Origin of the sequence: Bradyrhizobium sp. CCGUVB23 (assembly GCF_024199885.1) — a bacterium.
Lineage (GTDB): Bacteria > Pseudomonadota > Alphaproteobacteria > Rhizobiales > Xanthobacteraceae > Bradyrhizobium.
On the sequence record NZ_JANADQ010000001.1, the window covers coordinates 4,455,615 to 4,906,966 of the forward strand.

General features: G+C 62.6%; 446 protein-coding genes, 4 tRNA genes, 1 other RNA gene and 10 pseudogenes. 231 read left to right on the plus strand and 230 right to left on the minus strand.

Annotation, left to right across the window (positions count from 1 at the left end; genetic code table 11):
- Positions 1-186: 186 nt before the first annotated feature.
- The 6 genes and pseudogenes from NLN62_RS20420 (at position 187) to NLN62_RS20440 (ending at position 7,134) form a co-directional block, all read left to right on the plus strand.
- Positions 187-477, plus strand: a complete 291-nt coding sequence (locus NLN62_RS20420; protein WP_254109965.1) for a hypothetical protein — start codon at positions 187-189, stop codon at positions 475-477.
- Between the two features lie 68 nt (positions 478-545).
- A complete protein-coding gene (locus tag NLN62_RS20425; RefSeq protein ID WP_254109966.1) occupies positions 546-1,931 on the plus strand; it encodes an FAD-binding oxidoreductase in 1,386 nt (461 codons plus the stop codon).
- A 158-nt stretch (positions 1,932-2,089) separates the two neighbouring features.
- Positions 2,090-2,242 (plus strand): annotated as a pseudogene (locus NLN62_RS53500) (IS110 family transposase); the annotation flags it as partial.
- Between the two features lie 477 nt (positions 2,243-2,719).
- Positions 2,720-2,842, plus strand: a pseudogene (locus tag NLN62_RS20430) (IS110 family transposase); the annotation flags it as partial.
- A 457-nt stretch (positions 2,843-3,299) separates the two neighbouring features.
- A complete protein-coding gene (locus NLN62_RS20435; protein WP_254109967.1) occupies positions 3,300-6,848 on the plus strand; it encodes an AAA family ATPase in 3,549 nt (1,182 codons plus the stop codon).
- Between the two features lie 28 nt (positions 6,849-6,876).
- Positions 6,877-7,134 carry a DUF4242 domain-containing protein gene (locus NLN62_RS20440; protein WP_254109968.1) on the plus strand — a complete coding sequence of 86 codons (258 nt, stop codon included), beginning with the start codon at positions 6,877-6,879 and terminating at the stop codon, positions 7,132-7,134.
- Between the two features lie 152 nt (positions 7,135-7,286).
- Here NLN62_RS20440 and NLN62_RS20445 read toward each other — a convergent pair whose 3' ends face one another.
- Positions 7,287-7,565 carry a hypothetical protein gene (locus NLN62_RS20445; protein ID WP_254109969.1) on the minus strand — a complete coding sequence of 93 codons (279 nt, stop codon included), beginning with the start codon at positions 7,563-7,565 and terminating at the stop codon, positions 7,287-7,289.
- A gap of 329 nt (positions 7,566-7,894) precedes the next feature.
- On the opposite strand from NLN62_RS20445, the gene NLN62_RS20450 reads away from it, so the two are divergent.
- The gene (locus NLN62_RS20450) at positions 7,895-8,233 is read left to right on the plus strand and encodes a hypothetical protein (protein WP_254109970.1); all 339 of its coding nucleotides are present in this window, start codon (positions 7,895-7,897) and stop codon (positions 8,231-8,233) included.
- Positions 8,234-9,546: 1,313 nt separating this feature from the next.
- Here NLN62_RS20450 and NLN62_RS20455 read toward each other — a convergent pair.
- The 6 genes from NLN62_RS20455 to NLN62_RS20480 all read right to left on the minus strand — a co-directional run bounded on the left by NLN62_RS20455 (position 9,547) and on the right by NLN62_RS20480 (position 14,624).
- Positions 9,547-10,494, minus strand: a complete 948-nt coding sequence (locus NLN62_RS20455) for a site-specific integrase (protein WP_254109971.1) — start codon at positions 10,492-10,494, stop codon at positions 9,547-9,549.
- Positions 10,445-10,657 (minus strand): Arm DNA-binding domain-containing protein, encoded by a 213-nt coding sequence (locus NLN62_RS20460; protein WP_254113562.1) that lies wholly within the window; start codon positions 10,655-10,657, stop codon positions 10,445-10,447. The genes NLN62_RS20455 and NLN62_RS20460 overlap by 50 nt, the downstream gene beginning before the upstream one ends.
- A gap of 33 nt (positions 10,658-10,690) precedes the next feature.
- On the minus strand, positions 10,691-11,944 hold the full coding sequence (locus tag NLN62_RS20465; RefSeq protein WP_254109972.1) for a site-specific integrase: 1,254 nt from the start codon (positions 11,942-11,944) through the stop codon (positions 10,691-10,693).
- 142 nt (positions 11,945-12,086) lie between these two features.
- Positions 12,087-12,704: a RadC family protein gene (locus NLN62_RS20470; protein WP_254109973.1), complete on the minus strand. Its 618-nt coding sequence runs from the start codon at positions 12,702-12,704 to the stop codon at positions 12,087-12,089.
- 55 nt (positions 12,705-12,759) lie between these two features.
- Positions 12,760-13,602, minus strand: a complete 843-nt coding sequence (locus NLN62_RS20475; RefSeq protein WP_027520879.1) for an intradiol ring-cleavage dioxygenase — start codon at positions 13,600-13,602, stop codon at positions 12,760-12,762.
- 77 nt (positions 13,603-13,679) lie between these two features.
- A complete protein-coding gene (locus NLN62_RS20480; RefSeq protein ID WP_254109974.1) occupies positions 13,680-14,624 on the minus strand; it encodes a DMT family transporter in 945 nt (314 codons plus the stop codon).
- A gap of 132 nt (positions 14,625-14,756) precedes the next feature.
- Here NLN62_RS20480 and NLN62_RS20485 point away from each other — a divergent pair, with 132 nt between their 5' ends.
- The gene (locus tag NLN62_RS20485; RefSeq protein ID WP_035660743.1) at positions 14,757-15,350 is read left to right on the plus strand and encodes a bifunctional transcriptional activator/DNA repair enzyme AdaA; all 594 of its coding nucleotides are present in this window, start codon (positions 14,757-14,759) and stop codon (positions 15,348-15,350) included.
- A gap of 62 nt (positions 15,351-15,412) precedes the next feature.
- Here NLN62_RS20485 and NLN62_RS20490 read toward each other — a convergent pair whose 3' ends face one another.
- The 3 genes from NLN62_RS20490 to NLN62_RS20500 all read right to left on the minus strand — a co-directional run bounded on the left by NLN62_RS20490 (position 15,413) and on the right by NLN62_RS20500 (position 19,422).
- Entirely contained in the window at positions 15,413-17,074 is a 1,662-nt protein-coding gene (locus tag NLN62_RS20490) for an ATP-binding protein (RefSeq protein ID WP_254109975.1), read from the minus strand.
- A gap of 108 nt (positions 17,075-17,182) precedes the next feature.
- The gene (gene map, locus NLN62_RS20495; protein ID WP_027520875.1) at positions 17,183-18,001 is read right to left on the minus strand and encodes a type I methionyl aminopeptidase; all 819 of its coding nucleotides are present in this window, start codon (positions 17,999-18,001) and stop codon (positions 17,183-17,185) included.
- A gap of 104 nt (positions 18,002-18,105) precedes the next feature.
- Entirely contained in the window at positions 18,106-19,422 is a 1,317-nt protein-coding gene (locus NLN62_RS20500) for a mechanosensitive ion channel family protein (protein ID WP_254113565.1), read from the minus strand.
- Positions 19,423-19,640: 218 nt separating this feature from the next.
- Here NLN62_RS20500 and NLN62_RS20505 point away from each other — a divergent pair, with 218 nt between their 5' ends.
- Together NLN62_RS20505 and NLN62_RS20510 are read left to right on the plus strand one after the other, a co-directional pair.
- Positions 19,641-21,434, plus strand: coding sequence for a potassium/proton antiporter (locus tag NLN62_RS20505; protein ID WP_254109976.1), 1,794 nt, complete (start codon positions 19,641-19,643; stop codon positions 21,432-21,434).
- 307 nt (positions 21,435-21,741) lie between these two features.
- Entirely contained in the window at positions 21,742-22,002 is a 261-nt protein-coding gene (locus NLN62_RS20510; RefSeq protein ID WP_027520872.1) for a PepSY domain-containing protein, read from the plus strand.
- Positions 22,003-22,166: 164 nt separating this feature from the next.
- On the opposite strand, the gene modC is transcribed toward NLN62_RS20510, so the two are convergent.
- The 6 genes from modC to mepA form a co-directional block, all read right to left on the minus strand.
- Entirely contained in the window at positions 22,167-22,829 is a 663-nt protein-coding gene (modC, locus tag NLN62_RS20515; RefSeq protein WP_027520871.1) for a molybdenum ABC transporter ATP-binding protein, read from the minus strand.
- 2 nt (positions 22,830-22,831) lie between these two features.
- Entirely contained in the window at positions 22,832-23,527 is a 696-nt protein-coding gene (gene modB / locus NLN62_RS20520; RefSeq protein WP_254109977.1) for a molybdate ABC transporter permease subunit, read from the minus strand.
- A 27-nt stretch (positions 23,528-23,554) separates the two neighbouring features.
- Entirely contained in the window at positions 23,555-24,337 is a 783-nt protein-coding gene (gene modA, locus NLN62_RS20525) for a molybdate ABC transporter substrate-binding protein (protein WP_254109978.1), read from the minus strand.
- A 194-nt stretch (positions 24,338-24,531) separates the two neighbouring features.
- Complete coding sequence (locus tag NLN62_RS20530; RefSeq protein ID WP_254109979.1) at positions 24,532-25,038, minus strand: hypothetical protein; 507 nt, start codon at positions 25,036-25,038, stop codon at positions 24,532-24,534.
- 1 nt (position 25,039) lies between these two features.
- Complete coding sequence (locus NLN62_RS20535) at positions 25,040-25,249, minus strand: molybdopterin-binding protein (protein WP_254109980.1); 210 nt, start codon at positions 25,247-25,249, stop codon at positions 25,040-25,042.
- Between the two features lie 164 nt (positions 25,250-25,413).
- A complete protein-coding gene (gene mepA / locus NLN62_RS20540; RefSeq protein ID WP_254109981.1) occupies positions 25,414-26,358 on the minus strand; it encodes a penicillin-insensitive murein endopeptidase in 945 nt (314 codons plus the stop codon).
- Between the two features lie 103 nt (positions 26,359-26,461).
- Between mepA and NLN62_RS20545 the strand changes: the two genes are divergently transcribed.
- Positions 26,462-27,799: a tetratricopeptide repeat protein gene (locus NLN62_RS20545; protein ID WP_254109982.1), complete on the plus strand. Its 1,338-nt coding sequence runs from the start codon at positions 26,462-26,464 to the stop codon at positions 27,797-27,799.
- A 57-nt stretch (positions 27,800-27,856) separates the two neighbouring features.
- Here the strand turns inward: NLN62_RS20545 and NLN62_RS20550 are convergent, their stop codons facing one another.
- Positions 27,857-28,672, minus strand: coding sequence for a hypothetical protein (locus NLN62_RS20550; RefSeq protein ID WP_254109983.1), 816 nt, complete (start codon positions 28,670-28,672; stop codon positions 27,857-27,859).
- A gap of 115 nt (positions 28,673-28,787) precedes the next feature.
- Between NLN62_RS20550 and NLN62_RS20555 the strand changes: the two genes are divergently transcribed.
- The 3 genes from NLN62_RS20555 to NLN62_RS20565 all read left to right on the plus strand — a co-directional run bounded on the left by NLN62_RS20555 (position 28,788) and on the right by NLN62_RS20565 (position 32,892).
- Positions 28,788-29,495, plus strand: a complete 708-nt coding sequence (locus tag NLN62_RS20555; protein ID WP_254109984.1) for a hypothetical protein — start codon at positions 28,788-28,790, stop codon at positions 29,493-29,495.
- A gap of 526 nt (positions 29,496-30,021) precedes the next feature.
- Positions 30,022-32,112: a bifunctional diguanylate cyclase/phosphodiesterase gene (locus NLN62_RS20560; RefSeq protein WP_254109985.1), complete on the plus strand. Its 2,091-nt coding sequence runs from the start codon at positions 30,022-30,024 to the stop codon at positions 32,110-32,112.
- Positions 32,113-32,169: 57 nt separating this feature from the next.
- On the plus strand, positions 32,170-32,892 hold the full coding sequence (locus NLN62_RS20565) for an RDD family protein (protein ID WP_254109986.1): 723 nt from the start codon (positions 32,170-32,172) through the stop codon (positions 32,890-32,892).
- Between the two features lie 7 nt (positions 32,893-32,899).
- On the opposite strand, the gene NLN62_RS20570 is transcribed toward NLN62_RS20565, so the two are convergent.
- A complete protein-coding gene (locus tag NLN62_RS20570; RefSeq protein ID WP_254109987.1) occupies positions 32,900-34,066 on the minus strand; it encodes an acyl-CoA dehydrogenase family protein in 1,167 nt (388 codons plus the stop codon).
- Positions 34,067-34,519: 453 nt separating this feature from the next.
- Between NLN62_RS20570 and NLN62_RS20575 the strand changes: the two genes are divergently transcribed.
- On the plus strand, positions 34,520-34,978 hold the full coding sequence (locus NLN62_RS20575) for a cupin domain-containing protein (protein WP_027520860.1): 459 nt from the start codon (positions 34,520-34,522) through the stop codon (positions 34,976-34,978).
- A 200-nt stretch (positions 34,979-35,178) separates the two neighbouring features.
- On the opposite strand, the gene NLN62_RS20580 is transcribed toward NLN62_RS20575, so the two are convergent.
- Positions 35,179-35,907 carry a LuxR family transcriptional regulator gene (locus NLN62_RS20580; protein WP_027520859.1) on the minus strand — a complete coding sequence of 243 codons (729 nt, stop codon included), beginning with the start codon at positions 35,905-35,907 and terminating at the stop codon, positions 35,179-35,181.
- A gap of 301 nt (positions 35,908-36,208) precedes the next feature.
- Between NLN62_RS20580 and NLN62_RS20585 the strand changes: the two genes are divergently transcribed.
- Positions 36,209-37,231, plus strand: coding sequence for a D-cysteine desulfhydrase family protein (locus tag NLN62_RS20585; RefSeq protein WP_027520858.1), 1,023 nt, complete (start codon positions 36,209-36,211; stop codon positions 37,229-37,231).
- A gap of 107 nt (positions 37,232-37,338) precedes the next feature.
- Here the strand turns inward: NLN62_RS20585 and NLN62_RS20590 are convergent, their stop codons facing one another.
- The 3 genes from NLN62_RS20590 to NLN62_RS20600 all read right to left on the minus strand — a co-directional run bounded on the left by NLN62_RS20590 (position 37,339) and on the right by NLN62_RS20600 (position 38,640).
- Positions 37,339-37,569: a hypothetical protein gene (locus tag NLN62_RS20590; protein WP_027520857.1), complete on the minus strand. Its 231-nt coding sequence runs from the start codon at positions 37,567-37,569 to the stop codon at positions 37,339-37,341.
- Between the two features lie 56 nt (positions 37,570-37,625).
- A complete protein-coding gene (locus NLN62_RS20595) occupies positions 37,626-37,913 on the minus strand; it encodes a hypothetical protein (protein ID WP_254109988.1) in 288 nt (95 codons plus the stop codon).
- 529 nt (positions 37,914-38,442) lie between these two features.
- On the minus strand, positions 38,443-38,640 hold the full coding sequence (locus NLN62_RS20600) for a hypothetical protein (protein WP_027520855.1): 198 nt from the start codon (positions 38,638-38,640) through the stop codon (positions 38,443-38,445).
- 683 nt (positions 38,641-39,323) lie between these two features.
- Between NLN62_RS20600 and NLN62_RS20605 the strand changes: the two genes are divergently transcribed.
- A complete protein-coding gene (locus NLN62_RS20605; RefSeq protein WP_051389579.1) occupies positions 39,324-40,331 on the plus strand; it encodes an ABC transporter substrate-binding protein in 1,008 nt (335 codons plus the stop codon).
- 143 nt (positions 40,332-40,474) lie between these two features.
- On the opposite strand, the gene NLN62_RS20610 is transcribed toward NLN62_RS20605, so the two are convergent.
- The 3 genes from NLN62_RS20610 to lepA form a co-directional block, all read right to left on the minus strand.
- A complete protein-coding gene (locus tag NLN62_RS20610; protein WP_156944039.1) occupies positions 40,475-40,684 on the minus strand; it encodes a hypothetical protein in 210 nt (69 codons plus the stop codon).
- A gap of 149 nt (positions 40,685-40,833) precedes the next feature.
- A complete protein-coding gene (locus tag NLN62_RS20615; protein ID WP_254109989.1) occupies positions 40,834-41,355 on the minus strand; it encodes a hypothetical protein in 522 nt (173 codons plus the stop codon).
- A 239-nt stretch (positions 41,356-41,594) separates the two neighbouring features.
- A complete protein-coding gene (gene lepA / locus NLN62_RS20620) occupies positions 41,595-43,406 on the minus strand; it encodes a translation elongation factor 4 (protein WP_254109990.1) in 1,812 nt (603 codons plus the stop codon).
- Positions 43,407-43,552: 146 nt separating this feature from the next.
- On the opposite strand from lepA, the gene NLN62_RS20625 reads away from it, so the two are divergent.
- The 3 genes from NLN62_RS20625 (at position 43,553) to NLN62_RS20635 (ending at position 47,396) form a co-directional block, all read left to right on the plus strand.
- Complete coding sequence (locus tag NLN62_RS20625) at positions 43,553-44,911, plus strand: YARHG domain-containing protein (RefSeq protein WP_254109991.1); 1,359 nt, start codon at positions 43,553-43,555, stop codon at positions 44,909-44,911.
- Entirely contained in the window at positions 44,908-45,684 is a 777-nt protein-coding gene (locus tag NLN62_RS20630; RefSeq protein ID WP_035660736.1) for a M15 family metallopeptidase, read from the plus strand. Before NLN62_RS20625 ends, NLN62_RS20630 begins: the two co-directional genes overlap by 4 nt.
- Positions 45,685-45,770: 86 nt before the next feature.
- Positions 45,771-47,396, plus strand: a complete 1,626-nt coding sequence (locus NLN62_RS20635; protein WP_254109992.1) for a glycosyltransferase family 39 protein — start codon at positions 45,771-45,773, stop codon at positions 47,394-47,396.
- A 137-nt stretch (positions 47,397-47,533) separates the two neighbouring features.
- Here NLN62_RS20635 and NLN62_RS20640 read toward each other — a convergent pair whose 3' ends face one another.
- The 5 genes from NLN62_RS20640 to NLN62_RS20660 all read right to left on the minus strand — a co-directional run bounded on the left by NLN62_RS20640 (position 47,534) and on the right by NLN62_RS20660 (position 51,530).
- The gene (locus tag NLN62_RS20640) at positions 47,534-47,872 is read right to left on the minus strand and encodes an HPr family phosphocarrier protein (protein WP_254109993.1); all 339 of its coding nucleotides are present in this window, start codon (positions 47,870-47,872) and stop codon (positions 47,534-47,536) included.
- Entirely contained in the window at positions 47,869-48,270 is a 402-nt protein-coding gene (locus tag NLN62_RS20645; RefSeq protein ID WP_011090868.1) for a PTS sugar transporter subunit IIA, read from the minus strand. The genes NLN62_RS20640 and NLN62_RS20645 overlap by 4 nt, the downstream gene beginning before the upstream one ends.
- Positions 48,271-48,478: 208 nt before the next feature.
- Positions 48,479-48,928 carry an HPr kinase/phosphorylase gene (locus tag NLN62_RS20650; RefSeq protein ID WP_027520848.1) on the minus strand — a complete coding sequence of 150 codons (450 nt, stop codon included), beginning with the start codon at positions 48,926-48,928 and terminating at the stop codon, positions 48,479-48,481.
- On the minus strand, positions 48,925-50,727 hold the full coding sequence (locus NLN62_RS20655) for a sensor histidine kinase (RefSeq protein ID WP_027520847.1): 1,803 nt from the start codon (positions 50,725-50,727) through the stop codon (positions 48,925-48,927). Before NLN62_RS20655 ends, NLN62_RS20650 begins: the two co-directional genes overlap by 4 nt.
- Before the next feature lie 101 nt (positions 50,728-50,828).
- The gene (locus NLN62_RS20660; protein ID WP_027520846.1) at positions 50,829-51,530 is read right to left on the minus strand and encodes a response regulator transcription factor; all 702 of its coding nucleotides are present in this window, start codon (positions 51,528-51,530) and stop codon (positions 50,829-50,831) included.
- Between the two features lie 245 nt (positions 51,531-51,775).
- On the opposite strand from NLN62_RS20660, the gene NLN62_RS20665 reads away from it, so the two are divergent.
- The 3 genes from NLN62_RS20665 (at position 51,776) to NLN62_RS20675 (ending at position 57,095) form a co-directional block, all read left to right on the plus strand.
- The gene (locus NLN62_RS20665) at positions 51,776-52,513 is read left to right on the plus strand and encodes a HugZ family protein (RefSeq protein WP_027520845.1); all 738 of its coding nucleotides are present in this window, start codon (positions 51,776-51,778) and stop codon (positions 52,511-52,513) included.
- Positions 52,514-52,594: 81 nt separating this feature from the next.
- Complete coding sequence (locus NLN62_RS20670) at positions 52,595-55,180, plus strand: tetratricopeptide repeat protein (protein ID WP_254109994.1); 2,586 nt, start codon at positions 52,595-52,597, stop codon at positions 55,178-55,180.
- Positions 55,181-55,478: 298 nt separating this feature from the next.
- Entirely contained in the window at positions 55,479-57,095 is a 1,617-nt protein-coding gene (locus NLN62_RS20675; RefSeq protein ID WP_254109995.1) for a phosphoenolpyruvate carboxykinase, read from the plus strand.
- A 166-nt stretch (positions 57,096-57,261) separates the two neighbouring features.
- Here the strand turns inward: NLN62_RS20675 and NLN62_RS20680 are convergent, their stop codons facing one another.
- Together NLN62_RS20680 and NLN62_RS20685 are read right to left on the minus strand one after the other, a co-directional pair.
- Positions 57,262-58,077 carry an acyl-CoA thioesterase II gene (locus NLN62_RS20680; protein WP_254109996.1) on the minus strand — a complete coding sequence of 272 codons (816 nt, stop codon included), beginning with the start codon at positions 58,075-58,077 and terminating at the stop codon, positions 57,262-57,264.
- A 228-nt stretch (positions 58,078-58,305) separates the two neighbouring features.
- Complete coding sequence (locus NLN62_RS20685) at positions 58,306-60,831, minus strand: glycogen/starch/alpha-glucan phosphorylase (RefSeq protein ID WP_035660731.1); 2,526 nt, start codon at positions 60,829-60,831, stop codon at positions 58,306-58,308.
- A 237-nt stretch (positions 60,832-61,068) separates the two neighbouring features.
- On the opposite strand from NLN62_RS20685, the gene NLN62_RS20690 reads away from it, so the two are divergent.
- The gene (locus NLN62_RS20690) at positions 61,069-61,293 is read left to right on the plus strand and encodes a hypothetical protein (protein ID WP_254109997.1); all 225 of its coding nucleotides are present in this window, start codon (positions 61,069-61,071) and stop codon (positions 61,291-61,293) included.
- A gap of 68 nt (positions 61,294-61,361) precedes the next feature.
- Here the strand turns inward: NLN62_RS20690 and NLN62_RS20695 are convergent, their stop codons facing one another.
- Positions 61,362-61,652, minus strand: a complete 291-nt coding sequence (locus NLN62_RS20695; RefSeq protein WP_254109998.1) for a GIY-YIG nuclease family protein — start codon at positions 61,650-61,652, stop codon at positions 61,362-61,364.
- Positions 61,653-61,835: 183 nt separating this feature from the next.
- On the opposite strand from NLN62_RS20695, the gene NLN62_RS20700 reads away from it, so the two are divergent.
- On the plus strand, positions 61,836-62,267 hold the full coding sequence (locus NLN62_RS20700; RefSeq protein WP_254109999.1) for a hypothetical protein: 432 nt from the start codon (positions 61,836-61,838) through the stop codon (positions 62,265-62,267).
- 9 nt (positions 62,268-62,276) lie between these two features.
- On the opposite strand, the gene NLN62_RS20705 is transcribed toward NLN62_RS20700, so the two are convergent.
- On the minus strand, positions 62,277-63,041 hold the full coding sequence (locus tag NLN62_RS20705) for a DUF2865 domain-containing protein (protein ID WP_254113567.1): 765 nt from the start codon (positions 63,039-63,041) through the stop codon (positions 62,277-62,279).
- 210 nt (positions 63,042-63,251) lie between these two features.
- Entirely contained in the window at positions 63,252-63,815 is a 564-nt protein-coding gene (gene pyrE / locus NLN62_RS20710) for an orotate phosphoribosyltransferase (RefSeq protein ID WP_027520836.1), read from the minus strand.
- A 203-nt stretch (positions 63,816-64,018) separates the two neighbouring features.
- On the opposite strand from pyrE, the gene NLN62_RS20715 reads away from it, so the two are divergent.
- A complete protein-coding gene (locus NLN62_RS20715; protein ID WP_027520835.1) occupies positions 64,019-64,645 on the plus strand; it encodes a glutathione S-transferase family protein in 627 nt (208 codons plus the stop codon).
- 165 nt (positions 64,646-64,810) lie between these two features.
- Here NLN62_RS20715 and NLN62_RS20720 read toward each other — a convergent pair whose 3' ends face one another.
- The 4 genes from NLN62_RS20720 to NLN62_RS20735 all read right to left on the minus strand — a co-directional run bounded on the left by NLN62_RS20720 (position 64,811) and on the right by NLN62_RS20735 (position 70,434).
- On the minus strand, positions 64,811-65,446 hold the full coding sequence (locus NLN62_RS20720) for a LysE family translocator (protein ID WP_027520834.1): 636 nt from the start codon (positions 65,444-65,446) through the stop codon (positions 64,811-64,813).
- Between the two features lie 83 nt (positions 65,447-65,529).
- Positions 65,530-66,072, minus strand: a complete 543-nt coding sequence (locus tag NLN62_RS20725) for an NADPH-dependent FMN reductase (RefSeq protein ID WP_027520833.1) — start codon at positions 66,070-66,072, stop codon at positions 65,530-65,532.
- A 14-nt stretch (positions 66,073-66,086) separates the two neighbouring features.
- Positions 66,087-69,170 carry a DNA polymerase I gene (gene polA / locus NLN62_RS20730; protein WP_254110000.1) on the minus strand — a complete coding sequence of 1,028 codons (3,084 nt, stop codon included), beginning with the start codon at positions 69,168-69,170 and terminating at the stop codon, positions 66,087-66,089.
- Positions 69,171-69,366: 196 nt separating this feature from the next.
- Complete coding sequence (locus NLN62_RS20735; RefSeq protein WP_254110001.1) at positions 69,367-70,434, minus strand: acyltransferase family protein; 1,068 nt, start codon at positions 70,432-70,434, stop codon at positions 69,367-69,369.
- Positions 70,435-70,632: 198 nt separating this feature from the next.
- On the opposite strand from NLN62_RS20735, the gene NLN62_RS20740 reads away from it, so the two are divergent.
- From NLN62_RS20740 to NLN62_RS20750, 3 genes are all read left to right on the plus strand, one after another.
- Positions 70,633-71,949, plus strand: a complete 1,317-nt coding sequence (locus NLN62_RS20740) for a UDP-glucose/GDP-mannose dehydrogenase family protein (protein WP_254110002.1) — start codon at positions 70,633-70,635, stop codon at positions 71,947-71,949.
- A gap of 153 nt (positions 71,950-72,102) precedes the next feature.
- Positions 72,103-74,580 carry an ATP-dependent helicase HrpB gene (hrpB, locus tag NLN62_RS20745; RefSeq protein WP_254110003.1) on the plus strand — a complete coding sequence of 826 codons (2,478 nt, stop codon included), beginning with the start codon at positions 72,103-72,105 and terminating at the stop codon, positions 74,578-74,580.
- A 125-nt stretch (positions 74,581-74,705) separates the two neighbouring features.
- On the plus strand, positions 74,706-75,221 hold the full coding sequence (locus NLN62_RS20750) for a TIGR02281 family clan AA aspartic protease (protein WP_027520828.1): 516 nt from the start codon (positions 74,706-74,708) through the stop codon (positions 75,219-75,221).
- 32 nt (positions 75,222-75,253) lie between these two features.
- Here NLN62_RS20750 and NLN62_RS20755 read toward each other — a convergent pair whose 3' ends face one another.
- Entirely contained in the window at positions 75,254-75,880 is a 627-nt protein-coding gene (locus NLN62_RS20755; protein WP_254110004.1) for a transglutaminase-like cysteine peptidase, read from the minus strand.
- A gap of 436 nt (positions 75,881-76,316) precedes the next feature.
- On the opposite strand from NLN62_RS20755, the gene NLN62_RS20760 reads away from it, so the two are divergent.
- Complete coding sequence (locus NLN62_RS20760; protein ID WP_254110005.1) at positions 76,317-77,816, plus strand: phosphomannomutase/phosphoglucomutase; 1,500 nt, start codon at positions 76,317-76,319, stop codon at positions 77,814-77,816.
- Between the two features lie 169 nt (positions 77,817-77,985).
- On the opposite strand, the gene NLN62_RS20765 is transcribed toward NLN62_RS20760, so the two are convergent.
- The 9 genes from NLN62_RS20765 to NLN62_RS20805 form a co-directional block, all read right to left on the minus strand.
- Positions 77,986-78,495, minus strand: a complete 510-nt coding sequence (locus NLN62_RS20765; RefSeq protein WP_027520825.1) for an Lrp/AsnC family transcriptional regulator — start codon at positions 78,493-78,495, stop codon at positions 77,986-77,988.
- 99 nt (positions 78,496-78,594) lie between these two features.
- On the minus strand, positions 78,595-79,515 hold the full coding sequence (locus tag NLN62_RS20770) for a sugar kinase (RefSeq protein WP_254110006.1): 921 nt from the start codon (positions 79,513-79,515) through the stop codon (positions 78,595-78,597).
- Between the two features lie 12 nt (positions 79,516-79,527).
- Complete coding sequence (gene nudC / locus NLN62_RS20775) at positions 79,528-80,472, minus strand: NAD(+) diphosphatase (RefSeq protein ID WP_027520823.1); 945 nt, start codon at positions 80,470-80,472, stop codon at positions 79,528-79,530.
- Positions 80,473-80,499: 27 nt separating this feature from the next.
- Entirely contained in the window at positions 80,500-80,919 is a 420-nt protein-coding gene (locus tag NLN62_RS20780; RefSeq protein WP_027520822.1) for an HIT domain-containing protein, read from the minus strand.
- Between the two features lie 272 nt (positions 80,920-81,191).
- On the minus strand, positions 81,192-82,319 hold the full coding sequence (locus tag NLN62_RS20785; RefSeq protein ID WP_027520821.1) for a muconate cycloisomerase family protein: 1,128 nt from the start codon (positions 82,317-82,319) through the stop codon (positions 81,192-81,194).
- Positions 82,316-83,071: an SDR family NAD(P)-dependent oxidoreductase gene (locus NLN62_RS20790; RefSeq protein ID WP_254110007.1), complete on the minus strand. Its 756-nt coding sequence runs from the start codon at positions 83,069-83,071 to the stop codon at positions 82,316-82,318. Before NLN62_RS20790 ends, NLN62_RS20785 begins: the two co-directional genes overlap by 4 nt.
- Positions 83,071-83,877 (minus strand): amino acid ABC transporter ATP-binding protein, encoded by an 807-nt coding sequence (locus NLN62_RS20795; RefSeq protein WP_254110008.1) that lies wholly within the window; start codon positions 83,875-83,877, stop codon positions 83,071-83,073. Before NLN62_RS20795 ends, NLN62_RS20790 begins: the two co-directional genes overlap by 1 nt.
- Positions 83,874-84,536, minus strand: coding sequence for an amino acid ABC transporter permease (locus NLN62_RS20800; protein WP_254110009.1), 663 nt, complete (start codon positions 84,534-84,536; stop codon positions 83,874-83,876). The genes NLN62_RS20795 and NLN62_RS20800 overlap by 4 nt, the downstream gene beginning before the upstream one ends.
- Before the next feature lie 220 nt (positions 84,537-84,756).
- A complete protein-coding gene (locus NLN62_RS20805) occupies positions 84,757-85,617 on the minus strand; it encodes a transporter substrate-binding domain-containing protein (protein WP_027520817.1) in 861 nt (286 codons plus the stop codon).
- A 179-nt stretch (positions 85,618-85,796) separates the two neighbouring features.
- On the opposite strand from NLN62_RS20805, the gene ffs reads away from it, so the two are divergent.
- The 5 genes from ffs to NLN62_RS20830 all read left to right on the plus strand — a co-directional run bounded on the left by ffs (position 85,797) and on the right by NLN62_RS20830 (position 89,359).
- An RNA gene (gene ffs / locus NLN62_RS20810) (signal recognition particle sRNA small type) lies at positions 85,797-85,893 on the plus strand.
- 96 nt (positions 85,894-85,989) lie between these two features.
- Positions 85,990-87,825: a DNA polymerase III subunit gamma/tau gene (locus NLN62_RS20815; protein ID WP_254110010.1), complete on the plus strand. Its 1,836-nt coding sequence runs from the start codon at positions 85,990-85,992 to the stop codon at positions 87,823-87,825.
- 144 nt (positions 87,826-87,969) lie between these two features.
- The gene (locus tag NLN62_RS20820) at positions 87,970-88,290 is read left to right on the plus strand and encodes a YbaB/EbfC family nucleoid-associated protein (RefSeq protein WP_027520815.1); all 321 of its coding nucleotides are present in this window, start codon (positions 87,970-87,972) and stop codon (positions 88,288-88,290) included.
- Between the two features lies 1 nt (position 88,291).
- Positions 88,292-88,894 (plus strand): recombination mediator RecR, encoded by a 603-nt coding sequence (gene recR / locus NLN62_RS20825; RefSeq protein WP_027520814.1) that lies wholly within the window; start codon positions 88,292-88,294, stop codon positions 88,892-88,894.
- Positions 88,895-88,924: 30 nt separating this feature from the next.
- The gene (locus NLN62_RS20830; RefSeq protein ID WP_027520813.1) at positions 88,925-89,359 is read left to right on the plus strand and encodes a hypothetical protein; all 435 of its coding nucleotides are present in this window, start codon (positions 88,925-88,927) and stop codon (positions 89,357-89,359) included.
- Between the two features lie 136 nt (positions 89,360-89,495).
- Here the strand turns inward: NLN62_RS20830 and NLN62_RS20835 are convergent, their stop codons facing one another.
- From NLN62_RS20835 to NLN62_RS20845, 3 genes are all read right to left on the minus strand, one after another.
- Positions 89,496-90,869, minus strand: a complete 1,374-nt coding sequence (locus NLN62_RS20835) for an MFS transporter (RefSeq protein WP_027520812.1) — start codon at positions 90,867-90,869, stop codon at positions 89,496-89,498.
- A gap of 86 nt (positions 90,870-90,955) precedes the next feature.
- Positions 90,956-91,258 (minus strand): GIY-YIG nuclease family protein, encoded by a 303-nt coding sequence (locus tag NLN62_RS20840; RefSeq protein ID WP_027520811.1) that lies wholly within the window; start codon positions 91,256-91,258, stop codon positions 90,956-90,958.
- 88 nt (positions 91,259-91,346) lie between these two features.
- Positions 91,347-92,543 (minus strand): DNA recombination protein RmuC, encoded by a 1,197-nt coding sequence (locus NLN62_RS20845; protein ID WP_027520810.1) that lies wholly within the window; start codon positions 92,541-92,543, stop codon positions 91,347-91,349.
- 170 nt (positions 92,544-92,713) lie between these two features.
- On the opposite strand from NLN62_RS20845, the gene def reads away from it, so the two are divergent.
- From def to truA, 3 genes are all read left to right on the plus strand, one after another.
- Positions 92,714-93,241, plus strand: a complete 528-nt coding sequence (gene def / locus NLN62_RS20850; protein ID WP_027520809.1) for a peptide deformylase — start codon at positions 92,714-92,716, stop codon at positions 93,239-93,241.
- Between the two features lie 135 nt (positions 93,242-93,376).
- Entirely contained in the window at positions 93,377-94,312 is a 936-nt protein-coding gene (gene fmt / locus NLN62_RS20855; protein ID WP_027520808.1) for a methionyl-tRNA formyltransferase, read from the plus strand.
- A gap of 184 nt (positions 94,313-94,496) precedes the next feature.
- Positions 94,497-95,234, plus strand: a complete 738-nt coding sequence (truA, locus tag NLN62_RS20860; RefSeq protein WP_027520807.1) for a tRNA pseudouridine(38-40) synthase TruA — start codon at positions 94,497-94,499, stop codon at positions 95,232-95,234.
- A gap of 197 nt (positions 95,235-95,431) precedes the next feature.
- On the opposite strand, the gene dapE is transcribed toward truA, so the two are convergent.
- From dapE to rpmH, 11 genes are all read right to left on the minus strand, one after another.
- Positions 95,432-96,598 (minus strand): succinyl-diaminopimelate desuccinylase, encoded by a 1,167-nt coding sequence (dapE, locus tag NLN62_RS20865; protein ID WP_254110011.1) that lies wholly within the window; start codon positions 96,596-96,598, stop codon positions 95,432-95,434.
- The gene (locus tag NLN62_RS20870; protein WP_254110012.1) at positions 96,595-97,239 is read right to left on the minus strand and encodes a DUF805 domain-containing protein; all 645 of its coding nucleotides are present in this window, start codon (positions 97,237-97,239) and stop codon (positions 96,595-96,597) included. The genes dapE and NLN62_RS20870 overlap by 4 nt, the downstream gene beginning before the upstream one ends.
- Before the next feature lie 219 nt (positions 97,240-97,458).
- The gene (dapD, locus tag NLN62_RS20875) at positions 97,459-98,304 is read right to left on the minus strand and encodes a 2,3,4,5-tetrahydropyridine-2,6-dicarboxylate N-succinyltransferase (protein ID WP_254110013.1); all 846 of its coding nucleotides are present in this window, start codon (positions 98,302-98,304) and stop codon (positions 97,459-97,461) included.
- Between the two features lie 215 nt (positions 98,305-98,519).
- Positions 98,520-99,209, minus strand: a complete 690-nt coding sequence (locus tag NLN62_RS20880; RefSeq protein ID WP_027520803.1) for a pyrimidine 5'-nucleotidase — start codon at positions 99,207-99,209, stop codon at positions 98,520-98,522.
- A gap of 87 nt (positions 99,210-99,296) precedes the next feature.
- Positions 99,297-100,283, minus strand: a complete 987-nt coding sequence (locus NLN62_RS20885) for a DUF1036 domain-containing protein (RefSeq protein ID WP_027520802.1) — start codon at positions 100,281-100,283, stop codon at positions 99,297-99,299.
- Positions 100,284-100,351: 68 nt separating this feature from the next.
- Positions 100,352-101,239 (minus strand): acetylglutamate kinase, encoded by an 888-nt coding sequence (gene argB, locus NLN62_RS20890; protein ID WP_254110014.1) that lies wholly within the window; start codon positions 101,237-101,239, stop codon positions 100,352-100,354.
- A gap of 205 nt (positions 101,240-101,444) precedes the next feature.
- Entirely contained in the window at positions 101,445-101,810 is a 366-nt protein-coding gene (locus NLN62_RS20895) for a DUF423 domain-containing protein (RefSeq protein WP_027520800.1), read from the minus strand.
- On the minus strand, positions 101,810-102,460 hold the full coding sequence (gene yihA / locus NLN62_RS20900; protein ID WP_027520799.1) for a ribosome biogenesis GTP-binding protein YihA/YsxC: 651 nt from the start codon (positions 102,458-102,460) through the stop codon (positions 101,810-101,812). The genes NLN62_RS20895 and yihA overlap by 1 nt, the downstream gene beginning before the upstream one ends.
- A 111-nt stretch (positions 102,461-102,571) precedes the next feature.
- On the minus strand, positions 102,572-104,440 hold the full coding sequence (yidC, locus tag NLN62_RS20905; RefSeq protein WP_254110015.1) for a membrane protein insertase YidC: 1,869 nt from the start codon (positions 104,438-104,440) through the stop codon (positions 102,572-102,574).
- 16 nt (positions 104,441-104,456) lie between these two features.
- On the minus strand, positions 104,457-104,834 hold the full coding sequence (gene rnpA / locus NLN62_RS20910; RefSeq protein WP_027520797.1) for a ribonuclease P protein component: 378 nt from the start codon (positions 104,832-104,834) through the stop codon (positions 104,457-104,459).
- A gap of 29 nt (positions 104,835-104,863) precedes the next feature.
- A complete protein-coding gene (rpmH, locus tag NLN62_RS20915; protein WP_008542748.1) occupies positions 104,864-104,998 on the minus strand; it encodes a 50S ribosomal protein L34 in 135 nt (44 codons plus the stop codon).
- 350 nt (positions 104,999-105,348) lie between these two features.
- On the opposite strand from rpmH, the gene NLN62_RS20920 reads away from it, so the two are divergent.
- The 3 genes from NLN62_RS20920 to NLN62_RS20930 all read left to right on the plus strand — a co-directional run bounded on the left by NLN62_RS20920 (position 105,349) and on the right by NLN62_RS20930 (position 108,804).
- A complete protein-coding gene (locus tag NLN62_RS20920) occupies positions 105,349-106,875 on the plus strand; it encodes an ATP-binding protein (protein WP_371933005.1) in 1,527 nt (508 codons plus the stop codon).
- Between the two features lie 338 nt (positions 106,876-107,213).
- Positions 107,214-107,290 (plus strand) — tRNA-Arg (locus tag NLN62_RS20925).
- Positions 107,291-107,409: 119 nt separating this feature from the next.
- Positions 107,410-108,804, plus strand: coding sequence for a helix-turn-helix domain-containing protein (locus NLN62_RS20930; RefSeq protein WP_254110016.1), 1,395 nt, complete (start codon positions 107,410-107,412; stop codon positions 108,802-108,804).
- Here the strand turns inward: NLN62_RS20930 and NLN62_RS20935 are convergent.
- The 6 genes and pseudogenes from NLN62_RS20935 to NLN62_RS20960 form a co-directional block, all read right to left on the minus strand.
- On the minus strand, positions 108,780-109,019 hold the full coding sequence (locus NLN62_RS20935; protein ID WP_254110017.1) for a hypothetical protein: 240 nt from the start codon (positions 109,017-109,019) through the stop codon (positions 108,780-108,782). The two genes, NLN62_RS20930 and NLN62_RS20935, sit on opposite strands and share 25 nt — an antisense overlap.
- Positions 109,020-109,191: 172 nt before the next feature.
- On the minus strand, positions 109,192-109,443 hold the full coding sequence (locus tag NLN62_RS20940; protein ID WP_254110018.1) for a hypothetical protein: 252 nt from the start codon (positions 109,441-109,443) through the stop codon (positions 109,192-109,194).
- A 783-nt stretch (positions 109,444-110,226) separates the two neighbouring features.
- A pseudogene (locus NLN62_RS20945) lies at positions 110,227-111,438 on the minus strand (response regulator); the annotation flags it as partial.
- Between the two features lie 475 nt (positions 111,439-111,913).
- Positions 111,914-113,437 carry an ATPase domain-containing protein gene (locus tag NLN62_RS20950; protein ID WP_254110019.1) on the minus strand — a complete coding sequence of 508 codons (1,524 nt, stop codon included), beginning with the start codon at positions 113,435-113,437 and terminating at the stop codon, positions 111,914-111,916.
- A 93-nt stretch (positions 113,438-113,530) separates the two neighbouring features.
- On the minus strand, positions 113,531-113,920 hold the full coding sequence (locus NLN62_RS20955) for a PRC-barrel domain-containing protein (protein WP_254110020.1): 390 nt from the start codon (positions 113,918-113,920) through the stop codon (positions 113,531-113,533).
- Between the two features lie 135 nt (positions 113,921-114,055).
- The gene (locus tag NLN62_RS20960) at positions 114,056-114,913 is read right to left on the minus strand and encodes a hypothetical protein (RefSeq protein ID WP_254110021.1); all 858 of its coding nucleotides are present in this window, start codon (positions 114,911-114,913) and stop codon (positions 114,056-114,058) included.
- Positions 114,914-115,186: 273 nt separating this feature from the next.
- Between NLN62_RS20960 and NLN62_RS20965 the strand changes: the two genes are divergently transcribed.
- Complete coding sequence (locus tag NLN62_RS20965) at positions 115,187-115,546, plus strand: CsbD family protein (RefSeq protein WP_254110022.1); 360 nt, start codon at positions 115,187-115,189, stop codon at positions 115,544-115,546.
- 320 nt (positions 115,547-115,866) lie between these two features.
- Complete coding sequence (locus NLN62_RS20970) at positions 115,867-116,091, plus strand: hypothetical protein (protein ID WP_254110023.1); 225 nt, start codon at positions 115,867-115,869, stop codon at positions 116,089-116,091.
- Positions 116,092-116,415: 324 nt separating this feature from the next.
- On the opposite strand, the gene NLN62_RS20975 is transcribed toward NLN62_RS20970, so the two are convergent.
- Both NLN62_RS20975 and NLN62_RS20980 read right to left on the minus strand, forming a co-directional pair.
- Positions 116,416-117,258 (minus strand): transglutaminase family protein, encoded by an 843-nt coding sequence (locus tag NLN62_RS20975; RefSeq protein WP_254110024.1) that lies wholly within the window; start codon positions 117,256-117,258, stop codon positions 116,416-116,418.
- A gap of 153 nt (positions 117,259-117,411) precedes the next feature.
- Positions 117,412-117,615, minus strand: a complete 204-nt coding sequence (locus tag NLN62_RS20980) for a CsbD family protein (RefSeq protein WP_254110025.1) — start codon at positions 117,613-117,615, stop codon at positions 117,412-117,414.
- Positions 117,616-117,770: 155 nt separating this feature from the next.
- On the opposite strand from NLN62_RS20980, the gene NLN62_RS20985 reads away from it, so the two are divergent.
- Complete coding sequence (locus NLN62_RS20985; protein WP_254110026.1) at positions 117,771-118,259, plus strand: ferritin-like domain-containing protein; 489 nt, start codon at positions 117,771-117,773, stop codon at positions 118,257-118,259.
- Between the two features lie 126 nt (positions 118,260-118,385).
- Here NLN62_RS20985 and NLN62_RS20990 read toward each other — a convergent pair whose 3' ends face one another.
- Positions 118,386-118,631 (minus strand): hypothetical protein, encoded by a 246-nt coding sequence (locus NLN62_RS20990; RefSeq protein ID WP_254110027.1) that lies wholly within the window; start codon positions 118,629-118,631, stop codon positions 118,386-118,388.
- Positions 118,632-119,157: 526 nt separating this feature from the next.
- Here NLN62_RS20990 and NLN62_RS20995 point away from each other — a divergent pair.
- The 3 genes from NLN62_RS20995 (at position 119,158) to NLN62_RS21010 (ending at position 122,661) form a co-directional block, all read left to right on the plus strand.
- Positions 119,158-121,122, plus strand: coding sequence for a PAS domain-containing sensor histidine kinase (locus NLN62_RS20995; RefSeq protein WP_256575937.1), 1,965 nt, complete (start codon positions 119,158-119,160; stop codon positions 121,120-121,122).
- Between the two features lie 683 nt (positions 121,123-121,805).
- Positions 121,806-122,264 (plus strand): Hsp20 family protein, encoded by a 459-nt coding sequence (locus tag NLN62_RS21005; RefSeq protein ID WP_254110029.1) that lies wholly within the window; start codon positions 121,806-121,808, stop codon positions 122,262-122,264.
- Positions 122,265-122,337: 73 nt separating this feature from the next.
- Positions 122,338-122,661: a hypothetical protein gene (locus NLN62_RS21010; protein ID WP_254110030.1), complete on the plus strand. Its 324-nt coding sequence runs from the start codon at positions 122,338-122,340 to the stop codon at positions 122,659-122,661.
- 452 nt (positions 122,662-123,113) lie between these two features.
- Here the strand turns inward: NLN62_RS21010 and NLN62_RS21015 are convergent, their stop codons facing one another.
- From NLN62_RS21015 to NLN62_RS21025, 3 genes and pseudogenes are all read right to left on the minus strand, one after another.
- A complete protein-coding gene (locus NLN62_RS21015) occupies positions 123,114-123,815 on the minus strand; it encodes an HAD family hydrolase (RefSeq protein WP_254113575.1) in 702 nt (233 codons plus the stop codon).
- 213 nt (positions 123,816-124,028) lie between these two features.
- A pseudogene (locus tag NLN62_RS21020) lies at positions 124,029-124,260 on the minus strand (conjugal transfer protein TraD).
- Between the two features lies 1 nt (position 124,261).
- The gene (locus NLN62_RS21025; protein WP_254110031.1) at positions 124,262-124,588 is read right to left on the minus strand and encodes a conjugal transfer protein TraD; all 327 of its coding nucleotides are present in this window, start codon (positions 124,586-124,588) and stop codon (positions 124,262-124,264) included.
- A gap of 172 nt (positions 124,589-124,760) precedes the next feature.
- Here NLN62_RS21025 and traA (NLN62_RS21030) point away from each other — a divergent pair, with 172 nt between their 5' ends.
- Positions 124,761-127,784, plus strand: coding sequence for a Ti-type conjugative transfer relaxase TraA (traA, locus tag NLN62_RS21030; RefSeq protein WP_254110032.1), 3,024 nt, complete (start codon positions 124,761-124,763; stop codon positions 127,782-127,784).
- A 128-nt stretch (positions 127,785-127,912) separates the two neighbouring features.
- Entirely contained in the window at positions 127,913-128,128 is a 216-nt protein-coding gene (locus tag NLN62_RS21035; RefSeq protein WP_254110033.1) for an AlpA family transcriptional regulator, read from the plus strand.
- A gap of 60 nt (positions 128,129-128,188) precedes the next feature.
- On the opposite strand, the gene NLN62_RS21040 is transcribed toward NLN62_RS21035, so the two are convergent.
- The 8 genes from NLN62_RS21040 to NLN62_RS21075 form a co-directional block, all read right to left on the minus strand.
- The gene (locus NLN62_RS21040; protein WP_254110034.1) at positions 128,189-129,124 is read right to left on the minus strand and encodes an enoyl-CoA hydratase-related protein; all 936 of its coding nucleotides are present in this window, start codon (positions 129,122-129,124) and stop codon (positions 128,189-128,191) included.
- A gap of 112 nt (positions 129,125-129,236) precedes the next feature.
- On the minus strand, positions 129,237-130,307 hold the full coding sequence (locus NLN62_RS21045; RefSeq protein ID WP_254110035.1) for a fumarylacetoacetate hydrolase family protein: 1,071 nt from the start codon (positions 130,305-130,307) through the stop codon (positions 129,237-129,239).
- A 12-nt stretch (positions 130,308-130,319) separates the two neighbouring features.
- Positions 130,320-131,582: a beta-ketoacyl-ACP synthase II gene (gene fabF / locus NLN62_RS21050; protein ID WP_254110036.1), complete on the minus strand. Its 1,263-nt coding sequence runs from the start codon at positions 131,580-131,582 to the stop codon at positions 130,320-130,322.
- Between the two features lie 94 nt (positions 131,583-131,676).
- The gene (locus NLN62_RS21055; protein WP_254110037.1) at positions 131,677-132,594 is read right to left on the minus strand and encodes an NAD(P)H-binding protein; all 918 of its coding nucleotides are present in this window, start codon (positions 132,592-132,594) and stop codon (positions 131,677-131,679) included.
- Between the two features lie 139 nt (positions 132,595-132,733).
- Complete coding sequence (locus NLN62_RS21060) at positions 132,734-133,681, minus strand: alpha/beta fold hydrolase (protein ID WP_254110038.1); 948 nt, start codon at positions 133,679-133,681, stop codon at positions 132,734-132,736.
- 35 nt (positions 133,682-133,716) lie between these two features.
- On the minus strand, positions 133,717-134,877 hold the full coding sequence (locus tag NLN62_RS21065; RefSeq protein ID WP_254110039.1) for an iron-containing alcohol dehydrogenase: 1,161 nt from the start codon (positions 134,875-134,877) through the stop codon (positions 133,717-133,719).
- 372 nt (positions 134,878-135,249) lie between these two features.
- Positions 135,250-136,101 (minus strand): alpha/beta fold hydrolase, encoded by an 852-nt coding sequence (locus NLN62_RS21070; RefSeq protein ID WP_254110040.1) that lies wholly within the window; start codon positions 136,099-136,101, stop codon positions 135,250-135,252.
- Between the two features lie 32 nt (positions 136,102-136,133).
- A complete protein-coding gene (locus tag NLN62_RS21075) occupies positions 136,134-136,712 on the minus strand; it encodes a TetR/AcrR family transcriptional regulator (protein WP_254110041.1) in 579 nt (192 codons plus the stop codon).
- Between the two features lie 215 nt (positions 136,713-136,927).
- Here NLN62_RS21075 and NLN62_RS21080 point away from each other — a divergent pair, with 215 nt between their 5' ends.
- The 11 genes from NLN62_RS21080 (at position 136,928) to NLN62_RS21130 (ending at position 149,651) form a co-directional block, all read left to right on the plus strand.
- Positions 136,928-138,034 carry an efflux RND transporter periplasmic adaptor subunit gene (locus NLN62_RS21080; RefSeq protein WP_254113578.1) on the plus strand — a complete coding sequence of 369 codons (1,107 nt, stop codon included), beginning with the start codon at positions 136,928-136,930 and terminating at the stop codon, positions 138,032-138,034.
- 27 nt (positions 138,035-138,061) lie between these two features.
- Entirely contained in the window at positions 138,062-138,652 is a 591-nt protein-coding gene (locus NLN62_RS21085) for a nuclear transport factor 2 family protein (RefSeq protein ID WP_254110042.1), read from the plus strand.
- Positions 138,652-141,762, plus strand: a complete 3,111-nt coding sequence (locus NLN62_RS21090; RefSeq protein WP_254113581.1) for an efflux RND transporter permease subunit — start codon at positions 138,652-138,654, stop codon at positions 141,760-141,762. Before NLN62_RS21085 ends, NLN62_RS21090 begins: the two co-directional genes overlap by 1 nt.
- Positions 141,763-141,777: 15 nt before the next feature.
- A complete protein-coding gene (locus NLN62_RS21095) occupies positions 141,778-142,389 on the plus strand; it encodes a TetR/AcrR family transcriptional regulator (protein ID WP_254110043.1) in 612 nt (203 codons plus the stop codon).
- Between the two features lie 129 nt (positions 142,390-142,518).
- Complete coding sequence (locus NLN62_RS21100; RefSeq protein WP_254110044.1) at positions 142,519-143,421, plus strand: SDR family NAD(P)-dependent oxidoreductase; 903 nt, start codon at positions 142,519-142,521, stop codon at positions 143,419-143,421.
- A gap of 801 nt (positions 143,422-144,222) precedes the next feature.
- Entirely contained in the window at positions 144,223-144,693 is a 471-nt protein-coding gene (locus NLN62_RS21105; protein WP_254110045.1) for a DUF2147 domain-containing protein, read from the plus strand.
- Between the two features lie 187 nt (positions 144,694-144,880).
- Positions 144,881-145,711 carry an oxidoreductase gene (locus NLN62_RS21110; protein WP_254110046.1) on the plus strand — a complete coding sequence of 277 codons (831 nt, stop codon included), beginning with the start codon at positions 144,881-144,883 and terminating at the stop codon, positions 145,709-145,711.
- Between the two features lie 8 nt (positions 145,712-145,719).
- Positions 145,720-146,736, plus strand: coding sequence for an AraC family transcriptional regulator (locus NLN62_RS21115; protein WP_254110047.1), 1,017 nt, complete (start codon positions 145,720-145,722; stop codon positions 146,734-146,736).
- A 91-nt stretch (positions 146,737-146,827) separates the two neighbouring features.
- Positions 146,828-147,979, plus strand: a complete 1,152-nt coding sequence (locus tag NLN62_RS21120; protein ID WP_254110048.1) for a major royal jelly family protein — start codon at positions 146,828-146,830, stop codon at positions 147,977-147,979.
- Positions 147,980-148,116: 137 nt separating this feature from the next.
- On the plus strand, positions 148,117-148,965 hold the full coding sequence (locus NLN62_RS21125) for an SDR family NAD(P)-dependent oxidoreductase (protein ID WP_254110049.1): 849 nt from the start codon (positions 148,117-148,119) through the stop codon (positions 148,963-148,965).
- Between the two features lie 98 nt (positions 148,966-149,063).
- Entirely contained in the window at positions 149,064-149,651 is a 588-nt protein-coding gene (locus NLN62_RS21130; protein WP_254110050.1) for a class I SAM-dependent methyltransferase, read from the plus strand.
- A gap of 368 nt (positions 149,652-150,019) precedes the next feature.
- Here the strand turns inward: NLN62_RS21130 and NLN62_RS21135 are convergent.
- The 4 genes and pseudogenes from NLN62_RS21135 to NLN62_RS21150 form a co-directional block, all read right to left on the minus strand.
- Positions 150,020-150,235: pseudogene (locus NLN62_RS21135) on the minus strand (beta-ketoacyl-ACP synthase II); the annotation flags it as partial.
- Positions 150,236-150,266: 31 nt separating this feature from the next.
- Entirely contained in the window at positions 150,267-151,130 is an 864-nt protein-coding gene (locus tag NLN62_RS21140) for a class I SAM-dependent methyltransferase (protein WP_254113584.1), read from the minus strand.
- A gap of 201 nt (positions 151,131-151,331) precedes the next feature.
- Positions 151,332-152,117, minus strand: coding sequence for an SDR family oxidoreductase (locus NLN62_RS21145; protein ID WP_254110051.1), 786 nt, complete (start codon positions 152,115-152,117; stop codon positions 151,332-151,334).
- A gap of 8 nt (positions 152,118-152,125) precedes the next feature.
- A complete protein-coding gene (locus tag NLN62_RS21150; RefSeq protein WP_254113586.1) occupies positions 152,126-153,019 on the minus strand; it encodes an NAD(P)/FAD-dependent oxidoreductase in 894 nt (297 codons plus the stop codon).
- A gap of 211 nt (positions 153,020-153,230) precedes the next feature.
- On the opposite strand from NLN62_RS21150, the gene NLN62_RS21155 reads away from it, so the two are divergent.
- Positions 153,231-153,914 carry a TetR/AcrR family transcriptional regulator gene (locus NLN62_RS21155; RefSeq protein ID WP_254110052.1) on the plus strand — a complete coding sequence of 228 codons (684 nt, stop codon included), beginning with the start codon at positions 153,231-153,233 and terminating at the stop codon, positions 153,912-153,914.
- A gap of 133 nt (positions 153,915-154,047) precedes the next feature.
- Here the strand turns inward: NLN62_RS21155 and NLN62_RS21160 are convergent, their stop codons facing one another.
- The gene (locus NLN62_RS21160) at positions 154,048-154,428 is read right to left on the minus strand and encodes a helix-turn-helix domain-containing protein (RefSeq protein ID WP_254110053.1); all 381 of its coding nucleotides are present in this window, start codon (positions 154,426-154,428) and stop codon (positions 154,048-154,050) included.
- 147 nt (positions 154,429-154,575) lie between these two features.
- Here NLN62_RS21160 and NLN62_RS21165 point away from each other — a divergent pair, with 147 nt between their 5' ends.
- Together NLN62_RS21165 and NLN62_RS21170 are read left to right on the plus strand one after the other, a co-directional pair.
- Entirely contained in the window at positions 154,576-154,965 is a 390-nt protein-coding gene (locus tag NLN62_RS21165; protein WP_254110054.1) for a DoxX family protein, read from the plus strand.
- A 47-nt stretch (positions 154,966-155,012) separates the two neighbouring features.
- The gene (locus tag NLN62_RS21170; RefSeq protein ID WP_254110055.1) at positions 155,013-155,756 is read left to right on the plus strand and encodes an SDR family NAD(P)-dependent oxidoreductase; all 744 of its coding nucleotides are present in this window, start codon (positions 155,013-155,015) and stop codon (positions 155,754-155,756) included.
- A gap of 37 nt (positions 155,757-155,793) precedes the next feature.
- Here NLN62_RS21170 and NLN62_RS21175 read toward each other — a convergent pair whose 3' ends face one another.
- A complete protein-coding gene (locus NLN62_RS21175; RefSeq protein WP_254110056.1) occupies positions 155,794-157,095 on the minus strand; it encodes an integrase family protein in 1,302 nt (433 codons plus the stop codon).
- Between the two features lie 127 nt (positions 157,096-157,222).
- On the opposite strand from NLN62_RS21175, the gene NLN62_RS21180 reads away from it, so the two are divergent.
- Positions 157,223-157,320 (plus strand) — tRNA-Ser (locus tag NLN62_RS21180).
- Between the two features lie 166 nt (positions 157,321-157,486).
- On the opposite strand, the gene NLN62_RS21185 is transcribed toward NLN62_RS21180, so the two are convergent.
- Positions 157,487-158,395 (minus strand): LysR family transcriptional regulator, encoded by a 909-nt coding sequence (locus NLN62_RS21185; RefSeq protein ID WP_254110057.1) that lies wholly within the window; start codon positions 158,393-158,395, stop codon positions 157,487-157,489.
- A 103-nt stretch (positions 158,396-158,498) separates the two neighbouring features.
- Here NLN62_RS21185 and NLN62_RS21190 point away from each other — a divergent pair, with 103 nt between their 5' ends.
- Positions 158,499-159,212 carry a nitroreductase gene (locus tag NLN62_RS21190; protein WP_051389578.1) on the plus strand — a complete coding sequence of 238 codons (714 nt, stop codon included), beginning with the start codon at positions 158,499-158,501 and terminating at the stop codon, positions 159,210-159,212.
- Positions 159,213-159,448: 236 nt separating this feature from the next.
- On the opposite strand, the gene NLN62_RS53505 is transcribed toward NLN62_RS21190, so the two are convergent.
- The 3 genes from NLN62_RS53505 to NLN62_RS21200 all read right to left on the minus strand — a co-directional run bounded on the left by NLN62_RS53505 (position 159,449) and on the right by NLN62_RS21200 (position 161,572).
- Positions 159,449-159,805, minus strand: coding sequence for a hypothetical protein (locus NLN62_RS53505; protein ID WP_371933006.1), 357 nt, complete (start codon positions 159,803-159,805; stop codon positions 159,449-159,451).
- A 121-nt stretch (positions 159,806-159,926) separates the two neighbouring features.
- Positions 159,927-160,451, minus strand: coding sequence for a hypothetical protein (locus NLN62_RS21195; RefSeq protein ID WP_254110058.1), 525 nt, complete (start codon positions 160,449-160,451; stop codon positions 159,927-159,929).
- Between the two features lie 104 nt (positions 160,452-160,555).
- Positions 160,556-161,572 carry a hypothetical protein gene (locus tag NLN62_RS21200; protein ID WP_254110059.1) on the minus strand — a complete coding sequence of 339 codons (1,017 nt, stop codon included), beginning with the start codon at positions 161,570-161,572 and terminating at the stop codon, positions 160,556-160,558.
- A gap of 688 nt (positions 161,573-162,260) precedes the next feature.
- Between NLN62_RS21200 and NLN62_RS21205 the strand changes: the two genes are divergently transcribed.
- Positions 162,261-162,674 (plus strand): hypothetical protein, encoded by a 414-nt coding sequence (locus tag NLN62_RS21205; protein ID WP_254110060.1) that lies wholly within the window; start codon positions 162,261-162,263, stop codon positions 162,672-162,674.
- A 71-nt stretch (positions 162,675-162,745) separates the two neighbouring features.
- Positions 162,746-163,891, plus strand: coding sequence for an alpha-hydroxy acid oxidase (locus NLN62_RS21210; RefSeq protein ID WP_027520791.1), 1,146 nt, complete (start codon positions 162,746-162,748; stop codon positions 163,889-163,891).
- A 421-nt stretch (positions 163,892-164,312) separates the two neighbouring features.
- On the opposite strand, the gene mctP is transcribed toward NLN62_RS21210, so the two are convergent.
- The 3 genes from mctP to NLN62_RS21225 form a co-directional block, all read right to left on the minus strand.
- Positions 164,313-165,866, minus strand: a complete 1,554-nt coding sequence (gene mctP / locus NLN62_RS21215) for a monocarboxylate uptake permease MctP (RefSeq protein ID WP_035660722.1) — start codon at positions 165,864-165,866, stop codon at positions 164,313-164,315.
- Between the two features lie 65 nt (positions 165,867-165,931).
- Positions 165,932-166,183: a DUF3311 domain-containing protein gene (locus NLN62_RS21220; protein ID WP_084801315.1), complete on the minus strand. Its 252-nt coding sequence runs from the start codon at positions 166,181-166,183 to the stop codon at positions 165,932-165,934.
- Between the two features lie 277 nt (positions 166,184-166,460).
- Positions 166,461-167,387, minus strand: a complete 927-nt coding sequence (locus NLN62_RS21225; RefSeq protein ID WP_027520789.1) for a LysR family transcriptional regulator — start codon at positions 167,385-167,387, stop codon at positions 166,461-166,463.
- A 125-nt stretch (positions 167,388-167,512) separates the two neighbouring features.
- Between NLN62_RS21225 and NLN62_RS21230 the strand changes: the two genes are divergently transcribed.
- The 6 genes from NLN62_RS21230 to NLN62_RS21255 are packed head-to-tail and all read left to right on the plus strand — an operon-like array spanning position 167,513 to position 172,936.
- On the plus strand, positions 167,513-168,259 hold the full coding sequence (locus NLN62_RS21230; protein ID WP_254110061.1) for an RraA family protein: 747 nt from the start codon (positions 167,513-167,515) through the stop codon (positions 168,257-168,259).
- A 15-nt stretch (positions 168,260-168,274) separates the two neighbouring features.
- A complete protein-coding gene (locus NLN62_RS21235; protein WP_254110062.1) occupies positions 168,275-169,267 on the plus strand; it encodes a D-2-hydroxyacid dehydrogenase family protein in 993 nt (330 codons plus the stop codon).
- Positions 169,264-170,052 carry an SDR family oxidoreductase gene (locus NLN62_RS21240; RefSeq protein ID WP_027520786.1) on the plus strand — a complete coding sequence of 263 codons (789 nt, stop codon included), beginning with the start codon at positions 169,264-169,266 and terminating at the stop codon, positions 170,050-170,052. Before NLN62_RS21235 ends, NLN62_RS21240 begins: the two co-directional genes overlap by 4 nt.
- Before the next feature lie 44 nt (positions 170,053-170,096).
- Positions 170,097-171,410 (plus strand): MFS transporter, encoded by a 1,314-nt coding sequence (locus NLN62_RS21245; protein ID WP_254110063.1) that lies wholly within the window; start codon positions 170,097-170,099, stop codon positions 171,408-171,410.
- Positions 171,411-171,453: 43 nt separating this feature from the next.
- Complete coding sequence (locus NLN62_RS21250) at positions 171,454-171,846, plus strand: RidA family protein (RefSeq protein ID WP_027520785.1); 393 nt, start codon at positions 171,454-171,456, stop codon at positions 171,844-171,846.
- Positions 171,847-171,892: 46 nt separating this feature from the next.
- Complete coding sequence (locus tag NLN62_RS21255; protein ID WP_254110064.1) at positions 171,893-172,936, plus strand: MBL fold metallo-hydrolase; 1,044 nt, start codon at positions 171,893-171,895, stop codon at positions 172,934-172,936.
- Between the two features lie 143 nt (positions 172,937-173,079).
- Here the strand turns inward: NLN62_RS21255 and NLN62_RS21260 are convergent, their stop codons facing one another.
- Together NLN62_RS21260 and NLN62_RS21265 are read right to left on the minus strand one after the other, a co-directional pair.
- On the minus strand, positions 173,080-173,841 hold the full coding sequence (locus tag NLN62_RS21260) for a pentapeptide repeat-containing protein (protein WP_254110065.1): 762 nt from the start codon (positions 173,839-173,841) through the stop codon (positions 173,080-173,082).
- A gap of 124 nt (positions 173,842-173,965) precedes the next feature.
- Positions 173,966-175,030, minus strand: a complete 1,065-nt coding sequence (locus NLN62_RS21265) for an AraC family transcriptional regulator (RefSeq protein ID WP_254110066.1) — start codon at positions 175,028-175,030, stop codon at positions 173,966-173,968.
- Between the two features lie 204 nt (positions 175,031-175,234).
- Here NLN62_RS21265 and NLN62_RS21270 point away from each other — a divergent pair, with 204 nt between their 5' ends.
- Entirely contained in the window at positions 175,235-176,389 is a 1,155-nt protein-coding gene (locus NLN62_RS21270) for a DUF3047 domain-containing protein (RefSeq protein WP_254110067.1), read from the plus strand.
- Between the two features lie 15 nt (positions 176,390-176,404).
- Here the strand turns inward: NLN62_RS21270 and NLN62_RS21275 are convergent, their stop codons facing one another.
- The 12 genes from NLN62_RS21275 to NLN62_RS21330 all read right to left on the minus strand — a co-directional run bounded on the left by NLN62_RS21275 (position 176,405) and on the right by NLN62_RS21330 (position 192,183).
- Positions 176,405-177,226, minus strand: coding sequence for a TIGR04222 domain-containing membrane protein (locus tag NLN62_RS21275; protein WP_254110068.1), 822 nt, complete (start codon positions 177,224-177,226; stop codon positions 176,405-176,407).
- A complete protein-coding gene (locus tag NLN62_RS21280) occupies positions 177,223-177,786 on the minus strand; it encodes a hypothetical protein (RefSeq protein WP_254110069.1) in 564 nt (187 codons plus the stop codon). The genes NLN62_RS21275 and NLN62_RS21280 overlap by 4 nt, the downstream gene beginning before the upstream one ends.
- Positions 177,787-177,931: 145 nt before the next feature.
- A complete protein-coding gene (locus tag NLN62_RS21285) occupies positions 177,932-178,915 on the minus strand; it encodes an alpha/beta hydrolase (RefSeq protein WP_254113589.1) in 984 nt (327 codons plus the stop codon).
- 153 nt (positions 178,916-179,068) lie between these two features.
- On the minus strand, positions 179,069-179,410 hold the full coding sequence (locus NLN62_RS21290; protein ID WP_027520778.1) for a hypothetical protein: 342 nt from the start codon (positions 179,408-179,410) through the stop codon (positions 179,069-179,071).
- 24 nt (positions 179,411-179,434) lie between these two features.
- Positions 179,435-184,249 carry an NAD-glutamate dehydrogenase gene (locus tag NLN62_RS21295; RefSeq protein WP_254110070.1) on the minus strand — a complete coding sequence of 1,605 codons (4,815 nt, stop codon included), beginning with the start codon at positions 184,247-184,249 and terminating at the stop codon, positions 179,435-179,437.
- 69 nt (positions 184,250-184,318) lie between these two features.
- Positions 184,319-184,741: a CBS domain-containing protein gene (locus tag NLN62_RS21300; RefSeq protein ID WP_027520776.1), complete on the minus strand. Its 423-nt coding sequence runs from the start codon at positions 184,739-184,741 to the stop codon at positions 184,319-184,321.
- Positions 184,742-184,858: 117 nt separating this feature from the next.
- Positions 184,859-185,329, minus strand: a complete 471-nt coding sequence (locus tag NLN62_RS21305) for an aminoacyl-tRNA deacylase (RefSeq protein WP_027520775.1) — start codon at positions 185,327-185,329, stop codon at positions 184,859-184,861.
- Positions 185,330-185,541: 212 nt separating this feature from the next.
- Entirely contained in the window at positions 185,542-186,225 is a 684-nt protein-coding gene (locus tag NLN62_RS21310) for a DUF2270 domain-containing protein (protein ID WP_035660922.1), read from the minus strand.
- A 136-nt stretch (positions 186,226-186,361) separates the two neighbouring features.
- A complete protein-coding gene (locus NLN62_RS21315; RefSeq protein WP_254110071.1) occupies positions 186,362-188,392 on the minus strand; it encodes a YgiQ family radical SAM protein in 2,031 nt (676 codons plus the stop codon).
- A 248-nt stretch (positions 188,393-188,640) separates the two neighbouring features.
- Positions 188,641-189,996, minus strand: coding sequence for an ABC transporter substrate-binding protein (locus NLN62_RS21320; RefSeq protein ID WP_254113591.1), 1,356 nt, complete (start codon positions 189,994-189,996; stop codon positions 188,641-188,643).
- 102 nt (positions 189,997-190,098) lie between these two features.
- The gene (locus NLN62_RS21325) at positions 190,099-190,764 is read right to left on the minus strand and encodes a GntR family transcriptional regulator (protein WP_254110072.1); all 666 of its coding nucleotides are present in this window, start codon (positions 190,762-190,764) and stop codon (positions 190,099-190,101) included.
- Positions 190,765-190,770: 6 nt separating this feature from the next.
- Positions 190,771-192,183, minus strand: a complete 1,413-nt coding sequence (locus NLN62_RS21330; protein WP_254113593.1) for an FAD-binding oxidoreductase — start codon at positions 192,181-192,183, stop codon at positions 190,771-190,773.
- Between the two features lie 208 nt (positions 192,184-192,391).
- On the opposite strand from NLN62_RS21330, the gene NLN62_RS21335 reads away from it, so the two are divergent.
- The gene (locus NLN62_RS21335; protein WP_254110073.1) at positions 192,392-193,276 is read left to right on the plus strand and encodes a dihydrodipicolinate synthase family protein; all 885 of its coding nucleotides are present in this window, start codon (positions 192,392-192,394) and stop codon (positions 193,274-193,276) included.
- Positions 193,277-193,291: 15 nt separating this feature from the next.
- Here the strand turns inward: NLN62_RS21335 and NLN62_RS21340 are convergent, their stop codons facing one another.
- Positions 193,292-194,158 carry a LysR family transcriptional regulator gene (locus NLN62_RS21340; protein ID WP_254110074.1) on the minus strand — a complete coding sequence of 289 codons (867 nt, stop codon included), beginning with the start codon at positions 194,156-194,158 and terminating at the stop codon, positions 193,292-193,294.
- Between the two features lie 164 nt (positions 194,159-194,322).
- On the opposite strand from NLN62_RS21340, the gene NLN62_RS21345 reads away from it, so the two are divergent.
- Complete coding sequence (locus tag NLN62_RS21345; RefSeq protein ID WP_254110075.1) at positions 194,323-195,231, plus strand: alpha/beta fold hydrolase; 909 nt, start codon at positions 194,323-194,325, stop codon at positions 195,229-195,231.
- Positions 195,232-195,346: 115 nt separating this feature from the next.
- Here NLN62_RS21345 and NLN62_RS21350 read toward each other — a convergent pair whose 3' ends face one another.
- Both NLN62_RS21350 and NLN62_RS21355 read right to left on the minus strand, forming a co-directional pair.
- Positions 195,347-196,078 (minus strand): outer membrane protein, encoded by a 732-nt coding sequence (locus NLN62_RS21350; protein WP_254110076.1) that lies wholly within the window; start codon positions 196,076-196,078, stop codon positions 195,347-195,349.
- Between the two features lie 134 nt (positions 196,079-196,212).
- On the minus strand, positions 196,213-197,142 hold the full coding sequence (locus tag NLN62_RS21355) for a hypothetical protein (RefSeq protein ID WP_254110077.1): 930 nt from the start codon (positions 197,140-197,142) through the stop codon (positions 196,213-196,215).
- Between the two features lie 359 nt (positions 197,143-197,501).
- Here NLN62_RS21355 and NLN62_RS21360 point away from each other — a divergent pair, with 359 nt between their 5' ends.
- From NLN62_RS21360 to NLN62_RS21395, 8 genes are all read left to right on the plus strand, one after another.
- Positions 197,502-200,072 (plus strand): ATP-binding protein, encoded by a 2,571-nt coding sequence (locus NLN62_RS21360; RefSeq protein WP_254110078.1) that lies wholly within the window; start codon positions 197,502-197,504, stop codon positions 200,070-200,072.
- A complete protein-coding gene (locus tag NLN62_RS21365) occupies positions 200,047-200,730 on the plus strand; it encodes a response regulator transcription factor (protein WP_027520765.1) in 684 nt (227 codons plus the stop codon). Before NLN62_RS21360 ends, NLN62_RS21365 begins: the two co-directional genes overlap by 26 nt.
- Before the next feature lie 28 nt (positions 200,731-200,758).
- Positions 200,759-201,124, plus strand: coding sequence for a hypothetical protein (locus NLN62_RS21370; protein ID WP_254110079.1), 366 nt, complete (start codon positions 200,759-200,761; stop codon positions 201,122-201,124).
- A 71-nt stretch (positions 201,125-201,195) separates the two neighbouring features.
- Positions 201,196-202,428, plus strand: a complete 1,233-nt coding sequence (locus NLN62_RS21375) for a rhodanese-like domain-containing protein (protein WP_254110080.1) — start codon at positions 201,196-201,198, stop codon at positions 202,426-202,428.
- A gap of 126 nt (positions 202,429-202,554) precedes the next feature.
- Positions 202,555-203,799 carry a phosphoglycerate dehydrogenase gene (serA, locus tag NLN62_RS21380; RefSeq protein WP_254110081.1) on the plus strand — a complete coding sequence of 415 codons (1,245 nt, stop codon included), beginning with the start codon at positions 202,555-202,557 and terminating at the stop codon, positions 203,797-203,799.
- Positions 203,800-203,992: 193 nt separating this feature from the next.
- Positions 203,993-205,009: a patatin-like phospholipase family protein gene (locus NLN62_RS21385; protein ID WP_254110082.1), complete on the plus strand. Its 1,017-nt coding sequence runs from the start codon at positions 203,993-203,995 to the stop codon at positions 205,007-205,009.
- A gap of 3 nt (positions 205,010-205,012) precedes the next feature.
- On the plus strand, positions 205,013-206,467 hold the full coding sequence (locus tag NLN62_RS21390) for a GntP family permease (protein ID WP_254110083.1): 1,455 nt from the start codon (positions 205,013-205,015) through the stop codon (positions 206,465-206,467).
- 144 nt (positions 206,468-206,611) lie between these two features.
- Complete coding sequence (locus NLN62_RS21395; RefSeq protein WP_371933127.1) at positions 206,612-208,228, plus strand: tannase/feruloyl esterase family alpha/beta hydrolase; 1,617 nt, start codon at positions 206,612-206,614, stop codon at positions 208,226-208,228.
- A 69-nt stretch (positions 208,229-208,297) separates the two neighbouring features.
- Here the strand turns inward: NLN62_RS21395 and NLN62_RS21400 are convergent, their stop codons facing one another.
- On the minus strand, positions 208,298-208,825 hold the full coding sequence (locus tag NLN62_RS21400; RefSeq protein ID WP_254110084.1) for an Hsp20/alpha crystallin family protein: 528 nt from the start codon (positions 208,823-208,825) through the stop codon (positions 208,298-208,300).
- Between the two features lie 252 nt (positions 208,826-209,077).
- Here NLN62_RS21400 and NLN62_RS21405 point away from each other — a divergent pair, with 252 nt between their 5' ends.
- On the plus strand, positions 209,078-209,527 hold the full coding sequence (locus NLN62_RS21405; protein ID WP_027520757.1) for a host attachment protein: 450 nt from the start codon (positions 209,078-209,080) through the stop codon (positions 209,525-209,527).
- Positions 209,528-209,653: 126 nt separating this feature from the next.
- On the opposite strand, the gene NLN62_RS21410 is transcribed toward NLN62_RS21405, so the two are convergent.
- The 3 genes from NLN62_RS21410 to NLN62_RS21420 form a co-directional block, all read right to left on the minus strand.
- Positions 209,654-211,378 (minus strand): ATP-dependent Clp protease adaptor ClpS, encoded by a 1,725-nt coding sequence (locus tag NLN62_RS21410; RefSeq protein WP_254110085.1) that lies wholly within the window; start codon positions 211,376-211,378, stop codon positions 209,654-209,656.
- A 107-nt stretch (positions 211,379-211,485) separates the two neighbouring features.
- Positions 211,486-213,105, minus strand: a complete 1,620-nt coding sequence (locus NLN62_RS21415; protein ID WP_256575940.1) for a DHA2 family efflux MFS transporter permease subunit — start codon at positions 213,103-213,105, stop codon at positions 211,486-211,488.
- On the minus strand, positions 213,047-214,315 hold the full coding sequence (locus tag NLN62_RS21420; RefSeq protein WP_254110086.1) for an HlyD family secretion protein: 1,269 nt from the start codon (positions 214,313-214,315) through the stop codon (positions 213,047-213,049). Before NLN62_RS21420 ends, NLN62_RS21415 begins: the two co-directional genes overlap by 59 nt.
- A 90-nt stretch (positions 214,316-214,405) precedes the next feature.
- On the opposite strand from NLN62_RS21420, the gene NLN62_RS21425 reads away from it, so the two are divergent.
- From NLN62_RS21425 to NLN62_RS21460, 8 genes are all read left to right on the plus strand, one after another.
- Entirely contained in the window at positions 214,406-215,065 is a 660-nt protein-coding gene (locus NLN62_RS21425; protein ID WP_254110087.1) for a TetR/AcrR family transcriptional regulator, read from the plus strand.
- A 70-nt stretch (positions 215,066-215,135) separates the two neighbouring features.
- Entirely contained in the window at positions 215,136-215,573 is a 438-nt protein-coding gene (locus tag NLN62_RS21430) for a MarR family winged helix-turn-helix transcriptional regulator (RefSeq protein ID WP_027520752.1), read from the plus strand.
- A 13-nt stretch (positions 215,574-215,586) separates the two neighbouring features.
- Positions 215,587-216,357, plus strand: coding sequence for an enoyl-CoA hydratase (locus NLN62_RS21435; protein WP_254110088.1), 771 nt, complete (start codon positions 215,587-215,589; stop codon positions 216,355-216,357).
- Positions 216,358-216,476: 119 nt separating this feature from the next.
- The gene (locus NLN62_RS21440; RefSeq protein WP_254110089.1) at positions 216,477-217,661 is read left to right on the plus strand and encodes a tetratricopeptide repeat protein; all 1,185 of its coding nucleotides are present in this window, start codon (positions 216,477-216,479) and stop codon (positions 217,659-217,661) included.
- 270 nt (positions 217,662-217,931) lie between these two features.
- Positions 217,932-220,013, plus strand: coding sequence for a methyl-accepting chemotaxis protein (locus tag NLN62_RS21445; RefSeq protein ID WP_254110090.1), 2,082 nt, complete (start codon positions 217,932-217,934; stop codon positions 220,011-220,013).
- Positions 220,014-220,155: 142 nt separating this feature from the next.
- Complete coding sequence (locus NLN62_RS21450) at positions 220,156-221,097, plus strand: dihydrodipicolinate synthase family protein (protein ID WP_027520749.1); 942 nt, start codon at positions 220,156-220,158, stop codon at positions 221,095-221,097.
- A 285-nt stretch (positions 221,098-221,382) separates the two neighbouring features.
- Complete coding sequence (locus NLN62_RS21455; protein WP_027520748.1) at positions 221,383-222,783, plus strand: selenium-binding protein SBP56-related protein; 1,401 nt, start codon at positions 221,383-221,385, stop codon at positions 222,781-222,783.
- Positions 222,784-222,866: 83 nt separating this feature from the next.
- On the plus strand, positions 222,867-223,460 hold the full coding sequence (locus NLN62_RS21460; RefSeq protein WP_254113602.1) for a hypothetical protein: 594 nt from the start codon (positions 222,867-222,869) through the stop codon (positions 223,458-223,460).
- Positions 223,461-223,463: 3 nt separating this feature from the next.
- Here the strand turns inward: NLN62_RS21460 and NLN62_RS21465 are convergent, their stop codons facing one another.
- Genes NLN62_RS21465 through NLN62_RS21475 form a run of 3 tightly spaced genes read right to left on the minus strand, consistent with a single transcriptional unit; the run spans position 223,464 to position 226,040 of the window.
- Entirely contained in the window at positions 223,464-224,162 is a 699-nt protein-coding gene (locus tag NLN62_RS21465) for a DUF1045 domain-containing protein (protein WP_254110091.1), read from the minus strand.
- A 25-nt stretch (positions 224,163-224,187) separates the two neighbouring features.
- Entirely contained in the window at positions 224,188-225,375 is a 1,188-nt protein-coding gene (locus NLN62_RS21470; protein WP_254110092.1) for an alpha-D-ribose 1-methylphosphonate 5-triphosphate diphosphatase, read from the minus strand.
- Positions 225,372-226,040 (minus strand): chloramphenicol acetyltransferase, encoded by a 669-nt coding sequence (locus NLN62_RS21475; protein WP_254110093.1) that lies wholly within the window; start codon positions 226,038-226,040, stop codon positions 225,372-225,374. The genes NLN62_RS21470 and NLN62_RS21475 overlap by 4 nt, the downstream gene beginning before the upstream one ends.
- Positions 226,041-226,213: 173 nt before the next feature.
- Between NLN62_RS21475 and phnC the strand changes: the two genes are divergently transcribed.
- From phnC to phnE (NLN62_RS21495), 4 genes are all read left to right on the plus strand, one after another.
- On the plus strand, positions 226,214-227,023 hold the full coding sequence (gene phnC, locus NLN62_RS21480) for a phosphonate ABC transporter ATP-binding protein (RefSeq protein ID WP_254110094.1): 810 nt from the start codon (positions 226,214-226,216) through the stop codon (positions 227,021-227,023).
- A gap of 51 nt (positions 227,024-227,074) precedes the next feature.
- Positions 227,075-228,004, plus strand: a complete 930-nt coding sequence (gene phnD / locus NLN62_RS21485) for a phosphonate ABC transporter substrate-binding protein (protein WP_254110095.1) — start codon at positions 227,075-227,077, stop codon at positions 228,002-228,004.
- A 76-nt stretch (positions 228,005-228,080) separates the two neighbouring features.
- A complete protein-coding gene (gene phnE, locus NLN62_RS21490; protein WP_254110096.1) occupies positions 228,081-228,965 on the plus strand; it encodes a phosphonate ABC transporter, permease protein PhnE in 885 nt (294 codons plus the stop codon).
- Entirely contained in the window at positions 228,962-229,810 is an 849-nt protein-coding gene (gene phnE, locus NLN62_RS21495) for a phosphonate ABC transporter, permease protein PhnE (protein ID WP_027520740.1), read from the plus strand. The genes phnE (NLN62_RS21490) and phnE (NLN62_RS21495) overlap by 4 nt, the downstream gene beginning before the upstream one ends.
- A gap of 187 nt (positions 229,811-229,997) precedes the next feature.
- On the opposite strand, the gene phnF is transcribed toward phnE (NLN62_RS21495), so the two are convergent.
- Positions 229,998-230,729: a phosphonate metabolism transcriptional regulator PhnF gene (gene phnF, locus NLN62_RS21500; RefSeq protein ID WP_254110097.1), complete on the minus strand. Its 732-nt coding sequence runs from the start codon at positions 230,727-230,729 to the stop codon at positions 229,998-230,000.
- A gap of 158 nt (positions 230,730-230,887) precedes the next feature.
- Between phnF and phnG the strand changes: the two genes are divergently transcribed.
- The 11 genes from phnG to NLN62_RS21555 all read left to right on the plus strand — a co-directional run bounded on the left by phnG (position 230,888) and on the right by NLN62_RS21555 (position 239,495).
- Positions 230,888-231,301 (plus strand): phosphonate C-P lyase system protein PhnG, encoded by a 414-nt coding sequence (gene phnG, locus NLN62_RS21505; protein WP_035660899.1) that lies wholly within the window; start codon positions 230,888-230,890, stop codon positions 231,299-231,301.
- A gap of 4 nt (positions 231,302-231,305) precedes the next feature.
- Positions 231,306-231,914: a phosphonate C-P lyase system protein PhnH gene (gene phnH / locus NLN62_RS21510; protein ID WP_254110098.1), complete on the plus strand. Its 609-nt coding sequence runs from the start codon at positions 231,306-231,308 to the stop codon at positions 231,912-231,914.
- Positions 231,915-231,917: 3 nt separating this feature from the next.
- Positions 231,918-233,021, plus strand: coding sequence for a carbon-phosphorus lyase complex subunit PhnI (locus tag NLN62_RS21515; protein ID WP_254110099.1), 1,104 nt, complete (start codon positions 231,918-231,920; stop codon positions 233,019-233,021).
- Positions 233,018-233,914: an alpha-D-ribose 1-methylphosphonate 5-phosphate C-P-lyase PhnJ gene (locus tag NLN62_RS21520; RefSeq protein ID WP_027520735.1), complete on the plus strand. Its 897-nt coding sequence runs from the start codon at positions 233,018-233,020 to the stop codon at positions 233,912-233,914. The genes NLN62_RS21515 and NLN62_RS21520 overlap by 4 nt, the downstream gene beginning before the upstream one ends.
- A complete protein-coding gene (gene phnK / locus NLN62_RS21525) occupies positions 233,907-234,701 on the plus strand; it encodes a phosphonate C-P lyase system protein PhnK (RefSeq protein ID WP_027520734.1) in 795 nt (264 codons plus the stop codon). Before NLN62_RS21520 ends, phnK begins: the two co-directional genes overlap by 8 nt.
- Positions 234,702-234,709: 8 nt before the next feature.
- A complete protein-coding gene (gene phnL / locus NLN62_RS21530; protein WP_027520733.1) occupies positions 234,710-235,408 on the plus strand; it encodes a phosphonate C-P lyase system protein PhnL in 699 nt (232 codons plus the stop codon).
- An 11-nt stretch (positions 235,409-235,419) separates the two neighbouring features.
- The gene (locus tag NLN62_RS21535; RefSeq protein WP_254110100.1) at positions 235,420-236,577 is read left to right on the plus strand and encodes an alpha-D-ribose 1-methylphosphonate 5-triphosphate diphosphatase; all 1,158 of its coding nucleotides are present in this window, start codon (positions 235,420-235,422) and stop codon (positions 236,575-236,577) included.
- Entirely contained in the window at positions 236,574-237,170 is a 597-nt protein-coding gene (gene phnN, locus NLN62_RS21540; RefSeq protein ID WP_254110101.1) for a phosphonate metabolism protein/1,5-bisphosphokinase (PRPP-forming) PhnN, read from the plus strand. Before NLN62_RS21535 ends, phnN begins: the two co-directional genes overlap by 4 nt.
- A 16-nt stretch (positions 237,171-237,186) precedes the next feature.
- Positions 237,187-237,798, plus strand: a complete 612-nt coding sequence (locus tag NLN62_RS21545) for a pyridoxamine 5'-phosphate oxidase family protein (RefSeq protein ID WP_254110102.1) — start codon at positions 237,187-237,189, stop codon at positions 237,796-237,798.
- A gap of 506 nt (positions 237,799-238,304) precedes the next feature.
- Entirely contained in the window at positions 238,305-238,514 is a 210-nt protein-coding gene (locus NLN62_RS21550) for a hypothetical protein (RefSeq protein WP_027520729.1), read from the plus strand.
- Positions 238,515-238,541: 27 nt separating this feature from the next.
- Entirely contained in the window at positions 238,542-239,495 is a 954-nt protein-coding gene (locus NLN62_RS21555) for an aliphatic sulfonate ABC transporter substrate-binding protein (protein WP_254110103.1), read from the plus strand.
- Positions 239,496-239,514: 19 nt separating this feature from the next.
- On the opposite strand, the gene NLN62_RS21560 is transcribed toward NLN62_RS21555, so the two are convergent.
- From NLN62_RS21560 to NLN62_RS21575, 4 genes are all read right to left on the minus strand, one after another.
- Positions 239,515-240,018 carry a DUF6496 domain-containing protein gene (locus NLN62_RS21560; RefSeq protein ID WP_254110104.1) on the minus strand — a complete coding sequence of 168 codons (504 nt, stop codon included), beginning with the start codon at positions 240,016-240,018 and terminating at the stop codon, positions 239,515-239,517.
- 72 nt (positions 240,019-240,090) lie between these two features.
- Positions 240,091-240,873, minus strand: coding sequence for an alpha/beta fold hydrolase (locus NLN62_RS21565; protein ID WP_254110105.1), 783 nt, complete (start codon positions 240,871-240,873; stop codon positions 240,091-240,093).
- A 5-nt stretch (positions 240,874-240,878) separates the two neighbouring features.
- Positions 240,879-242,174 carry an O-acetylhomoserine aminocarboxypropyltransferase gene (locus NLN62_RS21570; RefSeq protein WP_254110106.1) on the minus strand — a complete coding sequence of 432 codons (1,296 nt, stop codon included), beginning with the start codon at positions 242,172-242,174 and terminating at the stop codon, positions 240,879-240,881.
- Positions 242,175-242,260: 86 nt separating this feature from the next.
- On the minus strand, positions 242,261-242,989 hold the full coding sequence (locus NLN62_RS21575) for a LuxR family transcriptional regulator (RefSeq protein WP_254110107.1): 729 nt from the start codon (positions 242,987-242,989) through the stop codon (positions 242,261-242,263).
- A gap of 202 nt (positions 242,990-243,191) precedes the next feature.
- Here NLN62_RS21575 and NLN62_RS21580 point away from each other — a divergent pair, with 202 nt between their 5' ends.
- The gene (locus NLN62_RS21580; protein ID WP_254110108.1) at positions 243,192-244,079 is read left to right on the plus strand and encodes a dienelactone hydrolase family protein; all 888 of its coding nucleotides are present in this window, start codon (positions 243,192-243,194) and stop codon (positions 244,077-244,079) included.
- Positions 244,080-244,215: 136 nt separating this feature from the next.
- Here the strand turns inward: NLN62_RS21580 and NLN62_RS52990 are convergent, their stop codons facing one another.
- Complete coding sequence (locus NLN62_RS52990) at positions 244,216-244,350, minus strand: hypothetical protein (RefSeq protein WP_256575941.1); 135 nt, start codon at positions 244,348-244,350, stop codon at positions 244,216-244,218.
- 175 nt (positions 244,351-244,525) lie between these two features.
- Here NLN62_RS52990 and NLN62_RS21585 point away from each other — a divergent pair.
- A pseudogene (locus tag NLN62_RS21585) lies at positions 244,526-244,703 on the plus strand (dienelactone hydrolase family protein); the annotation flags it as partial.
- Between the two features lie 59 nt (positions 244,704-244,762).
- Here NLN62_RS21585 and NLN62_RS21590 read toward each other — a convergent pair.
- Positions 244,763-245,404, minus strand: a complete 642-nt coding sequence (locus NLN62_RS21590; RefSeq protein ID WP_254110109.1) for a response regulator transcription factor — start codon at positions 245,402-245,404, stop codon at positions 244,763-244,765.
- Between the two features lie 346 nt (positions 245,405-245,750).
- Here NLN62_RS21590 and NLN62_RS21595 point away from each other — a divergent pair, with 346 nt between their 5' ends.
- Positions 245,751-245,963: a hypothetical protein gene (locus NLN62_RS21595; RefSeq protein WP_027520722.1), complete on the plus strand. Its 213-nt coding sequence runs from the start codon at positions 245,751-245,753 to the stop codon at positions 245,961-245,963.
- A gap of 243 nt (positions 245,964-246,206) precedes the next feature.
- Here the strand turns inward: NLN62_RS21595 and NLN62_RS21600 are convergent, their stop codons facing one another.
- Positions 246,207-246,557: a RidA family protein gene (locus NLN62_RS21600; protein WP_027520721.1), complete on the minus strand. Its 351-nt coding sequence runs from the start codon at positions 246,555-246,557 to the stop codon at positions 246,207-246,209.
- Between the two features lie 51 nt (positions 246,558-246,608).
- Positions 246,609-246,683 (minus strand) — tRNA-Thr (locus NLN62_RS21605).
- A 317-nt stretch (positions 246,684-247,000) separates the two neighbouring features.
- On the opposite strand from NLN62_RS21605, the gene NLN62_RS21610 reads away from it, so the two are divergent.
- The 5 genes from NLN62_RS21610 to NLN62_RS21630 all read left to right on the plus strand — a co-directional run bounded on the left by NLN62_RS21610 (position 247,001) and on the right by NLN62_RS21630 (position 251,157).
- Positions 247,001-247,183 (plus strand): hypothetical protein, encoded by a 183-nt coding sequence (locus tag NLN62_RS21610; protein ID WP_254110110.1) that lies wholly within the window; start codon positions 247,001-247,003, stop codon positions 247,181-247,183.
- A gap of 25 nt (positions 247,184-247,208) precedes the next feature.
- Positions 247,209-248,915, plus strand: coding sequence for an FAD-dependent oxidoreductase (locus tag NLN62_RS21615; protein ID WP_254110111.1), 1,707 nt, complete (start codon positions 247,209-247,211; stop codon positions 248,913-248,915).
- Positions 248,916-249,172: 257 nt separating this feature from the next.
- Positions 249,173-249,481, plus strand: coding sequence for an EthD family reductase (locus tag NLN62_RS21620; RefSeq protein ID WP_254110112.1), 309 nt, complete (start codon positions 249,173-249,175; stop codon positions 249,479-249,481).
- 213 nt (positions 249,482-249,694) lie between these two features.
- Positions 249,695-250,204 carry a hypothetical protein gene (locus NLN62_RS21625; protein ID WP_254110113.1) on the plus strand — a complete coding sequence of 170 codons (510 nt, stop codon included), beginning with the start codon at positions 249,695-249,697 and terminating at the stop codon, positions 250,202-250,204.
- Positions 250,205-250,332: 128 nt separating this feature from the next.
- A complete protein-coding gene (locus NLN62_RS21630; RefSeq protein WP_254110114.1) occupies positions 250,333-251,157 on the plus strand; it encodes an alpha/beta fold hydrolase in 825 nt (274 codons plus the stop codon).
- Between the two features lie 58 nt (positions 251,158-251,215).
- On the opposite strand, the gene NLN62_RS21635 is transcribed toward NLN62_RS21630, so the two are convergent.
- A complete protein-coding gene (locus NLN62_RS21635; protein WP_254110115.1) occupies positions 251,216-251,857 on the minus strand; it encodes a TetR/AcrR family transcriptional regulator in 642 nt (213 codons plus the stop codon).
- Positions 251,858-251,949: 92 nt separating this feature from the next.
- On the opposite strand from NLN62_RS21635, the gene NLN62_RS21640 reads away from it, so the two are divergent.
- The 9 genes from NLN62_RS21640 (at position 251,950) to NLN62_RS21680 (ending at position 258,870) form a co-directional block, all read left to right on the plus strand.
- A complete protein-coding gene (locus NLN62_RS21640; RefSeq protein WP_027520714.1) occupies positions 251,950-252,888 on the plus strand; it encodes an SDR family oxidoreductase in 939 nt (312 codons plus the stop codon).
- Between the two features lie 115 nt (positions 252,889-253,003).
- A complete protein-coding gene (locus NLN62_RS21645; RefSeq protein WP_027520713.1) occupies positions 253,004-253,435 on the plus strand; it encodes a DUF2948 family protein in 432 nt (143 codons plus the stop codon).
- 117 nt (positions 253,436-253,552) lie between these two features.
- The gene (gene hisD, locus NLN62_RS21650) at positions 253,553-254,848 is read left to right on the plus strand and encodes a histidinol dehydrogenase (protein ID WP_027520712.1); all 1,296 of its coding nucleotides are present in this window, start codon (positions 253,553-253,555) and stop codon (positions 254,846-254,848) included.
- Positions 254,845-255,339: a UPF0262 family protein gene (locus NLN62_RS21655; protein WP_254110117.1), complete on the plus strand. Its 495-nt coding sequence runs from the start codon at positions 254,845-254,847 to the stop codon at positions 255,337-255,339. Before hisD ends, NLN62_RS21655 begins: the two co-directional genes overlap by 4 nt.
- Positions 255,340-255,344: 5 nt before the next feature.
- A complete protein-coding gene (locus NLN62_RS21660; RefSeq protein ID WP_254110118.1) occupies positions 255,345-255,812 on the plus strand; it encodes a low molecular weight phosphatase family protein in 468 nt (155 codons plus the stop codon).
- A gap of 289 nt (positions 255,813-256,101) precedes the next feature.
- Positions 256,102-256,731, plus strand: a complete 630-nt coding sequence (locus tag NLN62_RS21665; protein WP_027520709.1) for a Maf-like protein — start codon at positions 256,102-256,104, stop codon at positions 256,729-256,731.
- Between the two features lie 208 nt (positions 256,732-256,939).
- The gene (gene yacG / locus NLN62_RS21670; RefSeq protein ID WP_027520708.1) at positions 256,940-257,122 is read left to right on the plus strand and encodes a DNA gyrase inhibitor YacG; all 183 of its coding nucleotides are present in this window, start codon (positions 256,940-256,942) and stop codon (positions 257,120-257,122) included.
- A gap of 175 nt (positions 257,123-257,297) precedes the next feature.
- A tRNA-Phe gene (locus NLN62_RS21675) sits at positions 257,298-257,373 on the plus strand.
- 207 nt (positions 257,374-257,580) lie between these two features.
- Positions 257,581-258,870 carry an integrase arm-type DNA-binding domain-containing protein gene (locus NLN62_RS21680; RefSeq protein WP_254110119.1) on the plus strand — a complete coding sequence of 430 codons (1,290 nt, stop codon included), beginning with the start codon at positions 257,581-257,583 and terminating at the stop codon, positions 258,868-258,870.
- Here NLN62_RS21680 and NLN62_RS21685 read toward each other — a convergent pair.
- From NLN62_RS21685 to traA (NLN62_RS21695), 3 genes are all read right to left on the minus strand, one after another.
- Complete coding sequence (locus tag NLN62_RS21685) at positions 258,867-259,079, minus strand: helix-turn-helix domain-containing protein (RefSeq protein ID WP_254110120.1); 213 nt, start codon at positions 259,077-259,079, stop codon at positions 258,867-258,869. The two genes, NLN62_RS21680 and NLN62_RS21685, sit on opposite strands and share 4 nt — an antisense overlap.
- A 293-nt stretch (positions 259,080-259,372) precedes the next feature.
- Positions 259,373-259,588, minus strand: a complete 216-nt coding sequence (locus NLN62_RS21690; RefSeq protein ID WP_254110121.1) for an AlpA family transcriptional regulator — start codon at positions 259,586-259,588, stop codon at positions 259,373-259,375.
- 128 nt (positions 259,589-259,716) lie between these two features.
- Positions 259,717-262,731: a Ti-type conjugative transfer relaxase TraA gene (gene traA / locus NLN62_RS21695; protein WP_254110122.1), complete on the minus strand. Its 3,015-nt coding sequence runs from the start codon at positions 262,729-262,731 to the stop codon at positions 259,717-259,719.
- A 171-nt stretch (positions 262,732-262,902) separates the two neighbouring features.
- Between traA (NLN62_RS21695) and NLN62_RS21700 the strand changes: the two genes are divergently transcribed.
- The 9 genes and pseudogenes from NLN62_RS21700 (at position 262,903) to NLN62_RS21740 (ending at position 267,585) form a co-directional block, all read left to right on the plus strand.
- The gene (locus NLN62_RS21700) at positions 262,903-263,229 is read left to right on the plus strand and encodes a conjugal transfer protein TraD (protein WP_254113605.1); all 327 of its coding nucleotides are present in this window, start codon (positions 262,903-262,905) and stop codon (positions 263,227-263,229) included.
- A 1-nt stretch (position 263,230) separates the two neighbouring features.
- Positions 263,231-263,476, plus strand: coding sequence for a conjugal transfer protein TraD (locus NLN62_RS21705; RefSeq protein WP_254110123.1), 246 nt, complete (start codon positions 263,231-263,233; stop codon positions 263,474-263,476).
- A gap of 597 nt (positions 263,477-264,073) precedes the next feature.
- Positions 264,074-264,328, plus strand: a pseudogene (locus NLN62_RS21710) (hypothetical protein); the annotation flags it as partial.
- Between the two features lie 121 nt (positions 264,329-264,449).
- A complete protein-coding gene (locus tag NLN62_RS21715) occupies positions 264,450-264,671 on the plus strand; it encodes a hypothetical protein (RefSeq protein WP_254110124.1) in 222 nt (73 codons plus the stop codon).
- A gap of 53 nt (positions 264,672-264,724) precedes the next feature.
- On the plus strand, positions 264,725-265,105 hold the full coding sequence (locus NLN62_RS21720) for a hypothetical protein (RefSeq protein ID WP_254113608.1): 381 nt from the start codon (positions 264,725-264,727) through the stop codon (positions 265,103-265,105).
- An 8-nt stretch (positions 265,106-265,113) separates the two neighbouring features.
- Positions 265,114-265,668, plus strand: a complete 555-nt coding sequence (locus NLN62_RS21725) for a thioredoxin family protein (RefSeq protein ID WP_254110125.1) — start codon at positions 265,114-265,116, stop codon at positions 265,666-265,668.
- Between the two features lie 243 nt (positions 265,669-265,911).
- A complete protein-coding gene (locus tag NLN62_RS21730) occupies positions 265,912-266,751 on the plus strand; it encodes an aldo/keto reductase (RefSeq protein ID WP_254110126.1) in 840 nt (279 codons plus the stop codon).
- Positions 266,748-266,897: a hypothetical protein gene (locus tag NLN62_RS21735; protein WP_254110127.1), complete on the plus strand. Its 150-nt coding sequence runs from the start codon at positions 266,748-266,750 to the stop codon at positions 266,895-266,897. The genes NLN62_RS21730 and NLN62_RS21735 overlap by 4 nt, the downstream gene beginning before the upstream one ends.
- A gap of 394 nt (positions 266,898-267,291) precedes the next feature.
- Positions 267,292-267,585 carry a hypothetical protein gene (locus NLN62_RS21740; RefSeq protein ID WP_254110128.1) on the plus strand — a complete coding sequence of 98 codons (294 nt, stop codon included), beginning with the start codon at positions 267,292-267,294 and terminating at the stop codon, positions 267,583-267,585.
- 801 nt (positions 267,586-268,386) lie between these two features.
- On the opposite strand, the gene NLN62_RS21745 is transcribed toward NLN62_RS21740, so the two are convergent.
- Positions 268,387-268,893: a YkgB family protein gene (locus NLN62_RS21745; protein WP_254110129.1), complete on the minus strand. Its 507-nt coding sequence runs from the start codon at positions 268,891-268,893 to the stop codon at positions 268,387-268,389.
- A gap of 42 nt (positions 268,894-268,935) precedes the next feature.
- Complete coding sequence (locus tag NLN62_RS21750) at positions 268,936-269,472, minus strand: carboxymuconolactone decarboxylase family protein (RefSeq protein ID WP_254110130.1); 537 nt, start codon at positions 269,470-269,472, stop codon at positions 268,936-268,938.
- Between the two features lie 132 nt (positions 269,473-269,604).
- Here NLN62_RS21750 and NLN62_RS21755 point away from each other — a divergent pair, with 132 nt between their 5' ends.
- Entirely contained in the window at positions 269,605-270,669 is a 1,065-nt protein-coding gene (locus NLN62_RS21755; RefSeq protein WP_254110131.1) for an AraC family transcriptional regulator, read from the plus strand.
- Between the two features lie 11 nt (positions 270,670-270,680).
- Here NLN62_RS21755 and NLN62_RS21760 read toward each other — a convergent pair whose 3' ends face one another.
- From NLN62_RS21760 to NLN62_RS21825, 14 genes and pseudogenes are all read right to left on the minus strand, one after another.
- A complete protein-coding gene (locus tag NLN62_RS21760; RefSeq protein ID WP_254110132.1) occupies positions 270,681-271,784 on the minus strand; it encodes an alkene reductase in 1,104 nt (367 codons plus the stop codon).
- A gap of 87 nt (positions 271,785-271,871) precedes the next feature.
- Entirely contained in the window at positions 271,872-272,546 is a 675-nt protein-coding gene (locus NLN62_RS21765; protein ID WP_254113610.1) for a peroxiredoxin-like family protein, read from the minus strand.
- A gap of 284 nt (positions 272,547-272,830) precedes the next feature.
- Positions 272,831-273,208 carry a hypothetical protein gene (locus tag NLN62_RS21770; RefSeq protein WP_254110133.1) on the minus strand — a complete coding sequence of 126 codons (378 nt, stop codon included), beginning with the start codon at positions 273,206-273,208 and terminating at the stop codon, positions 272,831-272,833.
- Positions 273,209-273,295: 87 nt separating this feature from the next.
- Positions 273,296-273,844: a carboxymuconolactone decarboxylase family protein gene (locus NLN62_RS21775; RefSeq protein ID WP_254110134.1), complete on the minus strand. Its 549-nt coding sequence runs from the start codon at positions 273,842-273,844 to the stop codon at positions 273,296-273,298.
- Positions 273,845-273,895: 51 nt separating this feature from the next.
- Entirely contained in the window at positions 273,896-274,909 is a 1,014-nt protein-coding gene (locus NLN62_RS21780; RefSeq protein ID WP_254110135.1) for an AraC family transcriptional regulator, read from the minus strand.
- Between the two features lie 90 nt (positions 274,910-274,999).
- A complete protein-coding gene (locus tag NLN62_RS21785) occupies positions 275,000-275,749 on the minus strand; it encodes an SDR family NAD(P)-dependent oxidoreductase (protein ID WP_254110136.1) in 750 nt (249 codons plus the stop codon).
- A gap of 134 nt (positions 275,750-275,883) precedes the next feature.
- The gene (locus NLN62_RS21790) at positions 275,884-276,231 is read right to left on the minus strand and encodes a hypothetical protein (protein ID WP_254110137.1); all 348 of its coding nucleotides are present in this window, start codon (positions 276,229-276,231) and stop codon (positions 275,884-275,886) included.
- Between the two features lie 203 nt (positions 276,232-276,434).
- On the minus strand, positions 276,435-276,629 hold the full coding sequence (locus tag NLN62_RS21795; RefSeq protein WP_254110138.1) for a DUF2798 domain-containing protein: 195 nt from the start codon (positions 276,627-276,629) through the stop codon (positions 276,435-276,437).
- Between the two features lie 44 nt (positions 276,630-276,673).
- A pseudogene (locus NLN62_RS21800) lies at positions 276,674-277,346 on the minus strand (hypothetical protein).
- A 51-nt stretch (positions 277,347-277,397) separates the two neighbouring features.
- Complete coding sequence (locus tag NLN62_RS21805) at positions 277,398-278,144, minus strand: haloacid dehalogenase type II (RefSeq protein WP_254110139.1); 747 nt, start codon at positions 278,142-278,144, stop codon at positions 277,398-277,400.
- A 58-nt stretch (positions 278,145-278,202) separates the two neighbouring features.
- Positions 278,203-278,400 (minus strand): hypothetical protein, encoded by a 198-nt coding sequence (locus NLN62_RS21810; protein ID WP_254110140.1) that lies wholly within the window; start codon positions 278,398-278,400, stop codon positions 278,203-278,205.
- 46 nt (positions 278,401-278,446) lie between these two features.
- Positions 278,447-278,872, minus strand: a complete 426-nt coding sequence (locus NLN62_RS21815) for a hypothetical protein (protein ID WP_254110141.1) — start codon at positions 278,870-278,872, stop codon at positions 278,447-278,449.
- Positions 278,873-278,975: 103 nt separating this feature from the next.
- Positions 278,976-279,266, minus strand: a complete 291-nt coding sequence (locus tag NLN62_RS21820; protein WP_254110142.1) for a hypothetical protein — start codon at positions 279,264-279,266, stop codon at positions 278,976-278,978.
- 154 nt (positions 279,267-279,420) lie between these two features.
- Positions 279,421-280,299: a LysR family transcriptional regulator gene (locus NLN62_RS21825; protein ID WP_254110143.1), complete on the minus strand. Its 879-nt coding sequence runs from the start codon at positions 280,297-280,299 to the stop codon at positions 279,421-279,423.
- A 109-nt stretch (positions 280,300-280,408) separates the two neighbouring features.
- Between NLN62_RS21825 and NLN62_RS21830 the strand changes: the two genes are divergently transcribed.
- Positions 280,409-280,642 carry a hypothetical protein gene (locus tag NLN62_RS21830; protein WP_254110144.1) on the plus strand — a complete coding sequence of 78 codons (234 nt, stop codon included), beginning with the start codon at positions 280,409-280,411 and terminating at the stop codon, positions 280,640-280,642.
- A 107-nt stretch (positions 280,643-280,749) separates the two neighbouring features.
- Positions 280,750-281,922: a patatin-like phospholipase family protein gene (locus tag NLN62_RS21835; RefSeq protein ID WP_254110145.1), complete on the plus strand. Its 1,173-nt coding sequence runs from the start codon at positions 280,750-280,752 to the stop codon at positions 281,920-281,922.
- Between the two features lie 27 nt (positions 281,923-281,949).
- Here the strand turns inward: NLN62_RS21835 and NLN62_RS21840 are convergent, their stop codons facing one another.
- Together NLN62_RS21840 and NLN62_RS21845 are read right to left on the minus strand one after the other, a co-directional pair.
- Positions 281,950-282,351 carry a hypothetical protein gene (locus NLN62_RS21840; protein WP_254110146.1) on the minus strand — a complete coding sequence of 134 codons (402 nt, stop codon included), beginning with the start codon at positions 282,349-282,351 and terminating at the stop codon, positions 281,950-281,952.
- A complete protein-coding gene (locus tag NLN62_RS21845; protein WP_254110147.1) occupies positions 282,348-283,283 on the minus strand; it encodes an alpha/beta fold hydrolase in 936 nt (311 codons plus the stop codon). The genes NLN62_RS21840 and NLN62_RS21845 overlap by 4 nt, the downstream gene beginning before the upstream one ends.
- A gap of 467 nt (positions 283,284-283,750) precedes the next feature.
- Between NLN62_RS21845 and NLN62_RS21850 the strand changes: the two genes are divergently transcribed.
- Positions 283,751-284,995, plus strand: coding sequence for an FAD-binding domain (locus NLN62_RS21850; RefSeq protein ID WP_254110148.1), 1,245 nt, complete (start codon positions 283,751-283,753; stop codon positions 284,993-284,995).
- 7 nt (positions 284,996-285,002) lie between these two features.
- Here the strand turns inward: NLN62_RS21850 and NLN62_RS21855 are convergent.
- Positions 285,003-285,820: pseudogene (locus NLN62_RS21855) on the minus strand (MFS transporter); the annotation flags it as partial.
- Between the two features lie 1,271 nt (positions 285,821-287,091).
- On the opposite strand from NLN62_RS21855, the gene NLN62_RS21860 reads away from it, so the two are divergent.
- From NLN62_RS21860 to NLN62_RS21870, 3 genes are all read left to right on the plus strand, one after another.
- The gene (locus tag NLN62_RS21860) at positions 287,092-287,364 is read left to right on the plus strand and encodes a hypothetical protein (RefSeq protein ID WP_254110149.1); all 273 of its coding nucleotides are present in this window, start codon (positions 287,092-287,094) and stop codon (positions 287,362-287,364) included.
- 384 nt (positions 287,365-287,748) lie between these two features.
- Complete coding sequence (locus tag NLN62_RS21865; protein WP_254110150.1) at positions 287,749-288,399, plus strand: hypothetical protein; 651 nt, start codon at positions 287,749-287,751, stop codon at positions 288,397-288,399.
- 288 nt (positions 288,400-288,687) lie between these two features.
- Positions 288,688-289,371, plus strand: coding sequence for an integrase core domain-containing protein (locus NLN62_RS21870; RefSeq protein ID WP_254110151.1), 684 nt, complete (start codon positions 288,688-288,690; stop codon positions 289,369-289,371).
- A gap of 235 nt (positions 289,372-289,606) precedes the next feature.
- On the opposite strand, the gene NLN62_RS21875 is transcribed toward NLN62_RS21870, so the two are convergent.
- The 6 genes from NLN62_RS21875 to NLN62_RS21900 all read right to left on the minus strand — a co-directional run bounded on the left by NLN62_RS21875 (position 289,607) and on the right by NLN62_RS21900 (position 296,332).
- A complete protein-coding gene (locus NLN62_RS21875) occupies positions 289,607-290,473 on the minus strand; it encodes a sugar phosphate isomerase/epimerase (RefSeq protein ID WP_254110152.1) in 867 nt (288 codons plus the stop codon).
- A gap of 111 nt (positions 290,474-290,584) precedes the next feature.
- Positions 290,585-291,583 (minus strand): ABC transporter permease, encoded by a 999-nt coding sequence (locus NLN62_RS21880; RefSeq protein ID WP_254110153.1) that lies wholly within the window; start codon positions 291,581-291,583, stop codon positions 290,585-290,587.
- Positions 291,567-292,565, minus strand: a complete 999-nt coding sequence (locus tag NLN62_RS21885; RefSeq protein WP_254110154.1) for an ABC transporter permease — start codon at positions 292,563-292,565, stop codon at positions 291,567-291,569. The genes NLN62_RS21880 and NLN62_RS21885 overlap by 17 nt, the downstream gene beginning before the upstream one ends.
- Positions 292,558-294,075, minus strand: a complete 1,518-nt coding sequence (locus NLN62_RS21890; RefSeq protein WP_254110155.1) for a sugar ABC transporter ATP-binding protein — start codon at positions 294,073-294,075, stop codon at positions 292,558-292,560. Before NLN62_RS21890 ends, NLN62_RS21885 begins: the two co-directional genes overlap by 8 nt.
- Positions 294,076-294,165: 90 nt before the next feature.
- A complete protein-coding gene (locus tag NLN62_RS21895) occupies positions 294,166-295,164 on the minus strand; it encodes an autoinducer 2 ABC transporter substrate-binding protein (RefSeq protein ID WP_254113613.1) in 999 nt (332 codons plus the stop codon).
- 109 nt (positions 295,165-295,273) lie between these two features.
- Entirely contained in the window at positions 295,274-296,332 is a 1,059-nt protein-coding gene (locus NLN62_RS21900; RefSeq protein WP_254110156.1) for a LacI family DNA-binding transcriptional regulator, read from the minus strand.
- A 173-nt stretch (positions 296,333-296,505) separates the two neighbouring features.
- Here NLN62_RS21900 and NLN62_RS21905 point away from each other — a divergent pair, with 173 nt between their 5' ends.
- Complete coding sequence (locus NLN62_RS21905; protein ID WP_254110157.1) at positions 296,506-296,754, plus strand: hypothetical protein; 249 nt, start codon at positions 296,506-296,508, stop codon at positions 296,752-296,754.
- Between the two features lie 340 nt (positions 296,755-297,094).
- Here the strand turns inward: NLN62_RS21905 and NLN62_RS21910 are convergent, their stop codons facing one another.
- The 4 genes and pseudogenes from NLN62_RS21910 to NLN62_RS21925 form a co-directional block, all read right to left on the minus strand.
- Positions 297,095-300,469 carry an adenylate/guanylate cyclase domain-containing protein gene (locus tag NLN62_RS21910; protein WP_254110158.1) on the minus strand — a complete coding sequence of 1,125 codons (3,375 nt, stop codon included), beginning with the start codon at positions 300,467-300,469 and terminating at the stop codon, positions 297,095-297,097.
- Between the two features lie 440 nt (positions 300,470-300,909).
- A pseudogene (locus tag NLN62_RS21915) lies at positions 300,910-301,657 on the minus strand (hypothetical protein).
- An 85-nt stretch (positions 301,658-301,742) separates the two neighbouring features.
- Positions 301,743-302,135, minus strand: a complete 393-nt coding sequence (locus NLN62_RS21920; protein ID WP_254110159.1) for a hypothetical protein — start codon at positions 302,133-302,135, stop codon at positions 301,743-301,745.
- A 48-nt stretch (positions 302,136-302,183) separates the two neighbouring features.
- Positions 302,184-302,966 carry a hypothetical protein gene (locus NLN62_RS21925; protein ID WP_254110160.1) on the minus strand — a complete coding sequence of 261 codons (783 nt, stop codon included), beginning with the start codon at positions 302,964-302,966 and terminating at the stop codon, positions 302,184-302,186.
- 213 nt (positions 302,967-303,179) lie between these two features.
- Between NLN62_RS21925 and NLN62_RS21930 the strand changes: the two genes are divergently transcribed.
- The 5 genes from NLN62_RS21930 (at position 303,180) to NLN62_RS21950 (ending at position 307,195) form a co-directional block, all read left to right on the plus strand.
- Positions 303,180-303,842 carry a response regulator transcription factor gene (locus NLN62_RS21930; protein ID WP_254113616.1) on the plus strand — a complete coding sequence of 221 codons (663 nt, stop codon included), beginning with the start codon at positions 303,180-303,182 and terminating at the stop codon, positions 303,840-303,842.
- On the plus strand, positions 303,839-305,215 hold the full coding sequence (locus tag NLN62_RS21935) for a HAMP domain-containing sensor histidine kinase (RefSeq protein ID WP_254110161.1): 1,377 nt from the start codon (positions 303,839-303,841) through the stop codon (positions 305,213-305,215). The genes NLN62_RS21930 and NLN62_RS21935 overlap by 4 nt, the downstream gene beginning before the upstream one ends.
- A 76-nt stretch (positions 305,216-305,291) precedes the next feature.
- A complete protein-coding gene (locus NLN62_RS21940; protein WP_254110162.1) occupies positions 305,292-305,873 on the plus strand; it encodes a hypothetical protein in 582 nt (193 codons plus the stop codon).
- Position 305,874: 1 nt separating this feature from the next.
- On the plus strand, positions 305,875-306,537 hold the full coding sequence (locus tag NLN62_RS21945; protein WP_254110163.1) for an ABC transporter ATP-binding protein: 663 nt from the start codon (positions 305,875-305,877) through the stop codon (positions 306,535-306,537).
- 22 nt (positions 306,538-306,559) lie between these two features.
- A complete protein-coding gene (locus tag NLN62_RS21950) occupies positions 306,560-307,195 on the plus strand; it encodes an ABC transporter ATP-binding protein (protein WP_254110164.1) in 636 nt (211 codons plus the stop codon).
- Positions 307,196-307,830: 635 nt separating this feature from the next.
- Here NLN62_RS21950 and NLN62_RS21955 read toward each other — a convergent pair.
- Entirely contained in the window at positions 307,831-308,133 is a 303-nt protein-coding gene (locus tag NLN62_RS21955; protein ID WP_254110165.1) for a hypothetical protein, read from the minus strand.
- On the opposite strand from NLN62_RS21955, the gene NLN62_RS21960 reads away from it, so the two are divergent.
- From NLN62_RS21960 to NLN62_RS21970, 4 genes are all read left to right on the plus strand, one after another.
- Positions 308,080-309,843, plus strand: coding sequence for an FtsX-like permease family protein (locus NLN62_RS21960; protein WP_371933128.1), 1,764 nt, complete (start codon positions 308,080-308,082; stop codon positions 309,841-309,843). The genes NLN62_RS21955 and NLN62_RS21960 overlap by 54 nt on opposite strands.
- 385 nt (positions 309,844-310,228) lie before the next feature.
- On the plus strand, positions 310,229-310,618 hold the full coding sequence (locus NLN62_RS53510; protein WP_371933129.1) for a helix-turn-helix domain-containing protein: 390 nt from the start codon (positions 310,229-310,231) through the stop codon (positions 310,616-310,618).
- 65 nt (positions 310,619-310,683) lie between these two features.
- A complete protein-coding gene (locus tag NLN62_RS21965) occupies positions 310,684-311,802 on the plus strand; it encodes a DUF2336 domain-containing protein (RefSeq protein ID WP_254110167.1) in 1,119 nt (372 codons plus the stop codon).
- A gap of 249 nt (positions 311,803-312,051) precedes the next feature.
- Positions 312,052-312,780: a DJ-1/PfpI family protein gene (locus NLN62_RS21970; protein ID WP_254110168.1), complete on the plus strand. Its 729-nt coding sequence runs from the start codon at positions 312,052-312,054 to the stop codon at positions 312,778-312,780.
- A gap of 361 nt (positions 312,781-313,141) precedes the next feature.
- On the opposite strand, the gene NLN62_RS21975 is transcribed toward NLN62_RS21970, so the two are convergent.
- The 4 genes from NLN62_RS21975 to NLN62_RS21995 form a co-directional block, all read right to left on the minus strand.
- On the minus strand, positions 313,142-313,891 hold the full coding sequence (locus NLN62_RS21975) for a class I SAM-dependent methyltransferase (RefSeq protein ID WP_371933007.1): 750 nt from the start codon (positions 313,889-313,891) through the stop codon (positions 313,142-313,144).
- A 348-nt stretch (positions 313,892-314,239) separates the two neighbouring features.
- Positions 314,240-314,410 carry a hypothetical protein gene (locus tag NLN62_RS21980; RefSeq protein ID WP_254113882.1) on the minus strand — a complete coding sequence of 57 codons (171 nt, stop codon included), beginning with the start codon at positions 314,408-314,410 and terminating at the stop codon, positions 314,240-314,242.
- Between the two features lie 413 nt (positions 314,411-314,823).
- Positions 314,824-316,194 (minus strand): vanadium-dependent haloperoxidase, encoded by a 1,371-nt coding sequence (locus tag NLN62_RS21990; RefSeq protein ID WP_254110170.1) that lies wholly within the window; start codon positions 316,192-316,194, stop codon positions 314,824-314,826.
- Positions 316,130-316,381, minus strand: a complete 252-nt coding sequence (locus tag NLN62_RS21995; RefSeq protein ID WP_254110171.1) for a hypothetical protein — start codon at positions 316,379-316,381, stop codon at positions 316,130-316,132. The genes NLN62_RS21990 and NLN62_RS21995 overlap by 65 nt, the downstream gene beginning before the upstream one ends.
- 261 nt (positions 316,382-316,642) lie before the next feature.
- Between NLN62_RS21995 and NLN62_RS22000 the strand changes: the two genes are divergently transcribed.
- Together NLN62_RS22000 and NLN62_RS22005 are read left to right on the plus strand one after the other, a co-directional pair.
- Positions 316,643-317,359: a helix-turn-helix domain-containing protein gene (locus tag NLN62_RS22000; RefSeq protein ID WP_254110172.1), complete on the plus strand. Its 717-nt coding sequence runs from the start codon at positions 316,643-316,645 to the stop codon at positions 317,357-317,359.
- A 690-nt stretch (positions 317,360-318,049) separates the two neighbouring features.
- Positions 318,050-318,412 (plus strand): YopX family protein, encoded by a 363-nt coding sequence (locus NLN62_RS22005; RefSeq protein WP_084801304.1) that lies wholly within the window; start codon positions 318,050-318,052, stop codon positions 318,410-318,412.
- Positions 318,413-319,615: 1,203 nt separating this feature from the next.
- On the opposite strand, the gene NLN62_RS22010 is transcribed toward NLN62_RS22005, so the two are convergent.
- From NLN62_RS22010 to NLN62_RS22025, 4 genes are all read right to left on the minus strand, one after another.
- Positions 319,616-319,864, minus strand: a complete 249-nt coding sequence (locus NLN62_RS22010) for a hypothetical protein (RefSeq protein ID WP_254110173.1) — start codon at positions 319,862-319,864, stop codon at positions 319,616-319,618.
- A gap of 1,594 nt (positions 319,865-321,458) precedes the next feature.
- Positions 321,459-321,875, minus strand: coding sequence for a DUF1214 domain-containing protein (locus tag NLN62_RS22015; RefSeq protein WP_027520706.1), 417 nt, complete (start codon positions 321,873-321,875; stop codon positions 321,459-321,461).
- 42 nt (positions 321,876-321,917) lie between these two features.
- A complete protein-coding gene (locus NLN62_RS22020; RefSeq protein ID WP_254110174.1) occupies positions 321,918-322,931 on the minus strand; it encodes an ROK family transcriptional regulator in 1,014 nt (337 codons plus the stop codon).
- A gap of 114 nt (positions 322,932-323,045) precedes the next feature.
- Positions 323,046-323,711 carry an SGNH/GDSL hydrolase family protein gene (locus tag NLN62_RS22025; RefSeq protein ID WP_254113619.1) on the minus strand — a complete coding sequence of 222 codons (666 nt, stop codon included), beginning with the start codon at positions 323,709-323,711 and terminating at the stop codon, positions 323,046-323,048.
- A 322-nt stretch (positions 323,712-324,033) separates the two neighbouring features.
- Between NLN62_RS22025 and NLN62_RS22030 the strand changes: the two genes are divergently transcribed.
- The 5 genes from NLN62_RS22030 to NLN62_RS22050 all read left to right on the plus strand — a co-directional run bounded on the left by NLN62_RS22030 (position 324,034) and on the right by NLN62_RS22050 (position 329,286).
- Positions 324,034-325,110, plus strand: coding sequence for an ABC transporter substrate-binding protein (locus NLN62_RS22030; protein WP_254110175.1), 1,077 nt, complete (start codon positions 324,034-324,036; stop codon positions 325,108-325,110).
- A 72-nt stretch (positions 325,111-325,182) separates the two neighbouring features.
- Positions 325,183-326,685, plus strand: a complete 1,503-nt coding sequence (locus NLN62_RS22035; RefSeq protein WP_254110176.1) for a sugar ABC transporter ATP-binding protein — start codon at positions 325,183-325,185, stop codon at positions 326,683-326,685.
- 80 nt (positions 326,686-326,765) lie between these two features.
- Positions 326,766-327,644, plus strand: a complete 879-nt coding sequence (locus NLN62_RS22040) for an ABC transporter permease (RefSeq protein ID WP_254110177.1) — start codon at positions 326,766-326,768, stop codon at positions 327,642-327,644.
- Positions 327,645-327,647: 3 nt separating this feature from the next.
- Positions 327,648-328,595: an ABC transporter permease gene (locus tag NLN62_RS22045; protein WP_027520700.1), complete on the plus strand. Its 948-nt coding sequence runs from the start codon at positions 327,648-327,650 to the stop codon at positions 328,593-328,595.
- A gap of 7 nt (positions 328,596-328,602) precedes the next feature.
- A complete protein-coding gene (locus tag NLN62_RS22050) occupies positions 328,603-329,286 on the plus strand; it encodes an SGNH/GDSL hydrolase family protein (protein WP_254110178.1) in 684 nt (227 codons plus the stop codon).
- 532 nt (positions 329,287-329,818) lie between these two features.
- Here NLN62_RS22050 and NLN62_RS22055 read toward each other — a convergent pair.
- The 6 genes from NLN62_RS22055 to NLN62_RS22080 form a co-directional block, all read right to left on the minus strand.
- Positions 329,819-331,507, minus strand: a complete 1,689-nt coding sequence (locus NLN62_RS22055; protein ID WP_254110179.1) for a complex I subunit 5 family protein — start codon at positions 331,505-331,507, stop codon at positions 329,819-329,821.
- A gap of 89 nt (positions 331,508-331,596) precedes the next feature.
- Positions 331,597-331,938 (minus strand): sodium:proton antiporter, encoded by a 342-nt coding sequence (locus NLN62_RS22060; RefSeq protein ID WP_027520697.1) that lies wholly within the window; start codon positions 331,936-331,938, stop codon positions 331,597-331,599.
- Positions 331,935-332,837 carry an MnhB domain-containing protein gene (locus tag NLN62_RS22065; protein ID WP_254110180.1) on the minus strand — a complete coding sequence of 301 codons (903 nt, stop codon included), beginning with the start codon at positions 332,835-332,837 and terminating at the stop codon, positions 331,935-331,937. The genes NLN62_RS22060 and NLN62_RS22065 overlap by 4 nt, the downstream gene beginning before the upstream one ends.
- Positions 332,838-332,875: 38 nt before the next feature.
- Positions 332,876-333,169 (minus strand): monovalent cation/H(+) antiporter subunit G, encoded by a 294-nt coding sequence (locus tag NLN62_RS22070; protein ID WP_027520695.1) that lies wholly within the window; start codon positions 333,167-333,169, stop codon positions 332,876-332,878.
- The gene (locus tag NLN62_RS22075) at positions 333,166-333,456 is read right to left on the minus strand and encodes a monovalent cation/H+ antiporter complex subunit F (protein ID WP_027520694.1); all 291 of its coding nucleotides are present in this window, start codon (positions 333,454-333,456) and stop codon (positions 333,166-333,168) included. The genes NLN62_RS22070 and NLN62_RS22075 overlap by 4 nt, the downstream gene beginning before the upstream one ends.
- Positions 333,449-333,916, minus strand: a complete 468-nt coding sequence (locus tag NLN62_RS22080; protein WP_027520693.1) for a Na+/H+ antiporter subunit E — start codon at positions 333,914-333,916, stop codon at positions 333,449-333,451. The genes NLN62_RS22075 and NLN62_RS22080 overlap by 8 nt, the downstream gene beginning before the upstream one ends.
- Before the next feature lie 373 nt (positions 333,917-334,289).
- On the opposite strand from NLN62_RS22080, the gene NLN62_RS22085 reads away from it, so the two are divergent.
- Entirely contained in the window at positions 334,290-335,348 is a 1,059-nt protein-coding gene (locus NLN62_RS22085) for an efflux RND transporter periplasmic adaptor subunit (RefSeq protein ID WP_371260465.1), read from the plus strand.
- Positions 335,345-338,416, plus strand: coding sequence for an efflux RND transporter permease subunit (locus NLN62_RS22090; RefSeq protein WP_027520691.1), 3,072 nt, complete (start codon positions 335,345-335,347; stop codon positions 338,414-338,416). Before NLN62_RS22085 ends, NLN62_RS22090 begins: the two co-directional genes overlap by 4 nt.
- 505 nt (positions 338,417-338,921) lie before the next feature.
- On the opposite strand, the gene NLN62_RS22095 is transcribed toward NLN62_RS22090, so the two are convergent.
- Together NLN62_RS22095 and NLN62_RS22100 are read right to left on the minus strand one after the other, a co-directional pair.
- Positions 338,922-339,311, minus strand: coding sequence for a tautomerase family protein (locus tag NLN62_RS22095; protein WP_027520690.1), 390 nt, complete (start codon positions 339,309-339,311; stop codon positions 338,922-338,924).
- Positions 339,312-339,389: 78 nt separating this feature from the next.
- The gene (locus tag NLN62_RS22100; RefSeq protein ID WP_027520689.1) at positions 339,390-339,860 is read right to left on the minus strand and encodes a PaaI family thioesterase; all 471 of its coding nucleotides are present in this window, start codon (positions 339,858-339,860) and stop codon (positions 339,390-339,392) included.
- A gap of 336 nt (positions 339,861-340,196) precedes the next feature.
- Here NLN62_RS22100 and NLN62_RS22105 point away from each other — a divergent pair, with 336 nt between their 5' ends.
- The 3 genes from NLN62_RS22105 to NLN62_RS22115 are packed head-to-tail and all read left to right on the plus strand — an operon-like array spanning position 340,197 to position 342,905.
- A complete protein-coding gene (locus NLN62_RS22105) occupies positions 340,197-340,883 on the plus strand; it encodes an FABP family protein (protein ID WP_254110181.1) in 687 nt (228 codons plus the stop codon).
- Positions 340,884-340,904: 21 nt separating this feature from the next.
- Positions 340,905-341,615 carry a RibD family protein gene (locus NLN62_RS22110; protein WP_254110182.1) on the plus strand — a complete coding sequence of 237 codons (711 nt, stop codon included), beginning with the start codon at positions 340,905-340,907 and terminating at the stop codon, positions 341,613-341,615.
- 9 nt (positions 341,616-341,624) lie between these two features.
- A complete protein-coding gene (locus tag NLN62_RS22115; RefSeq protein WP_254110183.1) occupies positions 341,625-342,905 on the plus strand; it encodes an NAD(P)/FAD-dependent oxidoreductase in 1,281 nt (426 codons plus the stop codon).
- 99 nt (positions 342,906-343,004) lie between these two features.
- On the opposite strand, the gene NLN62_RS22120 is transcribed toward NLN62_RS22115, so the two are convergent.
- Positions 343,005-345,137 (minus strand): methyl-accepting chemotaxis protein, encoded by a 2,133-nt coding sequence (locus NLN62_RS22120; protein ID WP_371933008.1) that lies wholly within the window; start codon positions 345,135-345,137, stop codon positions 343,005-343,007.
- 290 nt (positions 345,138-345,427) lie between these two features.
- Between NLN62_RS22120 and NLN62_RS22125 the strand changes: the two genes are divergently transcribed.
- Complete coding sequence (locus tag NLN62_RS22125; protein ID WP_254110185.1) at positions 345,428-345,862, plus strand: EVE domain-containing protein; 435 nt, start codon at positions 345,428-345,430, stop codon at positions 345,860-345,862.
- 49 nt (positions 345,863-345,911) lie between these two features.
- Here NLN62_RS22125 and NLN62_RS22130 read toward each other — a convergent pair whose 3' ends face one another.
- Together NLN62_RS22130 and NLN62_RS22135 are read right to left on the minus strand one after the other, a co-directional pair.
- A complete protein-coding gene (locus NLN62_RS22130; protein WP_254110186.1) occupies positions 345,912-346,205 on the minus strand; it encodes a hypothetical protein in 294 nt (97 codons plus the stop codon).
- A gap of 129 nt (positions 346,206-346,334) precedes the next feature.
- Positions 346,335-346,682 (minus strand): DUF3088 domain-containing protein, encoded by a 348-nt coding sequence (locus NLN62_RS22135; RefSeq protein WP_254110187.1) that lies wholly within the window; start codon positions 346,680-346,682, stop codon positions 346,335-346,337.
- Between the two features lie 103 nt (positions 346,683-346,785).
- Between NLN62_RS22135 and NLN62_RS22140 the strand changes: the two genes are divergently transcribed.
- From NLN62_RS22140 to NLN62_RS22155, 4 genes are all read left to right on the plus strand, one after another.
- Positions 346,786-347,181, plus strand: a complete 396-nt coding sequence (locus NLN62_RS22140) for a hypothetical protein (protein ID WP_198031676.1) — start codon at positions 346,786-346,788, stop codon at positions 347,179-347,181.
- A 12-nt stretch (positions 347,182-347,193) separates the two neighbouring features.
- The gene (locus tag NLN62_RS22145; protein WP_254110188.1) at positions 347,194-348,324 is read left to right on the plus strand and encodes a tetratricopeptide repeat protein; all 1,131 of its coding nucleotides are present in this window, start codon (positions 347,194-347,196) and stop codon (positions 348,322-348,324) included.
- A 119-nt stretch (positions 348,325-348,443) separates the two neighbouring features.
- Positions 348,444-350,291, plus strand: a complete 1,848-nt coding sequence (locus NLN62_RS22150) for a long-chain fatty acid--CoA ligase (protein WP_254110189.1) — start codon at positions 348,444-348,446, stop codon at positions 350,289-350,291.
- Positions 350,292-350,812: 521 nt separating this feature from the next.
- The gene (locus NLN62_RS22155) at positions 350,813-351,115 is read left to right on the plus strand and encodes a hypothetical protein (RefSeq protein WP_254110190.1); all 303 of its coding nucleotides are present in this window, start codon (positions 350,813-350,815) and stop codon (positions 351,113-351,115) included.
- 59 nt (positions 351,116-351,174) lie between these two features.
- Here NLN62_RS22155 and NLN62_RS22160 read toward each other — a convergent pair whose 3' ends face one another.
- Positions 351,175-352,140 carry an AraC family transcriptional regulator gene (locus NLN62_RS22160; protein ID WP_245287918.1) on the minus strand — a complete coding sequence of 322 codons (966 nt, stop codon included), beginning with the start codon at positions 352,138-352,140 and terminating at the stop codon, positions 351,175-351,177.
- 436 nt (positions 352,141-352,576) lie between these two features.
- On the opposite strand from NLN62_RS22160, the gene NLN62_RS22165 reads away from it, so the two are divergent.
- Entirely contained in the window at positions 352,577-353,395 is an 819-nt protein-coding gene (locus tag NLN62_RS22165; RefSeq protein ID WP_254110191.1) for an outer membrane protein, read from the plus strand.
- A 772-nt stretch (positions 353,396-354,167) separates the two neighbouring features.
- Here NLN62_RS22165 and NLN62_RS22170 read toward each other — a convergent pair.
- A complete protein-coding gene (locus NLN62_RS22170; RefSeq protein WP_254113622.1) occupies positions 354,168-354,749 on the minus strand; it encodes a hypothetical protein in 582 nt (193 codons plus the stop codon).
- A gap of 263 nt (positions 354,750-355,012) precedes the next feature.
- Between NLN62_RS22170 and NLN62_RS22175 the strand changes: the two genes are divergently transcribed.
- The gene (locus tag NLN62_RS22175; protein WP_254110192.1) at positions 355,013-355,486 is read left to right on the plus strand and encodes a DUF4188 domain-containing protein; all 474 of its coding nucleotides are present in this window, start codon (positions 355,013-355,015) and stop codon (positions 355,484-355,486) included.
- Between the two features lie 10 nt (positions 355,487-355,496).
- Here the strand turns inward: NLN62_RS22175 and NLN62_RS22180 are convergent, their stop codons facing one another.
- The 3 genes from NLN62_RS22180 to NLN62_RS22190 form a co-directional block, all read right to left on the minus strand.
- Positions 355,497-356,810, minus strand: a complete 1,314-nt coding sequence (locus NLN62_RS22180; protein WP_254110193.1) for a tetratricopeptide repeat protein — start codon at positions 356,808-356,810, stop codon at positions 355,497-355,499.
- A gap of 10 nt (positions 356,811-356,820) precedes the next feature.
- On the minus strand, positions 356,821-357,831 hold the full coding sequence (locus tag NLN62_RS22185) for an aldo/keto reductase (protein WP_254110194.1): 1,011 nt from the start codon (positions 357,829-357,831) through the stop codon (positions 356,821-356,823).
- A 274-nt stretch (positions 357,832-358,105) separates the two neighbouring features.
- Entirely contained in the window at positions 358,106-358,531 is a 426-nt protein-coding gene (locus tag NLN62_RS22190) for a PaaI family thioesterase (RefSeq protein WP_254110195.1), read from the minus strand.
- 70 nt (positions 358,532-358,601) lie between these two features.
- On the opposite strand from NLN62_RS22190, the gene NLN62_RS22195 reads away from it, so the two are divergent.
- Both NLN62_RS22195 and NLN62_RS22200 read left to right on the plus strand, forming a co-directional pair.
- Positions 358,602-359,231, plus strand: coding sequence for a CoA pyrophosphatase (locus tag NLN62_RS22195; RefSeq protein ID WP_027520674.1), 630 nt, complete (start codon positions 358,602-358,604; stop codon positions 359,229-359,231).
- 58 nt (positions 359,232-359,289) lie between these two features.
- Positions 359,290-360,480 (plus strand): hypothetical protein, encoded by a 1,191-nt coding sequence (locus tag NLN62_RS22200; RefSeq protein ID WP_254110196.1) that lies wholly within the window; start codon positions 359,290-359,292, stop codon positions 360,478-360,480.
- Between the two features lie 145 nt (positions 360,481-360,625).
- Here NLN62_RS22200 and NLN62_RS22205 read toward each other — a convergent pair whose 3' ends face one another.
- Entirely contained in the window at positions 360,626-360,931 is a 306-nt protein-coding gene (locus NLN62_RS22205) for a hypothetical protein (RefSeq protein ID WP_254110197.1), read from the minus strand.
- A gap of 225 nt (positions 360,932-361,156) precedes the next feature.
- Between NLN62_RS22205 and NLN62_RS22210 the strand changes: the two genes are divergently transcribed.
- The 5 genes from NLN62_RS22210 to NLN62_RS22230 all read left to right on the plus strand — a co-directional run bounded on the left by NLN62_RS22210 (position 361,157) and on the right by NLN62_RS22230 (position 366,472).
- The gene (locus tag NLN62_RS22210; protein WP_027520671.1) at positions 361,157-361,633 is read left to right on the plus strand and encodes a hypothetical protein; all 477 of its coding nucleotides are present in this window, start codon (positions 361,157-361,159) and stop codon (positions 361,631-361,633) included.
- 351 nt (positions 361,634-361,984) lie between these two features.
- Positions 361,985-362,944: a TAXI family TRAP transporter solute-binding subunit gene (locus NLN62_RS22215; RefSeq protein ID WP_027520669.1), complete on the plus strand. Its 960-nt coding sequence runs from the start codon at positions 361,985-361,987 to the stop codon at positions 362,942-362,944.
- 220 nt (positions 362,945-363,164) lie between these two features.
- A complete protein-coding gene (locus tag NLN62_RS22220) occupies positions 363,165-365,273 on the plus strand; it encodes a TRAP transporter permease (RefSeq protein WP_254110198.1) in 2,109 nt (702 codons plus the stop codon).
- On the plus strand, positions 365,234-365,653 hold the full coding sequence (locus NLN62_RS22225; protein WP_254110199.1) for a DUF1850 domain-containing protein: 420 nt from the start codon (positions 365,234-365,236) through the stop codon (positions 365,651-365,653). Before NLN62_RS22220 ends, NLN62_RS22225 begins: the two co-directional genes overlap by 40 nt.
- Before the next feature lie 12 nt (positions 365,654-365,665).
- Entirely contained in the window at positions 365,666-366,472 is an 807-nt protein-coding gene (locus NLN62_RS22230; RefSeq protein WP_254110200.1) for an SDR family NAD(P)-dependent oxidoreductase, read from the plus strand.
- Positions 366,473-366,552: 80 nt separating this feature from the next.
- Here the strand turns inward: NLN62_RS22230 and NLN62_RS22235 are convergent, their stop codons facing one another.
- Positions 366,553-368,097 carry a sodium:proton antiporter gene (locus NLN62_RS22235; RefSeq protein WP_254110201.1) on the minus strand — a complete coding sequence of 515 codons (1,545 nt, stop codon included), beginning with the start codon at positions 368,095-368,097 and terminating at the stop codon, positions 366,553-366,555.
- Positions 368,098-368,234: 137 nt separating this feature from the next.
- Here NLN62_RS22235 and NLN62_RS22240 point away from each other — a divergent pair, with 137 nt between their 5' ends.
- Both NLN62_RS22240 and NLN62_RS22245 read left to right on the plus strand, forming a co-directional pair.
- Complete coding sequence (locus NLN62_RS22240) at positions 368,235-368,963, plus strand: tetratricopeptide repeat protein (protein WP_254113625.1); 729 nt, start codon at positions 368,235-368,237, stop codon at positions 368,961-368,963.
- Positions 368,964-369,189: 226 nt separating this feature from the next.
- On the plus strand, positions 369,190-370,404 hold the full coding sequence (locus tag NLN62_RS22245) for a tetratricopeptide repeat protein (RefSeq protein ID WP_254110202.1): 1,215 nt from the start codon (positions 369,190-369,192) through the stop codon (positions 370,402-370,404).
- Positions 370,405-370,429: 25 nt separating this feature from the next.
- On the opposite strand, the gene NLN62_RS22250 is transcribed toward NLN62_RS22245, so the two are convergent.
- Positions 370,430-371,607, minus strand: a protein-coding gene (locus NLN62_RS22250) for an IS3 family transposase (protein ID WP_254107522.1) whose coding sequence is annotated in 2 segments (ribosomal slippage) — positions 370,430-371,310 and positions 371,310-371,607 — 1,179 coding nt in all. Because the reading frame shifts where the segments join, the coding sequence is not laid out codon by codon here.
- Between the two features lie 92 nt (positions 371,608-371,699).
- Here NLN62_RS22250 and NLN62_RS22255 point away from each other — a divergent pair.
- The 4 genes from NLN62_RS22255 to NLN62_RS22270 all read left to right on the plus strand — a co-directional run bounded on the left by NLN62_RS22255 (position 371,700) and on the right by NLN62_RS22270 (position 374,843).
- The gene (locus NLN62_RS22255; protein WP_371933009.1) at positions 371,700-371,855 is read left to right on the plus strand and encodes a hypothetical protein; all 156 of its coding nucleotides are present in this window, start codon (positions 371,700-371,702) and stop codon (positions 371,853-371,855) included.
- 341 nt (positions 371,856-372,196) lie between these two features.
- Positions 372,197-374,119 carry a propionyl-CoA synthetase gene (locus NLN62_RS22260; RefSeq protein ID WP_027520662.1) on the plus strand — a complete coding sequence of 641 codons (1,923 nt, stop codon included), beginning with the start codon at positions 372,197-372,199 and terminating at the stop codon, positions 374,117-374,119.
- Between the two features lie 222 nt (positions 374,120-374,341).
- Positions 374,342-374,611: a hypothetical protein gene (locus NLN62_RS22265; protein ID WP_051389564.1), complete on the plus strand. Its 270-nt coding sequence runs from the start codon at positions 374,342-374,344 to the stop codon at positions 374,609-374,611.
- A 25-nt stretch (positions 374,612-374,636) separates the two neighbouring features.
- The gene (locus tag NLN62_RS22270; protein WP_027520660.1) at positions 374,637-374,843 is read left to right on the plus strand and encodes a DUF6494 family protein; all 207 of its coding nucleotides are present in this window, start codon (positions 374,637-374,639) and stop codon (positions 374,841-374,843) included.
- 9 nt (positions 374,844-374,852) lie between these two features.
- On the opposite strand, the gene NLN62_RS22275 is transcribed toward NLN62_RS22270, so the two are convergent.
- Positions 374,853-375,494: a DUF2306 domain-containing protein gene (locus tag NLN62_RS22275; protein ID WP_254110203.1), complete on the minus strand. Its 642-nt coding sequence runs from the start codon at positions 375,492-375,494 to the stop codon at positions 374,853-374,855.
- A 120-nt stretch (positions 375,495-375,614) separates the two neighbouring features.
- Between NLN62_RS22275 and NLN62_RS22280 the strand changes: the two genes are divergently transcribed.
- Positions 375,615-376,157: a hypothetical protein gene (locus tag NLN62_RS22280; protein ID WP_254110204.1), complete on the plus strand. Its 543-nt coding sequence runs from the start codon at positions 375,615-375,617 to the stop codon at positions 376,155-376,157.
- A 161-nt stretch (positions 376,158-376,318) separates the two neighbouring features.
- On the opposite strand, the gene NLN62_RS22285 is transcribed toward NLN62_RS22280, so the two are convergent.
- A complete protein-coding gene (locus NLN62_RS22285) occupies positions 376,319-377,011 on the minus strand; it encodes a DUF1013 domain-containing protein (protein WP_027520658.1) in 693 nt (230 codons plus the stop codon).
- A gap of 246 nt (positions 377,012-377,257) precedes the next feature.
- Here NLN62_RS22285 and ispH point away from each other — a divergent pair, with 246 nt between their 5' ends.
- Genes ispH through rnhA form a run of 3 tightly spaced genes read left to right on the plus strand, consistent with a single transcriptional unit; the run spans position 377,258 to position 379,677 of the window.
- On the plus strand, positions 377,258-378,226 hold the full coding sequence (gene ispH / locus NLN62_RS22290; RefSeq protein WP_254110205.1) for a 4-hydroxy-3-methylbut-2-enyl diphosphate reductase: 969 nt from the start codon (positions 377,258-377,260) through the stop codon (positions 378,224-378,226).
- A 6-nt stretch (positions 378,227-378,232) separates the two neighbouring features.
- Positions 378,233-379,216, plus strand: a complete 984-nt coding sequence (locus NLN62_RS22295; protein ID WP_254110206.1) for a homoserine kinase — start codon at positions 378,233-378,235, stop codon at positions 379,214-379,216.
- The gene (gene rnhA / locus NLN62_RS22300; protein ID WP_027520655.1) at positions 379,213-379,677 is read left to right on the plus strand and encodes a ribonuclease HI; all 465 of its coding nucleotides are present in this window, start codon (positions 379,213-379,215) and stop codon (positions 379,675-379,677) included. The genes NLN62_RS22295 and rnhA overlap by 4 nt, the downstream gene beginning before the upstream one ends.
- A 193-nt stretch (positions 379,678-379,870) precedes the next feature.
- Here rnhA and NLN62_RS22305 read toward each other — a convergent pair whose 3' ends face one another.
- The 6 genes from NLN62_RS22305 to NLN62_RS22330 all read right to left on the minus strand — a co-directional run bounded on the left by NLN62_RS22305 (position 379,871) and on the right by NLN62_RS22330 (position 387,495).
- Complete coding sequence (locus NLN62_RS22305) at positions 379,871-380,356, minus strand: peroxiredoxin (RefSeq protein ID WP_027520654.1); 486 nt, start codon at positions 380,354-380,356, stop codon at positions 379,871-379,873.
- Positions 380,357-380,465: 109 nt separating this feature from the next.
- Complete coding sequence (locus NLN62_RS22310; RefSeq protein ID WP_027520653.1) at positions 380,466-381,020, minus strand: DUF924 family protein; 555 nt, start codon at positions 381,018-381,020, stop codon at positions 380,466-380,468.
- A gap of 12 nt (positions 381,021-381,032) precedes the next feature.
- The gene (locus NLN62_RS22315; protein ID WP_254110207.1) at positions 381,033-382,718 is read right to left on the minus strand and encodes a long-chain fatty acid--CoA ligase; all 1,686 of its coding nucleotides are present in this window, start codon (positions 382,716-382,718) and stop codon (positions 381,033-381,035) included.
- A gap of 190 nt (positions 382,719-382,908) precedes the next feature.
- Positions 382,909-384,366 carry a serine hydrolase gene (locus NLN62_RS22320; protein ID WP_027520651.1) on the minus strand — a complete coding sequence of 486 codons (1,458 nt, stop codon included), beginning with the start codon at positions 384,364-384,366 and terminating at the stop codon, positions 382,909-382,911.
- Between the two features lie 181 nt (positions 384,367-384,547).
- Positions 384,548-386,344 (minus strand): glucan ABC transporter ATP-binding protein/ permease, encoded by a 1,797-nt coding sequence (locus NLN62_RS22325; RefSeq protein WP_027520650.1) that lies wholly within the window; start codon positions 386,342-386,344, stop codon positions 384,548-384,550.
- A 92-nt stretch (positions 386,345-386,436) separates the two neighbouring features.
- A complete protein-coding gene (locus NLN62_RS22330) occupies positions 386,437-387,495 on the minus strand; it encodes an ABC transporter substrate-binding protein (protein ID WP_254113628.1) in 1,059 nt (352 codons plus the stop codon).
- 244 nt (positions 387,496-387,739) lie between these two features.
- Here NLN62_RS22330 and NLN62_RS22335 point away from each other — a divergent pair, with 244 nt between their 5' ends.
- The 10 genes from NLN62_RS22335 (at position 387,740) to NLN62_RS22380 (ending at position 395,199) form a co-directional block, all read left to right on the plus strand.
- Entirely contained in the window at positions 387,740-388,111 is a 372-nt protein-coding gene (locus NLN62_RS22335) for a hypothetical protein (protein WP_027520648.1), read from the plus strand.
- A 105-nt stretch (positions 388,112-388,216) separates the two neighbouring features.
- Positions 388,217-388,621: a phosphoribosyl-ATP diphosphatase gene (hisE, locus tag NLN62_RS22340; protein WP_027520647.1), complete on the plus strand. Its 405-nt coding sequence runs from the start codon at positions 388,217-388,219 to the stop codon at positions 388,619-388,621.
- A gap of 45 nt (positions 388,622-388,666) precedes the next feature.
- Positions 388,667-389,269 (plus strand): YqaA family protein, encoded by a 603-nt coding sequence (locus NLN62_RS22345; protein WP_198031673.1) that lies wholly within the window; start codon positions 388,667-388,669, stop codon positions 389,267-389,269.
- Between the two features lie 64 nt (positions 389,270-389,333).
- Entirely contained in the window at positions 389,334-389,879 is a 546-nt protein-coding gene (locus NLN62_RS22350; RefSeq protein ID WP_027520645.1) for a hypothetical protein, read from the plus strand.
- A 39-nt stretch (positions 389,880-389,918) separates the two neighbouring features.
- Complete coding sequence (locus NLN62_RS22355; RefSeq protein WP_027520644.1) at positions 389,919-391,319, plus strand: aspartate ammonia-lyase; 1,401 nt, start codon at positions 389,919-389,921, stop codon at positions 391,317-391,319.
- 156 nt (positions 391,320-391,475) lie between these two features.
- Positions 391,476-392,444, plus strand: a complete 969-nt coding sequence (locus NLN62_RS22360; protein WP_027520643.1) for a nitronate monooxygenase family protein — start codon at positions 391,476-391,478, stop codon at positions 392,442-392,444.
- Positions 392,445-392,455: 11 nt separating this feature from the next.
- Positions 392,456-393,229 (plus strand): thioesterase family protein, encoded by a 774-nt coding sequence (locus NLN62_RS22365; protein WP_027520642.1) that lies wholly within the window; start codon positions 392,456-392,458, stop codon positions 393,227-393,229.
- 125 nt (positions 393,230-393,354) lie between these two features.
- Positions 393,355-393,603 carry a hypothetical protein gene (locus tag NLN62_RS22370; RefSeq protein ID WP_027520641.1) on the plus strand — a complete coding sequence of 83 codons (249 nt, stop codon included), beginning with the start codon at positions 393,355-393,357 and terminating at the stop codon, positions 393,601-393,603.
- Positions 393,604-393,730: 127 nt separating this feature from the next.
- Entirely contained in the window at positions 393,731-394,408 is a 678-nt protein-coding gene (locus tag NLN62_RS22375; RefSeq protein WP_254110208.1) for a hypothetical protein, read from the plus strand.
- Positions 394,409-394,527: 119 nt separating this feature from the next.
- Positions 394,528-395,199, plus strand: coding sequence for a hypothetical protein (locus NLN62_RS22380; protein WP_254110209.1), 672 nt, complete (start codon positions 394,528-394,530; stop codon positions 395,197-395,199).
- Positions 395,200-395,245: 46 nt separating this feature from the next.
- Here NLN62_RS22380 and NLN62_RS22385 read toward each other — a convergent pair whose 3' ends face one another.
- Positions 395,246-395,491, minus strand: a complete 246-nt coding sequence (locus tag NLN62_RS22385; protein WP_254110210.1) for a cysteine rich repeat-containing protein — start codon at positions 395,489-395,491, stop codon at positions 395,246-395,248.
- 243 nt (positions 395,492-395,734) lie between these two features.
- Between NLN62_RS22385 and NLN62_RS22390 the strand changes: the two genes are divergently transcribed.
- On the plus strand, positions 395,735-396,025 hold the full coding sequence (locus NLN62_RS22390; RefSeq protein WP_254110211.1) for a hypothetical protein: 291 nt from the start codon (positions 395,735-395,737) through the stop codon (positions 396,023-396,025).
- Positions 396,026-396,147: 122 nt separating this feature from the next.
- Here the strand turns inward: NLN62_RS22390 and NLN62_RS22395 are convergent, their stop codons facing one another.
- The 4 genes from NLN62_RS22395 to NLN62_RS22410 all read right to left on the minus strand — a co-directional run bounded on the left by NLN62_RS22395 (position 396,148) and on the right by NLN62_RS22410 (position 399,472).
- A complete protein-coding gene (locus tag NLN62_RS22395) occupies positions 396,148-398,082 on the minus strand; it encodes an ATP-binding protein (protein WP_254110212.1) in 1,935 nt (644 codons plus the stop codon).
- The gene (locus NLN62_RS22400) at positions 398,079-398,750 is read right to left on the minus strand and encodes a response regulator transcription factor (protein ID WP_254110213.1); all 672 of its coding nucleotides are present in this window, start codon (positions 398,748-398,750) and stop codon (positions 398,079-398,081) included. Before NLN62_RS22400 ends, NLN62_RS22395 begins: the two co-directional genes overlap by 4 nt.
- 205 nt (positions 398,751-398,955) lie before the next feature.
- The gene (locus NLN62_RS22405; protein WP_371933010.1) at positions 398,956-399,207 is read right to left on the minus strand and encodes a GCG_CRPN prefix-to-repeats domain-containing protein; all 252 of its coding nucleotides are present in this window, start codon (positions 399,205-399,207) and stop codon (positions 398,956-398,958) included.
- A 22-nt stretch (positions 399,208-399,229) separates the two neighbouring features.
- Complete coding sequence (locus NLN62_RS22410; protein ID WP_027520634.1) at positions 399,230-399,472, minus strand: hypothetical protein; 243 nt, start codon at positions 399,470-399,472, stop codon at positions 399,230-399,232.
- Between the two features lie 310 nt (positions 399,473-399,782).
- Between NLN62_RS22410 and NLN62_RS22415 the strand changes: the two genes are divergently transcribed.
- Positions 399,783-400,742, plus strand: coding sequence for a helix-turn-helix transcriptional regulator (locus NLN62_RS22415; RefSeq protein ID WP_254110214.1), 960 nt, complete (start codon positions 399,783-399,785; stop codon positions 400,740-400,742).
- Positions 400,743-400,759: 17 nt separating this feature from the next.
- On the opposite strand, the gene NLN62_RS22420 is transcribed toward NLN62_RS22415, so the two are convergent.
- Positions 400,760-400,993: a hypothetical protein gene (locus tag NLN62_RS22420; protein WP_027520632.1), complete on the minus strand. Its 234-nt coding sequence runs from the start codon at positions 400,991-400,993 to the stop codon at positions 400,760-400,762.
- A gap of 765 nt (positions 400,994-401,758) precedes the next feature.
- Between NLN62_RS22420 and NLN62_RS52995 the strand changes: the two genes are divergently transcribed.
- Positions 401,759-401,890, plus strand: coding sequence for a hypothetical protein (locus tag NLN62_RS52995; protein WP_256575944.1), 132 nt, complete (start codon positions 401,759-401,761; stop codon positions 401,888-401,890).
- Positions 401,891-401,982: 92 nt separating this feature from the next.
- Here the strand turns inward: NLN62_RS52995 and NLN62_RS22425 are convergent, their stop codons facing one another.
- On the minus strand, positions 401,983-402,225 hold the full coding sequence (locus NLN62_RS22425; protein ID WP_254110215.1) for a hypothetical protein: 243 nt from the start codon (positions 402,223-402,225) through the stop codon (positions 401,983-401,985).
- Between the two features lie 272 nt (positions 402,226-402,497).
- Entirely contained in the window at positions 402,498-404,108 is a 1,611-nt protein-coding gene (locus tag NLN62_RS22430) for a recombinase family protein (RefSeq protein WP_254110216.1), read from the minus strand.
- A 130-nt stretch (positions 404,109-404,238) separates the two neighbouring features.
- Here NLN62_RS22430 and NLN62_RS22435 point away from each other — a divergent pair, with 130 nt between their 5' ends.
- Positions 404,239-404,418 (plus strand): hypothetical protein, encoded by a 180-nt coding sequence (locus NLN62_RS22435; protein ID WP_254110217.1) that lies wholly within the window; start codon positions 404,239-404,241, stop codon positions 404,416-404,418.
- A gap of 172 nt (positions 404,419-404,590) precedes the next feature.
- Here NLN62_RS22435 and NLN62_RS22440 read toward each other — a convergent pair whose 3' ends face one another.
- Positions 404,591-405,175 carry a recombinase family protein gene (locus NLN62_RS22440; protein WP_254110218.1) on the minus strand — a complete coding sequence of 195 codons (585 nt, stop codon included), beginning with the start codon at positions 405,173-405,175 and terminating at the stop codon, positions 404,591-404,593.
- A gap of 224 nt (positions 405,176-405,399) precedes the next feature.
- Between NLN62_RS22440 and NLN62_RS22445 the strand changes: the two genes are divergently transcribed.
- From NLN62_RS22445 to NLN62_RS22455, 3 genes are all read left to right on the plus strand, one after another.
- The gene (locus NLN62_RS22445; protein WP_254110219.1) at positions 405,400-406,182 is read left to right on the plus strand and encodes a hypothetical protein; all 783 of its coding nucleotides are present in this window, start codon (positions 405,400-405,402) and stop codon (positions 406,180-406,182) included.
- On the plus strand, positions 406,182-406,709 hold the full coding sequence (locus NLN62_RS22450; RefSeq protein WP_254110220.1) for a hypothetical protein: 528 nt from the start codon (positions 406,182-406,184) through the stop codon (positions 406,707-406,709). The genes NLN62_RS22445 and NLN62_RS22450 overlap by 1 nt, the downstream gene beginning before the upstream one ends.
- Before the next feature lie 105 nt (positions 406,710-406,814).
- Positions 406,815-407,042: a hypothetical protein gene (locus tag NLN62_RS22455; RefSeq protein WP_254110221.1), complete on the plus strand. Its 228-nt coding sequence runs from the start codon at positions 406,815-406,817 to the stop codon at positions 407,040-407,042.
- A 705-nt stretch (positions 407,043-407,747) separates the two neighbouring features.
- Here the strand turns inward: NLN62_RS22455 and NLN62_RS22460 are convergent.
- Positions 407,748-408,986 (minus strand): replication initiator protein A, encoded by a 1,239-nt coding sequence (locus tag NLN62_RS22460; RefSeq protein ID WP_254110222.1) that lies wholly within the window; start codon positions 408,984-408,986, stop codon positions 407,748-407,750.
- A 306-nt stretch (positions 408,987-409,292) separates the two neighbouring features.
- Here NLN62_RS22460 and NLN62_RS22465 point away from each other — a divergent pair, with 306 nt between their 5' ends.
- Both NLN62_RS22465 and NLN62_RS22470 read left to right on the plus strand, forming a co-directional pair.
- Positions 409,293-409,955 carry a ParA family protein gene (locus NLN62_RS22465; RefSeq protein WP_254110223.1) on the plus strand — a complete coding sequence of 221 codons (663 nt, stop codon included), beginning with the start codon at positions 409,293-409,295 and terminating at the stop codon, positions 409,953-409,955.
- Positions 409,927-410,283 carry a hypothetical protein gene (locus NLN62_RS22470; RefSeq protein ID WP_254110224.1) on the plus strand — a complete coding sequence of 119 codons (357 nt, stop codon included), beginning with the start codon at positions 409,927-409,929 and terminating at the stop codon, positions 410,281-410,283. The genes NLN62_RS22465 and NLN62_RS22470 overlap by 29 nt, the downstream gene beginning before the upstream one ends.
- Positions 410,284-410,342: 59 nt before the next feature.
- Here NLN62_RS22470 and NLN62_RS22475 read toward each other — a convergent pair whose 3' ends face one another.
- From NLN62_RS22475 to NLN62_RS22490, 4 genes are all read right to left on the minus strand, one after another.
- Positions 410,343-410,651 (minus strand): hypothetical protein, encoded by a 309-nt coding sequence (locus NLN62_RS22475; protein ID WP_254110225.1) that lies wholly within the window; start codon positions 410,649-410,651, stop codon positions 410,343-410,345.
- Positions 410,614-411,537 carry a phage integrase N-terminal domain-containing protein gene (locus NLN62_RS22480; protein WP_254110226.1) on the minus strand — a complete coding sequence of 308 codons (924 nt, stop codon included), beginning with the start codon at positions 411,535-411,537 and terminating at the stop codon, positions 410,614-410,616. The genes NLN62_RS22475 and NLN62_RS22480 overlap by 38 nt, the downstream gene beginning before the upstream one ends.
- A gap of 797 nt (positions 411,538-412,334) precedes the next feature.
- Positions 412,335-412,490, minus strand: coding sequence for a hypothetical protein (locus NLN62_RS22485; protein WP_254110227.1), 156 nt, complete (start codon positions 412,488-412,490; stop codon positions 412,335-412,337).
- A gap of 40 nt (positions 412,491-412,530) precedes the next feature.
- Positions 412,531-412,719 (minus strand): hypothetical protein, encoded by a 189-nt coding sequence (locus NLN62_RS22490; RefSeq protein WP_254110228.1) that lies wholly within the window; start codon positions 412,717-412,719, stop codon positions 412,531-412,533.
- A gap of 211 nt (positions 412,720-412,930) precedes the next feature.
- Between NLN62_RS22490 and NLN62_RS22495 the strand changes: the two genes are divergently transcribed.
- From NLN62_RS22495 to NLN62_RS22515, 5 genes are all read left to right on the plus strand, one after another.
- Entirely contained in the window at positions 412,931-413,131 is a 201-nt protein-coding gene (locus tag NLN62_RS22495) for a hypothetical protein (RefSeq protein ID WP_254110229.1), read from the plus strand.
- A gap of 32 nt (positions 413,132-413,163) precedes the next feature.
- The gene (locus NLN62_RS22500) at positions 413,164-413,349 is read left to right on the plus strand and encodes a hypothetical protein (protein WP_254110230.1); all 186 of its coding nucleotides are present in this window, start codon (positions 413,164-413,166) and stop codon (positions 413,347-413,349) included.
- Positions 413,350-413,854: 505 nt separating this feature from the next.
- Positions 413,855-414,070, plus strand: a complete 216-nt coding sequence (locus NLN62_RS22505; protein WP_254110231.1) for a hypothetical protein — start codon at positions 413,855-413,857, stop codon at positions 414,068-414,070.
- Entirely contained in the window at positions 414,070-414,297 is a 228-nt protein-coding gene (locus NLN62_RS22510) for a hypothetical protein (protein WP_254110232.1), read from the plus strand. Before NLN62_RS22505 ends, NLN62_RS22510 begins: the two co-directional genes overlap by 1 nt.
- 120 nt (positions 414,298-414,417) lie before the next feature.
- Entirely contained in the window at positions 414,418-414,576 is a 159-nt protein-coding gene (locus tag NLN62_RS22515) for a hypothetical protein (RefSeq protein WP_254110233.1), read from the plus strand.
- On the opposite strand, the gene NLN62_RS22520 is transcribed toward NLN62_RS22515, so the two are convergent.
- Positions 414,573-414,773 (minus strand): hypothetical protein, encoded by a 201-nt coding sequence (locus tag NLN62_RS22520; protein ID WP_254110234.1) that lies wholly within the window; start codon positions 414,771-414,773, stop codon positions 414,573-414,575. The genes NLN62_RS22515 and NLN62_RS22520 overlap by 4 nt on opposite strands.
- 63 nt (positions 414,774-414,836) lie before the next feature.
- On the opposite strand from NLN62_RS22520, the gene ligD reads away from it, so the two are divergent.
- The 3 genes from ligD (at position 414,837) to NLN62_RS22535 (ending at position 418,102) form a co-directional block, all read left to right on the plus strand.
- Positions 414,837-415,769 (plus strand): non-homologous end-joining DNA ligase, encoded by a 933-nt coding sequence (gene ligD / locus NLN62_RS22525; protein WP_254110235.1) that lies wholly within the window; start codon positions 414,837-414,839, stop codon positions 415,767-415,769.
- Between the two features lie 57 nt (positions 415,770-415,826).
- Positions 415,827-416,027: a hypothetical protein gene (locus NLN62_RS22530; protein ID WP_254110236.1), complete on the plus strand. Its 201-nt coding sequence runs from the start codon at positions 415,827-415,829 to the stop codon at positions 416,025-416,027.
- Between the two features lie 92 nt (positions 416,028-416,119).
- A complete protein-coding gene (locus NLN62_RS22535; RefSeq protein WP_254110237.1) occupies positions 416,120-418,102 on the plus strand; it encodes a hypothetical protein in 1,983 nt (660 codons plus the stop codon).
- On the opposite strand, the gene NLN62_RS22540 is transcribed toward NLN62_RS22535, so the two are convergent.
- Complete coding sequence (locus NLN62_RS22540; protein WP_254110238.1) at positions 418,099-418,737, minus strand: hypothetical protein; 639 nt, start codon at positions 418,735-418,737, stop codon at positions 418,099-418,101. The two genes, NLN62_RS22535 and NLN62_RS22540, sit on opposite strands and share 4 nt — an antisense overlap.
- A 43-nt stretch (positions 418,738-418,780) precedes the next feature.
- On the opposite strand from NLN62_RS22540, the gene NLN62_RS22545 reads away from it, so the two are divergent.
- A complete protein-coding gene (locus NLN62_RS22545) occupies positions 418,781-419,281 on the plus strand; it encodes a hypothetical protein (RefSeq protein ID WP_254110239.1) in 501 nt (166 codons plus the stop codon).
- Positions 419,282-419,682: 401 nt separating this feature from the next.
- Here NLN62_RS22545 and NLN62_RS22550 read toward each other — a convergent pair whose 3' ends face one another.
- The 5 genes from NLN62_RS22550 to NLN62_RS22570 form a co-directional block, all read right to left on the minus strand.
- Complete coding sequence (locus NLN62_RS22550; protein ID WP_254110240.1) at positions 419,683-420,174, minus strand: hypothetical protein; 492 nt, start codon at positions 420,172-420,174, stop codon at positions 419,683-419,685.
- A gap of 807 nt (positions 420,175-420,981) precedes the next feature.
- Entirely contained in the window at positions 420,982-421,458 is a 477-nt protein-coding gene (locus NLN62_RS22555) for a hypothetical protein (protein ID WP_254110241.1), read from the minus strand.
- Positions 421,459-421,493: 35 nt separating this feature from the next.
- Positions 421,494-422,312 carry a GIY-YIG nuclease family protein gene (locus NLN62_RS22560; RefSeq protein WP_254110242.1) on the minus strand — a complete coding sequence of 273 codons (819 nt, stop codon included), beginning with the start codon at positions 422,310-422,312 and terminating at the stop codon, positions 421,494-421,496.
- Between the two features lie 121 nt (positions 422,313-422,433).
- Entirely contained in the window at positions 422,434-423,408 is a 975-nt protein-coding gene (locus NLN62_RS22565) for a response regulator receiver protein (protein ID WP_254110243.1), read from the minus strand.
- Positions 423,409-423,597: 189 nt separating this feature from the next.
- Complete coding sequence (locus NLN62_RS22570) at positions 423,598-424,275, minus strand: hypothetical protein (protein WP_254110244.1); 678 nt, start codon at positions 424,273-424,275, stop codon at positions 423,598-423,600.
- A 223-nt stretch (positions 424,276-424,498) separates the two neighbouring features.
- On the opposite strand from NLN62_RS22570, the gene NLN62_RS22575 reads away from it, so the two are divergent.
- The 5 genes from NLN62_RS22575 to NLN62_RS22595 all read left to right on the plus strand — a co-directional run bounded on the left by NLN62_RS22575 (position 424,499) and on the right by NLN62_RS22595 (position 427,296).
- A complete protein-coding gene (locus NLN62_RS22575) occupies positions 424,499-425,167 on the plus strand; it encodes a recombinase family protein (RefSeq protein WP_254110245.1) in 669 nt (222 codons plus the stop codon).
- Positions 425,164-425,394 (plus strand): WGR domain-containing protein, encoded by a 231-nt coding sequence (locus NLN62_RS22580; RefSeq protein ID WP_254110246.1) that lies wholly within the window; start codon positions 425,164-425,166, stop codon positions 425,392-425,394. The genes NLN62_RS22575 and NLN62_RS22580 overlap by 4 nt, the downstream gene beginning before the upstream one ends.
- Before the next feature lie 26 nt (positions 425,395-425,420).
- Positions 425,421-426,374 (plus strand): hypothetical protein, encoded by a 954-nt coding sequence (locus NLN62_RS22585; RefSeq protein WP_254110247.1) that lies wholly within the window; start codon positions 425,421-425,423, stop codon positions 426,372-426,374.
- Between the two features lie 263 nt (positions 426,375-426,637).
- Positions 426,638-426,934 (plus strand): nucleotidyltransferase family protein, encoded by a 297-nt coding sequence (locus NLN62_RS22590; protein WP_254110248.1) that lies wholly within the window; start codon positions 426,638-426,640, stop codon positions 426,932-426,934.
- Positions 426,934-427,296, plus strand: coding sequence for a DUF86 domain-containing protein (locus NLN62_RS22595; protein WP_254110249.1), 363 nt, complete (start codon positions 426,934-426,936; stop codon positions 427,294-427,296). Before NLN62_RS22590 ends, NLN62_RS22595 begins: the two co-directional genes overlap by 1 nt.
- A gap of 300 nt (positions 427,297-427,596) precedes the next feature.
- On the opposite strand, the gene NLN62_RS22600 is transcribed toward NLN62_RS22595, so the two are convergent.
- From NLN62_RS22600 to NLN62_RS22610, 3 genes are read right to left on the minus strand one after another with little or no spacing between them, the layout of a single operon-like run.
- Positions 427,597-428,256: an SEC-C metal-binding domain-containing protein gene (locus tag NLN62_RS22600; RefSeq protein ID WP_254110250.1), complete on the minus strand. Its 660-nt coding sequence runs from the start codon at positions 428,254-428,256 to the stop codon at positions 427,597-427,599.
- A 29-nt stretch (positions 428,257-428,285) separates the two neighbouring features.
- Positions 428,286-428,513 carry a hypothetical protein gene (locus NLN62_RS22605; protein WP_254110251.1) on the minus strand — a complete coding sequence of 76 codons (228 nt, stop codon included), beginning with the start codon at positions 428,511-428,513 and terminating at the stop codon, positions 428,286-428,288.
- 19 nt (positions 428,514-428,532) lie between these two features.
- The gene (locus NLN62_RS22610; protein WP_254110252.1) at positions 428,533-432,612 is read right to left on the minus strand and encodes a helix-turn-helix domain-containing protein; all 4,080 of its coding nucleotides are present in this window, start codon (positions 432,610-432,612) and stop codon (positions 428,533-428,535) included.
- Between the two features lie 103 nt (positions 432,613-432,715).
- On the opposite strand from NLN62_RS22610, the gene NLN62_RS22615 reads away from it, so the two are divergent.
- On the plus strand, positions 432,716-433,831 hold the full coding sequence (locus tag NLN62_RS22615; protein ID WP_254110253.1) for a Fic family protein: 1,116 nt from the start codon (positions 432,716-432,718) through the stop codon (positions 433,829-433,831).
- 574 nt (positions 433,832-434,405) lie between these two features.
- Positions 434,406-435,815 carry a DUF2130 domain-containing protein gene (locus tag NLN62_RS22620; RefSeq protein ID WP_254110254.1) on the plus strand — a complete coding sequence of 470 codons (1,410 nt, stop codon included), beginning with the start codon at positions 434,406-434,408 and terminating at the stop codon, positions 435,813-435,815.
- A gap of 121 nt (positions 435,816-435,936) precedes the next feature.
- Here the strand turns inward: NLN62_RS22620 and NLN62_RS22625 are convergent, their stop codons facing one another.
- A complete protein-coding gene (locus NLN62_RS22625; protein WP_254110255.1) occupies positions 435,937-439,719 on the minus strand; it encodes a hypothetical protein in 3,783 nt (1,260 codons plus the stop codon).
- A 142-nt stretch (positions 439,720-439,861) separates the two neighbouring features.
- Positions 439,862-440,713 (minus strand): hypothetical protein, encoded by an 852-nt coding sequence (locus tag NLN62_RS22630; RefSeq protein WP_254110256.1) that lies wholly within the window; start codon positions 440,711-440,713, stop codon positions 439,862-439,864.
- A gap of 278 nt (positions 440,714-440,991) precedes the next feature.
- On the opposite strand from NLN62_RS22630, the gene NLN62_RS22635 reads away from it, so the two are divergent.
- From NLN62_RS22635 to NLN62_RS22645, 3 genes are all read left to right on the plus strand, one after another.
- A complete protein-coding gene (locus NLN62_RS22635; protein WP_254110257.1) occupies positions 440,992-441,330 on the plus strand; it encodes a DUF3768 domain-containing protein in 339 nt (112 codons plus the stop codon).
- A gap of 12 nt (positions 441,331-441,342) precedes the next feature.
- Positions 441,343-441,612, plus strand: coding sequence for a hypothetical protein (locus NLN62_RS22640; protein WP_254110258.1), 270 nt, complete (start codon positions 441,343-441,345; stop codon positions 441,610-441,612).
- Positions 441,613-441,983: 371 nt separating this feature from the next.
- Positions 441,984-442,208 carry a hypothetical protein gene (locus NLN62_RS22645; protein WP_254110259.1) on the plus strand — a complete coding sequence of 75 codons (225 nt, stop codon included), beginning with the start codon at positions 441,984-441,986 and terminating at the stop codon, positions 442,206-442,208.
- Between the two features lie 10 nt (positions 442,209-442,218).
- On the opposite strand, the gene NLN62_RS22650 is transcribed toward NLN62_RS22645, so the two are convergent.
- Positions 442,219-442,542, minus strand: coding sequence for a hypothetical protein (locus tag NLN62_RS22650; RefSeq protein WP_254110260.1), 324 nt, complete (start codon positions 442,540-442,542; stop codon positions 442,219-442,221).
- 322 nt (positions 442,543-442,864) lie between these two features.
- Between NLN62_RS22650 and NLN62_RS22655 the strand changes: the two genes are divergently transcribed.
- Together NLN62_RS22655 and NLN62_RS22660 are read left to right on the plus strand one after the other, a co-directional pair.
- On the plus strand, positions 442,865-443,338 hold the full coding sequence (locus NLN62_RS22655) for a hypothetical protein (protein ID WP_254110261.1): 474 nt from the start codon (positions 442,865-442,867) through the stop codon (positions 443,336-443,338).
- 16 nt (positions 443,339-443,354) lie between these two features.
- On the plus strand, positions 443,355-443,579 hold the full coding sequence (locus NLN62_RS22660; RefSeq protein WP_254110262.1) for a hypothetical protein: 225 nt from the start codon (positions 443,355-443,357) through the stop codon (positions 443,577-443,579).
- 45 nt (positions 443,580-443,624) lie between these two features.
- On the opposite strand, the gene NLN62_RS22665 is transcribed toward NLN62_RS22660, so the two are convergent.
- Complete coding sequence (locus tag NLN62_RS22665) at positions 443,625-443,915, minus strand: hypothetical protein (protein WP_254110263.1); 291 nt, start codon at positions 443,913-443,915, stop codon at positions 443,625-443,627.
- A gap of 322 nt (positions 443,916-444,237) precedes the next feature.
- Between NLN62_RS22665 and NLN62_RS22670 the strand changes: the two genes are divergently transcribed.
- Positions 444,238-444,711, plus strand: a complete 474-nt coding sequence (locus NLN62_RS22670) for a hypothetical protein (protein ID WP_254110264.1) — start codon at positions 444,238-444,240, stop codon at positions 444,709-444,711.
- A 224-nt stretch (positions 444,712-444,935) separates the two neighbouring features.
- Here the strand turns inward: NLN62_RS22670 and NLN62_RS22675 are convergent, their stop codons facing one another.
- The 4 genes from NLN62_RS22675 to NLN62_RS22690 form a co-directional block, all read right to left on the minus strand.
- Positions 444,936-446,450 (minus strand): FtsK/SpoIIIE domain-containing protein, encoded by a 1,515-nt coding sequence (locus tag NLN62_RS22675; RefSeq protein WP_254110265.1) that lies wholly within the window; start codon positions 446,448-446,450, stop codon positions 444,936-444,938.
- Positions 446,440-446,946 (minus strand): hypothetical protein, encoded by a 507-nt coding sequence (locus NLN62_RS22680; protein ID WP_254110266.1) that lies wholly within the window; start codon positions 446,944-446,946, stop codon positions 446,440-446,442. The genes NLN62_RS22675 and NLN62_RS22680 overlap by 11 nt, the downstream gene beginning before the upstream one ends.
- Positions 446,947-447,017: 71 nt before the next feature.
- Positions 447,018-447,380: a hypothetical protein gene (locus tag NLN62_RS22685; RefSeq protein WP_254110267.1), complete on the minus strand. Its 363-nt coding sequence runs from the start codon at positions 447,378-447,380 to the stop codon at positions 447,018-447,020.
- A gap of 54 nt (positions 447,381-447,434) precedes the next feature.
- Positions 447,435-448,715, minus strand: coding sequence for a protein rep (locus NLN62_RS22690; RefSeq protein ID WP_254110268.1), 1,281 nt, complete (start codon positions 448,713-448,715; stop codon positions 447,435-447,437).
- A 139-nt stretch (positions 448,716-448,854) separates the two neighbouring features.
- Here NLN62_RS22690 and NLN62_RS22695 point away from each other — a divergent pair, with 139 nt between their 5' ends.
- From NLN62_RS22695 to NLN62_RS22705, 3 genes are all read left to right on the plus strand, one after another.
- Positions 448,855-449,469 (plus strand): hypothetical protein, encoded by a 615-nt coding sequence (locus NLN62_RS22695; protein WP_254110269.1) that lies wholly within the window; start codon positions 448,855-448,857, stop codon positions 449,467-449,469.
- Positions 449,470-449,625: 156 nt separating this feature from the next.
- The gene (locus NLN62_RS22700) at positions 449,626-449,916 is read left to right on the plus strand and encodes a hypothetical protein (RefSeq protein WP_254110270.1); all 291 of its coding nucleotides are present in this window, start codon (positions 449,626-449,628) and stop codon (positions 449,914-449,916) included.
- A gap of 251 nt (positions 449,917-450,167) precedes the next feature.
- Positions 450,168-450,860: a hypothetical protein gene (locus NLN62_RS22705; protein WP_254110271.1), complete on the plus strand. Its 693-nt coding sequence runs from the start codon at positions 450,168-450,170 to the stop codon at positions 450,858-450,860.
- Positions 450,861-451,352: the final 492 nt, after the last annotated feature.

Sequence of the window (451,352 nt, forward strand, 5' to 3'; positions counted from 1 at the left end):
GTTTGCGACCTTTTTAGTCAGAGGCGATGCACCACCATCGTAGGCAGCCTTTGCGCCTTACCTCTGCTATTCAAAAAAACAACAAACGAAGAAGAATTCCCCTGTCCCCGCCCTCGACCACGACGGCGAATTAGGGCTCCACTTCATCAAAGTAGTGGGTATCAATTCTGTAGGGGAGATTTTAACATGACACGTTTCGGCTTAATGGCAGGCATTGCTGCCGTCGTTGTAACTGCGGGCGCATCGGCCGCAGAGCTGCCAACGTTTGAAGTGACGGGGTTTCCGATCTCGCAGCACCAGGTTGCCGTGATGGGGTCGGCCAATGTTGAGGAACAGTCACCCGTTCCCACGCTGACCCTAGCGGGCATGCCTGCTTCTCCAACGCAGATCGCGATTTTGACACCGCGCTCGACAGTCCTTCAGGCAACGGCCGAGAGGCCGACACCAACCACCGTGGGCCTCACTGTTAAACCCTAACTCGACCATAGCTACCGCGACGAAGATGCACGCCCAATGACCGATCATGGGTGGAATAGGAGGACATCATGCAGACCATGGCCACCGAAACCTTCATCGGCAACATGCGCGGCCCGGTTGTCAGGCGAATGGACGCCGATTATGACGCTGTGCGGAGCCTCTACAACGGGATGATCGATAAGACTCCCGTGATGATTGCGCGATGCGCCGACGTCGCTGACGTCGTCGCGGCGGTTAATTTCGCAAGGGCGAACGATCTCCAGGTCGCGATCCGCGGAGGCGGGCACAATGGGCCGGGCCTTAGTAGTGTCGACGACGGGCTGATGATCGACATGTCGACGATGAAAGGCGTGCGGGTCGATCCCGCGGCGCGCACCGTCCGCGTTGGTCCCGGCTGCACGCAAGGCGATGTTGACCACGCCACGCATGTCTACGCGCTTGCCGTGCCGGCCGGCATTGTGTCGAGCACCGGGATCGCCGGGCTTACGCTCGGCGGCGGCACCGGATATCTCACCCGCAAGCATGGCCTCACCATCGACAATCTCCTCGAGGCGGATGTCGTGCTCGCCGACGGTCGCATCGTCACCGCCAACAAGTCGGAGAACGCTGACCTTTACTGGGGCCTGCGGGGCGGCGGCGGCAATTTCGGCATCGTCACGAGCTTCCTGTTCCAAGCTCATCCGGTGAACATGGTCTATGCCGGTCCGATCTTCTGGGATATCGAACATGCCCGGACCGTCATGCGGATGTACAGGGATTTCCTGCCTTGTGCTCCCGAGGAACTCGGGGCCTTCGTCGGCTTGAAGACCGTTCCACCGGTGGACCCGTTCCCGGCGGAACATCAGGGCAAGCGCGCCTGCGCCATCATTGGCTGCTACAACGGCCCGACGGAAGATGGCCAGGCCGTCGTGGCCAGGTTGCTCGGTGAGCTGCCCCCGCCGCTCTTCAACTGGATGGGCGAAATGCCATATCCGGCCCTCCAATCCATGTTCGACCCGTTCTTCCCGAAAGGCTTGCAATGGTACTGGCGCGGCGATTTCGTGAAAGAACTGACTGACGAAGCAATTGACGCGCATATCGAGCAGGCCCGGAATGCACCGAGCGCGCTTTCGCTCATGCATCTTTATCCGATCGACGGCGCCGTCCATCGCGTTGGCAAGAACGACACCGCCTGGAACACGCGCGAAGCGACTTGGTCGATGGTCATCGCCGGCATCGATCCCAATCCGCAAAAAGCGGGCGAGATCACGCGCTGGACCAAAGGCTATTGGGAAGCCGTGCATCCGTACTCGGCCGACGGCGGCTATGTGAATTTCATGATGGACGATGGGGACGACAGCAGACTTCGCGCCACTTATGGCGACAACTACGACCGCCTCGCCGCCTTGAAAGCCAAGTACGACCCGACGAACTTCTTCCGCATGAACCAGAACATCAGACCGCTGCACGCGTAAACGAACACGTCTGCCGCACGATTCGGTCACGCCCAAACCCGGTAATGGGCGGGCGCGACGTATTCTTGTGGAGGCGGCCTGGAGCTATCGATATCCGCCGCGCGTGAGCCGAGACAAGCAGCCAAAGGCGGAGGCCGCACCGAGACGCGCGCGAGATTGCGTGGAAAGCGCAAACCAGATTGTGTGGACGCTTCCGCTCACTCGAGCGGAAGGGCAAGCGGCGAACCGTAATCGTCACGGCGATTGCCCGAGAGCTCTCCGCCTTCATTTGGGCGATCAATCGCGAGCTCATGCCACCTCGACAGGCGTAACGTCGTTGGGGGCTGTGGACCGCTCGAGTCGTGAGGTGCGCTCGACCGGCCCACAGCCCCCTTTGTTGCAATCAGGATCAGGGGGTAGTCGCGGACATCAATCGTGCAGAGGTGAAGGTGGGACCACGGCAGGGGAAATCCTGAAACCCATTATGTGGCCGATCATCCGATCGACGCCCGACGCTAGACCAGGGACAGTCCCAGACGAAAAAACGGAAATGCGGTACCCAACCGCCGCATCAGAGCCTGTTCACCGACGTCTTTGGGTCCCGCCTTCTCCTCTGCACGATCCATCGGCACAAGAACTTCACGATGGGTCCTCGTGGAGATGGGAAACCCTGCGCTGTGTGCTTGACTGGGGACATCAGAATGGAATGGTCCGGCCGTGCTCCGGCCCTGCCAGCACGAGAAGCTGGCAAGGGGCGCTCAAGACAAGGAGTACGCCATGTCTCAGAAAACTCAACCCAGCGATTCGCCGTGATCGGCATCGATATCGGCGAAAACTCGTTCCACCTCGTTGGTCATGATGACCGCGGTACCATCGTGCTGCGGCAGAAGTGGTCACGCGGCCAGGTGGAAGCGCGGCTCGCCAGTAGACCGATCAGCGCACGGGTGGGTGGGCAGGCCGATTTGCCTTTTCCCCGCGCTGGTCATTCCGGCTTGTCATCGGGGCGCTCAATAAGAACCTGCTTCCCAAGCTGGCTGGCCTACCCCATCCCTGAAGCTAGCCTTACGTGGGAGCCAATACCTGCCCCCGCTACCGATCAGGCCTGCCCAAATTATCGCGCTGCGGCGGTTCTATGCTCGGCTGCACGTTTGCAGTAAAATACAACGTAGCGTGCTGCGTAGGGACTCGTAGGGACTTAGGTGTGCATCGGCACGAGGTCCCATCGAAAGTCGTCTGCGACTGCCGAAGTACTCGCCGCAGAATATCGTCCGCTCCGCTTAACCCGGAACTCAGAGAGCGGGCGAGGCGCCTTCCCGGCGAGAGGCGCACACGCGCTCCAAAGTTGACCGGAGCAGATAAGGAAGAAAACCAAAAGCAGCGAGCGAGCTCATGAGCCAAGACATCAATACGTGGCTGCGTGCTCTTGGCCTCGGGCAATATTGTGATGTCTTCGCCGCCGGTGATGTCGATCTGAGGGTACTCCCGCATCTTACGGAGACGGATCTTCGCGAACTGGGGGTATCGCTCGGACACCGCAAGATCATCCTGGCAGCGGTGGCCGAGTCCTTCGGGGGTCCGCTATCGGCGGCAAACACCGACTCTCTCCATGCGAACGATAAGCCGCTGCCGCGCGCTCCCCCGGAGCGGCCGCCGGAGCGACGGCTGCTGAGCGTCCTGTTCTGCGACCTGGTTGGTTCCACGGAGCTGTCTCGGCGGCTCGATCCGGAGGATCTGCGCGAGGTGCTTCGCAGCTATCAGGATCGGGTCGCTGGCGCTGTCACCCGCTATGGCGGCTACGTCGCCAAATTCATCGGCGACGGCGTCATGGCGTATTTCGGATGGCCATGCGCCTACGAGGATCACGCCGAACGCGCGGTCCGAGCCGGGCTCGAGGCCCTGGCCGCCGTGCAACTGCTGAAGCCCGACGCCATCGAGCTCGAAGCCCGGGTCGGAGTAGCCACGGGGCTCGTCGTTGTCGGGGACCTCGTTGGAAGCGCGGTGCGCGAGGAAGGTGCGGTGGCGGGTGAGACGCCCAATCTCGCAGCCAGGCTCCAGGCGAGCGCGCGGCCGAGTCAACTCGTCATCGCGGAGGCGACCAGGCGACTGATCGCCGACGCCTTCGTCGTCGAGGACCGCGGTGAGAAGCCCCTCAAGGGATTCGGGACGGGCATCCACGTGTATCTCGTCAAGTCCGAGCGAGAGGTCGAAAGCCGCTTCCATGCGGCGCACGCCGGAGAGCTGTCGCCTTTCGTAGGTCGCGTGCACGAGGTAGAGCTGCTCGTTGAAAGGTGGGAGCTTGCGCGCGCAGGAGAGGGACAGGCAATCCTGCTTTCGGGGGATGCCGGCATCGGCAAATCCCGGTTGGTACAGGCCTTTACAGAAAAGCTGGGCGCGACGCCGAACGTCGTCCTGCGCTTTCAATGCTCACCCTATCATACCCACAGTACCCTGTTTCCAATTGTTCAGAATCTCGGCCGCGCCGCCGACTTTCGGCCAGGCGATAGCAACGACCAACGGCTCGACAAGCTCGAGCATATCCTCGCCGAAGTGGGCGCGGACATTCGAACGGTGGCACCCGTTTACGCGGAGCTTCTGTCCCTCGATTTCCATGATCGGTACGACAAGACCGACCTAACGCCACAGCAAAGGAAGAGCCTCACACTGCAGACGCTGGTCGACCGGTTCCTGCAGCGCGCCACGCGCACTCCAGTGCTGATTATTGTCGAGGACGCTCACTGGATCGATCCCACCACGACCGAGCTACTCGATGCGCTGATGGCGCCAATCAACCGAGCACCAATCATGTTGCTCGTAACACACCGGCCGAGCTGGACTTCCGAATGGCCGAGTCTTTACGGCCATGTGCTGTCGCTTTCCCTCGGGCCGCTGGCAAAGCCTCAGATCGCCGACATGGTGCGGCACATTGCCGGCGCCACTGCCAGCGCGCGCCTGATCGATGAGATCGTCGGCCGGACCGATGGCGTCCCCCTGTTCATCGAGGAGCTGGCCCGCTCTCTGGTCGAGCGGGGGGCCGGCGCGGGCGAATTTGAGGTGAGGCTTCCGGCGACGCTGCAGGGCTCTTTGATGGCACGCCTCGATCGCTGCCAGCCGACCGCGAAAGAAACCGCCCAAATCGCCTCTGTCATCGGCCGCGAGTTCAGCCGAGACCTGCTTGCTCGTGTGTGCGATTTTCCGGCCGACGATCTCGATGCTGCCGTCGCCGAGCTCATGGCGGCGCATCTGGTTCTGAGAGGGGGTCCTTCCGAGGATGCCTTGGCGTTCAGGCACGCCCTCATTCAGGACACGGCATATCAGTCCCTGCTGACGAGCAGAAGACAGCGGTATCATGCGGCAATTGCCCGCGCCCTTGCCGAGTACCGCCGTGAGACAGCGGACACCCAGCCGGAGCTGGTTGCGCGCCACTTCTCCGAGGCCGGACTACCACAGTTGGCCCTACCGTTCTGGCGGCGTGCCGGCGAGCGCGCGCTGGCGCGCTCGGCGAACTACGAGGCCATCGATCACTACGGGAAGGCCCTGGCCATCGCCGAGAGACTGCCCGATGCGGAAGGGCGCGAGGACGCCGTGCTCGAGACAAGAATTGCATTGGGTCGGGCGCAGTCGGCGGCTGGCCATCTGCAACAGGCTTCGGACACATTCGAGCGCGCCGCCGGCGAGGCACGAGCCCGTGGAAGCAGCGATGCACTCGCCAACTGCGCCATCGGATTTGCACAGGCCCGCTTCTACTATCACTCTATTGATCCTTCCATAGCGCTGCTGCTCGAAGCTTTATCGGCAATCGAAGGAGGAGACAGCCGTCAGCGCTGCCAGATATTGAGTGCGCTCGGTAGAGGGTTCTTGATGAAGGGCGATTTCGCGCGCGCTGACATTTTCAATTCCGAGGCCATCGAAATGGCGCGCCGCCTCGAGGACGACCGCTCTCTCTGTGAAGTTCTGTTTACTCCATTTCTGGGACCGACCGCACTCTCGGGGACACAACCTGCGGACCTGCGCAACCGACTGAGCGAGGCGCTCGCCATTGCCGATCGGCTGAATGACGCCGACCTCCGCACCCGAATCCTTTCTGTGCAAATTTATTATTCGGCCGAATTTGGCGACTACCAGGGGATGATCGCGGCTTTGGACACGTTTCAGTCAGCAATTGAAGGTCGGCAGATGCTGCACCAGGAATGGGTTGCGCAGCTTGGGCGAGCCATGCAGGCTCTTCTGATCGGCGACTTTCCGACCGCCGAGAGGCTCGCTGAGAACGCGTATGCGATTGGTCGCAGGACGCATGGAGAGAGCGCCGAAGGCGTCTACGGCGTGCAAATGTTCACGATCCGCCGTGAGCAGGGACGCCTGGCGGAGATTGCCCCTGTCATCAAACATTTGATCAATAACGAACCAGACGGCAATACCTGGAAGCCCGGATTCGCGCTCGTCGCGACGGAGCTGGGCTTTAAGCCGCAGGCACAAAAGATGCTGGACGAGTTGCGGCAGACCGATTTCGCCTTTCCCATGGATGCGAAGCGGAGCACGACACTTTCCTATCTTGCCGATGTCTGCGCGGCGCTCGAGGACGGGCGCTGCGCGCGTGCCTTGTACGATCTGCTCGAGCCCTACCGCCACATGACTGTCACAGCCGGTATCGCGACCGTCTGCTACGGATCGGCCGGCCGCTTCCTCGGGGCTCTCGCAGACATGCTCGGCGACTGGGATCGTTCCGAGGAGCACTTCGAGGAAGCGCTACGGATGGACCGGCACATGCATGCATCGCCTTGGCTGGCGCACGCGCAGCACCGATACGCACGCATGCTGCGCCGCCGCGGCCGCCATGGCGACATCGCACATGCCGATGCGCTGTTGAACGAATCTTTGGCGACTGCAAGTCGCCTGAACATGACCGCTCTGCTTACGAGGCTCCGCGGTCAACTGCACTGACGTGCCACGTCGTACACGGGAGAGGGCCATGCCACGTTTCATTATCGAGCGAAACTTCGCAGAAAAACTGGAGTTCACGAAGGAAGGAGTCGAAAGTGTCGATCTCATCAACGATGAAGAAGGAGTGAAGTGGATCTTCTCCTTTCTGAGTGCCGACAAGCGCAAAACTTACTGTCTTTATGAGGCCGAAAACGCCGACGCCATTCGCAATGCGGCGAGGCGTGCCAACATTCCGGCCGACGTGATCATTGAGGTGGACCAGGTAACGCCGGCGATGTTTGCGTGAGAGGTCTCAGGGCGCCAGGTCGCCTTCTGGCCCTTCTGCGACCTCGGGCAATGTCCGCTCTTCCACCGCTGTTGAGGGTTGAGCGGACATCAGTCAGCCAGTCGCCTAACGAGTACACGCCCTTAGGACACTGCGCGGACAGTCCCTCCCCGTCAGGCGGTTTTGCGCATCGGCACCGCGTTGTCGGTGTCGACCTTGGCGGCCTGGGGCGGCGGGCAGCAATGGTTGGCCCAGTCGCGCATGATCGCAATCCGCGCCTTGAACATCGTGCCGCGCCGGTAGGCCTTCTTGACCCTGCCGCCGGGCGCAACGTGCGCCAGCACGAATTCGACCGCGTGAGGGTGGTAGCGCGGGGTCACATCCGAGCCGTCCGCGAACTGGTCGTCGGCCCACGTATCGAACGAGGCGCGGAAGTGCACGGTGGCGTCCACCCCTAACCGTCCACGCGTTTATGCCGTTCCGGGAGGTTGCGAGTTTCTCCGAGGCGGCTAGCTGATCCGATGCTCGCTATTCAGGATCGGAGGATGGTGGAGCTTCGTCGGCCTTGGCCTACGCGCCGGTGTGGGGAGTCACTACGGAAGCGCTGATCTTGGTTGCCCGAGCAAGGGGGTTCGTCGCGATCGGCATCAGGCGGCCTCAACCGAAACAAGGCTAATCCCGAGCTGTGGCCACGTAAGAAGCGACCCTCTGAATGGTCCGGTGAACTAATGGACTGCTAACACGTTATAATCATGTTGTTTTCGATCGTTTGGAGCGACGATTGAAGAAAGGGATTGCTCTCGTGAGTCGCGCTCCGTCCATTGTGCCGCTGAACCCGGCGGACCATGACGTCTATCTGGTGCTGGAGGACTTTGGTGGCGTGCTGGGCCGCGCCTGGTCTGAGACCGACGAAGAGGACGCCAATCGCGACACCCTGATCAACCATCTGCTGGACGGAGAATATATTCGCCCGTTGCGCATCGTCGCCTTCAATACCGCAAAGGGGTGGTCGCGCGATGTGACTGTGGAGATCGCCGACGAGCTGCGCCGTCGTTTCGTTGAACTCGACGAGGTAGCTCCATCGCTACTGGAATTCGTGGAAAGAGCAGCAAAACGCTGATGTGTACCGGCGCTTGCATCTTTCGGCACGCTATCGGGTGCGATAAGGATCAGGTGCGGCCGTCGGATTCCTCCCAGGTTGCCGGCATCCCGCCAGCAGCCTCTCGAATGCTTATGATCGGCGCAATAGGAACGTCACCGCCTGACTGATCCGAGTCGCAGCGCGCGGACCATGATGGCTCTCCGCCGCTAGCGCCGTCGTCCGCGTGTTTGCTTTACAAAGAAGAGACCCGACACGAAGGCGGCGAGCGCAAGACTATCGACTACTAGCGTGAATTTTTCCATCGCATGACAATACGGGAGTTGTTCCTGTCGCCCCGCCGTTGCTCCTACAGTTCGCAGCCCTTGCGCGTCAAAAGCGCGTCCGACCGATTTCCTCACTTTCTCGAACGCAGCTGTTCGAGGCCCTCGCGCGCGAGCCTGTTTGCCAAATCGCTTTCCGTGGTAGGGACGTATTCTTCTTTAAAAGCATTGGGCGCCAACCTCCGAACTTCGCGCTCCAGCGGAGGAGTCGCGACACTTTCGATATTATCGCAAATGAACAACAAGCTTTGGATGATGTGGAAGGCTTCGAGGAGCTTTTTTCTGTACTGAGGATCTGGATCTGCCTTTGTCCCAATCGGGACATACCCCGACGCTGAGTACGGCGTTGAGCGCAACCGTTAGCTTGCTTGCGAGGTCATCCAGACATTCGAGCTCAAAGGGGAAGGTCCGTGTGCGACGCTTCTTGTGCTTAGCTAGCATCTCCATATCTAACGGATGGTCGCTGCGTCGGCTGGCTTCCTTGCGGACTTTCACCCTCGGTTTTGCGGTCATTTTCAATACTCCTCTATATTTGTGGCTGATTGAACAGGCGTGCAGTGTTCCCGTGATCGGGCGCGCCTATCCTGAGGCTGGCGTCGGCGCAGGTCGCAACATCGCGAACGATCGTGAACCGCTCGATAAATCTCGGCGCTCATGCCACGTCCGTTCGGTTTTCGACATTCTGGGCTCTGGAGGGAACGATGAGATTCGACCAACTAAGGCCGATGCTTTCCCGAAAGTCGTAGCCTTCTTTGCCGCAGTGGCGCACTCCCCTGCGTGCTCACTACCCAGCTTGCCGAGTAACTTCACAAGCCGGGCGCGCTGCTCGTAACTGATATCCGCGGCGCCCTCGGCGCTTGGGCGACAGGACCTCGACGATGTTCGCCTTCGGAGCAGCCACCGAGGTCGTACGACTCGCTGCGATAGTGCTTGCGTGCCGCGACTCGATCGTTCACCCCTAGTCCTTATCCCACTGATAATCGTGATAATCACAAACTGGAAACCCTTTCCTCAGGTTCTGCTCGGCGGAAGGTTCAAGCGGGATTCCGCCATTAGCCTCCGACGCTTCTCGAAGAGATCGCCCCGGCGGTAGGCGGCCTCGACCTTGTTGCCGACGACGTGTGCGAGCGCCATTTCGACTATTTGGTTTTGATAGTTGGTTCGCTCGGCTGCCCAATCGCGAAACGTGGAGCGAAATCCGTGAACGGTAATGTCCTCCCGATTCATGCGCTTGAGAACGGCGGCCATCGCCATATTGCTCAACCCGCCTCGACGCGGACCGATGAAGATGAATGGGTTCTTTGCTTCGCGAGGTATCGTTTCAAGTATTTCAATTGCGCGATCGGAAAGAGGGACCCGATGCTCCCGGCTCGCTTTCATCCTGTCGAGCGGTATCTTCCACATCTTCTCGGCGAAATCGATTTCATCCCCTCGCGCGCCTATCGCTTCGCCGGTCCGTGCAGCGGTTAAAATCGTGAACTCAAGCGCTCGCGTCGCAACCCCTCCGCGTTCACGAAGCGCCGCCATAAAGGCTGGGAGGTCCGAAAAGGGCAGGGCGGCATGATGGACGGTCTTCTGGGCTTTGCCGCGCGCAGGGAGGACCTCCGAGATCAGCCCATTCCAACGAGCGGGATTATCGCCCGTGCGGTAGCCCCGGACGGTCGCCCAATCCAGGACAGCTTCGATGCGACCGCGAACGCGGCTCGCAGTTTCGGTCTTGGTCTTCCAGATTTCCTCGATGCATTTGAGCACTAGGCCGGTATCGATGTTCGCGACCGGCAGGCTACCTATTGTTGGGAAAGCGTAGGCTTTCAGGGTCGATAAAAACTGCGCGCGATGTTTGGCGTTCTTCCATTTCTTCTCATGGTCGTTGAAATAGGCAACTGCGGCGTCTTCGAAGCTTATGGTCTTAGCCGCTTCTAAGGCCCGCCGGGCGTGTTCGGCCTTTCGGGCGTCCAAGAGGGTCGATCCCGTCTAGAAGCTGGCCCCTCGCCTTCCTAGCCCGTTCTCGGGCCTCTTGTAACGAGACCGTATGGAGCGGGCCCAGACCCATCCATCTCTCGCGTCCGTTTCTCTCGTACCCAACCCATAGTAATCGTTTTGAGCGATTGCTCCGAACAATGAAAGCTGAACGGCGAGAAACCGAAACGGCAGCTCACGCGGCCTTCATCAACGTGCTGTTGGCTTTCTTCTTTTTCAGGAGCGCGCGCACGAACCTGTCCCAGCGCGCCATGCCAGCGCGCTTTTCGGGCATGTAGCTCCAGCGGTCGTAATTCTTGGAGCTGACGTCCTGCAGAGCGTGGTTCTGGAGACGATCCCGAATCTCCTTGGGAACGCCGGCTTTGCCGGCCAAGGTCTTGAAGGTTCGTCGCAGGTCGCGGTTCGTCGCGTAAGGGATGACGCCGCGATCGCGCTGTCGCCAGACGAAGCTGTAGAGCGTGCCGTGGCTGACCGGATTGGACGGATCTTTCGCCGAAGGAAAGAACCAACCGAATTCGTTTGGTTTGATCGATTCGATGAGCTCTGCGGCAAGCGAGGGGACCGGGACGGCGTGCGGTTGAAGGTTCTTGGTCTTGGACCAATCGATGATCCGTTCAGCCTCGTCCCATTGGTCGACGTGGAGCCGGGCGATCTCCTCCACCCGTTGACCGGTCAGCATGATGAGCTGCACGGCACGCGGATACGAGGGATGGACGGGAGTGTCGGGACATTCGAGCCAGCGATATAGCTGGATGAATTCGTCCTCGTTGAGCCAACGGGTGCCCTGCACTTTGGGTTCGGTGGGGATATCGGAGGCCGGATTGAAGGGAATGCGGAACCGCCGAGGAGACGTATTCCGATAGTCGTTGTCGGATTTCACTCCCCAGCTGTAGGCGGCATGGATATAGGATCGTACATGGTCGGCCATCGACCGAGCCCCGCGCTCATAGATCGGCCGGATCAACTCGACAATTTCTTCGGCTTCAATCTCGCGGGCCAGACGATCGCGCCCCAGCGTGCCAGCGATTTTGTTGAGACCCTTTTCCGTTTCCTTCCAGGACGGCTTGCCCGCCGCTTTCAACGCCGCAACGTACCCCTCGAAAAGATCGGCGACCGTTCCCGGGCGAGCGTCGGTCGCGATCTTGATGCTGCGGCCTTTCTGAATGACGTCAGCGAAGTCACGCTTGAAGATATCTCGTGCCTGAGTGAGCGTCATAGAGGGATACGATCCGATCTTCTTCTTATTGCGTTTTCCGTCACGCCATTGCTGCGCCATCCAATCGGCCGTCACGCGCTTCGGCATAGGCTTGAGAACGAGGACGAGGCGGCCAATGCCGCGTCCCTCTCCATCGGCGAGGTTTTCTTGTTTTCGTGTGAACTCCACACGCTTCATTGCTTGTCGGATAGCCGTGTCGGTAAGGCTCGGCATAGCGCTTGTCCTGTTCCGCAACTGGGATCGGAGAGCAAAACTGGGATCGGTACTCGGGAGCGGGAAGGCTTTTACGACCCCTTCAACAGCCCCAATTTGCCAACGCCGCACCCTGTGCGCAAGTACAAAAAGTGCTTTTGATTCAACCTGCTTGAGCGTGATCGAACGTGCCTGGAAGAGTGCTAGTGGGGTGGTTGTGCACGAGGATCAGCGCAGTCGCCGATAATTCCAGCGCGCGCTTGATGACTTCGCGGGGATAGACCGGAGTGTGGTCGACGGTGCCGGTCTGCTGCACCTCGTCGGCGATGAGCTGGTTGCGCTTGTCGAGGAATAGGAGCCGAAACTGCTCCTTGTCGGCGAAGGCCATGCTGGAGCGGCAATAGTCGATCACCTCGTTCCAGGACGACAGCGCATTGCGGCTCTTTACCTCGCCCTTGGTCGCGCGGCTTGCCGCTGCTGCGATCAGCTTGAGCTGGTTGATCGCGGCCTCGCCGACGCCCTCGACCTTGCGCAGCCGCGCCACCGGTGCGTGGATGACCTCGGCGAACGAGCCAAACGTCTTGATCAGCGTCTTCGCAAGCGGTTTTGTGTCGCGTCGCGGCAGCGCCGGAAACAGCGCCATCTCCAGCAGCTCGTAGTCGCTCAGCGCATCCGCGCCGGCGCTGTAAAAGCGCTCGCGCAGCCGCTCGCGATGGCCGTGATAGTGCGGCGGCTCTGGCGGTTCGGGCTTCTCGGAGGGGTCGCTGGACTTCGCGGGCATCGCACGCAGCTTCGCCGCGGAACCGCGATTTTGCAACCGTCAATTGCGATCGCGTTCAGCGGCCCGGCTTCAGCCCCGGCACCAGCGCGGCAAGCCGGTCCTTGATCTGACGGCCGAACATCGGCCCGCCCGCGGGCGGAGGTCCGCCGCGCGAACCGGGTGGCGGCGGTGGCGGGCCGGCGCGCCCGACCGTCGCGTCGGAGCGGCGGTCGACGCCGAGCGTCAAGCTCGCCACGTAACGGTCGCGCTCCTCCTTCACCGCGCAGAAGGCGCGATGCTCGGGATCGGAGCGCTCGATCACCATGTCGTTGGCGTTGATGATCGTGCGTTGCCGCGCGCGGTCCTTGTAGGCGGGCACGTTGGTGTAGATGAACTCGTTCAGCGCGTCGGGCAGGAAGGTCTGCCCGGTCAGCACGTTTTTCTCGTCGAGGAAAACCTTGAAATGGATATGCGTGGTGCGGCCGTCATACCAGCCGGGATAGATCGTGTTGAACGTGACCCAGCCGGCGTAGTCAGTCGCTTGAGTGCCGCGCAAAAACGTCTTGCCGGTCGCGTCCACGTTGTGGCTATCACTCTGGCCTGGAAACGCCGAATAGAGGCCCTTTGCGTCGCAATGCCAGATGTCGACGCGGGCGCCCCTGATCGCCGTGCAGGGCCCGGCCTCGATCACACGCAGCCGCAGCGTGAGGGGAATGCCTTGCTTGCCCTCGGTGATGTCTGTCCGCAGCAGCTTTGGATCGGCATAGAACGGCCCTTCCTCTGCCTGCGGCGTCAGGATGCAGGCCGGCTCATCCGAGGCCGCGGCGGGCTCGGACGCCGCCTGCGCGCGGGTTGGCAGCAGGCCTGCGGCACTGGCCGATACAAATCCGAGAAAGCCACGGCGCGTCGACGTGCTCACGAAATCTCTCCTTGCTCTGACGACAGATTGTCATCGGCGAACGGAATGGCAAGATCAGGCTTTGATGATGGCGATAATCAGCCCGGAGGTTTCCCGCTGTTTCGCGCCGGCAGGGGCACCGTGACGGCAACGACGCCGGCGAGAATGAGCGCCATTCCGGCAGCAATTGACCATGTAAAGCGCTCGCCGAGCCATGCGGTGCCGAGCGCCACCGCAAAGCCTGCGCGCAGGTAGCTCCCGCTGGTCGTGCCGAGCGGGCCGATCGTGTGGATCAGCTGGAAATAGATCACCATCGCGAAGGCCGTGCAGACCACCGCGAGCGCGATCACCGCCGCGATCGCCTGCGCCGGCGGCGACGCCAGCGTCCAGGGCCGTTCGAGGATGGCTGCGACGGGGAGCATCAGGAGCGCGGCGCAGCTCATGGCGCCGGCCGCGGTGACGATTGCGGGGAGGTTCGAGAACCGCTGGCCCCATATTGGCGCGAGCGCGTAGCAGAAGCTCGCGCCGAGCACGGCCATCTGGGCCAGTGGCGCCGCCGTGCCGATCCCGGACAGCGCATCGATGCCCATCGTCATGGCGACACCGGCAAGGCCGATGCCGACGCCGATGATCTTCTGGCCGCTGATCGCCAGTCGTCCGCGCCCGGTCATTAGCGCGATCGCGAGCACGAACATCGGCGGGGTCGCATTGAGCACGCCGGCGAGACCGCTCGCGATATGCAACTCGCCCCAACTGATCAGGGTGAACGGCAGCGCGCTTTGCAGCAGCCCCTGCACGAAAAAAGCCGCCCACACCGATAGCTGGCGAGGAAGGGCGTGTCTCTGCGCGCGAGCGATCAGGACCAGGAGAATGGCCGCGATCGCCACGCGAACGGCAACCATCGTGAATGGCGGAATCGTGGGGATCGCGACCTTGATCAGCGTAAACGAGCTGCCCCAGATCAGTGAGAGAAGCAGCAGGAGCCCGATCTCGAACGCGAGAGAGGTTTGCCCCGACGTTGCCTGTTGCGCCTGTGTGCTCATGCCATTTGCTCCGGGATGTTTCGGCACCATGATCCCCAAGCGGCGGCGCAGGCTGGCTGGATTCGGACCTCATCGACCGATCGAGTCCGATTTCAGCTACTCGGCGGGCTGTGCTGAAACTATTATCCCGCCATGGCGAAGGCTTTGGTGCACCGGCAGACACTGCCACCGCATCTCGACTGGGAGACCTGCGATCGGGCGCGGCTGGCGCGTGCCCGCGCCTTCGACGGGTTGTTCTTTTCCGGCGTTCGCTCGACGCGCATCTACTGCCGGCCGGTCTGCCCGGTCCGTCCGGCGCGTTCCGAGAACGTCACCTTCTATGCGACCGCTGCCGCCGCCGAGCGAGCCGGCTTTCGCCCGTGCCTGCGCTGCCGGCCGGAAACGGCGCCGGGCTCGCCGGCCTGGATGGGAACAGCCACCACCGTGGCGCGCGGGATGCGCCTGATCAATGACGGCTTTCTGGATCGGGCGTCGATGACGGAGCTTGCCGAAGCCCTTGGCGTCGGGCCGCGCCATCTGCTGCGCCTGTTCATGCGCCATGCCGGCGCGAGCCCGAGCGAGATCGCAGCAACGCGCCGCGTGCAGGAAGCCAAGCGCCTGATCGACCAGACCGACATGAATTTGGCGGAGATTGCCTTCGCTGCCGGCTTCGGCAGCGTTCGGCGGTTCAACGATGCCTTTGCCGCGACCTACAAGCGGCCGCCATCGTCATTTCGTCGGCGATAGGCGATGCGGCGGAGGCGGTGGCGGGAGATCAGCCAATTTGCTTCTCGCCGTGTCGTTACCGCTCAAGACGTTGCCGGCTTTTGGGTCGCGATTGACTTGGTGGCCTCGATGCCTGGCTCGAAGTCCAGATATTCCGGCGGGCGCCGGGCGAGGCGCGCCCGCTTGATGCCGGCCTTTACGAATTCCTCGATATGCGCGGGAACGAGGTGCAGCCGCCCCAGGTCGCGGGTCAGGGTCTGTTGCAGTCGGCGTCTCGTCAATTCGTCGTTGACGTCGAATCGGTCCAGATAAAGGTCGAGGATGCGTTGCTTGTCGGCGTCGCTGGGATAGCCCATCCGGATATGCGCATCGAAGCGCCCGGCTCGCTTTGCCAGCGCTTCGTCGATTGCTTCCGGATGATTCGTCGTGGCGATTGTAACGATGTCGTCATACGCAGAGCCGCCGGACAGAACCTGAAGCAGCTCACCGGTGACGTCGTCCTTGTTGGTACCCGCAAGAGCATAGGGATTTTGCCGGCTCTTGGTCATGAGATCGAGGTCTTCGAGGATGACGACGGCCGGGGCCAGCGCTTGGGCCAGATGGTAAATCGCGCGGATGTGTTCGACCGCTTCGACGACCAGAATCGTGGCCTCGCCGGCGACGTCGTTGACGAAGCACTCGATCGCCGTCGACTTTCCATCGCCGGGCGGGCCCGAGAGAAGAAGTCCGCGCCTGATGCTGAGACCTTCCGTTTTCAACATGTCGCGGTTGCGGATCGACGCGGCGATGAAGTCGAGTTCACGACGGGCGTGCTCATGGGGGATCACATCGTTCCAGGAGCGGTCTGACATGCGCGAGCGGACAGTCCGAAGGTCGCGGTTGATGAGCACCACCCGGCCTTTGAATGGGTTCGACTCGCGCAGCAGCTGACGTACCAGCGACACGACGGCCGCCTCGTCCTGTTCGCGATAGATCAATCCGACGCTATCAAGGGGGGACTGGCCGTATACATGGCGGTCTGCCATCTGAACCACGAGCATGAACTGCGCGCCCGTTTCCGGGACCGTGCCCCGAAAAACGCTGCGCGGCCGTATCACCTGCAACTCGCCGTCGATGGTGAGGGTGATCTTGTTCGCGCGCCGGCCCGGGATGACGGCGTTGCGATCGGCGGAGCCGAAACCGGGAAGGTCGCTCAGCCACATCCAGCCAGGAAGATCTCCCAGTTTCCGGGTCAGGATTGCGATCGTGGCGTCGTCGGCGGGCAGCGACAGCGTGCTCGGGTCTTTGCCGCCGCAGAAGATGCGGAACAGGGCCGAATAGCCGATCTGCGGCGTCGCCGAGCGTTTGATCTGCTTATGCTGAGCCACGATGTAACCAAGGGCGGCGGACATTGTCGCAAAGCCCTTGATGGTGTCTTCCGGTATCTCGGTGAGTAGCTGGTCCTTCAGCGTCAACGATGCTGCGGCGGATTCGGCGTAGAGCCGCTTGATGAGCGGGTCGCTGGCTACAGCGGCGCCTTCGCTGACCTCGCAGACGCCATGAACGAACTCGCCGTCGGCATCGGTGCCATACACTGTTGCCGTCACGTTGAGCGACGATGCGAGAATTTCAGCGGCCTTGCGGGCCTCGGCCATCCCTTTGACCGATCGCTCCTCGATCACCGGCTTGCCGGCAACTTCGGAGTTGCAACGAACCACATATTTCTGGCCGACCGACGAGCGGTTCTGCTCGACCTTGAACCACATGCACCATGAACCCCAGCCGCGCCGCTAGCTCGCGGCGCCAGCGCTGGCGATCTCTATCAGACGACTTCCGCGCGTTCCAGGGTGCCTCGCGACACGATCAGCGGGCGATCACGCCACCTGCTTCTCGCCGTGCCGCTCCGACAGCGTGAAGATCTCGACGCCGGTGGCGGTCACGCCGACGGAGTGCTCGAACTGCGCCGACAGCGAGCGGTCGCGGGTGACCGCGGTCCAGCCGTCGGACAGAATCTTCACGTGGGGCTTGCCGAGATTGATCATCGGCTCGATGGTGAAGAACATGCCGGGCTTGAGCTGCACGCCTTCGCCGGGCCGGCCGATATGGATGATGTTCGGCTCGTCATGGAACATGCGGCCGAGACCATGGCCGCAGAAATCACGCACCACGCTCATGCCCTGCGGCTCGACGAAGCTCTGGATGGCGTGGCCGATGTCGCCGGTCGTGGCGCCGGGCTTCACGGCGGCGATGCCGCGCATCATCGCCTCATAGGTCACTTCGATCAGCCGCTCGGCCTTCCGCGCGATCGGGCCGATCGCATACATGCGGCTCGAGTCGCCGTACCAGCCATCGACGATGAAGGTGACGTCGATGTTGACGATGTCGCCTTCCTTCAGCGGCCGGTCGCCGGGCATGCCGTGGCAGACCACATGGTTGAGCGAGGTGCAGGTCGAGTAGCGATAGCCGCGATACATCAGCGTCGCCGGATAGGCACCATGGCTGAAGGCGAACTCGCGGACGAACTCGTCGATGCGCGATGTCGGCACGCCCGGGCCGACGATGTCGGTGAGCTCATCAAGACACTTGGCCACCAGCGCGCCTGCCTTGCGCATGCCGACGAACGCGTTCGGGCCATGCAGCTTGATCTGTCCGGTCTTGCGCAAGGAAGTATCGGTGGCTTCGACGTAGCTCATGAAAGGTAATCTTTTCGGCGGAAGCGTTTGATTTCTGGCCCTAATTTAATGATCGCGGGCCTTCATGCAAGCCAAGCTTGGCCGCCTTGCGGCGAAAAGCTGCCTCAACTCGGGACTTCTACGGTGGTTTCGACCGGCAGTGCGCCGCCGCGGACCCGGATTTCCCGCACCGGGTAGGGAACCCGGATGCCCTCGCGCTTGAAGGCGTCCCATAGCGCCAGCATCACGTCGCTCTTGACGTTGTCCATGCCGTCGGGGTCGGCGATCCAGAAGGTCAGCGAGAACTTCATCCCGGCCTCCGCGAATTCGGTCAGGATGCAATTCGGCGGCTTGCCCTTCTGCGCACGCGGATGTGCTGTGGCGGTTTCGGCGGCGAGCTTGCAGACGAGCCGCGGATCGGCGTCGTAATTGGTGCCGAAGGCGATCTTCACCAGCGTGTTCTTGTCGGTGTAGGTCCAGTTGACGACCTTCTGCGTCACCAGATCTTCGTTCGGCACCAGGAATTCGCGGCCGTCGCCAGCAGCGACGGAAATATAGCGCGTCTTCATCGCGCTGATGCGCCCGGTATTGTCGCCGATCGTGACGAGGTCGCCGGGCTTCACCGACTTGTCCGCGAGCAGGATGATGCCGGAGATGAAGTTCGCGACGATCTTTTGGAGGCCGATACCGATACCGACGCCGACAGCGCCGGAGAACACCGCGAGCGCCGACAGGTTGATGCCGACGGCGTCGAGCGCGATTACGACGGCCACCGTCAAAAGCCCGATGCGGATGATCTTGATCAGCAGCACCTGGACCGACGGGGTCAGGTCGGCCGTAGAGTTGATCCGGCTCTCGGCGAAATTGCTGGCGATGTTGGTGAGCCAGAGCGCGATGATCAGGAGCGCGCCTGCCTTGATCAGCAGCAGCGGCGTCAGCCGCAAGCCGCCGAGCACGATCGCGAAGGAGTCGAGCAGATCGACCGTCGCATCCAGCTGGCCGATGATGGAAAGGGCCGCGACGAACCACGCCGTGACCGACACCAGCTTGACGATGAAGGCGTTGCGCAGCACCGAGGTCACAAGCCGGATCACGAGCCAGGCGAGGCCGAGCTTTGCGGCGACCATCAACAGATAGCTGCGGCTCGGCCAGGTCGCGTGGGACATCACCACGCGCTCGACGATGACCAGGAAGGTGAAGACCGCCGTGGATGCGCTGCCGACCAGCACGCGGATGAAGTGGCGCAGCGGCAGCGGCCAACGCATCGCCAGCGACGTCATGTCGATGCGGTTGCGGATGGCCGCCTCGGAGGCCCAGGCGATCCCGGCCGCTCCCAGCATCAGGCCGAATTGCAGGTAGAACCAGGGCGAGGCGATCTCGGCGCCGACGCTGCGCGCCGTCGTCTGCAAGAACTCCATGAGGTCTTTGAGGTCCATGTCTATGGCGAGGTTTCGTTGGCGGCAGATCGGGCGGATTTGATTCGCGGCAGCGGCAGATTCCCACAAAGGGTGCGGCCCGGCCATCGATACACCGGCACGCGATGCGAGTTAAGGCCGTAAAATGCGGGCAGATTGCCGCGAGCGGCAGAAATGGGTTGGCGGGCAAGTGTGGCGACGATAAGGATGGTTTTACAATGATTTCCTCTCCCACGTGACGACGGATGGCGTCCCTCGACTCGGTCAGCATCGCGATCCTGCTCGGCGCCGTCCTGGTGATGGCGGGCATCCTGTCGAGCTTGCTCGCGTTGCGCTTCGGCGCGCCCCTGCTGCTGGTCTTCCTCGTCATCGGCATGCTGGCCGGCGATTCCGGCCCCGGGCAGCTCCAGTTCGACGACGTGCGGACGACCTACCTGGTCGGCTCGGTGGCCCTCGCGCTGATCCTGTTCGACGGCGGCCTGCGTACGCGCTTCCAGAGTATCCGCACGGTGCTGGCCCCGTCGGTGGTGCTCGCGACCGTCGGGGTGCTGCTGACCGCGCTGATCACAGCGCCGTTCGCAAAATATGCGCTCGATCTCAACTGGGCCGAGTCGCTGCTGGTCGGCGCCGTCGTCGCCTCGACCGACGCCGCCGCGGTGTTCCTGCTGGTGCACACGCAAGGCCTGCGCCTGCGTCCGCGCGTCGGCGCGACGCTGGAGGCGGAATCCGGCACCAACGATCCCTTTGCGATCTTCCTCACCCTGATGCTGGTCGAATATATCTCGCTGGGATCGAGCTCGCCTGGGCACGTCTTGATGGAGTTCGTCCAGGAGGCCGTGCTGGGCGCGATCGTCGGCGTGATCGGCGGCCGGCTGGTGGTGATCGCGCTCAATCAGGTGGCGCTGCCGCAGGGCCTGCATGCGCCGTTCGTGACCACAGCCGCGCTCGTCATCTTCGGCGGCTCGCAGATCATGCACGCCTCGGGGTTCCTCGCGGTCTATCTCGCCGGCATCATCATCGGCAACCGGCCGACCCGCGCACATAATTCGGTGGTGACGTTCCTGGACGCCGCGACCTGGCTCGCACAGATCGTGATGTTCGTTTTGTTGGGCCTGCTGGTCTCGCCGCAGCGGCTCGGTTCCAGCGCCGTGCCCGCGATCGCCGTCGCGCTGGTCCTGATGCTGGTCGCAAGGCCGCTCGCGGTGTTCCTGTGCCTTGCGCCGTTCCGCTTCAACTGGCGGGAAAAGGTCTTCATCGCCTGGACCGGCCTGCGCGGCGCGGTCGCGATCTTCCTAGCCTCGATCCCGATGCTGGTCGGGCTGTCGAAGGCCTATCTCTATTTCGACGTCGCCTTCGTGGTCGTCATCATCTCGCTGCTCTTGCAAGGCTGGACGCTGGCGCCCGCTGCGAGGCAGCTGCATGTCGCGCTGCCGCGCAGCGAACGCGGCCCACGCCGCGTGGAATTGGACCTGCCCGGGCAGCTCGAGCAGCAACTCGTCGGCTATGCCGTGCGGCCCAAGAGCCTGTATTTCCGCCGCGGCCTGATCCCGTCCTGGTCGAAGCCGACGCTTGTCATCCGCAACGAGAACATTTTGACTCCGACGGAGGCCGACCCGATCGCGCCGGGCGACTACATCTACCTGCTGGCGCCGCCGGAAAAGGCCGAGTCGCTGGACCGCTTCTTCGTCGACATGCAGCCGAGCACCGCGCCCGACCCGCATCTGCTCGGCGACTTCATGGTTTCCGCCGAGCATACGCTGGCCGAGCTCGCCGCGATCTACGGCGTCAAGGTGAGCGAGGACGAGGGCAAGCTGACGCTCGCCGACTATTTCGACATCCATCTCGACCGCGCGCCGAAGGAAGGCGCCGAGCTCGCGCTCGACGAGATCGTGCTGGTCGCCCGCTCGATCTCCGGCGGCCGCGTCAACGTGGTCGGCCTGCGCCTGCCCGAGGACGAGGAGACGCCCGAGCCGGTGACGCGGATGAAGGCGCTGCGCCGCAAGCTCGCGGATTTGTGGATTTCGGTGGCGGGGATTTAGTGCCTACCTGCGCGCGACGGCGCGTGATGCCGACGTGCTTCTCCGGTGTCGTCCTGGCGAAAGCCAGGACCCATAACCACTGTCGGCAGTTTTACGAGGACTCGGAGTTACCATCTCCCGCTGCGACTTCTCCCTTGGGTAATGGGTCCTGGCTTTCGCCAGGACGACGACGGAGCGTGACAGCGTGCGGAACCGCCACCAATCCGCCGCGACTTGCCGAACATTCGCGCACCGCATCGTGATCGGAACACGGAACGCTCGCCTGTGCCCCCTGTTAGCCGCGTGGCAACTCAACAGGAGTGGTTCCATGCGAAAGTTCATCATCCCGATCGTCACGGTCCTTGCGCTCGGCGCGTCGGCGCCTGCCTTGGCCTTCGATTCCGGTGACCAGGTCTCGATGGAGGCCGCGCTCGGCATCGCTACCAACATCGGCATCAGGACCGTCTCGAACACCCAGTTCCTCGGCGACGAATGGCAAATCCAGGGCCGTGACCGCGCTGGCCGCTGGATGGAGGTCTATGTCGATGCCAACACCGGCGACGTGCGCAATGTTGAGAGAGGGTGGTAAGCGTTACGCAATCTCGCTGTCATTGCCCGCGAAAGCGGGCAATCCAGTATTCCAGAGGCGCCAGTTATTTTATTGAGAGGCCGCGGCGTACCGGATTCCCCGCTTTCGCGGGGAATGACAGCGGAAGTTGAGGCAGGTGAGGTGCCTCAAGCAAGATCGCCTTCTCACGTCAGCACCTTCACCCCGCCGGACGATGTCACGCGGCCCTGGCGCAGCATCACGATCTGGGTGGCGAGTTGGCGCAGCTCGGCGGCGTCGTGGCTGACATAGACCATGGGCACGTTGGCCTCGTCGCGCAGCCGAACCAGATAGGGCAGGATCTCGAGCTTGCGGCCCTCGTCGAGCGCTCCGAGCGGCTCATCCAGCAGCAACAGCCGCGGCCTGGACAACAGCGCGCGTCCGAGCGCGACGCGCTGGCGCTCGCCGCCGGAGAGCTTTCCGGGCCGGCGGTCGAGCAGGGCGCCGATGTCGAGCAGATCGACGATGCGTTTCTCCTGCGCCGGATCATGCGCGAGGCGGTTCATGCGCCGGCCATAGTCGAGGTTCTGCGCGACGTTCAGATGCGGAAACAACCGCGCATCCTGAAACACGTAACCGATGCGCCGGCGGTAGGCCGGCACGTGGATGCCGGCCGCGGTGTCGTCGACGACGTCACCGTCGATGACGATGCTGCCGCGATCAGGTCGCAGCAAGCCTGCGATCATGTTGACCAGCGAGGTCTTGCCGGCGCCGGACGCGCCGAACAGGCCGGTGACGCGGCCTTCGCTGGCGAAGGATGCCTGAAGCGAGAATTCACCGAGCTGTTTTTCGACGTCGACGCGTAGCATGGTCAATTCCCGTGCAGCCGCGCGGTCGCGCGTCGCGCGAACCATTCGGCCGCAATCAGCGCGCCGAGCGCGAGCACGATCGAGATGATCACGAGCCGTCCCGCCGCGGCGTCGCCGTCCGGCGTCTGGATCAGCGAATAGATGGCGGAGGAGATCGTCTGGGTCTCGCCAGGAATGTTTGAGACGAAGGTGATGGTCGCGCCGAACTCGCCGATGGCCTTGGCAAAGCCGAGCACCATGCCGGCAAGGATACCAGGCAAAGCAAGAGGCAGCGTGACCGTCAAAAACACCTTCCATGGTGCAGCACCCAGCGTCTCCGCGGCCTGCTCGAGCCTGCGGTCGATCGCTTCGATCGAGAGCCGGATCGGTCGCACCAGCAGCGGAAACGACATGATACCGCAGGCGAGCGCGGCGCCGGTCCAGCGGAACGCGAAGACGATGCCGAGATAGTCGGCCAAAAAGCCGCCGACGAGGCCGCGCCGGCCGAACGTCAGCAGGAGCAGATAGCCCGTCACGACCGGCGGCAGCACCAGGGGCAGATGCACCAACGCGTCGAGCAGCGACTTGCCCCAGAAGTCACGCCGCGCCAGCAGCCACGCCAGCGCGATGCCGAACGGCGTCGCCACCAGCGTCGCGATGACCGCGACCCGCAGGGAAAGCAGGATCGCGGTCCATTCGGCCGATGTGATCGCGGACATCAAGTCGCAAGCATCAAGTTGCAAGCCTTAAGTTACGGGGCTGATCAGGAACTTGAAGCCGTACTTCTCGAGGATCGTCTTTGCCGTCGTCGAGCGCAGGAAGGCGAGATAGTCCGAGGTCTCGCCCTTCGCGGCCGTGGTGGCGGCGACCGGATAGATGATCGCGGGATGCGAATCGGCCGGGAAGGTGCCGACGATCTTGACGCCGGGCTCGACCTTGGCGTCGGTCGAATAGACAATGCCGAGCGCGGCCTCACCACGCGCGACAAGCGTCAACGCGGCGCGCACGCTCTCGGCCATGGCGAATTTAGGCTCGGCGGCCTGCCATGCACCGAGCTTCTCCAGCGCGGCCTTGGCGTACTTGCCAACCGGCACCGACTTCACGTCGCCGGTCGCGATCTTGCCGTCGCCGGCGAGCTTTGCGAGGTCAAAGCCCTGGGTGATCGTGACGTTGTCAATCTTGGAATCCTTCGGCGCGATCAGCACGATGCTGTTGCCGAGCAGGTTGACGCGGGTCGGCTCGTTGATGGTCTTTTTGGAGATCGCGTAGTCCATCCAGTCGGTATCGGCGGAGACGAACACGTCGGCCGGCGCGCCCTGCTCGATCTGCTTGGCCAATACCGAGCTCGCGGCATAGCTGACCGTGAACTTGACGCCGGTCTTGGCGGTGTAGGCCGCGTCGATCTCGTCGAGCGCGTTCTTCATCGAGGCGGCGGCGAAAACGGTGATGGTCTTGTCCTCGGCCTGAGCCGGCGCGAAGGCCGCGAGCAGAATGACAAAAGCAGAGACAAGGGCGGGAAGGCGTGACATCGGAAGCGCTCCATGCGCGCGTGCAGGCGCGCCCAAATGGCGCGCGCAGGACGGCGTTGGCTAGGTTAGGGCTGCGACCGGCGGAAGCGCTGTTCCGACAACCCCGACCGACTTACGGTCAGTCGAGATGTCGCGGGCGGACCATAACAGGCTGGTGGAACAGGTCAAAGGCGGCTTTTAGTCCGCGTGACCGCCTATTCGCTCGGCAGGATCGCGATCGACACCGAATTCTCCTTGGCCCCGCTGACCTGGAGCAGGAAAGGCTTGGCCGACAGCTCATATTTCATGGTCTTGCGGATGCCGTCGCAATCGGTCGCGCCGCTGAAGGCCACGGGCTTGAGGAAATGCCCGTCCTGGACCACGTCGACCCAGGCGCCTGCCGAGAGGCTGATAGTGTAGACGCCGGCCTTGGGTGCGGTCTTGAAACTGGCAAAGCCGGCAAAGGTGCCGTCCTTCGGCGCGCGCTCCGGCGGGGAGGGCAGCCTGGCTTCGCCAGGCGTCACCAGCGCCAGCGTGACGGCGGATGCCGGCAGGGCCGCCTGCTCGCTCCCCGACGCGAGCTTGGCGCGATCGGGCGCAGTGAGCGCAGCGCGCTCCCGCTCGATCGGCCATTTAAACTTGTCGCAGCCGCTCGGCTCTTCCGCCGCGAAAGCGGGCGTGGCGCCGAGCAGCAGCCAGGCAATCAACAGAGGCTTGCGCATGTCAGTCCACCGCGATCATGACGTCGGACGCCTTGATCACGACCGTGACCTGACCCTTCGCCTTGATGCCGAGATCATCGACGGCCTCATTGGTGATCGAGGACGTCACGATCGTGCCGTTGCCGATATCGACGCGGACATGGGACGTCGTCGCCCCTTTGGTGACCTCGACGACGGTACCTTTGATCTGATTGCGTGCACTGATGCGCATGGGGTTCTCACAATTGCTCTCGGCGCGGCGCCGTCGCCGCGCGCATACGAATGGGGCGGTAGGTGAGGCGGGATGCGTATCCCGGCATAGCCGCCCACTTACGGCAGGCAGCAACGTATTCTAACGCATTCGGGAGGCGATCGACCAGCCGGCTGACGAACTTGTTACGGCTTCGCGTCCGGTGCGCGCAGCACGGCTTTGCAGGCGGCGGGCATTTGTGCCAGCGTCATCGGCGGCTTCGGCTTGGGCGGGGTCGGCGGCGGCTTCGGATGCAGCACGCTATCGCTGAACCAGTAGGCGAGATCGGACGGCTTGCAGCCTTCGTCCTCGGATTGTGACGGCTGGCTCTGGCATTCGCCGGCGCCGGGCGGGCAGCGCATGCGGATGTGGAAGTGATAGTCATGGCCCCACCACGGCCGGATTTTTGACAGCCAGGAGCGGTCGCCCTTGGCCTCGCGGCAGAGCGCCTTCTTGATCGCGGGATTGACGAAGATGCGCTGCACCGCCGGCTCCTGCGCCGCATCGCGCAGCACCAGCACGTGGCCAGGGGTGAACACGTTTGGATCGATGTCGAGCCGGTCCTCGCGCACCATCATCACGGCGGACGTTTCCTCGCGCTCCTCGCGCGACAGGCGACGGTCCGGCATCGGCGTCAGCCAGATATCGGCATCCAGGCCAATCTGGTGGCTGGCATGACCCGACAGCGCAGGCCCGCCGCGCGGCTGGCCGATGTCGCCGACCAGGATGCCCGGCCAGCCGGCATCCTTGTGCGCCTTGGCCGCGAGGCGCTTGATCAGTGCGATCATGTCCGGGTGGCCCCAGTTGCGATTGCGCGACAGCCGCATCACCTGCCAGTTCTCGCCGTTGAGCGGCATCTGCGCCGCGCCGCCGATGCAGCCCTTGACGTAGGAGCCGATGACATGCACCGGCCCCGTCGAGGGCAGCAGCTTTCGCGCGAACAACTCCTTGGCGCCGAGCTTGGGGTCGTTGGGATTGGCGAGCGGCGGCAGCGGTTTTGGGTTAACGCTGCCCTTGTCCTGAGCCAGCGCGCTGCCGGCGTTCAGGAGGACAAGCAAAAGCGGGAGGGGGGTGAGGCGGCAGGGACTCATGCTGCGCCTCTTATACACCAATGAGACCTCAGGGTTAACGTGAACCGGAACAACAAAAACTGATACAAACTCGGAGATACCTGAGGTCAGCCAAGGACACCGCATGAGTCTCACAGATTGGAGATATTGGAGCGCGCTTTTTGCCGCCACGATATTCTTGAGCCATTCAGCCGCCGCCGCTGACGAGTGTGACAGTTCGCAGGACCCTGAGGCCGCGATCGTCGACTGTACGCAGAGCATCAATTCGGGGAAATGGAAAGGCTCCCATCTGGCGGCTTTCTACACCAATCGAGCTGCTGCCTATCAAGCCAAGGGTGACAACGACCGCGCCATGGCCGACTTGAATGAGGCGATCCGTCTCGATCCCAAATTGGCCATGGCCCTCAACAATCGCGGCGCCGCCTATAACGAGCAGGGCGACAACGACCGCGCCATCGCCGACTACGATGCGGCGATCCGCATCGATCCCAAATTCGCCATGGCCTTCCAAAATCGAGGTAACGCCTACCACGACAAGGGCGACCTCGACCGCGCCATCGCCGACTACAATGTGGCGATCCGGCTCGATCCCAAATTCGCCACGGCCTTCCAAAATCGAGCTGGCGCCTACCACGACAAGGGCGACAACGACCGCGCCGTCGCCGACTACGGCGAGGCGATCCGTCTCGATCCCAAACGCGTCAAAGCCTTCGTCGGTCGCGGTATGGCGTTTCGCGCCAAGGGCGACAACGACCGCGCCATCACCGACTACAGCGAGGCGCTCCGGCTCGATCCCAAACGCGTCGGCGCCTTCCTCGGTCGAGGTCTGGCGTATCGCGCCAAGGGCGACAGCGGCCGCGCCATCGCGGATTTCAATGAGGCGATCCGGCTCGACCCCAAGGAGGCCAACGCCTTCGTCATTCGAGGCATCGCTTATCACGCCAAGGGCGATGACGACCGCGCGATGGCCGACTACAATGAGGCGATCCGGCTCGATCCGAAATCCTACGTGGCCTACGTTCTCCGAGGGCGCTCATATTTCTTTGCCGGCTCAGCCGAAAAGGCGCTGGCCGATTTAAGCCGGGCAAGCGCGAATGCTCCGGAGGATGCCTATTCGGCGTTGTGGCTCGACATCGTCAGTCGGCGGAACAATCTCCCGAGCCGTCTGGCGCAAGCCAGCTCCAAGGTCAACATGACCGTCTGGCCGGCGCCTGTCATCAGATTGTTCATGGACCAGATGACGCCTGCTGACGTCCTTGCTGCCATCGACGATCTGGACGCCGCCAAGAAGAAGGACAAAGTCTGCGAGGTCCATTTCTACAGTGGGGAGCTTGCGCTGACGAAGGGGTCCAAGGATGAAGCAACCCGCCTTTTCCGTCAGGTCGTAAGCGATTGCCCGCAAGATTTCGACGAGCGGGATGCCGTCATTGCCGAACTGAAGGCGCTTGGCGCAGCCCCGTGAGCGCAAGTTCTTGTTCGCGCCCGACGCCGTTGCCGGCGCATTCTGCAAGACGTCTGATCACTTCACCGCTTGCAGCGCGGTCGTGAAGACGGCGAGATCGGCTCGCGCCGTCTCGTCCGGCACGAGCTTGGGAAGGTCGGCGAGCTGTTCGATGACACGCGCCCGATCCTGCGGCAGGAAAAAGTCCGCCCAGACCTCGCGCGTGTCGCGGATAGCGGCCGCCACCAGACGGGCGTTGGCGGGCTTGCCGCCGCTCTCGATCACCGAGCAGATGGCCTCGAGGATGTACTCGGCCATGTTTTTGCGGATGCCCGCGTACGCCTGCTCGCGCACGCGCGTGAGCTGTTCCGGCGCGAGCCCCGCCCGTGACATCTTCATCGAAACCGCCATGCGCGCCTGACCGCGGATCATGAAGTTCATAGCCGCCGCGTACTGGTCGCCATACTCGGTCATGTTGCGCTGGAGCGCCGCGAAATCGGGCTGCGGCCCCGACTTCGAGCCGTAGAGGGTGAACAATTTGCTGGTCGCGTTTACGGCGTCCATCCAGTGGGGCAGCCAGTCAAGATCGCTCGCCTGCGCGGGGGGCAGCGCGTTGAAGGCGTCGAGATCGAAGATGCGGCCGAGAAGGGCTGCGACCTCCGGCCGGGTCAGGTCAGGCCGCTCATCCTTTTTCGTCACCCCATCGACATAGACCCGGAAGGCCTGCGCGGCCTCCTTCGCGGCGGCGACATCGCGCGCGCCGTCCTGCGCGAGCGCCGGCGAGGCGAGTGCGAGAAGGATGAGGAGGATTCTGACGATCGGCATGGGGAATCTCAATGGGCACGCGCCGCTGACCGCGACGATAGCCGTCGTTTGTCGCGGACCGCGCCGCAAAGGTTCACTGCCGATGGCCCGCTTGCGGCGGCGAAAACCGCCGCCAGTGCGCCCATAACGAACTAGATCGGGACTTGCGCGACCAATCGCATGACCGGATCAAAGGAGCCAGGAAATGAAGGACAGGACATTTTGCATCGGGACATCTTGGATCGGCCTGCTCGTTGCCTTGAGTATCGGCATCTGCAGTGCGGCGGCCGCCACGCCGCCGATAGCTCCGCCCTCGGGTTACAACATCGAAGACGAATACACCCGGAAATCGCCGGATGGCGCGGTGACGATCGAGCAATATCTGAACAAGGAGACGGACGACTGGAAATGGCAGTTCTGGGCGCGCTGGCAGGGCGCATTCACGCTGCTTGATCCGGAGCCGGCCGGCTATCCCGCGGGATTTGTCTTCACCAGCGATCTGAAATGGATCGTTCGCGGACAGAAGACCGGCTCGGGCGAGTCGACGCTCTATCTGTATCGCCTAACGCCGCAGGGCTATGTGCGCGCGAGCAAGAAGCCGCTCGGCGATCTCGCGTGGGACTATATGAAGTCTCGACCCGACTGGCGAAAGATCAAGAAGGCGCCGGAGTATCACGAGGCGGCGTATCTGCTGGAGGGGCTTGAGGACAACTATCGCGGGCTCGGCGTCGATTGGCCGGCGAAGCGCTACCTTCTGATCGGCCTGTCGGGGGATGCCGACGTCAAGGGTCGCAAACACGAGCAGACCGGCGTGGTGAACGGCTGGCACTGCAGATATGACCTGGAGACCGGCAAGTTCGACGTGCCGCCAGTGTTTTCACGCGACAATGCGAAAGCTGTTGTGCCCAAATAGCCAGGCGCTGATTAGGGGGACGATTGGGTTCTCTGCGAAAACTCAACCCCGACGGGGCTGACGGCGGCCTCTCTTAACGCCGCAATAACCGTATGTTGGATTGATCAAAATTCGTGCGATGACGCCAGGGATAGCGCTGCCCTGCATACAAACGGACACGTATTCGGAATCGATTCATAGGAAGCGCGCATTTTTGCGCCACCCCTCCGTCCAATAGCGACCACCGCATTCGCCTATCGCGACGGTCAATGCGCGGCCGCCCTGCAAGCGAGCACGAAAGTATGATTCGCGCGGTCGCAGAGCGGTGCGCTCGGCCGGCGGCGCGCTCAAGATTACTTTTTTTTCAGACACATGTCGGACAACTTGCGACTGCTAAGCGCGAGTGGGACGGGCGAAGTTGAGTTTGGGCTCTCGAAAAGCAAGAAAGCGAAAGCGGACGGCGCTCACCTGGGCAGCCCGACGATCGCGCAAGCCCGCGTCGAAGCGCGCTGAGTTTCATGATGCGCCGGTCGAGATCGATGCCCTCGTGCAGAGCCGCGCGGAAGCCGAAGCTGCGATCGCGGATGCGCGCAAATCGCATGAGCGGCTGCGCCAGGCCATCGACATACTGCCGCAAGGCATCGTGTTTCTCGACCCCGAGGGGCGCTACGTCCTCTGGAACAAGAAATACGCCGAGATCTACGACAGGACCGCCGATCTGTTCGCGGAAGGCGCGCGGCTGGAGGATACGCTGCGCATCGGCGTTGCGCGCGGCGAATATCCCGACGCAGCCGGCCATGAAGAGGAATGGCTCGCCGAGCGGTTGCAAAAACTCTATCAGCCCGGCGGGCGTCACGAGCAGAAGCTTGCCGACGGCCGTGTCATCCTGATCGAGGAGCGCCTGACCGATGACGGCGGCCTCATTGGCCTGCGCGTCGACATCACCGAATTGAAGCAGCGCGAGGCTTCGTTCCGCCTGCTGTTCGACGGCAACCCCGTGCCCATGATCGTCTGCGCGCTGGACGACGAGCGCATCCTCGGCGTCAACGATGCCGCGGTCGCGCACTACGGCCACAGCCGTGCCGAATTCGAGAAGCTGACGATCCGCTCGTTGCAGGCCTTCGACAGCGAGCCGCCCTGGACAAGTGGCCGGAGCAGCGAGGAGCAGGCCGCGCGCACCTGGAAGCATGTGAAGGCCGACGGCGCGCTGATTGATCTCGCAATCTATTCGCGCGAATTGACCTACGCCGATCGGCCGGCGGTGCTGCTGGCGCTGATGGACATCACCGAACGCAAGCGCGCCGAGGCGCGGCTTGCCTTCATGGCCGAGCACGACGGTCTGACCGGGCTGCCGAACCGCAATCTGCTGCGTCAGCAGATCGACGAGATGCTACTGCATACGCGCCGCAACGCGGAGAAGGTCGCGGTGCTGATGCTGGGCCTCGACAATTTCAAGGCGGTCAACGACACGCTCGGCCACGCGATCGGCGATAAGCTCCTGCGCGGCGTCGCCAAGCGCCTGCGCTCGACCCTGCGCGAGGAGGACGCGCTGGCGCGGCTCAATTCGGATGAATTCGTCGTCGTCCAGAGCGGCCTGACCCGCCCGGAAGATGCGGTGGGGCTCGCAAAACGCCTCCTGGAAGCCATCGCCGATCCCTATCTGCTCGACGGCCATTCCGTCGTGATCGGCGCTTCCATCGGCATCGCCATGGCGCCCGGCGACGGCGATGACTCCGAGAAGCTCTTGAAGAGCGCCGACATGGCGCTGTCGCGCGCCAAGCTAGATGCGCGCGGCACGTTCGCCTTCTTCGAGGCGGCGCTGCATGCGAAGGCGCAGAGCCGCCGCAAGATCGAGGTCGAGCTCCGCGACGCGATCCAGAACGACGTGCTGCGGCCGTTCTATCAGCCGCTAATCGACCTTTCGAGCGGCCGCATCACCGGCTTCGAGGCGCTGGTGCGCTGGCCGCATGCCGAGCGCGGCATGGTCTCGCCGGCCGAGTTCATTCCGGTCGCCGAGGACACCGGGCTGATCAACCCGCTCGGCGGGTTGATGCTGCGTCGGGCCTGCGCGGATGCTGCGACCTGGCCGGACGACGTCCGCGTCGCCGTCAACCTGTCGCCGCTGCAATTCCGCAGCGGCAATCTGCTCTCGATCGTCACCGAGGCGCTGAAGCATTCCGGCCTGCCGCCGCTTCGGCTCGAGCTCGAGATCACCGAGACGCTGCTGCTGGAGAAGAGCGCCCAGGTGCTGGCGACGCTGCATGCCTTGCGCGCGCTCGGCGTGCGGATCTCCATGGACGATTTCGGCACCGGCTATTCCAGCCTCAGCTACTTGCGCAGCTTCCCCTTCGACAAGATTAAGATCGACCAGTCGTTCGTGCGCGATCTCGGCGCCAACCGCGAATCGCAAGCGATCATCCGCTCCATCGTCAGCCTCGGCAAAGGCCTGGGCGTCACCATCACCGCCGAGGGTGTCGAGACCGAAGCCGAGCTGAGCTGCCTGCGCGCCGAAGGCTGTCATGAGGGGCAGGGCTTCCTGTTCAGCAAGGCGCGTCCCAATACCGAGATCGTCAGCCTGCTCGCGGCGCAGCGCGGGGCGGACGTGCCGGGCGACGCGGGCGCCGCGCTGGTCGCCTGATTGAACCTGTGGTCGTCGTCCGGCGTCTGATCATTGGATCAGCATCGGAACGGACCCATGAGCCTCAATGACCAAGCCCTAACGGATGGGCCGCGTTATGCCCGCTTCTCGCGGCGGCTGAAGGCTATCCTGCTCGACTGGATGCTGGCGATGGCCCTGCTGTTCGGGGCCGTGGCGCTGGCGAGCAACGCGCAGAGCGATACGCTGGCCCGAATCCTCGGTGTGTCGGTCGTCGTAATTCTGCTGCTTTACGAGCCGGTGCTGGTCTGGTGGACCGGCGGTACGCTCGGGCACTTCTGGGCCAATTTGCGCGTTGTCGACGACCACGGCGGCAACCTGAGCTTGGCAAAGGCGCTGGCTCGCTTCGCCGTCAAGAGCGTGCTGGGCTGGTACTCCTTCCTGACCATGACCGCCACCCGACGCAACCAGGCGGTTCACGATCTCCTGACCCATTCCACCGTGCAGATACGCAATCCGCTCAAGGCCAAGCCGGGACAATTCGTTACCGAACGAAGCGAGGACGACCCGGCGATGCCTTCTCGATTGCGGCGTGCGCTCGTGACGGCGGTCTATCTCGTCCCCGCCGTCCTGTTCTATTTCGGCGTGCTCGCGGCCCTGCTTCGGGCTGGCCTCTTGTCCCGCGCCTGCCTCGATCGTGATGTCTGCTCGGGAGGCGACCGCATCGTCGACTTCGCCACGGCCGTTGCCTTCCTTCTGATGCTTGCTCTCATCATCGGCATGGGCTGGCGAGGCAGGCTGCCCGGCGCGCGCAAGGCGTAAACAAGATTCAGTAGCTGGTTTCGACGCCGGCCGACAAAATCGCGTTACCCACATCCTCGTAATGCGTGTCGCGCGCCTGGATCTGCTGGGCGATCGCATGCATGTCGCGAAAGCGCCGCTCGAACGGATTGTTGCGGAACACCGCGGTCGCACCCGCCATGTGATAGGCGGCGTCGACCACCTTCGACGACTGATGGATGGTCCAGGTCGCGGCCAGCCGCACGGCGGTACGATGCGGCTCCCTGAATTCGCCTGACGCGGTCAGCTCGCGCCACATCGCGCCCGCCGTCGCATAGAGATAGGCGCGCGCCGCACGCAGGTCGCCTTCGGTGCGGCCGATCAGGCCTTGCCCGGCGGCATTGTCGCGCATCGCTTTCGTCGCGAGTGATTGGTGCTTGCCGCGCGCGAGCGTGATTGCCGCATCCAGCGTCACCCGCGCGACGCCGAGCGAGACCGCGGCAAAGCCGAGGCTGAAAGCCGAGCCGGTGCCGAGCCCGTAGAGCGGTCCGGCTTCGCGCAACGCAGACGGCACGTCGCGGAACGTCGCGAACCGTTCGGGGATGAAGAGATCGCTGACCTCATAGGAATCGGTGCCGGTGCCGGCGAGGCCGATCGCATGCCAAACGTCATGCAGCGTGGCGCTTGCGACCGGAAACAGGATGGTGCGCGCCTCCGGCGAGCCATCGGCATTTTTGCGCGGCTCGCCGTCAGTGCCGACGATGCGGACATGCGCGCCCAGCCAGCTTGCCTGCCGCGAGCCCGAGGCAAAATCCCAGCGTGCCGTGACGCGGTAGCCGCCCTCGACCGCGCGCGCCTCATGCGCAACCGCGCCCCAGGCGAGGATGCCGGGCGGCGTGTTGAAGATCTCGCGCGCCGTGTCGTGGTCGAGCGAGGCCGCGATCATCGCGCAGACGCCGCACTGTCCGAGGCACCAGGCGACCGACGCGTCGGCCTTGGCGACCTCTTCCAGCATCTGCATGAAGACTTCGGGCGCGGCCTCGGCGCCGCCAAGGCTCTGCGGCAGCAGCGCGCGGTAAAGCCCGTTCTCGATCAGAGCTGCGACGACGGGCTGCGTCAGCCTCCGCTCGCGCTCGATTGCATCCGCCTCGCGTCCAATCAGCGGCGCAAGCGCCCGTGCCCGTTCGGCCAGGCCAAATCCGGGAAGTTGGGTCATCCGCGTTTCCTCGCCCATTCTTGTCGTGAGCTGTGAGGACGGGGATGGTGGTCTATTTGGCGGGTAGGATCAAGGCGAGAGACCCCTCGTTCCGGGGCAACGCATCGGCGTCGAGCCCGGCATTCCGCTTACGGGACAGAAGCGGACATCAACCGGCCGACGACCCAGCCGAATCCGTCGAGAATGACCCAACTCCGGCATCCAAGGCAGAGGAAGGAGCATGGCACTCTGGCGGACGGCGGGGGTCCAGGTGATGATGCACTAGAGGAGGCAGCAGACATCTGCCCGCCTCGCCGAAGTGGGTACTACTTTAGAGTGTCAACGAAATATGTGATTGCGGCAAACTGCCCTCTTCACCGCTTCCGCCGAAAAACTGATTGTACAGCTCCGCCGGGGAAAAGTGGCATTGGCTGCTTTTGAAACCTGCGATTTTGTTTTCGTTGGAGGTGATTAATGTCGCTCGCGTTGGTTGAAGCTGCGCATTCCGGGTTGGAGCTCGATCTGTCGCCGATTGAGCCATCCTGGATCATTGAAGGCAATCCGGAAGCTCGCTCGCGCCTGCTGTCGACGAGCGCATGCAACACTGCCAAGACCCTCATCTGGTCCTGCACTGGAGGCAAGTTCAACTGGTACTACGACCTCGACGAGACCATCATAATCCTCGAAGGCTCGATCGTGCTTGAGAGCGAGGGTATGCCGCCGAAGCGCTATGGCGTTGGTGACGTGATTTATTTTCGCAGGGGTGCGCGCGTCAAATGGCACGTCGAGGGTTATGTGAGGAAGCTCGCCTTCCTCCGGCTGAATAATCCGTTCCCCTTCGGCATCGCCATCCGCGCAGTCAACAAGCTCAAGTCCTTAATCGCGCGGAACAGCCCGGTGATTGCGGCGGCTGGCATCGTCATTCCGGAGTAGGATCGCACTTCCGGTTGGTTCGTCGCGACATATCGCGCGGCGGTGCCGGCTTGATCGAAAGCGGGGCAAAGCGGACGGAGCCTCACGCCAACGGCTTTATCGGTACACGGCAGGCCGGTACCTTGCGGTCGATCAGGCTGCTTGCCGTGTGCGGCCTGTCGCAAATCCGGCGGCGGCGTCTCACTCACGCTGGAACGCTACTACGGCTGGATGATCCTGTCGCGCATCGCAATCATCACAGCCTGCGTGCGGGTTACCGCACCCAATTTTTTGCAACAGTTCTTGATGTGCTCCTTCACCGTCCGCTCGGTTATATTCATCGCCTCTGCGATCTGATCGCTCGTCCGGCCGAGGGCCGCCAGCGTCAGCACCTCGCGCTCGCGCTCCGATAGGATGATGTGCGGCGCGTCAGGCGTGCCGCGCAACCTGAGCACCTGATCAAACGCGTACAGCGCCATGAAATGCAGCGCAGGCAGGTCATGCTCCGGCAGCTCGACCTCGTGGCCGCCGAACCATACCTGGCCCAGCCGGCCAGCGGGTGAGGCGACCGGGACCACGTATCCATCCTGCAGGCCCCAGTCCCGTGCCCGCTGCACCATCTCGACCATCCTCGATTCAAGCAGCGCGTCATAGGGGGCTTCCTTGACCCATCGAAAGGGTCGAGTCGCCGTCCTGGAATGTCGGACAGCGGGATCAGCATGAACGTAATCGTTTTCGATATAGTGCTTCACCCAACCGTCCGGGAACTCGTCACCAAGGATGATATCTTCGGTGCGCTCGTCTGCTCTGAGGGTGACGAAGCTGAAGCAGAAATACTCGAAGCCGTGCTGCCTGAGCGCTTCGCGCAATGCATCCATGATGCCTGCAGTCTCGGGAATCCGCTGCAGTTTCTCGACGAACTCGAATGCGCGATCGCGAATGTTTTCCACTGGCTCTCTCTCGGCTATGTGGCAGTCTCACAAGTGCTTCCCTCTGTGCCCTTGTAACATGGCGGCGGTTTTCCGCCCTCTACAGAGGTGCGCCAACGCCTTTCCTAAGCAAGCGATGTAGTGTGACAGCCACGCTGCCCCAATGCAGCTTCACTTTTTCACTCAGAACCGAGAAGCGAGAAAGTCTCACTCAATGGGGTGCTTCCGCAGGTGGCCCGGAGCCGACCTTTCTAGCGCCTCCAGGCGAAGGCCGCTGCTGACCCTTGCGGAAGTCGGCAGCCTCTGTACTTTCGACGACATGATGACGGCAGACGCATCGGTTCTAGCCTCCAAGCTGTCGGTGTTTCCGCGCATGGGGCTCGCGAGCCTGCCCACACCTCTCGAGCCAATGAGGCGGCTTACCGCGTATCTGGGCGGGCCACGTCTATGGGTCAAGCGTGAGGACGCGACCGGTCTCGGCTTTGGCGGCAACAAGCTGCGCAAGCTCGATTACGTGCTTCACGACGCCGTCGCGTCCAAGGCTGACGTGCTGGTCTCTGGTGGCGTCGTCCAGTCGAACAGCCAGCGCCAGGTCGCTGCCGCTGCAGCCAAGCTCGGGATGGAGTGCCATCTTGCTGTCTACCACGGTCGTGTGGCTCCGCCGGCCCCTGAGTACGAAACTTCGGGAAATGCGCTCCTCAACCGGTTGTTCGGCGCGCATCTCCATGACGTACCGTGGACGGGAAATCGCAACGCTGCGATTGAGGAACTGGGAAACCGGCTCAGGGCAGAAGGTCGTCGGCCTTACGTCGTGCCATACGGTGTTTCCAATCCACTCGGCGCGATTGCCTACGCATCGACAATTGTGGAGATCGCGGAGCAGTCGCGGGGACTCGGCATTCGCCCCGCCGCGATCGTACATTGCACCGGTAGTGCGGGAACCCAAGCCGGTCTTGTTGTCGGGGCATCGGTTGCGATGCCGGAGACGCGGATCATCGGTGTCGACGTCGATGCCGAACCCGAGCGCGTGCGTTCCGACGTTATCACCTACGCAAGAGCCGCAGCCGATTTGATCCGTGCCGATTTCGACGAGAACCATGTCGAGGTCGTCGCCGGGCACGCCGGTCCGGCTTATGGCGTGCCGCATGCAGCAACCATCGAGGCCATCAAGCTTGCGGGAGCGCTCGAAGCTTTGCCCGTAGACCCGGTCTACTCCGGAAAGGGCTTGGCCGGCCTGATCGCGCTTGTTCGAGCGAAGCGATGGCAGCCCGACACGGATGTTGTTTTCATTCATACCGGCGGAGCCCCGGCTCTGTTCGCCTACCAGAGTGTGCTCGACATTTGATCGGTCCATTCGCTTGTCCGCTCATGGCCTCCAGCGGCGGTTGGCGGATGTCGGCCAACCCGCCGCTTTGAGGATAACCTCGGGATAACCTCGGCGTTCGCGTCAATTTACGCGGCGCGGTCCTTGTCTGACTGTTCCTCTACGGCGGCCGCGGTTTCGTCCAACCCCTTTTCGTAATTGCCCGTGAACCTCTCAATATTATCGGCCCACATTCTCAGCATCGAGACCTGAAAGTGCATGATCGGCTTCAAGGCATTCATGCCGATTGCTGTTGCTGCGGTGATGCGCTTCTGTGAGTCGTGCGCGAAACGGTTTGCGTTAGCGGTCTGATCTGCCATGCGTTCGCTCCTTCGCTCTGGTGTTATGGCCTAAAGCCAAGTCCTAAAGCCAAGTGCTAAAGCCGAGTGTCGGGTTGTGCACTGCGTGATCCCAAGCACTCGGCCAACACTCGATCTGCCGCGAATCTCGCAGCTCGGTCGTCATGCAGTTCGTCCAGGTTTTTCAAGTAAGCGACTGCCGCTATTTGCAAGAGATCGAAATCAGATTGGCCGGTATCACGCAGATTGGTGACGTAGCGATAGAGGGCGGAACGCCTGTTGTCGTTCTCGCTGACACCGCTGTGGAGCAGCAGGTAGTTCCGCCAGGCGAACGCACACGCACCTTCCATTGCCTGAGAAGTCATGGGCACCTCCCAAAGGCCAGAGAAAGACTGACGACCCGTTTCGTTCCGCGGATCTTTCAGATGTAACGTTGTTCCGTAGCTGCGCCGCAAGGTGGTTGCACGCGGTCGATGTCGATACGGCAGTCGGCAGCTGTCCATTACACAATCGGTCAATACGATTGGCTGTTCAAACGGCGTCGGGCCGGGCCTTTCGAGTGACGGGCTTACCCGAATGACCGAGCGCGTGTTCCCTAGAAAAGACGCTGCAGAACATGCGAGACTTCCGGTTCAGGCTCTTCGTTTCGCAAGGGCTGAAGGCGAGGGCGCTGGCGCCTTAATTGTGCATGGCGATGCTGTATTCTCGTGCGGCTCGCGCAGCAAATGCCGCTTGAAGCAAAAGCCTCTTTTTTCTGCCGCACAACCCCAAGGTGCTAGTCTCGTTATCCATTAGCGTGGCCCTTATTCTTGGCCGCCGCCAATGAGGTCGCGGAATGAGGAGCGTTTTCTCGACAAGTGCTGCCGTGCGGCTGACGATACTCGCAGTTTCGGCTCAAAAAGCGAGCGCCGATCGGACGCCGATCAGACAAGGTGATCGAATGAGGCGGCTAGAGCTTCTGATTGCGCTCGTCGGTAGCGCAGCGCTGTCGCCGTTCGTGGCACGCGCGCAGTCGCGTGCGCCGATGGCGCGGATTGCGATGTACAGTGCCACCGAACCTTTGGCCTCGATGTCTTCCATCTTGCGGGCCATCAGCGAACCCGCGGGACGAGCTTTCCTTCAGGGTTCTCCATGTCCCGTCCGCCTCGAGGTTTGGGTTCTGGTCGCCTCAAATACTGCAATACGGTGATCAAGACACCATAGCTCGATGGCGTTGGTGTCAACCAATTGCCGGGCGCGCTCTCTTGCTTCCTGCTCGTCGGCGCAGTTCAGATTGGCCACGCTTATAACGTGGCGGTCCTGATCCAAAAGGTAAGCTCGGTAGTGTGCCATCCCCACGCTCCCAGCTGAGAAAACAGTACTCCACGGCGCAAAGGGAGACTACGGTGATCTGATGCTCGCGTGTTCACGCTTGATGTCTATCCATCTCAAGGCCGCTTTGACGGAGGAGCCTGACCGCGCGCGAATACCGCTGTGAGCTGATCCTGCCGGATCAATGCCCGCGACGCCACAGGCAAAATGTCAACGTGTCGTTGAAGTGGCGGCCGTTCTCATTGATCCAGCGGGAAGGATCAAGGTGAGAGGCTCCTCGCTCAGGGCGACGTATCAGCGTCGAGTTTGGCATCTCGCTTACAGGATAGAAGCAGCATCAACCGGCCGATGGCCCCGAGAAATTCGTTGAAAATGACCCAGCTGGGACATTGGGCCGCGGCCTGTGGATCTTGGATCAAAGCTGATTCCACCCATCTGACGGGGTGCTCGTTTGAGCCAATAAGATGCTTCATCAAGAGCTTGCGAAGATGCGACGACGTGAGCTCATAGCAGCGATTGCTACCACCGTAGCAGCCTGGTCGCTGGCCGTGCGGGCGCAGCAAGGTGGGCAAAAACTTCGTCGTATCGGACACTTAATCGGAGGAACGCAGGCAGGAACGTTGCGGGTTAGCGTCGGGCTAATCGAGGGTCTGCGCGATTTGGGATATATTGAGGGCCGCGACTACATCGTCGAGTATCGGTACGCCGAAGGGCACTACGACAGATTTCCTGATCTTGCGGCCGAACTGGTTCGTTTGAACGTTGACGTCATCGTATTGGGCACGCCTGCAGCCATTCCCGCGATGCGGAAGGCAACGAGTACAATCCCGATTATCATGGCTGTCGTGAGCGATCCGGTCGGTAATGACTTCGTCTCGAGCCTCGCGAGGCCGGGCGGCAATATCACTGGCCTCGCGACCTCCCATGAGAGCACGACCGCAAAGCAGATTGAACTGTTGTCCGAGATTCTGCCGAAGCTTTCGCGCGTCGGGATTCTTGCCAACCCGGACAGCCCTACTGTCCCGAACCTGGTAGCGGCTCGGGAAGCGGCTCGGCAAGCCGTTGTTGAACTCGTTCAGGCGGACGCGCGAAACGCAGACGAAATCGACGTCGCATTCGTCAAGTTTTCCCATGAGCGGATCGAAGCGGCTGTCGTTATCCCTGACTCCGTCTTTGCCTTGCATCGCAGGCGCATTGCGGAGCTGGCGATGAAGGCCCGGCTGCCGACGATGTTCGGTCACCGCGAATACGTGGTTGATGGGGGAACTTTCAGCTATGGCGAGGATATTAAGGATTTCCTCCGCCGGTCGGCGGTTCTCGTCGACAAGATTTTCAAGGGCGCTAAGCCCGCCGATTTGCCGATCGAGCAACCCAACCGGTTTTTTCTAACTGTCAATCTCACCACAGCGAAGTTGATCGGATTAAACCTCCCCGAATCATTCCTGTTGCGCGCCGACGAGGTGATCGAATAGGAGGCAAGGAATGATCTTGCAGAAATGTCGCAGTTTGGCCCTTCGCGACATACTACGCCGTCGCGCGCACTTGACCGCTAACGGGGCAATGCGGACGGAGCCTTCGTCGCGTCACGCCAACGGGTTTTTGGGTACGCAGCCTATCAGGCCGGCGCTTTCCGGCCGATCAGGCCGAACACGATCATCACGATACTGATGCCGCCGATGGCGCCTGAGACTTCGCCGACCGTGCGCATCAGGGCGACGGGATCGTTGGACCACGGCGTCATGTCCCGCATGGACAGGAAGAACAAGGCGGCCAGAGCCAAGAGCACGACGCCTACGGCAATCAATCGCCAGTTTCGCTTCCGCATGACAGCCTCTCCCCTGTGCCGCCCCCAGGCGGACGCGGCAGATCACTCAGCAGAAGATAGTGTCGTTGATTTCGGTTCGGGTTCGATCAGCCCACGAAATAAAGCTGGGCTCGGCGATCCATCTTCACCGACGCAAGTAACGTCGAACGCTATTTGCTGTCGGCTTCCCGCCAGAGTGTCCAGATCCAGCCGGCGAAGGTCGCGACCAGCACGGGATAAGCGTAGGTCGGCAACGGTGTGGACGTTGGCGCTAGCGGCTCACCCCAGAAAATTCTCGCCGCGGTGACGATGAACAGGACCGCGCTAACGATGCCGAGGATTCGGATTGGCGTGGCGAACAGCCCTGGAATGCTGATGAGGAGAAGCGCCGTCCCCCAAAGAGCGCTGCCGGCGGCAAATGCCGGGATGCTGCCTGCAAGACCCGCGGCCGGGCCTGACAGCATGATGACACCCTCGCCAATGGCAAAAACCAGAAAGCCGCCGGCGACAACGTCATGTCCTGCGCGAAAGTATTTCGTGGCGAGCAATGCTGCGGCCATCACAAGTCCCGAGCCGTCGATCGCCCACAGAATCGCCTGCACGTTCTGTTGCGTGACCATGGCCCCCGCCATTCCCAGGGCGCCACCAAGTGCAAGGCCAATGGCCGCGATAAGGTTGATCGAACGATGCATCGTCTTCCCCCAGCAGGACTGTACCGGTCCCACGGGCTGCGATGATGGCATCATGCCGGTGATTTGCCCGACGTGTCAAATGGATTTCGTAAAATCGGAAGGCGCGATGCCGGCAGTCGCCGGCTACTTTGCATGGGGTTGTTTTCGAGCTTTTTGTTTGCCCGGCCGCGGCAGCCTCAGGCCAGCCCCGGTCTCGTCAGCCTCAGCTCTCCACCTTCAGCGTGGAATGACGATAGAGCTCAGCTATCGACTTTCAGCGCGGCAATGAAAGCTTCCTGCGGGATGTCGACCTTGCCGAACTGCCGCATCTTCTTCTTGCCTTCCTTCTGCTTCTCCAGAAGCTTGCGCTTACGCGTGATGTCGCCGCCGTAGCACTTCGCGGTGACGTCCTTGCGCAGCGCGCGCACGGTTTCGCGGGCGATCACCTTGCCGCCGATCGCTGCCTGGATCGGGATCTGGAACATGTGCGGCGGGATCAGCTCCTTCATCTTCTCGACCATGGCGCGGCCGCGGCCCTCCGCCCGGGTGCGATGCACGAGCATCGAGAGCGCGTCGACCGGCTCGGCGTTGACCAGGATCTGCATCTTGACGAGATCGGCCGGCTTGTAGTCGGTGAGATGATAGTCGAACGAGGCGTAGCCCTTGGAGACTGACTTCAGGCGGTCGTAGAAGTCGAACACGACCTCGTTGAGCGGCAAATCGTATTTCACCATCGCACGGGAGCCGACATAGGTGAGCTCCTTCTGCGAGCCGCGGCGGTCCTGGCAAAGCTTCAGCACACTGCCGAGATATTCGTCGGGGGTGAGGATCGTGGCCTCGATCCAGGGCTCGTCGATCTCGGCGATCTTGACCACGTCGGGCATGTCGACGGGATTGTGGATCTCGATCTCCTGGCCGTCGGTGAGCTTCATCTTGTAGATGACGCTCGGCGCGGTCGCGATCAGATTGAGATCGAACTCGCGCGACAGCCGTTCCTGGATGATCTCCAGGTGCAACAGTCCGAGGAAGCCGCAGCGGAAGCCGAAGCCGAGCGCGGCCGAGGTCTCCATCTCGAAGGAGAAGCTGGCATCGTTGAGGCGCAGCTTGCCCATCGCGGCGCGCAGTGTCTCGAAGTCGTCGGCGTCGACCGGGAACAGGCCGCAGAACACGACCGGAATTGCCGGCTTGAAGCCCGGCAGCATTTCCGCGACCGGCTTCTTGTCGTCGGTGATGGTATCGCCGACACGGGTGTCCGCGACTTCCTTGATCGCGGCGGTGATGAAGCCGATCTCGCCGGGGCCGAGCTCGTCGACCTGCTGCATCTTCGGCGTGAAGAAGCCGACGCGCTCGATGTCATAGGCCGCGCCCGTGCCCATCATCCGGACGCGGCTGCCCTTCTTCATGACGCCGTCGACGACACGGATCAGCACGACGACGCCGAGATAGACGTCGTACCAGCTGTCGACCAGCAGCGCCTTCAAGGTGGCGTCGCGGTCGCCCTTCGGCGGCGGCAGGCGGGTGACGATGGCTTCGAGCACATCGGGGACGCCGAGGCCGGTCTTGGCCGAGATCATCACCGCGTCCGACGCATCGATGCCGATCACGTCCTCGATCTGCTGCTTGATCTTCTCCGGCTCGGCGGCCGGAAGGTCGACCTTGTTCAAGACCGGGACGATCTCGTGGTTGTTGTCGAGCGCCTGGTAGACATTGGCGAGCGTCTGCGCCTCGACGCCCTGGCTGGCGTCGACCACGAGCAGGGAACCCTCGCAGGCCGCCAGCGACCGCGAGACCTCGTAGGCGAAGTCGACATGGCCGGGCGTGTCCATCAGGTTGAAGATGTAATCCTTGCCATCCTTGGCGCGGTACGAGAGCCGGACGGTCTGCGCCTTGATGGTGATGCCGCGCTCGCGCTCGATATCCATGGAATCGAGCACCTGCTCCTTGCCGGCCATTTCGCGCTCGGACAGGCCGCCCGTCATCTGGATCAGGCGGTCGGCCAGCGTCGATTTGCCATGGTCGATATGGGCGACGATGGAGAAATTGCGGATGTTGGAAATGGGGGCGGTCGTCATGGGGCGCGGGATACCACTCACATCCCCGTGCGGCAACCATTCCCTTGATCTCCCGGGGATCGCCCCGGGGCTTCCCAAACCTTCCACCCATCGATTTCAGGCGGCGCCTCTGCTATTTTTGCGGCTTTCGATGGTGGAAGCGGGCCATGCGTTGGAAAATTCTTTGCATTGTCCTAGTTGCCGCATTTTTTACCTCCCCAGCCACGGCGGAGAAGCGCGTAGCCCTCGTCATCGGTAACTCCGCCTACCACAGCGTGCCGCGGCTGGAAAATCCGAAGAACGACGCGCAGCTGGTGGCCAGTACGTTGCAGCGGCTCGGCTTCACGCTGGTCGGCGGCGCCGCCCAGGTCGAGCTGGACAAGGCGGGCTTCGACAATGCGGTCCAGCACTTCGGTAGCCAATTGATCGGCGCCGACGTCGCCTTGTTCTACTACGCCGGGCACGGCATCCAGATTCGGGGAACGAACTACCTCGTGCCGGTTACGGCGAACCCGACCCGCGAGACGGACGTCGATTTCCAGATGGTCGATGTCGCGCTGGTGCTTCGACAGATGGACGGAGCAGGTACCAAGCTGAACATCGTCATCCTTGATGCCTGCAGGAACAATCCGTTTGGCGGACGAGGACTCCGCGCTTCCGACGGCGGCCTGGCGCAAATCCGCGCACCGGAGGGAACGCTGCTCTCCTATGCGACACAGCCTGGAAACGTTGCGCTCGACGGGGATGACGGGCATAGCCCCTACACGCGGGCGCTGGTCGAAGCGATACAACGGCCCGGGCTCGATGTGCTTCAGACGTTCAATCAGGTGGGACTCTCCGTGAAGCGTGCGACCGGCAGCGCGCAGCAACCCTGGGTTTCCACCTCCCCGATCGATGGCTCGTTCTACTTCTCCGGCGGCCCAGCAGCCCAGGTCGCGACGGTCGACGTGCCGGCAACGGTCGTGCCGCCCACCTCCAACCTTCCTTCTTCCGCGCCTTCCGTGACGAGGACTCAATCGGACTTCCTTTTTCCGGAATCGGATACACGCCTGCTTGCCGATAGCGATCTGAGGACGTTGAGCAAGGATGAGCTGCGCCTTGCCCGCAACGAAATCTTTGCGCGGCGAGGGCGCTACTTCAACTCGCCAGATCTGACGGCCAGGTTTTCAAGATTTGCCTGGTACGTGCCCCACACCTGGAACCCCGAACTGAACGCCGTCGAGAAAGCAAATGTCGCATTGATCGAGCATTACGAATCCGGCGGTTCGCCTCAAAGCGGATTCATCTTTCCCGATTCGGATCGGCGCCTGCTCACGCCCGCCGATCTGCGCGGGCTTTCGAACGACGAGCTCCGCATCGCGCGCAACGAGATCTTTGCGCGTCGCGGACGCTATTTCGAATCGGCGGATCTGAAAGCCCGCTTCGAGCGCTTCCCGTGGTATTCGCCCAACACATGGAATCCGAAGCTCAATTCCATCGAGGAGGCCAACGTCGCGCTGCTCGATCAGGCCGGCAAGCACCGATGATCGCGTCGCGGGCGGCCCGCGTCCTCATCGTTCTCCTGCTTGCACCCGCGCTCGCGAAGGCCCAAACCAGGACCGAATTGCTCGATCGGCTGGTTCGTGCCTATCCCGAAGCTCTGTCGAGCCACGACGGCAAGCACATTCTTTGGCGCGATGGCTCTGTCATGCCCGTGGACGACGGCGTCGACGACAAGTCTTTTGATCAGCGCCTACGCAATGCCTCCATTCTCGACCAGCTGCGTTTGCTCTATCCTGTCGGCGCTTCCGCGCCCCCTGCATTGAACGCTGATCCCGGAAGGTTCCGGAACGAGGCGTTCTTCAGGAAGATGTATGGCGACTGCCACAATGGAGAGATCCAGCGGAATCTCGTCACCGTCGTCTGGCTACCCCGGTCATGGGGGAAGGCGATCCAGGTGACGCGGATAAATGGCGTCGCAGATCGGCTCAGGGAAGTGTCAGCGGAAATCGATAAGCTCGATCCCGCGCTGAAGGCTGCTGCCTTTCCAATTGCGGGCGTTCTGTCGTGCCGGCCCGTCGCCGACACGGGAAGAATGAGCATGCATGGCTATGCCGCCGCGATCGATCTGAACTTGCGATACTCCGACTATTGGTTGTGGGCGGGTCGGAGCAAGTCCATCCCCTACAAGAACAGGATGCCGCGGGAGATCGTCGACATCTTCGAACGCCACGGATTCATCTGGGGCGGCAAATGGTATCACTACGACACCATGCACTTCGAATATCGCCCGGAACTCCTGGCTGGCGATTCTCGATAACTCTTCCGCGCCGGAGGAGTGTTCAGCGATTCTCATTCACGCCAAGCTGATTTCACTAAAGCGCAAAACGCGCTAGGCAACGGCTTATGTCGACGACCTCAATCCCTTCACCCGGAACGCACGCGAAACGCGCTTTGAACCCCAGGCGGCTCGTGGCCCGGCTGGTCGCCAGCGCCACCGATCCCAGAACCCGCCTATGGCTGGTGATCCAGCTCGCCGTCCTCCATGCGGTGATCTGGACCTTCATCCTGATCAATCTGAAGGCTGCGCAGGACGTTCATATGGACGTCGCAGAAGCCTATGCCTGGGGCCAGAAATTCCTGCTCGGCTATGGCAAGCACCCGCCGCTGTCGGGCTGGATCGCCGGCCTCTGGTTCATGGTCTTCCCGCCGAAGGACTGGGCCACTTATGCGCTCGCGATGGCGACCGTCAGCGTCGGCATGGTGATCTGCTGGCTGATCGCGCTGCGCGTGGTCGATGCCCGGCGCGCGTTCCTCGTCCTGGTGATGGTCGCGCTCTACCCGATCTTCAATTTCAAGGGTTTCAAGTACAACCCGGATCTGTTGCAGCTCGTCACGCTCCCGCTTCTCATGCTCGCCTATCTCAACGCGTTCGAGAAGCGGAGCTGGCAATCCGGCGTCCTGCTCGGGCTCGCCGGTGCGCTCGCGCTGATGACGAAATACTGGGTGCTGACCATGATCGGCGCCGTCGGCCTTGCCGCGCTGATTCATCCGGATCGCGTCAGGTTCCTGGCCTCGCCGGCGCCGTGGGTTGCGATCGCAACGCTCATCGTCGCGATGATCCCGCATGGCATCTGGCTCGCTGATGCGCATTTCGTGTCGCTGACCTATGCCGGCGACACCTATAGCCTCGCCGATCAGTCGCAGATCAACGAGCTCGTACGCGGCTACGCTCTGCACAATTTCGCGCTGCTCGCGCTTCCCGTGGCGCTGGCGGCCCTCGCAATGGCGCTGGTGCCGCCGTGGTGGAGATTGCTCATGCGCGATCCGCTGGCGATCGTCACCCGCGCCTGGGCGCGCGGCGACAATCCCGGCGTCAACATCTCGCAGGCGCTGAATATCTGGATCATCCAGATCATCGTCGCGGTCGGCCCACCGCTCGGCGCGCTCGCCTTCAGCGTCTATCTGAAGACCGACTGGGGTATCTCGCTGTTCTTCCTGGTGCCCTTGGCGCTGGTCTCGATCCCGGCGCTGCGCGTGCAGCGCGCGAGCCTGTTCAACATCACCGCGATCTGGCTCGTGCTGTCGCTGGCAACGCTCGCCGCCTCGCCCTGGATCGCCGCGCGCGAGATGGCAGCGAATGCCGGCAACACCGCGACCTATGGCGCGCGCTCGGAGCTTGCGCGCGAATTGACGCAGGCGTGGCGCAGCCGCTTCGGCTCACGCTGGCCGATCGTCGCCGGCACCATGGAAACCATCCAGCCGATGGCGTTCTACAGCCCCGATCATCCGAGCCCGTTCACGCCGCACGAGGCCTGGAGCTCCGGCCTGACCGCCGCGGAGGACGTCAAGCGCCTCGGCTTCATCGGCGTGTTCGATCCGACCGACGGCCGCGCGGGCGATTTCGACAAATGGGTCAAGGAAACCGCGCCGAACGCCGAGCGGATCGTGATGACGACACGCCGCTTCACCCATGGCAAGGCAGGCCCTGCGATGACATGGAACGTCTACATCGCGCCGCCGGGAGGGTGATCCTGATCGCAGCAAGCTGTAGCTGTAGGGTGGGCAAAGGCGCGAAGCGCCGTGCCACCACTTCTGTCGAGAACTGGAGACATGGTGGGCACGCTTCGCTTTGCACACCCTACGGCAGCTTCATTCGCTGAAGCCGCCTACGTCCCTTCCTCGTTGAACTTGCTTTCAACGAGCTCGGTGATCGCGGCGAGCGCGGCTTCGGCGTCATCGCCTTTGGCTGAGACGGTGATCGTCGTGCCGGGCCCTGCGGCCAGCATCATCAATCCCATGATCGAGGTGCCGCCGACGGTCTCGCCCCCGCGCGTCACCCAGACCTGCGCGCTGAAGCGTTCCACCGCCTGCACGAACTTTGCGGACGCGCGCGCGTGCAGACCGCGCTTGTTGATGATCAGGAGCTCTTTGGAGATCGCCCCTTCGGGCACGCCAGCTCCCGCAGGAGGACTGGCCTCACTTCCGAATGGCGCGTCGTCGCTCATTTGCCGGCGAGCACGCGGCTGGCGATGGTGACGTATTTGCGGCCCGCTTCCTGGGCCATCGCGATCGCGTCGGGCAGCGCGCGCTCCTCGCGCACCTTGGCGAGCTTAACCAGCATCGGAAGATTGATGCCCGCGAGCACTTCGACCTTGGGTCGGCTCATGCAGGATATTGCAAGGTTGGACGGCGTGCCGCCGAACATGTCGGTGAGGATCGCAACGCCGTCGCCGGAATCGACGCGATTAACCGCCTCGATAATGTCGCTTCGACAGAGATCGGAATCATCCTCGGCGCCGATCGTGATCGCTTCGATTTGCTTTTGTGGGCCCATGACGTGCTCAAGCGCTGCCTTGAATTCGTCGGCAAGGCGCCCGTGGGTCACAAGTACTAGACCAATCATCGGAAAACTCCTCGCGGGCGCTCTTGGTGCGCCGCACGAACGCGCCACTTTGACCATCCAGAGCCCCCGCGCAAGAGGGGATGTTGCGTATCTCCCTGAAACTAGACGGATGGATGAGGGGAAATGCGCCGGTCTATTCGGTCGCGATAGTGGGACTCATATGGTTACCATTCCCCTTCAAACAATCGCGGGACGGCTTAAGGGAAGATTAACTCTTGGTAGTGGTCAAGACCGCGACAACCAGGGGAAGGGGCTGGTAACCGGCTCCGACCGGGATTCGCGGTAATTCGACGCCGGAAATGGTGGTTTTCAGCGCTTCCGGCTGTGGCAGGCGCTCCGCGTCGGGCGCGGCGAGATCGACCACGAGGCCGACCGTCGCATGGTCCACGAAGTCACAGCGGCGGATGCCGAGGCCTCTGATTTCGATCAGGCCGGCCAGGACAGGGGCAGGGCGGACCACAATTTCGTTGCCGAGTGTCGCCAGATGGACACGGTCATCGCCCACCAAAACGGCAGCTTCGACCACCCCGGCGCGGCTTGCCATGATCAAATCGAAGGCAAGGCGCGACTTGCCCGCGCCTGAGGGCCCCCGGATCAGCACAGCCCTATTCCCGATTTTGACCGCGGAAGCGTGGACGCTGGCGCTGTCCTCGCTCATAGCGCCGGCAGCCTCACCACGAAGCGCGCGCCGGCAACCGTGGGCACGCCGTCGGCGTCCGCGGGACCAGCGCGATTTTCCGCCCAGATGCGTCCGCCATGGGCCTCGATGATCTGCTTGGAGATCGACAGGCCGAGGCCGGAGTTCTGGCCGAAGCCCTGATGCGGGCGATCGGTGTAGAAGCGCTCGAAGATGCGCTCCAGCGCGTCCTCGCGGATGCCGGGGCCGTCATCGTCGACCACGATCTCGATCTCGATCCGCACCCGGCGGCAGGTCATGCGCACCTTGTTGCCGGGCTCGGAGAAGGACTGCGCGTTCGACAGGAGATTGGAGATCACCTGCCCGAGCCGCGAATCGTGGCCGTTCACGGACAGGCCGTCGGTCGGGCCGCGGCCCTCGAAGCGGGTTTCGACCGCGACGTCGTGGCCGAGCTTGGTTTCGTTGGCGACCGAGGTGAGCGTCGTCAGCAGGCGTCTGAGATTGACGGGGATCGCATCCTGCCGCTGCAATTCGGCGTCGAGCCGGCTCGCATCCGAAATGTCCGAGATCAGCCGGTCGAGCCGCTTCACGTCGTGCTCGATCACTTCCAGCAGGCGCGCGCGGCTGGTGTCGTTGCGCGCCAGCGGCAAGGTCTCGACCGCCGAGCGCAGCGAGGTCAGGGGGTTCTTCAGCTCGTGCGCGACGTCTGCGGCGAACATCTCGATCGCCTCGATGCGGCGATAGAGCGCATTGGTCATGTCGCGCAGCGCGCCGGAGAGATGGCCGATTTCGTCGCGGCGGCGGGTGAAGTCGGGGATCTCGACGCGGGACTTGATGCGGCGGCGGACGCGCTCGGCGCTGTCGGCAAGGCGCCGCACGGGACCTGCGATCGTGCTTGCGAGCAGCAGCGACAGCATGATCATGACGGCGGCGGCGACGCCGCCGACTTTCAGGATCGCCAGCCGCTCGGCGGTGACCATCTGGTCGATGTCATCGCCTTGCGTTGACAGCATCAGCGCGCCATGGATGGCGCGCGAGCGCAGCACGGGGACCGCGACCGAGACGATGACCTCGCCGCGCGAGTTGACCCGCACCATCGACCGCTTCTGGCCCTTCAGCGCATCGCCGACCTCGTCATAGCCATTGCCGTTCTCGGGCCCGAGCTCGCGATAGAGCGGCAGGTCGCCGCGGTTGAGCCAGGTGCGCACCGAGGTCATGCCGCGTTCGAGAATGCCGGGCTTCTCGGACGGCGGCGGCAGGTCGTAGCGCAGCACGTTCTCGAGGTTGCGGCTGTCGAGCAGGAGGATGCCGTTGGGATCGTAGATCCGGGCGCGCGTCTTGGTCGGCGAGATCAGCGTGCGCAACACCGGCGCCACGCGCTCCGGATTGATCGGGAAATCCAGCGGCGAATAGTCGTCGGACCCGCCATAGCTGTCGCCGAGCTTGAGATCGAGCAGCCGGTCGGGGTCGATGGTGATGGCGTTGGTCTGTACCGTCGCGGAGGCCGCGATCGCACCCGCGATGATTTCGCCCTGCACCAAAAGGCTCTGCGCGCGCGCGTCGATCAGGCCGGCACGGAACTGCGACAGATAAAGGATGCTCGCGACCAGCGCGACCAGGCCGGCGAGGTTCAGCGAGACGATGCGGCGGGTGAGGCTCGAGAAGGAGAGCGCGAAGAAGAACTGCCCGGCGCGCTTGAGCCAGTTCAGCGGCCGCCAGCCTTGCGTGACCTGCTTCTCCTCGGCCGAATACTCCTGAACGCCCGCCGACGTGACGTCGGCGGCGTTCAGGTTTGCATCAGGCTGCGTCCGGTCAAGCAATGCTTACGCCCGCGTTAGGACTGGTCGTGCGTTTGGTCCCGCATCTTAGCCGAGACCGACGGCAACGTCAGTCCGCAAAGTCCCCGAAGGAGGCGATCGCCTCAGGCTTCCTTGAAGCGGTAGCCGACGCCGTAAAGCGTCTCGATCATCTCGAACTCGTTGTCGACCACCTTGAACTTCTTGCGCAGCCGCTTGATGTGACTGTCGATGGTGCGATCGTCGACATAGACCTGGTCATCATAGGCGGCGTCCATCAGCGCGTTGCGGCTCTTCACCACGCCGGGCCGGGTCGCCAGTGCCTGCAGGATCAGGAATTCGGTGACCGTCAGCGTCACCGGTTCGTTCTTCCAGGTGCAGGTGTGCCGTTCGGGATCCATGCGCAGAAGGCCGCGATCGAGCGCCTTGGCGTCGTTCTCCTTCGGCGCGGCGGTCGGATCCTTCGGTGCCGAGCGGCGCAGCACTGCCTTGACGCGCTCGACCAGCAGCCGCTGCGAGAACGGTTTGCGTATGAAATCGTCGGCACCCATCTTGAGGCCGAACAGCTCGTCGATCTCCTCGTCCTTGGAGGTGAGGAAGATCACCGGCAGATCGGATTTCTGGCGCAACCGCCGCAGCGTCTCCATGCCGTCCATGCGCGGCATCTTGATGTCGAGGATGGCAAGATCGGGCTGCGTGGTGCGGAAGCCGTCCAGCGCAGAGGCGCCGTCGGTGTACGTCATGATGCGGTAGCCTTCGGCTTCCAGCGCGATCGAGACGGATGTGAGAATGTTGCGGTCGTCGTCGACCAAAGCGATTGTGGGCATGAGCCTCTGCTTTCCGTTGGGGTCGTGATCTAAAACGGCGAGCAATTAAGTGATGCGCCGCGTACATGGGCCCCCAACCTGGGGTTCGAACCTTGTCACCGAGCAATGCAAGCTGGGCTGAAGTGTGACCAAAGTTCCTGGAAACACGGCGAAGCAGCCGTGGTCCGACCCATAACCGGACCCCGTTTAACCCCGAAAAGGCCGGCCTTGCAACCCGTAAAAGCCGGAAAACCGAAGAGAATCAGATGCAACCGACCTCCGATTTCGACCCCGGAAAGCTCGCCAAATCGCTGTTGCGGCGCTCCCGGCAGGGGGCGCTCGCGACCCTGATGCCCAATACCGGCGATCCCTATTGCTCCCTCGTCAATCTGGCGAGCCACCCCGACGCATCGCCGATCCTGCTGATCTCGCGGCTCGCCGTGCATACCAAGAACATCCTGGCCGACGGCCGGGTCTCGTTGATGCTGGATGAGCGCGCCCCCGGCGATCCCCTGGAAGGGGCCCGGATCATGCTGTCGGGACGGGCGGAGCAGGGGACGGAAGGCGAGCTGGAGCTCCTGCGCCGGCGCTATCTTGCCGCCCATCCATCTGCGGAAGACTTTGTTTCGTTTAAGGATTTTTCCTTCTTCCGGATCAGGCCGTCCGGAACTCATCTGGTTGCCGGATTCGGCCGGATCGTCGATCTGAAGCCCGCGCAGTTCCTCACGGACCTCGCTGGCGCCGATGAGCTGCTTGAAGCCGAGGAGGGCGCGGTCGCGCACATGAATGCCGACCATCGCGACACCATGGCTCTGTATGCGACAAAACTGCTCGGCGCGGCCGAGGGCGACTGGCGCTGTACCGGCTGCGATCCTGAGGGGATCAATATGCAGTCGGAACAGGCCGTGCTGCGGCTCGAGTTCCCCGAGCGGGTGACTGACGGCAACGCGCTGCGCAAGATGCTGGTCAGACTGGCGGGTGAGGCGCGGGCCAAGGGCGGTTAGCAACAGCCGGCTTGAACGGCGGCGCTCCTCGCTGCGACCCATGGTCAAGCAATTTGGCCCGGGTCGGCAGCGAGAGTTTTCATGACACGATATGGACGTTTGGCGCTGGCGGCGGGCCTTGCGCTCGCGCTCGGCGCATCCTTCGCCACTTCCGCCACGGCGCAGAATCTCGCCGCGCAAAGCGCCAAGATCAACGAGCTCAGTCGCGCCGGCAAATATGCGGAAGCCTTGTCACTGGCGCAGGCCATGGTGGCAAGCCTCGAGAAGGGCAACAACACCCGCGACCTCGCCGGTGCGCTGAACAATCTCGCGCAGATCTACGCCGCGCAAGGTCATGACGACCAGGCCGAGCCGCTCTACAAGCGCGCGGTCGCTTTGCTGGAAAAATCTCTCGGCCTCGACACGCCGGAGATCGCGCCCGAGCTGAACAACCTTGCCGCGCTCTATCAACGTCAGCAACGCTTCGCTGAGGCCGAGCCGCTGTTCAAGCGTGCGCTTGCCATCCGCGAAAAGACGTTGCCGCGCGAGCATCCCGATGTCGGCCAGTCCCTCAACAATCTCGCCACGCTCTATGTGAAGCAGGAACGCTATGCCGACGCCGAACCGTTGTTTCAGCGCGCGCTCGCGATCTACCAGAAGGCCGGCGGTCCCGAGCATCCGGCGGTCGCGACGCTGCTCAACAATCTCGGCCAGCTCTATCGCGATCTCAACCGCGATGCGGATGCCGAAGCGCCGATCAAGCGCTCGCTAGCGATCCGCGAAAAGGTGCTGGGCGCCGATCATCCGGATGTTGCGCGCTCGCTGAACAATCTTGCCGGGCTCTATGAGCACGAGCAGCGCTATGCGGATGCCGAACCGCTTTATCGCCGCGGGCTGTCGATCCGCGAGCGTGCGCTTGGTCCTGATCATCCCGATGTCGCGACCTCGACCAGCAATCTTGCCTATTTCCTCCAGGCCTCGGGACGCACCGCCGAAGCGCTGCCGCTCGTGCAGAGGACGCTCGCCAACAATCGCGCACAGCTCCGCGTCGTGCTGCCGGTCCTGTTGGCCGCGCGGCAGCAGCAATTGCTGGCTGACGACAAGTCGCTGGATGACGCGCTCGCCGCCATCCAGCGCGGCACGCAGTCCTCTGCCGCGTCGGCCGTGAACAAGCTCGCGGTGCGGCTCGCGGCCGGCAGCGACCGGCTCGCCGAACTGGTGCGGCGGGATCAGGATCTCGCCGCAGAGGCCGATACACTGGACAAGGCGATCATCGCCGCGGTGTCAAAGCAGTCCGCGCAGCGCGATGCGGCCACCGAGCAGCGCAACCGGCAACGCCTTGCGGCGATCGCGAGCGAGCGCGCGAGCTTGCAGAAAACACTTGCCGTCGAATTCCCGGATTATGCCTCGCTCTCCAATCCACTGCCGCTGGCGGTCAAAGAGATCCAGGCGCTGCTATCGGCCGACGAAGCGATGGCACTCTTCTCTGTCATCGACAAGGAGAGCTATGTCATCGCGATTACGCGCGAAGGCGTCGACTGGAAACGGATTCCGCTCGGCACCGACGCGCTCGCGCAAAAGGTCTCGGCGTTCCGCAAGGGGCTCGATGTCGGCAAGGCCCGCGCTTCCTCTGATAAGTCGGGGCTGTTCGATCTTGCGCTCGCCAACGAGCTCTATGTGACGCTGCTCGGGCCAGTCGAGGCGCTTACAAAGGACAAGCGCAGCCTGCTCGTGGTCCCCTCCGGTGCGCTGACGGCACTGCCGTTTCATCTGCTCGTCACCGAGAAGCCGCAAGCTGCGATACCCGATACGCTCGAAGGCTATCGCGGCGCCGCGTGGCTGTTGCGGCGCCAGGCGGTCTCGGTGTTGCCCTCGGTGGTCAGCCTGAAGTCCCTGCGCGCGTTTGCGCGCAGGGATCAGAGCGTCAAGCCGATGACCGGCTTTGGCGATCCCCTGTTCAATCCCACGCAGGAGGCGCCCGCGGACCGGCGCGCCACGAAGACCGTCGCGCGCAGCATTGCGACGCTCGCCTATACCGATTTCTGGCGCGGCGCCGGCGTCGATCGCGCGCGGCTCGCCCAGGCACTGCCACAGCTGCCCGATACGGCAGACGAGCTTGGTGCCGTGGCGAAGGACGTCGGTGCTGCCGACGCCGATGTCCACCTCGGCCGCGATGCCAGCGAGACGACGCTGAAGCGGGCAGCGCTTGCCCAATACAGCATCATCTATTTCGCCACCCATGGCCTCGTCGCCGGCGACGTCAAGGGATTGGGCGAGCCCTCGCTTGCGCTCTCGATGCCGGATCAGCCGAGCGATTTCGACGACGGCCTGCTTACCGCAAGCGAAGTCGCGCAGCTCAAGCTCAATGCAGACTGGGTCGTGCTCTCGGCGTGCAACACCATCGCCGGTGACAAGCCGGGTGCGGAAGCTTTATCGGGACTGGCGCGCGCGTTCTTCTATGCCGGCGCGCGTGCACTTCTGGTCTCGCATTGGGCAGTGGATTCCGAGGCCGCCACCCGGCTGACCACATCGACTTTCGACTTGCTCAAAAACGAACCAGCAATCGGCCGTGCCGAAGCATTGCGGCGCGCAATGTTAACCTATCTCGATGACGCCTCCTCACCGCGCAATGCCTATCCTGCGATCTGGGCGCCCTTCGCGCTGATCGGAGAAGGTGCGGTACGATAGAACAGCGCTGGAAAAACAGTGGCGGATTGTGCGTTGCAAAATCCTGGACAACGCTGATTTGCCCATTTGGTTGCGCGATCATTGATCGTTTTCGACGCACGGGCTTCAGGGTAGGCATGCGCGACTTTTGGCCCGGCCCTTGAATAAACCAAATCCTGCGGGATCGGCTTGGCAACGCCAGCGTTCATCAGTATTAGGTCGTCCAGCCGAGGCCGGACGGCCTATTATTCACGGTGGCCGCGATGGATGGCGCTCAAAGATGATCGCGCCAGTAATGCGGGTTCTAGGAGGATTTTTCGTGCAAGAGACGGGCGTGCGCAACGGTGCCTTCGGCGCCGATAAATTCGGCTTAAAGAATCTCAAGCGGGTTCACTGGAACCTCGGCGCGCCACAACTTTATCAGCACTCGCTCTCTGCCGGAGAAGCGGTGCTCTCCGCTGATGGCGCGCTCTGCGCGGACACCGGTGAATTCACCGGCCGCAGCCCGAAAGACAAGTTCACGGTGCGCGACGCCACCACCGACAAGAAGATGTGGTGGGCCGGCAATCAGTCGATCACCGCGGAGCAGTTCGAGACGCTCTATCAGGATTTCCTCAAGCACGCCGAGGGCAAGAGCCTGTTCGCGCAGGACCTCTATGGCGGCGCCGATCCGGCCTACCGGATCAAGACCCGCGTCTTCACCGAGCTCGCCTGGCACTCGCTGTTCATCCGCACGCTCCTGATCCGCCCCGAGGCGATCGAGCTCTCGACCTTCGTGCCCGAGCTCACCATCATCGACATGCCGAGCTTCCGCGCCGATCCGAAACGTCACGGCTGCAAGTCGGAGAACGTCGTCGCGATCGACTTCGCGCGCAAGATCGTGCTGATCGGCGGCTCGTACTATGCCGGCGAGATGAAGAAGTCGGTCTTCACCACGCTGAACTATTACCTGCCCGAGCGTGGCGTGATGCCGATGCACTGCTCGGCCAATGTCGGCGCCAGGGGCGACACCGCGATCTTCTTCGGCCTGTCCGGCACGGGCAAGACGACGCTGTCGGCCGATCCGAACCGCACGCTGATCGGTGACGACGAGCACGGCTGGGGCCCGAACGGCGTGTTCAACTTCGAGGGCGGCTGCTACGCCAAGTGCATCAAGCTGTCGAAGGAAGCCGAGCCCGAGATCCATGCCGCCTCGACGCGCTTCGGCGCGGTGCTCGAGAACTGCGTGCTCGACGACGACACCCGCGTGGTCGATTTCGACGACGGCTCCAAGACCGAGAACACGCGCTCGGCCTATCCGCTCGATTTCATCCCGAACGCCTCGCGCACCGGCCGCGCGCCGCAGCCGAAGAACGTGGTGATGCTCGCCGCCGACGCCTTCGGCGTACTGCCGCCGATCGCAAAGCTCTCGCCGGCGCAGGCGATGTATCACTTCCTGTCCGGCTATACCGCGAAGGTCGCGGGCACCGAGCGTGGTCTCGGCAATGAGCCGCAGCCGGAATTCTCCACCTGCTTCGGCTCGCCGTTCCTGCCGCTTGATCCGTCCGTCTACGGCAACATGCTGCGCGACCTGATCGCCCAGCACAATGTCGATTGCTGGCTGGTCAACACGGGGTGGACCGGCGGCAAGTACGGTGTCGGCAGCCGCATGCCGATCAAGGTGACGCGCGCGCTGCTCACCGCCGCACTCGACGGCTCCTTGCGCAACGTCGAATTCCGCACCGACAAGTATTTCGGCTTCGCCGTCCCGACTGCGCTGCCGGGCGTGCCAGCTGAGATCCTCAACCCGGTCAACACCTGGAAGGACAAGGACGAGTTCGACAAGACTGCCCGCGCCCTGGTCGGCATGTTCCAGAAGAATTTTGCCAAGTTCGAGGCCCAGGTCGACGCCGAAGTCCGCGCCGCCGCGCCGGACGTGAAGCTCGCGGCGGAGTAGGTTTGCTCTGTTCTTAATATAAGAGGGCGGCCGCGAGGCCGCCCTTCTTGTATTCGGTGCCATCTCTCAACCGTCATTGCGAGCGCAGCGAAGCAATCCAGAGTCGTTCCGCGGAGGGATCCTGGATTGCTTCGCTGCGCTCGCAATGACGAGCTTGCGGAAGCAGCTACGCCTTGAAATACGCGATCTGAGTCGTGGTCGCGAGCAGGCGGCCGTTCGGCGACCACAGCTCGCCGGTCTGATCGCCGTAGCTCTTGTGAAAGATCTTGCCATCGGCGGTGGCGAGCACGCGCGTGATGTCCTCGGCGGCAAGCTCCTCCGCGTCGGTGTGAAAATAGGTCGTCAGTGACACCGTGCCGAACGGCACCAGTTCGCGCCGCGCGTGGAAGATGCGGCCGAAGAACGCGTCCGACATCGCCATCAGCGAGAGCATGTCGAGTTTGCGCGGCGTGCGATCGCTGATCCAGACTTTTGAATAGGCGCTGGCCGGCTCGGCCTGCGGCGGGCCGTTCCGCATCTCGCCCTCGACGAACCGGAATTCGTACTGGTTGGCCCAGGACGCCTTGATCTTGGGAAAGGGCAGCGTCTGTTCGAACGGCGTCGCGTCGGGAAACTGTGCCACCTGATGCGACCAGGATGGACGGCGTTCGGCAAACACGGCGGTCGCCAGCGTTGCGACCTCGCCGCCGTCTTGTGACAGCTCGACGCACCAATGCTGGCTGGAGCGATTGGCCTTCACCAGCCGCACGTCGAGATCGAACGGGCCCTTGGCGATTGGCGCGCAGTAGTTCACGGTCACCGAAAGCGGGTCGCCCGCGGCCTGTGGGTGGTCGATCAGCGCGCGCAAGACGGTCGCGGCGGTGGCGCCGCCGAACGGGCCGACGAAGGCCCAGTAGTCATCGCTGGTGTGTCCCTGCCAGCAACTGTCGCCGGCGGTGACGCGGGTGGCCTCGTCGAAGAGGTGCGGGAGTTTGGCGTGCATTGAGATCCTCGATACCTGCCACCACCGTCATTGCGAGCGCAGCGAAGCAATCCAGGCTGCCGCCGCGGAAAGATTCTGGATTGCTTCGCTGCGCTCGCAATGACGAGCGTTGAGCCAAGGGTGACCATCACTGAAACTGGCCCCCGGAGATGATGATGGTCATATCATCATCGTCGGGGACTTGTGCAATGACCTCGCAGGTAACACAGATTCCGTTTCGCGGAAAAATCAGCCCGTAGCGCCGCGCTGATCCTCTGCCTCCTGGAAAGCGGGCGTCGTCGGGTGCACCGGCACGTTCCAGATCTCCTCGGCATATTCGCGGATGGTGCGGTCGGAGGAGAACCAGGCCATGCGCGCAACGTTGAGGATGGAGGCCCGTGTCCAGGCCGGCGCCACCTGCCAGCGCGCGTCGATGCCACGCTGCGCCTCGTAGTAGGAATCGAAATCGGCGCTGACCATGTAGTGGTCGAGATAGCGCAGCGCATGCGCGATGGATTCGAAGCGGCCGGGATCGCCGGGCGAGAACTCGCCGACGCCGATCGAATTGATGGCGCGCGAGAGCTGCGGGGATTTGCGGATCACGTCCGCCGCATCGAGGCCCTGCTTGCGCCGGATCATCACGTCGCCGGCCTCCATGCCGAAGATCGCGATGTTCTCCGCGCCGACATGGTCGCGGATCTCGATATTGGCGCCGTCGAGCGTGCCGATGGTGATCGCGCCGTTCAGCGCCAGCTTCATGTTGCCGGTGCCGGAGGCTTCCATGCCGGCGGTCGAGATCTGCTCGGAGAGATCGGCCGCGGGAATGATCACCTCGGCGAGGCTGACATTATAGTCGGGCAGGAAGGCGACCTTGAGCTTACCGCCGATCGCGGGATCGTTGTTGACGACCTCGGCGACGTCGTTGATCAGCTTGATGATCAGCTTTGCGTAGCGGTAGCTCGCCGCCGCCTTGCCGGCAAAAATCTTCACCCGCGGCACCCAGTTGCCGTTGGGGTTGTCCTTGATCGCCTGGTACAGCGCGACCGTCTCGATGATGTTGAGGAGCTGGCGCTTGTATTCGTGAATGCGCTTGATCTGCACATCGAACAGCGCGCTCGGGTCGACCTTGATGCCGAGCCGCTCGCCGATCACGCGCGCGAGCGCCGTCTTGTTGTGATGCTTGACCGCGCGGAATTTTTGCTGGAACGCGACGTCGCTGGCGCGCGCTTCCAGCAGCGTCAATTGCGTGGGATCGTCGAGCACGGCGTCGCCGCAAGCCTCGCGCAAGAGGTCGGTGAGCTTCGGGTTCGCCAGCATCAGCCAGCGGCGGAAAGTGATGCCGTTGGTCTTGTTGGTGATGCGGCCGGGATAGAGATGGTTGAGATCGTGGAACACGGTCTCGCGCATCAGGTCCGAATGCATCGCCGAGACGCCGTTGATGCGGTGCGAGCCGACGAAGGCGAGCTGGCCCATACGCACGCGACGGCCGCTCCTCTCGTCGATCAGCGAGACCGAGGCGCGGAAGTCGATGTCGCCGGGGCAGCGCGCTTCGGCCAGCGCCAGATGCTGGACGTTGATGCGGTAGATGATCTCGAGATGCCGCGGCAACAGCCGCTCGAACAGCTCGACCGGCCAGGTTTCGAGCGCTTCCGGTAGCAGCGTGTGGTTGGTGTAGGACAGCGTGGCGACCGTAATCTTCCACGCCTCGTCCCAGCGGAAATTGTGCAGGTCGATCAGGATCCGCATCAATTCGGTCACGGCAAGGGACGGATGCGTGTCGTTGAGCTGCACCGCGACCTTCATCGCCAGGCTGCGCAACTGTCCGTCGGCGGAGAGATGCCGCTTGACGAGATCCTGGAGCGAGGCCGAGACGAAGAAATACTCCTGTCGCAAGCGCAGCTCGCGGCCCGCCGGGCTCTCGTCATTCGGGTAGAGGAACTTGCAGATCGCTTCGGCGCGCGCCTGCTCGGACGAGGCGCTGACATAGTCGCCCGAATTGAACACGTCGAGCTTCAGCGGATCGGGCGAGCGCGCCGACCACAGCCGCAGCGCATTGACGTGCTGGCCGCGCCAGCCGACGATCGGCGTGTCATAGGCGATCGCCTGTACGGTCTCGGCAGGATGCCAGATCGAGCGGTCGCGGCCCTTGTCGTCGACATGCTCGACGCCGCCGCCGAAATGGACGTGATAGACGACCTCCGGCCGCTGCAATTCCCAGGGGTTGCCAAAGCTCAGCCATTCGTCCGGATATTCCTGCTGCCAGCCCTGATTGATGATCTGGCGGAACAGGCCGTAATCATAGCGGATGCCATAGCCGATCGCGGGGATCGACAGCGTCGCCATGCTCTCCATGAAGCAGGCCGCGAGCCGCCCCAAACCGCCATTGCCGAGCGCGGCATCCGGCTCGCACTTGCGCAGCTCAGGGAGCGAGACGCCGAGATCGCCGAGTGCGACCTCGAAGATATTGAGCAGGCCCATGTTGTTCAGCGCGTCGGTGAAGAGACGGCCGATCAAAAATTCGAGCGAGAGATAGTAGACGCGTTTGCGCCCGGCATCGTAGCTGCGCTTTTCCGCGCTGAGCCAGCGATGCACGATACGATCGCGCAGCGCGAGAGCTGCGGCCTGGTACCAGTCGTGCCTGGTCGCCATGCCCGCGTCCTTGCCGATGGCAAGGCGCAGCTTTGCCAGGATCGCGCCCTTGATCTCCGTCAGCGCCAGTTCGTCGATGGGCTGACCGGCTGCGGGAAAATTCGGCTGGAACGATTGCTCTTGCAAAACAGTCACTTCCTGGTCTCGGGACACGGAACAAGCTTACGCGCCAAATCTTGCGCGGCAAACCTTACGCGGCTCGTCGCGGAAGCGGAACCATCGCCGGCGCGACCGTGCACTGCGCTGGCGCAAATTTATGCAAGGAATGGGCCGCTTTGGGAACCCGGTCGCGCACGGAGAGACGCGGATTTCGTGCTAAATTGGTGGAGGATTCAGCCCTTGGTGTGGAGGGAGGATACGCCCATGAGACTGCTGATCGAAATCGCCCTGCTCGTCATCTGCATCACTGCCTCCAGCGCCGCCTTTGCCGCCGACAAGATCGGCCGCAGCGCTGACGGCGTGAGTTGCGCATTCTCCCTGCCGCAAAACGCCGCGCCAGCCGCACGCTGCGCCGCCATCAAGCGCCAATGCGGCGGCAGGTTCTACGCGAGCTATTGCGGCGACAGGATGCTGTCGGCGGCGACTTGAGAAGTTAGGCGCAAAAGCTCTCTCCATCTGGTCGTCCTGGCGAAAGCCAGGACCCATTACCCCAACTGTCAGATGAGGCCCGACCGGTCGTTCCAGTCGGGATTTTCCTGCTCGATCAGCTTGATCTTCCAGTCGCGTTTCCAGAACTTGAGTTGCTTCTCGCGCGCAATGGCCTCTTGCGGAGTAGCGAATGCTTCGACGTGCACAAGGCGGAATATCTTGTATTTCAGGACGAACTTCGACCCGCGACCGGAGCGATGCTGCTCGAGCCGTGCACGGATGTCGTTGGTGATGCCGATGTAGAGAGTGCCGTGATGTCGACTCGCCAGGATGTAGACGTAGTAGCTGCCTGTGCTCATGGCTGGCTCAACCTCGCAAAGACAACGCTGACCGGGATAATGGGTCCTGGCTTTCGCCAGGACGACGGCTTCAAAGGTCGTCGGAACAAATTAAGAACAATTTAGCAAGTCTTTGATATATCATTGTGATTCGGCGCATTGCCGACACAATATCTAGCGTCTGTCCGATTTCGCGAGGACTACATGTCCACCATTGCCTTTGATCAATTCGCCCTCACCCGAATTGGCGACTTCGCGCGCTCGCTGTCGCGGCTGCATCAGGCGGCGCGGCGCTACGCGGTCGATGACGATCAGATCGATCGCGAGTTCAACGCGGTTTGCCAGTCGATCTGGGGCTACACCATCGACGACATCAGCGACGACCTGTTCTCGGCTGAGGACCACCTGTTCCTCGACACGCTCGACGAGGCGCAGGCGCGCATTTTCGCAGCCGAACAGGGTTATGATCTCGTCGACGATGCGGGCATGCTGACGGACTGGTGGGGCTTCTGCTGGATGATCCTCGCCGAGAAGCGCGGATTGCTCACGGCGGAAAACCGCGCCGCTGCGCGCGCGGCGATCGAGGAGAAATATCTGGCAGCGCCGAACGTGATCGGCGTGATCATCGGACGGTGACGCGAAGCGTCAATTCAGCCCCGCGCGCCTGCCCGATTTCTGCGTCGGCGTCTTCGGCACCGTCACATCCGGCGGCGTCTCGCGTACGATCTCCGGCGGTGGCGCATCCGCCGCCACCGTCTCGGCGCGCACCGGCGCGACCTTCATCTCGCCGAGGCGGGAGCGGACCTGTGCGGTGAGGCCGGGATAGGAGGCGACCGGCGTGAAGTCGGCGGCCTGCTCGTTGCCAAGGCGGACGCCGGTATAGGCGACCAGACCGTCACTCGTCGCGATCACGTCGCCGGCCTTCAGCGACGTATCGAGAGCAAGGTCCACCGGCGCAAGTCCGACCGGCTCGCGGCCATTGCAGGTGCAGTCCGCGCGCAGCGCCTTGCGGAAGGCGAACGCGTTCTCGCTGTCGGCATAGCGCTCGCCGGTCTGCGAAGCGGCACCGTCGATGCTGGAGCCGAAATAGATTTTGGTCGTGGTGGCAGGACAGAAAGCCTGACACATCTGCGCCGGCGAGGCCACGCCGCGCATCAGCGGAAAATACTTGCCGTCGCAGGTGCGCACGCAGAAGGCCGGGCCCGATCCGCCGGCGGCCGATCGCGTGGGCGAATCCTGCGCGGGGCCAATCGGCTGCGCTGCCGCGAAGGGATCGATATAGGAACTCGGCTGCGGCGCGCTGCGCTGCGGACGCTGGAGTGCGTTGAAAAAGAAGTCGAACAGGCCTTCGGCGGACACGGCGGCTGGCGCCACGAGAAGCGGCGCCGCAACGGCTGCGGCCACGAGTATCGCGCGGTGCGGCCAACGCACTTTGGACAAATCTGTACGCAATGCCCACTCCACCGGACGCAACGAACCCCACCGAGAGCAACGTATCTCAGCGCTGATTCACCATAGTTCCGGATAGTAAATGAGCGGTGACCGTGGCGGTTGTTGGATCGAATCGCGTCAAGGCCGGGGACAAGCCCGGGCAAGACAATGGAGTGAGCCCTTGCTGTCTCAGCTCTTCAAAAATTCCGACGCCTTGTAGAGCGATCGGAACGGCAGGCCGGCCTGGCCGAAGGTGTCGTTGGCGCCTTCCTCGCGGTCGACCATGGTCAGCACCAACACTACATTGGCGCCGGCCTCGCGCACCGATTCCACGGCCTTCAGCGCCGAGCCGCCGGTGGTGGTGACGTCCTCGACGATCACGACGCGCTTGCCTTCCAGCGTCTCGCCCTTGGCAAGGCCTTCGATCGCGAGCTTGGCGCCGTGCTCCTTCGGCTTCTTGCGCACGAAGAAGGCCGCGATCGGATGGCCCTTGATCCAGGAGATCTGCGCGAGCGCACCGGCCAGTGGCACCGCGCCCATCTCCAGGCCGCCGATGAAATCGAGCTGGTCGTCCTTCAGAGCCTCATAGGTGAGCTCGGCCAGCAGCGTCGCCCCTTCGGGGTCGAGCATGGTCGGCTTCAGGTTGAAATAGAAATCGCTCTTGCGGCCCGATGCGAGCGTCACCTCGCCGCGGCCGAAGGAGCGCCGGCGGATGATTTCGAACAAGCGGGCGCGGGAGGCTGATTTCGACACGACGGTCCTCTGGGGCTCTTTTGGAGGAGGCGGAATTTATCCGCCACGGAGCCGACATGCCAGAGGGAGGTCGGGTCCGCAAAACTACCGTCAACAGGGCATCGGCCGCGCCGGTCGGACAGCCACCATGCCGGACCGCTGGTTGTAAGGCCGCAACGTCCTGGAGTAGTGGGATGCCCGAGAAACCGTAAGGAAACAGGCAAATGACCATCGAGCTCCACACCTGGAATACGCCAAACGGCCGAAAAATCTCGGTCGCGCTGGAGGAAATGGGGCTCCCTTACAAGGTCTTCCCGGTGAACATCACCAAGGGCGAGCAGATGGCGCCCGAGTTCCTCAAGCTCAGCCCGAACAACAAGATCCCCGCGATCGTCGACCCCGAGGGGCCGGACGGGAAGCCCGTCAGCGTGTTCGAATCCGGTGCGATCCTGCTCTATCTCGGCGAGAAGACCGGCAAATTCCTGCCGAAGTCGCTTGCCGAGCGCATACCCGTCTACGAATGGCTGATGTGGCAGATGGGCGGCTTCGGGCCGATGCCCGGCCAGGTGCATCATTTCATTGCGCTCGAGAACGAGCAGGACCGCGCCTATGGGTTGAAGCGCTACATGGCCGAGACGCGCCGTCTCTACGGCGTGCTGGATCGCCGGCTCGAGGGCCGAGATTTCGTCGCGGGCGATCTCTCGGTCGCCGATTTCGCCATCCTGGGTTGGGCCTGGCGCCACCCGCGCCACAAGGTGGAGCTCGCGGACTTTCCCAACGTGAAGCGCTGGTACGAGGCCCTGATGGCGCGCCCCGCGGTGAAGCGGGGGATGGAGGCGAAACTGGATTGAGGTCGTCTTACCCTCTCCCCTTGTGGGAGAGGGTGGATCGCCGACGCAAAAGCGTCGGCGAGACGGGTGAGGGGTCTCTCTCCGCACATGAGCTTGCGGAGGCAACCCCTCACCCGCCTCGCTTCGCTCGGCACCCTCTCCCACAAGGGGAGAGGGTGAAGAACGTCACACCCGCTTCGCTTCCACCGCCATGCGCACGGCAAGTCCGGCGAGCACCGTACCCATCAGCCAGCGCTGCACCAGCATCCAGCTCGGGCGCGTTGCCAGGAACAGCGCGATCGAGCCGGCGGCGAGCGCGATGATCGCGTTGACGCTGACGCTGATCGCGATCTGGATGGCACCCAGCACCAGCGACTGTGTCAGCACGCTGCCAGCGGCGGGGTCGATGAACTGCGGCAGCAGCGCCAGATAGAGCATCGCGATCTTGGGATTGAGCAGGTTGGTGACGAAGCCCATCGCGAACAGTTTTCGCGGGCTGTCGATCTCAAGCTTCCTCACCTGGAACGGCGAGCGGCCGCCCGGCTTCACCGCCTGCCAGGCGAGCCAGAAGAGATAGCCGGCGCCGGCGAGGCGCAGCGCGTCATAGGCGAAGGGAATGGCGAGCAGCAGCGCGGTGATGCCAAACGCCGCGCACAGCATGTAGAACACGAAGCCCAGCGCCACGCCGCCGAGCGAGACGATGCCGGCCGCCGGCCCCTGCGTGATCGAGCGCGAGATCAGATAGATCATGTTCGGCCCAGGCGTCAGCACGAGGCCGAGGCAGACGAGGGCAAAGCCGAGCAGGGCGGATGTGGGGGGCATCGGTGAACTCGTGCGGGAGATACACCGGTTCTAATATGCGAGGGCTCGCGTCGCCATCGCGCAATTGCACGGAGGACAATTTGCTAGGACGCGTCGGCCTCTACGCTCCGGATGAACGCCGCAAAACGCTCCATCGCCGAACGCAGCGGCTCTGCGATTGCGGGATCTGCGACGATGCCGTGCTCGTCGAAGGCGCCGCCGAGCAGGGGCAGCGTCACGCAGGCGTCCCGTGCGATCCGGGCCGACATCGTCTCCAAGGTGAGCGTGAGGGCAGCGAGCGCGTGCGTGGCGCGAGGCGAGGTGTTGATCAATGCGACCGGCTTGCCCGGAAATTCATGGCTTCCGACCAGCCAGTCGAGCGCATTCTTCAGGACGCCGGCGACACCGCGAGCATATTCGGGGCTGGAGATCAGGAGGCCATCCACGCTTCCGATGAGGTTGCGCATTGCCCCGACGGGGGCGGGCACGTCATTGCCATCGAGATCCGGATTGAAGAAGGGCAGGCCCGCAATTCCTTCGAAGGCTACCATTTCGACGCCAACAGGCGCGAGCAGGGCCGCTGCACGCAACGCAGCCGTATTGCTCGAGCCGGCGCGCAAGCTGCCGGAGATCGTTGCGATCTTCATCAGGGTGCCCGCCGTCAGTGTGCCTCGTCCCAGTTGGTCGCCGCGCGGGCATCGACATGGAGCGGCACCGAGAGCAGCACGGCCGGGAACGGTGCGTCCTGCATCACGTGCTGCACGACCGGCAACGTCGCCTCGACCTCCGCGTCCGGCACCTCGAAGATCAATTCGTCATGCACCTGAAGCAGCATCTGCGCCGAGAGCTTCTTTGCCGCCAGCGCGTCCTCCACCCGCGTCATGGCACGGCGGATGATGTCGGCGGCCGTGCCCTGCAGGCGCGCGTTGATCGCGGCGCGCTCGTTGAAGGCGCGCACCGAGGCGTTAGACGCCTTGATGTCGGGGTAGTGACACTTGCGGCCGAACAGCGTCGTGACATAGCCGTGGCTCCGGCAGAAATCGCGCGTTTCGTCCATATAGGCACGGATGCCGGGGAAGCGCTCGAAATACTTCTTGATGTAGGCGGAGGCCTCCTCGCGCGCGATGCCGAGCTGGTTAGCAAGGCCGAACGCGGAGATGCCGTAGATGATGCCGAAATTGATCGCCTTGGCCCGGCGTCGGATTTCGCTCGGCATGCCCTTGATCGGCACGCCGAACATCTCGGATGCCGTCATCGCGTGAATGTCGAGCCCGTCGCGGAAGGCCTGCTTCAGCACGGGAATGTCGGCGATCTCGGCGAGCAGCCGCAGCTCGATCTGCGAATAGTCGGCCGAGACCAGCTTGTGCCCGGGCGTCGCAATGAAGGCGCGGCGGATCTTTCGCCCGTCCTCGGTGCGCACCGGAATGTTCTGCAAGTTCGGCTCGTTCGACGACAGCCGGCCCGTGGTGGTCGCGGCCAGCGCGTAGGTCGTGTGCACGCGATGGGTCTGCGGATTGACGTAAGTCGGCAGTGCGTCGGTGTAGGTCGATTTCAGCTTCGAGACCTGGCGCCATTCCAGAATCTTCTTCGGGAAGTCATGGCCCTGCTCGGCGAGATCATCCAGCACCTGCGCCGTCGTCGACCATGCGCCGGTCTTGGTCTTGGTGCCGCCCGGAAGTCCCATCTTGCCGAACAGGATGTCGCCGATCTGCTTTGGGCTGCCGACATTGACGGGCTCGCCGGCGATCTCCTGGATCTCGGCTTCCACCCGCGCCGCGGTCTGGGCAAAGTCGCCCGACAGCCGCGACAGCACCTGGCGGTCGATCGAGATGCCGCGACGCTCCATGCGCGCGAGCACGCTGGTCAGCGGACGCTCCAGCGTCTCGTAGACGGCGCTCATGTGCTCGGCGATAAGGCGCGGCTTCAGCACGTGCCACAAACGCAAGGTCACATCGGCGCGCTCGGCGGAATGCTCGGTCGCCTTGTCGATCGCGACCTGATCGAAGGTGAGTTTGTTCTTGCCGCTGCCGACGAGCTCGCTTTCGGCGAGCACCGCGTGCCCGAGCCAGCGCTCGGCGAGCGATTCCAGCGCGTGCGAGCCGCGGCCGGCGTCGAGCACATAGGAGATCAATTCCGAATCATCATGGTTGCACAGCGTGATGCCGGCCTGCGCCAGCAGCACCGCGATGAACTTGGCGTTGTATCCGATCTTCAAGATGCCCTGCGACTCGAGCACAGGCTTCAGCGCTGCGACGGCCGCTTCGAATTTCACCTGGTCGGGCGCGAGCCCCGCATCGAACAGTCCGGCGCCGCCGCCCGGTGGCTTGTGGGCCAGCGGCACATAGGCGGCATCGTCCGCGCCGAGCGCCAGCGCGATGCCGCAGATGTCGGCCTGCATCGGGTCTTCCGAGTTCGCCTTCACCTCGAGCGCGACATGGCCGGTGTCGTGGATGCGCGCGATCAGCGCCTCGAGCTGGTCGAGCGTCTTGATCGTCTGATATTTGGTACGGTCGATCCTGGTCTTGCGCGCGGCTTCCGCGCGAGCCTCGGCGAGCGAGACCGGCGCGCCCTTCGGGCTTGCGGCCTTGTCCTCCTTGCCGGCGGCCTTATTGCGCTCCCTGGGTGCAGCTTGCGCCGATGCTCCGGGTCCCGGCGCCGGCACGACGTCCGAGGGCGGCAGTGGCGAGAACACGCTGGCGCCGGTCTTGTAGCCGGGATCGGCCTCCACATCGGCGGGATCGACCTGGGCGTATTCGGCGACGCGGCGAGTCAGCGTCGTGAACTCCATCGCCTTCAGGAAGGCGATCAGCTTGCGCGCGTCCGGCTCGTGGACAGCCAGATCGTCCATTGGCACTTCGAGATCGACCTTGTCGTCGAGCAGCACGAGCTGGCGCGAGATCCGCGCCTTCTCGGCGTTTTCGATCAGCGCCTCGCGCCGCTTCGGCTGCTTGATCTCGCCGGCGCGGAACAGAAGCTGCTCCAGGTCGCCATATTCGACGATCAATTGCGCCGCGGTCTTGATGCCGATGCCGGGCACGCCCGGCACGTTGTCGGTGGAATCGCCCGCCAGCGCCTGCACTTCGACCACCTTCTCCGGCGGCACGCCGAACTTCTCGATCACCTCCGGAATGCCGATGCGGCGATCCTTCATGGTGTCGTACATGGTGACACAGTCGGTCACGAGCTGCATCAGGTCCTTGTCGGAGGAGACGATGGTCGCGCTCGCGCCGCGCTCGCAAGCCTGCCGCACATAGGTCGCGATCAGATCGTCGGCCTCGAAGCCCGCCTGTTCCAGGCAGGGCAGGTCGAAGGCGCGCACCGCCTCGCGGATCAGCGCGAATTGCGGAATGAGGTCGTCCGGCGCCGGCGGCCGATGCGCCTTGTAGTCGGGATAGATCTTGTTGCGGAAGGTGACTTCCGACTTGTCGAACACGATCGCCAGATGCGTCGGCCGGTTGTCCGCGGGCATGTCGCGCAGCAGCTTCCACAGCATGTTGCAGAAACCGAGCACGGCGTTGACCTGTAATCCGTCAGACTTGCGGTTGAGCGGCGGCAACGCGTGGTATGCGCGGAAAATGTAGGAGGAACCGTCGACCAGGAAGACATGGTCGCCCTTGCCGGCCGCCTTCGCCGCCACGGGTTTGGCAGCAGCCTTGGCAGCAGCGGATTTGGTTTCAGCGGCCGCCTTGGGCGCAGCAGCCTTGGTGTCAGCTTTGGCGGTGGTCTTCGGGGAGGTTTTGGGCATGGCCGCAATGTATGAATTTTTGCGGAATTTGACAGCCTTTGAGGGGCGATTTTTGGGCCGCTGGCGCCGCTATCCCCACTGTCATTCCCCGGCTTGACCGGGGAATCCAGTACGCCGCGGCCTATCGGTCAATAACTGCTGTCTCTGGAATACTGGGTCGCCCGGTCGAGCCGGGCGACGACAGCGGAGCGAGAAACTACTCCGCCGGCTGCAACACCGACCCCGCCTTCTTCGGCGCGATCCAGAAGGCGTCCGGCCGCTCGAACAGGAAGTGGGCGTGCAGGCGCAGCGCGGCCCGCCAGATCAGGAGCGCACCGGCGACGCCCACGATGGTGACGATCAGCGACATCATGCCGATGTCGGGAACAACGACGGTGCGCAGCAGCAGCGTCCGTGTCGCGGCCATCGGCAGGAAGAAGGCGAGATAGATCACGATCGAGTGCTCGCCGCAGAACCGAAGAAAGTTGAGCCAGCGCGCATGCGCGAGCAGCGTGCCCATCGTCGCGATGGCGACGGCGCCGGAGAAACCGAGCAGAAGCGAGACCATCGGCCATTCGCTGGCGCCGTGTGCAACGATACCCGCATTGACGAGAGCCCACGCGCCAAGCGTCGCGAGGGCAACGGCTGGATGCCGGCGCGCGCGATCCGACAAGGCGAACACGTAATCCGCAAACAGATAGCCGGAATAGAAATAGACGAAGCGTGCGCAGAACTCGTCGATGGCGGTCCATCCTGTTGTGATGCGAGCCGTCTCCAGCATCGCCGCGACGAGCCAGATCGCGAGCGGCGGGATTCGCCGTGTCAGTTTTGTGACGACGAAGAAGATCGGCAGCAGGTAAATGAACCAGAGCGTGCCGAACGGCTCGATGAATGATTCGAGATACAGAAGGCCCACATGGTGCCAGCTGGTCTCGGCCGCGAAGGCCGGCGCCTTGAAGCCGAACTGGATTGTCACCCAGAGGACATAAAAGTAGGCGAAATGCACGACCTTGCGGTCGAGATAGATTCGCCAGTCGCGGTCGATCACGAGCGGCAAGAACAGGCCCGAAATCAGGAAGAAATCCGGCATCCGGAACGGCTTTGCGAAGGCGACCAGAGCATGCATGAACCCGGGTTCGCCGGCAGCGAGCTCGACCCCCAGCACCGAATGCATCATCACGACCATGACGATGCAGATGCCCTTGGCGTAATCGACCCAATCGAGGCGCGCCGGCGGCGAGGTCTTGGAACCTCCGCTTGCCACGATTGTGCCTGATGGTGCCATGGTGTCCCTTTTCGAGGCGGTTGCCGCCCAAGAGCGGGGCAGTATGCCGGCGGCAGGTTTCGGTCCCCTTTACTCTACAAATCACATGCCGGTTTTCTTGCCGACTTTCTTGGGGCAGCCTCTTCCCCGCGGACATGAAAATGCTCTAAGACCGCTGCGAAGCATCATTATGCGTTAACCAAGACGGGCAGGTTTTTCATGCGAATTGCCATGATCGGCACGGGATATGTGGGGCTGGTTTCCGGTGCGTGCTTTGCGGATTTCGGCCATGACGTCACCTGCGTCGACAAGGACGAGCGCAAGATTGCGGCGCTCCACCGCGGCGAGATCCCGATCTACGAGCCGGGGCTCGACTCGCTGGTCGAGACCAATGTGAAGGCCAAGCGCCTGAGCTTCACGACCGATCTTTCGGGGCCGGTGGCGGAGGCGGAGGCCGTGTTCATCGCGGTCGGTACGCCGTCGCGGCGCGGCGATGGTCATGCCGACTTGTCTTACGTCTACGCTGCCGCGCGCGAGATCGCTGCGTCACTCTCCGGTTTCACGGTCATCGTCACCAAGTCGACCGTTCCGGTCGGCACCGGCGATGAGGTCGAACGCATCATCCGCGAGACCAATCCGAAGGCCGATGTGGTGGTCGCGTCCAACCCCGAATTCCTGCGTGAGGGCGCGGCGATCCGCGATTTCAAATTCCCGGATCGCATCGTGGTCGGCACTAATGACGAGCGTGGTCGAAAAGTGATGAGCGACATCTACCGTCCGCTGTCGCTGAACCAGGCGCCGCTGATGTTCACCGCGCGCCGCACCGCGGAGATGATCAAATACGCCGCCAACGCGTTTCTGGCGACCAAGATCACCTTCATCAACGAGATCGCCGATTTGGCCGAGAAGGTCGGCGCGAACGTCCAGGAGGTCGCGCGCGGCATTGGTCTGGACAACCGCATCGGCACCAAGTTCCTGCATGCGGGCCCGGGCTTCGGCGGCTCCTGCTTCCCGAAAGACACCAAGGCCCTGATCAAGATCGCGCAGGACTATGACGTGAGCCTGCGCATCGTCGAGGCGGTGCTTGCCGTCAACGAGAACCGCAAGCGCGCGATGGCGCGCAAGGTCAGCCACGCGCTCGGCGGCGCGCTGCGCGGCAAGACCATCGGCGTGCTCGGTCTCACCTTCAAGCCCGACACCGACGACATGCGCGATGCGCCCTCGATCCCGCTCGTCACCGGTTTGCTGGACCAGGGTGCGAAGGTGCGCGCCTATGACCCGGTCGGCATGGAGCAGGCCAAGCACGAGTTGCCGGCCATCGACTATTGCGAAGATGCGTATGCCTGCGCCAAGGGCGCGGACGCGCTGGTCATCGTCACCGAATGGGTGCAGTTCCGCGCGCTCGATCTCGACCGGTTGAAGGAGACCATGGTGCAGCCCGTCGTGGTCGATTTGCGCAACATCTACCGTCCCGAAGACATGGAAGCCGCGGGCTTCGTCTATGAGAGCGTGGGACGGCCTGCCGGGCAGGTTTGACGATAGGCCGTCGCAACGATTCCGTCATGGCCGGGCTTGTCCCGGCCATCCACGTCTTGTTCACTCCGCGCTAAAGAAACGTGGATGCCCCGGGACGTTTGGTGCGAAGACGTACTTCGCGCTTTTGCCCGGGCAGGACGAACGGATAGCGCATTGCCTCGCAGCTTCGACACGCCCCTCCCGATCGATGCGGTGCTCGACGACCTGTCGCGCACGCTGGACAAGCACAACGCTGCCGTGCTGGTGGCGCCGCCCGGCGCCGGCAAGACCACGCGCGTTCCGCTGGCGCTGCTGGATGCGCCCTGGGCCAGGGGTAAGAAGATCGTCGTGCTGGAGCCGCGGCGCATCGCGGCGCGCGCTTCCGCCGACCGCATGGCCAAATCGCTCGGCGAGCGCGCCGGCGAGACCGTCGGCTATCGCGTCCGCTTCGGCTCGAAAATCTCGCGCGCGACCCGCATCGAGGTGGTGACGGAGGGCATCTTCACCCGCCAGATCCTCGACGACCCCGAGCTGACGGGCGTCGCCGCCGTCCTGTTCGACGAATTCCACGAGCGCTCGCTCGATGCCGACCTCGGCCTCGCGCTGGCGCGCGATGCGCAACTGGGCCTGCGCGAGGATTTGCGTATCCTCGTGATGTCGGCGACGCTGGACGGCGCCCGGGTGGCGAGACTGCTGGGGGAAGCGCCCGTCGTCGAGAGCGAGGGCCGCGCGTTCCCGGTCGAGACGCGCTATCTCGGTCGAAAGGCAGATGCGCCGCTGGAGCGGCAGATGGCGGATGCGATTGCCTCCGCGCTGCGCGCCGATGCCGGCTCGGTGCTGGCGTTCCTGCCCGGCGCGGCCGAGATCCGGCGCACGCAGAACTTTCTCGCCGAGCGCGTCCATGATGCTGCAATCGAGATCGTGCCGCTGTTCGGCGCGCTGGATGCCGCCGTGCAGGACCGCGCCATCGCGCCGGCTCCCAAAGGCACGCGCAAGGTGGTGCTGGCGACCTCGATCGCGGAGACCTCGCTCACCATCGAGGGCGTGCGCATTGTCGTGGATTCCGGCCTCGCCCGCGTGCCGCGCTATGAGCCCGATATCGCCTTGACGCGGCTCGAGACTGTTCGTGCCTCGCGCGCCGCGGTCGATCAGCGCCGCGGCCGCGCCGGCCGCACCGAGCCCGGCGTGTGCTACCGGCTCTGGGACGAGCCGCAGACCGCCTCGCTCGCGCCCTACACCCAGCCTGAAATTCTGAGCGCGGACCTCTCCTCGCTCGTGCTCGATCTCGCGCAATGGGGCGTGAGCGACGCCTCGGCACTCTCGTTCCTCGATCCGCCGCCTCAGCCCGCCTGGAAAGAGGCAAAGAGCCTGCTTGCCGAGCTCAACGCGCTCGATGCCGACGGTCGCATCACGGCGGAAGGCAAGAGCCTGCGCGCGCTGGCGCTGCCGCCGCGGCTCGCGCGCATGATCGTGGATTCGCATCGCGCTGGCAGCGGCGAGGCCGCCGCCGAAATCGCCGCCATCCTCACCGAGCGCGGGCTCGGCGGCGACAGCGTCGATCTCGACCACCGTCTCGATCAATTCCGCCGCGACCGCTCGCCTCGCGCCAGCAGCGCCCGCGACCTCGCACGGCGCTGGGCCTCGCAAGTCGCATCATCGGAGAAAGGGACGCCGGGGCAGGGCGACTTGCGCACCGGCATTATGCTCGCCTACGCCTTCCCCGACCGTGTCGCGCGCAACCGTGGCAACGGCAGCTTCGTGCTCGCCAATGGCCGCGGCGCGGCCGTCGAGCAGACGTCTTCGCCTGCGCGCGCGCCCTATATAGCGGTGGCCGAGATGACGGGCACGGCGGCGAGCGGGCGCATCCTCCTTGCCGCGCCGATCAGCGAGGGCGACATCGAAGGCCATTTCGCCGAGCACATCGAAACCTCGGACGAGATTTCTTTTGATCGCGGCGCGATGGCGCTGCGCGCACGCCGCAAACGCGCGCTGCACGCCATTACGTTGTCTGAGGCACCCCTCACGCTCACGCCGTCCGAGACGACGGCCCGCATTCTCGCCGACGGCCTGATCGCCGCCGGCCTCGACCGGCTGCCCTGGTCGAAAGCCGCCATCCAATGGCGCGACCGCGTGATGTTCCTGCGCAAGGCCGAAGGCGAGAGCTGGCCCGATCTGTCCGACGACGCCCTGATCGCGCGGCGCGATGACTGGCTGGTGCCTGCGCTCTACGACAAGACGGCGCTGAAGGACGTCTCCGCCGGCGACCTCTCCGACGCGCTGATGGCGCTGTTGCCGTGGGAGCTGCGCGCCCGGCTCGAACGCGAGGCGCCCACCCATTTCGAGGCGCCGACCGGGACGATGCTCGCGATCGACTATGAGGCCGAGCAGGGGCCGACCATCGCCGTGCGGCTCCAGGAACTGTTCGGCCTCAACAGCCATCCATCGATCGCGGGCGGCAAGGTGCCGCTCGTTCTGGAACTGCTGTCGCCGGCGCAGCGCCCGGTGCAGGTGACGCGCGACCTGCCCGGTTTTTGGCGCGGCAGTTACATCGCGGTCCGCTCCGATCTGCGCGGGCGCTATCCGCGCCATCCCTGGCCGGACGATCCGGCGAACGCTCTGCCCACCCGGCGCGCCAAGCCGCGCGGGACGTAATTCCATAAGCCTGCATTAACCCTTCCGTCACGCTTTTCGCCAAAATGGCGGCGCCCCGGTCGCAGGCTCGCTCGCGGACGGGCGCGTAGCGTGATGAAATCGTGTTTTCGGTTCCGAGTGGTGTCATGCGTAACATTATGATCTTCGCGGCCATCTTGATCGGGCTGGGCACATTCATGGCGCAGATGGCCGACAAGATGAGCTCGGCCTCCGCCACCTCGGTGCCGCGCCAGATGGCCGCCGTGCAGGCCGCCGCGCCGCAAGCGAACAATCGCAGCGTCAGCATCCCGCGCGACGCCCGCGGCCATTTCCAGACGGAAGGGCGGATCGACGGTCAGCGCATCGCCTTCATGGTCGACACCGGCGCTTCCGTGGTGGCGCTGAACGAGACATCGGCTGCCCGCTTCGGCCTGCGCCCGTCGCGCGGCGATTACAACGCGAAGGTCACGACCGCCAACGGCACCATCAAGGCCGCGCGCGCCCGCATCGCCATGCTCGACGTCGGCGGTCTCATCGTTCGCGACGTCGATGCCATGGTTCTGCCTGACGAGGCGCTGTCCGAGAATTTGCTCGGCCTCTCCTTTCTGTCCAAGCTGAGGCGCTTCGAATATGCCAACGGCCAGATGGTGCTGGAACAGTAGGCGAGCGCCTCGGTCCAACGCCTGACGGCGCCCTATACGCTACGCGGCGCGACGATGCTCCAATATCGCGGGTTGCTCGGCGATTGAATTCGAATCCAGCGATAGGGTGCGCGTGGCCACGGTCTGATCTGCGCCGTCAAATTATCCAGAATCAGGTCGCCGCTCTGCGTTCGAACGACCAGAACCAGGTGATGCTTGCCCCAGACGGTCTCGACCTCGCTGAGCAGAAGCGCCCGCTCGGGCCAGCCTCGGCTCAGAAGCCTGTGGCGCTTGCTGACGGCGTAGTCGTTGCAGTCGCCGCGCTTGGGGTCGATGAGCCAGACCTCCGTTGCCAGGCCCCCTTCGTTCGGTTCCGAGATGATGGCGTTGTTAACGGTCGCGTTGACCTCTTTCAGATCTTCCCATCGCGCCTCGGTCAAGTGCACCGGACCGCCACGAAACATCAGGCGGGGGCGGCATTCGTCCCGGTAGTGCAGGCAGAACACCGTGTATGCCATCGGAGGAAGCGTCGGATCGCCAAACTTGAGGTGCAGAGGCATGGACGGGGGACCGGTCGGCAGGCCCGGCAACCTCTCGTTTGCCGATTGAGCGGTCGTCATTTGGCAGATCGACAAGATCATGCCGGCTGCAATCGCAGCCAGGATCGACGCCGTGCGCATGCTTTGTCTCCTACGCGTTACGTCGTGGAGAGAGCTCGAGACGAGGCTTGAATTAATGCTCTAATGATCAGTCAGGCCGCGTCCTGCGCCATGGCGATTGTGGATCGTTCACCGGGCGAGACGGAGTAATCCTGGGTGGGATATGCGCGATCGGCCCGATTGGTTTCAACACGACCTCGCGATCAGAGATTGTGAGACACAAGGTGCACATCCGCGAGCGGATCGATCATGGTCGAGAACTCTGGCCGACAACTTTGCCGAACCGTTCCGCGCGCTCCGAGCCGCGCTTCGCTCCGAGCCGCGCTTGAAGTAAGGTTTCTCCGTTACCAAACTGCCGCAATTATTAGCCATAAGCCGCCGATCCCGCCTTCCGCTCGGCCTGAGCATTCGCTATGGCTGCGGTATATTCCTCCTGCCTGTTAACGAGATTGTCTCGATGTTTCCCACGCCGAAATCCGCGCTGCTGCCCAACACCTATGCCTTCGAATCCGAGCCCATGGTGAAGCCCACCGGCTTCCGCGAATACGACGCGCGCTGGCTGTTCAACAAGGAAATCAACCTGATGGGGGTGCAGGCGCTCGGCATGGGGCTGGGTGCGCTGATCGCCGAACTCGGCGTCCGCCAAGAGATCGTCACCGGGCACGATTTCCGCGGCTATTCGGCCTCGATCAAATATGCGCTGATCTCCGGCCTGATGGCGGCGGGCTGCAGGGTGCATGACATTGGCCTCGCCGTGACGCCGATGGCCTATTTTGCACAGTTCGACCTGGATGTGCCCTGCGTCGCCATGGTCACGGCCTCGCACAACGACAATGGCTGGACCGGCGTGAAGATGGGTGCCAACCGTCCGCTGACCTTCGGCCCCGACGAGATGACGCGGCTGAAGGAGATCGTGCTGGGCGCCGATTTCAAGAACAAGGCCGGCGGCTCCTATCAGTTCCACGAAAATTATCCGGCGCGCTACATCGCCGATCTCACCAGCCGGCCGAAGCTGAAGCGCAAGCTCAAGGTCGTCGCGGCCTGTGGCAACGGCACCGCCGGCGCGTTCGCGCCGCAGGTGCTGGAAGCGATCGGCTGCGAGGTGATCCCGCTCGACACCGAGCTCGATCACACCTTCCCGAAATACAATCCGAACCCCGAGGACATGGAGATGCTGCACGCGATCCGCGATGCGGTGCTGCATCACAAGGCCGACGTCGGCCTCGGCTTCGACGGCGACGGCGACCGCTGCGGCGTCGTCGACAACACCGGCGAGGAGATCTTCGCCGACAAGGTCGGCGTGATGCTGGCGCGCGACATGTCGGCGATCCACAAGGACGCGCAGTTCGTCGTCGACGTGAAGTCGACCGGCCTGTTCATCACCGATCCCGTGCTCCAGAAGCAGGGTGCGAAAACGGCATATTGGAAGACTGGCCATTCCTACATGAAGCGCCGTACCAACGAGATGGGCGCGCTTGCCGGCTTCGAGAAGTCGGGCCATTTCTTCTTCAACAAGCCGTTCGGGCGCGGCTATGACGATGGCCTCGTCTCCGCGATCGCGATCTGCGACATGCTCGACCGCGCCCCCCGCAAGTCGATGGCCGATCTGAAGAACGCCCTGCCAAAAACCTGGTCGTCGCCGACCATGTCGCCGCATTGCGCGGACGAGGTCAAATACGGCGTCATCGATGCCGTGGTGAAGCATTTCGAAGGCCTGCACGAGAAGGGCGCCAAGATCGGCGGTCAGGCGATCCGTGACCTCGTCACCGTCAACGGCGTGCGTGTCACGGTGGAAGACGGCAGCTGGGGCCTGGTGCGCGCGTCCTCGAACAAGCCCGAGCTCGTCGTCGTGGTCGAAAGCCCCGTCTCCGAGCAGCGCATGCGCGACATGTTCGAGATGGTGGACGGCGTGCTGCGCACGCATCCGGAAGTCGGCGAGTACAATCAGAAGATTTGAGGCGGCTCGAGGGAGGCGTGATCGATGCCTTCCTCTCCGCTGTCATGCCCCGGCTCGACCGGGGCATCCAGTACGCCGCAGCTTCTCCGTATTCAATCGCCGTCTCTGGAATACTGGATCGCCCGGTCGACCCGGGCGATGACAGTTCTCTTGTGGTGAGATTCGAAGCCTAAGCCGCCACCACCGCCGGGATCGGGAGTGCGGTGACCGACTTGATCTTCTCCATGGCGAAGCGCGAGGTGACGTTCTTGAGCGGCACGGCGCTGATCAGCTTCTTGTAGAAGACGTCATAGGCCTGCATGTCCGCGACCACGACGCGCAGCATGTAATCGACGTCGCCGGCCATGCGGTAGAACTCCATCACCTCGGGCATGGCGCTGACGGCCTCGGCGAATTTCTTCAGCCAGGCCTCCGAATGGTCGGCGCTCTCCACCGAGACGAACACGGAGATGCCGAGCCCGATCTTGTTCTGGTCGACCAGCGCCACCCGTTTGAGGATCACCCCATCGGCCTCGAGGCGCTGGATGCGCTTCCAGCAAGGCGTGGACGAGAGCCCGACCCGGTCGCCGATCTCGGCGACCGACAGGGAGGCGTCCTCCTGGAGTACCATCAGAATCTTGCGGTCGATGGCGTCGAGGCGGCGGTTGGTCTCTGGGAGTTGGACGGCGAGGTCGCTCATTTGAGGAACTTTTTTCCATTTCAGGGGTCGAAACACCTCATATATAGAAAAATCTTCTAGAGCAAGCCCATATTCCGGGCGACAGGGTGCCCGCGCCGGTCAGCCTCCGAGCAAAAGCCCTTCAACTTCAATGCGTTGCGGGGCGGCCAGGCCGCCACCAAAGCGGGTGCATTTCAGTGCCGCCGCGGCCGCGGCGAATTGCAGCGCCTCCCGCGCATCCCGGCCTTCGGCGAGGCGAAGGGCAAAGGCGCCATGGAAGACGTCGCCTGCGCCGAGCGTATCCACGGCGTGGACCGGAAAGGCCGCCATCTCCTCCGGCTCGCCCCGCTCATTCAGCCAGATCGTTCCACGCGGGCCGCGGGTGGCGGCGAGGAATGCCGGCGTCAGCCTCGTCAGCGTCTTTAGCGCCCCACCGTCGTCGGCAACAGCAGCCGTTTCCTGTAGCTGCTCGCTGGCGAACAGGATGTGCGAGGCGGCGGCGAAGAGGCCATCGCCCGGCGACATCGCACGGTCGACGCCCATGATGACGGGAATGCCGCGGCGTCGCGCCTCGGCGCAGAGGGAAAGGGCGAATTCGGCGCAGCGGCTCTCGACCAAAATGGCGTCGCAATCGCCGAGCAGCGCGTCGGCTTCAGGCAGCTTCACCGTCCACAGCTTGGGATCGCGATAGATGACGAGAGTGCGCTCGCCGCTCGCGTCGATCATGATCGCCGAGACCGGCGTCGTCAGGCCCGGCATGCGCACGACGTGCCTGACATCGATGCCCTCTTGCGCCATGCGTTCGAGGATGAAGCCGCTCGAGGTCTCCTGCGCATCGCCCATCGGCCCGACCAGCGCAGCGCGGCCGCCCAGCCGCGCGATGGCGATCGCGGCGTTGAGCGCATTGCCGCCGCAGATCTCCTCCAGATGCGTGGCGTTCGCCTTGCTGCCATGCCCGGGCACACCTTCCACGCGGAAGGTGAGGTCGCGCACGGGGATGCCGATGCAGAGGATGCGCGGCGCGATTGTTCTGGCGGACATCGGCCGTCGCAGCTACACGCTGTCCTTGCCCTGCAACCAACGGCCGACCAGATGATGGGCGATGGCGAAGGGGTGCGGGCCGGCAAGCCCCTCCGGATGCGTCCGCGACAACATCAGTCGTGCCTCGTCGCGGCTGAACCAGCGGGCGTCCTCCAGCTCCGAGTGGTCGACGGTGATCTCATCGGTCAGGGCCCGCGCGCTGCAGCCGATCATCAGCGACGACGGATAGGGCCAGGGTTGTGTCATGTAATACGCGACGTCCGTGCAGCGAATGCCGGATTCCTCAAAAATCTCCCTGCGCACCGCGTCCTCGATGGTCTCGGCCGCCTCGACGAAGCCGGCGAGGCAGGAATACATGCCCGGCGGAAACTGCTTCTGGCGGCCGAGCAGGCACTTGTCGCCGGAGGCGACCAGCATGATCACGACCGGGTCGGTGCGCGGAAAATGCTCGGCCTTGCAGGTCGGGCACTCGCGCTTCCAGCCGCCTTCCTTCATCGCGCTGCGGGCGCCGCAATTGGCGCAATAGCCGTGGCGCTGATGCCAGGTGACCATCGACTTCGCCATCGCGATCGCGGATAGCTCCTCGGGGTGGATCGTGCCCTGCATGGCCATGCCGCGCAATTCGGTCACGGCATAGTCCTCACGGCCGATCAGCTTTTCGGCCGCGGCCTGCGGCATGCCCATGCCGAACACCGCGGCGCCATCGCGCAGCCCCAAGAAGATCGTGCCGGGATTGGCGCCGCATTTGATGGCTTCGTCGATCGAGAGCAGGGCGCGGACGCGCTCGCCCTCGCGCCTCACCAGGAGCGAGTCGCGATAGATCACATAAGCGCGCGACGACGGCTTCTGTTCGATCGCGAAGAGTTTTTCCTCATTGAGGCGCAGGTGCGCGGCGCGATCGAGGACATTGGTGACGAAGGCCGGCTGTCCCAGCGGGAACGAGTCGAATGCTGACATTATTGTTCTTTCAACCCAATCGTTCTTTCAACCCAACCAGATCTTGCGGCGAAGCGCGCTGATGAAATTCTGCACCTCTTCGGCATCATGCGCCAAGGGCGGCATCACGCCCCAGACCGGGCGTGGCCACGCCGCATCGCTGGTGCGGCGCGCGATGATGTGCACGTGAAGCTGCGGCACGAGGTTGCCGAGGGCTGCGACGTTGAGCTTGTCGCATTTGGTGATCTCCTTCAGCGCGCGGGAGACGCGCGTGATCTCGGTCATCAATTGCGCCTGCTGGACCTCGTCGAGATCGATGATCTCGACCGCATCCGCGCGCCGCGGCACCAGCAACAGCCACGGGTAATGCGCGTCCTTGATGACAAGCACTTTCGACAACGGCAGGTCGCCGATGTCGATGGTGTCCTCTTTCAGACGGGAGTGCAGCGACCAGGCGGGATCAGGCATGAAGAGTGTCCGGATGGCCCGACAGGCTCGGGCGGCAAGGGCAGGAACCCCAAGTATTTTGCCCCGACCATACGCCACGGATTCCCATAGGGGAAGGATCGCGCTCCGCAGGAGCGGCATGCTCTGCTGTCGTCCCCGCGAAGGCGGGGACCCATAGCCACAGGGAGCAGTTGTGGCGCGAGATATCGGTTACAGTCTCGCCTCCCAACCTGATCCTGTGGTTATGGATTCCGGGCTCGCGCTTCGCGCGCCCCAGAATGACGGCGTGTCATTTACGCCTCCGCCAGCACGCGCGCGTTGGCGCGGATAGAGGCTTCGCTGACGCGGATGCCGAGGCCGGGACCATCGGGCACGACGACATGGCCGCCGCGGTTGGGGATGCGCTCCTCCAGGACGTCCTCGGCCAGCACGTGATGCGGCATGTAGAATTCGCAGCCGAGCGAGATGCCGGGCGTTGCCGCGATGAGCTGCGTGCCGGCAGCGAGCCCGATGCCGCCTTCCCACAGCGTGCCGCCATAGCCGGGCAGCCCGGCAACGTCGGCAATCGCCATGATGGCCTGTGCCTCGAACAGGCCGCCGGCCTTCATCAGCTTGATCGAGACGGCGTCCGCGGCTTGCCGGCGCACCACCTCCATCATGTCGCGGCGGTCAAAGCAGCTTTCGTCGGCGAGAACAGGCGTTTCCAGCGCTGATGTTAGCTGTGCCATGACGTCGAGATATCTACGCGGCACCGGCTGCTCGATGAAGGTCGGTGAAAACTGCTCGACGTCGCGCAGGATCTTGATCGCGCCGAACGGCGCCAGGGCCTGGTTGTAGTCGACGCGAAGGTCGACCTTGTCGCCGAATTCCTTGCGGATCGCCGAGAGGTGATCGAGGTCCTCGCGATGAGGCTTCACACCGGTCTTGACCTTGTAGATGACGTTGCCGTCCGGAACCATTTTGCGCATGCGCTCGAGGTCGGCGGCGAAATCGGGATCGGCAATCGAGAAGGAGAGGGGGATCGTGTCGCGCACGCGGCCGCCGAGCAGGTCGGCGACCGAAAGTCCCGCCGACTTGCCGACGATGTCGAGCAGCGCCGTCTCGATCGCGACTTTTGCTTCCGCATGGCCGACCAGCGCGCGGTCGAGCTCCGCCATCAGTGCGCGGATGCGGCGCACCGGCTTGCCGAGCAGGATCGGACGCAAGTAGATGTCGAGCGCGGAGAACGCCGCTTCCGGCGTTCCCGTGAACACCTCCCACGGCGCCGCTTCGCCCCAACCGACCACACCGTCGCTTGCGGTGAGCTCGAGCAGCACGCGCTTCACCGTGCCCTTGACGTTGCCGACGCCCTGGAGGCGCGCCATCTTGATCGGGCTTTCGATCAGGAACAGGCGAAGCCGCGCGACGGTTGCTTCGGTCATGCCAGGCCTCCATTGACGTGCCAGACCTGGCCGGTGACGTAGGATGCCTTCGGTGATGCCAGGAAGGCGATGATCTCGGCCACTTCCTCCGGGCGGCCGCGACGGCGCATGGGAATCAACGCTTCCGTTGCGGCGATCTGTTCGGGCGAAAGCCGGCTCGAGCTCGGCTTGTCCTTGACGATGAGGCCCGGCGCCACCGCATTGACTGCGATGCCGTCGCTGGCCAGTTCAACTGCGGTGAGCCGCACCAAGGCTTCCAGCGCGGAGCGGCTTGCGGCGGTCGCCGCGAATGGCGCGAAGTCGGGGCGGATCGCGTGCGCCACGAACGACGACACCGCCACGATCCGCGCGTCGTGCCCCGCACGCAATAGCGGAAGCGCGGCCTCCACCAGCCGCGTGAAGGCGAGCGCTGACTCGTCCATCGCGCGGCGGAACTCGTCCGCCGGCGTGCCGATCGCGCTGCCACGGCGGGCATGGCCGCCCACGAGGACGAGCGCGTCGAGCCGGCCGAAGGCGGCTTGCGCGGCCGCGACGGCATCAGCCGCGGCTCTCTCCTCAGCGAAGTCGCCAAGACATTTTGCAATCGTCGCGCCGCGCGCTTCGGCCTCGGCGGCCGTAGCATCGAGGCCGGTTGCGTTCGAGCGTGTGTGCAGCAGGAGCGCAGTGCCGGGCGCTGCCAGGAGCTTTGCCGTGGCGCGGCCGATGCCGCTGGCGGCGCCGGTGACGAGATAAACGCGGTTGATCTCGGGCATCACGATGTCACGTTGGCCGGCGGCAATGCGCCGGTGCGGTGGAAATGGCTGAGGAAGGCCCGCGTCGCGGCCTCGCGCGGGGCATCGATCACCTGCCGCGCCGGGCCGTCCTCGACCACGACGCCGTCGCGCATGAACACGACGCGGCCCGCGACCTCGCGGGCGAAAGCGATTTCGTGAGTCACGATCACCATGGTCATGCCTTCGGAGGCGAGCTGCTGCATCACGCCCAGCACCTCGCCGACGAGCTCGGGATCGAGCGCGGAGGTCGCTTCATCGAAGAGCATGACGTCCGGCTCCATGGCGAGCGCCCGCGCGATCGCGACGCGCTGCTTCTGTCCGCCCGAAAGCGTCGCCGGATATTGATCGGCCTTTTCCAGAAGCCCGACTTTTGCCAATTGCGCTCGCGCCAGTTTTTCCGCGTCTGCCTTCGGCATGCGGCGCACCGTGACGGGTCCTTCCATCACGTTTTGCAGCGTCGTCATGTGCGGGAACAGGTTGAAGTGCTGGAACACCATGCCGGTGCTGGCGCGGAATTTTGCCAGCGTCTTCACATCCGGCAGCTTCGCGCCTTCACCGAACGCGAACCGCGTCTCGCCGACGCGGACGCTGCCGCCGTTCGGCACGACCAGCAGATTGATGCAGCGGAGCAGCGTCGACTTGCCCGAGCCCGACGGCCCGATCAGCGCGACCACGCCGCCCTTGGCGACGTCGAGGTTGATGTTCTTCAGCACCTCGTTGCTGCCGAAGCTTTTGCGCAAGCTTCGGATCTCGATCTTGCAAGTATCTTTGGACGTATCGCTCATTCGCTGACCGCCAGGCGCTTCTCGCCCCGCCGCACGATGATGGTCAGGGGAATCAGGATCGCGGCATAGGCGAGCGCCACCGCGGTGTAGGTCTCGAGCGGCCGGTAGCTGTCATGCGCGGCGACCTGGCTCTGATAGACGAGGTCGGGCACGGCGAGCACCGAGACCAGCGAGGTGTTCTTGAACTGGATGATCGACTGGTTCATCAGCGCCGGGATCATGCGCTTGATCGCCTGCGGCAAGACGATGCGCATCATGGCCTGGCGCGGCGTCATGCCGAGCGCGGCGCCCGCTTCCGACTGGCCGCTGTCGATCGAGACGATGCCGCCGCGGATGATCTCCGAATAGAACGAGCCGCCATAGAGCGACAGCGCCAGCGCCGAGGCCGTGATCGGCGTCATTTCGACGCCTGCCAGGATCGGCAGCGCGTAGTAGAACCAGATCAGCTGCACCAGGATCGGCGTGCAGCGGAACGCCTCGACGAAGGTCAGCGCAATGCCGCGCAGCCAGCCAAAGCGCGACAGCATCGCGAGCGCGGCGATGAGGCCGAACAGCAGCCCGAGCAGCACGATGACCACGGTGAAGCCGACGGTGACGCCGAGCCCGTTGAGGAAGAGCCAGCGATAGCCCCAGAGGATGCCGAAGTCCCACTGATACATGTCTTCCGGACCTCAGCCTTGAGGACGTTTGGATTGGCGGAGCCGCAGTCTCACTGCACCTCTCCCGGTTGCGGGAGAGGTCGGCGCGAAGCACCGGGTGAGGGCTCTCTCCATTGCCGGAGTCTCTTTGTGGAAGCACCCTCACCCCAACCCTCTCCCGCAAGCGGGAGAGGGGGCGCAGTGCCAATCGCGGATCGAGCTTGCCTCAAACTCATCCTACCTACAGCGTCACGCCCGGCGGAATGTCCGCCTCCGTCACGCCCACGAGCTCCATGTTGGTGAGGATCGCGGTGCGGATGAAGCCGAGGCCCTTGTTGAAGTCGATCCAGGTGTTGACGTAGTCGCGCCAGGTCTTGTCGGTCTCGCGGCGGAAGCCGGCGTTCGAGGTGGTGGCGAAGATCGGCGTCGGCAGCACGAACTGGCCGAGCGAGGGATTCTTCTTCAGCACCGTCAGCGAGAGCATGGTGATCAGGCACTGCGCGTCGACGCGGCCGGTCTGCAGCGCGGCGGTGGCGTCATCGGCGGTCTTCAGGCGCGAGATCTGCGCCTTCGGGATCAGGCGGCTGACGACCTGGTCGTGCGAGGAGCCCTGGTCGACGGCGATCTTGATGTCGGGCGAGTTCAGCTCGGCCCAGGTCTTCGGCTTGAAATCCTTCTTGGCGAGGAAGCCGAAGGCGTTGTTGAAGACGGGAATCGAGAAATCGACCACCAGCGCGCGCTTCGGGGTCGGATTGAGGCCGAAGAAGATGTCGATCTTGTTGGACTGGAGATCGAGCACCGAATTGCCCCAGGTGGTCTCGGTGATCTCGAGCTCGGCTTCCATGTCGTCGGCGAGCGCCTTGGCGATGTCGATGTAAAAACCCTTCCACTGCCCGCTGGCGAGGTCCTTCATGTAATAGGGCGCGCCGCCATTGACCGCGCCGATCCGCATCTTCTTGGTGCGGCGGATGCGGGCGAAGGTGGATTCGCTGGCATCGGGGGCCGTCTGCGCCGCCGCCGGGGATGCGACCGCGCCTGCCGCCATTGCCGCGCCGACCGCGCCAAGCCCGACAATCGATGCAACATCACGACGTGTAACCATTTTTGGTATCGCTTTTCTGATTGGGTGAAGTTCCGGCAGCGTTCATACCAAGGCGGCACCATCAGTGAAAGCACAGCCTCTTGGCGCTTTGGGCGGGGATTTGCCCGGATGCTGGGCAGGCTGATACCCGATCCGATACCCGCTTGCTTTCCGGCCCTTTTGGCCCCAAATAGGGACCGGGAGATTGGCGGTGGACGAGCCACTCGCCAACCGGGTCAGGTCCGGAAGGAAGCAGCCCTAACGAGGTCCGGATCGGGTCGCTCGTCAGTCTCCTACCTGTTTTTTCGAGCGAATTGCGCCGGCGGGCTCCCCGCCAGCGCGCTCCTTTCCGCAAAAAAGCCGGCCGAGAGACATTTCATTGCGGATCGACCGATGACCGACGCTGGCGCCCCTATCGACCCTGACAGCGCCAGCCAGGCTGGCTTTGAGCTCGGCGCCCAGCCGGGGACGCCGTACCGGGTGCTGGCGCGAAAATACCGTCCTTCCAGCTTCGACGATCTGATCGGCCAGGAGGCTGTGGTCCGCACCGTCTCCAATGCATTCGAGACCGGGCGTATTCCGCAGGCCTGGATCCTCACCGGCGTTCGCGGCGTCGGCAAGACCACCACCGCGCGCATCCTCGCCCGTGCGCTCAACTATGAGATGCCGGACGGCTCGGTGAAGGGCCCGACCATCCACATGCCGACGCTGGGCGTGCACTGCCAGGCGATCATGGAAAGCCGGCACATGGACGTGCTGGAGATGGACGCCGCGTCGCACACCGGCGTTGATGACGTCCGCCAGATCAACGACAGCGTGCGCTATGCGCCGGCCAGCGCCCGCTACAAGGTCTACATCATCGACGAAGTCCACATGCTGTCGACGGCGGCGTTCAACGCCTTCCTGAAGACGCTGGAGGAGCCGCCGGAGCACGCCAAGTTCGTGTTCGCGACCACCGAGATCCGCAAGGTTCCGGTGACCGTGCTGTCGCGCTGCCAGCGCTTCGACCTGCGCCGGGTCGAGGCCGATGTATTGATGAAGCATCTTGCCAATATCGCCGCGAGGGAAAGCGTCGAGATCGAGCCCGAGGCGCTTGGCATCATCGCCCGCGCGGCGGAAGGTTCCGTGCGCGATTCGCTCTCGCTGCTCGACCAGGCAATCGCCCATGCGGCGGGCCAGGTGAAGGCCGACGCAGTGCGGCAGATGCTGGGCCTTGCCGACCGCACCCGCGTCATCGACCTCTTCGATTCGCTGGTGCGCGGCGACATCGCCGCCGCCTTCAACGAGTTCCGCGACCAGTACGACACCGGTGCCGATCCCATCGTCGTGCTCTCGGACCTCGCCGAATTCGTCAACTTCGTCACCCGCGTCAAGATCGTGCCAGCCACCGCCGACAACGTCGCCTATGGCGAGACCGAGCGGCTGCGCGCGCGCGACTTTGCGTCCAAGATCTCGATGCGCGTCTTGTCGCGGATGTGGCAGATGCTGCTCAAGGGCATCACCGAGGTGCAGTCCGCGACGCGCCCGGCGGCCGCCGCGGAGATGGTGCTGGTCCGCATCGCCTATGTCGCCGATCTGCCGACGCCAGACGAAGCAATCAGGATGCTGGAGCAGAACGGCGGCGCTTCGCCGGTCGTGAGCGGCGGAAGCGCGGCGCGCAGCACGCCGACCGCGCCGGTTGCTTCTGCTGCGCCGGTGCGCGCGCCTTCGTCGCCGTCCTCATTCGGCGGTGGCGCGCGGCCGCAAATGGCAGCGCCCGCGCCGGAGATCCAAGGCTCGGCGCCCGCGCTGCGCATCACGAGCTTCACCCAGCTCGTCGCGCTCGCCGGCCAGAAGCGCGACCTCATGACCAAGGGCGCGCTCGAAAGCGACATGCGCCTCGTCCGTTTCGAGGAGGGCCGGCTGGAAGTCGCGCTCGAGCCGAACGCCTCCAAGACCATGATTTCCGAACTCGCGCGCAAGTTCGAGCTCTGGACCGGCCGCCGCTGGACGGTGATCGTGTCCAACGAGCAGGGCCAGCCGACACTGCGCTCGATCAACCAGGCCGCCAAGCAGGAGCACGCGCGGACCGCGGAGGCCGATCCACGCGTGCAGGAGGTGCTGTCGCGCTTCCCAGGCGCCAAGGTTGTCGAGGTCCGCAGGCTTGCCCCCGAGACGCCGGAATCCAATATTAACGCCGACTATGGCAGTGACGATCCGCCCGACGGTTCCGACATCGACGATCTCTAGAGCATGATCCGGATCCGAAGGGCCGCGTTAGCGCAAAGTGTGCAGCGGTGTTCCGGGAAGATCATGCTCAAACAAAATGCTAAAGCGTGTGTCATCGCGCTTTAGTCAGTTTTAAGGACACACCCGTTTTAAGGACAAGAACTCATGGCTGATTTTCTCGGCATGATGAAGCAGGCGGCGCAGCTGCAATCCAAGATGCAGGCGATGCAGGACGAGCTCGGCAATGTCGAGGTCGAGGGCATCTCCGGCGGCGGCCTGGTTGCGGTGCGCATGACCGCGAAGATGGACGTCAAGGGCGTCAGGATCGATCCATCGCTCTTGAAGGCTGAGGAGCGCGAGGTGCTTGAGGATCTGCTCGTCACCGCACTCGGCGATGCGCGCCGCAAGGCGGAAGCCGCCATGCAGGAGAAGATGCAGGCGCTCACCGGCGGGCTCGGCCTGCCGCCGGGCCTGTTCGGCCAGTGACATGGGAGCCGTTGCCGGTCCCGAGATCGAACGCCTGATCCAGCTTCTGGCGCGGCTGCCCGGTTTGGGCCCGCGCTCGGCGCGGCGCGCCGCGCTGCACCTGATCAAGAAGCGCGAAGCGCTGATGATGCCGCTCTCCGCCGCCTTGCAGGTCGCGCTCGACAAGGTCCAGGTGTGCAAGACCTGCGGCAATATCGATACGCAAAGTCCCTGCACGGTCTGCACCGACCCGCGGCGCGACCCCGCCATCATCGTCGTGGTCGCCGATGTCGCCGATCTCTGGGCGCTGGAGCGGGCCAATGCGACGCAAGGGCGTTATCATGTGCTTGGCGCGACATTGTCGCCGCTCGACGGCGTCGGCCCGCAGGATCTCACCATCGACGCGCTGGTCGCCCGCGCGCATGATCCGCAGGTGCACGAGATCATATTGGCGCTGAACGCGACGGTGGACGGCCAGACCACGGCGCATTACATCACCGACCTGCTTCAGGACGCCAACGTAAAAGTAACCCGGCTCGCCCATGGTGTGCCAGTCGGCGGCGAGCTTGATTATCTCGATGAAGGTACGCTATCGGCGGCAATGCGGCAGCGGACCCTGTTCTAGCTATTCCCTTAAGACGACGGAACGGACGACATGACGAAACGATTCGCCAAACGGCTGGCTTTGGTCGCGACGATGATGATGCTGGTGACGCCGGCCGTCTCGGCGCAGCAGGACGATGGTGCTCCGCCGCCGTCAAAGCCCGGCAAGCCGATCAACAACGGCGATGTGCTCTCCGGCGAGCTGAACACGATGCAGGTTCGCGATGCCAAGAAGGGCAAGAAGGTCGCGACCTACCAGATCACGTCCGAGCCGCGGCGGCTGCCCGCGCCCAGCGGGCTGTGCAATCTCGAGACCGGCCCCGAGACATTCCAGCTCGTCACTTCCAGCGACGCGCAGGCCGCGCAGTTGAAATCATTCGTCGGCAAGGAAATTTCCGTGAAGGTCGACGAGGTCGCCTGCGCCAGCGATCCCGGCCAGGTGAGCGAGGCCGTGATCACGAAATGGAGCCTGGTGAAGAAGCAGTAGGGGACGCGCCAATAACTCGGTGTCGTCGCCCGGCTTGACCGGGCGACCCAGTACGCCGCGGCGGTCGTAATAGATCTCGACGTCTCTGGAATACTGGATGCCCCGCCTTCGCGGGGCATGACGGATACCGTGATTGCTACACCCGCACCGGCCCAAGCGTCTCGAAATGTCCGCGCTTCTGCAAATATGCGAGCAGGATCAGGCTGGGCACCGCGACGACCACGCAAATCATGAAGAACAGTGGCCAGCCCGTCATCTTCGCCACGAAGCCGGCGCCTGACGAGAGATAGGTGCGCCCGACAGCGGCCAGTGCAGTGAGCAGCGCATATTGCGTCGCCGTGTGCAGCGGGTTCTGGCACAGCGCGGAGAGATAGGCGACGAAGATCACGGTGCCGATGGCGCTGGTGAAGTTCTCGCAGGTAATCGCAAAGGCGAGCGCCCATTGATTGGTGCCGACCAGCGCGAGCCACGAGAAGGACAGGTTCGCGATCGCCTGCACCACGCCGCCGATCCACAGGCTCGTTGCCAGCGAATAGCGCCGCGCGACGAAGCCGCCGGCAAAGCCGCCGATCAGGGTTGCGGCAAGACCGACGCCCTTTACGATCGCCGCGTAGTCGTTGCGGGAGAAGCCAAGGTCGATCACGAACGGCGCCGTCATGGTGCCGGAGAACGCATCGGTGAACTTGAACAGCACCACGAAAGCGAGCGCGGCGAGCGCATCCTTGCGCGACAGGAATTCCGAGAAGGCGCCGATCGCAGCGTGCATGACGCGGACGAATGCCGTCTCGGTCTGCGTTGCGGCTTCGGCCTTTGCGGATTGTGCAGGCTCGGTGGCGAGGAGCGCGGTGATCGTGCCGATCAGCACCATCGCCGCCATCACCACATAGCCCCACATCCACGCCGACGGCTTCGGAATGCCGGTGCTTTCGAAGCCGGATACGATGAACAGCGCGCCCGCGGTCGAGACCAGCATGCCGATGCGATAGGCCGCCACATAGGAGGCCATGCCGGCGGCCTGCTCGCTCTCGGGCAGGCTCTCGACGCGGAAGGCGTCGACCACGATGTCCTGCGTCGAGGAAGTCGTTGCGACCAAGAGCGCGCCGAGCGCGACGAAGAACGGCGAGCGCGCAGGATCGGTCAGCGCCAGCAGCAGGATCGAGATGATCAGCAGGAGCTGCGAGAACAGCAGCCAGCCGCGGCGTCGCCCGAAGGCGCGGGTGAACAGCGGCACATGCAGCGCATCCACCAGCGGCGCCCAGAGGAACTTCAGCGTATAGGGCGTACCGACCAGCGCGAACAGCCCGATGGTGCCGAGATCGACGCCGGATTCCCGCATCCACACCAGCAGCGTCGAGCCCGACAGCGCCAGCGGCAGGCCGGAGGAGAAGCCGAGAAACAGCACGATCAGCACCCGCGGCTGCAGGTACACGGCCAGGCTGTCGCGCCAGGAGGCGGCGGGAGCATCGGCGGTTGCCGGGGCAGTTCCGGAAGTCGCGTCGGGTGCGGTCATGGGGAGGTGTTAGCAGATTCTGGCGGCCACAAGTGAGGCGTCGTCGCCCGGCTTGACCGGGCGACCCAGTATTCCAGAGACCGGAATTATAAAGGACCAGCGATCCCCGGGTAGAGATCGTTCCAGTTCGGATTGTCTTTCTCGATGAGCGCGATCTTCCATGCGCGCTTCCATTTCTTCAAGCGCTTCTCGCGCTTGATCGCATTCTCGGGATCATCGAACTGCTCGAAATAGACCAGCTTCACGATGTCGTATTCCTTCGTAAAGCTATCGACCAATTTCAGCCTATGCTCGGCCACCCGGCGGACCAAATCATTGGTCACACCGATATAAAGCGCACCGCCGATCTTGCTGGCGAGGATGTAGACGTAGTAGCAGCGTGCGCCCATCTGCCGCCTCTGGGATGCTGGGTCGCCCGGTCAAGCCGGGCGACGACAGCCATATTGGGGTCGCAGGTTACTTTGACTCGGGAGGGAATCACTCCCCCGCCTGGAGCTTGCGCGGGAACAGCTCTGGTGTGGTCGCGACCAGGCGTGGGCCCTCCGGCGCGTCGGTCTTGCTGAAATCGAGCTCCTCGATCCGTCCCGCGCGCTTCTCGATCTTGTCGGCGGAGATCAGGACCTGGCGCACGTCCTCGTTCACATCGGCAAAATGCTTCTGCAGTTTCAGTACGCGGTCGCGCAGGCGGCCGAGATCGTCGCCGAGCTTGATCACTTCGGTGCGGATCTGGTCGGCGGCGTCGCGCATGCGCGCGTCCTTCATGATCTGCTGCATCACCTGGATCGCCAGCATCAGCAGCGAAGGCGAGACCAGCACGACGCGGGCGCGATAGGCCTTCTGGATCACGTCGTCGAAGCCATCATGGATCTCGGCATAGACCGACTCCGACGGCACGAACATCAGCGCCATCTCCTGGGTCTCGCCGGTGACGAGATATTTTTCGGCGATGTCACTGACGTGTTTCATCACGTCGCCGCGCAGCCGCTGCGTGGCGATGCGCCGCTCCTCGTCGGTGCGCGCATCGTGCAGTGCCGTCATCGCCTCCAGCGGAAATTTGGCGTCGATGCAGAGCGGCCGCTGGTCTGGCAGGAACACCACGCAGTCCGGCCGCTTGCCGGTCGAGAGCGTGAACTGGAACTCGTAGGAGCCCTTCGGCAGCCCGTCCTGGACGATTGCCTCCATCCGCGCCTGGCCGAAGGCGCCGCGCGACTGCTTGTTGGCGAGTACGTCGCGCAGGGTGGTCACCTGCGTGGTCAGGTCGGTCAGGTTCTTGTGCGCGCTGTCGATGATGCCGAGCCGCTCGTGCAGCGCGCGCAGGCTCTCCATGGTGTTGCGCGTGGTGTGCTCCATGGACTGGCCGACGCGATGGGTCACCGAATCCAGCCGCTCGTTGACCGCGCGCGCCATCTCGGCCTGGCGGCCGGCGAGCGTCTGCGCCATTGCGTCGACCCGCCCCGAGGCCTCGCTCTGGGCGCGCAGCATCTGGCTGAGGCGCTCCTCCAGCTCGTCGGCCCGGATGGTCTGGGCCATGGCGAGTTCCGCCCCGCGCCGCGAGGACCGCGCGATGACGATGGCGATCACCAGGAGCAGGATGAGGGCCAGCACGCCAAAGCCGATCAGTGCGTCGGCTGTGCGCACCGGCCAGTCGCCAGCGGTAAAAATGATCTCGTTCATGTCAACCCTTCTAGCCGATTCGCGGCAGCGCGCGAACGAAGAGGGAACATTTATGGTTAACCAGCGGTGAATTTTTATGGTTAACGAAGCCCTAATTATTATGGTTAGCAGACCGTTAACGCCGTTCGCCGCCGGATTGACCGCACCGGGCGCGCGGCTTAAATCGCGCCATGGCCCTCAGAGAAATCATCATCCTGCCGGACAAGCAGTTGCGTCTGGTCTCCAAGCCGATTGAGAAGGTCACGGCGGAGATCCGCAAGCTTGCCGACGACATGTTCGAGACCATGTACGACGCGCCCGGCATCGGGCTTGCGGCGATCCAGGTCGCGCAACCCCTGCGTCTGATCACCATGGACCTCGCCAAGCGCGACGAGAGCGGCGAGACCGCGCGAGAGCCGCGCGTCTTCATCAATCCGGAGATCATCGCCTCGTCCGAGGAGCTGTCGGTCTACGAGGAGGGCTGTCTCTCGATCCCCGAATATTACGAGGAGGTCGAGCGGCCTGCGAAGGTGCGGGTGCGCTTCACCGATCTCGACGGCAAGCTGCACGAGGAGGATGCCGAAGGCCTCTACGCCACCTGCATCCAGCATGAGATCGACCATCTCAACGGCGTGCTGTTCGTCGACTACCTGTCGAAGCTCAAGCGCGACCGCGTGTTCAAGAAGTTCGAGAAAGCCGCCAAGCGCGCGGTGGAGTAGGGCTCTCCGTCATTCCGGGGCGATGCGAAGCATCGAACCCGGAATCTCGAGATTCCGGGTTCGGCTCTTCGAGCCGCCCCGGAATGACGGAACGGAGAGACGTGACGGTCGGTATAGCTCGCAGGTTCTTTTCTGATGCCTCTACGCCTCATCTTCATGGGCACGCCCGATTTCTCCGTGCCGACGCTGCTCGAGCTCGTGGCGCACGGCCACGAGATCGTGGCTGTCTACACCCGTGCGCCGAAGCCGGGCGGGCGGCGCGGGCTGCAGTTGCAGCCGACCCCGGTTGAAGACGCCGCGCGAAAGCTTGGCATTCCCGTGTTGACGCCGAAGACCCTGAAGACGCCCGAAGCGCTCGAAGAATTCCGCGCGTTCGATGCCGATGCCGCCGTCGTCGTTGCCTATGGCATGATCCTGCCGCAGGCGATCCTCGATGCACCAAAGCTCGGTTGCTACAATCTGCACGCCTCGCTGCTGCCGCGCTGGCGCGGTGCTGCGCCCATCAACCGCGCGATCATGGCCGGAGACGCCGAGAGCGGCGTCATGGTGATGAAGATGGACGTGGGGTTGGACACCGGCGACGTAGCCATGGCCGAGCGTCTTGCGATTTCTGACACCATGACCGCCGCCGATCTGCACGATCGCCTCGCCCGGCTCGGCGCTGACTTGATGGTGCGTGCGATGGCCGCGCTCGAACGCGGCGCCCTCCAGCTCAAGAAGCAGAGCGAGGACGGCGTCACCTACGCCGCCAAGATCGACAAGGCCGAGGCGCGGATAGACTGGAGCAAGCCGGCCCGCGCGGTGCTGCGTCACATTCACGGCCTGTCGCCGTTTCCCGGCGCATGGAGCGAGCTTGCCGGCGCGAGCGAAAACGCGCGCGTGAAAATCCTGCGCTGTGAGCTCGCAAAGGGGGCGGGCGCGCCGGGCGACGTGCTCGATGAGCAGCTCACGATCGCCTGTGGCGAGGGCGCCATCCGCATCATCGAGCTCCAGCGCGAAGGCAAGGCGCGAATGCAGACGGCGGACTTTCTGCGCGGCGTGCCGCTGAAGGCAGGAGCCAAATTCACCTAACACTGTCATACCCCGCGCTGGCGGGGTATCCAGTACGCCGAGGCCTCTCGGTTGAACGGAGACGCTGCGGCGTACTGATCGCCCGGTCCCGTCTCCGCCAAGGCTCCGACGAGGCTCGCGAACTCGGCTCGCCGGAGCTTCAGCGAAGGCGGCAAGCCGGGCGATGACAGCGAAATTGGACAAGATGCCCCGCTACAAGCTCACCATCGAATATGACGGCGCGCCGTTCTGCGGCTGGCAGGTGCAGGCGACGCTACCCTCGGTGCAGGGCGCGCTCGAGACGGCCGTGAAGGCGATGTGCGGCACCGACGTGCGCGTGCATGGCGCGGGCCGCACCGACGCCGGCGTGCACGCGCTCGGCCAGGTCGCGCATGTCGATATCGAAAAGCCCTTTGCGCCGGATCGCCTTCGCGATGGCCTGAATGCGCATCTGCGTCCGCATCCGATCGCGGTGCTCGAAGCCGCGATCGTGCCGGAGACGTTCGAGGCACGCTTCTCGGCCATCAAGCGCCACTACCGCTATCGCATCATCAACACCCGCGCCAATCTCACGCTCGACGTCGGCCACGCCTGGCGCGTGCCGCGCCGGCTCGACACTGGTGCCATGCATGCGGCTGCGCAGCGCCTTATCGGCAAGCACGATTTCACGACCTTTCGCGATACCGAGTGCCAGGCCAAATCGCCGGAGAAGACGCTCGATCAGCTCGACGTCTTGCGCGACGGGCGCGAAGTGACAATTCTCACCTCGGCGCGCTCCTTCCTGCACAGCCAGGTCCGCTCGATGGTGGGTTCGCTGGTCTGGGTCGGCGAAGGCCGCTGGAGCGCCGATGATCTCTCCGCAGCACTCAAAGCCCGCAATCGCGCCGCCTGCGGCATCGTCGCCCCGCCGGAGGGGCTTTATCTGGTGAAGGTGGATTACTAAGCTACGAGCGACTGAGCAGAGCTCTCGCCACACTCTCCGGTGTCATGCCCCGCGGAGGCGGGGCATCCAGCACGCCGCGGCTTCTCCGTATTCGTCACTGTCTCTGGACTACTGGATCGTCCGCTTTCGCGGACGATGACGGCGGAGTGGGTGGCAACGGCGGAATGTGTGGCGGGCGCCAGGGTAGTCTCGGAGCCCTACGCAAAATACCGCGTCAAAATCCCCCGATACACCCTCGTCAGCTTTTCCAGATCCGCCACCGGCACGCGTTCGTCGACCTGGTGCATGGTCTGGCCGACCAGGCCGAACTCGATCACCGGGCAATAGCTGGAGATGAAGCGCGCATCCGAGGTGCCGCCTGACGTCGACAGCTCGGGCTTGCGGCCCGTCACCTCCTCGATTGCGGCGACCGCGAGATCGGTGAAGGGGCCGGGCTTGGTGACGAACACGTTGGAATTCGAGGGCTCCCAGATGATATGCGCGCGGATGCGGTTGCCGCAGGCTTTGGCCAGCCGCGTCTCGACGAGCTCGCGCAAGCTCGCCTGCGTGTGATTGTCGTTGTAGCGAATGTTGAACTTTGCGCGCGCCTGGCCGGGGATCACGTTGTAGGCGGTGTTGCCGACGTCGACTGAGGTGAATTCGAGGTTGGAGGCCTGGAACTGCGCGCTGCCATGATCGAGTGGCTCGTCGGAGATCGCCACGATCAGGCGGGAGATATCGGGCACCGGATTGGACGCGCGGTGCGGATAGGCAACGTGGCCCTGCCGTCCCTCGACATGGAGCGTGCCGGATTGCGAGCCGCGGCGGCCGACCTTGATGGTGTCGCCGAGTGTCTCGACATTGGAGGGCTCGCCGAGCACGCAATGATCGAACTTTTCGCCGCGCTCCGCGGCCCACTTCAAGAGTTTGATAGTGCCGTTGATCGAGACGTCTTCCTCGTCACCGGTGATCAGGAACGAGATCGAGCCCTTACCGTCCGCGTGCGGCTTGCCGCCATTGGCTGCGAGATGCTCCAACACCGCCGCGACGGAGCAGGCAATGCCGCCCTTCATGTCGACCGCGCCGCGGCCGTGCAGGATGCCGTCCTTCACTTCGCCGGAGAATGCACCGACGCTCCAGGCGCTCTCGTCGCCGGGCGGCACCACGTCGGTGTGGCCGGCAAAGGTGATGTGCGGGTCTTCGCTGCCGATCCTCGCGTAGAGGTTATCGACGTCGGCAAAGCCTGCTTCGGAGAAGGTCACGCGGTGGCAGGTGAAGCCTGCTGCGGTGAGCGCCTTTTCAAGCACCCCCAGCGCACCGGCATCGGCCGGGGTTACCGAAGGGCAGCGGATGAGGTCGCGGGCAATGGAGAGGGCATCGGTCATGCGCCCCGCTTAACATGCATGCCGCCGGGCGGGCTAGCGCTGGGCGGGACAAATTCGATCTCGTTCTGCTGGTCCCAGTTTTTCGCAGGGGCCGATGCGGCGCCGTCCTCGATTTCGGCCAGCGGATCTGGACCGAACCGGTTGCTGCCCGAGGTGCCGGGCACAATGAACATTTCGATCAACCCCCACAGCCACAGGATCGAAGCAGTGAGGCTGAACGGAAGCACCCAGTTGGAGTGAGGCAGCAGGTCCGAGAACTGACTGTAGAGGCCGGGGACGAGGAAGAACGCAACGATCCACCAGCCGCTCCTGTCGCGGTCGTGCAACCGCTTGATGGCCGTTGCCAGGAAAATCCATGAAAACAGCGCCAGGCCAAACGCCTTCAGGATCAGATCCGTGCGGTCAAAGGATGCCAGCGAGCGGTAGGCCCGAGGATCGACCAGTTTGAAGAGGTCGTCGAGGCCGAAGTCGAAATCGAGTTTTGAGGATAAGGTCAACGATCCCTTGGCGGTGAGGAGGTGGATCACCTGACCGATCATTCCGAGCAAGGCCGCCAGAACCGCGACGATCAGCAGCGCCTGCCACAGCAGAGCGCGGTTGATGCGGCCGTCGAAGCGGAAGAGGTACCAGGTCCAGTCCATGCGAAGGCTCCGGGCGGCGAAGGCCGCCCGGTGATTGGTCGCTTGATTGGATTGCTGGGTTCGACCCTGCCAATCCGTCATCCTGAGGCGCTCGCGTAGCGAGCCTTGAAGGATGAGCGGCCGAGATGTCGCCGGGATGCAGCCGGGCCGTCGCCCTTCGAGGGCCGCTTCGCGGCCACCCCAGGGTGACGGAGAAGGAATGGCGCTCGCGGTGCGAAGTTAGTCCCGCAGCAGCTCGTTGATGCTGGTCTTGGACCGCGTGCGCTCGTCGACGCGCTTGACGATGACGGCGCAGGCGGTGCTCGGGCCCGGTTGGCCGTTCTTCATCGGCTTGCCGGGCAGGGCGCCGGGCACCACCACGGAATATTCCGGCACTTCGCCGATGAAAACCTCGCCGGTCTCGCGGTCGACGATCTTGGTCGAGGCGCCCAGGAACACGCCCATCGCCAGCACCGCGCCCTTGCGCACGATGACGCCCTCGGCGACCTCGCTGCGTGCGCCGATGAAGCAGTCGTCCTCGACGATCACGGGCTCGGCCTGCAGCGGCTCGAGCACGCCGCCGATGCCGACGCCGCCGGAGATGTGCACGCGCTTGCCGATCTGCGCGCAGGAGCCGACCGTCGACCAGGTGTCGATCATGGTGGATTCATCGACATAGGCGCCGAGATTGACGAAGGACGGCATCAGCACGACGTTGCGCGCGATGAAAGCCGAGCGGCGCACGATCGCGCCGGGCACGGCACGGAAGCCGGCGTCGCGAAACCGGTTCTCGCCCCAGCCGTCGAACTTCGAGGGCACCTTGTCCCACCACGAGGCCTTGCCGGGACCGCCGGGAATGGCCGCCATGTCGTTGAGGCGGAAGGAGAGCAGCACGGCCTTCTTCAGCCACTGATTGACCTTCCACTTGCCGCTCGCCTCACGCTCGGCGACACGGGCCTCGCCCTTGTCCAGGATCTCCAGCGCATGATCCACGGCCTCGCGCACCTCGCCCCTGGTCGAGGTCGAGATGCCGTCACGCGCGTCGAAGGCGCCGTTGATGGTGGATTCGAGGGCTTGGAGGGACATCGGGATTTCCTCAAGGAGGGAATGATTTGTGACGGATTGGGGGGCTTTTTCGGGATTTGAGGGGACGGAGTCAAGCTTGGTTCGCCGTCCTCACCCGCGAAAGCGGGTGATCCAGTACGCCGCGGCGGTTGTGATGAATCGAGACAGCAGTGATTAGTGGATACCCCGCTTTCGCGGGGAAGACGCCTTATTGGGGCTTCACCGCCGCAACGGCCTCAACGCGACAGCCTCGCCAAAAACCCGGCCAGGTCATCCGTGACATGGTCGACATGGGCGGCGTCGCGGCCTTCCAGTTCCCAGTCCTCGCGGACCACTTCTTTCGTGCCGTCGGGCACCACCAGCACCGTGGTCATGCCGAGCTCGTGCGGAACGGTGAGGTTGCGGGCGAGGTCCTCGAACATCGCGGCCCGGGTCGGATCGACCGCATGATCGGAGAGGAATTTCTGGTAGGTCTGCCGCGCCGGCTTCGGCTCGAACTCGGCGGCGATGATATCGAACACCGCATCGAAATGTGTGGCGAGGCCAAGCCGCGACAGCACCGCATCGACGTGGTCGACCGAACCGTTGGTCAGGATCAGCTTGCGCCCCGGAAGTTTCGCGATGGCCTCGCCGAGCGCCGGATTCGGTTGCAGCGGCGAGTGATCGATCTTGTGCACATAGGCGAGGTAGTCGTCGGCGCGCACGCCGTGCAGGGTCATCATGCCGCGCATGGTGGTGCCGAAGCGGCGGTAATAGTCCTTCTGGATATTGCGCGCTTCCTCAGCCGTCACGTTCAGCCAGCTGCAAACGAACTCCCCGATCCGCGCATCAACCTGCTGCCACAGGTTGACGTGATGCGGATAGAGTGTGTTGTCGAGATCGAACACCCAGGTGTCGATATGGGTGAAGGGGCGGGGTGGGGTCATCAAAGCTCTCTCAAACTCGTCGTCCCGGGGCGCGCGAAGCGCGAGCCCGGGACAGCGGTAATTGTGTCGCGAGTCGCACACCAGCACTCACGGCATCGCAAAGCGCAGCGTCTTGCCGCCGCTGCTCATGTCGACGGCGCCAAAGCCGGCCGCCGCAAATCCCCGCGCGCCGCAATCGACCTGCTCGTTGGTCTCGAACTTGGTCTCGCGCGTGCAAAGCTGCTTCTCGCCGCCCCAGTTCAGCGGCTTGTCCTTCAGCTTGATGGTGCGGTTGTCGGCGTCGACGGCTTCCGCAAAGCTGAAAATCTGTTTCGGCTGGCCGGCGACGTCAGGGTGCAGGCACTTGCCGGGATCGATGCGGTACCAGCCGCGGCTCGTCACCGCCTTGCCGTCGTCGGTCGCGACCGCTGCCATCACCTTGTGCGGCGTGTCGTTGCACCAGGTGAGCCCGCTTGGTGACGGTGTCTGCACCGCGTCGACCATGGTCTTGAAGAAGTTCGGCGACTGCGTCACGTCGGATGGCAGCCCGCGGCTCTTCAGGAAAGCGGCGAGCGCTGATTGCGTCTTCGGTCCGTCGACGCCGTCGATCGCGCCGGCGTCATAGCCGGCGATCGCCAGCAGCCGCTGAATGCCGGCGAGCCGGGCCTGCTCGTCGTCATACTCCGAGTCCTCGGCGAGATAGGCGACGAGGTTGCCGTCGTCGCCCTGCGTCGGCGTCACCTGGGTGAAGGCGGCTTGCGTCTGTCCGCTGCGGCATTGGCGCGCGGCAGCGATGACAAAATTCTCCTGCGCGATGCACAGCATGTCGCTGCCATTCTGCGGGATCGGGGAGGCGCCATAGACGCCGAGCGCGCGCGCATGGAGCAGGATACGGTCGGCGGTCAGCGTGCCCTGCACCACCACGCGGCAGGTGGCCGGATCGATCCGGAACCAGCCGCGCGTCGCGGTCGCCGCCTTGTCGTCGATGCCGATCGCGGCTTCCACGACATAGGACATGCGGTTGCAGATCTTGAGGTCGGCGAGAGCCGGGGCGGCCGACGCGAAGAACGAGACGACCGCCGCCGGCAACGTCATCAGGAGGCGGGTCAGGGCGGTGCGGCGCCTTGGCCCGGCCATGACGGCTGCTCTCGTCGTCCCGTCCCTCACTTGTGGATCAGCGTTCCCGTGCCCTGGTTGGTGAAGAGCTCGAGCAGCACCGCGTGCTGCATCTTGCCGTCGATGATGACGACGCCCTGCACGCCCTGTTCGAGCGCGTAGATGCAGGTCTCGACCTTCGGGATCATGCCGCCGGAAATGGTGCCGTCGGCGATTAGTTTTCGCGCGTCCTTCACCGAGAGTTGCGGGATCAGCTTCTTCGACTTGTCGAGCACGCCCGGCACGTCAGTGAGCAGCAGCAGGCGCTTGGCCTTCAGCGCGCCAGCGACCGCACCGGCAAAGGTGTCGGCGTTGACGTTGAAGGTCTGGCCTTCCTTCGAGGTCGCCAGCGGCGCGAGCACCGGGATCAGCTCGTAGCCGATGAGCTGGTTGAGCAAAGTGAGATCGACTTTCTCCGGCTCGCCGACGAAGCCGAGATCGACCACCTTCTCGATGTTGGAGCCGGGATCGATCATGGTGCGCGTCGCCTTGGTGGCGGTCACCATGTTGCCGTCCTTGCCGCAGAGGCCGACGGCCTTGCCGCCGGCTTCATTGATGTAGCCGACGAGCTGCTTGTTGATGGAGCCGGCGAGCACCATCTCGACGATCTCGATGGTCGCCTTGTCGGTGATGCGCAGGCCCGCGGCAAACTCCGAGACGATGCCGAGGCGCTTGAGCATGGTCGCGATCTGCGGCCCGCCGCCATGCACGACCACCGGGTTGATCGCGGTCTGCTCGAGCAGGACGATGTCGCGGGCAAAATTCTTCGCGGTCTCCTCGTCGCCCATGGCATGGCCGCCATATTTGATGACGATGGTTTCCTCGTCGTACTGCTGCATGTGCGGCAGCGCTTCGGACAGGATGCGGGCCTGGTCGAGCGGAGAGATGTCGGTCATGGGGCGGATCTCGCTGGCGGGACTGTCGGGCCGCGTTCTATCCGATTGGCGGGCGAGGCGCAAAGCGTCATCCGCACCACTCTCGTGTCCCGGACGCGGTGCGGCACGCAGTGACGCGCCGCTGGGCCGGGACCCAGCGTCGGCATGGGCCCGGCTCAGCAGCGCACCGCTGAAGCGCTGCGCTGCGTCCGGGGCACGAGAGTTATCAACGCGGCACTACCGCTGCCACGCCCACCGCCAGCCAGCTCAAAATCATCAGCGTGCCGCCCGTCGGCGCGGCGTAGGGAAACAGCGAATGGCCGGCGTATTGGCGCAGCGTCAGGTCGCCGGCGAACAATGCGGCCGCAATCGCGAAGCCGAAGGCGGCGGTGAGGCCAATTCCGCCGTGCAGAAGGCCGCGCGCGAGCAGCGCCGTCGTCGCCAATATGGCAGTTGCGTGAAACAGCAGCATCGAGCTTGCCGTGGCGAGCCGGCTTGCCTCCGCGCCGTGGGCGCCAGCCGCTGCCAGCGCCATGCCGGCGGCGCCCATCAAACCGGCAAGCCCGATCAACAGGCGGAACGCTTGCGGCATCACGCCCGCTCTTCCAGCAGCCGTGCCATCGCGGCGCGCAAGCTCTCCATGCCGGTCGAGCTGCGCGAGGAGGTCGCGAGCACGTTCGGAAACGCCGCCGGGTGCTTTGCCAGCGCCGCTTCCGTTTCGGTGATACGGCTGGCAAGCTCCGAAGCCTTCACCTGATCGGCCTTGGTCAGCACGATCTGGTAGCTGACGGCCGAACGGTCGAGCGTCTTCAGGATTTCGAGATCGACATCCTTGAGGCCGTGCCGCGCGTCGATCAGCACATAGACGCGCGCCAGTGATGCGCGGCCGAGCAGGAATTTGTGGATCAGGTCGGTCCAGGATGCGACCTGCGTCTTCGGCGCCTTGGCATAGCCGTAGCCGGGCATGTCGACGAGCCGCAGGTCGGACTTTCCTGGGACTTCGAAGAAGATCAGCTCCTGCGTCCGCCCCGGCGTATGCGAGGTGCGCGCGAGATTGTTGCGGCCGGTCAGCGCGTTGATCAGGCTCGACTTGCCGACATTGGAGCGCCCGGCAAAGGCGATCTCCAGCCCCGCCATCGGTGGCAGCGTTTGAATCGAGGGCGACGCCCAGATGAACTGCCAGTCGCGCGCGAACAGCTTTCGCCCCGCTTCGATCAGCCTGTCGTCGGTTTCTGCGTTCATGCGAATGCCCGCTCGCTCCCCGCGTCATTGCGAGCGAAGCGAAGCAATCCAGACTTTCTCCGCGGAAACAGTCTGGATTGCTTCGTCGCTTCGCTCCTCGCAATGACGGCGTTAGGTCGCCTCAGTCACTTTTTTTTTGAACGAGCTGCGGATGTTGTCGAACAGCTCCACCTTCACGCCGTTGCGGCGCATGATGAAGCTTTGCTGGATCACCGAGAGCGTGTTGTTCCAGGCCCAGTAGATCACGAGGCCCGCGGGGAAGCCCGCCAGCATGAAGGTGAAGATCAGCGGCATCCAGTCGAAGATGATCTTCTGCGTCGGATCCGGCGGCGTCGGGTTCAGCTTCATCTGGAACCACATCGTGATGCCCATGATGATCGGCCAGATGCCGAGCGCGAGATAGTGGCCGAACACCGGGATCGTGGTCGGATCGAACGGGATCAGCCCGAACAGCGTGAACAAATTGGTCGGATCCGGCGCCGAGAGGTCCTTGATCCAGCCGTAGAAATGCGCGTGCCGCATCTCGATGGTGACGAACAGCACCTTGTAGAGCGAGAAGAACACGGGGATCTGGATTACCACGGGAAGACAGCCGGCGACCGGATTGATCTTCTCCTTGCGGTAGATCTCCATCATCTCCTGCTGCTGCTTCACCTTGTCGTCGGGATAGCGCTCGCGGAGCGCCTGAAGCTGCGGCTGGATCGACTTCATCTTCGCCATCGAGGCGTAGGACTTGTTCGCCAGCGGGAAGAACAGCAGCTTCACGATGACGGTCACGAGCAGGATCGAGATGCCGAAATTGCCGAAGAAGCGGTAGAAGAAGTCGAGGCCTAAGAACATCGGCTTGGTGATGAAGTAGAACCAGCCCCAGTCGATCAACAGATCGAAATGGTTCAGGCCGAGATCCTTGTTGTAGCCGCCGAGGCCTGCGAACGGGAACACGCCGACGACGCCGGCTTCCTTGGCGCCGGCGAACAGCCGCGCATTCGCCGTCGCGGTGCCGCCGATCGCGACGGTCACGGGATCGAGCAGATAGTCGGTCTGGTAGCTCCGGATATTGTTGGCGAGATCCGACGAAAAGCGCGCCTGGAGCTGCGCATTGGTGTCGGGCAACAGCGCCGAAGCCCAGTACTTGTCGGTGATGCCCAGCCAGCCGTCGGTGGCCTTGAAGTTCACCTGCTTGGCTTCGTCGATCTTCTTGTAGGCGTATTCCTGCAAGCCATGCTCGCCGAGATAGCCGATCAGGCCTTCATGCAGGATGTAGTAGCCGGAGACCTGCGGCGTGCCGTGGCGCGAGATCAGCGCGTAAGGATAGAGAGTGACCGGCGCATTGCCGACATTGCTCACCTCGTCCTTGATGGTGAAGAGATAGTGGTCGTCGACCGCGATGGTCCGGCGGAAGGTCAGGCCCTCGCCATTGTCATATTTCAGCACGACCGGCGTCGACGGCGTCAGGTTGCCCGAGCCGTCCTGCTGCCAGACCGTCGAGGCGTCCGGCAGCTTGGCCGAGACGCCCTGTCCCCGCACCCAGCCGAACTCGGCGTAATAAGGCTGCGCGGTGCCGGAGGGCGAATAGAGGATGATCGGCGGCGAGCTCGGGTCGACCGTCTCGCGGTACTGCACCAGCGCGAGGTCGTCGATGCGGCCGCCCTTCAGCGCGATGCTGCCGGCAAGGCGCGGGGTGTCGATCTTCACGCGCGGGCTGGCTGAAATCGCGGTGTCACGGGCAACGACCGGCTGGTTGCCGGAGGTAGGCGCGGCCGGTGCCGGCGTGGCGCCGGCCTGAGGCGCGGTCGTCGCGGTTCCGGATTGGGGCGAGGCGGTCGGGCTCGGCTGCGGCGCGTTCTTCTGAAGCTCGGCCTGCGCCTGCTGCTGCGCCCGCTGCTTCTCCATCTGCGGCACGTTGTAGAAATACTGCCACGCGATCAGCACCAGGCCGGACAGAATGACGGCGAGGATGGTGTTGCGGTTGTCGGTCATCTCTGGATTCTCGTCATCAGTCCGGTTTGCGGTCCGCAGGTAAGGGCTTCTGCCCGCGTCCCTTCGTCGCCGGCCGCTGCGATTGGGCGAACGCTGCACGGAGGTCGTCGAGCATGACCGCGAATTCGCGCGTGAGCGCGTCCCTGCGGCCGACTAGCACATAATCATGGTGGGGGTGCATCGACAGCGGGTCGCAGCACTTCACCAGTTCGCGAAGTCTGCGCCGGATGCGATTGCGCTCGGTAGCGGTGCCGTTTTTCTTGGTAACGGTAAAGCCGACCCGGATCGGGCCGGCGTCATCGCGGCGACGGCTTTGCAGGACGAACGCGGGCCTGTTCACCCGCGCGCCATTGGCAACGGCGAGGAAATCCGCCCGCTGCCTCAGCCGATCCATGATGAAATCCCAAAAAGGGCCAGTCCGGCTCAGGCGCTCAGACGCTTGCGGCCGCGGGCGCGGCGGGCGGCGAGGACCTTGCGGCCGCCGGCGGTGGCGAGGCGAGCACGGAAGCCGTGACGGCGCTTGCGCACCAGTTTGCTGGGTTGATAAGTCCGCTTCACGGGTTGTTCTCCGCTGACCGGGCAATTTGCCTTTGGAATTGATGGATACGTCCGAAAGATGCGGCCCAAAACGGGCCCTTTCCGGCCCCAAAAGAGCCGCTCCCGGTGTCACACCGGGTCATCGCGGACAATTCGGCGCGGCTTATAAGGGAGCGTCCCGTTTTCGTCAACGCCGCGGGGCGGGTCCAATTGGCGAATATCGCTGTTTCCGCGGGGTTTTTCCCAGTGGAGGTAGCGACTCGCCGTTTCCGCGCCTACATCCTACCTTGGCAGATTAGCGATCCGTAATTTGACCGGCAGGTGCTACGGGTCGCATCCTCCACAAGTCGAGGCCAACGAAGGCGAAATTCGTGTCAGCGACAGACCTTCAGCGCGCCCAAAGGGGCCTGGAGCCGCAGGACCTGGAGCCCCAAGACCCGGGGTCGCCGGCGGCGGTGCGGCCGCGCGCCCCGCGCCGGCTCGGCCTGTCCGGCAAGCTGCTGCTGCTGACCGTCCCCCTGGTGATGATCGCAGCGAGCATGCTCTACGTGCCCGCGATCGCCAACTTCTGGGTCAACCGGCTGAACGACCGCGTCGCCGCGGCGAACACCGCGGCCCTGGTGCTCGACGCTGCGCCGCTCGGCATGGTCCCGGACTCGCTGTCGCGGCAGATCCTCAAGAGCATCAACGCGCGCGCCGTCGCCATCAAGATGGGCCAACAGCGCCGCCTGCTCGCCAGCGCCGATCTGCCGGCCGCGATCGAGCACGACATCGACCTGCGCGAGATGACGGCGTGGCAAGCGATCACCGGCTCGTTCCAGATGATGCTGGAGACCGGCAACCAGGCCATCCGCATCGTCGGCCCGGCGAGCGGCAATGCGCAGTTCATCGAGGTCGTCACCGACGAATTGCCGCTGCGGCAGGCGATGTACCGCTTCTCCCGCAACGTCGTGGTGGTCGCGCTGTTCATCGCGGTGCTGACCGCGGGCCTCGTTTATCTCGCGCTCCATTATCTGTTCGTGCGGCCGATGCGGCGGCTGACCGCGAGCCTGGTCGGCTTCCATGAAAATCCCGAGAGTTCGGCGGGAATCATCGTGCCGAGCCAGCGCGGTGACGAGATCGGGGTGGCCGAGCGCGAGCTGTCGGACATGCAGCGCGACCTGATGTCGATGCTGCATCAGAAGAGCCGGCTCGCAGCCCTTGGTCTTGCCGTCTCCAAGATCAACCACGATTTGCGCAATCTGCTGGCCTCGGCGCAGCTGCTGTCCGACCAGCTTGCCAGCGTGCCCGATCCGCGGGTGCAGCGCTTTGCGCCAAAGCTCGTGCGCTCGCTCGAGCGCGCCATCGCGTTCTGCCAGTCGACCCTGTCCTACGGCCGCGCCCAGGAGGCCGCGCCTGATCGCCGGCTGATCCTGATCGAGCCGGTGGTCGTAGAGGTGCGCGAGACCGCGGGCCTCGCCTCCGATGCCTCGATCACCTGGGTTGCCGCGATCGAGCGCGGGCTGTCGATCGATGCCGACCCCGACCAGCTGTTCCGCGTGCTGCTCAACCTCGTCCGCAACGCGGCGCAGGCGTTGGAAGCCCACGCCGCGAGCGCGACCGGCCCGCAGCAGATCCGGATCACGGGCAAGCGCGAGGGCGCGGTCGCGATCCTGGAGGTTTCCGATACCGGCCCCGGCGTGCCGCAAAAGACCCGGGAGCACCTGTTCGAGGCGTTCCAGACCTCGGGCCGCCCAGGCGGCAGCGGGCTCGGGCTGGCGATCGCCGCCGAGCTCATCCGTGCTCATGGCGGCGACATCCACCTCGTCGAGGGCACCATCGGCGCCACCTTCCGGATCGTGATCCCCGACCGCCCCGTGGAACTCCTCTCCATCCGCAACGAGCGGGCGAGGGCGTAGGGTCGGCCAGAGGCCGACCGCGCCTGCGATTCCGGACGCTGTTCCCACAATTCGTCATTCCGGGATGGCCCCGCCGGGTCCGGCCTTCGGCCGGCCCGATGGCAGGCTCCGGGCCAGGCCCGGAATCCATAACCCCGACCGGTGGTTATGGATTCCGGGCTCGCCTCTTCGAGGCGCACCGGAATGACGGCTGAAAAGGCGGAAATGCCCCAAATACGGCCTATCCAGACCTTGCCAACCGGGACAAGAGCGGTTAGTCAGAGCGCTCTTTCGCACCCCCTCCGGCTCTGTCCGGAGGCTGCGTGTGGGCCTGGCCCGCATAGCTGTTTGCGAAACACGCGCCCGTAGCTCAGCTGGATAGAGCATCAGACTACGAATCTGAGGGTCGGACGTTCGAATCGTTCCGGGCGCGCCATCTATCTCATTCATATATCGTCGATTTCCACGGCGACCTTAAATGTCCCCAGACTAAAATTTGCGTTTAGTCTGGGATTTAGTCTGGGGAGATTTCTTGAAGATAACCAGCATCTGACCATGGCCAACTCCGATCTGTCGGCACTGATCGCCTCCAAGAGCGAAGCCCTCGAAGTCGAATACAAATCGTGGATCGACCCATCCGATAGCGTCGTCGGAGCGCAGCTCGCCAGGCATTTCGCCGCGCTGTCCAATCACGGCGGTGGCTTTCTGATTTTCGGCGTGGACGACACCACCAAGCTTCCGCAGGGCGCGAGCAACTTGGATCCCAAGCTGTTCGGAGAGGACGCAATGTCGGCCATCGTGAAGCGCTATCTCGACCCGAGGTTTCAGTGCCGCGTCGAATGGGCAGAAGTCGAAGGCGTCGCCTATCCGGTCGTGATCGTGCCCTCTCATGGAGCAAGACCGGTCATAGCCATCGCCGACGGACCGCCGGACCAGAGGGGGCGCCCAATCGGAATCCGTGAAGGCACGCTCTATATCCGATCGGCCGGTCCTGAGAGCATTGCCATCCGGCGTCCGGACGATTGGACCGCGATCTTGGAGCGATGCTTGAAGCATCGAGCCGATATTCTTGCCAGCATCATGCGGCAAGCGATGGGTTCCTCCTCAAAGCCGTCGCTGTCTGCAACTGAATTGCTGAAACAGGCTTGCGCGGCGACCGCGGCGTCTTTCAAAGCGCAAATCGAAGAATTGGTCCCACTGGTCGATGCCCAGAATCAGGCGCGCATTCGCGACGCGGGAGGTAACTTCGCTGTGCTTGGCTATGCGCTGGTCGGCGAGGACGGAGAGCTTCTCCGTCTCGACGACCTTCGCGCCGTGAATACGCGCGCCGATGTCGGCATGCACCAATACGCTTATGCAGGCTGGAACTCGTTTCTGCCCTTGCACGTGCCCGAGCGGGCCCCTCAGGTGCGAAGCGAGAGCCTGCTCGGCGAGGATCGGTTCTTTCTTGAGGGCATGCGCCTTCCAAATACCGGCGTTTTGTCGGCGGCATTGGACTACTGGCGCATGTACGAAGACGGCATCTGCTGTTTTGCGGAGAGTTACCGCGACGACCATGCCGGACGTTCGGAGCGCCTCGGGATCGGGCTGTCCATGATGAAGCTCCATTCCATTTTGGCGCACGCCCGGCTCGTCGGGCAGGAGATGCCGAGGGTTGTCAAGGTTATCGTGCATATGGAATGGAAGGGCCTCGCGCAGCGCTATATGATGTGGGATCGGGACATGATCGCAAGCCCGCAAAGGATCGCCGACGACCGCTTCGCAAGGATGATTACGCTGGATTGGGCCGAGATCCGCGACGACTACTTCCAGGCTCTCAGGAAAATCAGTTTGCCCTTCTTCAATTTGGTACCAGTCAACGGAACGACCGATTCCGGCGCATGGTTCACACGAAACCGGATCCAGCAGATGTTCGCCAACTTCCATCAGCGCTTTCGTTTATTTGATTGAGCCTTCCGCGCCAACAATCCCCGTGTGTTCGAATCGTTTTGGGCGCGCCATTTCGGTACAAAACTGGGCAGGCCAAAACCTGCCGTTTTTGCGCTTGAAGCCGCGACCAGCGTGCGCAGAAGCGCGCTTTTCGATCCCATGATGCGCAGTTCTTTCTGATCGACTTCGACCCGTTGGGCGCGCGCGGAGGTGATCGAGGCGGTAGCCTCCGCCACCGGTCCGCATCCGCGGCGGTCCTGGCAAACGTCTTGAGAGCCCGCCTTGTGACGCTCAGCCCCGCGGGATCAAAAATTTGGGTGCGCCACGATCCGCCCGCCGAATTCGCATAGCCTGGCGATAAGCGCAGAGTTCACAAAGGTAGGCCCATCATGGCGGGCCATGGCGGCCTCACTTCGATGTCAGTCTATATACATCACCGGGCTTGAGGTTGAGCCCTTCAAGAGTTCTCTGCTGCTCTTCCGTGAGATTTTGCACTACAAGCTCCGCCGTCCACCCTTCCGGGACCGCTGCGAGCACCACCGTCAACGCCTGGCTTGGTTTAGCCAACGCAATCCAAAGCTGCTTTTTAGGTTCGCTCGGTGACAAATCGTCTGCGGTCACTTCAACGATCGTAAACGAGCTACCGAACGATTCTGCCATAACCACTAATCCGACCACGGTCAGCGGGTTTCATTCGGCCATTCTAGTCAGAGTCGGAATGCGGGTGGCGAAGGGGACCGACGATCAACCGATATGTCGGCACCCAAGCGGTGTTCCAAGACTCCATGGTCGCGCCACAAACGGCGCACTCGAAGCTGGCGATCTGGCGATTTGCGGCCATGGCCTCGGTGCGGCTGTAGACAGCGCCACATCTGCAGGAACGGTGATGCATCTCCTTCATGCCGACCTATATCGCTCGGCCAGCTGATTTGGCCAGATTCAAATGAGACCACTATCCTCAATCTGCGACTTTAATCCGGGCGAGCACAGCCAGTCGCTCATGTGCGAGCCTGTTTCGCACAGGCGGGTTTGCGGATCATTTCATTGCGGGCAATGCCAGATGGAAGTGATTTCGCTTCTTCGCGAAGGCGCTTCGCCTCTGGGCAAGTCGATCTTCGAGGGACTTGATCTGGTTGAACGGCGACGCCGCATGCACACAACCTCGTTCTTACGGGTCCTAACGGTTGGGTTTGAATTCCGATGGCTAATTTATCGTCGATCAGGGGTTACCCAAGGTAAGCTCGATCTGGATATCGGGCGCGGCCTTCGGTTCCTTGGCCCGAGAGGTTGTTGTCCATGCGCTCATGCGCGCAGTCTGCCGCGGACAAAGTAACGGCCGTCCGGCGTCGCCGGATGCTTCCTATGAGTCGACTTTCGCTGCGCAGTTGGCCCATGCCGAAGCAAACGCACGAGCGGGCCGCGACGCCGCCCATAGGTCGGAGTTCAACTTTTAACCAACTCACGAATCTTGATTGCAAGGCGCTCGACCTCAAACGGCTTGGCTAAAACATGCATCCCCTTTTCGAGGTGGCCGTTCCCCATCAACGCGTTCTCAGCATAGCCGGTAATGAAGAGCACCCTCAAGTCCGGCCGCAGTGTTCGGGCCGCATCGGCGACCTGGCGCCCGTTCATGCCCCCTGGAAGACCGACGTCGGTGATCAGCAGGTCGATTCGCGTGGCCGATTGCAAAACCCGTAATCCCGCGGGGCCATCCGAAGCCTCCAGGACCGAGTAGCCGGTGTCAGACAGAACGTCGGTGATCAGCATTCGAATTGACGGTTCGTCATCGATCACCAAGACGACCTCGCCGTCTCCAAGCGACTCGCTTGCTTCCGGAAAGTCGGCGGCATCGTTGAAGTTGGGATCGTCGTCATGGCGCGGAAGGTAAAGGCACATGGTGGTACCCTTACCGACCTCTGAGTAGATGCGGATTTGGCCGCCTGACTGACGGGCAAACCCGTAGATCATGGAGAGGCCCAGGCCCGTGCCTTGGCCCAGTGGCTTGGTCGTAAAAAACGGGTCAAATGCGTGAGCAGCCACGTCAGCTTCCATACCTGTCCCGGTGTCGGTTACGCACAATGAAATATACTGGCCCGGCGCAATATCGAGATCCCGCGCCCCGCGCGCATCCAACCACCTGTTTGCGGTCTCGATAGTCAAGCGCCCTCCCTGTGGCATGGCGTCCCGCGCGTTGAGGCACAGGTTCAGCAAGGCGTTCTCGAGCTGGTTGGAGTCGACAAGCGTAGACCAAAGCCCACCCGCACCTACTACCTCAACGTGGATGCTTGGGCCAACCGTGCGACGTATCAGTTCCTCCATGCCGGTGACGAGCCGATTGACGTTCGTCGGTTTCGATTCAAGTGCCTGGCGTCGTGAGAATGCGAGCAGCCGGTGTGTAAGTGCAGCCGCCCTTTTCACGGCTTCCTGCGCTGTCGTGATGTAGCGGTCAACAGAGTCTGCCTTTCCCTGAGACAGTCGCGCTCTCGTCAATTCGAGACTGCCGCTGATGCCTGTCAGCAAATTGTTGAAGTCATGGGCGAGACCGCCCGTCAGCTGACCAACGGCTTCCATCTTTTGTGACTGACGCAGCGACGCTTCCACGCGTTCGCGCTCAGTCATCTGGCTCTTCAAATCTTCGTTGGCCTTTTCCAATTCCTGGGTCCGCTCTGCTACCAGAGCTTCGAGGCGTTCCGCCGCTTGTTCTTGCATCTCTATCAGCGCCTTGACCTCGTACTGACGGCGACGGGCGCGAAGTGCGACCCGCATCGCGCTCGTCAACGTTATCGCTTGGAGAGGCCGCTCCAGCATGGAAGCATTTTGGAGCTTGTTGGCGAGCGTTTGACGCCAAATGTTGACGCTCGGATGATCAAGGTGACTTGTCAGAACAACGAATGGGAAATCAGACCACGGGGGCTGCTGGGCAATCCAATCCTGAAGTGCCGTTAGATCTTCATTGAACAATGCTTCCTCGGCAACAAAGGCAGCGCCCGCTCCGGCAGAAAGACCGGCGAGTAGTCCGACCAGATCGTCGGCGACATGTGCTGTCAAGCCGGCATTTCGCAACAGATCGGCGGATGCCGAGGCATCGCGGCCGATTGGGGCAAGGATCATTACTCGGAAGGCGAGAGCTTCATGCTCCATGTTTCTCTGCGCCCAGAAGTGGCTTGCTGTCGCCCGTGTAGCGCGGTGTTCCCGCGAACACGCCGCTGAATCCCGTAAGAGGCGGACCGATCTGGATTCCCGTTGGGGTCAGCTGAAACTCGCGGATGGTGCGTTCATGGTTTCCGCTCCGCTTTTTCACCACCGAAAGCGCCCGCCGTACTGTCCCGTCAAACTCGAAATAACGCAGCATCACTACCGCGTCGCTCAAATAGCTGATATCGAGCGGCGTATCCATCGGGCCGACCAAGCCGTGCTGGGCTAGAACGAGTATCGTGAGAACTCCCTGCTGGCCGAGATAGCTCAGGAGTTCATGCATTTGAAGGACGAGGAAGCGCCCGTCGGGCATTGCGTTCAGATAACCGTTAAGGCTGTCAATGACGACGACACGGGCCTTATCGACTTCAACGCTATGTCGAACATTGGCAGCGAACTCACCCGGTGAAAGTTCTGCAGGATCGATCTGCTGTAATCGAAGATGGCCCGAATCCAATGCGGCCTGCAGTCCAAGCCCCAACGTCTTGGCTCGAGCTTCGAGGGTGCCTCGCCCTTCGTCGAAGGCATAGTAGACTACACCCTCGCCGCGCTCGGCCGCCGCTATCGCATACGTCAAGGCCAACGAAGATTTTCCCACTCCAGCGCCGCCGATAAGCAGAGCATTGGTCCCACGCTCCAATCCACCCCCGAGCAGCTTGTCGAGTTCGGCATTGCCGCTCGGGGCAAAACCAGCGTCAAATCGAGTGTGATGCTCAGCCGCAACCAGCCGAGGGAATATGTTCAAACCGCCTTTGGCGATGGCGAAATCATGAAAGCCTCCTCGGAACTCAATGCCGCGCATTTTGACGACATTAAGCCGCCTTCGTTGCGCACCGTAATCGATCGCAAGTTGTTCGAGGAGAATGACGCCGTGAGCAATTGAATGGAGTTGGAGGTCGGTATCACGAGATGTAAGGTCGTCCAAAAGGACAACGGTACAGTGCCGCTTCGCGAAGAAGTGCTTGAGAGCCAGTACCTGACGGCGATACCTGAGGGAATTCTGCGCGAGAAGACGGAGCTCCGATAAGCTATCGATGACGATCCGGGTAGGATTGAGCTGCGCAATCTTCTCAAAAACCAGTTTCGTCGTCTCGCTGAGCTCAATCTCCGCCGGATGCAGAACCGTAAGTTCGCGCTCGGGATCTAGCGTAGTTTCCGGAGGAACGAGCTCAAAGATATCGACGTCGTCGAGAGACCATCCATGCCGTTTGGCAACAAGCCGAAGTTCGGCCTCCGATTCCGACAGGGCGATATAGAGAACTCGCTCCCCCTGACGGACGCCTTCGATAAGAAACTGAAGTGCCAGCGTCGTCTTGCCAGTGCCCGGCCGACCCTCGTACAGGTACATCCTCTCAGCATCAAATCCGCCGCAAAGAATATCGTCGAGGCCTGCGCTACCGGTCGATATACGCGCGGGGTCGGCTTCGGTGCCTTGCACAATGTTACTTGGCTTGTCCATGGCCGGCCGTCCAGGAGGACCCTTCGGGGCTAATTTGATGCCACGCGAAACACGCTGCTGCTTTGCAGTGTGTTTCGCGCGGGGCTAAGTTCGTTACTTCTTTTCAGGAACCCAGGTCGTACTCGCCTTGTCGTAGGTGAAGCCGTGCGCATTCTTGAGATCGTCTTTGGTCTCATCCAGCGTCAGCCACCACTTGTCATTTCGCTTAGACATCTTGATTGCTGAGTACGGTACGATCACGTCCTTCTCGCCTGCGCCAAGAAAGCCGCCAACGCCGATCACCAAGCCGGTAACTTTGCCGGACTTGTCGACGAGAACGTCATCGATATCGCCGATCTTGGACTCTTTTGGATCATAGACGGCCTGCTTGTAGTAGTTTGTGACCGTCCAACTTTCTGTCGGCGCCGTCGTCATGGTGGTGGCTGCATAGGCGCCAGAGACAAGGGCCGCGCATAGCGCAATTCCCGCAAGAAGTTTCTTCATTTCAGTTTCCTCCGTCTGAGTTGCCGCTTCGACTAGTGATGCAGCAGCATGATCAAAATGATCAGGGGGATCGGTATTCCGAGTAACCAGAGAAGGATTGGCATTTGGATTCTCCCTTATTTTGAAAGTCACCGCTTAGATCTGTCGCGCAGGCGCCGCTTGACGGATGGTCGTTTTCCCCCAGGTGCCGTCGCGCAAACCACCGCCTTCCAATGCTGCCAACGCCGCACAAAATGCGCCAACGAACAACGACAGCGTTAGCCAAATAGCTGTCTGCATTGCCGTCTTGCGGGCATTATCCAGATCCGTTTTGGCTTGGGTCACCACGTCGTTGACGCGCTTTTCAGCATCGCTCTGGCTCAGGCCGGTCCGCGACGAGACGACCTTCACGAGATAGGCACGGTCGGCAGCGTTGACGTCATTGCCACCGCGGAAGCTGGTTGTAAAAAGCCTAGCGATTTCGCCGCGCGTCTCTGAAAGCTGTTGCTGATCGGCGCGGTTGTCCGAACGCAGAAGCATATCGGCGTAGCTATCCACCGGAGACGCTTGGACCGAGGTAGCCGCCACCTGCGACGCACCGGATAAAGCACTCCCGATCAGGGTGCTTGCAGGAGAAGCGAGCAACACTGCACCCACAACCGACGCTACCGCCCACGCCAAAAAACCGTGAGCTGTATCGCGAAACTGGACTTCGGTGGTGTGAATGCCCGTCCACTTGGTACGGAGGCGGCCGGCTAGGTAGCCTCCGACCGCAGACGAAATCATCGCCATAACGATGAAGTATAGCCCCGTGCCTATTTCGAACGTTGATGAAGAAACGCCTCGACCGCCCCAGGGGGAAACGACTGCAAAGCCCATCCCCGCACCAAAGGACAAAAGAAGCAGGGTCAACGCGCAGGAGGCCGCAGCGCCTGCTATAACCGCCGCCCAACTTACTCCTGAAGTCGTGGGCTCTATTCGTTCAGTCGAAACTGCTCCGGTGCTTTGCTCCATGTAGTCCTCCAGCTTTTCCTGCCCACAAAATGCGCGGCTGGAACAAATGGTTCCGAAAAGCCTGAGTTTTTCTCGTGGCTCGAGGAGATCAGCACCTGCGGGGGTATCGGCCTGGCACGAGCGCGGGGTCTTGACGCATGGCTGTCATCAAGGTCCTTCGCCAACATGTTTATCCTTGGGGCGCGGCGACCAGTGTTCACGCTGATATAGGAACCAACGCCGGAAGCTCTTGGTTAGTTTGCAAGCCCGAGTGGAGCCTGGAAGCTTGACGTCGTGGACGAGGATCGGATTGCGGGAACGGCCAAGGATGTGACCGGTAAACTTGAGCGTACGGTCGGCGACATGGCTGGAGATGCTGACGCCACGGCAGCAGGCAGCGTCCGGCAGGCGGCGGGCAAAGTGGAAGATCTATACGGCCAGGCCAAAGAAGCAGCACGTGACGCTACCGACAGCGCGGCAAGCTACGCCAAGCAGGTTTATCGCCAAAGTAGCGATGGCTCAGAGGCCGTTGCGAAGTTCGTGCAAAACAATCCGCTTGGATCGCTGCTGATCGCAGGCGGCGTCGGGTTCGCACTGGCGCTATTGCTGAGACAGCCTGCACCCCGGCAGCGTCGCGGGCGGTATTACGATTGAGCAAAGGGTCTCCACTAACCCGGAGCGGCTACTGAAGGAAACGGCGATGAGTTCAACAGAATTGCCACGCAATATAGTCGACCGCTTTGAGCGTCGCTGGGCGAAAAAAATGGAACAGCAGGCGCGCGCTTGGAAAAGCGTCAGGAGCGAGTCGCGCTCGCTTACCAATCAAGGCATTCCCGTCATTCGCCGGGTGGCGCGTTCGCGGCCGCCATAAAAGTCAACTTGAGGGGCTCCGTCTGCCTTTGCAGATGCGACGGGGTAAGAGCTCCCACAGCCGCTTGTTGGAACAAAGTTTCAACCCCGTAGTTGTTTCTGCCATGACTCATCCGATCGAAGAAATCGTCGCGCCTGCCGCCATTGAGCGCGCCATGAGCGTTTTCGAGCAGTTCAAGGATCGCGATCATTGCGAGCTCAGTCAGGCTCGCAAGGCCCTTCGCGAGTACGTCTTCGGGCAAGTCGCCAAAGGTGAGACCGACGAGAAAAGACTGGTTGTGCCTAGTCTGACGCATTTAAAGCAGCTTGAAAAGCAGGCGGCCAAGTGAAAATTAGGTCTCATTCAGAAAGCCACCTGGTTGAGTTAGACGATGTTTCGAAGTGGAAGATCTTTCCCGGCGACCTTGATATTACCCTGCATTGGGGCCTGACCCTGACGTCCGTGTCGAGCAGGTTGAGGAGGAGATCAGCTCGCATTCGCTCGTCTCTGTGGCTAACAACGCTCGGGGTTCGCGTGATCGCCGCAACGAAGGAATGGCCGATCCGCGAGGTCAAGAAGCTTCTTAAGGATGGGTGACCCGGGCATCAGGATCGACACGGAAACTAGCTTCATACTAGCGGCCGACGCGACCGATCTGATCCTTGCAGCGGTTTCACACCGCTTCCTCCAGCTTTTGATCAGTCGAAACGTTCGCTACCACCTCGGTCACAACCTGAAAACGAGCGAGTTGAGTTGGCCCGAACGCGGTTGAGATTGCAACGTCGGCAGCATCCCGTCCTTTCCCAATGACAACGCGGCCGATCCGGGGATGGTTGTGTCTTGCATCAAACGTGAACCACCGGCCATCGAGAAACGCCTCGAACCAGGCGCTGAAATCCATCGGTGCCGGATCGCGTGGTACGCCGATGTCACCAAGATATCCGGTGCAATAACGGGCCGGGATATTCAAGCAGCGGCAGAGTGCCACGGCCAAATGCGCGAAGTCTCGACACACACCGCGCCTTTCCTGATGCCCCTCGGACGCGGTGCGATCTGGTCGCGCGTGGTGGTAGCCGAATTCAAGTTGGCTATGCACGTAGTCACAGATCGCCTTCACGCGCTGCCAGCCGCCGACGATGGATCCGAACTGTTGCCATGCAAGTTGAGACAACTTCTCGGTATCGCAATAGCGGCTACCTAGAAGATAAACGAGCGCTTCGTCGGGCAGACTGTCAATCGGCCACTGCTCGGCACGCGGTGAGACTTCATCGGGAAGTCCATTGTCGGAGATAACAAACTCATTGCGAATTTCGAGAAGACCTGCCGGGGCCACAAGTCGTGTGCAAACGTTCCCAAACAGGTCGCGATAGTCACGCGAAGGAATTTCGTTGGACAGTTGGATGCGATGCTCTGTCAAAAGATCAGCTCCCCGTTCTGGCCGCACGCTCAGCAACAGCAGCATCGGCGTCTCCTGAGAGCACTGAAAGGCGATGTCGTAGCCGGCTCGGATTTTCACAAGTCACTCCATTGAAAGGGATGCGCACGACGGCCGGCCCAAGAAAAAGCCCCCACTATGCTGCGTGGGGGCAATGGTGCCTGGTCCCATGAACGCTATTTGTTTGGACGCAACGTCACATTTTAATGTCCCTTGGCCAGCTTCGTTCCAAACCTACCATTTTTGCCGGCCATACCAATCGTTGACCTCTTTCGTAGCCTGATCCTTGGCATAGCCGTAACGCTGTTGCAGGCGGCCTTCGAGCTGATCCTGCTTCCCATTGATGACGTCGAGGTCATCATCGGTTAGCTTGCCCCATTGCTCCTTCACCTTACCCTTGACCTGCTTCCAGTTACCTTCGACGCGATTCCAGTCCATCTTCATCACTCCTTTTTTCGGGATAACCTTTAACGAAGGCCCTAGCATTCTCGTTCCCGGATGAGGTGGAGTGTTTAGCAAACGGGTAGGTCTGGAACTTCGTTCACGGCTCCGTATTGCCTTGCATAGCTTTTACCCAAACGCGGAGCCAAATCATGTCTGAGAAGGACCTAAGCGACCTGTTCGTCGATACGTTGAAGGACATCTATTACGCGGAGAAGCAGATCTACAAATCGTTGCCAAAGATGGCCAAGGCCGCGGCGTCCGACCAGTTACGGGAGGCTTTTGAGAAGCATCACGACGAGACCGAAGGACAGATTGAACGCCTCGAAAAGATCTTCGAGCTTCTCGGCAAGCCGGCGCGCGGCAAGAAGTGCGATGCCATCGAGGGCATCCTCGACGAAGGCAAGGAAGTCATGGACGAGTACGCTGATACTCCGGCACTCGACGCGGGCCTTTTGGCGGCGGCTCAGGCGGTCGAGCATTACGAGATTTCGCGCTATGGCACTTTGAAAAGCTGGGCTGACAAGCTAGGTCACAAGGATGCGGTCAAGCTGCTCGATCAAACGTTGGCGGAGGAAAAGAAGACGGACGAAGCATTGAGCAAGCTGGCGGTTTCCGCTGTGAATGCCGAAGCGGCCTGACGGGCGTTCGACGAAAAGGCTCATGGTTTCCCCGGCCCTTGCATCGAACATTCGCCGCAGGCGTTAGCGCAATCGAGGGGCGATGAGGACCGGGTCGGCACTTGCTGTACGGGGTGCCGACCTTGGCTAGTGCCTTTGCCTCTCGACCTCGAACGTAAACCGAGCCTGGAGGACCGGCCCGCTATCATCTCGGACTTCGATGGCCATAGGATGCCTTGTCTCGTTACGATGAGTCTGCACGGCGTCCCGCGCCATGTCCGCGAGGGAGCGCGCTGCCTCTTCCTTGACAGATTCAATGGTGGGGAGTTCGAGACCTTCCTCGTCGGGGGCAATTTCATCTTCTTGGCGCATGTCGAAATAGTAGCGTGACATATTCACCAAACCTTGCTTGTTTGCGTTTGGCAGAAATTAGCAACGAGAGAGGCAGAACGCCAGAGTATCGCTTCACACTTATTGGGTGGGGCGAAAAATTCGAGACCATTGCGCATGATCGGTTGTAAGCAGCGTTCGCATTGCCGAATATTTCGAAACAGTCCCACTGACTTTTTTTGCGCGCGAGAACGCACTTAGAGCTGGCTCCAATTACTCAAAATGACTATCCCCCTCAATTTTAGCTGCGTGAGGCTTTTACTAAACGCGCGGTGATCCCTTTTCGAATTGAAGCTGCAGTAGCATCCCCAATCTGCTCAGTGCCAAGGGCATCGACGAACGCTTTCGGGAATTGATCTCCGACCTATTCGGTTGCATCTCTCTCGACCGAGGATAAGGACCAGCGTACTCGTATCGAGGCTACAGGCTTCGGTTCGCGTCGCTTCGTAGGACGTGGTCAGCAGGCGTGAGTTCTGGAACCGGTCCGCGCTGACGCGCGTTGGGCCGATGTTAGGAGAATTATAGCCCCTTGACAGCACAATCAAAAGCGGACGGGATTGGCGACGCACGAAGTCTCCAGCTGCTCATAGATGCTATCGTTGATTACGCGATCTTCATGATCGACCTGGACGGCGTTGTGCGGAGCTGGAATTCCGGCGCCGTACGATTGAAAGGCTATTCGGCCGACGAGATCATCGGGAAATCTTTCTCGGTTTTTTATACGCCCGAGGATCGCGCGAACGGCTTTCCGCAGCGAGCCCTGCAGATCGCTCGAGAGAGCGGCCGCTTCGCCTCAGAGGGCTGGCGCGTACGCAAGGACGGGAGTCACTTTTGGGCGCTTGTGGTCCTCGACGCCATCCGTGACGAAGACGGCGAACTGATTGGCTTTGCCAAAGTCACTCGCGACATCACCGAACGGCAACAGGCACACGAAGATCTGCTCCAAAGCGAACGACGCTACCGCCAACTGATCGAGGCGGTTGTCGATTACGCGATCTTTCAGCTCGATGCGCAAGGAAACATCACGACATGGAATCCAGGAGCTCAGCGCATCAAGGGTTACGCGCCGGACGAAATCATCGGAAAGCATTTCAGCCAATTCTACACACCGGGCGACCTTGAGCTGGGAATCCCCAAGCATGCGCTGGCGGAAGCTGCAGAAAAGGGACGGTTTGAAGCCGAAGGTTGGCGCGTTCGCAAAGACGGTACGAAATTCTGGGCCTCGGTCGTCATCGATCGCATCAAAGACGATGCCGGCAACCTCGTTGGTTTTGCCAAAGTCACGCGCGATATCACTGAGCGCCGAGTGGCTCAGGAGCAACTTAGAGAAGTGCAGGAGCAGCTCGTTGCCTCACAAAAGCTGGAGGCGGTGGGCCAACTCTCAGGCGGCATCGCCCACGATTTCAATAACCTTTTGATGATTGTGACCGGTAATCTGGAAACCGCTGAACGCCACGCTCGTCAACTCGGTGGGAACGCAAATCTCCAACGCGCCCTCGCCCATGCTAAGCGCGGTGCGCAGCGGGCGGCAGCGCTGACCAGCCGGCTCTTGGCGTTTTCGCGACGCCAGCCCCTCGATCCAAAGCCGCTCAACCTGAATAATTTTCTCAACGCCCTGCAGGAATTCCTGCAACGCACACTGGGCGAGCGGATCGAGGTCCAGACAGTCGGCAGCGCCGGCCTTTGGCTGATCGAGATCGATACAAACCATCTCGAATCGGCAATCGTCAACCTCGCGATAAATGCGCGCGATGCTATGCCGGACGGAGGAAAACTTACCGTGGAAGCCGTCAATATATCGGCGGATGAGTGGTATTGTCGCCTAAACCCGGAGATTGTGCCGGGCCAATACGTCGTGCTCAGCGTGACAGACACCGGCGCCGGAATGAGCGAAGACACCCTGAATCACGCCTTCGAGCCATTTTTCACAACCAAGGAAGCGGGCCAAGGCACGGGCCTTGGATTGAGCCAAGTCTACGGCTTCGTCAAACAATCCGGCGGCCATGTGAAAATCTACAGCGAAGTCGGCCAGGGAACGACGATCAAGATGTACTTCCCGCGCTATCACGGCACATCGGCGCCGCTATCCGATGAGCCCGAGGAGCCCTTCCCGGAAGGAGACAAGCTTGAGGCCATCCTCGTTGTGGAGGACGATGCCGACCTTCGTACCTACGTTGCGGACGTGCTTCGCAACCTCAACTATAAGGTCATTGCCGCATCGAGCGCGCAATCGGCCCTTACCATCCTTATGCAAGACGAGCCGTCGATCGATTTAATGCTCACAGACGTGGTGATGCCAGGCATTAATGGGCGCGAGCTCGGCAAGCGCGCAGCGCAAATCCGGCCGGGGTTGAAGGTCCTCTATATGACGGGGTACTCGAGCAATGCGGTTGTGCATCAAGGCCGGTTGGATGAAGGTGTCGACCTCGTTGAAAAGCCGGTCTCGCAAGCAAAGCTTGCCCTTCGGGTACGCCAACTGCTGGATCGCCGTTGAGATATTTGAGCAAAGTTAGTACCCCCGCCGACAGAGCCCGATGTGAAGCACGGTGCTTCTCACCTTGCCTGCACGGAGAGCCTATGCCGGTCGGTTTCTTCCAATGAAGCCGTCAAAGAAGCTATCTGGGCGGCCGCAATTCGGGCGAATTAGCCCAATCATCCAGATGGGATGCGGTATCCGCTTGACTGGCTTTCTTGAGCAGTTCGTCTTTCTCAGGTCCGGGTCTCAGGCGGGAAGCTCTCTCGCGGGCTTCTTTGGCAAATGAGGTGAGGCGATCCTTGAAGGAAATGGTCTGTTTAAACCGGCGTCGACGCTGCATCACGCAACCTCATGTTTACGGGTCCTAACCGTGGGGTTTGCATTTCCAACTGATCCTAATATGCCGCCATCGGCCGGTCAGTTCCAATGTGAACAAAAATCAAATTGGGACGCTGGCGGGAATTGGGAAACGGGTTCGAGACACGGACAGACCTCCACTGCGCTAAGAAGCTTAAGGAGAACCGCACTCGATCGGCATCAAAATTTTTCGCCTCCCCCTTGAAACCAAAACCGGTTTTGCTAATTTTTTTGTCGCCACCTCCGGGTGGCATCCGAGGTGCCCTCCGGGGGCCTCGGAATTGAGACGGGCACCGGTCGTGTCCGGTGCCTCATACCCATCTTGCTCTTTGGAGGATTTGGCTATGCGCACTTACGACTTCTCTCCCCTGTTCCGATCGACCATCGGTTTCGATCGCCTGTTCGACCTTGCCGAGACGGCCCAGCGGGCCACCGACGAAGGTTATCCGCCCTATAACATCGAACGCCTTGCTGAGGACTGCTACCAGATCACGCTGGCGGTGGCGGGTTTTTCGCCCGACGAAATCTCGATCACTGCCGAGCAGAACGTCGTCACGATCGAAGGCGGCAAGACCGAAAAGGACGAGCGCGAGTTCCTCTACAGAGGCATCTCGACCCGGCATTTCAAGCGGCAGTTTAGCCTGGCGGATTATGTCCAGGTAAAGGGTGCGGCTTTTGACAACGGCTTGCTCAAGATCGAGCTGATTCGGGAAATCCCGGAGGCCATGAAGCCGCGGCGCATCGCCATCAACGGCGCATCGCCATCCGGCAACGTCCATCAAATCGAGGCCAAGGCGGCCTGATTCAGATACTGCAGGAGTGCCGCGCGTCGCTCGACGCGCGGCAACAATATTCGTCTAAAGAATGGAGGAGACCATGCGGCCGACGACCGCTTTCGACGACAACGTTTTCGACCTCAACGCGCTGCTGCATCCCGGAACTGTCTTCGACCACCCGAGGGACGTGCTGGCGGACCCGTCACTGTCGGTTTCAGAAAAGCGCGCCATTCTGGCGTCCTGGGCGTCCGATGCGTCGGCGATCGCGTCCTGCCCCTCATTGCGGGCGCCAGCGGGACTGAAAGCGCCGGTGAGCATCGACGAGATCCTCAATGCGCTGTGCGAGCTCGACGGCGGCCCCCGCAATCCGCCCGGCGGCAAACCATACCGTCTTCGCTCGACGGCGAGAGCTCTGGCCGCTTAGGAGGAGAGACGCCATGGATGACGTCAAGTTACCCCTCCACGTCCTGAACCGGTTCGAACGCCGGTGCGCGGCCAGGTTTGCGCAGACACCTCGGCGGTCGCGGTCTTTGGCTTCCCGTGACGATCCGTTCCGATCGCCGCAGGCGGCTGCTGGAAGGATCTCTGAAGCCGCCGACGCGGGATAGGACTTTCGAGTTGCCGCGCAGGAATTAGCTGGCGGGTATCGAGCCGCTTCAGATGCTGTCGCCGGCGGGCGCGAATCTTTGTGTCGCCGCGCGCGCTCCGGATCGAAACCACACTATCGACCTCCGAGGAGCTCTGCGCTTTTCGGAGGTCGTTCCATTTCCAAAGCGTCGCCTTCACGGGGCGGCAATCGCCAGAGACGTCAGGTCGATCTCAGCTTCCCGCCGCGGCCTCTCTCTGCCCTACGCAACGAGCGTTCCCTCGTTCTGTCTACCCCGCCAGCAAAGAGCTTTGAAAGCGAGCGAACAGCGTTGCCGGCCCGGGATATACTTCGACGCATCCCGCTTGTCGTAGCGAGCTCTCCGTGAACCCGCCGCAAAGCACGCCGATTGCCGCGATCTTCGCCTTGCCGGCCGCGATGGCATCATAGGGTGTGTCGCCGATCGCGACGGCGTCTGAACCGTCGATCTTGAGCTCTCTAAGTACGACCTCGAAGACGTCTGGCGAAGGTTTCGATGCTTCGACATCGTCGGACGATGTCGCCACGTCCACCAGGTCGCCGATGCGTGCGATGTCGAGATACTTCTTGAGTTCATCCTCCTTGGCGGAGGAGGCGATGGCAATCCGGAGTCCGGCCTCACGCAGGCGCCGCAGCAGGTCCGGAACTGCCGAGAACGGTCGCACAAGTGGCAGATACTCGGCCTTGAAATGATTGCCGCGCCACTCCTCCAATTCCTTACCGTGGTCTCGTTGTTCGCCGGCGGAGAGGAAGATGGGAACGAGCTTGTCTCCCCCCTTGCCAATTTGGCTCCGAGCCTGTTCGAAGCTCACATCGTGGCCGAACTCGACCATCGCTTCGTGCCAGGCGAGCGCGTGAAGATCCACGGAATCCAGAAGCGTTCCGTCCAAGTCGAAGATAGCGGCTTTCGGCAATTCAAAGTCCTCCACGTTCGGCGCGAGCGAAGCCCGCATACCAGAGTTTTCATCCGGATCCGGCGCCAGTCGCCAGCGCAATGTTCGGCATTCAGCGTTTCCATCTGGACGGCCGTCGTTGTCTCGGCGGCTCCGTCGCCCCGCTTCTAGCGCCCACCGAATGCTCGAACGACGCTCCGCGCACGCAGTCGCTCGGCTGACATGCCATTGTCGTGCATCAACGAAGAACTTCTGGAACAGTTCGATCTGTTCCTAGTGCGTTGCTGGGTCCGCCTCGAACGCTTGCTTCCCCTTTGCGGCCCATAGGCTGCGCGCCTGTTCACCCTGGTCGCTTTGGAGCTTCTCAGCCATCCAGAGACAGCGCGCCGTAGATCATGGCGCGATCGTCGCCGGTCAGGTCCACGACACCGGATTTAACGACGAGGCCGCCGAGTTCGATAAGACGCCGCGTGCGCTTGCGGCGCTCTACCTGCCACGTGCGCATGTCATGCCGCGCCCTTGCGGCTTGATGCTGGTTGCGTGCCGCTCGGTTGCGCAGGAGGGCCTTCAGTGTTGCGGTCAGGCTTTGGCGCGATTCGCCGCGCCCGGCTTTGAAAAAACGCGGCCCCGCGCCTGGCCCATGCCTCCCTTTTTCCGGCTTCTTTTGTCTCGGCCAGCACGATCAGCGCGCCGGCCAGTTCATCGGCGCTAAGCGCATCTGCCCCAGTCGCCATGACGAGTTCGCCGAGCTGCTGCACCTTGCGGCTCTTGAGGTCGCGTGCCTTGTCCCCAAGTGCCTTCAGTTCAGCATCAAAGTCCCGTGGCTTGCGCATCATCGTCTCCGTCGGTGTCCATGGAGAAAATGATAGTCGAGCACCCGGCACAGTGCTGTAAGGTCGTCAGGATGGCCTGGGATGGGGTAGTCCCTCCCGAGATTTTTTTGAGGGAGGGCGCGCTTATACGTCGTTCCGACGTGCACTTCGCTGTGCCACTGATCTGATCGCGATGGCGATCTATCATCTTCACGTCAAGGTCATTGGCCGCAAGTCCGGCTCCAGCGCGGTAGCGTCGGCCGCCTACCGCTCCGCCTCGCGGTTGCGCGACGAGAGGCTTGATCGCAGCCACGACTTTTCCGCCAAGCGCGGTGTCGTCCATTCCGAGATGATGCTGCCGGAGAATGCGCCCGAGGCATGGAGCGACCGCGAACGGCTGTGGAACGATGTCGAGGCGTTCGAGGTCCGCAAAGATGCTCAGCTTGCCCGCGAGGTGGAATTCGCTATCCCGCGCGAGATGACTGAGGCACAGGGCATAGAACTCGCTCGCGACTTCGTTCGGGGCGAGTTTGTCGATCGGGGCATGATCGCCGATCTCAATGTGCATTGGGACATGGCCGAGGACGGCATGCCCAAACCCCATGCGCATGTCATGCTGTCCATGCGGGCGGTGGACGAGAACGGTTTTGGCCAGAAGGTGCGCGACTGGAACCGCACCGAGATGGTTGAGCGCTGGCGGAGGCGCTGGGCCGAGCTTGCCAATGAGCGGCTGGCCGAACTCGACATCGACGCGCGGATCGACCATCGCAGCCTCGAAGCCCAGGGCATTGCGCTGGAGCCGCAAAGCCAGATCGGTTCGCCCGCCAAACGCATCGAGAATCGTGGCATCGAGGGCCAAAGAACCGATGAAGCGATCGACGCCGACCGCGCCAAGATGCATCGCGGGATCGCGCGCGGCAATGGCGAGCAGATCATCGCTGATCCTTCGGTCGCATTGGACGCGATCACGCATCAGCAGTCGACCTTCACGCGCCGCGACTTGGCGAAGTTCGCGCATCGGCACAGCGACGGCATCGACCAATTCAACGACGTCGTGGGCGCGATGCATAGCGCCCCAGATCTGGTCGAACTCGGCAAGGACGCTCGCGGGGAAGATCGCTTCACCACCCGCCAAATGATTGAGGCGGAACAGCGCCTGCACCGCGCTGCCGAACTGATGGCGGAACGGAATCGCCATGAGGTGGGTGATACGAATCGCAAGGCGGCGCTGGCGCGTGCGGAAGCCCGCGGTCTTGTCCTGTCGAGCGAGCAGGTCAACGCGTTGGCGCATGTCACGAATGGGGGCGATTTGGGTGTCGTGGTCGGCCATGCCGGAACGGGGAAAAGCGCGATGCTGGGCGTGGCGCGGGAGGCCTGGGAAGCGGCGGGCCACGAGGTCCGAGGCGTGGCGCTTTCCGGCATCGCGGCGGAAAACCTCGAAAGCGGATCGGGCATTGCATCGCGCACTATCGCCAGCCTGGAGCATGGCTGGGGACAGGGCCGCGACGGGCTTACCGCGCGTGATGTTCTGGTGATCGACGAGGCGGGCATGGTCGGCACGCGCCAGTTGGAGCGCGTGCTGTCCCATGCGGCAGAGGCCGGCGCGAAGGTGGTGCTGGTTGGCGATCCGCAACAACTGCAAGCCATCGAGGCGGGTGCGGCGTTCCGGTCCATTTATGAGCATCACGGCGGCGCGAAAATTGGCGAGGTGCGTCGGCAGCGCGAGGACTGGCAGCGCGACGCCACGCGCGATCTCGCGAACGGCAGGACGGGCGACGCGCTGGAGGCTTACCGCTCCCGCGGCATGGTGCATGAGGCCCAAACCCGCGAGCAGGCGTGCGGCGATCTGATCGAGCGTTGGGACCGCGATCGCCAGGCAGCACCGGAGCGCAGCCGCATCATCCTCACCCATACCAACGACGAGGTTCGCGCCCTCAACGAAGCTGCGCGGGAGCGGATTAGGGCTGCCGGTGATCTGGGGGATGATGTGCGCCTGACGGTCGAGCGCGGCGCACGAGACTTCGGCCGCGGGGACCGGGTCATGTTCTTGCAGAACGAGCGCGGCCTTGGCGTCAAGAACGGCACGCTCGGGACCATCGAGCAGGTCAGTGCGCAATCCATGACCGTGCAGATCGACGATGGCCGCTCCGTGCGTTTCGAGCTGAAGAATTATGACCGGATCGACCATGGCTATGCCGCTACCATTCACAAGGCTCAGGGCATGACGGTGGACCGCACCCATGTGCTGGCGACGCCGGGCCTGGACGCCCATGGAAGCTATGTCGCGCTGTCCCGTCACCGCGACGGCGTTGACCTGCACTATGGTCGTGACGACTTTGCCGGTCAGGATCGCCTTACCCGCACCCTGTCACGCGACCGCACCAAGGACATGGCCTTGGACTACGAGCGTGGCGATCCGATACAGAGCTACGCCGAGCGGCGCGGGATTACCTTCCGTGAGCGGGTCGCAGAGATCGTGCGCAGGGTCGTACCGGAAAAACTGCGCGGCATGTTGGAGGGATTGCGCGGTCCTGGCGATGCAGCTGGCTTGGATGGCAGACAGGGACCGGAGAAGGAAACGCCGGAAAGGGGAAGAACCGGTACGCCGACCGAGCGGCGCGAAACCGCAGCGCCGGAAAGGAAGGTGACACAAGATCCCGAAGCGGAAGCGCGACGCCTGCGCACGCGGGCACTGCTGCGCCATGCCCGCGCCGTGGATGCGATCTTCGAGGCGCAGGAAATGGGCGGCAAGGCGAGTCCCGAGCAGGTGAAAGAGTTGCAGGCGGCCCGGCGTGTCTTCGAGGATGTGCGGCCATACGGCTCGCACGATGCCGAGGCCACCTACAAGAAGAACCCGGAGCTTGCCAGCGAGGCTGCTGGTGGACGCCTCAACCGCGCCGTTCGCGCCCTTCAGCTCGAAACAGAACTCCGCATCAATCCGAATCGCCGCGCCGACCGCTTCGTAGAACGCTGGCAGGAGCTCGACCAGACCCGCCTGAGCCAATATCAGGCAGGCGACATGTCCGGCTACAGGGCCACCCGCTCGGCGATGGGTGATATGGCGAGAAGCCTGGAGCGAGATCCGCAACTGGAATCCCTCCTCGCCAACCGAAAGAGGGAACTTGGCATTGCGTTCGACTCTGGCCGCCGGCTCGGTATCGAACTGGCCTTCACTCACGGCATCGACCTCGGCAGAGGCAGGGGGATCGAAATCTGACTCGTCCTGATCTCCACCGTCCCTACGCCACGCTACGGCTACGCGAAAAAAGCTCTTGCGCGCCTGTAACGGCCGTCATGTCTCGTCTCAGAAGCAACCAGACATGATTAGCAGGAGGCAGCACGGCCATGCGCGAACCAGAGCGTATCGTCCGCTTAAAGACCGTTCTCGCCAGGACCGGGCTGTCCCGGTCCACCATCTACCGCAAGATTGCCGAGGGCACGTTCCCGGCTCAGCTTAGAATCAGCATCAACGGCACCGGCTGGCATGAATCCGACATCAACCGATGGATCGCTAATCCCGTCTCATGGCGTCCGGAGCGGGATGAGGACGAGTTCGCATAAGTGCGTTGCGTTGCCGCAACGCTTTGCTGCAATTGAAGGCATCTATGCCGGAGAGGAGAGTCAGCGCCCTTCGTAAACGGGTGGACGCTTTTGAGCTTCAGCATCCCGGCCTTCCTGGAAATCACGGGTCTTGAGCAGTGCGAGATATTGTTCGCCGAGCTTGGCGAGGGCCGCCGTCTCCGATTGCTCAAGTGCCATGTGAGACGAGGCTACAGACGCCTTGGTACCGAGCGGGCCGCATGCAGCGATCTTCTTGGCTATCTCGATAGCTTTCGCGAGGGCCGCCTCCCGGTTTGGAGCCAATTCCTGAACGGTTCCCATCCGGAAAGCTTCCTTCGCTCCCCAATGGTCCCCCGTCAGGATATATCGCATCGCATTTCCCCAGCCGGCTTCCCTGGGAAAGCGGACGGTCGCGCCGCCGCCGGGAAACCGGCCGTGTGTGTCCTCGTCCTGACCGAAATCAGTGTCTTCCGAAGCTACGCGTATATCGGCAACAAGGAAAAGCTCGTGTGCCATGTTCCAGGTGTCGCCATGCACCGCGACCACCAGAGGCTTCGTGAGAGTTGGCTTGGTCCGACCCATCGGATCGATGAAGCCAGGGCCGTCCATCAACTTCCTTCCGGACTGAGCAAATGCCTTGGTGGCATCGACATCAATCCCTCTGGAGAAACGTTCGCCATAGCCAAACAGCACGGCAGCACGGAGCGAAGGATCCTGATCGTAGTCATAGTACGCTCTAGCCAGGCTTTCCGTCGCCTCCGGGTCGAGCCGGTTGTCCATGTATGGCCGATTGATGCCAATCAGCACGATCTGTCCTCGCCGTTCGACGGTGATCTTCGTCTGAGGGCTGTAGGGGATGTCTGCCATATGCATGGTCTGCGCAGACTTATCAGCTTGCGATGTCCTCGAGGCGTCTCCGGATTCCTGCGCCTGCAGTGAAATCGTGCTGAGGAGCGTGATTGCTGATACGACCGAGGTTCTATTCAAGCGAAGCATTTCAAATCTCTCCAGTAGCTCTATCTTGCGTTCTAGTAAGAGGGGATCAGGAGTGGACCAAGCAAACAAAGTACTCCGCGGCTCGGCTCCCTACGCCCGCTGCGGTTTGCGCTCAGGCGAGGTCGAAGGATAGCGTCCCAAGGCCCTCGATCGTGCTTTCGATCTTGTCGCCTGCCTTCAACCAAACTTGTTTTTCCTTCGGATAGCCTACGATGACGCCGGATGGGGTGCCGGTGAAGATGATGTCGCCAGGTTCAAGAGCGAAGAGCCTCGAGGTGTAGGCTATTAGTTTCTGAGGATTGAAGATGAACTTCGTCGTGTTGACCGATTGGCGCACTTCTCCGTTCACGCGAGTCTCAAGGTTCAAATTGTTGGGGTCGACCTGATCAGCGGAAACAAAATAGGGACCAATCGGAGCAAAGCCATCGAGCGTCTTGCCGACCATCCACTGACCGCCTGTCTCGAGCTGCAGATCTCTCGAAGTGAAATCGTGGCCGACAGCATATCCTGCGACATAGGACAGAGCTTCGTCGACGGAGACGTTGCTCGCCCTTCGGCCAATCACCACAACCAGCTCGGTCTCATAGTCGAACTTGTAGCAGAGGTCTCGAGGGGGAAGTTGGATCGTCGCCTGGTGCGGCGCGAGCGTATTGTTGTACTTGTTGAAGAGGATGGGCTGGGCAGGCGGTTTCTGGCCCGCCTCCTCCGCGTGTTCTCGGTAGTTTAGACCGACGCAAATGATCTTGCCCGGGTTCTTGAACAGGCGCCCGAACTTGATCTTTGACTCGGCCACGATGGTGCTTTTCGCCGTGGGCGACTTCAGGGCAGCTTCCACCAGCGCCTTTAGTTCCGCATTTCCGCCCTTGGTGAGAAGCTCCTCAAGACTGAGAGGCGGCGAATACCCGAGGAGCTTCGACGCGGCGGCCACGTCGAGCACGCCGGCCTCGGTCTTCACTCCAAGAGTTTCGCGCCCATCCTCCTGGCGGATCGACAACGCAGTAAGCTGGCGAGGTAGTTCGCCGCTCGTGTCGCTGTGGGACGTTCTTTCCTCGGTAGCATGCAAGGCGACGTTAGTTGTAGCCAAGGCGGCCGCGGCAAGGCCGGCTTTCATCAGTTTGCGACGTGACTGCATGATATGTCTCCTAGGGGTAGGATTGTTCGTGCGAAGATTTACGTCGGCCATGGCAGGACCTGCTCATTGCCAACGCCGAAAGATGACGCTGGCGTTGACGCCTCCGAATCCGAATCCGTTCGAAATCGCATGCTCCATGGGCATGCGCCTTGCTTCGCGGCCCACGATGTCGACGCCTTCGGCCGCCGTGTCGGCATGATCGAGATTGAGAGTGGGCGGTGCCGCCTGGTCTCTTAGCGCGAGGATCGTAAAGATCGCTTCGGCTCCCCCTGCTGCGCCGAGGAGATGTCCTGTTGCCGATTTGGTCGCGCTCACGGCAATTTCTCCATAGCGGCCGAACACGGCTTTGATCGCTTCGAGCTCGGAGACATCGCCAACCGGCGTCGAGGTGGAATGGGCGTTGAGATGCTGGATATCACCGGGCCTGAGGTTGGCCTGCCGCAACGCGCCTTCCATGGCACGGCGCGCGCCGTCGCCGTCCTCGGGTCCTGACGTGATGTGGTAGGCATCGGCCGTCGTGCCATAGCCGACGATTTCGGTAAGCGGTTTGACGCCGCGGCGCATCGCATGCTCCAGCTCTTCAATGACGAGGATACCGGCGCCTTCGCCCATGACGAAGCCGTCGCGGTCGCGATCGAAGGGGCGGGACGCACGCGCCGGCGTGTCATTGAAGCCGGTCGAAAGTGCCCGGGCGGCGGAGAAGCCGCCAAGGCTCACCAGATCGATGCAGGCTTCCGAGCCCCCGCAAATCGCAACGTCGGCTTCTCCGGCCCGGATGAGGCGTGCGGCATCGCCAATGGCTTGCACACTTGCGGCGCAAGCGGTGACCGGTGTGCCGACCGGCCCCTTGAAGCCGTAGCGAATCGAGATGTGGCCGGCCGCGAGATTTGCCAGGAAGGACGGCACGGTGAAAGGCGAGAGGCGCCTCACGCCACGCTGGTCCGTGGTGCGAACGGCCTCGACAATTGCCGGAAAGCCTCCGATTCCCGATGCGATCACGGTTGCGGTGCGCTCCATGGAATGCGCGTCTGAAGGGTTCCAGGCTGCCTGTGCTATGGCCTCGGATGCTGCGGCGAGGGCGAACAGGATGAAGCGATCCATCCTTCGCTGATCCTTGGGAGGAACGACCAGATCCGGATCGAAGCCGCCGTCTGCGTCGTTGCACTTCGTCGGAACGATTCCGGCGACTCGTGCGGGAAGGACAGCCGCCCATTCCGGGAGCGCGGCGACTCCTGAGTGGGCCGAGAGCAGCCGCGACCATGCCAGCTCACTGCCGCAGCCCAGCGGTGATACGAGCCCCAGTCCCGTAACGACGACACGACGCATGATCAGATGACCTTCGCGGCTGGCTTGGCTGACAATCGGGAAATCGGTGTCTCGGGAGGGCGCTTGTGAGATGCCGTGGGCTCTTCCTGTGCGGTCATGCGACCTCCACTGCTTCTCGAAAACGCGGATGTCGCTCGAGAGCCCATCGGATGGTCTTCGGCGCACGTCCAAGCAACTTTTCAAGCTCGTTACTGACAACGTCATACCGTCCGCCTGCGACCAGGCGGGTGATGGTTTTCAGATGATCTGCAGTGTGTGGATTGCGAGATGCCAGAGCACTGTTGATGTACGTCTCAATCCAGGCATCCAGGTCCTGGGGCACGTACGAGATCTTACGTCCTAGCGCGGCACCGTAATCCTCCGCAAACCCATGCATGTCCTTCAACTCTGGCCCGGTGAGCGCATATGACATCGATATGTGCGCCGAGGGATCGATCAGGATTTTCGCGCAAATCTCTGCGACATCGTAGGCGGCGATGGGCGCGATCTTCTGCGTGCCAAAGGGCAGGTGGAGTTCGCCCGCAGTCAGCAATTGCTTTAGCGGAAACCAGGAAAGGATCGGGTTCTCGGCGAACATCGTCGCTCGGATGTTGACGACCGGCAGGCCGGACCATTGCAGCGCCTGCTCCGAGGTCCAATGGGCTCTCTGTTGCGGCGACCACTGGACAACGGATCCTCCGAGCCAGGCGAGTCGAGCCTCCGGCACCGCGGTCATCCTGTCGAACGTCATGAAGGTCTGCTCAAACTCGGAGATGTTCGCGAAGACCTCGATGTCGCGTGGCGCGCGCGCAGCGGCAGCCATCAGGATGGTTGCGTCGGTATAATAAGGGTTCAAGCTCATGCTGAAGTAGACGCGTCGGCAACCTTTCAGGGCGGCCGCAACATCGGCAACATTGAGAAGATCGCCGACGAACACCTGGGCTCCAGCCCGTTGAAGCGCGTCCGCCCGCTCGTCGTCGCGCCTCACGAAGGCACGCACCGGATATTGGTTCTCAAGCAGCATGTTGATCATCGTCCTGCTTACGGACCAACTTCGCCGCCCGCGCCGGTGATCAGAATTGGGGGCCGCTTCAACATCCCTTTTCCTTTTGGCTGACTGGATAGTTTTTCAAATCAGTGCGGGTTCTTGCGTCGACGGCGATCGTGGCCCGTCAGCTTCTCAGGAAGCGGAGGACGTGCCTTAGGACGGCATCGGGTTGTTCAAGATGCAGGAAATGCCCGAGGCCGGGCATGACGACACGCTCGAGTCCATGTGTGAACATTGTTTCCATGCCTTCGCTAAGTTGCGCGGACATGCAGCCGTCCTCGGTCCCATGCAGGTAGAGCGACGGGACCGCAATTGGACCGCTCGCGAGAGCTTCAAGAGCTTGGACCGCCGGGTCGGATGGCGGGGTGAACAATTGCCGGTAATAGGCGAGGGCCTGCGTCAGGACTCCGGGTTGCCCAAAGGTCTCGTTGAGCGCAGAACGATCCGAAGCTGCCAGAACATACCCCGGCGACCATTCTCGCCAGAGCCGGTCGAGGAATGCAAAGTCGTTAAGCTGAATGGCCATCTCCGCCAGACGCGTCTGGAAGAAGAACATGTACCAGCTTCGTCGCTGCTGATCACCGTCGGCAACGAATGCCGTTGTCAGCCCCTTTCCATAGGGCACCGCCAGTCCGACAAGCTTGCGGACACGCGTAGCATCGAGACTTGCCGCGGCGTAGGCTGCACGCGCCCCGAGATCATGGCCGACGAGAACGGCGTGCTCGGCTCCGAGCGATTCGATGAGCGCTAATACATCCTGACCTGTCGCCAAGGCGCGGTACGACCCATCGGGTGCGGCGCCGCCGACCCAATATCCTCTTAGCGCGGGCGCGACCGCCCAATATCCTTCTCGCGCAAGCCGATCGATAAAGGGGATCCAGTTCTGCGCGTGATCGGGAAAGCCGTGCAGGCAGAGCACGAGGGGACCATTTCCAGCCTCCAGAACCGGGAAATCGAGGCCATTGGCGCGAACCGCCCGCTTGCGGATATGGCCCGTGGCTGGATAGCTCTCCGGCGAACGCCAGGGAACGTCGGCGCGCCGCTGTTCGGCCGAAGGAGCGGAGGCGATCATGGTTGGTATTTCCTTTCGCTGCCTTGCAGTCAAAGCTACGCGGCGGCTCGCAGCAGATCGACGATGTCGGCTTCGTCTTTGAAAGGACGCGGATTGGCCTTTACGAAGCGATGATTGATGGCGATCTTGCTGATCTGATCGAACTTGTCTTCGCCGATGCCGACATCGGCGAGTCGGCCAGGTAGTCCAAGCCCGCGCGTGAATTGCGCAAAGGCGTCTGCCGCGTCGTCACCCGGAGCACCCAGAGCCGCCGCCAAGCGCTTCTGCGCATCTTCGGTGAATGGCCTATTGTAGCGAAGAAGGCTCGGCATGATGACAGGTGTGCAATAGTAGTGGGGAACGTCAAAGCTGCCGCCAAGCACGTGGCCAATCCCGTGACTTGCGCCCATGGGGATGCGTGCTTGCAGTCCAAAGGACGCGAGCCATGAGCCGTATTGGGATAGTCGGCGCGCCTCCAAATCGTCCGGTTTCTCCAAGGTCCGGAGCATTCCTTGACGCAGAGTGCTGATGCCCGCCAAGACGACCTCGTCAGCCAAGGGAGTGCCGGCCGGCGAGCACAATGCTTCTATGCCGTGATCCATCGAGCGTGTGCCTGATCCCATCCAGAGTTTTGAAGGCGTATGAAGCGTGAGGGCCGGGTCGAGAATGATCGATATCGGCATCATTTGAGGATGAAAGAAAATCTGCTTCAGCTTCTGGCGCTCATCGGTGACGAGCGCTGCGGCGTTGTATTCGCCGCCATTCAGCGTGGATGGCACCGCGATCTGCCGGATTCTCGGCGACCGGAAGGGAGATTGGCTCACGCCCGGACCCATCGGAAAGGGATCGAACCCCGCTTCGTCGCGGATATCGTGCTCCATGGCCATGATGACGATCTTGGCGAGATCGACGGCAGAACCGCCGCCAACGGCCACGACCAGATCGGCGCGCGCCTCCTTTGCATGGAGGGCCACCTCGGCTGCTTGCTTGCGCGTCGTGTGCTGCGCAATTCCGTCAAAGGTCGCTGCATGTTTGTCGCCGAGCGTGCGGCGGATTTTCTCGATCTCGTCAGTCTTGAAATTCAAGGTCCGGCTAACGATGAGGAAGACGCGCTTTGCTGTGAGCCGCTCCGCCTCTTCGCTGACGGCTTCGGAGGCGGCTTTGCCATAGATCACGCGATCAATTGCCGGAAAGTTGTGTGCACCAGCCTTGCGCATTTCTCTCCTCCCACTGAAGCCTGCCGAAGCCGGCATGCACATTACATGATAATCATAATTCTATTGGGGACTAAGGATCACCGCAACTTTCCTTGAAACTCGTTGGGCAGTGATGAGCAGACTAGATCGCGACTGCGCCCTCGCCGAATCAGCGGCGTTCAAGATTGCAGTAGATGGGCACGGTCTTTCGGCGATCCCGCCGGCGTTCGAAGCCGGATCTGAAGACCCTCAACCTCTCGCTCAAGGTTTGCGACGCGATCTTCCAGACTGAACATGTAGTCGCCGCGCGGATCGTCCATGCTGAGGGCGTTGGCCCATTCATTTATGCTCTGCCAAAAGCGCTTGAACATCGCTGTGCACTCCTGTGTTCGATCATTGCGCTGATTCTGTCGCCAGTATCACGCGAGCCAGCTCCGATGGTTTCTCGACGGCTGAGAAGTGACCAGTATCTTTCAGCGTCACCATCTGCGCGGCAGGAATGAGTGACCGCGTGCGTTCGCGCTCATTTGGCCGAGACCAGTCGCTGTCGCCATAAATGAGCGTGACCGGCGCCGAGATCTGCCGATAGTAGTCGCGTGCGTTGCTCCAGGATCGCCAGCCTGCCAGCACCTTACGCGCGATCCGCTTGTATCCCGGGCGATGGGCGACTTCATCGAACTCGGCAAGCAGATCGGCTGGCAGTTTGCTGGGGTCGTGGTATCCGCCGCCCATGATCTTGCCGAGGATCATCTTGTTTTCGAGCGACGCATTCACGGCGCCGAGCAGCGGGATCTGCAAACTTCCGATGATGAAGTTCGCGAGCCAGTTGCCGCGCCGAATACCGTCCCCGTAGCGGGCCTCGTAGTCGTAGGGGTTGATCGAGTAGACCCGCTTCACACCCTGCGGAAGGGAGGCCGCCACCGTAAGCGCCAATGCCCCGCCAATCGACTCGCCGACAATCGTTATGTTCGCGAGGTTTAGCTCCTCGATGAAGCGAATGACGGCCTGCCTGAAGTAGGGTTCGTCGAAGTTCGCGCTTGGATCTATTGGTGAGTGTCCGTGTCCGGGGAGGTCAACGGCGTACACCGTGTGCGATGTCGCCAGGAGGGGCGCAAGGCTCCGGAAATATTCGAGCTGCGTGCGGATTGTGTGCAGGAGAAGCAACGGAGGCCCGCTGCCCGTCTTTTGAAAACGTACGCTTAGCTTGTCGGATATTTTCAGCAAACTTGGTTTGAGTTCAGTCACGCTGAGTTCTCTGTGCTTTGAGGGGGCGATCTTCAAGCGGCAGCGGCTTCGCGAACGTGTTCGACGGCCGCATTCTGAAAGGCCTGAGCGAGATCCGGGTCGTTGACGGCGCGCGCTAGCGTCATGGCGCCGACCATCGTCGACAGAACGACCATGGCCTTCCTGTTGGAGTCCTCGCCGTCGGTCTTGGGAAGCAAGGGGGCGAGGACTTCGAGATACGCCTTGATGCCCTCTTCGAACGCAGCTTTCACGCCGGTCCCCTGCCTGGCGGCGTCCGAGCCGAGCGCCACGACCGGGCAGCCGTCCAGTTTTTCTTCGCGATGGCCCGCACTCAGGTAGAACGCGATCACCGCGCCAAGCGGATCATCAGGATTCTCCGCGATCGCGGCCGACCACCGTTCTGAAGCGCTCTCCAAGGCGCGTCTGGACGCCTGTGCCGCCAAGTCCTCCTTGGAGCCGAACTGCTTGTAGAAGGCGCCTTGGGTTAGCCCGGCCCCCTCCATCAGATCCTTCAGCCCGATGCCATCAAAGCCGCGCTCTCTGAAGAGGCGGCTGGCCACGTTGATCACGGTCTGGCGGTTCTCCGCTGCCTGAATGCGACTCACGCGCATTGTGGACCTCCATTTGGATTTCGTTCGAACTCTATACCTCAGATAGAGTTCGAGTGCAATCTATAAAGTAGGGGTCCCGGAAATTGGCCCGGCCGGAGGCCGAAATGGCTGGTTTTCCCGTAATCACATTCCCGTTAGGGCGCTTATTTAGATTGCGATCGAACTCTAATAGCCATATAGAAGTTGGACGAAATCTAAATGGTATGGAGAGGGCGATGAGAAAGAGCAGACTTCTGATCTTGGCTGGTGTCCTGATCGCGGCGTCTGGAGCAGCCGTCTTCGCGACTCTTGCCATTCCCACTCAAAAAGCCGCAGCGCGTGACCCGAGGCAGGACCTTCCGATGGTCAGCCTGGTGACCGCGGCGCGGGTGAGCGGATCCGAACGGGGTTTCACGGGCACGATCGGCGCGAGGGTGGAAAGCAACCTTGGCTTTCGCGTCGGCGGCAAGATCGTCGAACGGCTCGTGAACGTCGGTGAGCAGGTCAAAGCCGGGCAGCCGCTGATGCGGATCGACGAAACTGATCTCCGCCTCGCGCTTACGGCGAAGCGCAATGCTGTTGCCGCTGCGCGCGCAACTGTCGTTCAGGCGGATGCTGATGAGCGGCGATACGCCAACCTGGTCAACGACGGATGGACTCCCAAGCAGCGCTATGAGCAGGCGAAGGCCGCGTCGGATACGGCCAACGCACAACTCGCTGCGGCGGAAGCCGAAGCCAGCGTTGCCGAGAATCAGGCGACCTATTCCGTCCTGGTGGCGGACGCGGACGGGACGGTCGTCCAAACGCTTGGTGAGCCGGGACAAGTCGTCTCAGCCGGCCAGACGGTTGTTCGGCTTGCACAGTCCGGTCCTCGCGAAGCTGTGGTGGCGTTTCCTGAAACCATTCGTCCGGCGATCGGCTCGGTGGCTGAGGCGAGCCTGTATGGGAGCGATGGACAGCACTATACGGCGCATCTTCGGCAGTTGTCGGATTCCGCCGATGCCCAGACCCGCACCTATGAGGCCCGCTATGTGCTCGACGGTGAGGCTGCGGCGGCACCGCTTGGCGCGACCGTCACCATTCGGCTTGCAAGCCAAGAGACCCAGCCGGAAGTCCAGGTGCCGCTCGGAGCCCTCCTCGATGACGGCCGGAAGACCGGCGTTTGGGTCTTCGACAGCGCTACCTCGACCGTGCACTTTCGGCCCATCAAGCTTGCACGTGTGACGAGCGAAGCCGCCGTGATCTCCGGACTGAGCTCTGATGATTCCGTTGTTTCGCTCGGCGCTCATCTCCTGCAGGAGGGCGCTCGCGTCAGGACTGCCTCTGAAAATAGCAGCAACTGAAGGGCTTCAATGTTTCCGTGATCGCCGTTGGAGAAGCCAGATGCTCTACAGTACATTGTCAAGAAGGAAATCCGAAAGACCTTCGACCACGTCAACAACCATCGCTGGGATGAAGCGGTGAAGGCCGTCGCGCCGCATGTCCATCACCGCGTTTCCGGCGCCCACGCGCTTGGTGGTGAGCGCCACAACAAAGAAGACGTGCGCCGCTGGTTTGAGCGCCTCGGGCGCGTCCTGCCCACTCTCCAACTCACGGTCGACAACATCTGGGTGAAGGGCTGGCCGTGGCACACCACCGTGTTTGCCCAGTGGGACGCCACCGCGACACTGCTCAACGGCGATGCGTCATACGTCAACCGTGGACTCCACGTGTTCACCCTGCGGTGGGGTCGAGTCTATGCACTCGAGGAATTTCAAGATTCGCAGGAAGCGGCCCGCGGGCTTGCTGCCCAAGCGGCGGCCGGCCTCAAAGAAGCTGTCGCCGAACCAATTGTAAGTGAGCAGAAGCGCAGTCAGAGCACCCGCGCCTTTTTGGGTAAGCGCGGTTCACTCGGCGCCCACCTGCTGCAGGAGGGCGCGAGCGTCAGAGCGAACGTCGAGGAAATAGGAGAGGGCAAATGATGAATTTCAATCTTTCCGCGAGTGCCGTTCGCGAACGTGCCGTCACCCTGTTCTTCATCATCCTGCTGGCCGCTGCGGGCGCGTACGCATTCCTGATGCTCGGGCGCGCAGAGGACCCCAACTTCACGATTAAGACCCTGACGGTCACGACGGTGTGGCCGGGCGCGACGGCGCGCGAGATGCAGGACCTCGTTGCTGAACCCCTGGAGAAGCGGCTTCAGGAGTTGACCTGGTACGACCGAGTCGAGACGACTACGCGGCCGGGTTATGCGTATCTGACCGTCACGCTGAAAGACAGCACACCGCCGTCCACCGTGCAGGAGGAGTTCTACCAGGCCCGCAAGAAGCTCGGGGATGAAGCCCGCAATCTGCCCGCGGGTGTGCTCGGCCCCTTCGTCAACGACGAATATTCGGACGTGAGCTTCGCTCTCTATGCCCTCAAGGCCAAGGGCATGCCGATGCGCGAGCTCGCCAGGAAGGCCGAGGTGATCCGCCAGGAGCTCCTGCATGTGCCCGGCGTCAAGAAGATCAACATCCTCGGCGAACGTCCCGAGCAGATATTCGTCGAGTTTTCCTTTGCCAAGCTGGCGACCCTCGGCGTGTCGGCACAGGATATCATAGCCGCCTTGCAGCGGCAGAACACCGTCACCCCGGCAGGCTCGATCGACACCAAGGGCCCGCAAGTGTTCATCCGGCTCGACGGCGCCTATGACAGTGTCCAGGCGATCGCCGACACGCCAATCGTCGCTGGGGGGAGAACGCTCAAGCTCTCCGACATCGCCGAGGTCCGCCGCGGATACGAGGATCCGCCTACCTACATCATCCGACACCAGGGTGAGCCCACAATCATGCTCGCGGCGGTCATGCAGGAGGGCTGGAATGGCCTCGCGCTCGGCAAGCATCTGGAAGAGAGGTCCGCCGCGATCGCACGGACACTGCCGCTCGGGATGACGCTCGACAAGGTAACTGATCAGGCCGTCAACATCACCTCGGCGGTTGACGAATTCATGATGAAATTCGCCATGGCGCTCAGCGTGGTGCTGCTGGTTAGCCTGCTCAGCCTCGGCTGGCGCGTCGGCATGGTTGTGGCGGCCGCGGTCCCTCTGACGCTTGCCGTCGTATTCCTCATCACGCTGGAAACAGGTCGGTTCTTCGACCGCATCACGCTGGGTGCTCTCATCCTGGCGCTTGGCCTGCTCGTCGACGACGCCATCATCGCCATCGAGGTGATGGTGGTGAAAATGGAAGAGGGCATGGACCGCATCAAGGCGGCAGCCTATGCCTGGAGCCACACTGCGGCGCCGATGCTGTCAGGAACGCTCGTGACGGTCGCAGGCTTTCTGCCCGTGGGCTTTGCGCGCTCGACGGCCGGCGAATATGCCGGCAACATCTTCTGGGTCCTCGGGTTCGCTCTCATCGTCTCGTGGATCGTTGCGGTGGTCTTCACGCCCTATCTTGGCGTCAAGATGCTGCCCGCGATCAAACCGATTGAGGGCGGTCACCATGCGATCTACGACACGCCGAACTATCGGCGCTTACGGCGGCTCATCACCTTCGCTGTGCGCCACAAGTTCTTGACCGTCGGCATCGTCGCCATCGCGTTCGCGCTCTCCGGCGCCGGGATGGGCGCCCTCAAACAGCAGTTCTTCCCAACATCCGACCGCCCCGAAGTGCTGGTGGAGGTTCGCCTGCCGGAAGGTACCAGCATTGAGACGACGACCGCCGCTGTCGAGAAACTCGAAGGTTGGCTGCACGATCAGCCCGAGGCGAAGATCGTCACCAGCTATGTCGGTCAGGGCGCTCCCCGCTTCTTCTTTGCGATGGCGCCGGAACTGCCTGATCCTGCCTTCGCCAAGATCGTCGTGCTGACGCCCGACGCGGAGGCGCGCGAGGCCTTGAAGCACCGGCTCCGACAGGCGGTGTCACAAGGGCTGGCGCCTGAGGCCTATGTCCGCGTCGCCCAGCTTGTGTTCGGACCCTACACACCGTTCCCGGTGGAGTTTCGGGTCATGGGACCCGACCCCGCGCAACTGTACGCGATCTCTGACAAGGCTCTCGAGATCATGCGTGGCGTTCCCGATGTGCGGCAGGCGAATCGCGACTGGGGTAATCGCACGCCCGTGCTCCGCTTCATTCCGGATCAGGACCGACTGAACCTCATCGGCCTTTCGCCAGCCGAGGTGGGCCGGCAACTTCAGTTCCTTCTCACGGGCATCACGGTAACGCAGGTTCGCGAGGACATCCGCAACGTTCCCATCGTGGCACGTAGCGCGGGCGGAGAGCGGCTGGATCCGACGCGTCTGGCCGATTTCTCGTTGATGAGCCGGGACGGCCGCTCGATTCCGCTCGACCAGGTCGGCCATTCCGAACTCCGACTTGAAGAGCCGATTCTGAAGCGTCGCGATCGCACGCCTGTCATTACGATCCGCTCGGACCTCAATGAGGCGACCCAGCCTCCAGAGGTTTCCAAGGAGATCAAGACGGCGCTTGAGCCGCTGATCGCGTCCCTTCCTGCCGGCTATCGCATCGAAATGGGTGGATCGATCGAGGAGGCTGGCAAAGCGAATTCAGCGCTTTTTCTGGTCTTCCCGGCCATGATCGCCGCCACGCTGATCGTCATCATGCTACAGGTGCGGTCGTTCTCAACGATGGCTCTGGTCATGCTGACGGCACCGCTCGGCCTTGTGGGCGTCGTGCCCATGTTGCTGACCTTCAACCAGCCCTTCGGCTTCAACGCCATTCTGGGCCTGATAGGGCTGGCCGGCATCCTAATGCGCAATACGCTGATCCTGACCGAACAGATCAACGAGAACCGTGCAGCAGGACTAGACGACTATCACGCGGTCATCGAGGCGACCGTGCAGCGCACGCGGCCCGTAATCCTGACGGCACTTGCCGCCGTGCTGGCCTTCATTCCCCTCACGCACTCCGTGTTCTGGGGATCGATGGCCTACACCCTGATCGGCGGCACTGCGGTCGGCACGGTGCTGATCCTGCTGTTCCTTCCTGCGCTTTATGCTGCGTGGTTTCGGATCAAGCCCACTGCAGATCGGGTCCATCATAATTCGGCGGAGCGGCCGGAGTTACGACCAGCATTGGCTGCCGAATAAAGCTCGCTGAATTCGATGAACCGTCCGGTCCAAACGGGAAAAGATTCCGACGAGGCGCGCGCGAGAATCCTGGAAGCGGCGGAGAAACAGTTTCGCCGCGTGGGTTACCACAGGACTTCGGTGGCCGACATTGCCGCCGAACTCGGCATGAGCCCGGCGAACATCTATCGGTTCTTTCCCTCCAGGGATGCGATCAACGAGTCCATCTGCGGGCGTCTCATGAACGAGGTTGCCGACATCGCCGTTGCGATCGCACACACAAACGCGCCGGCCACGGAGAAACTCGACCAGCTCCTGACCGCCGTTCACCGCCACAACAAGACGACGTCGGTCAAGGCAAAGTACATGCATGACCTGATTGCCGACGCCACGCGAGAGAACTGGGCGATCATTAAGTTGCATACTGAGCGGCTGGTGACGATCTTCGAGGCGATCATACGCGAGGGCATAGAAGCGGGCGAGTTCAGGGTTGAAGAAGCTGCGGAAGCCGCGCGAGCAGTCAAGTTCGCGTTCATGCCGTTCTTCCATCCGATTCTGATCGAACACTCCGTTCAACACGGCGAAGATACGGAGGCAAGCCTGCGCGATCAGATCCGCTTTATCATAACAGCCCTTCGGCAGGCCTGACTAAGCAGGGCGCTGGGTTGAAACATCGCTCCGAGCAGGTCGAACGTCTCTATGACAAAGAAGCAAGTCGAGACGCTATCCGGGTCTAAGGGCCCCAAGCTCAGCTTATGAACGCGAGGAGAAAGAGAAATGGGATCTCCGATTTTAGTCACCGGTGCGGCGGGAACGGTTGGTTATGCCGTATGCGAGCTGTTGATCGAGCGAGGATGCAAGGTGAGGGCGCTGGTCCGCAAGGAGGATGCCCGATCGGAAAAACTGGCCGAACGCGGTGTTGAGGTTGTTGTCGGCGACCTTCTCGACTTGCACTCGATGCATCGCGCGATCGAAAATTGCGATCGGCTTTACTTCGGCATGACGGTGTCGGCTTCGTATCTCGAAGCGACCATCAACACCGCCGCCGTCGCGAAGCATCACAAAGTGGGCGCGTTCGTGAACATTTCTCAGATGACCGTGTCGCAGATGGGAATCAATGCGACCACAGATAGCCCGCAGCAGAAGATGCACTGGCTGGCGGAGCAGGCGCTGAATTGGTCTGGATTGCCTGTCGTGCACGTTCGCCCGACGTCATTCCTGGACACCTTCTTCCTCAGGTTGTCGGCGCATTCGATCTGCGAGCATGGGCAAATCCGGCTCCCCTTCGGAGATGGCAAGACCTCGCCGATCGCGAGCGAAGATGTCGCGCGGGTGATGGCCACGATTCTCGAAGCGCCGGCCAGGCACATTGGCAAGATCTACGAGCTGACGGGCTCGCGGTCCCAGGATATGAACGGCGTTGCCGAAGAGTTCTCCAGGGCTCTTGGACGTCCGATCACTTATGTGAACGTGCCTTGGGAGCCCTGGCGAAAGCAGTTGGAGGCCAGCGGTATGCTGGATCGGCATGCACTTTCCCATCTCGCAACAATGGCGCTCCTCAAGCAACAGAACCGATATGACCGCTTGACATCGGACGTGGAGAAGATCACCGGCACGCCGCCGCTCAGCGTGCACGACTTTGTCTTGCGTCACGCCGATATGTACACGTCGGAAAAATAGGAAATGCCGGCGAACGCGTACCGGCGATGACCGGTCAGTCCGGTCGGGACGGTGACCGATCCCGACAAGGCGCGCGCATCCTGGAGTCTGCACAGATACTTGAGATGCAGCGGGCGTTCGGATAAGCCAATTACTCGTGGCGAGGACCGTAGGTGCTCACCTGTTGAAATGAAAAGCATCTTATCTATCAACGGGGATTGACTGACACTCTCTCCGCCATTTCTACGCCACAGCTCTCCCCAGTATCCGATTGTTCGAATCTGCCGCGAAGTCACCGAAGAACTCCGCGATGTTGCGCTTATTCTCCGCGAAAGCGGTAGTGTTTCGCCGTGGGTTCGGAGGATGGTTCTTGCGCCACTATTCTGCTCCCCACAGCATCCAGTTGTCCGAAGCGACAGCAAGAACAACGAGTAGCGCGACGAGGCGGTTGCGGCCACATGTGCGATGTTACTCGTAGTGATGGCGCAAACCGTGGGTTTGACCGTGGGTTCGGAGGACGGATTCGCGAGCACGCGCCCGGCAGCTCAAGCCGCTTGACGTCGGGCCCAATATTCGGGCTCGGCATATTCCGTACTGCCTCGTAGCGCTTAGCCGTGGAGTTGACTGATGCCCTTCCCACTATTTCCTGGGCTAGCTTAGATTCCCTCGCAAACAGGTTCGACTATTGGCGCGGCCTGCAATTCATTTGGCGCTGACGGCCACAGCGCGGCTCATCCCAAACGTCTAGGGTCAGTTCGTCAGTAGCCGCCGGCAGGATCGCAGGGTCGCCTGGCGAATTCCCCTAGATGAAGGACCATCAGAATGAACCCATTGCGTATTTCGAGGCGCGCAGCGCTTGTGCTCGCGCTCGCCACCAAAATCTTGTTTGTTGCGCCCGTGGCCGATGCCGAGCCGTCGCCGACGGACGCAATCGTCGGCGTGTGGGAAGCCGACGACGGCACCGTCAAGCTCGACATGTACAAGGCCGGATCGGAATTCCAGGCGCGGATGCTCTACGGCAACGAGATCGTGGAGTCGGACAACGTCACCTTCAAGAAGGACACCAAGAACCCGGATCCGGCGCTGCGTTCGCGGTCGCTGAAGAACGTCGTCGTCGTCACGGGCCTCCATTGGACCGACGGCGAGTGGAGTGGAGGTTCGATCTATGATGCTTCCTCGGGCCGCACCTACAACTGCAAGGTAACGATGCAGGACGGGAAGATGAACCTCCGCGGGTATCTCGGCATCCCGGCGATGGGTCAAACCCGGGCTTTCCATCGCGTTCGCGGCTGATACGTCCGGCCGCCACTGCTCTTTTGCCCCGTACCCGGCTCGGTCCGTTAACCAAGTCCCTTTTTCCCCTGGAATCGAGCCGGCATCGGCGCCAAGTAATTGGCGTGATCTGCAACTCGGTTGGCGGATTTCGACAGTGCGCGGACGCTGGCAAACCCTAGGTTAGCCCGAACACTGAGAGGTTGAGATGATCGACAAACGGAAGAAGACAGCGCTTGTGACCGGGGCATCCTCGGGCATGGGCAAGGAAATCGCAAAGCGCCTGATCAAGGATGGTTTTCAGGTGTACGTCGCCGCGCGCCACGTCGACAAGATGGATGACCTCGTCAAGCTCGGAGCCCGAGCCTTGCGCATGGACATCTCGAAGGAGGCCGAGATCAAGGCGGCGGTCGACACCATCCTCGGCGAGGGGAACGGCGTCGACGTGCTCGTCAACAACGCCGGCTTCGGCCTGTACGGTCCCGTCGAGGACGTCAGCATCGAGGAGGCGCGCTACCAGTTCGAGGTCAATCTGTTCGGCGCCGCCCGGCTGACGCAGCTCCTGCTGCCGAAGATGAGGGAGAAGGGTGCCGGCACCATCGTCAACATCACCTCGATGGGCGGCAAGATCTACACCCTGCTGGGCGCCTGGTATCACGCCACGAAGCACGCGCTCGAAGGCTGGTCGGATTGCCTCCGCCTCGAGCTCGCCCCGTTCGGCATCGAGGTCGTGGTGGTCGAACCCGGCCTGATCGAGACCGGGTTCGGCGACGTTGTGGCCAACGGCCTGCTCAAGCGGTCGGGCACGGGCCACTACGCCAAGCTGACCCAGGCCGTCGCGAAATCGACCCGCGATGCCTACGGCCAGGGCCGCGGCACCGATCCGAGCGTGATCGCCAATGTCGTGTCCAAGGCCGTGAGGGAGGCGAAGCCGCGCACGCGCTACGTCGCCGGCAAGTACGCCCAGCCGATGATCAAGATGCGGGCCTGGCTCGGCGACCGCATGTTCGATCGCGTGATCATGAGCCAGATGCGCTAGGACCAGTCATGAGTGGAGCGGCCGCAGACAGATGCAAGGTGCCACGGGCCTTCTGGCAGACGGTCGAGCGCATCGGCGTGCCGCCGCCCGCGCTGCTCCGGCAGGCACGCCTGCCGGCGACCCTGCATCTGAACGAGCAGGGGCACGTCACCACGGATCAGTTCTTCGCTCTCTGGAGGGCTCTTGAGGAACTGAAGCCGGAGCCCGGTCTCGGCATCGAGTTGGTCCAGCGGACCGACACTGCCGTGCATCCCCCGTCGAGCCTCGTCGCGTTCTATGCGAAGGATTACCGCGACGGGCTGCTCCGCATCGCGCGTTTCAAGCAGCTCTGCTCGCCGGAACAACCGCGGATAGCGGAAGGCAAGGACGAATGCGTCGTTACGATCGAATGGCCCCACGCGAGTGAGCCGGAGCCCGCGATCTCCACGGACGTGACCTTCGCGTCCCTGGTCGAGCTCGGGCGCCGCGGCACCGGACAGCACCTGTCGCCGAAACGCGTGGAGCTTGTCCGGCCTCGTCCGAAGAGCGACGTCTACCAGAAGTATTTCGAGTGCCCCATCCGCTTCGGCGCGGCGCGCAACGCGCTGATCCTGAAGCCGGCCGATCTCGACCGTCCGTTCCCCGGCTACAATCAGGCGCTGCTCGAGATGCTCACGCCGGCGCTGGCCTCCGCGCTCGGCGAGCTGCAGGCGCGCAGCTCCATCAAGGAGCAGGTCAAGGTCGTGCTCAAGCGGAGCCTTGCGAGCGGAAGGCCGGAACTGTCCGACGTGGCGCGTGATCTGGGCTTGAGCGAGCGCACCCTTCAGCGCCGCATCACCGAGGAGGGCACCAGCTTCCGGGATCTTCTGGTCGAAGCGCGACAGGAGCTCGGGCGGCAGCTTCTGTCCGATCCGTCCGCCGAGATTGACGAGGTCGCGTGCCTTCTGGGTTACCAGGATGCGAGCTCGTTCTATCGTGCTTTCCGGTATTGGGAAGGCGTGACGCCCAGCCGCTGGCGGGAGCTACACGGCAACAAACTTCATTAGGCGACGGAATTCGGACGCATTGAACATTGAGGCGGCCGCTGCGCGCGGCTCCTCGATGCAGGTCGGATATTTCCAAGAAGGAGAGACCAGCATGCGAAGACAATCGAGCGGTGGCTTGAGGTTTATCCGCCGCGCCGCCGTGGTTCTGCTGCTTGCGATCGCTGGCACGCTGGCGTTCGTCAAGTTCGAGTACGGACGGGGCACCCTCTTTCCGGATATCGGTTCGGAGAACCAGGACGGCCTCGACAAGTTGGAGAAGCTCATCCGGCTTGACTACCCGCCCGGCAACGTGGCCGTCGCTGCAAACGGCCACGTGTATTTCAACTACCATCCCATCGCGCGCGCGGGCCGCTTTTCGGAAGCGACCGTCTTCGAATGGGTCGGCGGCAAGATCACGCCGTTTCCTTCCATGGAGATGCAGAAGGAATTCCAAGGCAGCTTCGGCCTCGCCATCGACCACCAGAACCGCCTTTGGATGATCGAACCGGCCAGCTTTGATTTCCAGCACACCCGGCTTTGGGCCTTCGACCCGAACACGCGTCAGAAGGTCCACTTCTTTGAATTCCCGGGCAAGGAAGCTCAGTTCGCGCAGGATCTGCGCGTGACCGCCGACGGCAAATACGTCCTTCTCGCGGACACCGGCATCATGCGGTTCACCGCGCCGAAGCTGATCGTTTACTCGGTGGAGGACCACAGCTTCCGGACCGCCTTGGCGGGGCATCCGTGCACCTCACCGGAAGACTGGCTGATGCGGACGCCGTTCGGCGTCTATCGTATGGCCGCCGGTCTCGTGAACGTCGCCGTCGGCCTCGATGGCATCGATATCAGCCCTGACCAGAACTGGGTCTATCTGGCCGCGATGACCAACTCCCATCTGTGCAGGGTCCCGCTGTCGTCGGTGCTCGATACGATGATCGCTCCGTCGGACCTCGCAAACAAAGTCGAGGTTCTGGGGCGCAAACCCTTGAGCGACGGCATTACCAGCGACAAGTCCGGCCAGGTCATTCTGACCGACGTCGAGCACGGCGGTCTCATGACGTTCGATCCCGAGACCAGGAACGCGGCAACGCTGGTGCGCTCGCGCGACGTGATCTGGGCGGACGGCGTCGCGACGGGCCCCGATGGTTCGCTCTATTTCACGGACAGCGCGCTGTCCGCCTATATCGGTCAACTGGCGGGACCGCCGGACAAGACGAAATTGGTCGAGCATCGGCCGTACTTCATCTACCGGCTGAGGCATTAGTCCCGGTCGACTCCTGCATCCCCTTTGGCGGTTAGTGCAAGTTCATTGGCGTGGTTCGCCACTGCCGGTTGGCCGCTCCGGCGATACGACGAACACGACAGCACTTGCTGAAAAGTCAACTCACCGAGGAACATCGCATGTCAGGCAAAGTTTGGTTCATCACCGGCGCATCCCGCGGCTTCGGCCGCATCTGGGCCGAAGCCGCCCTCAAGCGGGGCGACAAGGTCGCGGCCACCGCCCGTAATCTGGCGGACGTGGCCGATCTTGCGGAAAGCTACGGCGAGGCCGTGCTGCCGTTGGCGCTGGACGTGACCGATGCCGTCGCGGTCCAAAACGTCGTCACCAGGGCGTTCACGCATTTCGGGCGGTTCGACGTCGTCCTCAACAACGCGGGCTATGCGCTCGTCGGGGCGATCGAAGAGGCTCATGAGGCCGATGTGCGCGCCGAGTTCGATACCAACGTCTTCGGCACCCTTCGCGTCATCCAGCCGGCGCTCCCCCTGCTGCGGCGACAGGGCAGTGGTCATATCATCGGCGTGTCGAGCGTTGCCGGCATCGTCGCCGGGCCCATCACCGGATTCTACAACGCCTCCAAGTTCGCGCTCGAAGCCATCCATGAAAGCCTGGCGCAGGAGGTCAAGAGCTTCGGACTGAAGGTCACGATGCTCGAGCCGGGCGCCTATGCCACTGGCTTCGCCAGCATGTCCTCGCTCAAGATCACGCCGGTCATCGCGGCCTACGGCAATACCCGGGCCGAGGTGTTCGCGGCAGGGGCCAAGCTCGGATTCGGCGACCCGCAAGCGACGGCGGATGCGATCCTGAAGATCGTGGACGCCGAGAACCCGCCCTTGCGGTTCTTCGTCGGCACGGAAGGTCTGCCGCGCGCCCGTGCCGCCTACGCCGACCGCCTCGCGACCTGGGAGGCGTGGGAAGCTCTCTCCAACGCCGCCCAGGGCGAGGCGAGGCAGCACAACATCGCATCATAGCGCGGCGGAGCCGGTCTCGGCGCTCCGTCGTCGGGGTCGGCTCGAGCTCCTCGCTTCGCGTCGAACAGTCATGCTCACAACTACGGAGGAACACTGCGTTGGATACCGCTGTCGTTCTGGACTTCTTTGAATTCATCCGCGCCTTCGTTGCAAATCCGAGGCAGGTCTCCGCGGTCGCTCCTTCGGGCCAGACGCTGGCTCGTCTGATGACGCAGGAGATCGTCCCGGGTGCCGGTCCGGTGATCGAACTGGGCCCGGGGACGGGTACCTTCACCAAGGCGCTGCTCCGGCGCGGCGTTCCGGAACGCGACTTGTTGCTGGTCGAATATGGCTCCGACTTCGTCCGCCTCTTGCAAGAGCGCTTCCCAAGGGCGCGGGTGCTATGGATGGATGCGCGGCAGCTGTCGCAGTACGAACCCTTCATGGCGCCCGCAGCCGCGGTGGTAAGCGGACTTCCGCTCCTGTCGATGTCACTGCGCAAGGTGATAGCAATTCTCGACGGCGCCTTCCGTCACATGCGCGATGACGGCACATTCTATCAGTTCACGTATGGGCCGCGCTGTCCGGTACCGCGTCCGATCCTCGATCGTCTCGGGCTGAAGGCCAGCCTCGTCGGACGGACGGCGTTCAACATTCCTCCAGCATCCGTCTATCGTATCCGGCGGCGCCCGCGGCGGTCCTTCTAGGCTGCCTAGCAGCAGCGACGACCGGGCAAAGACGGAAATCTATAACCCAGCAGGGCGTCTTAGTGCACCAAGTCCGTACAGGTCGATGGGCCCTCGCTGACGGCAGCTCTGGGCGCAAAGCGAACGTCGCTTAGTACGCTGCTGTCAGTCGGGATGGGCGAATTATTAGTAGCGAGGACCGTAGATTCCCACGTGCTGAAATGAAAAACGGCTTGTACATCAACGGGGATTGACTGACACTCTCTCCGCCATTTGCGCGATTTTGTACGCCAAACTGCGATCTTCCACGATCGTAAACAGCGCCGTTGAGCGCATTGAGCCCATATCAGCGATCTCCTTGAATCGTTTCCACGCGGTGGATGAATCCCTCATTGCCAACGTCGAAAGATGACGCTCGCGTTGACGCCTCCGAAGCCGAATCCGTTGGAAATCGCATATTCCATGGGCATGCGCCTTGCCTCGCGGGCCACGATGTCGACGCCTTGGGATGCGGCGTCGCCATTGTCGAGATTGAGAGTGGGCGGTGCCACTTGGTCCCGTAGCGCGAGGATCGTGAAGATTGCTTCGGCTCCGCCGGCTGCGCCGTCATCGCAGGTTCAACTGGGTCCGCATGTGTCAGCTTGCCGGATTGCGCGCCGTGACGATCCACGTCGCGCCGTTGATCATCACCGACCGCTCGCCGGCGCGGCCCGCGAAGGCGGCACGAACCGCGGCCGAGGCGCGGGCGCGGATGTCGTCGGGCTGATCAACAAGCGCGCGCGACAGCGGGCCGACCTCGAACGTCATCTTCACCGCGTCGTCGATCGCCGCGTCCCGCGTCGCGCCTTCGCCAAACGGGACGCAGGCATCGAAGGGCGCGATAGCGATATCGGTGAAGCCGGCCGCCGTCAGAATGCGAGCCACCCGCGCCGGGTCGCCGAACGAGAATGGACCGGGCGCTTCGGGATCGGGCGGCGCCGTCGGCGGGACGATACCGTTGATCGCGCCCATCGGCAGGCGCATCCAATCGTTTTCGGCCGCGCCGCGCCAGCAGACGAAAGCGACCCGCCCGCCCGGCTTGAGCGCGCGGCGCATATGGGCGAACGCCCCCGTCGGATCGCCGAAGAACATCACCCCGAAGCGCGAGAACAGGATGTCGAACGCCCGCTCGGGCAGCTCGGCGCTGCTGGCGTCGGCCAAGCGGAACAGGACCGGCGTATCCTGTGGCGCAAGCGCGCGCGCTCGGCCGATCAGCGGTTCGGATATGTCCACGCCCAGCACTTGGCCCCCCGCGCCGACGCGGGCGGCCAGAGCCAGACTCGACGCGCCCGCGCCGCAGCCGACGTCCAGCACGCGCTCGCCCGCCGCCGGCGCGGCGGCTTCGATCGCGGCCTGACCGAACACGGCCGCTATGGCGTCGAGCCGGGCCTGGTGGGCGACCCAGCGCTCCCCGCTTTGGTCATTCCAGCCGGCGGCTCGATCGGCATTGTGCTGTGCTATGACATATCCTTGTTCTCTAAACTGTCCGATGCCAAAGCGCGCATCGTCTCCAGCGAGCGGCGAGGGCGAACGGGATGAAGCGATCCATTCTCCGCTGATCCTTGAGAGGAACGACCAGATCTGGATCGAAGCTTCGTGTGCATCGTCAGCCTTCAGAGCCTCCGCTTGTTCGATGAGCTCCGCACGCCAGCGCTCCTGCAGTTAACCGTCCACTATTCTTTTCAACGTGGCCCTTTGCATTGATCGCGGCGTCAGACGATTTGAAAAGGCTGCCATCTTGTTCGCGAGGCCGGCGATCACCATCGCCTTTCCTTTTGAGAGCGCCGCGATACCGCTCGCGGCGACCGGACGAGGTTTCATGGTGAGGAGGCGCAGCAAGGCCGTTGTGGCTGCGCCGGCTGCCGCATCGAAGCCCGTCGCGGTGTGCCCCGGGCAGAGAGTGGTAATAACCACACCATGCGGGCGGAGTTCGTCGTGCAGGGCCTCGCCAAGGGCGAGGACATATGCCTTGGTCGCCGCATAAGCCGCGTAGCTGGGAACGGCTTGGAAGGCCATGAGGCTGGCGACGAGAAGGATATGTCCAGATCGCCGCGCGGCCATGTCACGGCCGAACAGGTAGGTCAGCTCTGTGAGCGTCGCGATGTTGAGCTGGATCATGTCTATCGTGCGCTCGATCGGCGTGTCCAGTAAAGCGCCGTGCAAGCCGTATCCGGCATTGTTCAGCAAGATGTCGATCGTCACCGACCTCGCATCGAGACTGCTTTTCAAGCGGCTGGCCGAGCCCGGCGCGGCAAGATCGATCGCCTCGACCAGCACATCCACCCCGTATTTGCGGCGGAGATCGGCGGCAAGCTTTTCCATCGACTCCCGCCTTCGTGCCGCCAAGACGAGATTCACTTTCTGCGCAGCCAGTAGATCTGCGAATTCAAGGCCGAGGCCGCTCGACGCCCCTGTGATTAGAGCCCATTTTCCGGCGAAACTGTTCATTGGTTCTCTCAAACCACCATCGACTGCTGGGCGAAGATACCCGCCATCGCGCCCTGCGATGATGCCTGGGTGACCGAGGGCAAGAAGGGCGTGGTGAGGTCGCCGGCGGCGTAGATGCCAGGCGTGCTGGTTTGACGGCGCTCGTCGACCTTGAGGACGATGCCGGCGGGCGTAGCCACGGTGGCAAGGCCCAGTGATTCATGCAGGCTTGCGGACGGCTTGTTGCGAGGATTGGCGAACAGGATGTCGACCGCGACATTGCGGCCGCTATCGACATTGACGGTGCCGATATGGCCCTCGTGATGGGCGATCTCGATGATCCGGCCATCGACGACAGGTATGCTGCGGCGCGCCAGATCGGCCTGGACATCGGGCGGAATGTCGTGACCATCGGCGAAGAGCGTCAACTTGTCGGTCCAATCGTGGAACAGCCTGACCTGATTGTGCGACTGCGGACTGGACCAGACGAGGCCCCAATGCTGGCCGGCGACTTCAAAGCCGTCGCAATAGGGGCAGGGCACGATGGACGTGCCCCAGCTTTCGGCGTAGCCCGGAACATCAGGCATCTGGTCGGCGACGCCATAGCTCAGGATCAGACGACGCGCCCCAAAGCTTTCGCCATCGGAAGTGAGGACATTGAAATCGTCGATGGCGCCGGAGACGCTGTCGGCCCGGGCACTGACCAGCTTGATCGCGGGATAACGCGCCAACTGCCGTCGCGCCTCGGCCAGGATATCCAGCGGCGGCTTGTGATCGTGGCCGAGCAGGCCATGCGAGTGGCCGGCGAAGCGGTTGCGCGGCAGACCGGTATCGAGAACGGTGACCTTGCGGCGGGCGCGGCCGAGCTGCAGAGCGCCGGCGAGACCGGCAAAGCTGCCGCCGATGATGATGACGTCATCCATGGTGATGGGCTCCGTGTTGTGGATGGAGGGAGACGGGTTGGGCTTGGCGGTGGCCTGAGCGCGGGCGAGGCCGATGGTGGAAAGCGCAGCCAGCTTCAGCAGGGCTCGTCGTTGCATCGAAGAAGTCACCCTACCCGTTGGCTTGCACATTTCAGATACTTCATGGTATCGTAATTCAAGAATTAGGATACTGTCAAGTACTGGAATTGCCGTGACCGAAAACAGCCAGGGCCGGCGCGGCCGGCCCGCCAACGAGGCGCTTGGCCAAACCATCATCGACGCCGCGCGCGAGCTCTTTGTCGAATTGGGTTTTCAAGCGACGACATTGGACAAGGTCGCCCAGCGGGCGAAGATATCCAAGCTCAGCATCTACAGGCACTTCGAGAACAAGGAGGCGCTGTTCGGCGCGGCCATGGCGGCCGGCTGCCATCAGTTGTTTGCACCACAGGTCCTTCTCGAAGGCGTCGACGGTTCGGTCGAAGATCAACTCGTGGCGGTGGGATCATCACTGCTTCGCACGCTGTTGAGATCAGACGTCCGCAGTCTCGAAGCCATGGTCATGGCCGACAAGACGAGTCAAAACGCGTTAAGCAAGCTCCATTTCGAAGCCGGCCCCGCCCATGTCATCGCCGAAATCGAGGCCCTGTTGCGTCAGTTGCACGCGAAGGCGGCTCTGAACGTGCCCGATCCTCTCCGGTCCGCCCGCTTGTTCGCCGCGCTTTTCAAAGGATCCGATCTCCTGATGATCGCACGCTTCGATCAGGCGAAAGCAGAGGACGACAACCAAATCGAATCCTATTGCCGGTCGGCCGTCGCCATGTTCATCGCCGCGCACGGTGGCAACGACCACGTGGGCGGAAATTTGCCTGCCCCAAGGTCAAAAGACAAAATTTGAATCGTGCGTGATCGATGTCGTCAAAAATCACCGAGACCGGTTTGAAAATCATGGAGGCTGAAGAGCTTTCGATTGGCGACAAGATCGCGGAAAAATACGCTTGTTAAACTATCGGATCGCATGTTCCTAGAATTCAGCCACGCCTGGCTTTGCGGCCGCGCGCGCTCGGCTTTGCCGGAACGCTGTCTCCATATTTGGTCCACCAGGCCGTCAGCCCCTCCATGGTCGGCCCGAGCCCGCATGCCTTTTGCGTGATCGCGTATTCGACCCGGAGCGGCACTTCTGCGAACACGGTGCGCGACACCAGACCGTCTGCTTCGAGTTCTCGGAGTTGCGCGGTCAGCATGTGCTGCGTGATGCCGGGGATCGCTTTCCGCAACTCGCCGAAGCGGTAGACCCGCTGATTGAGCAGCCACATGATTTCAAGCTTCCACTTGCCCGAGAGCAGCGCGAAGGCGCGCCGCATCTCGTCGTGCATGTTTACCTCGTTGTTCGCCATAGTCTGGTTTTCCATACTAACAGCAGGTTATTCATCCTACTTGCTGAAATCAATCTTGTTCTACATTTTCGCTGCACGTCGCAAGCGCTCGACGAAATGCGCCTGCAAGGCAAACCAGCGAAGAAGGGATGTTGCCGTCCCATCAGCGAGCATGACGACCCTATGGCTACGATCTACACGTACTGGATCAGCACGGCTCTCTTGTCCCTGCTGTATCTGACATCCGCCTTCATGTACCTCACGAAAAGGGATTGGGCCGGGCGGGCTCTGGTCGACCTCGGATACCCGGCGTACCTCGTGCCCCTCATGATCGCCGTGAAGGTATTGGGCGCGGCCGCGATTCTGCTGCGCGTCAACGTGGCGCTCAGCGATCTCGCTTACGCGGGGATGCTCTATCACCTGCTGTTGGCCGGCATGGCGCACCTCGCCGTCCGGAAGCCTAGCGGAGCGTTGCCCGCCGTGATCGGACTCGCGTTGCTCATCACCTCGTTCGTCACGCAAAACGCCGCCCGCGAAATCCCGTCGCCCTACGCGGTGGCGGGCGTCTTCTGACGGGCCGGAAGCTACCATCAGAAGAAAGCTATTCGAAGGAGACGAACTTGAATCGTTTGGATGGAAAAGTTGCCATCGTTACCGGCGCAGGCCGCGGCATCGGCCGCGCTGCCGCGAAGCTTTTCGCGGCCGAAGGCGCGAAGGTCGCGGTCCTCTCGCTTACGCCTGCGAACGTGGATGCCACGGTTGCGGAAATCGAGGCCGCCGGCGGCACCGCTCTCGGTGTCGTCTGTGACATTAGCGATGCCGGTCAGATCAGGGCGGCAGTAGACAAGGTAGTCGCAGCCTACGGCGGCATCGACATCCTGGTGAACAACGCCTTCGACCCGTCCGTGCCGAACTCGTCCATCATCGATCTCTCGACGGAGCAGTTGCAGCGCAATTTTGAGATGGGCCCGATCGCCTATCTTCGAACGATGCAAACCTGCCATCCGCACCTCAAAGCGAGCGGAGCGGGTCGGGTCATCAACTTCGGCTCGATGGCCGGTATCATCGGCCTAGCGGGATATGGTCCCTACAACATGGCAAAGGAGGCGGTGCGCGCCCTAACTCGGACAGCGGCGCGGGAATGGGGCGTCGACAAGATTACCGTGAACAACGTCCTGCCAGTGGCGGAGACATGGGGCAAGGAGGTGGACGTGCCCGCGCCAAACAACCCGCTCGCTCGTTTTGGATCGCCCGAAGAAGACATCGCGCCAGTGGTCCTGTTTCTCGCGAGCAAGGATGCTCAATTCCTGACGGGCTACAGCCTGACTCCGGATGGCGGCTCGATCATCGACAGCGCGCGGTGAAGTGGGCAACGGTCTACGACGAGCGGTAGCTTTCAGTCTATGCCGCCATCGACGTCGTCTCAGATCGAGCTCTTAGTTCAGTCTGAGAGGCAATCTCCGCGTCTTTCGCGCTTCGGAGCCATCGAACTAACGATGGATTTCGCTTTACTTCGGGGCCATCAACAACCAACCCTGATATTCTTTGCTGCTGCTGGCGCAGGTGATCCCTTAGTAAACGGTCACGCGTTATGTACCCTGCGTTCACGCCCGGAAGCGAATGGTTCATCAACAGGTGAATATCGAGTTCCGAAACACCTGCTGCCTGCGCGAGCGTGCGATAGCTCTGTCGCAGATCGTTGCCCCATTTGGAAAGGACCTTTCTCTCTTCCTTGTGCTCAACGAGGTGTCCTGGTTCGCTCTCAGCAGGAAATAACCACGATTTCCCTTGCTCAGAATACAAGATCCGTCCCAACCTGATTGCGCGAATTATGCAGCGGATCATTGGCCGCGATAGTGGGATGTCGAATGCTTTCTCCTCTCCACCCTTGGGTCTCGGGATGTGGATCAGCCTCCCTCGTAGATCGATATGCTCTATCCGGACCTTCTTAAGGGCTGTCGGTCGTGAGCCACTGAAGAGCGTCAGAAGGTGAAACTCCCGCCTTAGCGGGTTCTCCATTGCGCAAAGCTCCTTCAGCCATTGGCTGATGTCGTTTGGACCCATTCCCGTATTGCGTCGATGCTCCTTATTCCAGTCGATAGCGGAGACCGGGTTAACGGCAGGCAGATCGGTATTGCTCTTCCGCGCGTGGTTGTAGACGGCCCGCAAGCTGCGCATCGCTCCATTGGCAATATAAGGACCGCTTTCCTTCGTAATCTTGTCATGGCGTTGAATAACTAGCGTCGGTTGTCGGCCAAGGCGTGCAAGTGGACGGTCGAGCCAATCCTCAAAAAGCCGCTCTATGTGATCTCGATAGCTTTCAATCGTCCCTGAACTTCGACCCTTGCGTTTCATATGAGCATCGCGGTAGCGCTCCCATGCCTGCCGAAGGGTTATTGAGCCTGGCTTGATCTTCTGAACTTCACCAGGACGTTCGCCTTTGGCTATCGTTCCGAGCGCTTCCTTGGCCTTACCTCGCGCTTGGCGCGTCGTCATGTCACCAAAGTCGCCGAGCTTTACCTGCGCTGTGAATTCACGAACACCGTCACGCCAGAATTCGCCTTGAGCCATGAACGTCTTCCGGCGCTTTCCGACGAGCACAAAAAATCCTGGCAGTTCGCTATCGCGCACCTTGTACTGCTTCTCCCCAGGACACAGGCGAGCAATGCTTTTGTCGGTAAGGACTTCGCGCTGATCAGCCATAACTGTCTCCACCATTTTAGTCTGGGTTTAGTCTGGGGAAGTCCATGATGAGAGTTATCGCGGTGCAGCTACGCTCGGGCGCGCCGCAGCACGAAATCATACGATTGATCAATAGTTTGTTGGGAGGGCGGGAGTGTGGCAGCGCGTGGCAAGGCGCGATAGAATAGCTTCGAATTCAGACTACGAATCTGAGGGTCGGACGTTCGAATCGTTCCGGGCGCGCCATTTTACGCCAGAGCACGCTATGGCCCGCATGATGGGCCGTTCCTGCGCTGCCCCCTAACCCCCCATGGCATGGACAACGCATCTCGGGCCTTACAGCGGCCTGGGGCACTGCGTACGACGCAGTTCGTCGGTGCTCGACGCGGCTGTCTGCCTGCAGATAATCGCTTCAGCGTGGCGGGCGTCTCGAAAGCGATCCTGTTGCTTCGAGCTCTTCGATCAAGACGAGGATCTTGGAAAGGGTCCGGCGGTGGTGAGAAAATGAGGCAAAAACCTCGACGCTCGGAAGTGATGCTGCCGGCATGACTTCCACTAGCCGCCCGGCTGCGATGTCGTCGGTCACCAAATACGACGGCAGAATCGATATTCCTGCGCCAGAGACCACAAGCTCTCTCGCGGCCGCCATGTCGCTGACTACGATTCGTGGCACGATGTTGATCTCAACAGCTCCGTCACCCATATTGAAGCGCCATTTATTGCGCGGCGCGTAGGTGCGCTGCACGACGCAGTCGTGGCGAACAAGATCACGTGGATGTACGATTGAATCCTTTCTCATCAAGTAATCGGGAGATGCGCACGCGTGGAGCGTGAAACGATCTATCTGCCGGGACACCAAGCCCGACTGGGTCGGCTCCGCAATGCGGATTGCAACATCATACCCATCCTCGAGCAAATCGACGTATCGATCCGACAGATCGACTTCCAGCCGGAGACGAGGATAGCGCGCAGATATCGCAACCAATCTTGGAACGATACGCGTGCGCCCGTATGCAGTCGGCATGGTGACGCGGAGCAGACCTCCCGGCTCGATCTCGTCTGCCTGTGCGCGACCCTCCGCATCAGCCAATCTTGCCAGAACATCCCGCAGATCATTTGCGAACGCGGATCCTGCTTCGGTAAGTGAGACGCGGCGGGTGGTGCGCTGGATGAGTCGCCTTCCGATGCGTGCTTCCAGAGCGGTGACGCGCCGGCTGACCGTCGATTGCGTGACGCCAAGCTCGCGCGCAGCCGCGCCAAAGCCGCCTGTGTCCACGATCGCCAAGAACGCTTCAGCCTCCGAGAAGCTTGCCTTATTCATGCGTCTCACGGATTTGTCTTAATCGATATATCTATCTATTAATCCGTAGATTGGTTGAATAGAAGCTTTCTTTAAGATCATCCATGTTTCTCACAGAGCATCCATGACAACCGTAACGCGAGCCATCTTAGAGCGTCATTCGGCGCGTGCGTTCCTGAACAAGTCCATTCCGCTTTCAATCGTGCGCGAGATCATCGAAATCGCCCGCCATACAGCTTCGAGCAGCAACATGCAGCCATGGCGAGTGACGGCGATGGCGGGGTCCGATCTCGAACAGCTCAAGGCGGCAGTAAAGCAGAGCCTTGCAGCGAATTCAGCGGGCGAAGGATCCGAGTACAATATCTACGCGGCTCATCTGAAAGACCCTTACAATAGTCGGCGCCTGAAATGCGCTGAGGATATGTATGCAACGATCGGCATCGGCAAAGAAAACAAGCTGGGCCGCTTGATGCAATTTGCGCGCAATTTCGATTTCTACGGCGCGCCTGTCGGTATGATCCTGTCGATCGACCGCGCCATGGAGCAGGGACAATGGGCCGATACTGGCATGTTCCTGCAATCTATACTGCTGCTTGCCCACGAGCGCGGCTTGGCTGCGTGTCCGCAGGCGGCGTGGGCGGCGATGCACAAGACGGTGCGCGCGCATCTCGATTTGCCTCCGGAGCTAATCGTGTTCTGCGGCATCTCGCTCGGCTACCGCGACGCGTCGCAACCGATCAACAGTCTGGTGACCGAACGTGCATCTCTCGAGGAAATTGCTGACCTGCGCGGTTTTGCACTCGAAGAACTGAACCGCCCGGCGCCGGTATCCCCATGAACGCCGGCGACGGCGAAGCTGCCCCACTGCTTAGTTTGGGCCCCTCCGAGCCTGTGCCGACTATCACTGCTGCAGACTTGGCTCGGCGCGGTGGTGGCGCACCAGCAATAATTACTTCGAAGCGAACTCCTCGAACCTCGAGAGAGCCGAAGCCGCGCGCCGCTCTACCCTTTCTTGCCGGATGAAGCGGAATCTTGCGACCGAGAGCAAAGATAAGCCATCTGTGATGCACACACCTAGAGCAGCTCTTTGGACCGAGCCACCCGCGCCTGAACAAGCCCGCCCTCAAAAGCGGCCGGGACTGTTGACGCAAGTAGACCTGCGCTTTCCGAGGCAATCCCACATCGCATCAGGCCTTCTGCAAGCGTTCGCTGCCAAAGGTCGAAAGCCTTTGGCGACATTTGGCCCATCACGCCGTTCCCGGAATTGAAAGGGCCGCTATCGAAGAGTAACCGGACCAGCCGCGAAATCGGGAGGACAGCCGCCCATAAGGCGTAGCGCAAGATCGCAGTCCGTCGCAGGTCATCCGGCTGGATCGCTTGGTCGGCAGCCGGGTCATAGTGCGATGGCGAACGAGTAGTGCCCATCTTCATCGGCCGTGGGCGCCACTTCGGTATTCGCTATCGCCGCCGAAACCGGCCGGTCCTTCGATTGACCTCAGTCTAGTTGTTGAGTTGGGTGCACTGTCACCGGGCCAAGCAGCGGACTCTGCCACTACTGCGCGGGATATAGGCGTACCCGGTCCAAGAATGCGGCCAATGCGGCTTCAATCGGAGCGGGGTCACCCAACGGTAGGGTTACATGTAATTCCACCACCTGCCGCTTGAGGCTGATCGCGCGGACAATATACTTCTCATAGGCAGCGCATGTTCCCTTCCATGTGATTTGCAGCGGCGTGCCGGGCTTGACTGAGCTCTCGACGCCTTCGATGCCGAGTTTGTGGTCGAAGGGGATTTCGCTGGCGGTGCATTTGTGCTGGTGCAGCCATCTCCCAAGATACCCCTTGAAAGAAATCGGCTTTCTCGCTGTGACCACGATCACCGTGTAGATTGTCCCACCCTCTTTCCATTGGGCGTACGAGGCCGGTCCTTCCCCGTAGGCGGTCTTCTCGACGGTGCAGGCTGGGGCCTCGAAAGTAACAGGACCGGTGCGACATTGCTCAGCGCTCGACAGCGCCGGCGCCAGCCAAACTGGAAGCAGCGCAGCGGCCACTGCGCTAGCGCGAAGGATAGCGTTCATGGCTGTTCGCTCCTTCACTGTTTGCCGAAGGGCTCGCATCCCACCCGTTGATGCCCCGTTCACGTATGCCAAACCTGCAATCGGGCGGTAGCGGCCGGCAGAAGTCACGGATGCCGTTCCGCCCAGACTTCTTGGGAAATCGGCAGGCCGAACCGCAGCAATGAACGGGCCAAGACCGGATGCGCCGATGCCCAGAGGTCATCGAACAGAAACCAGACGTGCGTGCAAAATCCATCGGACAGCCGGAGTTCGACTGAATGCGCGTTGTCCTGCAAGGAGATCGAAGGTTCATCCCGACGGTGCCACCGGGGCTCCTTCCGCAGCTCATCCTCGGTCAGCGTGCCCGCCGCCATTTCCTCGCAGTGCTTATCGACATTCGTCGGAGACACCTCGCCCAGACGGCGCAACAAGGCCGGAACGTTAAGTTCCGGATTGTGCCGCGCTATCAGCGCCATCCATTCGAGTTCGAGCAAATGGTCCACCTTGAGTCCTGGCGGAAGCAGTCCCGGTATGGTTATTTTTCCGGGTGGAACAGCCCGCAGCCAGCCGGCGAATTCAGGAAGACGCAACCCACGCACTTCGATGGGACCGGGGAGGTCGAGGAGATTGCCGCCGTCCCACACTGTCGCAAAGACGCCGAAAACCGAGCCAACTCCCCCAACGTTGCCAGCCAAGGCGATGCCGAAACCAGGATCGAATCCTCCGCTGCCGGTTTCCGGCGGCAGTCGATCGGCGGAATAGCAGGCGAAGCGCTCTTGTTCCGCCTCAAGAACTTCGTCGCTGACCCACCAGAAAGCGAGTTGCACCTCGTCGTCGTCGGTCTCGATGAGGACATATCCATCCCGGCACTCGACGATACCATACCAGTTGTGAGACAGAAGTGTTTGCAAGTCGTCCATGTTCGCGGGCGCGGCGAGCCCCTTGTCCCGGACGTTTTCGGCGAAGCCCGCGAAGTAATATAGGTTTTCGACATTCAGCAATTCCTTGCTGCTGATGCCGGCATCTTCGCGCAGGCGAGGCCAAATCGACTGAAACCAGGCAAGCGGCGATGGCGCATCCAACCTGTAGGTTGACCGGTTTGATGGCAGGTAAGGGCTTCTGAGAATAAAGTTCGTTGCCATCTTCGATTCCTTCGGCGATCGATCCGCAGCCGGCGCTTAGGTGCTTTGCAAGGCAGCCGGTCAGGCGCGGAAAGCCATTGCCAGAGTCGGCGTCGCAAAAGACGCAGACCGCACCAAAGCCGAAACCGGATTTGATGCCAACCGGACTGATCTCATGGCAACCCATCCCCGCCGGACCCGTTAAGGTTCTTTTGTAGCGGACGACGTCTCCAGGGTTCAAATCACCCGCTCTTCCTGTGATTTCCTCAAAACCATGGAATACCAGCATGTTCGTGCAACGCCTGCGTTCGGTGATAGCATCCGAACACCTCAACCCGAATGCTGGGGCGTACCCTTGGCAACCGCCGCGCGTGATCGTCGCGGTTTCGGCCGTTGCATCATAGCGCCACGGCGAAGCAGTAGTGCCCATCTTCATCGGCCCTGGCGCGCCATTTCTCGCTCGCTTTGCGAGCGTCGGTTGGGCAAGCCAGCCTCAGCCTTTTTCATAGCGAGACGACGCGTGCTGCTCTGCTGGAGGCTTTTTCGGCTGGAAGCCGCTCAATCCTGACGCCGAAATCTGGTGCCCATAGGTGCGTGCGATGATCGTCAGCGTTCGCCCGTGATATCTGTCACGAAATTGGCGATGTCCGGTCGTTTGGGAATGATCTGATATTTCACGTATCAGTCGGCGATATGCTCGATGTGCTGCTTGGCTTGCGTCGTCACGGGGCTCGTGCGCGACGAGCTGCAGTTCTACGCCACCAGTGCGCGTACTGACATCGCCAAGGAACTCGGCTTCATCGGCGGCAAGCTGCCCTTGCTACACGGTCCCGCCGAAGGCGATGAGGGTCTGAAGAAGAACATCAAGATCATTGAGGACATGCGCAACAAGGTCGGCGACGACTTCTGGCTCATGTACGACTGCTGGATGAGCCTCGACCTCAAAGCCCGGGTCCGGCGTGCGCGTGAATCCGGAGATCCAGTTGAACCGACCTTATCAACCGGGTCATTCTTCTTGACGGAGAAACATATGCAACCGGCGCGCTCGGAATCGAAATCCGACGCGCCAGTTTCAGATGTGGCAGGCACCCAAGACCTTGGCATATTCTCGCCGACGAGGTAGCTCCCTGGTGAGGTCGCTGCCAACCGGGACCGGTAGAGCCTTACGGGCTCGGATCGAGCATGAGAGCACCCATGAACTTGCGCGACTGCCACAACTTTCATGACTTCCGTCGCTTGGCCGAGCGACGGCTGCCCGGCCCGATATTCAACTACATCGACGGCGCCGCAGACGATGAGGTGACATACCGGCGCAACACGAAAGCCTTCGAGGACTGCGACCTCGTGCCCAACGTTCTGCGCGGCGTGGAGCAGGTTGATCTCTCCGTCGAAGTCATGGGCCAGAAGCTGGCTCTGCCGGTCTATTGCTCCCCGACGGCCTTGCAACGCCTTTTCCACCACCAGGGTGAGCGCGCCGTCGCGGCCGCAGCAGCAAAATACGGCACCATGTTCGGAGTATCCTCGCTCGGGACGGTGAGCCTCGAGGAGCTACGCAAGGCTCACGATACGCCACAGGTCTATCAGTTCTATTTTCACAGGGACCGGGGCCTCAACCGGGCCATGATGCAACGAGCGAAGGACGCCGGTGTCCAGGTCATGATGCTGACCGTCGACAGCATCACCGGCGGCAACCGCGAACGCGATCTGCGCACCGGCTTTTCAATACCGTTCAGGTTGACGCTTGCCGGCATGCTGCAATTTGCGATCAAGCCGAGGTGGGGGTTAGAGTACATTACCCACGAGCGCTTCAAGCTGCCGCAACTCGACGAGCACATTGACATGAGCGGCGGCGCACTCTCGATCGGCCGCTATTTCACGGAAATGCTCGACCCATCCATGAATTGGGACGATGTAGCTGAAATGGTTCGGTCGTGGAACGGCCAATTCTGCCTCAAGGGCATCGTATCCGCTGACGACGCCAGGCGCGCCGCCGAGATCGGTTGTACCGGCATCGTCATCTCCAACCATGGCGGCCGGCAACTGGACGGCTCTCGGGCGTCATTCGATCAATTGGCCGAAATCGTCGATGCCGTGGGTGACCGGATCGACGTGCTCATGGATGGCGGGGTCCAACGGGGCAGCCATGTCCTGAAGGCCCTCTCAGTCGGCGCCAAGGCGGTCGGTCTCGGCCGTTATTATCTCTATCCTCTGGCTGCCGCCGGCCAGGCCGGCGTCGAGCGGGCTCTCGGCATGATGCGGACCGAAATCGAGCGCGACATGAAGCTGATGGGCTGCACCTCGGTCAGCCAGCTCTCGCGCGACAATCTGCGGTTCAGGTGAACGCGAACCAGTCGGACGATACGCTCACAACAAATCCCGATCCCTCTCAGTATTCCATCGCTCCATCAGCAACAGCTGAGCTCGACCTGGCTGACCGTTCCTGCTCCGATGCGCGAAAGTTGCGAAGGCGAGGCTTCGCAAGGGGGAATACAAAGCTATGTCGATCTGCTCACCTGTCTGCAAATGGCAGGCTGGGACAATCCGGCTCCATCACCTGTGACCCCGCTCAGGGGAGCGAGCAAGACGCGGAACGCCAGGAATTAGTTGCGCCAAGAATTAATTGCCAAGACAAAGTTGGGATAGAGCCGGTGATATTCGGCGAGAGGTCCGGGAAGCCTGACGGGCGCCGTACTCTCAATGGCGTTTTCCGCCGGTCGCAGCCGGACTGCGACACTGCGCTTTTCCGTCTTGCGATGCTTTCTCAGGTTCGCAACGGCGCCCGATATTCGGTCGCGAGAGTCTCATCGGCCGAAGTGCGGCTGACGAGATTGAACAGCGGCGTGAGGACGAGTGTCAGAATGAGGTTGAGGACCACGGCATACAGCGCCGAATAGCCGGGAAAGGTGAACTCGCCTACCGCAAGAGCATAGGTCGGGGTAAGGTTCGCGGCGACGAACATCGCGGTTCCCGCAACAATTCCCGCGGCCCATCCGATGAGTAGCGCCCAATCGTTGAACCATCGCGTGTAGACGCCGAGCATCACGGCAGGCAGCGTCTGGATGATCCAGATTCCGCCGAGGAGCTGCAGGTAGATCGCAAATTTCGATGGCACGAACACGATGAAGGCCAGCGCGCCGAACTTGACGATGAGCGACACCCACTTTGCCATCTGCGCTTCCTGCTTGTCGGTGGGCGCGCCGTTGATAAATTCGCGGTGAATGTTGCGCGTGTAGAGATTGGCGGCAGCGATCGACATGATCGCGGCGGGCACGAGCGCTCCGATGCCGATGGCGGCAAAGGCGATGCCGACGAACCATGACGGGAAGCTGTGGAGGAACAGGGCCGGCACCGCAAAATTGTTGCCGAACTGTTTGAAGCCGGTCGCATATTCGGGAAGCGTGCCGACGTCTGCGGCAATCGCGAAGAAGCCGACGAGCGCAAGCAGGCCAAGCATGAATGAATAGGCAGGCAGAAGTGCCGCGTTGCGCCTGACGGCGCGTCCGCTGCTGGCGCTCAGGATACCCGTGATCGAATGGGGGTAAAGGAAGAGCGCCAGCGCCGATCCGAGCGCCAGCGTCGCGTAGGCGCCGTACGCGCCGGTCGTGTTGGCGCCGGGCGTAGCCAGCAGGAGTTTCGAATCCGGTACGGCTGCGAAGATCTTCTCAAAACCGCCAAGCTGTATGGGAACGGCGACGATGGTAGCGAACGCCGTGATGTAGATCAGGATGTCCTTGACGATGGCGATTGACGCGGGGGCCCGCAGTCCGCTCGAATAGGTGAAGGCTGCGAGGATGATGAACGCGAACAGCAGCGGCAGGTCGCCACTATAGCCCTCGCCGGAAACGCCCATCCCACCGATCACGACCTGAAGCCCGACAAGCTGGAGCGCAATATAGGGCAATGTCGCGACGATGCCGGTGACCGCCATCGCCAGCGCGAGCCAGCGATTGCCGAAGCGCCCGCGGACGAAGTCGGCAGCCGTGATGTAGTTGTGCCGGTGGCAGACGTACCAAAGCCGCGGAAAAACCAGGAAGAGGATGGGGTAAGCGATGATCGTATACGGGACAGCAAAGAAAGCGACCGCGCCGGCCCCGAAAGCCAGCGCCGGAACCGCAATGAAGGTGTAGGCCGTGTAGAGGTCGCCGCCTATCAAGAACCAGGTGACGATTGTGCCGAAGCGACGTCCGCCAAGCCCCCATTCATGCAACTGATCGAGGTCGCCCTTGCGCCAATGCGCGGCTGCAAAGCCGAGCCACGTGATCAGCGCAAACAGCACCAGGAAGATGATCAAGGCAGTCCAGTTGACGTCCTGCACGGCACTCCTCCCGATTGGCCCTCCTCGTTATCGTTTCCCCTTGCGTGATTGCACCCGCGAGCGGGCTATTCCTCCGTCGCGAAATAGACCATTGCAGTCAGGATGGCTCCAATGATGACCCAGAGAAGCTGGTACCAGTAGAAGAATGGGATGCCGATGAGCTCGGGCTCGGCCATGTTGTAGAACGGCGGCCAGAGAACGGCGACGAATTGAATGAGGAGGAGCAGGTACCACCAGCTCCATCCGGCGCGTTTTTCGTCCTGCCGGCCGCCGGCTGCTTCCTGGATGCTGTGTTTCGAACCGACGCCGTTTGACATGGAGGCCTCCTTCACCGAGGTGCGCCAATGCCGGTCAATGATGCGGACGGTAGCGGAGCTAACTCGATTATCCCGGCAGCAAAAGTTGGGGCTTGTCACCTCCACGCGGCCTTCTCATCCGCGCCGTCGTCGTAACGCATCACCTGTTCCCGAGTTCCTGTCCCGTTTCGGCTATGGCGCGCTTTCAGCGCGCCGCGACGAGTTGAGGCGGCAATCCTCGCGATTGCTCCGCTCGTCCATCGCGGTCCATCCTATCGGTGACCGTCAGCATTCCGAACTAAGGCGTAGGAGTTTCACTGCCAGCAGGGAGACTACAGGCGTCGGCGACCAACGCGCGAAACCACTGGTGCGCAGGATGCGCGTGAAGACGCTCGTGCCAGATCATTTTGTGAAGAATTCGCTCGGTTTCGAACGGTAACGCGAAGGCTGCGAGCTCGTGCTTCGCGATGAGGGACCGGCCATAGCCGTCGACGTAACTTTGCGGCACGCAGGTCAGCAAGTCGCTTTCCGCGACAATTCGCAAAGCATCAGCGAAGTGGTTGACCACCGCCGCAATCGATCGTGTGTGGCCTTGCAAGCTGAGCCATCCATCGACCACGCCCAGGTCGGTGCCGGATGGCGTGACCAAAACATGATCGGCCGCGACAAACCGTTTCAGGGTCAGCCGGTGGGCCAATTCATGTTCCCGGCGCATCACGCAAATATATTGATCCGTGCGCACGCCTTGGACGTGCATGTGCCTGGGGAGGGCCGGGAACATGCCGACCGCACAGTCCAACGTCCCACGCTCAATCCCCGCCAGGGAATTTGCATTGGTGTGAAAGGAAAACGCGATCCGTGCCAGCGGCGCGGCAGCTCTCAACCTCAACGTTACGGCGGAGACCGCTTCCACGGCCAGGCTGTCAGTGACTGCAAATCGGAAGGTCGTCGTCTCTGTACGAGGGTCGAAATGCTGCGGCGTGATCGACGAGCGGATCATCCCGAGCGAGCGATGAAGCTCTGGCCAGATTGCCAGCATTCGTGCCGTGGGTTGCACCCCGGCGGCCGCCTTCAGGAACAACCGATCCCCGGCAAGGGCACGCGCGCGTCGTAGCGCGTTGCTGACCGCCGGCTGGCTCATGCCGAGGCTGGCCGCGGCACGCGTCACGTTGCGCTCCAACATGATGGCTTCCAGTACGGCGGCCAGGTTTAGGTCGAAACGCACGTTATTCACCCAGATGATGATGGTCCATCAAAATCTAAATTGGACTGGGGAAATGATTTGCGCAACTTATAAAGCGAGGCCGCCAAGCATGGGTCTCGCAAGAGCACTTGAGGAAGCCCTATCGCATGAATCCCGCCGTCACTGAGGTCCGCCTGCCGAAACTCACGGGGAAAATCGCTCCCGACCGGATACGCCTCGCGCGCGCTCCTCGCCCCCCTTGCGGGCTGGTTGAAGGCTTCAAGTCGATCGGAGATGCCACCAGCGTGATTTCGGACATCATGGATGAGATGGGCATCACCGGGGCGATCGGGGCGTCGTTGCTGAAGCCCACTATCGCGGGCTCAGCCATCGTCGGCCCGGCGCTGACGGTGCGCAACATTCTTCAGCGCGAGCACGTCTATGAAACCGCGCGCGAGCACGTCAATCGCATGGCGGAATTCGAGGCGCACAACCTCGCGCTTCCCGGCGACGTGGTGGTGATCGATGGCGTCGCCGGCATTTCCAACATGGGCGGTATTTCGGCGCAAACCGGTAAGCGGCAGGGCGAGGCCGGTGCCATCGTGCACGGCGGCGTCCGCGACGTCGGTCACTCCAGGCGTGTCGGCTATCCGATCTGGGCCACCGAGATCACGCCGGTGACCGGCAAGTGGCGCATCGAGACCGTCGAGATCAACGGGGACATTCAGGTGGCCGGCGTTCGCGTTTCGCCGGGCGATATCGTGGTCGCTGATGAGACCGGCGTGTGCTTCATCCCGCGCGACCGTGCACCGGAGGTGCTGGTGCGCGCACTCCAGAAGGCATCGTTCGAAAGTCGGAAATGCGAAGCCATCGATGCCGGCGTTTCGGTCGCAGATCTCCCGACCAACGCTTGAGCGCGGAGCCATCCCATGCAGCGGCTGCGCGTTGCCGTCATCGACGACTATCAGGACGTGGTGCGAAGCCTCGACTGCTTCAAGAAACTGCGGGGGCACGAGGTGACGATCTGGAACGACCATGTCGGGGATCTCGACGCCTTGGCCGGGCGGCTGGCCGAGACCGATGCGCTCGTGCTGATGCGGGAGCGCACCAAGGTGGACGCGGCGCTGCTCAGCCGCCTGCCGAAGCTCAAGCTGATCAGCCAGAACGGGCACGTGCCCCACATCGATCTCGACGCCTGCACACGGCACGATGTGGTCGTCTGCTCGGCCTTGGGCGGGCGCCCCTCTCATTGCACGGTCGAGTTGACCTGGGGCCTCATCTTGGCTGCGATGCGCAACATCCCCTTCGAAAGCTGCTCCTTGCGCTCGGGACGATGGCAGTCGACGATCGGGTTGGGACTGCATGGCGGGACGCTCGGCGTCTACGGCTTCGGCAAGCTTGGCGCTCTTGTGGCGGAAATCGGTGTCGCATTCGGAATGAAGCTGCTGGTGTGGGGGCGGCAGGGATCGCTCGAGCGGGCGGCGGCCGCAGGCTACCATGTGGCAGCGAACGCGAAGGAGCTGTTCGAACAGTCAGATATCTTGAGTTTGCATCTGCGCTTGAGCGCGGACACCGCGGGAATGATCGGCCCGGACGACCTCGCCCGGATGAAGCCAACCGCGCTGCTCGTGAATACCAGCCGGGCAGAACTGATTAAGCCCGGCGCTCTGGTGACAGCTCTAAAGCAGGGGCGGCCGGGCAAGGCGGCGGTGGACGTCTTCGAGCGCGAGCCGCTCACGAATCCCGACGATCCGCTCCTTCGGCTGCCAAATGCCCTGTGCACGCCACATCTCGGCTATGTGGAGCGTGACAATTACGAGTTCGGCTACGGCAACGCCTTCGACCAGATCGTGGCATTCGCGCGCGGCACGCCAATCAACGTTCGCAATCCGGCCTCGCTCAAACAGGAATCGTGCCAATGAATCTCGAACTGGACGGAAAGGTCGTCCTGATCACCGGCGGCAGCAAAGGCATCGGTCTTGCCTGCGCCCAGGCCTTCGGACGAGAAGGGGCCCGCGTGGCAATTGCGTCGCGCAACGAGGCCAATCTGGACAAGGCCCGAGCCGCGCTTGGCGAGCACGACATTAGCGTCGCCTGCTTCGCGGGCGATCTGTCCAATCCATCGGATGCGGAAAAGGTGGTCGTAGCGGTTGAGGAGCAGGTTGGCCCCCTCGCTGTTCTCGTCAACTCGGCCGGAGGCGCCAAGCGCGTTCCCCCGAGCGAGCTGACGACGGACAAGTGGCGGATTGCCATGGACGCGAAATTCTTCTCCTACATGAACGCGATCGACTTCGCCTTGCCCCGGATGGTCGCTCGCCGGGCCGGTGCGATCGTCAACATCGTCGGCACCGGCGGCAAGATCGCGTCTCCGATCCACCTGCCGGGCGGAGCCGCAAACGCCGCGCTCATGCTCGCCTCTGCCGGACTGGCGGCGGCCTGGGGACATGCCGGCGTCCGCATCAACGTGGTCAACCCCGGAGCCACGCTCACCGATCGTGTGCAGATGTCGCTCGAGGCTGAGTCCCGCCTGACCGGCAAGCCGCCAGAGGAACTGCTCCGACAAAATCAGCAGCGCATTCCGCTCGGCCGATATGCCAACCCGGAGGAGGTGGCCGATGCTGTGCTGTACCTCGCAAGCGCACGGGCGTCGTACGTGACCGGCGCCTCCGTGACGATGGACGGAGGTCTGACGCCTCTCGTCGTCTAACAAGCGCAAACAAACAACAAAAAACAAATCCAGGGACGGATCAGATGTTCGGTTGGTATCGGGAATTGACTGACCGTGAGCGTAGTACGTTTTGGAGTTGTTTCGCGGGCTGGGCGGTCGACGCCATGGACGCGCAGCTCTTCAGTTTCGCGCTCCCTGTCCTGATCGCGGCCTGGGGGATGAGCACGGCGCAGGCAGGCTACCTCGCAACGGCAACTCTTCTTTCCGCAGCGATCGGTGGTTGGGCCTGCGGATATTTGGCCGATCGGTTCGGCCGAGTCCGGGTGATGCAGTTCACGATCCTCTGGTTTTCGCTGTTCACCTTCATCGCCGGGTTCACCCGGGATTTCGATCAACTCATCGTCGTGCGCGTGCTGCAAGGACTGGGGTTCGGCGGTGAATGGGCCGCGGGCGCGGTTCTGATGGGTGAGATCATCCGCCCGGCACATCGCGGCAAAGCCGTGGGTTGCGTCCAAAGCGGTTTCGGCATCGGCTGGAGCATGGCCGCCATTCTGGCGGGTGTCGTTTTCGCGCTCCTTCCGCACGATTATGGCTGGCGCGTTCTGCTGATGATCGGCGTCTTGCCCGGGCTGCTTGTTCTCTATCTGCGTCGCGGCCTCACAGAGCCGGAGGTGTACACAAATACGCGCGCCGCTCTCGCGGAGAGGGACCAACTCCCCGGCCTGGCGGCCATCTTCCGGCCCGCCATTCTTCCGACCACCATTCTGTCGTCGCTTCTGGCCTTCGGCGTGATCGGTGTCGGCGGAGCCATCGTGAACTGGCTGCCCACTTTCATGAAGACCATTCGCCATTTGTCACCAAGCGCCTCGGGGTACTACGTGTTCTTCGTGACTGGTGGAGCCTTCTTCGGCTTTCTGGTGAGTGCCTATCTGTCGGATCAGCTTGGTCGCCGCCGGACGTTTCAGCTGTTCCTGGTCTGCTCCTGGGTCGTGACCGTCGCCTACATGTTCCTGCCGCTCTCCGGCTGGACGCTGATCCTGCTCGGAGTGCCATTCGGTTTCTTCACGATCGGCAACTATGCCGTGCTGGGACCGTTCTTCACGGAGCTGTTTCCGACAGCGATCCGGGCCAACGGCCAAAGCTTCGCCTACAATTTCGGCAAGGCGGTCGGCGCGGCTGCGGTTTCCTGCATTGGAATCCTGGCCCAGTGGATCACGCTGGCTGAGGCGATCGGGCTCGTGGCGTTGATCGGCTACGGCATCGCCCTGGTCGCCACGCTACTGCTGCCCGAAACGAAGGGCATCAGCCTTAAGTCCGGCGTGGAAGACGAGATCAGGCCCGACGCCGGAAAAAATCTCGCCGTCGTCACGACCCAGCCAGGTCCCGCAACCCCGTGATGACGCGCGAAACTGCCACGTGAAGATGATGAGGAGTCCCGCCATGCCTGGCCGCAAGAGCGTTACCGTTTCCGAGATCGCGCATAAATTTCCGGTGCCGAATGCCTGCCGTATCGCCAACATCGTCGTCTCGGGCGCCATTCAACCGGTCGACCCGGCCACTCATGTCATCCCGGATGACCTGGCCGCCCAATGCGCAAACATGTTTGGGAACGTGAAGTCCGTGATTGAAGCGGCTGGCGGAACGACGGACGACATCATCAAAGTAAATGTGTTCATACGGGATCGAAATAACCGCGAGCCGCTGAACGCGGAGTGGTTGCGCATGTTTCCTGACCCTCAGTCCCGTCCGGCCCGGCATGCCCAGCCCCTGCAGGTGGAGGGACCTGCCTTGGTGCTATGTGACTTCATGGCCGTGATCGAGGAACGGCAATAATCGTTTCTTTCTAATGAGGACTCCAACGTCCACAGGGTTGTCCCGCATGATGCTCGATCGCTTGTTTGATCGTTCGAAACGCTCCGCCCGGCAAGAGCCGACCATCAGCAGCGCCATCGATCTCAGCCGCCGTTCCTTCCTGGCCGCCGGCTGCCTTTGCTGCCTGGGGGCGGGAGCGCCGACAGCGGTGCTTGCAGATGCGCCCATGGCGAAAGGCGACGCGCCTGCGTTCTATCGATTGACGCTCGGTGACTTCGAGGTGGTGGTGTTGTCCGACGGCACCAACATGCTCCCTGCTACGAAACTGCTGAAGGGCGACCCTGCTCGGCTCGAGGAAGCACTGAAACGCAACTATCTCGGCGCCCTTGTCGAGACCTCCCATAATTCGTTTCTGGTGAATAGCGGTCGCAAGCTGGTGCTGATCGACGCAGGCGCCGGCTCGTTGTTGGGACCCTCGACCGGTCGTCTCTTAAGCAATCTTCGCGCCGCGGGTTATCAACCGGAGCAGGTCGACGAGATCTATCTCACGCATCTGCATGCTGATCATGTCGGCGGGCTCATGGCCGGGGGGAAACGCGCCTTTCCTAACGCGATCGTGCGCGTCGACAGGCGTGACGCCGATTTCTGGCTCAGCGAGGCAAATATGCGCGCCGCCCCAACGGAGGCGAAGCGCTTCTTTCAGGCCGCCATGGTTTCGATCACCCCCTACATGCAGGCCGGCAGGCTCGTCGTATTCGATGGCGATACCGACCTCATCGCCGGCGTGCGTGCGCAAGCAGCGTATGGGCACACGCCCGGTCACACCATGTACGTGGTCGAGAGCAGAGGCGAAAAGCTCGTTCTGTGGGGCGACGTTGTCCACGTCGCGGCGGTGCAGTTCGAGGACCCGTCCGTCACAATCGGTTACGATGTGGACGTGGGAGAGGCCCAACACGCCCACGAGCTCGCCTTTGCAGATGCCGCGGAGAATGGCCATTTGGTCGGGGGCGCGCACATATCTTTTCCTGGACTGGGCCATGTCCGACGCAACGGCGAGAAGGCGTACGCATACGTGCCCTTGAATTACTCGCAGGGTAAGGTCGGCGGTTGAGGCTGCGTCGTGCCACAGGAGTCATCACGCCATCTGTGCCCGGCGAAAAGACCGGCGGCGTGTTCGCGGCCTCCCAGGCGTGATCCATCAGCTCATGGCCGGCATGACGAACTCGGTGGCGCGCATGCGACCTCAGAGGCCGGTCATCGCTCCCGCGTGCGTACCGATATCCCCATGGCGTCGAGCAGCCGAAACATTTGATCGTCGCTGATCTTCAGGCCAGCGAAGTCGGCAAGCGTCGTTAGGTTCAATCCACTCACTTCAGCTCCGGTGAGGTCGGCACCGGCGAGCTTTGCACCATCGAGGATGGCCTGGAACAGGTCACAGTCCGTCAGGTCGGCATCAGTCAGGTCGGCGCCGGACAAATCGGCTTCACGAAGCCGATTGCCGGAAAGGCTGCAACCCGGCAATTTCACCTCGGAGAGCTCGACCAAGTCCATCTTGCAGGCATGAAAGTGCGCCCGCGTCTCGATCTGCTTGCGGCTCAGGGCACGACTGAAGTCGACCTTCGTGAACCTCGCCCCCGTCAGATTGCAATCGTGCATCTCGATTGCGAAAAGCTCGGTTCGATCGAACGAAGCCAGCGACAAATCGCACGCGCTGAACGCCGCCCGTTGCAGATCGCTAAAGGCAAAACTGCAGCGGTTGCCATCCTCATCGGCAAAGCTGCAGCTCTCGAAACGGGCGCCCGAAAGCTGTCCGTGCGAGAAGCGACACGACACGAACCTGCAATTGGCAAAGCGCGCGTCCTCAAAGACGGCATTGGAGAACTGAACCCTCTCGAACACCGAGTCGGCAAATGAGATGCCGGTGCAATCCATCTCGGGCCAGTGATCGTCGGACATCTGCAGCGACCGGACAGGCTTGCCGGCGCTGATCTCTCGGGCGAGCGCGTCGATGTTCATGCGAAATGGCTCTGGATGCGTCAGGAGGAAGGATCTTAACCGAACCGCATCGCACGCGCGCTGCCGTTTGCTCGGGGAGTTTTGTGTGCTGGACGGTACCGGGTGTCCAACCCGATCGTTTGCACTATTCTGTTTGGCCCGAGATCATCCTGGCGACACGTTTTGCGTCCGGCCGCAATCGCGCTTCAAGTAGGCGCCGCCAACGGGTGGGAGGAACGCCGCTCCAGCGCTCGAAGGCCCGGCTGAAGTGGGCGGGGTCGTCATAGCCGAGCATTGATCCAATTTCGCTGATCGATCGGTCCGTCTGACACAGCAGTCTCACCGCCCGTCGCTGCAGCGCGTTTCGCAACAGGTCGCTATAGCTCAGTCCGACTTCGCTGAGCCTGCGCTGCAGTGTTCGTCTCGCGAGTCCCGACCGGTTTCCGATGCGTGAAAGGGTAGGACGGCGATCGAGCAGCTCCAATTCGATCAGTACGGAAAGATGGCCCGCCAGGTCTTCTGGATCCGGCAGGTCGAAAATGCGTCCGAGTTCGGTCGCGCTCAGCCCATCGTCCTGTCCGAGATTTGGGTTGACGGCCGTCAGCAGCCGCCGATCGAACACGATCGCGCTGGCAGCGTTGCCAATCGCCGTGTCGGTACACATCAACTCGCCGATCGGACATCGCAGCCGGGGCGGGAGACCCTCAAAGATGATCCGGCCCGGCAGCCACCATGCGCCGGCAAAATGCCTGACGACAGCGATCATGTACCAGATCGCGAGCATCTCGTTCTGCCGGCGCCCGTCGCGCGCAGGGTCGGTCAATTCATACGACCAGTGAATTTCGCTGCCGTGTCGGCGGACGACCAGCTGCGTGGCGGTCTGCAGCATGTGCGGCAGGCTCGTCCCGGCGCGGTGCATCGCCTCGAGCAAGGTCGGGGCCTGAGTGACCCATCTGCCGAAAACGCCGAGGCCAGCCATCGACGTCTGTCGACCAAGCCGGGCCGCAAAGACTTCGTCGTGCAATTCCCGCGAAGTCACCATCAACAGCCGGAAATGATCGCGCAGCGGCAACAGCGTGTCCGGCGATTCCAGCAAGGCGAGGGGAAGATCAGCGCGGCGAAAGACCCGCTCGATCGATCCCCCGGCTGCCGTCACGACCTTGGCAATCGGACCAAGCGTGCCCGCACGTGTGTAACCAGTCTGGTGCATCTGCCCTCACGCGCCAAATAGGCTGCCACGTCGGCACATCATGGCAGGCTGAATTCGGAGCGAAAGCATAGCATTCGAATCCCCATCGATGAATACGGCCAAACTCAGCGTCGATTGGGACCTAAGGAGGAATGCATGTGCTTGTCTTGTTTTGGCTTGTCGTCCCCGGCGGGCAGTATCGGGAGGATTTCCCGGCGTGATGTCATGTTGCGTGCAACGGCGCTCGGCCTGGTCCTGCCCTTGGCCGGCCCCGCGTTGCGGCCGGCGCAAGCGGCAGAGCAGGGCGGTCCGGCTCCAGCGGATCTGGTGAGCGGGATCAAGGATATCATTGCGAAGGCGAGCTCACCGGAACTAGTTGCCTACAAGACTTTTGAGATCAACGGCACTGATCTCCCATGGACCGATCTTGGTCTCGACGCGGCGCGGGGCCAACAGGTGACGTTCCTCCTGAGCGGCAAAATGTGGCTGTCGCGCGAACACGATCTTTGGTTCGGTCCCGGCCTGATCTTCCACGCGCGCACGCGCGCCATCCGACCGATCTACAATCCGATGCTGGATACGGGGACCATGACGGCCTCTCACGATGGACGGATCGAGGTCGCGCGTTCGGCAGCGGAATGGGCCAACGAGGACGGGGTACTGGGTACGCCGGAAGACATCTACAAGAAGGCGGACGTCAACATTACCGGTATCGCTCTGCTGTGGCGCGGGGATGCCGGTGTGGGCGTCAAGAGCCTCCTGGCACATGGCGATGTGGGCGGTCTGCTTAATTCCGAGTTGGCGCGTCTTGAGCGTGGGGGCAAGCTGCCAGCGGGCTGGTCGAACCTGCTCGGTTTTGGGGGTGGACAGGAAATCTTCAGCCAAGGCGCGGACGGCGAGATCATCTGCGACACCACGGGCCACGTCAGTATCATCGAGAGGCCGCTGGCGCTTCCGTTGGCCTCACGTCCGCGCCTCGCATGGCGCTGGAAGATCGATCGATTGCCATCCGTCGCCCCGGAGGACCAGGCTGCGACCCACGATTATCTCTCGATTGGCGTGAAGTTCGAGGACGGGCAGGATCTGACATACATCTGGAGCGAGCACTTGCCCGAAGGCAAGGTTTTCCGGTGCCCGTTGCCCGCTTGGAAGGCGATCGAGACGCATATGATCGTCCGTTCCGGGAAGGCAGATCTCGGGACCTGGCAAGGGCAGCAACGCGACATCGCAGCAGACTACTCCGCCCATATCGGCGGATCGGCGAAAGCCATCTCGAAAATCTGGTTGCTGGCAGTCGCGCCCTTTCAGCGCCGGCGCGGCGCTTGCCGCTACGCCGACATCACGGTCACCACCGGCGACAACGCTGTGCACAAGGTTTAGTGCGAGCCGCGTCCCTCAACTGCACCCGCCGCATCCGCCACCGCCTCCGCCGCCCCCACCACATCCGCCGCCACCATCGCCACCACCACTGCTCATCGTCTTTGAGGCGGCATAGACCGGGGCGTAGGGTGTGCCCGACAGGACGACGGTGCCGGAGAGCGCCACGGCGAGAAGCAACTCGTGATCGCGCGGCGCGCGTGAGGCCCGCGCGTTGGAGACCTGATGGCTTGCGAGGGCCTCATCGCCCGCTCGCGTCCGTATGGGGCGCTGCGCCAGCATGATGGCCCCGATCACCGTGACGATGAGCAGGAAGATCAGGATGCCGACCGGGTGGTGACGCTCTGCGCCGACGGAGGCCTTGATGGCTCCGAGACCCAGGAGGAGCGCGACGAAAGGGAGGACCGTCATATGGAAGGACATCATCTGATCGTCGGTCGGGGCGTAGCCGAGCTGTTGCAGGCGCCCCTGAATTTGTTGGACGATCGGCTTGACCGCGGTCTGGAATTGCTGGCGCGTCATGTCCGGCTGGACGGCGAGCGATGCCGGCTTGCGCATGATGGTCGTCAGCGGCGTCTGGTCGGTGACGGTGATATTGCGGCCGTTGGAAGCGATGGTGGCGCCGTTTCCCGACGTCAGGCTGAGCAGGATCACATCGCCGAGGCGCCGTGCACCGCCGGCGAGATAGGCCACTTCCAGCGCGTTCAATTCGCGCGTGGCGTTTGCGGCGGGACCGATCGTCGACCTGAAATGATAACCCAGCAGGAAGATGATGGCAGCGCTGGTCAGATAGAGAGTCAGGAAAGGGCCGGCGGTCCAGTCCAGCGGATTCCACGTCATCGGTTGGTCCTCATCAATCGGCTGCGAATCCAGGCGATGGGTCTGGGCATGATAAGCCAGCGGTTGCGGTCCGTCACATGATAGCGTTGGCGTCCGAAGCGCAGATGTGTCGCCGGCCACAGCTCCGCGCTCGGCGGCCCGAACGCGCGTTCATGCAGCGCAAGCGTCTCGGCGTATTGCCGGCGATAGGTCGCCTGGGCCTCGGGTCCGCCGGGAGTGGGATCATGGTGCAGCGGCGCCTGCAATCTTTCGCCGCACCAGATCGACCAATAGTCGCGTGAATAGATCAGATGCTGGTGCCAGACCTCGTCGACGATCTCGCTCGGCGTGACCGGTGTCGGCGAGACGATGGCGAGAAAGCAGAAGCGGCGATAGGCATCGACGGCCGCGCGGGCCTCGTCAATGCTCCAGCCGTGGTCGCGCGCGAGGCGCCGGGTGAAGTTCAGCGGCGTGTCGGGCTCGAAATCATGCTGTTCGATGCGTCGCCACAGCTCCTGTCGCGCCGGCGTCCAGACCGGCTCGTCGGACTGGATGTCGATCTTGAACTGCTGGCGCTGCAACCGAGGCTCCCGATGATCGTCCACGCATCATGATAGCATGGGATCGCGTGGCCGGGATGACGGTCAAGCAACCGGCCGACCACGACACACGCGGTCCAGCAGCGGGCAATACGCGAAGGCGGGCAGGCGGGGAGCGGGCGCTCTCTTACGCGGCCGTGCCGTCGATCGAGCGGCGGATCACCCGTTGCACGTCGGCGTTCGACAGAAACAGATCGTGGTTGATGATACCCCAACCGGCGTCGGAGGCGTCGATCACGCGCACGCCAAGCCGCTCGATGGCAGCCTTCTCGGCGGCGCCGACCCGTGTCATTCCGCCGGCGAGTCGCCCCGACAGCGCAAGTGCGCGATCGTTCGTCGCGGCGATCACGGTGATCTTGCCGGCGAGCGGACCGATGCGGTGGATCGCCGACGAGAACACGTCCATGTCGATATCAGGCGCGGCGAACACCACAGCGCCGATCCTGCCCGTAACGGTGTCGCCGTATCGCACATAGAGCTGACGCAGGCTTTCGAGGGTCAGCATGGTTCCCATGCTGTGCGCAACGATGTGCACGCGGCCGCTACCTGGCGCTGACACGATGGACGAGAGCACGCGTTCGAAATCGTCGCGGGACCACATCGCGCTGTCGCGGTCATAGGCATAGTCGAACAGTCCTGCCTTGGAGGGCCAGGAGAACACCATGGTCCGGCCGCGGAACTTGATCCCATCGGAGAGATGGGCGGCATCGAGCGCCGCCGTCTCGAATGTCTGCTTGAAGCCGTGCACGTAGATCAATACGTCGCCTCCTCCGCCGGTCTGCGCGAGGAGATCGCCAATTTCGGCCGACGCCGGCTCGACCCGGTCAAGGCGCCAATCGCCAATTCCGACGGAGGCGAGGGAAAGACGGCTGTCGTCCGGCGCCACCAGCTTGGCCCGTGCCACCGTCATCGTGGTGGCGCGCTCCGGCCCGAACCAGGGTTTCGTGCGACCGCCGTTCACGGGCTTGCGCGTGGTGGTGACGAGCAATGTGGGGTCAACCGAGAGGGACGATGCATCGTAGCGCGCGCCGGTCGCACCCAAGCCTGAGCATCCGCCGAGCGCGAGGGCGCTGAAGGACGCGAGCCCGCGCACGAGCGCGCGTCGTGACAGCTGAGTTTCATGTTGCAGAAGAAGATGTCGGACGATCACACGGAACCTTCGGGAACATTGCCCACCGTTTGCCCCGCCCTGCTAGCTCCGTGAATGATGATGGCGGCGAGAAGAGGGCGAGCCCGGTTCCCTTTCAGTCAAGGCCGATAAGCGTTAGCGCTCACGCCGACCCTGGCTCGGAATTCTCGCCACAATTTCAGGCCGGTTCTTCTCGAGCCAGGCCAGGGCCTCCGGCCCGTCGACGACGCACTCGAAGGTTTCCCAGGTCGGGTCCTCCAGGGACTCCTCTTGAAGTCGCTTCGCCGCGTACTCCATGAGGTTATGCAGGCGTTCATATCCTTGCCTGCGCTCGAGCGACTCCGCGATTGCTGCGCTCGTCCATTCTCGTTTGGCCAGATCGATAATGCTCGGAGCGTCGGCCTCGTTGAACCACGGTGTCGCATCGAACTCGAGGCAGACGACGTTGTCTGCGGTATGGCAAGTCGCGTGGATCATTGGTCCCTCCGTTGCGGGCGCGCGTCAGCCCTTGACCAGATCCCCCAGCAGGTTCGCCGCCACCGTCAGCTTGGCGAGCGTCAGGCCGCTGGCAGCGATGTCCTCGACCGAGCGGCGAATCCGCGTTGCCTCGGGGTGAGCCGCGAGCCAGGTCTCGACGGCTTGCTGGCCGGACCGGCCGGTTGCAAGCATATCCGCAGCCAGTCGTCTTTCGGCGGCTGCGATCTGGTCGACGGCGCGATCGATGGCGAGGCGTTCGAAATAGTCGTTGGCCGGCACGCTGCGGGCCGCGGCGATGATGCGGTCGAGACGGAAATTGGCTTCCGCGGCGAAGAAGGTCGCAGCGGCATCGCCGATGGTGCGGGAGGTGCGCTCGGCGACCGTCACGATATCGGGTGCCGCGATCAGCGCTTCGAGATCGGCGAGCTCGCCGGCAAGGCCGGCCGGAACACCGGCCTCGGTGAGCTCCTGCCGGCGTTTGCTGCGCACGGCCTGCAAGTCCGGTGGCAAGGAGTTGTCGAGGGAGGCTGTGACCTCGCGGATACCCGGGCCGAAGCGCGCGATCACTGCCTCGAGGCCGTCCTTGAAATCGACATTGCGCACGTACCAGACCATGCGGGACAGCAGAAGGTCCTGGATTGCCGCATAGAGCGACAGCTGCAATTGCCCGTCGATGCAGGCGTCGAGTCTATCGATCCCGTCATTCAGCCATTTGAGCCCGTAGGATTCATCCACGGCCACATAGGCCATGACGATGGTGGGGATGTCGGCATCCGTCTCGTCGATCAGGCGCACGATACACGCTGGGCCGCCGCGGTTGATGACGGCATTGGCGAGACTGGTCGCGATGATCTCCCGTCGCAGGCGATGGAATTCGACCGCTGTCGGGAATTTGTCCTGGACCTCGCTCGGGAAATACTGGGACAGTTCGCGGGCAAGATAGGGATCGTCAGGCACGCTGGTGACGAGCAGGTCATCGTAGAGCGTCAGCTTGGCGTAGGCGAGTAGCACGGCAAGTTCGGGCCGCGTCAGGGACTGCCCGCGCCTGGTGCGATCGGTGATCGCGGCGTCATCCGGCAGGAACTCCACGGCGCGACTGAGCAGACCACGCTGCTCGAGCGATTGCATCAGGCGGGTGAGGAAACCGGTCTCGGCCACGCCCTTGCGTTCGGCGAGAGAGAGCGCCAGCGTCTGCAGATAGTTGTTGCGCAGCACCAGCGCGCCGACCTCGTCTGTCATCGCAGCGAGCAGGCTGTTGCGGTCGGCGGGGGTAAGTCGCCCCTCGCGCTCGGGGCGGGCCAGCGCGATCTTGATGTTGACCTCGACGTCGGAGGTGTTCACGCCGGCCGAATTGTCGATGGCGTCGGTGTTGAGCTTGACGCCCTTCTGCGCCGCTTCGATGCGGCCGCGCTGGGTGGCGCCGAGATTGGCGCCTTCGCCGATCACCCTGGCGCGGACCTCAGCGCCGGTGATGCGGATCGGATCATTGGCGCGGTCGCCGGCCTGATCGTCGCTCTCCGCGGACGCGCGGATATAGGTGCCGATGCCGCCAAACCACAGCAGGTCCGTACGCGCTTTCAGGATCGCCGTCATCACTTCGAAGGGCGTCGCCTGCGGCTTGTCGAGATCGAGCAGGGCGCGCACCTCCGGTGCGAGCGGGATGGCCTTGAGCGAGCGCGAGAACACGCCGCCGCCTTGCGAGATCAGCGACTTGTCGTAGTCCTGCCAGCTCGATCGCGGCAGGTCGAACAGGCGCCGGCGCTCGGCCAAACTGGTCGCCGGATCGGGCGAGGGGTCGATGAAGATGTCCCGGTGATCGAAAGCCGCGACGAGCTTCGTCGCCGGCGAGAGCAGCATGCCATTGCCGAAGACATCGCCGGACATGTCGCCGACGCCGGCAACGGTGAACGGCATGGTCTGTATGTCGGTGCCGAGCTCGCGGAAGTGGCGCTTGACCGCCTCCCAGGCGCCGCGCGCCGTGATCCCCATCTTCTTGTGGTCGTAGCCCTGGCTGCCGCCGGAGGCGAACGCGTCGCCGAGCCAATGGTTCTTCTCGGCCGAGATCGCGTTGGCGACGTCGGAGAAGGTGGCGGTGCCCTTGTCGGCAGCGACGACGAGGTACGGATCGTCGCCGTCATGCCGCACCGTGGAGTCGGGCGGCACGATGTCGTCGCCGTCGAGATTGTCGGTGAGTTCGAGCAGCGAGCGAACGAAGATGCGATAGGCCTCGGTACCTTCCGCCATGAAGTGGTCGCGATTGGAGGGGGACGGCAGGCGCTTGGGCACGAAGCCGCCTTTGGCGCCGACCGGTACGATCACCGCGTTCTTGACCTGTTGCGCCTTCACGAGGCCCAGGATCTCGGTGCGGAAATCCTGCGGCCGGTCGGACCAGCGCAGGCCGCCGCGCGCAACCTTGCCGAAGCGCAGGTGAATGCCTTCGACACGGGGTGAGTGGACGAAAATCTCGTACAGCGGTCGCGGCGCAGGCAGGTCCTCGATCCCGCGGGCGTCAAACTTGAAGGAGATTACCGGGCGCGGATGTCCATCCTGGCCGACCTGCCACAGATTGGTCCGGATGGTCGACTGCACCAGATTGGTGAAACGGCGCAGGATGCGGTCTTCATCGAGCGAGGCGACGGATTTGAGCTGCTCCTCGATCTCGGCAAGGAGGGCCGTCTCGCGCGCCAGACGCTCGGCCTCGGTAAGGGCGAGGCGCGGATCGAGGCGGGCCTGGAACAGCGCGACGAGCTTGGCGGTGATCGCGGCGTTCTTGCGCAAGGTCTCCCACATATAGTCCTGGCTGAACGGAGCGCGGATCTGGTGCAAATAGCGGGACAGCGCCCGGATGCTCGAGACTTCCCGCCAGCCCAGGGCCGTGCGCAGGATCAGGGCATTGTATCCGTCGGATTCAGCGCGATCGGTGACAACTGCCATGATCGATGCTTCCAGGCGATGACTCAATTCTGGGCTGATCTCGATCGGCTTGCCGTCGCTGGTCTCGATCGTCATGTCGTGCAGCCAGACCGGCTCAGGCCTGTTACCGGGCACGATCTGATAGGTGCGTTCGTTGACCACGCGCAGGCCGTGATTTTCGATCACCGGCACGCGATAGGACAGCGACAGCGGCGCTGCGTCCGAGAAGACCTTCAGACCGAAGCGTCTGGGATCGTCGTTGCTCTCGAAGCGGTGAACCGAAATCGTCACCGGGCGGGCTGTCGTCAGCTTTTCGACGGTCGCGATGTCGGCGACCGCCTGTTCCGCCGTGAAAACCTCGGTATAGCCGCCGCTAAAGGCCTGGGCATAGCGATTGGCCAGCATGCGCGCCCGCATGCCATCGGTCGACGCAGTCAGTGCGGCCTTCAGCTTGTCGGCCCATGTTGCGGCAATGGCGCTGATGCCGGCTTCCAGCGTGGCGCGTTCGACGGCGGGAGTCTTACCTTCATAGCGCCCGATGATGTAGTGGACGCGCGCCAATGCGCCTTCGGGGAAGGACACGTACGAGGCCGACAGCGTCCCACGGAAGGCCTGCGCCAGGAAGTTGGCGACGCGCGTACGCACGTCGGTGTCGTATTTGTCGCGCGGAATGAAGACGAGGATCGAGACGAAGCGATCGAACTTGTCGACCCGCGCGAGCGCCCGGACGCGGGGGCGCTCGTAGAGGATCAGGATCTCCATGACGAAATCGTAGAGCGTGTCGACGTCGATCTGGAACAGCTCGTCACGCGGATATTCTTCGAGGATATGCATGAACGCCTTGCCCGAATGGCCGCTCGGGTCGAAGCCGGCGCGCTGGAGCACCCGTGACACCTTGTGGCGGACATAGGGGATCTGCCGGACCGAGCGGGTATAGGCGCCCGAGGTGAACAGGCCGACGACGCGCAATTCGCCCTCGAGCCGGCCGTCGGGCGTGTAGAGCTTGATGCCGACATAGTCCATCCGGATGCGGCGATGGACACGGCTGTTGACATTGGCCTTGATGACGATGAGCAGGGTGGGCTCGCGCATGAATTCGCGAATCTCCGATGTCATCACCACCATTTCGTTGCCGCGGCGCAGGACCTTCGCATTGGGGTCGCGCAGGATGCCGAGGCCTTCGCCGGTCGTGATGTTGTCCGACGCATCGCTGTCGGGCGAGAAGCGATATTCGCGCACGCCCAGAAAGGTGAAATTGTCGGCGCACAGCCATTGCAGGAACTGGTTGGCCTCGGCGACCTCGTCGATCGGGAGCGGCGGCGGGTTGGACGTGAACGTCTTGATCGCCTGCTCGACCCGGTCCCGCATGGCTCGCCAGTCGGTGACGCAGGCGCGTACGTCGCTCAGTGTCTTGGTGAGGCCGACGATCAGCTTCTGCTGGTCGGCCTCGGCGTCCAGGCGGGTGATGTGGAGGTGGATCATGCTCTCCCGCGCGCCGCTTGCCCCTTCCGGCAATGCCTCGCCGTAGAAGCGCAGCAGCTTGCCCTGGTCATCGCGCTCCACCGCGATGATCGGGTGGGCGACGAGGGTGACCTCGATGCCCTGTTCGGTGAGCTCCGCCATGGTGGAGTCGAACAGGAAAGGCATGTTGTCGTTGAGAATTTCGAGCACGGAAATCTCGCGCCCGTCGGGCATCGTCGGATTGACGACGCGGATGTCGGCACTGCCTGCCGTGCGTCGCTGCACATGCTCCCAGGCTTGCTCTGCGAGGAGAGCCAGCGAGGAGGAATCGTGGTTGGCGAGGTCCTCGAGATTGGTGTAGCCGAACAGAAGCTCGGCAAAGGCCCGGGGGCTCTTGCCCGGCTGGACGCTTCCTGCCGCGTCGCGGATGAGGGTTGCCCGGGCCTTGTCGTCGCGCCACGCCATCATGTCCTCCCTTGCCCGTGCCGTCCGGGCACGGAGCCATTGACGTACCAAGGTCGAGCCGGCGTTGCCTCAATGATGATGGGCCGAGACACCCTTCACGCATTGGGTCAACAGATCGGCGGTGGCGGACTGGCCGACATCACCCAGGCTGATCATGCCGACCATCCGCTTGCTCTTGTTGATGACGGGCAGCCTCCGGATCTTCAGCGTCTCCATGTGATGCACGGCTTTCGCCAGATCGTCGTCCTCGCGGCAACAATGGATGCCTTCGGTCATCACGTCCCGCGCCGTCATGCGCGCGGCGTTGAAATCCTTGCTCGCAAGGCCTTTGCAGACGATATCGCGATCCGTCACCATCCCGATCAAATGGTCGCCTTCACCGATCGGAATGCAACCGACGTCGTGCCCTTGCATCAACTTCGCGATCTCGGTGATCGGGGTGTCGGGGCTGACCCAATCGACGCCCTTGTGCATCACGTCCTTGACTTTCATGGAGGACCTCCGTTGCGAACGCTGCCCCCGTTACGTGACTATACAACGAACCGGGCACGACCGCACGCTTCACCGCGACGAGGGCGTGCCGGTGGAGCATGTCGCCGTCGTGCCGCGTCAGTCGTGCACGCTGAAGCGTCCATGCGGCGCATTGGCCGTCAGGCGCGCGAACTGCGCGTGCGTCAGCTGGAGCAGCGTCGCGTGATCGCCAGCTTCGATATAGACCTCGGGCTGGGCCTGGATGGTGTCATCGACGATGAGATCGAGCCCGTAGCACCTGCCGACGGCCGGGACGGCTCCGTGCGCGCAGTCGGCGAAGATCCGATTGATCTCGGTCTCGTTGGCCATCACGAGATCCTCGCCGAGCCTCTGCTTCAGGTCCGGCAGGTTGAGATGGTGCGATGCCGGCACGACCGCAAGCATGTAGCCGCCGTCATGCCGCAACACGACGGCCTTGGCGAGACGATCGCCCGAGACGTGGCAGGCCTGCGCCGTGCGCGTGGATGACATGGTGAGATCGTGCGGGATCTCGGCATATTGGATGTTCTCGGCAGCAAGATATCGGTGCAGCGTCGGAGCAATGGACATGGCGTGCCCTCCGATGGGTATGCAAGCCGTCCACCGTGAGTCCCCGCCGCACGATAGGCGGCCGCCTGATTTGTCGGGTTCTCAACATAGGCGCTGCGGTCGGCTGCCGCAATTCGTCATTGCGCAACGACACGATTCCACGCCAACCGCTGCGGGGTTAGTCAGTATTGCCGACCTATCTGCGAACCGCGGGGACCGCGCCGCCTCTTCGGTCAACCCATTCCGCCTGCGGAGGGTCGTGTGCCATGCGCACGGCGATCAAGCCAATACGTCGCGACGGCAAGTACGACCCAGCAGAGATTGTAGACAAGGCCGCAGCAAATCACCACCCAGCCCGGGATCGGGCCGATTGCTGCGCGCTCCATGAACTCGTTGAGGTGCGCCGCCATTTCAGGATGAATCGCGAGTTTGCCGATATAGGCGGATGTCTGGATCACGATGATCCAGATGTATGTGCGGCGAACACGGCGCCCGGCGGCGCGAACGAAGCTGATATGATGACGCGGATGCAGGTAGTCTTCCGCGAGGATGTTCCGCCAACCGGCGTCGTCATCTTCGCGTTTGCCGCTCAAGATCGGAACGTACCAATGCGTTTCGAGGAAGCGCGCCCGCGCGCGCCAAACGTTGAAATAGCGATAGCGGCGCGCCTCGAGTCCGAGAAAGACCGCGAGCAGCATGCCAATCAGGATGAGCGGCAGCGCCGATGCCTCTTTGGACGAGAATGTCGACGACAGGGCGATGCCCAAGGTTACGATCGACCAGTTGGTCGTGTTGTCGAGGCGTGTGCGCCAGATGGTGCTGCGATAGATCTCGCCGCGATAGAGATGGGCAATCGCACCCAATTCAGCCGGGTTCAGCTCTCGGATTTCACGTGTGTCTTCTGCAGGCCTGAGCATGGCGAGCACCACCCAAGACCAGTGAAATGTTCAGGTCGTGCTTTCGGCAGCGACCCGATGATACTACCACAATTCCGCTTCGTTTGGACAAGCCCGCGATGGGCCGACCGCCCTTAACCCGCAACGGCTTAGCGGTTCACTTCATCACCCGCACGCCCTTCGTCGTGAAGCGCTGCGTCCGGCCGCCCGGGCGCACGGGCCGCCTTGTGCCGGCGGCCTTGCCGGTGCCGGGTGGCTGGTGCGCTGGGACTAACTGGTCGGGGCGGGAGCCGATCAAATCGGCGCGGCCCATCTCCTTCAGCGCCTCGCGCAGCACGGGCCAGTTGTCGGGGTCGTGATAGCGCAGGAACGCCTTGTGCAGCCGGCGCTGACGAAGGCCCTTGATCGCCTCGACCTTGTCGCTGCCGCCGCGGCGCACGCCGCGCAGCGGATTGACGCCGGTGTGGTACATCGCGGTTGCGGTCGCCATCGGCGAGGGCAGGAAGGTCTGCACCTGGTCGGCGCGATAGCGGTTCTTCTTGAGCCAGAGCGCGAGGTTCATCATGTCCTCGTCGGTCGTGCCCGGATGCGCCGCGATGAAATAGGGGATCAGGTAGTATTTCTTGCCGGCCTGTTCTGCCGCTGCATCGAACATCCGCTTGAAGCGGTTATAGGCGCCGATGCCCGGCTTCATCATCTTGTCGAGTGGACCGCGCTCGGTATGCTCGGGCGCGATCTTCAAATAGCCGCCGACGTGATGGGTGACCAGCTCCTTGACATATTCCGGGCTCTCCACCGCAAGATCGTAGCGCACGCCGGAGGCGACCATCACCTTCTTGATGCCCTTGGTCTCGCGCACCTTGCGATAGAGCCGGATCAGGTCGTCGTGCGAGGTGTTGAGGTTCGGGCAGATCTCGGGGAAGACGCAGGACGGCCGCCGGCATGCCGCTTCGACCTTCGGATCCTTGCACGCCATCCGGTACATGTTGGCGGTGGGGCCGCCGATGTCGGAGATCACGCCGGTGAAATCCGGCGTCTTGTCGCGGATGCGCTCGATCTCGCGCAGGATCGAGCCTTCCGAGCGGTTCTGGATGATGCGGCCTTCGTGCTCGGTGATCGAGCAGAAGGTGCAGCCGCCGAAGCAGCCGCGCATGATCGTCACCGAGAATTTTATCATTTCCCAGGCCGGGATCCTGGCATCGCCATAGGAAGGATGCGGCGCGCGGGCGTAGGGAAGGTCGTAGACCGCGTCCATCTCTTCGGTGGAGAGCGGGATCGGCGGCGGGTTCAGCCAGAGGTCGCGATCGCCATGACGCTGGACCAGTGGCCGCGCATTGCCAGGATTGCTCTCCCGGTGCAGCACGCGTGACGCGCGCGCATAGGCCTCGCGGTCCTGCTCGACTTGCTCTAGCGCGGGCAGCCGGATCACGGTTGCGCCCTTCTCGCGCGTTGCGCCCTCGTCGGCGGAATCGAGATCGTCGGCGTGGAGCTCGGCATAGTCTTCAGGCACGCGGCGGAACAGCGCGACGCCCCTGATGTCGTCGAGCTCGCGCGGCGCTTCGCCTTCGGCGAGCCGGTGCGCTACCTCGACGACGGCACGTTCCGCGTTGCCGTAGAGCAGAAGATCCGCCTTGGCGTCGGCCAGCACCGAGCGGCGCACCTTGTCGGACCAGTAGTCGTAATGCGCAATCCGGCGCAGCGAGGCCTCGATGCCGCCGAGCACGATCGGCACGTCCTTGAACGCCTCGCGGCAGCGCTGGGCGTAGACGATGGTGCAGCGGTCCGGCCGCTTTCCGCCTTCGCCGCCGGGCGTATAGGCGTCGTCGTGGCGCAGGCGCCGGTCTGCCGTGTAGCGGTTGACCATCGAGTCCATGTTGCCGCCGGTGACGCCAAAGAAGACCCTCGGCTTGCCCAGCGCCTTGAACGGCTCGGCCGAGTGCCAGTCCGGCTGCGCGATGATGCCGACCCGAAAGCCCTGGGCCTCCAGCAGCCGGCCGATGATCGCCATGCCGAAGCTCGGATGGTCGACATAGGCGTCACCCGTCACCAGCACGATGTCGCAGGCATCCCAGCCGAGCGCCGTCATCTCGCCACGGCTCATCGGCAGGAAAGGCGCCGCCTTGCCGGGATGGGCCCGGTGGCGGGGCCAGGAACTCAGGGGTTTTGCGAGGCTGGTGGTGATATCCATGGCGCCCACGCATAAGCCGGGCGAGCCGCAAATTCAATCGAACGGAACATCAATTTCCGCCTGCCATCATCACGATCGCGGCCGTCGCGCACTTCGAACCCGCGAACCCCGGTTTCCGTCCGCGAGCTCGGACGATGTTTTCGTGCCGAGCTTTCGTTCTATCCGTAGCGGCGAGAGGCCACCGGCGCCTGGCGCGGGCGCATGAGCGGGGCGAACCCGCCTGCAACGCCCGCGCTTGAGGTGAGGCTTCAATTGCCGGCCACTTCCTTGATGCGCGCGATCATCTGGTCGACCGCCTGCTCCACCGGCACCTTGTTGGTGACGATGGCGTTCACGGCCTTTATCCAGACGTTCTCGTTGTTGAGCACCGTGAACTTGTAGTTCATGCTCATCTCATAGCCACCGACACCCGCGAAGAACTGATCGCGCTCGGCACGGCGATGCACGTCGGTGTCCCAGAAGGGAGACTTCTGGGCGACGGTCTTGACCGGGAACCAGCGGCCGAGCGCGCCCTCGACGTAAGGCTGCAGGTTCTCGTCGCGCAGCAGGAACGACACGAACTCCTTGGCGCGCTCCTTGTTCTTCGCCTGCTCGAAGATCATGCCGACCGTCACCGACGCACGGGTGTGGACCGGCGTGCCGTCCGGCTTGTTCGGCCAGACGATGGTGCGGATGCGGTCATAATAATTCTTCTTCGCTTCCTCGCGTTGCTCGGCGGTCAGCGTCTCGTTGCTGGCATCGTCCAGCCACTTGCCGGGAACGGAGATGGTCGAATTGTGCGTCATGATCGTCGTCTTGTTGTGGAAGGCGACGTTGTTGTCAGGGTCCTTCCAGCTCGTCGCCGACTGTGGCGTGCATCCCTTCGCGGCGATCTCGATATAGTCCTTCATCGCGGCGACGAGGCCCGCCTTCACCTTTGGATCGTCGACCAGGAGCTTGCCGTTGTCGTCGACCAGCACCACGTTATAGGCGTCCATGAAAACCAGGAACGAAATGAAGCTGTCGGTGGCGTCGACGCCCATGGGATGGCCGATGCCGTAGATGCGCTTGCCGGTCGCTTTGCGCACCGCCGGCTGCGCCGTGTCGCACCAGAACGACCAGAAGCCCTTCCAGTCCTTCGGGATGTCCGTTTCCTTGAGACCTGCCTCCTCGAGCATGTCCTTCCAAAAGTGGAGATGCAGCGTCGCCTGCTTGACCGGGAAGGCGTAGTAGGCCTTCGCCTTGGTCTTCTCGTTGTACAGCATGACCGTTTCGAGCGGATGCGGAGCGAACTCTCCCTTGATCGGATCGAGGATGGAGCCGAGATCCACGAGCTTGCCTTCGGAGGCCCACTTGCCGACGCCCTGGAAATTGTAGGTGTCCGCATAGGTCACGTCGGGCGGATTGCCGGAATCGAGCGCCGCCACCAGCTTCGGGATCATGTCCTGCGTCGCATATTGCGACAGCTCGACCTTCACGCCGGTCTTGGCCTCGAACTTCTTGATGACGTCGAGCAGCGCGTCTTCCTCGGCCTTGTAGTAGCCCTTGTTCCACCAGACGACGAGCTTCTCCTCAGCGCTTGCGGTCGTTTGCGTCGTCCATGCCGCGCCCAGAAGCACCGACATCGACACGGCGCAGGTCCTGATCGCCTTCCTGTAACCACTCAACACTTCTCGTTTCCTCTCTTTGGTTGTGATTGATCTCGTCACTCATCCGCCACGGGTGGCTCAAGCGATTTGCAATGCCCTCGCATAGGTCTTGCCCGAATTGGTGATGTGCGTGGTCATCAGCTTCTCGAAAGCGGTGAAGTCGCCGCGCTCGAACAGGCGCAGCAGCGTACGGTGCTGCTCGAAGGACTCGGGCGTTCGCACGTCGATCGGCGAACTCAGATTGGTGCGCAGCGTCGCGATGCGCCCGGAGACCAGCTGATAGGATTCCTGGAGGTAGCGATTGCCGCAGTGGGCGAACAGCGCTTCATGCATCGCGGTGTCTCCGCGCCCATAGGCGACGTTGTCCTTTGCCGCGACCGCCTGCTCCATCCCGGCAATTGCGGCCTCCATCGCCGCGATCGCGCCGGCGCGGTCGTGGACACAGGCCAGCTCGGCGGCCTTGGGCTCGATCACGATCCGGAACGTGCAGAGCGCCGTGATGTCCTCCGCGCTCGGGGTAAAGACGAAGCTGCCGACCTGCGGCCGGATCACCACGAGGCCCTGCGCCTGCAGCTGGCCCATCGCCTCGCGCACGGGGGTGCGGCTGACGCCGAAGGACTGCGCGACCATCTCCTCGGAAATGGCCGCGCCGAGCGCGAACTCGCCGTCGATGATGCCCTGACGCAGCCGCAGCATCACGCGCTGTGCCAGCGATTTCGGCGGGTCGAGCTTCAGCGACTTCATCGGTCCTCAGATGACCTTGCCGGGATTGAGGAGATGATCGGGATCGAGCGCGGCCTTCAGCGTGCGCATCAGCGCGATCTCGGCTTCGCTGCGGGCGTGGCCCAGCCACTGCTTCTTCAGCGTGCCGATGCCGTGCTCGGCCGAGACGCTGCCGCCCATCTCGCGCACCAGGCCATAGATGATCGCGTCCATCTCGGCCTTCGGCTGGCGTTCGGTCGGCAGGCCCGTCACCCAGGAGACGAGATGCAGATTGCCGTCGCCGATATGGCCGTAATAGACGCTCTCGCAGCCCTTGATGCTGTCTGCGAGCGCGGCCTTGCAGCGCGTGGCGAACTCGTCCATCCGCTTGACCGCAAGTCCGATGTCGTAGGAGAGGTGCGGCCCCAGCACCTGGCCGAACTCGGAACAGATGTCGCGCACCGCCCAGAATTTCTGCGTCTGCGCCAGCGATTGCGCGACGGCAGCATCCGCCAGAAGTCCGCGCTCCATCAGATCCTCGAGCCAGCTCTGGAAACGCGGTGCATCGAGGCTTTCATCGGTGCCTTGCGCTTCGACCAGCACATAAAGCCCGTGGCCTGCCGCGACCGGCGGCTTGACGCCCGCGCGCGCCGTGATCACCTCCCAATAATCCGGCCACATCACCTCGAAGGCCGACAGCAGCGGGCCGAGGCCGGAGCGTGCGGCATCGAGCAGCGCGACCACGGCGGCATAATCCTTCAGCGCGCACAGCGCGGCCATGGTCGAGCGCGGCTTTGGAAACAGCCGCAGCACCACGCGCGTGATGATGCCGAGCGTGCCTTCCGAACCGATGAAGAGATGCTTCAGATCGTAGCCGGCATTATTCTTGATCAGCTTGTTGAGACTGGTGATGACAGTGCCGTCCGGCAGCACGACCTCGAGCCCGAGCACCAGCTCGCGCGTCATGCCGTAGCGGATCACGCGGTTGCCGCCGGCATTGGTGGAGAGATTGCCGCCGATCGCGCAGGAGCCGCGCGATCCCAGATCGAGCGGAAAGAAGAAGCCGGCCTCATCGGCCGCCTTCTGGATCGTCTCCAGCGGCGTGCCGGCCTTCACCGTCATGGTCGCGGATGCCCGATCGATCTCCTCGATGCCGGTCATGCGCTCCAGCGAGATCGCGACCCAGCCGAGCTCGGGCGAGGCACCGCGGCACAGGCCGGTCAAGCCGCCCTGCGGCACGAACGGCAGGCTTGCCGTGCGGCATGTCGCAATGGCCGCGGCAACGCCGGCCGCATCGACCGGGCGGATCACCGCGAGCGGCGTTTGCGGCAGGCTCGCGCTCCAGTCGTTGCAATTGCGCGCGGGCACCTCGTTGCCGATCAGCACGGCTTGCGGGCCAAGCCGGTCGCGCAGATCGCGCAGCATGTCCTCAGGGCGTTCGAGCATCGTCGTCATGTCGATCGGAGCCTCTTTTTTTGTCTAGTGCTTTACCGGGTCAGCGCCGGCCCATGCATTTTTGACGGCGCGACCCCGCGTCACCTAGAATTGCGGTGATGTTGTATGTAAGGTACAAGAAGTGAATGGGAACGCCAAGCAGGTTTCGCGCTTTTCTAAAAGGGCAAACCTGATCAATGGTTTAGAACGATAGCTCTCTAACAGAGGACAGGTCATGACGGACGCAATTCGCGGGTTCTGGGTCGCCACGCCGACGCCGCTGACGGCCGAGGGAGCCGTGGATCCCGCCCGGCTGGCGGACCATGCGCTTCGGCTCTTTAAGAAGGGCGTCAACGGCGTCGTGGTGTTCGGCACCACCGGCGAAGGCACCTCGTTCAACGTTGCAGAGCGGATCGCGACCGTGGAGGCCTTGCTCAAGGCCGGCCTCGCCGCTGATCGCATCGGCGTTGGCGGCGGCTTTGCCGCGATCAGGGACAGCATCGCCCTGACGCGTTCGGTGCTGAGCCTCGGCGTGAACCAGGTGCTGTACCTGCCGCCCTATTTCGATCGCAGCGTCACGCCTGAAGGAATCGAGGACGCGTTCGCGGCGATCTTCGATGACGTGACCGACGATCGCCTGCGCGCCTATCTCTATCACATCCCGCAGGTCTCCGGCGTCGCCATCCCGACGCAAGTCGCGGCCAGCTTGCGCAAGCGCTATGGCAAGCTCGTTGCCGGCCTCAAGGACTCTAGCGGCGAGTTCAAGCAATTCCAGGCATTCCGTGCCGCGGCGCCCGAGCTCGCCATCACCGTCGGCAACGAAGCCGACATCACCCGCGCCATCGCGGCGGGCGGCGCCGGCACCATCTGCGGCATGGCCAACATCGTGCCCGAGCTCGTCAAGGGCATGGTCGATGGCAAGGACGTCGGAGCACGCATGCAGGCGGCGATCGATATCGTCGTCAACACGCCTTCGTTCGCCGCGACGCTGAAAGCCATTCTCGCAGCACAGAACGCCGATCCCGGCTGGCTGCGCGTGCGTCCGCCGCTTCGTGGCCTCTCGGACGGCAAGGCGCTGAAGGCGAAGATCGACGCGCTGGTGAGTCCCGCGATCGCGTGACGTCCGCGCAGGGCATCAGGCCAGCGAGCAACGCTCCGCGATGATGCCGCCGATGGTCCGGGCGAAAGCCATGTTGCGGCCTTCGGCAATGCCGAGCGCAAGCTCGACCGGATTGAGGTCGGGCAGCTCGGCGCGTCTGTGGGCGTGCTTCAGCGATTTGCGCGCGGCGAGCCTTGCCGGGAGCGCAGCATAGCCGAGGCCGGCGCGAACGGCGGCCAGCAGCGCTGACAGGCTGCGTGCCTCGCAGGCGATGATCCAGTCTCGGCCTGTCAGGCGCAGGCTGCGGAGCGCCTCCTCGCGATAGGCGCATCCTTCCGCGAACGCCACCAGCGGCACTGCATCATCACGCCCGGCAGGCGCCGAGGTAGCGTCTCCGAACCAGGACATGGATTCGAACGCGATCGCGGCACCCCCTTCGTTCGACGGCGCGCGCTTGAAGAAGGCAAGATCGAGCCGGCCCTGGCCGACATCCTCGGCCAGCCGCGCCGACAGGTCGGTGCGCAGCGAAAGCCTCGCGTCGGGACAGCGCGCGCGGATCTCGGCGAGGGTCGAGGAAAAATCGCGCTCCAGAAAATCCGCCGGTATGCCAAGCCGGATTCGCTCGCTGGCGGCCGGCCGGCGCATGGCGGCGACGGCGCGTTCGTTGAGCGCGACGATCTCGCGCGCATGCGCGACGAACTCGGCGCCCCGCTCGGTCACGCCGATCACGCGACCGCGCACCCGCTCGAGCAGGGGATGGCCGACCAGGCCTTCGAGGCGGGCGATCTGTAGGCTGATCGCGGATTGCGAACGTCCGACCCGTTCGGCAGCGCGCGAAAAGCTCTTCAGCTCGACGATGGCGATGAGGGAGCGGAGCGTGTCGATATCGAGGGTCGTCGGCATGAGGGCAGCTCCCGAAGATGAGCCCGCTGACAGCGCGCGGGTCCAGATGAGAGTAATCAATAAGGTGATTGCGGAAATCAATTTCTCGATTGCGACGCCTGCCGGCTATTTGTCCGTGCTTCGAATTCTGGATCAGGACGAATCCGGGTTGGCACGGAGAGCAAATGCAGCGTCGCAATCTTCTGAAGGGCCTCGGCCTCACTGCCGCCGTGGCCACCACGTCGGCGGTCGCTCAGAACCGGCAGCCGGCGCAATCGGCACAGATTGCATCATCCTCGCCCTGGCCGGCGCCGCAACTGGCGACGGTGGACCGGCTCGGCCATTGCCGCGTCGGCAATGGCCCGGCGGTCTGCGTGGTGCTGCATGAATGGCTCGGCGATCACGTCAACTGGGAGCCGGTGCTGCCCCATGTCGATCCCACCCGCCACACGCTCATCGTCATGGACCTGCGCGGCTACGGCTGGTCATGCGCCTTGGCCGGCAGCTACACGCTGGATGAAGCCGCCGCGGACGTCCTGCGCACGGCCGATCAGCTCGCGCTCACGCGTTTCCATCTGGTCGGACACTCGATGTCGGGCCTCGTGGCGCAGAAGATTGCGCTCCAGGCCGCCTCGCGGATCCAGAGCGTCACGCTGTTCTCGCCGGTGTCGCCGACGGGCTTCCGCGCCGACGAGGCTGCGCTCAAGGCGCTGAACGCCGTGATCGACCAGGACGAGGCGGCTGCGCGGGCCATCACGGCAAGGACCTCGAGCCGCTATGGCGCCGGCTGGCTGAAGCGCAAGCTGACCATCGCGCGCGAGGCCGGTACGGTCGAGGCGATGCGCGGCTATCTGAAGATGTTCACGACCTCATCGATTACCGAGGATTCGCAACGTCTCACGGCGCCGCTGCACGTTGTGAACGGCGCGCTCGACATCGCCTTCTATCGCGGCGAGCCCTCGCATAACGCGTTCGCAGCTGCCTACCCGCGCGTGACGTTCGAGACCATCGACGATGCCGGTCACTACACGATGCTGGAAACCCCTGTGCGTGTTGCAAGCATCATCGAGAATCAGGTGGCCGCTGCCGGCTGAGGCGTCGCATCGGCCGCGCTGGAGCCGGCGAGCGAGCAAAAAAAGCTCCGCCACCTCATACTGCCTGCAGCGGGTCGCAGGCGCGCACGCGATGGCGGAGTGCGAGAAACGATCGTCAGAAATGATAGTTGACGCCGAGCTTCGCCAGATTGGCGGAAGTTTTGGCGGAGTATGTCGTTGTCACGGCACCGGTAGTGTCCGTGACGTTGTAAGTCTTCGTGCTGAAATTCAGGTAGTTGTATTCGGCGAACATCGAGATGTTTCTGGTGGCCGCCCATTCGGCGCCGGCGCCGACGACGTAGCCGGTCCTGATGTCAGAGAACGGGCTGTAGATCACCGAGGCAAAACCGTCGGCCCGTCCGTCATAGACCTGCCGCGACCAGGCGACGCCGCCCTTGCCGTAAAGCAGCACCTGATCGAAGGTCACGCCGAGACGGCCGGTCAGCGTCGCATACCAATCCGTCCTGCCATTGCTCGTCAGCACGAAGCCAGGCACGTTGATTGCGGGGGTGACGCTCGAGCCATTGGCGCGGGTCCCGGAGACATCGCCGGCCACGCCGAGTACGACATGGCCGACCTGGTAGTTGTAACCCGCATTGATGCCGCCCAGCACGCTCGAGCGATTGGTGGTGTAGCTCGTCCCGACGGGATCGATGGCGAAGCCCGTCGTGCCGAGGAAAGTCTGCGTCTCGTAGACCGATCCGCCGCCAAGATGCGCACCGGCGTAGAACCCGGTCCAGCTGAAAACCTGAGTCTCCTGAAGGGGCGCCTTGCGCGCGATCAAATCGGCCGCTGATGCAGGTACGGCGGCCAGCGACGTGGCAACAAGAAGGGATAGACGATGCATGAAGAGCCTCAATGAATGGAAGGTGGTTGGCCGCGCCCCGCGGCGGCTCCGTCGACACAGTTCCTCGCGCGTGAAGTCGCGCCCGTAAATCCCAGCAGCATCAACCCGCATTGAACATTTCGCCGCCCGCTCGATCAGTCCCATCCGCGCGGGCCGTCGGGATAGCAGACGCCGTCGACCATGGTCGTGCCGCTGGCGCAGAATTGCGTGCTCGTCGAGGAGCTCGACGAGCTGTGCGAATTTGCGAGACTATAGAGCGTATCGGTGCTCCATATGTTCGGATCGTCCTGGCGATGGCGGGCGAGCAGCGACTTGTCCTTGCCGCCGAAGTAGAATTTTACGCCGCCCCAGATGCCCTGCATGTTGGCTTCGCCCGCGCGGCCCTCGATGAAGGCCGAGGCGAGCACGCCGTGCCCGAGCGGCAGCGTCACCTCGCTACCGAGCGCGAGCGCGTTCCTGCCGCCGAGATAGCGGTGCCCGACATAGCCCGACCACTGATCGCTGAGGTAATATTTGAAATTGACCTGGTCGAAGAACCGCGTCTTCACCGCGTAGCTGTCGAGCATCATCGTCGTGGTCGTGACGCCCGGGGCGCCACCCAAGAGGGGATCGGGGAGGCCCGGCGCAACCGTGCTCGTGCTCGTCGAGATCACCTGCGCGGTGTTGCCGAATTCGACACCGGCGATGCCCTGTAGCGTGAAGCGGCCGAGATAGATCTCGCCTTCGCCCGCGACCTGGCCGAGATAGACGCCGCCATTGCGGTCCCACCAGGTGTGGCTGGTGTAGAGGCCGACCAGGCCGCTGGAGTCGCGCCAGAAGGCATGGCCCGCGACGTTGCCGAAACGGCTGCCGTCGAAGGCACCGGCCGCGGAATCGATCTGCAAGCCGTAATTGCTGCCGAGCGGCATCGAGATCGCGCCTGCGGCACCGCCGAGCGATTTGCCGGCCAGTAAGCCGCCATAGGCTTCGGCCTTGGCATTGACGCCGTCGACCGCCGGAACGACGACCGGCGAGGTCGTGATGTCTCCTGCCTGGGCACTGGAGAACTGGGTACTGGAGATCAAGGCTGCTGCGACTGCTCCGCAGATCATGGGAGCCGAGTGGAGAAAACGTGGAGCACGTGACACGACAAACCTCGAAACGAAACGACTGGTGCACTTTGCTTGGGCGTCGGAGAGAGACGACAAGGCACAGAAGAGATCACCGCTTCGCGTTTAGCGGCTTGCGAGATGCGCTGCCATGCTGGGCGCCCGCTCATTCATCAACCGCCATTGATGTTGGCGAGTTCGGGACATCCGTGGCGCAAACGCCGGCTGCTGATCGCAGGCCATGCCTGACCGGTCGCGTGCGCAGGGCTGGACGAAGGCGCGACACTCCTGCAAAGAAAGGCGCAAGTTGATGGGCGTGCGTGGGGATCGGCCGAGTGCCGGAGGTAGAATCTAACCTTCCTGATCTCGTCGGTTGGACCGGCGAATTTCGCAACGAGGCGACGGAGGCGGAGTTCTGTGCGGGCATTGCGCGGCCGGCGCGTGCAATGGCGCTGCTCTGCGTCCTGGCCGAGACGGCCGCGAGCCTGGCCTTCGTTCCGCTGGATTTTCTGACGCTGCCGGCCTCGCGTCTGGTCTTCTTTCTGGAGATCCGGCTGCTGATCGCGCTTGCGGCCATCGCGGCGCTGCTGGCCTTGCTGCGTGCAGCCAGCTTCAATCGCATCGTCGCGATTACCTATGTCCATCAGTTCACGTTCTTCACGCTCAACGCGCTGGTCTTCAATCATCCGAGTCTGACGCGGCATGGCGGGCTGCTGCTGCCGCTGATCGCGATTGCGCTGAACCTGTGCCTGCCCGGCCGCTTCCGGCTGGTCGCGCTGACCAGCGCCTATGCGCCCATCATCAGCCTGTTGTTCTGGGCGGTGCTGCGGCCGGATCCGGAAAGCCCGCTCGATCTCGCCATCATCCTGCTGGTGGTGATGGTCGGCTATGGTGTCGGCGCGGTCGCCCGCGCCCAGTTCAACCGGCTGCGGCGCGAGGAGTACTTGCGCATCGCGCGCGAGCGGCGGATCAATCTCGACCTCTCCGAAGCCAAGGACGCTGCGGAAGCAGCGGCCCGCGTGAAAACCGACTTCCTCGCGGTGATGAGCCACGAGATCCGCACCCCCATGAACGGAATTCTGGGCATGGCGCAATTGGCGCTGGATGATCCACTGCCGCCGGCGCAACGCAAGCGGCTGTCGGTCATCAAATCGTCGGCGGAGGGGTTGTTGAAGATCCTCGACGACATCCTGGACATCTCGAAGCTCGAAACCCGCGCCGACGTCTACGAGCGAGCGCCGTTCGACCTCGGGCAGGCCGTGCGCGAGATCGTCAATCTGATGACGCCGCGCGCGCATGAAAAGGGGCTGACACTGCAACTGATGCTGTCGCCCGTCGTCCCCGAATTTGTGCTCGGGGATCTGTCGCGCGTGCGGCAGGTGCTGTTCAATCTGATCGGCAATGCGCTGAAGTTCACGAGCAGCGGCGGCGTTACCGTGGAGGTGGTATCTGCCGGATCGACGGACGATGCTGTGATTGCGTTCTGCGTTTCGGACACCGGGATCGGCGTCACTGCAGGGCAGCAGGCGCACCTGTTCGAGCCTTTCGAGCAGGCCGACGCCTCGATCCGCCGCCGCTTCGGCGGTACTGGCCTCGGGCTTGCGATCTGCAAGCGGCTGGTCGAAGGCATGAAGGGCGAAATCGGGGTGACGAGCACGCCGGGGCACGGCAGCCGCTTTCATTTCTCCCTGCCGCTGCCCGCCGTCGAGCTGCCCGGCGAGCGCGGTCGTGTCGGGGCCGCGGCTGTGCGCGTCGCGCCATTGAACCTGCTCCTGGTCGAGGATCTGTTCGTCAATGCCATCGTCGCGCGCGGAATTCTGGGCAAGGCGGGCCACCGCGTTGCGGTGGCATCGTCCGGCGAGCAGGCGATCGAGCTCATGCAGAGCGCACGTTTCGACGCCGTTTTGATGGACATGCAGATGCCCGACATGGACGGGCTGGAGGCGACGCGGCGCATCCGCGCGCTTGCGGAGCCACTGAGCCAGGTCCCGATCGTGGCGCTGACCGCCAACGTCATGGCGACGGACGTGAAGGCGTGTCTTGCCGCCGGCATGGACGGTCATCTGGCCAAACCAATCGACGCCGCGGTCCTGCACAAGACGCTGGACGAGGCGTTGGCACGACGCGGACGGCAACCGTCAGGCACCGGCGCGGCCTTGAATGGGGGCGGCGATGTCCTCGTCGTAGGTGATCCCGGCAAGGCAATGCATGGCCCGCTCGCGCGCCTTGGTTTCCGCGCGTTTCCGACCGTGTCGTTCGAGTCCGCCAGGACGATGTTGTCGGCGCGGGAATTTTCGGGGCTGGTCGCGGTCGCGCCCTCTCCCGGTTCGCTGCGCGCCTGGCGCGAAGATGCTGCACACGATGGCAGGGGACTGTTCGTCATCGCCGCGCCGGCGGACGGGGATGAGGCGCAGCGTCTGCTTGAGGAGGGAGCCGACCTGGTGCTCGCCACGCCGCTGTCGCCGGACGACGTCGCATGGAGGCTCCAGGCGTTCCTCGCACCACAGCAGATGGAGGGATCGTTCGAGCTCGAAGACGTGTTCGCTCGTGCGCGGATCGACGAGCTGCGCGGTCTGTTCGCCGAGAGCCTGTCCGAGCTCGATCGCAGGATCGGGCGCCGCGATCTCGCGCCGGAGGAGCTTGCGAGCATCGCGCATCGCATCAAGGGAAGCGCGGCAAACCTGCGCATGCCGGAGCTTGCCGCGCGCGCCGACGATGCGCTCGCGGCAGCGAAGGCCGTGGCCACGAGCCTCGGGGCTCGCGATCGGGCCGTCGCCGCCCTGCGTCGGCAGATCGACGTCGTCCTGCAGGACCAGCAGGCGGACCCGGTATCTGCCTTCGGACTTCCCAAACCCATCACCACTGAACGCGAAGAGGCTCATGTCGACGACCGTACTCGTGGTTGAGGATGCCCCGGAGAGCCGGGTCATGCTGACGTCATTCCTCAATGAGCAGGGCATGGTGGCGCACGGTGTGGCGACCGCCGCCGAGCTGCGCGCCAAGCTCGCCGCGTTCAAGCCCGATATTGTCCTGCTCGACATCAACCTGCCGGATTCCGACGGCATTGCGCTCGCGCGCGAATTGCGCCTTGGCGAGCAATGCGGATTGATCTTCGTCACCAGCCGGGATTCCGATGAGGATGTTCTCTCCGGACTGGAGGCGGGCGGCGACGACTACGTTTCCAAGCCGGTCAATCTGCGCACGCTGTTGGCCCGCATCCGCAGCGTCCTGCGCCGCACCAGGGAATCGGTGATCACCTTCGACGGCTGGATCCTGGATCCCGTCAGGCGCGAGCTGTTTCGCCCCGACGGCAGGATGGTCGAGCTCACCACGGGCGAGTTCAATATCCTGGCCGCACTTGCCTCCAGGATGACGCAGCCGCTCAGCCGCGATTTCCTGCTCGACGTCATTTCGAATCGAGATCCCCGGGACATCAGCGGGCACACCGTCGACAATCTGATCGTGCGGCTGCGTCGCAAGATGCAGTATGAAGGCGCGATTGCGCCGATTGTGACCGTCCGCGGCGTCGGCTATGCGCTGGTGCCGGCGCAGCCGGCCGCTTGAGGCGGCGTTTCGGCTCAGGGAGATCAATATGTCGTTGGCCAAATGGCTCGTCGGTGTCGTCTTCAGCGCAGCGCTCCTCGGCTCCTTTGCTGCCCTTGCAGACACGCGTTGCAAGGAGCCGGAACCGGGCTCGAAGCAGGTTCCGATGCTGTCGCCGCCGGAGGCCGATGTCGTGACAGGAACGGGACGGTTGCAATTCTATTCGGCTCCGAACCCCGCCTGCGCCATGAACGGCGTGTTCGTCATCCCCAAGGACGAGCTGATCGCCTATGCCCAGACCGAAGACGGCTGGTCATCGGTGATGTACACCAACCCCAGAACCGGAAATGCCGTGTCAGGCTGGGTCAGATCGGCGCGGCTGAAGGCAACCGGGACGGTCGGCCCGAAGCAATGAGCGCGCGAGGCTAGCCAAGGGCGCGACAATGGTCCAAAAGCGCGAGGCTCATTCCGCAAGGCCTCCGTCCCATGAAGCTTTCCACCGTCACCCCCGCTGACATCCGTCGTGCGCTGCTACTGCGCGAGGAAATCGCGCTGCTCGATCTCAGGCACGAGGCGGCGTTTGCCACCGGCCATCCCCTGTTCGCCGCCAACATGGCGGCGGATCGGATCGCGGTTGAGGCTGAGGCGCGGCTGCCGCGCAAGGACGTGCCGATTGTCATCTATGATGACGGCGAAGGTCTGGTTGGGACAAGCGCCGAACGGCTGCGGGCGCTCGGCTGCACAAATGTCCGCGCGCTCGACGGCGGCCTCAATGCATGGCGCGCGGCCGGCTACGAAGTGTTCGAGGACGTCAACTCCTATGCCAAGGCCTTTGGCGAGCTTGTCGAGGCGCGCCGTCACACGCCCTCGCTCAGCGCCGACGAGGTCGCAAGCCTGATTGCCGACAAGGCCAATGTTGCGATCCTCGATGTTCGCCGCTTCGACGAATACGCGACCATGAATATCCCGGGCTCGGTCAGCGTACCCGGCGCCGAGCTCGTGCTGCGCGCCGGCCGCGCGGCACCCGATCCCGACACCACCATCATCGTCAATTGTGCCGGCCGCACGCGTTCGATCATCGGCACTCAGTCGCTGATCAATGCGGGGGTCCCCAACAAAGTGCACGCGCTGCGCAACGGCACGATCGGTTGGACCCTTGCCAAGCACACGCTCGAGCATGGCGCCGGGCGGCGCGGTGCGATCGGGTCGTTTGAGGGCGCTGCGGCCAGTGCCCGCGACGTCGCCTATCGTGCCGGGGTTCGCCACATCGGCCCGGGCGAGGCGGCGGCACTCGCTGCCCAAACCTCGCGAACGCTTTATCGCTTCGATGTGCGCGACGCCGAGGAATATGCGGCGGGTCACCTCGCCGGCTTCCGCCACTACGCGGGCGGCCAGCTCGTCCAGGAGATCGACATGGCGGCGCCGGTGCGCGGCGCGCGCATCCTGCTGACCGACGACAGGAGCGTGCGCGCCGACATGACTGCGTCCTGGCTTGCGCAGATGGGCTGGGAGGTCTACGTGCTCGAAGGCGGTTATGACGGCGCGCTGGAAATGGGGCCGCCGCAAGTGCTGCCCAAGCCAGATCCCGCGCACCGGTACCGGCGTCCCTACGAGGGCACCGACGTCGCAGAAAGTGCGATGCAGGCCTATCTCGACTGGGAATACGGCCTCGTCGAGCAGCTCCGCCGCGACGCGACGCACGGATTTTACGTGATCTGAACGTGCGCAGGCAGGCCCGGCGGAAGATCGAGATGGCCCGCCATCTTGTGTCCACGTGAAAATCATATTGTCTTCCGCCCCGCCGGCGACTAAGCCGCGCGCAAAGGCGATACCCACGGAGATCCCATGTCAGCCACAGGCCAGACCCCTCAGAGAACCGCGAAAGCGCTGCTGCTCGAGGGCGTCAATGACAGCGCAGTGGACCTGTTCAAGAGCGCCCGCTTCACCAATGTGGAGCGGTTGACCAAGGCGCTCGACGGCGAGGCGCTGCGGCTGGCGGTGAAGGGTGCATCGCTGCTCGGCATCCGCTCCCGCACCCAGCTCACCGAGGACGTGCTCGCCTCCGCCGACCAGCTTCTTGCGGTCGGCTGCTTCAGCGTCGGCACCAATCAGGTCGATCTGCTCGCGGCCCGCAAGCGCGGCATTCCCGTCTTCAATGCGCCGTTCTCCAATACGCGCAGCGTTGCCGAGCTCGTCATCGGCGAGATCGTGATGCTGCTGCGGCAGATCTTTCCGCGCTCGGTCGCGGCGCATGACGGCGGCTGGGACAAGTCGGCGACTGGCAGCCGCGAGGTGCGCGGCCGCACGCTCGGCATCATCGGCTATGGCAATATCGGCTCGCAGCTCTCCACCCTCGCGGAAGCCATGGGCATGCGGGTGATCTTCTTCGACCGCACCGACAAGCTGCGTCACGGCAATACCGAGCCGGTCGAGAAGCTCGAGGACCTCCTGGCCCAGAGCGACGTGGTCAGCCTGCATGTGCCGGAAACGCCGGAGACCGCGGGCATGATCGGCGAGCGCGAGCTGCGGCTGATGAAGCCGGGTTCGTTCCTGATCAACAACAGCCGCGGCACCGTCGTCGATCTCGATGCACTGGCGCGTGCCTTGCGCGACGAGCACATCGCCGGCGCCGCCGTCGACGTCTTCCCGGTCGAGCCGTCCTCGAACGCCGATCGCTTCAAGAGCCCGCTGCAGGGTCTGAGCAACGTGATCCTCACCCCGCATATCGGCGGTTCCACGGAAGAGGCGCAGGAGCGGATCGGCGGCGAGGTGGCGCGGAAGCTCGTCGACTATTACGTCACCGGCTCGACCATGGGCGCCGTCAATTTCCCGGAGGTGCAGCTCCACCTCCGTCCCACAGGCGCCCGCTTCAGCCATGTCCACCGCAACGTGCCGGGCATGCTGCGCCGGTTGAACGAGGTGTTCTTGCAGCGTGACGTCAACATCGCCGCCCAATACCTGGAGACGCATGGCGAGCTCGGCTACGTCGTGCTCGACGCCGATCTTGGCGGCCAGGATTCGAACGAGCTGCTCCAGCAGATCCGCGCGCTCGACGGTACGATCGGCGCGCGCCTGGTGTTCGAGCACTGACGCGCGAATGGGCTGACGGCTTTTTGCATCACGACGCTGTGACGTGTCCGGGCGGGCTGCGCTGTTGCGTGGCCCGCCTTCCGCTTTTTAGACTACCTGTGGTTACCGGGGTGCTGAAGGCAAGTCTCGTCTAACAAGTCTCGTCTAATAAGTCTCATCGAAGTTGAGCTTAAGTTTCGTGAGTGCGGACACGATGGCCCGAGACCGCATACCGATCGACCTTGCACTTCAAGGCGGAGGCTCGCACGGCGCGTTCACGTGGGGCGTGCTCGATCGTCTGCTCGAAGAGGCATGGCTTGATATCGTCGCCATCTCCGGAACTTCCGCCGGGGCGATGAACGCCGCGGTGCTGGCCGACGGATGGACGGCGGGCGGCGCCAAAGGCGCGCGTGAGGCGCTGGACCAATACTGGCGCCGCGTTTCGCGCGCCGCGGCGTTCAGCCCGCTGCAGCGCTCGCCGCTCGATCGCCTGATGGGTCGCTGGACGCTCGACACCTCGCCGGCCTACGTCTTCACCGACCTGATGTCGCGGCTGTTCTCGCCCTACGATCTCCCGGTCGATTACAATCCGTTGCGCAAGGTGCTCGCCGAGAGCATCGATTTCGAGCGCCTCGCCGGCTCCGAGATCAAGCTGTTCATCACCGCGACGCGGGTGCGCACCGGCCGCGGCCGGATCTTTCGCAACGCAGAGATCACGGCCGACGTTCTCCTTGCCTCGGCGTGCCTCCCGACCATGTTCCGCGCCATCGAGATCGACGGCGAGCCCTATTGGGACGGCGGCTTCGCCGGCAATCCGACGATCACGCCGCTGGTCCGCGAAAGCGACGCCTATGATACCATCCTGGTGCAGATCAATCCGACGGAGCGGGCGGAAGACCCGCGCAGCGCGGCGGAGATCCTCAACCGGCTCAACGAGATTTCGTTCAACTCGCCGCTGATGAAGGAATTGCGCATGATCGCGCTGCTCCGTCAGGCCGCGGATCCCGGAAGCGGCGAGGGTGCACGCTGGGCGCGGATGAGGACGCACCGGATCAAGAGCGATATTCTGACGACGTTCGGCGCCTCCTCCAAGCTGAACGCGGAATGGCAGTTTGTTTCGATGCTCCGTGCCGAGGGCCGGCTGGCCGCGAGCGAATTCCTCGAACATCACGGCGATGACCTCGGCCGGCGCTCGACGGCCGATCTCGACGTTCTCCTGGCGGAGTGCTGAGACGTGGGGCTTCTCGGCATTCTCGTCGGGCTCGGCCTGCTCGTGGTACTGGCCTTCCGCGGCTGGAGCGTCCTGCTGCTCGCCCCGTTCGCGGCGCTCGTTGCCGCAGCGTTCGGCGGCGAGCCGCTGCTCGCCAACCTGACGCAAATATTCATGGCGAGCGCCGCGGGCTTTTTGGCGCAATTCTTTCCGATCTTCCTGCTCGGTGCCGTCTTCGGCAAGCTGATGGACGACAGCGGCGCGGTGACGGCGGTCGCCGCCTTCATGGCGAAGCGACTCGGCGAAAGGCGCGTGATTCTCGCAGTCGTCCTGGCGGGGGCGCTGGTGACCTATGGCGGCGTCAGCCTGTTCGTCGCCTTCTTCGTCATCGTTCCGATGGCACAGTCGTTGTTCCGCGCGGCCGCCATCCCGCGCCGTTTGATTCCGGCGACGATCGTGCTGGGCACCTCGAGTTTCACGATGTCGGCTCTGCCGGGCACGCCGTCGATCCAGAACGCGATCCCGATGCCATTTTTCGGCACGACGCCGTTTGCCGCGCCGGGTCTTGGCATCATCGCTTCCCTCATCATGCTCGGCACGGGATTGTGGTGGCTGCAACGGGCGGAGGCGAAGGCACGTCAGGCGGGTGAAGGCTATGGCGAGGAGGCGCAGGGTACAGCCGAAGCTGCGGCGGATGACGAGCTGTTGCGCGAACGCGCGACGACGGCGCGCGAGTTCGACCCGGCGGAAATCCGGCACGGGCGTCGCAGCGAAGCGCCTTCACCGGTGGTGAACGCCATCGCGCCGCTGGTTGTCGTCGTGGCCGTCAATCTCGTGATGTCGCTCCTCGTGTTGCCGCGGCTCGATGTCTCATATCTGAGCGAGCAGCGTTTCGGCGGCACGTCGCTTGCCGCGGTTGCAGGCGTTTGGTCTGTTGTCGTCGCGCTCGCCACTGCAATTGCCACAACCATTGTGCTCAACTGGAGCCGGCTGCCGTCGCTGCGGCAGACGATGGATGCCGGCGCCAATGCCTCCGTGCTTCCGGCGATGAGTGTTGCAAGCCTGGTCGGATTCGGTGCCGTCATCGCCGCACTGCCGGCCTTCGAGACGGTGCGTGACTGGGTGCTCGCGATCGAGGGGGGACCGCTGGTGTCGCTCGCGGTCGCGACCAACATTTTGGCCGCGCTGACCGGCTCGGCATCCGGCGGCCTCACGATCGCGCTCGATGCGCTCGGTCAGACCTATGTGGAGATCGCCGCGCGAACCGGCGTCGACCTCGCGCTGATGCACCGCGTTGCGGTGATCGGTTCGGGCACGCTTGATATCCTGCCGCACAACGGCGCGGTGGTCAGCCTGCTTGCGATCTGCGGACTGACCCACCGCGACAGCTACCGGGATATCGTGATGGTCGGCATCGTCGCGTCCCTGCTGGCGCTGGTCATCGTCATCGCGCTCGGCAGTGTCGTGGGTTCGTTCTGACGGCGGGCAATCCGGCGCTGGCAATTGACGGACGGCCGAACGTTGCGTTGAATGCACCCGCTTGTCGTTGATAACAAGAAAACGCGGGTGGAAACGATGACGCGTTCTCGGATCAGCGTAACCGTGTGTTTCGCAAGCCTGCTGATGGCCATGGCTCATGTCGACGGCGCGTCAGCGCTGACGCTGGCCGAGGATGCAGACACCGTCTGCAAGGGCCTTGCTTCGGACGCCGGCGCCGTCAAGATCGACTCCGCGACGCTCCAGGCGCCGTCGCCGCTCGCCGTCGCTGAACGCGGACCGACGTCGTCGGGACGTGTCACGCCGGCCAATCCTGCTTTCTGCAAGGTGCTCGGTCACATTGAGCCGACAGATCCAAAAGCGCCGCCGATCAGGTTTCAGGTCAATTTGCCGGTCGAATGGAACGGACGCTCGCTGCAATATGGCGGCGACGGATTCAATGGTGTCCTGATCACGGGCCTTGCGCTGCCGCCGGCCTATCCCTTCGACAAGCCCTCGCCGCTGGCGCGCGGCTTCGTCACCTACGGCACCGATTCCGGCCATGAGACCAAGCCAGGCGAGCCGCCCCAGGCCTTCGCGCTCAACGACGAAGCGTTCGAGAATTTTGCGCACCGCGCCTACAAGAAGGTGCGCGATGCCGCCGTCGCGCTGATGGAGCGCGCCTACGACAAAAGACCGCAGAAGATGTACTTCATGGGCTCGTCCGAGGGCGGCCGCGAAGGGATGACCATGGCGCAGCGCTATCCCGAGGATTTCGACGGCATTTTTTCGCGCGTGCCCGTCATCAACTGGGTCGGCTTGCAGCATGCCGGCACCCGGTCGGGGCTGGTGACCATGGGCGACGCCTGGATTAGGCCGGCCCAGGTGAAGCTCGTGGGTGACGCTGTGCGCGCCGCCTGCGACAAGGCCGACGGCTCCGACGATGCGCTGGTGCAGGATCCCGTCGATTGCAAATCGACCTTCAAGCCACAGAAGCTGCGCTGCGCGAGCGAGCGGAATGGCGATCAATGCCTCACCGACCCGCAGATCAAGGCGATCGACACGCTGCATGGTGCTTACAAATTCCCGTTCCCGCTTGCCAACGGCCTCGATGATTACCCGGGCTGGGGCGTGTCGGGCGAGGACACGCCGTCCGTCGGCCCGACCGGCGGATGGACAGCGTGGTGGCTCGGCACGGCACCGCCTGCGCAGCCGCCGGCACCGAACAACGGGATCGCCTGGATCTACGGCGCCGGCACCATTCAGTATGTCTTCGCCCGCGATCCCAAGCTCGACGTCACCACCTACAAGCCCGAAGACCACAAGGCGCGGCTACTCGAAATCTCCCAACTGATGGATTCGACCAATCCCGATCTCAGCCGTTTTCGCGCTCATGGCGGCCGCCTGATCGTGCTCGAGCATATGGCCGACTATGCGCAGAGCCCCTATGCCGGCATTCGCTATTTCGAGAACGTCGAGCGCCTGATGGGCTCGGCGACGACGGACTTGTTCGCAAGGCTCTACACGGCGCCCGGCGTCGACCATGTCGGCTCCGGTGCGCCGGCCAATGTCGATATGCTGAGCGTGCTGGTCGACTGGGTCGAGAAGGACAAGGCGCCCGGCGATCTCGAGGTCACCGAGCAGAAGGTCGAGGCGCCGGCGTTTTCTGTTGTGCGCGCGCTGCCGCTGTGCCGCTGGCCAGCCTGGCCGCATTACAAGGCGGGGCCGGTGACGGACTCGGCAAGCTTCTTCTGCGCGCAGTGACGGAGCACGCCGGACGCGAATAGCGGGGTGCGAGGCTGCCGGGACCGCCAGCCTCGCGCGAACCGATCGTCAGGCCGCCTTGACCTCGATCTTCTTGGCAGGCTTCTGCGCCTCCGCGGTCTTGGGCAGCGTCACCTTGAGCACGCCGCTCCTGAACGAAGCTTCGATCTTGTCGGCCTCGACATCCTCCGGCAGAGCGAACGTGCGCTCGAAGGAACCATAGCGGCGCTCGGAGACGTAATAGTCCTTCTGCTTCTCCTCTTTCTCGACCTTCTTCTCGCCCTTGATGGTGAGACCGCCATTGGCGAGGTTCACCTCGATGTCCTTCTCGTCCATGCCGGGCAGCTCGGCCGTGATCTCATAAGCCTTGTCGGTCTCGGCGACATCGACGGCCGGTGCGCTCACGAGCTTCTGCGCGAGACTGCGCTCGAGCCCGGCGAGCGAGCGGAACGGCCGGCGCCAGAAATCGTCGCGACCAAAATCCTCGAATAGGCGGTCGACCTCGCCGCGGAGCGTCTCGAACGGGTTCCACGTTCCGCCGGAGAACACCGGTTCGTTGGTCTTCTTGGTCACCGGAAGCTTGGTTTCGTCGGCCATGATTTCTCTCCTTCATCTCTTCCCTTGAGAGACTAGAGTTCATTCGATGATCAAACGTCCACCTGTTCTCGCGACCAGTCGTTGATTTCTCTCAAATTCGCTGGACCTGCACCGGACGTCGCGGGTAAGTTCCCGTGCTTGCACATTGGTAAGCACAGCACACGCATCTTGCCGCGGCAGGCTCGCGTTGATTTGAATCAACCCGCTGGCGGGTGAACGGTTGAATGTCGAAGCGAAAGCTGGAGCGTCGACATGAGCGGCCTGGTGATCCCCCACGGTGCCTTCGTCTTCATCGGCGACGGCTGCAAGGCGCTGTTCCTGCGCAACGAAGGCAATCCCGCGCAGCCGAACCTGAAAACCGAGGACGTGTTCGCGGATGAGAATCCGCCGACGCGCGAGCAGGGGACCGATCGTCCCGGCCGTCTCAACAAGCCGACAGGGCAAAGGGCGGCCGTCGAGCCGACCGACTGGCACGATATCGAGGAGCATCGTTTCGCGCGACGGGTCGCAGCCGCGATGGAGCAGCTCGTCCGCGAGCGCGACGTGAAGGCGCTCGTCGTCATTGCACCGCCGCGCGCACTGGCGGACCTGCGCGACGCGTTTCACGCGGACGTCAAGGCACGCATCGTCGGCGAACTGCCCAAGGACCTGACGCGGCTTCCGGTCGGCGACATCGCCCGTCATCTCGCGGCGGAGTACTAGACCACTCTAAAGCGCGATGAGATTGGGATGAATCGTCATCGCGCTTTAGGCTCTTGTTTGAGCATGATCTTTTCGGAAAACCGCTTCACACTTTTCCGGATCATGCTCCAGCGGCGAGAACGGTCATCATCCCGCCGCCATCGCCTGCGCGCCGCCGAGCAGCTGCGCATTGAGGCGACCGCCGGAGAACAGCATGTCGTCCAGCGCCTCATCGATGTCGGCGGAGATGACGGAATTGCCGCCGTCGCGGGCCAGGCTCGCCTGTGCCAGCCGCCGCATCAATTCCTTGATGAAGGCGCAGCTCGTGCCCTCACTGCGCTGCGCCGCTTCGGTGACGACGGCGTCATCGAGCGGCAGCCCCTTGCCGTAGAGCCGTACCAGCTTGCGGCGGCCGATCTCGTCGGGGAGAGGCACTTCGATGGCCTGGTCGATGCGGCCGGGCCGGCCGGCTAGCGCACCTTCGAGGTCCTCCGGCCGGTTGGTGGTCAGGACGAACAGGATGTCTGCGTCCTCCTTCAGCCCGTCCATCTCGTTGAGCAATCTGTTCAGAAGGGATTCCTCGCACGGCCCCATGTCATCGCGATCGCGGGCGATGAGATCGACATCCTCGATCACCACCATCGAGGGCTGAAGGAGCCGCGCCAGGCTCATATAAGCGCCGAGAAGGCCCATTTGCTCGGCGGTGATGATCAGGGTCGTATGCCCGGGCAGGTGCGTCGCGAGATAGCGGATGGTGTGGGTCTTGCCGGTGCCCGGGGGGCCGTACAGCAAAACGCCTTTGCGCGTCGACTGGCCGAGCCGGCGCAATTGATCGCGCGTGCCGACGAATCTCAGGACATTGCGATCAAGCAGCCGCAAGGTCTGCTCCGGCAGGATCACCTCGTCGCGTGCGACCGGCGGCAGGCGATGTACGGTGATGCCGCGCGAGCGGCCGCGATAATCGCTGTCGGCGTCGAGCGAGAGGATCTTGCCACGATAGGTGCGCGCGGCCTGCACGGCCTGCTCCAGCTCGCCGAAGCATCGTTGGACGAGGGCTGCGCCCGCGGCGCCCGAGGGTACGGCTATTTCGATCCGGATGCCGGGCTCGCGGCTGAACTCGCGATGCGCACAGAGCAGCACGGCGTAGCGGAGATCGCCCTGCGCGCATAGCCACAGCCCGTTGTTGAGGCACTTGACCGGGTTCTTCTCGCCAATGTCGACATCGAAATACTGGAGCGGCGCAATCGCCTGCGCATGGCGCCCGTCACGCAGAAGCCTTGCAATCGACAGCGTCTCGTAGCGTTGCTCGTCGTTGATGCCGAACAGCCGGATTGCGGAGGCGAACAGCCGGTCGATGGCCGCCTGAACGTCTGCGCGCATGTGACCGGGAAACTGGCGGACCGTGGTCACGAGCTTGCTGCGCGGAACGCCGGCAAAATGCCGGTCCAGAACCTCGCAGGCATATCCGAACTCCTCTTCTTCCGGCCTATTGCCGGTGTTGCCTGCCGCACGCATGCACTCGCTGCACAGCCAGATCGTACGGCTCCCGAGGCGCACGTCGGTCTGCGCCTCGGGCTTGCCGCAAAGCTCGCAAGTCGTCTTGACCGGTTCGAGCGTGATCCGCAGACCATGACCTGCAAATTGAATGTGCTGGAGCGCGGATTTCAGCAGAGCGTCGGCGACGGACCGCGGGTAAGGGCCGCAACCGGCTTTGTCCTCTTGCTCGATCCGGGTCATCAGCGCGAGCGCCTCACGCTCCGACTTGCCGAAAACCCGGCGCAGCAACTCGATCACAAATTCTTCCGGCGTATCTTCGTCATCGTGAATCACGAGCTGGGCCGGCCCGCTATCGCTGTGCATATCACTCATCATGAAATTAACTCGTGCTACAACCTGTGCTTGAATGGAACAAAGAAAGAACACAAAAAGTAGCGGCCGTCAAGCGTGACGGCCGCTCAAAAAAACCGGATGATTGAAGCCTAGTGCGCCGGCCCGCCCGCCGCCTTGACCTGCCGCGTCAGCAGCACGGCGATCGCGGCCAGTACCAGCACCACCCCGATCACGGCAAAAGTGTCGGAAAAGCCCATCACCAGCGCCTGGCGCTTGACCAGCTTGCCAAGGGCGATGACGGCCTGCTCATGCGCGGCGTTTGGGTCGGGCACGCCGTGGGCCATGAAATAGTTCGTGAGCTGCGCGATGCGTCCGCGGACCTCTTCGCGGCCGAGCGTCACCGACTGGCCGATGACGTTGGAGTGAAACTGCTCGCGCTTGGTGACGATGGTCGCGAGTACCGCGGTGCCGATCGCGCCGCCGAGGTTGCGCATCATATTGGAGATGCCGGAGGCGGCGGCCGCGTCCTGCGGCGCGACGCTGCCGAGGCTCAGCGCGGAGAGCGGCGCCAGGGTGAGTGCTTGTCCGACCGCGCGTACGATGTTGGGCAGCAGGAACTGATCGCCGGAATAGTCGAGTGACATTTCTATGTTCATGAAGGAACTGGTTGCGAACAGGATGAGGCCTATGGCCGCGATATAGCGGGTGTCGAACCGCTGCATCAACTTCGGCACCAGCGGGATCAGGAGAAGCTGCGGCAGGCCGGTCCAGGCCAGCACGTTGCCGATCTGCTCGGCATTGTAGCCCTGCACCTGACCGAGATAAGCGGGCAGGAGGTAGACCGAGCCGAACAGGGCGAAGCCGAGGAAGACCGCGGCGATCGTGCCGACGCCGAAATTCCACTGCGTCAGTAGCCGCAGGCGCAACAGCGGCTTCTCGACGACCAGCTCGATATAGATGAACAGCGAGAGGCTGATCGCAGCGGTAACGGCAAGCCGCACGATGAAGGGCGAGCCGAACCAGTCGTCCTTGTTGCCCTCCTCGAGCACCGCCTGGAGGGATGCGAGGCCAATCGCCATGGTCACGATGCCGAACCAGTCGCCGTCGCGCAGCAAGCCGAGCTGAAGCGGCTGGCGCTCCAGCGCGAAGAACAGCGTGGTGACCATGATCGCGGTCGGCACGACGTTGACGAAGAAGATGGTCTGCCAGCCGTAATTCTCGGTGAGATAGCCACCGATCGTCGGGCCGATCGCTGGCGCAAAGGTCACCGCCAGCGAGAACATCGCAAGGCCAATCGGCTGCTGGCCCTTGGGCAGCTTGGTGAACACGAGCGTGAAGGCCATCGGGATCAGCACGCCGCCGAAGAAGCCCTGCAAGCCGCGCATCGCGATCATCGAGGGCAGGTCGTGGGTGAAGGCGCAGGCGACGGAGAATGCCGCAAACAGCGTCGCGAAGCTCAGGATGATATTACGGAACGAGAAGACCCGCGACAAATAGTCGGTGAGCGGGATCACGATGATCTCGCCGATCAGGTATGACGTCGAGATCCAGGAGCCATTGTCGACGCCGGTGCCGATGCCGCCCTCGATATTGAGCAGCGAGGCGTTGGTGATCTGGATGTTCAGGATCGCCATGAAGGCGCCGATCATCGCAGCGAACACGGCGATCCAGATCGTGGCGCTGGCGCGGTTCGGATCGGCGCTGGCGCGATCAGGCGTCGCGGCCGGAATCAAGCGTGCGGGCGCTAGGATTGTGAGGCTGTTGGACATGGCGCGACCCTCCGGAGGTCTGGTTTGCCTTGGTCTGGTTTGCCTTGGGTGAAGTCACTGCCAGCGCGGCGGGCGCGCTGGAACGCGTCGCAATCGTCGGGATCACGGACATGCCCGGACGCAGCGCGATCGACGGCGCGTTCTCGGCATCGAGCGCGATCCTGACGGGGATCCGCTGAACCACCTTGGTGAAGTTGCCGGTGGCGTTGTCCGGCGGCAGCAGTGCGAACTCCTGGCCGCTCGCGGGCGCGATGGAATCGACATGGCCGTGCACGACATGGCCCGGGAACATGTCGACCTCGATGTCGACGGTCTGGCCGGCATGCACGTTGGTGAGCTGGGTCTCCTTGAAATTGGCGACCACATAGGCGCCGTCGGCCGGCACGATCGACATCAACTGCGTGCCGGCCTGGACGAACTGGCCGACGCGAAGCGTGCGGTTGCCGACCACGCCGTCGATCGGAGAGACGATTTTCGTGTAGCCAAGATTGAGCTCGGCCTGGTGCTGCACGGCTTCCGCGCGGGCGAGGGCGGCCATGGCCTGCACGATCTCGGCTTTCAACAGGTCGACCTGCTTGAGGGCGGAGGCGAGATTGGCGGTGTCGCGCTGAATCGCGGCGTTCGCACCGGCATCGCGCGCCTGCGCCTGCTGCGCATTCTGCACGCTGCCGAAGCCCGACGCAGCGAGGTCCGTGTAGCGCTTGTTCTCCTGGCTCGCGAAGGTCTTGGCTGCAGTGTCGACGTCGATCGTCGCCCTGGCCGCCGCGATCACCGCCTGCTGAACCTCGAGCTGCGCCTCCTTGCTCGTGATGGTGGCGCTCGCGGCCGCAACGTCGGCCCGGGCCTGGTCGAGTGCGACCTTGAAGTCGCGGTCGTCGATCCGGGCCAGCACCTGGCCAGCCTTCACTTGCTCGTTATCGGCAACCTGCACCTGGACCAGGTAGCCGCTGACCTTCGGTGCGATGGTGGTGTTGTCGGCCTTCACATAGGCGTCATCGGTGGAGACGAGGAAGCGGCCGACCGTCCAGTAGTCCCAGCCATACCAACTCGCACCGGCTAGCGCCGCGGCCGCGACACCCGCCAACAACAGCTTGCGAAAGTTGAGCTTTCTGGGCGGGGCGGACGGCGTTTCCACGGGCAGCAGGCTCTCCGGAACGCTGGCCGGAATCCCTGTGGTTTCGATCTTGGATGGGCTGGTGTGGACGGTCATGGCCGGCTCCCTGAATTAGGAAACTTGATGGTTTCCAAAATAGGACTAGCTTGAAAACTGTCAATAGAATGACAGGCATCATGTAAAAGCATGGCTCAGGAAAAATCTTCCAGTGAATACCGCCCCCGTGGACGGCCGCCACTGCGCGACGACGGCGAGACGCGTCAGATCATCTTCGACGCCGCGCGGCACGCTTTTGCCGAGAACGGCTACGCGGCGACCAGCACCGAGGAGCTGGCGCGCCGCGCCGGCATTTCGACCAAGACGCTCTATCGGTTGTTTCCGGCCAAGGCGGCGCTGTTCGAGGCCATGGTCGCCGACCGGCTCGACCGGCAGCTCTCCGACGTCCAGCTCAAGGGCATCGATCACACCGATATTGCGGAGGCCCTATCCACCGCGTTGCTCGCCTGCGCCGACCTCGCGCTTGATCCCGAGGTCGTCGCCCTGCAGCGCATCGTGCTCCAGGAATCGGCGGCGTTTCCGGATCTTGCCGTAGCGTTCTATCGCAATGGCATTGCGCGCACGGCGGCCGCGCTGGCGCGCTGGCTGCGCGTCCAGGTGAAGGCGGAGCGCCTCGCGCTCGATAATGTCGAGGAGGCCGCGGGCATGCTGATCGGGATGGCCGTCTCGGCCCCGCAGCGCGCCACGATCTATGGCGGCGTGCCGCTGCCATCGCGCAAGGAGATCGAGCGCCGCGTCCGCGCCGCCGCGGCTCTTTTCCTGGACGGATGTCGCGCCGCAACGGCGTGACGCCCACGCCGCTTTACAGGCTCGTTTTGCCAGACTATATATTTCGCATGCGAAATAAATCGAGCCGCGCATGACCTCGGCAAGGCACCCCCGGCTGATCTACCTCCTGAACGTCGCGCAGCGCCGCCTGCAGCGCTTCATGGCGGCGCAGCCGGAGAGCGAGGTGACGCCATCCCAGGCAGGACTCCTCTTCATCCTCGGCCGGCAGGACGGCGCCTTGATGGGTGAGGCGGGGGCCGCGCTCGATCTTGGGCCGGCGGGCATCTCCGGCCTCGTCGACCGGATGGCCGCGGCAAGGCTGGTCGAGCGGCGGGCCGATCGCGAGGATGGCCGCGCCTGGCGCGTCTGGCTCACCCCCAAAGGCCGTGCGGTCGAGGTGCGGGCGAAGGCCGCGGCGGCGGAAATCAACGCCGCGCTGACAGACGGATTTTCCAGCGCCGAGATCGACATCGTCGCGCGCTGGCTGACGAGCATTCAAACCAAGTTTCCACGAGCAACCGACGAATGAGAGGAGCCGTTTCATGACCGAGCATGTCCGGACCGAGATGACCAATGGCGTGCTGACATTGACCCTGGCGCGCCCCGACAAGAAGAACGCGCTGACCGATGCGATGTACGGCAAGCTCGCCGATACCATCGAGGGTGCCGAGACCGACTCGTCGGTACGCGTGCTCTTGATCCGCGGTGAAGGCGACATGTTCACCGCCGGCAACGACGTTGGCGAGTTCGCCGCGGTCGCCACCGGTAAATCCGAGGGCAGCCGCAACGTCGTCAGGTTCATCCAGTCGCTGGCGCGCTGCACGCGCCCGCTGGTCGCGGCCATCCAGGGCCGCGCCGTCGGCGTCGGCACCACGATGCTCCTGCATTGTGATCTCGTCGTGCTGGCCGACAATGCGCTGTTGTCGACGCCCTTCGTCAGCCTCGCACTGGTGCCGGAGGCGGCCTCGAGCCTGTTGATGCCGCTGCGCATCGGTCACGTCCGCGCTTACGAGATGTTCGCGCTCGGCGAGGCCGTGCCGGCGAACACCGCGCTCGAATGGGGGCTCGCCAGCCGCGTGGTGCCGCTGGCCCAGCTCGATGCCGAGGCAGCGGGCCTCGCGGGGCGCCTCGCCAAGCAGCCGGCCGGCGCGCTGGTCGCGACCAAGCAGCTGATGCGCAACGGCGAGGCCCTCGTCGCTCAGATGGCCGCCGAAGGCGAGCAGTTCGCAAAGCGCCTGCGCACCGCCGAGGCGCGCGAGGCGTTCACGGCCTTCGCCGAGCGCCGCCCGCCCGACTTCACCAAGGTCGCATGACGCCGGCCCTGATGGGAGCGTGGTCGGCGCCTCTATCCGCCTGAGCGGATTGAACGAAATGGCCCCGGCCCGCGACGAACGGGCATCTAGCTTGTGGGGGACCGACGTTGGCGTTGCGGATGATGGGTCTGGTCGTGGTGCTCGCTTTGGCGGGGCTGCCGGGCCATGCCCAATCGCGGGAGGTGAAATGCCTCGGCGATACCGACCGGCCGCTCAGCGAGCAGCTTGCTGCCTGCACCAAGGCGATCGATGCGGGTGCCTTCACGGGGCGCGACCTCGCCGTCGCTCTGTTCAATCGAGGCGTTGCGCGGATGACGGGCGGCGATCTCGATCGAGCGCGTACCGATTTTGACCTGGCAATTCTGACGGATCCCAGCTTCGGTTCGGCCTTCGGCGGACGCGGAATGTTCTATCGGCGTAAGGGCGAGCTGGATCACGCGCTCTCCGATTTCGAGCAGGCCGTTCGTCTTGACCCCACCGATGCCGAAGCGGTCAACAATCGCGGTACGATCTACCAGATGCGGGGTGATCCCGATCGGGCGCTCGCCGACTTTGAGACGGCGATCCGGCTCAACCCCAAATACGCCATGGCGGTCGCCAATCGCGGCCAAGTCTATCAGGCGAAAGGCGATCTGGACCACGCGCTCGCCGATTATGACGACGCGATCCGGATCGATCCCGCCTATGGCAGCGCCTATGAAAGCCGCGGCAGCGTTTACGGCGCCAAGGGCGATCAGGACCGTGCGATTGCCGACTATAATGATGCCATCCGCATCAATCCGAAATCATCGCACGCCTTCTACAACCGCGGCAGCGCGCTCCTGATGAAGAACGAGCCCGATCGCGCGATCGCTGATTTCGACGAGGCGATCAAGCTCGATCCGACCGATGCCATGAGTCTGCTCAACCGCGGTCTCGCTTACCAGAAGAAGGGTGATCTCGATCGCAGCATCGCGGACTACAGCGCAGTGCTCCGTCTTGATCCCGATGAGGTCTACGCGCTGAACAATCGCGGCCTTGCCTGGCGCGATAAGGGCGCTTTCGATCGTGCGATCGCCGACTATGATGAGGTGATCCGGCGCGAGCCTGAATTCGTCACGGCGTATTATGGGCGGGGCCGCGCGTTCCAGGACAAGCACGAACTCGATCGCGCCATTGCGAATTACGACAAGGCGCTCCAATTGCTGCCGACCTACGCCCTCGCCATGCATTGGCGCGGCGTGGCCAAGCGGGAAAAGGGCGATGTGGCCGGGGGCGATGCGGACATCGCCGCCGCGAACAAGCTCAGGCCCGATCGGCGCTAAAATCGGCCGCACACCCCGCCGGCGCGCTGGTCACCACCAAGCGGCTGATGCGAAACGTGAGGCGCTGGTCGCGCAGATGGCGGCCGAAGATTGCTTGACCTCGCCTGTGACCGGCATAGCTCACCGGCCTCCTCAGCCGTTCGTCCAGACTGATCGTCCAGACCAACCAGCCGTTGCGCAAATTTGCATTGCAGCCAATTCGACTAAAAACTTAACGAAACATTGGCAGGTCGCCCGGCAAAGTGGCCGCGCAATCTGGGCGCCTCGGCAATGACGATAATTAAGAAATCGGTAAGCACGCTTCTCCTGGTGCTGATGGCTCTGCTGGCCATTGGTGCTCTGACCAGCACGGCGATCCAGATGACCGGAGCCATCGGTCGCTATCGTGACAGCCAGGAGACCGGACGGCTGGCCGCCGCCGACAAGGCAATCTTCCAGGGCGTGCTGTCGCTGCGGACCAACCGCGGCGATGCCCAGAGCGCGCTGCTTGGCGAGGACGATCCGCGCAACCGCCTGGCTGAGATCGAGAAGCTCGAACAGGCCGGCTACGAGTCGATCGCCGCAGCCATCGAGACTGTCGAGTTCGCCCGTCGCGAGGAGCTTGCGAGCACGTTGAAACAGCGTTGGGGCGAGGCCGCGCCGCAGTTCCGCCTGTTCTTCGACGAAGCCGCGCGTCCGCGCGCCGAGCGCAAGATCGACCGCACCAATTCCTGGTACGATGCGGTCACCAAGACCATCGATGCGGCGAACCTCGCCTCGACTGCGGTCTCGAACCGCGCCTGGATGAACGATCCCTTCATCGCCCGAATGATCCAGGTCCGCCGCCTCGCCTGGCAGGTGCGCGACCGCTATGGCATCCAGTGCTCGGCGCTGCGCCCCAACGTCAACGCGAGCAAGCCGCTCGACGAGACCCAGAAGCTGAACGTGGCGCAATGGAACGGCGTCGTCGGCGCGGGCTGGACCGGGATCGAAGAACTTCTCGCCGCGCCCGATGTGACCGCGGACCTCGTCTCCACGGCCAAGGAAGCGCGCGCGAAGACCGACACGGTCGTCCAGCAGATCTCGCAGATCACCAAGAATTTCGACGGCAGCGGCCGTCCAGCCGTCTCCGCCCAGGAGTGGAATGCGCTCTGCCAGTCGCCGTTCGGGCCGATCGTGGCCGTCGCAAACAAGGCGCTGGACCAGTCGATCGCGCGCGCGGAAACCGTGCAGGAGACGGCGCTCAGCAAGCTCGTGGTGCAGTCGCTGGCCTTCCTGGCGGCGCTGACAGTGACATTGGCCGGCGTGTTCGTGGTGCGCAATCGCCTGGTGCGGCCGGTGCAATCGCTGATGGGCGCGATCGCCCGGATCAGCGCCCGTGACTACGCAACGCCGGTGCCGCAGTCGAAATATCCCGACGAGTTCGGCACTATGGCGTCAGCGCTCGAGAGCCTGCGCGAGAGCGCGGCGACGGCGGAGCGGCTGGGTCAGGAGCGCGAGGCGCAACAGGCCCAACAGCTCGCGCGATCCAGCACGGTCGACGCGGCCTGCCGGCGCTTCGACGACACCGTGCAGGCGGTGATCCACAGCGTTGCCGAATCCACGAGGGAGCTGGACGCCACCGCGACGGGGGTGCGCTCACTGGTGTCGGAGTCGAGCAACCAGACGGCGGCGGTGTCATCCGCGGCCGAGCAGGCCACCAACAATCTCGAGACCATTGCGGCCGCGACCGAGGAGCTGTCGGCATCGGTCGGCGAGATCTCGGCGCAGGTGCAAGCCAGCGCGCGCGAGGCGCGCGAGGCGGTCGCGCAGGCCGAGCACACCAACGCCACCGTCGAGATCCTGGACCAGACCGCCGCGCGCATCGGCGAGGTCGTGAAGATGATCAGCGCCATCGCAGGCCAAACCAACCTCCTGGCGCTGAACGCCACGATCGAGGCGGCGCGTGCCGGCGAGGCGGGCCGCGGCTTCGCCGTGGTCGCCGGCGAGGTCAAGAACCTCGCCTCGCAGACGGCGACCGCGACCGAGGAAATCTCGCGCCAGGTCGCCGAGATCCAGTCCGCGACGGGGCAGGCGGTATCCGCAATCCGGTCGATCGGCGGGGCGATCAGCGGCATCGACGAGAAGATGACGGCGATCGCTGCGGCGGTTGAAGAGCAGCGTGCGGCGACCACCGAGATCTCGCGCAATTTCCAGCAGGCCGCGCTCGGCACCCGCGAGGTGACCGACACCATCGGCAGCGTCGCCAGCCTCAACCGCGAGACCGGCAATGCCGGTACCGTGTTGACGGAGTCGGTCAAGAAGATGTCGGCCGATGCCGACCACCTGCGCGTGGCGGTCGAAGGTTTCCTGGGCGCCGTTCGTTCGGCGTAGCTCCATCAGATCTGAAGTTCCCGCCGCGATCGGCATTGCCGCAGGTGCGCGACCGCGCTAAATGGTAGCGGTACCATGCTCGCGCGGCATCGCGGGCGGCCCACCACAAAGTCGCGGCAAGAAATCCAGGGAGTAAGTTTCGATGTCGGCCACGCCCCAAACCAAAGTCCAGCGTCCGTACCGGGGCGTCTTTCCCGTCGCCCCCACGATCTTCAACGAGCGTGGGGAGCTCGACCTCGAAGGCCAGCGTCGCTGCATCGATTTCATGATCGATGCCGGCTCGAACGGCATCTGTATCCTCGCCAACTTCTCCGAGCAGTTCGTGCTGACCGACGCCGAGCGCGAGACCGTGATGCATGCCGTGCTGGAGCACGTCGCCGGCCGCGTCCCCGTCATCGTCACCACCACCCATTTCTCCTCGGCCGTGTGCGCGGCGCGCAGCAAGCAGGCTGAGGCCGCCGGCGCCGCCATGGTGATGGTGATGCCGCCCTATCACGGCGCGACCTTCCGGGTGCCCGAGAAAGGCATCGTCGAGTTCTTCAAGGTGCTGTCGGCGGCGATCAACATCCCCATCATGATCCAGGACGCGCCGGTCGCGGGCACGCCGCTGTCGGTCGAGCTGCTGGCGCGCCTGGCGCGTGAGTTTTCCAACATCCGCTATTTCAAGATCGAGGTGCCGGGCGCCGCGGCGAAGCTGCGTAGCCTGATCGAGGCGGGCGGCAGCGCGATCGAAGGTCCATGGGACGGTGAGGAGGCGATCACGCTGATGGCCGATCTCGACGCCGGCGCCACCGGCGCGATGACCGGCGGCGGCTATCCCGACGGCATCCGCCAGATCATCGATCCCTATTTTGCCGGCAAGCGCGAGGAGGCCAAGGCCGCCTATGAGCGCTGGCTGCCGCTGATCAACTACGAGAACCGCCAGTGCGGCCTGATCGCCTGCAAGGCGATGATGCAGGCCGGCGGCGTGATCAAGTCAGACGCCGTGCGCCATCCCCTGCAACCGCTGCACCCGGCCACGCGCGCAGGCCTGCTCGAGCTCGCCAAGGAACGCGATGCGCTGGCGCTGCGCTGGGGGAAGTAACGCGCCACGCACTCTGCTGTCGTCCCGGCCCCCGTGCGCAATTGCGCACTAGGCCGGGACGACGCCGAGGACGGGTGCGCGATCCAGCCTTCTCGGCAGCTTCCCTTTCGGCTGCAAGCGTCGAATTGGCGCGCTTCGGCCGGTTTCGCGCGGCGGCGCGATGACGTAATCTTCCCGGGCCGACCAGGCCTGCGGAGCACCTTAAAGACATCGCGCGTCAGCACTTCATTATGCCGTTATCCCGAGCCAGGTTGGCGCAAGCCGAGCAAACAGGGAGGCAGTGCCATGACAATGCGGCCAGACCCGACCTTCCACGCATCGCCGAAACTCGCGATGGAAGCGCCGCCCGAAAACTTCGCTTATACGTTGCTGCTCAGCCCGGATTTCTCAAAGCCCGACGCACTTGCGGTCATCGACGCCAAGCCGGGATCGCCGACCTACAGTCAGATCGTCCATACCGTGACGATGCCGAACAAGGGCGACGAGTTTCATCATTTCGGCTGGAATGCCTGCTCGTCGGCATTGTCTCCGCTCGCCGGGCACGCCTTCATCGAGCGGCGCTATCTCATCATTCCCGGACTCCGCTCGTCGCGAATCTACATCATCGACACCAAGCCTGATCCGACCCAAGCGAAAATTCACAAGGTCATCGAGCCGGAGGAAGTCTTCAAGAAAACCGGCTACTCGCGGCCACACACCATCCATTGCGGGCCGGACGGCATCTACGTCAGCACGCTCGGCGGTGGCGGCAAGGACGGCACGAGCGGGCCTCCCGGCGTCTTCATCATGGATTGCGAGACGTTCGAGGTGCTCGGTCGCTGGGAGATCGATCGCGGTCCGCAGACGCTGCACTATGACTTCTGGTGGAATCTGCCGCGCGACTACATGGTGACGAGCGAGTGGGGGCTGCCGCCGCAATTCGAGAACGGGATCGTTCCCGAAGATCTCCTGTCGAACAAATATGGCCACCGGCTCCACTTCTGGGATCTCCGGGCCCGGCGCAACGTCCAGACCATCGACCTCGGTGCCAACCATCAGATGGCGCTGGAGGTGCGGCCCGCGCACGATCCGGTTCGTGAATATGGCTTTGCTGGCGTGGTGGTCGACACCACCAATCTGGAAGGCTCGATCTGGACCTGGTGGCGCGAGGGCGGAAAATTCCACGCCGAAAAGACGGCGACGATTCCACCGGAGCCTGCGCCGAAGGAAAAGCTTCCGCCGCTCTTGCAGGGCTTTGGTGCGGTCCCGCCACTGGTGACCGACATCGATCTGTCGATGGACGACAGGTTTCTCTACGTCTCCTGCTGGGGCACCGGCGAGATGCGCCAGTACGACGTCAGCGATCCCCGGAAACCCAAGCTTGCGGGCTCGGTGTACACCGGAGGCATCGTGCGTCGCGCGCCGCATCCGAGCGGCAAGGCCTATGCCGGTGGCCCGCAGATGGTCGAGATCAGCCGCGACGGCAAGCGGGTGTACTGGACCAACTCGCTCTACTCGACCTGGGACGACCAGTTCTATCCCGATGGCGTTCCCGGCGTCGAAGTGATGGCCAATGTCGGTCGCAGCGGCGGGCTCGAACTCGCCAGCGATTATTTCGTCAGCTTCCCGGAAGGCTATCGGGCCCATCAGGTCAGGCTTGAGGGCGGCGACTGTTCGACGGATTCCTTTTGCTATCCGTCGGCCTAGATTGGGGAGAGGCGAGCCGGACACTTGGCTGGCTCTGGCTCGCTCTACTTGCGAGCGGCATCTATCACGGCATCAATCCGGGAATGGGATGGCCGCTCGCGGTTTCGGCAGGGCTCATGGAAAAAAGTCCGCGCGCGCTGCTTGGCGCGCTCGGCGCTCTCTCGGCGGGGCATTTGCTGGCAACATTCCTGGTGTTGCTGCCGTTCGCGCTGCTGCTGGCGCTGGCCGAGTGGCAGCGTCCGATCCAGCTCGGCGCGAGCCTGCTGGTGATCGGCTTCGGCGCCTACCGTCTCATCGACCAGCGCCATCCGCGGGCGCTGGCGCGGATACCGCCAACACAGTTGGCGCTGTGGTCGTTTGCGGTTGCCATCGCCCATGGCGCCGCGTTGATGCTGGTGCCCATCTATCTCGGGCTGTGCCAGGCCGCTGACCTCGACGCGGCGCACCAAGCGGCCGGCGCTCTCGTCACGGCGAATCTTGCAATGGCGGTGCTGGTTTCGCTCGTGCACGTCCTCGCCATGGTCGCGGCGGGCGGTTGCCTTGCGTGGCTGGTCTACCGCTATCTCGGTCTTAAGTTCGTATCGCGAAGCTGGTTCAATCTGGATGCGGTCTGGGCTGCGAGCCTCGTCCTGGTCGGCGCCGCCGCGCTCGCATTCAACCTCGTGAGCTGGCGATGAGCCTCACCTCGTCAACGGCCACTCGCCGATGATGTGAAAGCGTGCCGCGGCGTTTTCCTGCCGGAACAGCGCGATGCGGTCGATGGCGAGCGTTACAAGGCGCAGCTCCGCAAACCGCTTCCGCAGCATCTCGACGATCGGCCCGCGCCGCTCCGCATCGAGCCGGCCGGTGAGCGTCATGTGGAAGCGGAATTCTTCCATCACGTAAGGGTAGCCCCAGCGATCGAGATAATCGCGCTGCCGCTCGGGCAGTCTTTCCGGGGTGCGCCTCGCGCGATCGTCCGCCGTCAGGGGTGCACGAAACGCATCGAAATCGCGCACGCAGTCGGCGGCGAGCTGCGTCAATTCGCGGACCGGCTCGGCCGGGATCACTGCGATGAAGCCGCTGATGGAATCCACGACCGGGCGAATCATGGGGATCGGCCGCGGCTTGCCCGCAAACGCTGCGCACGCAGCAACCAGCTCGGCCTCGGTCTTGCCCGGCGCCAGTGCCATCGGTGCTTTCAGCGTGCCATGAAAACCATATTTGCGGGGATCGGCCGTGACGTCGTGCCAATCGGCTGCAAGCTGCAGCGCATCGGCAGGAAAAGGCAGCTCACGGCCGGTGTGGGCATCATAGCCGAGCAGCGCTGCGCCGAAGTGCGACAGCGCGCTCTCGGCATCGGCGGCATAGTAAATCGCGTAGCGGGGGAAACCTGTCATCGCCTCAGATATAGCTATAGCGGGTTTAGACGGCGGCGATAGCCTCACGCGGCGCCGCGGCTGAGCCCAGCAGGCGCGTGCCATCGGTGAGTTGGACGAGCTTGCCTGCGGCGATCACCGCGACCACTCGCGGCCGCAGCGGCACGGTGTCGTCGACCAGCAGGATGTCGGCGCGCAGTCCCTCCTTGATCATACCGCGATCGGACAGGCCTGCGGCCTCTGCCGGTGCTTCCGAAATCAGCTTCCAGGCCTGCGCCAGCCCAAGCACGCCATCAGCCACGAGCCGGAAGGCGGCGAGCAATTGCGCCGGATAATAATAGTCGGACGCCAGCACCGAGCAGAGCCCTTTGGCGATCATGTCGGACGCCCTGGTCCAGCCGGTGTGGCTGCCGCCACGCACCACGTTCGGCGCGCCATAGATGATGGCGTCACCGGCCGCCGCGGCCTCGCGCGCCGTCTCCTCGTTGACCGGAAATTCGGCGATCGTGACACCCATATCACGATACGCCTTGCGCATCGCCGGTGTCGCGTCGTCATGCGAGAGCATCCGCACCTCGGCCACGCGCGCCGCGGCGGCGAGCCGCGCAGTCGACGCCGGAACGTCCGCCGCGCGAGCGGCGACGCGGCCGACCAGCTCTTCAAGGGCCGCGTCGGACAGTCCGGTCCGGTCGACCAGGCGGCCACGCTTGTTTGGCTTCGCCAGATCGCGGATGGTCGAAGCCATGTGATCGTTGAAGGCGAACAGATCGATCCGTCCTTCGGCGAGCCATTGGCCGATCTCGTCCTCCGCGTCGAGATTGTAGGTCTCGTGCCGCAGATGGAAGCGGATGTCGGCGGCAAATTGCGGCCGCAAGCGCTCGATCGCCTCGAGCAGGCGCCGTGCATTGTCGCCAGAGCGCAAGCCCGGCTCCCACGACCAGGTCGTGCCATGGAAGACGGTGGTGATGCCGTTGCTGACGGCCTGCCGGTCGCTGTCGGCGAGCGCCACGTCGATCGGGAAGTCGACGCCCGGGCGCGGCATCATCTGCCGCTCGAAGGCGTCGCCATGCAGGTCGACGATGCCCGGCAGGACCAGCAGGTTGCGGGCGTCGATTGCGAGCCGCGCGCGTCCGCGTCCGATCTCCGCGATATCCTGCCCGGAAACAACAAGTGACGTTTCGACGATCTCCGAGCCGATCAGGGCCCGGCCGCCCTCAAGAAAAATTTCGGTCACGCGAGGATGCTTCGCTTGCTGGGGGAAGAATGGTTGGCAACGAGCCGTGCTTCGTACTTTGCGAGGAAATCTTCAATCCCGAGCCTGCGGAAATCAGGCAAGGCTTCGCGCAAGCTTTCGTGATCCCAGTCCCACCAGGCGAGCCTTGCCAGCCGGCCGGCGATCTCGTCGGAGAACCGCCGCCGGACCGGGCGAGCCGGATTGCCGGCGACGATGGTGTAGGCGGGCACGTCCTTGGTGACGATGGCGCCTGCGGCCACCACGGCACCGGTGCCGATATTGCGGCCCGGCAGCACGATCGCGCCATGGCCGATCCAGACGTCGTGGCCGATATGGACATAATGCTGGCGCCGCCAGTCGAAGAACTCGGCCTCGTCGCTCTCGCCCGGAAAATAGGCACTGGCACGATAGGTAAAATGCGCCTGGCTGGCGCGGCGCATCGGGTGGTTGCCGGGATTGATGCGTGTCATCGCTGCGATCGAGCAGAATTTTCCGATCGTCGTGTAAGTGATCTGGGCATCGTTCACGACGTAGGAATAGTCCCCCATCCTCACCTCGTGCAGGATCGTGCGCGCGCCGACCTCGCAATAGGCGCCGAGCTTGATCTCGTGCAGCTTGGCGGTGGGATCGATGGTCGGTTGGACCGAAAGCGCTTTGGCGACCATGGTGCGTCCGTCAACAGGGGAGGGGCGTTCGTCTTCGAGTGGCTCGATGACGATGTCATGACGCAGAGATGACAGGGGACGGCGTGCGTAGCATCGCCGCACCGCAATGCCCCTGTCACACAAATGTAAAGCGGCGGCGTTAGCGGTTGGGCCCAGCTAGTTGGGAGCCCTGCATGCTGGTGGTTGAAGGTCTGACGTGCCGCTTCGGCACAAAAGCCGCGGTGGACGGTGCTTCGTTTGAAATCGCCCCCGGCGGCTTCGTCGGCGTAATCGGCCGTTCCGGCGCCGGCAAGTCGACCTTGCTGCGGACCATCAACCGCCTGGCGACGCCAACAGAGGGGCGCATCCTGTTCGACGGCGTCGACGTCACCGCGCTGCGCGGCAAAGAGCTGCGGCAATGGCGCGCCCGCGCCGCGATGATCTTCCAGCAGTTCAATCTGGTCGGTCGGCTCGACGTGCTCACCAATGTGCTGATGGGGCGCCTTGCCACGATGCCGGCCTGGCGCTCGCTCACGCAGGCCTGGCTCGAAGAGGACAAGGCGCTGGCGATGTCGGCGCTGGAGCAGTTCGACATGGCCTCGCTCGCGGCACAGCGTACCGACCAGCTCTCCGGCGGACAGCAGCAGCGCGTTGCGATCGCCCGCGCGCTGGTGCAGCAGCCTGAGCTGATCCTCGCCGACGAGCCGATCGCCTCGCTCGACCCGCGCAACACGAAGATCGTGATGGATGCGCTCTTACGCATCAACAAGCATTTTGGCATCACCGTGATTTGTAACCTGCATTCGCTCGATCTGGCGCGCAGCTATTGCGACCGCCTGATCGGCATGGCGGCGGGCCGCGTGGTGTTCGACGGCGCGCCGTTGGCGCTCACCGAGCACGTCGCGCGCGAGCTCTACGATCTCGAAGCCAGTGAAGTCATGGGCGGCGTGCCGCTGCCCGTGCCTGAAGCCGTTCCGGCGCTCGGCACCGCTGCCGCCGCCTGAGCCGCGACCCAAGTTTTGCGTTCACCGCGTCCAACCGATCAAGAGGGTATCATGATCACTCGTCGCATCGTCCTTGCCGGCGCCGCCGCACTGGCCTTCACCGCATCCGCGTCCGCCGAGGACTGGAAAACCAAATATCCGGAGATCACCTTCGCGGCGATTCCGGCCGAGAACGGCTCGGGCGTTACCGAGCGCTACGCCCCCTTCATCAGCTATCTGTCCAAGGAACTGGGCATCAAGGTCACGCTGCGTGTTGCCAATGATTACGCTGCCCTCATCGAGGGCCAGCGCGCCGGCAATATCCATATCGGCTATTACGGTCCGGCGTCCTTCGCGCGCGCCCGCCTCACCGGCGTGAAGACCGATGCCTTCGTCATCGACGTCAACTCCGACGGCTCGAAGGGCTATTACTCGGTGTTCTACGTGCTGGCTAAGTCGCCGTACCAGAAGATCGAGGACCTCAAGGGCAAGAATCTCGGGCTTGTTGATCCGAATTCCACTTCTGGCAACAACATGCCCCGCTTCAAGCTGAACCAGATGAGCATCGATCCCGACGCCTATTTCTCCAAGGTAGTCTTCACCGGCAGCCACGAGAACGCCGTTCTCGCGCTCGCGCAAGGAACCGTCGACGTCGCCGCCAACTGGTGGAACGCCGACGACGATTCCAACCTGACCCGCATGCTCAACAAGGGCATGGTGAAGTCAGCCGACGGCACGGTGATGAAGAAGGAAGACTTCCGCATCGTCGTGAAGTCCGACCTCATCATCAACTCGCCCTACGCCTATCTCAGCGACCTGCCGGAGGACATGAAGGCTGCGATCAAGAAGGCCTTCCTGGAGGCGGCGCAGAAGGATCCCGAGGCGTTCAAGAAGCTCTCCGACGGCAAGAACAAGCCCTGGGAGCCGATCGCCACCGACGACTACAACAAGACGATCGAGCTGATCAAATTCGTCGACAACCTGCGTAAGAAGGCGTCCTGATCAAACGGGACGACGCACCTGGAGCCGGGTCAATCGACCCGGCTCTTTTCTATATCGAGCATTGTCCGCTGACCCCATGACCATCGCGGTTTCGATCCTTCCCGAGCAGCAACTGACGGCGCTGAACGCGGCCTACCGCCAGGCCGTGGCGCGCAAGCGCCTGCGGCTGTTCGCCGGCGCCGTGGTGTTCATCGCCGCGTTGATCCTAGCCGCGATCGGGGCTGAGGTGAACTTGCGGACGCTGTTCACTTATTTCGGCAACTTCGTCAGCTATTTCGATCGCATCCTCACCCTCGACAGCGGCCAGCGCGTCTGGACCGATCCCGGCGAGTGGCTGTGGGGCTGGTGCAAATGGGGCAAGCTGCTCGGTGAGACGCTGCTGATCAGCTATGTCGGCACGCTGATCGGCGCGGTCTGCGCCTTCTGCCTGAATTTTTTCGCCGCTGAAAACACTTCGCCGGCGCCCTGGTTGCGCTTCACCGTGCGCCGGCTGCTCGAATTCGCCCGCACCGTGCCGGGCATCGTGTTCGCCCTGATCTTCGTCATGGCCTTCGGGCTCGGACCGATGGCCGGCGTGCTGGCGATCGCCATTCACTCGACCGGCGCGCTCGGCAAGCTGTTCGCCGAGATCGTGGAGAATGCCGACATGAAGCCGGTCGAAGGCGTGCGCTCGACCGGCGCGAGCTGGCTGTCCTGCATGCGCTTTGCCGTGCTGCCGCAGGTCTCGGCCGGCTATGTCAGCTACGCGCTGCTGCGCTTCGAGATCAATGTTCGCGAATCCTCGGTAATGGGTTTCGTCGGCGCCGGTGGCATCGGCCAGGAGCTCGTGGTCGCGATCCGCAAGTTCTATTACTCCGACGTCAGCGCGATCCTGCTGATGATCGTGCTCACGATCTTCGTCATCGATATCACCACCGGTTGGCTGCGCGCGCGGCTGTTCGGCAAGGATGCGCGGTCATGAAGGAGCTTGAGAAACCGGACACGGCGGCGCTGCGGGCGAAATATCCCGATGCCTTTGAACGGCCGGCTGCGGCGCGCCTTGCGACACCGGCCATGATCGCAGCCGCGCTCGCCGTCTTCATTTTCGGCCTGCACGATCTCGGCTTCGAGCCGGCAAAGTTCATCGCGGGCCTCAAGCAGCTCGGCTGGATCACCATGATGATGATCCCGCCCGATCCCGGAACGTCCCTGCCGCTGTATCTGAAGGCGCTCGGCGAGACGCTGTCGATCGCGCTGCTCGGCACCACGCTCGCGGCGACGCTGGCGCTGCCTGTCTCGCTGCTCGCGGCGCGCAACATCGTGCCGCCGAACATCATTCGCTTTCCGGTGCGTCGCTTCCTCGATTCGATCCGCGGCGTCGATACGCTGATCTGGGCGCTGGTCTGGATCAATGTCGTCGGGCTTGGCCCGTTCGCCGGCGTGCTCGCGATCATGGTCTCGGACTTCGGCGCGCTGGGAAAACTGTTTTCGGAGGCGATCGAGGCGGCCGACAAGAAGCAGGTCGAGGGCATCAGGGCGTCGGGCGGCAATGCCTTTCATGAGATCCGCTTCGGCCTGATGCCGCAGGTGCTGCCGGTCATCGCCGGCCAGGTGCTGTACTTCATCGAATCGAACACGCGTTCGGCCAGCATCATCGGCATCGTCGGCGCCGGCGGCATCGGCCTTCAGCTCGCCGAGCAGATCCGCGTGCTGGAATGGCAGAAGGTGTCGTTCCTCGTTCTGATGATCCTGGTCGCGGTCGCCGCGATCGACTTCATCTCCGGAAAGCTGCGCTTCGCCATTATCGGCAGGCGGGCTGTGGCGTAGAGCGCGAACTCTTCCCTTCTCCCCTTGTGGGAGAAGGTGGCGCGAAGCGCCGGATGAGGGGTCTCTTTCCGCAAACTCGATAGCCAGCGGCACTCGCGGAGAGAGACCCCTCACCCGGACCGCATCTGCCGATGCGATCCGACCTCTCCCACAAGGGGAGAGGTGCACCTACTGCGGGGCAACGCGTTCACCCATTCTCCACCAAAAACTCTACCCGCTCTGCCGCAAATCGCGAGCGCTTGGTCACTAGCGGCTTGCCGTCGGGGTCGACGTCGGTCGAATCGACCACCAGGATCGGACGCCCCAGCGCGAGATCGAGCCGCGCGGCGTCGGTTGCATCGACAATACCGGCGGTGATCCGCGTCGAGCCCCGGCGATAGTCGCGGACGCCGTAATGCGCGAGCAGCTTTGTCATCGAGCGCGTGGCGGCAAACACCGCGCCCGCGTCAGGAAAGAGTTCGGCTGATAGCCAGGACGTCGAGACGCAGATCGGCGTCCGGTCGGCAAAGCGCACGGATTCGATCCGGACCAGCGGCGCGCCGGTCTTCACGCCGAGTTCCCGTGCGAGCTCCCGGCTCGCAACATCCTCCGACGCCTCGATCAGCTGCCCGCGCGGCTCGCGGCCGCCGGCGCCGACGATCTCCGAGAAGCGCGTGCGCGAGCGCAGGGGATAGGCGAGCTTCTGCGCCTCGACATAGGTGCCGCTGCCGCGCTCGGCGCGCACCAGGCCGCGCTCGGCGAGCGCCGCCAGCGCGCGCCGAACCGTATGACGGTTCACACGATAGGTCTCGGCGATCTCCATCTCGCCCGGCAGCTTCTCGCCGGCGCCAAAGCGGCCGTCGGCGATGCCGCGCTCGATGCCGTCGGCGACCAGGCGCCACAGCGCGACGCCGGAAGAGGCGGTGTCCTGAAGGTTCATGTCGACCGGAAGCCCATCTCCAAAATCACAGGATCGTCATGAAACAGTCATGGCGCTTCATTATCAAGTTGTCTATTATCATAGACAACTTGGATTCGGCAAGCCTGGTGACCGACGTGACCCCGCAAGACAGCCTCAAGACCCGGCGCAAGGCGGCGATGGCCGTGCTGGTGCATGCGGAAGCGAGCGACATCGCAGGCCGCCTCCGCGGCCTCTCGCTGCCGCGACATGATGACCTGCGCGAGCCCGAGAACGGCCTCGTGATGCTGCGCGGCCGCGTCGGCGGCGATGGCGCACCGTTCAATCTGGGCGAGGCTACCGTGTCGCGCGCCGCGGTGCGGCTTGCGACCGGCGAGGTCGGTTTCGGCTATACGCTCGGCCGCGACGGTGAGAAGGCCAGGCTGATCGCGCTCTGTGACGCGCTGGTGCAGTCGGAAGAGTTTGCGGGCGGGGTCGAGCGGGAGGTCGTCGCGCCGCTGCGCGCGGAGCTGCTTGCGCGGCAGGCGCAGCGCGCCGCGCAGACGGCCGCAACGAAGGTTGATTTCTACACCATGGTGCGCGGTGAGGGGTGAGGCCATGACCACGATTGCGGAACTGCCGCCGGGCTTCGCCGACAAGGTGTTGTCGGCGCAATCGACCTTTCGCTCGGTGATGGACGCGATGGCGCGGCCGGGCTCGGTGCAGAGCATCGTGCCGATCGCGGGGGCGCCCGGACCGATGATGCGCGGCACGGCGGCGATCGCGCTCACGCTGTTCGATCACGACACGCCGCTCTGGCTCGATGCGCGGATGTCTGAAAGCTCCGACGTGCTGAAATGGCTGAAGTTCCACACCGGTGCGCCAATAGTCCAGGATTCCTCGATCGCGAGCTTTGCGCTCATCGCGGATGGTGCCGCGCTTCCGTCGCTCGATCGCTTTGCGCTCGGCAGCAACGAGTATCCGGACCGCTCGACGACCTTGATCCTGCAAGTGGAGAGCCTCGACGCAGGCGCCGCCTTTGAGCTGCGCGGCCCGGGCATTGATGGCATGACGAGGCTTCAGGTGGCGATCCGGCCCGCCGACCTGTTCGAGCGCCTGCGCATCAACGACGCGCTGTTTCCGCGCGGCATCGACGTTGTGCTTGTCGCTGATGACGCCGTGGTTGCGATCCCGCGCACCACGCGGGTCGTGAACAAGGGAAGTTAACGTATGTATGTCGCAGTCAAAGGCGGCGAACGCGCCATCGAGAACGCCCATCGCCTGCTGGCGCACGCGCGGCGCGGCGATCAGGGCGTTCCCGAAATTTCGCTCGATCAGATTTCCGAGCAGCTCGGCCTTGCCGTCGATCGCGTCATGAGCGAAGGCTCGCTCTATGATCGCGAGCTTGCTGCGCTTGCGATCAAGCAGGCGCGCGGCGACCTGATCGAGGCGATCTTCCTGGTCCGCGCCTTCCGCGCCACCTTGCCGCGCTTCGGCGCGAGCGAGCCGGTCGACACCGGCGCCATGCGGGTGCAGCGGCGGGTGTCATCGACCTTCAAGGACATTCCGGGCGGGCAGATCCTCGGGCCGACCTTCGACTACACGCATCGCCTGCTCGATCCGGGTCTTGCCGAAGGTTTCGTGCCGGATGAGCCGGCGACGGCCGAAGCCTCGCCTGCGGCCACGCCGCGCGTGACCGACATTCTCGGTCGCGATGGCTTGATCGAGCCGTCGCCGCAAGTAGAAGACGGCGTGCCCATCGGCGATCTCACGCGCGAGCCGCTGAATTTTCCAGCCGATCGCGACCTGCGGCTGCAGAATCTCGCACGCGGCGACGAAGGTTTTCTGCTGGCGATGGGTTATTCGACCCAGCGCGGCTATGGCCGCAACCATCCGTTCGCCGGCGAGATCCGCTTCGGCGAGGTCGAGGTCGAGTTCTTCGCCGAGGACGTCGGCTTCGCCGTGCCGCTTGGCGCGATCGAGCTCACCGAATGCCAGATGGTCAACCAGTTCAAGGGCTCGGCGACGGAAGCGCCCTGCTTCACGCGAGGCTATGGCCTCGTCTTCGGCCAGAGCGAGCGCAAGACCATGTCGATGGCGCTGGTCGATCGCGCGCTTCGGGCGCGCGAGCTCGGCGAGGAGGTGCTTGCGCCGGCGCAGGACGAGGAGTTCGTGATGTCGCATTCCGACAACGTCCAGGCCACCGGCTTCGTCGAGCATCTGAAGCTGCCGCACTATGTCGACTTCCAGTCCGAGCTTGGCCTGCTGCGTAAGCTGCGACAGGAATTTGCCGAGGCCAACGACGTCGAGCCGATGAAGGAGGCCGCGGAATGAACGCGCCTGCCTACAATTTTGCCTATCTCGACGAGCAGACCAAGCGGATGATCCGCCGTGCGATCCTCAAGGCGATCGCGATTCCCGGCTACCAGGTCCCGTTTGCCAGCCGCGAAATGCCGATGCCCTATGGCTGGGGCACCGGTGGCGTGCAGGTCACGGCCGCGATTCTCGGACCCGATGACGTGCTGAAGGTGATCGACCAGGGTTCCGACGACACCACCAACGCGATCTCGATCCGGAAATTCTTCGCCAAGACCGCGGGCGTCGCCACCACGACTGCGACGATTGATGCGACCGTGATCCAGACCCGTCACCGCATCCCGGAGACGGCGCTTGGGCCAAACCAGGTGCTGGTCTATCAGGTGCCGATCCCCGAACCCCTGCGCTTCCTCGAGCCGCGCGAGACCGAGACGCGGCGCATGCATGCGCTCGCCGAATACGGCCTGATGCATGTCAAGCTCTACGAGGACATCGCTCGCTTCGGCCACATCGCTACCGCTTACGCCTATCCGGTAAAAGTGAACGCGCGCTACGTGATGGACCCGTCGCCGACGCCGAAATTCGACAACCCCAAGATGGACAATTGCCCGGCGCTCCAGCTTTTCGGTGCCGGCCGCGAGAAGCGCATCTATGCGATCCCGCCCTACACGCAGGTGGTGTCGCTCGATTTCGAGGATCACCCCTTCGAGCCCTACCGCTTCAACGCACCCTGCGCGCTGTGCGGTGCGGAGAATTCGTATCTCGATGAGATCGTCACCGACGACAAGGGTGGGCGCATGTTCGTGTGCTCCGACACCGACTATTGCGAGGGCCGCCAGGCCGCCGGCCACCACGGCAGCCTGAGCGCCGCGCCGTACAAGGAGAAGGCGCAAGGGGAATCAAATGGCTGAGCCTGTGCTTGAGAACGATCAGCCGCTGCTGGTCGCGGAAGCCTTGAGCAAATCCTACGGCAGGATCGCCGCCTGCCGCGACGTCTCCTTCGCGCTCTATCCGGGCGAGGTGCTGGCGATCGTCGGCGAATCCGGCTCCGGCAAGTCGACGCTGCTCCAGCTTCTCTCCGGCCAGCTTGCGGCGAGCAGCGGCCATGTGTCCTACCGGATGCGCGATGGCGTCACGCGAGATCTCGCCACGCTCGGCGAAGCCGAGCGGCGCTTCCTGTTCCGCACCGATTGGGGCTTTGTGCATCAGGATCCCGCGCAGGGCTTGCGCATGGCGGTCTCCGCCGGCGCCAATGTCGGCGAACGGCTGATGGCCGTGGGATGGAATCACTACGGTCGCATCCGGGACACCGCCTCAAACTGGCTCGAGCGCGTCGAGATCGACGTCGCGCGCATTGACGATGCGCCGAAAACCTATTCCGGCGGCATGCGGCAGCGCCTCCAGATCGCCCGCAACCTCGTCACCGAGCCGCGCCTCGTCTTCATGGATGAGCCGACCGGCGGCCTCGATGTCTCCGTGCAGGCCCGCCTGCTCGACCTCTTGCGCAACCTGGTTGCCGAATTGCATCTCGCTGTCGTCATCGTCACCCACGATCTCGCGGTGGCGCGCCTGCTGTCGCATCGCGTGATGGTGATGAAGGGTGGCCGCGTCATCGAGACTGGGCTGACCGACCAGGTGCTCGACGACCCGCGCGAGCCCTATACTCAACTTCTCGTCTCCTCGATTCTGCCGCCATGAGCCGCCCGATGACTGCCATGATCGACGTCGCCGATGCGCAAAAGACCTTTACGATGCACCTCCAGGGTGGTGTCGAGCTGCCCGTGGTCCGCGGTGTAACGTTCCACGTCAATCCCGGCGAATGCGTCGTGCTGTCCGGCCCGTCGGGCGTGGGCAAGTCGTCGATCCTGAAGATGATCTTCGGCAATTATCGCTGCGACGGCGGCCGCATCGGCATCCGCCATCGCGGCACGCTGATCGACCTTGCCAGCGCCGAGCCGCGGCAGATCCTCAATGTCCGGCGCGACACGATCGGTTATGTCAGCCAGTTCCTGCGCGCAGTGCCGCGCGTTGCGACAGTCGACGTCGTCGCCGAGCCGCTGATCGCGAGCGGCGTGGCGCGGCCCGAGGCACAACATCGCGCAGGCGCGCTTCTGCATCGCCTCAACATTCCCGAGCGTCTCTGGCAGCTTCCGCCCGCCACCTTCTCCGGCGGCGAGCAGCAGCGCGTCAACATCGCGCGCGGCTTCATTCCGGTGCTGCCGATCCTGCTGCTTGACGAGCCGACCGCCTCGCTCGACGCCGCCAACCGCGCCGTCGTGGTCGAGCTGATCGCCGAGAAAAAACGCAAGGGCACAGCCATGGTCGCGATCGTCCATGACGACGAGATCCGCCATCTGATCGCCGACCGCATCGTCGACGTCACCCGTTTTGCCGCCGCGGCGTGAAGGACCTGGAAATGAACGTGAAGCCGAATGAAACCGTGATCGCCAACGCCAGGATCGTGCTGGCTGACAGCGTGATCGAGCAGGGCTGGATCGCCCTTGCAAAGGGGCGCATCGCCGAGATCGGCGAGGGCAGGGCGCCTGCGGGCGCCGAGGACGCCGGCGGCGATCTGATCACGCCGGGCCTGATCGAACTGCACACCGATCATTTGGAAGCACACTACGTACCGCGTCCAAAGGTGTTCTGGGATCCCGTCGCCGCCGTCATCTCGTATGATGGGCAGCTCGCGACATCAGGCATCACCACGGTGCTGGACTCGCTGCGGGTCTGGCGCGAGGACGGAGCCGAGGAGGTCGATGGCCGCGCCGGCACGCTCGCCGCTGCGATCGCCACGGCGCGCGGGAAGAATCTGCTACGCGCCGATCACTTCCTCCATCTGCGCTGCGAGATCCCGATGCCGAGCGTGGTCGAGGAGGCCAAGGAGCTGGTCGGCCGCCCCGACGTCCGGCTGATGTCGCTGATGGATCACACGCCGGGCCAGCGTCAGTTCCGCGACGAAGTCAAGCTGCGCGACTATTACCGCGGCAAGGGCGGCGGCATGACCGACGCCCAGCTCGATGAGCTCTTTGCCAGACGCTTCACCTACCAGCAGACCTATGCCGCGACCAACATGCGCGAGATCGTGGCGTTGGCGAAGGACTACAAAATTCCGCTGGCGAGCCATGACGACACCACCGAGGAGAACGTGACCGACGCGATCCGCGACGGTGTCGCGGTTGCGGAGTTTCCGACTACGGTGGAAGCTGCGCGCGGCCTGCACGCAGCCGGCATCGACATCCTGATGGGCGCGCCGAACGTGGTGCGCGGCGGCTCGCATTCCGGCAACATCGCCGCCGTCGATCTCGCGCGCGAGGGGCTCCTGGACATCCTGTCGTCCGACTACATCCCGTCGAGCCTTTTGATGGCTGCGCTGCAACTGCCGCAGCATGTGCCGGCGATCAGCCTTCCGGCCGCGATCCGCACGGTGACGAAGGCGCCGGCCGAGGCCGTCGGGCTTTCCGATCGCGGCGAGATCGCGGTCGGCAAGCGCGCCGATCTGATCCGCGTCCATGTGGCAGGCGGCGTTCCCGTGGTCCGCAGCGTCTGGCGGGAAGGAGGACGCGTCGCATGAGCGAAAGCCCGTCAATTGCGCCACAACAGATCGCGGAGATCGGGCACGGACGTCTGGTTCTGGTCGTTGGTCCCAGCGGAGCCGGCAAGGATACGCTGCTTGGTCTTGCCAAAGCCGCCCTCACTGAAGATCACGATGTGGTCTTTCCGCGCCGGATCGTGACGCGGGAGGCGTCCGCAGCCGAGGACAATGTGTCCGTGACTGCGGACGAATTCCGCCGCGCGCTGGACCACGGCGATTTCGCTGCGCATTGGCAGGCACATGGCCTCTCATATGCGCTGCCGATCGAGATCAACGACGATATCCGTGCCGGCCGCGCGGTCGTCGTCAACGTCTCGCGCACGGTGATCGGCGCGCTGCGCCAGGCCTATGCCAACGTCGTGGTGGTCGCGATCACGGCGCCGCCCGACGTCCTTGCCCAGCGCCTCGCCGCGCGGGCGCGCCGCAGCGACGGCAACATCACGGAGCGGCTCAGCCGCAACGTCGACGACGCAGCGGCGCATGCCGACGTCACGATTGTCAATGCCGGCAGCGCCGATTATCACAGCCGCCAGCTCGTTCGGGTGATCCGCAACGAATGCTGGCGCGAGTAGCAAAGGAGCAGGTGGAATGACGGTGATTACGACGGTCGAGGAGCTCGAGGCCATCTATGGCGTCACCAACGACGCCTCGACCGTGAAGGTCGCTGATCACGTCACGCCGCTCTACCGCGTCTTCATCGAGACATCGCCCTTTGCCGCGCTGGCCACCATTGGTCCGGAGGGCATCGACTGCTCGCCGCGCGGTGATCTGCCGGGCTTCGTGCGCATCCACAACGAGAAGACGCTGATGCTGCCGGACCGCCGCGGCAACAACCGCATTGATTCCTTGCGCAATATCGTTCGTGATCCGCGCGTCTCCCTGATGTTCCTGATCCCCGGTTCCGGCAACGCGATCCGAGTCAACGGCCGGGCGCACATCTCGGTGGATCCGGAGCTGCTCGCCTCCTTTGAGGTCGACGGCAAGGCGCCGCGCAGCGTCATGGTGATGACCATCGATGAGCTCTATTTCCAGTGCGCCCGCGCCATCGTCCGCTCCGACCTCTGGAATCCCGACAAGCGCGTCGATCCGAAGACTCTACCGACGCCCGGCCAGATCCTCGCCGAGATGAGCGAGAACAAGGTCGGCGGCGAAGGGTACGACCGCGCGTGGCCCGCCCGCGCGGCCGCGACGATGTGGTGATACTGTCTTACCCTCTCTCCCGTTCTTCTCCTCTCCCTCTCCCCGTTCTTACGGGGAGAGGGTTGGGGTGAAGGGCTGCTTCCACGCAAACGGTGAAAGGCGGATTCGCGGAGAGTCCCCCTCACCCGGATTGCATCTTCGATGCAATCCGACCTCTCCCCACGGGCGGGGCGAGGTGAAGCGACCGCGAGATTATTCCATTTGTCGGGCGATGCGGCGAGAGAAGCGCCCACGCGCCTCCGCGCGAAATATGGATAGCCATTTCATTGACCGATCGCGTCAATCGCCCGATATTCGTCGTATCGAAACTGCTCCCGCGATGCCGAAGACCGCAGCATGAGAACGAATGACCAGCGAGTTCAAAGCGACATGCGCAAGCGCATGACGCGCCGCTGTTTCTCTGCGGCGACCGGCCGCTGTTGTTGTTGCTGATCGTCACTTCAGCCGCACCTGCAATCGCAAATTTCAGAGACAGAAACGCCGACATCCTCGGCGAACGAGCAGCCATGACCCAAGCCTACATCATCGAAGTCCACGACCGCACCGCCGGCATCATCGCGCGAGATGCGCGCGGTTTCCGCTTCTTCTCCTCCGAGCGCCTGTTCGACAGTCTCGAAGGCCGCCAGTTCCGTTCCGCCCGTGACGCCGAGCGCGCCGCACGAGCCGTGTTCTCCGAACGGCGCCATCTCCTCAATCAATCGCTTTTCGCCATCTGAAGCGGCAACGATAAGGAATCATCTGTCATGATCACACGACGATCCATCCTGACCACCGCGTTGCTGCTTGCGACCGCGTTGGCTGCTCCCGCTCGCGCCGAAGACAAGCCGACCGAAATCCGCATCGGCACGCAAAAGGGCGGCTTCTTCCCGGCGGTGCGACGACGTCACACGATCGAGGATGCCTTCAAGCCGCTCGGCATCGAGATCAAATGGGTCGACTTTCAGTTCGGTCCGCCGCTGCTGGAAGCCATCAATGTCGGCAGCGTCGATTTCGGCTATGTCGGTGATGCGCCGCCGATTTTCGCTCAGGCCGGCAGCGCCAAGATCCGCTATGTCGCGGCGGTGAAATCGGACGGTACCTCCCAGGCGATCATCGTGCCGAAGGATTCGCCAATTCACACGCTCGCCGATCTCAAGGGCAAGCGCATCGCCTTCGGCAAGGGATCGAGCGCGCATAATCTCCTGGTCGCGGCGCTCGAGAAGGGCGGCGTCGCCTGGAGCGACATCACGCCGGCGCCGCTTGCGCCGGCCGATGCGACAGTGGCATTCGTCAAAGGGGCGGTCGATGCCTGGTCGATCTGGGACCCGTACTTCGCGCTAGCCGAGCTGAAGGAGGGCGCACGCGTGCTCGTCCTCGACAAGGACGTACACAAGCCGAACTCCTTTTACATCGCCGGCTCCGACTTCGTCGAAAAATACCCCTCGCTGGTCGCAAAGCTCAACGCGACGTTTGCAGCCGAGGGCGTCTGGGCCGAGAGCCATCACGAGGAGGTGGCGAAAGCGCAGGCCGAGGCGACCGGCGTCGATATCGAGGCGATCAGGCGCTTCGTCGATCGCTCGAACAATCGCGTCGTGCCGCTCGATGCGGAGGTGATCAGGAGTCAGCAGGCGATCGCCGACCGCTTCGCAAAGCTTGGTTTGATCCCGAAGTCGATCGACGTCTCGAGCGTCGTCTGGAAGTGGAATCCGGGTTCCTGAACCCGAACGCTCATCTTCATCAACTCCGGCGGCGCGCCCTGGTGCGCGCCGCCTTCTTGGCGGCGGTGGAACGAGCCTTCGCGCCCTTGGTGCGGCTCGCCTTGCGCGCGGCTGCCGAACGTGAGGCTGCGCTACGCCGGCTCGCGGCACGCTTGGCCTGCTTCGAGAGCGCGCGGCGTGAAGCGGCCCCGCGCGGCTCCTTCTTCAGCACATTCTCCACGGCGCGTGAGACGCGTGGCCGGCGCTTTGGATGCCGTTTGCCCTGGCCGGCCTCATAGGCATATTTGGCGCTGCGGCGCGTCGCCTTCTTCGTACGCCCTTTGCGAGGTGGCGGCAGGTCGACGCCGGCGCGTCGCGCCTCGGAAAGACCGATGGCGATGGCCTGGCGCGTCGAACGCGCGCCGTGCTTGCCCTTGCGGATCTTGTCGATCTCGTCCTTCACGAATTCGCCGGCCTGCGTACTCGGCGATTTGCCTTCGCGTTTATCTTGCCTGGCCTTACGAATGATTTCTCGTCTTGGCATGAGTCAGGTTCCCTTCAAAAGATTGACGAGGGAGTCCTGACCGCAACGCGCAGAACGGCAGATTGATCCTCTTTAGCCCTTCAACGCCGCCAGCAGATCGTCGGGGCGCTCCGCCATGATCATGTGGCCCGCGCCCGGCACCACGACGGTCTTCGCATGAGGGATCGCCGCTGCGAGAGCCCTGCCGGCTTTCGCCGGCGTCATCATGTCCCGTTCGCCCAGGATCAGCGTGGTCGGCACCTTTACAGTCGCGGCCGCCGCGAGCGCGTTGCCATAGGAATTGCAGGCTGACAAATCCTTGAACAGCACGCCCGGCTCGCAGTGCTTCAACACGGCTTGCGCGCCGCCGTGCATCCACAGACCCGGTGCGAGGCTGCCGCCGAGCTCGGCCTTGAAGCCGAGGCCCCAGATCGAGACCATGTCGATCGCGTCCTGGTCGTTGGCCTCTGCGGCTTTCAACAGATCAGGCCCGACCGTCATGGTTGCGGCCGTGCCGATCAGGCTCAGCGCCGAGACCTTGTCGGGGTGGCGCGCCGCGGCCTCCAGCGAGATCAGGGATCCCATCGAATGGCCGATCAGGTGCGCTTTCGCCACGCCGGCCGCGGCGAGCAGGGCGGCGGTCCAGTCCGCCATTTCCGCAATGCTGGACAACGAGGGTCCAGACGAGCGGCCGTGGCCGGGCAGGTCGGGGGCCAGCACGGAATAGCCGTGATGGGCGAACCAGCGCGTATGCAACGCCCAGGTCGAGTGATCAAAACCCGCGCCATGGATGAACACGACGGCAGGCAGCGACTTGTCGAAGTCGCGGCCGCCGGTTGCGACAAACACCTCGGCGCCGTTGACGGAGAGCTTCATGGCTTTCAGACCTTTTGCGAGATGCGCAGCGCTTGGGCGAGATCATCGATGATGTCGGAGGCGGTCTCGATGCCGACCGACAGACGAACCAGCTCTTCCCCGATGCCGGCCGCCTTGAGCTGCTCGACATCCATCTGCTGATGCGTGGTGCTCGCGGGATGGATCACGAGGGTCTTGGCGTCGCCGACATTGGCGAGATGGCTGATCATGCGGAGCTGTTCGATGAACTTGCGCCCCGCAGCGCGGCCGCCCTTGATGCCGAAGGAGACGATCGAACCGGCGCCGCGCGGCAGCAGCTGCTTTGCGAGCTGATAGTCCGGGTGGGTCTCCAGCGAGGGATGCAGCACCCAGTCGACGGCCTTGTTGGACTTCAAGGCCTCCAGCACGGCGTGCGTGTTCTGCATGTGACGGTCCATGCGCACGGGAAGTGTCTCGACGCCTTGCAAGAGCTGGAACGCGTTGGTCGGCGACATGCAGGCGCCGAAGTCGCGCAATCCTTCCGTGCGCGCGCGCATGATGAAGGCAGCCGTGCCGAACTGCTCGTCGAAGACCATGCCGTGATAGCCGGCATAGGGCTCGGTGAGCACGGCGAACTTGCCCGACCCGCGCCAGTCGAAGCGGCCGCCATCGACGACCGCGCCGCCGATCGCGATGCCATGGCCGCCGATCCACTTGGTCGCCGAATGCATCACGATGTCGGCGCCGAGCTCGATCGGCCGACTGAGATAGGGCGTGGCAAAGGTGTTGTCGATCAGAAACGGAATTTTCGCATCATGCGCGATATCAGCGACCTTCGGGATATCAAGGACTTCCAGCCCCGGATTGCCGATCGTCTCGCAGATCACGAGTTTTGTATTCGGCCTGATCGCGGCACGGAACGCATCGTGGTCGCGCGGCTTCACGAAGCTCGTGGTGATGCCGAAGCGCGGCAGCGTGTGTGCGAGCAGGTTGATGGTGCCGCCATAGAGCGAGCTCGACGCAACGATGTGGTCGCCGGCATTGAGAAGTGTAGCGATAGCCAGATGCATCGCCGCCTGGCCGCTGGCGGTGCAGATCGCGCCGACGCCGCCCTCCAGCGCCGCAAGCCGCTCCTCCAGCACGCCCGTGGTCGGATTCGAGATCCGCGTGTAGATGTGGCCGGCGCGCTCCAGATTGAACAGCGCCGCCGCATGGTCCGTATCCTGGAACACGTAGGACGTGGTCTGGTAGATCGGCACCGCACGGGCGCCGGTCGCGGGATCCGGATGCTGGCCCGCATGCAGGCTCAGGGTTTCGAAGGCAGGCGGCTTGGGTGCGGGCATGCTTGGCCTCGTTGGTCGGTCGGCGGGGATGGCCGTTGTGCCACAAATCGACGCGCGGCGTCAGCCTGTACGTCGACCGGGCCGGATTACGGCGAGATGATGCGGTCGCGCATCGCGATCATCACGGCCTGCGTGCGGGTCGCCGCGCCGAGCTTTTCGCAGCAGCTCTTGATGTGGGCCTTCACCGTGCGCCCCGTGATGTTCAGGGCATCGGCGATCTCGTCGGTGGATCGGCCAAGCGCCGCCTGCGTCAGCACCTCGCGCTCACGGAAGGACAACGCGAGCTGCGGGACGTCGGGCCGGCCGCGCAGTCGCAGCGCCCGGTCGAACGCATAAAGCGCCATGAGATGGAGCGCGGGCAGTTCACGGTCCGGCAGCTCGATCGCGGCGCCGCCGAAATAGACCTGCCCCATGCGGCCCGTGGGCGAGGCGACCGGGATCATGAAGCCGTCCACCATTCCGAAGTCGCGGGCGCGCCGCACCAGCTCGGCGGCGCGTGGCTCCCGCTCCGGATCATAGGGCGCCTCCCTGAACCAGCGGAACGGCCGGACCGTCGCCTTGCAATGGCGCAGCGCCGGATCGTCCCAGACATATTGTGCTTTCGAATACATATCCAGGAAGCCGGCAGGCAGCCGTTCGGCGAGAACGGCCTTGCGCGCTGGTTCGGTCGACAGCGGAGCGACATAGGTGCAGCAGAAATAGTCGAATCCATGCTGGCCGAGCACGCGGCCCATGGCGTCGACGACGCTGGCTGCGTCGGGAAGCGTCCCGACCTTCTCGACGAATTCGAACGCGCGACTGCGGATCACGTCCATCCAGCATCCCCCGAGCGGACTTTGACGGATCGGCGCTGCGCGACCCGGCCCGGCCATCGAGTGTAGGACGCCGAGTCAGCGCTCGCAACCAGCGGAGCTAACTTCACGTCCGCGGGTCCTCGCAGGCTGGTGACTTGCTATTCGGTCCCGAATTGCCGATGGAATTCATCGCGCTCGAACATCAGACAAAGGGACAAGCCGAATGACTGCCGAAACCACCATGACTGCCGACGTAATCGGGTTGACCAGGGTCGCTCCGGTCTCGCGCCGCACCTTCATGAGCGCGACCGCCGCGGTCGCCGCGGGCTACACGCTTGCAGCGGGACCCGTTCGCGCCGAAGTCATCACCACCGACACGACCGGCCTTCAGGCCGGGGATGCCACGATCAAGGTCGGCGAGGGCGAAATGCCCGGCTACTATGCACGTCCGGCCGGCGTCAGCCGTCCGCCGGTGGTCCTGGTGGCGATGGAGATTTTTGGCCTCCACGAATACATCAAGGACGTGACGCGGCGCCTCGCCAAGCTCGGCGCCCTTGCGATCGCGCCCAACTATTACTTCAACAAGGGCCCGGATCTGACCAAGATCACCGACGTCAACGAGCTCCGGCCGATCGTCAACGCCAAGCCGGATGCCGAGCTTTTCGCCGATCTCGACGCGACGGTTGCATGGGCCGCGTCGCAGGGCGCCGACACCAGCAGGCTCGGCATGATCGGATTCTGCCGCGGCGGGCGCTACGTCTGGGAGTATGCCGCGCATAGCGATGCGCTGAAGGCGGCCGCTGCGTTCTACGGCTCGCTCGTCGATCCCGCCAATCCGTTGTGGCCGAAGAGCCCGCTTCAGCTCGCGCCCGAGATGAAGGCGCCCGTGCTCGGCCTTTATGGCGAAGCCGATACCGGCATTTCGGTCGCGCAGGTGGAGCAGATGAAGGCCGCCCTCGGGCAGAACAAGAAGACGGCCGAGTTCAAGATCTACAAGGACGCCCCGCACGGCTTCCACGCCGACTATCGCCCCAGCTACCGCAAGGACGCAGCGGAGGATGCCTGGGCCCAGACGCAGGCCTGGTTCAGGAAGTACGGTGTGCTGAGCTGACGGCTGCGTGCGCAGCACGGGGCGTGCGTCATGCGCCGCCCCGTTGTCATTTCAATGGCTCCGGCCGCGGCTAGCCAGTTCTTGCCGCGGCAATTCCGAATAGACGGAAGAGCAGACCAAATAGCCTAGCCGCCCTTCACTGGGGACAGCCGGCCGCCGCCAACCCTGGACATTCGCGTGCCAGAACAGGCTCTGTTGTGAGGCTGGTGACGATTGCAACGCTGCCCGTCAGGGTGAGCGCCAGAAATGCGAGAGCGATCAGATAACGCATGATGATCTCCATGAGATTTGACGAAGCTTCAATCGGTCCTGCGCGGATGCCTTATTCGACTCCAAACAGGTGTTAACGATCATTAACCATCAATCTCTAGCGTTTGTGACAGCTGGCCCCATTTCGGACAAATTCCGTTAGCCTCGGGCGTCATTCGACCACGGCCTAAGACGACCTTCAGCTCGCACCCGAGATGAAGGCGCCCGTGTTCGGCCTCTATGGCGAAGCCGATACCGGCATTTCGGTCGCACGGCTTCCACGCCGACTACCGTCCCAGCTATCGCAAGGACGCTGCGGAAGATGCCTGGGCCCAGATGCAGGCCTGGTTCAGGAAATACGGCGTGCTGGGCTGAGGAAAAGCTTGCGCCTTGCACAGCGTGCTGGCGGCGTCATGCGCCGCCATCGAGCTTGCTTACTCGTTCACCCCTGATCCATCGTTCCCCGGACTGGAGATGCCGAGCCGCTGGGCAATCGTGACGAGCCGAGCTACCGATTGAACGTTCATTTTTTCCATGATCGCTTGCCGATGCGCCTTGATCGTTCGCTCGGCACAGCCAAGTTCGCGCGCGGCATGCTTGTTTGTCTTGCCCTGTACAATGATCTCGAAGACCTGCCGCTGGCGCGGACTCAGCGTCGACAGCCGGGCCCGGAGCGCTTCCAGTTCGCCGTTGCGCGCGCGTTCCGTCTCGTAGCGCGTCATCGCCGCTTCGATTGCACTCAGTAGCTCCGTCGAGCTGACTGGCTTGGTGAGGAAGTTGTCTGCTCCCGCCTTGATCGCTTTCACCGTGAGGCTGATGTCCGGGTAGCCGGTCAGAAACACGATGGGCAGCGTCGAGCCGAGCTCGGTCAAACGGCTTTGAAGCTCAGGCCCGCTCAAGTCCGGCATCCGGACATCCAGAAGAATGCAGCCACCGGCATCTGGTTCCGGCGGCTGGTCCAGCAACTGCTGAGCCGATGCATAGGTGACGACGCGGTAGCCGGTCTTTTCTAGTAGTCGCTGGATAGCTGTTCGGAATGACACGTCGTCATCCACGACATGGATGATGCCGCGCATGTTTCTCCTGGGACGAAAAGTAGCTGTGCTTGCCTGTTATTCTTGTTTGTCCGTACAGCGCCTTCACGCCCGGCCAAGTCTCCTTCGCCTTCTATCGATTTGAAATCGTCGAAAGCCAATTAAACTTATGAAAGCTGGGGAGTAATCTCCTTATCGCGAATGCCTGCCATGTGCGCGATCAAGCCAAACGGTTTTTCAATTACCGATGGAGGGCAGAGCGAAGGATCGCATCGCGATAGTTCCGTCGATTGCGTGCCGTTTTTCTTTCCGCAAATTAACGAGGCTTCAGCACCCAACCCGGATAGAACGGCGAGCGGCGGGGCTTCCCAAAACCAAGACGACAATTGTGAAGTTTGACGAACAGGAGCGCGGTGCGCTGAAGCGTGCCGGCTTTTCCGTCGCGGACGATTACGAAGCGGCCTACCTCGAAGCCCTCGTCGTGATCGGTGCCCACGACGACGAGACCTTGTGGCTGACGATTACTTTGCCGAACTCCACGCGGGTGGTGTGCGCCTTGCCGCGCGCTGAGACCATCGTCGCCATTGATGAGAACGGCTGACACCCGTCCCCAAGATCGGCCGATCCTGGGGCGTCAGTCGCGCGCAGAAAGCGCGCTGCGGCCGCGATCATGGATTTTTGCTGCTGATTTGCCCGACGCGCCAGATGTCTTCGGCATCCCCTGGCGGCGATGGCGCGCTACTTTGCATGGGGTTGTTTTCGATGTTTCGGTTGGGACCGAGACCGACGCCGGTCTCGCGGCTGCCGGAGATGATCGTGGGATGCGCTCGCTAGCCGGAAGGGCCTAGCGGCGGGCGGCGATCGCGGTCAGCTCAAGCTTGACGCCCGGGCCGAGATCCGCGACGCCGACCGCGGCACGTGCCGGCAGATGTTCCGCGGTAAAATAGCGCTTCCAGACCTGGTTGAGCGCCGCCTTGTCGGCGAGATCGGTCATGTAGATCGTCACCTGCAGAACGCAGGAGAGATCTGAGCCGGCCCCCTCGAGCAGGGTCTTCAGCTGGCGAAACACATCGTTGGCCTGCCCCGCCATGTCGAGCCCGGCATCCTCGGGAACGACGCCGCCGAGATAGAGCACGCCGTTATGCTCGACGATCTCGTGGAGCAGTCCTTCATAGGGCAGGGAACGTTTGATCAAGATGGCATCCGTGAGGGGCAGGACGAGACGTCGTCGGCAAATGGGATTGGCTGGTGCTGCCGGACAGGATTGAACTGTCGACCTCTCCCTTACCAAGGGAGTGCTCTACCACTGAGCTACGGCAGCAGATGCTGGCAAAGAATCGGGCCGCGACATGGGCCCACCAAGCGGGGCGATCTCTGCCACAAGCCCCCCTTCTGTGCAAGCGCGCTGGCTCCGCGAAATCGATAAATGGCCCGGTTGCGTGCCCGAAGGGGCCAATTTGCCCCGAAATGACCCGCTTTGGGGCGATTTGGTTCCGCAAAATCCCCAGCCAACTGGCCAGTTGGCCGCAACCCTGAATTCGACCCATTCTGGCCGCTTCGTTGTTTCGGCCGGCCACCGCCCCTTGAGCTGTCCTCGTTCGATGGCATCCTGTCGTCGATCATGATGGTGAGCCCGTAATGACCGAAGGCAACGACAAGACGCGAGCGGGAGATACCCGGCAGGATCGACTGAAATCGGCGCTGCGCGAGAACCTGAAGCGCCGCAAGGCGCAGGCGCGCGAGCGCGCCGGGACGGCCGGTCCCTCACAGGACGACGAACCAAGCACCGATGAGGAGATCGCCGGTAAGCCCGGCGGCTAGATTTTTGGAATGAGTGAGAGCGGTGATGGCGCAGGATGGACCGGAACGAACCGATGGGGACGCGCTGATCTCACGCTTCTCCCGCCCCGAGCAGACTTTTCCGACGCTGACGCCGGCCGAGATCGAGCGCCTGCTCCAATTCGGTGAGACCAGGCATTACAAGAGCGGCGAGCTGCTGTTCGAGACCGGCAAGCGCGGGCCGGGCATGTTCGTGGTGCTGTCGGGCCATGTCGCCATCACCCAGCGCGACGGGCTTGGTCACGTCACGCCGGTGATCGATCAAGGGCCCGGCCAGTTTCTGGCGGAGCTCGGCCAGCTCTCCGGGCGGCCCGCGCTGGTCGATGGCCATGCCGACGGCGATGTCGAGACGCTTCTGATCCCGCCGGATCGGCTGCGCGCTCTGCTGGTTGCCGAAGCCGATCTCGGCGAGCGCATCATGCGCGCGCTGATCCTGCGCCGGGTCAGCCTGATCCAAGGCGGCGTCGGCGGCCCCGTTCTGATTGGCCCGTCGCATTCGGCCGGTGTGGTGCGCCTGCAGGGCTTTCTCACCCGCAACGGGCAGCCGCATCACCTGCTCGACCCTGATGGCGAGCACGATGCGGCCGAGCTGATCGCGCGCTATTCGCCCAAGCCCGAGGATTGGCCGCTGGTCGTCACCGCCGACGGCGCCGTGCTGCGCAATCCGACCGAGATCGAGCTTGGACGCGCCATCGGCATGATCGGTGGTCCACGCGGTGAAAAGATCTATGACGTCGCGATCGTCGGCTGCGGACCGGCCGGGCTTGCGACTGCGGTCTATGCGGCCTCCGAAGGCCTCTCGGTCGCCGTACTCGATACGTGTGCCTTCGGCGGCCAGGCCGGAGCGAGCGCGCGCATCGAGAACTATCTCGGCTTTCCGACCGGCATTTCCGGCCAGGCGCTCGCGGGCCGCGCCTTCACGCAGGCGCAGAAGTTCGGCGCCGATATCATGATCCCGATGTCGGCGAAGTCGCTGGATTGCTCGCGCAGTGCCGGCACCTTTTCGCTGGCGCTCGACTGCGGCGACACCTTGCGCTCGCGCGCAGTGGTGGTCGCGAGCGGCGCGCGTTATCGCCGGCCGGAAATCGAGAATTTGGAGAAGTTCGAGGGCCGTGGCGTCTGGTATTGGGCCTCGCCGGTCGAAGCGCGGCTCTGTTCGGGTGAGGAGGTGGCCCTCGTCGGCGCCGGCAATTCAGCGGGGCAGGCCGCCGTGTTCCTGTCGGGCCACGCGAAGAAGGTGCTGATGATCATCCGTGGCGGTGGCTTAGGGGCCAGCATGTCGCGCTATCTCATCGAGCGTATCGAGGCGACACCGAACATCGAGCTCCTGTTCAACACCGAGATCGTCGCGCTCGAGGGCGACGAGGCCGCGCTGCTCCGGCGTATCCGCTGGAGGAGCCGGCTGTCGACCGACGAGGATGCCGCCGATGTCCGCAACCTCTTCCTGTTCGTCGGTGCCGATCCGGCGACCAGCTGGCTCGATGGCTGCGGCGTGACGCTCGATCGCGGCGGCTTCGTCGTCACCGGCGCGCAGTCCGAGCAGAACCAGGGTCGGCTGGTCGCGCCGCTCGAAACCTCGGTGCCCGGCGTCTATGCCGTCGGCGATGTGCGCTCCGGCTCGGTCAAGCGCGTCGGCGGAGCCATCGGAGAAGGCGCGCAGGTCGTGGCCTCGCTGCACGGTTTCCTTGGCGATGCCGCGAAACCGGCGCTTTAATCAAGCATAGGACAAAGCAGGGCCAAGCGAACCGGACTTTGGCGAATCCGACCTGGGCGAATGTAAGTTGGGCGAATGTGACTTGCCATCCCGCCGGCAACTGCGGACTATCCCCTCATCCTGAGGAGCCGCGGAACGCGGCGTCTCGAAGGATGAAGGCCGCAATGCAACTGCGGGGCCTGCATGGTCCGAGACGTGTGCTTCGCACGCTCTTCACCATGAGGATCGAAAAACGACAAGGTTCAAGGGAGGACTAAATGGCTGAAGTCGTCGTGCTCTACAAGACACCCAAGGATGCTGCTGCCTTCGACAAGTACTACGCTGAAACGCATATCCCGCTTGCCAAGAAGATTCCCGGCCTGAAGAAATACGCGATCAGCACCGGACCCGTCGGAACGCCTGCCGGACCTTCCGGGGTACATCTCGTCGCCATTTTGACATTCGACAGCGTTGCCGACATCCAGGCGGGCTTTGCCAGCCCTGAAGGCAGGGCGGCTGGAGGCGACGTCCCGAAATTTGCCAGCGGCGGCGCCGACCTGCTCATCTTCGATACCAAAGTCGTATGACGCGAGGTCTGTGACCTGCCGACCGGCGCTTCTCGATTGATTTGCTGCCGCATTGACGGCCGTCACGTGTGACAGACGTGCAAAATCGAGCCATGCGTTCGTCGTACCGAACGGCGAACGCATGGCTCAACGCCTGCGTGTGGCAACATCGCATGGTGCAGTTCGATGAGGGTCGTAATACCATCCGCGTCTTCGCAAACGGGGAGAGTTGCCATGGTTCTTGGGCTAAGCCTGCCTGCCTTCACGATGCTCCATGTCATCATCAGCCTGATCGCGATCGCTTCCGGCATCGTCGTAATGTTCGGACTGCTCGGTTCGAAGCGAATGCCGGGCCTCACCGCGATCTTCCTGCTGTTCACGATTCTGACCAGCGCCACCGGCTTCCTGTTTCCCTTCAAGGAGCTGTTGCCGTCGCATATGGTCGGCATCCTCTCGCTGGTTCTGCTCGCGATCGCCTGCATCGCGCTTTACGGCGTAAAACTCTCCGGCGCATGGCGGCCGATCTACATCGTCACGGCGATGACCTCGCTCTATCTCAACGTCTTCGTGCTGATCATCCAGTCGTTCCTCAAGGTGCCCGCATTGGCGGCACTGGCACCGGCCGTGCCGCCCGCTCCGCCATCGGGACCGGTGTTCGCGGTGGTGCAGGGCATCGTGTTGGTGTTCTTCGTGCTCGTGATCATCGGCGCCTGGCGCCGGTTCAAGCCGATGGCATTCGCCTGACACTCACCACTTGCTCGTCATTCCGGGGCGACGCGTCAGCGTCGAACCCGGAATCTCGCGCAACAGTCTCCAGATTCCGGGTTCACGCTTCGCATGCCCCGGAATGACTCAAGAACAGGGAGCAAATCATGCCCACCATCACCACAAAAGACGGCGTCGAGATCTTCTACAAGGACTGGGGCAAGGGCCAGCCGATCGTGTTCAGCCATGGCTGGCCGCTGTCGTCTGACGACTGGGACGCCCAGATGCTGTTCTTCCTCAATCATGGCTACCGCGTCATCGCCCATGACCGCCGTGGTCACGGCCGCTCCAGCCAGGTCGCTGACGGCCACGACATGGATCACTATGCCGATGATCTTGCTGCGCTCACCGCGCATCTCGATCTGAAGAACGCGCTTCACGTCGGCCATTCCACCGGCGGTGGCGAGGTCGTGCACTACATCGCCCGTCACGGCGAAAGCAGGGTCGCGAAGGCCGCGATCATCGCGGCGGTGCCGCCCTTGATGGTGCAGACGCCGGCCAATCCCGGCGGCCTGCCGAAGAAAGTGTTCGACGATTTCCAGGCGCAGGTTGCGGCTAGCCGCTCGCAATTCTATCGCGACATCGCGGCAGGTCCGTTCTATGGCTACAACCGTCCCGGCGCAAAGCCGTCAGAAGCGGTGATCCAGAACTGGTGGCGCCAGGGCATGATGGGCGGCGCGAAAGCGCATTACGACGGCATCGTCGCCTTCTCGCAGACCGATTTCACCGAGGACCTGAAGACAATCAACGTGCCCGTGCTCGTCATGCACGGCGACGACGACCAGATCGTCCCCTACGCCGACTCCGGACCGCTCTCGGCCAAGCTTCTGAAGCACGGCACGCTGAAGACCTACAAAGGCTTCCCGCACGGCATGCCGACCACGGAAGCGGAGACAATCAACGCGGACCTGTTGGCGTTTTTCAAGGAGTGAGACTGGCGCTGAACTCTTCCCTTCTCCCGTCGCCAAGGGGAGAAGGAAGAAGAACACCTCACTTCAAAATCCCCCTGATCGCGTCGAACATGCGCTTGACGAAGGCTTCCGGCTTTTCGCGCGCATCTTCGGTAACCCAGACTTCGCCGCCGACGCGCATCGCGCCGGTTGCGATCATCGCGACGAGGCGTGCCCGGAGCTTTTCGGACTTCCTGTTCGTGCGCCGGGCGAGCCCTTGGGCAAGCGCGCGTTCGAGCCGCTCATATTTGAGCTGGTCGCGCGCTTGCAGGATCGGATTGTCGCGCTTGAGCCGCGCCATGGCGAGCGCCTCGCTTGGATCGAGCCGTTTCGTCGCCGCCGCGATGGCATTTTCTGCGGCTGTCAGCATGGATTCGCTTGCAGGGCGTGCTGCGACCTCCTCGGTGAGCGATGCGGCGATATCCTCCTGCCAGGCGTAGACCGCGTCCTCCTTGCTCGCGAAATAGTGAAAGAAGCTGCGGCGTGACACCTCGGCGGCTGCGGCGATATCGTCGATCGTCGTCGCCTCGAAGCCGCGCTGGAGGAACAGCGCCATCGCCGCCCGGGTCAGCCGTTCCTGCGTCGCCTCGCGCTTGCGCTGCCGAAGGCCGGTCGCAGGCGCGGATTTTTCCCTCGGCGACGAGGGCTTGGCCCGGTTTCTGGCCGTCTTCGCGGCGGTCAAATTCTCACCTCTTGCAAAGTTGCACTAAGTGCACATTTAGAGCCGTCGCGGGGCGCTTCAATTCAACAAGAGCCAACGTGCTGGAGACTGGCATGCCTGACTGGACCACTGCCGATATTCCCTCGCTCGACGGCAAGACCGCTATCGTCACCGGCGCAAACGGCGGGCTCGGCTATGAGACCGCGCTGGCGCTCGCCGGTGCCGGCGCTACCGTCATACTCGCCGGCCGCAGCGAGGCAAAGGGCCAACGCGCCCTCGAGCTGATCTGCAACCGCTTTCCGAACGCGCTGGTTGCCTATGAGGAGCTTGACCTTGCAAGGCTCGGCTCGGTCACCGAGTTTGCCGGGCGGTTCGCCGCCAGCCACGACCGGCTGGATATCCTGGTGAACAATGCCGGCGTGATGGCGCTGCCGAAACGCCGCGAGACCGCCGACGCCTTCGAGATGCAGCTCGGCACCAACTATCTCGGCCACTACGCGTTGACGGCGCATTTGTTGCCGCAGCTTCGCCGTGCGCAGGGCGCGCGCGTGGTCCAGCTCGCAAGCCTTGCGCATCGTTCCGGTCGAATCGACTTCGACGATCTCCAGAGCAAGCGTTCCTATCGGCCCTGGCGCGCCTACTGTCAGTCCAAGCTAGCGATGCTGATGTTTGCGCTCGAATTGCAGCGCCGCAGCAATGCTGCCGGCTGGGGACTGAAAAGCGTTGCTGCGCATCCCGGCTTCGCACGCACCGAGCTGATCGCCAATGGTCCGGGCACCGGTACCCTGTCGTGGCGGATCGGCCGGTTGATCCAGCCCTATATCAGCCAGTCCGCGGCCGAGGGTGCGTTGCCGACGCTGTTCGCCGCAAGCTCGCCCGCTGCGCAAGCAGGCGGCTATTATGGCCCGAACGGCTTCTACGAATTGAAGGGCGCGCCCGCACCGGCGAAGATCATGCCGCAGGCAATGGATCTCGCCTCAGCGGCCATGCTGTGGGATGCTTCGGCGACGCTGACCGGCATATCCTTCGACGAGTTTGCGGCCGCCGCCTGACCGGGGAGGTGATAGCGATAGCCTACGGACCACCGGCCGGATAGCTTCTACAGAAGCCGCCGCGGTCCGGCTGCGTTGAGGCGCGGCCCGCGACGTCCATGAGAGGTGCAGGCCGATGCCGCCCCAGCTCAAACTGATTGCACTCGATGCCGACGACCTCGCCGTCATCTCCACCCATGTGCAGGACGCGCGGGTGCAGACCTCCGACATCATCTGGCGGCAGGGCGAGAAGCGGCTGGTGGTCGGCATGAACCGGCTGGACTGGGAGCAGACGCTGGACGGCGAGACCGAGCCGCGCCGGCTGGTCTCCGCGCTCCGCTTCGACCGCGTGCTCGCCTGCAAGTCGCGCAATATCGACCTCGCCGCGCCCGAGCGGGTTTTGGACCTCGTCGGCATCGAGTTTCACGACCAAAACGCCCCCGGTGGCAGCGCGCTGCTCCTGTTCGCCCATGGCGGCGCAATCCGGCTCGACGTCGAATGCCTGGAATGCGAGCTGACCGACCTGGGCGCGGATGAGCTCGGGACGGGGGAGGGCGGGGAGGACTAGGGGGTCAAACCGGAACGACATCTCCCAAGGGTTGACGGCGGTGGCCCGCCGCGCCATTGAGCAGGGGACCTGGTGAGCCCGATCCACCCCAAAGACCAGCCAAAAGACCGCCGCAACATGCCCATTCGCCTCGACCGCAGCAGCGCCGATTTCGACCAGCGATTTGCGGCCTTCCTCGCCGCCAAGCGCGAGGTCTCGGCCGACGTCGAGGCCGCAGCGCGCGCCATCGTCGACGATGTGGCCAGGCGCGGCGATGCCGCGCTGATCGAGGCGACGCGCAAGTTCGACCGGCTGGAGCTCGATGCGCCCTCCTTGCGTGTCTCCGCCGCCGAGATCGAGGCCGCGACAAAAGCCTGCGATGCCGCGACGCTGGATGCGCTCAAGCTCGCCCGCGACCGCATCGAGACCTATCACGCGCGTCAACTGCCGAAGGATGAGCGCTTCACCGATCCGCTCGGCGTCGAGCTTGGCTGGCGCTACACGGCAATCGAATCGGCCGGCCTCTACGTGCCCGGCGGTACCGCGGCCTATCCCTCCTCGGTGCTGATGAATGCGGTGCCGGCCAAGGTCGCCGGCGTTGCGCGCCTCGTGATGGTGGTGCCGTCGCCCGACGGTAAGCTCAATCCGCTGGTGCTGGCGGCCGCCCATCTCGGCGGCGTCAGCGAGATCTACCGCGTCGGCGGCGCGCAGGCCGTTGCCGCGCTCGCCCATGGCACTGCGACGATCGCGCCGGTCGCCAAGATCGTCGGCCCCGGCAACGCCTATGTCGCCGCGGCAAAGCGGCTGGTGTTCGGCAAGGTCGGCATCGACATGATCGCCGGTCCCTCCGAGGTGCTGGTGATCGCCGACGACACCGGCAATGCCGACTGGATCGCCGCCGATCTTTTGGCTCAGGCCGAGCATGATACGAGCGCGCAGTCGATTCTGATCACCGACAGCGCGCGGCTCGCCGCCGATGTCGAAAAGGCGGTCGACGCGCAGTTGAAGACGCTGCCGCGCGCCGCGATCGCCGGCGCCTCCTGGGCCGATTTCGGCGCCATCATCATGGTGCAGAACCTCGATGACGCGATCCCGCTCGCGGACGCGATCGCCGCCGAGCATCTCGAGATCATGACGACGGACCCGGACGCGCTCGCAGGCCGGATCCGCAATGCCGGCGCGGTGTTCCTCGGCGCGCACACGCCCGAGGCGATCGGCGACTATGTCGGCGGCTCCAATCACGTGCTGCCGACCGCGCGTTCGGCGCGCTTCTCCTCGGGACTTTCGGTGCACGACTTCATGAAGCGCACCTCGATTTTGAAATGCGGCCCCGATCAGCTCCGTGCGCTCGGGCCCGCCGCGATGACGCTCGGCAAAGCGGAAGGGCTGGACGCCCACGCGCGCTCGGTGGGATTGCGCCTCAATCTGTCATGAACAAGCCCGCACAGGACGACACGCAAAATCGCATCGTCGGCGTCACGCTCGACGAGGAATCGATCGGCCGCTCCGGGCCGGACATCGAGCATGAGCGCGCGATCGCGATCTACGACCTGATCGAGCAGAACCTATTCGCGCCGGAAGGCGCCGACGGGCAGGGGCCGTTCACGCTGCATATCGGCATCACCGGCAACCGGTTGATGTTCGACATCCGCCGCGAGGGCGGCACGCCCGTGGTCGCGCATCTGTTGTCGCTGACGCCGTTCCGGCGGATCGTGAAGGACTATTTCATGATCTGCGACAGCTACTACCAGGCGATCCGGACTGCGACGCCGGACAAGATCGAGGCCATCGACATGGGCCGCCGCGGCATCCATGACGAGGGATCGCGCACGCTCCAGGAGCGGCTGAAGGGCAAGGTGCGGGTCGATTTCGAGACCTCGCGCCGGCTGTTCACGCTCATCACTGTCCTGCACTGGAAAGGCTAAGCGCGATGGCGGCGCCGCCCCGCGCACGCGATCCGCAGTCAGTGTTGTTCGCCTGCGCGCTCAACAGCGTACGCTCGCCGATGGCCGAGAGCCTGCTGCATCACATGTTTCCGCACGGGCTCTACGTGAAGTCCGCCGGCGCTAGGAAGGGCGAGCTCGATCCCTTCGCGGTCGCCGTGATGGCCGAACTCGGACAGGACATCTCCACCCACAAGCCGCAGACCTTTGAGGAGCTGGAGGACTGGGAGGGGCTCAATTTCGACCTCATCATCACGCTGTCGCCCGAGGCCCATCACAAGGCGCTGGAGCTGACGCGGACGCTCGCCGCCGACGTCGAGTACTGGCCGACGCACGATCCGACCGGCACCGAAGGCAGCCGCGACCAGAAGCTCGCCGCCTACCGCGAAGTCTGCGACCAGCTCCTGCTGCGCATCCGCAAGCGCTTCGCGAGGGCGGGGGCCGCGAGCGGGTAGCTCTCGTGCCCCGGACGCAGCGCAGCGCGTCTTGCGCGATGCGCTGCAGAGCCGGGGCCCATCTCACCGCGAGCGCAAGCCCCTGGGTCCCGGCTCTGCGTCGCGTCATTTCATGCTGCGCGCGTCCGGGACACGAAACCATCGTAACACCGGCGTCACAGACCGCAGGCACATGCATCTGAAGTCACCTCGAATCGCTCGATTTCCGGTTCCCGGGTTGTGAAACCGGCCCCCTTCCGATAGGTTCCGCGCGCAATTCACCCCCTGCTTCGTCCCCCAAAAACACCTGATGCTCGGCCGCCCCAAATTCGTTCTTGCCTCCGGTTCGCCACGGCGCCTGTCGCTGCTCAATCAGGCTGGCATCGAGCCCGATGCCTTGCGGCCGGCCGATGTCGATGAGACGCCGAAGCGGGGCGAGCTGCCGCGCGCCTGCGCCAATCGTCTCGCCCGGGCAAAAGCCGATGCGGCGCTGAAATCAGTGCAGCTCGACGATGAGCTGCGCGGCGCCTTCATCCTCTCCGCCGACACCGTGGTCGCGGTCGGCCGCCGCATCCTGCCCAAGGCCAACCTGGTGGACGAGGCCGCGCAGTGCCTGCGGCTCTTGTCGGGCCGCAACCACCGCGTCTATACCGCGATCACCCTGGTCACGCCGCGCGAGGCCTTCCGCCAGCGTCTGGTCGAGACCCGCGTCCGTTTCAAGCGCCTCTCCGAGGACGACATCCAGGCCTACATCGGCTCCGGCGAATGGCGCGGCAAGGCCGGCGGCTACGCCGTGCAAGGCATCGCCGGCTCCTTCGTGGTCAAGATGGTCGGCTCCTACAGCAACGTCGTCGGCCTGCCGCTTTACGAGACCACCACGCTGCTCGGCGGCGAGGGCTTCCCCATCCGCTTCGGCTGGCTCAACGCCGTCGGCGTCTGAAGCGCCCTCCCACCAAAATCTCGAAAACAACCCCATGCAAAGTAGGAGGGCCGCCAGTCGGCCCTTGCCGCGACGCCCGAATTGGGCGTCTCGCCACATCGGCGGTGCGCTCCCCCCTTGGGGAGGGGGTGGCCGCAAGCCCCGCTGCCGTCTCGGAACCCCACCGCTCCGCAGCCTCTTATCCCCGGACTTCGTGTAGGCTCACCCCATGGACGACCAAGTCAAAAAGCCGCTTCCCCCGCTCAAGACCTGCCCGATCTGCGGCAAGCCGCAGTCCGAGGCCACCCGCCCGTTCTGCTCCTCGCGCTGCCGCGACGTCGACCTCAACCGCTGGCTCAAGGGCTCCTACGTCATCCCCGGCCGCGACGACGAGGTGGATGATGTGGAATAATATTTTATTATCAATGGATTAGCTGCTCGCGAGAGCCCCGCCGCACGCCCGCGCCGATCTTGTACACAGCCGGGCTGCGCCCGGCTAAGCCTTCAGGCGAAGCCGGGTGGACAGGCCGCCTCCAGCCCACTATAAACCGCCCGCTCGATGGGCCTTGGCCCCTCTCTTGGAGCACGCCCAGGTAGCTCAGTTGGTAGAGCATGCGACTGAAAATCGCAGTGTCGGTGGTTCGATTCCGCCCCTGGGCACCATTAGCCTCTCCGGCCCGGTTCTTTCTCCTCCGCGTCCGTTCGCCGATCAGCAAGAACCCTCGTAAAATCAGGTGTTTCTTCATATATTGACGCCCGATACGGTTCGCGACCGTCCGAGGGCATCCGGCGTCTCCGGGTACACTGTGGGTACACTGGAAGGGGCCGGGTACACTGGCTGGGCCGCCCGACTGCGAGGGGAGCCTTCCCATGGATGAACTGAGCGACACGAAAATCCGTAATGCGACGCCGGCGGACAAGGAATATGCGATTGCTGACGGCCAGGGCCTCAGCGTCGTGGTTCGGCCCAACGGGACCAAGCTGTGGCTCTACCGCTACCGTTTCGCCGGCAAGCGCAAAAATATGTCTTTCGGCACCTTTCCAGGCGTTGGACTCAAGGCCGCGCGCGAAAAGCGCCACAACGCGGAAAAGCTGCTCGATCAGGGCCAAGATCCAGTTGCAGTGCGCGAGGCCAAGCGACAGGAGGACGAAAAGCTCAAGCACACCTTTCGGGCAGTCGGGGAAGAATGGGCGACCACGAAGCTCGAAAAAGAGAACAAGGCCAAGTCGACGATCAAGCGGGAACGCTGGAATCTCGCTCAGCTCAATCGTGAGATCGGCGACCGGCCGCTTTGCGAGATCGCTCCGCCGGAATTGCTGACAGCATTCCGGCGTGCCGAGGCCCGCGGCCGATACTACACCGTCGGACGCCTACGCTCGACCGCCTCACGGGTCTTCCAATTTGGCGTCGGTGCTTCGTATTGCAGCAGTGACCCCACTCGCGACTTGAAGCACGCGCTCACCAAGGCACCCAAGGGCAATCCGCGCCCCGCGCTGACCGATCCCGACGACGTCGGCGACCTGATGCGCCGGATTGAGGTCTATGACGCCAAGAACGGCGGGCTCGTGCGCTACGCGCTCAAGCTGATCGCCTTGACCATGGTGCGGCCTGGCGAGTTGCGGCTGGCCGAGTGGACCGAGTTTGACGAAAAGAACCGCCTATGGCTGATCCCCGCCCAGAAAATGAAGATGCGCGATGATCACGAAGTGCCGCTCTCCCGCCAAGCGCTCGCTATCCTTACCGAGTTGCGACCGTTGACCGGCCGCGGCCGCTACTTGTTCTCCCATGACGATGATGTGCCTATGTCCGACAACACGATCAACAAGGCCCTGCGGATCATGGGCTACGACACCGGCCCCGGTGGCGACCACTGCGCGCATGGCTTCCGGTCCAGCGCCTCGACCTTGCTCAATGAAGAAGGCGCATTCGACGGCGATGTGGTGGAAGCTCAGCTCGCCCATGAAACGGACGAGAAAAAGAGGCGGCGCCGCGACGAGGTGGTGCGGCGCCAGCTTGCCAAGGGCGACAAGAACAAGATTCGTGGCATCTACAACCGGGCAGCTTATTGGAGCGAACGCGTGCGCCTGATGCAGCATTGGGCCAATCGTCTCGACCGCCTGCGCAAGGGAGTTGCCGTACCGTTGCGCAAATCGGCCTAAAGCATAGCCCGTGATTCAACCCGTGGCAGCGATGCATGATATTCATCGATGCTATCGAGATCGATGAGCGTCTTGCCTCCCATCTTGTAGGCCCTGATCCGTTGCCGAGCGATTAGCTCATAAGCTTTCGTTTTTCCGAACTTCCCATAGCGGCACCCGTCCTTAAACTCGGCGAGCCGGCGCCGCTTGTTATCGTCGTTGTCAGCCATGGTTCATAGAGGTGCTTCGATGATCTCTGCCAAAAGGAGATCAGGACAGGGCCGCGTTAGTGGCATTTGCACAGGATGACATTTGTGGTGTCGCTTTGCGAGACGACGCTGCTTCCCCGGTAGCTTGCACCGTCTCAACGTGCATTGTTTCGGCGTCATGGGCGCGTAGCGCGTCACCAGACTGCACCAAACTTTATGTTGCCAATGGCATCGACCAAAAGAGTTGTCGATGCAGCCTCTAACTCCAGCGTACAGGAGAGTAAAAATCGGACGATCGGAAGCGCTATCGGACCTCACCGAACCTCATCGAACTCGCGTTTCGGACGCCATCCGACTGGATCCGCTATCCAGCGGTTGATGTCGGATTCATGCCAGCCGGTGCCGTTGATGCTGATCTTGATTTTGGTCGGGAAAGTACCCTCAGTGATCTTGCGGTAGATGGTGGATCGGGACAGCCCGGTCCTGGCAACAACGGTTTTCAAGCGGATGATACGGTCCGGTTCGCGCATGGCCGCGCTGCCTCCTGTTGGCTGCTTCTGGCAGCATCTGAAACTAGACAGGACTGGCCGTTCCAGGCGCGCAAGAGCATTTTTCGCATCGCCGTGCCGTGGCGTAGAGCCAGCGGAAAAAGGATAGATCAAATTCCGAGGCCCCGGCCTCTACCGAGGTCGAGGCCGTGGGTGAACGCGAGTTCGATGCCAAGCCGGCGGCCTGAGTCGAAGGCGATGCCGAGCTCCCGCTTGCGGTTGGCGAGGATGGATTCCATTTGCGGATCGCGTTCGAGGCTCCTGGCCATATCGCCCATGGCCGAGCGCGTGGCCCTGTAGCCGGACATGTCGCCCGCCTGATACTGGCTCAGGCGGGTCTGGTCGAGTTCCTGCCAGCGTTCCACGAAGCGGTCGGCGCGGCGGTTCGGATTGATGCGGAGTTCTGTTTCGAGCTGGAGGGCGCGGACGGCGCGGTTGAGGCGACCTGACGCAGCCTCGTGGGCAAGCTCCGGGTTCTTCTTGTAGGCGGCTTCGGCATCAACCGAGCCGTAGGGCCGCACGTTCTCGAAGACCCGCCGGGCCTTTTGGAGTTCTTTCACCTGCTCGGGGCTTGCCTCGCCGCCCATCTCCTGCGCCTCGAAGATCGTATCCACGGCGCGGGCATGGCGCACCAGCGCCCCCGTGCGCAGGCGTCGCGCTTCCGCTTCAGGATCTTGCGTCACCTTCCTTTCCGGCGCTGCGGCTTCGCGCCGCTCGACCGGCGTACCGCTCCTTTCTCTTTCCGGCGTTTCCAGTGCCGGTCTCCGCGTGTCGTTCAGACTAGGCACAGCGTCGGCAGATGGACGCAGGCTATCGAACATGTCGCGCACCTTCTCCGGTACGACCCTGCGCACGATCTCGGCCACGCGCTCGCGGAAGGTGATCCCACGCCGCTCGGCGTAGCTCTGTACCGGATCGGCGCGGTCGTAGTCCGAGGCCATATCCTTCGCGCGATCGCGCGACAGGGTTCGGCCGAGCCGGTCCTGATTGGCAAAATCGTCGCGGCCATAATGCAGCTCCATACCGTCGCGATGCCGCGATAGGGCGACATAGCTGCCATGGGCATCCATGCCCGGCGTCGCCAGCACATGGGTGCGGTCCACCGTCATGCCCTGGGCCTTGTGGATCGTCGCAGCATAGCCGTGATCAATGCGGTTATAGTCCTTGAGGTCGAAGCGAACCGATCGGCCATCGTCGGTCTGCACGATCATGAATTGCGTGCTGACCTGCTCGATGGTGCCGAGCATGCCGTTTTTCACGCCGAGATCGCGCTCGTTCTGCAGGAACATGACGCGGTCCCCGCTGGCGAAGTGGCGCCCGCCGCGCTCGACCGTCAAGCGCACCTCATCGCCAAGATCGCCGGCGGCCCGCATCCGCTCGCGCGCAGCTTCGTTGAGGGCGCGGACTTCGTCGTTAGTGTGGGTGAGGATGATCCGGCTCTTATCCGGTGAGGCCCGCCGCTCGTGGTCCCACTGGTCGATCAGATCGCCGCGCGCCTGCTCGCGGGTCTGCGCCTCATGCACCATGCCGTGGGAGCGATAGGCTTCGAGCGCATGACCGGTCTTGCCATTGGCGAGATCGCGCGTGGCGTCCCGCTGCCAGTCTTCCCACTGGCGGCGCACCTCGCCGATTTCTGCGCCGCCATGACGCTCATGGATCGAGCGGAAGGCCGCACCCGCTTCTATTGCTTGCAATTGTTGCGGATCGCCTACCAGCACGACTTTCGTGCCGGCCTCTGCGGCATGGGATAGGACGCGCTCCAGCTGGCGCGTGCCGACCATGCCGGCCTCATCGATCACCAGCACATCGCGCAACGTGAGCAGGTCGCGTCCTTGTTCCCAGCCGTGCTCCATACTGGCGATGGTGCGTGACGATATGCCCGATCCGCTTTCGAGGTTTTCCGCCGCAATGCCGGACAGCGCCACGCCCCGAACCTCATAGCCAGCCGCTTCCCATACCTCCCGCGCCACGCCCAGCATCGCGCTCTTTCCCGTCCCGGCATGGCCGACCACGACGCCCAAATCGCGCCCGTCCGTGACATGCGCCAGCGCGCCGGCCTGCTCGCTCGAGAGGACAAGACCTTGGGCTTCCGCACGCGCCAGGGCCGCTACGCGATCCCTGTCACGAACCTCATGGCGCTCCCGCTCGGCCATCAATTCGGCGGCACAATGCAAGCGCTGTTCCGCCTCGATCATCGCCCGCGTGGTGAAGCGATCCTCGCCGCGAGCGTCCTTGCCAAGTTCGACCAGATCTGGGGCGCTACGCATCGCGCCCATCACTTCGTTGAACTGGTCGAGACCGTCGCTATGCCGATGCGCGAACTTAGCGATGTCGCGCTGCGTGAAGGTCGATTGCTGACGCGTGATCGCGTCCAGCCCGAGAGACGGATCGGCGATGATCCGCATCCCATTGCCGCGCGCGATCGCACGGTGCATCTCGGCGCGGTCGGCCTCGGTCCCTTCGCCCTCGATGCCCCGATCCTCGATACGCTTGGCGGGAGCACCGATCTGGCTTTGCGGCTCGAGCGCGAGGCCCTGTGCTTCGAGGCTGCGATGGTCGATGCGTGCGTCGATGTCGAGTTCGGCAAGCCGCTCATTGGCAAGCTCGGCCCAGCGTCTGCGCCAGCGCTCCACCATCTCCGTGCGGTTCCACTCCCGTACCTTCGGGCCAAAACCGTTCTCGTCCACCGCGCGCATGGTGAGCATGACATGGGCGTGGGGTTTCGCCAGGCCGTCCTCAGCCATGTCCCAATGCACGTTGAGGTCGGCGATCATGCCCCGATCGACGAACTCGCCCCGAACGAAGTCGCGGGCCAACTCTATTCCCTGTGCCTGCGTCATCTCGCGCGGAATAGCGAATTCCACTTCGCGGGCAAGCTGCGCGTCCTTCCTGATCTCGAAGGCTTCGACATCGTTCCACAGCCGTTCGCGGTTGCTCCAAGCCTCCGGCGCGTGTTCCGGCAGCATCACCTCGGAATGGACGACGCCGCGCTTGGTGGAAAAATCGTGGCTGCGGTCCAAGCGCTCGTCGCGCAGCCGCGAGCCCGAGCGGTAGGCGGCCGACGCAACTGCGCTGGAGCCGGACTTGCGGCCAATAACCTTGACGTGAAGATGATAGATCGCCATCGCGACCAGATCATCTACACGGCAAAGCGCACGTCGGAACGACGTATAAGCGCGCCCTCCCTCGAAAAAATCTCGGGCGGGACCAACCCGTCTCTGCTCGTCCCGGTGACCTTACAGCATTGCGCCGGGCGCTCGACTATCATTTCTCCATCAACAGCGACGGAGACGACGATGCGCAAGCCACGGGACTTCGATGCTGAACTGAAGGCACTTGGAGAAAAGGCGCGCGCCCTCAAGAGCCGCAAAGTGCAGCAGCTCGGCGAACTTGTCATGGCCACCGGCGCAGATGCGCTTAGCGCCAATGAACTGGCCGGTGCGCTGATCGTGCTGACCGAAACAAAAGAAGCCGGAAAGAGGGAGGCATGGGCCAGGCGCGGGGCCTCGTTCTTTCAAAGCCGGTCGCGGCGAAATGCACCATCTCCTGACCGCGACCCTGGCAGCCCTCCTGCGCAGCCGAGCGGCGCGCAACCGGCGTCAGGCCGCAAGGGCGCGACATGACATGCGCACGTGGCAGGTCGAGCGCCGCAAGCGCACGCGACACCTCATCGAACTCGGCGGCCTCGTTGTCAAAGCGGGTATCGTGGAACTTACCGGCGATGATCGTGCCACCATCTACGGCGCGCTGCTCTGGATGGCTGATAAGCTCAAAAGTGATCAGGGCGAACGTGCGCGCGAGCTATGGGCCGCAAAGGGGAAGCAGGCGTTCGAGATGGACCCGGCAGCACACAAGGGAGCAGATCGTTGATGCGCGACAGTGGTGCGTCAACCGAGCGAACTTGCCTGCTTCATGTCGCCGGCGAGCGCGAACAAGTTTCTGAGCCTCGCGCTGCGGCGAGAATCGAGCAGCTCAAGTCGACTATCAAGCGGCTTTGGCGAATGTAGTTTCGCCCGCCCTTCCGAGCGTCTCGATCCCAATCAGCTGGCGCTCGGCTTGAAGATTGGACCGCGGTCTCGCCCCAATCGTGCGACGACGTTGCGGAGAAACAGCGGAGCCAATCGCCGCGGACAACTCCGTCAGGGAATCAGCTGACAATCATCGGGGAACGAAAAACACTTGGGAGAAGCGAATGCAAAGGCTTCCTAAGTGTTAGCTAAGTTTGAGCCCTCAAAATGACTTGAGATCCCACAGTTTGCCTGATCGGGCCGAAGGTATGTCCTCTTGCGCACCACGAACTCAAATCTGCAGAGTACAGCTAGACGCGCGGCAAGCGGCAAGGTTACGAAAATGTATATGGTTTCCGAAGCTCCCTTGCCGCTTGTCATACGTTAATGTTCCAGGGCAACGGTCGCCGCCGTCCACGGTGAACCTCTCCATCGCCACGTGAATGTTTGCGGAGCCACCATGCAAAACGGGAACGAGATCCTAAGCAAAGTTCCCGAGGTGACGCTCGGCTTCTGGGTCATCAAGATTCTTGCGACGACGCTTGGCGAAACGGGTGGCGATTCAGTGACGATGAGTTGGCTGCACGCCGACCAAAATGCCCACAACGGCGGCTATCTGATCGGCATTGGTATTTTTCTCACCGCGTTCGTTGCGGCGGTGATCGGCCAGATCTCGACAAGAAGGTTCAATGCCTGGATCTACTGGCTGGCCATTGCCCTTCGGAGCCGCCCAACTCCGGCGTTCGCGATCGAATCTTCCTCTCTTGCAACTCCGCGCCGTCGGCCTGATACTGGATCGGAGGTCCTTGGCCATCAGCATTCCGAGGAGGGCGATCATGGCAATCCAGATCGTGATGGACCGTACCGGCGACAGCCGTCACCCTTTCAATCCGAGCGACGCGAAAGAACTGGCGAGGGCGGAAAAGCGCTTCCACGAGCTGACCAACGCCGGCTTCACCGCCGCGGTCCGGAGCGGCCCGGGGCAGGTCTCCCACATCCGGTCGTTCGACCCGAACGCGGAAGAAACCCTGTTCTTTCCGAGGCTGGTCGGCGGCTGATAGGCAGCGCCATGTGGCATCTTAAGCGGTCTCGCCCAGGCGAACGCTCGCGCTTGAGGGCGATAAGGGCTCTGTTCGTCGGGCACGGCGCGGAGAGAACTCCGGAAGGCCGGTCGCTGCGGCTCTTGCGCCACTGGCTGTCGCCGGCGCAACGGGTGCAGTTCGCGGAGAAGGGCTATTTCGAGGTCGTCGGCGGCGATACCGGCAGGCAGTACAGGATCTATGCCGGCGCCGCGACGAATGTCTGCGAGATCGACGAGAACGGCCGCCCGAAGGTGGGGCTGTGTTTCCTGCCACTTGGCGATCTGCCGATCGGAGACGTAATGCTCGCCCAGAAGGTTGCGCTGGAAAGCTGCGAGAGCGGTGCGCTCCGGGTGGCCAGAAGATTCGCTCCGACCGGTTTCTCGTTTCGGCGAAGCCGGCTTGTTGGCTGAGGTGCGATATGGCGGCAACACCTACACAAGTAATTCTCGATACGCTGGCGGCGGAATTTCGTCTTCCGGCCACCGACGGCAAGACTTACGCACTGGACGACGTTGCGGGCGAAAAAGGCACGGTCGTCGTCTTCATCTGCAACCATTGCCCCTACGTCAAAGCGGTGATCGATCGCATGATTGCGGACGCCCGCGTACTGATGTCGGAGGGCGTCGGCTTTGTGACGATTTGCTCGAATGATGCTGCGAGCTACCCCGAAGACTCGTTTGAGAATATGAAGCGTTTCGCGAAGGCTCATGATTTCCCGTTTCCCTATCTTCACGATGAGACCCAGACAGTCGCACGGGCGTATGGGGCGGTCTGTACGCCGGACCTCTTCGGTTACAATGCCGACCGCAAGCTCAAGTATCGTGGCCGGCTCGACGAAGGCCGCACAACTCCGCCTCGCGCGGGAGCGCCCCGAGAGCTTGTCGAGGCCATGCGCGCGATTGCGACCACCGGTGTGGCGCCGGCTGACCAAAAGGCGTCGATCGGCTGCTCGATCAAATGGAAGGACGCATGAGACCGAGCCGTTGTCCTGGCCGCCCACCTGCGGGATCTGAAGCGCATTCGCTCTCTAGATTGAACCGATCTCGACCGCCCGAGCGGCCAGGAGCGTCCATCGTTAGGCCAATGCGCAGTCTGGTTTCCATTGAACCGCCGACCGCCTCGGCAGATGCGGCCGTAGTGGCTATGGCGTAAGCTTGAAGCGCCATTGTCATCACACCAACAGCAAACGGCGCTTTCGCCTTGGAGAGGTCCAGCGATGCCCGCAGATCCTGAGACGCGCCCCTTGGGTCGAACGGGCATCCGTGTGTTGCCCTTGGGCATCGGCACGAACAAGTGGCGGCGTGCCGATCGCGGGGCCGTGTTGGAAACATGCAGGATCATTCATGATGCCGGCCCATGCATGATCGACACGGCCGAGATCTATTTCTCGGAGCGCGTCGTGGGTGATTGCTTGCGCGCCGGCCCCCCCGGCGCGGTGATAGCATCGAAGTTCCTTCCCTTTCCGGGCCGAACCTCTCCGCGCCGCCTGATCAGCGCGCTTGACGGTTCGCTCGCGCGCCTAGGCCTCAAGACAATCGATCTCTATTACGTCCACTATCCGCTGCCGTTGATCGATGTGCGAGTGTTCGCCGAAGGCCTCGTCGAAGCGGTGAAGTCCGGCAAGGCACGCGCGGTCGGCGTGGCAAATTTCAGTGCGGAGCAGATGCGCCGCATGGCCGATCACCTCGCAAGGGCAGGCGTTCGGCTCGCAGCCAGTCAGGTTAACTACAGCCTGCTCCGACGAGCAGCGGAAACAAATGGGGTGCTCGAAGCCTGCCGCGAGCTCGATGTGGCGCTGGTCGCGTACTTTCCCCTTGCGTCCGGCCGCCTCACGCAGCCGTCGGACGGCATGGACGCGAAAGCGCTGCTAACGTGTCTCGCCGAGATTGCCCGCGCGCACGATGCCAGCATCAGCCAGGTCGCCTTGAACTGGCTGTTGGCGCGCGACAGTCACGTGATTCCCATCCCGGGCGCGACCAAGCCTGATTGTCAATCGGCTCGCAAATTTTGGACGCCGATCCCCCGGCTTAGGGGGTCAATATTGCAGGCCGAATGACAGTTCGTGCCGCGCTCGAGGAGATCGCTAATCCGGCCGGCGCTGCCGCACGTGCCGCAGCTGCTGGCGTTGAGGGCAAGTCCAATGAAGTTCAGAGAGACGACGATGACAGTGAAGAAACTGAAGATGCCTCCGAATTGGCGTGAGGGCGAACAGCCCGCGGGCTTTCGCATTGGTCCGAATGGTGAAGTAGAAATGATGACCGAAGCTGAAACCCTAGCCGTGGTCTGGCGCACTATCTATGAGTCGATGATTAGGGCCGGTTTTCGGATCAGGCCCTCCAAACGGAGCTTGCACTGAGCCAATCAAGAAGTCGGCGGCTGCGCCTCATGATCGTAGATCCAGCCATTCCGGCGCGCCATACTGACGAGGCGCTCGGCTTCCCGCAGGTTTAGGACTTTCCCGTTCAGGCTGCCTGTGATCCTGCCTCGACGCAGGTCAGCGGCGAGTGCATTGTAGAACAGCCGTTCTACGTAAACCGGCAAGTTTCGGGACCGTTACAGCGTCGGCCGTTCGAAGGCACTCGACGGCATGCGATGCATGTTCGAGAAGCAAGTGGAGCTGCTCAGCGCAGAGAAGTCCCTCAACATGCGCCACGAAACGGCGGTCGCGCTCGCGCCTCTGCTTCATGAGTACCAGACGACATATCTCGAAATTGGCCGCATGCTCCGCCTCGTGGACGATGACGTGCTCAGCGCCCGAGCCAACCTGATCTGGCAGGAAATGACGGAGGAAGTCAGCGCGGCGGCTGAATGGCCGCGCCACGGCGGCGACTTCTGGGTTAAGATGGTGGAAGCCATGCCGTCTCCCACCTATGATGATAAGGCGGCGTGATCGCAGGCGGGGCGGGCGGACAAGCGCCGCGTCCGCCGCAGGTACCTGGTGATCTCTGCCAGCGGCATCGCATTCAGGACGCGGTCCGCCGGTGCGCCGCCTTTGCGGCCATCCAGACACCCGGTACATGTGCCCTCGGGCGGGAATTCGGACTCGATGCCCTTCAGGATACGGAAGTCCTTGCCGCACGTCTCGCTCAGGGTTGCGCGTGTGAAGTCGCTTGGGAGTGACTGGTACCTTTTGGCGGATATTGTTGAAGAACTTTGGGTCTCGACGAAACCCTGCGCCCGCTTGGGACTAGCCAGCATTATGGATCGCGATTGCGCTGGGCTCGACACTCGCTGGCATAGCTCTGCTTAAGATGCAGGCGATGCAAATCCACCAGTAGCGCACTAGTCCGTACCCTCAGCGAGCTAGGACCGTTGCCGGCTAGCGGGCTCTGCTACTCGACCTAGATCATCCCCTTCTTGGTGATCCATATACCGCGGAGGCGCTCCGGGCAGGCCTGTTACGCCCTCATCGTAGAATAGAGTATTCCGGCGAACAAATCGGAATACCAGTCGATATGATGCGCTTGTCGTGCTGTAGTTCGCCCAGCGGATGGGCTGGGGGGGCGATTTGCTCCCCCACTATCACGGGCTACGATTTCCTACGCCGGACCACGATCTTCATCGCGCGAACTGAAATCTGAATCAATTGGCAACGAGCTCTCCGCCGCGCTCATTAGGCATTACCGAACGCGCAATCGCCGGCGAGCGGGAAGCTCGCCGGCGACGCATCGCCGTCAGCAGGGTTGCCACCTTATTGCCGCGTCAGGCGAACCACGTCCTGCCTCAGGAGATAGAGCGAGACGGCAAGCAGAACGACGTCCTTCATCAGGAAGGGCACGTTGCCGGTCATCGCAGGGAAGCCTCCAGCAGCGATGTCCCAGCCCTCCGGCATGAACGGAATGATCGTGACCGTCGCGATGAAGGTGCCGGTCGAGCCCAGGGCGCCAAGAACGCCGAGCCGCTTGTCCCAGAAGCCCGCGAGCAGCAGGGACCCGAACGTCCACTCGGAAACGCCCAGGAAGTAGCTGGCGCCGGCGTGGCCGAACGCAGGGTACAGCCACCAGATCAGCGGACCGTTGCTGATGAACGGGACTAGTCTTTCGAATTCGTACGGAAACCATTTCTGGTAACCGAAGAAGAAGAACATGATCACCATGGAGGCCCGGACAACGTGGTAGTCGAGATCCTCGGCGAGGAGGCCGGACCGCTCCAGCGTGCGGAGAAGCGGATTTTGAGCGGTGTTGGTAAGCGTGGTCATGGTCGTGATCCTTTCATTCGAGATCTGACGGGGCAGTCGGCTTCACGCGACTGCTGGGAAGTCGATCTCGGTGTCGTTGATGCGGTTGAAGACGTTGGTGAAGATGGTCGTCGCGAAGGCCAGGCTGATCTCCACCAGCTGAGTGTCGCTGTAGCCGGCGGCCTTGATCGCAGCGAAATCCGCGTCGCTGACGGTACCGCTGGACTGCGCGAGCTTGCGGACGAAGCCGACCAGCGCGTCGCGCTTGGCATCACCGGTGGGCTGGCCATCGCGGATCTGCTTGAGTGCCTCCGGCTTCACGCCAGCGAGCTTGGCGAGATGGTTGTGGGCGGCGACGCAGTAGTCGCAGCCGCCGGCGTCGCTGATGACCAGCTTGATGATCTCCTGATCGCGCTTGGTCAGGCTGCCTGCAGCGAGCACGGCGTCCGCGGCGAGGACCGACTTGAGGGCGGCGGGGCCGTGGGCCGCGATGGCCGCGAAGGTGTTCGGGACGCTGCCGATGGCCTTCTTGATCTGGGCATAGATCTGACCAGACGGGCCGGCATGGAGTTCGAGGTTGGGGACTGAAAGGCGGGACATGGTGGCACTCCTTTGTTGGGGTTGGTGACCGATTGCGGAGTGACACTATGACCGCACCTTGAGACGTTGAATGTCGTTAAATCTCGACTATATGCTCCAGCGTCTCACTTTCGCTGTTATCGGGAGATCGCCATGGACTGGCTCAGTCGGCTGTTCGAGATGATGCCGGTGCGCGGGCGGCTTGACTTGCGCTGCAACTATGGTGCCCCGTGGCGCATCGAGCAGGGGCCGGGTGAGGCCAACGAAATCCCGTATCACGCCGTGCTCGCCGGTTCCGCGCTGCTGGAGGATCCGGCAGGGGGCCGACCGCTGCAGCTGAAGCCGGGTGACATCCTGTTGCTCCCCGGCAATCCCCGGCACGTCATGCGCGACGGCAGCGAGGCCGCGCCGCTGCCGGCCCGCAACCGTACGTCCCTCAACCTCACGATCAGCGAAAATCTCGGTTCGGACGAACGGCTCGATCTGTTGTGCGGACACTTCGCGGTCGCTCCGCCGCACGACCGCCTGCTGCGCAGCTATCTGCCGCCGCGCCTGGTCGTGCATGTCGGCACTCATGCTGGACAGAAAGAAACGGCCGCGCAGCTCGCAGGCCTCGTCGCTCTAATGCGGAGCGAGTCGGCGGACGATCACCTGGGCGGACGCGCGATGCTGAACGCGCTGTCGATGGCGCTGTTCACGCTTGTGCTGCGGCTCGCCAGCGAGACGGAAGACGCTCCACGGGGGCTCCTTGCTCTCGCCGGTCATCCCCGCGTTGCACCCGCGGTGGCCGCTCTGTTCAACGAACCTGCACGCGCGTGGTCGCTGCCGGACCTTGCACATCTGTGCAGCATGTCGCGGGCCACGCTCGCCCGGCAATTCCAGGAGAAGCTCGGGCGCTCGCCCACCGATCTCCTGACCGACATTCGCATGACCCTCGCGGCGAACGAACTCAAGAAATCATCGCTTTCGACCGGCGCCGTAGCGGAGGCGGCCGGGTACCAATCCGAGGCAGCCTTCCAGCGCGCCTTCAAGAGCCACATGGGCTTCACTCCGGCGCAGTGGAGGAAGACACAGGAGTCGTCTGGCCGGGACGTCTTCGCAAGGCCGCCGGCGCCCGCCGATGCAACCCTTGCGAAGACATCCGAAGTGGATCCTTCTCTCAAGCGCAGGCCAGCGAGAGGCGGCGGTCCGCCCTCGCGGGCTAGCGAAGATTCGTGACGAGGTGCCGATCAGGCCGCGGGGGCGACCTCGGCCGCCGGGTAGTCGATGTAGCCGCGCGCGTCGCCGCCATAGAAGGTCGACCGGTCGTAGCGATTGAGGGGAAGGCCGCGGCGCAGCCGCTCGGGCAGATCCGGGTTGGAGATGAAGTGACGGCCGAATGCGACGAGATCGGCGTCCCCGGTCGCGAGGATGGCCTCCGCCGAAGCCGCCGCGAAGCCGCCTGCCGCAATCAAAGTCCGCGAGAACTTCGGCCGCAGATGCTGGGTGGCGATCGGCGCCTGGCCATGCGAGATCTCTTCGGTGCCCTTGATGCGCGGCTCGACAACGTGGAGGTAGGCGATCCCTGCGCGATCGAGCTCCCTCGCTACGTAGCCAAACGTTGTGGGCGAATCGCTATCCGACATTGATCCATAGGTACCGCTCGGTGAGATGCGCACGCCCACACGATCGGAATCCCAGGCAGAGATGGCCGCCTGTGTCACCTCGAGCAGGAAGCGGGCACGATTCTCGATTCCTCCGCCGTATTCGTCCGTCCGCTTGTTGGTTCCGTCCTGCAGGAATTGATCAGGCAGGTAGCCGTTGGCGCCGTGAATCTCGACGCCGTCGAAACCCGCTCGCAGCGCGCGCTCGGCGCCGGATCGAAACTCTTTGATGATGCCCGGGATCTCATGCAGTTTGAGGGCGCGCGGCATCGAGAACGGGGCTTCGCCGCGCTTGGTGTAAGCGTGGCCGTCGGCCGCGATCGCAGACGGCGCGACCGGTGCTTCGCCGTTCGGCTGCAAGTCGACATGCGACTGCCGCCCGACATGCCACAACTGCTGAAAGATCCGGCCGCCCTTGGCGTGGACTGCGTCGGTGACGCGCCGCCATCCGGCGATCTGACTATCCGAGTAGATGCCCGGCGCCCCGGCATAACCATTGCCGCGGATCGAGACCGGGGTGGCTTCGGAGATGATTAGACCGCCCTCGGAGGCGCGCTGTGTGTAATATTCGACCATCAGGTCGCTCGGAATATCGCCGGGGTCAGAGCGCATCCGCGTCAACGGCGCCATCACGACGCGATGGGACAAACGATAGGGGCCGATCCGGGTCGGCGTGAACAGTTTGGACATCGTCGTTTCCCTTGGGACAGATCGGGTGAAAAGACGGCGGCCGATGGTCGCGAAGAGCTTGCGCCCCACCGGCCGCCTCATGCGCCGTCACGCCTTGACGGCGACCGCCCGCTGGAGGACCGGGATCATGTCTTCAGGTTCGGGCCGGCGGGTGTAGTCGGGGTTCACTTCGGAGTAGAGGATCATGCCGTCCTGTCCGATGACGTAGCGGGCCGGCATCGGCAGCGTCCAGCTTGGATCGTCGTTGAATGTGGGCAGATCGTTCTTGAGCTGCTTGTAGAGCTCGACCAGGTAGTCGGGCATATTGAACCGCAGGCCGAATGCGGCGCCGACCTTGCCCTTTTCATCTGACAGGATCGGGAAGCTGAGCTTGTTCTGGCGCACCGACTTCCGGCTGTTCGGAGCGGTCTGCGGCGAGATGGCAACAAGTGAGGCGCCGTACTTGTCGAATTCCGGCTTGGCGGTTTCGAGCGCTTGCAGCTCCATGTTGCAGTATGGGCACCAGACTCCGCGGTAGAAGCTGAGCACCAACGGGCCGCGTTTCAGGAGATCAGCAGAGTTGACAATGTTACCCTCCGGATCCTTCAGCGAGAAAGAAGGCGCGACATCGCCCGCCTTCTTGGCGCGCTGGGCGACCCCTGACTCGATCAGTTCGGCGGTTGCGCGGTGCATCGTCTCGATGACCGAGTGAGGAACATTGTAGGGTGGCTTTCCGGCCTCGAAATCGGCTTTGAAGGCGTCGAGCTTGGCTTGAAGAGACATGGGCGGTTCTCCTTTGGCTTTACGTGGACCGCGGGGCTGCGCCGGGTCCAACGGTGGATCGAAGTCACGCGAAGAACCTAACGAAGAACGCCGTGGTGAGTAGCGATCATGCCAGACTAAGGATTATTCCCGCCAGGAATGCCTGATGAGACGGTTGACGTCGCCTCTACCAATGACGATCGAAGAACAATTTGACCAATAAGGATCAGCTGATTTTGAAGATGTTGGCAGTGGTCGCAATTGGTTCCGACCGCTGCCATATTGCTTGCTACGCCGCACGGACCTCAAGTGTGTGCGACCGACACCCGCATGGCTTCTGGCTTATGTAGACTGGTGACCAGCAACACTGCCGCGCCATTGACCCAATAGTACCAAGCGTCGAGGCCGCTAGAGCCCAACGTGAACGGTGCTATCAAGAAGACGACGCCGACGAGAAAATCGACGGTGAGATGAAACGAGTAGGGAAGAATGCGGATCACGCCCAGTTTGTGGTCGGTAAATAGCGTCAGAATGAATGCTGCCACACCTGTAACAACGCCAAGCCATTCTGCCAGAGGACTAGAGGTGCCTAGCCCGAGGATGAGGGGCAATGCAACCAGGCTGATGGCAACGGGATAGTCCAGGTAGGCGTGCATCGTCTTGGTAACGAATCGGGGATCCATGTGGGCAACTCCTGTCGGGTAATCAGATTGGGCGGTGTTCTTCTCAGTGCGCCAACCGATCAGTTGGTCCGAGTGGTGGGGCGGCTCTCAACTCGCTCTCCGCGCCGCTTCGACGCGCGGAAAATCGATGTCGGTTGCGGCAAGGTGGTTGAAGTAGTTCGTGAAGAGATTCAGGGCGACGTTGCCAAGGATCTCGAGCACGTCTTCATCGGTGAATCCGGCAGATTTCACCGCCGCGATCTCAGCGTCGGTGACCACGCCACGATTGACCACAAGTTTTCGCGCGAAAGCGAGGGCTGCCTTTGCCTTCGCATCCGAGGCGTCGCCGACAAGGCTGCGATTGATCTCGTCGGGCGCGAGCCCCGCCATCCTGCCGGACGCGCTATGTGCGGACGCGCAATAGTCGCAGGCATTGGCGCCAGCGGTGACCAGCGCGAGCTGCTCGCGCAAGGCCGCTGAGAGTTTGCCGGCGCCGATCGCACCCGAGAATGCCAGGTACCCGTTCAACACGGCCGGTGCTTGCGCCATGGTCTTGAGGATGTTTGGGACCTTGCCGAACTTGGATTTGATGACACCGAGCGTGGCGAGAACGTCAGCCGGAGCTTTCGCTGTGTCGACCTGGGAAATGCGTTGCATCATTGACTCCTTGTGGTTGGAAGGGCCGCTCTTGGCGGCACACCCCGCAACCTAGGAGCATCGAGGCGAACGGAAAGGTGCGTTGACCAAAGACGAGCTTGTCTGCAACGCAGTTGGGACGATCTGCAAATTCAACGATAATCCCGGCCTCCGATACTCGGTCGGCGGCACGCCAAAACGCTGGGCAAAGGCTCTGCTGAAAGCCGCCGCCGATCGGTACCCGGCCTGAGCCGCTATCTCCTTGATGCCAGCTTCGTTTGTGTTGAGTCGCAGCAAAGCCTTCTGCAGTCTCCATTCAGAGACGTAGGTCATTGGCGCCATGCCCAACAGCTCCGTAAATCGCTTGGCGAAGCGGCTCCGTGACATGCCGATTGCCTTCGCGAGGCGATCTACTGGCCAGGGATCGGTGGGTGCCTTGTGGACGAGTTCGAGCGCGCGGCCGATCCGAAGGTCCGTCATCGCTTTCATGATCTGAGCCAGCGCCGGATGATGTTCGATGCTCACACGCACGGCCTCGATAAAGAAGACTTCCGATAGGCGTGAGATCGAAGCGGCCGCGCCAAGCCCATCAGCGAATGATCGCCGCGCGACGAGACCAAGCGACTCATCGAGCAGGGCATGACGCGCCCGGTCGGCTTGGGTTATGACAATAACTTCGGGCAGTGCGCGAAGGAGCGGATGATCGGCACCCTGCGAAAAGCCTAGATGACCGCATACCATCTGTGTCGTCGCAAGCGGGTCACCCTTGCCGATCACGAAGGTGCCTTTGCCATCGTATCCCGACTCTTCGACTACTTGCTCGAGCGATGCCGATGTGCGGCCACCGCTGTCGGCGAGTACATGTTGCTGGCCGCGAGGAATGAGCGCCAGATCGCCCGGCCCCAAGTTGATGCTACGGCCCGACGCGAGGCTGATATGACAGCGCCCCTGGATCACAAGATGGAAGCGCGCGGCTTGCTCGTAGGCCGGAACAGTGATGGCCCAGGGCGGCGAATAGTCCGTGCGAAAGTACAGCGTTCCCCTGAGCCTGATCGTCTCAAAGACATCGCTCAGTACGTCTCTCATGCCGATCGTCCCCTTCAGTCAAACGAGTGCATGTTGGCAGGAGCGGCGTCATTGCGTCCGCCGAGGGGGCCACACATGATGATGGGCCGTTCAGAGCGCGCTCATGCCGCCGTCGACGACAAGATCAATACCGGCGACGTAGCTACTTTCGTCGGAGGCGAGAAACAGGGCGGCAGCTGCGATCTCCTCAGGATTTTCGAGCCGATTGAGTGGAACGGCTCGGATGAAGTTGGCACGGATTGCATCAGCGCCTTCCTTCGTTGCGGCTTGGGAATCGATAATTGGCGTGTCAACAGGCCCCGGGCTGATCGCGTTGACACGGATGCCGCGATCCCTGAGCTCAGCGGTCCATGTGCGCACGAAGGAACGGACGCTGGCCTTTGTCGCACTATAGGCGGTGTAGCCAGGGATACCTTTGAATGCTGCAATCGAGGAGATCACAATGATGGAGCCGTCATTGCGGATCAACGAAAGCGCTTTCCGAACCGTAAGGAGCAACCCTCGCACGTTGATGCCAAAGGTCTTGTCAAAATTCGCTTCGGTCACATCGACCAGCCTCTCGGGCGCGATGAATCCGGAGTTGGCAACAAGGACGTCGATCCCGCCTTTTTCCTTACCGATTCTTGCATAAAGGCGAGTGAGGTCGTCGAGGGATTGCACGTCACCTGGTACTGCCGTGACATCGTGTCCGATCAGGTGGACTGCTTGTTTGAGCTCGCTCTGGCGGCGCCCTGTAATGTAGACATAGGCTCCCTCCTTCACGAAGCGGTGCGCTGTCGCCAATCCGATGCCACTACTGCCGCCGGTGACGACAGCGACCTCACCTTGTAATTTGGGCATTGTTCTTTCCTCCTGTGTCAAGTTGGTCGGGTTGGCCGTGGTGCTGAGGTAACGGGGAGGCAGTCCGACCAGCTAGGCAGGCTGGATGAATAGACCTCATTCCCGCGTCGGAATATTTGCGACTTCGCATCAGGTCAGCACCGGCGACAGATGATCAGCTTGCGATCCAGCTCCTGGTCGAGCTGCTGTTGCTGGCGCTCCCATGCCGAGACGGCCCCCGATTGGGGGACATCGACCCGGCGCGGTTGCCGATGGCCGACTGGAGCAAGCCAGGGCAGGTGCGAGGTCAGTACCATGGACTGGCTCGTTGCATCCGCTGCCCTGGCATCGGCACGATTTGAAGTCGTGCTAATCGGCAGATCGGGAAAGATGCTGACAGCTTCGTGCGGATTGGTCGCATTTGCTGGCGAAAGCAGGCCGACAAGGACGAGACCTGCGGCGGCCGTGCGTATTGTGCGTTTCAGGATCGAGATGCGGGACATGGCAACACTCCTCGGCGGGAGGCTCGAGATGAGCAACTCCGTTGTGCGCCACCGTACTAGTCCACCCTAAAGCGCTGAATGCCGCGCGGGATCGAAGACATGCTCGTTCGTCTCATCGGCCGGCGCTCGTGGCCGCAATGGCCGGCCGTCTCTGCTTGACTTGGCGTCCCGAACCAGCCAGTGATTGTTGCGGCTCGAACCACTTACTCGTAGCTCATAGAGTTCACTATCCGACGAATTACCGGCGCGGCGAACAGCACAACGGGCACCATCAAGGCCCAGGACGTCAGCCAAGACCCGAGCCAGCTGAGGATGAACGCGCCTTCCTTGACAAAGTGAAGATTGTCTACACCGGAAGCAATCGCGGCTGTGAGACCGGACTGGATTACGCCGAACACGAAGTGCTCGTGTTTGCGGGATATCTTTGGCAGAAGGTGCGTTGTCATGCTGCTGCGGACTTTGCTTTCCGATTGATCTCCAGCCTTCGATCGACGAGGGTTACGACTTCCTCGAGGATTGAATGCCTCATGCCTTCTGCTTTGCGACAAGCTGAACCAGTTTGTCCGCCCGTTCGATGTTAGGAGCGCCATTTTTCAACGCGCGAGCGGCTGACGCAGGACGCAATAGACTGTTGGCGGCTGCAGCGTGCTTCTCGAAGCTGACCAACTCGTCACGCGAGGCGCCAATACTAACGCGTCGAGCACGAAGTCGTAGATGGATCGCGAGGCTTCAAGGTCCGAATGGACAGCGTCTCGCGCAGTCCTCATCCCGCCTTCTGCAATGCGCGATAGTTGCCGGCCATCAGCGATCGCTTTCAGAAGTTCTCTAAGGCCTTGCGATCCCTATTGTGGCTCCTTCATCGCTAAGTCGATGAGGTCGAAGTTTTGCGGATCGAGCGGCTCCCGCCGCAGATACTCGGCCGGGCAGCCGCCGCGAATCGAGTCGACCGGTTCGCTTCGGCCGCCAACCGGAATCCTGACACGAAACTCTTCGGAATTGATGAGGTCCGCCTCCACCGGAAGGCAAACCAGCTTAATTGAATGACCGCCGAAGAGAATCTTCGACGCGAGAAGAAAACCGTACGATGCACCCTGGATAATGTTGTACTTGGACATGGAGAACTTCCTTCAGCTTGATGGTGATATCCTTATCTTGCTGGGCAGCCGCTACGCCGGGACTGACGAAAGGATCTCGGCAAGTGCCGAGAGTCCATGGACTCGATAATCGGGCGCCAGGCCGAGCTCGTCCATTTGCGTGCGCAGAGCCTTGAACATCGTCAACGGCAGCACAAGCTCACTATTCTGGCAGGCTTCCGCCATCGCTTCAGGCGACACCCGCTCAATCCAGATCGTGTTCAGTCCAACCGACTTTGCCCCGATGACATCCCATGGATTGGAGGAAACGAACATGACCTGTGCGGGCGTGATGCCGAGCCGGTCTTTGATCAACGAATAGGCCTCCGGGCTGGGCTTGAATATCCGCTTAGAGTCAATGCTGATGGTTGCGTCGAGAATTGCGTCCAAACCGGTATTGCGAACGAGGGTGTTCAGCATACCCGAGCTGCCATTCGATAGTATGGCGAGCTTGTACTGCTTCAGATCGGTCAGGGTCTGCCTCGCATCCGGATAAAGATCGAGGTGCACGTGCTTGTCCATGATCCGCTCGAACACGCCGGCATCGTACTTCAGACCGAGACTTCTTAAGGTGTATGCGAGCGATTCGCGGGTAATGACTGAGAAATCCTCATAGCGACGCATCAGGGAGCGTAGCCAGGTGTATTCGAGCTGCTTGATGCGCCAGACCTGCGTGATCATTTCACCATACCCGGGAAATGCCCGGTCGGCTGCCGAGGCGACCGACTGAATGTCGTAAAGGGTGCCATAGGCGTCGAAAACTACTGCTTCGATGGTCACTCGTTAGCTCTCGTTCGGGTGATGTAGGTTTGTGGGAAGTTCGCAGGATTGAAAGCGATCAGGACAAAGCCGAGATTGACCGAACATCACCTGCGCGGACAACCGCCGCGGCCGCTTTGCCAGTGAATCCGCTAGCCGCGATGAAGGTGCGGCTGAACTTCGGTCGCAACGTCGCAGCGAGATCCTCCGCAAAGAGGCCGGGCCTGTGCAGCGCGCGGACAAGCGGATTTTGAGTGGTGGCGGCAAGGGTAGTCATTGTCGTGATCCTTTCATATTCGAGATCTGACTGGCGCACGGTCGCTTCACGCGACTGCGGGGAAGTCGATCTCTGTGTCGTTGATGCCGTTGAAAACGTCGGTGAAGATTCTGACCGATTTCGAAAACGGCGGCGTGAAAGGGATTTCGATCGTTCCCCAATGCGAGCAACTAACCATGCGTGGAGATCCACCTGAGATGTTGGAGGCGAGGCTGATGTCTATCAACTCCACGTCCGTGTACCCAGTTGCCCCGATCGTCGCGAAGTCGTCCTCGTCTCTCGTGGTTCTGCTCGTTCGTGCCATAGAATGGATGAAACGGACTAGCGCGTCGCGTTCGGCATGTCCGGCTGGCTCACGATCACGGATTGCAGCGGCGGTGTTCGGCACACTGCCAAACGCTCGTTTAATCTGGATATGGATTTCTGTGGTGGCGGTGGCGGATTCGAGATGCGGGACTGAAAGACGGGACATGGTGACACTCCTTGGTTCGGGTTGAGCGACGATTGCGGAGCGATTGTATAAGCCGGCCGGAGACGTTGAATGTCTTTTTGTCTCTATTGCATGCTCAGTCGTCTCAAAATGCGACGGTGCTTTCGGAAAGATGCAGATCCGGAGGCGGTGCGATCTGCGCGACCTCAATAGTGCATGAAGGTTGCCGATGGCCGACCGGAGCAAGCCAGGGCAGTACCATGGAGCGGCTCGCTGCAACCCCCGTCTTGGGGGCGGCATGATCTGAGGTCGTGCTGAGAAAAATGCTGACAGCCTCGTGCGGATAGGTCGCATTTGCCGGCGAAAGCAGGCCGACAAAGATGAGACCTGCGGCGGCCGTGCGCATTGTGCGTTTCAGGATCGAGATGCGGGACATGGCGACACTCCTCGGCAGGCGGCTTCGGATGAGCAACTCCGTTGGGGCGTTACCGTACTCGTTCACCCCAAGCGTTGAATGCCGCGCGGGATCGAAGACATGCTCGTTCGTCTCATCGGCCGGCGCTCATGGCCGCGACGGCCGACTTACCCGGTCATGCGTTGAACGCGCGTTCGAAGAAGTCCACGAACGCTCGCGCCTTGGCCGTCGCAGTGCGCCCGGTCGGAAGCACGGCCCACAGGTCGAGGGCCGGGAGGCTCCATTCTGACAGGACCGCACGCACGGCTCCCGATCTTAATTCAGGGCTGAACATCCACTCCGACGCGATGGTGAGGCCTCCATCGGCAAGCACCGCAGCTCTTACGCCTTCCGCAGCGCTCACCCGCAATCTGCTATGAACGGTCACGGCCAATTCGGAGCTTTCGCGCCGAAACGACCAAATGCTGCCTTCTTGGAGATAAACGACGGCCTGATGTTTGCTTAATTCACTTGGGGTCGAGGGCGTGCCCGCGCGATCGAAGTAGGCAGGCGTCCCCAATACCAGGCGCTTGCATCTTGCGATACGGCGGGCCGTCAGCGCCGAGTCCATCATCTTTCCCATCCGGAGGGCCACGTCGATGCCCTCCTGGATGAGGTCGATCTGACGGTCGTCCAGAACGACCTCGAGGTCGAGCTCCGGATTCTGCGCCAGGAATTTCGGCAGTAGCGGAATGAGATGGATGCGGGCGAAGGTGACGGCAGCGCAGATACGCAATCCGCCTTTCAGTCCGGCGCCGGCCCCGCGAGCGGCGAGCTCGGCCTCGGCCGCTTCTTCAAGGGCGCGCCTGGCACGCTCCAGATAACCGAGCCCAGCCTCCGTTGGGGTGAGGCCGCGCGTCGAGCGCGTCAGCAGCTTGACCCCGAGATACTCCTCCAGCTGCGCGACCGACTTCGAGACCGCCGGTTGCCCCACCCGAAGCTGCCGGGCCGCTCCGGAGAAGGACCCCGTTTCGACGACCCGCACGAACGTCTCCATCGAAGCCAGGCGATCCATCCTATTCTCCCCAGGAATGAGCGATATCGCTCCGTTCTATCTGCCATGCCGCGCGAAAATTGGCCATCTCTCCAGGCATCCGAGCGATCGCTCGCGAGGAGAGAAAGCGATGAGCACCCATGAACACCCGATCGTGATGCCGGTCCGGACCGCTCGTGCGGGCTTAGGCCGTATGACGCGCGCGAAGGCCGTCGCTCTCCAAGTCGTTCAGACTCTGAACGGGACGGCAAGGGATGCTCTGCTCGCGTATGCGATGACGGGCAGTGCGGTGGCGAGCCTCGCCATCATCGCTGCGCCGCATCTGGAGATGATGCTGCGTTGCATCTTCCATGGCCGGGGATAAACGGGCGCCGGCCGCCCGTGGCGCCTTCCGTGGTTGACAGGGCCTCGCCGGGACATTGAATCAGGCGCGGCGGGCAAACGCCGACAAGCGGAACCAGGATGTCTCGAATGGAGCAACCGATCGAACGCCGAACGGCGGCTACCTCGCAGAGCCGCACATTCGACCGGGCCAGCCTTCCGGGCCAGGTCGTACTCGTGCTGCAGGGCGGCGGCGCATTGGGATCCTACCAGGCCGGCGTGTACCAGGCTCTGCAAGAAGCTGGCATCGAGCCGGACTGGATCGTCGGCACGTCCATCGGAGCGATCAACGCCAGCCTGATCGCCGGAAACGCGCCGCAGGACCGGCCGGCTCGCCTCATCGAATTCTGGAGTAGGGTGCAGCGCGCTCACCCGTGGGACTTGCATGGCGTATTGCCGAGATCCGCCGACAAATGGTCCTACTGGACGACGCTGACGCACGGCATACCCGGCTTCTTCATGCCCAATCCGTTCGCCCATGCTGGTGACCGCTACCCCCTCGGCACGGATCACGCCGGCTATTATTCGACGGCGCCGCTTGAGGCCACTCTCGCCGAGCTCGTCGAATTCGATCTGGTCAACAAGGGAAGCCCGCGCCTCACTGTTGGGGCGGCGCATGTGCGCACCAGCCATATGACCTATTTCGACAGCCGGCATTGCAAGCTTGACGTCAAGCACATCATGGCCTCCGGCGCGCTGCCGCCGGCATTCCCGGCCGTCCGCGTCAACGACGAGCTTTACTGGGACGGTGGTATCCTCTCCAACACGCCAACTGAGGTGGTGCTCGACGACAATCCTCGCAAGGATTCGCTGATCTTCACCGTCCACCTCTGGAATCCAGTGGGCGCCGAGCCGACCAACATGGCGGAGGTCCTCAACCGTTATAAGGACGTCCAATATTCCAGCCGGATCGCAAGCCAGATCACGCGACACCAGCAGACGCATCGGCTGCGCCACGTCATCAACGAACTCGCGTCGCGATTGCCCGACGGCGAGCGCAGCAAGCCTGAAGTCAGGGAATTGCTCAGCTATGGCTGCCAGACCCGCATGCACGTGGTCCAACTGCTGGCGCCGCAACTCGACTACGAGGACCATACCAAGGACATCGACTTCAGCCCTGCTGGGATCAGGCAACGCTGGGACGCAGGCTACGCGCACACGAGGGCCGTGCTCGCGCGCGAGCCTTGGGTGGGGCAGTTTGACCCGTTGTCAGGCGTGATTCTTCACGAATCCAAAGCGTTGACCGCGCTCGCGGCCGAATGAGGCATTCGCCGCGAGGGCCGTGTGCAGCTATGCGCTCTCGGCCACGCTCAACTGAAAGAGCCGACCGGTTGCGTCGAGGTCCTCGACACGCCATTTGCCACCGACACCTTTGATGATCCACCTGAGCAGCGCCCACAAATCGGTATCGACATTGGTGTCGTCCAGGGTCTCCAGCGCATAGGGCAGAGCGTAGATCTCGATCCCGTCCGGAAACGGCTCACCGCTCCGCCCGATGAACACGAGCGCGTAGATCATTCCAGAAGGAGCTCGCACGTAGCCAGGTCGCGAAAGGCCTGCAGCATCAAGAGAGAACTGGCGCACGAAGAATTGCCGGAATTCCGGATAGTGCCCGACCCGATCCTCAGTCAGCACAAGCGCCCTTCTTGTTCCGTTAAGCTCGGGATTAACGATGATTTCGATCTGCGTCATGACTGTCTCCCCTCGATGCGGTCGAGGAAGCGGTTGATCTTCTGCGCGATCTCGGCACCGGAATCCTCCTGCAGGAAATGTCGACCCGTCACCAGTTCGGGCCCCTCAGCGTGTGGCAAAAGTTCCTTGAAGCGTGTCGCGAACGTCTTGTGATCGAACACCTCGTCCTCTTTGCCCCACACAAGAAGCGTCGGGAGTTCCGACTTCTTCAGCTCGCGCTCGAGCCATTCGAAGCGCGCGAAGCCGCGTGCGCTCTCATCGAGCGGTATCCAACGCGGCCAGGTCCACGTCAGAAGACGCGACCCCGGATCCGGCAGTATGCCTTCGTAGATGCCCTGAGCCATGGCTGCGAATTTCTTTCGATCGACCACCGACAAATACATGCCGCGGCCGGCGAGGGCGTTGTGCCGGCCGAGAAGATAGGGACCGACGACAGGCGCGTGCATTATGCGCCAGGGGAATATCCGTTCGTGGAATTCGGCCGGAGGAAGCGGCCACGCCCACGTGCTCATGATGACCAGAGCGCGCACGCGGTCGGTATTGGACAACGCAAATCCTAAGCCCGTCGGGCCGCCCCAGTCGTGGCAGACCATGGTGGCGTCGCGGACATCGAGCTGGCGCAGCAGGCTCGTCAGGTTCGCGATGTGGCCGTCGAGAGTATGCGCCTGTTCGCGCACAGGCTTCTCCGAGAGCCCGAATCCGATCATGTCCGGAACGATGACACGTCGCCCGGCCGCGGTCAGCGGCTTCACGAACTTCCGGTACAGAAATCCCCATGCCGGATTTCCATGCAGAAGAACCACCGGAGCGCCGGCGCCCTCGTCGATGTAGTGCATGCGCCAGCCGTTGACGCGTCTGAAATTCGGTTCGTACGGCCATTCGGCGTGCTCGAAGCGCGGGGGGCGACACTTGCGACCTCCTGGTTCGTTCATTTGCGGTTCTCCTATCCACGCATGGCTTCCCTGGACACCGATCGGTGGTTGGGAACGCGTCACCCATTTCTTACGGCTTGGGCTGGTGGCGAGCCATTCGCAATGCGGCAATAGGCCTTATTCCATGGCGGAATGGGCTCGTCAGGAGAACGCTCACGCCTCTTCCGCTCGAACTCGGGGGGTGATGGCACAGTCTCGCCCTGGGCGGATGGTACCGAGACCTGCCCGTGCCCGGGCCGGTGCTCCAGGCCGCGCCAGCATCTCCCTACACAGCCTTCAAAAACTGGCGCTCAGCCGCGCCCAACGGCGTGGTGGTGATGCGCCTACATTCCAACCGCGCCCCTTCATACTGACGAACTGCGCGCGGCTTTCAACATGCAAAGGAGGTCCTTCATGCCCTCCGACGGGCCTGAAGAATGTATCGAAAAGGTGTTCGAACGAATAGCGGCGTACCTAGTTCTCAATTCATGTCGGCAGTCTTGATCTCAGGGGCAGGAATTGCGGGCGCCACGCTGGCGTTCTGGCTCAAGGCTGGGGGATTTGAGCCGACGTTGATCGAACGGGCACCCGCCTTGCGCACCGGCGGATACGTCATCGACTTTTGGGGGCTTGGATATGACATCGCCGAGCGCATGGGTTTGATCGGCGAGATTAACCGTATCGGCTATCACGTGCAGGAAATGCGCATCGTGGATGATGCCGGTCGACGTATCGCCGGCTTTGGCACGAGGGTCTTTTCCGAACTGACCGGTGGACGCTATGTGACGCTTCAGCGGAGCGATCTTTCACGCCTGTTGTTCGAAAGTATCAAAGGGGATACGGAAACTCTTTACGGCGATGAGATTGTCGCCATCGAAGAGCGGTCGGACCATGTGAGAGTCGAGCTAAAGTATGCTGGCCCACGCCGGTACGATTACGTTGTCGGTGCGGATGGCCTGCACTCTGCCGTGCGCAAACTTGCTTTCGGCCCACAATCGCAGTTCGAGACGGATCTCGGCTATCGAGTCGCCGCCTTCGAGGCCCGCGGATATCATCCACGCGATGATGACGTGTATCTGATCTACGGACAGCCGGGCCGCATGATCGGGCGCTTCACACTACGTGACGATCGCACGCTGTTCCTACTTGTTTTCCTTGCGGCTGATGCCGACCTGCCGGCGACACAAATGGCGCAAAAGGCGATGCTTCGCGACGTCTACCGCAACGATGGATGGGAATGTGCCAGCATGCTCGCCGAGATCGCACAAACCAACGAACTCTACTTTGACAGAGTGAGTCAGATTCGAATGCCAGAGTGGTCTCGTGGCCGCATCGCGCTGGTCGGCGACGCCGCTTTCTGTGTGTCGCTGCTGGCAGGCCAGGGCTCGGCACTCGCGATGATCTCCGCCTATGTTCTGGCTGGTGAACTCGCGGCTGCGCAGAGCCGGTACGAGCAAGCTTTCGGCCGATATGAGGCGCTGTTGCGGAGCTATATCGCAACCAAGCAGCGCGGCGCTGTACGCTTTGCCGGGGCCTTTGCGCCGCAGACGCAAATCGGCGTTCATGTCCGCAATCTCGTGGTCAGGGCCTTCGCCATCCCTGGTGTGGCTAGGCTTGTCGTCGGCAGGGACATAGCAGACAAGCTGCAACTTCCCGATTACGAATGGCCTACCTCGATTAATTGGGCGTCGCCCAACGCTCGATCTCAAGCTCAGGATCAAGCGCAGCTTTGATAGCCGTTTAGTCAGAAGCAAGACTGAGCCTTGCGACAAGAAGGGACGCAAGAGCCAAGATCGCGCCCACGCCTGCAACGCAGGCGGGCCATCCGAAATGGTCGAACAATTGGCCAAGCACGGCGCTCCCGACTAGACCGCCGAAAAAATAGCAAGCGAGATAGGTGCCGCTGGCAACCCCGCGATTTGTCCGTGCCGCTTGCCCAACAAAGCCGGTGGCGCAGGCTTGTGCGAAGAAGGTGCCGACCCCAACCAGGACCATGCCGGCGAGCACGTTCGCAAGGTGCGATGAGAGCATGAGCGGCAAGCCTACGCAGCGACTACGAGACCGCCCCAAAGGGAGGGTCGCATGCCAAATAGTGCCACGGCCTTGCCGGCCAGCAGAGTCGTGACAATCAAGGGGAAGAATACGAAATAGACAAAGCCGACCCCCATCATGCCCAGCGACAGCGGAGCACGTACCAGCACGAAGTTGACGTAAGTGAATGTTCCGATGAAGGCGAATAGGATGCAGAAGCCAAGGCCAAAGGTGGCGCGCAATGCCGAGTCGCGCCAATGCTCAATCATCGCTGACAGCGGCGATCGCGCCGGCCCGCTCGAATGCATGGGCTGGACGCGCTTGATTGTGAAGTAAACCAACAGCGCACCTGCGAGGTTGAGCAAGGCGAAGAAATAGAAATTCGTCGCCAGGCCAAGATTGTCGGCAAGCGTCGCGGATACGAGCCGCCCGATCAGATTGCTTGCGACGTTCCCCGTGATGCAGGCTGCGAAGGCGCCGCCAGCATCCATCGCACTGCATTGCTCACCGAGATAGGCCAGCGTCAGCAGACATCTCGCATACGCCGCTCGCAACCTAACGCTTTCTGACATCTTTGCGACCTTTGCCTTCGTGGCGATCGGGCTTCTTCTGCTGCGCTCGCTGTTTCAGCCGAGTGAGGACGAACAGGCTAAAGACGCTTGAGGTTGGATCGGTGTCACAATAGTTGCTGTTGGGGTCTTCGGGGTGCTGCATGTTGCGCGCTCGCCCTAGCCACCTAAATGTGGAGCCTCAAGAGGTGAGGATTGCCTGTCTACTATCTCGCCAAGCGGGGCACCGGATTCGGCAGGTACGGTACGCGAGCATAGGCGCTATTGCCGATGACAAGTGCAACTCGATTGTCGGCGAAAGCTGGCGTGGCAAATACGCTGAAAAACACAGCAGCGAAAAAGGCAAATAGCACGTCTCGGTGCATAAGCCCCTCCCGAAGGATACAAGCAATTGATCTTACACCCTACTGTGTTCGGAAACGTGAGAAGATCACAGAACCGACATTGGGTCAGCTTTTGGCCCTCTTGCGACATATGCGGTGCCACGCTGGTTCGGTCGCAAGCGGGGCGAAGCGGACATCGGATGTCGGTCATGATAGGCGGAATTGGTCGAGAATGACCCACAACAGACCTGGAGGACTGGTCAGGGATTTGGCAGTACCGAGGGCGGTACGCGCTCGCCGGCTGCCGCTGTCGGCAACGTCACAACTTCATCCACAAGGTGATCAACGCCGCGTGCAGCTCGATCACCATCTACTTCTGGAAGGTAATGCCCCAAAAGTGAATTTTTGTGTCAGCCGCTCGACCATTCGTCGACCATTCGGAGCCTAAATTATCGCGCTGCGGTAGTTCTATCCGTGGCTGCGCGTTTGCAGTAGACTTCCTGTGCAGCGTGCTTGCGTGACGGACTTATGTGTCGTATCGGCACGAGTCCCGTCGACAGCCGTCTGCGGCTGCCGAACTACTCGCCGCAGAACAGCGCCCGCGTTTGCTTAATCCTGACCTGCGGAACGGGCGGAGGTGCTTTCCCGGCGAGAGGCGCACACACGCGCGCTTCACAGTAGACCGGGAGTAGAAGCCATGAGGAGCAAACATCTTCTAGCTATCACGCTATTGCTGCCGTTCCTGGCAACGTCGAGCCTTGCAAGCGCCGGCCAAATCTACGGGCATTGGCAAAAAACGACTCGGCTGCCAGCGAGGGTAGCAAATGCCCAGGCTGGGCCGTTGATTCCAGACCAATACCGGACTTTGAGGCCCTGCACCTATCAAGGTGGGCCAAAGACTGGCGCTTGGTCCTGCTGGTGATGCGCCGACTGGTTACCGCACGAGTAGTCATCGCGGAAGGCGCCCCCGTGGCGAAGCATCCAAAAACCAGCGCTGAACTTGAAGATATGATCCTTCAGAAGCTGTTGATCGGCGGCGCTTACGTATCAGTTCGCCGCGACCCGATCTTCGGCTGGCAGGCGACGGTAGTCACCGCGCCGAAACATGCCAAAGGAATTCAGGAGCGCGCCGACACGATCGCTGCCGAACTTCGCAAGAAGTTCACGCTGAAGGCTTGATGGGCTTACGGGGGGCATTGGCATCGTCCGAACAATGGGTGTGCGTGTCCGCTTGCTCGTATGCACACTCCACTGTCGTGGACGTCGTGGGCGTACATAGGCCAGACAGCGACCACCAGGCAGGGCGGTTGGGTCAACCGCGCAGTTCTTGTGCTCGCCTTTGGTCCGATGACTGTGGAAGGGAGCGATGTCGACAAGACTCTGCGCTACTCTGCTACTCCAATGGCTGCTGCTGCGGTCAAAAACGTGCGCGATCAGGTTCACTGCCCACTTTGCCGCATATCCGAGTGACGTGACCCGAATTTTCAAGCCAACCGTGGCATAAGCCCGCTTGGGCGGTGTTAATCGTCACAGCCTTCCACTTCCGGGGCGGGAGTGTTTGGTATGCCTCGCTCGCCATCCATCGTGCCGAAAGATTTAGACGACGACACCTACATCGTGCTGGACGCCTCCGGGACTTGGGTAGGGCGCACCTGGTGCTACGGTGAGGATAACCACGAAACACTGATCCGCGACCTCTTGGACGGCCGGTATTGCCCTCCGCTGCGCATCGTCTGTTTCAACACCACCGAAGGCTGGTCGCGCGTTGTAACGACAGACATCGTCGCTGAGCTGCAGCGGCGCTCGGCCGAAGGGGAAACTGTCCCAGCCTTTCTGCATATTTGTTGCAAATGGCCATCCCCGCAGAGAAGAAACACCCTGGAGCTGCGCGCCGCCCAAAACGACCTCGCTAAGGGAGAGCAGAGGCGAGGCAGCGCGCAAGATTCACCAAAAACGGTTCGTCCTAGGCGGCGCGGTCGAGCGCGGCTGGCTCGAGTTGCGCGAGAGCGGCACCTAGTTGCGGCTCTCAAAGACAGAGGCCGCCAACTGAGGCCTGCCTTACTTTTCGCGGCTCCGAATGATCCGATACACTGGCTCACGCTCCAGCAATTCCATCTGCGCGGCCATATCGTTCCATTGCTTGGCGTGTCCCTGACGGAAACCCTAATCCGGCTGGTACGTGAGGTCGAATCGCGCAATGCTTCTGTCTCATGAGAGAAGCTTACAGCCTGGTCTGGTCGGTGCTGGTCCTATTGTTCCGGTCGCGGGTCTCGTTGGAAGCTGAGATCCTGATCCTTCGTCATCAACTTAATATCCAGCGACGGCATGTGCCGAAGATCTTTGTTGGTCTGTATCGTTTGGTGCCAAATACCATCAAGGCGTTCACGATTGTGACGCCGGATACCGTCATCCGCCGGTTTCAGATCGTATTGGCGCTGGAAATCGCGGCACCGCTGCGGGCGACCAACTGTACCGTTGGAAATTCGCCGGCTGATCCGCGAGATGAGCATCGCCAACCCGTTGTGGGGAGCGCCGAGAATCCATGGAGAGCTTCTCAAGCTCGGCATCGAGATCGGCCAGACCAGCGTCGCCAAGTATATGGCACGGAGGAGGGGCCCTCCCTCGCAGGGATGGAAGACGTTCCTTCGCAACCATGCGGATGGCATTGTCGCAATGGACCTCTTCGTCGTGCCGACGGTCTCGTTCCGACTGCTCTCTGGTTTGCTGATCATAGGCCATGGCCGGCGGCACATCCTGTGGTTTGGGGTGACCGCCCACCCGACGGCCGAATGGCTCGCCAATCAGCTCACTGAAGCCTGTGGCTGGGAGCAAATCCCTCGTTACTTAATCAGGGACCGCGATCGAGCTTATGGCGAGATCATTGTCCGCCGGGTTCGGTCGATCGGCATTCGAGACCGCCCGACGTCTTTCCGCTCACCCTGGCAAAACGCCTACGCAGAACGGTTGATCGGTTCAATCCGGAGGGAATGCATTGATCATGTCGTAGTCTTCGGCGAACGACATCTGCGCCACGTTCTGCTATCGTACAAAGATTACTACAACGCCACACGCACTCATTTGTCATTGAACAAGGATGCCCCGGTTCCTCGCGGCGTTGAGCGGGCCGGGAATATCGTATGCCGACCGGTCCTAGGCGGACTGCACCATCAATATGGCCGGATGTGATTTACGGTAGCCACATCTCTTCAACGACTAATTCGATCCCGCTTGGTGCTAAATTATTGGAAGTGCTAAAACATTGAGCTGGGGGCAGGGCGATTTGCAACCCTGTTCCTGTTAACGCTAGAGACTATCCGGGCGTCAAAAGGCGAGGCGGACACCCCCTGTACGTAGCAGTAGTTTTTGATGACCATTCGACTTGACTAGGAGAGGAATTCCGAGCCGGTCGGTCGCCGTGCTATCACGCCAGTACGTAGCGTGAAAACGCAAGGGATTGCCGCGCGGCTTCGTCTAGCTGCGCTTCATCGGCATTGTCGCTGAGGTCGCGCCACACCTTGATGTCGCTGCCGATGCCGCCACCCATCTTGACGAAGGGCTCCATGACGACGGTGCCGTTGTAGCCGATCTCGCGCAACGCCGACCCGATTTCGTGCCAGGGCAACCGCCCCTTGCCGGGAACGCGGCGATTGTTCTCGCCAGTGTGGAAATGGCCGAGGAGAGGACCGGCGGTGCGGATCGCCTGGCCGAAGCTGTCCTCCTCGATGTTCATGTGGAAGGTGTCGAGCATCACCTTGACGTTCGGCTTGCCAACCTCGCGCACGAAGGCGACCCCCTCCGCGGCGGTGTTCAAGACATGGTTCTCGAACCGGTTGAGGACTTCCAGACAGAGGTCGATGCCGAGGTCGGCCGCGAAGTCCGCCAGGCTGGCGATCCCCTCTAGGCCGCGCGCTCGGTCTCCCGGTTTGTCGACGGGTTTGGAATAGTCGATCGGCCAGTAGGAGTGAAGGGCGCCGCCGATAATATGAATATCGAGCTTTGCAAGGTTTGTGAGCGTTTCTTCGAAGAATGCACGCCCCGCCCGTCTGATCTCGGGATCGGGAGACGATAGATTCCTCTGCGGCGACGGACCGAGACCCGAGGTGAGCGTGATGCCGTTGTCGCGGGCTGACCGGGCGATCTCTGCGATACGCGCCGGACCATAGCTATTTAGATGATGAGCAGCGATTTCGATCACGTCGAATCCGAGCTTGGCGACCTTCCCTACGTATCTGAGGCAGTCGGCGCTCCACTCCTGCTCCCAGTACGAGTAATAAATGCCGAACTTCATTTGCGCCTCCAGTCTCACAGAGCGATTATAGCTGTAAGCGACCACACCGTTGGCTGGTGGAACCGTGTTACGCGCGTGCCGTGATGCCGCGCGGACTAACGCGGTGCGGCGCTACTTCTTGACGCTTTCGAACAACCCCCTCAGCATCGGCGTGCCGGATCGCAAGACCATCACCGCGACCAGAAAAAGGCCCCAGACGGCGGTGGAGAGATGCTGGTTCGCGCCGAGCAAATTGAGGCCCGACGACAGGGTCTGCAGGATGATCAGCGATACGAACACCGGCGCGACGCGGCCAAAGCCGCCGAACGGATCGACGCCACCGAGAAAGCACGCAAGCACGGTCACGAGCAGCAGCGCGTCGCCATGTCCGACCCGCACCGAATTGAACCGGGTTAGCATCACGATGCCGGCCAACGCACACATCATGCCCGACAGGGCGTAGAGCAGCGTGATCGAGCGTTTGACGGGAACGCCTGAGTATTCGCTCGCCCTCGGATTGGACCCGATCATCGCTACGGCGAAGCCGTGACGCGTGCGCGCCAGCAGCACATGCCAGAGAATTGCCGCCGCTATAAGCACGAGCATCGGCACGGGAATTCCGAGGATCGCGCCGTGGCCGAATTCGCGCAGGAAATCCGGAAAGCCGGAAATATCCCCGCCGCGGGTCAAAAATTCGCCCAGGCCCTTGAGGAAGATCATCATCGCGAGCGAAGCCAGGATCGGATGGGCGCCGAAATAGGCGATCGTCGCGCCCATGGCCGCCCCCGAAGCCCCACCAACGGCCAGCGCCGCTCCAACGCCGACGACGAACGCAACGACGCCAGCGTCCGGACCGCCGTTCATGTTGAGGATCCAGGCGAGAGTCAGCCCGCTGAGATTGGCGATCGCGATAATCGCGAGATTGATGCCGTTGGCCATGATCGGCGCCAGCATCGCCAGGGTCAGCAGGCCCAAGTCTGGCAACTGAAACGCGATTGAATTGAAGTTCGCGGCGCTCAGGAATTGCGGCGACGCCAGCCCGAAGGCGACCAAAGTGAGGGCGAACAGTCCGAGTAATCCAAGAACCTCGCGCCCAAACGTGTGATTCACACGTTCAGTGAGTTTTGGCATGACCGCGCCTCCTCGATCCGCCGGCAAGCCGCGCGACCAGACCAACGTTCGTGAGTGAAATGGCGGCCAGGATCGTCAGTCCGATTACCATCTTGAAGGCGTAGGGTGAAACGCCGAGGAGATTGAGCCCGTTCTGGACGACCGCAACGAGCAGCACGCCGAGGAAACACCCCAGAACCGAGCCGCGACCGCCGCCGAGCCGCGCACCGCCCAGAACCACAGCGGCGAGCACGTCGAGCTCACGACCGATGAGGGCATTGGGAACGACTTCCTGGGCGACATTGACCTGCATCAGGCCGCCGATCCCCGCCATCATTCCCATCCAGCTGTAGGCGATGAATTGCATCCTAACCGTCGCGACGCCGGCGCGCCGCGCACCTTCCGGATTGTCGCCGAAGGCATAGAGCTGTCGGCCGATGGTGGTGCGGGAGATCAGGAACCAGGTCGCCGCCATTGCCGCGACCATGGCGGCGACCGGCAAGGTGAGTGCGCCGCCATCGCCGAGCGAGAGGACAGCGACGCGGTCGGTCCACCAGTCCGGCAGATTGTAGATCGATTTGCCAGAGGTCGTGAACATCAAAAGGCCGAACAGGGCATTGAAGGTTGCGATGGTGACGACGATGGAGATGATCCGGAAGCCAGCGATGAGGGTGGCATTGATGCAACCGATGGCTACCCCGAATGCGCCGGCGAACAGGACGCCGAGGAGCCAGTTTCCACCGCCAAGGGCCAGCAACGCCAGCGCCGTGAGGTATTGGACGACCGATGCGCCGACAGCGAAGGAAATGTCGATGCCGCCGGTGATCAGGACGACCAGCAGGCCGACGGCCCAGATGACATTGACGGCATTATTGTTCAGTAGCGACGCGATGTTTCCGGCGCTGAAGAAGCTCGGCGAAGCGAAGCCCAGAAACAGCGCCAGCACGACCAGGACGATGAAGATGCGCGCCTCGCCCTCGTGGTTCCGCAGATAGTCACGCATAGACGGCACGCTCCAGTTCGGCGATGGATATGCGGCGCGGGTCGTATTCCGCGACGATGCGTCCGTCCGCCATGTGGAGGATTCGGTCGGAATTGAAGAAGACCTCGGGGGCTTCGTCCGAAATCATCAGGATGGCGATGCCGCGGGCGGCGAGCGCACGTACAATCCTGTAGATGCCGTCGCGCGCGCCAACGTCGACGCCGACCGTCGGGCAATCGAGGATCAGCACCTTCGGCGAGATGGCGAACCACTTCGCGAGTACGACGCGCTGCTGATTACCGCCCGATAGCGTCGAAACAGCGTCTTCCGGTCTCCCGATCTTGATAGCAAACTCCGTGACGCCCTTCGCGACGGCTGCGGATTTCCTCGCATCCGAGATGAGGCCGCCGGCGTTGGAGATCGTTCGCAGAGTCGTGATCACGGTGTTGTCGGCGATCGATTGCGGCTGCACCAGGCCAAGGGCGAGGCGGTCCTCGGAGACATAGGCGATGCCCGCGGCGATGGCGTCGCGGTTACTGGCGAAGGCGACGGGCGAACCGGACAGCCGGATCGAGCCGGTGTCGGCGCGCGTCATGCCGAACAGCGTATGCGCAAGTTCGGTGCGACCCGCGCCGATCAAGCCGATGAGGCTGATGATTTCGCCGGCGCGCACAGTCAGGTTCACATCCGCGTATTCGCCTGCGCGCGTCAGCCCAGCGATTTCGACGACGATCGGCGACGCGCCGACATCTCGGGCGGTAACAGTCTGGTCGAACCGCTTGCCCGTCATCAGTTCCGTTAGCCGCGACTGCGTCATGCCAGCTGCGTCGAACACGCCGACCAATCGCCCGTCCCGCAGAACCGTGACACGACGCGACACCTCGAGCACTTCCGCAAGCCGATGGCTTACGAAAACCACGGCGACGTTGGCTGCGGAGAGCGTCCGCACGACAGCAAGCAGATGGTCGGTTTCGGCTTGCGTGAGCGAGGCGGTCGGTTCATCCATGAAGATGAGCCTGGCATCGCTCGCGAGCGCGCGGGCGATCGCCACCACTTGCCGGCCCGAGATGGGCAGGCTCCTCAACGGTGTGTTGAGGTCGAGTTGCACGCCGAGTTTGGCGAGGGCGAAGCGAGCCGTCTTGCGTATCGCACAGTAATTCACCAGCCGCGATGCGCCCACGAGGCCGTCAAAGGCTATGTTCTCGGCCACGGTCATTTCGGGGAAGAGCGCCAGGTCCTGCCAGATGACCGCCACGCCCTTGCGCCGGGCGATGGGCGGCGTCGGCGCCGCGACGCTCTCTCCGAAATAGTCCATGCGCGCGCCCGGGGCCGCCCGGTAAACGCCCGCGATTACCTTGATGAGCGTGCTCTTGCCGCTGCCGTTTTCGCCGGCGAGGCAATGCACTTCGCCGCGCCCGACCGAGAAGGACACGTCGTCGAGTGCGCGCACGCCGCCGAAGCGCACCGACACGTGCTCAAAGCGGATTGCGTCGGAAGCGGAGGGGGAGGGGTGTGACGATGGCGCCGTCATGTTGTCATTGTCAACGCGTGGCCTGGAGTGCCGTCGGGAGTTTGCGCTTTGCAGCGGAGCCTCTCCCGCAAGGCGGGAGAGGCAGGTTGTTCAGAGCCCGAGGTCAGCAAGCTTGTCGACCGTATCCTTGTTGATCGGCAGGAGGTTGTCGGTGATGATGTTGTGGGTTTTCGGGTCGGGATGAACGACCCCGAGGCCCTCAATCGTGTCGCCGTCCTTCACCTCCTGTCCTCCGGCCAACATCTTGCCGACGCGTACGAACACGCGCCCCGCCTCGGCCGGATTCCACATGAACCCGCCCAGGATAGCGCCCTCCTTTATCAGCTTGCGCCCCTGTCCTGGCGAGAAGGGCCCGACCACGAATACCTTGCCCACCTGGCCCTTCTCTTCGATCGCGCGACCGGCGCCGATCGGACCCTGGCTGCCGAATGCGAGGAAGCCATGCAGGTTGGGATGCGCTGCAAGCAGGTCGAGCGCGGTCTTACGACTGTCGTCGACGTTCTCGGCCACGCCGTAGCGATCACCAACCTGTTTCATGTCTGGATAATGGACTTTCAGATAGGCGATCGCCGCGTCGGCCCAGGCGTTGTGGAGGGGAACCGTCAACGAGCCGACGTAGACCGCGTATTCGCCCTTGCCGCCCATCGTCTTGGCGAGCAACTCCGCGTGTGCTTCGCCAAAGCCCTTGGCGGAGGCGAGTTCGAAGTCCCAGTCTTTGTTCTGGATGCCGGGGCCCTCATGCGCGACGACCTTGATGCCCGCCTCGCGCGCCTTCTGCAGTACGGGCTCCAGCGCCTTCTCGTCATTCGGAACCACGCCGATGACGTTCACCTTCTTGGCGATCAGATCCTCGATCGCGCGGACTTGAAGCGCCGGGTCCGCGCTGGTTGGGCCGATCATCGTCGCGTCAACGCCGCCCTTCGCCCCCGCTTCCTTGATGCCGGTCTCCATGGCGTTGAACCACGGAATACCGCCAATCTTAACGACGACGCCCATCGTGGGCTTGTCGGCCGCGTAGGCGCTGGCGCTCAGCATTGTAGCGAGAGCTGCGCCCACCAGCAGGGCGCGCCGCGTTGCAGAGACTTTCATCATGACGTTTTTCCTCCCATGGACGCGCAGTTGCGCATTTTGCGGATCAAACGATCCGGTTCCTCTGGATCAGGATCACGACCCAGAATTCGAAAGTTTCAGTGGCGGATCATCCCCGAAGGGCCTGAGCCGCATTCGCCCGGGGCGAGCGCGGCCGGCTGCTCTCCGGGGGCGAGGCCGTCGATTCACGGATTTTAATTTCGCACGGTAGAAGAACGTGCTTGGCGGGCGCGTCGTCTCCCTTGATGCGGGCGCTCAATCGTTCCCACAAGATCCGCCCCATCTCGCGCACCGGCTGGGCGATGGCGGTCAACGGCGTTGCGCGGGCTCGCATCCAGGCGTAGTCGTCGAAACCGATCAGCGAGATCTCGTGCGGTAGGCGAAGGCCGCGTTCGGCCATTGTCGTCAAAGCCGTCAGCGTCGTCGCATTTGTCAAAGCCTGGATCGCCGTGGGCGGTGAATAGCGGTCGAACCATTCCGCGAGCTTCTGAGACGCTAGTTCGACGTCGAACCCCAGCTCGACGATTGCCGGTTTAGGCAGCCCCTTTGCGCGGAACACCTCGCTTGCGCCTCTGCAGCGTTGACGAATATTGGCGAGGCGCAACGATGTGGCGGCGACGAGGATGTGCCTGTGGCCGAGGTCGATCAGATGCTGGGCCGCAAGGCGGCCGGCTTCCTCGTTGTCGACCGAAACCGTGTCGGCGCCCAAATTGCCGGTCACGCGGTCGGCGATGACGTAGGGCGTCCTCGATGCCTCGACAAGCGCGCGTCCCGGAAAATCATCGGAGCAGGGGATGACGATCAAGCCGGCCGGTCGCCAAGCGAGGACGGCTTTCAGCTTGGAGCGCTCGATGAATTCGTCGCCGTGGGAACTAGCGACGATGACCTCGTAAGAGTTGCCGAGACACTGCTCGACTGCCGAAACGATCGAGGTGAAAAACGGGTTGTCGAGATCGGGAACGAGGATGGCGACGATTTTCGCATCGCCCGAGCGCAACATTGAAGCGAGAGGGTCCGCCCTATAATCGAGCACTTTGACGGCGGTCTCGACTCTCTTGGCGAGCTTAGGGCTCACCGGCTTGCGGCCAGTCAGCACATTCGAAACGGTGGCCGGAGACACCCTTGCCATCTTCGCCACATCATTGATCGAACTTGATTTTTCGACCATGATCTTTGCGCTTCCCCCTTCGAAAATCGTTTTACTGAAAAAACGTTTCTACGCCCGCTTGGGAAAAATGCAAGCAGCAAAGCCGCCGTGACCGTCTCGTCAGCGCGAGCGGCTCGTGTCGGTGCAGAGAAAGAGGCGGAGATTCAAGCGCGATCGCCACCAAGGCGCGCGGTGTGAAGCTCGGCAACCCGCACGGCCCCAAGCCATTCACTGCCGAGGCAAGACTGCAGGGCGCCGAGGCTCTACGTCAGCAGGCCGACGCTCGCGCGCAACAGCTCAGCGAGATCCTGGCCGAGTTCGCAGGCAAGAGTGCGAACGCCCTCAATGATCGCAAGCTCCCGACCGCGCGCGGCGGCAAGTGGACAGCACGTTCGATCATCAACGTTCGCGCTCGCCTCGAGGAACACGAAGGCGGGAGCTGATACCTATCGCGACCAATAGGAACGACCTCCTTCCTCTGCCCTTACGGCAGCGAGGAAGAGTGCGGATGGATCACGCAACGTCAGATCGCTGAAAGGCTCCGCAAGAAGATGAACTAGGACAGTTGCCTCGGGTGGGGAAAAGCAATCTTCGGGGCTCACGTCTGCTTAGCCCCCAACAGCGGCACGAGAGCAGACATTCCGGAACCGCCATTTTGGGCAGGATGACGACAAGAAGCCGCTGAGCGCGCAAGAGAATACAGAGCCCACAAACGAAGCGCGGAAGATCGTGCAAGAATACGCCGAATCGGCCATAATCAAAAATCGCTGGAGTATGGGTGGGCTATGACGCCAACGTGTCGACCATGACTTTGGCCTTCTTCAGATCGTCGGTGTCGAAGCCTTCGATGAACCAGTTATAGACCGGAGCGAGCAGGTCGCGAGCCTCGTCGCGTTTGCCTTGGTCGCGCCAAAGCCGGGCCATGCTCGTTGCAGCGCGCAGCTCCCAGGACCTCGCCTGCTGTCGACGTGCAATGTCGAGCGCGCGCTCGAAGTCGGCCTCGGCCGCAGCCCTGTTCCCACTTCGTAGAATCAGTTTACCCTTAGTGCGGTAAAGTTCGGCCTCGCACCATTGTTCTTTGGTGCTCTGTGCCATGGCGATCGCGCGGTCGATTACGTCAAGCGCTTGGTCATGCCGCTCAAGCTGGGAATGTGCCATTGCGAGATATGACATCACGAATGGGACATAGATCGTGGCGCCCGTCGAATGATAGGTCTCAATCGACGAGACCAGGGTGTGAACTGCTTCGGACGCACGGTCGGTCTGCACCATCAGGCAGCCTTGCCACATCAGCCCGTTCGCGCTCCAATACGACGATCCCTTGTCGTCGGCGAGCGCGACGAGCTCCCTCGCACGATCACCTGCCTCGGCAAGGTCGCCCAAGAGGATCAGTGTCGCGGTGGAATGCGCCAAGGCATGCATCAACGTCGCGGCTTGATCAATGTCCCGGGCGCAGATGAACGACCGGTTGGCATCCCTGCGCGCTGCCAGGGGAAAACCAAGAAGCCAGTTGGTCCGCGACCGCCATTCCAAGATTGCGACCTGGGCGTCCGTGCCAAAACGCGTTGCCAAGGCGCGGTGCTCCGTAGCATCAAATAGCGCGATCGCCTGATCGAGATGCTCTTTTCCCGTCGCGGGGATACCGACCGACATCAATGTCACTCCCATCATGCGATGGGCGAGCAGGAGCGGGCCAGAGTTGGGCTGCTTTGTCGCAAACTGCATGAACTGATAGGCGAGTTCGTGGGCGGCGTCACCGTTGAACGCGGCGATGTTGACCACCCAAAAACCATAGATGACCGAGAACAGGAGCAACGAGTCCTCGGGCGGTTCCCCGATCGCCTCCGCTTGCTGGATGAGGACGCGGGCACGCTCCGCGGCGGCTTTGGTTTGCTCGGCACCGTAGCCCTTGGTGTGCATAAGAACGGTCAACAGTTCGACCTGGAGCGCAATCTGCTCGCGGCGCAGCGAGGGCGTCGATGGCAAGGTCCCGATCAGGCCAAGCGCCCGACTCAATTGAGCCTCAGCCTCCGCCAGTGCCGAATGCGCATGGGAGCGTCGTCCAGCTGCGCCCCACAGCGCCGCCGCGCGCTCGAGGGCGCCGGCCTCCGTATAGTGATGCGCGAGACTTTCGGGAGATCCCTGGACGACATCCGGCCTCTGCTGTTCGAGTACACGGGCGATACGAAGGTGAAGCTCCCTGCGGGCTGGGCGCAGCAACGTGCCGTAGGCTGCGTCGCGCACGAGCGCATGTTTGAAGACATAATTTTCTCGTGACGGACTGCCCTGTCGGAAGACCAGTCCGGCTTCCACCAATTGTTCCAAAGGCCGCTTCAGCTCCTCATCGCTTCGTGACGCCACTGCGGCCAACAGAAAGTGCGAAAATTCTCGTCCGATCGCCGCGCCGATCTGGGCGATCGCCTTGACCTCTGTGCCCAGCCGATCGAGCCGCGCCATCAAGGAAGCATGTAAACTGGCGGGCACCGCCAGCGCTGGAGAGGGAACCGCGGCTGCAGTCTTCACCGCTCCCCACTCCCCCCCGGCCTCCAGCACAGCCTTCGTCATCTCCTCGACGAACAGTGGGATGCCGTCGGTGCGCTCGATAATCTCCGTTCTGAAGTCCGCCGGCAGCAATTTGTCGCCGACGACGCGATCGATCATGCTGCCGACCTCGCGATACCCGAGCCGATTGAGCGCAAGAGCGGTCACGTGCGGTTGTCCGGTCCAGGGTGCCTCGAACTCGGGTCGGAATGTCACGATCATGAGAACGGGAACTCTTGCGATCAGATCGACCATGCGACCGAACGCTTCCAGGCTCGTGGGGTCGCCCCAATGTGCGTCCTCCACGATCATCAGCACGGGGCTGGAGCGCGCCAGGCTCTTCAATTGAATGCCGAGCGCTTCCAGCGTTTTCTGACGCTGCTGTTCGGGAGCAAGCTCCAGAGCGGGGAAGCGGCCGTCGTTGGGAAGTGACAGCATCTCGGCCAATAGCGCAGCGTCCTGCCGGGACGTCCGGCTCTGTGCCAGCAGGAGATCGAGCTTGTCGAGCTTTGTTTGCGGTGTGTCGCCGACCGCATATCCGGCGGCATGTTGAAACTGTCCGATGATCGGGTAAAAGGCGCTGTCCGTGTGTTGAGGCGAGCAGAAATAGCGTAACCGGGTGTGCGGTTCGGCTGCGATCCCCTCCATTAAAGCCGCCGAGAGCCTTGATTTGCCTATCCCGGCCTCGCCAGATAACAACACGACGTGGCCTTCGCCGCTCTTTGCTCTCGCCCAGCGTCGCAAAAGTAGCTCAAGCTCCTCTGCTCGTCCGACCAGTTCAGTCAGCCCGCCGGGGTGCATGGCCTCAAAGCGGCCCTCGATAGAGCTTGCCTGGAGCACGGCGAAAGCTCTCACTGGTTCGCTGATCCCCTTAAGCTCCTGTGGCCTGAGGTCCCGCAGGTCGAAGAGATTGCCGAGGAGTCGACGCGTAGTCTCGGCAACAACTACCGTGTTCGGCTCGGCAACGGCTTGCAGGCGAGCCGCAAGGTTCGGCGTCTCGCCGACGATACTGCGCTCCTGCGCTTCGCCAGACCCGACGAGATCGCCAACAACCACCAACCCAGTCGCGATACCAACGCGGGTCTGTAGCGGAACGGACAATTTGAGCGCGTCCACTGCAGCAATCATTGTTAGAGCGGCGCGCACGGTCCGCTCGGCGTCGTCCTCGTGCGCGTGCGGATAGCCGAAATAAATGAGGGCGCCGTCGCCCATGTATTTGGCGACGAACCCTCCGTAGCGGCGCACGGTGTCGGCGACGCACGTCTGATAGGCCGAAATGACCTCGCGCAGATCCTCTGGGTCCATACGTGTGGATAGGGCAGTCGAGCCGACAAGGTCCGAGAACATCACCGTAACCTGGCGGCGCTCCCCAGCGTCATTGGTGACTTTGCGAGTATCGGAAGGAGAGTCTCTTAGGGGCAACAGTGCGGCCGGTTCAGCCCGTAAAGCAGCGATGGCATCGAGTAGCTTACGGCGATGCCCGACAAGTCCGACACCAAGATCCTTCAAGTCCTCCGCCGTTAAGCTTGGCAGGATCGAGTCGTCGATCGCATTCTCGCGGAACGCCGCCTCGTATTGTTCGAGACCGAGCCTCCGCAGCCAACCCCGGAGATCCATGACAGCGCCCCAGTTTGCCTAGCCCGCAATGATCCCCCAGGCACGACAGGCTGTCTAGAGTATCGTCGAATGGCCGGAGTCACGAGCGGTAAGGTTCAGATCAGCAAATGTTTTCCGGTCTTCGACTCCGGCCTGATCGGGTCCTAACGTCGGCGGCGCCCCGCCCATCCAATCCCCGACATACGGACCGGGCGAGGCAGCGGGCGCATCAGCGATCAATTAGCACATTTCGCGGTGTCAAAATGCACGGCCCGGCCGGCTTCACCCTGACCGGACATGCAACTTCGTTAGGTGGTCTTACTTAGTCGATTACTCCACGAGCCGCAGCCGACCGTGGTCGGTTTGCTTGTGAGGGTGGCGTTCGCTGGCCCATTGCGGCTCCGGCTGCGAAGGCCACAACCGGAGCAAATCGAAAAAGATCCCCTTTGACCAACTGAGGATTAGGCGTGCTGTCCTGCGCGCTGCGGCAGGACAAAGACGAGCGCTGCAATCGCGAACGCCAGGGCAATGGAGGCGGTGTAGCGACTGAGAGCCATGCCGCCGTGATCCAGCGGCTTGTCCAGGAAGTCGCCGACGGTCGCGCCGAGCGGCCTGGTCAGCACGAACGCGATCCAGAACAACAGAGTGCGGGACGTTCTGGTCCACAAGTAAGCGGCGGCGACGATCGCAATGCCGGCGGCGAAGACGATGGCACCACCGCGATAGCCGAGCCCCGTCGAATCCGCCATCCAGTCGCCAAGGGCTGTTCCAAGGGTCTGCGAGAACAGGATCGTGATCCAATAGAAGGTCTCAGCCGTCTTGCTGTTGATCGATGCGATCGAGACCGACCCCATCGTTCGGTACCAGATTGCGAGCGACGCAACGAGCAGGCCCGCGAGTAGAGACGAGCCGCCGAGATAACCGATGCCGAGCGATCGATCGACGAAGTCGGCGAATGTCGTGCCGACGGTCGTGGTGGCGACGATGACGGCCCAATATAGAAATGGATGCTGCCATCTGTGCGGCGACAGCGACCGCGAATGCAGCCGCGAAAATTGCGGTGCCGACGAGATAACCGAGATCCATCGACATGGTCACAGCATCGCCGCCGGTTTCGCCGAGCGTTGTGGCCAGAATCTTGATAATCCAGAATCCCAGCGTGACCGCGGGGACTTTGCCGATGTCATTGGCGACAGCGTTGTCGTTCATGAGATTCATGAGAGTTCTACTCCAGCAATAGGTCGGCGACGGTCGAAACCATCACCGGATTACGTCCGGGATGACGCGAGGGGCTTCAGGCCTTCATCGAATCCATGATCGACAGCAGGTTGGCGAGCGCCTTCTTGCATTTTGCGGTGTCGGGATTGCTTTCGCGGAGCGCCTCGAGAGCCCGATCGATGGCCTTGTCGATGGTGTGCCAGTCGGCTGCCGCGCGCGGCTTCAGTCCCGCTTCCGCTTCGTCCCATCGGGTCTCCAGGTCCTTGATGCGCGTCTTTGCGCCAGCGAGGTCGCCCTTGTCGACGAGAGCCGCCACGTCGGCGGCGATGCTGCGGAACGGAGTCAGGTCACCAAGCTTAGACTGAGCAGCTTCCGCGTGGGGGAGAAGGGAGACTGCGCCCTCAACGTAAGGAAGGGATTGAGCGAGGGTGACCACGAAGATTGCCGTGGCGCATTTGGATATGGTCATGGTTGCACTCCTTGAATGGTGGATTTGCAGGTCGTCCGGATGGGGAATTCATTCGCCGACGAAGGCTCTGCGGCTGGGGTCGCGCTCAAACGTCAGCCACGCGACAAGCGCGACTATGACCGTGAGGAAGGCGAGGCTGGTATAGATCGTGCCGAGACCAAGCCCGCCATAGTCGCGGGACTGGGACAGAAGATCTCCGAGCGAAGCGCCGAGCGGGCGCGTCAGGATGTAGGCGAGCCAGAAGGTGAGGACTGCGTTGGCGCCGAGCGCATAAGCGGCGGCGATGGCCGCGATCAGCGCAGCGAACGCCACGACGCCGACGTTGAAGCCCAGACCCAGTGCTTCAGTCGCGAGATCTCCAGCGGCGGTGCCGAGGGCGAAAGTGAAGAGGATGGCCGCCCAGTAAAAGAGTTCGCGCCGCATCGTGACGATGGTGTGGATCGACAGCGTCCGTTCCACCGCGTACCAGACGGCGAAGATCGCTGCCAGGGTCGTCGCGAACGCCGCGGTGCTGACGTAGAGGCTGATCTCGAGCTTGTCAGTGAGCGTATCGGTGATCTGCGTGCCGACGATGCTGACCAGAACGACCGTCAGCCAGTAGATCCACGGAATATAGCGGCGCGCGCACAGCTGCAGGATCAGCGCACCGATCAGGAGACCGGCCATCCATGCCATGGTCAGGTTTGCGCCGAGACCGACATGGACGGCAAGATAGTCGGAGCCGGTCTCGCCGACGGTGGTCGAGAGGATTTTGATGGTCCAGAAGATCAGCGTGACCTCCGGAACCTTGTTCAGCATCGGAGATGGACGCAATTCCCAGGTCGTGGACATGTGGGTCTCCCCGAAACGAGTCGCCCCCAGGCGACGCCAGAGATTGGCCATGGCCGACTTAGGTGCGCCTTAGGGCCAGGGTTGTCCTGCGGCGCCGAGACCCACTTTTTTGTCAAAGCATTGTGAAGCGCGACACCTTCCTAAGTCTGCGCTAAGTCTGGAGCACAAGAATTAGGCAAGTCCGGCTCTGGCCTCCCGGATGAGGGAAAGGTGATGCGAGTTCTGCTGATCGAGGACGACAGGATGATCGGCACGGCCATGCAGCAGGCGCTCAAGGATGCAGCCTATGCCGTTGATTGGGTCACTGATGGCGAGACCGCGATCCACGCAGCGGAGAACGAAGCTTACGGGTTGGCCCTGCTCGATCTTGGGCTGCCGAAGGCAGACGGCCGCGAGGTGCTTCGGCGCCTGCGCACGCTGGGCCGGAGGCTCCCCGTGATCATCGTCACCGCGCGGGACGGCGTCGATGACCGGATCGACGGACTCGATCTCGGCGCCGACGACTATCTGGTGAAACCATTTGAGATTCGCGAACTGCTGGCGCGCATGCGCGCCGTGCTCCGCCGCGAGGGCGGAGGCTCCCCGCCGCTTTTGAGCAATGGCAAGCTCAGTCTCGACCCGGCGACGCGGGAGGCGTCCTTTCTCGGCGAGAGCGCACTGCTCACCGCGCGCGAATATTCTCTGCTGCAGGCGCTGCTTGCGCGGCCGGGCACGGTTCTGTCGCGCAGCGAGCTCGAACGGCAGATTTACGGCTGGAATGAAGAGGTCGAGAGCAATGCCATTGAATATCTGATCCACACCATCCGCAAGAAGCTCGGAGTCACAGCGATCCGTAACTTGCGCGGTGTAGGATGGATGGTGGACCAATCATCATGATCAGGTCGTTGCGCGGACGTCTCTACGTCGGGTTGACCGCAATCATCCTGCTGACCGGCGCAATCGGCAGCATGTTCGCCTACCGGTGGGCGTTCGGCGAGGCCATCGAGCTGCAGGACTCGATCCTGATCCAGCTCGCGAGCCTGGCGCAAAATGCCAGTTTCAGCGGCGGCCAGCCTCTTCACGGCGTCGAGGAAGACACTGAGGTCTGGCTCATCGAGTTGGGAAAGACGCCGCGGGGCTCGGCAGACGATCGCCAGCTCTTCACCCTGCAGGATGGTCTGCAGGTCGCAACGTGGAAAAACCAACCAGTTCGGGTGCTGCTACGGACACGACCCGACGGCAGCCGGTTTGCCGTGGCACAGCCGACCGCTATTCGAGACGAAACCGCGCGCGATGTGGCGTTTCGCACGCTGCTTCCGATCGCGGCGCTCATTCCCTGCCTGATGGTGGTCACGGCGCTTGTCATTGCGTACTCGCTGCGCCCGATGGTCCGGCTGGCCGGTGATCTCGATGCAAGACGCGCCGATGACATGACCCCGTTGCCGCTTTCGGCGATGCCCAGCGAGCTGCAACCATTCATCACCTCGATCAACGGCCTGTTGGCGCGAATGCGGCTCTTGATGGATCAGCAGCGGCGCTTCGTGGCCGATGCTGCGCACGAGCTGCGCACGCCGATCACCGCGCTGAGCCTGCAGGCGGAAAACCTTGCGTCGGTCGCGCTCCCCAAGCGGGCGCGGGAGCGCGTTGCCGCGCTCAGGCTGGGTATGCATCGCACCAAGCATCTCCTGGAGCAATTGCTCGCGCTGGCGCGGCATGAAGCGGCTCCGACCGGCCTTGCCGAAAAGCCGCTGGCCGCGCTCGACCATGTGGCGAAAGAGGTCGTGGCCGATCTGCTGCCCGAGGCAGCCGATCGGGGCATCGACCTCGGCTTCGCGCTTGTCGAACCTCTCACGGTGCGCGGCGAGCCGGCGATGCTCGCAGCCATCATCCGCAATTTGCTCGAGAACGCGCTTCGCTTCACGCCCCGGGGCGGGACGATCGATATCGGAGTTTATCGAGAAGACGGCATGGCGATCCTGCAGGTTGAGGATACCGGCCCTGGCATCGCATCGGCCGACATGGATCAGGTTTTCGAGCCGTTCTTCCGCGGCTCGCGCCCGGAGGGAGAGGGGACGGGTCTTGGCTTGTCCATCGTGAAGCGCATTGTCGATAGCCTGGGTGGCAGAATTGCGCTGGAGAACATCGCGGGCATCGGCCGGTCGGGACTCCGTGCCACGGTTCGGCTGCCGATTGCCGGCGATCCGGATTCATCACCCAGCAAAGGCAAGGAGAGTAGAGAAACCCAAGCACCGGAACCGGGTTGCGGCTAAGTCGCAGCCAAGTTTGACGGGAGGAAGTGGTCTGCAGAACCACATTTCGCGAGGGGGCGGCAACAGGAGGTCAAGCATGAACAGGACGAGCGCCCTTATCATCGCCGCTGCTACGGCGAGCCTTGTCGGATTTGCGCCCGCATCGCTTTATGCGCAGCCAAGCAGCACCGAAAAGCCTGCAGTCCCGGAAAAGAACCCGCCCGGCGACATTCCCGACAATCAAGTCTTCATCGAGTACAGCTCACCGCTGGGCTTCAAGATCAAGGTTCCGGAAGGATGGGCCCGCCGCGAGACCTCGGACGGCGTCACTTTCAATGACAAATACAACACGATCGCCCTTGTCATGTCGCAACGCTCCGACGCGGTGACCGTAGCTAACGTCAAGCAGCAAGACGTTGCTGAACTCGAGAAGACGGGCAAGGCGGTTCGCGTCACGGCCGTCAAATCCGTCAAGCTTCCCGCGGGTTCGGCCGTGGTGGTTAGCTACAGCTCGAATTCCGAACTGAATCCGGTGACCGAGAAGGCGATCCGGGAGGAAAGCGAGCGCTATTTCTTCTGGCAGAATGGGAAGCTCGTCACCTTGACCCTATCCTCGCCGTATGGAGCCGACAACGCCGATCAATGGAACCTGATGTCGAAGAGCTTCCGGTGGCAATGACATGGCCGTCCTGGAGGCTTTCGATCTCTACCGGTTCTTTCACACACCGGAATCCGAGACGCTCGCGCTGCGCGGTGTGAGCCTGCGACTCAATGAGGGCGAGTTGGTCGCTCTCGTAGGCCCGTCCGGAAGCGGCAAATCGACCTTGCTGGCCTGCCTGTCAGGTCTCGATGAGCCGGACGGAGGGCATGTCGAACTGCTCGGGCAGCGTTTGACGCGCCGCACCGAGGCCGAACGCGCGCGCCGCAGAGGCGCAAATATCGGTATCCTCATACAGTCGCGCAATCTGTTTCCTTCGCTCTCCGTAACCGACAACATCGGGCTCGCGATGTTCATTGCCGGGAAGATGGACAACGACCGGACAAAGCACCTGCTGGCGGAAGTCGGCCTGGCGAATCGTGCAGCAGCGCGGCCGGGTCAGTTGTCGCGAGGTGAATTGGCGCGGGCGGGTCTCGCTGTCGCTCTGGCCGCCGCGCCCCGCATCCTTCTCGCCGATGAGCCGACCGGCGAGGTCGATGCGATAACCGAAAGCTCGATTCTCGACCTGTTGAGCAAGCAATGTAGCGCCGGCGTTGCCGTTCTGGTGGCCACCCATAGCCAGGCGCTTGCCGCGCGCGCCGACCGGATCATCCATCTCCGGGACGGGAGGATCGGCGATGCCTGACATCCTCGTCGAAGGCAAGGACGTGGCACGCCGCTTCGGCCATGATGTCGTTGCCCTGCAACCGGCGTCGTTTGCGATCCGGAGTGGCGATCGCATAGCCCTGCTTGGCCGCTCCGGCAGCGGAAAATCGACACTGCTTCATCTGATCGCTGGGCTCGACACGCCGAGTGGTGGCGGACTGAGCTGGCCCGCGCTTGGCCCGAATATTGCGCTTCGCCCAACTTATATCGGCATCGTCTTTCAGGCGCCGAGCTTGATCCCGACCTTGAGTGTCGTCGAAAACGTCGAGGTGCCGCTGCGGATAGCAGGACGCATCTCTTCACCGCGCACTCGAGCGGTGGCAGCGCTGGAGACGCTTGGTCTGGCTGACATCGCCGACAAAATTCCGGACGAACTGTCAGGAGGACAGGCGCAGCGTGTGGCGTTGGCGAGGGCAATCGCGCTCAAACCCAGGTTGATCCTAGCCGACGAGCCGACGGGGCAACTCGATCAGCTGATCGCCCGGCAGACGGTGGACGCGTTGCTGGATTCGATCGAGGCAAGTGACACGGCGGCCGTCGTCGCCACGCACGATCCCTCGGTAGCGGAACGTATGAAGACGACCTGGCTCCTAGATCACGGCGAGCTCCGATTATCGGCCGAGATGGCAAGCACATGATACGGCTTTGGCTAAAGGGTGTTCTCGCAGGACATTCGGGCCGCTTTGTCGGTGCCGCGGTCGGACTTGCTCTGCCGGTGGCGCTGCTCGCATCGCTCGGAACATTTGTCGTCGCCTCCTCCGAAAGCATGGCGCGTCGCGCGGTGGCGGGCTTGCCGGTGGACTGGCAGGTTCTTCTCCTACCCGGGGCGGATCCGGCCCCGGTGATCGAAGCGATAGGCAAGGCCGCTCGTTACGAAGGTTTGCAATCCGCGGGCTATGCGGACACTGAGGGATTTTCCGCAACAACGGGTGGGACGACGCAGACGACAGGACCGGGCAAAGTGCTCGGCCTTGAGGCCGATTATCGCCAAATTTTCCCGGGTCAGATCGCGCTCATCCTGGGCTCATGGGACGGCGTGCTGGCGGCCAGCCAAACGGCCGCCAATCTCCATATCGTGCTTGGCGACACTGTGACGATCCAGCGCGTGGGCATGGGACCAGTCGACGTCAAGATAGCAGGCGTCGTGGCCCTGCCAAATGCCGACTCGATGTTCCAGGCGATCGGCGTCTCCAAGAATCTTGCGCCGCAAGCACCGCCGGACAACGTGCTGCTCATGCCGATGACGCAGTGGCAGGGCAGTTTCAACCCGCAATCATCCGTGCGGCCGGCTACCGTCCGAACCGAAATCCATGTTCGCTTTGATCGCAGCATCTTGCCGCCGGACCCAAGCGCTGCCTTCATCCAGGCGCAGCGCACGGCGAACAATTTCGAGGCTCGCGTTGCGGGCAGTGCCGCGCTGACCGACAATCTGGCCGCGCGCCTTGATGCGGTGCGCGCCGATGCGCTTTACGCGCGAGTCCTGTTCCTGTTCCTTGGCATTCCCGGCGTCGTTCTGGCGCTGCTGGTCACGCTCGCAGTTGCCTCGTCCGGCTCGGAACGACGACGTCGCGAGCAAGCGCTGTTGCGTCTTCGCGGCGCATCCCGTCCGCAGGTGTTACGTCTGGCCGCGATCGAAGCGACGGCCATCGGAGGCCTCGGCGTTGCCATCGGTCTCGTCCTTGCGGTCATCATAACCTTGGGCTGGTGGCGGTTGGAAGATTTGCGCCTTGCCATGCCGTGGCTGATCCCTGTCGGTGCCATTGGCTTGGGCTTTGGCAGTGCGGCCTTCCTCGTTCCAGCGTGGATGGATGCAACTAGAACGTCGATTTCTGCCGCCCGTGCCGAGGCCGACCGACAAACGTCTCCGCTGTGGCAACGGCTCTGTGCGGACATCGCCATCCTTGCCGTGGGCGTAATCGTCTTTTGGACAGTCGCAAGATCAGGCTACGAGATTGTCGTGGCGACGGAAGGCGTGGCGCAGACCTCTGTGCATTATGAAGCCTTCCTGGCGCCGCTGTGTCTCTGGATCGGTGCCGGCTTGCTGTGGCTGCGCCTGACGAGATGGACTCTGGGACCGCGCCACAGCTTGGTTGCGGCTCTCCTTGCGCCATTTTCACCTGCACTTGCCCCTGTCATCGCCGCCTCCTTGTCGCGCCAGCAAGGTCGTATGGCGAGGGGCGTCGCGCTCGTGGCGCTCGCATTCGCCTTCGCGACGGCGACAGCCATTTTCAACAGCACCTACAATGCGCAATCGCGCGTCGATGCCGAACTGACCAACGGCGCCGATGTCACCTTGACGGGAACGTCCTCTCATCCTGCCGGCGAGCTTGTATCGGGGCTAAAAGCCATTCCGGGCGTGGTTGCGGCCGAACCGATGATGCATCGTTTCGCATATGTGGGCGCGGACCTGCAAGACATGTTCGGGATCAATCCGGCGACGATTGGCAAGCTGACTACGATCTCGAACGCCTATTTTGCGAATCATGATGCGGCAAAGTCGCTTGCGCTTCTTGCCGAGACAGACGACGGCGTTTTTGTTTCACAGGAGACGGTTGATGACTTTCAGCTGCAACTTGGCGATCGCCTGAATCTGCGGCTCCAGAGCGCAAGCGACCACCAATATCATGTTGTCCCGTTCAAATTCATCGGAATTGTCCGTGAGTTTCCGACAGCGCCCAAGGATTCGTTTCTGGTCGCCAAGGCGGACTACATCGCAAAGCAAACTAGCTCCGACGCCCACGAGGTTGTCCTGTTGCGAACATCGGGCGACACGGACACCGTCGCGGCAGCCGCGCGCAAACTCGCGGCGACACAAGGCGGCACAAAGGTCACTACGCTTGGCGAGACACAGGCGCTGATCAGTTCGAGCTTGACTGCCATCGATCTGCGCGGCCTGACCGCGTTGGAGCTCGCGTTTTCCGTGCTGATGATCGCTGGCGCCACCGGCCTTGTTCTGGCGCTGGGACTCGCCGAACGCCGGCGCAGCTTCACTATTCTATCGGCGCTTGGCGCAACGCCAAGACAACTTGGCGCCTTTCTCTGGGGCGAGGGGCTCTTCATCGTGATTGGCGGGGCGATGATGGGAATAGTCGTGGGCCTCGGCATAGCCTACGTGCTGGTGTCTCTCCTGTCAGGCGTGTTTGATCCGCCGCCGGATACTCTGTCGGTGCCATGGCTCTACGTGACGGTAGCGCTTGTTACGGCACTGGTCTGCGGCTCGATCGCGATAGCTGGAACGCTGGCTCTGTCAAGAAACGCGAATCTGACCGAACTACGTGGAGGTTAGGCGCACATCCGGTTCCTTGCCGGTTTCCGATAGGCATCGGTAATTCGTTGGTATGGGCCTCGAGAGGATACTATTCCGCGACAAGAAGGGGGGATCGCCCGATCACCCTGACGTAGGAGGCTGTGATAGCACCCTTTAAGAACCGATTAAGCCTTGGCACTCATACTTGCGCTTATGAGAGTTGCAAGGGCCACACGTGTTGCTCTCCTCGTGCTTCATTTCGCGGACGAGCAATTTCACGACGCTCGATATACCCGAGCGACTGCGTCGGTGCTTGCTCAAATCGAAGATCATTTGGATAGCGACTATGCTTCCCTAGGGGCGCTCAATTGTGAGCCAGGCGAAACCAAGATCACTTGCCCGGTACCGAGAGATCATCGACCATGTGGATGAACTGATCAGCGCGCAGCTGGCGACCCCACTTTACAGCGACGATCTGGCGCGGCGAATCGAAACGTCCGTGCGAACTTTACAAGAGGCCGCACGGGCTATTCATGGTGTGAGCCTTCACAGCTACATTCGCCTGAAGAGGTTGAGGTTCGCGCATTGTCAGCTCAAAAGCGGACTACCGGGTCAATCTGTGAAGGCTGCGGCGCTTGACAGCGGGTTCTGGCATATGGGCGAGTTCTCGCGTCTATATAGGAGCGTGTTCGGCGAAGCGCCTTCGACTACGCTTGCGCGCGCTAACCGTCCCATGGAGACCGGGAGCCCTGTGGTTAGAAAGCGGTATCCATACAGTTCAAATCAGAACGAAACCACGAGGGGCTCCTTATGAATTTACGGCTATAAGGACGAAGTTGTTTGGGACCAGCACGAATGCATTTCGGACGTGGGGGCCTGATGACTGTAACGAAATCATTTTTGCAAGACTTGGATGAGGCCGTTCTTCGGGGATCGGCCGAGGCCCGCGAGAAAGCGTTGCGGTATGCGACTGACATGCTGATAATCGGTCGCTATAGCGACGACGAGATTTGGACTTTTGGTGAGATAATCGGACGGTTGGCCGACGCGATCGAGATCGCGGCGCGTGCACAGCTTGCCGAGCGCCTGGCGAGGGCGACTCAGGCTCCAATCAACGTCGTCAACAAGCTTGCTTTTGACGATTCAATCGAGGTGGCGGCGCCGATCCTTCAGCACTGCGAACGGCTCGACCCCAGAACGTTGATTAGCAACATCAGAACCAAAAGTCAGTCGCACCTGCTGGCGATTTCCAAACGGAAGTCCATTCCCTCAGTTGTGACCGATGAGCTTGTGACGCGCGGCAATCGGGAGGTCGTGACTTCGGTGGCCGCGAACAACGGGGCCTCCCTTTCGGACTTCGGTTTTCTGCACATGATCAAGCGCTCCGAGCGCGATTCCATTCTCGCCGAGCACCTCGGCGTCCGAAGGGACATCCCGAGACAGCTGTTCCAGCAGCTCATCGCGAAGGCATCAGCGGACGTCAGGCGCAAGCTCGAACGCGAGCGTCCTGACCTGGTTGGCCAGATTCAGACTTCCATAACTGAGGTCGCAGGATCATTGCATTGCAAGTTCGGGCCAGCAACGAAGGACTATTTCGACGCGAAGAGAACCGTGTCGGCCCGGTATCAACTTGGCGAGTTAAGCGAGAGCAGCATTCTCGAATACGCGCGAGCCCACAAGATCGAAGAAGCCACTGTGGGACTGTCCCTATTGTGCAGCTTGCCTGGCAACGTAGTCGAGCGGGCACTAGCGGACAGAGAAATGACGCTGATTCTGGCCAAAGCCCGTAACTTCAAGTGGGAAACCGCGATGGCGCTCCTGTTTCTCGCCGCCAAGGATCATCGCATCAATGCTCGCGATCTGGACAGCATGAAGGAGGAGTTCGCGCGTCTCAACACGAAGACGTCCCAAGACGTGTTGAGCTTCTATCAAGATCATAAGCAAGCGATGGCCGCGCAATCAGACCAGCGTCGCTTGCCCCGATCTTACGCGATATGAGCGTCGATGCCGCGTTATGCATCACTGCAAATCAGGCGGCAAGTGCTGTGGCGGGTCAACAGCGCCGCGCGTCCAGAGCCGCCGCCTTGCGATCAACGGTTTAGGCAACGGTTCCCCTGTCCCTGAAAGCAGGTGCCTCCGCGCAAATTGATCGCGCGCCAGGGGAAGCTCCACGGTCCAAAGGAACTTCTCATCGCGTTTTCTCTTACACGCGCGTACTCGGTGGTCCCGAGAGGAGTACGCAAGATCATGGATCAGCCGACCAGCCCTCTTCAAATCGCAATCCTTCTCTATCCCGGTTTTTCTGCGCTTGATGCGGTCGGACCGTGGGAGGTGTTGTGGCGCATCCCCAACACGGACGTGAGGTTTGTCGGCAAGGACGAAGGACCGGTCGTCGCGGAGGGCGGCGCGCTTCTGCTCGGAGTCACTCATACGATCGAGGAAACCATGTCTCCCGATCTGGTACTTGTTCCTGGAGGAGCGACCACGCCGGGCCAGATGGTCGATGACGATGTGCTCGACTGGCTTCGCAGGGTGCACCAGACGACGAGATGGACCGCATCGGTCTGCACGGGTGCATTGATCCTGGGGGCCGCGGGAATCCTGAAGGGCTCTCCCGCCACGACGCACTGGTACAAGATGGGCGTACTTCGGATTATGGGCGCGAAGCCCCAGCCGGACGGACGCATCGTGCGCTCGGGCAAGATTGTTACAGCTGCTGGCGTATCGGCAGGTGTCGATCTGGGGCTTTGGTTGGCCGGTGAGATCGTCGGCCAGGAGCAGGCGGAAGCAATTCAGCTGGTCATCGAATACGACCCCCATCCACCATTCGACGCTGGCCACATGAGTAAGGCATCCAGGCAGGTGCAGCGCCTCGCCAAGGAAATGATGGAGCACAGCATCCCTGCAGACCAGCGTCGCCTTGTTCCGAAAATTGCCTGGAGGCGCCTCATTGATCTGGTTCGCACCGGCAAATAGCAGGGCTCTGTTGCAGCTCCGGCGCTCTGCCTTGAGCTGTTGAGAGACACGAGCTGCACCGGTGTTCGAAAGAACCGGGATATCAACTGCGCCAAATCCGCAACGGGGGTGCTGCAGAACAGGCGGGCCCGGAGAGGCGCCTGCCCCTCATTGGCGCAGCCGCCTGACGCGAATGCCATGGGCATCGCGTCAAGGCTCCGTCGCAAAGCGGAGTGGGATGGCGCGAGAGGAGATGCGGCAGGTTGCCCTATCGTGCTGTGGTGCAGAAACGGCGCGCCACGGCCGATGAAGATGGGCACTACTGCTTCGCCGTGTCGCTATGATGCTTGAACTTGCTAAGCGTTCCATCTGGGATTTCACGCTACGCCCTGTCGAAATTCGCCGCGAGCGTGCCGATGGGCCGCCAAGCCTCCACGACGAGTGCGCACATCTGCCCCTCGATCCGACTATCATCAAACCGTTTGGACAGGGCGGCTGCAGCCGCTTCAGTCGCTTCGTCCAGGCGGCCCGGATCGCGCTCCTCAATCTGATTTCGTAGTGGGGTGCCCTGACAGAGGCCAATGGCAGCCGCGCGTGCTGATTCCGCGCGGCTGTGCCGCTTCACTCTCTCCATGTCGATCCGCTCAAACCCAGCGGCATTAAGCGCCTCCCGGATCTCGCTGCTGTCATGATAGCCGTGCGGCACCTGGGCGAAGAAGCGTGGTGGGTCATCGGGGAAGAATCCGGCAACCGCCTCGGTGACGACATGCGTGAATTCATTCTCCATGATGTCGGTCCAGACGTTGAAGAGCAGCCGACCGCCTGGCTTGAGGACACGGAACGCCTCGCGGAACGCGCGCGCCTTGTCCGGGAAGAACATAACGCCGAACTGGCACAGAACGGCGTCGAACACGTCGGCATCGAACGGCAGTGAATTGGCATCTGCCTGCCGCCATTCGACAGGGCGCCCGGTGAGACGTGAGGCGGCCAAGTCCAGCATGGGTTGATTGAGATCCGTTGCGACGATCTCAACGGACAAGGGCAGCGTGCGAGCGAGGGCGCGGGTGACGACGCCAGTCCCGGCGGCGATCTCCAGGAGGCGCCCGTGGTCGAGCTTGCCGAGCCGCGACACTAGGTCCTCCGCGTAGGGCTCGAAGAATATAGGGACGAGCGTACGGTCATAAATGAAAGGAATTGGTCCGAAAAACCCGTTGGGGGCAGCGGTACTTGCCATGGCTGGTCCTTTGCATTTGTGTGAGCTTCGGAGAGGTAATTCTTTCGCCAACTTGCACCGTACAAGCTCGGAGGGTCTCCATTACCTTGGTTGGAGAGCCATTAATGAGCGACAAGCGTCGCGCTGCTGACCGGCCTACTCCGGCCGACCCTCCTCAAGCTGTTTTCGTGAAAACCTTGGTTTCATCAGGTTCTTTACATCAACCGACTTGCTTTGATCGCACTCCTTCGATCAAGCGGCTGGCGTTCACAGGCAGGAGGATTGAATGCAGGAGCCAAACCGGAGCGAGGCCGAGCACAAGCCCGTAGGCAATAAATGCCAGATTGCTGCCAACCGCAGCGGGATCATCCGCCTTTGACAGAAGGTGACCAACACGAGGCCCGCGGCGAGATAACCGATCGCATCCGAAAGCGTCATGGGCGCCTCCATATGAGCGCGCGTCACAAAGGCCGCGTCTTGGCCAGAAGGGAACGAGCATCGGTATGCGCGTCCGGTGCCCCTCATAAGTTTGACCGAAGGCAGCGATCAGGTCGCGCTCCTCGAGCTACGCGGCAGTAAGGATGTAAACGGTGCCCACGACCGCGAACAGGAGGTGGCCGGCTGGCATGGTCGGTGCGGCCGAGCAGGCAACCAGGAATCCTGGTATGAGCGAGTGGCGCACCAGCCCGTACAGCAGCGGAATCTTGAATGCGGTCACCTTTGATACGTCGCCCGGCTGTTAGGGGCTGCAGTGCAAGCGAAGTGCCGGCGCAGCGCGTTCCCGAATGAGAGCATGGGCTTGCTCCTTGTACACGAACTAAGTTCGGCCATGTTCGCGACCATGGGGGCCTCTAGTCCGCACCGTCCTCCTTGGCGCGCGCGATCACCTTGTTGGCAACGGCAATGGCAAGCTCGCGACCCGCAACGATGTCGCTGCGATAGTGAATGCCGGCCCAGATGCGCGACTCGGCCGCGCGTTCGCCCAGCGCTGCAAGAGCCTGCGCATCGCGCGGAAACAGATAGCCGAGCACGCGGGTGATCGAAATCGACGCGCAGGCATGCGCCGCCGGATAACTCGGGTGGTTGGGCGTGGCGAACACCGGCTTGACGTCGGAGTCGAGCTGGAAGGGACGGATCGCCCAATAAGCATATTTAGCATCCCAGCAAGCGATGCTCACGTCGTAGAGCGTCACAAAGGGCAGCACAAACGCGCGCGCGGCGCGCGGCGGGTTGTCGTCGAGCCGGTACTCCAAGGTCTTTTTGCTGAGCTGCTCGTTCCAGTATTGGTAGGCCCGCAATCCACCCACTGCGGCTTCCCAGAACATCGCCTCGTTGTTGGTTTGCGGCGTGCGCGGAAAATTCTTGAGTTCGGCCTGTTCCGCCGCCTTCTCAGGTGAATCGTATGGGAGCGGCGGTCCGGGACGGAATTCGTCTGGCCGCGACAGCACCCACGGTTTCCAGGTGCCGTTCAACGGCAGGACCGGATTTATGCCGGTCCACTTGCCGGGACCCGTGGGCACCGAACCGGTCCATTTGGCGTCGGTGCCATCAGACTTTCCGCGCGCGATCACCAGTGCGGCGATCTCTTTCCCCAACGTCATGCCCGCCGCGATGTCGCTTGGGTAGTTCACGCCCGCGACCAGCCGCGAACGCGCCGCCTCTTTGGCGAGCTCCCGGAAATAATCGGCGCGGGCGGGAAAGATGTAAGCCAGCACTTCCGACGCAGCCCCGGCTGCAACCGCATGCTCGGCCGGATACGACGGGCTCGGCGGGTTGGGTATTGCGGTCGCGAGCGACGCGCTGACTGCGCTCGGCCGCGGCCGCTTGTAGGCGTATTTGCTGTCCCAGGCGGCAACCATCGCGTCGTAGATCGCGATGTGCATCAGCGCCAGGTCGCGTGCCGCGATCTGCCAAGTCGTGCCAATCTTGAGATGTTCGGCAACCGCAATCTCGCTCCAGCGATAGGACGGCGAGCCCGTGTCCCAATAGGCAACACGATCGAGCGCCGCGTGATCGCGCGTGGTCGCGACCTGGGAAAGCTCCTCCTGTTCCTTCGCAGTAGCGGTCTGATCCGGCGGCGGCGGAACGCGAAGTTGCGCGGCGGAGGCGATTACCCATGGCTTCCACGCCCCGGCATGCGGCTCGATCAATCCCGTTTCATCGGCACGCGCGGACAGCAAGCTTGCGACCAAAAGCATGAGCGTGTGGATTACGATCCGCATGATATTCCTCCCTTGTCGACTTGGCGTCTTGGGTAGGACGTTGAGTCGAGAGCTGCAAGTCGCTGCCGAAGCAAGCGCCGGCCAGCTCCAGAATCGTTTCGCGGTAAAGCTGCTCCGCGCGCTTCCTGCAGAGGCCGATGTCAATTGAGCCGCAATCATCTCGACGCACCTCGATGTCGATCTTCATCGCGTTCTCCTGCATTCGACGAAGTGATCCGCGCGGGGCGCGCGCAGCTCCTCCCGCGAGCCGGGCGCCTTACGCCCTCCCGCACCTCATTGCCTTGCCCGAGCGCGCGGTCATTCGTCTTCGAGGATTACCACGGTTCGGCGGCGATCAATGTCGTCCATTTCACACTGAAGCCGTGACATCGCTCGCAACGGTAGGTAGCTGCGGGCCTTCGGACAAGTCTGTTTTTCGAACTCGTCAAATGTCCGCGAAAGTGGTTCAATGGCGCGCATGCAGAACGGCTACAACCAGTTTTGTCCGATTGCGAAAGCATCAGAGATCCTGGCGACACGCTGGACGCCGCTGATCCTGCGCGAATTGATGACCGACAGTCATTCGTTCAACGACATCCATCGCGGCGTGCCGCTGATTTCGCGCGCTGTCCTGACGGCGCGATTGCGCGAGCTGGAGCAGCAGGGGATTATCGAGCGCCGCGCGCGCGAGGGAGCAAGCGGCCGCGAATACTGGCTCACGCCGGCGGGTGACGCTTTTCGCGCGGTCCTCGACCAGTTGGGCCGCTGGGGCCTCGTTCATGCTCGCGACCGCATCCAGCCGACTGATCTTGATCCAACCATTTTGCTGTGGGCTTTTCGCAAGCGCGCCAATCTCAAGGCGCTACCGGATCGGCGCGTGGTGATACGCTTTGAATTTAGCGGCGTGCCGGCCAACCGCACGAAGTTCCGCGTGCTCTGGCTGGTGCTCGAGCGATCGGGCGTCGACGTCTGCGTCAAGGATCCCGGCTTTGGCGTCGATCTTGTCTGTCGCGGCAACATCGCCGAATTCGTCGCCGTCTTTCTTGGTTACAAGACCTGGCGGGAAGCCGCGGGACGATCGCTGTTCGTTGATGGTGATCGGCAATTGGCGCGAAAACTGCCCAGCTGGATCAGGCTCGACAAGGTAGTTGGGCGCGATTTCCCGGTGGTGCGGCAGGCGGCCTAGGCGCGATCTGGCCATTTCTTCGCCGGCGAACGGCTGCTCTGGCTGCGCTTACAAGAGGCTTAGAATACCGCATGAGGACTGGTGTGGACTACGGACGGTGGATCGCATGGTATCGTGCAAGATCGTAAATTGGCGCGCCCGACACGATTCGAACATGGGGCCTTCGCCTTTCGGAGAGGATTGGACCTTAACCACACGACTAATCTGTATTAGCGCACAGCATCTTTTGTATAGCGCGTGACATGCGCACCCCTTGGGTATGGCGGCCCAGAGTCGCACCCCTCCCGGCCGTGAAGAAAGCGCCTGGGTCCACTGGTAGGTACACTGGCAAGTCGTCATTCAAAAAATGATGGATTTTCAGTTGGATAGGCGAGGGTTCGATTCCGCCCCTGGGCACCAGAACTTCTACCCACCAAATGTCGGTGGTTCGATTCCCGATCTGACGCCACATGAAGCGCTATGGAACGCGGTGAGCGACCGCGACCAACTCTCACATGGGTAGGAATCTGGGTAGCTGGGATACGGTGCCGTTCGCGCTACCCAGGAAATTTGTCTGTGGTTCGAATCCCGGTTTCTATCAACACGGGTGCTGTTGCGCACGCTCCCGCATATGGTTCAATAACGTATATTAGCTAGTCCGTTCGTGTGTGCCCGTCGTGACTAGCGCGGGCACGTACGAGCGCAATTACAATGAGAGATATAAAGTTTAGAGGATGGACAGGAGAGCGAATGCGTTTTGGATGGGGCTGCCTCACAAACGAAAGCAGCAAGTCGCTCATCGTCATTGACGAGAACGATCACTATCCAGAGCCGGTGACACTCATGCAATTCACCGGCCTACGAGACAAGAATGGCCGTGAAATTTATGAGGGGGATGTGATCGAGAAGAAGCAGGGCGACAAGAGATTCCGATATGACGTACGTTTCTCAAACGGAAGTTTCGGAATTGAGTTTCCGCCCCCATCATATCTCTGGCGTGCATTCTGTGATTTGCCCCGCGACAACTACGAAGTCATCGGCAACATCTACGAGAACCCGGAACTCTTGAAATGAAAAAGGGCGGCCTCTCGACCGCCCGTACGCTAGGCCGAGATCTTCAACGCATTCATCACAGGGGAACCAGCAGACCGGGCTTGAGGCCCAAATCCTGCAAAGACTCCTGGCAAAGATCTCCGACAATCTCCACAACCGCGTCAAGCTCGGGATACACCCGCTTGAAGTGGGCGAGGGCTTGTTGGTCGTCACCAACCGCTACGGCGAACAACCGCCGCGTACGGAAGACCCCACTTGTGTCCTTCGGGGTTATCCGAACGACGCGGCCTGGCGCGGCATGTGCTTCATCGGTCATGCGCGATAGGTGGCATGGGCTGCGGGCGCCTGCAACCGGCGCGGCGACCGATAACGCCGACACGGATGTCGCCGAAGAATATCAGCCATGTCTCGCGGTGGGGATCGTCCTTGCTGCGGCGGCGGGTGAGAGCGGGCATGCCGCGATCAAAGCTGCGCACGACCCTGCTGGCAAATTATCAATAGCTCGTGGATCGGATCGTCGCGCGTCCACCGCCAGTCGTGGCTGAAATCCGCCCCAGCCTGCGGCCGCGTGAGCGCAATTTCAGCATCAGCGAGCGGGTGAGTGGATCAACTTGGCTCGCACAACCCCCAATACAGAAAACGGAAGTGCACTTCCGCATTCCGCGGCGGAGGCGATTGCCCGCATGCTGGTGAGGGTCACGCTATATGCATGGGCCTGCGGCGGTCTCTAGCGACGAATCCTCCAGTCTGAGGAGCGTGGTCAAGCATGGTGATTTGCAGGACGATCTGGCGCGGCCGTCCCGGCGTGGCGGATGCGTTCCGCTTGGGAATGGAGTTGTCCTCGTCACGCACGGTGCGATCAATCGTGGAACTTGGCGAACCCGAGCTTGCCTCGCGGCGGATCGGAAACCGTAAGCCGCGCGTCCCGCTCGATCTCGCAATCAGATCGGGTTCGTTCCGTCGCGCGCGGATTAGCCCTCCCAGGAGTGACAGCCGGCAGGCATCCACCAGCGGTTGGCGGGATCGTCTGCTGGAATCACCAGCGCCTCGAATGGCGTTATCACAGCGAGCGCGCCCCGTGGGTGCGAGGAGCGCCTGCTGGAATGGACTCCGCACGATTGGCGGTTCTAAAGCAACTCGTCGAGTTCTTGCAGAGTCCGCAATAACACGACGATTCGGCCGCTCCTGTTTGAGCAGCCTCTTGTGAACTTTCACTCTGAAGTTCTACTGGCAGACGTGCATATGGCCGTCGTCGCCCTTCGTCACGGTACCGGGGTCGCAGACGATCCCGTAACGGGCCTTGTAGGCAGCCCACCCGTTAACGCCGTACCAAGGGCCATTCCCGTAGTAAGCCCTTTGCAGGTAGAATGGCTTGGTTTCGATGCCACCGTAGGGCCCAGTACCTCCGTAACCGGGACCAGCGGCGACTGGCGTGCCAGCCGCGCTTGCAAGGCCGGCGTAGTTAGCCGCCATCGGGCCTGCAATGCCGGCCGCGTCGTACCGGTACGGGCCTGCGCCGTACTGGCGTGTGCCACGTGGTGCGACGTACGTGCCGCCGTAGGGCCCAGTACCGCCGTAACCGGGACCAGCGGCGACTGGCGTGCCAGCCGCGCTTGCAAGGCCGGCGTAGTTAACCGCCATCGGGCCTGCAATGCCGGCCGCGTCGTACCGGTACGGGCCTGCGCCGTACCTGTGCCCATGCCCGCGCGCGTACCCGGCCCGCCCGTCTTGCGCCTGCGCACCTGCGATCGACAGCGAAACACCGCTTTGCTCAGACCAGTGGAAGGAGAGCAGTGCCGCACACGCGAAGGTCGAGGCAATTGCTAGATTTCTCAGCCTCATCTGCTTCATGGATTTGGCCTCCACTATGACCTGCCCGCTTGGAGCGCTGCTCTTATTACCAGCGCGAGCGTTGCGCTAGATCAAAGGAAGTTCATCGGATTGCCTCTTTGATAAGGCCAGCGGCACTGACGCACTGCCGCTTCCGCATCGGCTCACCACGATGAAGATCACAGCGGCCACACCGTGTCACGAAGCTTTCCCAGCCCGATTTTTTGATGGGTGCGACGGGGTCAGTGGTGCAGTGTGCCTCCTGCGGTATGTCCCGGCATCTAGCTAGGCTACGCTGCTCGTTCGACGGCCACCGTCCACTCAGGGAACTACACCTACCGCCTTCAAAGCGACACTCTTGATCGAGATCAAAAGCTAGCCGTGACGCATCCCTCATGAAATGAGTAGACACACAATCGCGCTGCCGACTCTGTCATCACCCCAGCAAAGAATCGGCAGAGAGCGCGGCCTCGGCGTCTGGCTCCAGCGCCGAGGCTGCTCTGTGGGCTTAACCGCCCCCGCAAGCGCGCCCGCTGCTCGTCCGCGCCGAGGCCGAACAGTCCGAATGCTGTGCCGCTCGACCCGGATGAAGGCCACTCCCCTTGATCAAGGTTGTGGATCAAACCGCGCCGGCCGTGCGAACATTCTGCCCTGCGATGGAATGGAAACGTTCATGCTGGTGTGCGACGTCTTTGTGATTGCCCTCAGCATCAAGCCAGTGCGCTAGCGACGGACGGCCATCATCGTCGGCGAGCTATCGCTTGTGAAGATCGCGCCGCGCTTGCCGCAGGCCTTCCAAACCGAGGTTCGAGGTCGGAGAGCCGCAGATCATCCGACCATTGCTCGACCATCGCTCGTTCTGGCTTGACGCTATGGCTGCACTTGTCGGCGCAGAATACGATCAGGCAGCGCGCGCCCCTCTCGCGCATTTCGCCGAAAGCGATAACCCGTCTGCAGCGCGCAATCCCGCCCCCGGTAAGCCGGGATTGAGTGCGGTCAGGTACTGCTACCCGTTACTGACACGTTTCTTCGTTAGCCGCGGATGGCTGATCGACTGTCCGGCTGGACGCCAAAGCGGTGGCGCCGACACAAAAGGCAATCCAAATGGCGCTGCGGGCAATCCGGTAGCCGCTGCGGCTCTGCCTCGACAAAATCACAGCCGTCGGCTACTGCCGTCGTGCGTTTAGCTGCGTCTACTGCACGCGAGCAACAATCGGGGGCTTCCACTGCCCATCGATCACGGATTTCTCTGCCCGGTAGGCGCGGATATAGAGCGAGAAAGCTCCCTCGGGTGCCGGCAGCCAGTTGCTTTCCTTGTCGTGCCGGGCGATTTGGCGCTCGCATTGAGCGTCAGCGAGCCGTCCGCGTTGAACTTCAGGGTCTTGTTCTTGGTGCCGAGCGAATATCGGTTCAGCCCGTTCGGATTGAAGAAATGTTCCGCGTCGTACAGAGTGAGTGACGAGAACCCATTTACAGGTGGCACTTCGCCCTTTGCGAAAGTGATGGAATAGGTGTTCTGACCGCTCAATTGTTTTCCTTGGCTGTCATCGTCGGTGTAGATGTACTTCGTTTCCTCGGGCCGATTGTCGTACATGTTCGACTTGGCGGTGCCGGTTCGATTGAGATAGTCGGTGCCCCATTCGGCATTGTTCACCGGCGAACGGGTGCAGCAATTCGGGTTTCGGTGCCGGCCTGTCTACTGCACCATAAACCGCGAGTGATACGGCAGGTTGGCTGCGCCCACCGCCTTGGGCGCGATGGAGTTGGCGCCATAGAGGAACTGCACCTCAGGTACTTCCTCATGAAGCTCGGAGCATAGGGTCTGTCCTAGTTTCGGTGGTGCGTAGCTCGATATGACCACGGACTTGAAACTGACAAAGCTCAGGAGGGAACGAATTGATCCGACGAGCTGGCGGCAGCACATGCGACGCCATTCGGCGTAGTATTCGGCAGCAGCCCTCGGCAGGGTTTCGGATCCGACGTCTTCCAGCACCAGCCCAAGCCGCTTGAATTCCTCTCGCAAGCGCAGCAGCCCGACGTCATGACTCATGCCGAACCTGCCGCTGTGGATTTGATAGTTCAGAACGAGACGACTGTGCAGGTGTGAGCCCAGATAGAAGAAGAGGAAATCGGGCAAAGAGCGCGCCACTCCGAACAGGCTTTCCCCGCCTGCAGCCGCCGTTATGTCATCCTGGATGTAAACGGACAGATTGAGCGCGCTCTCAATGCTGGCCTGGAGATCGATTAGATCGCTGCCTAAAAGGTCTCTCACACGATGCGAGCCTGTCTCGTTGGGGGCCGCCAGTCCGATACCGGCAATGCGGGTTCGGCTCGAGGGTGGAAGCGCCGCTAGAGTTTCCTGGATTTTCGCGGCGAGCGCGCCGGATCCATGCAACGTGGAGTATGGATGCGCGGCGTGGTGCTGCACGTCGCCGACAAAGTCGATGACGGCAATATCGGCGGCGTTCTCGCCGAAGCTTACGCCGATCGAGAAGGCTCCTTTGGGATTGAGCGACAGGGGAATTGCCGGCGGCCCGACCCGACCTCGCTGCGCCTCACCCTTCGAGACCAGACCTTCCTGCTCCAATGAACGCACGATGACAGATACTGTTTGCGCGGAAAGGCCGGTTTTTTCGCCGATTTCGAGGCGCGAAATTCCGGCGCTCTGCAAGAGCAATGAGAGCACAAGGCGTTCATTGTAGCTTCTCACGCTTGGCGCATTCAGGCCGCTCGCCCGGTCTGCGATCCGCAGCGGGTTCGGTGGCGCAAATCGCATGTCAGGCAAGGAACTGCTCCTCTCGGAAGACCTCAAGCAGAGGTTCGCTCAACGCTGATGCTCAGCAACGGACCATCCGATCGCTTCGATCTCTTGTGCCAGCGCGATACCCAGCGCCCGATGTGCATCGACGTTCAAATGAAATCCGTCTGCTTCGTCGCATTGGCAAACCGCTCCGGCGTTGAAGAAATGCACGCCGAGGGAATCCGCCATGATTTCGAATTCCAGAGCGAGTTGCCGTGACTTCTCTGGTCCGCCGGCAAAGATCGATTTCCATTCCTTGATGTCGTCCAGCATTGGAGGAGGGGCCACGATCATGATTTCCGGTACACTTCCACCTGGGCCAGGCGCCAGCTCCCGTATGTCGTAGATCAGGCATCCCATTCCCATCGCGACCTCGGAAGCGGGCTTGTTGAAGCGCACCTTGAGGTCATTTGTGCCCAGCATGATGATCACGAGATCCAGAACCGTGTGGCTCTGGATGCACGGGCGCAGATAGGTGCGGCCGTTCTTGTGCGCTCCCTCAATCGGATCGTCGTGGACGGTCGTTCTCCCGCTCAGCCCCTCTTCGATCACGTACCATTTCGATCCAAGCTCGGCCTGAAGCACGCCCGGCCATCGGGTCGGACGATCGTAGCGTTCGAGAGGTCCGCGGCCAGGAATTTGGCCGTGAGTATTGGAATCGCCGAAACATAGAACCGAACGCACCGGCATGGTTCTGAATCTCCGTGCTTTTTCGGCTCGTACATTGTCTCCGCAGTCGAGAGTGTGCAACAAATCAATTGCTCATTCAATCTGAATAACTATTGACAGGTGCTGTGTCGCCGTGCACTCGTAAGCTCGCGGCGGACTGAAAAGCCCGTCAGCATGGGAGTAGAACGCCAAGAGGCAGCTCTTCGTCGCGAGGAGCCGATCCATCAACTCGAATGGATCTGACAACGTCCGCCCTGCGATGTCGCGGGAGGGCGCGCGCCGACCTGCGCTCTGCTTCCCGCCAGTGAAAAGAATTGCGCATCGCACGCGGAGAGAGGGATTCATGCACCAAGGACTAAAATTACTCGGAGTTGGGCTAGTCGCTGCGACGTTGGCTGCCTGGACGGAAGCTCGCGCGCAGGAAGTCAAGCTGATGGACGGCGTCACGCCACGGCCCGGCGATGAACGCACGACGGCTGCGGACAAGTTCAAGAAGAGCGCTCCGTGGAAGATCGGGATGAGCCATTTTGGCGTGAACGCCAACACCTGGACGGTCCAGATGGCACATGACGCGGAAGCGGCTGCGAAGCTCGACAAGAGAGTCGGTCAATTCATCCTGCTCGATGCCAACATCAGCCAGGCCAAGCAGGTCGCCGACATCGAAGATCTTATCGCGCAGAAGGTCGATGCGATCATCGTGACGCCGCTGACGCCGACCTCTGCCGACGCCGGCATCGAAAAGGCAGTCGCGGCGGGCATTCCCGTCATCGTCCATACCGGTCTGACCGAGACCGACAAATACACCGTCGACATCCAGGGCGGAGGCGTCCACTTCGGAAAGGTGATGGGAGATTTCCTTGTCAAGCAGCTTGGCGGCAAGGGAAATATTTGGGTCTTGCGTGGACTTCCGGCGCACCCCGAGGACATCAACCGCTACAAGGGCCTCTTGGAAGCGATCAAAGGTACAGACGTCAAGATCATCGCGGAAGATGCCGGCAAGTGGCAATATGATGTCGGCAAGCAGGTCTGCGAGACCCTCTATCTGAACAACCCGAAGGTCGACGGTATCTGGTCATCGGGTGCCGATATGACCCGCGCCTGCGTCGATGTGTTCCAGCAATATGGTGCCAAGATCCCGCCGATTACTGGCGAAGGCAACAATGGCTTCTTCGCCCGGTGGATCGAACTCGGCTTCCCCTCCATCTCGCCGGAGTACGGTCCGGAGCAGGGGGCAGCCGGCGTGCGCGCCGCGGTCGCTCTGCTCGAGGGCAAGCAACTCCACAAGCGGTACATCTATGAGCCCGAAGGCTGGGACCTGGAGAAAGCCAAGAAGTACTATCGCAAGGATCTCAGCGCCAATGCCTGGTTTCCGACCAGCCTGACCGAGCAGGATCTCCAGAAGTACTACGGCAAGCACTGATCTTTGCTGGTGCCGGCGCTCTTTTTAAGCGCCGGCACTACCGTCCCCCTATGCAAGCTTTGGATCGAAGCGATGACCGTACAGCCGCTTGTCCAGATGACATCAATCTCGAAGACGTTCGGGGGCATTGCCGCGCTCGAAAACGTCGATTTTCAACTGCTTCCCGGATCAGTCCATGCGCTCATGGGCGAGAACGGGGCCGGCAAATCGACCCTCATGAAGATCTTGGCAGGCGTCATTCAGCCAGACGGCGGCATGATTCGGAAGAACGGACAAATCGTCCGCTTCGTCTCACCTCGTGAGGCGCTCGATGCCGGAGTATCGACGGTGTTCCAGGAACATTCGCTACTTCCTAATCTGTCGATCGCCGAGAACATGTACCTCGGCAAAGAGCCGGTTACAAAGTTCGGCGTAACCGACACGGCTTGGATGGAGAGGAAGGCGAAAGAGATTTTATCCGAGCTTGGCCTGAAGCTCGATCCGGCAACCCTCGTCGGAAATCTTTCGATCGCGGAGAGGCAATTTGTAGAAATCGCCCGCGGCATCTCGGCACGCGCCGACGTCGTTATTCTCGATGAACCAACGGCTGCGCTTAATGCCGCTGATGTCGATGTTCTCAACGCTCAGATTCTGGCCCTCAAGAAGCAGCAGAAGGCGGTCGTCTACATCTCTCACCGCATGGAAGAAATTTTCAAGATTTGCGACACCATCACCGTGTTGAAGGATGGTCGCAACGTAGATACCGTGCCGGTTTCAGCGATCCGCCCCAAGCAGTTGATCGCCATGATGGTCGGCCGGGAGCTGAGCGAGTTGTTTCCGCCCAGGTCGAACCGAACGGAGGGCGAAGTCGTTCTCTCGATTGAGGGTCTTCGGCTGACTCCGGAAGCTACGCCGTCGTCGATCATGCTCCGGCGCGGCGAGATCGTGGCGCTCGCAGGCCTCGAGGGCCAGGGGCAGCGGGAGCTTGTCAGGTCGCTCGTCGGACAATACACGCCCCACGGCGGCAAGGTTGCCGTTAGAGGACAGGAGTTCGCCTTCCCGCTCTCAGGAGAGCTCGGCATTCGCGAAATGCAGGCGCTAGGCCTTGGCTTTGTTCCCGAGGACAGGAAGCTCGAGGGTTTGTTTCTTGACCTTTCTCTCGCCCACAATCTCACCATTGGACTGCACAGCCGGCATTTCGAACTTAAACCGGCATCGGCTCATCGCGAGGTGATCGCGAACTCCATGAAAAGCCTCTCGATAAAGGCCTCTAGACCGTCGCTTCCGGTGAACGCTCTGTCTGGCGGAAATCAGCAAAAGGTTCTTCTTGGACGATATCTCGCATTGGGGGCCGACATACTGATCATTGAAGAGCCCACACGAGGCGTCGACGTGGGCGCAAAGGCAGAGATCTACAAGCTCCTTCGCGACTACGCGAACGCCGGCGGTTCGGTCGTCGTCCTTTCGAGAGAAACTCTGGAGCTGATCGGTCTTTGCGACCGGCTGTATGTCATCCACGACAAGCATGTCGTTACCGAGATGCCCGCCGAATCGGCTACCGAGCACGCCATTCTCGAAGCGGCCCTACATAGTTGAGGTGAAAAACAACCGAGATGAGCCAGCTTGGTCGCTTATTTGTTGGAGCAAACTCACGGCACGGGTTGTGGACGGTCCCGTTGCTCGTCGCCCTGGCCTGTTCCTTGGGCTTGGCATTTTCGACCAATGAATTCGTGAGTTCGCAAAACATTCTCAATCTAGTTGCTCAGGCGGCGCCGCTCATCCTCGTGAGCATCGGGCAGATGATCGTGATCCTTGTGAGAGGTCTTGATCTGTCGGTCGGCTCCGTCGTCAGCCTTACGACCGGAATCTTGTCGCTCAACGCCCCCGTCTATGTTTCGGTGCCGGGGGTCATGCTCGCGGCCGTCGTGATTGGGCTCCTAAACGGAATTACGGTAACCACTTTTAGAGTGCATCCGATCATCGCAACACTGTCCATGATGGGCATCGTGCAGGGCATAACGATGTTTGTCCGGCCCTCTGCTGGCGGCTCCGTCCCATCGGAGATCCTCTTTCTCGTGAGCGGCAAGCTATTTGGCATCTACATGCCTGTCATATGGGTCATCGCCGCAATATTGGTGGCTTGGAAGGTCGTGCACGGCTCCCGCTTCGGCTTGCACCTCTTTGCGATCGGCGGAGGTGAAACAGCGGCTACCTTTGGCATCGCCGAGCGGCGCAACGTCCTCGCAGCCTACGTCCTGAGTTCCTGTTTCGCTGCTGCGGCCGGCATCTTCTTGGCGGGCCGCATCGTCTCGGGTGACCCAAACATCGGGACGCAATATGCGGTTGATTCGATCACCGCCGTTGCGCTTGGCGGCACCCAACTCGCCGGAGGAGTCGGCAGCCTCCACGGCACTGTCATCGGCTGCGCGCTTCTCGCAGTTATCGCAAATGGCATGAATCTTCTCAATGTCTCGGCCTTCATCCAGACCATCGTGAAGGGGCTGATACTACTCGCAGTCATATCGCTTCAGCCGCGCAAGACGATTGGACTGTAAGTCATGAAGCGACTTGACGACCTGTCTCGCGCCGCGTTGCGAATACCGCCTTCCTACATCGTTCTCCTGGTGCTCCTTGTCACCCTGTGGATGATGCGGCCCAACCTGATGAACGTCGCGATCCTGGGTACATTCGCGCGACAGGTCGTGCCGCTCGGTATCGTCGTTCTCGGTCAACTGCTCGTAATCTCCTCGCGCTCCATCGACCTGTCCGCTGGTGGAGTTATTCTGTTCGTCAACTACCTGATTTCTTCTGGCCTCCTTTACGAATGGCCGATTCTTTTCGTTGTTCTTCTGTGCCTAAGTGTCGGGCTTTCGGTCGGTCTTTTGAACGGGCTTCTTGTCGGCAAGCGCCGAGCATCCGCCGTCATCGTGACGCTTGCGGTGAATATCATTCTGATCGGGTTGGTTGAATATCTCGCGAATGGGAAGCCGCCGGGAGATGTCCCGGACCAGTTCCGCCAACTCTATAATTTGCGGTTCGGGACACTCCCGGCCCCAGTCATCTTTTGGTTCGTGCTTGCCGGCGTGATGAGCGGCTTTCTCGGAAGAACCGTGTTCGGCAGATTCGTGTGGTCGATCGGCAGCAATCCAATCTCCGCACATTTTTCGGGCGTGCCGGTCGAACGCACCGTCGTGCTTGCGCACACGATCTCGGGACTCATGTCTGCCGTGGCTGCACTGGTCCAAACATCCTCGATAGCGGTCGGAAGCGTGCGGTTCGGACCTGAACTCGTCATGAATTCGATCGCGGCAACTATTCTAGGCGGCGTGGTCTTCGGCCGACCCGCCCAAGTCTGGGGTCCATTTGTCGGCGTCCTCTGCTTCGCCCTTCTGTTCGTAGTCATGACGACTATGGGGGTGCAGGAGCCAGGCAAGCTCATCGCCCAAGGGCTGATCATTCTCCTCGCCGCGATCTTCTACGGCGTTCGCTCTAAATCAAACTCGTGAGGGACCGATGACGAAACGTATCCTGTGCTTTGGAGATTCACTTACCTGGGGCTGGGTTGCCGTCCCGGAGGGCTCGCCGACGACGCGGTTTCCCTATGCGGAGCGGTGGACGGGAGCCATGGCAGCAAAGCTCGGGCCCGACTACGAGGTCATCGAGGAGGGGTTGAGTGCACGCACGACGTCGCTCGATGATCCAGCGGATCCACGACTGAACGGGTCCGCCTACCTTCCATCCGCCCTTGCAAGTCATCTTCCGCTGGATCTCGTCATCATCATGCTCGGGACCAACGATACGAAGAGCTATTTCCGCCGCACGCCTTACGAGATCGCGGTCGGTATGTCCAAGTTGGCGGGACAAGTGCTCACTTCTGGCGGCGGAGTAGGAACAGTGTATCCCGCGCCCAAAGTGCTCATCGTTTCGCCGCCGCCACTCGCCGATTTGCCGGACCCGTGGTTTCAGGGAATGTTTGAGGGCGGGCGCGAGAAGACCATCGAACTCGCCAGCCAGTACAGATCGCTCGCTGCTTTCCTTAAGGTCGATTTCTTCGACGCGGGAAGCGTGATTTCGACCGATGGAGTTGATGGAATTCATTTCACGGCCAAGAACAACGCCGATTTGGGGGCAGCGATTGCCGGAAAGGTAGCGAATATCTTTGCCGCCACTACGAAGCGCGAGACGGTGCTAACCTAATCCGTACTCCCGAAATAAAAGATGGTGCCTTGCCCGATGGGATCGGTTGCAATCAGCCGACTGTGCGAATTGCGCCGCGGCCTCGCCGCGTGCGCTCCGGGGGGCGACATGGGACGCTCCTCGCGAACCGGTCATGGACTCCCATGACCGGAGTCCGCACTTCGCAAGCGCGGGCTTTGTTTGCGCTGACGCTTTGGGCGCGGCTGCGTCGGCGGCATAAGTCAATTTCCCGATATCTGGGCGTGGTGCTGTCGAATTGGCAGCTCGCCTGTCGCTTTCCCGATAAGTGGAATGAGGCCTTCTGGATCGTTGTACCCGCCATCGGCGTCACGGGGTTAATGGCCTCAATAGTGCTGCTGCTTGGACGATAAGGAGAACCGCCGTCCAGGCGCGATGCGGCGCAAGCGCTTGCAGATATTATATAGGTATTTCAATCATATATGAGTTCTCAGTTTTGTTCTGAATGGCGCACCATCCTCAGCCCGCTGCGCAGGTCGGGCGTGGCGAGCCATCTGATCGGATGCCGGTTCGTTCAGGTAGCCACGCACATCAGCGCGCCAAGCAGCAGTGCCAGCAAAAGAAGGCACATGCTTGCCGCAGGCCATTGGGAAAGAACCTCATCTGTCCTTTCGACGAGGTAGCCGAGGGCGAGGCTGCTGCGTCGGACGCGGGTGGCCCCTGTCATGATTGCCTTCCCGGAGGTCGAAGACGCCAGCGGATGCGGCCAAGGGCTGAGCAGGATCGCAATAACCACGCCGCCCAGCACGGGTAAGAGCAATTTGGAAAGTATCCCAGGTCCGAAGAGGGAGGATGTCATGTCGGACGGAATTGGCAGATACAGTCCCAACGGCACGAGGCCAAGCAATAGCGAGCAGAGTGACAGGACGAGTGGCGCCGCGTCCCGAATGCGCGATGTAGGGCCGGCCAGGGCGATCGGCTTGTCTGAAGCCGCAAGCGCATGAGCCAGGACGAGCACGACATAGGCGGCCGTGAACATCCCTCCGGCCTGGAGCACAATCTCCCACCACCACTGCCCATTCTCGTTCGCCGACCGGAGCAGCAGATCCTTCGCAAGGTACGCGCCACTGAGGGGAACGCCCATCAACGCGATTCCGCCGAGCGCAAAGGCCAGGACGTTCAGGGGCGAGGCCCGTGCAACACCGCCCAGCCCCGTGATGCGATCGTGGCCAAGCATCGCATAGATCGACCCCACGGCCATGAACATTGCGGCCTTCGCGGTAGCGTGAGAAACGGCCTGGAGTAGGCCGCCCGCCAAGGCGTCACCACTCGCGAGACGGCCCGAGGCATCGTACGCCAACGGAAACATCAGGAAGAGATAGCCGATCTGGGCCAGGGTGGAATAAGCAATCAGGAGCTTGAGACGCTCCTGGCGCAGGGCCACCATGCTTCCGACCACGATCGCCGCCGCGCCGAGCGCACCGAGCAATTGCGTTGCCGCAAAGCCGGGCAGGCCGGGCAGGACGTTGAACCAGAGCCGCACGACAATGAAGAAAGATCCCTTCACGACTAGGCCGGACAGAATCGCACTGGCCGCAGCCGGTGCTCCTGCGTGGGCGGGCGGCAGCCACAGGTGCAACGGGAAGAGCGCGGACTTCGCCAGAAGGCCCGTTGTCATCAATGCGGCCGCAACAAGTGCGGCGGGCTCCGCGCCAACGCGACGCGACAGCAACACGATGTCGAGCGTGCCGTGGAGACCATAGAGCAGTGCCGTGCCCACCAGATAGAAGACCGAGCCGAGCAAGGCGAACAGCAGATATCGCAGCGCCGATCGCAACGTCTCCGCGCGGCCGTCGAGCGAGACCATTGGAACTGCGGCGAATGTCAGCAATTCCAGGGCAACGTAGAGGGTGAACAGATCCCCACCCAGGAAGATCGTGTTCAGCGCCCCCCAGACCGCCAATAGCAATATCCAGAAAGCGAACGGCGCGCGGGTCTCGGCCGCAGGGACGGAGAAATCAGCCGCGGCGTAGATGGCGACCGCGCAGATCACGATTGCAGTCGTTGCCAGCATGACGGCCGACGGCCCGTCTGCGCGGAGTGCTACTCCCAGCGGTGGTGGCCAGCCGCCGAGCAGGTAAACCAGTGGGCCTTCATTCTGCGGCAGCGCCAGGAGAATCGCTCCGGCAATCGCCACCCCGAAAGGAATGATCGTGTGTGCGACCAGCCTGACGTACCGGCCGCCCAGAACGAAGGCCAGCAAGACACCTGCGATCGGCACGACAATCGACAAGACCAGCAGGAAGCCGCTCGTGGTCGTTGCTGCATCCGGCGCCGGGGCGGGGGGCAGCATCAGTCACCAGACGGATTTGAGCCAGTGCCCGATGGAGCGGCATTGCTCAATGTTGTGGAGCCGGTCGTCTGAAACAGCCGCAACACGAGTGCGATTGCCAGTGCCGTTGCGGAAAATGCGACGACGACACCGGTAATCACCAGGGCCTGCGGCACCGGGTCATTGCCCATGCCCGCCGCCGCGCCCCGCCGTCCGATGACGCCGAACAGGAGGAACACCCCGCTGCCCAGCAAATTGAAGGCGATGATCTTGCGAAGGGGCTGCGGATTGGTGATCAGGCCGTAGAGGCCAAGTCCGACCGCCGCAGCGGCACACAATCCAAACACAGTCACGCCGCTCATTGCCCCGTTCTCCGTTCCGGTGCGCCTGCAAGCAGAAGGCCGAGGGTTGCCGCAATCGTGAGGATCATGGCGACCTCGATAGCGAGGATCAGCGGCTTGGCTTGGGCTGGCGGATAAGAGAGGAACGCGGAGCCAAACAGAAGTCCTGCAATGCCGACGACAAGAAACAGGCCGGGCCCGGCAACGAGGATGAGCCGTAGCCGTCGACTGCTCACGGGTGGCGTGTCCGCCAACCCGGCCATGATTGCCAGCAGCCACATCGCCGCGAGAATCGCGCCGCCCTGAAAGGCTCCGCCGGGGTGGTTGGCTCCAGTCCAAAGGACATAGATCCCGACGACGATGCCGATCGGCGGCAACAAGCGTGCAAGAAAGACGAGAACGCCATGCGGATCGGCTTGATGGCGGGGCCCTGGGTGGCCACCCCAGGCACTGTCAGGTGCGAGCGACCAAACGCCGATGATGGCGAGTAAGAGCACGACTTTCTCGAGCATGGTATCCATGGCGCGGAACGCCATGAGCACGTTGGTGACGGGGTTCGCAAGGCTTGTCGCCCAGGCATTTGAAACGGCCGCGGGCGCAAGCGTTGGCGCAGGATCGGGCAGGACCAGTACCGCGCCGGCCAGCGTCGCGGCGGTCAGCGCCGAGAGTATTGCCGCGCACACGCGCACCGCTTTACCCGCCGCATCCGTTACCGCCGGCTCGGAATCCCGCAGTTGGGCAGCCGCGCCCAGCAACAATACGCCGCCCAGCCCTCCGCCGATTGCCGCCTCGGTCAGCGCAACGTCGATAGCGTCGAGGCGCACCCAGATCAGTGCAACCAGCAGTCCGTAAGCAACGAAGCCGACCGTCGCCGAATAGGTCTCGCGCACGACGATCGTCCAGATGCCGAGGCCCAGCACGACGGCCGCAAGCACGATTTCGAAGATCGTCGCGATGCTCATCTGGCCGATTCGCCTTGGCGCGCTGCGCGCGCGATCAGTTGCGAAACAGTCGCACCCGCGAGCAGTCCGAGCAGCCAGATGCTGACCAGCTTGAACCCGTCGCGGAGGCTTGCTGCTTGCGGGAGCAATCCAAGCACGACGAGACCGAGGCCAAGATTGTCTGCCTTCGTGAGTGCGTGCAGGCGTGTCAGCGTATCGGGAAAGCGAAGAAGACCCACTGTGCCAGCCAGAAAGAAGAACGCGCCCGCCGACACCGCCACAATCGTAATAATGTCGCCTAGCAAGCTCATTTGGGCTCCGTTGGTGCGGTACCATCGGCATCGAGGCTGGAAAGTCCTTTCTTGACAAAGGCGATAGACGCGAACGTGGCGAGAAGCGCCAAAGTCAACGCCACGTCGATTGCCGCCGGCAGGCTCGCTACCGTGCCGAGCAGCAGCAGTGTTGCGATACCGCCGGTTCCGATCAACTGCATCGCCATCATACGGTCGGCGTCTCCCGGACCACGCAGGATCGACACCAGCCCCAGCGCCAGCATCGCGAGAATGAAGCCGACTGCGGCTGTCAGGAACTCAGTCATTGTAGAGCGCGCGAACCAAGGCCGCTTCCTCTGCGGCAAGCTCAGCAACCACCGGCTGCTCGACATCGAGACAGTGATAGACGAGCTGACCGTTCTCCTCTCCGGTCGGCACCGTGCCGGGCAGCAGGCTGGTGAGCGTTGTGAATACGTTGCGACGAATCCCGGATGAAAGACGGGTCGGATAAGCCACGAACCCAGGGCGCAGGGGCAACCGCGGATCGAGCGCGCGCCTTGCGACATCCGTTCCGGCCACGACCGAGTGGTATAGAAAGAGCAACACCAGTTGACCGATGGCACGAACAGAGCGCCGTGCGGTGCTGGGCTCTAGCAAGCGCAAGCTCGTCCAGGTCGCTGCGGCGATGGCGGCTGCTGCGGCAGGAATGTCGGCGGGATCCGCTCCAGCCAGCACGAGCCAGAGGCATAAGAACCAGGCCGCTCGCGAAGCCGCCTTTAACGCCATGCCTTTACAGCTCCAGCTCTGGAGGCGCCTTGGGAACCGTTGCATCAATGCCTATGCGCTACGGTTGCGACCGCAGATATCGGGTGATTGCCTGATTGAAATCTCGGGAATTCCCTAGGACGTGAGGGCTCGACTCCGTCGGGTGCCTGCCCGAAACTGACCACGGTTGCATCCATTGCCCTCGGTAGATTTACCGATGTGCGCGGCCGCTTCCTCGCACGAGAATGCCCGGAAACTACCGAGACGACACCCGGAAGCGGCAGGGCCTCCGGTATAGCTGGCCTGCCCGGCAACGATTCTAGAACGCAAAGGGCACACCATGGCTACGTGCGGCGCTCGAAGAACCCCTCGCCAGATCTCAACATTGGCGCTTGTGGCATCGATATGCGGTTTGATGCTCGGGGCGTGCGGAAGGGAAGCTGCAACGAATGATGCACCAGCGCCGCGGATCGTTCGCACAGCGACCATAGAAAAGCGCAAGGTCACGACGCCGCTGACATTTTCCGGGCGGATCGAGGCCGAGGATGAAGTCAATGCGGCATTCCGGATCTCGGGCCGCCTGCTGATCAATGACGCCAAGATAGGTGATCGGGTCAAGGCCGGTCAGGTTTTGGCGCGATTGGAGTCGCAGAATGAACTGAACACGTTGCGACAGGCGCAGGCATCCCTTGCCGCCGCTCAAGGGCAATTGACGCAGGCGCGCAATCACTTCGATCGTCAGGAGACGCTCCTGGCGCAGGGGTGGACCACGCGCGCCAACTTCGATGCCGCAACTCAGGCGCAGCAAACGGCGCAATCGCAGGTCGATGCGGCTGAAGCGCAGCTGAATTCCGCGCATGACCTGGTCGGCTTCACCGAACTGAAGGCCGATGCGCCCGGCGTGATCACCGCGAGCGGTCCCGGAGCCGGCGAGGTCGTTCAGGTCGGGCAGATGATCGCAAGGATCGCACGGCAGGACGGCCGCGATGCAGTATTCGATGTTCCCGCTCAATCGATCAGGTCCGCCTCGGCTGACACCGAAATCAACGTCAGCCTGGCAGATGATTCGTCAATAAGGGCGCAGGGACGAGTCCGCGAGGTTGCCGCACAGGCCAGCGCCGTCACCCGGACCTTCGAGGTCAGGGTAGGTCTGACGGATCCGCCACCAGCCATGCGCCTCGGCGCATCGGTCGTCGGGCGCGTGAACACGGATGCAGGGCCTATGATAGACATACCCTCCTCCGCATTGACCAGGATGAATCAGCGGCCCGCCGTATGGATCGTTGATCCGGCCACCAACACGGTGTCGGTCCGCAATGTGGATGTGTTGCGGTTCGACGAAGCGCAAGCAATCATTTCACAGGGACTCGACACCGGCGAAATCGTTGTCACCGCCGGAGTCCAGGCGCTTCATCCAGGTCAGAAGGTCCGCGTTCTCGGGTCAGAACCATGAGCGGAATCAATCTTTCCGATTGGGCGCTGAAGCACCGCTCGCTGGTCGTCTACATGATGATCATTGCGGTGGTCGCGGGTGGACTGTCCTATTTTCGGTTGGGTCGCAACGAAGATCCTGCCTTCATCATCAAAACCATGGTCGTCCAGGCCGCGTGGCCGGGCGCATCTGTGGAAGAAACCATGAAGCAGGTGACAGAGCGCCTCGAACGTCACTTGCAGGAAACGCCACACCTGGACTTTCTGCGAAGCTTCACAAGGGCAGGTGTCGCGACCGTCTTTGTGAATTTGGAGGGAAGCGCTACCGCGAAACAGGTCGCCGACACCTGGTACCACGTGCGCAAGACGATCGGAGACATGCGTCATACGCTGCCCGCCGGTGTGATCGGGCCCGGATTCAATGATGAATTCGGTGACACGTTCGGGATCATCTACGGCTTTACCAGTGACGGATTCACGCAGCGCGAGCTACGGGACCGGGTCGAAGACATCCGCTCGAAGTTGCTTCTCGTGCCTGACGTCTCGAAGATCGAACTCCTGGGCGAACAGGATGAGGTGATCTTCGTCGAGTTCTCCACCAAGGAGTTGGCAACCCTCGGAGTCGATCGCTCCGCGCTTATCGCGGCGCTTCAGGCGCAGAACAACGTGCGTCCGGCGGGAACGATACAGACCGGCACTGAGAGCATCTCGATCCGGGTGTCGGGCGGCTTCCAATCGGAGCGGGACATCGCCAACATCAATTTTTCCGCCGGCGGGCGCATGCTCCGCCTGAGCGATATTGCGCGGGTCCGGCGCGGGTTCACGGACCCGCCCCAGCCGATGTTTCGAGTCAACGGAAAGCCGGCAATAGGTCTTGCAATCTCCATGCAGGAAGGCGGGGATATCCTCGCGCTTGGTGCCAACATCCGAAAGGCGATGGCGGAGATCACGGCGGAGCTGCCGATCGGAATCGAGCCCAGCCTGGTCGCGGACCAGCCCGTCGTGGTCGATCATGCCATCCGTGAGTTCATGGTTTCGCTGGTGCAGGCCATCGCCATCATCATGGTGGTGAGTTTCATCAGTCTCGGGATACGACCCGGTCTGATCATTGCGCTCGCCATCCCGTTCACGCTGGCAATCGTCTTTCCGATCATGCAACTCGCCAGCATAGACATGCAGCGAATATCGCTTGGCGCGCTGATCATCGCCCTTGCGCTCTTGGTTGATGACGCGATGACGACGACCGACGCGACGCTCAGCAAGCTGGCGGAGGGCGCCAGCAAGATCGAGGCGGCAACTTTTGCTTATCGGACCCATGCGATGGCGATGCTGGCGGGCACGCTGGTGACGATCGCGGGCTTCATACCGGTGGGTTTTGCTGCGAGCTCGGCCGGCGAGTACACCTTCTCGCTTTTCGCCGTAGTGACGATCGCGCTGCTGGTGTCCTGGTTCGTTGCGGTCATTTTCACGCCGCTGATGGGAGCGGCCATTCTGGTTCCGCCCAAGCAGCAGGACCCGGCAAAGCCGGGCGCGGTCTTCCGCATCTACCGGAGCTTCCTGACATTCGCGATGCGCGCGAAATGGTTGACGATTGCGGTCTCGTTAGCGCTCTTTGTCGCCTCGATCCTTGCACTGCCATTGATCCCGCGGCAGTTCTTTCCGTCGTCGGATCGGCCAGAACTGCTCGTCGACATCAGCCTGCCGCAAAACGCGTCGATCTTCGCAAGCGAGGCGGCTGCGAAGCGGTTCGAGGCGGCCCTCGCGGCAGATCCCGATGTGGCCCGCTGGAGCACCTATGTCGGGCGCGGCGCCATCCGCTTCTACCTGCCCCTCAACGTCCAGCTCCCGAACGATTTCTTCACCCAGGCCGTGGTGATCGCAAAGGACGTCGCCGCGCGCGAACGCTTGCATGCCCGGCTGGAAAAGCTGCTGGCGGAGTCGTTTCCAAAGGCAATTTCATTCGTATCGCCGCTCGAGCTTGGACCGCCGGTTGGCTGGCCTATCCAGTATCGGGTCAGCGGACCCGATGTGGAGCGGGTCCGTGAGATCGCACTTGAGATCGGACAGATCGTCGCGTCAAATCCGCAAACCCAGCAGGTCAACTTCGACTGGATGGAGCCCGATCGCCAGGTGCGCATTCGCGTCGACCAAAACGAGGCGCGACAGCTCGGTCTCAGTTCTCAGGCGATCTCGACCGTCCTGAACGCCGTGATCTCCGGCGCTCCCGTCACCCAGGTTCGCGACGACATCTATCTGGTCGACGTCCTGGCGCGCGCGACCGACGAGCAGAGGGTCTCGCTGAACAGCCTGCGCAGTTTACAGGTCCCGCTGCCGGGCGGACAGACCGTGCCGCTCAGCCAGTTCGCCTCCTTTGAATACGATCAGGAGTTTCCGCTGATCTGGAGGCGCGACCGCGTTCCGACCCTGACGGTTCAGGCTGCCCTTGTTGGCGGCACACTGCCGGAGAGCGTCGTCACGGCGCTGTCTCCAGCGATCGATAAGTTCAGAAAGGCCCTTCCGTCGTCCTATCACGTGGTCGTGGGCGGGACCGTCGAAGAGAGCCGGAAGTCGCAGGCATCGGTCCTGGCCGTGGTGCCGGTGATGCTGTTCGTCATGTTCACGGTGCTCATGATCAAGCTCCAAAGCTTCCCACGGCTGTTCATGGTCCTGAGCGTGGCGCCTCTCGGTCTGATTGGGGTCGTTGCAGCGTTGATGCTTTCCGGCAGGCCGCTCGGATTCGTCGCCATCCTCGGCGTACTCGCGCTGCTCGGCATGATCAGCAAGAATGCGGTGATCCTGATCGGCCAGATCGATGCCGAACGTGCCCAGGGCAAGACGCCGTGGGACGCTGCGGTGGATGCCAGCAGCTCGCGCTTTCGGCCGATCATGTTGACGGCCGTGTCGACAGTCCTTGGAATGATTCCGATCGCGCCCACGGTATTCTGGGGACCGATGGCATTCGCGATCATGGGTGGCTTGCTGGTCGCGACGCTCCTTACGCTCGTTTTCCTGCCCACACTTTATGTCGCGTGGTTCGCTGAAACAGGTCGGGCCGACCCTTCCGCGCCGAAGATGCCATCAAGAGGGTAGGAACTTGGGAGTATCGTTGGTGTGCTGACGGCAGGCGGCGCCTGTCCGGCTGCGTGCTATTAGCCCGGCGCGCCTTGACTTGGATCAACCGCCGCACCCCGCAGCCAGTGTCTAAGTCATTGTTCGACGCACCTTCGGCTGAAGAGGTGTGACCAATCGTGAAGCCGCCGTTTGTTGGGACGGCGTGGCCGATTGGAGAACAAGCGATGCGTTCTATTTTGGCCTTAAGCCTTTTGGTCACCCTGTGTGGCTCTGCGAACGCGGCTACGGCGCATCCCGCACACCGGCGGCACGCTATTGTTCGACCCAACCAGGGCATGACCTACGTGCCACCTGCCTACCGGGCCGCCCCGTACAATAATTACAATGAACCGTATTTCGGCGCCTCCCAAGGTTACGCGCCCGGTGAGAAAGAACGATTTCTCGAAAGTGTGAGACGAAATCTTTAGACGCTCGTTCCAGAGGGCTGATAATCGGGGATGCGTCGCATCGCCAGGCTTGTCGACTATAGCCCGAGAACTGACTTAACCGATCCAGCTTCGCTGAAAGACCAATCAATGGGCTTGTTCTCAGTCAAGAAAATAATTGAGTTTGCCGGATCAAAGCCGATCTCGGCCAGTCGGCTGCGAACATCCTTGTACAAGGCTTCCTTTTGAGAGTCGGAGCGGCCCGCGAGCAACGTAATTTCAACGACAACAGTCGAGTTCGGATCGCGTTGCCCCAAGAAGGTCGGGTGGCAGATCATGTCGCCTGGGGGATACCGTGAGATCAGACAAAAGTCGTCGTCCGGGTTCACGCCGCAGGTGGCGACCAGGCTTGCATGGAGACACGCGTTGATGGCCTGGCATGTCTCAATTGCCAATGCCTGCGGAACATGAAGTCGGTTGAATGGCATCTGCCTTGCTCAGTCGAATACCCTTGCTGCACTAGCAGGAAACGTCCGATCTGAAAACCTGAACCGGGTGCAACAACGCTAGCTCGGAAAAATCAGGCAGGTCGTCGTGCCATGCGCGAGCAATCGGCCCCGGGTATCGGTTACGCGGCCTTCTGCCGTCCCGACGCGACGGCCGCAATTCAGGACTCTGCCTTCGGCCCTGATCTGGCCAGTCTCCAGCGTGATGGCTCGGACCAGCGAGATCTTGAACTCGAGCGTCGTGCTGCCAACGCCTCTTTCGAGCATCGACTGGATAGCGAGGCCCATGCAGCTATCGAGAAGCGTCGCCGTGAGACCACCATGCACCGTACCCCATGGATTGAGGTGCGCGCCTGTTGGATCGAGCGTGATGGCGACCCGACCGCTTTCGGCCTCCACCACGTCGTAGCCCAAGGTCTGCGCGATCGTGTTAAGAGGTAGTGCCCCGCTGGCAAGGCCCTTGACGAACTCCAGCCCGCTCATTTCCCTTTGTCGCTCGGGACTGACCGTCCCGTAGGTCCTGTTGGCCATGTTACCTTCGGTTCTCTCGGCAATGACTGTGCTCACGACATCCAACCGCAGGGTGCCAGCGAGAGCCACCCGAAACCTGACACGCTGGCCGCGCTGGCTTTTTCGGCTCCAAAGCGCGATGAGACCGGGATGAATCGTCATCGCGCTTTAGGTTGTTGTTTGAGCATGATCTCCGCGCAAACGCGTTCCGCATTTGTCGCGAGGGAAAACCGCTCCACACTTTTCCGGATCATGCCCTAAGTGGGCCCTTGCCCACTCGCGCTTGTGAAGGACGTGCGTGAGCCACGCACACCACACTCGTGCTATTGCTGCTCCCGCACTCCCACGGAGGTCCCCATGCTCCCCATCCCCGCCGACATCTTCACCGAGCCCGACGACGTCTCCCCGGACGCTCTCGCCAATCTCGGACCGCTGCGCCATCTCGCCGGCGTGTGGCAGGCCGACAAAGGTGTCGATATCAACCCGAAGGCCGACGGGCCGGAGCGGCGGACATTCATCGAGCATATCCGGATGGATCCGATCGATCCGCAGGCCAACGGGCCGCAGCTCTTCTATGGGCTGCGCTATCACATCCACATCAACACGCCCGAGGAGGACATCACCTTCCACGACCAGGTCGGCTACTGGCTGTGGGAGCCGGCAACCGGGCTGATCATGCAGACGCTGGCGATTCCGCGAGGGCAGGTGCTGCTCGCGTCGGGCAATGCCACGCCGGATGATAAGAAGATTTCCGTTACCGCGAAGCGCGGCGAGACGGCTTACGGGATCTGCTCGACCGACTTTTTGGAACAAGCCTTCCGCACCGACAGTTACCGCTGCGACATCACTTTCAACGATGATGGAAGCTGGACCTATCTCATCCAGACCGAGCTTTTCGTGCGAGGCGCGCCGTTCAATCATCGCGACACCAACACGCTCAAGCTGGTCGCGCCGCCAAAGCTCAATCCACTGGCGGTGATCGTGAACGATCGCGCCAAGAATCGCGTCAAGGATCGCATCAAGGGCGGCGGACCAGCGGCCTGAGAAGCAGCTACGGAGAATTGCATGAAGCCCCACGTTATCTGCCTGATGGCCTCGAGCGTCGACGGCCGTGTGCATCACAGCCGCTGGCGTCCGAAGGGCGCCGGTTCGGAGTGGTTCGAGCGGATACACGATGAGCTTGGCGGCGATGCCTGGCTGATCGGCCGCGTCACCGGCTCGGAGTTCGCCAAGGGCAAGCCGTATCCGACCACAACGACTGAGACTTTCCCGCGCGAGAACTGGTTTGCGCGGCGCGACGCGAAAGCCTACGGCGTGGTGCTCGATGCGCACGGCAAGATCGGCTGGGGCCGCTGCGACATCGGCGGCGATCCCATCGTGGTGGTGCTGACCGAGCGCGTGCCGGATGCGCATCTTGCTGGGCTCCGCGGCGAGGGCGTGTCCTACATCTTTGCGGGCAAGTCGGAGATCGACCTTCCGCTCACGCTTCAAATCCTCAATCGCGAGCTCGGCGTGAAGCGGTTGCTGCTGGAGGGCGGCGGCGCTGCCAACGGCGCATTTTTGCGCGCAGGCCTCATCGATGAGCTGAATCTGGTCCTCTGTCCGGCTGTGGACGGCGCCAGGGGCGCGCCGATCGTGTTCGACTCGGGCGATGCCGAGAGCGAGCAGCGTGCGCCCGTCACCGCGATGACGCTCGAGAGCACGCGGCCGCTCGGCGGCGGTGTGCTGCTGTTGCGCTACCTGATGCAGAACGATCCGAAAGCCGCGGGCCAGTAAAGTACGGGCATGGCGGACAAGTCAGAGCACATCCTCATCGTCGGCGCCGGCGCGGCCGGCCTGATGGCGGCGCGCGAGCTCGCACGTGCCGGCCGGCGGGTAACGATCCTGGAAGCGCGCACGAGGTGCGGCGGACGGATTCTTCCGCTTCCCGCCGCGGAGTTCGGATATGAAGCGGCCGGCGGCGCCGAGTTCGTCCATGGCGAGGCGCCGGTCACGCGCGCTTTGCTCGCCGAGGCGGGGCTTTCGCTGTCCACGATCGAGGGGACGCAATGGAACTTCGAGGGCGGAAAATTCTCGCGCGAGGCGCGCCACGATCCGCACGAGGCCGAGCTTCATCAGGTGGTGAAGGACTTGAAGGACGACCTGACCGTCGCCGAATTTCTGCGCCGGCATTTTGCGGGCAGCCAGTACGAGTCGTTGCGGCAGTCCGTCGAGCGGATGGTGGAAGGCTACGACGCCGCCGATCCCGCGCGTGCCAGCACGCTGGCGCTGCGCGACGAATGGATGGCTGGCGGGCGGCATATGCAGGCGCGTCCCGTCGGCGGCTATGGCGCTCTCATTGCATTTCTGGAGGCGGAGGGCCGTGCGCTTGGCGTCGATATCCATCTCGGCTGCGCCGTGTCAGGGATAGAGGAGGTGGGAGGCCGCATCGCCGTCCGCTGCGGCAATGGCGAGGTGCATCATGGCGACGCTGCGGTGCTCACCGTGCCGCTGCCGCTGCTCAAGGAGATCGCGCTGCCGCCCGTCGCGCGCGAGAAGGCCGCGGCGGCCGCGGATATCGGCTTCGGCAACGTCATCAAAATCCTGCTGCATTTCGAGAGCCGCTGGTGGCTCGACCGGCAGGCTGATCTCACAGACCTGACCTTCCTGCTCTCGGATGAACAAATCCCGGTGTGGTGGACGCAGCATCCGGCAGGGCATGCCGTGCTCACCGGCTGGTTCGGGGGCCCGCAGACCGCAGGCCTTGCCGGCCTCAGCGAGCCGGAGCTGATCGAGGCTGGGCTCGCCTCGCTTGCCGGCATCTTCGCACTGTCGCCGAATGATCTCGCGCAAAAGATCGTCGCCGCCCGCGCGATCAACTGGGCGCACGATCCCTTCGCGCGCGGCGCCTATTCCTGGGCCACGCCGCAGACGCGTGATGCGCAATCGATCCTCGCCAGCGCGGACGGCTCCACGGTGCTGTTCTCCGGCGAAGCCCTCTACCGCGGCAGCGACATGGGCACCGTCGAGGCGGCGCTGGCGAGCGGGCAGGAGACGGCGCGCATCATCCTGAAGGGGCGTGCCTAGCTCGCTTGGACATGATGACCTTTGGTTGGATTGGTGCGAAGTGCAGTTCGCCTCTCCCCGCAGGGGAGAGGTGAATGCTGTCCGCGGTTGCTGTTCAAACTAGGCCGCGCGCACCGATTCCAGGAAATTCCCGACCTCGAGCTTGAGGCGGCTGGAGTCGCGGGCCAGGAGCTGGGCGGCTGACAGCACTTGCGATGAGGCCGAGTCGGTCTGGCTCGCGCCGTCGCGCACGTCGGCGATATTTGCGGATACCTGCTCGGTGCCGAGCGCCGCCTGCTGGACGTTGCGGGCGATCTCCTGCGTGGCCGCGCCTTGCTCTTCGACGGCGGCGGCAATCGCCGAGGCGATTTCCGAAAGTTGCGCGATGGTGGCGCTGATCTCCCCGATGGCGCCGACCGACTCCTTCGTCGCCGCCTGGACGCCCATGATCTGCTGGTGGATTTCCTCGGTCGCTTTCGCGGTTTGCTGCGCCAGCGCCTTCACCTCCGCCGCGACCACGGCGAAGCCGCGGCCGGCTTCGCCGGCGCGCGCGGCTTCGATGGTCGCGTTCAGTGCCAGCAGATTGGTCTGGCTCGCGATCGAGTTGATCAACTCGACGACGTCGCCGATTCGGTCTGCTGCCTGCGACAGCTCTCCGACGCGCTTGTTGGTGTTGTGGGCCTGCTCGACCGCTTCGCTCGCCCTGCGCGCGGATTCCTGAACCTGCCGGCTGATCTCGGTCACCGACGAGGTGAGCTCTTCGGTGGCGGTGGCCACCGAGTTCACGTTGACGGAAGCTTCATCGGAGGCCGCTGCGACCGCAGTGGTGAGCTTCTGCGAGCGGTTGGCCGTCGCCGTCAGCGTGCCGGCGGAAGCCTCGAGCTCCGTCGCCGCGGAGGACACCGTGCCGACGATCTCACCGATCACGGCCTCGAAATCGCGGGTGATGGCGTCGGCCCGGCGGCCGCGCTCGATCTGCGCCTCAGCTTCGCGTGCAGCCGCTTCATCCGCGAGCTTCTTCGCGATCAGCGCCTCCTTGAAGATCTGCAGCGCGTTGGCCATGGTGCCGATCTCGTCCTTGCGATGTCCGTCCGGGATCTCGACGCCGAGCTCCCGGTCGGCAAGCCGCAGCGTCGCCCCGGTCAGCCGCGCCAGCGGCCGGATCACGTGGCGCATCGCTACGAACACCACGGCGATCGAGGCGGCGAGCACGACGAACAGAGCCGCGAGAGCCCAGCTCAGCCGCATCTGGGCCTCAGCGATCGCGGCGTCATTGGCTTTGTGGGCAAAGTCGAGGGCAGCGTCGCGCAGGCTCAGCACGCTGTTCAAGGTACCGGCGATCCAGGCGGGCCACTCGGCTTCACTGGCCGGAGAAGGGCGGCCCTCGCGCGCGGCCGCGGAGACCTCGTGAAACCGCGGCTCGCCTTCGGTCATGAGCTTGGCACGCACCTCGTCGATCGAGCGAACGAGCTCCGGCGCGCTGCCGGCATTGCTGACGCCCTGCTCGATCTGGCGCCAGAGCAGGCCGACCTGGCCGGTCAATTCGGTGACCTCGACGTTCTGGGCGGCAGACAAGGGCTGATTGCGGACGAAGAGGCCGAGGATCGCCGTGCGTGCACCATTGGTGGTGCGCATGGCTTGTGCGCTTTGCGCGAGTTGCGCCGACGGCAACAGGTTTTCTATGTCGCTGCCGGTGCGCGACAGGTTGATCAGGACTTCGCCGGTCGCGGCGGTGAGGGAGTCGACGGCGCGCGCAAGTCCGGCCACGATCGCGGTCTGGCTGTTGGGCGGGCGTTGCGCCTTGGCCATGACCGCCGCCTGACGACCGGCACTGCGGGTTCGTTGCAAGGCAAGCTCGGCAGCCTCAATCGATGCGACCGGAAGGTCCGCCGCGCCAACGGCCTTCTTGGCCGCGCCGATGGCAGCATCGGTGCCGGCGACAACTTTGTCCAAGGCCGACAATTTTTCGGACGTGGCCGCTTCAGCTGTCGGGCCCGTAACCGCAAACCAAGCAGTACGCTCGGCCGGAATCAGGCTGTTGGCCTTCATCACCAGTTCGAATGCGGTGAGCGCGCGCGCGGCCGCTTCCCGCTTGCGCAGATCACGCCATCCATCCCAGGCGACCGAAACGGCGAAGGCCACGGCGAGGAGGCCCGTAATCAGATTGCCAGCCAGGATTTTCCATCGCAGGCTGATCCCGCGCTTCGAGCGATTTGCGGATGAGTGCTCAGACGGCGAAGGAAGCTCTGACATCGGTTGGACCAAACTTATCCGGGCGTTTTCACGATAGGCTCGGCCAGCGGCCGACTCTCGCCACTAGTCTACTTAAGTAATTGCAACTAAGACGTTAAGTGTGCTTGCGACCGGCCTGGACGCGATGCTGCTTATCGCGGCAGGCACAAGCTCGAACGGCCGCGGAGGGACGGCTGACGGATCCTGATTCTCGGCGTGTCCGGCTTGGCCGAACCCGTGCGCCGAATGGCTGCTGCCAGAATCTGACACGGCTTGCTGCTAAAGGGCGGGCATCTGTCGGAGGACCTCACATGAAGCACTGGATCGCCGTCGCCTCGGCCAAGCACGTCCGGATCGGGCGTGCGCATGGCTTCATGCAGGTCTGCCACGGCAAAGGCGGCCCGCTGCGGCGGATCTCGCCGGGCGATCGCGTCGCCTACTACTCGCCGACCGAAACTTTTGGCGGCAAGGATCGGCTCCAGGCCTTCACCGCGATCGGCGTGGTCAAGCCGGGCGTGCCCTACCAGGCCGACATGGGCGGCGGCTTCCACCCGTTCCGCCGCGACGTCGCATGGAGTGACGCTGCCGAGGTGCCGATCCGGCCGCTGCTCGAAAGTCTCGCCTTCACGCGCGACAATCCGAACTGGGGCTACAAGCTGCGTCTCGGCCTGTTCGAGATTTCAAGCGAAGACATGGAGCTGATCCGCCACGTGGCGTCATCGAGCCGGCCGTTGCTGCTGGTCTGACGACGCAGACTTCCAGGCAAAAAGCCCGCATCGCTGCGGGCTCTTCTTCTCACCAGCGGTGGCCGCCATAATAGCCGTGGGGCCTGCTGTGATAGACATGTGGCCGCGGATAGTAGCCGTAGCTCCGGTAGTGCGGGCGATAGTAGCCGTGAGGCCGCCAATGATGATGGCGCGGGCCGTGCCAGTGATGATGCCGGCCTTGCGCGCTGATGTCGGTCGATGGGCTGGCCTGCATGTGCGGCTTTGCCGCGGTCTTGGCTGCGCCCTCGCCGGCGGCGTTCGCCGCGGATGAGGTTGCGAGCGCTGCAGCAGCAACAGCTATCGCCACAAAGAGATTTTTCATTCCGTCACTCACTCCAATTGATGTGCGAGGCAATAACGGAATGAGCGGCCTGCGCGTTCCGGCGACAAAGTGCCGCCTTGATCGGCGCTTTGCCGGCACAGAATCGCCGCAAGGCTTGACGTGCCGGCATCACGGATGCGGATCGGGAAAGCAGTGCCGCTCGGTGAGCGCGGCCAGGATCTTGTCCTTGTCGGCGATGAACGCGCGCCCCCGATGGCTGCCGGTCCGATGCGGCGACGTGACGCCGTCAGCGAGCACGAGCAGCGGCAGCGATTGATTCTCTTCGCCCACGAGGTCGAGGACGGCCTGTCTCGGCCGCGGCCAGGCGATGCGCTCGACGTCGATCTTGTTGGCGAGGTCGGGAAACGAGGCGAGCACTCCTTCGATCAGTGCGCAGTGCCAGCAATAGAAGTTTTGGCCCGGATAGGCCGGATCGGCAAAGCCGGGGCGCAAAAGAAACAGGCGGTCGCGGGTCATGGAAATCAAGCCACTGTTGCTGAGGTCTCACAATACTATGGCAGGGAGCCATACAACACATTCGCGGTTGACGCCTGAACGTGTTGGCCGCCCGGCGCGACAGATGCACAAGATTCACGTCAAGAGTTTTGTCATGAAGCGCGCCGCCATCCTCTGCACCGCCTCGTTGTTCGCCCTACAAGCGGGTGCCGCGGCCGCGAAGTCGATCACCTGCTCCTACCCGCAAGACCAGGAGCTAACGTTCGAGGTGCCGAAAAAGCAGGGTGGCCTGCCGCCGATCGATTTCGATTATCCGTCGAAGGTCACGCTGTTCAGCTTCCGCGACGACAATCTCCTGGTCGTCGCCATGGACGAGTCGGACAAGAGCCGTGTCCGGGTCGTGATCTCGGCGCAGCGCGACAAGGCCAAGGGCATCTACGCCGGGCAGATCGTGACCGATCTCGGCGGTAACCAGCTCATGCTCGATAATGGCCCCGTCACCTGCAAGGTGAAGGGTTGACCGAGCCGATGCATGAGCACGCTCCTTCGCCTGGCAACAGTCGTCATGCTGTCGATTGCATTCCAGGGCGTCGCCATGGCGGCTGACGAAAAGCCCTGCCATGAGAGCGCTGATGATGCGGCGATCGCCCGTTGCCGCGCGGCCGTGACGAGCGGGGCGGTAACGCCGCGCGATCTCGCCAGCATGCTCTGGGAGCGCGGGCGCAACACGATGCGCGCGGATGATCTCGATGGTGCGTTAACCGATCTCGACGCCGCGATCGCGGTCGACCCGACCTTTGCCGCGGCGTTCAACAGCCGCGGCGTGGCGCTTCGCCGGCAGCAGCGCTATGAGAAGGCGCTGGCCGATTTCGACGCGGCGATGCGGCTCGACCCGGCCAATGCGATCTTCCCGGCCAACCGCGGCCGGACCTGGCAGGAGATGCGGGATCTCGACCATGCGATGGCCGATTATGACCGCGCACTCAGGCTTGATCCCAAGCAGCTCACCGCCCTCTATGGCCGCGCGATGGTGCACCATGCACGCCGCGAGCTCGACGCCGCGATCGCGGGCTTCAACGCGGCGCTGGCGATCGATCCGAACAATGCCATCGGGCTCGCCAATCGCGCCGACGCTTTCGACGACAAGGGCGAATTCGATCGCGCCATCAGGGATTACAGCGAGGCGCTGCGAATCGACGCGCATTATGCCGCGGCGCGGATCGGCCGCGGCCGCGCCTATCAGGAAATGGGCAACTACGGGGCGGCAATCGCTGATTACAGCGCGGTCCTCGCGATCGATCCGAAGGACGTCTATGCCCTGCATAATCGCGCAGCCGCCTACGTCCGCACCGGCGATTTCGATTCCGCGATCGCGGACGCAAGCCAGTCGATCGCGCTCGATCCGAACGACAGTACCGCCTATCTCAACCGGGGCAGCGCCCATGCGTTCAAGCGCGACTATGCGAGCGCGATCGCCGACTATTCGCAGGCGCTGCGCGTCAACCCGGACGATGTCGATGCGCTCACCGCCCGCGGCCGGGCCTACGAGGAAATCCGCGACTTCGACCATGCGAGCGCCGACTACGCCCGCGCCCTGAAACTGAAGCCGCAGGCGCGCGAGATCCGTGAGCGGCTGGAGAAGACGAGGCAGCGGATGCGCTGACTTTCAAGTTCGGCGTCGGGCGCCCGGCGTTTTTGCTGACGATCAATGTGAGGCATCGCCGGTCGCGCTATGTATCGCTCTCCCAATAGCGGCGATTCGCCTGTACACTGGAAGACGTCATGGCAGAGCACGTCACTGAGGAAGATGTCCCGCCGACGCTGGCGGAGGTGATGACGCTGCCGCAGCTGCTGCGCTGGCGCGTGGCCTTGACGCCGGGCAGGGAGGCCTATCGCCAATACGATGCGACGGCGGGACGCTGGGCGAGCTATTCCTGGCGACAGATTGACGCCGAGTTCGACCGCTGGCGCCGGGCGCTCGCCGCTGAGGGTTTGGCGGCCGGTGAGCGGGTCGCGATCCTGATGCCCAACGGCCTCGCGCATGTCGCGATGGACCAGGCGGCACTGTCGCGCGGTCTCGTGCCGGTGCCGATGCACGCCGTCGACAACCCCGACAGCATCGCCTACATCCTCGGCGATTCCGGCGCCCGCCTGCTGTTCGTGGATACGCTGGAGCGCTGGCAGGCGATCGTCGCGACCGGGCAGCCGGTCCCGTGTCTCGCGCGCGTCGTCTGCGCGAGTTTTTCAGAGGCATCGCCGACTGACGCCCGCGTCATCGCGCTCGATCGCTGGCTCGGCTCTGTGGCCGGCGGTCCCGCGATGGCCAACGTTGCTGTCCGTGCAGATGATCTCGCCGCCATTGTCTACACCTCGGGCACCACCGGGCGGCCGAAGGGAGTGATGCTGTCGCATGGCAACGTCGTTGCGAATGTGAAGGCGATCGCGCGGCGCATCGCCGCCGAGCCGGACGATGTCTTCCTCTCCTTCCTGCCGCTCTCGCACACGTTCGAGCGCACTGGCGGTTATTACTATCCGATCGCGGCGGGCGCCTGTGTCGCCTATGCGCGTTCGGTGCCGCAGCTCTCCCAGGACTTGAAGCATGTGCAGCCGACGGTACTGATTTCAGTACCGCGGATCTATGAGCGCATTTTTGCGCTGATCATGCAGCACCGTGAAGCGGCCGGCCGCGCCGAGCGCGCGCTGTTCGATTTCACCCTTGCCGTCGGCGGCCGGCGCTTTGACGCGCGGCAGGGGAGGCGCTCGCTCTCGCTGTTCGACCAGCTGGCCTGGCCGATCCTGAAGCGCCGCGTCGCCGGCAAGGTGCTGGCACAGTTCGGCGGGCGCTTGCGCGTCGCCGTCTCGGGCGGTGCGCCGATCGCAGAACCGGTCATCCGCCTGTTTCTCTCGCTCGGGCTCGACGTCCTGCAAGGCTACGGCATGACCGAGACCTCGCCGGTCGTCTCCGTCAACACCGCCGAGGACAACGACCCGCGCTCGGTCGGCCACGTCCTCGACGGCATCGAGGTCAAGCTCGGCGACAAGGATGAGCTGCTCGTCCGCGGCCCGAGCGTGATGCTCGGCTATTGGCACCGGGAGGAGGAGACGCGCCGCGTCAAGGAGGCCGATGGCTGGTTGCACACCGGCGACCAGGCGCGCATCGAGCACGGCCGCATCACGATCACCGGCCGCATCAAGGACATCCTCGTCACCTCCACCGGCGAGAAGATTGCGCCAGTCGATCTCGAAACCGCGATCCTTGCCGATCCCCTGTTCGAGCAGGCCTTCGTGATCGGCGAGCAGCGACCTTTCCTCACGGCCTTCGTGGTGCTCAATGCCAAGGCGTGGGAGCAGGAGCAACAGAGGCTCGCAGGGCTCGGTAAGCAGGGCGAGGGCGGGGAGCGTGCCGCTCTGCTCGCGCGGATCGCCGCGGCCGTGAAGGACTATCCGGCCTATGCGACGCCGCGCGCGGTGTCGTGGTCGCTGGAGCCGTGGACGATCGCGGCGGGGTTGTTGACACCAACGCTGAAGAACAAGCGCCCCGCGCTGGAGCATCGCTTCGCCGCGGAGATCGAGCAGGTATATGCAAGGAAGCCGCCGCTGGCGCCGAGGCCGGCGCCTCCTGCACTTTGATCGTGCCGCTATCGGGTGGCGAGCGACATGAGCAGATTCAGTCTGTGGTTGCGCGTGCAATTTGCACGGTTGCCAGCATCATCTATTTACCAAGATGACTGCCTGTCGTGACCGGCTGAACGTTTGCCGTTCAGTTCCTAGACGATTGAGCCTCCAGCCCGGTAGGAACTCGGAACGATTGAGCCCCGCTTGGCTGGTTACGGCGGATCGCCTGGTCGCGATGCAGAATATCCCGGATCCGTTGCAGGACGCGGGCTTGTGGTGCGGATTTGCCTGGCGAACCGCGCAGCTGCAAATACGAAGTCAGCGATGTCGCGCTGGCGAGCGGGATTCCGCTCCCACTTCAGCGCGGCTGCTCAACCGGACGCAATGGTGTGACGCAATGATAATTCGCATATTGGATGTTCTCGTACGCCTGGCCAGAAGGTTGGATGCGATTCGCTTCAAGAGGGTGATGCGGTTGATGATGTGCGACGTCGAGACGGATTTTCTGTGCGTTGCCTCGATCGTCCGCTCGATCGATGACGCGCTCTCTGGCCGAAGCCGAACGGGCGACGGTCAGTTTGCGAATTGATGATGTCCTGGCGCGCGCCGCGGTGACGAGCGGCAACGACGTCGACGAGTATGTGACCCGTGATTCGCTCGATATTCATCACCAAAATCTGCTCGACACGGAAATCTCAGACGGTCGGCTCCGGCTGGGGCAGCTGTCGCAGAACATCAAGCATTTCCGCTTTTTGAGAGAGGCGCTGCTGACGCGGTTTCCAGATTTCAAGATGGTGTCCGATACCGGCATGGCGACCCCGTTGTTGCGGAGTTTCTGATCGATGACGTCCGAACTTCCAACCGAACCCGACCTTTGCCGCTTTGATCGATGCTTCTCTCAAACGCCGCGCATGTCGGACGGTGTTACGCCGAACCGCCGTCGGAACACGCGGTTGAAATAGGAGATGTCGGGAAATCCCGCTGAATGGGCGAGGTCGCTGACCTTGCGCCAACGGTTGAGAGGGTCGAGGAGCAGCTTGCGCACGAGCAGCAGGCGCTGCTCGAGGAGGAATTCGGTGAACGTGGTTCCCGTCTGTTCGAACATGCGCTGGGCATGGCGCGGGCTAACGCCCGCATTCTGCGCGACCGAGTAGATCGTCAGATCACCCCGGCTCAGATTGGCGATGACGTCGGCGCGCATGAGGTCGAGCCGCACGGCAGAATACCCTCTGTTCGCCAGTTCGGTGTGGTCGGCGTCTGTCCGCAGCAACAGGGCGACGAGATCGACCATGTGTTGCGCCATCAGGTGCTGGCCGACCACGTCGGTGTGCGGGCCAAGATTGGCGGCAAGCGCGTGGTAGCGAACGATGGCTTCTCTGATGGGAGCTTGATCGCCAAGAACCAGCGCCAGCCGGTCCTCGGCCTCGGGGCAGACCGTCAACAGCATGGATCGCGGGATGCGTACGGTCTTGACCTCGCAGTTGTTGCTGATGCCCGTGCCACAGAGCACGCTCATGTCCGCGAGACACATCTGCGAATCCGACAGTTCGATCGACTGTCGCTCGTGCGATACCAGCACGCGGCCGGACGTCGCGAGGACGAGACACATGCCGTCGAAACCGTCCTTCAGTGTTTCGCGGGTGCGCAAGAGTTCAGCCGACGACCCGCTCAAGGCGGCCAACAGGATGCCGCCGAGCAGGCTGACCTGCAGTGTGCAGTCGATGCTGTTGCCTTCGCTCGGCTTGATGTCAGCCCGGCACATGCACCGGCACAATTCCTCGCGCCATCGTTCGTAGTCGCGCCCGTGCGGCGCGCCCGTGTAACTGTTGATGAAGAAATTCGGCGCGCCCGCTTGTTGCATCATGACTCCTTCGCTCTCGACAGCCCAAAATAGTCGGAGATCGCGCGCAAGCGAAAGGCCAGCGCCAGCGGAGATCGCCTCAATCTACACGTTTGGCGCTGGAGTCCAATCGGGGCGAACCCGGTATCTCCCCGCGCTTTGATCGCGCCGCCATCAAGCCGCGAGCGACGCGGACAGATTCAGTTTGCCGTTGCGCTTGAAACCACTTTGGGGGCACTTCTGCCCGTGGCCGTTCTGCATCACGGAGCCGCAGTCACGCCCGCAGGGCGCTGATGGTGAAACGATTGGCGGTGCGTTCCAAGACGGCGACAGGTTCGTCGGACTATCCTCAATCTGCGCCGGTCGGATACAGCCGTGCCGACGGATCCGGCTATAGACGAAACACAGAAACGGATGGTGTGCTCGCACCGTCCACATGGGCAAAAGTTTGGGGTTTGACATGAAGAAGATTTTGCTGACGCTGATAGCGGTGGCGGCGATGGCCGGATCGGCCTCAGCGGCCGACCTCGCGGCCCGGCCCTATGTCAAGGCCCCGATGCCCGCGCCGGTCGCGAGCTGGACCGGATTCTACATTGGTGGCGACGTTGGAGGCGCGTGGGCGCGTACGTCGGTTGCGAACAACTTCCTTCCGAACAGCGCTAAGTTTGGGGCCGACAATGAGGTCTTCAACAACAGCGCCTCTTCGGTGACGGGCTCAATTCATGCCGGATATAATTGGCAGGTGTCGCCGCAGGCGGTCGTGGGTATCGAAGCCGACTGGACAGGCCTGAAGGCGAACAGCAGTGCCACCACAATCTGGACGGCTGGGGGCGCGGCGTCGTGTACTTTTATTCCTGCGGCGAGCTGCTTCACGACAATTTCAACGAATCTGTCCTGGCTCGCGACCGTCCGCGGCAGAGCCGGCGTGCTCGTTGCACCGAACGTCCTCCTGTATGCGACCGGTGGCGTCGCTTGGGGCAAGCGGGACTACTTCGGCGAGGGCAGCAATTCCACTGACTACGACGCGGTGTTCAGGGGATCGTCTTCCTCGAACACGGGCTACGTCGTGGGCGCTGGCGCAGAATGGATGGCCGCCGCGAACTGGATCGTGAGGGCTGAATACCTCCACTACAGCTTGGGCAAGGGCCCGAACGTCTCCGTGTTCCCGGCTGGGTTTCCAACCTTCGGCAACAATTTCTCTTGGGATCGCACCAACATCAACACGGTGCGGGTCGGCCTCAGCTACAAATTTGGTGGTCCTGTCGTCGCCAAGTACTAGGCTTTGCGGCGAACAACCGCAAGCGGCGCGGGCTTGGCAAGCCGGAGACCTTCAACTTCCTCGGCTTCACTTTCATTTGCGGCAAGTCGCGGCAGGGCAAGTTCCTGATCAAGCGGAAATCCCGCCGCGATCGTATGCGGATGAAGTTGCAAGCCGTGAAGCAGGAGCTGCGACGGCGTATGCATCAGTCAGTCCCCGAACAGGGTAAATGGCTGAGGCGAGTCATCCGTGGCTACTTCAACTACCACGCCGTACCGACCAACAGGCGGGCGGTCGCAAACTTCCGGGACGAGGTGGTTCGAGGCTGGTGGCGGACGCTGAAGCGTCGCAGCCAGAGGCGCTCGCTTGGATGGGAGCAAATGAGGCAGCTCGCGGACGTGTGGCTCCCCAAACCGGAAATCCTGCATCCTTGGCCCAACCTGCGGTTCGCCGTCAGACACCCGAGGTAAGAGCCGTATGCGGGAAAACCGCACGTGCGGATCTGTGTGGGGGGCGCGAGGCAACTCGCGTCCCTACCGCGACTACTCAGTGCACGCTCGACCTGATAGATCGCAAAATCGCTAGTTAAGTGCACTGTCACCGGCTGGCTATCGTGGCTCCTTCGCTCGCGACAGCTCAAAATATTCGGAGATCGCCCAAGCTGAGAGCCCGAAACTGGCGACCGGGCGTCATGAAGCACGAGGCGTTGTGGTTCGTCGTCCCGGCCCTTGGGGTAGTAATGCTGTTGATCGCAATCATCCTGCTCCTTGGCAGGTAAGCGGCCGTCCGCCGGCTACTTGAACGGATCCTGGATCGACGGCGAGGACTGCCGGACGCGGCGCACGCTCACCGGCGTGCCGTCGGAGACGAACAGCAGCTCGTACCTGCGGCCTTCGTTGTCGGTCGCCGTGCAGGTGATGTTCGAGACCTGCCTTGCAGCGAAATTGCCGGTCTGGCGGCAGATTCCGGTGGAGGTCTGCTCGGCCGGCACCGGCAGGCCGTCGACCCTGGGCCGGTCCTTGGAATTGAGCAGCATGCGGTCGATCGGCAGCTCATAGGAATTGTCGTCGGCGCGCTTGCCGTTCTCGCCGGAGAACGAGACGACGTGGCTGTCATCAGTGGGGTCGTCGATCGCGACCGCGAAATTGACGCGGCCCTTGTCACCATGGGCGTAGGCCACCGTCTTGCAGGCGAACTCGCGCCCCGCGATCCGCAAGGTCTTGCACTGGCCCGACATCAGCGCCAAGAGGTCGATGAAGGAGTTTTGCGGCTCCGCCTGGTTGTTGACTCCTATGGGGGCGGAAGACCCGGCAAAACAAGGAGTTGCGAGAGCAATCAGGCTCGCGGCCAGAACCGGTCGGAAGCGGCGGCGCATCATGGGGCTCGCATGGCGCGTGGCGGAAACGGAAAAGTTCCGTGCCTCAACCATCCAGCCACCAATTGGTTGCGATCCCGTTTGTTGTGCGAAGCACATGCCCGTCTGGAATACCACCGCGCCACCCGCCGGCGATTCACGAAAACCGCCTCAACCCCGACCCGGCGCGCACTTGCCGTCAGGGCCATGTTTTTTTCGTGGCAAAGCTTGTCGCCGCCACCGCCCTCCGGCAGGGTCTCCGGAAATCTACGGGGAGGCTTCGCATGACCAAGGTCGTCCCGAGCCGCGTCGCCGGCCGGATCGAAGGCGATTTCGTCGTGTTTCTGATCGGCATGCGCGTCAACAAGCCGTGGGCGCTCCACAAATGGCTGCCGGTCGCGCTCGCCATGCCCAGGATGATCAAGGAGCTGGAGAAGGCCTCAAAGGAGGTGGGCTTCCTCGGCCACACCGAGCTCGGCCTTCTCAACATGGTGCAGTATTGGCGGAGCTTTGATCATCTGGAGCGCTACGCCAGGGCGCACGACGCGCAGCACTGGCCGGCCTGGGTCGATTTCAACCGGCGGCTGAAGGACAGCCGCGGCGACGTCGGCATCTGGCACGAGACCTACCGGGTCCACGCCGGCGACTATGAAGCGATCTATAGCGGCATGCCCCCGTTCGGCCTCGGCAAGGCCGGCGCCTCTAGCGGCATCACCGACGCCAACGACAGCGCACGGCAGCGGCTCGGCGCTGCCTGATCGAAACTTCTCACTGGAGTGCAGTCTGCCAGCGCGCATCGCGCAGCGAGGGGCGGCGATGCAGGCGGGCATCGAGTAGGGCATGGGCCCGCGCGAGTTCGCCGCTGCGCATCAATGCGACGATAAAAGTGTCCTCTATAAGCTCGCGCTGGGCATGGCTGCCGCCGATCCGCGCGACCTGGCTGAGAACCGGCGCGACCTGGCGCGCGCAGGCGGCATAATCCTCGTCGGCGAAGGCCGTGAACGCCCGGCAGATCGCGGGCACGACGGGGCCCGCAGGCAGCTTGCCGTCGGCCAGCCGCTGCTCGATGACGGCAAGACGCGCGGCAAGTGCTTCGCGATCCTGCGTGGCGGCCGCGAACAGCGCCATGTGGACGTCGGCAAAGGGGATGCTCGATTTCGGAAACAGCTTTTGCGCGGCGGCGTCGGCCTCGATCCATAGCTCTTTCGGCACGGCGTGACCATAGGCCGACAGGCGCCACAACAGCGAGGCGCCGTCGGTGATCACGTTGAGCGGCGGCGCCTGTGTCATCGACGGTTGCAGCACGTCGGCATAGATCGCGAGCGCGCGCGCCGCATTGCCGTGCTCGAGCGCACCAAGCGCCTGGTGCCAGCGGATATGGCCGTGCAGGATTCCGGAACGGTCATAGCCGCCGATCCATTCGTCGACGAGTCGGTCCGCCTCGTCGATCGAGCCGTCCTCGAACATGGCATGCAGCACGGCGTGGGCGCCATGCGCATTTTCGCGCTTCAGGCCAAAGCCGCGCTCGGTGATCGCGCGGCCGCGCGTAACATCGCCGTTCTCGGTGATCGCCCAGCCGTAGAGCGTCAGGAACCACCAGTCCTCGCCATAGTGATGCGCGACGCGTGCGCAGAGATCCTGCCGCGCGCGGTCGTGATCGGCCATGCCGGAGAAGGCGAACAGGCCGAAGGCGCCGAGCGGCAGCGCCAGCACCACCGCATCGCGCGGCCAGGCATCGATATGCTTCAAGGTCGCGGCCAGCGCTTCGGGCATCCGCCCTTCGACCGCGAGCGCCAGCGCCTCGACGTGCGAGCGTTCGCGCTCCGTGCCGCGCTTCGCCACCAGCTCGCGCGCCAGGCCCGCTTTCTTCCGCGCGAGCTCGCCCTGCTGATAGAACGAATGCACGCGTGCGCGCGCAATGTGCGCCAGCGCGAAATCAGGATCAGCCTCGGTCGCGCGCTCCAGCGCTTCCGCAGTGCCCGTCCAGCCCGCGAGCAGGAGGTCGACGCCCTCGCGATAGGAGCTCGCAGCCGCATCGGATGTGGTGGAGAGCGGAAGCCCGTAGCGGTCCTGATGCGCCATGCTCACTTCCTCATGCCGTTCGCGCGCGGCGGCCCTCGATCGGATAGGCCGGGTCATTGTAGCCCGGCGTCGAGGGATGGCCCGACGTCACCAGGGTGTCGATCAGCGCTTCGTCCTCTGCGCTGAAGCGATAGTCGAGCGCGCGGATGTAGTCGTCCCACTGCTCCTCGGTGCGCGGGCCGGCGATGACCGAGGTGACGAAGGCGGAGTTGAGCACCCAGGCGACGGCGAACTGGCCGGCGGTGATGCCCTTCTTCTCCGCGTGTTGCTTGATCTCCTGCGCGAGCTTGAGGGACTCGGGACGCCATTCCGTCTGCATCATGCGGGTGTCATTGCGGCCTGCACGCGTCTCCTTGTCGGGCGGCGCATCGGGGCGGTACTTGCCTGTCAGCACGCCGCGCGCCAGCGGGCTATAGGGCACGATGCCGAGGCCGTAATAGCCGCAGGCCGGAAAATGCTCGACCTCCGGCATGCGGTTCATCGCGTTGTAATAAGGCTGGCTCACCACGGGCCGGTCGATGCCGAGCCGGTCGCAGATGTTGCAGATCTCGGCGACGCGCCAGGCGCGATAGTTCGAGACGCCGAAATAGCGCACCTTGCCGGCGCGGATCAGGTCTCCCATCGCGCGCACGGTCTCCTCGAGGGGTGTCGCATGGTCTTCCTTGTGCAGATAGTAGATGTCGATGACATCGGTGCCGAGGCGCTTCAGGCTTTCATCTGCCGCCTGCAACACCCAACGCCGCGACAGCCCGCTGCGATTGGGATCATCGCCCATGGGATTGGCGAGCTTTGTGGCGAGCACCCAGGCGTGACGGTTGTTGGCGATCGCGCGGCCGACCACCTCTTCCGAGCCGCCGTTGGAATAGGCGTCCGCGGTGTCGATGAAGTTGACGCCGGCCTCGCGCGCCTTCGCGATGATCTTTGCGGAATCGGCTTCATTGGTGGGGCCACCGAACATCATCGTGCCAAGGCAGATCGGCGACACTTTCAGGCCGCTGCGGCCGAGCTGGCGGTATTGCATGGGTCAATCCTCGATGCGTTTGTGGGTACCACCATAGCGATCTCGCTCCGTCATTGCGAGCGCAGCGAAGCAATCCAGTATTGCTTCAATACGCGTGCTCTTTCAGTATCGTCGTCCTGGACAAGCGAGCGGAGCGAGTGCTGATCCAGGACCCATAACCCCAGGAAGTAGTTTGGTGGAGACTCGTGGTTACGAGCTCGCGCGACAATTGCGCCATGGGGTAATGGGTCCTGGCTTTCGCCAGGACGACGTCGGAGGACGTCTTGCAATGAGGCTACTCCGGCCCCTTCAAGATCTTGAACACCCCATTCGCCATCACGATGCAGCGGTCGTCGACGGTGACTTCGGTGCTCATGAAGATCAGGCTGCGGGTCGAGCGCACCACGCGCGGGCGCGAGATCAGGATGTCGCCGATCTTGCCGGCCTCGACGAAATGCGTGTCGAGCTGCACCGTCGCCATGTACTGCTTGCCGGTGGCATAGCGCGCGGTCATGCCGCAGGTGCGATCGGCGAAGGTCATCGTCAGGCCGCCCTGCACCATGCCGCGGCGGTTGTGATGCTTGTCCTGCGTGATCAGCGCGTATTCATACTGGCCGTCGACCTGGCGCTCCCACAGGGGACCGATCAGGTGCATGAAGCCGGTGGTTTCGACAACGGCCCAGCCGTCGTGCTTGAGTCTCGCGGCGGCCTTGTCGATCATGTCCGGGTCCGTCTGTGAAAGCGGGCATCTGCGCCTCATTTCATCAAGCGCACTCCTGGTGTAGTCAAGCATCATGAGACCGTTCGACGATGCCACACGGCGGAATATCGCCGGCGCCTGCGCGGCGTTTGCGCGCCTGCCCGATGATGGCGAGCCACCGGCGCTGAAGCGCGCCGCGGTTGCCATTGCGCTTGCCGCGGCAGGCGAGGGGCGCGACACGGCGCTGCTGCTGACTTTGCGTGCATCTCACCTGCGCGCTCATCGCGGGCAATGGGCCTTGCCCGGCGGGCGCTGCGATGAAGGTGAAACGCCGGTCGAGGCGGCGCTGCGCGAGCTCGACGAGGAACTTGGATTGAGGCTTAGCGCGGACGCGGTGCTCGGCCTCCTGGACGACTACCCGACCCGCTCCGGCTATCTGATCACGCCCGTCGTGGTCTGGGCCGCGAGCGGCACGACACTGGTGCCGAACCCGCAGGAGGTCGCCTCCGTGCACCCGATTGCACTTGCTACGATCGAGCGCGAGGACGCCTTCGACTTCGTCGCCATCCCCGAAAGCGCGCGGCGTGTGATCCGCTTCCATCACGAGGAGAGCCTGATCCATGCCCCGACTGCGGCGCTGATCTATCAGTTCCGCGAGGTGCTGGCGGGGCGCGCAACCCGCGTTGCCGAGCTGGAACAGCCGGTGTTCGCCTGGAAATGACCTTAGACGTAAACGGGTTTTAACCTGACAGTCACGCGATGCTTGCTACAACGGTGCCATGCATCACCAACCGATTCGGCGCGCCCTGACGCTTGCACCGCTCGCGCTCGTCCTGCTCGTGCCGCCCGCGCTTGCGCGCGACTCGTCTGCACTGCCACCCGCCGTCAGCAACGCGATGGCGCAGGTGTCGCCCCAGGCCATCATCGAATATCGCCGGCGCCTCCAGGAATATCAGGAGGCGCGCGCGGCTTTCGACGCGGAGGCCGGCGCCTATTGGGGCGCGATCTCCGAGAAACGCCGCACCCGCAATGCCAAGCGGCGCGGCGGGCAGCAGATCACGCTCGACGACTACGTGCTGGAGCAGCCGCCGCTCTATACCGGGCCGAAGCGGCCGGTGAATCCGGAGCCCACCGAGGAGCCGGAGCCGCGCCCGCGCAAGCCCATCCCCGTCGTCGCCGATCTCTTGCGCGCGGCGCAGGATCTCTACCAGTTCACGCCGCAGCGGCCGGCGACCGAGGTCGAGTTCAAGCGCGCCTACGCCCGCTATTCACTCGCTTTCGGGCTGACGCGCGAGCAGGCGGTGCGGGTCTATTCGTTCGAGACCGGCGGCACCGGCAATCACGACGTGCAAGCGGGAATTGAACATGGCGGCAAGCGCGCGATATCGACTGCGATGGGCTACAATCAGTTGCTGACAACCAACAGCGTCGAGCTGCTCGCCGAGCAGGGCCACGAGTTGATCCGCGCGCTTTCCGAGAAGACCGCACAGAGCTCGGGCGCCGCGCGCAAAACGCTCGAGCACAAGCTCGCCGTGTTGAGGAAGATGGTGGCGCAGGCGAAGTCGGTGCCCGACACCTGGTCGGAGCATGAGAAGATCGGCGACACCGCACAGGGCTGGGCGATGCACGCCATGGTGCTCGACATCGACGTCGGGCCGATGCTGCAGACCCACAAGCTGCTCACCTCGGTGCTGTTCGCGCGCGCCAAGGGGTACACCCGCCCGCTCACCGCCGCCGAGCTCGAGATGATGAATCTCACCGGCGACGGCACCGGGCTCGACATGGTGACGATGCCGCAAGCCATGCGCGTGCAGGTGCCGACCTCGAACTTCTTCCAGCGCAGCGGCTATGAACGCAACCCGGTCGCGATTCGTCACAACACGGTGGCGAAGCTGCTGGCGGTGACGGATGCGCGGATGGACAGCAACAGCAACAATGCTGGGGCAAAGGAGCTGGCGGGGGCGTTTTAGAAGGTGGCCGTCATGCCCCGCGAAGCGAAGGCGGGGCATCCAGTACGCCGCGGCCTCTCCGTATCCCATCGCTGTCTCTGGAATACTGGATCACCCGCTTTCGCGGGTGATGACACCGACTGAATGGCGCCGCTCCGCCGCCCCCTTATTGATCCGGACCGAACTTGAACCGCCCGTCGCCCTCGAGGTACGGGCCGGTGCGCATGTAGAGCTGGCCGTTCTGGCCGATGAAGAACAGCGTGCCCCGCGGCACCTTCTTGGCGCCCTTCAGGAGGTCGCCGGCATTGCTGGTGCCCATCTTGTAGGAGAATGTCTTGCCTTCCTTGTCATAGGCATAGCCCATGTCGGGCTTCAGCTCCCACGGCGTCGCGGCGGTCTGCGCGACGGTCGGCGCGGCGAGCGCCCCGAGCATCGCCGCGGCCATCAAGGCCTTCGTTGGAAATCCAGTCATCCTCATCCTCCCCGTAACTTCTTGGTTGCCGTTCCGAACAAATCACGAACGGTCTTTGCCGGTCAATACGCGCCTCGGTCGCAACGCACGTCCCGTCAGGCGGGTCGTCGTGCCCAATCACATCCCGACCAGCAGTTTGTGATTTTCCCTTCGCCCTCTCGCGACTATGTTCCGCTTTCCGTCTAGAACGCAATTCGACAAAGAGATTGGGTAGGGATGATTCCAATGAACCATGTCATAAAAATTTGCTTGTCCGCCGCCTTGCTGGTGACGCTCGCGCCCGTCGCCCATGCCGATGACTACCAGCTCAGCCACAATCAGCGGATTTCCTGCAGCCGCGGCCTTGCCCCTGGCAAGCTGAACACCGCGACCTGCAAGTCCTACACCTATCTCTTCAACACCAAGACCTCGGAATATTTCCGTTGCCAGGTCTCGCTGGCGCTGACCCGCGACAACAAGGAAGTCATCAACGTGCAGACCGACGGCGGCTGCACCAAGAAGCCGCGCATCTTCGAGACCGACGGCCACTACGATTTCGATGCGACCGAGACCGAGCCGCCGAATACCAATTCGTTCTTCGGCCCCGGCGGCTATTCGGTGTGGGCCGCAGACGTGACCACGCAGAAGGTGCGCGGCTGCATCATCATTTCCTCCGGCCTCGGCTCCGACATTTCCAAATGCCTGGACATGACGTTCCAGTGAGGGGGCGCTCCCGGGGGAGGGCTGAGGAGAGGGTGTCTCCGCAATTGAGAACCCCGAGCGGACAGAGCCCTCACCCGCGCCTTCGGCATAGCCGACGCGCTTTGCCTCGGCGTCTCTAAGAGGACGGCCGCCGAAGGCGGCCTATGCTCTCCCGCAAGCGGGAGAGGTGACCGAGACCGCGGCTCAGTCGATCCGACTCGAGGCTGAAGTGCGCCACGTCGCCGCACCCGCCGAGCTCCCTGAAAATCAGGCATAACGGCTGTTTCGTGCAGCCCTGTTTTGCCTTTTGGATGGGTTGACCCGCACCCCCCATCCGGCCAATTTCGCCGCCGGTTTGGGGAGATGAAAATCATGAAATTGAAGTTGATCGGCGCAGCCTCGGCTCTTGCTCTGGCGGCGTCGGTGCCTTTGTCAGCCTCTTGTGCGCAGGCACAATCGTTCATCAACGTGCTGACGGGCGGCACCTCCGGCGTCTACTATCCGCTCGGCGTCGCGATCGGGAAAATCTACAGCGACAAGATTCCGAACGTGAAGACGCAGGTGCAGGCCACCAAGGCGTCGGTTGAGAATCTCATCCTCCTGCAGCAGGGCCGCGGTGAACTGGCGTTCACGCTCGGCGACTCCCTGAAGGCTGCCTGGGATGGCGAGGAGGAGGCGGGCTTCAAGAACAAGCTCGACAAGCTCCGCACCATCGGCGCGATCTATCCGAACTACATCCAGATCGTCGCGACCGCCGAGAGCGGCATCAAGACCCTCGCCGACCTCAAGGGGAAGAGCCTTTCGGTCGGGGCGCCGAAATCCGGCACCGAGCTCAACTCGCGCGCGATCCTGGCCGCCGCCGGTATGAGCTACAAGGATCTCGGCAAGGTGGAATATCTGCCGTTCGCCGAATCCGTCGACCTCATGAAGAACCGCCAGCTCAACGCGACGCTGCAATCGGCGGGCCTCGGCGTTGCCTCGCTGAAGGACCTCTCGACCTCGAGCCCGATCACGGTCGTCGCCGTGCCGAAGGAGACCGTCGACAAGATCGGCCCGCCCTTCATCTCGGCCGTGATCCCCGCCAACACCTATACCGGTCAGGACAAGGACGTGCCCACGGCGGCGGTCGTGAACTATCTCGTGACGAGCGCGGCGGTCTCGGATGATCTCGCCTATCAGATGACCAAGCTGATCTACGAGTCGCTGCCCGAGCTTGCGAACGCGCATGTCGCCGGCAAGGAGATCAAGCTCGAGACGGCGGCGACCGGCAGCCCGGTCCCACTGCACCCCGGCGCGATCCGCTATTACAGGGAAAAGGGACTGATCAAGTAGCGCGACTTTCTCCGTAGTCATTCCGGGGCGGCTCGAAGAGCCGAGCTATGGTGCGCAGTTGCGCACCTGAGAATCTCGAGATTCCGGGCTCGATGCTCCGGGCCGCGCTTCGCGCGGTCCCGTCGCATCGCCCCGGAATGACGGAGCAAAGCGCATGACGTATTCAGGACGCAGCGCAAATGCTGTAAGAACGCCCCCATCGGGGTGCGGGGAAACGGGCATGTTGCAGGCGGAGGGCGCACAGGCGCCCATCAAGGTCGAATTCGACAATTTCGAGCATGGCTTTCCGGAAGGATTCGGACCGGGCTGGTGGGGTCATCTCGCCTACTGGATCGGCATCGCGTTTGCGGCCTTCCAGCTCTACGTCGCCGCCTTCAACTATCTGCCAAGCCAGGTGGTGCGCGGCGTCCATGTCGGCTTCCTCGTGCTGCTCACCTTCGGCCTGATCGGCAACTTCACGGCCCGAAGCGATGCCGGCCGCGCGATCGGATGGCTGATCGGCGGCGCCGGATTTTTGTGCGGCCTCTATCAATGGATCTTCTACGCCGATCTGATCGCGCGCGACGGCGATCCGACGCAGGTCGATCTCGCCGTCGGTACGCTGCTCGCGGTGCTGATCTTCGAGGGCACGCGGCGCCTGATGGGCGCGGCGCTGCCTTTGATGTGCGGCGCGTGCCTCGTCTACTGGTTCTTCGGCCAGTACCTGCCGTCGCCGCTCAACCATCGCGGTTATGACTTCGACCAGATCGTCACGCATCTGTCCTTCGGCACCGAAGGTTTCTACGGCGTGCCGATCTACGTCTCGGCGACCTACATTTTCCTGTTCATCCTGTTCGGCTCGTTCCTGGAGCGCGCCGGCATGATTCAGCTCTTCACCGACGTCTCGCTCGGCCTGTTCGGTCGCACCCGTGGCGGCCCTGCCAAGGTCGCGGTGTTCGCCTCGGGCATGATGGGCACGATCTCGGGCTCGGGCGTTGCCAATGTCGTGACAGTCGGCCAGTTCACGATTCCCCTGATGATCAAGTTCGGCTACCGCCGCGCCTTTGCCGCCGGCGTCGAGGCCACCGCTTCGATGGGCGGGCAGATCATGCCGCCGGTGATGGGCGCGGTGGCCTTCATCATGGCGGAGACGCTAGGGGTCCAGTACTCGGAAATCGTGAAGGCGGCCGCGATTCCTGCGGTGCTCTATTTCGCTTCCGCGTTCTGGATGGTGCATCTGGAAGCCGGCAAGCACGGGCTCACCGGCATGAAACGCGGGGAAATCCCGAGCGCCTGGAAAGCGCTGGTGACGCGCTGGTATCTCGTGCTGCCGCTCGCGGCGCTCGTCTACATGCTGTTCGAAGGCTTTACGCCGCTCTATGCCGGCAGCATGGGCCTTGCGCTGACGGTGACGCTGATCCTGGGGGCCAGCATCACGGCGGGGGCATCGGCCATGGTGATCCGCTACATCTTCTGGATCGGGCTTGCGCTCGTCGTCGCCGCACTGTCGCGTGACGGCCTTCAGATCGTGCCAGTGTCATGTGTCGTCGCCGGGTTGATCGTGATCGCCGCTTTCGTCCGCGGCGGGCTTGCCGCTTTGCGCGCCTGCCGCGATGCGCTGGCCGAAAGCGCGAAATCCGCCATCACGGTCGGCATGGCCTGCGCCATCGTCGGCGTCATCATCGGCATGATGTCGCAGACCGGCGTCGGCACAATCTTCGGCGGCTGGGTGATCGGGCTCGGCGAGAAGAGCCTATTCCTGGCGCTGATCATGACCATGCTGCTATCGATCCTGCTCGGCACCGGCATTCCCACGATCCCGACCTACATCATCACCGCCGCGCTCGCCGCACCCGCGCTGGCAAAGTTAGGGGTGCCCCTGATCGCGAGCCACATGTTCGCGTTCTACTACGGCATCATGGCCGACCTCTCGCCGCCGGTCGCGCTCGCCGCACTCGCCGCCGCGCCGATCGCCAAGGAGAATCCGGACAAGATCGGCTGGGAGGCGATGCGCATCGCGCTCGCCGGTTACGTCATCCCCTTCATCTTCGTCTATTCGCCGGCGTTGATGCTGCAGGCGGGCGATCCGATGGCCGCAAAGCTCGGCTTCTATGGCGCGGTGGCGCTCGCGACCTTCAAGGCGCTGGCGGCGATCGGCCTGTTCGGCATGGTCGCGATCGGCTTCCTGTTCACGCGGCTCAGCTTGCTCGAACGCGCGCTCGCGCTCGGCGCCGCTCTCTGCCTGCTTGGCGACTTCCCGCTCAGTGACACCATCGGCTTCGTGCTGATGGCCGCGATCGTGCTCTGGCAATGGCGGCAGCGCCCGCCGGCAACGGTCGAGGCGGTGTGAGCCTCTGCCTCGCCTCGGCCGGAAGCGTGAAGGCGCTGGCGCTCGCAGCCTTCACGCTTGTCTGGACGCATTCGATCGAGAAGATCGACTGGCAGGAAGACTGGCGCGTCACGCCGGAGGGCCTCGAGCTCGTGCAGGCGCGAGTCAAAGGCTCCGGCGCCGGCATGGAGCCGCCGCCCGAGGCGCGCCTCACTGACGGCTGGTTCCAGTGGCGACCCGCGCGCCCACCCATGCGTGAGGTGATGCTCGGCAATTCCGGCGTCGCCGGGGAGTGGCGGTTGTGCAGCGAAGGAAAATGCCGGACGTTGTCGGAGATCATCGGCCACGCCGTCGGTACTGATGTCACCCGCATGAGCGTCTGCGAAGAACAACAGAAGTAAGGGAGAAACACGATGGATCGGCTCAAGGGCAAGGTCGCGATGGTAGTCGGCGCCGGCTCGATCGGACCGGGCTGGGGCAACGGCAAGGCGACAGCGGTGACCTTTGCGCGTGAGGGCGCGTCGGTGTTTTGCGTCGACCGCAGCGGCACTGCGGCCGAGGAGACCGCGAAGATCATCACAAGCGAGGGCGGCAAGGCGGCCGCTTTCACCGCCGACGTGTCGCGCGCGAGCGACATTGAGGTCATGGTCGCAGCGTGCCTGAAAGCCTATGGCCGCATCGACGTGCTCGACAACAATGTCGGCATCGCCGAGATGGGCAGCGTGGTCGAGGTGACCGAGGAGAGCTGGGATCGCGTCTTCACCGTCAACCTCAAGAGCGCCTACCTCGCCATGAAGCAAGTGATCCCCGTGATGACAAAGCAGGGCGGCGGCTCGATCATCAACATCTCCTCGATCGCCTCGATCCGCCACATGGGCCTCTCCTACGTCAGCTACGGCACCTCGAAGGCTGCGATGAACATGATGACGCGCACCACGGCGGTCGAGTTCGCGCGCCACCATGTCCGCGTCAACGCGATCCTGCCCGGCCTGATGAAGACGCCGATGGTCGAGCATTCCGCAGGTCTCGCTGCCAGCTACGCCAAGGGCGACGTGGAGGCGATGTGGCGCGCCCGCGACGCCCAGGTGCCGATGGGCTACATGGGCGACGCCTGGGACGTCGCTAACGCCGCGCTGTTTTTGGCATCCGACGAGTCGAAATACGTGACCGGCATCGAGCTCATCGTCGATGGCGGCATCACGTGTAAGTCAGGGGCGTGATCGCCAGCCACACCCTCCTCTGTCGTCCCGGATCTGCGCTTCGCTTGTCCGGGACGACGACTGAGTTTGTGGCGGGAGCATCATCCCCCCGCGCTCAGCTCTGCACGATCCAGCTCTTCCTCGAGCTTGTGAAACGCGTCGTCGCCGATCACCTCTGTGGCACGCAGGTCGAAGATGGTCTTGCGGGCGGCGTCGATGGCGCGGCGGCGCAGGGGATCGGCGGGCAGCTCGCCGCTGGCGACGCCGCCATTGGGATCGTTCTCGGCCTGCATCAGCAGCGCCCGGTATTCCAGCCGCAGGATCTCGGCCTCTTCCGACGGATCCGCATCGATCTCGTCGAGCGCGGCCTGATAGGCGAGCGCGCGTCCGCGAGCGACCTCGCCCGCGACGGGATCATCGTCCTTGAGGTCGAATGCCAGGATCAGCGGCCGTAGCGTCAGGCCCTGGATCACCAGTGATCCCAGCACGACGGCGAAGGCTATGAACAGGATGAAGTCGCGATAGGGGAAATTCTCCGGCAGCGCAAAGGCGGTGGCGAGCGTCACCAGCCCTCGCATGCCGCACCAGGATACGATGATGCCGCCCTTGGGCGAGGTCACTGCATTCGGGTCCGTCGGGCAATAGATGCCGTACGCGACGAGGATGCGCAGGATCGTGCGGTAGGTCATCACCCAGGCGAGCCGCACCAGGATCACCGTGAGCAGGATCCACGCTGCCGCCACGCAATACTCCCAGCGCACATCCTCTGCGAGGCGCGACCAGATCGGCTGCACCTGCAATCCGATCAGTATGAAGGCGAGCACGTTGAGCACGAACACGGTCGTCTCCCACACCGCGTAGGACGGCACCCGCAACCGCGCCGGCATGCGCGCCGGCGCCATGCGCGCGACGGCCATGGCGTAGACGACGATGGTCAGGATACCGGAGAGGCCGAGATGCTCGGCGCCGATCCAGATCATGAAGGTCGTAGCGAACTGCACGATGATCGCGCTCGGCGCTTCCGTGATCCGCGTGATGAACAGCGGCATGATCCGCGCGGCCAGATAGCCGGCGACGACGCTGCCGCCTAGCGCGAGCGCGATTGTCGGCGCGATCTCGCTCCACTTCAGGTGCTCCATCACGACCGCACCGACCGCGATGCGATAGATCAGCAGCGCGCTCGCATCATTCAGCAGACTCTCGCCTTCGAGGACCTTGACCATGCGATAAGGCAGGCGGACCTGACGCAGGATGGCGACCGCGGCAGCCGCATCCGGCGGCGCGACGATCGCGCCGAGCGCGACCGCGGCGGCCCAGGGCATATCGGGGACCAACCGATGCGTCACCAGTGCGACACCGGCCGTGGTCAAGCCGACCGCGGCGACCACAAGCGTCGAGACCGGAACCCAGTTGTTGCGGAGATCGCGCAACGAGGTGTCATAGGCGGCATCCAGTAGCACCGGTGCTACAAAAAGCGCCAAGGCGAGATCGGGCTGGAGCGTCCAGGAGGGGCTCGCGGGCACGAAAGCGAGCAGCGCGCCGCCGATGGCGAGAAAGGTCGGGTAGGGGACCTTGATCCGCCGCGCCAGCGCCGATAAGGCAACGGCGCCGAGCAGAAGTGCGATGATCCATTCGAAGGTCGACACGAGATATCCCCAAAACGTCAGCGGTACGATGCTAGCATCAATCCGGCTGTATAGTGGAGAGCGCCTCCACGACGCGAGAATTTCCGACTGCAACGATGATGCGCCGATCCATTCTGATTCCGAGCCTCTGCACCGCCATGATCCTGTGCGTGCTGTCGGCCCATCAAGGCCGGGCCGCGACCGGCGGCGAGCCGGCCGCAGTCGCGCAGATCGACATCGCGCCGTGCCTCGCCGCGACGGCGGCGGATGACGTCGAGAAGGCAACGTCCGCCTGCGGTGACGTGATCGACAACGAGAAGACCGCCAAGCCCGATCTCGTCAAGGCGCTGGTCTCGCGCGGCGCGCTGCTTGCGCGGCACGACCAGATCGATCGTGCCATCGCCGATTTCAGCCGCGCGCTATTGCTCGATCCTTCGCTCGCCGACATCTTCAACGCGCGCGGCGAGCTCTGGCTGAAGAAGGGCGACCGGCCCAAGGCGGTGCAGGATTTTGGCGCGGCCTTGCGGATCAATCCCAATCACGAGAAGGCCAGGGCCAACCACAAGGCGATGGCGCAGGAGCTCGAGCGTCTGGGCGCGCAGATGGCGGTCGCCGGCAAGCCGAGCTTCAACTGCGCACGCGCCCGCCGCGCCGTGGAGAAGGCGATCTGCGGCAGTCCCGAGCTTGCCGATCTCGACCGCGAGATCTTTGCCGCCAGCGCGCGCGTCACGCGCGAGGCCGGTAGTCCCGCGGAAGCCAAGACCCTCCAGCGCGAGCAGGACGATTTCATCGCCGGCCGCAACGCCGAATTTGGCCGGCCCGGGTATGATTTGAAGAAGGCGATGAAGGACCGCTTGCAGCGGCTGAACGGCGTGGATGGGTACTGAACTGCTTCGGCGCGGGAGGTGCGCTCCCTCTCCCGCATGCGGGAGATGGTTGGGGTGAGGGTGTCTCCACAGAGAGAGATTCCCTGAGGGGAGAGAGCCCCCACCCGGCGCTTCGCGCCGACCTCCCCCGCAAGCGGGAGAGGTGCACCGAGCGTGTGGCGCCGTCTTGAACCTGTCTCCGCGCGACTGCGACAACGGAGAAAGCCGTCGTCTCGGAGCCATCGCCATGTGCGGTCCGCATCATTGCCCGCAACTTTCGTTCCTTGCCAGAACCTCGCTGCTTGGCGCCAGCCTTGCGGTCGGCCTCACTCTTGCTGCAGGCCCCGCCGCGGCCGGCGGAACGCCCGTCGATTGCGTGCTCGGCAGCAAGGAATCCATTCCGCGGCTCATTGCGGCCTGCACCACGATCATCGACCAGACCGCGAATGCGGCGACCGACCGCGCCGCGGCGCTGGTGGTGCGCGCCGATGCCAACGCGAAAACCTCCGGCGGCTCGGCGGACGCCCTGAAGGATCTCGATCGCGCGATCGCGCTCGATGGCAGGAACGCGCGCGCCTTTCGCCTGCGCGGCGATCTCCTGCGCGAGGCCGGCGGCGATCTCGGCCGCGCCGCGGCCGACCTCGGCAAGGCAATCGAGCTCGATCCGCAGGATGCGGAAGCCTACGAGCTGCGCGGCATCGTCTACACCAACCAGCGCCGGCTCGACCGGGCGCTTGCGGACTATGACCAGGCGATCAAGCTGAAGCCGGACTATGCGCAAGCCTGGTCCGACCGCGGCGCGACCTGGTATCTCCGCGGCGACCATGAGAAGGCGATCCGGGATCTCAGCGAGGCGCTGCGGCTCGATCCGAACCACGCGCGCAGCTACACCAACCGCGGCGCCGCCTACAAGAAGCTCGGCCAGCTCGACAAGGCCATTGCCGACGACAGCGAGGCGATCCGGCTCGATCCCACGGAGGCGGAATTCTACGATAATCGTGGCCTGTCCTACGCGGAGAAGGGCGAGTACGACAAGGCGATCGCCGACTACGACCAGGCGCTCAAGCTGGAGCATCGGCCGAACTTCTTCACCAATCGCGGCGACTCCTATCAGTTCAAGGGCGAGCTCGGTGCTGCGCTCGGCGACTATGATGCCGCGCTCAAGCTCGATCCGAGCTTTGCCCTCACCTACAACAACCGCGCCGTGCTCTACGGCAAGATGGGCGAGCGGAAGAAGGCGCTGGCCGATTACGAGACGGCGCTGCGGCTCGATCCCGGCAACGAGAATGCGGCCGATGGCCGCCGCACCATGATTGCCGAGATCGCCAAGTTCGGTGCTCAACCGTCGCGCCCACTGCATGCGCGGTCCGCCGACGATAGCGGCCCGTCGTTCGATTGCGCCACCGCAAAGCGCGAGGTCGAGAAGGTGATCTGCGCCGATCCGCAGCTCGGCGTACTCTGATCTTCCCCCGAAAAAATGGACAGGGTTAAGCTGCTTTTAGCTCCATCTCGATCGGGCTGAGATATCCGATGGCCGAGTGGCGACGTGTTCGATTGTAGAAGCCCTCGATGTAAGCAAAGATATCACGTGTGGCTTCCTCACGTGTTGCATAATGCTGGTGATGGACGAGTTCGGTTTTGAGCGTGTGGAAGAAACTCTCCATCGGAGCGTTGTCATAGCAATCGGCCCTGCGGCTCATCGAGGCTCGGAAGCCGGCGGACTGCATCATCTTGCGATACTCCGCGGAGGCGTATTGAACGCCGCGATCTGAATGGTGGATCAGGCCGGCGCCAGGCCGCTGTGTCGCAATGGCCATCGCTAAGGCCGCCAATGGCAGTTCGGCGCGCAAATGATCCGCCATCGCCCAGCCGACGATCTTGCGGCTGTAGAGGTCCATGACCGTGGCCAGATAAAGCCAGCCCTGATCAGTCTCGACGTACGTGATGTCGGCGAGCCAGATCCGGTTCGGCGCTGCGGCGATGAAGTTGCGCTCGAGCAGATTCGCGGCGATCGGGAAGTCGTGACGGCTGTCGGTGGTGCGCACCCGTCGTGGCCGCGCCATGATGGCCCTGATACCGTGGCGGCGCATCAATCGCTCGATGCGACCGCGGCTCGCCCCGCGGCCCTGAGCCCTCAACTCGGCATGGATGCGCGGGCTGCCATAGCGGCCATTGGTGTCGCGGTGAACCCGCTTGATATCGCCGACGAGCTCACGATTGGCGGCGGCTCGCGCGCTCTCCGGGCGCGCCCGCCAGGCATAATAGCCAGCAGGCGAGACGCCGAGCACGTCGCACATGATCATCACCGGATAGTCGGCACGGCGATCTTCAATGAAGCGGAATCTCATTTCTGAACTCCAGCAAAGATCGCGATCGATTTTTTTAAAATGTCGCGCTCCATGCGCAGCCGCTCGTTCTCTCGCTGCAAACGGGCGATCTCCGCCGCGTGGTCCGCCGACGGCAGCGCCGCCTGCGTCGTGGGGCGCCGCGACGCCGCCGTCGGCTCCCGCCTGGCCCCACGTTGCTCTACCCACCGCCGCAACACGGAATCGCGCAGGCCAAGTTCCTTGGCCACCGATCCGATCGAGCGGCCACTCGATGCGACCAGATCAATCGCTTGCCGCTTGTAGTCGTCCGTAAACGACCGACGTTGACGTCCTTCCATCCGACACCTCCTGGCTCTTCGAGCCTACTACAGGTGTCCATCAGTTCGGAGGAGGTTCACTCGACCGCCAGATCGCCGACACCTATGCGTGCGTGCTGAAGTCATCTAACGGCCGCACCGCCTCCGACCTCCGCCGCACCCAGCGCGATTTCCTGAGTGCCCGCAACACTGGCTTCGGGCGGCCGGGCTACGACCTGAAGAAGGCCATGCAGGAGCGTTTGCAGCGGCTGAGCGGGATGGAGAGCTGAGGCCCCTTTCCACCTCTCCCCGCCTGCGGGAAGAGGCCGGATCGCATCGCAGATGCAATCCGGGTGAGGGGGAACCTCCGCGAGTTCAGCTATCTCTGTTTTTGCGGACGCAGTCCCTCGCCCCAACCCTCTTCCCGTAAGAACGGGGAGAGGGAGTGCAGCACCGCCGGGGCGCGCCCAAGGCGGAATGTCCGCCGAAAGCCCATCCTTTTCAGCTTGAACCGCAGCCCGTTCCCGGGAAAATACCCCCAAACAGCGCGGGCAATTGACCCTGATCATGGCGGAACAGCGTTTTCGCCGTCAGGTCAAAGCCAGCGAATAAGAGGAAACGGGAGCCGGGTATGAACGTCCAGGGAAGCCTCGAAGGAAAGAGCCGATATCACGAGGTCCATGCGCGCTCGCTGGCCGACCCCGGGAGCTTCTGGGCCGAGGCCGCGCAGGAGATCGACTGGATCGAGCCTGCGAAGAAGGTTTTCGACCCCGCCCAGGGCACCTATGGCCGCTGGTTCGCAGGCGCCGTCGTCAACACCTGCTACAACGCGCTCGATCGCCACGTCGAACGCGGCCGGGCCGACCAGCTCGCGCTGATCCACGATTCCCCGCTTACGGGCAGCGTCACGAGATTTACCTATGCCGAGCTCCTGAAAGAGGCGCAGGCACTCGGCGCGATCATGCAGGATTTCGGCGTCGCCAAAGGCGACCGCGTACTCCTCTACATGCCGATGGTGCCGGAGGCCGTGGTCGCCATGCTCGCCTGCGCGCGCATCGGCGCGGTGCACTCGGTGGTGTTCGGCGGCTTTGCCGCCAAGGAGCTCGCCACCCGCATCGACGACGCAGAGCCAAAGCTGATCCTCTCCGCAAGCTGCGGCATCGAGCCGGGCCGCATCGTGCAGTACAAGCCGCTGCTCGATGAGGCGATCAAGCTGGCGACGGCGAAGCCAAAAGCCTGCATCATCCTGCAACGTCCGCAGCATGTATGCGAGCTGACACCGAGCCGCGACTATGACTGGGCGAGCCTGCGCCGCAAGGCGCTGAACGACGGCAAGCGCGCGCCTTGCGTGCCGGTCGCGGCCACCGATCCGCTCTACATCCTCTACACGTCGGGCACGACCGGCATCCCCAAGGGCGTGGTGCGCGACAACGGCGGGCACCTCGTCGCAATCAAATGGTCGATGTTCAACCTCTACGGCGTCAAGCCGGGCGAGGTCTGGTGGTGCGGCTCCGACATCGGCTGGGTGGTCGGCCACAGCTACATCGTCTACGGCCCGCTGATTCATGGCGCGACCACGGTCATGTATGAAGGCAAGCCGGTCGGCACGCCTGACGCGGGCGCGTTCTGGCGCGTGATATCAGAGCACGAGGCGGTGGCGCTGTTCACCGCGCCGACCGCCTTCCGCGCGATCCGCAAAGAGGATCCGGACGGAAAATTCATCCGGCAATACGACCTGTCGAAATTCCGCACCCTGTTCCTCGCCGGCGAGCGCGCCGATCCGCCGACGGTGGAATGGGCGGAAGCGCAGTTGAAGGTGCCTGTCATCGACCACTGGTGGCAGACCGAGACCGGCTGGTGCATCGCCGGCAATCCGGTGGGCCTCGGTCAGCTGCCGGTGAAGCACGGCTCGCCGACCGTGCCGATGCCGGGCTATCAGGTCGACGTGGTGGACGAGGCGGCCAAGCCCGTTGCCGCCAACACCATGGGCTCGATCGTCATCAAGCTGCCGATGCCGCCGGGCTGCCTGCCGACGCTGTGGAATCAGGATGCGCGCTTCAAGGAGGCCTACCTCACCGAATTTCCCGGCTACTACAAAACCTCCGACGCCGGCTACAAGGACGAGGACGGTTATGTCTGGGTCATGGGCCGCACCGACGACATCATCAACGTCGCCGGCCATCGTCTGTCGACCGGTGGCATGGAGGAGATCCTCGCCTCGCATCCTGATGTCGCCGAATGCGCCGTGCTCGGCATCAAGGACGCAATCAAGGGCGAGGTGCCCTGCGGCTTCCTGGTGCTTAAGGCCGGCGTCAAGCGCGCGCCAGCCGAGATCGAGAAGGAGATCATCGCGCTGGTGCGCGATAAGCTCGGCCCGGTCGCGGCCTTCAAGCTCGCCATCACCGTCGGCCGCCTGCCCAAGACGCGCTCCGGAAAAATCCTGCGCGGCACCATCAAGAAGATTGCCGACGGCGAGTCATGGACCATGCCGGCCACCATCGAGGATCCCAAGGTGCTGGATGAAATCGGGGATGCCTTGAAGGGAAGAGTGTGAGGCGAAACGCATCCTGCGAGCGTGACGGGACGCCATCGCTTCGGCCTCCGCTGTCATTCCCCGCGAAAGCGGGGAATCCTGTACGCCGCGCCCTCTCCGCGTCTCTCGGGGCCTCTGGAATACTGGATGCCCCCGCCTTCGCGGGGCATGACGAAAGCACGTTGCGGGACTTACATTTTCCTCATTCCGCGCTACAGAGTGCCGGCAAATCGAGGACCCCTTATGCCCATCACGACTGCGTTGCGCTTTTTCACTGCTGCTCTGCTTGCGCTGGCCCTGTCCGCCTGCGCTGCGCGCAACCAGGCGCCGGTGGCGATGGGCAACGACGATGACGACGCCGCCTGCCAGAGCCGCGGCTATGCGCAGGGCTCGCCCGAATACGTCGCTTGCCGCAAGGACCGCGATGTCCAGCGCAGCGCCGCGACTGCCCGCGCCGATCGCCGCCAGCGCGATCTCGGCGAGTACATGCTCAACCATCCGGAGCGGCCGTAAGCCGGCCCGGTCAACGGAGGCCGTCATGAACGAGGACCAGTTCAACACGTCCTTGCGTAAATTCCTCAAGCAAGTCGGCGTCACCTCGCAACGCGAGATCGAGAAGGCCGTGCGCGATGCGATCGCGGGCGGCAAGATCAAGGGGCATGAGAAGCTGAAGGCGAAGATGGTGCTGACCATCGACAGCGTCGGACTCGTCCACGAGGTAGACGATACGATCGAGCTGGGTTGACGAAGTATTTCAGGCTTTGTTCACGGCATTTGCAAGACGCGCCAGATCGGGGGACGCGCCGGGGCCGGCCGCCAGTCCACGCGTTGAGCCGATCGCAATCAAGAGCGGCACGAGCCAGCATAGCCAGGCCGCAGAGGCGTAAGCCGGTGCGAAAGGCCACATCAGTTGCACCGCTGCCGTGGTCGCCAGCCGCAGCCAGATTGCGCCCGACGTCACGGCCGCCATGGCCAACATGCAGCGCGCATGGCGCCGGAAATCCCTGGCCCTGAGCGCGAGAAGACCGGCAACCGTCAGCGCAATCCAGACCGTCCCCTGGGCGATAAAACCGGCGCGCGCCATCGCGTTCGCCTCGCTCGCCATCGCGACGGGAAGGGATGTAAAGCCGCCGATCAGCACGCACCCTGCCGCGATACGGCCGAGCGGACGGTGCCACGCCGGATATCGCCGCAGCAGGATCACGAGGGTAACGATCATGAGCGCCGCGCCCGATGCGATCATGTGCAGCGAAAAGATTATCGGGAGGCGTTGAAGCACGACGAATAACGGGTAGGGCAGGCGCAGCACGCCGAGGCCCGATGCCACCGCCGCAAGCCCGATCGGCAATGTCAGCAAGCCGATTGCAATCGTGATTGTAATGCCGGGACGCCTCATCGGTCGGATTGAGCTTCCGTGGAATCGTTGCTCACCGCTGCGGCTTTGTCGCGGCGCTTGCGCGTGAACCCGCCTCGTCGAGAGCACGACACAAATGGATCACTCTGGAAGGCATACACCATGACCGTCACGTTCCTGACACGCTTTCGCGACTTCATCCTGGCGGGCGGTGGACGTCGCCATAGGCCGAAGTTCGCGCGATGGGCTGCTGCGATCGCGCTCCCGTTTGTCGTTGCAAACGCCGCGTCGGTTTGCTTCGCCGGCAAGGCACATGCCGAGTCCGACCTTTCCGCCCTCGCGCTTGGGGGCCGCTGGGTCGACGAGATGCCCGGCGACAAGCTCGTTCTCGACATCTCATCCTGTGGAGAGGGTTGGTGCGGCGTCAACGTAGTGGAGGGGGTGTGCGGCGCCACGGTCTTGCGGGTGAAGCAGTCCAAGGAAGGACCGGAATTTGTCAGCCTGAGCGGCAAGCTCGAACTGGCGCCTGGAGCGCAGCCCTACTTTGTCCGGGCTCGCGTCTTCCGCACCAACGACGCGCCGCGCCTGCAAATCCTGGGTGATAGTCGCGCCGACTTCAGCGTCATGCGCCGCTCGTATCCGTTCGTTTCCAATATGGCCCGCAGTGGCGACGCGCTGTGCCGTCCGGATGCGAAGACATCGTGATGCTTTCGCCGTTGAACCGGTGAAAGCCAACCGCCGGGAAGGCCGTACCGTGCTCCTCAGAATGAGGGGCCGCGCGATCCGCTGTGCCCAAAAAACAAAAACGCGGCGGATGGCCCCGCCGCGTCCGAATCGATTTCGACGTTCAGCCGAGGAGCTGCAACCTACTCCTCTTCCTCCTGCTTCTTGCCGCCGAGCGTCTTCAGCTTGGCGAACACGGCGTCGACGTTGAGGTCGTCGCTGCTCTTCTCCGCCGGCTCGTATTCGTCCTTCTTCGTGGTCTCGGAGGCTGGCAGCAGGGTGGCGCCGCCATAGGCTGCGTCGATCGGCTTTTCCTTGGCTGCGCGCGCCACCTCGAAATCGAGCTCGATCTGCGAGCAGAGGCCGAGGGTGACGGGGTCGATCGGCGTCAGCCCGGCGGTGTTCCAGTGGGTGCGGTCACGCACGCTCGCGATCGTGCTCTTGGTCGTGCCGACCAGGCGCATGATCTGGGCGTCCTTCAGCTCGGCATGGTTACGCAGCAGCCAGAGGATCGCGCTCGGGCGCTCGTGGCGACGCGAGACCGGGGTGTAGCGCGGCCCCTTGCGCTTGGGCTGGGGCGGCAGCACCACCTTGCTCTCCTGGAGGCGGAGCCGGTAGTCGGGGTTTCTCTCGCCCTTCTCAATCTCCTCGCGGGTCAACTGGCCGTTGGAGAGGGGGTCCATGCCCTTGATGCCCTGGGCGGCGTCGCCGTCGGCGATCGCGCGCACCTCTAGGGGGTGCATTTTGGTGAAATCGGCGACCTGATCGAAGGTCAGCGCCGTGTTGTCGAGCAGCCAGACGGCGGTCGCCTTGGGCATCAGAGGTGCGTTGCTCATGGGCAAATCTCCTTTGTGCTTCGCCCACCTCTTTGGAGGCGAAACCGGGGGGTCATCAGCGATGACGGGAATTAACCCCTATATAAGCCGTGAGGGGCCATTCACGCAATGGTTCTGCTATAGATAGTGCCTTGACAGCGCCCGAAAGGGGGCCCAAGTCCCTAGCAGTCCGTGCCAAGCCCTATTTCATCAATCGACCGGTCCCGGCCCAATGGCCGTTGGGTGATTCGGTCCCGAGATCGCTTCATGTCAGCCAAACCAGACCTCAAGATCGTGCTTTGTTCTCCCCGCGGCTTTTGCGCGGGGGTGGTGCGGGCCATCGACACCGTGGAGCGGGCGCTCACCATGTATGGCGCCCCGGTCTATGTTCGTCATGAGATTGTGCACAATAAATATGTCGTGGATGGGTTGAAGAAGAAGGGCGCGATCTTCGTCGAGGAGCTGGCTGAGATCCCGGAAAATACCACCGCTCCTGTGGTGTTTTCGGCCCATGGCGTGCCGAAGTCCGTTCCGGCCGACGCGCAGTCCCGCAACCTGTTCTCGCTGGATGCGACCTGCCCGCTGGTGACCAAGGTGCACCGCGAGGCCGCGATTCACTTCAAGCGTGGCCGCGAGATCTTCCTGATCGGTCATTCCCATCATCCCGAGGTGGTCGGCACCCTCGGCCAGCTGCCGGTCGGTGCCGTGACCCTGATCGAGACCGCCGAGGACGCCAAGACAATCGCCCCGAAGGATCCGAACAACCTCGCCTTCGTGACCCAGACCACGCTGTCGATCGACGACACCGCGGAGATCGTGGCGCTCCTGAAGGAGCGCTTCCCGAACATCAACGGGCCGCACAAGGAAGACATCTGCTACGCCACCACCAACCGCCAGCTCGCGGTGAAGAAGGTGGCCCCTGTGGTCGATGCGCTGATCGTGGTCGGCGCGCCGAACTCGTCGAACTCGCAGCGCCTGCGCGAGGTCGCCGAGCGTGAGGGCTGCAAGATCGCCGTGTTGGCCCAGCGGGCGAGCGACATCGACTGGGACAAGTTCGGCGACATCACGAGCCTCGGCATCACCGCGGGTGCCTCGGCGCCGGAGGTGATCGTCGAGGAGATCATGGACGCCTTTGCCGAGCGCTACACGCTGCATGTGGAGACGGTGTCGGCCGCGGAAGAGAACGAGTTCTTCCCGCTGCCGCGCTCGCTGCGCCCCGAAGCTGCTGCCGAGTAGTCTTGTATGGCGGTCTACACCGACGTCGCCGCCGACGAGCTTGCGGATTACCTGAGCCAATACGATCTCGGCGAGTTGCTCTCCTACAAGGGCATCGCCGAGGGCGTCGAGAACTCCAACTTCCTGCTGCACACGAGCAAGGGCTCGTTCATCCTCACGCTCTACGAGAAGCGCGTGGCGAAGAACGACCTGCCGTTCTTCCTCGCGCTGATGACGCATCTGGCCGAGCACGGCATCAATTGTCCGCTGCCGGTGAAGGCGAAGGACGGCGAGGCGCTGCACGAGCTTGCGGGACGGCCGGCGGCGATCATCACCTTTCTCGAAGGCGTCTGGCCGCGCAAGCCGAACGCTGCGCATTGCGCCGGCGTCGGCGAGGCGCTAGCGAAGATGCATCTGGCCGGCGCCAATTTTGCGATCAAACGCGCCAACGCGCTCTCGGTGTCCGGCTGGCGGCCGCTGTTCGACCAGGCTGCCGCCCGCGCCGACGAGGTGCAGCCAGGCCTGCGTGCGTTCCTCGGAGCCGAGCTCGACCATCTCTCGAGCGGTGTCTGGCCGACCAAACTGCCCGAGGGCGTGATCCACGCCGATCTGTTCAACGACAACGTCTTCTTCCTCGGCGACAAGCTCTCCGGGATCATCGACTTCACCTTCGCCTGCAACGACATGTTCGCCTATGACGTTGCGATCTGTCTCAACGCCTGGTGCTTCGAGGCGGATCATTCCTTCAACGTCACCAAGGCGCGCGCCTTCCTCAATGCCTATGGTCGCGTGCGAAAATTGACTGAGGCGGAGGAAGCCGCGCTGCCGCTGCTGGCGCGGGGTGCGGCGATCCGCTTCCTGCTGACGCGGCTGGTCGACTGGCTCAACGTGCCGCCAGGCGCGCTGGTGCGTCCCAAGGACCCGGTCGAATACGTCCGCAAGCTGCGCTTCCACCAGAGCGTTTCGAGCGTGCGCGACTATGGCCTCTTGCCGTCAGGGCTGGTCGCGTGAGCGAGCTGCCCAATGTCACGATCTTCACGGACGGCGCGTGCTCGGGAAATCCCGGGCCCGGCGGCTGGGGCGCGATTCTGAGGTTCGGCGACAAGGAGAAAGAGCTGAACGGCGGCGAGCGCCACACCACCAACAACCAGATGGAGCTGATGGCGGCGATCTCGGCGCTCGAAGCGCTGAAGAAGCCCTGCACCGTCGATCTCTACACCGACAGCCAATATGTCCGGCAGGGCATCACCGGCTGGATCCATGGCTGGAAGCGCAACGGCTGGCGCACGGCCGACAAGAAGCCGGTGAAGAATGTCGAGCTATGGCAGCGCCTCGACGCTGCGCTGAAAGCGCATGAGGTGCGCTGGCACTGGGTCAAGGGCCACGCCGGCCACCCCGAAAACGAGCGCGCCGATCAGTTGGCGCGCGACGGGATCGCGAAGGCAAGGTTGCAGCAGAGGGTCGGGGAGTAGGCGGACGCTTCGCAGCGCGCTCCGGGAGTCATCGCTGCAGACGCCGCCACACTCTCCGCCGTCATCGCCCGGCTTGACCGGGCGATCCAGTACGCCGCGGCGGTCGTTGTGAATCTCGCTGCCTCTGGAATACTGGATGCCCCGCCTTCGCGGGGCATGACAGCGTCAGAGGTGACTGAAAGCGGTGGCCCCCTTACAGCTGCCCGAGCAGCGTATCGCCGCCCGACACCTCGACCTTGCCGGGCATCGCCTCGAGGTTCAGCTTCTTCACCACGCCGTCCTCGACCAGCATCGAGTAGCGCTTGGAGCGGATGCCGAGACCGTTGGCGGAGGCGTCGAGCTCCATGCCGATCGCCTTGGTGAAGTCGGCATTGCCGTCGGCGAGGAACGTCGCTTCGTCGCGCTGGTCGGTGTCGCGCTTCCAGGCGTTCATCACGAAGGCATCGTTGACCGAGACGATCGCGATGGTGTCGACGCCCTTGTCCTTGATGGCATAGGCGTTGAGGAAGATGCTCGGCAGATGCATCTTGTGGCAGGTGCCGGTGTAGGCGCCGGGGACCGCGAACAACGCCACCTTCTTGCCCTTGAAAATGTCGTCGGTCGATTTGACCTGCGGCCCCTCCGCCGTCATCACGCGGAATTTCGCCTCGGGCAGCTTGTCGCCAATCTGGATCGCCATCGTCATTCTCCCTGAAAATCGGTTCCGCTTTGTAGACCGGGCGGCCGGGCCGCACAATATTTCCGATGCGCAAAGCGCGCGGGGTTCGTAGCCCTTCACCGTGATGTCATCAGCCGGAAAAGCCGCCCTCATCCAGGAACGCTTGCTCGTCCGGCTTGGTTTCGCGGCCGAGGATGCGATTGCGGTGTGGGAAGCGGCCGAACCGTCGGATGATGTCGGCGTGCTCCTCGGCGTATTTCAGGTTTTCGCAGTCGTCGATCTTCCGAAACAGCGCGACGCAGTGCAGCTGATCGGGCAGATGCTCCGAATGCATGAACGGCAGGTAGAAGAATTCGCGCAAGGCTGGATCGACCCGCCCGTCGGCGCCGCGGGCGAGCGCCCGGCGGGCCACTTCGCGGGCCAGCGCATCGCTCGCATAGGTCATGGCGTCGCCGCGGAACATGTTGCGGGGAAACTGGTCGAGCACGATGACGAGCGCCAGCGCGCCGTCATCGCCCGTTTCCCACGATGATAAGTCTCCATTCGCCGCGCGCCGCCACAGCTCGAGAAAGCGGCTGCGGATTTCGGCATCGAAGGCATCGTCGCGCTTGTACCAGCGCTCGCCGCCGGCTTCGCGCCAGAAGGCGAGAACGCCGGCCGGCGCAATGTCGTTGGCATCAGGCACCGAGGCGCCGGCTTACGCCGCCTCGGCCTTCTTCTCGTCGCGGAGCTGCCGGCGCAAAATCTTGCCGACATTGGTTTTCGGCAGCTCGGTCCTGAACTCGATGTGCTTGGGCACTTTGTAGCCGGTGAGCTGCTCGTGGCAGAACTTGATCACGTCCTCGGCCGTCAGGTTCGGGTCCTTCTTCACCACGAAGGCCTTCACCGCCTCGCCCGACTTCGCATCGGGAATGCCGATCACGGCGCATTCGAGCACGCCCGGATGGCTCGCGATCACTTCCTCGATCTCGTTCGGATAGACGTTGAAGCCCGAGACCAGAATCATGTCCTTCTTGCGATCGACGATCTTGATGTAACCCTTCTCGTCCATCACGCCGATGTCGCCTGTGCGGAAATAGCCGTCCGCGGTCATGACCTTGGCGGTCTCCTCGGGCCTGTTCCAGTAGCCCGCCATCACCTGCGGGCCCTTGGCGCAGATTTCGCCGGGCTGTCCCAGCGCCACCTCGTTGCCGTCGTCGTCGCGGATCGAGATCCAGGTCGAGGGCACGGGAATGCCGATCGAGCCGGAGAACTCGGTCGTGGTCGCCGGATTGCAGGTGAGGGTCGGCGCGGTCTCCGACAGGCCATAGCCTTCCGCGATGAAGCAGCCGGTCACCGATTTCCACTGCTCGGCGACCGGGCGCTGCACGGCCATGCCCCCGCCGTTGGAGATCTTCAGCTTCGAGAAGTCGAGCTTCCTGAAGTCGGGATGGTGCATCAGCCCGTTGTAGAGCGTGTTAACCGCCGGGAAGCTGTTGACCTGGTACTTCGCCAGCTCCTTGATGAAGCCGGGGATGTCGCGCGGGTTGGGGATCAACAGGTTGCAGCCGCCGGCACGCACCGCGAGCAGGTAGCAGGCCGTCAGTGCGAAGATGTGATAGAGCGGCAGCGCGCAGACGATCATGAGCTGGTCGACATGCGGAGGCGCGGCGACCGCCGGTTGGAGCCAGGCGTCGTTCTGCAGAACGTTGGCGACGATGTTGCGGTGAAGCAGCGTCGCGCCCTTTGAGACGCCGGTCGTGCCGCCGGTATATTGCAGGAAGGCGACGTCGCCGGGTGACAGTTTTGGCTTGTTGAAGGTCGCGCTGCGGCCCGCCGCCAGCGCATCGTTGAAGGCGATCGCGCCCGGCAGCGAATAGGCCGGCACCATCTTCTTCACGCGGCGAACGACGAGGTTGACGATCACGCCCTTGAAGCCAAGCAGGTCGCCCATGCTCGCCATGACGACGTGCTTGACGGACGTCTTGGCGATCACCTGCTCGACGGTGTGGGCAAAATTCTCCAGCACGAAAATGGCTTCGGCGCCGGAGTCCTTGAGCTGGTGCTCGAGCTCGCGCGGCGTATAGAGCGGGTTGACGTTGACGACCGCGAAGCCCGCGCGCAGCACGGCCGCGGTCGCGACCGGATATTGCAGCACGTTCGGCATCATGATCGCGACGCGCGCGCCGCGCTGCAGGCCGCGGCCTTGCAGATAGGAGGCAAGCGCCAGCGACATCTGGTCGAGATCGCGGTAGCTGATCGCCTTGTCCATGCAGATGAAGGCCTTGCGGTCGGCGAACTTCGCAAAGCTCTCCTCCAGGAGATCGACCAGCGATGCGTATTGCGTCGGCTCGATATCGGCTGGCACGCCGGGCGGATATTGCTTGAGCCAGATGCGCTCCATAGGTACTCCCCTCCTAAACCAGAGCCCGATGTGTCTCAGGCTTGCCTCGTTTCACGCAGTATTGAGCCTGCCGCAACCGCTGGCAAGCGGTTGAGGCTTAGGACAACGGCCCGAAAGTGGCTACTGGAATCGTCGCAAACGGCGCTGTCGCAGTTGCGAAGTGCAGGTGCAGCCGTCGGCCGGCGCGCCGTTAACTGTTATTGGGCGCAGGCTTCGCGGGCTTGGTGGTCGTCTTCGGCTTGGCGGGTTTGGCAGCGGAATCGCCGTTCGCCGCCGGCTTTTCCGCGCCCTTCGCAGCCGCGTCGGGTTTCGCATTGGCGTGCTTGACCGGCCTGGCTGCGGGTTTGGCTTCGCCCTTCGCATCCGGCTTGGCATCGAGCTTGGCGCTCGACTTGGCGTCCTTGCCCGCATCTTTTGGCTTGTCGCTCGCGTCAGGCTTCTTCGCCGCAACGCGCGACTTCTTGCCTCGCGCCTTTGGGGTCGCCTGCTGGTCGGCATCGGCCGCGACCGCCGCAATCAGGGCGGCGCCGGTCCGGGTCGGGCCGGTATAGACCGGCACTGGCTCGACGGCCGCCGCGGCCGAGGCCATCAGATCCGAAGCCTTCATCGTGGGCGGTTGCAGGCCGGCGGTGAAGAACGTCACCTGGGCTTCGCCGCCGGTCAGGGACGTCGATCCGCCCGTGCCGCCATTGGTTGCGATCAGTGCATCGTCGTCGTCGCTGGCCGGCCGCTTGCGGTGGCCGCCGCACATCTCGTCGCGCAGATTCGGCGGCGAGGCGTCGACCGGCGCGAGGCTGTCGACCGTGCCGAGCGCGGGACGCAACCACGACAGCGTGTCCTGCGAGAAACCGCGCTCGAGAAGCTGCGCCGCCTTGACCGCGCGCGCGGTGCCGGAATTGGCGCCGAGCACCACCGCGATCAGCCGCCGTCCGTTGCGCGACGCCGATGCCACGAGGTTGTAGCCGGAGGCGCAGATGAAGCCGGTCTTGAAACCGTCGGCGCCGGGATAGCGGCCGATCAGCTTGTTGAAGTTTGGCGTGATGCGCTTGCCGAAACGGATCGCCGGGATATGCACGAAATATTCGTATTCCGGCAGGTCGCGCAGGAACGAGCGCGAAAGGATTCCGAGATCGCGCGCCGAGGTGATCTGGCCGTCGGCGGGCAGGCCGTTGGGATTGACGTAGCTCGTCTGCGTCATGCCGAGCTTTTGCGCGGTCTGGTTCATCATCGCCGAGAAGCCGTCGATCGAACCGCCGACGCCCTCGGCGAGCACCACGGCCATGTCGTTCGCCGACTTGACCATCATCATCTTCAGCGCGTTGTCGACGGTGACCTGCGTGCCGGGGCGAAAGCCCATCTTCGAGGGCGATTGCGAAGCGGCCGTCGGTGAGACCGTCAGCAGCGTGTCGAGCGTGAGCTTGCCGTCCTTCACCGCCTTCAGCGTGACATAGGCGGTCATGATCTTGGTCACCGAGGCGGGATACCAGGGAATGGTCGCATTTTCCGCCTGCAAGACCTTGCCGCTCTCGGCCTCGATCAGAAGCAGCGCCTCGGCGCGCGCGTCGCGCGGCGCAAGCAGCATCAGCGCGGCGGCCACGACGGCCAGGTTCAACGGGGCAAGGCGAAGCAGCGGGCGAAAGAAGTGCACTATCCGATTCCGGTCCTTGGAGAGCCGCTCGATAATGCGGTTCTCATGATCTGAGGTTCGGGTTTGAAGCGTACGTCAGCGCCGCCGCCTGCGGCGGGTGCAAAGCTATACCGGCTCGTTCACCGAGAACAGGGGGCTGGGCCCGGTATTCAGCGATGAAATAGGCCAAATTTCGACGGTTTTACCGGGACTTCACAGCCGAGGCTGCGGCCTCGGCCGCCGCCACGCTCGCCCGTGCATTTTCCTGCACCATGAACTGGGCCTTGGCGAGCGCGGCGAAATGGCCGCCTTTGGCCACGAGTTCATCGAAAGTTCCGCTTTCGATCACGCGGCCGCTGTCGAACACCAGGATCCGCGTGGCGTTGCGGATGGTGGAGAGGCGATGGGCAATCACGAAGGTGGTGCGGCCTCGCATCACTTCATCGAGAGCAGCGTTGACCTTCGCCTCGGTGACGGCATCGAGCGCGCTGGTGGCCTCGTCCAGGATCAGGATTGGCGGGTCCTTCAGCAGCGCACGCGCGATCGACAGCCGCTGCCGCTCGCCGCCGGACAGCATGCGCCCGCGCTCGCCGGCATTGGTCTCGAAGCCGCCGCTGCGCTCGATGAATTCGAGCGCCTGCGCGCGCTCGGCCGCGAGCCGCATCTCCGCGTCGGTTGCGTCCGGCTTGCCGACGCGCAAATTCTCCGTGATCGAGCGGTTGAACAGCAGCGCCTCCTGGAACACCACGCCTATGTTCCGCCGCAGCGATGTCAGCGTCACGCCGCGCACGTCCATGCCGTCGATCTTGATGAAGCCGGATTGCGGATCGAACGCACGATGCAGAAGCGCGATCGCGGTCGACTTGCCGGCGCCGGTCGAACCGACCAGTGCGATCGTCTGTCCGGGCAGTGCGGTGAAGGAGAGGTCCTCGACCGCCGGCCGCTTGCCGTCATAGGAGAAGGTGACGTCGTGGAACTCGACAAGGCCCGACAGGCGCCCGACGTCGATCGCATCGGGCCGGTCGTGCACGGCGGGCACGGCATCGAGCACGTTGAAGAATTCGCGTAAGCGTGGCGCCTCCATGAAGACGTTGTTGACGAAGCCCACGACCTGCTCGAGCTTCTGGATCAGCAGCGTTGCAAAGCTCACGAACATCACGATCTCGCCGACCGTCGTCAGCCCCTGGTCGTGCAGCGCGATGCCGAGCGTGAAGATCGCGAGCACCGTAATGGTGGTGGAGGCGCGCGTGATGACGGTGACGAGCGCCCACCAGGACAGTACGGGCATTTGTGCCGCGAGCAACTGGTCGGCAACGAAGCGCAGTCCCTGCACCTCGGCTTCGACGCGCACGAAACTCTGCACCAGCGCGACATTGCCGAGCGCGTCGGAGGCGCGCGCGGAGAGGTCGCTATAGTGCTCCTCGACCGTCATCTGCATGCCGTAGGTCTTGCGCACGACGAAGGTCGTCAGCGCCGTGAACACGATGCAGAGCGCGAACAGCAGGATCGCGAGCCGCCAGTTCAGATAGAGCGACAGCGGCAGCAGCACGAACACCGACAGGATCGCGGCAAAATGCTCGCGGAAGAAGCCGAGCCACAGCCGCCACAGCGCGTCGGTGCCGTTCAGCATCACCTTCATCAGCCGTCCGGAATGGGTGCCGGAGTGGAAGGTCAGCGGCAGTTGCAGGATATGCTCGAAATAATCCGTCAGTACCGCCTGGCGCTGGCGATGGGCGAGCCGGTCGGCATGCAGCGCCACCAGCGCGCTGCAGCCGATCGTGAACAGCCCGAACGCGACCCAGGCGAACAGGAACGGCCAGGCGGAGTTCGAACCCGCGACGGTCTTGCCGGAGAGCACGTCGACGATCTTGCCGAACAGCACGGGCTCGGCGAACTGCGCCGCCGCAAGCAGCAGGTTGGCGACTGCCAGCAGCCAGCCCAGCCGCGCCTCCTTGCCGAGCAGCTCAAGAACGCGGGTGTAGAGACGAAGGATCGACATGAAAGGCACGGCACTCGCGCGGGCGGGATCGAACGAGGTAGCATTCTAATCAGGGATGGGCCGCAAGATACAGCCGAAGCTGTCAGTTTTATTCAATTGATCAGCCGGCCAGCCACAGGCGGCAGGAACTTTTCGTCGAAAATATCGCTCGCGGTGGGGCGCTTGCGGAACTTGAAATCCAGCCCGATCTGGTCGATCGCGCGATCGAAGCGGGCGGGATCGACGCTGCCGAGGCCGTTGCGCCGGACCTCGTCGGTCAGGATGTTGTCGGCAAGCACGGTGGATAGCCGCGCGAGCTCGAGGTCGCGCACGCCGTCCTCCATCCGGCTAACGGTCTCGTCGACCGCGCGCTCCGGCTCCTTGACCGTTGCATTGAGCCCGCCGATCAGCGCGCGAACGAAACCTTTCACGGCGTCCGACTTCGACGCGGCAAAGGACGGGTTCACCACCACGGCAAAGCCATAGGCCTCGCAGCCATAATCGGCATAGCGCAGCACCGCGAGATCGTCGGCCGGCACGCCACGGTCGCGCAAATTCACGGCCGACAGATAGCTGAACCCGGCGACGGCATCGACCTGTCCGGCGGACAGGATCGGTTCGCGCACCGCAGCACTCATCTTGTAGAATTTCACGTGCGCCGCGTTGACCCCGTTCTGATGCGCGAGCGCCGGCCACAGCCGGATCGACAGATCGCTGTCGGCAACGCCGACCGTCTTGCCCTCGAGATCGGACAGCGTATGGATGCCCCGGCTCCTGCGCGCGACGATCGCGTAGGGCGCGCGGTTGAACAGCACGAACACGGCCTTGATCGGCGGGGCGTCTGTCCTGTCGCGAAAGCGGATCAATTCGTTGATGTCGACGAGGGCGAGATCGCTGTCGCCCCTGGCGATGCGCGCAAGCGCCTCCGGCGAGCCCGCGGCGCTGCCGAACGACACGGCGAGATGCTCGGCGCCGAACAATCCGTCCTTCGCCGCCATGAAGAACGGCGCCATGCTCGATTCAATCGGGCGGTCGAAAGTGAACTGGATCGCGACATGCCGAGCGGCGTCGTCTGCGGCGCTCGCCGAGCGCGGGCCCGAGCACGCCAGCACCGCGAGCCCGATCCAGAGAGCCAACAGACAGCGGGAGAGGGATGTCGGGCATGCGCGCATGAATTCACGCCGGACCAGCATTGTTTCTTTTTGTGACGCTTGCAAAGCGCCGGCGGTCGTCATCCTGGCCGATCAAACCTGAACGGTTGATGAGCGGAACGCATCACGATTTCGCAATCTCCGCGCGAATTTGTCGCCGTTCAGCTTCTGTTGGGTTGGGGAACCCAACATGGGATGCGCGGGTTTTAAGCGAATAAAGCCTGTCCCCAGGCACCCATTGAAGGTCCCAAGGAGGTCCAAAGTCATGTTCGACCAAGCTTCAAGATTTGCAGGCCGCAAGGCCATATTCGCCACCGCCGCCGTGCTGGCGCTCACGACCGCTATCCCCTCGACCTCGTTCGCGGGCGGCCGCCACTGGCATGGTGGTGGCGGAGCCGCTGCGGCCGCGGCCTTCGCCGGCATCGTCGGCACGGGGCTTGCGATCGCCGCCGCCCGCGATGCGTACGCCTATGACTATGGCGGACCCGCCTACTACGGCGGGCCAGTCTATTACGGTGGGCCGGCCTACTACAGGGGCCCGGGTTACTACGGGAGCGATCCGAACTACCCGTACAATGGCAATGTCGGTCGCGATCCCTTTGCCACTTGTAGCCGAAGCGGCGCATATTGTTGGTAAGCCGTTGACCACGACGAGCCGGCGCGCTTGCCGCGCTGGCTTAAATTTTGCTTTTATTGTCGGACGTTAACGCGTCTACCATTGGTTTAGAGTAGTTTTGAGTACATGAGTGATTCGCTTGAGCGGCTATATCTGGCTGTGCTCGCGGCCAGGGATCTTGATCCGGCAACATCGCGCACCGCCCGGCTGTTTCAGCGCGGCCCGGCCAAAATGGCGAAAAAACTGGCTGAGGAAGCCATCGAGGTGGTCATCGACGCGGTTCATGGCGATAGCGAAGCCGTGATCCGGGAAAGCGCCGACCTTCTCTACAATCTCACCGTGCTCTGGGCCGCGGCCGGCGTGCGGCCTCAGGATGTCTGGCGCGAGATGGCGCGGCGGGAAGACATGCTCGGCATCGCCGAGAAGCTGCCGAAATCGCCGATGAAACTGCCCAAAGTTGCCTCGCCCCGCGTTGCCACCCGGCGGCCAATTGTCGCGCTCGAGGGCCGCGCGGCACGCAAGCGCCACTAGAAGCGGAACAAACCGGCCCCATCTTGCGATGGACAAATCCGTCCCATGGTGCTTCATCGCGGCGCCATGCTGAAACGTATCTACGATTGGTGCATCGACGCCGCCCACAAGCCCTACGCGCTCTGGATCATGGGCGCCGTGGCTTTCGCAGAAAGCTCGTTCTTTCCCGTCCCTCCGGACGTGATGCTGGTGCCGATGTCGTTGGCGCGCCCGCAGCGCGCCTGGGTCTACGCCACGGTCTGCACCGCGACCTCGGTGCTGGGCGGCATCCTGGGCTACGCCATCGGTGCGCTGCTCTATGACTCGCTAGGTCATTGGCTGATCCAGCTCTACGGGCTCGGCGACCAGGTCGAGGGATTCCGTGCCAAATACGCCGAATGGGGCGCCGTGATCATCCTGCTCAAGGGCCTGACACCGATCCCCTACAAGCTCGTCACCATCACCTCGGGCTTTGCCGGCTACAATCTGCTTCTGTTCGTCCTGTTCTCCATCATTGCACGCGGCGGCCGCTTCTTCATCGCGGCCATCCTGCTCAACCGCTATGGCGATTGGATTCGGGTCAGGATCGAGCGGCATCTCGGATTGTGGGTGGCGATCTTCGCTGCGGTGCTGGTGCTCGGCTTCGTGATCGCGATCAAGCTGATCTGATCAAGCTTATCTGACGGCGCGTCAGGCGCTTTGCCGGCGCGCCGGCTTCGGTTACGGTTGGGCCATGATGGTTCGATCCGGCAATCCGGTCACGCGACTCTGGATGATTGTGACAGCGGCGCTATTCCTACTGCCTGGCATCGCCGGGCCCGGATGGGCACAGTCAACGGCCCCCGCGCCGTCGCTCGGCCTTCAAGACGCCGGGCCGCAGGCGCCGCCGCCACAATCTACTCCCACGGCATCAGCCCCACCGGCGCGCGAGGAGAATCCCGGTCTGATCAACGAAATGGGCAAGCTGTTCGACAAGCTGCCCTCGATCCTGCCGCCGATCAAAAGTCCGAGCGAGACCATCGACGATCTGTCGCGCATGGCAAAGCCATCGAGCTTGGTGTCGGGGCGTGTGGCCTGTCCGGCCTCGCCAAACGGCGCGCCCGATTGCAAGCAGGCCGCCGACAGGCTCTGCCAGGGCAAAGGCTACAAGGAAGGCAAGAGCCTGAACGCGGACTCCGCGCAAAGCTGTTCGGCAAAGGTCCTGATTCCCGGCAGGACCCGCAAGTCGGATGACTGCCGCACCGATACGTTCGTCACCAGCGCGCTGTGCCAGAACTGAGGCGATGACCTGCGCGCGAGCAAACCTCAAGGAGCGCCTATGAGCCGTACGGAGCAGGACTTCCTCGGACAGCGTGAGATCGCCGACAACATCTACTACGGCGTCCAGACCATCCGCGGGAAGGAGAACTTCCACATCACCGGCATTCCGATGAACCAGGAGCCTTACTTCGTGAAGGCGCTTGGCTACGTGAAGAAGGCCGCAGCGATGGCCAATCGCGACCTCGGCGCGATCGACGCCAAGGTCGCGGACGCGATCATCCTCGGCTGCGACCGCGTCATCGCCGGCGACATGATGGATCAGTTCGTCACCGATTTCATCCAGGGCGGCGCGGGCACCTCGACCAACATGAATGCCAACGAGGTGATCGCCAACCTCGCGCTGGAATCGCTCGGCTTTGCGAAGGGCGACTACCAGCACGTCAGCCCGAACGACCATGTCAATTACGGCCAGTCGACCAACGACACCTATCCGACCGCCTTCCGCCTGGCGCTGATCCTGCGGCTCGAAAGCTACATGACGGCGCTGCGGCAGCTGCAGGAGGCATTCTTCGCCAAGGGGCGCGAGTTCGATCGCGTGCTGAAGATGGGCCGCACGCACCTCCAGGACGCGGTGCCGATGTCGCTCGGCGCCGAATTCCGCGGCTGGGGCACCACGATCGGCGAGGAGGTCGATCGTATCTCGGAAGCTCGCGCGCTGTTGCGCGAGATCAATCTCGGCGCCACCGCGATCGGCACCTCGGTCACCGCGGCGCCCGGCTATCCAAAGGTCGCGGTCCGGCATTTGAGCGCGCTGACCGGTGTCGACTTCGTGCTCGCCGGCGACCTCGTGGAGGCGACGTCGGACACCGGCGCCTATGTGCAGCTCTCCGGCGTCTTGAAGCGCACCGCGAGCAAGCTCACCAAGATCTGCAACGACATTCGTCTGCTGGCCTCCGGCCCGCGCGCCGGCTTCAACGAGATCAACCTGCCGCAGCTTCAGCCGGGCTCGTCCATCATGCCCGGCAAGGTCAACCCTGTGATTCCCGAGGTGGTCAACCAGACCAGCTTCCTCGTCATCGGCCTCGACACCACGGTGACGCTCGCGGCCTCCGCCGGCCAGCTCCAGCTCAACGTGATGGAGCCGGTGATCTCGTTCGCGCTGTTCTTCTCGATCCGCACCATGGAGCGCGCGGTCAACAGCCTGCGCGAGAACTGCGTCGTCGGCATCACCGCCAACGAAGAGCACACCCGCAACATGGTGCTCAACTCGCTCGGCATCGTCACCGTTCTGAAGCCGCTGCTCGGCTACAAGCAATGCGCCGAGATCGCCCGCGAGGGCTACAAGAGCGGCAAGTCGCTGCACCAGATCGTGGTGGTCGAGCGCAAGCTGCTGACGCAGGAGAAATGGGACGAGATGTTCTCGTTCGAGCGGCTGATCAATCCGGATCTGACCGAGTGAGAGCTTTCGCGTCCGTGTGGTGAATTCCGCGCCTTGGAATTGCGGTAATGGCGTCCGCCTGGCGGCGCTAAAACGCAATACTTGACAGTGGAAAGATTGCCTTGTTGGTATGGCGCCAAGCCTTCAACTTGTCCGCCAATAAAGGATCGTTTCGCAATGTCCATGCCTGCCTTGTTCAAGGGGCGTCTGTCGATCCCCGTGATCGGCTCGCCGCTCTTCATCATCTCGGTGCCCGATCTTGTGATCGCGCAGTGCAAGGCGGGTGTGGTCGGCTCGTTCCCGGCGCTGAACGCGCGGCCGCCGGAGCTGCTCGACGAATGGCTGGCGCGCATCACCGAAGAGCTCGCGGCCTATGATCGCGCGCATCCCGAGCGTCCTTCCGCGCCGTTCGCGGTAAACCAGATCGTGCACAAGTCGAACAACCGGCTCGATCATGACATGGCGCTTTGCGCCAAGTACAAGGTGCCGATGATCATCTCCTCGCTCGGTGCGCGCGAGGAGCTCAATCAGGCCGTGCACAATTGGGGCGGCATCGTCTTCCATGACGTGATCAACCAGAAATTCGCTCGCAAGGCGATCGAGAAGGGCGCCGACGGTCTGATCCTGGTCGCGGCCGGCGCCGGAGGCCACGCCGGCACGATCTCGCCGCTGGCTTTCGTCGCCGAAACGCGCAAATGGTTCGACGGCCCGATCGCGCTGTCGGGCGCGATCGGCAACGGCAAGGCGATCCGCGCTGCGCGCATCCTCGGCGCCGACTTCGCCTATATCGGCTCGGCCTTCATTGCGACCAAGGAAGCCAACGCGGTCGAGAAGTACAAGGAGATGATCGCGGGCTCCTCGGCCGACGACATCGTCTATTCGAATCTCTTCACCGGCGTGCATGGCAACTATCTGAAGCCGTCGATCCTCGCTGCCGGCATGGATCCGGAGAACCTGCCGACGTCCGATCCCTCCAAGATGAATTTCGGCACCGATGCTTCCGGCGATCGCGCCAAGCCGAAGGCATGGAAGGAGATCTGGGGCTCGGGCCAAGGCATCGGCAGCGTCGAAGGAATTGTGCCCGCCGCCGAGCTGATCGCGCGCTTCAAGAAGGAATACGAAGAAGCGATCGATCCGCCGTTGTAATGGCTCTCGCGATGACCGCCATCTATCGCGTCGACGGCAACAGCGTCGTCACTAGCCCTGATGCTGCGGGTCCATGGGATCCGCGCATGCAGCACGGCTCGGCGCCGGCTTCGCTCGTGGTGTGGGCGGCCGAGCGGATGGCGACTTCCGTGCCGATGGACATCGCGCGCGTCACTATCGATCTGATGCGTCCGGTTCCGGTGGCGCCCCTCACCATCGCGACCGAAATCTTGCGCGAAGGCCGCAAGATCCAGCTCTGCGGAATCAAGCTCCTGGCGGACGGCGTGGTCGTGGTCGGGGCAACCGTGCTGAAGATCAAGCGGCAGGCGCTGACGCTGCCCGACGACGTCAAGGAGCTGCCGGTGACCCTGCCGGCGCCGGAGCAGTCGCTGGTCGAGGACGGACATGCTGCCACCAGCCCGTTCGTGCGTTCGGTCTCGATGCGTGCGGCGCGCGGCCGCTTCGGCCAGGCCGGCGCCGGCGCAATCTGGTTTCGCGTCGATAAGCCACTGATCGAGGGACAAGCCGTCTCGCAGGCCATGCGCGCGGTCGTCGCCGCCGACTTCTCCAACGGCACGGCCTCGACGCTCGATTTTCGCGCCTGGACCTACATCAACGCCGACCTCACCGTGAGCTTTGCTCGGCAGCCGGTCGGCGACTGGATCCTGCTCGACGGCGAATCCTGGATCGGCGCAGATGGTACGGGCCTCGCGATGTCGCGGCTCGCCGACCGGCAAGGCTATTTCGGCCGCGCGGTGCAAAGCCTCGTGATCGAGAAGCGCTGAACGACTCGGCAAATCGGCAACCGCTACATGCCGCGGGCTGAACAAACGCCATTTAACGCAGCATTAACCATCGCGCTCCCAGAATCTCCTCGCAGCCGCCAATCGGCACGAAGAGGGGACGGGCGATGGACTACGATTTTCTCAACGCCAGGACGCAGGCTTCGCTGGATGAAATCCGCGTCCGCGTTGCGCATGCACTCGCCCGTCACCCGCTCTGCCGCAACGTGCGCTTCGACATCGTCAGCGTGCCCCGCACCCGTCGCGGCGGCAACTGGACCGTGACGCTGCAGGCGGTCGAGCCGCGTGCGGTGTGGGAGGCCTCCGAGATCGTCGCCGATATCCAGGACGCCTATGACTTGGCGCTAGCCGCCTGATTTCGTTGAATTTCCAATGCGATGTCGCCATCGGCCCAGCGTTTTCCGCTGTGGTGGCACGGTTAGGCCTTAATTCCTGCCCAGTTTCGGGGCATTGAGCGATCGAGAGCCGGACGCGGAGAGACGTTTGTCGAAAGCCATCACCATCGTCGTGCTGACGTGCTTCCTGGTTCTTGGCGCCGCCGCCACCGCCATTTTCGGCCGTGACAGCGTGCCGGCCGCGAGCAGCGACATGGTCTCGCAGGTCGTCCCCAAGCCGGTCGCCGCCAACCGCGCCAGCAAGGCCGACCGGCTGAACGTGCCGACGCTCGCGCTAGCCTCCGCTGCCGTCGAGCCGGTGGACAGGCCTGTTCTTACCGAGACGCTGCGCCAGGCCTTCGCCGCCGCCACGCCATCCGATTTCCCCCCGGCGCCCAAGGCGAACGCTTCCGAGGCGCCGGCCGCAGCGACCGACGCGCCTGCCAAGCCGAAAGTGGTCGCAAAACCGCAGCCGCAGAAATCCTATTCGCTGCTCTCCGACGTGCAGATCGCGGGCATCAAGGAGCGGCTGAAGCTGTCGTCGTCGCAGGAATATTACTGGCCCTCGGTCGAGACCGCGCTGCGCAACGTCGCGCGCAAGATCCAGGCGAACAAGCTCTCCAATCCGCAGGTGCAGGGCGTGCCGATCGATCCGAACTGCGATGAGGTCCAGCAGCTGAAGTCGGCCGCGATGCCCCTGCTGTTCCAGTTGCGCGACGATCAGAAAGAGGAAGTGCGCAAGCTCGCCCGCATCATCGGGCTCGAGAAGGTCGCCCAGCAGATCTGACGTAGCTCGCAAGTTCCGCGCGCTTGGCGGCGGAGCTGCAGCATTTTCCCTGACGTTGCTCCGTTCCCGGAACATCAAATTGCGCGACGCGTTGCTCGCTCGAAAGAGGGAGTGGATCGATGCGCGCCTTGACAGCCTATTTCGTCGGTGGGGGAACCATCGTCGCAGCCATCGCCATCGGTCTTGGTGGCGGCATCGTTGCCGGCAACATCATGACCCCCATCGCGCTCAAGCACGGCCCCGATACGGGCAAGCAGGAGCGGCGTGCAGACTCGACGGCAATAACCCATGCGCCATCCGAGCGCGTGCAATATCTCACGGGATCGCAGGTCTTCGGCGCCGTGGTCGCTCCGCCTGTCCAGGCCGCGGCGCCGACCGCCACGGCCAATGCCGAACCTTCCGCGTCGCCTGCACAGCCGGCCGCCAGCCATGAGTCCCAGCAGGCCAACACGCAAGCCGCGCACCCTGCCAAGCCTGCGGAGCAGCAAGCCACGACCGAGCAGGCTGCCTCGCCGGATAATGCCTATGCGAAAGCGAAGGACGCCGACGTGAAGCGCGCGGCGTCGGAGCGGCATCGTGCCGACCGGCGGCAGCGCTGGGCCGAGCGCCGCCGCTACGACATGCGCGATCCTCGCGAGACGCGCGATCGGACCGACTGGGACGACGTCGCACGCAATACTCGCGAAGATGCCGATGTCCGCGAATTCGGATCAGGTCCGCGCCGCAGCTTCGTCCCGCAGAGCCGCGGCTTTCCGCAGCTCAGATTATTCGGAGCTGATGGCGACGATTAGAGCAGATGGCGGTTCATCCTAATCTCATCGCGTTTTAGCGCGCGCATCAACCTCCGTGCGACTCCACGACCTTGCGGCAGGCGTCCGAGAGCTTGGCCTTGTTGTCGCGCAGGCATGCGTTCATCTGCGGCGGCTTGCCGATATGTTCGGCGCAGAACTTGCTGGCGTCGCCGCGGCAGGCCATCTGCTCCTGCGGCGTCGGGCCCGATTGCGCCGATACGGGCACGACGGTCGATGCGAGCATCATGACGGTCGGCGCGAGCACGAGCGCGGCAATAACTGAAATCTTCATCATTCACCTCTTCGGGTTTCGTTGTCCGGCTTGAAACCAGGCGGCGCGACCATCTGCGGAGCGGGCCCGCGGGTCCATGCCATGTTCATGGCAGCCGAAACGTCCGGTCTCTGCGACCGCACACGCGCCCCCCCATCTTCATGGCATGTATCGGCGCGCGATCTTTTGCCATTGAGCCCTTACGTCGGCCCGCGAGAAGCGATGGTTGCATCGACAGGCCGGACGGCAAGCAGGAGAGCTGAGATGGCAAGGAAAGCAGCAACGCTGAGCATCGGCTTGGCGATTGCGGCGCTGGCGGGTGCAGCGATGCTGTCGCTGGGCACAAGTCCGGCGCAGGCAGTGGTCTATTGCAAGACGGTCGGCGTGCCCAAGGGCTGCGTCGTGCGGCCCACCGCGGCGGTGGTGGTGGCTCCGGCCGCGCCGGTCGCTGCCGCTGTGGTAGCGACCCCCGGCGTCGGTGCGCCCGGGGTCGGTGTTCGAGCGGGCACGCCGATGAACCGCGGCGGCCCGGTCAACCGCGTCGGCGTGCGCTGAGCGAGCTCCTTCTCCACCTCGGCCGGTTTGCGGGGAGAGGAAGAAGATTTCGGGCGCAGGGATGCCTGCAAGCGCACCCCCTCTCTCCGCGCGTCGCCCACACGTTCGGGGAGGGGGCTTTTTCAGCCCTCGGCCGCATCGCTGTCGGGAAAGCGCTGCGGCAGTTGCAGCCGCACGGATGTGCCCGAGGGGGAGGAGTCGAGTTCGAGCGTTGCACCACAACGGCAGGCGCGGCTCTTCATGTTGCGCAAGCCCCGCGCGGTCTGGCTCGCCCCTGTCGCCTCGCCATTGCCGGCACCATCGATGGGAAGAGCAAAACCCTGGCCGTCGTCCGCGATGCTGATCACGCCGCGCTGATCTTGCGGCGCCCCGCCGAGCGTCTCGATCGTCACCGTGATCCTGCGTGCCTTCGCGTGCTTGACCGCGTTGGTCACGGCTTCATCCAGGATGCGCACGATCTGGATGACGTGCCATGGCCGCAGCTCCGGATGCAGCGGCAGGCCCTGTGGTGTCGTCACGTGCCAGTCGAGCGCGATGTCGTGCGGGCGCAATTGTGCCGCGGCGCGCTCGCGCCATGAGCCGAGCGCCAGCATCAGATCGCCGCCGATATCGTCCATGGAATCGATCACGAGCCGCAGATCCTTCAGCGCGGCGCGCGCGGCGTCAGCGATCGGCGCGCCGTCCGCGCCGCGTTCGGAGAGCGCGACGATGCTGACGAGCTGGCCGCCGAGGCCGTCATGCAGGTCGCGCATCAGCCGGGTGCGCTCATTGGCGAGGGCTGCGGCCCGCGCACGCTCCTCCTCGCGGGCAAAGCTTGCCTTCAATCGGTCCTCGGCCTCGCGCACGCGTGCGATCAACTGGCCGGCGAAACTGTCGACCTGGTTCAGCGCGCGGGCGAACCGCCAGGTCAGGCCGGCGCCGATCGCCACCAGCATCGCCGAATAGGACAGGCGCGAGACGAAGGTGCGTTCATTGGGCAGGATCTCGAACACCGAGAGCATGTCGTGGCCCCAGCAGGTCAGCACGATGGTCACCGCGCAGCCGAGTGTGAGGCTCGCCGCATCCTGGCGCCGTACCACCGCCGTTGCCGTGACGCCGGCCATCAGCAACAGGCAGATGCCGACCGTCGGGATGCCGAGAAGCAGAAAAAGGATGCGCGGCAGCGGCTGGCCCGCGATCAGCCCGACCGCGAACACGGCGAGACCGGGCGCGAACAGCAGCGTGCCATAGCGCGGCCAGCGCCAGCCGAAGAACAGCACGGCGAAAACCACGATCAGGGCGCTCTCGATCGGGGCGGAGGCCAGCAGCACCGCGGCGAGCCGCGAGGGGTGGGCTGGCGGCACCGGCGGCGGCAGGAACGCCTGGATGACGCCGAGGACCATTGCGAGCGCCAGCACGCCATAGACTGGCTCGTGGCGCCGCATCAGCCACATGATCGCGAGAATGACCGCCAGGATCGATTGCCAGGCGGAGAACACCACGGGCAGCGTGACGAACAGCAGCGTACGCGTCTCGTAGGCGCCGCGCAGGCTCTCATCCGGTCCGACATAGACGGTGTCGAGAAAGCCCTTCAACGGCCCCCACACGAACAGCCGCAACGTGATGGTGTTGGCGCCGTCGCGCAACAGCGCCGACGGGATCGGTGCGATCTCCGGCGTGTTGCGGTCGGGCCGGTTGGCGGTGGCGTCGCGCCTGGAATCGAGGATCACCACGTCGTTGACCGCGACCTCCACGGCGTTGCTGAAGCGCGGCAGGAACACCGACCACGCCGCCGCGTCAGCAGTCCTGAAGGTGAAGCTGCCCGTGTAGAGCGGCGGATCCGCGAGCGAATAGCGCGAGTTGGTGAAATGCGGCAGCGTCACCGGGCGTGTCACGCCATCCTCCAGCTGCGTGAACTCGCTCAGCGCAAAATCGTCGGGGTCGCTCGGCTGCAACAGCCGCAGCACCAGGATGCAGGCGATCACGATCAGCACCTGGAGCAGCAGATAAGGCACCAGCCGCGCCAGCCGCAGCCGCGCCCTTGCGGTCACGAGCGGCTTTACGGCGACCTCGCTCACAGCTTGATCAGGCCCTGCTGCACCGCCTCGAACACGGCTTCGCTGCGGGTATGCACCTCGAGCTTGCGATAGATGTTCTTGATGTGGCCGGGCACGGTCTGGCGCGACAGGCCGAGATGGCTCGCGATCTCGGCGTAGCTGAAGCCCTTGGCGATGCCCCAGAGGATGTCGATCTCGCGCGGCGTGAGCCTTGCGGTGTTGAGCGCCGGCCCCGGCGGCGGCTCGGCGGTGGTTTGCGTTCGCCGCACGATGAAGCGCGCGATCGAGGCCGAAATCGGCGAATGCCCGGCGACCAGTTCGCGCACGGTGGTCGCGATGTCGGTCGGGAAGGCGTCCTTCAGGAGATAGCCGGTGGCGCCGACCGTGATTGCCGAGATCACGCTTTCCTCGTCGCCGAGTGCGGAGATCACCATGATCTCGGTGTCGGGAAAGCGCCGCCGCGTCTCGCGGATCAGCTCGATGCCATGGCCGTCGGGCAGGCGGAGGTCGGTCAGGAGCACCCGCGGCGCGCGTGCATTGAGGGCTTGGCGCGCCTCACCGAGCGTGCCGGCCGTGCGCACCCCGTACTCCGCCTTGACCAGCGCATCCTGCAAGCGCCAGCAGGTCGGCGCATCATCCTCGACGAGGAGGATGGTGATCGCAGCAGGAGCCCCGTCCCGTTCCGTCATGGCAAAAACCTTGGGCCGCGTGTCCCCCGCGGCGCAAAACCGAGCTTAGCTGCGCCGCGTCGCCTGCGACACCCATAATCATGGGGCGGAGTGGCGGAGTGCGTTGTTTGCGGATCAGGAGCGAGCTGCATCAAGTCGCGCGCGGACGTTTGACGGCCGCGGCGATCCTCTCCCCGCGGATCGTGCGGAGAGAGGGGGAGTCGTCTTACCTCCCGTTCCCGCGGCAACCGCCATTGGGGCCGATGTGATAGCCGCGCGGGCAGGCGTGGGCGGCGGGATTGGCGTAGTTCTTCAGGCAGCCGCCATAGGGTCCGCGATGCCAGCCGGCGCCGCAGCCGCCGGCCACCGCGACGATGTCGCTCGTCGCGGGCGTGCCGACCGGCGCGAGAGGAGCGGCCTGGGCGGAGCCGGTGATCGCGGCGAGCGCAAAGGCGGCGGCATGGATGTGTCGCATCATGTACTGTTCTCCGTCCGGCGGCTCAATGCGTGGCGGCAAAAGCGATACCGGCGCGCACTTCGGCGATCGCCTGGTCGATCAGGCCGAGCGCCTTCTCGCGGTGGCCGCCCTTGTTCGGTTCGGCCTTGGCGAGCTCGGCGCGGGCCTGTTGCAGGATCGTGACGCTCTCGTCCATGTGCGGCTGGGCGCCGATTGCGTAGCCGATGCCGAGGCTTGCGGCGATCGTCGCGCCGAGCGCGAGGCTGCGGGGTAGAGAAGTTCGCATGTCGTTGTCTCCTCCAGCGGGCGTCAGGCGGCGGCCGCCCGGATGCCGGGATGCGCCGGCGCGAAGACGAGCCCGACGCATCCGCGGCCTGAATAAGGCTCTCGCCCGCGCGCCGTCTTGGACTGTCCGGCGTCGAATGATTTCGTGTTTGGACTGACCGGCGCTGTTTAAATCACGTCACCGTGCTGATAGCCTGACGAGGTGCGTTCACCGGGCGTTCAGTCCGCGCCCGGCAAGTTCGCTCCGTTTCTTGCCAGTCAGTCTTCACAAGTCTCTCTTCAAAGTCCTTTCCCCAAAAATTCCTTCCCCGATGCCCGTCATCCGGAAAGCGTTATCGACCGATATGCTGCCGCAGGGGCTGTCTGAGCGGCAGCGCTTCATTCGCTTTGCGGAATTGTTCGAACATTTTTCCAACACCGGTGAGCTCGACCCCGCGTTCGACGTGCCGTTTCGCGCCGCCATGAACTCGATCCACATCGGCACCACCATGCTCGGACGCTGCGACGGTAGCTTCGTCACGGTGCGGCGTGAGAAGCGGCAGGTGATCGAGACCGGCGACGACCGCTTCTGTCTCGTGCGCAACACCGGTGATCGCGCTTCCTATGTGCGTCACCGTGGCCGCGAGATCACCTTGCGGCCGGGATCGATGGTGCTGCTCAAGCTCGACGAGCCGTTCTTCGCAGCTGACGGCGCGAACCACAAGCGCTTCACCAACGTGCATCTGCCGGTCGCAACCTTGCGCGCGATGGTCGCCGACGTCGATGAATTGGTCGGGCAGGAGCTTGCGCCCGGCGGGGCGCTGTCGCTCGCGATGGACTACAGCGATCTTCTGCTGCGCCATCCGGTCGCCGTCGACGAGGCCGGCATGGCGATTGCGGCGCATCTGCTCGACCTCGCGGCGCTCGGGCTCGGCGCACGCGCCGACATCGCGTCCGCCGCCAGCCGGCGGGGCCTGCGTGCCGTGCGGCTCCAGGCCGCGCTGGCGATCCTGCAAGCGCGTTTCCAGGAGCCGGATTTTTCCGCGCAAAAGCTCGCGGCTGCCGCCGGTCTTTCCGAGCGCTATGTCAACGAACTGCTGTTTGAGGCCGGCGCCAGCTTCACCACGCGCTTGAACGAGCTGCGCCTGCGCAAGGCTGCGGATCTGCTGGCCCGCAGCGAGGGACGCATCAGCGACATCGCCTTCGCCTGCGGCTTCAACGATCTCTCCTATTTCAACCGCTGCTTCCGCCGCCGCTTCGGCCTGACGCCGACGGCGGCGAGGGGGAGGTGAGCGCTCGCTCTGGTGGGTTACGACGCCTCCAGTCGCGGCGGCGGATAGCGCCGCGCGAGCGCCGACAGCGACAGATGTCGCTCCTCCTCCGGCAGCTCGAGATAGGCCAGCACCTGCGCCCGCTTCCAGCCGTCGACGCCGAAATCCATCGCCATCCATTTCTGCGGCTCGGGCCCTTCGAGCCCACGCACCCAGACGAAATAGCGGGGGAGGTCGCCTGGCTCTGCCTCGGTCGCGCGTCGTCTGGCCATCAAGCTGCTCGCTGAGTGGAGACCTGCGGAGGAGAATATAGGCGGACCAGATGATTGCTAGGGGAGGGCTTCGCTTCACTGCGAGAAGAACGGCGAGCCGGTCCGTCTTCGCCAGGTCCGTCTTCGCCAAGAGGCTTCGCCGCACACGCTTCGCGCTTTCGGTCTCGCATGGCTGCGCCACGCGAAGCCCGAAAGGGCGTAGCGTGGTGCCCCTGGCCGGCAATCGCCTAATACAACAACTAATTGAATTTGCAATAGTTTTCGTCGCCGATTGCTGCCGATGCCAACAGAAATACCAACAAGTTGACGCACTGCATTAGCTAGAAAAAAATTCAACTGCAGGCTCCGCGGCAGCGGGCCCGCCCCATGCCATTCAGATCTCCACAATCGCTCCGACAGGAATCGAACCCGGCTCTTAACGAAATCCTGGCGAATTCGACGGATCAAGATATCGCGCGGTCAGGGGAGAGTTCTTGTCATGGGTACCCATCCATCATGCATCCACGATGCCGAGCGAAACCTCGAGCTGAACGACTTCGGGGGGCGACTTGGTTCGCTTCGTGCGACACCGACGCCGAAAGCGCCCAATCACGCGACGCTGATCCACGATCTGCTGGACTTCCAATGAGCATGGCGTGCCAATGTCCGACAACACACTGGACATGGCGACTGCGGATCATGGGCCGCGATACTGGCTCCGGTGGCGATCACAGCGCGCACGATTTTCGTTCGATCGCGTCGACCCTTTTAACGAGGAGGGCGTGTTTGACGGCGATGCAATGGAAGCCCAACTCGCCCGCGACACGAAAAAAGCACCGGCGATGCGACGATGTGGTGCGGCGCCAGCTTGGCAACGACAACAAGATTCGCAGCATCTATAACCGTGCTGCCTATTGAGCCGAACGCATGCGTTTAATTCAGCATTGGTCTGGCCGCCTCGACAGCCTGCGCGACGGTGCGCCCGCCGTCTCGCTGCACAGATCGGCGGCTTAGCTTGCTCTCGTTTCGACTCGCGGCAGCGAAGCGTGATATTCATCCACGCTGTCGAGGTCGATCATGGTCTTGCCGCCCATCCTGTAGGCCCTGATCCTATCGTGGGCGATCAGCTCATAAGCCTTAGTCTTTCCGAATTTGCCATAGCGGCAACCGTCCTTGAACTCGACGAGCCGGCGCCGCTTGTTGTTATCATTGTCAACCATGGTTCCTGCATGCGCTTCGATGATCTCCGCCACAATCGGATCAAGCCCCGCTGAGCGGGATCGGTATCTCCATGGCGCGACCTTGGTTTCGACGCCCCCCGCAAGTAACTCAATTGCCCGGGATGCGTTGATCGATATAGCCTACGGTGCCAAGCAAAAGACTCTTTGATGCCTCCGCTAACTCCTGCGCGCCGTAGCGTGTAAATTGGACGGACTGAAAGCGCTGTGGGCAAGCTCGTGCCCTGCTGTCCGCCTGCTCACTTGGACCCGTTGGGCAACTTTCAGTGTGCGAGCGCCATTCAAACTCATAACCTGAAGGTCATAGGTTCAAATCCTATCCCCGCAACCAACGCTTCCCTAGACTCTAGGGGTTCAGCCGCCCTCTCGGAAATCCTGAGCAGGGCGGCGAGTTGGCCGTAAATCTCGATCTTCACGGGTTTGTACCGGCCCCGTGGATGAACGACCACTTTCTCGACAATCTCCCGAATAGCCTCATGGGCAGCCACACGGCTGTCCCTATCTGACTCCGCGAGCGCCTGCCTCAGGTTCCGGATCTTGTCGCGATAGGCGTTTGCCGCATTGGGATGGAATTCCACGGCGGGCGGGACGACATCGACGATGGCCGCCTCGATCTCGTCGCGCTCAGCCTCAAGAGCCGCCAGACGCTCGCGCAAGGCGCGGCTCGGCGCTTCGCCCAGGAGAGCGTCGACGGCCTTCGAGATGGCGCCGTTGACGTTGCCCAACCGCTTTTCGAGGTCGCGGCGCCGGTGGGCGGTCGAGCTGTGCAGCTCGCGGGACATCCGGTGATATTCCCGCACGTACTCGGCAACCAGTTCTGGCGCCGCCAGGTTCTCCTCGATGCCTTTCAACACCAGCGTCTCGATGGCTTCGCGCGCCACGGTGCGCCGGTTCTCGCACAGGCCGGTTTCCTTCATGCGGGTGCAGAGGAGGAGCGGCCCGCGCTTGTCGTTGCCGCCGACCACATAGCCCGAGCCGCAGCAGCCGCATTTGATCAGGCCGGACAGCAGGTTCTTCGGTCGGGTGGCGTAGGTGCCCTTCGGGCCGCCGCGCTCTTCACGCCGGGTCCGCACGCGCGACCAGGTATCGGCGTCGATGATGCGCAGATGCTCGGCGTCGGCGGTCATCCATTGATTGCGCGGGTTTTCGCGGCTGATGCGCTTGCCGGTCTCAGGGTCTTTCACGAAGGTTTGCCGGTTCCAGATGATCCGACCAGCGTAGAGTTCGTTTTGCAGGATGCCGTTCAAGCGCTTGCGGCTGCCGGCGATGGTCGATGCGTTCCAGACGCCGCCACGTGGTCCGGGCACCCCCTTCTTGTTCAACGCTGCCGCGATGTCGCGTGGTGAGTTTGCGGCGAGGTAGTCGGCGAAGATTTGACGAACAACCGTTGCTTCAGCCTCGTCGATCTCCAGCTCGCCCGCTTTCCCGGGGATCGGCCGATAGCCGTAGCTGCGTCCGCCGTTGTGGCGACCATCGCGAACCACGCCGGCTTGGCCGCGTCGTGTCTTCTGCGCGAGGTCTTTGAGGTAGAGAGCGCCGAGCAATCCCTTCACGCCGATGTGGATGTCTCCGGCAATCCCATCCTGCGCGGTACGGATTTCGATGCCCGCGAAGCGCAGCCGCTTGTGGATACCGGCCAGATCTTCCTGGTCACGCGAGATGCGGTCGAGCGCTTCGGCAACGACAACATCGAACTTGCCGGCTTTGGCGTCGCGCATGAGGCGCTGCCAACCGAGCCGGTTCACCGTGCTGGCGCCGGATATCGCGCGGTCATCGTAGACCGCGACAACGATCAGCTCTTCGCGCTCACAGACGGCGCGGCAGAGCGCGACCTGGTCCTCAATGGACCGGTCGGTTTGCTTGTCCGAGCTAAACCTTGCGTAGATTGCCGCCTTCATTGTCGCTACTCGCGTTCATTGTGCGGTGTTGCCGCTCATAATCGGCGATCGCCGCTGCGCGAGCAAGAGCGCGAACGAATCGCAGCAATGCATCACTGGGCCCGCATTCAACTTCTTCATGTCGCGCACGATGACTCGGCGCTTGATCCGCGCGCTCAAGCGCAACGACAAGCTCGGCCTGCGTCACCTCTGCCGGTGGACCGGACATGGCAAGGACACCCCAAGGCACGACAGCCGCGTGACCGCGACCATCCGGTTGAGACTGAGAAGCCTCCAGGAAGTCGAGCGGGGGTGGTTCAGCGAGGAGTGAGATCGATAAAAAGGCGCAAGCTGAGAATGCGGCTAGGGACGATCGCGCGGGCTTTAAAAGCGCTTTTGCCGACTTTGTATAAGCGAGTGCGTTTTCAAGCTGAAAGATTAATCAGATTCGTTTTGTGCGGTCCCAGAGGACGAACACAATCTAGTTCTTCTTCGGCTATTTCTCAAGATGCTTTCAACGGATCACCGCCAGCACTGGACGAACAGATCCTGGAAATCGTCGAGCTGCTGACGTGAAAGGCCATGGCGACAGCTTTTTGCGTCTGACCGGCAAAGTACAGCTCCAAGGCAGCCTTCCGCTCGGCTGGCGTCAGCTTTGGCTTCCGGCCGAACCTGACGCCGTTCTGGCGCGCCCGTTCGCGTCCAGCAGTCGTGCGGCGAATGATGTCCTCCCGCGTCTTGCGGGCGATGTAGCCGACCAGCGCGGCCAGGACCTCGCCGAGTTCATGCGTCGTATCCGCCCAAGGCTCGGCCAACGATCGGTAGGTCGCTCCACGCGACGTGATGTCAGCAAGTACGCTCAACATTCGGAATGGACCGCCGCGGGTCAGGCGATCGAGCGCCGGGACGATGACGATGTCGCCTTTGCGCAGCCGGCGCAGCAATCGCGCGAGTTCACGACGGTGATCGTTCAGGCCGCTTTGCTTCTCGCACAGAATTCGCTCGCAGCCCGCAGCCTCAAGCTGGGCTATCTGAATGTCCAGCTCCTGGCCGGACGTACTGACGCGGGCATAACCGAAGATGGTCATCGCCGCTGCCCCGTTGCAAAACTCCTAAATTTTGCAAGGTGATTGGCAATGGAGATGGAAGGCGAGGGGGCGACGCGCTTTTCGTGAGTCCGCTCAACAGCTTGAGCTGTTAGCTCAGAAATGCCTGTCGTTTTCATCCAAGATTGATTCTGCCCTTAGACCCCGGCATTCGTAAATCAGGATTTTTGCATAGAAACGGAAACTCTTTTTTGAGGGGTTTTCCGATGTTTTCTGTGGCTATTCCGCTGCGTGATGCGGCGCGATGGGGGCGGTCGAGATTGCTGCTCAGCGCCTTCCTCGTGATTCTGACGAGTGCAGCGCAGGCCGAGCAGCTGCTTCCGCCGGTGCGCATCGAGCAGGAAGCCTTTGCCTGCGTCGACATCAGCGTGGTGAAGCGGCACGAGCAGCTTGTTCAGAATGGTCAGACCGAGCAGGTCGACAAATTGCACATGGTCTATCGTTTCGCAGAAGGGTGCGCATTCCCGCATCCCGGTCAGTACATGTTTTACGAGGGCTACGACGCAACGAGCAAAGGCGCGTTCGTGTGCCTGCGTCAGCGTCCAGGTTCGGATTGCCTCTGGATGAAGCGCTCGGCCATCGGCGAGGTGCCGACGTACTATCCCGGCCGGCGCCTTGAGGAAACCAACAAGGGCATTCCGTGCACGGCATGGGATCAGGTGGTCAGGAAGTCCCGCGAAACCGACAAGGCCATCTACGCGCGCTTCAAGGGCAACCGGCCGTCCGGTGACGGCAACGTCGCCAGCGAGATGGCACAGGGCATGGTGACCGGCATGCTGGGCATGGTCACGGGCGGGCGCGACAGTCACAAGGTGCGGAGCCTGAACCTGTGCGAGTACTACCTGCTGTCCGCACAACAGGAGGCCCGCAGGCTCTCGGCTTATGAATGGTGCCCGCAGCTGATCGCCCCCGACAAGCTCGCGGCCGAGAAGAACGGCTACCGGTCGGACATCGCCGAAATCGCCAACTCCTGCCTGGGGAATAAATGATGCGCAGGAAGCTTTCAGCACTGTCGATGTTGCCCGCGTTCCTGCTCGGCGCCTGTCAGGAGCACGGCACTGAGGCCCGCCTGCGTTCGGCCGCTGACGTGGTCGGCGCCGAATACAAGCTGACGGCGGACTGGATGGACACGTCATTCCAGTCGCGCGACGCCAACACCATGATCGTGGAGCGCAAGCGCGGCACACCGCTGCGGTACGAGCTGCAGGAGCCGGAGCACTGCGTATTCCGGTTTACGGTGGAGGCGGGCACGAGCGACGCTCAGGTCACCACGGCCGACCTCAACAAGCTCAACCGTCTGGAGGTCGCGCCAACGATGTCGGGCAACTCTGGCATCATCTACCTGGCCAGCAGCGAAGCCAACACCGTCGAGGTTCATTCGCGGTACGGCACCCAGAAGAGCAACAAGGTTCGCCTCAACAACCTGCAGCCCGCGCAGATCGATGCGTTCCTGTCGAAGGTGGCGGAGTTTCAGGAGAAGTTCTGCGGCATCAAGGTTCAAATACCCGGCAGCTGAGGGCTGCAGGAATGGGGACGTCGGGGGCGAGAGATTTCCGTCCGGTTCTGACGGATACGGCATCAGCCCGGCATATCGCCGACGCTGATAAACAGGAGAAGTTCAGTGAGCATCTTCGGTACACCTACGCATAGTGCTTCCTTCGGCGAGTTCGCCACGGGCGGGTCGACCCCCGCCCACTCCGCGTCGTTCGGCGAAATCGCCAGCGGTGCGGCTGTGCAAGTTTCCGGCGCCTCGTTCGGCCAGAAGGCTTCCGGGGCGTCAACGGCCACGCACGCCGCAAGCTTCGGCGAGCGGGTGTGCGGCAACTCCGTTCCGACCTATTCCAAGTAAGCTTTCGATTTGATCATGAGCGGGGACCGCAAATGCGGCCCCCGTTGCCTTTTGTGCAATGCCGATCGCTGCATGAGCTTTTAAAGCGGTTTTGTTGTTGTCTGGTGGTGTGTCCAGGCTCGGCATGACAAACAGCGTTTAATGGCCGCTGTGGCCGTATGGATGCTATCTGCATCTACACGCCTCCAACGCAGTTTCGGGTGAGGTCTGGCGCAGTGTCGGTGTTACTCGATCGACTCCAGATGAACCGCCGCTGCCCCTTCCCTTCAAAGACAAGTTTGAAAAATCAGCCGCAGGCGTTTTAGTGGTATTCATAGTTTTAATTAGTTTTAGGAAAAGCAGCCCTGTGGATATGTCAAAACGGCTTTAATCGCTTCATGCGGTTAGCGACAAAATCGATAGGCGATATACGGCGCTGAGATAGGTGATATACGGCTTGTCATAGGCGAAATACGGTTTGTCATAGGTGATATACGGCGTTTGATAGGTGATATACGGCTCTGTCAAAACCGTTCTCTCTCGCCATTCACGATAGGTGATATACGGTTTTGTCAAAATGCTTTGTCAAAATTCGGCGCGCGATAGGCGAAAGACGGTTCTGTAAAAAAAATCGACCCGCCAGCAGTCGCCTGTGCCTTCAAGGCAGAGCCTCAAGAATCTTCGAGGATAGGTGATATACGGTTTTGTCAAAACCGTTTGTCAAAATCAGCCGAGCAGAGGTAGTGGCGCTTTTCCCGCGGCCAATTTGGCCCCTTCCCCGCGATAGCGCATCCATAGCAACTCCCCATTCTTGCCTTCGATGAGATCAAGGTCGTAGTCCGGAAGCGGAAACAACTTGCTATGGGCCACGAGCTTTCTCAGGATCTGCGCGAATTGAGGCACGGCCTGGGGTGAACCGCTCCGCTTATGGACCTCTGCAATCGAATAGCGTGCTTGGGTTCGGCCTGCAGCTCGCCGGGCCAGTCGATAGACCATCCGGCCCAGCCCTTGGCTGATGAGGAAATAGTCCGGATTGAGCGTCAAGATCTGTGGCTTCCCCTTCTCCCGCACAACGGATTCATACACCCAGCTTGGAATGTAGATCTCGATATCGTCGACGTGGCCATTCGATGTGGCACTCACGACGCGGTACTTGTCGATCAGCGGAACGTTGACGACCTCGCGGCGCTTTCCCCCGCGAAGATTCGCCACTTTCAACCGCGTACCCGATAGCCGATCAAGCGCGGCTTCGAGGCTCTTGTATTGCAACCCGCCAGACCCGCGGCGGCAGAACTTCAGAATGTGTGAGGCCTTGGGACGGTAAACCTGTGCTGGCAGATCTGGGCGCAACCCTTTGCTTGCATCGATGTGATACCTGCGGGCCTCCTCAGCCAGATAGGTGACCATGTGCAGGAAGATGTCATAGTCGAAGACCGTGGCAATGCCATGCTCCGCACTTCCGTCGACGGTGACGATGGAATCGTTAAGCTCATATCGAAGCGCGGTATTCCGTCGGTTTTTTGACATCGTGAACGGCGCGATGTCCATGAGGTTGACGTCATCCTTTAGCGGCGCGTCATAGATCACCGGCACGAAAAGCGAGAGCTGCTGATCGTCCGTAGGCGCTTTTCGCAGGATCGGTCCCGGCAATTCCGACTTGAGCACGCCAACCACGTCGGTCTGGCGCTCGCTGTCCTTGATAGTTTCACCAAGGCTCCGCAACGCTGCTGCCAGTTCGGGGTCGGAGATTTTGAAGTCAACTTTTCCCCGTTCCAGGTCAGCGAAGCTTCGGCGCAAGTAGAAACGACGAAGCCGGGCCAATGCGTCCTGACCCAATGCAATGACAGGACGACCGGTTTTTTCGGAGAACTCTGCCGCCAGCTTCTGGAGGTAGTCGTTTCGTTCGTGCAAGCCCAAGTCCGCGAACGCCTCGCGAGACATCAGATCGAGCTTGAGCGGCTGCATTCGGAAAACAATAGCGCTTCCCCTTCTCGCTCGCGAGCCGGTCGCCAATGAATTGAGCAGCCTTGTATCGGCTCTCCTGGGGAAAGAAAGCGCGGTTTTCCGCGTAGAACGTCGGGCGTACTGCTACGCTGCCATGCTGCTACACTCCCATGCTGCTGTATTGATGCGCTGCCACGCTGTCGTACTGTTATGCCAGCACGCTGCTGTAGCAGCGTGTTGCCGTACTGTTGTAGCGCTGTAACAGCCTATCAGCGAACTGCTGTACTGCCATAGCAGTGATGTTCGCCTTGCCGTTAAGGTGGGCACATGAAAATCGTTAGCTTCGTCAATCAAAAGGGTGGCACGGGCAAGAGCATGCTCGCCATCAACCTCGCTGTGGCTGCGGAAGCCACCGGCGAGAAGGCCTGCCTTATCGATCTTGATCCACAAGGCACAGTGACCAACTGGTTTGATACCCGGACAGCCGAAACGCCACCGGTTGTCGCTCATGAGTCCGCGGCGGATCTCACAAAAACCCTTACCGCGCTGGAGAAAGCGGGATTCTCGCTGGTGGTAATCGATACCAAAGGGGAGGACGGTCATGCCACCCGCGCCGCAATGCGGGTCGCTGACCTGTGCTTGATCCCCGTACGTCCCGCCGGGCCTGACCTGCACGCCACGCGCACTACTATGGCAGCGTTACACACGATGCGCCGCGACTTTGCGCTGGTGGTCAATCAAGCCACACCGAACAAGGCCGCTAAACTCACGTCGGCCGTCATGACTGGCCTTGCGCAAAGCGGGCCAGTGGTCCCGGTCTCCTTGGCTTCGCGGATGGACTTTCAATACAGCTACGCTCTTGGGCTTGGTGTCAGTGAGCATGCGCCCGCATCGAAAGCTGCCGAGGAGGTTGCTGAGTTCTGGGCCTGGTGCAGAAAGCGTATCAACAAGGAGAAGACCGGTGAGCAGCAAGAGCGACGCCGCGCGTAACGCTGTCGCAGCTGCGGCGGGTTTGGACGGATTATTGCGCCCAAAACCCGTTCAGCCGGCTGCCGCGCAACCTGATAATGTGGTGGAAATCAACCCCGAAACTGCGGCGCCTCGTGTCGAGCCGGCACCGAGCGAACATCGCAAAGCAGCGAAGCCCCAGGAGGGGACAGTGCGTGCGACGTACAAGCGCGTGATGTTGTACCTGCCACCCAAGGCCAAAAAGAAGATGCAGGAGATCGCCTTCATAACGGATCGCAAGCCGCATGACATCTATCTCGACGCATTGCGGGAATTTCTGGAGCGATCAGGCCATCCCGGGTTGCTGTAGCGGTGTAGCAGCATACTAGTACGCTGCTACACCAGCATCACGGCAAGACAACGATGCGGCTACCAGGAAATCTCAACGTCAAAGCCGGCCGCCTGCCGCCCGTCCTCGGTTGTCGCTACACGGCTATGCCATTCCGCAGTGAGGCCGTTTTCCTTGATCCATTCCTTGAACATCTCGGCGCCGTCGGTCTTTCTCAGGTCAATGCCGCCAGGCAAGGCGATGCGCAGGGCGCGGTGGCCCTTCTTGGCTGCATTATGCAGGGCCATCTTGATTTTGTCGGTGCGCAGGTGCGTGGCCGCCAAGTTTTCCAGTTCCGTCTTATAGGACTTTTCAAGCTCCGGGATGAGCTTTGAGAGGTTTGCTTTCATTGCGCCGATTCTGCGCCTTTGCGAAGCGGCTGCCAAGATAGGTGTCGGTGACGGCCAATCGTCCATGGCCAAGTTCATGTGAAATCTGCATCCGCGCGCGGAAATCCGCGGCTTTCTCGCCGCGGCTCATGCGCTCATAGGTGGCGCCGCCGGAAGCGGGGCAGGCGCGGCCGGTGAGGGTTCTGTACCGCCATTGCGCGTACCAGTGCCGGTGGCCGTGCATGTTGCGGATGCCGGCACCCCAAGTCACGTGCTCAACCTCCTTGCGAAAATCGATATAGCGCTGGCCTTGGGGGATGAGCGAGCCATCGCCGCACTCCTTGCGCAGCGCCTCTAGCAGTGCACGTTGACGCGGGGTCCGTATCGGAATCTCGCGGGCGCGGCCGCCCTTGCACCAGCTCGACTGCATGGCCAGGCGGTCGCCCTTGTCGGCCTGGCTGACCCGGAATTTCAAACTTTCCTCTAGCCGCATGCCGAACCCCATCTGCAGGTGCAGCGCCAACTGCATACGGTAGGGCAGGGCTACCATCCTTTCGACGGGTGTGGCGTGGGCACGGTTACCGTTGAAGGCGGAACGCTTTTCGATGCCGGCGCTGTCGTTATCGCGCGGCACCACATTAGGCTTGCGGACCCGGCTGGCCCACCAGCGCAGCCAGCCCATCCGGTTCTTCATAGTGCCGGCCGAGAGGCCCGACGATCGCCAATGACCAATCAGCGCCTCGACATGGCGCGGCTTGATGGACGACGCGGCCGGGAGCTTGTAACCCAGCCCGCGCAGATCGCGCGCCATGAGTTGCAAGCCCCGGTGCCGCTGGTTGCGGGTCAAATACGACCCTTCGCCATCGCCGAGGGCGAGGCGTTTCAGGTCGTAGGCGAGTCCGTCCAATCGTCGTTCTTTCTTTAGTGTTCATGACCGCCGCAGATGCCTTGGCATGCCGCGGCCCGCCTATAGCGGCGGAGAGGTCGTTTCAACGCGGCGAGCGACGCCGCATTGCCTCGTTCTGATCTGTAATCGGTACGCCACCGGGAATGCGGCCAGCTCCTTTCATGCTGTGCCTGCGCATCGCCATGGTGTGGCATCTCCTTGTCATCACTTACCTCGTGGGGGTAGCGCAGCCGGCATTGCCCGTTGGGTTGCACTGGCGGCGGGACTGCTGGGTGGCGCCCAGCTCGCTTCATTCTTGTCGTCATGGTTTTCCTCCTGAAACGGTAGTGGCCTTGCGGCCTGGGGTTTGCGCTTTCGCAGCGCCGCGACCTGGCGAAATACTTCTGGCACTCGCCGGCACTCGTCCCGTGCAGAAGGCGTGCCTATTCCGCATCGCCTGCAGAATATTTGCGCAGCTTTGGGCCAAATCTGTCGGACAATTCGAGCAGCGTGCTTGGGGATCGCGCCCTCACTACTGGTCTTTGACTGTAGTGAGGGCGCATTCTGCGTGTGTTGCCTGACGGCATCGGGGAGGGGACCTCCCCGAACCCTTCCCGTGGCCGCTTAGGGCTGCGCCGCCCAGCGGCCAGCGGAGCGCGTACGCCGCCCTCCACACCTCACCGCGGCCGGGGACACCCCGTCACCCCGTGCTGCGCCACGTCGTAGAATCGTGAAATCGTGAATGCGATGAGCTGGCCAGAGACGCGAAGGGCGCCCTAACGGCGCCCTTCTTTTTGACGGTCTTCTCACCGTCTTTTCTATTTGAACAGGTCTAGCTGAGGACTGTCGACGATGCCGTTGTCGGATTTGAACTTGGCGGTCGTCATGTCCTCGCTGGCCCAAGGGAAGTAGAGAAGGCCGCAAGTCGGGCACGGTGAGTTCTCCGGCTCGGGACTTTCCCTCGTCCACTGCATGAGATGATCTCCCGTGCAGCGGTACCAATGGCGATGCATGTTAGTCGCCATCGATATCCTCGTCGGCGTCGTAGTTGCTGTTGGTAAGAACCTCGGGCCGGTAGCGGCTAAGCTTCTCGTCCTCGCACTTGGGACAGACCCTCGCCAGAGGAATAGCGCGGGCGTCATTGGCCCAGCGGGAGAGGAGCCCGGACCCGCAAGGGCACGGACGTGCATCGTCGATCGCCATGGGCGTCTCCGGGAAAAGGGATGAAGATGGTTGGTGTGGCAGAATCTTGCGCCGCTTGGTCGCCGATGCAAAGCCCCGCGCTCGATTGCCGATGCATGCCTGTTCGCTAAGCAACAAACCGTTCTAGCAGCTTTACCCATCGTGACGTTGCGTCAGCATTGCCCCACAGCGTTTCGCTGGAAACACCCCTCTCGTTTGAAAAGGAAAATCTATGGCCGAGAGTAAGCTGCCCTCGCATGACGCGTTTGTTGTCAGTGGTGACGGCAGGAAGGCAACGTGGACGCGGATCGGCGCCGCGTGGCCGAACGACGACGGCAAGGGCTTCAACATCGTGATCGCACCGGGTCTTGCGGTCTCGGGCAAGATCGTCCTTCGTGAACCGAAGCCCCAGGGCGACCAGGAGGGCGACTAGATTCGGCTTCGCTGGCCGAAGCCAATACCCTGTTGGACGCGATCTATGGCCAGATCGAACTGACCTCGTGGTCGCACTGCCGCAAGGATCAATTCATTCGGGCGATCGAAGCGTTGGTGGAAGCCCAGCTTGTCATTGAAGGGGCGATTGAGCTGCCGCAAGAGGCGGAGTTCCGGGAGCGCTTTGCCGCCGCCTTCATCTTTTTAGCGAAAAGCTAAGGCTCTCCCACGGGGGAGCCTCTTTCAGTTTCGGGCGTGCCCTGTGGGCCGGGCTCTAGGCTTTCGCCCGGAGCCGCTACGCCGTCTCCGCCGGTCGGGTAACGATCCCTCACGCAAGCCATAATGAACCCCTCGCCGGGGGCGCTCGGTCACGCCTTTGCTACGCATCGCTATCACTAAGGCGCGCGCCGGGTGCCCTTTTAACCGGTCTCGGGGCCGGAGAATGGTCCTCGCTACGCTGCGGGCCATATTCCTCTTTTCCTGAGAGGCCACGCCGTCCCAATCGCCTCAAGGCCAAGCCCTTCGGGCGCTACGCGGCCTTGACCCGATCGCGCCGACGTGGCGGGGGCTGGCCATTCGCTTAAGCCGGATTCCCGGCGTAAGCCGCATCTCCAGCCCCAAACAGCCTTGACTCATTGTTCTCATTTTGTTCTTTTGGGCGCTGCCGGCTTTTTAGGGCCAAGCGATGCCTACACTCGACTACATCCGCTCCGAGATCGAACACATGCGGCGGCAAATCGGCCGCCAGCAGAAGGAAATTCTGACCCTGCAGCGGGTGGGTATTCCGACGACATCAGCGCAAGCCTTGCTTGAGCGCATGCAGACCAAGGTGGATGGCCTGGTCGAGGAGCGCGATCGGATGAAGGGCCAGGCCAAGCTTGGCAAAACCTACACATCGGGGAAGCGCATCAACGGAACGCCGGCGCATCGCAGGGTGTAATGGATAACCTGCGGCGGTTTCCGGCGCCCTGGGTGATGGAAGAAGACAAGGACGGGTTTCGCGTCAAGGACGCCAACGGCTTCTTCATTTGCGGCGTCATGCATCGCGAGGATCTGCACCGCAGCGGCTATCAGTACGCCGACAGCTTTCTCACGCGCGATGAGGCCCGGCGGATTGCGAAGGCGATCTCGCGGTTACCGGAGCTGCTCAGGCGGCCGCAGTATTAGACGATCGCTTGCATAGTCCGTTGAACTACGGTGCTTCGGTTTAACGTTAAGCCGAACCACGCGACAGTCTTGTTGCCCGGTCTGCGCTCCGACGCGTATAGCTTGCAGCGGAGGAGACGGATGCAAGCCACGCTGGAAGAACTGCAGGCCTTGAGACTCTTGCGGGCTTTCGCTGAGATCAAGGACGCCAAGACGCGTGAGGCCGTCATCGCGTTTGCCGAGCAGGCGCGAAAGGCTGAGGCCGAGTCCAGCGGCCAGCCACAGGACAACAATGGCTAGCCGCTTTCGCCGCCGTCCCGCCGCTCGGCTTCTGGCCAGCTGAGCGAGACCGGCGGCAAGGGCCTGGTTTTGACCGGCCGTTTTTCATAACGGGTGGCGAGGTCGAGCAGCCGCCGCTTGATAAATGGGTCGTCGGCTTTGTCGGCCAGGTCGCGGATCAATATCGACCGCTGTTTGTTAAATTCATCGTCCAACATGGGATTACCAAATAATCCCGATTATACTGGTCGGCATTGTCCTGTGCTAGTTTTGAGTAGCGTATGGTTAAGCGTGCCAGGTCCCACGTGCGTGCTGCTTCCGCGGCGATGCCGGGCTTCATCAAGCCGCAGCTGGCCACGCTGCGCATGAAGGCGCCGGCCGGCGACTATCTCCACGAGATCAAATACGATGGCTACCGCATCCAGCTGCACCTCGACCGGGGCAAGGGCAGCGCCTTTACGCGCAACGGGCTCGACTGGACCAAGCGGTTTTCCGCGATCGTGCGGGCCTTCGACATCCCGGGGCGGGCGATCATCGACGGCGAGGTGGTGGTCGTGCATGAAGGCCGCACAAATTTCTCGGAGCTGCAGGCTGAGCTTGCAGGCGGCCACCAAAAGCGTTTGCTGTACTACGCCTTTGATCTTCTCTGGCTGGAAGGCGAAGACCTTCGCAAGCGGCCACAGGTTGAGCGCAAGGAGCTGCTGAAGGAGCTAATTGAAGCCCACGAGCTGCAGGCGCCGGTGCTTTATAGCGAACACCTCGAAGGTGACGGCCAGATGCTGTTCGAGCACGCCGCTAAGCTCAACTATGAGGGCATCGTCTCGAAGAAGGCCGATGCGTCTTACCGCTCCGATCGCAACGAGGGCTGGCTCAAGATCAAGACCATTCAGCGCGGGAAATTCCCGGTGGTCGGGTTCATCAAGGACCCGTCGGGCGTCGCCGCTCTATACCTTGCCAAGCAGGAAGGCAAAGAGCTGGTCTACATGGGCAAGGTCGGGACGGGCTGGTCGCGCACGGTCTCAAGCCAGATACGCAAGCAGCTCGACACGGTCGTAAGCCCCAAGGCCAAGCTGACCAGGCCGGTGCGCAAGCCCAAGGCCACATGGGTCGAGCCGACGTTCTATGCTGAGGTTGAGTACCGTGACATCACTTCCGAGGGGCTGCTCAGGGCCAGTTCCTTCAAAGGACTATCAAAAAATAAATCGCGTAGGTGAACTAGCGCGGCCGATTTTTCGGTGATTATTGGTAGGCCTCTTCCAGAGGAGGTCGACATGATCCAAATCGATGTCATTCGTTTTTTGGTTGGGAAGGGCCCAGGCCGCACCGAGATTGAATTGGCCAAGGCCATACACGGTGACGATGCCTACCAGCAGCAAGTGAATCAAGACGTGCGGATGCTGGTGGATGCAGGGAAGATCGTTCGCCGAGGAGGCGGCGGCCCGAATGATCCCTACAGGTATTATCCGGCGTAACAAATCCATATCGCGAAGCTAATCGCCACACGCCTGCTGAGAAACTACGCGGTCGACGATACAGTTCAGCGGCTTAGCATTATTGTTGGGGCATGCGCTCGGTGTTGCTCGGGGTGATGCTGGCCTCTGTGGCTGGTTTTGCCGTGGCCCAGGACTGGGGCAACATGGCCACGATTTCCTCGACGCTTGGCAACAACACCAACCGGCTGTGCATCGGCGACCACTCACGGCCCGGCGACATTGGCTGTCCAACCTGGGCACCAAGCGTGACGACGGCGGGCAATCTGATTGTCAGCGGCAGCGTGTCCGCCAACAGTTTCGTCGGCGATGGCTCAGGTCTCACCAACGTTGGCGCGGCCAGCACCGACCGCATCACCAGCGGCACCACCAAAGTCACCGCCAACAGCACCGGCTACGTCAGCTTCACCACTGGCGGGGTGACCACCGGCTACATGGATAATTCGGGCCTGTTCATTGTCCCGGGCGTGAGCAGTACCGGCCAAATCGCCGGGACGACGGGCTACTTCACCAGCACGCTCACCACGCTCAACGCTATCACCGCCAACAACGGCAATATCACCGCTGCGACGGGGAATGTTATCACGGGCTCCAACTTCAGCTATAGCGGCGGCACTGGCTATCTCGCTTGGTCCGGGTCCACTAACAACAGCATCCAGGGGGATGCAACCAACCGCTTCATCGCCATCCGCACCTCGGGCACCGAAGCCATGCGCATCGTCAGCAGCGGCTACGTCGGCATCGGCACTTCCACCCCCACCAAACCCCTCGATGTCACCGGTGCGGTGGCTGCCTCGGGTGTGATGTCAACCGGAACTTACTTCTCTGGCCCCGCAATCTATGGCGGCAGCGCCGCAAATGGACTGCTCACCCTGGCTGGCACCACCAACGCCACGCCGGGCAACGTGCAAATAAACACCAGCGGCGGTAAAGTTAGCGTCGGCACGGGCAACCCCTCGTCCACCCTCCACATCTCCGGCAGTGCGCTGATCACGAGCTGGACCGGCATCAACTTCGCCGGCCAGAACGTCACCCCCACGGCACCGCTAGAAGTTTCCGGCACCATCAGCGCCACGCACTTTGTCGGCGACGGCTCCGGCCTTACCGGCATTGCCTCGGCTGCAACGACCGACCGCATCACCAGTGGCACGACATCCATGCTGGCGATCTCCGGCACCGGCTACGTCTCGCTCACTCAGAGCGGCGTAAACACCGGCTGGTTCGATCCCTCGCGCGGCTTGGTGACGATCGGCGTCAGCAGCACAGGGCCGATCAGCGGCACAAATGGTTATTTCAGCGGGCTCGTTGGAATCGGCCGGACACCGGGTAATGGCTACTCCGTGGATGCTGCGCAGGCAATCCGGACCGGCAATGTGCTCCAGACAGCATCGGGCAGCTCAACTACGCCGGCTCATACATTCACTAACGACAATAGCACAGGCATGTTCATGCCTGCCTTACAGACGCTGGCTTTCGCAGCATCTGGCACCGAAGCCTTGCGCATCGTCAGCAGTGGCAACGTCGGCATCGGCTCCAGTGCGCCTTCTACAAAGCTCGACGTCAACGGTAGTGTGAGCATCCGCGGTGAAATCGACCAAGGGATGGTCTGGAATGGGAGCAATTGGGTCTATACCCTAACCGGGTCGCCAGCTTTTGTTGTCCGAAATAATGGAAATGGCCTGTCCCAATTCCGGTTTGCGCCGCCCGGTAGCGCAGGAAGTATAGCACCTACCAAGGATGCCATGCTCGTCAACGGTGCGACCGGCTATGTCGGCATGGGCGTTGTAGCTACTCCTTCGACGCAGCTTGAAGTCTCCGGCACGATCAGCGCCACCAACCTGGTGGTGAACGGCGTGAGCATCACTGGCAGCGGCGCAACGGCCGACCGCATCGTCAGCGGCAGCATCAACGCGATCGCCGACGTATCGTCCGGCGCGGTCCGGGTCAGCGGCACGCTTGCACTCAGCAATACCGGCAACGAGCCCTGCGATGCGGCCCACTACTACACGTTCCGCGCCAACCCCGTTACCCAGCAGCTGGAAATGTGCCGGCCCTAGACGTAGCGCCGGGCCATGCGCTCGATGGTGTCTCGCATTTGGCCTCGCTGCATATGGCCGCTACGTGTCGTCTGCGGCGCGAACAGCGCTTTGCCATACCGCCGTCCGACTTCGAGCCCCCAGAAATTCGCTGCCCTCAGGCAGACCACTATTCGCTCGCCGCGCTCGGCTTGAGGAAATAGCACCGACTGCGCCCAATCGAGCATGGCCCGACTGGAGGGAAGCGCGGCGAGAACATGATGATCCGTGAAGGTGCGGGAGTGATAGGCGCCGATATTGGCGATCGCGACCTTATCTCTGATGGCATCCGGCTCACCGAGCCACGCTAGCCGCTCTTTGCGCCATCTGGCGCCTTCGGGGTGATGATCCGTGAACCCCAGCCGGCCCATGCGCTGTCTGACATACCGCTCCTGTCCTTCCTTGGACCTGGCGATCCTGACATCGGTTTCCGAGAAGCCGGGCGACAGGTAAAGCAGCACGACCGGCGCGGTGCGCAGCTTGCCGCCGAAATTGCACGGCAGGCACCGCAGGTCGAACCCATGGGAATTGTTGAGGCGATCGAAGATCGGCCGGTCCAGGGGATGGATCGTCTCGGCCTTGCCGATCGTCGACCAAAACTTGAAGATGTCCGTCATGGAAATCCCTTAAGTGGTCCCGAAGTGATAGCCGGATGATACGATGATTGAAGACCTGATTCTTTTGCCGCGAGATCGCGTTACTTATGAGAAATTGCACGCCTCACACGGCGACCTGACCATAGCCAACTCTTGCGCCCAGTATATCCTCAAGAAGGGTTGGCACTCCCTGTCGTTTCTGCGTCGGGGGAGCGTGCAGATTCAGCAGATTGCTTTCACGACCACGATGATTGTCGCCTATGCCCGCCCATTTGCCGGAGGACGGGGAAAGGGCATCAATTTTCCGGAGAGACTGTTGCAATACGACGATGAGCAGGCTGCCTTTCATGAGCATTTGCTCAAGCTGAGAAAACAGGAATATGCCCACACCGACGCGTCAACGATCTCGGTGCGGCCGCTCAAGGGTAGCCTTGTCACCGACATCCAGTCGATCCGCGATACTTCCTTCTCGCCGGACGAACTGAAGCTCTTTCTTGCCATGACGCAGGGTGTGTCAGGCAGGATTCAGCAGCGGCTCGATGAGATACGCCGCAGCGGAAGCTAGGGCAGGGCAGCCGAAGCTGCCCCGCGACCTGGAATTAAGAACCCAGGCTAAGGATGAAAAGGATCAGGTAACCCAGGGTCACCAGACCATAAGCTAACGTATGCAACGTTGAACTCCTTTGGTCGGAGCGATTTGGGCCTCAAATCGAGGGAGACGATCACCGACCGTTCCGATTATTTAGCTGGACGGAGATCTCTGACCGGCTGGATTCGGTAGATTTTTGCGGAAATATTTTTTGCTCTAGGCGCCAGAAAACCCGGTGTGCAGCATAAATAACGTCTTTGTGCGGTAGCCGGTGACGAACCAGAGTTAGCGGTCCTCGCTCGGATGCACCCACTTTTAGGGTGTGATGCTTTGCGTTTCGGTCAACTTGATCATGTGGACCGGCGGCGCATAGCCGCCTAGGCGCGCGCCGCCGCTCGCTCGGCAATGAGGCCGCCTAGGAGGGCTTCCGGCCGATATTTCCTCAGCCCACGCGCGAGAGTCTGATCGGATACAAGGACGTAGACTCCCTGGACCATGAGGCCCCCGTAAATCTCATCGAGGTCGAGGAGGTCGCCGGGAACGACGCTGGCGACGTCTGCGGCGGCGGCTTTGGTCAGATATTGAGCTCCCAGAATGCGGTCTCTATGCGCATTCAACGTGTAGAGGAGCGTCATTTCCCGAGCCAATCTCTCCTTGCTCGTCCTGGTTACCTGTTGCGCCCATTTGCGCGGCTCGATGAGTCCGGCTCGCGTCATGCCGAGATCTCGGGCCGTCTCCTCCAGCTCCTCGCCCTTCGGGCTCAGCCGGTGGTCCAGCTTTACGTACTGCACATAGTCATCAACGGAAATCCGCGCGCCATGCTCGATCCGGCGATCGACAACGTCTCCCCGAAAGCTGACTGCACCCATCGTTCAGAACCTCTTGCGACCGCAGCGTTACCAGTACGTATGGCGTCTTGCGCTCGAATCAAACGCGGTTTGCCGTCGGACGTTGCAATCAAGCGATGATGGGCGTCGTCCCTGCTTGGCGCGGCTCTGGAAAGTGCAAAGTCGGCCGGAATTCCGAGGCTGGTGCTCTCCATGTCGTGAATTGCGGCAGCCTGAGGACCCTATATAACGGCAGCTGGTGCTGGTTCAGGCCGCTTTTATGAGTGGGCCGCCGAGTCGGCGAAGGTGCTGCAAAGCGGCGACTTCCCGGCCAACCTTACGAGGTCCCCAGCCCGATCGCGGACTTTCTGCGATCGGGAGGCATTGGGGACCGGCATCCACCCCTTCGCACTCGCCAATCAACGGTTTTGCCGAAGGAGTAGGCTATGTCTCAATTGACGATCGGTCGCATTTCCCGTCGGGTCTTCCTGGTTGCCGCGTCATTCAATAGACGCTTCACGACCGAGGAATTTGTCGCCAGATTTCGCGGCCGGTTTCCCCTCAGCTGGCGGTACCTGGTGCGGAGGTACGCCCCGGGCGGCAAGGGGGCCGGCCGTCCATACAGTGCAGCCACGCGCGTCGCGATGATGCTCAAGCATTTTGCCCATCAGGGGTACATCAGTCGCCAAAAATATGTACCGGCCTCACCGGCATGGGGCAGCCCGGTTGTGAGAACCTGGCGAAGCTAACTGGCTATTGCTGCGACCGCGCCGTCAACGGCAAACAATCGTTGGCGGCGCGGTCGTCTGCCGACCTTTCTTGAGGGCCACTTGCCGGTGAAATGCGCGGTCATATGAGCTGCGGGGCTGGCCTTGCAGTCTTGTCCTCGGTCTCGGCTTCGGGCTTTCGATCGTAGGTGCAGTAAAGCCAGGGCAGAACGGACTCCAGACCGGTGGTTCTCGCCGTTGGAAAAAGCCGCTTCAATTCCGGCGTGATGATCTTCAGTCCCGCCTCAGGCGCGAATACCCAGGGAACGACCGGCCAGTCCGGAGAGATGCTGCTGTCCTCCCTGAGCGTCTTGTTGATGATGGACCAATGGGTGTGCCAACTGTTGAGCCGCTGCAACAAGGCGCGCGGTTGCTTGGCGTAAGTGACTTCGCAGAGATAGACGGCTTTCTCCCGCATGTTCACGGCGAGTACGTCGACGTACCAGTGCGGCTTCTCGTGCGGGCTGGTTTCGTTGCCTCGCAGCCAGAATTCCGGGTTGACGAAACATGCGCGGTCAGCCCGTAGATATTCAAGCACCACGCCCTGAAAGTAATCCATTGGTTTAGCCCCCATTCCTGTTGCATGTATGCGAACTATGGCACGACGAGGCCCGCATCGATCAGGGTTTCCGCACCGAAGGTCTCCACGACGAATGCGTATCCTGGGCCTGTCAGCCTGAGCATTTCCCGCGTCGCTGTGGCGTCGTGCACCTCGATCATCCCGTTTGATACCATGTCACGGCCAACCCCGTTCTCGATGATGTATTCTATGCCTTCGACTTCAAGCCGGCGCGGCAACAGGCAATCGGGTTCAAGCAAGACACCGTTCGCCAATGCGGAGGCGATGATGGCGCCGGCCTGGCGCGGTTTCATGGCAATCGTGTCATCATTTTTCCAAAGGCCCGCCGCCCGCGTAAACGTCGCAGCGGGTTTGATGGGGACCGACTTGACCGGCGTCAGTTTCTGAAACCATCGATTGATGGTTTGACGTTCAGGGTCTTCGGCTTCGCCCCACAGCGAATCCCGGCGGCGCTGGCGACTCGCTTCGGAAGGGTTTGACGTCCCTTCGCCGCCGTCAGTTTGATTAGTGAGAGGGCCAAGCTTTAGGTCGTGTCGCCCGATCTCGGCGATCAATGCGCGTTCGCGTGCCAGCGCCCCCGCTTCATCTGGATAGGAGCTGTCGATGCGATAAGCGACCGCCTGGCCTTCGCGATGAAGGCTTCGGATGACGTTCAGCTTATGCGTCAAAGCCTTCGTTGTTCGCGCGTCGGCTTCGTGTTGCAGACAGCGAAAATTGACGCCCTTGCCCACATAGAATGGCTGACCACATGGCCGGCACAGGACGTATACGTAGAAGGCATGGTGGTCCCGCAGAACGGTGCGGATGCCGATAGCATCAAACAGGTTCATCATTTTTGGCAAATATCAGAACAATGCGGCGTTGCGAGAGGAACTACGGCAGCCTGGCATGATCGATTGCGGTTGCGGCCGCATACCGCGCGGACACCAGGTCGCCTGCGACACGGCCGCAATGTCACCTTTCGGGGGACTTCACGAACTCCACCGCGACAGGGGCCGGCGCCGGAGTTGGTTGAGGCCGTGGTAGCGGCGGGAGCTTCTTCCAGCGGGCTTCTTCGAGGGCGCTGACAACCCCTTGCAGAAGGATATCTGCGTAGTTTGTGATAAGGCGAGCGCAAACCATCGATACAATTCCGCCGTTGGATGCCGTGTAGAAAATCAGCCGGGGACGCTCAGGCGACATGTAGACAGGTGCCGTGTCCTTGTCGGACGCGAGTGCCTCGGCAAAAGCGAAACCCATCGGCGGGGATCGGTTCTGTGCCGTGCTAAATTCGGCCGGCGAGCCGGACCAGGAGGTGCCTCGCGGAATCCCCGTATACACGACCGGACATTTCTGCAGTGGGCCCGAGCCCGACTGAGAGCTGACATTGCTGATGATCAGGTCGTAGGGCTCATCATCGAGCGCCGCCTGCCGTGCAAGCTTAAGCGCATCGTCGGGCGACAGGGCCCGCTGGACGCTGACGTTCATTGCCGCCAACGCCTGCCGTTCGACAACGTTGTTGGGCAGGTTGGTGTCCAGCCATAACACCCGAGCGCCTGAAACGGCGCCGCCAACCCTTGCCGCACGCGCCAGGGCACCTTCCAAGAATTCACCGTTTCCTTGAAGCAGCGGAGCGCTGCCCTTTAGATCGGCGAACTTCTTTTCTGCGGCCTCCCGGTCAAACTTGACGCCAAATGCTTCACCGTGCGTGATCGTCGAAAGCCAGTCGAACAGCCTTTCGCGGTTCGCGTAGGCATAAACCACGACGACGATCGTGACGATGATCCTCAGGAAAGCGCTGGTTTGTCGGAGCAGGCTGTCAACAATCGACTCGGAAGCGGCCGGTGCTGCTTCTTCTTTCATTGGCGGACCCCGTAAATCGAATCGCCTCGATGGATTGGCGAGCCAGCGCTTCATCTTGAAATTTGGCGAGTTGCCATGCTTCGTCATGCGTCTGTGCGTAACCGTTGGAAGCGTCTCGTCACGTCAGAGAGACGCCGCAATGAACAACCAAAAATTGTGCAAATGGTATCTATGGCTTGTGACGTTGCAAGCGGAATTTCGGGCCTGTCATACTTGCACATCCGTTTCGGGGCCCATGCCACTCAAACCAGGGGAGGGGGCGATCGGTACCGGGGCTCAGGTAAACCCTTTCGCGTGGAGGTCTTGGGCGCGGTCGAGTTTATATTCGTGCACCCACGGCCTCCCGGTCTTCGGATTGATGAACGTTCCTTTTAGGTCGATCGAGAAATGAGCTGGAAGCGGGATACGCCGGCCACGGGTAGCCAGGTTGTCGACCCAGCGCGGTGGATTCAGAACATTTTCCGGGGCCTCGTCGAACGCCTCCTGGTCTTTGAAAATCCAGATCTTTGAGTGCGCCTCACGAATTGATTGATCTACCACCGCCAACGGTACGGCGAGGGGAGCGACGGCGTATGCCTGCTTAACCGCTGGGATCAGGCTGTCGACGATAGCGCGATTGAAAATCAGGCCTTGCCTGGGTGAGAGGTAGTATTGAGCGCGGTAGCCACTGCGACCGTTAAACAGTTGGTCGAAAGTGATCTCAGCGATGGGTATTCGCGCCCAGAGGCGCGCGATATCGGTCGGCGCCTCCTGATCGATTGCCGGCTCCCACGTTAGATATACCTTGCCTTGGCCGGCAGAGTGCTCGGCATCTTTGACCACTGCTTCGATCAGCTCGCGCGGTGATGGCGGATTGAGAAGCCCTGCTCGGCGCCTTTCATCGACAAGGGCCGCTAGATCCCATTCTTCAGGGCTGACAAGCTGCATGGCTACCAAGATATTGTCTCTGAGCAAAACCTAGCATCCGGGTCATTCCAGCGAAACGGATATCTGGAGGCCGAAAGGGCACCCATGAACGCAACTCTGCAACACAACTGATCAGGAACGTCACTCAATGACTTGTCGGCATCCGTTTGCGAGCCTTAGTCTGTAATACGGGATACGTGACGAATTTTCGTATGCTGGGGTCTTTCGCCGGGACTGTCACGTAACCGAACGTTTGAGTGACAGGAGGAAGATGCAACTCGGCTACATGAGGGTGTCCAAAGCGGATGGCTCTCAAACATTGGACTTGCAGAGGGATGCCTTGCTCGCTGCCGGCATCAAAGCCAATCACCTTTACGAGGACCTGGCCTCGGGCCGCCGCGATGATCGTCCTGGTCTTGCAGCCTGCATGAAGGCGGTGCGGGAGGGTGACATCCTCGTCGTCTGGAAGCTTGATCGTCTTGGCCGAGATCTCCGTCATCTCGTTAATACCGTCCACGACCTGGTCGAGCGCGGCGTTGGCTTCAAAGTGCTGACCGGTCACGGTTCGTCGATCGACACCACGACGGCCGGCGGCAAGCTCGTTTTTGGAATCTTCGCCGCATTAGCTGAATTTGAGCGCGAGCTGATTTCCGAACGCACACGCGCAGGGCTGGCGTCAGCACGGGCTCGCGGCCGGAGAGGGGGCCGTAAGTTCAAGATGACCCCGGCGAAGGTGCGGTTGGCGCAGGTCGGCATGGCAAATCGCGACACGAAGGTGGACCAGCTCTGCGGTGAGCTCGGCATCACGCGCCAGACGCTCTACCGCTTCGTGTCGCCAGAAGGTGAACTACGGAACGACGCGAAACGTCTGCTCGGCATCGGGTCGACCGCTGACACTTCAGGACCAGTAAGAAAACAAGAAGAGGAGGAAACCGCATGACCGCCATCATGCTCACTCGGATCGACAATCGCCGCAATCGCAATATGGCACGGTATTACAAGCTGGACGTTCAGCCGACCCTGTTCGGCGAATGCTCGCTGGTCAGGGAATGGGGACGCATTGGCCGTGCCGGCACGGTTCGCATCGAAACCTATCGGAGTCGGGGCGCTGCTGACATTGCTATGGCCTCGAACTGGACGAAGAAGCTCAAGAGGGGCTATCGCTAGGCTTCGAATAATGCAGGGGCTGGCCGATGGGTGAGGCGAGGCGAAAACGAGAGGCGGTTCTAAACAGCCCCTGTCCCTGTGGCTCGAAGAAAGCCGCGCGCCTTTGTTGTTTCAATGGCAAGGAGTGGCACAAGCCCGCCGCCACTCTCGGGCTGAAGTCGCTACCACCGTCGTCGAGTGTGGCCAAGTGCTACATGAAGGAGTTGGGATCCTGCGTTGCCCCCATCTCGGGCGAACACATCATCTCAGAGTCGGTAATAAGGGTTCTGATGGGAGACGGCGAATTCTCGATAGGGGGCCTGCCCTGGCTTGCGCCCGACGAAGAGAAGATCCTGGCGCCCCAAAGCCTGCGTACGAACTGCTTATGCACCAAGCACAATAGCGCGCTGCATCCGCTCGACGACGCAGCGCACTATTTCTTTGCGTCGCTAAAATCGTATCTCGAACACGATGGGGGGATGAGGCACGCGCTAGTTTCGGGGCATGACGTTGAGCGCTGGCTTCTAAAGACCGCCAAGGCCGCTGCGGTGTCGAAGAATCTCGCAAGGGGGCGGACGCCGCTTTCCGGCGCGTTCTCGCGGGACTCCGCGATACTGGACATGCTCGATGACCCGCGCCACTGGCCGGAGGGTGCCGGCCTCTATTGCACCATGAACGCAGGCGACCGGATGTCGAATCACCCACGCTTCCAATTACAGCCCCTCACAAACGCACAAGAGGATATCGAAGCGTTGGCGCTGAATATCCTGGGCCTAGGCTTCGTGTTGTTGCTCGAACCGCTCGATGTCGACAAATATCCCTTCTTACGGGGGGCAAAGTATCGGCCAGGAAGGATCGTCATTTCTTACCCGACCTCGACCAGCTGGCTCACGATGAGCTGGGAAGACGGGAGAGCGCATGAGGCATTGACGGTGCAGCATGTGCGAGCCGTGCCAGCCGCTCAGTCTGGCGCGGGGCCGGCCGGCCAGACCCAGTCGTGACCGGTTTTCTCCTTGAGCCTGGTAAGCAGCCCTTTCATTTTGTCGACGGTCATCGCGTCGAGGAATTTGAGTAAGCCGTGAGGGCACTCCGCGAGCGCGTCCGGGTCTCTCCTATTGACTACGGGGACGGCCTCGCCGGCGGTTAATCGCATTTGCGATTTTACGGCGATGTGTGTCGAACAAGCCCGCGCCGCGACCGCAATGATGGAGCATGTCAGCGGACCCTTTTGCCGTCGTCCATGTAGCTGTGGTATTGTACGCGCATGCAGACGACAGAAGTCATTTCGCGCCTGAAGGCTGTAGAACCGCAACTGCGGGCCTTTGGCGTGGACGGATTGTATTTGTTCGGCTCGTACGCTAGAAATGAAGCAGGCCCCGACTCCGACGTCGACGTGTTTATTGATCGGGCCCCCGGCACAGAGCTGGACCTCGACGCCTTCATAGGCGCCTACGACGTTCTGAAAGCGGCACTGCCCGTCAATGTCGATTATGGCACCCGGACGGGTCTCTCAAAGTTGATCCGGGATGATGTTGAACGCGAGGCCATCCGCGTTTTCTGATGGCTCCCAGCAAAACGCCCCTTATCCGTCTCTTGCACATCATCGGTGAAGTCGAGGCCATCAATCGCGCGCTTGATGGAGTATTGAGAATGGACTTTGAGGATTCCTGGGTGCTGCAGCGGGCCGTGGAGCACGGATTGCTCATCATCTCGGAAGCCACCAAGACCCTGCCTGCCGAACTGAAAGAAGCCGCGCCGGATATTGCCTGGCGCAAGATCGAAACCCTCGGAAATTTCCTGCGTCATGAATACCGCGACGTTGATCCCGAACTCGTCTGGAGCATCACGCAAGAGAATCTGCCAGCGTTATTGGAAGCTGCACGCAGGCTCGCGGAACGATTACGCGAACCTGAGCCAGTCTGATCACCTGCGCGCACGCGCGATCAATCAGCACGTCGATTGAGATGCGTCGCTTTACCGTCCGAGAAACGTCCCCTGGGATCAACTACATGGAGCCCGGCAAGCCGATCTACTGGCATTGGTTGGTCGAAGCCTACTGTACCCGTGGAGAAGCCGACCTTGTCATGGCTCAAGCGCGGCTATCGTTAGCCGCAAAAAGCGCATTTGCGATTTTGCGACGATCCAGCCGAACGGTCACTGCTCCGGATTTTTAAAGTCTTCAAGAGGGCCAGGAAAGGTCGGCTGACTTTCTCCGGGAGACGATCATCGGGCATTCAGGTCTATCAACCGCGCGCAGCACTTCTTGAATTTCTTGCCGCTGGAGCAAAAGCAGGGATCGTTGACCTTGGTGCTGGCGGCGAGATCGACCAGCACCTGAGCTTGCGCCATTCGCGCGTTTTCCCAAAGTCGTTTGAGCAAATCGCGGCTCATTCGGATTTCGTTGCCAACGGAATTGTCTTCCATTGCTTGTTGCATGGTGTCGCTCGCGGCAATCCAGGCGTCCACGCTTTTGAACTGTCCCAGGCTCCGCTTCACATTGATGAGGCGCTTCTGGCCCTTGTAATCGTAGGCCCGTTGAGGATCGGGAAGAAAGAGCACGGCTGGCTCATTGTGGACGTGCGGAGTGATATCGACGAATGTGCCGCCCGCGTCCCAAACAGCATGATGTTCTGCTTCGATGAAGACCCGAGGCCATTCCCAAATCAACCATCCGTAGGCGATCGTGCCGCCGTCACGAACGATTTTCGCCTGAACGTTGGGGAAGCACTCGCCAACGATTGCATCCGGCTCGGGACGGACCGGCACCATCATCGGCCGGTGATCGGGACTGATTTCTTGGCAAAGGGAAGCGATGGCTGGAGAAACCGCCTGCGGGGCAGTCGTGAATGCCTTTGAGAATATCTCTTTCCGAATTGTCGCCAACGGTTTCCCTATCGCTGTGCGTTACCTTGCTAGGGAGTCACCACCACGCGCGTCAGCCCCTTTTCCCGTGCGGCGCGCGTGGCGCGTTCGATCACCTCATCCAGGCGCATGTCGAAGGGGCCGCTTCCTCCCCAATCGGTTTCGTCGCTTACGAAGAAGTAGCCCTTGTCCGTTGGCGGCTGCCCAGCTCGGTGGACACGAACAACGATGTGCCGTTCGCTCGGCATCGTCTTCGGGGTCCAGATCACGTCCACCACAGCATTCCTCCGCCGCGAATCAGTCATCCTCAAAGGATTCCTTGACTCGCCGTGAGTCCGCAAGGCCGTCTTCAGCGTGTTTTCGCACCCCGTCATAGAGCTTGTAAGCTGGCGAGAATCTCGACAGCGATTTCAAGATCGCCTCGCTCTTCTCCTTCATGGAGACATCACGAGGCATCGGCTCGCCCGCCGTTCCTGAACGCACTCCGCTGACGGCCGAACTCATAAGCGCGCCGATGGCCTCCTTTAAGACATCCGGACTGACTTGCTTGGCCTTCTCAAGGTAACGCTCAACGAATGAGCGATGCGTGAATACAAAGCTGTGGTGCGCTTCCCCAAGAATGCCGGCAATGAGGCGCAGATCCTGTTCGTCAGACGTCGCGATCCACTCTTCGAGGAACTTGACCGCCTCGCCATCGAACGGCCCAAAGCAGGTCTCGAACAGCTCCTTGGCCCGATAGCCGAACAGGAACGGCTTGGCTTTGCCCGCTCGCATCCACTCGGCCACGGTCCTGAGCAGTTCCGGATATATATCGGAATTGCGAAACCGCAGCGGGACATGGCCATAAGGCCCGTGATTGATCGGGCGGTATTTCCAATCCTCCCTTTCACCGGCGCGATCGACGCGGCGCATGAAGAAAGTCATGGTCTCTCTAGGAAATGCCTGTGAGGCCTGCGCTAGGAATTCCTCTACCCAATGGCCTTCCAGCTCGGGGACAGCCATCAGCTTGTCCAGGAAGGCTTCCACGTCCTTTTCCGTCAGGTACTTGAACAACTGATGGAACGTGAAAACGGTCAGCAGGTCATCGGCGAGGTGGTCGGAGTCGCCAATGTTGGCTGTATGCGCCAGCTCTATGACGAGGCCGGCCTTCTCTTCGGGCAGGCTGGTCAGGGTCATTATCGCATTTTTCGCCACCGCGACTTCCGGGGCGGCAAGCAATGTGCGCAGGATCGCAATGTCCGCGTCGTTGTAGAGTCCGCTGCTGAGGATTCGCAGATAGGATTGTGCAACCGAGACGCGGAGTTGTTCGTGTCCGGTGGCGAGCAGTTCGGGGATCGCATTTCTTGCTTGGTCTTGGTTGTGATCCCAAAGGGCTGCCAGCGCGCCGGGTACAAACCGGGCTGTCTCGGACCCGGGATGGATCAACGCATCGTCGAGCGTTGCTCTGCAAAAGTCGACGGACGTACGTATCAGCGTTTCAGAGAGAGCATATGGCGTGGCTGTCCCGCGCTTATAGTTTTTCATGATGTGCGCGAGAAGGTCGGCAATGAATACTCGACGAGCCTCGGCCTCAGGATAGGTGCTTGAGATATCCCGGGCCAGCTTCGCGATATGGGCTGCCCACTTCTCCTGATGCTTGATCGGATCAAAGCGCCGAAACTCGATGCCGTGACCATCGATGAGCACCGTCAGGGCGCGAAATTCGAGTGTATCTGGCAGGAGAGCCTGAATTCGTCGTGCGGCATCAGATGCGTCGCCCTTCCCGTACTGGATATGCCACGAGATAGACTTCCAAACCGATAGCAAAACGAGATCATCCGCGGCCCGGGCCTTGAGGGCGGCTTCAATAGCTTGCAACCCTTCAACAAAAACGCCGGTCCATTTGTCGCGGGTCTCCGGGGATGCCGAGCTGTTAAACATGCCCATGGGGTATCGGAAGGCTTTCGACAGCGCGGTCGCCGCCAGAACGCCCACACGAACTTGCGGATCGAACAGAAGGTCGATCACCGCATGCAACACCTTGTTGCGAAGCAACTTGATTGCCTCGACATTCACAAAATGAGGCTTGAAGGTCAGCGAAAAATTGTTCGATTCCGTGATGTGGCCTTCGGTTTCAAAAATCGGGGTGAGGATATCCAGCGGAGTGTAGGGGGATTGCCAGGCATCTGGCCGCTCAATGAGCGCGAGGCCGAAATCGACGATGGCCTCATTGTAAACAAGCGGCTTGTTCGGCTGAACTTCGCACAGCTCCGCCAAGATTCGGATCGGGTGCTGTGGATGCTGCTCAAGGGGGCGGCCATCACGTTTGCCGAGTTCCCACAGAGCTTCACAGGCGCGACCGACATGGGCGAAGTTGAAAGCTGCGTTGCGTAGAATTTCGGGAAGTTGATTGATGAACTTCCCTTCGTGGATTAACCGCTCCGCAAACTCGATGGATTTAGCAGGTTGATAGTAGGCGACAGCGGCGACGGCCTTGATATGTGGATCTTGGTACTCTTGTTCGGGCTTGAGTTTGCTCCAAACACCATCGATCAGCTTGCTGTTGCTCGGATCGCCATTCGAACGCCGCCAATCGAGCCTGCTGAGGTTGACGAGAAGATGCTCCATCTGCTTTTCGTTGGCAGCGTCGAATACGGCCTCGGCATAACCCGAGGAGCCGCCGAGAGGGCCGACACAATGCTCTTCAACGATATAGTCGGCCAGAACGTCCGGTGAGAGCCTGAATTGCGCGCCACGCTTGAACAGAACGCCGGCCTCGGTCAGCAAGCGCATGATGCGGCTGGCGTCGTGCGGCTTAATGCTCTCGACTTGCTCGATGACGTGAAGCAGGGCCTCATCCTCGGGATGGACCGGCTGCAATAGCGCGAGTACCCGAAGGACCTTCTTGATCGTTTCGGCTTCGCTCTTGTTGCCTATCTGTCCGGCAATGACGCTCTGGAAGCGCGAGAACAGCAGTTTTCGAAAGGTCTCCTCTTGCTGGGCGAGGCTGAACTGCCGCTTTTCCTTGGTGACGACTTGGGCGCCGACCACGGTGGCCAGCGGACAATCGCGCGTAAGGCGGGCGATATCTTTCGCAGCGGAGAGCGGCCCGCCGTGCTTTTTGAGAACCTGGGTCGCGAGCTGTTCGCTTTCGGCAAGGGTCAGCCGCTCAAGCGCGATTTCGCGAAGCGGAGGGCCGATCAGGGAGAAAGTGCTGGCTTGGGCCTTGATGTGGTCCAGACCGTAGGGGCGTAGAGAAAGGACGAGCCTGGCCTTGTTGGAAGGGTCGGCAGCGTACTGGAAGAGGATCTGAAGATCACTTTGGTCGTGAGCGTCGTCGACGACGAGCAGCTTCTCCTTGCCGCCCAAATCTTCAAGGCTTCTCTTTGTGAGTTCGGCGTTTCGCGATAGGTAGCGAACTGCGACACCCTTATGGCTTGCCTCGAAAGCCTCGACCGATTGTTTGAGGATGCGTGATTTTCCCGAACCGCCGGTCCCGATCAGCAGGGTCGCCGCAACGCTCGGATCGCCCAAGGCTTGATCCATAGCCTCGAGATCGCCCTTGCGACCGACGAGATGCCAAACATGGTTGAACACGCCCTCGGCATTGTTGAAGGCGGCGAAGAATTCCTCACTGGTCTCCCATGGGCCTGCTTCATTAACACCGAGGAGGGCAAAGCGCTGTCCACGGAAAAAGATGTCGACCAGCCTGACCTGGTCGGCGATGGGAAGCTGGCGGATTTTGTAGGAGATGTCCTCCCGGTCCCAGATTTCCCAGTCCGGGTGGTCCTTGATGGCGGTGCGGGCTTGTGGGCTTGCGACCTTGGTCAGTAGTAAAACCTTCTTCGCGGCGGCGACGGTATGCTTGGCGACGGCCGCGTGAACTTTTTGCGGCCCGAACTCCCCGACCCGTTTGCACTGGAAGCTGAATGTCGTGCCGTTGGGGAAGGTGGCGGTGACATCAAGCCCGTCCTGGGTGTGTCCCTGGCTGCCGGCATGTTCGACGCGGGCCTCAGGGTACATGGCTTGCAGGAAATGGCGGCAGAAGCGTTCGAAACTGTCCGGGGTGAGGCCATCGACCGGAAACGGCTGGTCAAAGCTCACAACAGCGGTCTTCCGGATGAAGCCGGCGGCTTCGAGGAGGTCGGCCACCTCGGCCTTGAGCACGGCGGCGATCAGCGGCATCTGGCCGTCACGTGGTCGCGAGAGCCCAGCCTCCCAGCGGCTCACCGTTTGCTGGCTGCTTTTGACGAGGGTCGCGAACTCGCCCTGGCTGGAAATTCCAGCTTTTTGGCGAAGTTCGATCAGCAATCTGCCGAAAGATTCATTGAGAGGCTTTGTCATTTTGTCACTCACTTTCTGGATAATACTCATAAAGTGAGTGATGATTTTGGTCAAGGGGTGCTGAGTTGCCTCACAGGTTCCTGAATGAGCTATAGGTTGGCTTGCTATAGCTCATTTGAAGTCCCACAGTGAGTTATAGAAAGGAGCCCTATAACTCATGCCCTGGAACTGGGAAGAGACCACTTGGCCCCAATTTACCTATGACGCGGCCGCCCTTGAGCCGCTGGAGGCTGAATTCCTCCTCCGCTCGGGAGAGTTCATCGGCGCGTTCAAGCATGTCCGCCCGGACGACCAGGAGAACCTGCGGATCGAACTCATCAGCGAGGAGGCCCTGAAGACCTCGGAAATCGAGGGCGAAATCCTAAACCGCGACAGTGTCCAGTCATCGTTGCGGCACCAGTTCGGCCTTGGTGATGAACAGGCCGGCGCGCCTCCCGCCGAACGGGGCATCGCGCAAATGATGGTCGACCTGTATCTCAACTTCTCTGGGTCCCTGACCGACGAGACTATGTTCGGGTGGCATGGCATGTTGTTGAGCGGGGATCGGACCATCAAGACGATCGGGGCGTACCGTACTCATCCCGAACCTATGCAGGTGGTCTCCGGGGCTATCGGCCGGCGTAAGGTTCACTTTGAGGCGCCGCCCTCTGATCGCATGGCGGCGGAGATGGGCGCGTTTATAAAGTGGTTTAACGGCTCCGGGCCGGACGGTACGCACCCGTTGCCGGCAATCACGCGCTCTGCCCTTGCGCACCTCTATTTCGTCAGCGTCCATCCCTTCGAAGATGGGAATGGCCGAATCGCGCGCGCGTTGGCGGAAAAATCACTCGCGCAAAATCTAGGGCAGCCGACCCTCATTGCGTTGGCCTACACGATCGAACGCAAGCGGAAGGCCTACTACGAGGCCCTCGAACGCAACAATAAGCGCATGGAGATCACCGATTGGCTGCTTTACTTCGGCAGCACAATCCTCGAAGCGCAGGAGAACACCAACAAGCGGGTGGATTTCTACATCGCGAAGACGAAGTTTTATGAGCGCCTGCGCGGACAATTCAACGTCCGCCAAGAGAAGGTCATTGCCCGCATGTTCAAAGAGGGCATCGATGGTTTCAAGGGCGGCTTGAGCGCGGAGAATTATATTACGATCACAAAGGCGCCCCGCGCGACGACAACCCGTGACCTTCAGGATCTCGTCGCCAAAGGCGCGCTGAGCAGAACGGGCGAACTCCGGCATACGCGCTATCACTTGAACCTCAGCGACCCAACGTCGTGAGCTATGAGATAGAGGGCGGCGCGTAGGGGGAGCAGTTATGCGCTGGACCATGCCGGTGCACTGAGATGTAAATACCCGGCGGGCTGAAACGTAAAATCGTATAATCACAGTTCAGCAGCACCTTGCTGAATGCGATCCTTTCCTTACGGTTCGCGTAAGGAAAGGAAGATGGGTTTTCCTTTCCTTATTCCATCCCCGCCGTGAAAACGTAAAATCGCACTCGCGGGTTTACGGCGGGCATAGTGAGCCGTTTCTCCGGCAGGAGGGTTCCGTCGTTGGGGCGCCCATATTTGCCGCTTCCCTTATCGCGAAATATCCCAGTAGGAACAACGGTTAAGGGAATACTCAGGGTCGGTTTTGCCGCTTTCTCTGCCGGTTAGATAAGCAGACCCCGCCTGATCGATAGCGGCAAAACCGGTGGATTTCGGGCTGAAAATGCCTGGAAGCGTGGCGTATTGCTTGACCGTGAAAACTCGTCTGTTCTAATTTTGTTCTCAAAGGTGCATGGCCGATTCTGTTGGCCCTAGCCCGTATTTGAATGACAACAGCAGCCGCGCCGATCCGGACAGGAGCCATGCACGAGATCATCTGTCCCCACTGTGACAAGGCCTTCAAGGTCGATGAATCCGGTTACGCGGATATCCTGAAGCAGGTCCGCGACGCCGATTTCGCCCAGCAACTCCACGAACGGCTGGAATTGGCCGAGCGCGATAAGCAGAGCGCTATTGAATTGGCCAAAGCCCAGGTCAGTGGCGATCTGCAGAAGACCGCGGCTGCCAAGGATGCCGAAATCCAGGAGTTGAAGTCCAGGCTTGAGGCTACGGAGGTCTCCCAAAAGCTTGCTGTCACCGAAGCGCTCAGTGTCGTGGAAAAAGAGCGTGACAGGCTTGCGAACGCGCTGGCCGAGTCCGAGCGCGAAAAGAAAGCAGCCTCGGAACTAGCTGAAGCGCTCCTGGCCGGCGAGCTGCACAAGGTCTCTGCCGCCAAGGAAGAGGAAATCCAACAGCTAAAGGCCAAGCTTCAGACCGTCGAGGTTGAGAAGAAGCTCGCCGTGACCGAGGCCGTTGGTGCCGTCGAGAAGGACCGCGATGAACTGAAAAACGGCATCAAGCAGGTCCAGCTTGAAAAGCAGCTGTCCGAGCAGTCGCTCAAGGACAAGTACGAAACCCAGATCAAGGATCGGGACGACGCGATCGAGCGCCTCAAGGATATGAAGGCCCGTCTCTCAACCAAAATGGTCGGCGAGACCCTCGAACAGCATTGCGAGACCGAGTTCAACCGGGTCCGCTCGATGGCGTTTCCGCGAGCCTATTTCGAGAAAGACAACGACGCGCGGACCGGCAGCAAGGGCGATTATATCTTCCGCGACGCGGACGAGGCCGGCACCGAGATCATCTCGATCATGTTCGAGATGAAGAACGAGAGCGATAGAACCGCGACGAAGAGCAAGAATGAGGATTTCCTCAAGGAGCTTGACCGTGATCGCACCGAGAAGGGCTGCGAGTATGCGATCCTGGTCTCACTGCTCGAACCCGACAACGAACTCTACAATACGGGTATCGTCGACGTCTTCCACCGCTATCCCAAGATGTACGTCATCCGGCCGCAGTTTTTCCTGCCGATGATTACGCTGCTGCGGAATGCCTCTCTCAATTCCCTGAAGTACCGGACCGAGCTGGCGCTGGTTAAGGCGCAGAATATCGACATCACCCAGTTCGAAAGCCAACTGGAGACGTTCAAGAACGGATTCTTGAAGAACACTGATCTCGCTTCCAGGCACTTCCATACCGCGATCACGGAGATCGACAAGTCCATTGATCACCTGCAGAAAACGAAGGATGCGCTGATCGGGGCTGACCGCAATCTACGCTTGGCGAACGACAAGGCGCAGGATGTGACGATTAAAAAGTTGACCCGGGGTAACCCCACGATGGCGGCGAAATTTGCAGAGCTTAAGAGCACGCCCGCTGAAGCGGCTGAATAAAGCAAGTTCTTCATCTTATCGGGAAGAGGCCAGGTAGGCGCGTGAAATCGCATTCACGATTTTAAGTTTCGTCCCTGAGCAATAGTTGCGGACGGTTTGGGCAATCAAAGTCTCATGCTGCTTACCAACCGTCCGTCCATGGGACGCTCTGAATTCGATCAAGCATGACGACGGTCGAATCCTTTGAGTACTCGCGTGCAAGCTGCTGCATAGGCTGGGGCGAATTCACGATCATCACGCCGTGGACAGTCGGCTCGGCGGCCAATCCAAGTCGCTTGCCCAATTGAGCAGAATGTCGACGAATGTAGTCAACACGCTGAAGGTGCCGAAGTAATTTGTCCGGCTTTCCATTCTTCATGACCTGACCGCGATATTCTGACAGCCGACTGGCTGCCTCTCCTAGGGTGCGGCACATCTTGAGGTCTTTGGCTTCGCAGACCCAGACGCGCGTTCCTCCCGCCACGACTAGCACGTCGATATCGCCCAATCTCTTCAATTCCTCCGTTGCCTTCTGATTCAGGCAAGCTGAGGGTTTGACTGATGCAGTGGCTGTATATCCCAGAGCGGAGAGCTGCCGGGCCAAGTCTTCGTTGAATTCAATCCCCAGCCGCGCGCCAGCCGTGCCTGAATAAGCCCTCATTTCGGGGCTAGTCCAAAACTCATTTTGCAGAAGCCCCTGGGCCGCCCCGCTAACATTGTGCGCGAGTGCCCGCTCTATCAATCCCGGCGCTACCGCCAAGAGCGGATCGGGGTCGCTGGACAGCGAGACGATCGGTCGTCCGATCAACGAATAGCGGCGGTCGAACTTGGAAAGATCGAAATCCCTCGGCGTGCAGCCGCTTGGGATCTCGCGCCAATTTGCGCGGTGCGGGAGAATAAGGCGATCAATGAGCGGTTCGAAATCGAGACCCGAGAGGAAGTCAAACTGTCGAAACGCCGTCACGAACTCCGACCTCCTCAGGATCATGACACCTTGGCCCTTTTGCCGTGCCAGCGTAGCCGTGACCGCTGCCAGCTCCCGAAACGTCTCGACGGGAACGCGGTATTCGGCCTGGAGGGCCGGTATGAAGCCAGAATCCGGGTCCTTTCCCGGCCGCTCTGGTTCGAATCGCCGGACATACTCGTCGCTCGATGCCGAACGTTCGCGGGCATGACGCAATTCGGCGTTACGTGCAATTGCGGCTTCGTGGAAGTCGTGTTGAAACAGCATATCGCCGGTCGGGCTTATATGGATCGCAGGCTCGATCCGGTCGGCAAGGAAAGCAGGATAGTTGTCGGCGGTCTGGAACACCTGGAGCGCCCGCGCCTGCAATTCCTCGATATCCATTGTTCCGGCGGGCCTGCCGCCTTCCGGTCTTGCTTCAACAGCCGCAATTTCGACCAGCATAGAATTGGCGCGCAACACACCATTTGCTGCCATTACGTGGTCAAGGCTCAACTCGAAATCGCGCTCAACGCCATGGATGGCCCTAAGAGCCCTGGCGGAACGACGCCAATGTGCTTCTTCCGCCATCGCGGATTGAAGGCCGTCGAGCAGAGACACAATGAGAGGCTGCCGATTGTAAATGGCAACGTCGGCCAATAGCCTTGCCTGGCAATCGTCCACAACTCGACGAATGAGCGATAAGCATTGCTCCTTCCCCTCAATCCGCACGCCCTCGCTGCGCGGATGCACCCGCCACGTGGAGCCACATTTCGCTAAAGCAGCGGCCGAGGTCGGAATCTTGGAGAAGCTCGATATGAGTCCGCCAGAAACGAGGTAGTCGATCGGTCGTTGCACAAGGAAGGCGTGGCGGTGGCGAAAATCAGTAGATCCCACTGAAGCCAAGACGAGTTTCTGAAGATCCTCGGAAGACCGTTCGATTCCAAAAATCGCGCATGCGCCGCGTAAGAGGCTTACCGCCATTGCGCGTTCTGCATAATTGTCGGCACGGTAAAATCCGGCGAACCACTTTGGCTTCAAATGGATGGAGACATTTTTTCGAGACAGATCGGTCGCTATGATCAATGCCTCATCAATTTCGTGGTCAGACGGAGCGGGATTCGTCCGGAAATCGTAGCCGTCAGGAAATCCGTCGGCGGTTACGTCGAACCCAATCGTATCGACGATGTCTCTGACCTTCACGGTGGAAAGGAATTTTGGCAGGACTTGGCCAGCCCAGATAAGGACCGTCCGCCATGTTTCAAATGTATCGCGGTTCATCTGATCATCAGCGGCGCGAAGCCTTATCCACCACTTGGAGCCCTGATCGGCAACCACACCTGCCAATACTGCCCGCTGAGCATCATCCAGCGAACCGTAGACGTGCTGAAGAGCCTGATACTGCTCTCCCCTCTCCAGGCGGGCGACCATGTGCCAGCGACCTTGCTCGTCTTGCACGACCCGCCTGCCAAAAGCGTTCAACGCCTCCTTCCTGGCATCGAGCAAGAGATTGGTATCGAAATTAATCGAAAGAGGAGGGGCTGCGTCGATCTCCTGTGGAGGAACCAACGCATGATCGGACGTTCGCCACCAATTGAAAAGATTCAAAAGGCCGTTCGTGGCAAAAAACTGAAAGCCCTGCTCACCGACGAGCGAGACTTGTTTCTGTAATCGCCAGATATCGCTGAGTTTCCCATCCTCGCAGATCGTCATGGTTGCCATATCGGCGGGCTCGACCGCGGTGAATGTCCAGTCAGGAAGCTCGTTTTCAGCTATATATTCAAAGCTGCGGCCTGCGCCCCATCCGCCGCACAGCCAGAGAGTCATTCCCTCGACAAAGTTGGGACTTTCTGCCGCCTCGACTCTTGCCCTCCGCATCGAGCCAATGATCGCATCCACAAGTTCCTGGCTGCTGGGCGTGCTTGAGCCAAAAGCCCGATCAGGCCAACCCGCAAAGCCATCGACGGAAAGGATCACGTGCAGGAAACGTCCTGCAGAAAGTTCAATCACCACCTCACTGTAGAGCTGGTCGTCGCATATGCTCGTGCGACCTCTCGGTATGGGGCGAAAGCCGGTTTGATTTAGCAGCATGGCTTTGGCTTCGAGCAGCTTTAAGTGCAAGAACGGGCTCAGGTCATGCACCATAGCCGTGCTAATCAAAAGCGCGCGGACCGCCGTTGAGATATTGGCCGGGGCGCCCACGATCAGCCCATTTCTTGTTTTGAAGAGAGGACTGAACTCCAAAGGCGAAGAACCTGGCTCGCGTGAACCGACTAGAGACCGATCGGAAGGCGCCAAGAAAAAGGGCTCTACGTCTTCGGCCGAGATTCCAAGTTTACGCAATTCCGGGTCGGTAAATCGCACCCTTGCCGCCAGAGTTGCAAGCCGGGTATCGGACGGGACGGAAATGTCGCCGTTCGGAGAGCCTCCGCCTATCGTACCCGCCTCTACTCCGGCGCGCCGGACCAGCTCTGTGCTCAACTGTAAGAGCGCGAAGGCCTGACGCTCCGCCCTGGCTTTGGGTTCACCATTAGGCAGTCGGCGAAACGCATTTAGAATCATCTCGGTGTGAATCGAGGCCTTTTCCCATCCGCCTGAAAAAAGGAGGAATTCGCCTTCCCGAGTTAACAGCGACTCCACGAAGAAGTCCTCGATGGGGTCTTCAAGCCTCGCAACGCGGGCCTGGACAAGCTTAGCATTCAGCAACTCGGCAAGGTCGGTCTGCCTCGGTTTTCGTGAACCTCGGGCCATCGCGAGAACGATGCGCAGCGTGTAGTCGAGCCGAATCTGGTGAGCTTGAAATCGTGGATCGGTCGCTAAGCCGCCAATGATAGCAACCGCCTTCAGCGGATCTAAGCCTAGCACTAAATCCATCATTTGGGGCGCCAGCGCCAGCGCCTCGTCGGGCGTGCCTGGCGGCGCCACTCGCGCCAGCAGCTCTTCGATGTTCGGAAGTTCTGGTGGGATGTCGGAATCGCTCATCTGCTTAGAAGCCTACAGGCTCGGCGTTAGAGAGCAAGCTTCGATGGTTCTGCGTCGAATGACGCCAATTACAATTGGATCGGCGGCGGGAAATCGTGCAATCACATATACGATTTTAAGCTCCATCCGCTCAAGAAGGCGCTCAACCGAAGATGTGGCCAAGCCAAGCAAGGATTGCTGCGCCGGCAGCGGCCGCCAGCGTCGCAATCACGTTGTCCTTCACTTTCGCGACGAACTGCACAAGCAGCGGTTTTAGAAGCTCAGCCAGGGCGGCGATACGAACCCGTGCGGCCTGCAACAGCCGCCGTGCGGCGGATACTTCGGCGACGAACTGGTCTTTCTCCTCCGGCTCGCCCGGAAAGTCGTTGGTCGACTTCAGACCATGCTCAAGAGTATCCAGCGCCTCTTCGGTCTCGCGATAGCCCACACTGTTATGGTCGATCCGGACAACGCGATCTGAAGCCGGAGCCTCGTCAGGGCTGGTCGATTGGGTATCGGCGATACTTACGACCGGGTCAGTCTTGATCCGCTTGTCCCCTGCCATGCCGTGCGCGAAATCATCCAGCACCCGTTCTCGCCGTTCCTGGAGGGCGATCTTGATGTTGTTTAGCTCGCGCGCCACCGTAGCTTCAGCTATGCCGGTGCCAGGACCACAGATCACCAGCTTGCCATAGATCAGCTCGACAAGCCGATTGGCGAAATAAGCGATCGCCTGCGAAGTCTCTTCGTCAACCGAGTCCAGAAGGTTGAGCGCGAAGCTGGCGGCGCTGGCGAACTCCTCATTGAAGATCCGCAGCGCCTCGGTCTTGAACCCGATCAACGTATGGCCGCTGGCGAGTCGTCCCAGAGCCGCATTCTGCCGCATCAGAGCTTCGAAGGCAGCGGCGGCCTTATCTGCTGCATCGTAGGCGCGTTGATTGAGGCTCCGGCCGAGGTAGGCTCGTTTGTCCGTCATGCGTCCCCCAGAACTATCGCACTGCAGCAGCCTGCGCATATCGACCCCGCACTACTTCGACCGTCACGATATGCATTTCGGATCGGAGTCGCCAGATCAGCGCTGGCTTTGCGATGCCAGTCATTGAGCATATCCCGAGGTATCGTTCGCACCACCCGGCCGGTAAGGTCGGGTGAATAGGTCAGCAGCGCAACCCGTCAAGGCATCCACGCGGCGTTGCACGCGGAGCCTCCTTGACTGGTCGCTCAGGCCTGCTGCCCTCGAATTCTCCCGACCGGCCGCGATGGCGCAGCCGATAACCAACGGGAGAACCTCTAATGACCAACGACATCAACGCCGACATAATCCGCAATCTCAACGACAGCTTCAGGCGCAACCTGGTTTTCGGCGGGACCGTCCTGCTCACACCCGGCGTTACCAGCCTCGCAATCGACCGCCAGGCCGAGCTGCTCGAAGCGGTACGCAAGTTCGACAGCTTCACGCCGGACAACGACCCGCACGGCGAGCACGACTTCGGCTCGATCGATCTCGATTCAGTCCGCTTCTTCTTCAAGGTCGACTACTACGACCTAAACGGCAGGTTCGCGTCTCCCAACCCGGCAGATCCGGCCGTCACCAGCCGCGTGATGACGATCATGCGGGCCGACGAATACTAAGGAGGCATCGACATGACCAAGATACTCGACGTCAATGACCTCTGCGACACGATTGTGGGCTCCACGCTGGACGTTGCCACGCAACGTGCCTTGATCGGCGCCGTGGAAGCATCCGTGAGCCGCGCCGCTAAGGTGTTGGCGGATCACTACGGCATCGTTTCGGATCATGCCGAGTACCAAAACGGGTTCGGCGGACTCTGCGTGAACTTCCGCCCGGCTTACGAAGGCCAGGAATGCCCCGACGTCATCGATCAAGGCGACGAGGGCGGCGACTGGCCGTGAGCCCGCATGGGCTCCGTTCGTCCGGGGCTTTGGCTGCGCTGCCGTAGCATTGATAAATCGTGCAATCGTGTTTGCGACTTTACGACGAGGGCTGGTTCTCTTTCCTTGGAGGCCCGGTGTCTACGGCGGGCATCGTGGCCCATATGCTCTCCCTTCTGTCGGCTCAACGCGCACGGCCTTGAAGTCGGTCATAGGCCAGCGGCGCGAACGCGCAAGGCATCCAACCGTCTCCCGAATTTTTCGGGGCCCGTCCCAAAAAATGCGGGTCCCTCGGCCGGACCCTCCGTTGCGCGCCCGCTCAAGTGCCGCCGGCCTTTTGGAATTCCCGACGGCCGCGAAAGGCGTGGCCGAAACCAAAGGGAGATAATGATGTGAACGACAAGACGCCAGCAGCAACCGCACCAGCTGATGAGAAGCCGCTCAAGAGCTATCGCGTAAAGCTATACATCTGGAACATCCACGAGTTATTCGTCGACGCGCCGTCCGAGGAAGACGCCGAGGCACAAGCGCGGAGGACCCTGGATGTATACGGACCTGAGGCCTTCGCCTGGCACAGTAGCGGCGACGAGGGCTTTCTCGTCGAGGAACGGGAATGACCAGCGGCCATCAAAGGAGCGCCCCGCGGGCGCTCTTTTCATTCGCTAGACGGTCTTCTCGGCAGCCCGTGATCTTGCCGCCAATCTTGGCATCTTCAGGTATCGATGTGACCTCCGTGCCGGTGAGATCGAGGTTGCCGGTCACGATCAACCCTTGCGGCAATTCCGTGAGGCCCGTGTTCTTGAGGATCAGGTCGCCGTTGATGGTCACGTGCTTGCCGATTTTGCCCAGGGGCAGGCCGGTCATGTCGATGCCCTCAGGACTGTTCGTGCCATCAAGGGGGAAGGTCCACCTATAGCCCGGCCGGGTGTAGCCTGGTTTCAATACCAACACTGTCTGACTCCATAAATCTTCCATCACGCCCGAAGGCGCGTGGAGCGAATGAAACAGTATGTGCGATGGAAGCATCGTGGGGCAGCGCGAGGGGATTTAAATTCCGGCGCTGCCAAACAAAAAGGCCCCGAGCAGGTCGGGGCCTTCGAGGTTTTGTCACCACACAAAACCAGCCTTGAGCATAGGTCATTCCAGCGACCTCGCCAAGACCGGTGCTCGCACCACCATCGAGTGAAATGCCGCCGCGTGCGTGCGAGCGCTTACGCGCCCGCCCACCCGCACGGCTGACCTCGCGACCATAAACAACGAAAGCAAACGCGCCATGAATCACCACACATGGACGACCCGCCTGACCCTGACCACCGACGACCAATCGTTCGCCGACGTCCGGGACTGGCTCAAAGAAAACGACACCGGCAATATCCCGCCACGCCGCAACGACGACGTGTTGGCGAAGTACCTGCGATGTGTCCTCATCAGCAACAGCGAATGGGACAAGGTCGGGCTCGGCATTCAGATCGACCGCCCTCGGCCCGCGCGTCTGCCCTGGCAACAGGGCTACGAAGGGGACGCGCCTCCACTGCCCGAAGCCGTCCGCGACCAGCGTGCCGCGGCACGCCGCCGACAATTCGCGGTCGATTGCTTCGCGCTTGCTATGATGCTCATTGTCGGGGCTACCGTCTTTGTTGCCCGCTCTTCGCGCAACCACCACCAGGCACCGTCGCTTACGGGCTACACTGCCAGCCACGATGTTATGGCACGGCCTCAGACGGAGCTTGCAGGAGCTGCGAAGTGACCTGCTGTTTCTATTCATGAACGACAAGACGCTAGCAGCAACCGCAACAGCCGATGAGAAGCCGCTCAAGAGCTATCGCGTAAAGCTATACATCTGGAATATCCACGAGTTATTCGTCGACGCGCCGTCCGAGGAAGACGCCGAGGCACAAGCGCGGAGGACCCTGGATGTATACGGACCTGAGGCCTTCGCCTGGCACAGTAGCGGCGACGAGGGCTTTCTCGTCGAGGAACGGGAATGACCAGCGGCCATCAAAGGAGCGCCCCGCGGGCGATCTTTGCGTTCGCTAGATGGTTCTTCTCGGCAGGCCGATGATCTTGCCGCCAATCTTGGTATCTTCAGGAATCGATGTGACCTCCGTGCCGGTAAGGTCGAGGTTGCCGGTCACGATCAACCCTTGCGGCAATTCCGTGAGGCCCGTGTTCTTGAGGATCAGGTCGCCGTTGATAGTCACGTCCTTGCCGATTTTGCCCAGGGGCAGGCCGGTCATGTCGATGCCCTCAGGACTGTTCGTGCCATCAAGGGGGAAGGTCCACCTGTAGCCCGGCCGGGTGTAGCCTGGTTTCAATACCAACACTGTCTGACTCCATAAATCTTCCATCACGCCCGAAGGCGCGTGGAGCGAATGAAACAGTATGTGCGATGGAAGCATCGTGGGGCAGCGCGAGGGGATTTAAATTCCGGCGCTGCCAAACAAAAAGGCCCCGAGCAGGTCGGGGCCTTCGAGGTTTTGTCACCACACAAAACCAGCCTTGAGCATAGGTCATTCCAGCGACCTCGCCAAGACCGGTGCTCGCACCACCATCGAGTGAAATGCCGCCGCGTGCGTGCGAGCGCTTACGCGCCCGCCCACCCGCACGGCTGACCTCGCGACCATAAACAACGAAAGCAAACGCGCCATGAATCACCACACATGGACGACCCGCCTGACCCTGACCACCGACGACCAATCGTTCGCCGACGTCCGGGACTGGCTCAAAGAAAACGACACCGGCAATATCCCGCCACGCCGCAACGACGACGTGTTGGCGAAGTACCTGCGATGTGTCCTCATCAGCAACAGCGAATGGGACAAGGTCGGGCTCGGCATTCAGATCGACCGCCCTCGGCCCGCGCGTCTGCCCTGGCAACAGGGCTACGAAGGGGACGCGCCTCCACTGCCCGAAGCCGTCCGCGACCAGCGTGCCGCGGCACGCCGCCGACAATTCGCGGTCGATTGCTTCGCGCTTGCTATGATGCTCATTGTCGGGGCTACCGTCTTTGTTGCCCGCTCTTCGCGCAACCACCACCAGGCATCGTCGCTTACGGGCTACACTGCCAGCCACGATGTTATGGCACGGCCTCAGACGGAGCTTGCAGGAGCTGCGAAGTGATCTGCTGTTTCTATACATAAATTGAAATGGCCTCGCGCCGCTGCGCGCGGCCGCTTCGCGGCCGTGCTCGCGTTGCTCGGCCTTCTTCATGGCCGCGAACTTGTCGCTCCTAGCCTTACCGCTCCGATGACACGAGCGAGACACGTGCCCGGAAGAGCGACGAGCCGCCGCCGGCTGGTCATGCCCGCGCTCGCACCCACCGTCGTGCTTCCCCGTCGGCGTGCTCAATTCAGCTCCACCCCCGGCGCGACATGCGCCTGCAGCAGATTCAGCCCCCCGGTGCTGGTATCGTAAGCGTAGAACCGGCCGTCCGGCAGTTCCGTCGGCGGCACCGGCAAGGCATCGAAGTCGTCGTCGATATCGAGCAACGCCCGCGCCGAATGCCGCGCGCCCTGGCGCAGCACCAACCGCCAGTTAAGGTTGTTCAACAGGGCGCTGTCGATGGAGTCGGTCGTATGTTTTTGCGCGGCGATGATAATATGGATGCCGAGTGCCCGCGCTCGCCGAGCAAGGCTCACCATGTTTGCGGCCAAGCGTTTCGCCCGCGCCTTCTCCTCCTTCTCGCTCGCGGTGTCGATCGCCGATTGCACTTCGGCGAATTCATCGATGACGAGCGCCACCCGGCCGTGATCGGGCCAGTTCCGCAGGCTGTTCTCACGCATGTAGGCCTGACGTTCCTCTGCCAGGCGCAGCAGGCCCTCCACCGCACGTGCGACGTCGCCACTCTCAAAATCCCAGACGACTTGGACCTTATCGCTTTTGCGATAGGCGGCGAACTCCATGCCGCCCTTGAGATCGATGGCGATAATCTTCTCAAAGTCTGGCAGAGCTACCATCTGCCAGACTATTTCGTGAAGCAGGACCGATTTTCCCGAACCTGATACACCGCACAGCAAAAGATGCCGAAGCTTGCGCAGTTCGACACGGTATGTGTCGCCGGTTTTGACTGCGGTGCCGAGCACGATGCTGCCAGGCATGGTGTCGCTAAGCGCTATCGGGCCTGACAGCAAGCGCTTGCGGGCACTTTCGCAATCTTCTGCGACCTTGCGCTCGGCTTCTCGCACCGCGGCTTCTCGCGCCCGCTCCGCGTCTCTACGCGCAGCATCTACCTTGTGCGCGGCGTCGGCCGTGGTTCTTGCGAGATTGTCGAACAACGCCTCTGGCGGCTTCATGATGTTCAGCCAATCGCCAAGCTTCGCTTGGCCCCCGGCGCGTAGCGTGTTGATGACGGCCTGGGTATCGGCCTCGACCATCGTTTTGAACTTGGTCGAGAACGCCTCAAGCGCACGTTCCGCCTCAATTCTCTCCCGCACGGCTTTCCAGGCCGCCCATATCTGCTTCGATAGAACTTCGGGTACGCGGTGCACCATCTCGGACAGGATGCATTCCTGCTTGCGTTCGTCGCGGATGTGCTCGCCCCCGCTGATACGCTGAAGAAAGCCTCTCGTCTGTCCCGTGACCAGGCGATACTGGAACACTATCTTGTCGTCGTAGACGGCTCCCGGAAACGGATAACGCAACTCGGCGTCGACCGCCCAGGTCTCGCCAAGCAGATGCCCGGGAATGTCGCGACATCCCCAATTGAAATGCGCCACATGAGCGCTGCTTCTCTTGCCTTGCCAACCGGGCCCGGTGGTTGCCGGTGCTGGCGGGACGAACAGCTCTTTGAATATCCTAAACATTGCCGCCTCCATGACGAAGGGGCCGCGTCGCCGCGGCCCCTTGTGTTTAGTCGACACTACGCTTCCAAGCCCGGATCAGTTCAAGGAGCTTGGGCGTGGGTTTGAGGTCACTGTCATAGTAGGGCGCCGTGCCAAGCGGCTGCGGCCGGAGCTGATCCAGCTCTGCGTCAGTCAGCTTCGCGCCGACACCGAGCTCGTATTCGACGGTCTGCTCGAAGGTCTCGACTAGGCCGCGATTTACGAGCCGGTACAGCCACGGCGCGCGATCAGGGTAGTTGGTCGGCTTTGGCTCGAAAAACTCGCCGACCTCTACGAGCTGGAAGATGGTACGTCGCGTTATCGTGCCAACCTTCATCTTTGGCATCGGCGGCGGTTCGCCCCTAGCCTTGTAGTACGACAACACGCACTCGTTGTCGAAAAGCCCTTGTGGTGCGAGCCGGGCGCCGATGGGGTGTTCGTTGTGCGCGTTGGCGCGATGCACGTCGCGCATGAACTCCTTGCGCGAGATCTCGCCCTTGCCGACCTTGTCCAAGTAGTCGCTATAGTCGCTCATAGTTGAAGACTCCCATGTTTTGAAGGCAGCCGGGCGCCATCGCCCGGCCGTAGCGCTTGAAAAGGGGATAGTCAGAGTTTGGCGGTCGTGCGCAGTGCGTCTTCGCCAGCAGAGCGGGCCTGGGTGCTCCCGGTGCCGTTGGTTGGTGCTTGCGGGACCTCGCGGTAGTAGATCCGCTTGCCGTCCTTCGATGCGCTGATCCTCACAGGAATTTTCATTTTGGTGCCCACGGGGTAGCGCTTCATGTCGAAACCTTCGGCGAGGCTGATCTCGTAGGTCTTCACCGAGTTTCCGTCGTGTCCGACCATCTGAATCATGCCAAATGGCTCGTCTTTGCCGCCGTTCTGTCCTTTGAAGATACCGTCTCTGTTCCCAGATAGAGTGCCTTCGAGAAAGGCGACAGCATCAGCTAGGATTTGGGTCGCTTGACTCATGTGCTTTCCTTCATCGTTTCAACTAGTTCGGTTCGGGGTTTATTGTTGGAGCAGCTAGCCTGGTAACGCGTTGGTCATGACCGCCTCCATGGTTGCTGATGGCTGGCGCCAGGGCAGAAACTCGACGAGCACGTAGCGGCTATCCGTCGATGTCTTGCCCCTCCGCCAATGATAGATTTCGCGGCCTTCCAGCACGGCGCCTTCAGGCAGCCGGGCGTTCTGCGGAATGAAGTCCTCCGGCTCGTCTTCCGGCAGGCTCTGCTCGTCCATGATCCGTTGCAGGTTGGCGGACATGCCGATGAGGCGTCGGCCGTGGAGCGCGTCATGGAGTTCGATGAGCGGGAAGCCATCGAGGTCTTCGCTCTCGAAGAACATGCCGGGCTCGCAGACGTACTTGCAGGCTTCGAAGAGCGACTTGCGGCCGAGGTCATCCAGCGGCGCGCCGCCGCCCACGCCCGGCATGGCGCGGATGTCGCAGACGGGCGTGTAGTCGACTTGCAGAGCCTTCTTGAACATCGCAACCCATTCGGGCTGGGTGATAAAGAGGCCCCTGGCCCGCTTGAAATACTCGGGCGGACAGAACAGGACGATGTGCAGATGGGGGTGGAAGTCGCCGGTCTCGGCGTTCTGGGTGATCTCGGTCGTCCGATACCATGTCGGAACCGCGTCCCTCACGCGCTTGTAGCGCATGAGTTTCCAGAAAGCCTTGAACAGCCGGCTCAGCCAGTCGCGAAGCTGGTCGACCGGCATGTTCCTGACTGTCAGCGTTAGGAGGAGCGCCTGGTGCAGCGGGTTTACGCGAAGGTAGTGCTCGACGGCTTTGCTGAGCCGGACATGCTGCCAGGCGCTGTTGCGCTTCATGCAGGTCGGGCAGAGCCGCTCCCGGCAAAACGAGCCGTTAGCGAGAACCCGAAAGCGCTCCTCGCGATCGCCGATGCGATAGCGGTCGAAGGCGAGTATCTTGCCACAGTCGCGCATGCGCAGGGCGCGCTGCTTGTGCTCTTCACGCTCGGCGTAACGGTTGGCGATCGTGTCGCGCAGCCTGCCGAGGCCATTGAGCTTTGAGAAGTCGGCGTGAGCCTCGCACAGCTGTGGTGGAAGCTCTTCGAAAAGCCCGGCGAACTCCGCCGAAGTCGGAAAGGGCTCAAAGCACTGGAAATCGCTGGGCGACGGCTTTTCCGCCCAACGTGCCTTAGCGTCGTTGAATTCACCGAGCTCGGGGAGCGGCCAATCCCACTGGTGGCCCCACGCCGCCGGACTTGTGTCCTTTTTCAGACAGCGCTCAACGGGCAGCTTAAAGCGGGCGTCAAGTTTGGTCGGGTCTAGGTACGGCATCGGCCACTGCCTCCACCACCGGAGACGTACCGGCGCCGACCCGATTGCGTTTTTATCGGGCGACGTATTAGCTAGAGCACTATTTTGGGGATGTCGCTTATGACTGCTTCATAAGCGTATTTTTCTCTTGTGAGGCCTTATGACTGAGCCATCTGCACCAAAAAACCTTAAGAAGAAGCCAAAGACGTTTTCGCTCGATGACGACTTCGTTTCGATTATAACGAATCGTCAGAAGCAGATGAACTACGACGCCGAAAGCGACGTGGTGAAGGAAGCTTTGTTGCTGCTTAAACGAGGTCCTACAGATGATGAGGTGACCGTCCGTGCCACTGAGCGAGTTGTTAGGGAGGTTCTCAAACCTCATATTGACGCGCTTGCCATCGTTACACGGCATCTCAAGCCTGCCTCCCAAGACATGCAGGATAGGTACGAAGAACTGAAGGCCAATCTCGATCAAGCAAGGGCGGCAGCCGACAAGAATAACGAGCTGGCCGCCGCCATCGATAGATATGTAGAAGCAGCCCGGCATATTACTGAAGGTACCGCGATTCTTTCAGGCATATTGCGTGGTCATGGTGCCGCCATCTCGCAGCACACGGTCATGCTTAAAAAGGCAAGTGAGGCGTTTCAGGTGCTGGTTAAGATGTTTCAGCAAGGAGAGCGCAGACGTCCGTCGCCTCTATTGAAGGCTGCGACCAAGAAGCGTCGTTTGCGAGCCAATGCTCGCAGATTGCAACGGGAGATCGACAAATAGGTTTCGGGGAAACGAAATGCCGAGAGATGGCGCAGCCGATACTTGAAAATTGGCAAAGCTGCCCCAGAATATTTTTGCAATCATATCGTTTGGCCCTCGTCGGCCTTCCATCTACCGCCCTCACTGGGCGAGAGGTGAGGGCCAGCGAGGAAAATCATGTCTATCGAGGTTTACCTAACGATTGCCGGCGCCGCGTATCGTCGCGCACTCGAAATACGTTCTGAGATGCGAGCTAATGCGAGCGCGTTTCCGAAGGGACCTGACAATACACAACTTGCTCAGGAAGAAGCCATTTGCGCCGCAATTATTGCAAACGCGAGGGCACTCCTAAGTGCGCAATTGCTTCAACTCGACTTCACTGTAAGTGGGTGTGCTCTGGCCCGACCACCAGAAGCGCTTGCAGGCGGGGAGTACGATCAGGGGGCCTACGACGAGCTTTTCAAGTAAGGTTGAGGGACGCTTCGGCGTCCCTTTTTTATCTGCGTCATCGGTCAGGATTGGTCCCTACTAACCCATAAGACTTCACGAGAGCCGCGGTATAGCTCAACAGGAAAGATCTCGGTAACCACGTCGGAAGGTCAGCTAGAGAGACGTCTTGGTGGCTTGGGCATGGCCGGAGGTGCCGCCGACTTAAATTGACGTGATCGACGTCTCTTCGATGGGCAAATTGGGTCACACAAACACGAGACGAGGAAGACATGGCCGATTTGACCCCTGAAATTCCGGTCGAGAAGACGCCCCCGAAAATTCCGGACGAAGCTCTGGCAACCCTTGTTGTGGTTGGTGTGCTTGTACTTGCCGTCGGAAGGTCGTTGGTCGCTTGGGCTGAAGGTTTGGATCGCCGATACCGTCGGGGACAGCTGTTGGCTGCCTACCGGTGTCGGCATTCCTGGAAAAAGTCCGATATCCGGCGTCTGGAAGCGTTAGGTGTCAATCGCCATGCTCAGAAGCGGATGCAAAGGCTTGCAGGTCGTGGCCGGCCCGTGGTCGCCGCGCAAAAGCCGCTTGAAGACATGCTGGTTGCGAGAATCAATGCTTTTTCGCTTCTGGCGGGCCCAGAAGGGTCTCCCCAAGAGCGCAGACGCAGATTTAAAGACTGGCCTTGGTGGAAACATCACGTGGAGGCGTACTACCGCGGTGAGTATGAGATCGCAAAGCGGCAAGGTATGAAGAGCCCTGCGATGGAAGCCGAGTTCCGAGTGGGTAGCGCATTAGGCATGTCCGCGTCAGCCATTCACAGCATCTGCGCCCAGATCCGACGTATGCGGCAGGAAGATGAGCTATCGGCCAACTTCCCAGCAGAGACGCTCGCCGATTACGAGCGCTGGATGGCGCATGGCGCTCACGTCTTTTTTCGGATCAAGAGGAAGATTGCCTGCGCCGGCCAGTGACAGATTAAGGCATAGCTCCGACGGGGTGCGACTTCGGCTTGCGTGGAAAGCGCAGACGTTAGATCCTAAGCCACTATAATGTCAGGGAAATCACAATTGGCGAAGGTCTAGGGAAGCGACTGTTGCGGGTCCCCGCAACCAAGCTTTTCTCAACAATATCAAAGAATTGGCCCGCCTCTGGCGGGCTTTTTCATGCCGTAACGATCCTTTACAACTCTTCCCAAAGAAAACCGTTTATTATCAGCCGTTTAGTTGGATTCCGGCTCCGATTACAAGACGCTTCCAAAAACTCCGGGGCACAAAATGGGCACAAAGCGGCACAAAACCGAGGTGCCTTGTTCACGGTAAATTCCGCCTCCGAGATGGAGCGTAGAGACCTCCTTACGGCGCGCCTCCCGTAACAATCAGAGCCGTCGCGCGGCTCGCAATTCCCGCGTCACTGCGTTCCGCCCCCTCGATCTTGAAAAACGCAAGCTTCTTGCGCGGATTTTG

Bases quoted from the DNA above. Each gene is read 5' to 3' on its own strand.
- NLN62_RS20420 (WP_254109965.1), top strand. From the start codon at position 187: ATGACACGTTTCGGCTTAATGGCAGGCATTGCTGCCGTCGTTGTAACT.
- NLN62_RS20425 (WP_254109966.1), top strand. From the start codon at position 546: ATGCAGACCATGGCCACCGAAACCTTCATCGGCAACATGCGCGGCCCG.
- NLN62_RS20435 (WP_254109967.1), top strand. From the start codon at position 3,300: ATGAGCCAAGACATCAATACGTGGCTGCGTGCTCTTGGCCTCGGGCAA.
- NLN62_RS20440 (WP_254109968.1), top strand. From the start codon at position 6,877: ATGCCACGTTTCATTATCGAGCGAAACTTCGCAGAAAAACTGGAGTTC.
- NLN62_RS20465 (WP_254109972.1), bottom strand. From the start codon at position 11,944: ATGCCGAGCCTTACCGACACGGCTATCCGACAAGCAATGAAGCGTGTG.
- NLN62_RS20470 (WP_254109973.1), bottom strand. From the start codon at position 12,704: ATGCCCGCGAAGTCCAGCGACCCCTCCGAGAAGCCCGAACCGCCAGAG.
- NLN62_RS20480 (WP_254109974.1), bottom strand. From the start codon at position 14,624: ATGAGCACACAGGCGCAACAGGCAACGTCGGGGCAAACCTCTCTCGCG.
- NLN62_RS20485 (WP_035660743.1), top strand. From the start codon at position 14,757: ATGGCGAAGGCTTTGGTGCACCGGCAGACACTGCCACCGCATCTCGAC.
- NLN62_RS20490 (WP_254109975.1), bottom strand. From the start codon at position 17,074: ATGTGGTTCAAGGTCGAGCAGAACCGCTCGTCGGTCGGCCAGAAATAT.
- map (WP_027520875.1), bottom strand. From the start codon at position 18,001: ATGAGCTACGTCGAAGCCACCGATACTTCCTTGCGCAAGACCGGACAG.
- NLN62_RS20505 (WP_254109976.1), top strand. From the start codon at position 19,641: ATGGCGTCCCTCGACTCGGTCAGCATCGCGATCCTGCTCGGCGCCGTC.
- NLN62_RS20510 (WP_027520872.1), top strand. From the start codon at position 21,742: ATGCGAAAGTTCATCATCCCGATCGTCACGGTCCTTGCGCTCGGCGCG.
- modC (WP_027520871.1), bottom strand. From the start codon at position 22,829: ATGCTACGCGTCGACGTCGAAAAACAGCTCGGTGAATTCTCGCTTCAG.
- modB (WP_254109977.1), bottom strand. From the start codon at position 23,527: ATGTCCGCGATCACATCGGCCGAATGGACCGCGATCCTGCTTTCCCTG.
- modA (WP_254109978.1), bottom strand. From the start codon at position 24,337: ATGTCACGCCTTCCCGCCCTTGTCTCTGCTTTTGTCATTCTGCTCGCG.
- NLN62_RS20530 (WP_254109979.1), bottom strand. From the start codon at position 25,038: ATGCGCAAGCCTCTGTTGATTGCCTGGCTGCTGCTCGGCGCCACGCCC.
- NLN62_RS20535 (WP_254109980.1), bottom strand. From the start codon at position 25,249: ATGCGCATCAGTGCACGCAATCAGATCAAAGGTACCGTCGTCGAGGTC.
- mepA (WP_254109981.1), bottom strand. From the start codon at position 26,358: ATGAGTCCCTGCCGCCTCACCCCCCTCCCGCTTTTGCTTGTCCTCCTG.
- NLN62_RS20545 (WP_254109982.1), top strand. From the start codon at position 26,462: ATGAGTCTCACAGATTGGAGATATTGGAGCGCGCTTTTTGCCGCCACG.
- NLN62_RS20555 (WP_254109984.1), top strand. From the start codon at position 28,788: ATGAAGGACAGGACATTTTGCATCGGGACATCTTGGATCGGCCTGCTC.
- NLN62_RS20565 (WP_254109986.1), top strand. From the start codon at position 32,170: ATGAGCCTCAATGACCAAGCCCTAACGGATGGGCCGCGTTATGCCCGC.
- NLN62_RS20570 (WP_254109987.1), bottom strand. From the start codon at position 34,066: ATGACCCAACTTCCCGGATTTGGCCTGGCCGAACGGGCACGGGCGCTT.
- NLN62_RS20575 (WP_027520860.1), top strand. From the start codon at position 34,520: ATGTCGCTCGCGTTGGTTGAAGCTGCGCATTCCGGGTTGGAGCTCGAT.
- NLN62_RS20585 (WP_027520858.1), top strand. From the start codon at position 36,209: ATGACGGCAGACGCATCGGTTCTAGCCTCCAAGCTGTCGGTGTTTCCG.
- NLN62_RS20590 (WP_027520857.1), bottom strand. From the start codon at position 37,569: ATGGCAGATCAGACCGCTAACGCAAACCGTTTCGCGCACGACTCACAG.
- NLN62_RS20595 (WP_254109988.1), bottom strand. From the start codon at position 37,913: ATGACTTCTCAGGCAATGGAAGGTGCGTGTGCGTTCGCCTGGCGGAAC.
- NLN62_RS20600 (WP_027520855.1), bottom strand. From the start codon at position 38,640: ATGGCCCGCAAGATGGAAGACATCGAGGCCAAAGGTTCGGTGGCACTG.
- NLN62_RS20605 (WP_051389579.1), top strand. From the start codon at position 39,324: ATGCTTCATCAAGAGCTTGCGAAGATGCGACGACGTGAGCTCATAGCA.
- NLN62_RS20610 (WP_156944039.1), bottom strand. From the start codon at position 40,684: ATGCGGAAGCGAAACTGGCGATTGATTGCCGTAGGCGTCGTGCTCTTG.
- NLN62_RS20615 (WP_254109989.1), bottom strand. From the start codon at position 41,355: ATGCATCGTTCGATCAACCTTATCGCGGCCATTGGCCTTGCACTTGGT.
- lepA (WP_254109990.1), bottom strand. From the start codon at position 43,406: ATGACGACCGCCCCCATTTCCAACATCCGCAATTTCTCCATCGTCGCC.
- NLN62_RS20625 (WP_254109991.1), top strand. From the start codon at position 43,553: ATGCGTTGGAAAATTCTTTGCATTGTCCTAGTTGCCGCATTTTTTACC.
- NLN62_RS20630 (WP_035660736.1), top strand. From the start codon at position 44,908: ATGATCGCGTCGCGGGCGGCCCGCGTCCTCATCGTTCTCCTGCTTGCA.
- NLN62_RS20635 (WP_254109992.1), top strand. From the start codon at position 45,771: ATGTCGACGACCTCAATCCCTTCACCCGGAACGCACGCGAAACGCGCT.
- NLN62_RS20640 (WP_254109993.1), bottom strand. From the start codon at position 47,872: ATGAGCGACGACGCGCCATTCGGAAGTGAGGCCAGTCCTCCTGCGGGA.
- NLN62_RS20645 (WP_011090868.1), bottom strand. From the start codon at position 48,270: ATGATTGGTCTAGTACTTGTGACCCACGGGCGCCTTGCCGACGAATTC.
- NLN62_RS20650 (WP_027520848.1), bottom strand. From the start codon at position 48,928: ATGAGCGAGGACAGCGCCAGCGTCCACGCTTCCGCGGTCAAAATCGGG.
- NLN62_RS20660 (WP_027520846.1), bottom strand. From the start codon at position 51,530: ATGCCCACAATCGCTTTGGTCGACGACGACCGCAACATTCTCACATCC.
- NLN62_RS20665 (WP_027520845.1), top strand. From the start codon at position 51,776: ATGCAACCGACCTCCGATTTCGACCCCGGAAAGCTCGCCAAATCGCTG.
- NLN62_RS20670 (WP_254109994.1), top strand. From the start codon at position 52,595: ATGACACGATATGGACGTTTGGCGCTGGCGGCGGGCCTTGCGCTCGCG.
- NLN62_RS20680 (WP_254109996.1), bottom strand. From the start codon at position 58,077: ATGCACGCCAAACTCCCGCACCTCTTCGACGAGGCCACCCGCGTCACC.
- NLN62_RS20690 (WP_254109997.1), top strand. From the start codon at position 61,069: ATGAGACTGCTGATCGAAATCGCCCTGCTCGTCATCTGCATCACTGCC.
- NLN62_RS20695 (WP_254109998.1), bottom strand. From the start codon at position 61,652: ATGAGCACAGGCAGCTACTACGTCTACATCCTGGCGAGTCGACATCAC.
- NLN62_RS20700 (WP_254109999.1), top strand. From the start codon at position 61,836: ATGTCCACCATTGCCTTTGATCAATTCGCCCTCACCCGAATTGGCGAC.
- NLN62_RS20715 (WP_027520835.1), top strand. From the start codon at position 64,019: ATGACCATCGAGCTCCACACCTGGAATACGCCAAACGGCCGAAAAATC.
- NLN62_RS20720 (WP_027520834.1), bottom strand. From the start codon at position 65,446: ATGCCCCCCACATCCGCCCTGCTCGGCTTTGCCCTCGTCTGCCTCGGC.
- NLN62_RS20725 (WP_027520833.1), bottom strand. From the start codon at position 66,072: ATGAAGATCGCAACGATCTCCGGCAGCTTGCGCGCCGGCTCGAGCAAT.
- polA (WP_254110000.1), bottom strand. From the start codon at position 69,170: ATGCCCAAAACCTCCCCGAAGACCACCGCCAAAGCTGACACCAAGGCT.
- NLN62_RS20735 (WP_254110001.1), bottom strand. From the start codon at position 70,434: ATGGCACCATCAGGCACAATCGTGGCAAGCGGAGGTTCCAAGACCTCG.
- NLN62_RS20740 (WP_254110002.1), top strand. From the start codon at position 70,633: ATGCGAATTGCCATGATCGGCACGGGATATGTGGGGCTGGTTTCCGGT.
- NLN62_RS20750 (WP_027520828.1), top strand. From the start codon at position 74,706: ATGCGTAACATTATGATCTTCGCGGCCATCTTGATCGGGCTGGGCACA.
- NLN62_RS20755 (WP_254110004.1), bottom strand. From the start codon at position 75,880: ATGCGCACGGCGTCGATCCTGGCTGCGATTGCAGCCGGCATGATCTTG.
- NLN62_RS20760 (WP_254110005.1), top strand. From the start codon at position 76,317: ATGTTTCCCACGCCGAAATCCGCGCTGCTGCCCAACACCTATGCCTTC.
- NLN62_RS20765 (WP_027520825.1), bottom strand. From the start codon at position 78,495: ATGAGCGACCTCGCCGTCCAACTCCCAGAGACCAACCGCCGCCTCGAC.
- NLN62_RS20770 (WP_254110006.1), bottom strand. From the start codon at position 79,515: ATGTCCGCCAGAACAATCGCGCCGCGCATCCTCTGCATCGGCATCCCC.
- nudC (WP_027520823.1), bottom strand. From the start codon at position 80,472: ATGTCAGCATTCGACTCGTTCCCGCTGGGACAGCCGGCCTTCGTCACC.
- NLN62_RS20780 (WP_027520822.1), bottom strand. From the start codon at position 80,919: ATGCCTGATCCCGCCTGGTCGCTGCACTCCCGTCTGAAAGAGGACACC.
- NLN62_RS20785 (WP_027520821.1), bottom strand. From the start codon at position 82,319: ATGACCGAAGCAACCGTCGCGCGGCTTCGCCTGTTCCTGATCGAAAGC.
- NLN62_RS20790 (WP_254110007.1), bottom strand. From the start codon at position 83,071: ATGCCCGAGATCAACCGCGTTTATCTCGTCACCGGCGCCGCCAGCGGC.
- NLN62_RS20795 (WP_254110008.1), bottom strand. From the start codon at position 83,877: ATGAGCGATACGTCCAAAGATACTTGCAAGATCGAGATCCGAAGCTTG.
- NLN62_RS20800 (WP_254110009.1), bottom strand. From the start codon at position 84,536: ATGTATCAGTGGGACTTCGGCATCCTCTGGGGCTATCGCTGGCTCTTC.
- NLN62_RS20805 (WP_027520817.1), bottom strand. From the start codon at position 85,617: ATGGTTACACGTCGTGATGTTGCATCGATTGTCGGGCTTGGCGCGGTC.
- NLN62_RS20815 (WP_254110010.1), top strand. From the start codon at position 85,990: ATGACCGACGCTGGCGCCCCTATCGACCCTGACAGCGCCAGCCAGGCT.
- NLN62_RS20820 (WP_027520815.1), top strand. From the start codon at position 87,970: ATGGCTGATTTTCTCGGCATGATGAAGCAGGCGGCGCAGCTGCAATCC.
- recR (WP_027520814.1), top strand. From the start codon at position 88,292: ATGGGAGCCGTTGCCGGTCCCGAGATCGAACGCCTGATCCAGCTTCTG.
- NLN62_RS20830 (WP_027520813.1), top strand. From the start codon at position 88,925: ATGACGAAACGATTCGCCAAACGGCTGGCTTTGGTCGCGACGATGATG.
- NLN62_RS20835 (WP_027520812.1), bottom strand. From the start codon at position 90,869: ATGACCGCACCCGACGCGACTTCCGGAACTGCCCCGGCAACCGCCGAT.
- NLN62_RS20840 (WP_027520811.1), bottom strand. From the start codon at position 91,258: ATGGGCGCACGCTGCTACTACGTCTACATCCTCGCCAGCAAGATCGGC.
- NLN62_RS20845 (WP_027520810.1), bottom strand. From the start codon at position 92,543: ATGAACGAGATCATTTTTACCGCTGGCGACTGGCCGGTGCGCACAGCC.
- def (WP_027520809.1), top strand. From the start codon at position 92,714: ATGGCCCTCAGAGAAATCATCATCCTGCCGGACAAGCAGTTGCGTCTG.
- fmt (WP_027520808.1), top strand. From the start codon at position 93,377: ATGCCTCTACGCCTCATCTTCATGGGCACGCCCGATTTCTCCGTGCCG.
- truA (WP_027520807.1), top strand. From the start codon at position 94,497: ATGCCCCGCTACAAGCTCACCATCGAATATGACGGCGCGCCGTTCTGC.
- dapE (WP_254110011.1), bottom strand. From the start codon at position 96,598: ATGACCGATGCCCTCTCCATTGCCCGCGACCTCATCCGCTGCCCTTCG.
- NLN62_RS20870 (WP_254110012.1), bottom strand. From the start codon at position 97,239: ATGGACTGGACCTGGTACCTCTTCCGCTTCGACGGCCGCATCAACCGC.
- dapD (WP_254110013.1), bottom strand. From the start codon at position 98,304: ATGTCCCTCCAAGCCCTCGAATCCACCATCAACGGCGCCTTCGACGCG.
- NLN62_RS20880 (WP_027520803.1), bottom strand. From the start codon at position 99,209: ATGACCCCACCCCGCCCCTTCACCCATATCGACACCTGGGTGTTCGAT.
- NLN62_RS20885 (WP_027520802.1), bottom strand. From the start codon at position 100,283: ATGACGTTGCCGGCGGCGGTCGTCTCGTTCTTCGCGTCGGCCGCCCCG.
- argB (WP_254110014.1), bottom strand. From the start codon at position 101,239: ATGACCGACATCTCTCCGCTCGACCAGGCCCGCATCCTGTCCGAAGCG.
- NLN62_RS20895 (WP_027520800.1), bottom strand. From the start codon at position 101,810: ATGCCGCAAGCGTTCCGCCTGTTGATCGGGCTTGCCGGTTTGATGGGC.
- yihA (WP_027520799.1), bottom strand. From the start codon at position 102,460: ATGAACGCAGAAACCGACGACAGGCTGATCGAAGCGGGGCGAAAGCTG.
- yidC (WP_254110015.1), bottom strand. From the start codon at position 104,440: ATGACCGACAACCGCAACACCATCCTCGCCGTCATTCTGTCCGGCCTG.
- rnpA (WP_027520797.1), bottom strand. From the start codon at position 104,834: ATGGATCGGCTGAGGCAGCGGGCGGATTTCCTCGCCGTTGCCAATGGC.
- NLN62_RS20930 (WP_254110016.1), top strand. From the start codon at position 107,410: ATGGCCAACTCCGATCTGTCGGCACTGATCGCCTCCAAGAGCGAAGCC.
- NLN62_RS20940 (WP_254110018.1), bottom strand. From the start codon at position 109,443: ATGGCAGAATCGTTCGGTAGCTCGTTTACGATCGTTGAAGTGACCGCA.
- NLN62_RS20950 (WP_254110019.1), bottom strand. From the start codon at position 113,437: ATGGACAAGCCAAGTAACATTGTGCAAGGCACCGAAGCCGACCCCGCG.
- NLN62_RS20955 (WP_254110020.1), bottom strand. From the start codon at position 113,920: ATGAAGAAACTTCTTGCGGGAATTGCGCTATGCGCGGCCCTTGTCTCT.
- NLN62_RS20960 (WP_254110021.1), bottom strand. From the start codon at position 114,913: ATGGAGCAAAGCACCGGAGCAGTTTCGACTGAACGAATAGAGCCCACG.
- NLN62_RS20970 (WP_254110023.1), top strand. From the start codon at position 115,867: ATGACTCATCCGATCGAAGAAATCGTCGCGCCTGCCGCCATTGAGCGC.
- NLN62_RS20980 (WP_254110025.1), bottom strand. From the start codon at position 117,615: ATGGACTGGAATCGCGTCGAAGGTAACTGGAAGCAGGTCAAGGGTAAG.
- NLN62_RS20985 (WP_254110026.1), top strand. From the start codon at position 117,771: ATGTCTGAGAAGGACCTAAGCGACCTGTTCGTCGATACGTTGAAGGAC.
- NLN62_RS20990 (WP_254110027.1), bottom strand. From the start codon at position 118,631: ATGTCACGCTACTATTTCGACATGCGCCAAGAAGATGAAATTGCCCCC.
- NLN62_RS21005 (WP_254110029.1), top strand. From the start codon at position 121,806: ATGCGCACTTACGACTTCTCTCCCCTGTTCCGATCGACCATCGGTTTC.
- NLN62_RS21010 (WP_254110030.1), top strand. From the start codon at position 122,338: ATGCGGCCGACGACCGCTTTCGACGACAACGTTTTCGACCTCAACGCG.
- NLN62_RS21015 (WP_254113575.1), bottom strand. From the start codon at position 123,815: ATGCGGGCTTCGCTCGCGCCGAACGTGGAGGACTTTGAATTGCCGAAA.
- NLN62_RS21025 (WP_254110031.1), bottom strand. From the start codon at position 124,588: ATGCGCAAGCCACGGGACTTTGATGCTGAACTGAAGGCACTTGGGGAC.
- traA (WP_254110032.1), top strand. From the start codon at position 124,761: ATGGCGATCTATCATCTTCACGTCAAGGTCATTGGCCGCAAGTCCGGC.
- NLN62_RS21035 (WP_254110033.1), top strand. From the start codon at position 127,913: ATGCGCGAACCAGAGCGTATCGTCCGCTTAAAGACCGTTCTCGCCAGG.
- NLN62_RS21040 (WP_254110034.1), bottom strand. From the start codon at position 129,124: ATGCTTCGCTTGAATAGAACCTCGGTCGTATCAGCAATCACGCTCCTC.
- NLN62_RS21045 (WP_254110035.1), bottom strand. From the start codon at position 130,307: ATGGCCGACGTAAATCTTCGCACGAACAATCCTACCCCTAGGAGACAT.
- fabF (WP_254110036.1), bottom strand. From the start codon at position 131,582: ATGCGTCGTGTCGTCGTTACGGGACTGGGGCTCGTATCACCGCTGGGC.
- NLN62_RS21055 (WP_254110037.1), bottom strand. From the start codon at position 132,594: ATGATCAACATGCTGCTTGAGAACCAATATCCGGTGCGTGCCTTCGTG.
- NLN62_RS21060 (WP_254110038.1), bottom strand. From the start codon at position 133,681: ATGATCGCCTCCGCTCCTTCGGCCGAACAGCGGCGCGCCGACGTTCCC.
- NLN62_RS21065 (WP_254110039.1), bottom strand. From the start codon at position 134,877: ATGCGCAAGGCTGGTGCACACAACTTTCCGGCAATTGATCGCGTGATC.
- NLN62_RS21075 (WP_254110041.1), bottom strand. From the start codon at position 136,712: ATGCGCGTGAGTCGCATTCAGGCAGCGGAGAACCGCCAGACCGTGATC.
- NLN62_RS21080 (WP_254113578.1), top strand. From the start codon at position 136,928: ATGAGAAAGAGCAGACTTCTGATCTTGGCTGGTGTCCTGATCGCGGCG.
- NLN62_RS21090 (WP_254113581.1), top strand. From the start codon at position 138,652: ATGAATTTCAATCTTTCCGCGAGTGCCGTTCGCGAACGTGCCGTCACC.
- NLN62_RS21095 (WP_254110043.1), top strand. From the start codon at position 141,778: ATGAACCGTCCGGTCCAAACGGGAAAAGATTCCGACGAGGCGCGCGCG.
- NLN62_RS21100 (WP_254110044.1), top strand. From the start codon at position 142,519: ATGGGATCTCCGATTTTAGTCACCGGTGCGGCGGGAACGGTTGGTTAT.
- NLN62_RS21105 (WP_254110045.1), top strand. From the start codon at position 144,223: ATGAACCCATTGCGTATTTCGAGGCGCGCAGCGCTTGTGCTCGCGCTC.
- NLN62_RS21110 (WP_254110046.1), top strand. From the start codon at position 144,881: ATGATCGACAAACGGAAGAAGACAGCGCTTGTGACCGGGGCATCCTCG.
- NLN62_RS21115 (WP_254110047.1), top strand. From the start codon at position 145,720: ATGAGTGGAGCGGCCGCAGACAGATGCAAGGTGCCACGGGCCTTCTGG.
- NLN62_RS21120 (WP_254110048.1), top strand. From the start codon at position 146,828: ATGCGAAGACAATCGAGCGGTGGCTTGAGGTTTATCCGCCGCGCCGCC.
- NLN62_RS21125 (WP_254110049.1), top strand. From the start codon at position 148,117: ATGTCAGGCAAAGTTTGGTTCATCACCGGCGCATCCCGCGGCTTCGGC.
- NLN62_RS21145 (WP_254110051.1), bottom strand. From the start codon at position 152,117: ATGAACAGTTTCGCCGGAAAATGGGCTCTAATCACAGGGGCGTCGAGC.
- NLN62_RS21150 (WP_254113586.1), bottom strand. From the start codon at position 153,019: ATGGATGACGTCATCATCATCGGCGGCAGCTTTGCCGGTCTCGCCGGC.
- NLN62_RS21160 (WP_254110053.1), bottom strand. From the start codon at position 154,428: ATGGAAAACCAGACTATGGCGAACAACGAGGTAAACATGCACGACGAG.
- NLN62_RS21165 (WP_254110054.1), top strand. From the start codon at position 154,576: ATGGCTACGATCTACACGTACTGGATCAGCACGGCTCTCTTGTCCCTG.
- NLN62_RS21175 (WP_254110056.1), bottom strand. From the start codon at position 157,095: ATGGCTGATCAGCGCGAAGTCCTTACCGACAAAAGCATTGCTCGCCTG.
- NLN62_RS21185 (WP_254110057.1), bottom strand. From the start codon at position 158,395: ATGAATAAGGCAAGCTTCTCGGAGGCTGAAGCGTTCTTGGCGATCGTG.
- NLN62_RS21190 (WP_051389578.1), top strand. From the start codon at position 158,499: ATGACAACCGTAACGCGAGCCATCTTAGAGCGTCATTCGGCGCGTGCG.
- NLN62_RS53505 (WP_371933006.1), bottom strand. From the start codon at position 159,805: ATGAAGATGGGCACTACTCGTTCGCCATCGCACTATGACCCGGCTGCC.
- NLN62_RS21195 (WP_254110058.1), bottom strand. From the start codon at position 160,451: ATGAACGCTATCCTTCGCGCTAGCGCAGTGGCCGCTGCGCTGCTTCCA.
- NLN62_RS21200 (WP_254110059.1), bottom strand. From the start codon at position 161,572: ATGGCAACGAACTTTATTCTCAGAAGCCCTTACCTGCCATCAAACCGG.
- NLN62_RS21210 (WP_027520791.1), top strand. From the start codon at position 162,746: ATGAACTTGCGCGACTGCCACAACTTTCATGACTTCCGTCGCTTGGCC.
- NLN62_RS21220 (WP_084801315.1), bottom strand. From the start codon at position 166,183: ATGTCAAACGGCGTCGGTTCGAAACACAGCATCCAGGAAGCAGCCGGC.
- NLN62_RS21230 (WP_254110061.1), top strand. From the start codon at position 167,513: ATGAATCCCGCCGTCACTGAGGTCCGCCTGCCGAAACTCACGGGGAAA.
- NLN62_RS21235 (WP_254110062.1), top strand. From the start codon at position 168,275: ATGCAGCGGCTGCGCGTTGCCGTCATCGACGACTATCAGGACGTGGTG.
- NLN62_RS21240 (WP_027520786.1), top strand. From the start codon at position 169,264: ATGAATCTCGAACTGGACGGAAAGGTCGTCCTGATCACCGGCGGCAGC.
- NLN62_RS21245 (WP_254110063.1), top strand. From the start codon at position 170,097: ATGTTCGGTTGGTATCGGGAATTGACTGACCGTGAGCGTAGTACGTTT.
- NLN62_RS21250 (WP_027520785.1), top strand. From the start codon at position 171,454: ATGCCTGGCCGCAAGAGCGTTACCGTTTCCGAGATCGCGCATAAATTT.
- NLN62_RS21255 (WP_254110064.1), top strand. From the start codon at position 171,893: ATGATGCTCGATCGCTTGTTTGATCGTTCGAAACGCTCCGCCCGGCAA.
- NLN62_RS21260 (WP_254110065.1), bottom strand. From the start codon at position 173,841: ATGAACATCGACGCGCTCGCCCGAGAGATCAGCGCCGGCAAGCCTGTC.
- NLN62_RS21265 (WP_254110066.1), bottom strand. From the start codon at position 175,030: ATGCACCAGACTGGTTACACACGTGCGGGCACGCTTGGTCCGATTGCC.
- NLN62_RS21270 (WP_254110067.1), top strand. From the start codon at position 175,235: ATGTTGCGTGCAACGGCGCTCGGCCTGGTCCTGCCCTTGGCCGGCCCC.
- NLN62_RS21275 (WP_254110068.1), bottom strand. From the start codon at position 177,226: ATGACGTGGAATCCGCTGGACTGGACCGCCGGCCCTTTCCTGACTCTC.
- NLN62_RS21290 (WP_027520778.1), bottom strand. From the start codon at position 179,410: ATGATCCACGCGACTTGCCATACCGCAGACAACGTCGTCTGCCTCGAG.
- NLN62_RS21295 (WP_254110070.1), bottom strand. From the start codon at position 184,249: ATGGCGTGGCGCGACGACAAGGCCCGGGCAACCCTCATCCGCGACGCG.
- NLN62_RS21300 (WP_027520776.1), bottom strand. From the start codon at position 184,741: ATGAAAGTCAAGGACGTGATGCACAAGGGCGTCGATTGGGTCAGCCCC.
- NLN62_RS21305 (WP_027520775.1), bottom strand. From the start codon at position 185,329: ATGTCCATTGCTCCGACGCTGCACCGATATCTTGCTGCCGAGAACATC.
- NLN62_RS21310 (WP_035660922.1), bottom strand. From the start codon at position 186,225: ATGCTCAGGCCTGCAGAAGACACACGTGAAATCCGAGAGCTGAACCCG.
- NLN62_RS21315 (WP_254110071.1), bottom strand. From the start codon at position 188,392: ATGGATATCACCACCAGCCTCGCAAAACCCCTGAGTTCCTGGCCCCGC.
- NLN62_RS21320 (WP_254113591.1), bottom strand. From the start codon at position 189,996: ATGTCGGTGCTTCTGGGCGCGGCATGGACGACGCAAACGACCGCAAGC.
- NLN62_RS21325 (WP_254110072.1), bottom strand. From the start codon at position 190,764: ATGAAGTCGCTGAAGCTCGACCCGCCGAAATCGCTGGCACAGCGCGTG.
- NLN62_RS21335 (WP_254110073.1), top strand. From the start codon at position 192,392: ATGACGGACGCAATTCGCGGGTTCTGGGTCGCCACGCCGACGCCGCTG.
- NLN62_RS21340 (WP_254110074.1), bottom strand. From the start codon at position 194,158: ATGCCGACGACCCTCGATATCGACACGCTCCGCTCCCTCATCGCCATC.
- NLN62_RS21345 (WP_254110075.1), top strand. From the start codon at position 194,323: ATGCAGCGTCGCAATCTTCTGAAGGGCCTCGGCCTCACTGCCGCCGTG.
- NLN62_RS21350 (WP_254110076.1), bottom strand. From the start codon at position 196,078: ATGCATCGTCTATCCCTTCTTGTTGCCACGTCGCTGGCCGCCGTACCT.
- NLN62_RS21365 (WP_027520765.1), top strand. From the start codon at position 200,047: ATGTCGACGACCGTACTCGTGGTTGAGGATGCCCCGGAGAGCCGGGTC.
- NLN62_RS21370 (WP_254110079.1), top strand. From the start codon at position 200,759: ATGTCGTTGGCCAAATGGCTCGTCGGTGTCGTCTTCAGCGCAGCGCTC.
- NLN62_RS21375 (WP_254110080.1), top strand. From the start codon at position 201,196: ATGAAGCTTTCCACCGTCACCCCCGCTGACATCCGTCGTGCGCTGCTA.
- serA (WP_254110081.1), top strand. From the start codon at position 202,555: ATGTCAGCCACAGGCCAGACCCCTCAGAGAACCGCGAAAGCGCTGCTG.
- NLN62_RS21385 (WP_254110082.1), top strand. From the start codon at position 203,993: ATGGCCCGAGACCGCATACCGATCGACCTTGCACTTCAAGGCGGAGGC.
- NLN62_RS21395 (WP_371933127.1), top strand. From the start codon at position 206,612: ATGGCCATGGCTCATGTCGACGGCGCGTCAGCGCTGACGCTGGCCGAG.
- NLN62_RS21400 (WP_254110084.1), bottom strand. From the start codon at position 208,825: ATGGCCGACGAAACCAAGCTTCCGGTGACCAAGAAGACCAACGAACCG.
- NLN62_RS21405 (WP_027520757.1), top strand. From the start codon at position 209,078: ATGAGCGGCCTGGTGATCCCCCACGGTGCCTTCGTCTTCATCGGCGAC.
- NLN62_RS21410 (WP_254110085.1), bottom strand. From the start codon at position 211,378: ATGATGAGTGATATGCACAGCGATAGCGGGCCGGCCCAGCTCGTGATT.
- NLN62_RS21415 (WP_256575940.1), bottom strand. From the start codon at position 213,105: ATGTCCAACAGCCTCACAATCCTAGCGCCCGCACGCTTGATTCCGGCC.
- NLN62_RS21420 (WP_254110086.1), bottom strand. From the start codon at position 214,315: ATGACCGTCCACACCAGCCCATCCAAGATCGAAACCACAGGGATTCCG.
- NLN62_RS21425 (WP_254110087.1), top strand. From the start codon at position 214,406: ATGGCTCAGGAAAAATCTTCCAGTGAATACCGCCCCCGTGGACGGCCG.
- NLN62_RS21430 (WP_027520752.1), top strand. From the start codon at position 215,136: ATGACCTCGGCAAGGCACCCCCGGCTGATCTACCTCCTGAACGTCGCG.
- NLN62_RS21435 (WP_254110088.1), top strand. From the start codon at position 215,587: ATGACCGAGCATGTCCGGACCGAGATGACCAATGGCGTGCTGACATTG.
- NLN62_RS21440 (WP_254110089.1), top strand. From the start codon at position 216,477: ATGATGGGTCTGGTCGTGGTGCTCGCTTTGGCGGGGCTGCCGGGCCAT.
- NLN62_RS21445 (WP_254110090.1), top strand. From the start codon at position 217,932: ATGACGATAATTAAGAAATCGGTAAGCACGCTTCTCCTGGTGCTGATG.
- NLN62_RS21450 (WP_027520749.1), top strand. From the start codon at position 220,156: ATGTCGGCCACGCCCCAAACCAAAGTCCAGCGTCCGTACCGGGGCGTC.
- NLN62_RS21455 (WP_027520748.1), top strand. From the start codon at position 221,383: ATGACAATGCGGCCAGACCCGACCTTCCACGCATCGCCGAAACTCGCG.
- NLN62_RS21460 (WP_254113602.1), top strand. From the start codon at position 222,867: ATGGGATGGCCGCTCGCGGTTTCGGCAGGGCTCATGGAAAAAAGTCCG.
- NLN62_RS21465 (WP_254110091.1), bottom strand. From the start codon at position 224,162: ATGACAGGTTTCCCCCGCTACGCGATTTACTATGCCGCCGATGCCGAG.
- NLN62_RS21475 (WP_254110093.1), bottom strand. From the start codon at position 226,040: ATGGTCGCCAAAGCGCTTTCGGTCCAACCGACCATCGATCCCACCGCC.
- phnC (WP_254110094.1), top strand. From the start codon at position 226,214: ATGCTGGTGGTTGAAGGTCTGACGTGCCGCTTCGGCACAAAAGCCGCG.
- phnD (WP_254110095.1), top strand. From the start codon at position 227,075: ATGATCACTCGTCGCATCGTCCTTGCCGGCGCCGCCGCACTGGCCTTC.
- phnE (WP_254110096.1), top strand. From the start codon at position 228,081: ATGACCATCGCGGTTTCGATCCTTCCCGAGCAGCAACTGACGGCGCTG.
- phnE (WP_027520740.1), top strand. From the start codon at position 228,962: ATGAAGGAGCTTGAGAAACCGGACACGGCGGCGCTGCGGGCGAAATAT.
- phnF (WP_254110097.1), bottom strand. From the start codon at position 230,729: ATGAACCTTCAGGACACCGCCTCTTCCGGCGTCGCGCTGTGGCGCCTG.
- phnG (WP_035660899.1), top strand. From the start codon at position 230,888: ATGGCCGTGCTGGTGCATGCGGAAGCGAGCGACATCGCAGGCCGCCTC.
- phnH (WP_254110098.1), top strand. From the start codon at position 231,306: ATGACCACGATTGCGGAACTGCCGCCGGGCTTCGCCGACAAGGTGTTG.
- NLN62_RS21515 (WP_254110099.1), top strand. From the start codon at position 231,918: ATGTATGTCGCAGTCAAAGGCGGCGAACGCGCCATCGAGAACGCCCAT.
- NLN62_RS21520 (WP_027520735.1), top strand. From the start codon at position 233,018: ATGAACGCGCCTGCCTACAATTTTGCCTATCTCGACGAGCAGACCAAG.
- phnK (WP_027520734.1), top strand. From the start codon at position 233,907: ATGGCTGAGCCTGTGCTTGAGAACGATCAGCCGCTGCTGGTCGCGGAA.
- phnL (WP_027520733.1), top strand. From the start codon at position 234,710: ATGACTGCCATGATCGACGTCGCCGATGCGCAAAAGACCTTTACGATG.
- NLN62_RS21535 (WP_254110100.1), top strand. From the start codon at position 235,420: ATGAACGTGAAGCCGAATGAAACCGTGATCGCCAACGCCAGGATCGTG.
- phnN (WP_254110101.1), top strand. From the start codon at position 236,574: ATGAGCGAAAGCCCGTCAATTGCGCCACAACAGATCGCGGAGATCGGG.
- NLN62_RS21545 (WP_254110102.1), top strand. From the start codon at position 237,187: ATGACGGTGATTACGACGGTCGAGGAGCTCGAGGCCATCTATGGCGTC.
- NLN62_RS21550 (WP_027520729.1), top strand. From the start codon at position 238,305: ATGACCCAAGCCTACATCATCGAAGTCCACGACCGCACCGCCGGCATC.
- NLN62_RS21555 (WP_254110103.1), top strand. From the start codon at position 238,542: ATGATCACACGACGATCCATCCTGACCACCGCGTTGCTGCTTGCGACC.
- NLN62_RS21560 (WP_254110104.1), bottom strand. From the start codon at position 240,018: ATGCCAAGACGAGAAATCATTCGTAAGGCCAGGCAAGATAAACGCGAA.
- NLN62_RS21565 (WP_254110105.1), bottom strand. From the start codon at position 240,873: ATGAAGCTCTCCGTCAACGGCGCCGAGGTGTTTGTCGCAACCGGCGGC.
- NLN62_RS21570 (WP_254110106.1), bottom strand. From the start codon at position 242,174: ATGCCCGCACCCAAGCCGCCTGCCTTCGAAACCCTGAGCCTGCATGCG.
- NLN62_RS21575 (WP_254110107.1), bottom strand. From the start codon at position 242,989: ATGGACGTGATCCGCAGTCGCGCGTTCGAATTCGTCGAGAAGGTCGGG.
- NLN62_RS21580 (WP_254110108.1), top strand. From the start codon at position 243,192: ATGACTGCCGAAACCACCATGACTGCCGACGTAATCGGGTTGACCAGG.
- NLN62_RS52990 (WP_256575941.1), bottom strand. From the start codon at position 244,350: ATGCGTTATCTGATCGCTCTCGCATTTCTGGCGCTCACCCTGACGGGC.
- NLN62_RS21590 (WP_254110109.1), bottom strand. From the start codon at position 245,404: ATGCGCGGCATCATCCATGTCGTGGATGACGACGTGTCATTCCGAACA.
- NLN62_RS21610 (WP_254110110.1), top strand. From the start codon at position 247,001: ATGACCGAAGGCAACGACAAGACGCGAGCGGGAGATACCCGGCAGGAT.
- NLN62_RS21615 (WP_254110111.1), top strand. From the start codon at position 247,209: ATGGCGCAGGATGGACCGGAACGAACCGATGGGGACGCGCTGATCTCA.
- NLN62_RS21620 (WP_254110112.1), top strand. From the start codon at position 249,173: ATGGCTGAAGTCGTCGTGCTCTACAAGACACCCAAGGATGCTGCTGCC.
- NLN62_RS21625 (WP_254110113.1), top strand. From the start codon at position 249,695: ATGGTTCTTGGGCTAAGCCTGCCTGCCTTCACGATGCTCCATGTCATC.
- NLN62_RS21630 (WP_254110114.1), top strand. From the start codon at position 250,333: ATGCCCACCATCACCACAAAAGACGGCGTCGAGATCTTCTACAAGGAC.
- NLN62_RS21640 (WP_027520714.1), top strand. From the start codon at position 251,950: ATGCCTGACTGGACCACTGCCGATATTCCCTCGCTCGACGGCAAGACC.
- NLN62_RS21645 (WP_027520713.1), top strand. From the start codon at position 253,004: ATGCCGCCCCAGCTCAAACTGATTGCACTCGATGCCGACGACCTCGCC.
- hisD (WP_027520712.1), top strand. From the start codon at position 253,553: ATGCCCATTCGCCTCGACCGCAGCAGCGCCGATTTCGACCAGCGATTT.
- NLN62_RS21655 (WP_254110117.1), top strand. From the start codon at position 254,845: ATGAACAAGCCCGCACAGGACGACACGCAAAATCGCATCGTCGGCGTC.
- NLN62_RS21660 (WP_254110118.1), top strand. From the start codon at position 255,345: ATGGCGGCGCCGCCCCGCGCACGCGATCCGCAGTCAGTGTTGTTCGCC.
- NLN62_RS21665 (WP_027520709.1), top strand. From the start codon at position 256,102: ATGCTCGGCCGCCCCAAATTCGTTCTTGCCTCCGGTTCGCCACGGCGC.
- yacG (WP_027520708.1), top strand. From the start codon at position 256,940: ATGGACGACCAAGTCAAAAAGCCGCTTCCCCCGCTCAAGACCTGCCCG.
- NLN62_RS21680 (WP_254110119.1), top strand. From the start codon at position 257,581: ATGGATGAACTGAGCGACACGAAAATCCGTAATGCGACGCCGGCGGAC.
- NLN62_RS21685 (WP_254110120.1), bottom strand. From the start codon at position 259,079: ATGGCTGACAACGACGATAACAAGCGGCGCCGGCTCGCCGAGTTTAAG.
- NLN62_RS21690 (WP_254110121.1), bottom strand. From the start codon at position 259,588: ATGCGCGAACCGGACCGTATCATCCGCTTGAAAACCGTTGTTGCCAGG.
- traA (WP_254110122.1), bottom strand. From the start codon at position 262,731: ATGGCGATCTATCATCTTCACGTCAAGGTTATTGGCCGCAAGTCCGGC.
- NLN62_RS21700 (WP_254113605.1), top strand. From the start codon at position 262,903: ATGCGCAAGCCACGGGACTTCGATGCTGAACTGAAGGCACTTGGAGAA.
- NLN62_RS21705 (WP_254110123.1), top strand. From the start codon at position 263,231: ATGCGCACGTGGCAGGTCGAGCGCCGCAAGCGCACGCGACACCTCATC.
- NLN62_RS21715 (WP_254110124.1), top strand. From the start codon at position 264,450: ATGGCAATCCAGATCGTGATGGACCGTACCGGCGACAGCCGTCACCCT.
- NLN62_RS21725 (WP_254110125.1), top strand. From the start codon at position 265,114: ATGGCGGCAACACCTACACAAGTAATTCTCGATACGCTGGCGGCGGAA.
- NLN62_RS21730 (WP_254110126.1), top strand. From the start codon at position 265,912: ATGCCCGCAGATCCTGAGACGCGCCCCTTGGGTCGAACGGGCATCCGT.
- NLN62_RS21735 (WP_254110127.1), top strand. From the start codon at position 266,748: ATGACAGTTCGTGCCGCGCTCGAGGAGATCGCTAATCCGGCCGGCGCT.
- NLN62_RS21740 (WP_254110128.1), top strand. From the start codon at position 267,292: ATGTTCGAGAAGCAAGTGGAGCTGCTCAGCGCAGAGAAGTCCCTCAAC.
- NLN62_RS21745 (WP_254110129.1), bottom strand. From the start codon at position 268,893: ATGACCACGCTTACCAACACCGCTCAAAATCCGCTTCTCCGCACGCTG.
- NLN62_RS21750 (WP_254110130.1), bottom strand. From the start codon at position 269,472: ATGTCCCGCCTTTCAGTCCCCAACCTCGAACTCCATGCCGGCCCGTCT.
- NLN62_RS21755 (WP_254110131.1), top strand. From the start codon at position 269,605: ATGGACTGGCTCAGTCGGCTGTTCGAGATGATGCCGGTGCGCGGGCGG.
- NLN62_RS21760 (WP_254110132.1), bottom strand. From the start codon at position 271,784: ATGTCCAAACTGTTCACGCCGACCCGGATCGGCCCCTATCGTTTGTCC.
- NLN62_RS21765 (WP_254113610.1), bottom strand. From the start codon at position 272,546: ATGTCTCTTCAAGCCAAGCTCGACGCCTTCAAAGCCGATTTCGAGGCC.
- NLN62_RS21770 (WP_254110133.1), bottom strand. From the start codon at position 273,208: ATGGATCCCCGATTCGTTACCAAGACGATGCACGCCTACCTGGACTAT.
- NLN62_RS21775 (WP_254110134.1), bottom strand. From the start codon at position 273,844: ATGCAACGCATTTCCCAGGTCGACACAGCGAAAGCTCCGGCTGACGTT.
- NLN62_RS21780 (WP_254110135.1), bottom strand. From the start codon at position 274,909: ATGAGAGACGTACTGAGCGATGTCTTTGAGACGATCAGGCTCAGGGGA.
- NLN62_RS21785 (WP_254110136.1), bottom strand. From the start codon at position 275,749: ATGCCCAAATTACAAGGTGAGGTCGCTGTCGTCACCGGCGGCAGTAGT.
- NLN62_RS21790 (WP_254110137.1), bottom strand. From the start codon at position 276,231: ATGTCCCGCATCTCGATCCTGAAACGCACAATACGCACGGCCGCCGCA.
- NLN62_RS21810 (WP_254110140.1), bottom strand. From the start codon at position 278,400: ATGACTACCCTTGCCGCCACCACTCAAAATCCGCTTGTCCGCGCGCTG.
- NLN62_RS21815 (WP_254110141.1), bottom strand. From the start codon at position 278,872: ATGTCCCGTCTTTCAGTCCCGCATCTCGAATCCGCCACCGCCACCACA.
- NLN62_RS21820 (WP_254110142.1), bottom strand. From the start codon at position 279,266: ATGTCCCGCATCTCGATCCTGAAACGCACAATGCGCACGGCCGCCGCA.
- NLN62_RS21825 (WP_254110143.1), bottom strand. From the start codon at position 280,299: ATGGATCGCCTGGCTTCGATGGAGACGTTCGTGCGGGTCGTCGAAACG.
- NLN62_RS21830 (WP_254110144.1), top strand. From the start codon at position 280,409: ATGAGCACCCATGAACACCCGATCGTGATGCCGGTCCGGACCGCTCGT.
- NLN62_RS21835 (WP_254110145.1), top strand. From the start codon at position 280,750: ATGGAGCAACCGATCGAACGCCGAACGGCGGCTACCTCGCAGAGCCGC.
- NLN62_RS21840 (WP_254110146.1), bottom strand. From the start codon at position 282,351: ATGACGCAGATCGAAATCATCGTTAATCCCGAGCTTAACGGAACAAGA.
- NLN62_RS21845 (WP_254110147.1), bottom strand. From the start codon at position 283,283: ATGAACGAACCAGGAGGTCGCAAGTGTCGCCCCCCGCGCTTCGAGCAC.
- NLN62_RS21850 (WP_254110148.1), top strand. From the start codon at position 283,751: ATGTCGGCAGTCTTGATCTCAGGGGCAGGAATTGCGGGCGCCACGCTG.
- NLN62_RS21865 (WP_254110150.1), top strand. From the start codon at position 287,749: ATGCCTCGCTCGCCATCCATCGTGCCGAAAGATTTAGACGACGACACC.
- NLN62_RS21870 (WP_254110151.1), top strand. From the start codon at position 288,688: ATGAGCATCGCCAACCCGTTGTGGGGAGCGCCGAGAATCCATGGAGAG.
- NLN62_RS21875 (WP_254110152.1), bottom strand. From the start codon at position 290,473: ATGAAGTTCGGCATTTATTACTCGTACTGGGAGCAGGAGTGGAGCGCC.
- NLN62_RS21880 (WP_254110153.1), bottom strand. From the start codon at position 291,583: ATGCCAAAACTCACTGAACGTGTGAATCACACGTTTGGGCGCGAGGTT.
- NLN62_RS21885 (WP_254110154.1), bottom strand. From the start codon at position 292,565: ATGCGTGACTATCTGCGGAACCACGAGGGCGAGGCGCGCATCTTCATC.
- NLN62_RS21890 (WP_254110155.1), bottom strand. From the start codon at position 294,075: ATGACGGCGCCATCGTCACACCCCTCCCCCTCCGCTTCCGACGCAATC.
- NLN62_RS21895 (WP_254113613.1), bottom strand. From the start codon at position 295,164: ATGAAAGTCTCTGCAACGCGGCGCGCCCTGCTGGTGGGCGCAGCTCTC.
- NLN62_RS21900 (WP_254110156.1), bottom strand. From the start codon at position 296,332: ATGGTCGAAAAATCAAGTTCGATCAATGATGTGGCGAAGATGGCAAGG.
- NLN62_RS21910 (WP_254110158.1), bottom strand. From the start codon at position 300,469: ATGGATCTCCGGGGTTGGCTGCGGAGGCTCGGTCTCGAACAATACGAG.
- NLN62_RS21920 (WP_254110159.1), bottom strand. From the start codon at position 302,135: ATGACCATATCCAAATGCGCCACGGCAATCTTCGTGGTCACCCTCGCT.
- NLN62_RS21925 (WP_254110160.1), bottom strand. From the start codon at position 302,966: ATGTCCACGACCTGGGAATTGCGTCCATCTCCGATGCTGAACAAGGTT.
- NLN62_RS21930 (WP_254113616.1), top strand. From the start codon at position 303,180: ATGCGAGTTCTGCTGATCGAGGACGACAGGATGATCGGCACGGCCATG.
- NLN62_RS21935 (WP_254110161.1), top strand. From the start codon at position 303,839: ATGATCAGGTCGTTGCGCGGACGTCTCTACGTCGGGTTGACCGCAATC.
- NLN62_RS21940 (WP_254110162.1), top strand. From the start codon at position 305,292: ATGAACAGGACGAGCGCCCTTATCATCGCCGCTGCTACGGCGAGCCTT.
- NLN62_RS21945 (WP_254110163.1), top strand. From the start codon at position 305,875: ATGGCCGTCCTGGAGGCTTTCGATCTCTACCGGTTCTTTCACACACCG.
- NLN62_RS21965 (WP_254110167.1), top strand. From the start codon at position 310,684: ATGACTGTAACGAAATCATTTTTGCAAGACTTGGATGAGGCCGTTCTT.
- NLN62_RS21970 (WP_254110168.1), top strand. From the start codon at position 312,052: ATGGATCAGCCGACCAGCCCTCTTCAAATCGCAATCCTTCTCTATCCC.
- NLN62_RS21980 (WP_254113882.1), bottom strand. From the start codon at position 314,410: ATGACGCTTTCGGATGCGATCGGTTATCTCGCCGCGGGCCTCGTGTTG.
- NLN62_RS21990 (WP_254110170.1), bottom strand. From the start codon at position 316,194: ATGCGGATCGTAATCCACACGCTCATGCTTTTGGTCGCAAGCTTGCTG.
- NLN62_RS21995 (WP_254110171.1), bottom strand. From the start codon at position 316,381: ATGAAGATCGACATCGAGGTGCGTCGAGATGATTGCGGCTCAATTGAC.
- NLN62_RS22000 (WP_254110172.1), top strand. From the start codon at position 316,643: ATGGCGCGCATGCAGAACGGCTACAACCAGTTTTGTCCGATTGCGAAA.
- NLN62_RS22005 (WP_084801304.1), top strand. From the start codon at position 318,050: ATGAGAGATATAAAGTTTAGAGGATGGACAGGAGAGCGAATGCGTTTT.
- NLN62_RS22010 (WP_254110173.1), bottom strand. From the start codon at position 319,864: ATGGCGGCTAACTACGCCGGCCTTGCAAGCGCGGCTGGCACGCCAGTC.
- NLN62_RS22025 (WP_254113619.1), bottom strand. From the start codon at position 323,711: ATGCCGGTGCGTTCGGTTCTATGTTTCGGCGATTCCAATACTCACGGC.
- NLN62_RS22030 (WP_254110175.1), top strand. From the start codon at position 324,034: ATGCACCAAGGACTAAAATTACTCGGAGTTGGGCTAGTCGCTGCGACG.
- NLN62_RS22035 (WP_254110176.1), top strand. From the start codon at position 325,183: ATGACCGTACAGCCGCTTGTCCAGATGACATCAATCTCGAAGACGTTC.
- NLN62_RS22045 (WP_027520700.1), top strand. From the start codon at position 327,648: ATGAAGCGACTTGACGACCTGTCTCGCGCCGCGTTGCGAATACCGCCT.
- NLN62_RS22050 (WP_254110178.1), top strand. From the start codon at position 328,603: ATGACGAAACGTATCCTGTGCTTTGGAGATTCACTTACCTGGGGCTGG.
- NLN62_RS22060 (WP_027520697.1), bottom strand. From the start codon at position 331,938: ATGAGCGGCGTGACTGTGTTTGGATTGTGTGCCGCTGCGGCGGTCGGA.
- NLN62_RS22070 (WP_027520695.1), bottom strand. From the start codon at position 333,169: ATGAGCTTGCTAGGCGACATTATTACGATTGTGGCGGTGTCGGCGGGC.
- NLN62_RS22075 (WP_027520694.1), bottom strand. From the start codon at position 333,456: ATGACTGAGTTCCTGACAGCCGCAGTCGGCTTCATTCTCGCGATGCTG.
- NLN62_RS22080 (WP_027520693.1), bottom strand. From the start codon at position 333,916: ATGGCGTTAAAGGCGGCTTCGCGAGCGGCCTGGTTCTTATGCCTCTGG.
- NLN62_RS22090 (WP_027520691.1), top strand. From the start codon at position 335,345: ATGAGCGGAATCAATCTTTCCGATTGGGCGCTGAAGCACCGCTCGCTG.
- NLN62_RS22095 (WP_027520690.1), bottom strand. From the start codon at position 339,311: ATGCCATTCAACCGACTTCATGTTCCGCAGGCATTGGCAATTGAGACA.
- NLN62_RS22100 (WP_027520689.1), bottom strand. From the start codon at position 339,860: ATGGCCAACAGGACCTACGGGACGGTCAGTCCCGAGCGACAAAGGGAA.
- NLN62_RS22105 (WP_254110181.1), top strand. From the start codon at position 340,197: ATGCTCCCCATCCCCGCCGACATCTTCACCGAGCCCGACGACGTCTCC.
- NLN62_RS22110 (WP_254110182.1), top strand. From the start codon at position 340,905: ATGAAGCCCCACGTTATCTGCCTGATGGCCTCGAGCGTCGACGGCCGT.
- NLN62_RS22115 (WP_254110183.1), top strand. From the start codon at position 341,625: ATGGCGGACAAGTCAGAGCACATCCTCATCGTCGGCGCCGGCGCGGCC.
- NLN62_RS22120 (WP_371933008.1), bottom strand. From the start codon at position 345,137: ATGTCAGAGCTTCCTTCGCCGTCTGAGCACTCATCCGCAAATCGCTCG.
- NLN62_RS22125 (WP_254110185.1), top strand. From the start codon at position 345,428: ATGAAGCACTGGATCGCCGTCGCCTCGGCCAAGCACGTCCGGATCGGG.
- NLN62_RS22130 (WP_254110186.1), bottom strand. From the start codon at position 346,205: ATGAAAAATCTCTTTGTGGCGATAGCTGTTGCTGCTGCAGCGCTCGCA.
- NLN62_RS22135 (WP_254110187.1), bottom strand. From the start codon at position 346,682: ATGACCCGCGACCGCCTGTTTCTTTTGCGCCCCGGCTTTGCCGATCCG.
- NLN62_RS22140 (WP_198031676.1), top strand. From the start codon at position 346,786: ATGCACAAGATTCACGTCAAGAGTTTTGTCATGAAGCGCGCCGCCATC.
- NLN62_RS22145 (WP_254110188.1), top strand. From the start codon at position 347,194: ATGAGCACGCTCCTTCGCCTGGCAACAGTCGTCATGCTGTCGATTGCA.
- NLN62_RS22150 (WP_254110189.1), top strand. From the start codon at position 348,444: ATGGCAGAGCACGTCACTGAGGAAGATGTCCCGCCGACGCTGGCGGAG.
- NLN62_RS22155 (WP_254110190.1), top strand. From the start codon at position 350,813: ATGACGCGCTCTCTGGCCGAAGCCGAACGGGCGACGGTCAGTTTGCGA.
- NLN62_RS22160 (WP_245287918.1), bottom strand. From the start codon at position 352,140: ATGATGCAACAAGCGGGCGCGCCGAATTTCTTCATCAACAGTTACACG.
- NLN62_RS22165 (WP_254110191.1), top strand. From the start codon at position 352,577: ATGAAGAAGATTTTGCTGACGCTGATAGCGGTGGCGGCGATGGCCGGA.
- NLN62_RS22170 (WP_254113622.1), bottom strand. From the start codon at position 354,749: ATGCGCCGCCGCTTCCGACCGGTTCTGGCCGCGAGCCTGATTGCTCTC.
- NLN62_RS22175 (WP_254110192.1), top strand. From the start codon at position 355,013: ATGACCAAGGTCGTCCCGAGCCGCGTCGCCGGCCGGATCGAAGGCGAT.
- NLN62_RS22180 (WP_254110193.1), bottom strand. From the start codon at position 356,810: ATGGCGCATCAGGACCGCTACGGGCTTCCGCTCTCCACCACATCCGAT.
- NLN62_RS22185 (WP_254110194.1), bottom strand. From the start codon at position 357,831: ATGCAATACCGCCAGCTCGGCCGCAGCGGCCTGAAAGTGTCGCCGATC.
- NLN62_RS22190 (WP_254110195.1), bottom strand. From the start codon at position 358,531: ATGATCGACAAGGCCGCCGCGAGACTCAAGCACGACGGCTGGGCCGTT.
- NLN62_RS22200 (WP_254110196.1), top strand. From the start codon at position 359,290: ATGCATCACCAACCGATTCGGCGCGCCCTGACGCTTGCACCGCTCGCG.
- NLN62_RS22205 (WP_254110197.1), bottom strand. From the start codon at position 360,931: ATGACTGGATTTCCAACGAAGGCCTTGATGGCCGCGGCGATGCTCGGG.
- NLN62_RS22210 (WP_027520671.1), top strand. From the start codon at position 361,157: ATGAACCATGTCATAAAAATTTGCTTGTCCGCCGCCTTGCTGGTGACG.
- NLN62_RS22215 (WP_027520669.1), top strand. From the start codon at position 361,985: ATGAAATTGAAGTTGATCGGCGCAGCCTCGGCTCTTGCTCTGGCGGCG.
- NLN62_RS22220 (WP_254110198.1), top strand. From the start codon at position 363,165: ATGTTGCAGGCGGAGGGCGCACAGGCGCCCATCAAGGTCGAATTCGAC.
- NLN62_RS22225 (WP_254110199.1), top strand. From the start codon at position 365,234: ATGGCGGCAGCGCCCGCCGGCAACGGTCGAGGCGGTGTGAGCCTCTGC.
- NLN62_RS22230 (WP_254110200.1), top strand. From the start codon at position 365,666: ATGGATCGGCTCAAGGGCAAGGTCGCGATGGTAGTCGGCGCCGGCTCG.
- NLN62_RS22240 (WP_254113625.1), top strand. From the start codon at position 368,235: ATGATCCTGTGCGTGCTGTCGGCCCATCAAGGCCGGGCCGCGACCGGC.
- NLN62_RS22245 (WP_254110202.1), top strand. From the start codon at position 369,190: ATGTGCGGTCCGCATCATTGCCCGCAACTTTCGTTCCTTGCCAGAACC.
- NLN62_RS22260 (WP_027520662.1), top strand. From the start codon at position 372,197: ATGAACGTCCAGGGAAGCCTCGAAGGAAAGAGCCGATATCACGAGGTC.
- NLN62_RS22265 (WP_051389564.1), top strand. From the start codon at position 374,342: ATGCCCATCACGACTGCGTTGCGCTTTTTCACTGCTGCTCTGCTTGCG.
- NLN62_RS22270 (WP_027520660.1), top strand. From the start codon at position 374,637: ATGAACGAGGACCAGTTCAACACGTCCTTGCGTAAATTCCTCAAGCAA.
- NLN62_RS22275 (WP_254110203.1), bottom strand. From the start codon at position 375,494: ATGAGGCGTCCCGGCATTACAATCACGATTGCAATCGGCTTGCTGACA.
- NLN62_RS22280 (WP_254110204.1), top strand. From the start codon at position 375,615: ATGACCGTCACGTTCCTGACACGCTTTCGCGACTTCATCCTGGCGGGC.
- NLN62_RS22285 (WP_027520658.1), bottom strand. From the start codon at position 377,011: ATGAGCAACGCACCTCTGATGCCCAAGGCGACCGCCGTCTGGCTGCTC.
- ispH (WP_254110205.1), top strand. From the start codon at position 377,258: ATGTCAGCCAAACCAGACCTCAAGATCGTGCTTTGTTCTCCCCGCGGC.
- NLN62_RS22295 (WP_254110206.1), top strand. From the start codon at position 378,233: ATGGCGGTCTACACCGACGTCGCCGCCGACGAGCTTGCGGATTACCTG.
- NLN62_RS22305 (WP_027520654.1), bottom strand. From the start codon at position 380,356: ATGGCGATCCAGATTGGCGACAAGCTGCCCGAGGCGAAATTCCGCGTG.
- NLN62_RS22315 (WP_254110207.1), bottom strand. From the start codon at position 382,718: ATGGAGCGCATCTGGCTCAAGCAATATCCGCCCGGCGTGCCAGCCGAT.
- NLN62_RS22325 (WP_027520650.1), bottom strand. From the start codon at position 386,344: ATGTCGATCCTTCGTCTCTACACCCGCGTTCTTGAGCTGCTCGGCAAG.
- NLN62_RS22330 (WP_254113628.1), bottom strand. From the start codon at position 387,495: ATGCGCGCATGCCCGACATCCCTCTCCCGCTGTCTGTTGGCTCTCTGG.
- NLN62_RS22335 (WP_027520648.1), top strand. From the start codon at position 387,740: ATGTTCGACCAAGCTTCAAGATTTGCAGGCCGCAAGGCCATATTCGCC.
- hisE (WP_027520647.1), top strand. From the start codon at position 388,217: ATGAGTGATTCGCTTGAGCGGCTATATCTGGCTGTGCTCGCGGCCAGG.
- NLN62_RS22345 (WP_198031673.1), top strand. From the start codon at position 388,667: ATGGTGCTTCATCGCGGCGCCATGCTGAAACGTATCTACGATTGGTGC.
- NLN62_RS22350 (WP_027520645.1), top strand. From the start codon at position 389,334: ATGATGGTTCGATCCGGCAATCCGGTCACGCGACTCTGGATGATTGTG.
- NLN62_RS22355 (WP_027520644.1), top strand. From the start codon at position 389,919: ATGAGCCGTACGGAGCAGGACTTCCTCGGACAGCGTGAGATCGCCGAC.
- NLN62_RS22360 (WP_027520643.1), top strand. From the start codon at position 391,476: ATGTCCATGCCTGCCTTGTTCAAGGGGCGTCTGTCGATCCCCGTGATC.
- NLN62_RS22365 (WP_027520642.1), top strand. From the start codon at position 392,456: ATGACCGCCATCTATCGCGTCGACGGCAACAGCGTCGTCACTAGCCCT.
- NLN62_RS22370 (WP_027520641.1), top strand. From the start codon at position 393,355: ATGGACTACGATTTTCTCAACGCCAGGACGCAGGCTTCGCTGGATGAA.
- NLN62_RS22380 (WP_254110209.1), top strand. From the start codon at position 394,528: ATGCGCGCCTTGACAGCCTATTTCGTCGGTGGGGGAACCATCGTCGCA.
- NLN62_RS22385 (WP_254110210.1), bottom strand. From the start codon at position 395,491: ATGAAGATTTCAGTTATTGCCGCGCTCGTGCTCGCGCCGACCGTCATG.
- NLN62_RS22390 (WP_254110211.1), top strand. From the start codon at position 395,735: ATGGCAAGGAAAGCAGCAACGCTGAGCATCGGCTTGGCGATTGCGGCG.
- NLN62_RS22400 (WP_254110213.1), bottom strand. From the start codon at position 398,750: ATGACGGAACGGGACGGGGCTCCTGCTGCGATCACCATCCTCCTCGTC.
- NLN62_RS22405 (WP_371933010.1), bottom strand. From the start codon at position 399,207: ATGATGCGACACATCCATGCCGCCGCCTTTGCGCTCGCCGCGATCACC.
- NLN62_RS22410 (WP_027520634.1), bottom strand. From the start codon at position 399,472: ATGCGAACTTCTCTACCCCGCAGCCTCGCGCTCGGCGCGACGATCGCC.
- NLN62_RS22415 (WP_254110214.1), top strand. From the start codon at position 399,783: ATGCCCGTCATCCGGAAAGCGTTATCGACCGATATGCTGCCGCAGGGG.
- NLN62_RS22420 (WP_027520632.1), bottom strand. From the start codon at position 400,993: ATGGCCAGACGACGCGCGACCGAGGCAGAGCCAGGCGACCTCCCCCGC.
- NLN62_RS22430 (WP_254110216.1), bottom strand. From the start codon at position 404,108: ATGAAGGCGGCAATCTACGCAAGGTTTAGCTCGGACAAGCAAACCGAC.
- NLN62_RS22435 (WP_254110217.1), top strand. From the start codon at position 404,239: ATGACTCGGCGCTTGATCCGCGCGCTCAAGCGCAACGACAAGCTCGGC.
- NLN62_RS22440 (WP_254110218.1), bottom strand. From the start codon at position 405,175: ATGACCATCTTCGGTTATGCCCGCGTCAGTACGTCCGGCCAGGAGCTG.
- NLN62_RS22445 (WP_254110219.1), top strand. From the start codon at position 405,400: ATGTTTTCTGTGGCTATTCCGCTGCGTGATGCGGCGCGATGGGGGCGG.
- NLN62_RS22450 (WP_254110220.1), top strand. From the start codon at position 406,182: ATGCGCAGGAAGCTTTCAGCACTGTCGATGTTGCCCGCGTTCCTGCTC.
- NLN62_RS22460 (WP_254110222.1), bottom strand. From the start codon at position 408,986: ATGCAGCCGCTCAAGCTCGATCTGATGTCTCGCGAGGCGTTCGCGGAC.
- NLN62_RS22465 (WP_254110223.1), top strand. From the start codon at position 409,293: ATGAAAATCGTTAGCTTCGTCAATCAAAAGGGTGGCACGGGCAAGAGC.
- NLN62_RS22475 (WP_254110225.1), bottom strand. From the start codon at position 410,651: ATGAAAGCAAACCTCTCAAAGCTCATCCCGGAGCTTGAAAAGTCCTAT.
- NLN62_RS22485 (WP_254110227.1), bottom strand. From the start codon at position 412,490: ATGCAGTGGACGAGGGAAAGTCCCGAGCCGGAGAACTCACCGTGCCCG.
- NLN62_RS22490 (WP_254110228.1), bottom strand. From the start codon at position 412,719: ATGGCGATCGACGATGCACGTCCGTGCCCTTGCGGGTCCGGGCTCCTC.
- NLN62_RS22495 (WP_254110229.1), top strand. From the start codon at position 412,931: ATGGCCGAGAGTAAGCTGCCCTCGCATGACGCGTTTGTTGTCAGTGGT.
- NLN62_RS22505 (WP_254110231.1), top strand. From the start codon at position 413,855: ATGCGGCGGCAAATCGGCCGCCAGCAGAAGGAAATTCTGACCCTGCAG.
- NLN62_RS22510 (WP_254110232.1), top strand. From the start codon at position 414,070: ATGGATAACCTGCGGCGGTTTCCGGCGCCCTGGGTGATGGAAGAAGAC.
- NLN62_RS22515 (WP_254110233.1), top strand. From the start codon at position 414,418: ATGCAAGCCACGCTGGAAGAACTGCAGGCCTTGAGACTCTTGCGGGCT.
- NLN62_RS22520 (WP_254110234.1), bottom strand. From the start codon at position 414,773: ATGTTGGACGATGAATTTAACAAACAGCGGTCGATATTGATCCGCGAC.
- ligD (WP_254110235.1), top strand. From the start codon at position 414,837: ATGGTTAAGCGTGCCAGGTCCCACGTGCGTGCTGCTTCCGCGGCGATG.
- NLN62_RS22530 (WP_254110236.1), top strand. From the start codon at position 415,827: ATGATCCAAATCGATGTCATTCGTTTTTTGGTTGGGAAGGGCCCAGGC.
- NLN62_RS22535 (WP_254110237.1), top strand. From the start codon at position 416,120: ATGCGCTCGGTGTTGCTCGGGGTGATGCTGGCCTCTGTGGCTGGTTTT.
- NLN62_RS22540 (WP_254110238.1), bottom strand. From the start codon at position 418,737: ATGACGGACATCTTCAAGTTTTGGTCGACGATCGGCAAGGCCGAGACG.
- NLN62_RS22545 (WP_254110239.1), top strand. From the start codon at position 418,781: ATGATTGAAGACCTGATTCTTTTGCCGCGAGATCGCGTTACTTATGAG.
- NLN62_RS22550 (WP_254110240.1), bottom strand. From the start codon at position 420,174: ATGGGTGCAGTCAGCTTTCGGGGAGACGTTGTCGATCGCCGGATCGAG.
- NLN62_RS22555 (WP_254110241.1), bottom strand. From the start codon at position 421,458: ATGGATTACTTTCAGGGCGTGGTGCTTGAATATCTACGGGCTGACCGC.
- NLN62_RS22560 (WP_254110242.1), bottom strand. From the start codon at position 422,312: ATGATGAACCTGTTTGATGCTATCGGCATCCGCACCGTTCTGCGGGAC.
- NLN62_RS22565 (WP_254110243.1), bottom strand. From the start codon at position 423,408: ATGACGAAGCATGGCAACTCGCCAAATTTCAAGATGAAGCGCTGGCTC.
- NLN62_RS22575 (WP_254110245.1), top strand. From the start codon at position 424,499: ATGCAACTCGGCTACATGAGGGTGTCCAAAGCGGATGGCTCTCAAACA.
- NLN62_RS22580 (WP_254110246.1), top strand. From the start codon at position 425,164: ATGACCGCCATCATGCTCACTCGGATCGACAATCGCCGCAATCGCAAT.
- NLN62_RS22585 (WP_254110247.1), top strand. From the start codon at position 425,421: ATGGGTGAGGCGAGGCGAAAACGAGAGGCGGTTCTAAACAGCCCCTGT.
- NLN62_RS22590 (WP_254110248.1), top strand. From the start codon at position 426,638: ATGCAGACGACAGAAGTCATTTCGCGCCTGAAGGCTGTAGAACCGCAA.
- NLN62_RS22595 (WP_254110249.1), top strand. From the start codon at position 426,934: ATGGCTCCCAGCAAAACGCCCCTTATCCGTCTCTTGCACATCATCGGT.
- NLN62_RS22615 (WP_254110253.1), top strand. From the start codon at position 432,716: ATGCCCTGGAACTGGGAAGAGACCACTTGGCCCCAATTTACCTATGAC.
- NLN62_RS22620 (WP_254110254.1), top strand. From the start codon at position 434,406: ATGCACGAGATCATCTGTCCCCACTGTGACAAGGCCTTCAAGGTCGAT.
- NLN62_RS22625 (WP_254110255.1), bottom strand. From the start codon at position 439,719: ATGAGCGATTCCGACATCCCACCAGAACTTCCGAACATCGAAGAGCTG.
- NLN62_RS22630 (WP_254110256.1), bottom strand. From the start codon at position 440,713: ATGCGCAGGCTGCTGCAGTGCGATAGTTCTGGGGGACGCATGACGGAC.
- NLN62_RS22635 (WP_254110257.1), top strand. From the start codon at position 440,992: ATGACCAACGACATCAACGCCGACATAATCCGCAATCTCAACGACAGC.
- NLN62_RS22640 (WP_254110258.1), top strand. From the start codon at position 441,343: ATGACCAAGATACTCGACGTCAATGACCTCTGCGACACGATTGTGGGC.
- NLN62_RS22655 (WP_254110261.1), top strand. From the start codon at position 442,865: ATGAATCACCACACATGGACGACCCGCCTGACCCTGACCACCGACGAC.
- NLN62_RS22660 (WP_254110262.1), top strand. From the start codon at position 443,355: ATGAACGACAAGACGCTAGCAGCAACCGCAACAGCCGATGAGAAGCCG.
- NLN62_RS22670 (WP_254110264.1), top strand. From the start codon at position 444,238: ATGAATCACCACACATGGACGACCCGCCTGACCCTGACCACCGACGAC.
- NLN62_RS22680 (WP_254110266.1), bottom strand. From the start codon at position 446,946: ATGAGCGACTATAGCGACTACTTGGACAAGGTCGGCAAGGGCGAGATC.
- NLN62_RS22685 (WP_254110267.1), bottom strand. From the start codon at position 447,380: ATGAGTCAAGCGACCCAAATCCTAGCTGATGCTGTCGCCTTTCTCGAA.
- NLN62_RS22690 (WP_254110268.1), bottom strand. From the start codon at position 448,715: ATGCCGTACCTAGACCCGACCAAACTTGACGCCCGCTTTAAGCTGCCC.
- NLN62_RS22695 (WP_254110269.1), top strand. From the start codon at position 448,855: ATGACTGAGCCATCTGCACCAAAAAACCTTAAGAAGAAGCCAAAGACG.
- NLN62_RS22700 (WP_254110270.1), top strand. From the start codon at position 449,626: ATGTCTATCGAGGTTTACCTAACGATTGCCGGCGCCGCGTATCGTCGC.
- NLN62_RS22705 (WP_254110271.1), top strand. From the start codon at position 450,168: ATGGCCGATTTGACCCCTGAAATTCCGGTCGAGAAGACGCCCCCGAAA.